Below are 450,527 nucleotides of genomic sequence, written 5' to 3'. Positions count from 1 at the left end.
TTCGTCGCACCCGCCATCGTCGCCCTCCCTGCAGTCGCACTTACGTGGCCCACCCCGATCGCCGCGATCGCCCTCCTCGGTGCCGTCGGGGGGATCGCCCTTCCCTGGTACTGGGCGAACCGATCTCTCGGCGGCATCAACGGTGACGTCTTCGGCGCGGCCAACGAAATCGGCCGCATCGTCGGCGTCCACACGGGGGTGATCGCGTGGACGCTGTTGTGATGTGCGGCGGGAAGGGGACTCGCCTCGAGAGCCCCCACGAAAAACCGCTCCATCCGATCGCCGGCGTGGCGATGGTCGATCGCGTTCTGGCGGCGCTCGAGGCCAGTGCCGTCGAAACGACGTACGCCGCCGTCTCGCCGAACGCACCGGAGACCCGGACCCACCTCGCTGACGGCGTGACTACCATCGAAACGGCCGGCGAGGGCTACGTGACCGATCTGCTGGCGCTCCTCGAGCGGCCCGGAATCGCGACGCCGATTCTCACCGTCGCGGCCGACGTGCCGCTGCTCGAGGGACCGGTGATCGATCGAGTGCTCGCGGTCCACGGCGAGCGCGACGCCTCGCGGACCGTCTGCGTTCCGGTCGCGCTCAAGCGCCGACTCGGCGCGAGCGTCGACGCGACGCTCGACCCGGACGCCCACCTCGCGCCGACCGGGGTCAACGTCGTCGGCGATTCGGCAGCCGCAGAATCCATGATACACGAAAGCTACGATCCACGACTCGCGATCAACGTGAACCGACGCGAAGACGCCCGTACCGCGGCCGACTGGCTCTCCGGAGGGGGTCACTAACGATGCGCGTAGTCCTTCCCGCGGGGACGACCGAGACGGCGCTGATCGACGGCATCAGCGCTGCCGGGGCCGCGCCGGAGCTGATGGAACACACGCCCTCTGCGGACGTCGAAATCCTCGAGTACGGGGAGCCGACCCTCGCCCCCGTGACGCCGGTGAGCCCGGGCGGCTGTCCGACGCCTGCTGCGGTGACGAGAGCCGTGCGCGAGGTCGTCGACTTCGACGTGTCGGTCGTCGACGCGGGGCTCGCCCAGCCGACCGCCGCGCCGGCCGTCGACCTCGGGATCGGTCCCGGAGCCGATATTCGCGACCCGGAGGCCGTCCCCGACGCGGATGCGATTTTCGATCGCGCGCACACGTACGGGGCGAGCCTCCCCGACGACGAACTCGTGATCGGCGAGACGGTTCCCGGCGGCACGACGACCGCACTCGGCGTGCTCACCGCACTCGGCGAGCCGGCCGGCGTCTCCTCGTCGCTGCCGACGAACCCCATCGAAACCAAACGGCGGGTCGTCGACGAGGCGCTCGAGGCCAGCGACCTCGCCCCCGGGAGCTGTGACGGGCGGCCGCTCGAGTCGATCCGCGCCGTCGGCGATCCGGTACAGGCGACCGCGGCGGGGATCGCTGCCGGCGCGCTCGAGGCGGATACCGACGTCACGCTCGCCGGCGGGACCCAGATGGTGGCCGTCGCGAGCGTCCTTCGCCACGCCGGCGTCGACGCTCCCCTCTCGATCGCGACCACCTCGTTCGTCGCGGACGAGCAGGGCGACGAACTCGGGGAGGCCTGTTACCGCCTGAACTGCGAACTGACCGTGACCGATCCCGGTTTCGACGAGCGCGAGCACGTCTCCATGGAGCGCTACTGCGCCGGCGTGGCGAAAGAAGGCGTCGCGATGGGCGGTGCGCTCTCGCTCGTTCCCGACGGACGGATGCCGGCGGTGTTAGACCGGTTCGAGGCCGTGTGCGCTCGCCTCGGTATCGAAGCCGCGGACGAAACCGAACCGGTCGGGGCGACCGGAACCGACGCCGCGCCGGAGGGTGATCGTGGACCCTGAATCGGTTCGCACCGGGGAACGGGTCCCTCACGGCGGCGACTCCGATCGCGAGATCCTCGACTTCTCGGCCAATACCAACCCGTCTACGCCCGACGGGGTGACGACGGTGTACGAACGCGCCCTCGAGGAGTCCCGCAGGTATCCCGACGACGACTACCCGGCGTTCCGGGCCGCCGCGGCCGAGTTCGTCGGCTGCGATCCGGCACGGGTGATCCCGACGCCCGGCGGGCTGGCCGCGATCCGATCGGCGATGGAGATCGCGCTCGAGCCCGGCGACGACGCCCTCGTACCCTATCCGAGTTTTGGCGAGTACGCCCGCGAAGTCCAGTTGCAGGGGGCGTCGCCGCGGTTCGTTCCGCACGACGAGATTCTGGCAGTCGAGGGCGACGTCCTCGAGGAGTGCGCGCTCGCGGTCGTCTGTACGCCGAACAATCCGACCGGCGAGGCGGCCGATCCCGACGAACTGGCGGCGTTTGCGGCCCGCTGTGAAGGGGCCGGAACGACGCTCCTGGTCGACGAGGCGTTTCTCGGGTTTACCGACCTGCCGTCGGCCGCCGGGTTCGGCCTCGAGCACGTGATCGTCGCTCGCTCGCTCACCAAACTGTTCGGTCTTCCGGGGCTGCGCGCCGGGTTCGCGGTTGCGACCGGCCGGCGGTGGGAGTCCCTCGAGACGGCCCGTCGCGCGTGGTCGCTCGGAACCCCCGCCGCCCGCGTCGGCGCTCACTGTCTGGATCAGGACGCGTTCGTGCGAGACACGCGCGAGCGCGTCGCGAGCGAACGCGATCGGATGCGCGACGCACTCGAGGAGCGGTTCGACGTCGATCCGTCGGACGCGCCGTACCTGCTGTGTGACGTCGGCGACCGCGACGTCGACGCGGTGATCGCCTCGGCCCGTGAGAGCGGCGTCGCGATCCGAGACGCGAGGACCTTTCGCGGCCTCGAGTCGCACGTCCGCGTCGCCGTCAAGGACTGCGACGCGAACGATCGGCTGCTCGCGGCGCTCGGCGTTCTCGAGTCTGACTGCTGTGAGCACACCAGCGGCGAGTCCCACGAATGACCGAGGTTGATCAACCGTACGATGCGATCCGTCGGACGGGCGTCCTCCGGGTCGCTCGGCCCGGTACCGAGTGGCTCTCGACCGGGTGGAACGGCGGCCGCCGGACGGCCGACCGTGCGTACAATATCACGGTTCCCGAGGGCTGGGACCGGACCGACCTCGGACCGTACGTGGACGAGCGCCTCGAGCGGGCGGGGTTCGCCGACGACGGCTCCGAACGCGACCGCGAGAAACGCAGCGAGAGCCGGCGGGAGCGGACCGGTCCCGGGCCGACTCTGCTCACCGGCGTCGAACAGACGGAGGCCCGCGGCGCGTGCTGTGGCTCGGTGACGGCCTACGCGACCGCCGGAATCTCGAACCCGGCCGCGCTGCCGATATCCCCGTCCGGCGAGTCGCCGTCTGCGACGTCCGGATCCGATGACGCGAACGCGACGCCGGGTCGAGGGACGGTCAACGTAATCCTCGGCACGACGCGGGCGCTCGCTCCCGGCGCGCTGGCGAACCTGATCGCCGTCGCCGCGGAGGCGAAGGCGGCGACGCTGCTCGCGGAAGCCGGCGTTCCGGGGACGACGACGGACGCGGTCGTCGTCGGACACGATCCGACGGGCGAGCCGGCCGAATTTTCGGGGAGCGGGACCGACGTCGGCGCGGCGACTCGAGCCTGCGTTCGGGAGGCCGTTCGCGCCTCGCTTCGCGCCCACTACGAACGCGACGACCGGGAACTCCCGAAGTCGGTCGCCGACGCGATCTACGGCGTCTCGACGGACGTTCGGGCGGACGTCTTTCGACCGCCGCTCGAGGCGGATTCTGACGCCGCCTCGCAACGTTAACCTGCTTCGAGTCCAACGATCGAGCAATGGTCGGAGACGATGACGACGATCCGACAGCCGTCCGTTCGCTCGCGCTCTCGCCGGAGGACGCCGCCAACGCCTACGCGTACACGCGGGAGAACCCCGGCGAGGCGGTGCTCCGAGTGACGCCGCCGTTTCACGGTCGGATGCGGGGCCGCCTTCACGTCTACCGGCGCGACGACACCGAACTAACCGGTGCCGTACACGTTTCGCCAGCCGCCGTCATCGAAGCCGACGTCGTCGAGGAGTACCCCGCCCTCGAGACGGAACTCGAGGGCGCGGACGTAGCGGAGACCGAACGACTCCGCAAGCGTCATGCAGAGGCGGTCGACGCGTGGCAGACTCGAGCGCGAAACGCGATCGTCGAGACGGTCGCACTCGAGACCGACGAGGGGCCACATCTGGTCGAAATCAAACAGTTAGGCTAGCCAGGTTGTGAACGGCCGCCGCGATCGGCGGCGACGGAGATTCTCCGGGACACCGCCGCTCTCCTGCACTTTCACTTTCACTCCGGGTGGATCGCATTGACGTACCTTCCGGGTTATCGTCCAGTATGGCACTGATCGTCGACAGCACTGACGACCGCAGCGAGCACACCGACGGCCGCGAAGGTCCGGCCACACTCGAACTGGAACCGGAGCGACGCCGAATCGATGTCACCGACCTGCACGCCGATGGTATCGAGGCGTTCGTCGAATCGAACGTCGACACGGACGAGGTCTCGCTCGAGCACCGCGGTTCGCGCACGTACCTCGTCCTCGAGGAGTGACCGCGACGGAGCGGTCGCTCGGGCGTTCAGGTCTTCGAGGGAGCGGAACCGGGCTGGCTCTCGGAGCCGAATGTCACGCCTGTCGGATAGAGTGGTGTGGCGTCCGATTCGATCTCCCGCCCCGGCCACAGTCGACGAAACCGCTCTCAGCCGGTTAGAACTGCTGTAGCCGGACTTCGTCTCCGGTGATCTCCTCGATGTGATCCTCGTCGAGGTGATAGCGCTCCATCCCGCCGGCGACGTCCCGGTCTCGACGAAGCCGCGATTTGATTGACTCCGCCATCTCCGGCCCGGGTTCGACGTACGCGACTCCCGTACCGACCTCGTCGATGGTGCCGATCTCCTCCCCGTTCGTATTGACGACCCGCTTCTCTTCGTCGTCCACCGTAAGGGTAGCGCACATGGACGTGCGTTGTCCGTACGGTGGGGAATACGTCGGGCCTCCATATGCCGGTCTCGTCGGGCGAGAACCACGACGTCAGATGAGGGGCGATCCCCACGGAACAGGGTCGAACTCGAGTACGACCACCGACGCGAACGGATGTCGCGGGCAAATCGATACCACTACTGTTCGCGAAGCGAGACCGCCGATCATGAAACTCGCGCGGATCGCGACCGACGATGGTCCGGTTACCGGACGGTACGATGACGGCGTCGTACGCGGCGACGACGGCGTTTACGAGGTGGGTGTCGACGGAAGGCTCCTTCCGCCTTGCGAACCCTCGACGCTGTACTGCGTCGGTCGCAACTACGCGGCGACGCTCGACCAGATGTCGTACGACCGTCCCGACGAACCCGACTTCTTCATCAAGCCGCCGGCGTCGCTGCTCGGCCACCGGGATCCGATTCCCTATCCCGAGTTCACCGACGAACTTACTTATGCGGGCGAACTCGCGGCCGTCATCGACGAGCCCTGTCGAAATCTCTCGGTAGACGACGTATCCGACGTCGTTCGGGGCTACACCGTCATGAACGACGTGGACGCGCTCGATCAGCAGGGACGTACGGCCCGGAAGGCGTTCGACGGCTCCGGTCCGCTGGGGCCGTGGATCGAGACCGACGTCGATCCAACTGCGATCGATATGTGGACCGACGTCGCCGGCGAGCGCCGTCAGGAGGCGACCACCGAACTGATGCTGTTCGATCCGTACGAGATCATCTCCGTTCTCTCCCGACGGTTCACCTTCCGGCCCGGCGACGTCGTCGCCTTCGGTAGCCCCGCCAACCCCGGACTGGTCGAACCCGGCGACACCGTCGAGATCACCTACGAGGGCGTCGGCACGCTCCGAAACACGGTCGTCGACTCGAGCGAACGGGAGCACCTCCCGCTCGAGTAAGACGCGTTTCGCGCGACGACGATCGGTAGAAAGGCACTTCAGGCCGCCCACCATCCCCCATCACGTGAGCGCTGACGCTACGCGACGCGTCGAAGTCTATCCCGACCGCGAGGTCGTCGTCGAGTTCGATCCCGACCTCACGTTCGAGTGCGTCGAGGACTGTACCTGGTGTTGCCAGCACGGCGTCTTGCTCTACGACAGGGATCTCCTCGAGTTGGCTCAACGGGCGAATCTCGCGGAGACGACGACCGAGTTTCGGGGCGAGAAGTTCGTCACGCGCGAGGAGAAAGACCGGGACGATCACGTCGACGAGGACGGCTGTGCCTGTGCGTTCTTGCGGGAGGACGGCCTCTGCTCGCTGCACCTCGAGGAGGACTGGAAGCCCACGCGGTGTTCGGTCTTCCCGCTCGGCGTCTGGCTCGAGGACGGCGACCTCCACGTCGACATCCGGGACTCGGCCCACGAACACTGCGAGGGGCTCGACGTCAGCGACCGATCGGTGATCGACAACCTTGAGGCGTTTCTGCCGGAGGTTCTCTGGGACCTCGAGAACCCGGATTCGGAACGCGAACTGTAGCGTCTCGAATCCGGCCGGTGGCGAACTGATCGATGATCCCTCGAACGACAACCCAACCGCCGTTAGTGGGACGCTACCACGTCTCTCCTATGTTTTAAATGTCTTCCCCACGTAGTCAGGTTGTGACAGAAGACTCCGGGCGACGGAACCTCCGTATGCCCAACAGCGATGAAGTATTCGCCGTCGTAACCGAACATCTTGGTGGCAACCACGTCCAACTCCGTTGTGAAGACGGTGAGGAACGTCTCGGCCGCATTCCCGGGCGGATGAAATACCGCACCTGGATCGAGCAAGACGACATCGTCGTCGCCGAGCCGTGGGACTGGCAGGATGAGAAGGCAACGATCGAATGGCGCTACACTGGCCAGGACGCAGATCAACTGCGTCGCGAAGGCCACATCGATTGAACCCTCGGTTTCGACCTTCGAACTAGATTTCTCCGCGGAGCTGATACCGACTCGACGAGCGACGGCAGCGTCGCGGATCGAGCTACTACCACGGCGTCTACCGGGTTCGAGTGCGCTCTCCCGCTATCGGTCACGGGATCTCCTCGAAATGACCGGATAAACCACTTGCCGCGATAGCAATTCACCGCGTCGCCTGCTTCCACTCCTTCAACCCGACCACGCTCCCGTCGATCTCGTCGGGTTCGGCCTCGAGCGCCGCCCAGACGAACAGCCCGGCGACGGATTCCGGATCGCGCCCCGTCCCACCCGACAGCTCGGTCGCGACCTGCCCCGGATCGAGACAGCCGACGGTGTATGCGGTATCGGCGGCGAACCCTCGAGCGACCGCCTCCGCGGTCGCCTTCGAGACCGCGTAGGAGCCGTAGCCCGGTTTCGCCTCGCGAGCGATCGATCCCGTCGGAACGAGCACGCGAGCGCCGTCGTTCAGGTGCGGAAGCGACTCGAGAATCGTCGCGAAGACGCCGCGAGCGTTGATCCGCCAGTGATCGTCGAACGCCGAGTACGAGTCGCGATCCGTCGGCGTTGCGCCCGACTCGCCGTGATAGACTCCCGCTGCGGGGACGACGAGATCGATACCGCCCGAATCGCCGGTTCGCGAGGCGGTCTCGAGCAGTCGCTCGAGGTCGAACTCGTCGCGCACGTCGGTACGAACGCCCGCGACAGTCGCCCTGGATGGTTCGAGTCGTTCCTCGAGTGCCCCGACGGTTTCTGCCACCGCATCGCCGTCTCGAGCGCCGATCACGACCGTCGTTCCATTGTCGACGAAGGCCTCGGCGACGGCTCGTCCGATCCCGCGAGTGCCGCCGGTTACGACGGCTGTCGTCCCAGTCATGGGTCACGTACGTGCGCCGATAACAGGAATCCATCGGACGCGGTTGAGGCCCGTCCGCTCGAGCGAGCCGTAGCCGTCGCGCCTACCGGCCGAACAATCGTTTGAAGAGCGACCGCTGATCCGGGCGTTCGGCGAGCAACACCGAACAGTCGACGTCGTTGACGACGTCGAGGTGCAGCGAACCGGTCACGAGCCGAGAGAGCAATCCGCGTTCCGTCGCGCCGATCAGCACCATCGTGTGGTCGTCGGCCGCGCGGCAGATCGCCCGCTCGACGTCGCCGGAGTCGTCGACGATGATTTCGGCGTCGTGCAAATCGTGGTCGACCGCCCACTCGGAGAGGAATTGTTCGCCGGCCTCGCGTTCGTCGGGATTGTCGACGATGTGGAGCAGGGACACGTCGGCGCCGACGGTCGTGTCGAGCGTCGTCGCGACCTCCGCGCTCAGGTCCGAATCCGGGCCGCCGGCCGTCGGCAGGAGGATTCGCGAGGTGTCCAGACCGCGGTCCTTGAACACGAGGAAATCGCACGGAAGCTGGCTGGTCAACTCGTTGAGCGGCCGTTCGGCGCGCGCGGCATCCCACAGGTTGTTGCCGGCCCACCCCATCATCACGAGGTCGGCGTGCTGGCGCTCTGCGGTGTCGAAGAGTTCCTCGAACGAGCGGTGGGTGACGATCGTTGACGTCTCGTACTCGACGGTGTCGAGGCCGACGGATTCGTTGAGATTCTCGAGCAGCGCCTCGGATTCATCGATGATCCGGGCGCGCTGTGTCTCGTTTCCAGCCGCCGCCGGTCGGTCGGGCGTCTGGACGATGTGGACGACGTGGACGATTGCGGATTCGCGAGCGCTCGCGAGGGTCGTGGCGAGTTCGACGAGTCGCGATTCGGTGCGCGGGTTCGCGATCGGGACCAGTATCCGGTACGTCTCGTCGTCGTCGGCTATCCCGGTCTCGGACGTGTCGATCAGCGGCACGTACGACCGACCGACGAGGCTCCCGAAGAGCCACTCGCGAACGGAGAGTCGCCGCTCGATGCCCTCGAACCGGGCGGACTCGAGGCGCTTCTCGCTCGTCTGGTAGTAGTTGACGACGGTGACGAGCAGGATGCCGCCGAGGGTGTTTCCGAGAAGTACGGGCAGGACGAATTCGGTCATCCCGACGATGATCCCGAGTTCACCGGCGAAGACCAGATAGAGCATCTCGGTGAAGGAGACGACGACGTGAAACAGGTTTCCCAGCGGGATCGCAAGAAAGGCGAGATAGACGACGACGAGTCGAGAGATCGTATCGCGTGAGGCGAACGTGACCCAGACGACGCCGGCGACGATCAGACCGGCGAAGGCCGCTTTGGAGAACAGGTCCCACCACGCCGTCTCGACGCCGTGGTGTGCGATATTCATCGCTTCGGTCGCCGCTTCAGGTGAGAACACACCACCCCATGTGAGTGCCGCTGCGCCGAACGCACCGCCAACGAAGTTCCCCGCGAGGACGATCGTCCAGTGTCGAAGCAGGGCCGGCAGGCTGGCCAGTCGCTCGAGGGTCAGCGCGACTGGCGGGAGCGTGTTTTCGGTATATAGCTGGTAGCCGCCGATGATGATGTAGATAAATCCGAGCGGGTACAGTAGCGCACTCAACACCGGATGGCCGTCCGTCGAGGCGTACATCGAGGCGTACAACAGAAACGTGATCGTGATCGCGAAACCGGCGGCGAGCCCACTGAAGAACAGTTCACGGTTTCCCGATGTGATCTCTTCGTCGGCGTCCGCGATGATCCGCTGGAAGACCTCGTCGGACGAGAACCGATCGCGAACGACCGAACCGACCGCGGGAGCGCCGTGTCTGGATCGTTCGACCGCATCGCGGACCGTCTCCGTCGTCGCCTCCGGCTCCGATTGGTCCGGCGGGACCGTCGTCCCTTGAGACGGGCCACCCCCGTCACCGCGTTCGGGACTGTCAGAATCGCTCATTGGGTGGTCAGAATCGGCAGACGAACTAAGCGTTTGGCTTTGAAGGCGACGAGACGATTGCGATCGCTTGTCATCCCTCGTCGGTCGGTGCGTCCGGATCCCGTCGTATCACCGCACCGCGCCCGGAGTGCCGGAACCCTACGTAGGCATGACGTACGTTTAACAGTACACCTGCACTGAGAGTAAGATATGCAATCGCTGGCCGGTGAGTCCGTCGTCGTGATCGGTGCCGGCGTCGGCGGCCTCTCGACGGCCTGTTACCTCGCCGACGCGGGCGCCGACGTTCGAGTTATCGAGCAGAACGAACAACTCGGCGGCCGAGCGAGTCGCCTCGAGAAAGACGGCTTCCGGTTCGACATGGGGCCGTCGTGGTACCTCATGCCCGATGTCTTCGAGCGATTTTTCGCCGATTTCGACCGGACGCCAACCGACTACTACGAACTGACGCATCTCGATCCGCACTACCGACTGTTCTTCAAGGACGGAGATCGGGTCGATGTGACGCCCGATCTCGAGCGAACGAAGGCCGTCTTCGAGGAGTACGAAACCGGTGCCGGCGACGCCCTCGAGCGCTACCTCGAGAAGTCACGCGAGAACTACGAGGTTGGGATGGAACACTTCGTCTACGAGGACCGCACCCGACTGCGGGACTACATCGATCTGGACGTGGCCCGCCAGGCTCGCGGCCTCTCCCTGCTGGGGTCGATGCAAGGGCACGTCGAGAACTACTTCGACCACCCGAAACTCCAGCAGATCATGCAGTACACGCTGGTCTTTCTGGGCGGTTCGCCGACGAACACGCCGGCGCTGTACAACCTGATGAGCCACGTCGATTTCAACCTCGGCGTCTGGTACCCCGAAGGCGGAATCGGTGCCGTCATCGACGCGTTCGAGGAACTCGGTCGCGAACTGGGCGTCGAGTACGACACCGATCGTCCAGCGACGGCGATCAAGGGCCGCGAGGGTGCGTTCCTCGTCGAAACGTCGACTGGTCCCCTTCGACCGGATCTCGTGGTCAGCAACGCCGATTACGCCCACACTGAACAGGACCTGCTCCCGCCCGAACGGCGCGGCTACGACGCCGCCTACTGGGACGAGCGGACGTACGCGCCCTCCGCGTTCTTGCTGTACCTCGGCGTCGAGGGCACGGTTGACGAACTGGCCCACCACTCGCTCGTCCTCCCGACCAACTGGGAGACCCACTTCGAGCAGATCTTCGAGGATCCACAGTGGCCCGACGAGCCCGCATACTACCTCTGTGTGCCCTCCAGGACGGACGAGGACGTCGCGCCAGCGGGACACAGTGCGCTGTTCGTCCTCGTCCCCGTCGCCCCCGGACTCAAGGATACCCCCGAAATCCGCGAAGAATACCGCGACCAGATCCTCGAAGACATCGCCGCCAACACCGGTACCGATCTCCGCGACCGGATCGTCCTCGAGGAGCGATTCTGTATCGAGGACTTCGCCGACCGGTACAACAGCTACGAGGGAACGGCGCTCGGACTGGCTCACACGCTCCGCCAGACGTCGCTCTTCCGGCCGCCCCACCGCTCGAGGGAAGACGACGGCCTCTACTTCGTCGGTGGCGACACCACGCCCGGTATCGGCGTCCCGATGTGTCTCATCAGCGGTGAACTGACCGCCGAAAAGGTCCTCGAGGATTACGGACGGTCCCCGGAGCCGTGACCGCCGACAGCTCACAACGATGAGTGCGAGTCCAACACCGACGGACGACGAGAGCCTCGGCGAACAGCTCTCGTACCTGCTGACGCTCTCGCGGCCGCGGTTCTGGTTCTATCTGGCGGGTCCGGTTCTCGTCGGCGTCGCCTACGCCGCCGACACCGTGAGCGAACTGTTCGCCCCCGCGGCGATACTCCTGTTCGGCTACTTCCTCGTGCCGGCGAACGTCTTCCTCTACGGCATCAACGACGTCTACGACCGCGAGATAGACGCCGCGAACCCGAAGAAGGACGCGAAGGAGGCCCGCTATGGCGGACAGTCCGTCGTTCCGGTCGCCGTGACGATCTGTGCGCTCCTCCCGCTCGTGTTGGTCCCGTTCGTTCCGACGGCGGCGTGGCCCTGGATCGCCGCGTTTCTCCTCCTCGGGGCAGCCTACAGCGCGCCGCCGATCAGATTCAAGACCACGCCGCTGTTGGACTCGATCTCGAACGGTCTCTACATCACGCCGGCCGGGGCAGCCTACGCCGCCGTTGCCGGAAGCCAGACGCCCCTGATCGCCGTCCTCGGCGGCTGGCTCTGGGCGATGGGCATGCACACCTTTTCGGCGATCCCCGACATCGAACCCGACCGAGAAACGGGGATCGAAACGACCGCGACGACGCTCGGCGAGCGTCGAACGTACGCCTACTGCGGCGGCTGCTGGCTCGCGAGCGTCGTCGCGTTCGGCGTGCTCGATCCTCGACTCGGCGCGCTTATGCTCGTCTATCCCGGACTCGTCGCGGCAATCGTCACCTCGAGCGTCGCCGTCGACCGCGCGTACTGGTGGTTCCCGGCGATCAACACGCTCGTCGGGGCGGTCCTGACGATGGGCGGGCTCTGGAGACTGATCCATGGATAACCGACATTCCCCACCGAGCGCCGTCACGACGCGAGCGGCCGTCCAGCGACGCCTCGAGGCGGTCATTCGCGAGAATCGGTTCACGATCGCGGTCGTCTTTCCGTTCGTCGGCGCGGTGACGCTGGTCGCGAGCGCGGAGGGGCTTTTGCCCGATCCGCTGGCGTACAACCCGCTGTTCGTTCTCTTCGGCACGGTGGTGATGCGCTCGCCGTTGCTCGTCGGGGTGCTCCCGCGAATCGGCTGGCGGGCGCTCGGCTGTCTGGGCGCGCTGACGGCGTACACCTACGCGATCGAAGTCGTCGGCGTTCGAACGGGCTGGCCGTACGGTACCTTCGAGTACGCCATCCAGCTCGGACCGATGCTGTTCGGTGCGGTTCCGCTGGCCCTTCCGCTGTTTTTCATCCCGCTGGTGATGAACGCCTACCTGTTCACGTTGCTCGTCCTCGAGAATCGGAGCGAAAGCACTCTCCGAAGGGTTCTCACCGCGATCGGGGCCGTCGTTGCGATCGACCTCGTGCTCGATCCCGCCGCGGTCGCCATCGGCTTCTGGGCGTTCGTCCCCGCGGGCGGCTACTACGGCGTCCCGCTCTCGAACTACGTCGGCTGGCTCATTTCGGGCACCGTTGCCGTCGTGTTCGTCGACCTCGCATTCGACCGCGAGTCGCTGCTCGAGCGCGTTCGAACCTGCGAGTTTATCCTCGACGATCTGGTGAGCTTCCTCCTACTCTGGGGGACCATCAACGTCCTCTACGGCAACTGGCTGGCTGCCGGCGTCGCCGTCCTGTTCTGTCTCGGCCTGTTCCGGACCGACCGCTACGACCGAGAGATGGTCCGCCGAGTCCTCCCCTCGAGCGGAATCGGCGGTCGTGACTCCTGAACGGTGAAAGGGCTCCAGGACCCGCGAACGACTCTCGATAGCGGGACGAACATGCTTGCTGCAATCTTTTGCTCGTGTGCATTCTGTTGGGAGCATGGCGACCAGAATCCCGGTCGAATGTCCGCTTTGTCACGTGGACATCAAAGGCGGCCAGACCCTCGAGAACCACCTCGTCGCGATGCACACCAAACAAACGTTAGCGAAGTTCGTCGTTACCGAAACCGACATGCTGAGCGAAGAAGACGTCTCGGAGTGACGTCGGTCCTCCGTCTCGGCTCGAGTCCTGGTCACTGCGTCGGCACGCGACCGCCGTGTCCGGGTCCGTGCCGGTCCCTCTCGAGCGCGGGCACCGCGGAGACGCGACGGAAGACGGCTTCGGGATCCCGGTTCCAGTGCCAGTGCCAGCGAGTTTTTGCGAGACACCACAGTTTTCGGGCCGTCGAGAGGGTCGGCTCACGGCTGAGGACGTCGTACTCCCGGCTCCGAATCACCGTGTGGTGTTCCGCATAGAGAACACTCGCAAGCAGTACGGGAAGCTGACAATCCTCGGGAAGATAGCGAATGCCGGCGACGCCCTCCCGATAGAGAGCTTCCGTTCGTTTGAGTTCCGCGCTCATCGCCGCTGCGAACGATTCCGAATACTCGAGGCGTTCGATCTGTGCGGTCGAGACGCCATGTGCGTTGAGCGTCTTCTGTGGCAGATAGATCCGGTCGCGCTCGATAACGTCTTCGCGGACGTCTCGAAGGAAGTTCGTCATCTGGAACGCTTCGCCGAGTTTGATGGCGTGAGGGAGCGCTGCCGCCCGGTCCTCGGGATCCATAATGGCGGTCATCATCACGCCGACGGCGGCCGCCGAGCCGCGCATGTACGACTCGAGGTCGTCGTAGGTCTCGTAGCGGTCGGTGTCGATATCCGACCGCATCGCGGCGACGAACGTGTTGATCTCTTCGTCAGTGATGTCGTACTCCCGTCGGAGTTCGTTGAACGCCTCGAGAACGGGACCATCGGGATCGGTTTCGCCGATAGCCTGGGTCCGAAGCGCCTCGAGTTCGGCCCGCTGTTCGTCCGGGGGAATACCGTCGGCGTCGTCGACGATCTCGTCGGCGATTCGGAAGAACGCATAGAGAACGTGCGTGGCGTGGCGAACGCGTTCCGGAAGGAACCTCGTCGCGAGATAAAACGTCTTTCCGGTTCGCTTCTGGATCGCTTTGCCCGCGTTTATCTGTTCCTGTTGCATTCTTTTCCTCGTGCCCTGCTGACACTCTGGGATGTATTTCGTACGACAGATGCACATAAAATAGCACCCCCTCACTAGTAGGGTGGTTCGTGAAGGATCTCCACTCGTGGAGGTATCTCCGCTAGTCTGGATAGTGCCATCCGACGGTAGATCGTTGCCCGTTGACGATCGGTACTTCCGGACGAACACGCCTCTCAGAACCACGCTGTAGTTTAAATACGATCCCGCAGCAGCGTTCGGTATGGATTGGGAGGCCCCCGCTGACGCCTGGTACGTGTGGTTCGCAGTCAGCATCATCAGTCTCGCAATGGTCGGTGTCGTTCTCGGGCTTCCGACGGGGCCGCCGCCCGATGCTGATCGAGCGGCGAACGCGGTCGAAGGGACATCCGGAAGCTCCTACGAAGCGGCCTCGACTTACGGACACGATGCCGAGGCGATCAAAATCGACGGGAAGACGATCGAAATGCGCAACGAACACGGAACCGATCGCTCGAGCATCAGATACGGCCAGGTAGTGGTCGTCAACGGCGACGATCGTCTCGAACGTCTCGTCTACGGCAGCGATTTCGAGACGGAGTTCGAATCAGAGATCGACGATCCACACGAGGATGCGGTGACGGTATTCATGGATCGTGTCGCAAACGCCGAGGAGACCAATGCCGACGAATGGCTACCGGTAACCGACGATCTGACAGTTCGACGAGTTACAGTCGAACCCGACGAAATGACGAGTATTCGTACGGAGGGCGGATCTCACGAAACCGTCGATCTCATTGTCGATACCCACTCCGTTCCGCAATCGATCCACATCCAGTATGAGGGTTTTGACGAACATACTGCCGTTGAGTATACGGTCGAGGGTGATTCCGTTATCGAGGACGAGTACGAGGACGCCGATTCGTTCTGGGAACAGGTCGAAGACACGTTTTCGGATTGGGTCGAAGCAGCCGATTGCTGGCTTTCGGACTGCGACGACGAGGGGGATCCAGAAGACGAAACCCAGCCAACGCACGCGGTGGACACCGACGGTTGGGATCCGATGTTGCACCACGGATCCGGTACCAGGGAGATCTCGATGCAATCACACATCTCCGGCGGTACGGATGACCCCGTCTGGGCCGGCGATTATCCGCTCGACGTAACCGCTGAGTTCGATGGTCACACGTGTGAGGGGACGCTTCACTACTCCGGCGACGAGGACGAACTCTGTCCACGCGGTACGGCTTCTGACGACCGCGTAGACGAACTGGGCTGGATCGAACTGAACGATGAAACGGGGAGATACCATGTCACGCTGGTCGTCGTCTAAGGCCCAGACGGAACCGATCGCGGCACTCGTCGCGGTCATCGTCATGGCGATCGCACTCGGTCTCTACAGCGGAGTCCTCACCGACGTCCTCACGGATCGTTCCGGACGCTCGCCGGAGGGCGTCGCGATCGATCGTATCTGGGAGGACGTTTCCCACGACGGTGTCTTTTCGACCCAACGAGACACCGGACTGGATGACATCGAACGCGACTCGTTGCCGGACGGACAGAACGTCTACGTCGAGGTCACTACGGTCGACGACGATGGTGAGGTCGAGGTCGTCGCCGCAGTACAGTTCGGGGCAGACGGCACTCGAGCGACCGGACAGGAAGGCCCTCCCGAAGGTGGGTCCGGTATCGAAACCGGTGTTGCAGAACGCCCCGTTCCCGTCGAGGACGACCTCCCTGGTGACGTTCACGGTGGAACTCTCCGCGTGGAGGTGTGGTCTCCGTGAGATCGGACCGGGGCGTCAGCACCGTCCTCGACATCACGCTGGCGCTGCTATTGGTCAGCGCGAGCATACTCGTGATCGGTTTCTACCTCAGCAGCTCCGAAGAAGGCCTCGAGGTCAATCAGGCGGATCGAACCGCCGAAACACTCAGCGCCACGACGGTCTCGGTTGGGTACGATCTCGAGGCACTCACGGAGAGCGATCACTACGAAGAGCCGGACGGCGTCGTGAGCTACGAACGGACGACGTACGGCCCCGCTGCCGGAACGATCGCGGAAGCGGCGGTCGTCAATGCCACGGTCGAAGATGAACGGCTGGTCCCGTACGCCGATTCGTTCGCCGACAGTGTCGCCGCCACCGTTGAGGGCCAATTCGTCGGTTCGAACCATCACGTCTACATCACCGCCAGTTGGCGGCCCTACGTGGATTCGTCGATCCGCGGAAACGCCACCGTTGGTCGACTGCCGCCGGTGACCGAGGACACGAACGCTGTCACGATGACCGCCTCGAGCGGAATGCCCGCCGTCGACGATTCGGATTTGGCCGAAGCCTACGCTGAAGATGAGGAACTCGACGATCTCGCCGAACCGATTGCTCGGTCGATCGTCCGTGGGTACTTCCCGGTCGAACGGTCGCAACTGGCGCTCGAGAGACAGCGACTCGATCGTGCCATCAAAACGACTCACTACCTGAAGATGGCCGAACTCGTCGGTCAAGATAGCGAACTCGAGCGAGACGAAGCCCCGCTGGCGCGGACCGATTCCCGGGCCGACGACGCAAACGACGTTCTGGTCGACGGCCTCAGTGAACTGATCAGCGATGATCTCGAATCGGGCCGGATTGGCGACGATCTCGACGAAATCGGCGACGACGAGGACGAACTGGAAGCATACTTCGAGAAGACCGTTTCGCCGGACGATGTCGACATCACGGTTTACACGTGGAACCCATGACAGGATCTCGTCCACAAACGATTTCGATCGACGACCGCGCTCGAGTTCCCTTCGCGATCATCGGCGTATTGCTACTGGTTAGCAGCGTTATGATCGTCGGTGTGCTCGAGTCACGCGATACGCCCGAGACTTCCGTCGATCAGACGCTCGCGATGGACCGGACGGAGTCGGCCGCCCAGAACGAACTCCGCGGTGCCGTCGTCGCCGCGACCCACCAGGCCGCAGCACAACCCCTGATGACCTCCGATCTGGATACCCTCGATGGCGATCCCGACGAGGTATTCAAGACGTATCTCAAACTCCTGATCTACCTGGAAGCGGAGGAAGCGCTGCCGAACGCCGGGCAGGAGATCGGCGATGCCGAAACGACGGTATCCGTCGACGGTCTCTCCAGCGATCCCGCCACCGCGGTCGGCGATGCAGACGACGAGATCGACATCGATCACCCCGACGACGGCATGATCCAGGTCTCTCTCGAGGACGTAACGATCACGCTTGAGAACGACGATCGGGTCATCAGCGAGCGGACGTTCGAGGATCTCACCGTCACCGTCGGCACGCCGATTCTCGAGTTGCAGGAGAAGACTCAGGAGTTCAACGAGAGTCTCAATGAAGGCTTCTTCGAAGGTGAGCCGTCCAATCTCGATAATTTGGCACACAAGACGGCCGCGCGCCTCTATCCGATGGCGTACTTCAAATCGTTCATTAATCGAATGGATTCAGGGAGAGGTACAGAACAGCAAGAATGGACGTTCGACGAAATTCTTAAACACAATCACACGGAGGTAATGGCGAATGACGCAATCTTCGGTGTCCAGAAGGAAGTATTCGGTGACGGTACTGTCGATCCGTACGCCGACCGCGTGATGCGTCCAGCGTGGGCGTGTCTCACCGCGGATATGATCGACGAAATGGCTGGCGGTGGTGACGATGACGGGGAGGATACGTTTGAGGCGACGGTCTCAGTCGGGGAGGGAGGCGGTGCAACCGTATCCGTCGGCGGAGAACGTCGGGGGGAGACGGACGCCTCTGGTGACGTCTCGTTCGAACTGGACAAGCCGGGAACGTACGACGTCGTGGTCGTGAAAGACGATCACGAGCGATTCGAGCAGCGTATCGAGTTCGACGAGACGAACGACCGTCTCACGGTCAGCCTCGTTTCATCGACGGATCGATCGATCGACATCTACGATTCGTCCGGAGAGCCGATCGAAGGCGCAGACGTCCACATCTGGACGAACGACGGACTCGTCTACGAAGAAAGCGTCGACGGATCGATCGATCTCGAGGACGATCAGACGGAGTTCACGCTCGAAATCTTCACCGAGGGCTACGAGGATTACTCGGAGACGGTTGCGGTCGACCAGTCACACGCCGCTGTTCTCACGCCGGAAGACGACGCGGCGCTTGAAGAGCTCGAAGCGGATGCAGGGGTGTTCGATTACTTCGATGACCCGGACCTCCAGGAGACGGTCTGTAACGACTTTCGCGAGTATATCTTCGGTGACAAAGACGGCGACTTCCCCGACGCACCGTCGTTAGCCGAGATCATCGACGGCATGTTCGGCGACATGGATCCACTGACGACGAAAGAGGAGGTTACGCCGAACGATATGGCGGATATCGCGTACTACGAACTGATCGGAGTCGGCTCGTTATCCGACGAACTGCAAGAGCTGCCCGGCGAGATGAATCCCGACGAGATCGATGGCAGTGCGTCACCGATCGGTTACGACGAGGGTTTCGCCGGTAGTTCCATGGAAGACGAGTACATCGATAGAGTATACGATATCGACGTCGATCGAACGACGAGTACGTCGTTCTGGTCGCTCCCGACAGATCGGAGCGATTCTCCGGAGAACTATTCGTACGAGTATTCGGAGTACAGGTACGAGACTCTCGAGGATGTCGATGTTTCGCTGTCGCAAGACTGGCAAACCACCCAGGGCGACTACTCCGACCGTGACGTCCACAGTCTCGGCATCGACGTCGAGTTCGAGTATCAGGAGACCTCGTTCTTCGAAAACACCACGGAAAACGGGAGCGACACGAAAACCGAGGTTCGATCTCCAGAAACACAAACCGTTTCCACCGAGGTTGATATCGACGCCGATCTCGTAGACGATCTCGAGGTCCCCGAGAGCAGAATTCACGACGATTTCGAGGGCGGGGAGGGGTACGACGAGCGTGGCGATATCGCGGGGCTCCCGGATCCCGATAACTTCGAACCCGTCGTCGTCGATTCACTCGAAACGTTGCTCGATATAGGCTCGCTCGATCCGGCTGACAGTCTCGAAGACCAGATCGAAGCCAGAATCACCGACTCGATACCGACCATCGATATTCCGGACGCTAACGAGAGCCCCGAGGACGAGGTCGAGAGCACGATCGAAAACTCGATCAACGGAGCCAGTTCGACGAGCTACGACTTCAGTGATCTCGAGAGCGGATCGGATCTCGACGAGGGCGAACTCGAGACGTGGCTACGAGACGACCTCTACGAGATAAACGCACTCGTCAAGAGAGAAACGGACCCAGTTACGGCCGAACGGCTCGAGTTCCTGAGTGGCGATTCTCCCTTCAACGAACTCGAAGACGAGGTCGTGAGCGTCGAGGACGATGTTATGGCGACGGGGTCGTACGAGAACGTTCCGGACTTGATTCGGATGGAGGTCCGACGGGCATACTTCGACGTTCTTACCGATCGAATCGAAGCACTGACCGAGTTCCACGAGGGGACGGTTGACGACGTCGGCGGCGCGATGTCCAGTGGCGATAGCACACTCGACGACTCCCTCGGGTTCATTCAGGATATCTTCACCGGTGATGTCGAGGAGCGGAGCGGTAATCTCGAGGGATCGGATCTCATGGAGGAGATGCAGTTCGAAGTCTCCGGCTCGCCGACGTACATGGATCTTGAGACGGTCAGCGGTGACGAAGTCGCGTCGGTTCGTCCGCCGAACTCTACGGTCATGGACAACGACATCGACGGAGAACACGCGACGCTCGGAGCCAGATACACCCAGCGCCTCCCGACACCTGGAATACCACTCATTCCGTGGCCACCGGCGCTGTACGTCTTACAGGCGAACAGCTACAACGTCGATATCAACGGTGAATACTCCCGCTTCGAGATCAGTGCGACGGCGGGCGATCCAACCGGCGGTGAGAGTACGACGTACGTCCGCGATCGGATGGATGTCGACGTTGACTTCGGCGACGGTGTTGAACGAAAGATCGGCGAGGTAGAACCGATCGAGTTCGATACCTCCCTCGAGATCGTGATCGTTATGCCCGGACTCATACCGATGCAGACAGGTGCACCGCCGAACACCGGTGACCCGGCGTTCGGTGAAGATATTGGATTCAGTACACTGTTAAATGCTCTCGATGGGGAGACAGTCGCAATGGAAGAACCCGTAGAGAGTGATGAGTATGCCGACATCGGACCCCAGAATCCTGACGATGAAGATTAGATACTGATTCGACCGGTTTCATCTCTCTGTAACCCAGCAGCAAATGAGTTAACAGTTTAAAATAACACTTCCGTTGCTGCTATTTGTTGTGTGATGAAAACAGACTGCAGTGTCGTCAGTGGCTATTCTGCCTCGAGTGCGCCAATCGCGCTTCCGGAACCAGCACTATACGTGAATAGTACGGACTCCTCGAGTATCGCGTATCCTTTGATGGTACCACCAATTAGGTTGAGGTGATCTGTCGTGTGGGTTGTCCACTGCTGCTCGCCGGTTTCTGGATTTAGCGCGTCCAAGTGTACGTACCCAAAGTCACGCCAGATATAGAGCGTGTCATCAGTGACAAATGGTTGGTGTCCAGTTGGTCCGGACTCGAGTGCATCTGAATGCCATGCAGTAGGCTCTTCACCGTTCTCTAACTCTGCTGCATGTACTGCAGAATATCCGGTTGGGGCTGCCGAATAGAGGGTTCCATTCACGATTGTTGGTGCACTACCAGTGGTCGGGACAGTCTCGCTAGTTTGTTCGTATTCGATGATATCTTTGGCTTCGCCTGTTTTCCCATCGATCGCTATAACTGTATCCATCTCGTTAATATAGATAGTTCCGTCTCGAATTAGTAATCCAAATCCAGAGCTAACGTTGCCTGAAGGCGAATATGTCCACTGGTTATCATCTTCTCCAATATTGAAGGCTATCGTTTCGTAGTCGTGACCATTTTTCGTGCGTCGAATCACGTAGAACGTTCCGTCGTCTCCAACTGCGATATCCTGCGTCTCGCCGGCCTCTCCTTCCCAAATGATCGCTTCGTTACTGACATCGATCGCGTACAACTCTCCGTCGTTGTGGACGTACACGATATCCTCAAAAACCCGAATGTCGCCAGAACCACTCGATCCCAATTCGATCGACCACAGTTCATCACCCTTCTCAGGATCGATCGCATAGAGTGTATCCGTTAGAAAATAGATGGCATCATTGGTAACTGCTGGTGTCGTCGGTGACGCCTCCGCGTCGTCGAATTCCCACTCGGTCTCACTGCTTGCCAGCTCGATCGCGTGGAGTGTCGACCGATCGTCGGCGACGTATACGAGACCATTACCGACAACGGGACCCGAGAAATTCACCTCGTCCATTTCGATCGTCCAGCGCTCCTCGAGCGGGCCGTCTGGTCCGCTCCGGTCTTCGGCTACCATCCGATTGTCCGCGGTAAACCGGGACATGGGCCACGTACCACTGGCCGCTTCATCGGAATCTCCGTCGACGGTTTGCTCTCCGTCGCCGTCTTCGTCGTCTCCGTTACCCGAATCGTCTTCGTCGTCACTATCTGTACACCCGGCGAGCGCCGTCAGGCCTGCGGTTGCACCACCACAAGCGACGAGCCACTGCCGGCGCGTTCGGTTCGAACGTCTCTCCATGATATAACCAAGGGCAACTATTAAATTACCGAAAGATACTGTTCGGATAGTACTACTATCTGGTTGCCGGAACGGTCGCTATTCGAGCAACTCGTCGCGAAGCATCGGAATGAACGTCCCGATATCGGTGACCATACCGATGGCCTGTGCGCTGCCGCGATCGAGCAACTGCGTAACCGTTGCGGGATTGATGTCGACACAGACGGTTTTGGTGGTCGAGGGAAGGCAGTTGCCGACGGCGACGGAGTGGAGCAACGTCGAGAGCATGAGCACGAGATCTGCCCGCTGAGCCTGCTCGCGGATCGCGTCCTGGGCCTCGATCGAGTCGGTGATCGTGTCTGGAAGCGGGCCGTCGTCGCGGATAGAGCCTGCGAGAACGTACGGGACGTCGTTTTCGATGCACTCGTACATCACTCCCTCGTCGACGATCCCCTCGTCAACTGCGGCCTCGATCCCGCCGAGGCGGGCGATCTCGCTGATCGTGTAGATGTGGTGTTTGTGCCCTTTTCGCGGGTGCTCGAGACTTTCCGTATCAACTCCTAACGAGGTTCCATAGAGGTCCCGCTCCAAGTCGTGGACGGCGAACCCGTTGCCGGCGCTCAGTCCGTCGATATGTCCTGCACGGACGAGATCCGCGAGCGCGTCTCGACCGCCGGAGTGGACGATCGCCGGGCCGCAGACGACGAGTACGTTTCCGCCGTTGGCGTTGACCTCACGGATCTCATTGGCGATATCCTCGATCAGCGACGCGGAGGGTCGCTCGCTCGAGACGCCACCTTGCATGAAACCAAAGGAGCCGCCGCCGTTTCGGGGGCGTTCGGGCGGTTCGACACGGATTCCAGTCTCGCCGGTGACGACGAGGTCGCCCTCGTCGACGGCGTTGAGGACTTTCGTGTAGACGCGCGGACTGTCGCTATCGCGGCCTCCGTCGGTATCATCGGCGGTCCGCGGATCCGCGGTGGCGGACCGCTCAACGATCAGGGCGCAATCCATCTCGATGTCCTCGACCTTCACCCACTTGCCGTCGACGCGAACGAACGTCGGGTGGTTCGTCGTCGAATAGAAATCGACCGGAACGACCCCGTCTTCCGGGGCCGCCTCGAGCGTCGCATCCCGTGGATCGGCGACCGTCGCGCCCTGCTGGTTGAGTTCGTGGAGAATGGCCCGCAGGTTCTCCTGAGAGTCGGCCAGCACGCGCATTCGGCAGTACGTCTCGGCGTGTTTGTGGCGACCGACTTCGAACTCTTCGACTTCGAACTCGCCGCCCATATCCATCACGACCCCGAAACACATGCCCATCGTCCCCGAGTCGATGATGTGGCCCTCGAGTTCGACGGTTCGCGAAACTGTCATTGAGAGGGGGTTGGCGACCGAGGACCGTGAATGTGTGCGTTGTGGACCGACCCGCCGACCGGCCACTCGCTACGAGTCGCTCGAGACGATAGGTCTGGAGAAATGATGGCTACGTCAACACTTTTGTAGACATCCGTGGACAGCCACGTCAGATAACGCGTGTCCGAACACAGTACTACGCCGAAGACGGTCGAGTTGTGGATCCGATCGTTTGCACCCGCGAGCGCGAGCCCACTTACGGAACGCGCCCTCGATGGACTCGACGAACTCGAGGCCTGCGAGTCGATCGAGTCGGTCGAGGTCCGTGTCTGGGGGAAGGAAGTCGGGCAAACCCGACACACCGAACGGATCCCGCACCTTCGGCGGATCGAAACGCGACTTCAGGCGTTCGAGTCGTGGGCCGCTCGTACCGGTCGACGACTCGAGCCGTTCTTTCGAGAGACGCATATCGAATCGACGATCACGAGCGAGTGTCACGACGTCTGGAAACTGCCGACGGTCGCACTCGCGGAGTTCGACGACGATGGCGATCTCCTCCACGTCGCCCCCTGTCGCGACGGCGAGCGGACGGTCGACGTCGTCGACCGGATCGACGCGCTCGTTGATGACGAGGAGCGGATGTCGTCCGTGGGCGGCGATGGATGTACTGACGAGGGTACCGATCAGTCATCCGGCGGAACGACGACTTACGGACAGAGCCGAATCGAACCGTTTTCGTCGCACTCCGACTGACGGGTATCGATCGATCCGAGAACCGGTCAGTTCTTCGGACGTTCTGGAATAGCGTGAACAATGCCTATGCGAGAGGGTACCATAGTATCGCGTATGGTGAGCGAATCAGCCAGTATCGGCCAGTCGCGGTGTCGAAACTGTGGATTCGAAGCCCCCGGCGGAGACGACGCGTGGCAGCGCATCGACGTCCCGAAACTGGGTCGGATGACACAGTGTCCCGACTGTCTGAGCACGGACGTAATCACGAGTCGGTAAATCTGTCGCCGAAACGCAGACAGACTCTTGGGGCTCACGCGTCTAGTTCAGTGCATGGAACACGAAACGAACGAACATTCCCAAGAGAGTGCCTCCAGCAGCGATCGCCCCACGTCGGATGCCGAGTGGCGATCCGAACTGAGCGAGGAGGAGTATCGAATCCTTCGGGAAGCCGGGACTGAAGCCCCATTCAGCGGAGAGTACGTCGATCACAAGGCCGACGGAAGTTACGTCTGTGCCGGCTGTGGAGCCGAACTGTTCGACTCCGAGACGAAGTTCGAATCCGGCTGCGGCTGGCCCAGCTTCTACGATGTCGACGACGGCCACGTCGAGACTCGTCGGGATACCAGCCACGGGATGCGACGCACGGAGGTCGTCTGTGCGAACTGCGGCGGTCACCTCGGCCACGTTTTCGACGACGGCCCCGAACCCACCGGAAAGCGCTACTGCATCAACTCGGTGGCTCTCGAGTTCGACGACGAGTAGTCACGAGCCGAGGACAGCGTCGCCGTCCGCCGCGAGTGGAGGTCATATCCGAGGCGAATGCAGGCATTATCCTTTTCGACGCAACCGACCCACATTTTGCCATGTCCAACGAACGACCAACCGCCGAGGACCTGCGACAGGGACTCACCGTCGAGATCGTTCAGGGGGACCAGGACGTTCGATCCGAGGATCAGGAGCCGATCATCGGCGAGGTCGCGACGATCTACGAAGACGACCCTGAAGGACCGACGGTCGAACTGAAAAACGGCGTAGTCGGCCACGTGCAGTCGGTCGTCCACGACGAATAGCGCTTCCCGCGCACCGGCCACCGTTTTTGCTGCGAGCCGTTCCGCCGTAGTACGCTCCGTGCCGGCCAAAGCAATTTCCGGGCCTCCGTCGATATGGAAACATGGCCGACTCGAGTCCCCGCTCACTCGTTCGTGACGTCGCCGCAGTCGCTCGCGAACGCCAGATCAGCGTCAAATCCGCTGGGCTGGCCTACCACGCGTTCAACACCCTCGTCCCGCTGGTCATCCTCGCGCTCGTCGGGATCACGCTCGTCGACTCGCTCGAGCCACTGATCGAGACCCTCGAGACGGCGACCGGTCTCGAGGGGACGGTAACCGACGGCGGACTCGAGGGGGCCGTCGGGACCGGTGCTAACCGGTTACGGGCGGCGCTGCTCGCACTGGTCATCTTACTCTGGAGCGCGGTCCGTCTGTTCCAGGCCGTAAACAGCGCGTTTACGGACGTCTACGGCTCGAGAAAGAGCGAGTCGTACATGAACACGGCCGCGACGGTGACGCTCGTAACGGCGCTCAATGTCGTGCTCGTAACGCTGACGCTCACAGCGGGCGTCGCACTGGTCAGCGTCGTCGGTATTAGCCTCTCGGTGCTCGTCGGCGGAATCTGGGCGACTACCGCCAGTACAGCGCTGCTCGCTGGCCTGCTGCTGGCCGTCTTTCTCCCGATGTACTACCTCTTTCCCCAACTCGACGTCTCGGTGGGCGAAGTACTGCCGGGAACGGCGTTCGCCGCCCTCTCCTGGACCGTTCTGGCGGTCGGCTTCCGAATCTACGTCGCGACTTCCGGGAGCGTCGCGCTGTTCGGTATCGCCGGTGCCATCTTGCTCGTCCTCACCTGGGTCTACCTCGGCGGCCTCTGTCTCCTCTTGGGTGCCGTCCTCAACGCCGTCCTCGCGGGCCGCGTCGATCCCGAGGAGGGGTGGGTGCCGATGAGCGAGGTGTGGAAGAAGTACGCCTAACGAACGGTACTGAAAAAGCCTGCCACACGGGCTGAAACCGCGCTCCAGCGGCTGTGCGTTAGTTCTGATCCGTCCTGCTCACTCTCCCGTCACCCTCGCGAAACGCGGCATAGATCGTCTGCGCTCGCGTCTCGCCGATCCCTTCGATTCGCACGAGATCCTCGAGGCTCGCCTCGAGCAACGCTTGGATACTGGGATATCGCTCGTACAGCGTCGTGGCGAGCCCGGGCCCGATTCCATCGATACAGCCGTACATCCGCTTCGCCGTGGGTTCGTGCCGACTCGCGACGGATCCGACCGCTAACTGGCGGTTCGAGGGCTCCTCGAGGTGCTTTCGGCCCAGTCGGATCGCGTAATCGACCAGGTGCGTCCGATTCGTACACGGGATGACCGGAACCTCGTGGCGAGCCGTGATCGAGGCCATCGAGCCGCGAACCGATTCGGGGGAGACGGCCGTTCGCAGCGACGCGAGGTCGTCGAAGTCTCCCTCGAGCAGGACGTAGGAGTGGTCGTAAGCGGCGGTCATCCGTTCGACCTGATCGGTCAGATCGGAACCCGACCGGCTCATCGTGCTGTTGACGTAGTCTCTGAGCGTTTTGCGTTCGAAGCCGACCGAATCGATCGCAAGGTCGCCGGCTGGTAGCCGGTCAACGATGATCTCCGTTACATCGGGATGGCCGCGAACGGCATCGACGACTCCCGTCGGTTCCCGATCGTCGACGGTGACGGCAACGCGCATATCGGTTTGTAGCGCCTCGAGACGGGAACACGCATCGATCCGATTCGGATCCGGAGCGACCCGCGGTACCGTCCCGATCGGTTTCCGTACGGTGAGGAAAAGCGATGGATTCTATCACCGTGGGCACCTACGGGCGACGAATGGTTTCCGAACGGACCGTCGACGACGCAAGTCTCCTCGTCGTCACTCCCGATGAGAGCGCGACACCCGCCGACGCGGAGTCGCTCTCGAACGTCCTCGAAAGCGGACTCGGCGACGGGGTCGGCGCGATCACGGCATCGACTGCAGACGCGGCCCTCGAGGCGCTCGAGGCGAACCCCGTCGGCTGCGTCCTGACGCCGCAACTGCTCTCGGACGCGAGCGGTCTGGAGCTCCTCGAGCGAATTCGCGATCGGGAACCGGACTGTCCGGTCGTGCTCGCGCCCGAAGACGGCGACGAACGGCTCGCGAGCGAGGCGATCGCGGCCGGCGTCACGGAGTACGTCCCTCGAGACCGACGCGACGAGGATCTCGCGGCAGCGCTCGAGCGGGCGATCGAAACGGGGCGGGAGCGGCGAGACCGACGGGAACGGGCCCATCAGTTTGACGCGATATTCGACGATCCGGAGGCGTACTCCTGGGTGACCGCGCCCGACGGACGCGTCCGTCGGGCGAGCGAAAGCGCTCTCGAAGCGATCGACGCGACCGTGGACGACGTCACAGATCGTCCGCTCTCGGCGTCACCGTGGTGGGAGCGCACCGGAGACGGTCGCGAAGTACTCCGGGACGCGGTCGAACAGGCGGCGACCGGCGAGGTCGTACGGCGAGAGGTGACGCAGCCCCGGTTCGACGGCGACGACAACGGCGACGAAGTGAGCGACCCGCACACGCTCGAGGTGACGATCCGTCCGGTCTCCGACGATTCGGGGACCGTCGTCTCCCTGCTCGTGCGGGCGATCGACGTTACCGAACGGGCACGACTCGAGCGGGAGTTGCGCGAGTCCGAAGCGCTCCATCGGGTGACGCTCAACAACATGACCGACACCGTCCTCATCACGAACGACGCGGGCGAGTTCACCTACGTCTGCCCGAACGTCCACTTCATCTTCGGCTACTCCGACGACGAGATCCACGAGATGGGGTCGATCGAGGAGCTACTCGGCCCGGAACTCTTCGATCGCGACGAACTCGAGGATGCGGGCGTGTTGACCAATATCGAATGTACGGCGACGGATAACGCGGGACGCGAACACACGCTGTTGGTCAACGTCCGCGAGGTCTCGATTCAGGACGGAACGCTCCTCTATAGCTGTCGCGACATCACGAAACGAAAGCGCCGCGAGGAAGCGCTGACGGCGCTCCACCGAACGACGCGGGAACTGCTCTACGCGGAAACGGAGCGCGAAATCGCCGATATCGTCGTGGGAGACGCAGCGGACGTTCTCGATCTCGAGGGAAGCGGCGCCTACCTGTTCGACACCGACGAGAACGTGCTCCGACCGGTCGCGTCGTCGCCGGGACTGAAACGCCTTCACGGTCCCCTCTCGGAGCACCTCGCGACCGACGACAGCATTTCGGGGCGCGTTTTCGTCGAGGGCGAGCCCCGATTCTTCGCGGATATCCGCGAGGCGGACGCGCTCTCGAGTCCGACGACGGCTATCAGGAGCGGGGGATTCGTTCCACTGGGCGATCACGGCGTCTTCCTCGTGGGATCGTCCGAAGTCGACGCGTTCGACGACGTCGCTCGAGAACTGGCCGCCCTGCTGGCCGCGACGGCCGAAGCGGCGCTCGACCGAGTCGAACGGGATCGAACGCTTCGTGAGCGCGATCGGGAACTCAAACAGCAGAACCGACAGCTCACGCGGCTCAACCAGGTCAACGAGATCATTCGTGAGATCGACGCGGCGCTGGTGCAGGCCGAAACCCGCGCGGAGATCGAGACGGCCGTCTGCGGACGGCTCACGTCGGCCGACCGGTTTTCGTTCGCCTGGATCGGGACGATGGACGCCGCGGATAACCGCCTCGAGCCGAACACGCACGGCGGAACGGGTCGCGGCCAAGACTACCTCGACAGCGTTTCGCTCTCGCTGGCGGATGGGAGCGAGCCCGCGGCCCGTACGGCGGCCGACCGCGAGGTGACCGTCGTCTCGAACGTCGTTGACCGACTCCGCGACGAACCGTGGCGCTCGGAGGCGCTCTCTCGAGAGTACCAGTCGGTTACCAGCGTTCCGCTGGGATACGACGAATTCACGTACGGCGTACTGACCGTCTACGCCGACCAGCCCGACGCGTTCGACGAGGTCACGCAGACCGTTCTCGCGGAACTCGGCGAGACGATCGCGTCCGCCATCGCCGCCGTCGAGCGCAAACAGGCGCTGTTGACGGACTCCCGTACCCGCCTCGAGTTCGACGTGTACGACGACGGCTTCGTGTTCTCTCGGCTGGCTCGGGCGGCCGACTGTGTGCTCTCCTTCGACGGCGGTATCCGTCTACACGAGGACGGGGCCGCGGTATTCGCAACTGTCGAGGACGCCCCGCCGAGTGCCGTTGTGGACGCAGCCACCGATCTCGTCGCCGTCGAGGATGCGCAGGTGATCAGCGACGGCGAGAGCGACACGAACGGTGACGAGGGCGGGACGGTCCTCCTCGAACTCTCCTCGCCGTTTCTGGCCCTCCAACTCGCGGATCACGGCGTGGTTCTACACAGCGTCGAGGCGACGCCGGAGCGGACGCGCGTCGTCGTCGACGTCCCGCCAACGGTCGATGCCAAAGGGAGCATCGACGTCGTCTCGAACGGTTTCTCGGACGTCGAACTGCACGCCAAGCGGACCATCGACCGGACGACCGCGCGTGATCTTCGGGCCGCGCTCCTCGAGCGACTCACCGATCGGCAACTCGAGGTCGTACAACTGGCGTACTACGGCGGCTACTTCGAGTCACCGCGGGAGCGGTCGGGCGAAGCGGTCGCGGACACGCTCGGCATCTCGTCGGCCGCGTTCTACCGCCATATCCGGATCGTGCAGCGAAAACTCTTCACCATCCTGTTCGACGAGATCGGTGTTCCGGCGAATACTGCGAGAGGGGTTGAATAGTGAACCATCGCACGTCCGCGTAGCTAGCTATCCAACAATCATCCCTATCCTAATATCCCTATTATTCCTTAGTGTGACGACTCCTGTGAAAGACGTCTATCTCAACCCCGGCGAAGAATCGAACTACGAGTGTTTCGACTGCGGAACCGTCGTTCGGGCGACGGCACCGGTGTCCTGTCCCGACTGCGGCGCTGACATGCGAAACCGGCAGACACCGATCGAATAATCGAAGCGCCATGGCATCTAACCAACAGTCGTCAATCCCCTCGGTAGACCGGGGACCGGCCGACGAAACGACGCCCGAAACGGCACTCGAGACCGCGCGTCGACAGCTCGGCCGCGCGGCGTCTCACATCGAGATCGACGCCGCCGCCCTCGAGCGGCTCAAACACCCGGCGAAGGTCCACGAAGTGACCGTTCCGCTCGAGCGCGAGGACGGTTCGGTCGAGGTCTTCACCGGCTACCGAGCCCAACACGACAGCGTCCGCGGTCCGTACAAGGGCGGTCTCCGCTACCACCCGGAGGTGACGCGCGACGAGTGCGTCGGCCTCTCGATGTGGATGACCTGGAAGTGTGCCGTCATGGACCTGCCCTTCGGCGGCGCGAAGGGCGGTATCATCGTCGATCCGAAATCGCTCACCGACGACGAGAAGGAGCGACTCACCCGTCGGTTCACCCACGAGATCCGCGACGTGATCGGTCCGACGAAGGACATTCCCGCGCCCGATATGGGAACCGACCCGGCGACGATGGCCTGGTTGATGGACGCTTACAGCATGCAGGAAGGCGAGACCATCCCCGGCGTCGTCACCGGCAAACCGCCCGTCGTCGGCGGCTCCTACGGCCGCGAGGAGGCACCCGGCCGGAGCGTCGCCATCGTTACGCGCGAAACCTGTGAGTACTACGACTATCCGCTCGAGGAGACGACCGTCGCCGTCCAGGGCTTTGGCAGCGTCGGAGCCAGCGCCGCCCGCCTGCTCGAGGAGTGGGGCGCAACCGTCGTCGCCGTCAGCGACGTCAACGGCGCGGTCTACGACCCTGCCGGGATCGACGTCGCTGCGATCCCGTCCCACGACGAAGAGCCGGAGGCGGTCACCAGCTACGCCGCCGCGACCGACGTCACGCGGCTCTCGAACGCTGAACTCCTCGAGTTGGACGTCGACGTCCTCGTCCCGGCCGCCATCGGCAACGTCATCACCGCGGACAACGCCGAGGCCGTGGCGGCCGACATCGTCGTCGAGGGTGCGAACGGGCCGACCACGTTCGCCGCGGACACGATTCTCGACGAGCGCGGCGTCCACGTCGTCCCCGACATCCTCGCGAACGCCGGCGGGGTGACGGTGAGCTACTTCGAGTGGCTCCAAGACATCAACCGCCGCCAGTGGACGCTCGAGCGCGTCCACGAGGAACTCGAAGCCGAGATGATCGACGCGTGGTCGCACCTGCGCGAGGAGGTGGAGCGACGGGGCGTGAGCTGGCGCGACGCCGCATACATCGTCGCGCTGTCGCGAGTCGGCGAGGCCCACGAGGTACGCGGGCTCTGGCCCTGACGGGACCGTCCGAGAAACGCCGGTTCGGAATCGGACGCGCTACTCCGTCCTTTCCCGTTCGAGGTACCCGACCGCCTCCTCGTCGCTCACCTGTCCGAACGTTCGGTAGAACTGGCCGACCGCGCGGAACGACTGGGGCGTCCGGAGGGCGATTATCTCGTCGGCCTCCGTCTCGAGGTCGCCGATCCCTCGCGGCGAGCCGACCGGAACCGCGAGCGCGACGAACGCGGCACCGCTATTCCGGATCTGTCGCAGGCAGGCCATCGCGGTCGCGCCGGTTGCAACGCCGTCGTCGACGACGATCACGCGTTTGCCCTGGAGATCCGGTAGGCCGACCGTCTCACGATACCGATCGGCCTTCTCGCGGGCGTTGTTCGCCTCTTCCCCCCGGATCTCCTCTAAGTACTCGTCCGAGACGCCGAGTCGATCGATGAGGTCCTCGTTGTACCAGACGCTGCCGTCGCTCGCGACCGCACCGAGCGCCAGTTCGGGGTTCTTCGGTGCCCCCATCTTTCGGGCGACGACCACGTCCAGGTCGGCGTCCAGCGCGTCGGCGACCGGCCGGGCGACGGGTAAGGCACCGCGGGGAATCCCGAGGACGATATCGGCCTCGAGACCGCGGGACTCGAGTTCCGCCGCGAGCCGTTCGCCGGCGTCGGTTCTGTCGTCGAACATGGCTCTTGCTACGATGGCCACGACCTATGCTTTGGTGCGGCACACGACGGGTCCCGACCCCCGCGTTCGAATGCGACCGGAACACGCCTGCCGAACGGCTACCCGTTACGATCCGGGAGATAACTCATGGGACGCCTCCAGCGAACGCTCTCGAACGTCTCCGAGGAGACCGGTCTGGACAACGGTCGCGTCGGCATCGTCGCCGGAGCCATCGAGTATCCGAATCAGCCCGCCCTCGTCGGTCGAGCGGCGCTCCGGACCGGCTCCGATCACGTCCGGGCGTTCGTCCCGGACCCGCTCTACGAAATCGTCGCGGGCCACGAGCCGAACCTGCTCGTGGACCGCTACGCGGGCGAACAGTTCGAGGAGAGCGCGGTCAAACGGACCCGCGAGATGAGCGAGTGGGCCGACGCGCTCGTGATCGGTCCGGGACTCGTCGACGCGGACCGCAACGCCGTCCACGAGGCGATCGATACGATCGACGTCCCGACCGTCGTCGACGCGCTCGCGATCGAACCCGCGCTCGAGGCCGATCTCTCGAACACGATCCTCACGCCGAGCGGGTCGGAGGACGATGCGATACGCGACCATTACGGCTCGCTCGAGGCGTTCTCCGAGGAGACGGGTGGGGTCGTTACGCTGACCGGGGACGTCGACGAAATCGTCGCCGCCGGCGAGCGCGTGCAAAACGAGACGGGAACGTCGGCGCTGTCGGTCGCCGGGACGGGGGATACGCTGGCCGGAATAATCGCCTCCCTGCTCGGCCAGGGAATGGATCGCACCGAGGCGGCGGAACTGGGGACGTGGATCATCGGCAAGAGCGGTGAACTAGCGACCGCCGAGTACGGCCCGGGGGTCCTCGCGACCGACGTGATCGAACGAATCCCGGATACGATCCGATAGCGCTCATCGAGCCGACGTCGCCGGGGAAACGATTACCAGTCGCTGTACCGTGTTTCAGTGAGATGTCCGAGCCAAACGCCCAGACCACGACCGAGGAGAACCACGGGATCTCCCATCCCGTCTTCGCCGCGCTCTACGATCTGGTTCCGCAGTCGTCCCTGCTCGCCCCCCATCGGGAGTCTCTCACGCGGGAGCTCTCGGGGCGCGTTCTCGAACTCGGCTGTGGCACCGGCGACATGTTCCCGTTCGTCGTCGACGGGGCCAGCGGGGACCTCGAGTATCACGCGATCGAACCCGATCCGCACATGCGCAAGCGGGCGGCGCGTACCGCCCGAGAGGCGGGGCTCGAGGTCGACCTCCGAGATGCTCGGGCGGAATCGTTGCCCTATCCCGACGACAGCTTCGACGTCGTCATTTCGGGACTCGTCTTCTGTACCGTTCAGGACCCCGACGCCGCCCTCGAGGAGGTCGTCCGGGTGCTGAAGCCGGGCGGGGAGGTCCGGTTTCTCGAGCACGTTCACGCCGACGGCTGGCGCGGGACCGGTCAGGACCTGCTCAACCCCGTCTGGAAGCGTGCGGCCGGTGGCTGTCAGCTCACCCGCGAGACGGTTCCGCAGTTCGTCGGCCACGAGGCGCTCGCGGTCGAGGAGATCGATCGCCTCGAGATCGGCGTTTTTCCGGCGTCGCCGGTCGTTCGCGGCAGGCTGCGACGCCGACGGGACATGATTCTCGACCCGTGATCTGGTTCGGGAAGCTACGAAGCGTACTCCGTTGCCGTCGCGGGACTGATCTCGATCGCGAGAACCTGGACGTTTTCTCGCGACGATCCGCCGAACCCGGATCCTGCAGGTGGAACCGTTTCCCGAGGGTCGATCGTACGATACCGTATGTCAGAACCGGACCGAGAGCCGACGGAAACGCCGACGACCTCCAAGGAGGAGGCGGAGGAGGACGTACAGTGGATGACCCGTAACTGGATCGGGATCGCCGTCGTCTCGATCCTGTCGTTGCTGTTGCTCGTGATCGCGGCGATGCAGTTTACCGGCGTCATCAACGTCCTCTCACCGATCGCGGATACCGAAGGCCAGCAGTGGGGCGTGTTCTTCGTGCTCGCGCTCCTCGTGATCATCCTCGGCGGCTGGAGCTGGAGAGCGATTCTCAGTTAAGCGAGCAGCGAGAGACGGATGATTGCACCGCCGTCGGTCCGCGCCGCGAGACGGCTCGAGGCGAGCGCTCTTTTGCAGATTCCGGATTACGGCTATGGCTCGTCCGCCGAGTCATTGCTCGCTCGCTTCGAGCACCTCTCGATTCCGAACCCACGCGTCGGCACCGAACTTTCGGTCGGCGAGGGCGTGAGCCGCCTCGAGTTCGCCTTCGCGCCAGGTCGACTCGTCGCCGTCGCACCACTCTCCCAGCGATGTCGCGAGCGTATCGACGGCTTCCCCGCGGTCGATTCCCGCCTCATCACGGATGCTCGTCACCCGGTCGGTGAACGTCGCGCGCTCGAGATCCGTGTCGAAGACGCCGAGATGGTGGTCCGGTCTGCGATCGTAACTGATCGAGCCGTGTTGGATAACGACGTCTCGCTGTCGATACTGCGCGTTTCCGCTGATTTTCTTCGCATTCTCGCCCGCGCTCGCGGGTGCGACGACGTCGTGGGCCGGGTTGATGTCCCGCAGGTAACACGAGGGGTAGTAGATCGACGACTGCTCGACGGCGGCGAAGTCGGCGTCGACGCCCATGCGTCGTAACCCCTCGAGGATCGGCTCACAGAACAGCGCATAGCAGTCCATCAGGTCGCCGGGGACTTCCTCGGCCGGCGCGACGATCGTGTAGGAGATGTCGGCGTCGCGATCGTGATAGATCCCGCCGCCGCCGGTCTGGCGACGGGTGACGTCGATACCCTCTCGCTCGCAGTACCCCCAGTCGACCGTGTCCGCATCCTGTCGGTAGCCAAGCGAGAGCGTGCTCGGTTCCCACGAGTAGACGCGGACCGTTCGCAGGTCGTCCTCGAGCGCCGTCCGCGCGGCCACCTCCTCGATAGCCATCTGCAACTTCCCTTCGCGGGGATCGTCCCGAATCAGCCGCCAGTCCCGATCGGCGAGATCGCTCATATTCGTTCGCTCGCCGGCCACCGAGTTAGGGATTGCGACGGTGAGTTGTGGCGTTCGTGCCTCGGCCGCCCGTGAAGGTGACTACTGCTACCGTGTGGTCGGGTCGTAACTGCCGTCCGCCAGGATCTCGATCAGTGCGACGGGTCCGGACGAGGCATCTCTTCGACCTCGGTAATCTCTCCCGTTTTCTGGACGCGGTCGTACTGACGCCGCCACGCGTCTTCGGGGAAGAGATCGTTCCGATCGAACAGCGCTCGAGCCTCGTCGCTCTCGAGTCGGTTCCGTGACGTCCCCGCGCCGATGGTGCGTTGCACCCGCCGATTTCGCCGGCACCGGAATTTGATATTGTGCCATGTCATTTATCCGGCGCACGATCGCTGCGTGGAGCCCCCGGACTGGCGATCCATCAGTTTGCGACGGTGTGAACCGTCGCGATTCGCGCGTCACGACGTTTTTACGTACACGCCGGCTATCGCCCGCTATGGTCCGGAATGTTGCCGGTCTTCTACCGGAACTCGACGAAGAGGACTTCTATCTCCTTTCGGGGGTCGAACAGGGGATGCGCTTTTCAGAGTGGGTTCAACGGGAGAAGCTCCCGAAATTCTCCAGTTTGACCGCGGAGGAGGTCGACTACCGTCTCGAGCGCTGTCTCAAGCGGGGTCTGGTCGAGAAGAAGACGATCCAGTACGAAGGCTACACCCTCCAGTTCGAAGGCTACGATATTCTCGCCCTGCGAGCGCTCGTCGAGCAGGATACGATCAGCGAGTTCGGCTCGCCGCTGGGCGTCGGTAAGGAAAGCGACGTCTACGAAGTTCGATCATACAAGCCGCTCGCGTTGAAGTACCACCGCGAGGGGTACACGAACTTTCGCGAGGTCCACAAAGAGCGCGATTACACGTCGGACAACGATCACGTCTCCTGGATGTACACCGCCCGGAAGGCCGCCGAGCGGGAGCACGAGATCCTCGAGGAGCTGTATCCGGACGTCTCGGTCCCGCGCCCGATCGGCCAGAACCGCCACGCCATCGTCATGGAGAAGATGGACGGCGTCGAGCTCTCGCAGACGAAACTCGAGGACGAGCAGGTGCTGGGGGTCCTCGACCTGCTCGTGTCCGAGGTCGCACGCGCGTACGAGAACGGGTACGTGCACGCGGACATGAGCGAGTACAACGTCTTCGTCAGCGAGGAGGGCGTGAAAATCTTCGACTGGCCACAGGCCGTGCCGACGGGACACGAGAACGCGGCCGAGTTCCTCCGGCGCGATCTGACGAATCTCGTGGGCTATTTCCGCCGAAAGTATCCCCAGCACGTTCCGGACGACCTCGAGAGCGACAAGATAGCCGAGTCGATCACCGACCACTCGTTCGAAACGGTGACCGAGATCGGCTCGTAGGCGAGGTTCGGTGCGGAAAATCGGCGGGGACAAAATCGAACGTCTGGGATCGGTTCAGGCTGGCATCCCGGCCGAACCCGGTTGTGGTTCCGGTTCGGGCGGGTGCTCGAGCGTGGTGAGCTGTTCGTACGCGCGGGCGGTCGTCGCGAGGGTGTAGACCGTGACGATCGCGCTGCCGATCTGCGTGAGCGCGAGGGCGACGACCCCGCCGACGAGGAACGCCGGGAGCCAGACGACGGCGTTGACGGCCAGAGCGAGGGCGATGACGGCCACGCCGAGTCCGAACAGGCGGAGCCGGCTGCCGTCGGTCAGCGCCCAGCTACTGCGGAAGGCCTGGACGAAGTTCTGATCCTCGACGGCGACGAACACGCTCCAGTAGTAGAGGGTGACGAGGACGAACAGGCCCGGAATGAGCAAGAGGACGCCCCCAACGGCGACGAGGGCGGCGAAGATGATGCCGCCGACGATGGCGTTGAGCGTGGCCATGCCGATGTTGCGTCGCAGGAACTCACGCGGGATGGTCTCCGTCTCGTCGGACGTGAACGTTCGTAGTGCGACGATCGCGGTAACCAGCGTCGCGATCGTGAGCACGAACGAGAGGAGACCGGCGGCGATGCCGAGCGCCCCGAACGACGGTGTCGTCCCCGCGGACGGGCCGAAATTCGCGGGTGTGATCAGCGCGTTCGCTATCGCCAGCACGGCGAACACGGCCACGAAGAGCAGCCCGTTTCGCGCTCGAGCGCGGTCGAAGCCATCAGTCATTGCGTCAATGATGTTGAAGACCATGGGTGTACTATGCGCTCTGAGTAGATATATGTAACACTAATTATGTGTGTCGATAAATCTGACGATCGCACCGGCGAGACGATCTGAAAGCCCCGGACCGAATCGTCAATATCGTCGGTCGAGATCGAATATAAACCGATTACGGAAATATAAAATGCCGTTCGAAGGGTCACGAACGGTGATCCGGGAACGTCTCGAGCGCCCCTCAGTCGCCGCTACGCGAGGCGATGTCGATCTCGTCGAACGTTGCGAGGTCGCCGGCTTCGGCGCGCTCGACTGCTGCGAGGGCGTCGACGTATCCCGCGCCGACGGACGCTGCAGTGTACGCGTCGTGACGAGACTCGCCCGCGGTCGCCTCGAGCGTCACGAGGACGTCCATCGGTTCGGGCACGCCGTCGTTGTCACGCTGTTCAATAGCGGCGTCGTAGACCAGCGCGGCGCAGCCGGCCGTAACGGGACAGGACATGCTGGTGCCGGACATGAGTCCGTAATACAGTTCGTCGTCGGGTTCGATGAGGTTCAACGGGTCGGCCGGATTGAGCGTGCTCATCACGGCTTCGCCTTTCGCGGCAACGCCGTTGCGGTAGAGACCGAGCGGTCCGTCGACCTCGTCCTCGGAGCCGTCCTCGTGGAACTCGGTGAGGTTCTCGTAGGCGACTCGCCGGTCGTAGTTGTCCGCATCGTACGAGCCGCCCTGAGAGCGCCCGCGCGAGGAAAATTCGGCCACGGCTCCCTCGCCGTCGGTCGCCGCGACGCCCAGGACGTGCGGCGCCTTCGCATACTGGTTCAGGGTGCCCATTTCGGGGCCGTCGTTGCCCGCCGAGAACGCCGGGAGGATGCCCTCCTCGTGAGCGTGCCAGGTGGCGACGTTCACCGGGTCATCGGGGACGAACGGCTGATCGTCTTCTGTCGGTCCGTAGGAGTTCGAGACGACGTGCACGTCGTGGTCACCCTCACGTTGACGGCGAAGGAGGTCGTCGTACGCCGAGACGATGTAGACGATTAACAACCCGCCGACGCCCGCGGAGTACACCGTCAGGTCGGCGTCGGGAGCCATCCCAGTGTACTCGCCGTCGCTCTCCTCGCCCGTCCCGCCGACGCTGCCGGAACAGTGGGTGCCGTGACCACTCCCGTCGGTATCGATCGAGCCGACGTCTTGCCACCAGAGCGGTTCGCTCTGTACCTCCGGAATACCCACGTACTGGTAGTTCGCCTCGAGATTCGCTTCAAGATCCGAATGGCCGCCGTCGATTCCCGAGTCGATGACGGCGACGTGGGCGTTTTCGCCGGTATACGGTGCCTCGAGTCCAGATCCGGCCTGCACGGTGCCCGCGTTTGTGTCCTCGCGGGCGTCGTCGTTGTGGTACTCGAGTTCGTAGTTCGACGAAACGTATCGAACCGCGTCCCAGCCGGCGACGGTCTCGATGAGCGGACCCGGGAGTTCGGCGTAGCCGATCGGAAGGACGTCGAAACCGATCGCGGTCTCGACGCCGAGTGTTTCGAGGCGGACGACATCTTGGTTCGTTTCGAAGACGACTAACACCTCCTGGAGCGCCTCGCTCGTGAGATCGAGCGCGTCGTCCACGAGGGTGTCACCGACTGTGGTGAGTCCGTCGAGGACGCTGCCGAGGTCGAGCGCTGCGCTCGTGCCGGAGAGCGCGACGCTCCCTGTAACGCCGGTGCCGACTCCTTTGAGTACTGTGCGTCGAGTCCGTCGGTCGGTAGTATCCTTGTCAGTCATCGTTCGTATCGGTGGGCCGTCGCGAGAACTATTGTTTCGCTGTCAGTCGTCGTCGAATCCTCGAAGTCGGCGGTGTCGGCGCCCGACAGCGGATCCGCGCTGTCGATCGCAACACGGCGACGGGCGAGGTCGTACCTATCGAACGGTGCATCGTCGAATCGACCGCTGGGTGGGTGCCGTTGAATCTGGCCGTTCATGATCTTCTCAGGTAGTGACGAGTCACTGCCTGACACTTTCAACCACGAACGACTGAAAAAATGTTGTGACAAACGTGTCAAATCGTTCGTCTCGATCGCTGGTGTAAATCGTTCTCCCGTAATCGGTGCTTGGACCGCGACTCAAGTCTCGACTTAGCCGCTCCGATCCGATCGCGGCGAACGGATCGAGAACTCGTCGGATCTTGGTCTCGAATCGAGTTCGGCGGTGGACCCGTCTGCGGCTCGTCGTGACCGGCGATCGAGTTCCCCCGGAGTTCGAAGCCCTTATACTCGAGAGTTGGATAGATTGTCGTAGACTCGCTGGGTCGCGGGCTCCAGCGGGCACCTGTTCGGCACTCGAGCCGCCACAGGTCGGGATGTGATCCGCGGGGCTTGGCCCCGGTCGGGATTGAACCAGGAAACGCCCGCGGAGATACACAATGGCACAAAGCTTCTACTCCCATATCAAGGAGGCATGGAAGGACCCCGACGACGGCAAGCTCGGGGAGCTGCAGTGGCAACGCAAACAGGAATGGCGGAAAGAGGGCGCGATCGAACGCATCGAGCGCCCCACCCGTCTCGACAAGGCGCGCGAACTCGGCTACAAGGCCAAACAGGGCATCATCGTGACCCGGGTTTCGGTCCGGAAGGGGACCGCCCGGAAGCAGCGACACAAAGCCGGTCGGCGCTCGAAGCGCCAGGGTGTCAACCGCATCGGGCGGCGCAAGAACATCCAGCGCATCGGCGAGGAGCGCGTCTCCCGGAAGTACCCGAACCTGCGGGTGCTCAACAGTTACTGGGTCGGTGAAGACGGCTCGCAGAAGTGGTTCGAAGTGATCCTCGTCGATCCGAACCACCCGGCCATCCAGAACGACGACGATCTCAACTGGATCTGCGACAGCGCCCACCAGAACCGCGCGTTCCGCGGCCTGACCAACGCGGGCAAGGCTAACCGCGGTCTCAACAACCGTGGCAAGGGTGCGGAGAAGGTCCGGCCGTCCAACAACGGCGGCAAGGGCCGCGCCAAGTAACGTTCCGCAGTCGATTACGCAACCGATTTTTCTGCACCTCGAGCCGAGAGCGACCGCGTTGCGAGCGTCGTAACCGGGCTATCACGCCCCGAAGACGCGCGGGTGCCGAGACGGACACTAAGTAGCCGTCCGTGGTAGCCCCGGTATGCCACGATCGCAGGTCGCCGCGTTCTCGGTCGATCGCGTCCAGATTCTCGATCAGGAGGGTCGCGTCGACGAGTCGCTCGAGCCCGATATCGACGACGACCGGCTGCTCGAGTGGTACCGGACGATGAAACGCTCCCGACGCCTAGATCGACGGGTGATCGCCCTCCAGCGGCGGGGCGAACTGGGGACGTACGCCCCCGCGACGGGCCAGGAAGCCGCGCAGGTGGGGAGCACCGCGGCTCTCTCGGCGGACGACTGGACGGTCCCCGCGTTCCGCGAACACCCATCCGCGCTCGCCCGCGGGCTCTCCGAACAGGGCATCTTCGAGTACGCGATGGGGCTCGAGGAGGGCGGCGAACCGCCGGACGACGTGCCGATCATGCCGCCGTCGATCGCCGTCGGCACGCAGCCGTTACACGCCGCGGGAATCGGCTGGGCCGAAGCGATGAACGAGAGCGAGTCGGTCGCGCTGACGTACTTCGGAGACGGAGCGACCAGCGAGGGCGAGGTGTACGAGGCGATGAACCTGGCGGGCGTCTACGAGTCCCAGACGGTCTTTTTCTGTCAGAACAACCAGTACGCGATCTCGACCCCGCTGTCGAAACAGACGCGGGCCGCGACGCTCGCTCAGAAGGCCATCGCCGCGGGTATCGAACCGATTCAGGTCGACGGCAACGATATTCTGGGCGTCTACGCGGTCACGCAGAAGGCGCTCGAGCGCGCTCGACGCGGCGTTCCGACGCTGATCGAGGCGACGACCTATCGCCGAGAGATGCACACCACCGCGGACGATCCGTCCGTCTACCGCACCGTCGAGGAGGAAGAAGAGTGGGAGCCGCTCGATCCGATCCTGCGATTCGAGCGCTACCTCCGCGACCGCGGCATCCTCGACGACGAAGCGGTCGCGGAGATCGAAGCCGAGATCGAGCGGGGCCTCGAGGAAGCGCTCGAGGCAGCCCGAGAAACCGCCGAAAACGCCGATCCCGCGGATATGTTCGACACCGCGTACGGCGACCCGCCGGCGTACCTCGAGCGCCAGCGCGAGGCGTTCGTCGAGGGGTCGGGTCTCGAGGTTGCACCCGCGACGGAAACGGACCGTCAGCGCGGCGATGGCGGGTCGTCGACGGCCGCGTCGGAACCCGCCGAGGGGGTCGACCGATTGAACATGGTCGAGGCGATCCGCGAGACGTTGCGGGCGGAACTCGAGCGCGACGAAGACGTCCTCGTCTACGGACAGGACGTCGGCGTCGACGGCGGCGTCTTCCGGGCGACGCAGGGGTTGCTCGATACGTTCCCCGGACGCGTCTACGACGCGCCGGTCGCGGAAGCGGGGATCGTCGGTCTGGGCGTCGGCCTCGCGGCGGCGGGCTACCGGCCGGTCGCCGAGATCCAGTTCGCCGGCTTTGCCTTTCAGGCGTTTTCCCAGATACACCAGCACGTCTCGCGGATCCGGAGTCGTTCGCGCGGAAAACTCACGTGCCCGATGGTCGTCCGTGCGCCCTACGGGCTGGGTGTGAAGGCGCTGGAGCACCACTCCGAGAGTTACGAGGCCGGATACGCCCACATTCCCGGACTCAAGGTTGCGATTCCGTCGACCGCCCGAGACGCGGCCGGACTGCTCCGGGCCGCGATACGGGATCCGGACCCCGTGTTGTTCTTCGAGCCGATGCCGCTGTACCGGGCCGCTCGTCGGCCGATTCCCGGGGACCACGTCACTCCTCTCGGCGAGGCACGCGTCGTCGAGGAGGGGACCGACATCACCGTCGTCACGTGGGGTGCGATGGTCCGCGACGTCGACGGCGCGGCCGCCAACGTCGACGCCTCCGTCGAGGTGATCGATCTCCGGACGATCAGCCCGCTGGACACCGAAACCGTTCTCGAGTCGGTTCGGAAGACCGGTCGCTGCGTGATCGTTCACGAGGCCCCGCGAACGGGCGGCTTCGGCGCCGAGATCGCGGCTCGGATCGCCGACGAGGCGATCTGGTCGCTCGAGGCACCGATCGAGCGCGTCGGCGGCTACGATGTCCCGGTTCCCCTCTTCGGTCGAGAGGACGCGTACCGACCCGACGAGGACCGAATTCGAGCGGCCATCGAGCGGGTCGAGTCAGCGTAAGTACCGGTTTCGACACGGTCGCGGGCGGAGGCTTATTTCCTCGGCCCGCCTACGTGGAGCACACATGGTAACGCACGTTCTCGTTCCAGTCGACGACTCGGACCGATCGATGCAGGCGATCGAGTTCGCCTGTACGGAGTATCCGGACGCCCGAATTACGGCGCTGCACGTCCTCGATCCGGGCGACTTCTACGCCGCGACGGGGATCGAAGGCGGCGTGATGGCCAACTACGACGAAATTCAAAAGCACCACGAGACCCGATCGGAGGAACTCCTCGAGCGGGCGCGCGAACAGGCCGCCGAGCACGGTGTCGAGATCGAAACGGACCACGTCGTCGGCGGTATCTCGCGGTCGATCGTCGACTACGCCGAGGATCACGATGTCGACCACATCGCGATCGGTAGCCACGGCCGGACGGGTGCGAGTCGAATTCTACTCGGTAGCGTGGCAGAGACGGTCGCTCGGCGCTCCCCGGTTCCGGTGACGATCGTTCGGTGAACTCGACGGGAGCGTCGACTGCGATTCGATTTCGGGACGGCTACCCGTGTCTCCGTTCCTCACAGAAAACCACATACGAACGGTTAGGGCGGATCGATTCCTGCGGTCGGATATGACCGACACCGAGACGCACGTCGCACTCGTCTGTGTCCAGAACGCCGGTCGAAGCCAGATGGCGACGGCCTACGCCGAACGCGAACGCGAAGCGCGCGGGCTGACCGACGACGTGGTGATTCACTCCGGCGGTACGCACCCCGCCGACGCCGTCCACGACGTCGTCCGCGAGGCGATGGCGGACGTCGATATCGATCTCTCCGATCGCCTTCCGCAGGAAATCTCCGAGGACACCCTCGAGTCCTGTGACTACGTCGCGACGATGGGCTGTTCGACGCTCGACCTCGAGGCGGACACCGACGTCCGCGACTGGGATTTGCCGGATCCACACGGCCAGGACCTCGAGACCGTCCACGAGATTCGCGAGGACGTGAAGGCGCGCGTCGGCGCGCTGTTCGACGAAATCGAAGCAGCGCGAGACGGTTGATACGGTCTACTGTAACGATTTACCGGTGCAACCGCAGGACGGGTCCCGGCTGCGCCGGAAATGACTTTCAGCAGACCGTATGAGCCGCGGCCGCCGTTCTCGAGTGTGCAACCGGGCCGTACAGCGCGGTTGCTATCCGGCTAGCGACGCGAAAAACCGCTGACGAACGCTCTCAACGGTTACGCCGAGACGGTCTGGCTCTCCCGGTCGGTTTCCGTGGAGTGAATGTCCAGATCGGCTCGAAGCGCTTCGATCGCGTCTTCGGGATCGGTTTTGGAGTCGAAGACCCGGTCGAAGCCCATCTCACGGAACAGTTTGCGGGTCTCGTCGAAGTCGTCCTGTCCGACGGCGAGGTTGCCGCCGATGTACGTCGTGACGTCCTCGAGGTCGGCGTCCGCCATCTCCTCGTGGAGTCCCTCACAGTCCTGCTCGGCGTGGCCGTAGAGCGAGGAAACGAGTACGGCTTCGGCGTCGTGAGCCGTTGCGGCGTCAACGAATTCCGGCTGAGAGCTTTGCACTCCCAGGTTGACGACGTCGAAGCCGGCGGCCTCCAGCGCCTGTTCCAGGATGGTAATTCCGACGACGTGCGCGTCGGAACCGATCACGCCGAGGATGACTGTGTTCGTCATGTTCGTACCACCACCAACCGGAGGGAGCACCATAAACCTAATGATTAATAATGTGGCACGCATTCACACGGTCTCCCTCGTGCGATCGGCGGTGGCGCTCGCGGGTCGCTATCGGCCACGGCCTTTTTCGTCTGACTCGAGGCGTGGCTCCGGCATTCGGCTCGAGACGAGTCTCCGGTCGCGTTCGTAGTGGGGCGACGATCAGACGGTCGTGAGCGCGCCGATCGGTGCGTCGGTTCGCTCTCGCGCGCGCCGAATACCGTCTTCGCCGGCCGCGATGAGTGCGAAGACGCCGGCGACGTCGGCGTCCGCGGTCCCGACGATATCGAGCAAGAGTTCCTGGGTCTCGCCCGAGCGAATGAGGTCGTCGACGACGAGCACCGATTCTCCCTCGTCGATGGCCGACTCGGGGAGGTAGTAGGTGAGTTCGATCCCCGACTGGAGGCGTTCGCGCGCTTCGATGAACTCCTCGACGGCGGTTTCCTTGCGCTTTTTCGCGTAGGCACACCGAGTCCCGTAGTAGCTCGCGAGCGAAGCGGCGAGCGTGATCCCGTCGGTTGCGGCGGTCAGCACCACGTCGGGGCGGTCGAAGTCGAACCCGTTAGCCACGACGGGCGCGACGAGGTCGAGAAACGGCTGGTCGAAGACGGCCGCGCTGTTGTCGACGTAGCCCTCGTCGTCGACTCGGATGCGGGCCTCGAGTTCCTCGCTCAGCGCCGCCCGACCCAGCTCCTCGACGACTTCGCGGGCGCGTTCGGTGCCCGGGAGGACGTGTCCGTTGACGTACCGGTTGAGATCGCCCGCCGGTAGGCCCGTCGTCTCGGCGAGTTCGTCGTAGGTTCGCGTCTCCTTTAACATCCGCAACACGTCGACGGCCCGCAACTGGAGGGCCGCCTTCTCGGCTCTGTTCATACGGATATGCACGATCCTGCAAGTATGGGTATTTCGATCGCGCTACGTGCGATAGATGCCCACGAACGTGGTCGGTTCGGATCGAGCGGTCTCTCCGGCCGTTAGTCGTCGTCCGCTCCCGTCTCCGTTCCGAACGCTCCGCGACCGCGCCGACGGACGAGACGCCCCATCACGCGGGATTGGGCCTTCTGGAGGAGCGTCGCGGCCGTACTCGAGGCGCAGTCCAGTCGCTCGGCGACCGCGTCGACGCCCGCCTCGCGGGGCACCTCGTAGTAGCCGACGTCGGCCGCGGTTTCGACGGCCTCGAGTTGTCGCTCCGTCAGATCGCCACCGAGCGCCGCGTGGCGGCGGTCGTACTCGCCGATCGCCCGGACGGTGACGTCGATCTCGTCGGGCAATCCCTCGAGCATCGCCCGCAGGTCCTCGCCGGCGCCGACGACGGTCATGTAGAACGCGGCCTCGGCGTCGTAGATCACCGGTGGAACCACGACGAGATCGAGTGCAGCGAACGCCTCGCGCCAGCGGACGTCCGCTTCGCGCGTCTCCTGGCAGATGTAGACGTAAAACGACTCGTCGTCGATCGGCGTCAGGTCGTACCAGCGGACCGAGTCGACGGCCTCGATCGCCGTCTCGTATGGTTCGCGGTCGGCTTCCGCGTAGAACAGTTCGTACTCGAGGCCGTCCTCGCGGCCGGCGATGTTCCAGGTTCGGAGTTCCTCGTAGCGGACCGCATCCTCCTCGCGGATGAACCGCTGCATCGGGTGAAGCATTCGATCGGGCTGGTAGAGGCGGACGTCGAGGTACTTCATCGGATCGTTCGACGACGAGACGCCCCGGCCTATAAAGCGTCTAGTGTGTCCGCGGGAATCGACAGGGTGGTCGGCCGTCGACGGAGACGTATGTCGATATCCGTTCGGATGCCGACTCCGTCGGCGGTGGTGGACGCGTGAGCGACGCATTGACGGCGGCGACGTTCGTCGCCGGCGTCGGTATCGCACTGACGAACCTCGCGGGCGTCGTCGCCAGCGCGCTCGGATTCGCGGACTACTGGCCGCCGGGCGAGCGGGACTGGCGGTACTACGCCCACTGGGGGCTGTCGCACGCGCTCAACGTCGTCGTGCTCGCCCTCGTCTATCTGGACTGGAACAGCCTCGGCCTGCCGAGAGGTCCCTTGCTCGCCGCCGGCGCGGTGCTGTTCGTCGCCGGCTACGCCGTCGCCATCGCGGCCGGACTGGACCTCGGCGTCGAGGAGACGAAGGGGCTGTCAGGCGAATTGCGAACCGGCGGCTGGTATCGGTACTCGAGAAATCCGCAGTACGTCGGTTACGTCGTCGCGACGACCGGCTTCGCCCTGCTGGCGAACTCGACGCTCGTGGCCGTCGTCTGTACGGTCTACCTGGGCTGGTGGCTCGCGCTACCGTTCGCCGAGGAACCCTGGCTGTGCGAGGAGTACGGCGAGGGCTACCAGCGCTACGCCGAGCGGGTACCCCGATTCGTCGGGAGGAAGACGGTCCACGCGCTTGCCGATCGCGACGCGACGAGTGCGTCGAGCTGACGATCGATCATCGACCACCGACTACTCGCCGAGTCGATCCTCGAGAACGGCGACGGCCTCGGGTAACGCCTCGAACTGGGCGCCGATCACGACGTAATCCACGTACTCGCTGGACAGCCCAGTGTGCCAGTCGTCGTCGATCACCTCCCGAATCCGGGCGTCGACGTGTCCGAGCCGTTCGTACTCGTGCGCGAGGAAGTCGCCGCCGAGCGAGGGTGTTTCCGGTTCGAACGGAACGTCGGCCCCGGACTCGAGCGCGGATTCGCGAACGTCGCGGACGTCCTCGACCGACTCGAGGGATCGGTGGGCGCCGTCCTCGATCCGATCGCGTATCGTCTCGAACGCGCGTCGGTCGCGTTCGAACGCGCAGGCGTTCCGGAGGGCCATTGCCGTCTCCCCGTTCGATGCGGCCTCGATCGTCCACTCGGCGGCGTTCACGAACGAGCCTGCTTCCTCGAGCGCTATCTTTTCGGCGATCGTGTCCGAGATGTCGGCTTCGACGAGATCCGCCGGCTCGGTCGATTCGTCCGGGAGATCCGCCGCGTCGATCGATTCGAGGCATCGCTCGAGTGCGATCTCGAACCGATCGGCGAACGACCGCTCGTCCTCGAGCCGTTCCTCGTGTCGGCGCTCGAGTTCCTCGCCGAACGAGACCGCCGTTCGCGCTCGCTCGACGGCGCCGCCGATCTCCCCGACGGCGAGGGCACCAGTCGTGCCGTTGGACGGACCGTCGTCGAGTCGATCCTTCGACAGGGATAGCTCGTGCTCGAGTCGGTACTCGAGCAGCAGCGTTCGCTGAATCCGGTCGCCGACGTGATCGGTGGCGCGTCGCCGTCGCTCGAGTTGCGTTCGGATCTCGTCCCGCTCGGATTCGACGTCCGCGCGGGACCGTTCGCCTGCGACCGCTTCGAGCGCGGTCGCCGCCTCGCCGGCGTACCAGCGGGCGGATATGCACTCGTGAAGCGTCCGAAACCGATCCGGCGACTCCTCGAGCGCCTCGCGTCTGTTCCGGGCGGCCCCGCAGGTTCGGATGATGTCGTTTCGCACGGCCCCGTTCGGGACGTCGTCGATCCCGAGCGGGTCGGGAACGGCGTCGATCAGCGTTTCGAGGCGGTCGACGGCGTCCTCGACGGCCGTCTGGCTCGGCTGGACCGGCGCCGGCCGGACGACGTCCGGCGCGTCCGTCGCGAGAATCGGCTCGAGTTCGTCGGCGTCGAACCGTCGACGGGGTTCGTCAGACTCGAGGAACGCGAAGTCCAGACAACCCGCAGTCGCGCCGATGGCACTTGTCCCGACTGCCCCGAGCAGCGTTCGTCGCTCGAGTCGCGTCATTCGTCGTCCTCCGCACTCGCGGCTCCGCCTTCGTCTTCGCTTTCGTCTCCGTCGTCACTCGTAACGTTCGTTCTGCACGACGAACTGCTACCGACGCTCCATTCGGACGGATCGTCCTCGTACGCGACCGGCACTCTGACGAACGTCGCTTGCAGTTGCTCGCGGTCGATCTCACAGGCGACCGACGCGTCTCGCTCGACCCGACAGAACTGGAGGTCGAACCGGTCCGTTCCGGCGTCGACGTATTCGAGGCGTCGTTCGTAGCACTCGCTGACGCGCGCTTGATAGACGAGCGCCGACTCCGCTTCGAAGGTCGTCGCCGCGAGCAACTCGCGGACGTCGTCGCTTCTTCCTTCGCGGTCGTACTCGAGGGCGTCGACCGCTGTCGATTCGGTCAGTACGAGCAGGGATTCGGGTTCCGCGTCCGGATCGTCACCGTCGCCGTCACTATCGTCGCTATCGGGCGGCAGTCGAACGAGCGGCGCGTCCGGGTCCCCACGAATCGACGCGGTTTCGAGGTCCGAAAACCGTTCCGTCGACGTTTCGGACTCGGAGTCGTCGCTCGAGTCGTCGGCACAGCCCGCGACGGCGATTCCGGCCGAGACGGCGCCCATCCTGAGCAGCCCGCGTCGCGAGATGTGGAGGGCGGACATACCCCAAGTTGCAACCAGTCTGATAAATACGTTGTCACCTGCGTTGACAGAAAAGAAAACCGTGTCGAAGCCGTGCTCAGTCCTTCAGGAAGTCCGGTTCCGTCCGCTGGTCGTCGCGTTCGGCCTCGAGATGGGCCTTGAAGTCCTCGATTTCGACGTCGTACTCCTGGTCCTCGAAGCGGTCGCGCACCGAGATGTTGCCGTCGTCTTCCTCGTTGTCGCCGACGATGATCTGGTAGGGCACCCGATCGTCGTGGGCCGCGCGGATCTTGCGCTCGAGCGTCGAGTCCCGGTCGTCGACCTCGACGCGGAAGTCGTCGAACTCGTTGGCGACCCGGTATGCGTAGCCGAGGTTGTTGTCCGAGATGGGGAGCACGCGGACCTGCTCGGGGGCGAGCCACAGCGGGAAGCGACCCTCGTAGTGCTCGATGAGCATCATGAAGAACCGCTCGTAGCTGCCGTAGAGCGCGCGGTGGATCATCACCGGCTCGTGTTCCTCGTTGTCCTCGCCGACGTAGGAGAGGTCGAACCGGTCGGGCATGTTGAAGTCCAACTGGACCGTCGGACCGTCCCACGAGCGGCCGATGGCGTCCTCGAACGCGAAGTCGATCTTCGGCCCGTAGAACGCGCCGTCGCCCTCCTCGAGTTCGTAGTCGAGGTTGCGCTTCTCGAGGACGTTCTCGAGTTGCTCCTCCGCCTTCTCCCAGATCTCGTCGCTGCCAACCGACTTCTCGGGGCGCGTCGCGAGGGCCATCTCGTACTCGAGGTCGAACGTCTCTAGGACCTCCGTGATCATGTCCATGATCTCCTCGACCTCGCGCTCGATCTGGTCGGGCCGAATGAACAGGTGGCCGTCGTCGATCGTGAAGGCCCAGACCCGCGAGAGACCGGAGAGTTCGCCGCGCTGTTCCTTCCGATACACCTTGCCGTTCTCGGCGTACCTGATGGGGAGGTCGCGGTAGCTCCAGGACTGGTCCTGGAAGATCGCGGCGTGACCGGGACAGTTCATCGGCTTCAGGCCGAACTCGTCGTCGCCGACGTCGAAGATGAACATGTCGTCGGCGTAGTTCTGGTAGTGACCCGAGCGGTGCCAGAGGTCCGTCTTGAACACGTGGGGCGTCTCGACGTAGTCGTAGCCCGCGTCCTGATTGAGGTCTTCGACGAAGTCCTCGAGTTCCTTGAGCACCGTCTTCCCCGGCGGGTGATACAGCGGCAGTCCGGGGCCGGTGACGTCCTGAATCGAGAACAGGTTCATCTCGTTGCCGATCTTCCGGTGGTCGCGCTTCTCGGCCTCTTGCTGGCGTTCGAGGAACGCCTCGAGATCGCTCTCGTCCTCGAAGGCGGTGCCGTATATCCGCGTCTGCATCGTGTTTTCCTCGTCGCCGCGCCAGTAGGCACCCGCGATCTCGAGCAGTTCGACGACCCCGATTTCGCCCGTCGAAGTGACGTGGGGGCCGGCACAGAGGTCCTCCCACTCGCCCTGACTGTAGAAGGTGACCTGCTGGCCTTCCTCGGCGAGTTCCTCGAGGAGTTCGAGCTTGTAGGGCTCGTCGGCGAGTCGCTCCTCGGCCTCCTCGATCGAGACCTCCTCGCGCTCGATCTCGTAGTCCTCGGCGATGATCTCCTCGATTTCGGCCTCGAGGTCGGCGAGGTCTTCCTCGTCGATGTCGAGGTTGTCGAAGTCGTAGTAGAAGCCGTCGTCCGTCGGCGGACCGATGGCGAGGTCGACGTCGTCGTAGTGGCGCTCGACGGCCTGGGCGAGGCAGTGCGAGGCCGAGTGACGCATGACCCGGAGGTACTCGTCGGACTGATCGGTAACGATCTCGAGGTCGACGCCGTCGTAGACTGGCGCTTCCTTCGCGACGAGTTCGCCGTCGAGTTTCCCGGCGACTGTGTCGCGGCCGAGGCCGGGGCCGATCTCGTAGGCGCAGTCTTCGACCGTCGCGTCGGACGGGACCTCGAGTTCGGACCCGTCCGGCAGTACGACTACTATCCGTTCTTCCGACTGGGGATCTGATTCTGACATGGGTAGTGCTGTGGCTGGTTGGTGAACTTCACACAGAAGTTCGGCCGGGCGTCCGCGTGTGCCGCTGCGCTGTGGATTTCGGCCGACACAGCGAGCGGTAGGTGTGGGTTAGAAGCGGGCGAAAGCCCCTGTAAAGCGGACACCTACCATCGTGAACTCGAATTGTCTCGTGCGGGATAAAAACCTTCTGATGGTGTGCGACACCGATCGCCCACGAACGGAAACCGCGTGCGAACTCGAGCGGTGTCGAGACCCTCGTCGGAAGCGGTGTGGCGCAATCTTCGATCCGAGGCCGCCGTTTCACGCCTCCGGACTCGCGCCGTCGCCGAGTTCCTCGAGCGGAGGGACGACGCCGAGTTGCTGAAACAGTCCGAGTGCGTCGTAACTCGTCCACATCTCGACGATCCGCCCGTCCTCGACGCGATACTGCTCCATCCCCGACACCGAGACGCGTTCGCCGGTCGGCGCTATTCCCATGAACTCGCCCTCGTGGGTGCCGCCGGCAGTGTATCGCAACGCGACGATACCGCCCTCGGCGACGATCGATTCGACCTCGTATTCGACGTCCGGAAACGCCGCTCGATACGTTTCGACGTACTCCCTGTAATCGTCGCGTCCTCGGGATTCGCCGTCAGTCGACGGATCGTGCAGGACGAAGCCGTCCGCAAAGAGTTCGTCGATGGCGTCGAGATTCCCCGCCGTCCAGATCTCCTCCGGATCGCGTCGCACCAGTGCTTTCGGTTCTGTCGTCATTCTGTGGAACACCTCGTACCGTCGGCCTCCTCGAGTCCGGAGCACGACCGCGTCCCGAACCGTCGGTCTCATCGAAACGGCTCGACGACGTACCACGAACCGGTTTGTAAAGGCCGCCCTATCACGTGCGTGGCGCTTTCCGGACGGCGCTGTCTTACTGCCGAGGGTTCTCCGGTTCGCCTTCGTCGCCCCGGTCCGACTGCGACGCGGTTTCGGACACGAGTAACGCGCCGAGCACCCCGACGACCGAGACGATCAGACAGAGAATCATCACCCCGTCGAAGCTGTAGACGAACGCCTCGCGAACCACGCGATGGATCTCCCCGGCGGCTTCGGGCGCGATCCGACTCAGCTTCGCCTCGGCGGCGCTCGAGCCCGAGAGCAACCCGCGGATCTCCGCCCGGTCGGCCGCGTCGAGCGTGGCACCGGCGTTGCCGAGCAGCGTCGCGAGCCGCCGCGTCTCGAGCGCCTTGAACAGCGCACCGCCGATCGCGATGCCGAAGACGACGCCCAGAATCCGGACCATACCCAGGATTCCCGAGGCCGCGCCGGCTTTCGAATCGTCGACCGCCGCCATGCCCGCCGTGCTCGAGACGGAGTAGGCCACGCCGAGCCCGACGCCCATGATCGCCAACGCGACGAGCATGAGCAGCGGTCCGCTCGTCGGCGTCGTCAGGGTCAACAGCAGAAACGCGCCCGTCATGACCGCCATTCCGCCCGCCATCGCCGACCGCGGGCCGACCCTGTCGGCTATCTCGTTCGATTTCGTTTCGAAGATGACCAGCGGTACGGTGAACACGACGAACACGAGTCCCGTGCGCATCGGCGAGTAGCCGAGCACGTTCTGGAGGTACAGCGTGAGGAAGAACAGCAGCGCCCCGATTCCGAAGTTGGACGTGAACCCGACCGCGTTCGCGCCGAGGTAGCTGCGGTTGATGAACAACCCGAGATCGATCAACGGATCGTCGACGCGCGATTCGACGAACGCGAACAGCGCGAACAGGACGACCGAACCGGCTACGGACCCGATCACGAACGGGGACGTCCATCCGAGCGTGTCGCTCTGTTGAATGCCCAACACCAGCGCCACGAGCGCGGCGGTGACGGTGACCAGACCGACGAGATCGACGTGATCCTCGACGGTCTCGTCGCGCGACTCGCGGACGACCGCGAGCGTGATGACGACCATAATCGCCGCGACCGGGACGTTGAAAAAGAAAAACCACCGCCACGAGAGGGTCTCGGTGAGGAAGCCGCCGACGAGCGGCCCGACGGCGAGCCCCAGTCCGCTGACGGCGGCCCACATCGCGATCCCCTTCCCGCGCTCTTCCTTCGGGAAGGCGTTGCTGACGATCGGCAGCGAGGCCGCGAAGAATCCAGCGGCACCGACTCCCTGAACGACGCGCGCACCGATGAGCCACCAGTCGGTCTGGGCGAGGCCGCACAGCGCGGACGCGCCGGTAAAGATGCCGATCCCGACGAGGAGTATTCGGCGTCGACCGAAGATGTCGGCCAGCCGACCGAAGGCGACCATCGACGCCGCAAAGGAGAGCAGATAGGCGTTGATCGTCCACTGCAACCCCGTCGTCGAGGTGCCGAGATCTCGGCCGATAGTCGGGAGCGCGACCGTGATCCCGTTGAAGTCGATCGTGACGAGCACCATTGCCAGACCCGTCGCGGCGACCACCCACCACTTTCGGTTCTCCTCGGTGATCGCCGATCGGTTGCGGAGTCGCCGCGGCAGCCAGCGCCGCGCCGGCGCGTTCGGCCCCTCGGTCCGTAACGATTCGTCCACTTGCCGTCGCTCGTCTGTTCCCATGGTACGCTCCGACTCGCGACAGAACCAGCGTGTCTCCGATCCCGAGGGAGTCACGCACTGTACGCTCACAGTCAGCATCTACCTTCCGTCTGTCACGATACTGGACGGTCACGAGCGCGGCCGTAGCCCGCTCGCACGTCGCGTATCCACCCGTCGATCGCGAACGCCTCGAGCGCCGAATCGCCGGTGTCGAGCGACCGATACTCGTTTTGCGGTTCGCCGAGCATCACACCGTATGACCATCACGACCGTGTTGTTCGATCTCGACGACACGCTCTATCCGTACCCGCCGTGCAAGGAGGCGGGGATGGACGCGGCTCGAGCGACCGCCCGCGACCGGGGCTACGATTTCGACCGGGAGGCGTTCGAAGAATTCTACCGGACCGGCCGTCGGGAGGTAAAGCGCGAACTCGTCGGAACGGCCGCGACTCACGAGCGGTTTCTGTACTTCAAGCGCGCGCTCGAGGAACGGACGGGCGAACCCAGAGCCGGCGACGCGCTGGCGCTGGGCGAGGCGTTCTGGGAGGGCTACGTCGACGAGATGGCCCTCTTTCCGAACGTCGAGGAGACGCTCGAAACGCTGCAGGACGCGGGAGTCGACGTCGCCATCGTCACGAATCTCACGACGCGCATCCAACTCGAGAAGATCGATCGGCTCGGACTCGAGCCGTACATCGACCTGCTGTTGACCTCCGAGGAGACGGGCCGAGAGAAACCGGGTTCGGTCATGTTCGCGCTGCCCCTGGCGCGCCTCGAGTCTCGACCGTCGGAGGCGGTCATGGTGGGCGACAACGTCGAGGCGGACGTCGTGGGCGGCAACGCCGCGGGGCTCGAAACGGTGTTGTTCAACGGCGGTGACGGCGATGGCGCCGACGTGGACCTCGAAGGCCGCCGAGCGCCCGACCACAGGATGGATGCATTCGGCGATCTAACGGAGGTGGTACTGTGAACCTCGAGACCCAGCGGCGAGCGGTGGTCGAGCACGCGCCGGAACTCGCCGCGTTGACGCCCGGGCGAACGGGCAACCTGAGCGTTCGCGACGGCGCCACCGGCGACGCCTTCGCGGTCACGCCGACCGGCGTCCCGTACGACAGTTTCGACGCCGCGGACGTCCCCGTCGTCGGCGTGGACGGCGAGCAACGCGACGGCGAGATGGCCCCGAGCAGCGAGGTGCCGATGCACGCCGCGATCTACCGGCGCGAGGACGTCGGCGCGATCGTCCACACCCACTCGCCGTGGTCAACGACGATGGCGGTCGCCCACCAACCGCTGCCGCCGATCCACTACATGATCGTCGCGGTCGGAAAGCGCGTGCCAGTCGCCGAGTACGCACCGTACGGGACCGACGCGCTCGCCGAGAACATCGTGGCCGCGATGGACGCCGACGCGACGGCGACGTTCATCGAAAACCACGGGCTCGTGGTTACTGCGTCGGATCTCGAGACCGCCCTCGAGAACACCCACCACGTCGAGAGCCTGGCGCGACTGTACTTGCAGACGACGGCTGCGGGGCTCGAACCGCGGACGCTCTCCGACGAGCAGTTGGAGACGGTGCTCGAGAAGTTCGAGTCGTACGGGCAGTAGTTTCGAGTTTCAGTTCAGCTGTCGTCTCGGAGATGGAGAGGGGTGGGATCGCGACCACCTCGAAAGCCCCCGACGGGATCGAGTCGGGGGTGTCGCTGCGCTCCTCACTCGCTTCGCTCGCTACGGTGCTTGCTCTGCGAGACGCTGCACGTCTCGCTGCCCCCTCGCTCGCTTCGCTTGCGAGGACGTCGTCCGCCTTCCTCGAACTCGTCGGCTCCTTTCAGTCCCACCCGCAACCGCGCCGCTCACGGGTCACTTCGTTCCCCGTTCGCCTCCTCGAGGCGCTCCCGACGCTCGCGCCTCGTCCTCCCCATCCGACTCGTTCGCGTCGCTTACTCGTCCCTCGCGGTTCGACGAGGCGTTCTCGCGGTCACCCGAACGCCTCGCCAGCGCGCCGCGCGACCCGGACAGAGTACCGTTCTCGACAAGACGTGAGAGGACGTTCACTGCCCAACAGGCGAACGCAGACTAGTCTCGGTCGGCCAGCAGGTCGCTCGCGGTCACGAGCGCCTCCATCTCGACGCCGGCGTCCTCGACGTTCTCGCGGCCGCCCTCCTCGCGGTCGACGACGACCAGCGCGCGGTCGACGGTCGCGCCAGCCTCCCGGAGCGCCTCGATGGCGTCTACGAGACTGGTGCCCGTCGTCACGATATCCTCGACGACGACGACCTCCTCGCCCTCCTCGAGTCGGCCCTCGATCAGGTTCCCGGTGCCGTACTCCTTTCGCTGCTTGCGCGCGATGACGTAGGGGACGCCGGCCGCGACGCTGGTCGCCGCGGCGAGGGGTACGCCGCCGAGGGCGACGCCGCCGAGTTTGTCGTCCGCGCTCAGGCGCTCGGCGAAGGCGTCGGCGACGGCCTCGAGACAGCGCGGATCGGTTTCGAAGAGGTATTTGTCGACGTAGTACTCGCTGGTGCCGCCGTGGGAGAGTTCGAACTCGCCGAACTCGACGGCTTCGGCGTCGCGAAGGGCATCGATGAGTGCCTGATTCGTCATTGCTCGAAGGGGCGCACCGAACCGAAATAAGCGGTGTGGAACTGTACGGGGCGGCGCGCGAACGCGAATCGTCCACCGTGTGCTTCGAACGGGCGCATCGGGAACGTAGATTTTTGTTGATTCCGGTGAGAGTAGCGTGTGATGACACCATCTCGCGCACCCGAACCACATCCCGACGTCAAGGTCTTTCTCGAGAGGTACAACTCGCTCGACGCGCCGTCGTTCGACGAGGTGTCGGCTCGGGAAGCCCGCCAACTGTTCGACGACCTGGGTCTCGGCGGTGAGCCGACGATCGACCTCGAGTCGGTCACGGACCGGCGAATCGACGGCCCCGACGGCGACCTGCCGGTCCGCATCTACGAGCCCGGAACGGCCGGCGAGGATCGCCCGCTGGTGCTCTACTTCCACGGCGGCGGCTGGGTCATCGGGGGCGTCGACACGCACGACGGTACCTGTCGAAAACTCGCCGCCGAGTCCGGTTATCCGGTCGTCAGCGTCGACTACCGACTCGCGCCCGAGCACCCGTTTCCCGCGGGGCTCGAGGACTGTTATGCGGCCCTCGAGTGGGCGGCCGACGCGGCCTCGGAACTGGCCGCGGATCCGGATCGAATCGTCCTCGCGGGCGACAGCGCTGGCGGTAATCTAGCGGCGGCGACGGCCCTGCTCGCTCGCGATCGCGGCGGGCCGGCGGTCGCCTACCAGTTGCTGATTTACCCCGTAACGGGAACCGCGAACGAAACCGAATCCTATCGCGAAAACGACGAGGGCTACTTCCTGACGGCTGACGAGATGGCGTGGTTCCGCGAGCACTACTTCGGGCGCGAGATCGACGAGGGGAACGTCTACGCGATGCCGCGGCTCGCGAACGACCTCGCTGCACTCCCGCCGGCGACGATCATGACCGCCGGCTTCGATCCGCTCCGGGACGACGGCGCCGCCTACGCCGACCGGCTCGAAGCCGCCGGCGTACCGGTCACCTATCGCAACTACGACGACATGATCCACGGCTTTTTCGGGATGATTTCGGAGCCGGTGGACCTCGACCGTGCCCACGCGGCCTACGACGAAGCCGTCGACGATCTGCGACGCGCGCTCGAGTAGTAGTTGCGGCGCGCTCGAGTAACGGTGCCGTCGCCGTTCCCCGCGCTCGAGCGAACCCAAAACTGACTAACCGCTGACCCCCCTCACGGACGGTATGCACGTTTCTATCGTCGGCAGCGGGTACGTCGGGACGACGGTCGCCGCCTGCCTCGCGGATCTCGGACACGACGTGGTCAACGTCGAAATCGACGCAGAGACCGTCGAGACGATCAACGCCGGCGAGGCACCGATCCACGAGTCGGGTCTCGAGGAACGGATCGCCGAGCACGCCGGCACGAACCTCCGGGCGACGACCGACTACGCCGCGGTTCGCGAGACCGACGTCACCTTCCTCTGTCTGCCGACGCCGCAGGCCGACGACGGCAGCCTCGATCTGGCGATCATGCAAGCCGGCTCCGAGTCCCTCGGTCGCGCGCTCGCCGAGAAGGACGACGACCACCTCGTGGTCGTCAAGAGCACGGTCCTTCCGGGCACCACCCAGGACGTCGTCGGCCCGATCCTCGAGACCGAATCCGGCACGCGGATCGGCGACAGCCTCGAACTCGCGATGAACCCCGAGTTCCTCCGGATGGGGACGGCCGTCGAGGACTTCCTCGAACCGGACAAGGTCGTCGTCGGGGCGACGAGCGAGGGCGCGGCCGCGACGCTGCGCGAACTCTACGCCCCGATCGTCGCGCGCGAGGGGACGAATCTCGTCGAAACCGACATCCGCGAGGCGGAACTCATCAAGTACGCCAACAACGCCTTCCTCGCCTCGAAAGTGTCGCTGGTGAACGAACTCGGCAATATCGCCACGGAGTACGGCGCGGACGCCTACGAAGTGCTCGCGGCCGTCGGTCTCGACGACCGCATCTCCGAGCGGTTCATGCGCTCGGGACTGGGGTGGGGCGGCTCCTGTTTCCCGAAAGACGTCGACGCCCTGCGAGCCGGCGCTCGAGCGCAGGGATACGACCCCGAACTGCTCGACGCCGTCGTCGCGGTCAACGACGCCCAGCCCCGCCGACTGGTCGATCTGCTCGCCGAGCACGTCCCGCTCGAGGGGGCTCGCATCGCCGTACTCGGGCTGTCGTTCAAGCCCGGCACCGACGATATCCGCAAGTCTCGCGCGCTCGACGTGATCGAGTCGCTCCAGGATCGCGGCGCGACGGTCGTCGCCTACGACCCGGTTGCGATCGAGAACGTTCGGCCCGCGTATCCCGACGTGGAGTACGCCGAATCGGCTGTCGACGCGCTCGAGGGTGCCGACGGCGCGGTCGTCGCGACCGACTGGCCCGAGTTCGACGACCTCTCCTTCGAGGGGATGGCACGGCGAATCCTCGTCGACGGTCGCCGGATCGACGTCGACACGGACGAACTCGACGTCTACGAGGGACTCACCTGGTAATCACGATCGATCCTCCGCAGGTCGATCACTGGTCAATCAGTACGTTTTTGCGTTCTGGCAGAAGAATACCTGTCGATGGACAATGACGTGGCTCACGCGAACTCGGACAGTTCGATCGGTGATGGTGGAGCAGTCACCATGACCAGTGAGACGCGTGAGATCGCCTCCAACGAGGTCTGTATCCTCATTCCGACGCTCGACGAGGCGGCCACGATCGGCGACGTCATCGACGACTTTCACGAGGCGGGGTACACGAACGTCTTCGTCGTCGACGGCGACTCGAGTGACGAGACGCGCGAAATCGCCCGCGACCGCGGGGCTCACGTGCTCGTCCAATCCGGCGACGGGAAGGGGCAGGCCGTCCGCGAGGCGCTCAGGTATATCGACGTCCCCTACGTGGTGATGGTCGACGGCGACGGGACCTACGAACCGGCCGACGCGGACACGATGATCGAGCCCCTCTCGCGGGGGTACGAACACGTCATCGGCAACCGATTTGCCGACATGGACGACGACGCCATGCGCGCGCTAAACGGCATCGGCAACCGAGTGATCAACCGCTCGTTCCGGTTCATTCACGGCGCGGACTACGACGACATCCTCTCGGGCTACCGTGCGTTTACCGTCGACTCGTTCGATCGGCTCTCGCTCGATTCGGACGGGTTTACGCTCGAGACGGAACTCGCGGTCGAGTGCGTCAAACACGGGATCGACACCACGGTCGTCCCGATCAGTTACAGCGCCCGCCCGGAGGAGTCGGAGACGAACCTCCATCCGCTCAGAGACGGCGGGACGATCATCCTCGCGCTGTATTCGCTCGCCAAGACGAACAATCCGCTGTTTTACTTCGGCAGCCTCGGTGCCGGCGGGATCGTTTCCGGCGGCGTCATCGCGTCGTACGTGCTCTGGCAGTGGGTCCAGTACGGGCAGGGCCACGAGATCATGGCCATGGCGTCCGCGGCCGCGATCTTACTCGGCGTCCAGTTGCTCATGTTCGGCGTGCTCTCCGATATGCTCGTCACGCTGCATCGCGAGCAGCGACGCCGTCTCGAGCAGATCACGCGAAAGACTCGAGAGCCGGATCACTTGGATCGGGACGACGACGACCCGTAACCACGGTCCTCAGAACGGAAGCATCGACCGAACCTGCTGGAAGACGCCGCCGGAGTTATTCCGCCGATACTCCTCGAAGGGTCCGTGAAGGTCGTTTAACAGTTCCTGTCGGGACCGGAACTCCGCGGTGTCGACGTCCGCGAGTATCTCACCCAGCGCGACGTCGCTTCCGTGGACGTCGTAGGGGATCTGTTTGTGACCGAGTTCGGCCGCGACGTCGTCTTTCGTCGCTGGGAACGAGAGATCAGCGTCTTTGAGACGCGCGTCGACGGCGGCGATACCGAACTCGACACTCTCGGGTTCATCGTCGTCTCCGCTCGAGGGTGGTCGGACTCCCATGGGAACGGATACTGCGTCCGATAGCAAAACCGCTACGAAGACGTCCTCGCTGCCGACACGCATTTCCCGCCGGCGACAGAGTATCGTGTATGACGGAATATACGACGGTTTCGATCCCGAAGGACCTCGCCGAACGCGTCGAGGAGACGATCGAAGGGACGAGTTTCCAGAGCACGAGCGATCTCGTTCGGTTCCTGCTTCGCAGTATCGTCATCCAACACCAGAAGGAGGGCGAACTCACCGAAGCGGAGTTCGAGGAGATCACCGAACAGCTTCGCGGACTCGGCTACCTCGAGTAGCGGATCCGAACCGAACGAGACCGACGACTCCGGACCTCGCCCCGGCATCGACAGGGTGGGTCGGTATCCGTCTCGAGCGCCCGAGGGTACGATGGAGGTCGAGACGCATGCCACACATTCCCGACTTTCCGTCTCCGACGGACGACGACGAGGACGGTCGAGAGTCGAATCGCGGGAGCATCGTCGATCGAATAATCGGTGGCAACGGACCAGCAACACCGGGCAACTGAACGAATCGCGAGCGGGTCTTCCCCGTTCCGGTGCGCTCACGCGCACGTTCTTTCTTTCGTGATTCGTGACCGCCCATCCCGTTTTACGTGACCGTCAATCGGCGAACGCGCGTCTAGCCCGACAGCGACTGGTCCGGCGGTTGGGCGTCGATAACTTCGAGCGGCTGGCGTTGACCGCGGCGGTCGAAGGCGGCGAACGACCGGTCGTCGAGTTCCCACGGCGGGACGGCGACGAAGATCACTTCAGCGAGGTCGTCTCGCCTGGTCACCTCGAGTTCCCTGATCGGATGGGAGACGAACTGGCCCTGGGTCTGGAGGGCGGGCGTCGAGAGATTGACGCCGAAGACGGCGTTGACCGGGTTTTCGGGATCGGGGAGGAAGAAATCCGTGAACACCGGCGTCTCGGGTCGTAGACCGATCTCGGAGCCCTCGAGTTCGCCCGCCGGGGTGACCGAGACGCCCGTCGTCACGCGATTCGGATCGCCGTCGCTGGCCAGGTCGAGTAAGACGTCGACGAGCGCCTGCGTGATGTAGACCACGATAGCCGTACTACGAGAGGATCGTAGTTAGATGTGTCCCACGCCGGCCTCCTCGTGATAGTCGCGGCGCTATCGAAAATCGGTATCGCGCTAGACGGGAAGCAATTGCCGGATCATCGTCGCGTACAACCGGGGCGTGTGGCGTCGCGAGTTCGCGAGCGCGTCCTCGAGCGCCGTCGCGGCGTCGGTCGTGATCCCGGGACCGTGACCGACGAGGATGCGCTCCGGGGCGAACCCGCCCAACTCCTCCCGTGGTGGAACGGGGCGGCGCATCGGGTGGACGCCGAGTCGTTCGTTCCCGGCCAGAAAGTACGACGTGGTCCCGACCGACTCGGGAACGAGGAGCGTTCCGTCGTCGGGATCGTAGAGGGCGACTTCCTTCCAGAAGCGGTTGTCGACTACAGTGTGGGCCTCGAGACCGGTATTCGACAACTCGCCCGAAAAGCGGGCGACCGGGGCATCGATCTCCTCGGTGACGCCTTCGAAGCACCTGGGAAGGTAGACCGGGACGTCGTGCCGGTTCGCGATCTCGGCGGCGTCGCGCTTGTGGCGATCGAGCAGGATGGCGACGCCGGCCACGTCGCCGAATTCGGCGAACAGGTCGTCGATCCCCTCGGCGTCGACGGGGTCGAAGACCCAGACCTCGCCGTCGATCTCGAGGGCGTGACTCGCCCGTTCCATCGCTTCGTCCGGATGGGCGATCCAGCCGACGCCGTCGTCAAAGCGGTCGATCTCGAGGAAGTCGGTCGCGGATTCGTCGGCGCGAAAGTTCATACCGGGACGCTACGGTCGCGGGACGCATAAACGTGGGATCGGAATTTCTCCGACTCGAGGCACACCGTTGATGTCCCGATCCTGCTGTCTGTACCGGCTGTGCTGTCGGCGACGCGTTGCTACGCTGGATGGCACCGATTGTGAGGTCACGGCGTTGCTGAACGTCGCTGTACACTATACGTGCCAACCTTTTGCTCTGCGCTCCCTCGCTGGCGCTCGGTCGCTCGGCAAAACGTTGATGAAAAGCACTCCTCCCTCCCCTACGGGTCGGTCGTCGGCCCGTTCGCTCCCTTTGCTCGCTCGCGGTGAGTGCACCGTTCTTCGCCTATACTGACCGCTGAGATGACAACCGATCACGCCGCGGCGGCGTCGACAGCGTCGAACTCGCCGGACGACGGTCGAGACGCCAACGGACAGCCTCCGGCCGACAGTATATGGCCCTCCCGCGAGTATGTGCGGGCATGCTCACTGGGCTGTCCTGGCTCGCACTCGAGGCCAAGTATCTCGAGCCCGCGCGGACGTTTTACGAGGAGCACCTGGAGATGACCGTTCGCGAGCGGCGACCCGACGAACTCGTGTTCGCGGCCGGCGAAACCGACCTCGTGGTGCGACGGCCCGACGGCTTCCCGCGGGGCGGCCTCCACACCCACTACGCGTTTTCGATCCCGGTCGCGGAGTACGACGATCGGTGGGACCGGCTGAGCGACGACTACGACCTCGAGGAAGCTCGGTTCGGCCCTTCGAAGTCGCTGTATCTGTACGATCCGGACGGCAACTGCGTCGAACTCGGCCAGCAGGACGTCGACGGGCCGGGAATCGCCGGCATTTTCGAAGTCGTGCTCGAGGTCGAATCGCTCGAGCGCGCGGCGTCGTTCTACGCCGACCTCGGATTCGAGACGGTCGATACCGGTGAGAGCCGGAAGCGCGTCCGCATGAACGGACCGATGGCGCTCGAGCTCTGGGAGCCACATCTGGGTATCGCGGATGCACGCGGCGGGGTCCACGTCGATCTCGGATTCGAAACCGAGGAGCCGAAACGGGCGCTCGAGGCGGTTCGCGATCGTGTCCAATCGGTCGAGCGAGAGACGACCGAGACGGTGGTGGTTCGGGACCCGGACGGGCATTTCCTGACGTTTACGGCCTGAGCGTCGCGTTCTTCGTACGCGAGCCGATTTCCGCTCACCTGCAAGCTCGCCGCTTATCGACGCCAGCGCTGTCCGTTCAAACGGATCGCCAATGACCATCGACTCAATAGAAGACCTCTTCGAATCCGGCCTCCAGCACGCCTATCACACCGAACAGCGCCTCGTCGACGCCCTCGAGGACCTCGAGCAGACCTCCTCGAACGAGGACCTCAAGAGCGGGTTCGCCGAGCACCGCGAGGAGACGCAGGTGCACATCGACCGCATCGAGGAGGTGTTCGCCCAGCTCGACGCCGAACCGCAAGCCGAGGAAGACCCCGTCGTCGAGGGGATGATCGAGGCCCACGAATCGTTCATGAGCCAGGACCCCAGCGACGAGGCTATCGATCGGTTCAACATCGCCGCCGGCCAGCACTCCGAACACTACGAGATTTCGGTCTACGGGAACCTCATCCCGATGGCCGACCAGCTCGGGATGGACGACGCGGCCGACACGCTCGAGGAGACGCTGCGCGAGGAGCAGGACGAACTCGAGACTCTCTCGGAGATGGGCGAGGAGTTCGATTACGGCGAACTGGAAGCCTCGAGCTAGCGGATCGAACGCGTCGCGTCCGGATCGGTCGAAGTCGCACTTTTTCGCGTCGGGCGAGGACTCGAACAGTCGCTCGTGGTACTCGCGACGGCCTCGCGCGCTATCGTCGGCCCCCGCTCCGATCTCAGAGTCGATCCGTACTCACGTCGACGCCCGGCGGCGTCACGATCAGGAAGCCGCGAAAGTGGACGAGACTGCCGCCGGACTCCTTGACGTCGCGGGCGAAACTCGAGGCCAGTTCGTTGACGTCGCCCTCGACGTTGAGCACGAGGACGTTCCCCTTCGAGATCGCCTCGAACCACTCCTCGGACGGGGTCGTTCCGTCGAGCATCCCGAGGACGATACTGCCCTCGATATCGAGTTCCTCGTCGATGTGTTCCTCGACGGTTCGAAGGTCGAGGTCGAAGTCGCTCATACCGGGTGGATCGAACCGGGACGAGAAAAACGTTCGCCTCCAACCTGTTACCGAGGGCCTCCGCGCTGTGTGGCGCAGCCACCAGCACGGCAGACCGCAGCGCAAACGGTTGATCAAAAGCCTCCTCCCCCTGCTTCGAGCGCGAGCGCTCTCCACATCGGTTGTCGGCCCGCTCGCGGAAGCACCCCCCTAAACTCCGTCTACGCAGAACGACACCTGAACGCCGTCTACGCGACGACTAGTCCTGCGGGAACTCCTTGTGGAACCCGCGGAACTCGGTGTGATGGGCCTCCTCGTCGGACAGGATCGTCACCGCGACGTCCTCCGTGACGGGATCGTTCGCCTCCGAGGCGGCCTCGTGGAGCGCGCGATAGGTTTCGATCGCGTCGTCCTCGGCCTCGATGACGCCCTCGATGACCGACTGCACGTCCGTCGTGTCCGCGGGCGGCTGGAGGCTGTGCTGGTTGGCCTCGAACGCCTCCGATCCCGGCGGCGACTGATCGAGTTGCTTCAACCGCTCGCCGAGCATCTGTGCGTGCCCGAGTTCCTCCTGGACGTCCTCCTCGAGGCTCACTTTGACCTCTTCGGCGTGGACGCCGTCGAGGACGATGGCGTTCGTCAGGTAGTTCATCACGGTCTCGAGTTCGTCGATGTAGGCCTCCGTCAGGAGGTCGGTAATTTCGTCGGTCGTCATGCTCGAGAGCCTACCACGGCGATCGCCAAAATCGTGACACCCGCGCGTGCCTGTGCGATCGACTGCGAGACGGTTGCTGGTGCGCAGACGAGACGATGACGGTGCACGGACGAGACGGTGATGGCGCGCAGAGACGCGATGAGCGAATCGCGTCTCGAACCGCGAGCGTTAGCGCGGAACCGGAGGTTCCGCGAACCATCCGAACGGGTGCTTCGCACCGTGAGGAGAAATCGGCTGGGGAGGACGTGGAAACCGTCGTTGCCAGCGCGTACGGGACGTTCGTCCGGAGACCGCTCCCGCCCCTCGCCCGGAGACCGCTCACCGCTTCTCGGATCCGTCGTCGCTCCTCCTCGAGTTCGTCGCGCTACGCCGCGTCTTTGGTTCTCGACTCCGTACACTCTTGTCCGTTCCTGCCCAACCGTCTCCCATGCGCGACCTCGACGACACGGACCTCGAGATCCTCGAACTCCTCCTCGAGAACGCCCGCCGACCGTACAACGAGATCGCCGAGCGGGTCGATCTCACGCCCCCGGCCGTCTCGGATCGCATCGCCCGCCTCGAGGAGCAGGGACTCATTCGGGGGTTCACGATCGACGTCGACCGGGAGAAACTTCGGGGTGACGTCCCCGTCCTGATCGAACTCGAGGCGCGACCCGACGCGGTGGACGAGGTTTACGCCGGCGCGACCGAACTGCCGGGCGTCGACACGGTCGCCGAGGGGATGGACGGCCGCGTGATCGTCCGCGCGACGCTTCCCGACGCGACCGCGCGCTCGTGGCTCGAGTCCGAGATCGACCTCGAGTCGCTGTCCGGCTACAACGTCACGCTACTCGCGCGCTCGGATCGGGTCGCCGGCCTCTCGGCGGGCGGCTTCTCCCTCGAGTGCGTCGTCTGTGGCAAGGAGATCACCGGTGACGGCGTCACGGCGACGGTCGGCGGCGAGGTGAAGACGTTCTGCTGTCCCTCCTGCGAGGATCGGTACGTCAGCGAGTACGAGGACCGTCGGGACGCGCTCGAGTAGTGGGTATCAACGTCCTGCGTTCGTCCCGACCGACAGCGGGGGTCCGCCCGTCGGGTATTCGAGCGACGACGGGGTGCTATTGCGCCGTCCGGAGCCCGCGTATCTCCATAATCGTTCACTAATATTCGGTCTTGAAATTCATTCTGGCATTCACTCCGCTTCGGGCATCACGTCCTGACCGAACGTCCACCGAGTGCGCGCGCCAGCGCTGCGAGGGGTATCGGACCGAGAATGGGCCGATAATCGAGCCGAATCGAACGACGAACGGCGGCCGCTTCGAGCGGACGCTGGTATGATAATAGGATCTGCGAACTCTATTAGGTCGTTGATGTCGGGTGGTTTTCCGACTTCGACGAACCCGTGTGTGTGGCTATCACGCCTGGGGCCGGTGGTCACAGCGCCAGGTTTATATATCACGTCGCACGTCGGAATCAGATACAATGTCTTCACAAGACAACCCGTCCTCTGACACCAGTCAGGGGGGTCGAGTTCTTCCAGGGCACGTTAGATTCCACTGACGAAATAGAGTCAGCACGTGTCTTTGATACCACTCTCCGGGATGGTGAACAATCACCCGGAACGTCGTTCTCCTACGACGACAAACGGCAGATCGCCTCCGTTCTGGACGACATGGGAACCCACGTCATCGAGGCTGGATTCCCGGTCAACTCGGACGCGGAGTTCGAAGCCGTTCGTGATATCGCGTCATCGACCTCGACGACGACGTGCGGATTGGCCCGCGTCGTCGATGGGGATATCGAGGCCGCACTGGATTCCGGTGTGGAAATGGTTCATCTGTTCGTCAGCACCAGCGACGTTCAGATCGAGGATTCGATGCACAGCACTCGAGACGAAGTCGTACAGCGCGCAGTCGACTCGGTCGAACGCGTCAGCGAGTCGGGAACGACCTGCATGTTCTCGCCGATGGACGCGACGCGAACCGACGAACAGTACCTGATCGACGTGATCGAGGCGGTCACGGAGGCGGGCGTCGACTGGATCAACGTTCCGGACACGTGCGGCGTCGCCACGCCGACCCGGTTCAAAGCACTAATCGAGAAGATCCGCGCCCACACCGACGCGCGGATCGACGTTCACACGCACGACGACTTCGGACTGGCCACCGCGAACGCGCTGGCCGGCATCGAAGCGGGAGCCGATCAGGCCCAAGTTTCGGTCAACTCCATCGGCGAGCGGGCCGGCAACGCCGCCTACGAGGAGTTCGTGATGGCCGTCGAATCGCTCTACCAGACCGATACGGGGATCGATACGACCCGCATCACTGAACTGTCGGAGATCGTCGAGGAGAAAAGCGGGATGGGGACGCCGGGCAACAAGCCTATCGTCGGCTCGAACGCCTTCTCTCACGAGAGCGGCATCCACGCTGCCGGCATCATCGAGAACTCCGACACGTTCGAGCCCGGTGTGATGACTCCCGAGATGGTCGGTGCCGAGCGCCAGTTCGTCATGGGGAAACACACCGGCACGCACTCGGTCCGCAAACGCCTGTTCGAGTGCGGGTTCGAACCCACGGACGATCAGGTGCGAGCGGTCACTCGCCGAGTCAAGGACTACGGCGCCGAGAAGCGCCGCGTCACCGTCGATGACCTGGAGCGCTTCGCCACCGAAGCCGGCGTCGAACGCCAGCGCGAAGAGGAGGAGGTGCGCGCCTAAGGGATGTCCGTCCCGTTTGCCACCGTCCGCGAGCCCCTGCTGTGGCGCTCGAGCGGTTCACCCCCCGAGACTCGCAAAGGTTATATCCCTCGAGAAACCTACGTCAGTAGTAATGACGGTCCGCGCTTCGCCGTCGACTCGTACGCACACGGTCGACAGCAGCGCGTTCGCCCAGATTCGTATTGTAGGGGCGACTACGCCCCACTTCTAGTTCCTCGTCACTCGCGATCGGAATTCGTCGCATCGTTTTCACAGCGACACGCAATCCAGCAGATGACATCACACCAGACACCCAGCGTCAACCCCACGAATCGCCGTACTGCGGCGGGAGGTAATCGATGAGCGAACGTGCAGCCAAAATTACCCCAGCGGACGGAGAGGAACAGGACGACGACCAAATTACCGATAGCGCAACGCCGGACGCGGTCACCGAGGTCGACACCGATGCTGATGCGGGTTCGGAGCCGACACCGAAGCCAGTTACGACGGGTGCCGAGTCCGTCATCCGCGCACTGGAGAACGCGGGCGTCGAGTACGCCTTCGGCGTGCAAGGCGGTGCGATCATGCCCGTCTACGACGCCCTCTTCGATTCGGACATCTACCACGTGACGATGGCTCATGAACAGGGCGCAGCCCACGCGGCCGACGCCTACGGCATCGTCTCGGGAGAGCCGGGTATCTGCCTGGCCACGTCCGGTCCGGGCGCGACCAACCTCGTCACGGGCATCGCGGACGCCGACATGGACTCGGATCCGCTGGTCGCCCTCACGGGCCAGGTTCCGACGGCGTTCGTCGGTAACGACGCCTTTCAGGAGACCGATACGACCGGCGTCACGACGCCGGTCACGAAGGACAACTCCTTCTCGTCCGATCCGGACCGCGTCGGCAGCGACGTCAGCGAAGCCTTCGCGCTCGCCCGCGAGGGACGGCCGGGACCGACCCTGGTCGATCTGCCCAAAGACGTCACGAAAGCCGAGACGGACCGCGAACCCGACGAGCCTCGAGTTCCTGAGACCTACGAGGTCCAGGAGCGGGCCGATCCGGAGATCGTCGCGGCCGCGGCCGAACGCCTCGAGAACGCCAACCGGCCCGTTATGCTGCTGGGCGGCGGCGTGATCAAGGGCGAGGCCAGCGAGGCCTGCCGCGAGTTCGCCATCGAACACGAGATTCCGGTCGTCACCACGATGCCCGGCATCGGATCGTTCCCGGAGGACCACGAGCTATCGATGGAGATGGCCGGCATGCACGGCACCGGGTACGCCAACATGGCGATCACCCACTGCGATACGATGCTGGCAATCGGGACGCGATTCGACGATCGCCTGACCGGCGGCATCGAAACCTTCGCGCCCGACGCGGAGCTCATCCACGTCGACATCGATCCCGCCGAAATCTCGAAGAACATTCACGCGGACTATCCGCTGATCGGCGACGCCGAAACGGTCGTCGAGCAACTGCGCGAGTCGGTTACCACGTCGCCCAAAGCGACGAAGTGGCGCGCCCAGTGCCAGCAGTGGAAGTCCGACTACTCGATGGCCTACGACGCGCCCGAGGACGAACCCGTGCAACCGGAGTTCGTCGTCGAGGCGCTCGACGAGGCCACCGCCGACGACACCATCGTCACGACCGGCGTCGGCCAGCACCAGATGTGGGCCTGCCAGTACTGGACGTACACCGAGCCCCGAACGTGGGTCTCGAGTCACGGACTCGGGACGATGGGGTACGGCCTGCCCGCGGCGATCGGCGCGCGATTCGCGGCCGACGACGACCAGGACGTCGTCTGTATCGACGGCGACGGCTCGTTCCTGATGACGCTGCAGGGACTGTCCGTCGCCGTTCGCGAGAACCTCGACATCACGGTCGCGGTGCTCAACAACGAGTACATCGGAATGGTCCGGCAGTGGCAAGACGCCTTCTTCGAGGGCCGTCACTCCGCTTCGGACTACCACTGGATGCCCGAATTCGACAAGCTCGCGGAAGCCTTCGGCGCGGCCGGCTTCCGCATCGACGAGTACGACGACGTCGCGGACACCATCGAGGAGGCGATCGCCTACGACGGCCCGTCCGTGATCGACGTCCACATCGACCCGCAGGCGAACGTCTACCCGATGGTGCCAAGCGGCGGCGACAACGGCCAGTTCGCGCTGGCGGAGGACCAGCTATGAATTCCGAACGAGCGAGCGCTTTCGACTTCGCGTCTTCGCGCCACTCCGGTCAGCGAACCACGGGGTGGTTCGCGTGAAACGCGGACTCGACGGACCGAAGCCCGAAGAGCGACCGACCCCGTCGGGACGGCGCAACGAACAGGGGATTCGCATCGATCCGGAGGTCGAGGCGACGCACACGCCCCGACGGACCGTCATCTCGGCGTTGGTCACGCACGAACCCGGCGTCCTGTCGGACGTCTCGGGGCTGTTCTCGAGGCGGCAGTTCAACATCGAAAGTCTGACCGTCGGACCGACGAAGAACGAGGCCCACGCGCGGATCACGGTCGTCGTCGAGGAACCCGATCCCGGCATCGACCAGATCAAAAAGCAACTTCGAAAGCTGGTGCCCGTCATCTCGGTTCGGGAACTCGAGCCCGACGCGATGCGTCGCGAACTGGCGCTCGTGAAGGTCGACGCCGACCGCCCCGATCGGGTCGCTGCGGTCGCGGAGATGTACGGCGGGAAGACCGTCGACTCGTGCCCGGAAACGGCGACGATCGAGGTAACGGGCGCCCGCCAGAAGATCGAGGCCGCGATCGAGACCTTCAGCCAGTTCGGGATTCGAGAGATCTCCCGGACCGGGACGACGGCGCTCGCTCGCGGGACCGATAGCACGGGCGCGTCCGACTCGGCGTCCACCGCCGACGAAGTATTATCCGCCGAGACGGCGAACCAACAGCGAACGCAATCACCAACCCACTCAACAACCGATGACTGACGAATTCAACACCGAAATGTACTACGACGATGACGCGGACGAATCGTACCTCGCAAACGCCACGGTCGCCGTGCTGGGCTACGGCAGTCAGGGTCACGCTCACGCGCTCAATCTCCACGACAGCGGGGTCGACGTCGTCGTCGGCCTGCGCGAGAGTTCCGCCTCCCGCGAGGCCGCGAAGGCGGACGGACTCGAGGTAGCGACCCCGGTCGAGGCGGCGGCTCGAGCCGACGTCGTCTCCATGCTGGTCCCCGATACGGTCCAGCCGGCGGTCTACGAACAGATCGAACCGGAACTCGAGGACGGCAACACGCTCCAGTTCGCCCACGGGTTCAACATCCACTACAACCAGATCCAGCCGCCCGAGCACGTCGACGTGACGATGATCGCGCCGAAGTCGCCGGGCCACCTCGTCCGCCGGAACTACGAGAACGAGCAAGGGACCCCGGGCCTGCTCGCGGTCTATCAGGACGCGACCGGCGACGCGAAGGGGCGAGCGCTGGCGTACGGTAAAGGAATCGGCTGTACGCGCGCCGGCGTCGTCGAGACGACGTTCCGGGAGGAGACCGAGACCGACCTCTTCGGCGAACAGGCCGTCCTCTGTGGCGGCATCGCCGAACTGATCAAAGTCGGCTACGAGACGCTGGTCGATGCGGGCTACAGCCCCGAAATGGCCTACTTCGAGTGCATGAACGAGATGAAGCTCATCGTCGACCTCATGTACGAAGGCGGACTCGGCGCGATGTGGGACTCCGTATCGGATACCGCGGAGTACGGCGGGCTCACCCGCGGCGACGACGTGATCGACGACCAGGTTCGGGCGAACATGGAAACGGTGCTCGAGCAGGTTCAAAACGGCGAGTTCGCGACCGAGTGGATCGCCGAGAACCAGGCGAAGCGCCCCGTCTACACGCAGCTCAACCAGGCCGAGAAGAACCACGAGATCGAGGAGGTCGGCGAACGGCTGCGCGACCTGTTCGCGTGGGCGGAAGCCGAGACGGAAGACGAGGAAGAAACGGACGACGAACAGCCTCGCGTCCAGGCTGACTGAGAGGTACACGACCCATGACACGACCGACGAACGACCGAACCGAACGCAACGCGGACCGGCGAACGATGGGCGAGATCGACCACACGAACCCCTACACGGGGGAAACGGCCGGTCAGCTGTTCAGCCGCGGCCCGACCGTCGTAACCGACGGCGGTGAGCCGAGCCGAACGCCGGACGATCACCGGCCCTCCGAAAGCGACCCGTCCGCAACCGATTCGAACGGCGAATCCGACGACCAGGAAACGATGAAAGACGTCAACCACACGCCGCCAAAGAACGCCGAGGACACGAACCGCGTCTTCGAGCGCGGGCGAAAACCGAACACGGTAGGAGACGAGGAATGAGTACGGGAACGCTGTACGACAAGGTCTGGGACCGACACAAAGTGACCACGCTGCCGACCGGGCAGGATCAGCTGTTCGTCGGGCTCCACCTCATCCACGAGGTCACGAGTCCGCAGGCGTTCGGGATGCTCCGCGAGCGCGACCTCGAGGTCGCCTTTCCGAAGCTGACCCACGCGACGGTCGATCACATCGTGCCGACCGCCGACCAGTCCCGTCCGTACGAGGAGGACGCGGCCGAAGAGATGATGTCGGAGCTCGAGGAAAACGTCCGCGAGGCGGGCATCGAGTTCTCGGACCCGACGACGGGTGATCAGGGGATCGTCCACGTCATCGGCCCGGAGCAGGGGATCACCCAGCCCGGCAAGACGATCGTCTGCGGCGATAGTCACACGTCGACTCACGGCGCGTTCGGCGCGCTCGCGTTCGGGATCGGCACCAGCCAGATCCGGGACGTGCTCGCGACGGGGACGCTCGCCTTCGAGAAACAGAAGGTCCGGAAGATTCAGGTCGACGGCGAACTCGGACGAGGCGTCGAAGCGAAAGACGTCATCCTCGAGATCATCCGCCGGCTCGGAACGGAAGGCGGCGTCGGCTACGTCTACGAGTACGCCGGCGAGGCCATCGAGAACCTCGGAATGGAGGGGCGGATGTCGATCTGCAACATGTCGATCGAGGGCGGCGCTCGAGCGGGCTACGTCAACCCCGACGAGACCACCTACGAGTGGCTCGAGCAGACGGACTATTTCCAGGAGCGCCCGGAGAAGTTCGACGAACTGAAACCCTACTGGGAGTCGATCCGCAGCGACGAGACGGCGGAGTACGACGACGTCGTCACGATCGACGCGAACGAACTCGAGCCGGTCGTCACGTGGGGAACCACGCCGGGCCAGGGAATCGGCATCACGGAAGCGATCCCGGCACCCGAGGACCTGCCCGAAGACAAACGGGACACGGCGCGACGCGCCCAGGAACACATGCGCGTCGAGCCCGGCGACACGATGGAAGGCTACGATATCGACGTCGCCTTTCTCGGCTCCTGTACGAACGCCAGACTCCCCGACCTGCGCCGCGCGGCGGAACTCGTCGAGGGTCGGCAGGTCCACGACGATGTCCGCGCGCTCGTCGTTCCCGGCAGCCAGCGCGTCCAGAAGACCGCCGAGAACGAGGGGCTCAAGGACACCTTCGAGGAAGCCGGCTTCGAGTGGCGAAACGCCGGCTGTTCGATGTGTCTGGGGATGAACGAGGACCAACTCGAGGGCGACGAGGCCTGCGCCTCCTCCTCGAACCGGAACTTTGTCGGCCGGCAGGGGAGCAAGGACGGACGGACCGTCCTGATGAGCCCGCGGATGGTCGCCGCGGCGGCGATCAACGGGGAGGTCTCTGACGTGCGCGATCTGAAGGAGGTGAATGTGGCATGAGAAGCGAGACGCCACGCATCTCGAACACGCGAGTGGACGGAGTCCGCGACCGATCGGAGCGAACGCCACCGCGGATGCGCGACGCGCCGGAGGTGGTAGCATGAGCGGAGACGGTGCGGTCGACATTCCGGAGGTGACCTTCGTCTCCGGCTCCGGCGTCCCGATCCGGGGCAACGACATCGACACCGACCAGATCATCCCGGCGCGGTTCATGAAGGTCGTCACCTTCGACGGACTGGGCGAGTTCGCCTTCTTCGACCTTCGGTTCGACGAGAACGACGACCTCAAGGACCATCCGTTCAACGAGGACCGGTTCCAGGATTCGTCGGTCATGGTCGTCAACGGTAACTTCGGCTGTGGCTCCTCGAGAGAGCACGCGCCCCAGGCGCTGATGCGGTGGGGGATCGATGCGGTAATCGGCGAGAGCTTCGCCGAGATCTTCGCGGGCAACTGCCTGGCGCTCGGCATCCCGACCGTCACCGCCGACAGCGAAACGATCCAGAACCTCCAGGACTGGGTCGACGAGAACCCCGACGGCGAACTCGAGATCGACGTCGAGGCCGAGACGGTCACGTACGGAGGCGAGACGATCGACGTCACCGTCGACGACGCCCAGCGCAAGGCGCTCGTCGAGGGCGTCTGGGACACGACGGCGTTGATGAAGTCCAACGCCGGTGAAGTCCGGAAGAAGGCCCGTGAGCTACCTTACGTCGAGGACGGCGCGATTCCCGAAGCCGAGTAACCGAATCGACGGATGTCCTTTTCGAGGTCGTTCGCGCTCGCTGGAGCGGACGACCGATTGCGAACGGATCACACGGAAAGCGGCAGAGTCGTCATCCCACCGTCAGCGATTTCGCCGCTCCTCCGAAACGGTGACTATGGCTCGAAATCTCGACGTTCTCCTGTTCCTGTCGCTCGCCGTCCTGTGGGGGCTCTCCTTTCCGGCGATTTCCGTGGGCCTCGAGTACTTGCCGCCGCTGTTCTTCGCGGCCGCCCGGTACGATATCGCGGCGATCTTGCTACTGGTCGCGGCTGCCGTCCGGGTCGAGACGTGGCGACCGACCGCGCGGAACGATCTGGCGGCCGTCGCCGGCGGCGGGATCTTCCTCATTGCCGGCAACGGCCTGTTGTTTCTCGGTCAACAGACCGTTCCGAGCGGCGTCGCCGCGATTTTACAGGGATTGATTCCCATCATCACCGCGCTGTGGGCGATCCCGCTACTCGGCGAACGGCTCTCGGCGATCGGAGCCGTCGGCGCGGCGATCGGGTTTTTCGGCGTCGGATTGATCGTCCAGCCCGACCCCGGGAACCTCCTCGCGGGCGATACCGCCGCGCGACTGCTCGTCGTCGGGCAGGTGTGTAGCGTCGCACTCGGCGGCGTGTTGATTCAACGGGCCGGACCGACCCTCGAGCAACTGCCGCTGGTCGGCTGGTCGATGTTCGTCGGCGCGTTCGTCTTGCACGCCGTCAGTTTCGCCACTGGCGAGTCACCCAGCGTCGACGTGATTGGTCCCGCCTCGCTCGGCGTATTGCTCTACCTCGGGGTCTTCGCGACGGCGATCGCCTTCCTGATCTACTTCACGATCCTCGAGGAACACGGTGCGTTCGAAGCGGCGCTGATCGGCTATCTGGTCCCGGTCGTCGCGACGGTCGCGGGCGTCCTCTTGCTCGACGAGTCGCTCGGCGTGGTGACCGTCGTCGGATTCGCGGTGGTCGCCGTCGGATTCGTGTTGCTCAAGCGCCGCGCGATCGCCGATGCGGCGGGAGTCGGACCCGGCGTGGCGGGTCCCTGACTCGAGACCACCGCTTTGCTTCCCGGCCGAATCGGTCCCGCCACCGAACGATCGGTGACCGCGTCGGTTCGAAGAGGACAACACACTTATATCACTGCTGACAATCCCGCAGTACCCTCTCGGATCGCCTTCATGAGCGCTTCACGACCCGGATCGTCGACCGACCGCGATAGACGCACAGTCGTTCTCGACTCGGCTCGAGCAGCCATCGGTCCGCGCCTCGGCATCGATCGGCGAGCCCTCGGCGCATTCCGGATCGCGCTCGGACTCGTACTGCTCGTCGACCTGCTCGTGCTTCGGGTGCCGGGGCTGGTCACCTTCTACACCGACGACGGAGTTTTCCCGCGATCGACGCTCGCGGAGGCCTATCCGACGATCGCGCCGGGATCGATCCACGCGGTGTCCGGTTCGGCGTGGTTTCAGGGCATTCTGTTCGCGATCGCCGGAGCGTTCGCCGTGCTCCTGCTCGTCGGTTACCGGACTCGAGTCGCGACGCTTTGCTCGTTCGTCTTGCTGGCGTCGCTGCACGCGCGGAACCCGCACGTGATCAACGGCGGAGACACGATCCTCCTCTCGTTCCTGCTCTTCGGGCTGTTCCTCCCGCTTTCGGCGCGCTGGTCGCTCGACGCTCGTCGCCGATCCGTCCGTCGTCGGCCCGCCCGTTACGACGCCGAGCGCGGCAATCGCGTGCTATCGGTTGCAACGGCGGTGATTTTGCTCAACGTCGTGCTCGTCTACGTGACGAACGGCCTGTTCAAGACGGAGAGCGAACTGTGGATGAACGGCGGGGCGGTCCGACACATCTTCCACCTCGAGCAGTACCTCGTCCTCCTCGGTCCGTCTCTCGCGGAGTACCCGACGCTGCTCACCGCGGCCAACTGGTTCTGGGTCGTCTTGCTCGGCGTCTCCCCGTTACTCGTGGTCCTCACCGGACGGCACTGTCTCGCGCTGGTCGCCGCGTTCGTCGCCGCACACCTCGGAATGGCGGCGACGATGCGGCTGGGAGCGTTTCCGTTCGTCATGGTCGCCGGGCTGATCCTGTTCCTTCCGCCGCACGTCTGGGATCGACTCGAGCGGACCGTCTCCGATCTCGACCTCGAACGTGTTTCGAAACCGATCGGCGACGACGGGGCCGGGAGTGAACGGACGACGAGCGCGGGCACGTCCGCCCTCGTCACGCCTCGCACTCGCCGGGGCGCACGGGTGATCGGTTCGGGGGTCGTCGCGTGCGCTTTCGTCTCGATACTCGTCTGGCAGGCGGTCGGCATCGGACTCGTCGACACCCCGTCGGGGTTGGACAGCGAGGTCGAAGACGCTAGCTGGGCGTTCTTCGCACCGAACCCGCCGACCGCACACAGCTGGTACGCCGTCGAAGCGGAACGCGAGTCGGGCGAGACGATCGACGGCCTCGGCGGCGGCGAGGCCAGACTCGATCGGCCGCCGGACGCCGCGGAGACGTATCCCTCGACGCTCTGGAAGCGATACGGGATGTCGGTTCGGTACGCCGACGAGACGCAGTACGAACCGGTGGCGGCGTACCTCTGTGAGCGCCTCGACGGCGATGTCGAGCGCCTGACCGTGTACCTCGTCGAACAGCCCGTCAGCCCCGACGGACCGGTCGGCGAGCCGACCGCACACGAGCGTATCGAGTACGACTGTTGATCGGCGGGCGTCCGGGTCGCGGGCTCGCTTCCACACTGCTCTTCGAGCGGCGAGGGTCGTCGGTCGCGTCGATACTATCGATACCCTCTTTTCACACCCCAAGAGAGATGCAGGCATGACTCACGAAATCGCCGTCATCCCTGGCGACGGAATCGGACAGGAAGTCACCCCCGCCGCGGTCGAGGTTCTCGAGACGTTCGACATCGACTTCGAGTTCGTCGAAGCCGACGCCGGCGACGCGGTCGAGGACGAAACGGGCGAGGCGCTGCCACAGGAGACCTACGACCTCGCCGCGTCGGCGGACGCGACGCTGTTCGGCGCGGCCGGAGAGACCGCCGCGGACGTCATCCTCCCGCTCCGAGAGGCGGTCGGTTCGTTCGTCAACATTCGACCGGCGAAGGCGTACCCGGGGGTCGACGCCGTCCGTCCCGAGACGGATCTGATCTTCCTCCGCGAAAACACCGAGGGCGTCTACGCCGGTCTCGAGGACCGACTGACGCAGGACGTCTCGACGCTCACCCGTGTGGTCACGGAATCTGCCTCGAGCGACCTCGGGGAGTTCGCCTGCGACTACGTTTCCGGCGACGAACACGACGGATTCACCATCGTCCACAAGGCGAACGTCATGCGCGAAACGGACGGCCTCTTTCGCGATACCATCAAAGGTGTCGCCGACGACAACGGCATCGAAACCGACGAGGTGCTGATGGACGCCTTCGCGACGCGGGTCTGTCTCGATCCGGAACAGTTCGACGTCGTCGTCTGTCCGAATCTCGCGGGCGACGTCCTTTCCGACCTCGCTGCCGGCCTCGTCGGCGGCCTCGGCTTGCTCCCCTCGGCGAACGTCGGCCCCGACCGCGCGCTGTTCGAGCCGGTTCACGGCACCGCGCCCGACATCGCGGGCGAGGGCGTCGCGAACCCGGCCGCGACGATCATCTCCGCCGCGATGTTGCTCGAGTACCTCGGCTACGACGACGAGAGCGCCGCGATCCACGCGGCCGTCGAGTCGACGCTCGAGGACGGGCCTCGAACGCCGGATCTGGACGGTGACGCCTCGACCGAGGACGTGACGGGCGCGATTATCGACCGGCTGTAGGCCGCTCTCGTCGCCGCTCCCGCGAGTTGTCACACCACACCGACGAGGGTATCGATACGGTCGGTATCGACCGACGACCGCGGTCGGTAGTGTCGGCTCGAAGTGTTGACCGTGACCGAACTGCTTCTTCGGGTAGCAGCTCTGCTATCGAGCTCTCGACCGGGTTTCCTCGGTCAACGTCCCTCCTGTTGCAGCAGAACGAATTTCGACTCAGGAAAATCGTGCAGAAACGAACGAGTGTTCCGGGGTAAACAAATAAAAACATGCAGAGCGCAGATACGTTCGAAGACAACCCTGGCTCATGTTACCCGAACAGCGCAAGCGGACGATCGTCGAACTCGTCTCGGATCGGGACGGGTGTTCGGTCGAACAGTTGGCGGATCAACTCGGCGTCTCGAAGGCGACGATCCGGCGGGATCTGGACGATCTGGAGGCGGAACGGCTCGTCGAACGATCGCACGGCGGTGCCGTTCCGGTGACGGCGGTCGGCCGCGAGCAGACCTACGTCCAGAAGGAGGTGCAGAACCTCGATGCGAAGGCGAGGATCGGCGCGCGCGCCGCGACGGAGATCCACGACGGACAGGTCGCCTTCTTCGATTCGGGGACGACGACGATGCAGGTCGCAAAGCAGGCTCCGACCGATACGGCGTTCATTCCGGTCACGAACTCGCCGGTGCTGGCGCTCGAGCTCGGGCAGACGGCGAACGAGGTCAAACTCACCGGCGGCACGCTCCGCCACCGGACGCGGGCGCTCGTCGGGCCGAGCGCGGAGGCGTTCATGGGTCGGACGAACTTCGATCTGCTCTTTCTGGGCACCAACGGCGTCGGCGGCGATGGGAGTCTGACGACGCCAAACGAGGACGAGGCACGGATGAAAGAGCTGATGGTCGAAAGCGCGGAACGGGTCGTCCTCGTGACGGACGAAACGAAGTTCGGCGAGCAGAGCTTCCTCCAGTTCGCCTCGCTCGAGGACGTGGACGTTCTGGTAACGGACGCCGAACCGAGCGACGAAATCGCGGAAGCGTGTACGGCGGCCGACGTGACCGTCGGCGTGGAGGGATCGGATGATCGCTAGCGTCACCCTCAATCCGGCGATCGACTACACGGTAGCGCTCTCCGACTCGCTCGAGACCGACGCCGTCTCTCGATCCGACGACTACCGGTACGACGCGGGCGGCAAGGGGATCAACGTCTCGAAGTACCTGGTCGAACTCGAGATCGAGACCGTTGCGACCGGCGTCGCCGGCGGCTTTCTCGGCCGCTACCTCTTAGAGCGACTGTCCGCCCAGCAGATCGCCGCCGACTTCGTCGACATCGACGGCGAGACGCGACTCAACACGACCGTCCTCGGGCCGGACGGCGAGTACAAGATCAATCAGAGCGGCCCCCGCGTCTCGCGGCTGGCGGTCGACGAGATCATCGACACGTTGTGCGAGCACGACCCCGAAACGGTCGTCCTCGCCGGCAGCCTTCCGGCGGGCGTCGGACCCGAGACGATCGATCGACTCGCGAAGGCCGGCCCGTGGGAGACGGTCGTCGATATGGGCGGCGAAACGCTCACTGCGCTCGAGGCCGAGTACGCGCTCTGCAAGCCGAACCTCGAGGAACTGGCGGCGGCGACCGGGCGGCGGATCGACGGCGTGCAGTCGGCGATTGCGGCCGCAGAGGCGCTCCGGGCGGAGGGGTTCGATCGCGTCGTCGCCTCTCTGGGTAGCGACGGCGCGGTGATGGCGACGCCTGATCGAACGCTGCACGCCCCGGCGGCGGACGTCGACGTGGTCGACACCGTCGGTGCGGGCGACGCGCTGTTGGCGGGCGTCCTCGCCTCGCGAAGCCGTCGCGAATCGGACGCGGCGGCGCTCCGGTCCGGCGTCGCCGTCGCGTCCCGCGTCGTCTCCGTCTCCGGGACGCGAGCGCCGTCGCTGGCGGACGTCCGCGACGAACGCGACGCGATCGCGGTCTCCGCGTACTGACATCGGTCTCCTGTTCGCGGTCGAATCGCTCGAGACCCGATTTCGGAACGCCATGAATATTCAAAACATATCAATACAAAACAAACGCATTCGAAAATACTTTTGCACCCTCTGTTGAAGGTCTATGAAGATAAACCAATGAAAGACGATGTAGAACAGCGATCGCGCGCCTACCTCCTCTCCGTCAAGGAGGACCTGATGACGGGCGTGTCGTTCATGATCCCGTTCGTGACGATCGGCGGGATCTTCCTCGCGCTCGCGTTCATGCTCGCGTCGCTCCCGGAGACGTTCTTCGGGGTTCCGACGCCCGGCGCGGGGACGAGTACCACGACCGTCTTCGACGATACGGGGACGCTCCCGTGGTATCTCGCCCAGATCGGCGATCTCGGGCTGACGATCATGATCCCCGTCCTGGGCGGATACATCGCGTACGCGGTCGCAGACAAACCCGGGCTCGCGCCGGGCTTCATCCTCTCGTGGGCGATCCAGCAAGAACCGCTCATCGAAGCCGCCGGACAGGTCATCGGATTCGACGCCAACGGCGCGGTCGCCGGCTTCCTCGGTGCGATCGTCGCCGGACTGCTCGCGGGGTACGTCGCCCGCTGGATGAAGGGCTGGGCGGTGCCGTCGATGATCGATCCGATGATGCCGATCCTCGTGATCCCGGTGTTCACGACGTTGCTCCTCTCGCCGCTCGTCGTCCTCGGACTCGGCGTTCCGATCGCCATCATCGACGACGCGCTGACGACCGCGCTCGAGGGGATGCAAGGGACGAACGCCATCCTGCTCGGGGCGATCCTCGGCGGGATGATGGCGGTGGACATGGGCGGCCCGATCAACAAGGTCGCGTACGTCTTCGGTACCGTCCTCGTCGCGGATCAGATCTTCGGGCCGATGGCCGCCGTGATGATCGCCGGTATGGTGCCGCCGCTCGGGCTCGCGCTCTCGAACTTCATCGCCCCGCAGAAGTACTCCGAGGAGATGTACGAGAACGCGAAGGCGGCCGTCCCGCTCGGCCTCTCGTTTATCACCGAGGGGGCGATTCCGTACGCCGCCGCCGACCCGCTTCGGGTCATTCCGTCGGCCGTCCTCGGCAGCGCGACGGCCGGCGCGGCCGCGCTCTGGTTGGGCGTGACGATGCCGGCTCCCCACGGCGGCATCTTCGTCATCGTCCTCTCGAACAGCATGCTGCAGTTCCTGGGTTGTCTGGCCCTCGGCACGCTGGTGACGGCGACGGCCACCACGCTGATCAAACCGGACTACCACGAGCGCGTCGCCGGCGCAGAGCCCGCACAGCCGGCGACTGAGGCGGGGCAGACGAACGACTGAGGCGAGATGACCGACGGAAGACGAACGACTGAAGCGACGTGGCCGACGGAAGACGAACGACCGAGTCGATATGGCCGAACGACCGAAACCGCACGGATACCGACCCACATTCCACACCGTCGCGTACGAACGATGACTATGACCGAACCCAAAATCGAGACCGTACTGACTTCCGACCTGATCACCCTCGAGGAACCACCCGCCGAAAAGGAGGCCACGATCGAATTTCTCCTCGATCGGGCCGTCGAGGCCGGCCGCGTTACCGACCGCGAGACCGCACTCGAGGCCTTGCTCGCCCGTGAGGCAGAGACGACGACCGGCGTCGGCATGGGGATCGGCATCCCCCACGCGAAGACCGACGCGGTTTCCGAGCCGACCGTCGTCTTCGCGCGCTCGTCGACCGGCGTCGACTTCGACGCGATGGACGGCGAGCCGGCGACGCTGCTGTTCATGCTGCTCGTCCCCGCCGAAGGTGGCGAGGAGCACCTCGAACTCCTGAGTTCGCTCTCGCGGGCGCTGATGCACGACGATGTCCGCGACCGTCTGCACGAGGCGGAGTCGAAAGCCGCCATCGAGGAGACGATCACGGAGGCGGTCGCGTGATGGAGCGAACCGTCACCGTGGTTCCCGAAGACGGACTCCACGCGCGCCCCGCCGCGAAGTTCGTCGAAGCCGCCGGCGAGTTCGATGCCACCATTGCGGTGGCCCCGGCGGACGGGAACGACGACCCGGTCAACGCGGCGAGCATGCTCGCCGTCACCAGCCTCGGCGTCGCGAGCGGCGACGACCTTCGGATCGTCGCCGAGGGTGCGGACGCCGAGGCGGCGCTCGAGGAACTCGAGGCGATTCTCTCGACGCCCGAAACCGAATCGGAACCGGAGACCTGAACCGATGGCCGCCAACGAACTCGATTCGCGATCGTACGAGGGGACCGGCGTCACGCCGTTATCCGGCGTCGGCACCGCCGTCTGGTACGATCCGACCGCCGATCTCGAACTCGGCGAGCCGCCGGCGGCCGATGCCGTCGATTCGGACGCCGAACGCGACCGATTCCGGACCGCCCGCGAACGGGCGCAGGTCGAACTCGAGCGCGAGCGCGAACGAACCGCCGAACGCGTCGGCGAGGAGGAGGCGGCGGTGTTCGACGCGCACCGGCAGTTCCTCGACGATCCGCAGATCACCGACGGCGTCGAATCGGCCGTCGAGGGCGGTTTGCCCGCAGAACACGCGGTCGAGAGCGCCTTCGAGGACCCCATCGCGCAGTTCGAGGGGATGGACGGCCGGATGGCCGAGCGCGCCGACGACCTCCGGGACGTCCGGGACCGACTGCTCCGGCTGCTCACCGACGCCGAACGCGTCGATCTCTCCTCGCTGTCCGCGGGATCGATCCTGCTCGCCGAACGGCTGACGCCGAGCGACACCGCGCAGCTGGATTCCGAGCGCGTCGCCGGCTTCGTGACGGTCGAGGGCGGACGGACGTCCCACGCGGCGATTTTCGCCCGCTCTCTGGGGATTCCCGCCGTCGTCGGCATCGGCGACGCCCTCGAGTCGATCGACGACGGCGAATCCGTGCTGGTCGACGGCGAAGCGGGATCGGTGATCGCCGATCCGACCGCCGAACGACGCGAGCGTGCGGCCGACGGACGCGACGTCGACGTGCGTGAGGAAAGAGTCTCGACGGCCGACGGCGTCCCGATCGAGGTCGCAGCCAACGTCGGCACCGTCGCGGAACTCGAGGGTGCGATCGACCAGGGTGCCGACGGGATCGGTCTCTTTCGGACCGAGTTCCTCTTTCTCGACCGGGAGGCGCCCCCGGACGAGGTCGAGCAGTTCGAGGTCTATCGCGAAGCGCTCGCGGCGTTCCCCGAGGGCCGAGTCGTCGTCCGAACGCTGGATGTCGGCGGGGACAAACCGATTCCGTACCTCGATGCGCCCGAGGCGGACAATCCGTTCCTCGGCCAGCGGGGGATCCGACGCTCGCTCGGTCCCGACGCCGACCTCTTCGAGACGCAACTCCGGGCGCTGCTGCGGGCGGCCGCCGCCGAACCGGGGACGCTCTCGGTGATGTTCCCGATGGTCGCGACCGTGCCGGAACTCGAAGCCGCCCTCGATACGGTCGAGGACGTCGCAGCGGCGCTCGAGTCGGCGGGCGCCGACTACGCGGTTCCCGAACTGGGCGTGATGATCGAGACGCCGAGCGCCGCGTTTATCGCGGAGGCGTTGGCCGAGCGCGTCGACTTCATGAGCATCGGGACGAACGACCTCACTCAGTACGTGATGGCCGCCGATCGCGAGAACGAACGAGTGGCCGACCTCCACGACCCCTGCGAGCCGGCCGTGCTCCGGGCGATCGAACGCGCCGTCGAGGCAGGGAACGCGACCGACGCCTGGGTCGGGATGTGCGGCGAGATGGCCGGGGACTCCGACCTGACGAAGCTACTCGTCGGGCTGGGGCTCGACGAACTCAGTATGAGCGCCGTGACGATCCCCGACGTGAAAGCCGAGATCACCGACCTCGACGGCGCAACGGCCGAATCGCTCGCGAACCGAGCGACCGACGCGACCACGAGAACTACCGTCTCCGACCGCGTACACACGACTACAGACCAATGAAATTCGCCGCAGTAACGTCCTGTCCGACGGGTATCGCACACAGCCAGATGGCGGCCGAGAACTTAGCACAGACCGCGACCGATCTCGGTCACGAGATCGACGTCGAGGTGCAGGGTGCCATGGGCCAGGAGAACGAACTCTCGAGCGAGGCGGTCGCCGACGCCGACGCGATCATCATCGCCGCAGATACCTCTGTGAGCCGCGACCGCTTCGTCGACAAACCGGTCGTCAAAGCCCCGGTGAAAGACGCCGTCAACGACGCCGAGGGGCTCATCGACAGAGCGATCGAGGCGACGGACGGCGAGATGTCAGCCGAGACAGCAGCGGCGACACGAGAGCCGTCCGAGACAGCGGGTGCGCCGGATTCCGATGCTACCGACGACGGCGATTCGACCGCCGCTTCGAAACGCGGCGGTGATCCTTCGAAAGGTCTGTTTGCGCGACTCAAGCGGCTTCTGTCCTGACTCGGCGCGGTCATCGCCGGTTCGATCCCTCATCTCGGCCTCGCGCGTCTCGGGGTTGACAGTTATCACGAGGGTCGTGGTACTACGTCCGATGACTCGAGACGACACCCTCGCCGGAATCCAGTCGCGCACCGTCGACACCGACCGCCTCGAGACGCACTTCCTCGAATCGGGCGGCGAAAACGAGACCACCGATACCGATGGCTCCGTCGTGTTCCTCCACGGCAACGTCTCCTCCTCCCGGTTTTTCGAGGACGTGATGGTCGACCTACCGGCCGGCTATCGCGCCGTCGCGCCCGATCTGCGCGGGTACGGCGATTCCGAGACGAAACCCGTCGATGCGACGAACGGACTGGGCGATTTCGAAGCCGATCTCCGCGCGCTGCGCTCCGAACTCGACCTCCCCGATCCCGTCACGCTCGTCGGCTGGTCGAACGGCGGCGGCGTCGCGATGCGCTATACGATCGACAACCCCGAAGCGGTCGACTCGCTCGTCCTCGTCAATCCGCTCTCGCCGTACGGGTTCGGCGGAACGAAAGACGAGGCGGGAACGCCCTGTTTCGACGATTACGCCGGCTCTGGCGGCGGGCTCGGTAACGACGAATTCGTCGCGGGGCTCGCGGAGCGCGACCGCAGCGAGGGCGGCGAGGCCTCGCCGCGGAAGATCCTGCGAACGTTCTACGTCGATCCCACTCACGAGTTCGACGAGGGGCGCGAAGAGTCGTACCTGACGGGGCTGCTCGACACCGCGACCGGCGACGAGAACTATCCCGGCGACGCGACGCCGAGCGAGAACTGGCCCGGCGCTGCACCAGGCGAGAGCGGCGTGAACAACGCCATCTCGCCGAAATACTGCTCGCTCGAGGCGATCACCGATATCGATCCCGAGGCGAAACCGCCGGTCACGTGGGTCCGCGGCGATTCGGATCAGATCGTCTCCAACGAATCGCTGTTCGACGTCGGCACGCTCGGCCGGATGGGCGAGGTTCCGGGCTGGCCCGGCGAGGACGTCTTCCCGCCCCAGCCGATGGTCGACCAGACCCGCGCGGTCCTCGAGACGTACGCGGATTCGGACGGCGAGTTCGAGGAGGTCGTCTTCCGGAATACGGGACACGCGCCACACGTCGAAGTCCCCGGGGACTTCCTGGATCGGCTCGAATCGGTCCTTCAGGGGTGAGGTGTCGACCACCGTGACCATCCGCGAGGTCGGGTTTCGGACGTCCGTTAGGATTCGGTAACCTCGAGCGTCCAGTCCCCGTCGGCTTCGATGTTGATCCAGATGGTTCCGCTCGAGTGGTACGATCTCGAGTTGTCGAACGTGCCGGTCTTGTTGATGATCGACTCCCTGCTCCCGTCCGCACTGTAGCCGTCGACGACGAACGCGCCGTCGCCGTCGTGTGTCACCTCGAGTCTGGCGTCGCTGTCGGTCCAGATCGGGCCGACGAACGCCGATCCCCTGCCCGTGGCTTCCACCGGGAGCTCGTCGAGGTCGTTGGCGTGGACCTCCGGCTGGAAGAGGTCGATCGACCACTCGCCGTCCGCGTCGACCTCGAGCCGGTGCGTTCCCTCCTCGACCGCCATGATCGATTCGCCGGCGGTCGTTCCGGCGGTGTTCACCAGCACGTCATCGCTGCCGTCACCGTCTGCGATCACGTCGACGACGAACTCGCCGTCGCCGTCGTGCGAGAAGCTTCCGGTGAGGACGCCGTCGTCGAGGTCGAAGGTCGGCGTTTCGTCCGCTCCCGATCCCTCGAACTCGTGAGACTGGCCCGCCTCGAGGATTGTGCCCTCCGGCCGCCCGTCGCTGGCGTTTTCGTTCTCGTCTTCGCCGTCGTCGCTCTCGAACGTTCCGTCGACGAGGTCGGACGGCGTGATCACGTCGAGACCGCGGTGTTCGATGTGGTTGAGCAGGTGTTCGAAGTCGTCGAGCGACATCCGGTTCTCGTCGGGGCCGACGTCGTCGTCGTCGACGATTCGCGGAATTCGAAGGACGGTGAGCACCTGATACTGGTCGGCGAGGTTGATGTGACGGCGAACGCCGTTGTGGAGCGCGGGACCCCAGATCAGCGGAATCGTGTCCATCCCGGTCGGCGGGACGCCGGACGTACAGGAGCCGAACAGGAACGCCGATTCGTGGACGTCCCTGACGATCTCGTTCGTCGTCGCGTCCATCCGATCGTCCGGGACGAACAGGTGCCGCGAGCCGTCTTCGAAGCCGAGGTTCACGAGCTGGTCGCGGTTGTGCTCGAGGACCTGACGCTGGCGGTCCTCGGGCATTTCGGGGAGCGGCGCGGATACCCGCGGGTACGAGCAGACGTCCCACCCGCGGTCCCGAAGCTCCTCGAGCTCCGTGGCACCCATCCGACCGCTATCGCCGATTCGGTCGGGGCTGACCGGAACCGCCGCGGCCCAGTCGCGCTCTGCGAGCATCTCCGCGGCGATATCGTAGTGGGAGTCGTGACCGCCGTAGAACGCCAGGATCGCCTTCCCGTTGTCGGCTGCTTCGGTTCGACGAAGGTCGTCGACGACCATCTTCGTCGCTCCGTCCGACGGACCCACTGCGATGATGTTGATGCGGGTGACGTTCGACAGGTCCGGTTCGCCTTCCGGCTTGTGTTCGTACCCGCAGTCGAGTCGGAACCAGCCGTCGTACTCGTCCGGCACCGTTCGGACGGTGTTGAGCCGCGCGTCCCGGTCCGGGGCGAGGAATTCGACGACGATTTTGTTCGCGGATTCCGGCTTGACCGCCAGCGACGTGTCCCACTCGCTGAGATCGATTCCATCGGAGAACCGAATGTCCATCCCGGCCTGTCGGCCGTCGCTCTCGATGACGGCCGCTTGCGAGCCGATTCGCGCTTCGTCGGGTGCGGCCGATAATTCGCCGTTCTGCGGGAACCACTCGTCGAGATTTTCGAAGTCCGAGAGCAGTTCGCCCTCGTCGATCGCGGGCCACCGCTTCGACGCGTCCGACGGCGTTTCATCGGGATCCTCATCGTCCTGTGAGTCCGTCTCCTCGTCGCCTGACAGCAGATCCGTACAGCCTGCGAGGGCGGTGGAGGTTGCGCCGACCGTGGCGAGCATCCATCGTCGAGACAGTCGGTCGCTCGTGTCGGTTTCGTTATCCATTGTCGTTATCAGTTCGTCGCAGGTCGCGTACTTGTCTATGGAGCAGTTAAATTCACTTCAGCGCCGGAAATCGACGAAGGCGAACCGGTTCGGGACGGCTTATCGAACGGCTAACTGCCGGCGGACAGGTGTAGTGTGACGACGAGAAACGATCCCGATTCCAGCACGATTCCGCGACTAGACGACGTCGAGCGTCGACCGGTCCGCTCCGGCGAGTTCGACCAGCGCGTCGGCCTCGAGCAGGTGACAGTCGCCGGGAATCACGAGCAGGTGGAGCGGGTCGCCGAAGTCCCGCTCCGCGAGGGCGGTCATCGTGGCGGCCTCGACGAGGGGTTCCGGGCTGCCCGCGCGGGCGACGACGACGCCGACGAGATCGGGGTACTCCTCGGCGAGCAACCCCGCAGCCACATCGGCGGTCATGTACGCTTCGACCGTTTCGTCGCGGTCGAGGCGGTTCGTCGCCGCTTCGTTGTCCACTTTGATATCGAGATAGACGACCGTGTGAACGCCGTCCTCCCGATTCTCGTCGATGGTCCTCGTCACGCTCTCCGGGAGCCCGTCGGCACCGTGAGCGTACGGAAACGGCAGCGTCGTCGCCGTCCCGAAGCGGTAGTTCTGGAGCCCGGTCAGCGCGCTGGTCGCCGTCTGGGCGGTGACGCCGTGGATCACTCGCGTCTCGATGCCGCGGTCGTGAGCCCGCAATCGAAGGTCGACGTGCGTCGTCGAGATCATCGTATCGCCCGCCGTCAGGAAGGCGACGGTCTCGCGCTCGGCGGCCTCGAGGATGTCGTCGGGGTGCTGTTCGACGCCCGCGCGATCCCTGACCTCGATCGAGAGGTCGTGGTGGGACTCGAGTTCCTCGAGCGTCGTTCCGAGTAGCGTGCTAGTGTAGAACTCGGCGTAGGCGCGGTCGGCGTTTCGCAGCGCCTCCTGACCCTCGACGGTGATCGACCGCTCGTCGTAGAGCCCGAGTCCGATGAAGGTGAGCATAGCCCTGCTAGTGAGCAACCCCGTTATAATCTTTCGAGTCCGAGGGCGGGTGGATCGCTCCCGGCGAACGCGCCCGACCCTTACCGCTCGGATACCGCTCCGAGCTGCTCTAGGAACCCCAGCGCGTGGTCGACCACCCAGCGCTCGGCGATTCGCCCGTCCTCGACGCGGGCGAAAATGGTTCCGACCAGTTCGACCTCGGTACCCGTCGGCTCGACGCCCATGAACTCGCCCCGATGGGTCGCGTGCATGGTGAACCGATTCGCGACGGTGTCGCCTTCGGCGATGACGTCGTCGATCGTTCCGTGCAGATCGGGAAACGCGGCGCGGAACGCCTCGATCTGCTCTTTGAATTCCGCTCGGCCGCGCAACTCCGACGGTTCCCACGGCGAGTGCTGGACGAAGCCCTCCGTGAGGAGGTCATCGACCGCGTCCACGTTTCCCTCGTTCCAGACGTCCTCCTGCATGCGGCGGGCGAGCGCTTTGTTGTCCTCGGTGTTCATGATCAGCCGCTAGTAGTGGGGCTGACTGCGGAGATAACGGTTGTCTACGCGCAGCTAACTGGTCCACAAATCGATCTCGGAGTTTGAAACCGGTTCATCGACGCGCAAGTTCGTCGATGCCGATCAGGTATCATCGGGAACGACCGCCATCGCTTCGATCTCGACGAGGTGATCGGGATCGATCAACCGCTGGACTTCGAGCATGCTGGCCGCGGGTCGAACCTCGTCGAAGACCGCTCCGTGGGCCTTCCCGATTGCCTCCCAGTCGTCGATATCGGTGACGTACATTCGGGTCCGGACGACGTCCTCGAGCGATGCCCCTGCCTCCTCGAGTGCGTCCGCGATGATCTCGAGGGCGCGCTTCGTCTGTGCGTACGGGTCGTCAGGGGCGACGACCTCGCCGTCTTCGTCGGTCGCAGTCGTTCCCGCGACGTGGACCTGCGAGCCGACGCGGACGGCCCGCGAGTAGCCCACCGTCGATTCCCACTCGGTGTCGCTCGAGACGCGCTGTCTGTCCATACGTGACGGAGACGGACGGAGAGAAAAGCGTTCGCGGTTTACAGCTGGAGGTGCGACGTCGAGTCGGGGCCGCCGTCCTCGTCGATTCCGCCCTCGTGGACGAACGTTGCGTCGTCGGTGAGATAGACCATGCCGTCGTTGCTGATCGTGATATCGACCGCCGGGAGCGTGGTGTCGGCAGCGTCGCCGTTGTCACAGTAGCCGGAACACGAGTCGAACAGCGACCCGTGGCGCGGACAGATGATCTGGCCGTCGCGCATCGGCACTCCGCGGCCCGTATCGAAGCGCTGGGCCTCGTGCGTGCAGCGGTTGATCCACGCCTCGACGCTATCGTCACAGGGGACGAGAATCACCTCGTCCTGCTCGCCGTACTTGTCTCGGACGGTGAACAACCACGAGCGCTCCTCGTGAACCGTCTCCACGGTCGTGAGTTGCTGCATAGGGGCCCCTATCGTCGGGAGCCTGATAACTGTTCACGACGACCGCGTGCGAACGGGGTCGGCGTCGGTCGCTGATCGCTGCCGCGCCCGCCTCGAGCGGGGTCGAAGCCGCGGCGAACCGGGCACGGAGAAACGTCACCGTTACGGCGATCCGTCGGCTTCCTCCGGGTATGGAAGTGCCGTGCGTCCGCGTCGCGCGCGAGGAGGGCGAGGCTGCGCGCCGCGAACTGGCGGACGCGGACCTGATCGACGACGACTACGAGATCGCCGTCGCCGACGGCAGTCTCTACGTGCCAGTTACCGACCCCGACAGGGTCCCCGACGGGTTCGAGGTCGTCAGCCGAGCCGTCGGCGAACGCGAGACCCAGACGACGCCGTCCGACCTGCTGGAATTCGATCCCTCTTACGAACGGCTCGGCGAAGCGGCCCTGATCGACGAGGACGACGACGAGCGCGCGCGACGGCTCGCCGACGCCGTTCTCGAGTCGGATCTCCCCGTCAACACGGTGTTGAACAAGGCCTCGAAGGTGAAAGGCGAGACTCGAGTGCGCGACTGGGACCTGCTTGCGGGCGACGACACGGAGGTCATCCACCGCGAGTACGGCTGCGAATTCGCGCTGGATCTCGCCGCCGTCTACTTTTCGCCGCGGCTCGCGACCGAGCGCCATCGCGTCGCCGAGCAGGTGACCGACGGCGAGCTCGCGTTCGACATGTTCGCCGGCGTCGGCCCGTTCGTCATCCCCTTCGCGAAGCGCGGCGCGGAGTGCGTCGGCGTCGACGTCAACGAGGACGCGATTTCCTCTCTGCGCGAGAACGCGCGCCGGAACGACGTCGAAGACCGGGTCACGGCTATTTGCCGGGACGTCCGCGAGGTTGCGGGTGAGTACGAGGGGTGGGCCGACCGACTCGTCATGAACCTGCCCCACAGCGCGAACGAGTTCCTCGCGGCCGCCGTCACCCTCGCGAGCGACGACTGCGTAATTCACTACTACGACATCCAACACGAGGACGACCCGTTCGGGCCCGGCGAGCAGGCGATCCGTGCGGCCGCCGAACCCGAGTACGACGTCAGCGTCGAGACCAGGCACACGGTTCGATCCTACGCGCCACACGAGGTGAACGTCTGTCTGGACGTTCGACTCGAGCGATAACTCGAGGTCACGCGGGTCAGTCCCACGACTGATGCGATTCGCAATCCTTATGGCTGGTATCGATCGTATGAATGAATGCGATCGCGCCGGTGTCTCGCCGACGGAAACGAGGCAAGGCTCGGGACACGACCGAAGTGAGTGTGCCGGTGTAGCTCAGACTGGCAGAGCGAATCCTTCGTAAGGATTAGGTCGAGGGTTCAAATCCCTCCACCGGCTTCTTCTACTGCGAGCAAACTCACGAGCAGCGAATACGCGCTGGAGGGATTTGAATCAGGAGCAGCTTCGCTGCGACCGTGGTTCACACCCCCTCCACCGGCTTCTTCTACTGCGAGCAAACTCACGAGCAGCGAAGACGTTCTTGAGGTTCCAGGCAATTCCTTCGATCTCCCCCGCCGAACAGGGAGACACCTGAATACGCTCGTAGAGATCGGTGTTCGCTCTCTCGGAACGCTTTTGCGCCCCAGCGGGGTGTTTGCCTACGGGAAATCCCATCACTCGTTCCGACCTCGCTGCCCGCGAATTCGAAACGGGTCGTATCGATTATTGTGCTCTAGAATAGTGTTCCGGACAGGTGATTACACTGACAGGTTCGCATTCGGAACGGACGCCCCGCCAACTCGGGGACATCATCGTCGACAGGGACCGGCCTGGAGCGCGGGCGGTCGTCGTCAAACTGCCGAACGCCGTCGCCGAAGAGTGGCGCGTCCCCGGCGGTACCGTCGCGGATACGAATCCGGAGTACCCGGCCGACGAGCGGGTCGTGGTGGTGGTCTTCCGTGACGACCTCGAGGAGCGGTATCCGCGCTACACCGGCGGGATCGCGCTCGCGCTCGAGCAGCTGAATCGGGACGGCGTCGACTACTACTCTTTCCCGGCCGCTCAGTTACGTCGTGTCGGACAACTCGAGCCGCACGAGCTCGCGCTGAACGATATCGATCCATGTCCGTACCACGCGCGAAACTTCGAGGCGGCTGCCAACCGCAACTACATCGAGGCGATTCGCGAGCGCGGTCGCCCCGAACCCGCCCCGCTAGTCCGGGACTGTGGCGATCGGTTCGAGATTCTCAACGGCCACAAGCGAGTCTGGGCCAGCTACGTCGCCGGCCTCGAGTCGATCCCGTGTGACGTCCACTACCAGCGGGATCTGTACGCCGCGAGGACGTGGGCGCGCCGGCATTTGTCGGGGTATTCCGACCGCGAGCGTCGGGTTGCGCTTCGCCGGATCGAGTCGAACCTCGACGTCCAACAGGCGAGTTACATCGACGAGCGATTATAGCCCGATCGTGGCGATTCGGATACCGATCACCGGGACGCGCCCCGCGAAGTCACTCGAGGAGACGACGTTCCCACCTCAGTAGTTACGGTGCTGTCGAACGAACAGACTGCCATGACGGATACCTTCGTTATCGTCGGCGGCGACGCAGCGGGAATGTCCGCCGCAAGCAAGGCAAAGCGCGACGATCCCGATCTCGAGGTAATCGTCTTCGAGAAGGGCGAGTGGGTCTCCTACGGTGCCTGCGGTCTCCCCTACTACGTGAAAGGCGAGATCCAGTCCCTCGAGGCGCTCGTCTCGGTGACTCCGGAGGAGTTCCGGGAGGAACGCGATATCGACCTGCGGACGGGCCACGAGGTCGTCGCGGTCGATCCGGACGACCGGACGGTCACCGCCGAGCACGAGTCCGGGGACGTCGTCCAGTCGTACGATCACCTGCTGCTCGCGACCGGCGCGGAGGCGGTGGTGCCCCCGATCGACGGAACCGATCGGGAGGGCGTTTACACGCTCGGGTCGATGAGCGACGGGAAGGAACTCCGGGAGTACATCGCTCGAGCGCGCGACGGCGAGTCGCTTCAGCAGGCAGACCGCGGACCGGCCTGTCGATACCTCGAGAACTGCACCGGTCCCGTCGGAGTCGTCGGCGGGGGATACATCGGGCTCGAGATGGCCGAGGCGCTGGCCGCGAACGGATTCGAAGTCAACCTGTTCCAGCGCGGCGACCAGGTGTTGACGGGGTTCAGCGAGGCGACGAGCGAGGAAGTCGTCGCCCACCTTCGGGAACAAGACGTCGTCGTGTACCTCGAGAGCGAGGTGCTGGCGCTCGAGGGTGGGGAGACCGGTGAGGACGGAAACGGAACCGTCGAGGCCGTCGTCACCGCCGACGAGCGAGTCGACGTCGAGATGGTGTTGCTCGGCACCGGCGTTCGACCCCGAACGGCGCTCGCCGAAGACGCCGGGATCGAACTCGGTCCGACGGGCGCGGTCGCGACCGACGCCTATCGCGAAACGAACGCTCCCGACATCTATGCGGCGGGCGATTGCGCCGAGGCCACCCACACCGTCACGGGCGATCCGGTCTACGTCCCTCTGGCGCTGACCGCCAACCGACACGGCCGCGCCGTCGGACAGACCGTCACCGGGACGCCGACCGAAGGCGGCACCGTCGCCGGCACGGCGGCCGTCAAGGCGTTCGACGTCGAGGCGGCGCGAACCGGAATCGTCGACCACGACGAGGCACGCGAGGCCGGGTTCGATCCGGTCAGCGAGACGATCACGGCGAAATCGCGCGCGGGCTACTACCCCGAGGGCGGCGAGGTCACGATCACGTTGACCGCCGACCGCGACTCCGCGCGCGTCCTCGGCGCGAGCCTCGTCAGCGAGTACGGCGAGGGGGCGGTCCATCGGAGCCACGCGATCGTCGGGGCGCTCGAGGAGGGAACCACCGTCTTCGAGCTGGAAAACTACGACCTCGCGTACGCGCCGCCGTTCAACAGCACGTGGGACCCGGTGCTCGTCGCCGCGAAGGTGCTCGCCGGGACGTTGCGGTAACCGTCGTTCGCGGTACGGTACGCATTCGGAACACGACGCGGATTGAACAGCGCGTTTCGTTCCGCCGAGGGCGGCCACCGGCCTGCCCTCCCCCGGGTCCCACGGCTCCGCGCGAGAGTGCGCGGAGCCGTCTTCCCGGCCGAATAGCGTGCCGGCTACGAGGCGCGACCGACGGGTGCCTCGAGAGTGGACGGGGGTTCGAATTCGTCGCCGCGCCCGCCGTCAGAGCGCCGCCGAGATCACGAACGCGACGGCCACCCCGAACACGGGGTAGTCGAGTCGCGAAAACGATAGCGGGGGGAGGGTGGGATTCCAGGCGAAACACCGCGCTTGCAGCGCGAGCGCGAGTCGATCGGCCCGATCGAACGCCCTCGAGAGTCCGAGCAGTCCCAGCGTGCTGGCGCGGTCGACGGCCCCGCGCTCGTCTCCGAGACGGGCCGCCATCGCGTCGCGGATGGTCCGGAGGTCGGCTTGGAGGACGGGGAGGAACCGAAAGACGAGCGCGACGCCGACGCCGAGTAGCTGGCCGGGTTTGCCGGGAATCGTCCGCTGGATCGCGGCTCGAGACGCGCGAACCGGCGTCGATCGGATGTAGGCGGCGCTGACCAGGAGGATGAGCAACACCCGGTAGCTCGCTCGCGCGGAGGTGCCGGCGTCCGCGAGATCGAACCACGGCGAGCCGAACGTGAGCCCCGCGAGCAGCGGCGCAAGCGCGAGAAAGACCAGCGCGAACCGATAAGCGGAGAGCGCCTCGAGCAGCGGCACTCGAGCGACGAGGAGGACGACCGCGGTCACCGCGGAGAGGACGAGCAGCGCCCGCAGGCTAGTGTGTGCCAGCGCGGTCGCGGCGAACCCGATCTGGAGCGCCAGCTTCGAGCGGGGGTCGAGCCGGTGGGCGAGCGTGTCGTCGGGATCGTAGGTTAACATTGTGAACGCACCCGGTCCGGCGCTGGTGGCCGTTCGGTCTCGGTCATTCGGGAACCCGTACCTCGAGTCCGGCGAGTTGCTCGAGCGCGCGCTCCGGGGGCTCGTCGACGACGACGCGGCCGTCTCCCATGGCGACGACGCGATCGGCGAGTCCGAGCACGTCTCGAAGGTCGTGCGTCGCGAGCAGGACGCCGGTCCCCCCGGCGGCGAGGGACTCGAGGCGCGAGAGCACGGATCGCCGGGCGGGCTCGTCGAGCCCGGTGAACGGTTCGTCGAGGACGAGGTGTGTCGGTTCCATCGCGAGCGCGCCCGCGATGGCCACGCGGGACTGTTCGCCGCCCGAAAGGGCGTCGATCCGTTCGGTCTCGCGACCCGCCAAGTTCACCGCCTCGAGGGCGGCCCCGACCCGTCGATCGATCTCCTCGCGCTCGAGGCCGAGGTTTTCGGGGCCGAAGGCCACGTCGGCACCGACCGTCGCGGCGACGAACTGGTCGCGCGGGTGTTGAAAGACCATGCCGACGCTCGAGCGGGCGGCGATGAGGTCGGCCTCGACGGGCGTCCCGTTGACCAGCACGTCGCCGGAGTCCGGCGACAGCAGGCCGTTGCAGTGGCGCAACAGCGTCGTCTTCCCGCTTCCGTTAGCCCCGGCGAGGACGACGAACTCGCCGTCGTCGATCGCGAGCGAGACGTCCTCGAGGACGGGCACGTCGTCGAACGCGTACGAGACGGCGCAAAATTCGATCATCGGTCAGGATCTGATCGGTTCGAGCCGACCGCTCTGGACGATGGCGATCGCGGCGGCCATCTTGAGCACTTCGCCGGGGACGAAGGGGAGCGCGTAGCCAGCGATCGCCTCCCACGGCTCGAGATCAAGGAGCCAGGCCGCGTACCCCGTTCCCATGCCGTAGATGAGTATCGTCGCCATCAGCAGGGCCCCGACGACGATCGGAAACGGGACATCGGCGGGGTCTCGGAGGTCGGTTCCGCGATGGACGACGAATCCGATCAGCGCGGCGGCGAACGGGTACGACCAGAGATAGCCCCCAGTGTTTCCGAACAGGGAACCGATTCCGGCTTCCCAGCCCGAAAAGACGGGGAGCCCGATAGCGCCGGCGGTGAGATAGAGGACCATCGAGACGGTCCCCCAGACCGGCCCCAGAACGAGGCCGGCGAGGAAGACGAACAGCACCTGCAGCGTGACCGGTGCCGGCGATAGCGGTATCGGTACCGACACCGGCCCGATCGCCCCGAGCAGCGCCGCGAGCACCGCTGCGCGAGCGAATTGCCGGACGACATCCCCCTCGACGAGTTCGACCGCGTCCCGTTCCGTTTCCATACGACCGACTCTCCCGTAAACCCTGTTCAACACTTCGGTTTCCGAGGTGAGAGACAATCGCTAGTCACGTTCGCATTTTCGGCCGCTCGAGACGAACGCCGGCGCCGCCAGAACGGGGCGAAACAGTTCGCTTCGTGTCGCCGATCGGGGTGCTCGAGTCGATCGTGCGTTCAGCGTTTCGATTCGTTACCAGTGCTCACGCCATGCGATGGGAGTCCGAAGCGCTCCGATTCGAGGAACGTAATCGGGTATTGTATCCGGTTACTAACCGAAACAACCATCGGTCCTTATGCGCTCGTTCGGCCCCCGCCTTGAGAACCGATGCCATCCGTGAGTACACCGTCCGGAACACGAAGGGGCCGCAGGACAAACCGGGGACGTCGATCGATTCGGGTAACTGGGGGCTTCGATCGGAGTTCGCGCGCGGCGATCACCACACACAGCGGAGTCGAGCACAGCGGACACGGCGGAGTCGAGCCATGAATCGCGGGCGAGGTGCAGTCGCTGGGACGCTCGTCGTCGCGTTTCTGATGGTCACGAGCGTACTGGCACTGCCGATGCTCGGCGGCGGTATCGCCCAGAACGACGATAGCGGAGCGGAAGCCGATACTTCGGCCGAGGGGGACCCAGCCGCTGGCGGTGAGTCGCCACCGGAGACCGATGCTGATGAGAGCGGTGCGGGCGGCGGCGAGATGGATGCCGGTGGGACGGGCGTCGCGGAGAGCGTCGAGTTAGCGTCTCTGGAGCCGACAGCCGAGGCGAATGCGCGGGCGTCGCTCTCGACCCAGCAGGAAGACGCCGTCGAGGCCGGCGTCGACGAGGGAATCGAACTGGTTCAGTCCCAGGGCGTCGAGGTCACGCAAGAGCAGCGAGCGGCGGCGATCGAGGGGGCGAGCGAGTCGGTCGCCCAACACCAGGAAGCCGAGGTCGAGCAGGTCCAGGAGGCGACGAAAGGGGCGGTCCACGGCTCGCTGATACAGGAACAGCGAGTCGAGGTCGAACAGATCCAGTACGCGGTCGACGGGGCGACCGACGGGGCGCTCTCTCAACACCAGACGGTCACCGCGAGCCAGATGCAAAGCGCGACCTGGGGCGCGACCCACGGCGCGGTCGCACAGGAACAACGCGCGACCGTCGAGCAGATTCAGGTCGCGACCCGCGGTGGCGCTGCCGGGGCCGCCAGCGAGGCCGGCGACGAGAACGTTACCGACGCGCCGACGATTCAGGAGGCCGCACAGGGCGCGTCCTACGGCGTCCTCGAGCAGTACCAGCAGATCACGGTCGAACAGCGCCAGCAGGTAACGCTCGAACACGTCCAGTACGCCGCGGCAGGGGCGTCGGCCGGCGCACTCGAGGGGACCACCGAAGCCGCGCTCGAGCAGGATCAGCGTGTCGAGGTCGAACAGCGCCAGCGGGTGGACATCAAGCAGGTACAGAAGGCCGCGACGGGTGCCGCGAAGGGGGCGCTCGTCCAGCGACAGGAGGTGAGCGTCGAGCAGACCCAATCCGCAGCGCACGGCGCGAGCAGGGGGTCGTTGAAACAGGTTCAGTCCGTGAGCGTCGAACAGGTCCAGCGCATCTCGATCACGCAGATTCAGGAGGCCTCTTTCGGTGCGGCCACGGGTTCGATCACGCAGAGTCAGGCGGCCACGGTCGAGCAGATTCAGGCCGCAGCCGACGGGGCTGCGGGTGGCGTCCTCGTCCAGCAACAGGGGATCTCGATCACGCAGATCCAACACGCCGCCATCGGCGCGTCGGAGGGTGCGATCCAGTCGGCGATCCAGTACCAGAACGTCGAGGTGACGCAGATTCAGGCCGCGGCGTACGGCGCCGGCGGAGGGGCGGTGATCCAGAAGCAGATCGTCGACGTCACGCAGGTCCAGACGCTCGCGACCGGCGGAGCGAGCGGCGCGCTGGTCCAGTACCAGGAGGCGACCGTCGAGCAGATTCAGATCGCGGCCCGCGGGGCCTGCGAGGAGACGGCGAGGGCCGTACAGTATCAGCGGATCAGCGTCTCGCAGTTGCAGATCCTGACCGAGGAGGCCGCGACCGACGCCACCGAGTACGCGATTCAGGAAGGGATCGACGATCCCGCCGAGATCAACCAGTACCTCGAGGTCGAGATCAGTCAGCGGATCGAGACCGTCGACGAACCCGAGGGCACTGCGGCGATCACGTTCGCCGATCAGGAGAGCGACGGCGAGAGCGTCGTCGTCGACAGCGTCGATCTCTCCGACGGCGGCTTCGTGGCGCTCTACGGCGGGGATTCCGTCGCCGATCCGACCACCGTGATCGGCTCGTCCGACTACCTCGAGAGCGGCGAACACGACGACGTCGAGATCGAACTCGAGAACCCGCTCGAGGAAGGGCAGCCGCTCCTCGCGGTGGTCCACCGGGATACGACCGGCGACGAGACGTTCCAGTACGCGGAGTCCGACGGTGCTGAGGACGATCCGTACGTTACCCCCGCCGGGTCCCCGGTCCTCGATACGGCGTTCGTGACCGTCGGCGACTCCGCCGAGCCGGACGATGCCAATGCGACCCTCTCGGTGACCGACCAGGCGGGTGACGGCGAGACGCTCGCGGTGGACGAGGCGGGCGCTCCCGTCGAGTACACCGTCACCGCTTCGTCCGACGGCACCGAGGCCGAAAGTGAGACGTTCGAGGCGAACCAGACGGTTACGGATCTCGAACTCGACCTCGAGCCGCCGCTCGAGGAGAACGCGACCGTCGACGTTGCCGTCGTCGACGAGGACGGTGCGGAGCTCGCGAACGAGTCAATCGAGTACGCACTCGAGGACGGAGACGGGCCGCCCGCGGACGATGCCAACGCGACGCTCAACGTGACCGATCAGACGGGCGACGGCGAGACGGTGACCGTCGAGGAAGCGAACGCCGACGTCGCGTACGTCCTCACCGCGACCGACGAGGACGGCGAGCGACTCGCTGAGAGCGGGCCGTTCGAGGCGAACGAGACCGTCGCTTTCGAGTCGCTCGACCTCGAGCCGCCGCTCGAGGAGAACGCAACGCTCGAGGTGGCCGTCGAGGCGGCCGACGACGGTGCCAACGAAACCGGGACCGGCGCTGGCGCCGTCCTCGAGAGCGAGACCATCGAGTACACGGTCGACGGCGATCCCGAAACGTTCGAGGCGACCTTCGTCGACTGCTCGCGGGCCGAGGTAACCGGCTCGTTCGAGGAGGGCGATACCATCATCGTAGCCACCGGGTTCTACCAATCGGGCGGCTTTGGCAACACGATGGGCGAGTACGCGATCACGGTTGGCGAGGACGTCGAGGCGCCGCTCGAGGGGACGGTTACGTACGAAATCGGCGACGAGTTCGCCGTCGACGAAACGGCCGAGGGCGCGACCGTGACGGTTCCCGGGGGCGACTTCGGAGCTGCGATCACCGGCTTCGCCTCGCCCGACGCGACGCCGGGCTCGATCGACCATCCGAACCCCGATGCGGGCGACTGTCTCGAGTCGGTTCGACCCGAACTGCCCGAACTCTCCGTCGAGGAGACGACCCCGACCGAGGACGCCATCGAGGTCACCTTCGGCTACATCAACCCGAACGATGCCGAACTGCTGGTCGACAGCGAGTTCGTCGAGGGGACGACCGCCGCCGAACCGGTCGACGAACTCGAGCCCGGAACGAACTCGTTCACCGTCGAGTGGACGCCCGAGGACGACGACGAACGGCTCGTCTGGGCGGTCGACATGAGCTTCTACGACTACGATGAGGATGCGGTAGCGCCCGCCCAAACCGACGCCGCCGGCGAGATCGCCCCGACCGATCCCGCCGAGTTCGCAGTCTCGATCGCGGACACCAACGATCCGGTCGAGCAGGGTGAGCCGCTCGAGGTGGACGCCGCAATCGAGAACGTCGGCGACGGGGAAGGCACGCAGAACGTTTCGCTGTCGGTTGCCGGTGACACCGTCGACGAACAGTCGGTCTCGCTCGAACCCGAGGCCACCGAGGACGTCACGCTGACCGCGGAAACCGAAGATCTCGAGCCCGGCGACTACCCGGTCGAGGTCTCGAGCGAGAACGAGACCGCCGAGACGACGGTGACGATCGAGGAGACCGGCGAGCCCGAGTTCGCCGTCACCGACTTCGACGCGCCCGAGACGGCCGAGCCCGGCGACGAAGTGACGGTCAGCGCGACGATCGAGAACGTGGGCGAGTCCGAGGGAACCCAGACGGTCAGTTACAGCGTCGACGGCCAGGACATCGACGAGGAGACCCTCGACCTCGAGAGCGACGAATCCGAGACGGTGACGTTCTCCTCGACGATGCCGGCGGACGACTCGACGCATACGATCGCGACCGACGACGATCAGGCGTCGGCGACGATCGAAGCGGCCGACGAGCCGGACCCCGCCGAAGAAGAACCGGCGGACGACGAGTTGCCGACGGAGGAGCCGACCGATGAACCGCCGGCGGAGGACCCCGGTGACGAGCCCGGTACTGAAGCGGAACCGGGCAACGAGTCACCGCCTGATGACCCCGTCACGGAGGATCCGACCGACGAGCCGTTCGGAGAACCCGAGGGCGACGGCGCTGGCGACCCTGCGGAGCCGACCGAGACGGAATCTCCCGTCGAGCCCGCCGGATCGGGTGGAGATTCGGATCCGGGAACGGAAGCGCCCGCCGGATAACCCGCTCGCGGTTTTTCTCGTGGACTCGCCGTTCGGTCGCGTCCGGCGCACGAGCGCCGTCGCTCGAGTTACAGCCGTCGAAAACCTCGCTCGAGTCGAGTTGCGCTCGGTTCTCCCGCGTAGACCGGGCTCAGTGCTGGTGTCCGGTCGCTTCGCCGTAGGTCACGCCGAAGCGCTCTTCGAACAGGTCCATGATGCGGGCTTCCTGGGCCTCGAGTTCCTCGTCCGCGCCCTCGCCGTGGTGGACGATGTGGTGGGCGCGGCTGGCGAACGAAAGCATGGTGACGTCGGCGATCGTTTCGGCGTCGGTCTGGTCGCCCTCCGCGACGAGATCGATGAGACCGCTCGGGACGGTCACGTCGTCGGTCGTCTCATCGTCGGTACTGATCGAGATTGTCGTCGTGTCGACTTCGTCGGTCATACTTCTACGGTGGTGAACCGCACCTATATGTGCTGTGGCTTGGGTCGCAACGTCTCGGAATCACCTCGTGCGCGGGGCTCCCGGTTATTCTTCGGCAGCCGCTGCCTGTCGGACCGACTCCCAGCGCCCGTTCGACTCGAGGTGGGCCTGCAGTTCGTCGGCGTACTCCTGCGTGAGCCGTTCGGCCGCCTGTCGTTTTTCGTCGTGGGAACTGCCGCTCCCACCGCCTCCCATCCCGAGCGCCCCTTTGATCGAGTCGATGAGGCCCCCGCTCGAGGAGCCTCCCTGTCTCCCGCCTTGCCCGCCCACGGCACCCATTCCGGTCTGAATGTTGTCGAGTTCGGGAATGATCTGTCCGATCTTTTCGGTGTTCGCGACGATTCGCGCGCGATCGGGATCGTCGGGATGGTCCAGTTCGAACTCCGTGGCGGTCATGATCAGACTCCACTGCTGGTTGGAAAACCGCGAGTCGGCGATCCGTGTGGTAAACTCCTGATCGACGGCCATTCGTGCACCGACGATCCGGTCCGTCCACGGGTTGTCGCTCATGGATTCCGATTGGGACGGCGGCTGTATCAGCGTTTCCATCGCTTGCACCGTCCGCTCCGACGCGATCGCTCCCGCAGGAAGCGCCGCTAGTCACTCGGAACTGACCGTGTCTCGAAAGCGTTACTCGAGGCGCTCTCCCGTCTCCTCGTGTCGCGTCGACAGCGCCACGTATCGGTCGGCCGTCGCCTCGAGTTGGGGATTCTCGATCTCGGCTTTCGGCTCGGCGGGCGCTCCGGCGACGAGCGTCGAGGGCGGGATCTCGGTGTCTTCGGTGACGACGCTGCCGGCGGCGACGACCGCCCCCTCGCCGACGCTGGAGCCATCGAGGACGACCGCGTTCATGCCGACCAGCGCGCGTTCGGCGACGGTCGCGTCGTGAACGATCGCGCTGTGGCCGACCGTCGAGTACGGGCCGAGTTCGGACGCCTCGTGAAGCACCGCGTTGTCCTGGACGTTCGCGCCTTCGCCGACGACGATCCGGCCGTGATCGCCTCGAAGCGTGGCGTTCGGCCAGACGCTCGCGTCGGCTTCGACGACGACGTTTCCGATCACGACCGCCGCCTCGTCGACGTACGCCGAGTCGGCGATCCGCGGTTCCGTCCCATCGAACGAACGTAGCATGCCTGCTCCTGTCTCGAGGATCGCCTTGAAGCTACCCATCGAAATCGACCGTGCGAACCAGGTATCCGGACGTTTCGTTCGAAAATCGGAACTAATGGCCCGTGGTGACAGTCACCATTACTTCCAACATGCTTTGGCACCACGGCTATTGCAGTGACCGTGAAAGCAACGGTTGCGACGAACACCCGTCTGATGGGCGTCCGTCGTGGTGTCATCCCACGCACCCCGAACCACCAGTTGGAGGGAGTTCCCTCCTTCGTTCCACATCTCTCGCGGGTTGCTAACTCGACTACTCCTCGGAGAGTCGTCTGGACAGTCGGTCGAACCGGTCCTGCGCTGATCGCTGCCGTTCCTCCGTGACCGATGGTCGGTAGGTCACGCCGCGTAGCGCGCCGTTTTCGAGTTCGACGTCGAAAACGGCACCGCCGTGGCGGCCCTCCTCGGGAAGTTCCTCGACGGCGAGTACGTGTTCGTCGATCACGGTTCCGTCCGCCTCGAGCAAGAGCACGGCCGTCTCTCCGTCGACGATTCGGTCGAGAACTGCGGTGTAGGTTTCGGTCATTGTCCTGTAGTGCGCGCGATCGGTGCTGCAGCTTGCGATCCCGGTTCTCGTACCGACGACTCCGATTGGCTCCGGGGTGGGACCAGCGATTCCGATTCCGCATGCGGTTCGTATTTTCGCTCGAGCAGGGCGTCGAGATCGGTCGAGACCTCGCGTTCGGTCGCTACCGAGACGTCCTCGCCGTCGGTCGTGAGAACGATATCCCCGTGGGCCCCGGTCCAGTACGTTTTTACTCCGCGGTCGGCGAACGCCTCGAGCACCTCGTCGTGCGGGTGACCGTACTGGGATTTGAGCCCGCTCGAGACGATCGCGATCTCGGGATCGACCGCGTCGAGGAACGGTGGTGTTGAGGAGGTCGATGAGCCGTGGTGGCCGGCTTGATAGGCATCGGCCGTGAGGTTCTCGCCGTGGTCTTCGACGAGTCGCTGCTCGGCGGCTCGATCGGCGTCGCCGGTCGTCAGATAGGAGAACTCGCCGAATTCGACGACGAGCGTGACGCTGTTGTAGTGGAGACCGTCACCCGAACCGTCCGCCGGCGGGTTCAACACCGTGGCCTCGAGCGACTCGTCCTCGAGCGGAAGCGTATCGCCTTCGGCGATCTGGAAGAGCGTCACCTCGTACTCCTTGACCGCGTCGAGATAGCCCTCGTACGTCTGGCTCGTCTGGGCGATCCCCGAGTCGTAAGCCGCGCCGACCCCGTCGCCGTGTTCTTCGAAGTGCTCGATGACGGCCGCGTGACCGCCGATGTGGTCGGCGTGGGCGTGGGTCGCAACGAGGTGATCGATTCGGCTGATGTTCCGTTCCTCGAGGTAGTCGATGACGTCCTGTCCGTCGGGTCGCCAGTCGCCGGTATCGATCACAATCGTCTCGTTAGCGGGCGTGACGAGCAGGGTCGCATCGGCCTGTCCGACGTCGATGTGGTGGATCTCGAGGTCGCCGTCGACGCCGGCGTCGGCCTCGATTCCGTCGTCCACGGTGAACCCGCTGAGACACCCCGACAGGACGAGTAGTCCCGCCACTGTCACGATCAGCAGGCCGCGTCGACGTCGCATACACGACCGGAGGGGGGCCCCGGATATGTGGCTTGGGACCACATCCAGTAACGCGGTCCGTCGAACTTACCCCCGCAACGGTGAAGAAAAACCGGCGACCGCGGTCGCAGCGGGTCGATCGCTATTCGCGAGTGGACGGCTGTCGATAACGACCGGAATCGCGATTTGCTAGAAGGCGTTCCCTTCCAGCGTCTGCTCCGCGTGCAGCTCCGGCTTCAGCGCGTCGTGGACCTTGCAGAGTTCGTTCGCCCGGTCGATGATCTCGGCGCCCGTCTCGTCGTCGACGTCCGCCTCGACGCGGATGTCGAAGGCGATCGACTCGAGTTTGTCGTCCTCGTTGAGTTCGCCCGTCGAGTCGATTTCGACCCGGCCGAGTTCGTCGACGCCGCGCTGCTGGCCGCCGACCCGCAGGGCAGGTACGTAACAGGTCGCGTACGCGGACAACAGCGCCTCGAGCGTGTCGGGTGCCGTTTCGCCGGTCGCGTCGATGGTCGTCTCGAAGTCGCGAACCTCGTTCGTCGCACTGAACCCCTCCTCGGAAACGGTGGTGACCTGCTTTGCCATGCACTCGAAACGTCGGCATCCGACGGTGTAAACGTTGCTGTCGCTCGAACTGTCTTCGGATCGGTGACACGACCGAAAACGGAGACGGAGAGGGTACCGCGGTTAGATTCGCATCCGCAGTTAGAGGTGGAACGGCTCGTCGGCTTCGGGAACGACGACGTCGGCACTGCTCCCCGTCGCTTTCACCTCGCTCGTGAACTCCTCGGGGTCCTGTTCGATCGGCGGGAAGGTGTCGTAGTGTTGGGGGATCGCGTAGTCGACGTCGAGCCAGTCGATGGAGACAGCGGCCTGCTTGGGTCCCATGGTGAAGTGATCGCCGATGGGAACGATGGCCGCGTCGGGCTCGAGATGGTCGCCGATGACGTCGCGCATCTCGCTCATGAGGCTGGTGTCGCCGGCGTTGTACAGCGTCGTCGAGTCGTCGCTGTCCTTGGTCGGCTCGGTGTCGGAGATGACGAATCCGGCGGGCATCCCGCCGCTCGAGTCGTTCTCGGTCATGATCCCGTTCGTGTGGTCGGCCCGAACCATGGTGACGAACGCGTCGCCGCACTCGACGGTGCCGCCGAGGTTCATTCCCATCCCGCCGACGGCGTCCTCGAAGCCGAACTCCGCTTCGCAGTAGGAGACGATCTCGGGCGTCGCGACCAGCGTCGCCTCCGAGAACTCCCCGGCGTGGGCGATGTGGTCGGCGTGGCCGTGCGTCAACAGCACGTAGTCCGGCGCGTCGACGTCGGCTGGCTCGAGGTCCGTCTTCGGATTGTCGAAGAACGGATCGATCAGTAGCGCTGTCTCCCCTACGGTGACGTGCCACGTCGAGTGGCCGTGCCAGGTGACCTGCATAGCGTGTGGTGCGTTAGGTCGAATTTACCTTAAAGGTGGCCGAGCGTTCGTCGACGAACGGCGACGGCGGCGGGCGACTCGAGAGGGTGTGACAGTTCGTCGAATCTCGACGGACGCGATGCCGTGTCGTTTTTTACACGGGGGCCGTACGACGCCCATGCTCACAGTAACGCTCGAGGATTTCATGGTGGAGTTGAACGACGGATCGATCAAGAACGTCGGGCCGACGAACAAGTCGGCGACGGTCAAGATGTTCGATGTCGAGTCCGCCGAAGCGCGTGCGTTCGGCGACAAGCGCGTCAAACTCGTCTTCGAGGACGAGGACGGCAGCGAGATACAGGTTTCGTTGTTTCCGGAGGACGTTCGGAAGATCGTAGACGACATCGACGCGCTCGAGGACGAATCGCCGGTTTTCGAGTGAACGATCGATCGCAAACGATGCGTGAGTGACGAACGCATTTCGACAACCGTTTTAGGGCGAAACTGCTTGGTCCGAGTAGATGGGTAACTGTATCATCTGTGGCACACCCGTTGACGGCGAGATCTGCGAGAGTCACGAAGAGGATGCCGTATTCGAGTTTCACGGCAATTCTCCCTCGCAGCTCACCCCCGGTCGCTACTACCGGGGCACCGTCGACGGCTATGCCGACTTCGGCGTCTTCGTCGACGTCGGCGACCACGTCACCGGCCTGTTGCATAGAAGCGAACTCGACCAACGACTCGAGAGTCTCGACTGGGAGCCCGGCGACAGCGTCTACGTCCAGGTTCTCGACGTTCGGGACAACGACAACGTCGACCTCGGCTGGTCGATCCGCCAGCGCGAACGCGAGTTCCGCGGCAAACTGATCGATACGGGGAACGGCGAGCGACTCCCCGACGACGTCGAAGACGAGTCCGAATCTACCGAAACGGCGGACGCGTCGACCGACGAAGCCGAAACCCGAAGCGAACCCGACGCCGCGGACGACGTCAAAGCCGGCGACCTGCAGACGGGAGCCGACGACGGAAGCGCCGCACCGAACGCGTCCGAGACCGTCACCACCGGCAGCGGCTCCGTTGCGGCCGAAACCGCCGCGCCTTCGACGCCGGCGACTGACGACGCGGCCGACGCCAAGCCCGAGGCCGAAGCGGAACCGGCGCTCAACCGAACGACGATCGACTCCATCGACAATCAGGTCGGCAGCGTCGTCCGTCTCGAGGGCGAGATCACCGGCGTTCGCCAGACCAGCGGTCCGACCGTCTTCGAACTGCGCGACGAAACGGCGACCGTCGAATGTGCGGCCTTCGAAGAGGCCGGCGTCCGCGCCTACCCAGACGTCGAGATCGACGACGTCGTCGCACTCGAGGGCGAGGTCGAACGTCACCACGGCGACCTGCAGGTCGAAACCGAGACGCTCGAGATCCTCGACGGCGAGGAGAGCGAGACCGTCCGGCAGCGACTCGAGGAGGCGATCGAGTCCCAGGCTCGACCGGCCGACGTCTCCCTGCTGGCCGAGCACGACGCCGTCGAATCCGTCGAGGACGGACTCGTCGAGGCCGCGACCACGATCCGCCGAGCAGTCATGGAGGCCCGCCCGGTCGTCGTTCGACACGGCGCAACCGCCGACGGCTACGTCGGCGGAGCCGCCATCGAACGCGCCGTCTTGCCGCTGATCCGCGAGAAACACACGCGCGAGGACGCGGAGTACCACTACTTCGAACGGCGTCCGCTCGACGGCCGCGTCTACGACATGGACGCCGCGACGAACGACGTCACCTCGATGCTCGAGGCCCGCGACCGCCACGGCGAGCAACTGCCGCTCGTCGTCCTCGTCAACGCCGGTTCGACCGAGGAGTCCGTCGACGGCTACGACCTGCTCTCGCTGTACGACGCCGAGACGGTCGTCATCGACGACAGTCGCGCCGACGACGAGATCACGGACGCCGTCTCGGTCGCCGTCGCTCCGTCGCTCGGCGGCGCTGACGTCTCCGACCTGACCTCGACGGCTCTCGCCGCGAACATCGCCGCCCACGTCAACGACGACGTTCGAGACGACCTCGAGCACCTCCCCGCGGTCAGCTACTGGGAGAACACCCCTGAGGCCTACGTCGACCTCGCGACCGAGGCCGGCTACGACGAGACGGGCATCTCCGAGCGCCGCGAAGCCGTCGCGCTCGAGGCCTACTACCAGTCGTACAAGGACAAGCGCGAACTCGTCATCGATCTGCTGTTCGACGACGGCGAGGGATCGGAGATCCCTCGAGATGGCGACCTCGCGGCCCACGTCTCCGAGCAGTTCCGCGACAAACTCGAGACCGAACTCGAGACGGCGCGGGAGAACCTCGAGACCGAGGAAGTCGACGGCGTTACCGTCGCCGTGCTGGACACCGACGCCTTCACGCACCGGTACAACTTCCCGACGACGACGCTCCTGCTGGACGCGCTTCACCGCCGCCAGCGCGACGAGGGGCCGTTCGTGACCCTCGGCGTCGGCGACGACGAACTGCACGTCCGCGCGACCGAGTCGCTGAACGTTCGGGACCTCCGTGACGCGATCGACGACGCAGCGCCGAACGCCGGCGTCAGCGTCGTCGGCGGACAGGACGGCCACGTCGAGTTCCTGCCCGGCGAACGCGACGCCGTTCGCGACGCCGCACTCGAGGCCCTCGGCGAGACGCTCGCGTAAACTCGAGCACGACGCGGTCAGTCCAGTTCCTCTACGCCGCCACAATCGCCCAGTGGCGACGCCGTTCGGTGGAAACAGCTTTCCGTCGTACGGGCGACGATACCGCTATGAGCGATGACGCCAGAACACGGTTCCGTGAGAACGTCACCGGAATCACGGCGATGATCGTCACCGGACTCTGGCTGGCGGCGATGTTCACCGGTCAGTCGTGGTGGCTCGCCGCGTTGCTCGTCGGCTACATCGTCGTCGTTCCGCTCGTCGCCCTCCTGTTCGGCGACGAATCGGACCGCGCGGAGTGGTGGGACTGGGGGTATGACGACTCCTGGGACGAGTGGTGGGGAACGGGCGAGAGCGCACGAACCGAATCTCACCCGAGGGAGCGCGATCGATCCGACGAACTCACGCCCGGCGACGCCCTCGAGACGCTGCGCGAGCGTTACGCCGCGGGCGAACTCACCGACGAGCAGTTCGAGCGAAAACTCGAGCGACTGCTGGAGACGGAGACGATAGAGGACGTCCAAGAGCAATTACAGCGCCACGAACGGGAGGATCGGCGCGAGGACGGAACTCGAAACCGGGATCGGGATCTCGAGTACGATTCCTGAACGAGGACGAGCGAGCCGTTCTATTCGTCGCTGTCGTCCGCGGATCGGCGTTCGTCTCGGTCTCGCTGGTCGTTCGCCAACACCGACGCGTCCGGCCAGGTCACGCTCCCGAGGAACGGAACGCCGATTCGTTCGGCCGATCGGGCGATCATGTGGGCACCCGTCGGAACCGTCAGAAACAGGAAGACGATTCCGATCAGCGAGGTGAGGCCCTCGTTGCCCGGCCCGAAGTAGACGAACCCCGCGAGGAATATCGCGGCGGTACCGAGCGTCGTGGGCTTGCTCGTCGCGTGCATCCGATTGTAGACGTTCGGCAGGCGCAGCAAGCCGACGGTGCCGACCGTCAGGAAGAAACAGCCGACGACGATCAGCGCGATAATGACGGCGGTTCGGATCACTAGATCACCTCCCCCTCGATGACGAACTTTGCGACCGCGACCGTCGCGATGAAGCCGATAATCGCGAGCACGAGGCTCACCGTGATAAACAGCCCGCGGTCGGTCTGGATGGCGAAGAGGACGGCGATGGCGACGACGTTCGTGGCGATGGCGTCCAGTGCGACCACGCGGTCCGGATTCGTCGGCCCGGCGATTACGCGGTAGCTACAGAGGACACACAGCAGGCTGACGAGGATCAGCGCCGCACGAACCGTCAGTTCGAGGGCCGCCGGACCGACCAGTTCACTCATCGCCATCACCCAGCGGGTCACCGCCGTAGCGTTGATTCCGTTCGCCGCCGGAGACGACGATCTCTCGCGGCGGATCGTCCGGCGACGCCCGCTCGTCGAACATCTCGAGCGCGGCGTCCTCCCAGCGTCGAATGGGGGCGGCGATCGCTTCCGGATCGCGGCCGTCGACCGCGTGGACGTAGAGCGCGTTCGTCCCCTCGTCGTAGTCCAGGGTGACCGTCCCGGGGGTGATCGTGACGCTGTTGGCGAGGAGGGTGATCGCGACGTCGGTCTCGACGCGCAGCGGTACCAGGATTACTTCGGGTTCGATCGGCATTCCCGGCGAGAGCACCCGGTAGGCCACGTCCAGGTTCGCGCGGACGAGTTCCCAGACGAACGCACCGAGGTACCGGCCCGCGTAGGGAAGCGCGAGCACGCCGCGGCCGAGATCGATCCGCTTGCCGTACAGCCGCCGGAAGAGGTACGCGGTCGGCAGGCCGACCGCGAGGCCGAGGAGGAACTGGCCGAGCACGGCCGACGGCGTCAGATGGACGCCGCGAACGAAGACCCACAGCACGGCGAAGACGACGCCGGCGACGGGCCAGGTCCGCACGTTCACGCGTGCTCACCTCCGCCGGCGTCCTCGCCGGCCGCCTCCAACTCGCTCGGCTCGAGCGGATCGACGGCGTCGACGTACCCGTCGGTATCCAGCGCGGCCGCCGCGGCGGCCTCCGCGAACTGGTAGACCAGTTCGAAGCCGACGCCGACCGCGACGATGACCGTCGCGAGCGCGAGCAACACGCCGACCTGTACGGGATCGACGGTTGCCTCTTCGACCGCGGAGGTGCGGGCCCCCCAGAAGCTCCGATTCCACGTCCGCGTCGCGTAGGCGATGGTCAACAGCGATCCGACGAGCAGGAGGCCGAGGACCGGTGCCAACTCGGCTCGAGCCGCGGTGTAGAAGACGAGGAATTTGCCGAAAAAGCCCGACAGCGGCGGAATGCCGACGAGCGCGAGCGAGCCGACGAAGAAGGCGACGGCGAGCGGCGGCGACCGCCTCGCCAGCCCGCCGAGGTCGGCCAGACGGCTCGTTCCGGTCGCCGATCTGATCGCGCCGACCGCGAGAAAGAGCAATCCCTTCGCCAACGTGTGATTGAGCGCGTAGACCAGCGCCGCGACGATGGCGAAGTGGCGTAACTCCGCGCTCGAGGCCGTCGCCGCGATGGCGACCGGAATCGCGATGAAGCCGACCTGACCGATGCTCGAGTAGGCGAGCACGCCCTCGATTGAGTCCCGGCCGACGGCACCGATCCCGCCGACGAGGATGCTGGCGGTGGCCATGGCGAACAGGACGGCCCCGACGAACGCGAGGGGAGAGGGGCCGGAAACGACGGCTCCGACGATCGGTGCCTCGAGGTCGACGCTGATCTGCGCCCCGGCGAAGACGGTAAAGGAGAGGCGGATGATCGCGTAGATGCCGACCTTTTTGGTCGCGCCGGCCAGCAGGGCCGTGATCTGCGGCGGTGCGGCCCGGTAGGCCGTCGGGATCCAGAACTGGAAGGGGACGAGTCCGGCTTTGATCGCGAACACCGACAGGAGCATGGCGAGGAGGCCGACGACCGGGCCGAGATCGATCCCGTACGCCGCCGGTTCGGCGAGTCGACGGGCGAGGTCGGCCATGTTGAGCGTCCCCGTCGTCGCGTAGATGCCGCCGACCCCGAGCAGGAAGACCGCGCTCGCGAGCAGGTTGAGCGCGACGTACCAGAAGGCGGCGCGGGTGTGCTGGGGGCCGCCGTAGTAGGCGACGAAGACGTAACTGGCCATCAACATCACCTCGAACCAGACGAACAGGTTGAACAGGTCGGCGGTGAGGAAGGCACCGGTGACGCCGAGCGCCAGAAAGTGAAACAGCGGAAAGTAATAGCTACGCGGATCGATCTCGGGCAGCACGCGCGTCGAAAAGACCAGCGACGCGATTCCGAGGATCGCGACCATGGTCAGCATGAACGCCGACAGGCCGTCGGCGACGAGCGTGATGCCGGCCGGGGCCGGCCAGTCGCCGACCTGATAGGTCGCGATTCCCGGCGCGCCCGGCGCGAGGACGACGTACCAGTCGATCGCCGCGACGGCGATCGCGTAGCCGGCGCCGCCCGCGAGGCTCACGGCCATGCGCGCACGGGGCCATCGGCTGAACAGTAAACTCCCGACGGCCGCGACGAGGACGACGAGCATCGGCGCGATCACGAGTTGGGATCCCGTGCCGATCGGCATCGCCGCCAACGGTGTCGTCATCGTCGCTCACCCGCTCCTGTCGATGTACTGGTTGCTCTCGTGTTCATCGTCTCCGTCGGCTCTGTCGTCGTCATTCGCGATCACCCAGTTCCGAGACGTCGAGCGTGTCGTGTTCCTCGTAGACCCGATACGACAGCACCAGTGCGAACGCGGTCATGCCGAAGCCGATGACGATCGCGGTCAGTACGAGCGCCTGCACCAGCGGATCGGCCGTCTCCGGTACGTGTTCGCCGTGACCTGCCAGTACGGGGACCGTGTCGGCGGTGCCCGCCGCAACTCCCCCCATCGCCAGCAGGTAGACGTTCGCCGCCTGACTGATGATGGCAAGCCCCCAGACGACGCGGATCAGGTCCCGTCTGAGGAGCAAGAACGTCCCGAGCGCGAACAGCGCGCCGACGACGAGCGCGAGGAGGAACGCCGTCATTCCGCACCCACCACCGAGAGGATCGTCAGAAGCCCGCCGACGACGACGCAGAAGACGCCGAAGTCGAACGCGAGCGCGCTCGCGATCTCGACGTGGTGATAGATCGGCACGCCCTCGAACACGAGGAACGTCTGCGTGAGGAAGGGGCGGCCGAACAGCAGCGGTACCAGCCCGCTGAGGACGGCGATCGCCAGGCCGTACTCGAACAGTCGCCGGTAGGCCACGACGAGGCGATCCCGCGAGGACTCCTTCCCGGGTTCGACGTCGCGCCCCAGCACCCCGCGCTCGAGAAAGTCCAGTCCGAAGGCGAGGTAGATGATCGCGAACGCGGTCGTCGTGAGGACGCCGGCGATGAAGCCGCCGCCGGGAAGATTGTGACCCTCGACGAACAGCGAGGCGGCGACCACGAAGATGATCGGAACGATCGCTCGAGCGGTCGTGCGCATGATGACGGTCGTCATCGCATCTCACCTCGAGTGGCGAGTCGCGTCATTCGTCGTCCCCTCCGTTGCGCATCACGATGAGCGTCAGGATCGAAATCGCGGCGAGTGCGACCACGGCGAGTTCGCCGAGGGTGTCGAAGCCGCGGAAGTCGACGAGAATCACGTTGACGATGTTCGTCCCGCCGCCTTCGGGAACCGCCTGTTCGGCGTAGTAGCGGGCGATGGACGTACTTCCCGCCGGACGCGCGTCGGTCGTGACGAGGACGGTGACGAAGGCGGTTGCGCCGACGGCGACTGAGAGGACGGCGTCGCGAGCGACCCGGCCGAGCCCGACCTCGTAGTACTCGGGAATCTCCTCGATCACGAGCAAGAAGATGACGAGGATGAGCGTTTCGACGACCAGCTGGGTCAACGCGAGGTCGGGCGCGCTCGCGAGGATGTAGAAGATGGCGATCATGAATCCCAGGATCGAGAGCGTGAGGATGCCGGCGATGTGCGAGGTCGAGCGGACGACGGCGACGGCGGCCATCACCGCGACGAGCATGACGAGTGCGATCGCAATCGGGGCGTCGAATTCGATGAGATGCGTCGGAACGATGGTGGCCGTCGCGGCGAAGCCCGCGAGCGTGAGGGCGCAGGTCGACGCGAGCGTCCACGTCGCGTACGTTCTGAGCAGCCCGTTGTGGATCCGGGCGGCGAGCCACGCGCCGCCGTCCGTGAGGCCATCGACGATGGTATCGTACCACCAGTTCGCACCGATCGGCGGGATCAGTTCCGGGATCGCCCGAACGCCGCCGTGAATGCGCCCGTAGAACGGGTACGCGAGGAAGCCGAGCCCGATCGTCACCGCGCTCATCCCGACCGGCGGGGAGTAGGCGGTCGGAATCCCGACGTGCATCTCGTGGGGATCGACGGCGGTCGCGTCGACGCCGCTCTGGACGATCGCGTGGACCGCGATCTCGGGATCGACGCTGACGAGGGCCGTGAGCGCGGCCAGCACGGCGGGCGATACGAGAAGCATGACGGACGGCCGGTCGACGTGACCGAGTTCCTCGGGTCGCTCGCCGAAGAACAGCGAGAGGAATCGAAGCGAGTAGAGGACGGTGAAGATGCTCCCGAAGACGGCGACGGCCGGGTAGAGCCAGCCCAGGACGCCGATATCGTGGACGTGTCTCGCCTCGACGGCCGCCTCGAAGAGCAGTTCCTTCGAGTAGAACCCGCTGAACGGCGGAATACCGGCCATACTGAGCGCGACGATAGCGGTGATCGCGGTCGTGATCGGGAGGTCGTGACGGAGTCCGCTGAGGTTCTCGAGCCGCCGCGTGCCGGCCTGATGGGCGACGATCCCGGCGACGAGGAAGAGCGCAGCCTTGAACAGCGCGTGATTGAACAGGTGGAAGACGCCGGCCTCCGCGCCGTAGATCGAGGTGAAGCCGAAGCCGGCGATCATCAGCCCCAGGTGGCTCGCCGTCGAGTAAGCCAGCAGCTCCTTGATGTCGGTCGAGCCGACCGCCAGGATCGCACAGATCGTCATCGTGGTCAGCCCCAGCGTCGCGAAGAGGAACAGCCACTCCGGCCCGACGAGCATAGGCCGAATCCGACCGACGAAGTAGACGCCGACTTTGACCATCGTCGCGGAGTGGAGAAACGCCGAAACGGGCGTCGGAGCCGCCATCGCGTTGGGCAACCAGAAGTGCAGCGGCACCTGTGCGGACTTGGCCCCCGCGCCGATCGCGATCAAGCCCAACACCGGTAGAAACAGCCCTTCCTCCCGGAGCGCGTCGGCTATCTCGTTCGGGTTCTCGAGCATCGCGGCGAGGTTGAACGCGAATTCGGAGCCGAGGACGTCGCCCGCGACCAGCGCCAGCAACAGGAAGCCGACGAGCAAGAAGAGACCGCCGCCGACGGTGACGAACATCGCCATTCGAGCGGCGTACTGCGAGGAGTCGTCGGCCGTGTAGTGGCCGATCAGGACGAACGAACAGAGGCTGGTGAGTTCCCAGAAGAGGAAGATCGCGATCAGGTCGGCAGCCAGCGCGACGCCGACGATCGACCCCATAAAGGCGAGCAGTGCGGCGTAGAACCTGGGGAGGCTCGACTCGCCGTGCATGTACGCCGGCGAGTAGAGGAAAATGAGCGTCCCGATCCCGCAGGCGAGCAGCGCAAACAGCAGCCCCCAGCCGTCGATAGCGAAGCGCAGGGAGATGTTTAGCGAGGGAATCCAGGCGAGTCCGACGGTCCCCTCGCTCCCGAGTTGGGTCGCGAGGAGGAGGAAGCTCGTCAGCGCGACCGCTACGCCGGCGTAGCCGGTCCGCTCACCGAGGACGCGAAAGAGGACTGGCGTGCTCACAGCAGCGACAAAGGGCAACGCGACGGCGGCGAGGACCACCGACAACTCGGGCGGCATCTAGTTTCTCCAAAATACCCAGAGAGCGTACTTAAATCGTGGCCTTTCGTCCCGTCGTCGGCGGTTCCGGGACAACGACCCGCTCGAGTTCGGTCGTCGCGTCGTACTGAGCGGACGACCGATCTCAATACGACGGTCAAACCGGGTTACACACACACACGGTATCTCGAGACGGACTTCGATGCCATCGGGGAACGCCGTCGACGCCGTTCGGACGCCGAACCGAACCCGTACCGCCCTGGGAGCGGGTGAGTCCGTCGACCGGCCCGCGGCGACGATGGGTCGCGAGTCCGACACGCTTATTCGCGAACGGCGTTCAATACCGTGTAGTGAGTACCGAGACGCCCGATCCAACCGAAACCGACGCCTTCGAGCGGGTCTGTGAGACGCTCGTCGAGCGAATTCTCGCGGGCGAAATCGAGCGCGACGAGGTCGAGACGGCCAAACTCGAGGCCTGTTCGGAGCACTCGGCACCGAAGGTGCCGAAGAACTCCGAACTGCTGGACCACGCGGCGCGAGAACACCGCGAGGAGCTACAGACGGTTCTCCAGCGCAAACCCGTCCGAACCGCCTCTGGGGTCTCGCCGGTCGCGATCATGACGTCTCCCGAGCGCTGTCCCCACGGGAAGTGTCTCTACTGTCCCGGCGGTCCCGATTCGGAGTTTTCGTCCTCGCAGAGCTACACGGGCGACGAACCCGCCGCTGCCCGCGGCGTCCAGAACGAGTACGATCCGTACGGCCAGGTCACGCTGCGACTCGAGCAACTGCGCGAGATCGGCCACCCCGTCGACAAGGTCGAACTCATCCTGATGGGCGGGACGATGACCGCCCGCAGCCACGACTACCAGGAGTGGTTCGTCAAGCGGGCCCTGGAGGCGATGAACGACTACGACGTCGACAAGGAGCCCGAACCGGCCGAAGGCGTCAGCTTCGCGGAGGACCCCGCGGAGTACGAGTGGAAGTATCTCGAGGACGTGATCGCCGAAAACGAGACGAACGACATCCGGAACATCGGGACGACGTTCGAGACCAAGCCCGACTGGTGCGATCCCGAACAGATCGACCGGATGCTCGACCTCGGCGGCACGAAAGTCGAGGTCGGCGTCCAGACGACCTACGAGCGGATCAACCGCGAGATGCACCGGGGCCACGGCGTTCAGGCGTCGATCCAGGCCAACCAGCGACTGCGGGATTCGGCGTTCAAGGTCGGCTTCCACATGATGCCGGGCCAACCCGGAATGAGCAAAGAGATGTGTCTCGAGGACTTCCGCCGCATCTTCGAACAGGAGCAGTGGAAGCCGGACTACCTGAAGATCTACCCGACGCTCATCGTTCGCGGGACGGCGACCTACGACTGGTGGCACAAGGGCGAGTACGATCCGCTCGGAAACGAGGAGGCCGCCGAGTTGGTCGCCGAGATTAAGGATATGATCCCCAGATACACGCGCCTCCAGCGCGTCCAGCGCGACATTCCCGCGGACTACATCGACGCCGGCGTCTGGAAATCCAACCTTCGACAACTGGCCCGAAAGCGGATGGACGAACACGGCTGGTCCTGCGAGTGCATCCGCTGTCGCGAGGCCGGGATGAACGACGAAGAGCCCGAAGCCGTCGAACTCGACGTGATGACCTACGACGCCTGCGGCGGGACGGAGCACTTCATCTCCGTCGAGGACTTCGAGCAGGACCTCCTGATCGGCTTCTGTCGACTCCGATTCCCGAACGATCCGGTGCGACCGGAACTCGAGAACGCCGCGCTCATCCGGGAACTGCACGTCTACGGGACGGAGGTCGCAGTCGGTGGCGAAGGCGAAACCGACCAGCACCAGCACCGCGGCTATGGACGGCAACTGATGGCCCAGGCGGAAACGCTCGCCGCCGAGGCCGGCTACGACAAGGTGAGCGTCATTTCCGGTATCGGCGCTCGAGAGTACTACCGCGAGAAACTCGGCTACCATCAGGACGGGCCGTACGTGAGCAAGCGACTCTGACGGCCGGGTCGCCGATTTGTTTTCGAAACAGCCGACCGTCAGTAATACGATTTCGTTCTTCGGAGTAATGATCGAGGTCGAACCGTTCGATTCGGAAACTATGTATGTGAACTGAACGTACTGTCGTCTGAAAGAGTAGATTTTTAGACAGTCTTGTTCATTTATCGAAGATGAGTAGTCACTATGAACAAGCGAACGCCTGGCTCGAAAGCCATCCAGTGGTATGGCTCGCCGTGACCGTAGCCTTTCCAGGACTCGCATACACCGCCAGTGGAATGTGGATAAACAATCAGTCGTTTGTGGACGCTGCCCCACTCGGGGTGGTATTTGGCGTTGTATTCGCCACCGTGTTGTTCCTCGGTCGATGGCTACTGTATGACTGACTCCCATCCTCTCCGAAGAGGAACGACGCGTGGGTACTGAACGCGAGTTATACAATCAATTTCGAATAACCCACCACGTCTGGTGAAAATAACTTCTCCGTGCCTTTCAGTGCGTGACTGGCGTATCCAACGAGGCTCTTAGTACCGTTCTCATCCGGTCACTTAGCAGAAGTCCTAATATGTCGGACAACATCGAATAGATCGGAATTTACAACGAGCATACGTGAAATACCTCGAGTGCTGGAACACCTGAGACATGGTTTCCAAACCTCTTGTAGGTTCAAAGCCGTGATCGGCTACATTCTACCGGGTGAGAGACATCGCGCACAACCGACGACGAGTACCGCTGCGAGGGGGTCGCGTTCTCGAGCGGGAATGGGCAACTCGAAGTAGTACCGGCCCCAACCACTGGCAATAATATACATCTCCGGCATGAAAAAATTTATGTCAATGTTCGGTGTACGGTCAATCGCCGACACTCGTCGGCACCGTTGTCACCACTCACCAGATCGGCAACAGCACCCAATGTTGCCCCAGCACGTCCGTGTACTCTCCCCACACTCGTTCGTCCCCCACCGAACGAACCATCACGGCGTGCTCTTTGCGTCCCACTTCTCCGAGAATCGTTTTGGTAGCCGCGAGTACGGTGCTCGAGCGCACCGACAGCGGTGGATCAGACACCGATCACGATTCGCGTGCGCTCCGGTTGGTGGCTGGATTCGCCGGTCGCGTCCCGGCTCCTCGAGCGACGCACGGTCGCCACTTGCGAAGGCATATCACTCGATTATAGTAGGTGCTTATAATAGCGTGTAGCCCCTCGGATACGAGCGAGATGGCCTTCAGCGAGCAACTCCTCGAGGACGGCGAACAGATCTGGGCGGCACAGAAATCGCACCCGTTCGTTCGCGAACTCGCGGCGGGAACCCTGGACGAGGCGGCGTTTCGACACTGGGTGAAACAGGATTATCGGTACCTGCTCGATTACGCCCGGTTGTTTTCGATCGCCGGCTCGAAAGCCCGCGACGAAGAGACGATGACGCACCTCCTGGGCGTCGCCCACGACGTGCTCGACCACGAGATGGACCTCCACCGCGAGTTCGCCGCCGACTACGGTATCGGACAGGAGGAACTCGAGACCGTCGAAAAAGCGCCGACCTGCGTCGCCTACACCGGCTTTCTCGTGCGAACGGCCTACGAGGGGTCGATCGGCGAAATCGCAGCCGCCATGTATCCGTGTATGCAGGGCTACCTCGACGTCGCCGAACACATGGCGGAACTGGCCAACGAGGAGCACCGGTACACGCCGTTCATCGAGCTGTATACGGGCGCGGAGTTCCGCGAGGCGACGGCGTGGTGTCGGGAGTTTGTCGACCGCTGTGGCGAACGCTATCCGGGCGAGCACGACGCCATGCGCGAGGCGTTTCTCACGAGCGCCAAACTCGAGTATCGATTCTGGGAGATGGCGTACACGCTCGAGGGGTGGGAGCTATGACCGCGAACGGGACCGCTGTTCCCGGAACGTACGCCGAGTACGCTGCAGTCGTCGACGAAGCCGACCCCCGGTTCACCGACTGGCTCCGCGAGCGAGCGGACCCGGCGTGGACCGACGCGGTCGCCCATCCGTTCACGCGGGAACTCGGCGCCGGAACGCTCCCGGAGGCCGCGTTCGCCGAGTACCTCGTCCAGGATTACGCGTTCGTCAACGACCTCGTCGGCGTCTTCGGCTACGCGGTCGGGCAGGCCCCCGAGATGGCGGCGAAACGCTCGCTCGTCGAATTTCTCGACACGATCACCGACGACGAAGACGACTACTTCGAGCGCTCGTTCAACGCGCTCGAGGTGCCCGAACCGCGCCACCGCGATCCCGAACTCGCCGAGCCGACGGCCGCGTTTATCGACCTGTTAGGGCGGGCAGCCCGCGAAGGCGGGTACGCCGAAACGCTGGCCGTACTGGTCCCCGCCGAGTGGATCTACGAGCGCTGGGCCGTCGCCGCAGTCGAGGCGCACGCTGACCCCGCGGCCGACGGCCCGCCCAGCGCGGGGACCGACCTTCCGTTCTACTACGCCGAGTGGATCGACCTCCACGCGACCGAGGGCTTTCGCGCGTTCGTCGATTGGCTTCGCGGTCAACTCGACATCGTCGGCCCCGAGCTCTCGCCGCGGCGGCAGGCTCGAGTCGAGTCGCTGTTCCGGCGAACGGTCGACCTCGAGGTCGCCTTTTTCGACTCGGCGTACGAACCGGCTGAGGACGGATAGCGGGGAGTTCAGTCGATCGTGACCTCGAGTTCGAGCACCCCGAGGTAGGCGGGTGCGCCGCCGCCGGTCTTCCGAAGTTCGGCGGCCGACGAGCCGATGTAGTCGTAGAACTCGGAGGGCGTCTGCGGGACCACGGGCGTCCCGTCGTCGCGTTTGAGATACGCCGGCGCGTCCGTCCGCTGAATTCGGTCGACCCGTTCGTCCCAGTCGCTGCCCGAGTAGAGGAAGACGCCGAAGGAGAACCGACCCGCGGCGAGGGCGTCGTGCTTCGAGTCGAACATCGTGGCTTCCTCCGTCTTGTACTCCTCGTCGCTCACCCACGCGAGCGCCGCCACGTCGCCGGCTTGCAGGAGATAGAGGTCCCAGCCGAGCGTCGCGTCGAACACCGCCCACGTGTTGCGGGGGCCGATCGTGTCGACTTCGACGCTGAACGCCTGTCGACCGGCGGAGCCGGACGGTTCGTGGACGAACGTGGCGTCGTAGCCGGGCGCGCGGATGCCGCGGTCGTGGTAGACGATCCCGTCGACGTCGATCTCGTCCTCGAGGTGGTCGACGATCCCCCGGACGGAGAACGCGCCCTCGTCCTCGAGGTGGTCGACGAACGTGGGAAACCGGGAGACGTCGGTCCACGGTCGATCGTCGGGCTGACTCATCGGTGACGGCCTCCGCTCGTCTGTTGACGTGGACGGATCGTTCCTCCACGCGTTTCACCGGCGTCGACAGTGTCGCTCATACGAACGAGAAGGTGACCTGTCCAGATTAGCCTTTCCGACCGCGGTCGCGTCCGCTCCGTCGCCACGACGGAGCGACACGTCTTTTTGACAGCGTCGGGCAGTAGGAGTATGGATCCAAAGCGGGAGCTTACGAGCGTCGACCTTGCCGCCCTCGTCGGGGAGCTCGGGGCCTACGAGGGGGCAAAGGTCGATAAGGCCTACCTCTACGGCGACGACCTCGTCCGACTCAAGATGCGGGACTTCGATCGCGGCCGCGTCGAACTCTTCCTCGAGGTCGGCGAGATCAAGCGCGCCCACACGGTCGCCCCCGAACGGGTTCCCGACGCCCCCGGCCGACCGCCGCAGTTCGCGATGATGCTCCGGAACCGACTCTCGGGTGCCGACTTCGCCGGCGTCGAGCAGTACGAGTTCGACCGCATCCTCGAGTTCGTCTTCGAGCGGGAGGACGGTACCACGCGGATTATCGTCGAACTGTTCGGTCAGGGCAACGTCGCCGTCACCGACGGCGAGTACGAGGTGATCGACTGCCTCGAGACCGTTCGCCTGAAGTCCCGGACCGTCGTCCCGGGCTCGCGATACGAGTTCCCCGACAGTCGAATCAACCCGTTGACGGTCTCTCGGGAGGCCTTCGACCGCGAGATGGAGGATTCGGACACCGACGTCGTCAGGACCCTCGCGACGCAGCTCAACTTCGGCGGGCTCTACGCCGAGGAGGTCTGTACCCGCGCCGGCGTCGAGAAGGGAATGGATATCTCCGACGCCGACGAGACCGTGTACGATCGGATCTACGAAGCCATCGAGCGCCTCGCGCTCGACCTGCGGAACGGAAACTTCGATCCCCGGCTCTACCTCGAAGATCCTGCCGAGGGCGGCGATGACGGTGGAAGCGACGACGGCGACGATACCGGCACCGACCGCGCCAGCGTCGTCGACGCCACGCCGTTCCCGCTCGAGGAGCACGTCGAACTCGCCGCGGAGCCCTACGACTCCTTCCTGGCCGCGCTCGACGACTACTTCTTCCGGCTCGAACTCGAGGACGAGGCGGAGCCGGATCCGACCGATCAACGACCCGATTTCGGGGAGGAGATCGCCAAACACGAGCGGATCATCGAGCAACAGCGGGGAGCGATCCAGGGCTTCGAACAGCAGGCCGACGAACTCCGCGAGCAAGCCGAGTTGCTGTACGCCGAGTACGGGCTGGTCGACGATATCCTCTCGACGATTCAGGACGCCCGCGAGCAAGAGCGCTCGTGGGACGAGATCGAGGAGCGCTTCGAGGAGGGTGCCGAACGAGGCATCGAAGCCGCCGAGGCGGTCGTCGACATCGACAGCAGCGAGGCGATGGTGACGATCGATATCGACGGCGAACGGATCGATCTCGCGGCCCACCAGGGCGTCGAACAGAACGCCGACCGCCTCTACACCGAGGCGAAGCGCGTCGGAGAGAAAAAAGAGGGCGCGCTGGCGGCCATCGAGAACACTCGAGCGGACTTAGAGGACGCCAAACGCCGACGCGACGAGTGGGAGGCGGCGGACCAGACGGACGAGGAAGACGACGAGGCTGACGACGGCTACGAGCGGGACTGGCTGTCGGAGTCCTCCGTTCCGATCCGCGATAACGAACCGTGGTACGATCGCTTCCGCTGGTTCCACACCAGCGACGGCTACCTCGTCATCGGCGGCCGCAACGCCGACCAGAACGAGGAACTCGTCAAGAAGTACCTGGAGCCAGGCGATACGGTCCTCCACACGCAGGCTCACGGCGGCCCCGTCACCGTCCTGAAGGCGACCGATCCCAGCGAAGCGTCCTCGTCCGATATCGAGCTTCCGGAGTCGAGCGTCGAGGAGGCCGCCCAGTTCGCCGTCTCCTACGCGTCGGTCTGGAAGGACGGGCGCTACGCGGGCGACGTCTACGCCGTCGATTCGGATCAGGTCACCAAGACGCCCGAGAGCGGCGAGTACCTGGAGAAAGGCGGGTTCGCGGTCCGCGGCGACCGAACCTACTACCGCGATACGCCGGTGGGAGTCGCGGTCGGCATCCAGTGTGAACCCTACACGCGGGTGATCGGCGGCCCGCCGTCGGCGATCGACGGGCAGGCGGAGACGACGATCGAACTCGAGCCGGGGCGTTACGCCCAGGCTGACGCGGCGAAACGGCTCTACCGGCGCTTCCGGGAGCGGTTCGAGGACGAGTCGTTCGTCCGCAAGATCGCCAGCCCGGATCGGATCCAACACTTCATGCCGCCGGGCGGCAGTCGGATCGCAGAGGAGTGAGGACGGGCCGCGAACGGCGTCCGATTACGGGTCGTTCGGTTTGCGCGCGATCACGGTTTCCGCCGCGTGCTCGTGGGGTTCGCCGCTCGAATCGTCCTCGAAAACGATCTCTTCGGTCGTTTCGATGTCCCAGTCGTCGTAGTACGCCGCCAACTCGCCCGGCACGTAAAAGTGCTCGTTGTCCGTCCAGTCCGGCGGCGTCGGAATCTCGGGGTGGTTGACGAACGCGAACAGCGCGTGGACGCCGCCGGGCGTCGTTTGCCCCTTGAAGTGCTCGAACTGTCCGTTCCGGCTCTCCGGCCGGATGTACTGAATCGTTCCGATCGAGTAGACGATATCGACCGGTTCGGGAAGATCGACGCTGTTCGCGTCGGCCTCGAGCGTCCGTATCGAGACGTTCCGCTCGTCGGCGAGGCGGCGGGCTTTCGCCAGTCCGTTGGCGGAGACGTCCATCGCGTAGACCGTCCAGCCCCGTTCGGCGAAAAACACCGCGTCACGGCCCTCGCCGGCCCCGATATCGACGACGGCCGGCGAATCTCGATCTGCAGCGACGACTTCGACCGTCTCCGTCGCCAGTTCGTTCGGTTCCGTCCCCCAGTAGTACGCGTCCCGTCCGTACACCCGCTCTCGTTCGTCGGCTCTCATACTCGGCGACACGTTTCGGACGGAGATACGTGAACTGGTTTCCGGACGTGCTCGTGACGAGACCCCCTCGACTGCGTCGGGTTGCACCTGCCGGGCTCAGGCCTACACCGCTGACTGCGCACTCACCGGTATGGTCGAAATCGATACCGACACCGAGTCGGATCTCGAGTTAGGGAAGGCCACGATCGTTTACGAGACGGCGACCGGCGACCTCGAGCGAGCCACCGTCGACAACGATCACATCGCCTACTTTCAGGACCACTGGCTGTTCGCGTACGGGACCGACGAGGACGGCAACGACGTCGTTCGCCGCGTTCCGAGGGAGCGCGTCCGCCACGTGGAGCGCTCCGTCGAGGAGATCGAGGAGACGTTCGAGACGGCCGTCGATAAAACGAAGAACACGCTCGAGGATCTGATGAACTGAGTTCGAGGCCCTTTCCGGCGGTATCGAGTCGTCTCCGGTACGCGATGGCACCTTCATTGTGGGCTCTCCGGACCTGTGAAAGCGTTATCTCGTCACAGCGCCTAGCATGACTATGTCACCCTCGCCCACCCCTTCGAGTGACGCGAGCGCCGACGACCGGATCCTCGAAACCGTCTCGGCGTGGCCCGGCGTCGCCGTCGGCCCGCACCGGCTCGGGACGAACGAGTTCACGCTCGACGGCCGGGAGATCGGGCACACTCACGGCGACCGCGTCGTCGACGTCAACTTCCCCAAGCGAGTCGCGGATCGTCTCGTCGCCACCGGCGAAACGAACAGGCACCGCTTCGCCGGCGGCGGCTGGACGAGTTTCACGATCGACTCGAGCGACGACGTCGACCGCGCGATCCGGCTGCTCCGACTCTCCTATCTCCACACCGCGCTCACGCTCCGCCGAAAACCCGCCGGACGGGCGGTTCTCGCCGACCTGGATCTCGAGACCGAACTCGAGGCGCTCGACGTGGACGACGAGATCGAATCGATTATCGCCCGGATGCGGCCGTAAGCACATCGGTTCCGGCCGAACGGTGTCGGCTTACCGCTGGTCTGGCTGGTTGTCGGCATCCGCGCGCTGGTGTTGATCGACTTCGCCGGTCCAGTACCGTTCCGAGTCGTCGTAGGACGCGCCGAGGGCGATCAGGAACCCGATGATCGCCGTCACGACGGCGATAGCGCCGACGGCGACGACGGCGAGCGGAAACACCGTTCCCGGCAGGATCTGTGCGGAGGTCAACAGGGACACCGCCGTCACGGCCGCGATGAGCGCGAGCAGCCGACCGAATCGACCGGTATCGAGCCCCTCCGTGGACTCGTCGGTGCCGATATCCAGCAACTCGTTGAGGACGCCGTTGTACTCGTCGTCGGTTGCGACGTTGCCGAGCGAGTGAATCGAGTGGGCGACCCAGAGTCCGGCGGTGAAGTTGAGCAGCGCGATGAACGAGAGCAAGCCCAGTTCTCCCCCGATGAACAGCCCCGCGAGTACCGCATTCGCAAACACGAGCACCATAACCGCATGTACCGCAAGCGAGCGCGTGCCGAAGTCTTCGAAGAGCTGAACGTGTGCGAGTTTCATGCTACCGTTTAGCTCGCAGTGAGGATACACCTGACCCCTTACTGTGCCAACTCCGCCACTCCAGAATCGGACTTCGTTCGGCGTTATTCTTAGGTTCCGGGCAGTAAATAGATCGACGAATATATGATATTTACGCTACAGTTCCGTACTATTATTACAGGTATTGTGGTATGTCACATCATGTGTCTTGATTGCATTGGGCGTGACACGACGGAGTCGGGTTCGAAATCGGACGACGGGTCCGAAACAACACGGGCGGACGGTAGCGGACAGTGGAAACGGCGAAAGTTCCTCCAAGCGACCGGTGCCGCCGCGGGGACCGGAACGATTCTCGGAACCCAGACCGGTCGGGTAGCAGCGTCGCACACCGAGTGTGCCGCCGCGGACCGATGGGTCGAGGCGGCGAATCACAGTTCGCGGGACTACGGCATCGACTGGATCGTCATCCACGTGACCGCGGGGGCCTATCAGGGCGCGCTGAGCACGCTGACCAGTTCGAGTTCGGGCGTGAGCTCTCACTACCTCGTGAAAAACTACGACTGGACCGACGGGCCGAGTCCGGGACACGTCGATCAACTCGTCCACCACGACCGCGCGGCCTGGCACGCCCGGTACATCGCCAACCACCGGTCGATCGGCATCGAACACGAATGGTTCGACAACAACGGCATCAGCGACGCGTGCTACGAGGCGTCGGCGGATCTCGTCCGCTGCATCGCCGACATGCACGACATCCCCCTCGAGTTCTACACGAGCAACACCTGCATTCAGAACGAACCCGGCGGGATCATCGGCCACACGCACGTGCCGGACGGTGACTGCAGCAGTTTCTCCCACGGCGGGCGAACCTGCCCCTACCCCGACTGGGATATGGGCCACTTTGCAAACCTCGTCAGGAACGGCGGGGGCGGCGGCGGCGGCGACAAGTTCGAGATGGACGACACCGTCGTCACGACGACCGCGCTCAACGGCCGCGAACAGCCCTGTCTCAACGACGATGTCGTGTTGACCCTCCCGGAGGGAACGCAGGGGGAAGTCATGAACGGCCCCGAAGAGTGCGACGGCATCACCTGGTGGGGGCTACACGTGCCGGCGTACAACGAGTGGGTCTGGTGTTCGGAGAACTACCTCGCGCACGCCTGACGGGGAAACCGTCGGATCCGTCACGCACTTACCGACCCCTCGAGAAGGGCCGGGTATGCAGATCAAAGACCGGGAGCGGATCGAGGGCGGACGCGAGCGGGTGACTGTCGTCCCCGAGAGCGTCGACGACCTCTGGCACTTGCAGTACGTCCTCGAGCCCGGCGACCGCGTCGCGGGCGATACGACCCGACGGATCCAGCGCAACGACGACCAGATGCGGGATACGGGCGGCGAGCGCGAACCCATGTGGGTCGCCATCGCCGTCGACGACATCGAGTTCCACAAGTTCGCCAATCGCCTGCGGGTCGGCGGCGAAATCGTCGCCTGCTCGCGCGAAGACCAGCTGGGATTTCACCACACGCTGAACGTCGAGGAACGCGAGGAGCTGTCGATCGAGAAACGGTTCAAGCCCGATCAAACGGCTCGCCTCGAGGAAGCCGAGGAAGCCACCGAGAACCCGGACGTCGCCATCGCGACCGTCGAGGAGGGACAGGCCCACGTCCACACGGTCGCCCAGTACGGCACCGAAGAGCGGGCGACGATCACCGGCACGACCGGTAAAGGCGAATACGCCCGCGGGCGCTCGGAGCTGTTCGCAGAGCTCTCGAAGGTCCTCAAACGCCAAGACGTCGATGCGATTATTCTCGCCGGACCGGGGTTTACGAAACAGGACGCCTACAAGTACCTCGAGAAGAACGAGCCCGAACTCACCGAGAAGATCACGATGGTCGATACCGCGGCCGTCGGCGACCGTGGGGTCCACGAGGTGCTCAAACGCGGGGCCGTCGCGGACGTCCAGCAGGAGACGCGGATCGAGAGCGAGGCCGAGTACATCGACGAACTCACCCGGCGGATGGCCGAGGGAGCGAAGGCCGCCTACGGCCCCGAACAGGTCAAACAGGCCGCCGAGTTCGGCGCGATCGAACGGCTGCTCGTGCTCGACGACCGGCTCCGAAAGGAGCGCGGCCCCGACGGTGACTGGGCGCTCGACGTCGACGAGATCGTCCGCACGACGGAACAGAAAGGCGGCGACGTGACGGTCTTCTCGAGCGAGTTTCCGCCGGGCCAACAGCTCTCGAATCTCGGCGGGATTGCGGCGCTGTTGCGGTACCGACTCGAATGAGCTGAGAACAGCCAGCGACTGCTGGCTCAGTGGGTCTCTTCTCGCACTTCGTCGTTCGCTTCGATCAACTGGATCAACACGGACGCAAACAGCGATCCCGAGCTCCAGATCGCCGTCTCGCTGCCATCGTCGTCGAGTACGCTGAGCAGGATGCTGTCGTCGTCGACGATAACGATTCGCCCCGACCGCTGATCCCCCTCACGGTGCACGGGCGGCGGTTCGGTCTCGACGCCCGCGATCGCGTCGAGTTGCTCTCGGACCTCGTCGGTCCGACTGACCACGAGCGTCGACACGCCGGCCGCGGCTCGTTCCTCGAGAGCCTCCTCGATCGACCTCGTGATGAGTTCCGGCAGCCGCGTTCCGAAGATGATCCGCTCCTCGGCGTTCGAGAGCAGGTCGACGATGCGGTCGTCGACCCGGTCACGACTCCGCACGGTCCAGATGTCCTCCTGGGTTTCCTCCGTCGTCGGCTCCTGTTTGACCGCGTCGACGTACTCGAAGGCCCGTTCTCGCTCGCGCTCGAACCGGTTTCGGAGCGTCTCCTCGGCCTCCTCGAGACTCACCGGCCGGTACCGAATCGGACTCGCTTGCTGGACCTCGAGCAGGCCGCGATCCTCGAGGCTCTCGGCGACGCTGTAGACCTGCGAGCGGGGCACGTCGGTAACGCTCGCGACGTCCCGCGCTGTGCCGGACCCCAGCCGATGTAAGGCGATGAAGACCTTGGCCTCGTAGCTGGTGAGTCCGAGTCGTTCGAACGCGTCGACGGCCTCGTTCTCGTCGTTCGTCATTCGTCGTCCCCTCGGGTGTCGGTCGTCGAGTCCGCGCCGCGTTCGGCGGGCGTGCCGCCGTCGCTCGCCGCCGCGGGGTTGGCCGCTCCCGGCGCGTCGAAGGAGACGTCCGGACCGAAGTACCGCGTCCAGAGCACCAGCAGCGTCGGCAGGACGACGACGCTCGCGAGGAACGCGTACGTAATCGTCAGCCCGGTGATAATCCCGAACTGGCGGAGTGCGGGGAGGATCGCGAAGGCGAGCGTCCCGAACCCGCCGACGGTCGTCGCAGCACTGCCGAGCAGGGCACCGCCGGTGCCGGTGACCGTCGTTTGCAGCGCCGACCAGACGTTGCCCTGGCGCTCGAGTTCGAGCGTGTACCGGTCGCTGACGTGGATGCTGTAGGCGACGCCGAGCCCGATGGTGAGGCTCGTGATCATCCCCGTGAGCACGTTGAAGGGCATTCCGATCAGGTACATCGTTCCGAGGATCCAGCTGACGGTTAACGCGACCGGGAGGAGCGTGACGGCACCCAGCGCCGCGCTATCGCCGGTCAGCCAGTAGGCGACCGACAGGAAGACGAACACGGCCACGAGCGTGATCAGCAGGCTCTCGAGGACCGTATTGAGCAGGTCCTGTTCGACGATGTGACTGACGATCGGGTCGCCGGTCGCGATGGCGATCCAGCGGCCGTCGCTGCCGTCCTCGACGGTATCGGCGAACGTGCGCACCTCGTCGGTCGTGTCGCCGGCGGCGGCGCCGCCCTGAACGCCGACGATCATCCGCGTCGCGTCGTAGTCCCCGTCGTCGGTCCGGTGGAGCACCTGACTCGCGGCTTCCTCGTCGGCCTCGTACAGCTGGTCGTACAGCGCCGTGACGTTCTCGTCGGGAACCCCGTCATCGTCGGTGTCGGCCGCGGTGAACGACTCGTTGAACGAGTCGTTCTGTGCGGCGACGCGCTCCATCGTCGACAGCGGATCCTGTACGTCCGCCTTGCCGTCCGCCCTCGTGTAGACGACGTCGCTCTCCGCGGCGTCGTCGCGCGTCTCGTTCATTCGCTCGAGTAGATCGGGGTCGTCGACGCCGCCACCGTCGCTCTCGACGAGGATCTGCGCCTGGGTGTCCTCGCGCTGGAAGTGCTGGTTGACGAAGTCCAGATCGGCCTTCGCGTGGTACTCGCCGGGGCTCATCGAGTCCGGTAGGTGGTCGGTCCAGGCCGGCGGACTCTCCGCGAGGAAGTCCTCCTCCTGGAAACTGGTATCGATTTGGGTCGCGCCGTAGACGCCGCCGGCGGAGAGCACGAGCACGAGCACGAGCACGACTAACGGCGCCTTTCGGGCGGCCACCGAGCCGACCGTCAGGATCTTGCTGAAACGGCCGCCGCCGGTTCCGAACGCGCGCTTGCGCCGGTCGAGGCCGCGCCCCTCGAGGAACTCGTCGATCTCGACCTTGAGCGCCGGGATCAGCGCGCCGAAGACGATCAACGCGGCGACGATCCCGACCGAGCTGACGACCCCGAACTCCCGGATGGGGCCGATCGGACTGACGAGGTTCGAGAGGAACCCGATGACGGTCGTCGCCGTCACCCAGACGAGCGCGGCGCCGACGCCGGCCAGCGCGATCCGCATCGAGCCGCGGACGGTACTTGCCTCGTCGTCCGCTTCGCGTTGCTCGCCGGTCGTCCCTCCCCGCTCGCTATCCGAGACGCTTCGCGTCTCGCGTTGCTCGCGGTGGCGCATGAAGACGTGTATCGCGTAGTCGATCGAGAGCCCGATCAACAGGACGGGCACCGCGACGAACATCTGGTTGAACGCGATGTCGGCCCAGCCCATGAAGCCGAACGTCCAGACGAGAACGGCGACGATTCCGACGACGCCCAGCACGATGTCCAGCAGGTCGCGGTAGGCGACCACCAGGGCCACGACGACGAACAGCAGGGCGAGCGGCCCGACGATGGCGAGACTGTCGCCCATCGATCGCTCGATCTCGTCGGTGATGATCCCGCCGCCGAAGACGACGTAGTCCTGATCTTGTTGGTTGGCGAGTTCGCGAATCTCGAGTTGGCTTTCGACGATTCGGTCGTCGAGTCCGCCCATCTCCTCCATCCCGTCGCCGGTCGTCGTCGACTGGGTGATCGAGGTCATCCGCGCCTCGGCTTCGGTGCTGCCCGGCTCGTACGAAGAGGACATCAGCGCGAGCGCGAAGTTATCTTCGCTGTCCGACGAGAGGGTCTCCGCCACGAGCTGTTCGTACTCCTCGTCGTCGAGGTCCTCGATCGCCTCGATCTGCTCGTCGAGCGACGGCTGCTCGTCGCCCTCCTGCAGGGCCCGCTGATCCTCCTCGAGCTGTGCGGAGTCTTCCTCGAGCGCCTGCTGGTCCTCCTCCAGCTGCGCGGAGTCCTCCTCCAGTTGCTCGTACTCGTCCGCGAAAATGCCGGCCGTCGCACCCTCCGAGACCTGCTCGAGATTCTCGGTCAGTTCCTGATACTCCTCGCTCTCCTCGGGATCGTCGGTCCCCTGTTCGATCTCCCAGCGCTGGGATTCGATCTCGCGGGCCTGGCCGATCCGTTCCTCGTACTCGGCGGCCTGTTCGTCGTCCAGATCGGCGGCGGCGATCGCCTCCTCGACGACGCCTTCGATCTCGGCTTCCGTCTCCGCGGCGGCTTCGTCCTCGCCGGCGGCCGTCTGGGCCGCGTACTCCCGCTGGAGGGCCAGCGACTCATTGAGCCCCGCCTCGAGCGCGCCCGTTCTGTTCTCGAGGGCGGCCTGTCGCTGTTCGAGTTCGGCGCCTCGCTGCTCGAGTTCGCCACCTCGTTCTTCGAGTTCCGCGACCTGCTCGTTGGTAATCGCGGTAATGGCGAGGATGTTCTCGACGCCGCTGATCGAGTCGTTTTCGGCCAGCGTCTCGTTGATCGACTCGTCGTCGCGAATCTGCTGTTGGAACTCGAGCGAGGCGATCACCGACTCCTGGCTGAGCACGTTGTCGCCGCGTGCGATCAGCTGTATGCTGGTGGTGTTTTCGTCGCTATCGGTCGCGAAGTAGCCATCCTCTTCGTCGGTACCCTGGATTCGCTCGAGGGCTTTCGCTTCCTCGGACTCGCTCTCGAACTGATCGAGCGACGAGTCGTCGTCGACCGGCATCCCCGCGCCGACGAGCGCCGTCAGCAACAGGAGGGCGACGATGACGACTCGAGAGTGTGACGTCACCGTGTCTGCGATACGATCTGGGATGTTCATCCGCTCACCCCTCCGAAATCAACCGTGCGACTGCTGGGGGACATTCTGTTGTTACGATCCTACAAACTTGGTGTATATACCTGTTCGGGTACGGGCGTCAGCGTGCGTAGTATTCGCATAACGGAACGCCTACGGCCCGTTATTCGGAACTGATTCGGACCGAGTTCCGCGAACCGAACTCGGATCGACGTCTTCGTCTCGAAAATGCGGATCCGGTTACTCGATGGAGATCGTTTTGAGATCCTCGGCGAACCGAACGTCACCGTCGTAGTGAGCGCCGATGGACTCGAGCATCTCGTCGTGGCGACCCTCGGTGTGGGGGTAGAGGTGCGTCAAGTACACGCGTCCGATTTCCCGGCCGGCCAGTTCCCGCCCGAGGGTTTCCGGCGTCGGGTGGTTCGAGACGTCGACGTCGTCGGGAAACGAACAGTCGTGAGCGAGGATCGCGGAGCCCTTGGCGAAGTTCGCGAGCCCGGCAAAGGCCTCGCTGTCGCCGCTGAACGTAAACAGATCGCCGAAGCGGTAGGCCAGACACGGCAGCGAGTGGCGGGTCTCGTAGGCCGAGACGTCGAAGCCTGCGACGGAAAACTCACCGGGGACGACCTCTCGAACCTGCAGTTCGAGCTTATTCTGCATGTACTCGTGAACCTCGAGCAGGTCGTCGAGCAGGGCCTTCGTCCCCTGCGGACCGACGATCTCGAGGTGTTCCTCGCCGGCGAGCCAGCGGGCTTTCATCAGCGGCAGTAGATCGGCGACGTGATCCAGGTGGTGGTGGGTCAACAGGACCGTCGAGACGCCCTCGTAGCCGACCCCTGACTGCTGGAGTCGGTGAAGGACGCCCGATCCGCAGTCGACGAGCAGGGTCCGGCCGTCGTTCTGGACGAGAATCCCCGTCTGGAACCGCTCGCCGGTCGGCATCGCGCTGCCGCTTCCGAGAAAGGTGACACGCATACTGAACTCTCGAACGGCCTGGCCGATAAGACTAACTGCTTCGGAGCGCCGGACGGGGCGACGCGGCCGCCTCCCGGGCGGACCGGTTAACTCCACGGCGCTCGAGACCGACGGTATGCGCGCTGCAGTACTCGAAGCCTACGGCGAACCGCTGTCGATCGAGTCGGTTGACGCTCCGGCGCTTGCTCCCCACGGCGTGGTCGTCGACGTCGAGGCCTGCGGGATCTGTCGGAGCGACTGGCACGCCTGGAAGGGCCATGGAGAGTGGGCCGACGATCGGGTGCCGCTCGGACAGATCCTCGGTCACGAACCCGCCGGACGCGTCGCTCGGGTCGGCGACCGCGTCGAAACGCTCGCGGTCGGCGACCGCGTGGCGATCCCGTTTAACCTCGGTGACGGATCGTGCTACCAGTGTCGAAACGGCCACGGAAACGTCTGCGAGGACGGCTACGCGCTGGGGTTCGAGCCGAGCGTCCCCGGCGCGTTCGCCGAACGGACCCACGTTCCGCACGCGGAGTTCAACGCCGTGGCGCTGCCGGAGGGCGTCTCAGCGGAAGCCGTGGCCGCGCTGGGCTGTCGGTACGTCACGGCGTTTCACGCGCTGGCTCACCGCGCCGATATCGACGCCGGCGACTGGGTAGCCGTCCACGGCTGTGGCGGACTCGGACTGGCGGCCGTCCAGATCGCCACCGCGCTGGGGGCGCGCGTGATCGCAATCGACGTTCGCGACGACCCGCTCGAGTTGGCGACCGATCTCGGTGCCGAAGAGACGATCGACGCGTCCGAACTCGAGGACGAGCGTACGGACGTTCCGGGGATGATTCGGACGATCACCGACGGCGGCGCGCACGTCTCCGTCGACGCGCTCGGACGCGCCGAAACGTGTCGCAACAGCCTCGAGTGTCTGCGGATCCGCGGCACCCACGTCCAGATCGGGCTGACGACCGCCGCCGAACGCGGCGAGGTATCGCTCCCGATCGACGAGATGACGCGCTGGGACGTTACCCTCGTCGGCTCCCGCGGCATGCCGCCGTCGCGCTACGACGAACTCCTGCGGATGATCGATTCGGGTGCGCTCGAGCCCGCAAAACTCGTCACGCGGCGCGTCGGACTCGAGGACGTCTCCGACCGCCTCGCCGCGATGACCGAGTACGAGACGCGGGGAGTCGAAGTGGTGACGGAGCTCTGATTCGCCGTTCGAGGGATCGATACCCGGAGCGACGGCGTCGGAGAGGCAGCCCGTCACGGACGGCTGCGAACTGATCGCCGTCGGTGCCTCACACGATCGGTTTCGGTTCGCCGAGTTTGGCGCTCACCCGCCGTCGACCAGACAGTAGGCGTGGCCGGGATCGTCCAGAACCGTCTCCGCGTCGTCATCGTAATAGTTCGAAAACGCGCCGCGCTCCGCGTAGTAGATCCGGCCGTCGACGGGGACCGGCGCGCTGGTGACGCGACCCCGGTTCTGAACCCGCCAACACCGTTCCCCAGTCGCCTTATCGAGCGCGTACAGATGGGAATCGTAGGAACCGACGAGCACCGTCCCCGCGGTGACGGTCAGCGCGCCGATGACGCGACCGTTGACGTCCGCCGACCACAGCAGCTCGCCGGAACCGGCGTCGAGAGCGTAGACGTGATTGTCGTCGCTCCCCGCGTAGACGATGTCCTCGTCGACGTCGACCGCCGGATTCGACATGATCGAGCCGTCGGTCTCGAACACCCACTCCTGAGAGCCGTCCGCTAGATCGATGCAGTAGAAGTTGTTGTCCCAGCTACCGACGTAGCCGTACCCGTCGTGGGCGGCGACCGTCCCCTTGATTTCGGCACCCGCCCGAAACGCGCCGCCCTCCCGCTGCTCGCCGTCGGCATCCGCCTGAAACTCCCAGGCGAACTCGAGCGAGGGAAACTCCCAGCAGTAGACGACGCCGTCGTTCGATCCGGCGAGGATCCGCCCCGCGTCGAGGTCGATCGTCGGCGACGGATGGGCCTGTCCCCAGATGCGGTCGTCTCTCCGGAGCGCCTCGCCCGTCTCGGCGTCGAACGCCCAGAGCGCCCCGGACGAGGGCGAGCCGTACTCGACGATGACGTACAGTACGCCGTCGTAGTAGGCGGGGCTCGAGCCGATCGCGAGCGTCCCCTCGAGATCCTCGGATCGCGTCCGCCAGACGATCTCGCCGGTTTCGATGGCCAGCGCGTAGAGGTCGCCGTCGTAGCCGCCGATGTAGGCGGTGTCGCCGACGACGGCCGCCGAGCCGTGGAAGCCGAGTTTCGTCGCGCCGGTCAGCGTCGACCACCGTTTCTCGCCGTTCGGCGCGTAGGCGTGAACCCAGCCGCTATCGCCGGCGAAGACGATGGTCTCGCCGTCGGGCGTCGGGACGGGACTGGACTTGGCTGCAGTGTGGCCGACGTAGTTGATCGGAAACGTCCAGTTGACGCGCACCGACGACGGAACGACCTCGTCCGGGAAGTAGCCGAGTCGACGCAGCCCCCGTCGGAACAGCGAGACGTCGTCGTCGGGGTGCGTCGCGTACTCGGAGACGGAGTCCACCGGGTCCGATCCGGAGCCACACCGTCCGTCGGTCCCGTCGGCGCTGTCGCCCAGCGTGTTCGGGAGTTCGACGCAGCCGGCGAGCCCCGTAACTCCGGCCGTACCGGTCAGACGGAGGAGCCGTCGCCGGGAGGTGCCGTCGGGGCTCTCTCGATCACGTCCGGCCGCCGTCGATTGGTTCGTCGGTCGCATTTCTGGTCCTGCTATCTGCCAAGAACGACGACGGCAAAAAGAATCGCGATCCGTCGGCCGGCCTCACACGAAGCCGCTCACTCTGCCTGGACCTCGCTCGCGGCTGCTATTCTTGCTGTGCGTCGACGACCGCCACACCCGCCAGGTTCACGATATCCTTGACCTCGTCGCCTCGCTGGAGGACGTGAACCGGCTCGTCCATGCCGACCAGCATCGGGCCGATGGCGTCCGCGCCGCCGAGGCGCTGGAGCAGTTTGTAGCCGATGTTGCCCGACTCGAGGTTCGGGAAGACGAGCACGTTCGCGGGTTCGTCGAGGTCGGAGAAGCCGTAGGTGCCCTCGAGGATGTCCTCGACGACGGCCGTGTCGGCTTGCATCTCCCCGTCGACCGGGAAGTCGATCTCGGGGTCGTCCTGCAACATCGCCGCGGCTTTTCGCGGTTTCCGCGTCCCCTCGTTGTCGACGCTGCCGAAGTTCGAGTACGACAGCAGCGCCGCGCGGGGTTCGACGTTGAACCGGCGGGCGAGTTTGCCGGTCTGTTTCGTGACTTCCGCGAGGACCTCCTCGTTGGGATCCTGATTGACCGTCGCGTCGGCCACGAAGAGCACGCGGTTTTTGAACGTCAGCATGTAGACGCCCGCGGCGTAGTCGACGTCGTCGTCGGTACCGATGACCTGCAGCGGCGGGCGGAGCGCCGATGGGTAGTGATGGGAGAGGCCGGTCAGGAGCGCGTCGGCGTCGCCCCGTTCGACCATCACGCTGCCGAAGTAGTTCGAGTCGCGCTCGATCAGTTCGCCAGCCTCGCTGCGGGTAATTCCCTTGCGCGATCGGAGTTCGTGGAGGCGCTCGGCGTAGTCTTCGTAGTCACCCACCGACGGATCCGCGACCCGCGGATCGAAGTCCAGGCCGAGGTTCGCGGCCGTCTGGCGGATCTCGCTCTCGTCGCCGATGAGGATCGGCAGGGCGATCCCCTGCTCCTGGATCTGGTAGGCCGCCCGGATCATCTTCTCGTTTTCGCCCTCCGCCAGCGCGACCGTCTTGGGGTCGCTCTTGGCCTTGTTCAGGACGACGCGCATCATTTCGCGGGACTTCCCGAGGCGGGCCTCGAGTTCCTCTTCGTACTCGTCCAGCTCGATCTCGGCGCGGGCGGCACCGGACTCCATCGCGGCCTCGGCGATCGAGGGCGCGACCCGGAAGAGCACGCGAGGGTCGACCGGCTTCGGAATGATGTAGTTCGGGCCGTACTGAATCGGCTCGTCGCCGTAGGCCTTGACGACCGCGTCGGGGACGTCCTGACGGGCCAGTTCGGCCAGCGCTTCGGCGCAGGCGACTTTCATCTCTTCGTTGATTTCGGTCGCACGCACGTCGAGCGCGCCGCGGAAGATGAAGGGAAAGCCCAGGACGTTGTTAACCTGGTTCGGATAGTCCGAGCGGCCGGTCGCCATGATGACGGTGTCGTCTCGAGCCGACTTCGCCTCCTCGTAGCCGATCTCGGGATCCGGGTTGGCCATCGCGAAGATGATCGGGTCGTCGGCCATGGACCGAACCATGTCCGGGGAGACGATACCCCCGATCGAGAGGCCGACGAAGACGTCCGCGCCGTTCATCGCGTCCGCGAGGTTGCCTTCGGGCATCTCTCGAGCGAACTGTCGTTTGTACTCGTTGACGCCGCCGCCTTCGGCGCGCGCTGCGGTGATGATCCCCGAGGAATCACACATCGTGATGTTTTCCTTTTTGACGCCCAGAGAGACGTAAAACCGAGCCGAGGCGATCGCGCTCGCGCCGGCACCCGAGAAGACGACCTCGAGATCCTCGAGGTTCTTCCCGGCGATGTCCGCCGCGTTGAGGAGGGCGGCCCCGGAGATGATGGCGGTACCGTGTTGGTCGTCGTGGAAGACCGGGATGTCGATTTCCTCGCGCAGACGCTCCTCGATGGTGAAACAGCCGGGCGCTTTGATGTCCTCGAGATTGACGCCGCCGAAGGTCGGCTCCATCATTTTGACGGCCTCGACGATCTTGTCGGGGTCGGCCTCGTCGAGTTCGATGTCGAAAACGTCGATGTCGGCGAAGCGTTTGAACAGCACCCCTTTCCCCTCCATGACGGGTTTCGACGCCTGCGCGCCGATGTCGCCGAGACCGAGCACGGCGGAGCCGTTCGAGACGACGCCGACGAGGTTCCCCTTCGCCGTGTAGGTGTAGGCATCCGTCTCGTCCTCGTCGATTTCTAGACACGGCGCGGCGACGCCGGGAGAGTAGGCGAGCGAGAGATCGCGCTGCGTATTCGTCGGTTTCGTGGTCGAAATCTCGATCTTTCCGGGTGGATCGATTCGGTGGTACTCTAGCGAGTCCTCATCTAGTCCCATACCGGGGACACTGCAGGGGGCTACTAAAAACAATGCGAAGGGGAGTTTCGACAACTGTCGATCATTTCGACGGCCCTCGAGTAAGCGACCGCCCGGACGGGTGAGTTCCCCGATTCGACCGTTTTATACGCACCGCGCCAGTCAAGTGGGGTATGGACGTCGCGCTTGGTGGGACGTTCGACCCCGTCCACGATGGCCATCGTCGGCTGTTCGAACGGGCGTTCGAACTCGGAGATGTGACCGTCGGACTGACGAGTGACGACCTCGCACCGAAGACCCGACACGTCGAGCGACGCGTCAGATCGTTCGCCGAGCGAAAGGACGCCCTCGAGACGGAACTCGAGTCGATCGCGGCCGAGTACGACCGCGAGTTCGAAATTCGCCCACTCGAGGAGCCCACCGGGATCGCGACCGAACCGCAGTTCGACTACCTGGTCGTCTCGCCCGAGACCAAAGACGGCGGCGACCGGATCAACGAGATCCGTCGAGAACGGGGGCACGATCCGCTCGAGGTCGTCGTCGTTCCGCACCTGCGCGCCGACGACGGCAACATCATCTCGAGTACGCGGATCGTCCACGGAGAGATCGACGAACACGGAACCGTTCTCGAGGCCGAAGACGTGGCCGGCGGCGATTCGGACGACGCTATCTGAGCGCCGGAGCCACGAGACGCGGAGCTACCGGCCGAAGCGTCGAATCGACTAGATCTGCTCGCTGTTGTCTTCGATTTCGTCCGCGTATCGTATACTTACGCCGACGCAGTACGGGACTATTTCGATAAACCGGCTGAAACAGTCGCCCTACCACCGCGGCGGCTCGAGTCCGGCCCGCTCGAGCAGGTCCTTCCAGCGCGACTGGATCGAGAGTCGAGAGACGTCCGCGGCGTCGGCGACGGTACCCTGCGTCCGGCCGTCGCCGGCGACGAGCGATCCGGCGTAGACGCTCGCGGCGAGCACGGCCCGCTTCGATCGGTCGTCTTCGGGGACGTCGGCGAGAAAGAGATCTACCGCACAGGAGCGCGCGTCGGTCGATAACTCGAGGCGCTCGGCGACCTCCTCGAGTTCCTCGAGCCACTGTTGGTATTCGATACGATCCCGGGCGCTGTGCATACCACGGGTATCGGTCGGTCGGAAATAAAGCTACGGAATTCACGTCAGAAATGTGTTGTTTTGAGAGAGATTCGACGTGAGACGGTCGAGATTTCCCATCCAATGCGGTGCTACGCGAGGCAACGTTCAGCTACGAACGACTAGATCAACTGGCCGTTCACTGTCATTTTCACTAGGATACAACTACTAAACCCCCATCCCGCCGACGGTGAAAATAGACGCTCGTCGTCCGATTTCGGGCCACGACTGTCCCGTCTCATGAAAGAGCCAACTTGCAAGCTCGTCTGCACCGGCTGCGGCCTCGAGATGCCGTATCGAGATCGATCGCTAGCCGAACAAGCGGCGGAGCTACACCAACTTCGCGACGCGGAGCACGTGACCTTTATCGTCCCACCGGACTGGTCGCCCGAGGAGCCGGTGAAACAGTGTTGACTCGGACCGACAGGTACTTACTCGATTCGTGAAAACTCGAGGGTGGGCGCGGGTAGCCAAGCTAGGCCAACGGCGCAGCGCTTAGGACGCTGTCCCGTAGGGGTCCGCCGGTTCGAATCCGGTCCCGCGCACTCTCCGCGAACAACGTCGTGAGCGGAGACTGCGCTCAGCGGATTCGTGGCCCAGAGGGCGAGCGAAGCGACCCTCGCGGTTCGAATCCGGTCCAGCACAATCGTCGCCCTGATCGCGCTTACACGAGCGTCGTCACTCCGCCCGATCTCAAGCGTGTCGAAGAAACGACGGACGAAAGGGTTGATAGGTTCGCGGCGGCGTTCTTCGAGTAGCGAATGCCGATCGATCAGCTAGACGTGCTTCTCGATACCCCGTCGATTCGAGAAGCGCTCACCGTGATCTACGAACGGTCAGACGACAGTACGGAGGAACTCGAGTGGAGCGACGTCAGAGACGCCCTGTCGAGCCAGCAGTGGGGTCGGCTCATCGAAGAGGGCGTCCTGGTCAGCGGGGGAACGGGCTTCGTGCTCTCGAACCCCGAGCGGATCGAGAACGCACTCGAGCAGTACGACGAACTCGAGGACGAGGCGGAATCCGGGATCGAACCGGCACGCTGGTCGACCGTGGACAAGGCGGCGGGTGCGTTCGCGCTCGCTCTGTTCGCCGGCTACTGGAGTTCGGGCGTCCAGAACGCCATCGCATCGGTCGAAAACGCCGTCCTCGGTCCGGTCACCGACGCCGTCCCCTTCTACGCCGTTATTCTACTGCTCGCGGCCGTCACGGGTCTCTACTCGACGATCTTACAAAAGCGACTGACCGACCGCGAGAAACTCGAGGAGTACCAGCAGCGGATGGCGGACTTGCGAGAACGCAAGCAGGCGGCCAAAGAACGCGACGACGAGGACGCCCTCGAGCGGATCCAGGACGAGCAACTGGAGGCCGCCGGTGATCAACTCGGCATGATGAAGGTGCAGTTCCGGCCGATGGTCTGGATCATGCTGCTGACGATTCCTGTGTTCCTCTGGCTCCGCTGGAAGGTCAACGGCGGCCACCTCGGCGCCGACGAGACGGGCCTGATCGTCCCGATCGCGGGGGCCGTCTCCTGGCAGCAACCCCTCGCGGGGCCGATGTCGACGTGGATCGTCTGGTACTTCCTCGGCTCGATGGCCTCGCGACAGCTCATCCAGAAGGCGCTCAACGTTTAGACGAGGACGTCCTCCTCGTCCTCGAGCGGGGAAACCGGATAGTTCAGCGCGTGCGTCCCGCGAAATCGGGGTCGATGCGGACGCCGTGTGACAGACACACGTCAGACGGTCCACAACGCTTATTCGCGCGCGAACGACTTATATGATCAATGGCCGGGCTAGACGATGTGTTCGGGGATCTTTATGCAAACGTCGATGCAGTCGTCCTCTTTTCACCGAGTGGCTCGTACTACGAGCGCTTCGCGGACGTTGAGGACCTCGACGTGATCGTCATCGGGACGGAAAATGCCGTGGGCGCGGAGATATTCGTCGAACTCCCGCTGGCGTTCGACGACATCAGAGAGCGCATTCGGTTCGGACTCGAGGGGGCCCTGGAGCAGGGGTTGATCGACGACGGCGACGAACTCGTCTGTGCGACGAGAGCGTTCAGCGACAGTACCAGTATCGACACGCTCTCGCGCGTTCGCGCGGACGCAGAATCTCACACGGGAATCTACGATCTCTTCGTCAAATCTCGAGCGGAACCGGAGGTCGTCAAGGCGGTGTTGGAGCTGGCGATCGAACTCGGAAAGAAGGGACAGAAGGGGAAGCCGGTCGGCGCGCTGTTCGTCGTCGGCGACGCGGGAAAGGTGATGAACAAGTCCCGACCGCTTTCGTACAACCCGTTCGAGAAATCCCACGTCCACGTCGGGGATCCGATCGTGAACGTGATGCTCAAGGAGTTCTCGCGGCTCGACGGTGCCTTTATCATCTCGGATGCGGGGAAGATCGTCTCGGCGTATCGCTACCTCGAGCCGTCCGCCGAGGGAGTAGACATCCCGAAGGGGCTGGGTGCGCGTCACATGGCCGGGGGTGCGATCACGCGGGATACCAACTCGATTACGATCGTGCTTTCCGAAAGCGACGGGCTCGTCCGAGCGTTCAAGGCCGGCGAGCTCATTTTGGAGGTCGACCCGGAGGCGTACTGATATGGACTGGCAGACGCTCATCGACGAACCGACCGTGATAGCCGCGGCGGTGCTGGCGCTCGGAATCGTCGTCGGCTACCTGGTCGGGCGGCTCAACGAAGAACTGTTGTCCGCCTCGGGCGTCCCCGATGCCGTCGAGGGGACGCCGTTCGAGCGCACTGCCCAGTCGATCGGAACCTCGACGGTCGGCATCGTCGCACGACTGAGTTCGTGGTTCATCTACGGGATCGCCGTGCTGACGGCGATTCATATCGCGCAGTTGCTCGACACGGACGCGTTCTGGCTGCGGGTGACCGGCTTCATCCCGCAGGTCTTTATCGCGGTGCTCGTCCTCATCCTCGGCTTCATCGTCGCGGACAAGGCGGAACTGGTCGTCGGCGAGTACCTCCGCGGCGTCAAGTTACCCGAAGTTTCGATCATCCCGAAACTGGTCAAATACTCCGTGCTGTACGTGACCTTTATCATCGCACTGGGCCAGATCGGGGTTCACGTGCTTGCCTTGCTGATTTTGCTCACGGTGTACGCCGTCGGAATCGTCATCGTCGGCACCGTCGCGTTCAAGGACTTTCTCGTCTCGAGCGCGGCGGGGATCTACCTGTTGCTCAACCAACCGTACGGGATCGGCGACGAGGTTCGAATCGGCGACCAGACTGGGATCGTTCAGGAGGTCGATCTGTTCGTGACGAAGATCGAAGACGACTCCGAGGAGTACATCGTCCCGAATCGGAAGGTGTTCGAGAACGGAATCGTCCGGATTCGAGGGTAACGACGGTCCGCCGGAATCGCTCCCAAACGACGTATCGCGCGTGAGTAACCAAGGCGTGAGCAGAGCGAACTCGATCGAAACGGTGTGGCGTTTCCGTGCCCGCGCGTAGCGTGGGACCGGGGTCCCACGTGTGGTTTTAGGCGTCCTCGAGCGAGAGTCCGGCGTGCCAGCGATCCGCACCCGCTTCGCGTTTCACGGTGTCCATTTTCGCGAGCAGGTGGGTCGCGAGCGTCGCGGTTTCGGCGGCGCGCGATTCGCCCTCCGTTCGGAACTCGCCGGTCTCGCGGTTGGCGTAGACCGAACAGACCGCGCCGGCGCGAAGCCCGTAGAGGTTCGCGAGCGTGATGATCGCGCTGGCCTCCATCTCGATGTTCTTCACGTTCGCGGCTTTGAGATCCTCGACGAGTTCGTCGGACCCGGCGGCCTCGAACCCCTCGAATCCGGGGCGTCCCTGGCCCGCGTAGAAGGAGTCCGCGCTCATCGTGATGCCCGTGTGGTAGTCGTACCCGAGTCGCTCCGCGGCGGCCACGAGCGCGCTGACGACCTCGCCGTCGGCCGTCGCGGGGTAATCCTCCCGGACGTACTCGTCGCTGGTCCCCTCCTGGCGGACCCCGCCAGTCGTGATGACGAGGTCTCCAACGCCCATCTCGGGCTGGATCGCGCCGCAGGAACCGACGCGGATGAACGTGTCACAGCCGACGCGGGCGAGTTCCTCGACGGCGATGGCGGCCGACGGGCTCCCGATGCCCGTCGAGGTGACCGAAATGGGCGTTCCCTCGGTCGTCCCCGTCGCGGTCCGGTACTCGCGGTGGTACGCGACGATCTCGTGATCGTCCCAGTGGGGGACGATCTTCTCGAGACGTTCCGGATTTCCAGGAAGGAGCACGGTCTCCGCGACGTCGTCGGGGCCGACCTCGAGGTGGTACTGTACGTCCGCGTTCGGATCTTCGCTATTGCCGGTCATTCAGGCCGGGTGATTTGCGCTGGCACCGTATATAACTGCAGGGCGCTCCTGTCTCCACGTATGGACCGCGAAACCGACGGAACGCTCACGGACACTTACGTCGCCGCCATTCAACACGACCGCGCGGACGTGCCCGACGACGCGACGCTCGTCGGCGTCGTCCGAAAGCCCACGCCGTGGTTTCACGCCGCCGTCGACGAGAATCGCGCCGCGCTTGCTCCGTCCGCGGAGCTGCTCGAGACGTTTCAGGCGACCGTCGACGACCTGAAAATGCGCGGCATCTGTGCGGAGGGAGCCCACAACGCCGCCTGGGACGAGGTGGGGTTCGAGGCGGCGTATCGGGACCACCTCGAGGAATCGGCTGACGCGCGGGCGGCGCTCGCGGACGTCGTCGACAGGCTCGAGGACGGCGAATCGCTGGCGCTCGTCTGCTATGAAAACACCGACAAAAAGCGGTGTCACCGGACAGTGCTTCGGGACGTGCTCGAGACGGAAGGGGCAGAAGTTCGGGACTGACGATCGGTCGAAAGGGCGTCTCGTACCGTCTCGAGAACGCGAATTCAGCAGATGTCAACAGCAACGAGATCGACCAACAGCGAAAACGGAGTCAACAGCTCACGTCCGCTGGCAGCGGTGATTTCCACACCCTCCCCAACCGATTTCTGCTCACGGGTGCGAAGCACCCGTTCGCATGGTTCGCGGAACCGTAGGTTCCGCGCTAACGCTCACTCCCGTCAGTCGTTCGCTCACCCCTCGCGATTCGACGGCCCGGTTCGCCGCGAGCGCTCCCTCCGGTCGCGCCTCGAACGGCTCACCGCGCCACAGCGCGCCGGGAGGATGTCGCGCCCGGCGGGCGACGCTACTCGAGCATCTCCTCCGTAATCGTGTTCGGCAGGAGTTCGCCGAGCGTGTACTCCGTCGGTTCCTCGTCGTCGCCTTCGTCGCAGATCACGACGAGGTCGTCGTCGCAGAACTCGGCGAGGGTCTGGCGGCACATTCCGCAGGGGGTGACGCCGTCCCGGCGGTCGGAACTGACGGCGAGTCTCGAGAAGTCGCGGTGGCCGTTCTTGACCGCCTCGGCGACCGCGACCTCCTCCGCGTGGAGGCTGTTACTGTAGTTCGCGTTCTCTATGTTGCAGCCGACGAAGACCGTGCCGTCTGCGGTCTCGAGGGCGGCACCGACGGGGTACTCGGAATAGGGGACGTGCGCCGCGGACTGGACCTCACGGGCTGCCTCGAGCAGATCGTTCATACCGGTGGTTGCTCGAGAGCGGGCAAGAAGGCACCGACACCCGCCAGAATCGCGTTCGGGGTGAGCGACGGCGGTTAGTCCTCGCCGGATTCGTAGTTCTCGCCGGCGGCTTCCGGCAGCCGCGTGCGGCCGATGAGGACGAGGACGACGATCACCGTCATGTGGGGAACGGTGCGAATGAGTTCCGTCGGGACGGCGTACCCGGCCGTCTGGAGTCGAATCTGGAGCGCGTCGAGCCCCGCAAAGAGGAACGCGCCGCCCAGGGCACCGATCGGGTGATAGTTCGCGAGGAGGTAGGTCGCGATCGCGATGAAGCCGCGTCCCTGCATGGCGGTGTCGCCACCGCCGGCGAACGTCTCGAGGTAGCCGAGGGCGAACCCGGCCCCGCCGAGGCCGGCGAACACGCCCGAGAGGATGACCGCCGCGTAGCGGACCTTTCGGACGTCGACGCCGGCCGTATCGAGCGCTTTGGGGTTCTCCCCGCTGGCGACGACCCACCGCCCGAAGCTCGTTCGGTTGAAGACGTACCAGCCGACGGCGATCGCGCCGAGCATGATGTAGACCTGTGGCGGGGTATCGAACAGCAGGTGGCCGATCAGCGGGAGATCGGAAAGCAGTGGGATCGTCACGTCCTCGAACCGACCGACTCCGGCGGTGTTCGGACTGTTGAAGACGATCCGCGAGATGAAGGGCGCGAGCCCGAGCGCGATGAGCCAGAGCGCCAGTCCCGCGATGATCTGATCGGCCTTGAACTCGATACAGACGATGGCGAACAGGAACGCGAACAGCGTACTCACGAGCACGCCCGCGAGCAGCCCCCACCAGTGATGAGAGATGGCGAGCGTCGACTCGCCGGCACCGAGCCAGTAGGTGACGATGATCGAGCTGAACGCGGAGACGATAAGCAGCCCTTCGATACCGATGTTGATGACACCGCTCTTCTCGGCGAAGATGCCGCCGATCGCCGCGAGGGCGATCGGGACCGCGAGGCGAAGCGTCGCCGCCTGCCACCCCGGAGAGGTCCCCCAGAGGAAGCACAAGACGACTATCACGGCGCCGAGTATCACCGGGATCGGTCGCCGGGCATACAGCGAACGCACTCCGGAGAACGGATTACGCATCGGCCTCACCTCCGTCGTCGCCGGCCGTTTCGCCGCCGTCCGCGCGGACGGGGTCCCGGTTTCCGACGTCGACGTACCGGCCGCCGATCATCCGGAAGAACTCCGGCATCGCGACGAACAGGATAATGAGTCCGCTCAGGATGCCCACCAGCTCCGGCGGGACGTCCGTCGCGGTACTGATATTCTGCGAGCCGCTCTCGAGGGTGCCGAACAGGAGCGCCGACACGCCGATTCCCAGCGGGTTGTTGCTCGCGAGAATCGAGACGGCGATGCCGTCGAATCCCAGCGCCGGGACGTTTTTGAGCCAGTTACCGTGAACCATGAGCACCCAGAAGGCACCGGCGATCCCGCCGATCGCACCCGAGAGGGTCATACTCGCGACGGTCATGCGTTTTTCGTCGACGCCGCCGTACGCGGCCGCCTCCGGCTGGGTACCGCTGGTTCGCAGCTCGTAGCCGAACGAGGTTCGGGTGAGCAACCAGGTGATCCCGATCATGAGCGCGACTGCGAAGGCGAGTGCGAGCAGCGAGAAGCTCACCGAGTCGTCGAAGCCGACGTACGGGATAGTCGGAATTTCGGCGTACTCGGGAACGGGCGCAGTCTTCGGATTGCTACTGTTGGGATCCTGGAACTTCCAGGACAGGAGCGTCGAGGTGATCCCGACGGCGATGAAGTTGAGCATGATGGTCGTGATTACCTCGTTCGCGCCGCCGTAGGCCTTGAGCGCGCCGGGTATCGCTCCGAAGAATCCGCCAGCGACCGCGCCAGCGAGAACGCCCAGCGGGATCAGGATGAGCATCCCGACGAGGCCGCCGGGGACGACCGCCGCCGCGTAGAGCACGGTGACCGCCGTCGTGAGACTCCCGACGACCAACTGTCCCTGCGTGCCGATGTTGAACAGGCCGGCCCGGTAGGCCACCGCGAAGGATAGCCCGGTGAAGATCAACAGCGTCGTCTGCTGGAGCGTCTTCGCCATCCAGAAGTTCAGGGGATGCCAGCCGGCCTCGAGCGGATGGCCGAGCGCCCCGAGGAACAACTCGTAGTAGACCTGCATCGGGTTGTAACAGAAGGTCCACCCCGCAACGTCCAGTCCGACGCGACAGGAGGCGAACCCGCCGGCGACGAACACGAGGACGACGCCGATCAGCATCGATGCGACGAGCGCCGCGATACTGATGGCGATCCGTTCGAGCACCGATGCGCGGAGCAGTCGCCGGAGCAGTCGTTCGAACCGCCGTCTCATCGCTCACCACCGAGTTCGGAGTCCGCTGTCGGCTCCGGCGCGTCGGTAACCGCGTCCGGACTCGAGTCCGAGCGATCCGCCGGCCGCTCGCCCGCCATGAGCAGTCCGAGTTCCTCTTCGGTGAGGTCGTCGGGATCGGTAACGTCGATGAACGATCCCTCGTAGATGACCGCGAGTCGATCCGAGAGGCTGCGGACTTCGTCGAGGTTCGAAGAGACGAGCAGGGTCGCGACACCCTCCTTCCGGAGTTCCAGCAGTCGCTCGTGGATGAACTCCGTCGAGCCGATGTCGACCCCGCGAGTGGGGTGTGTCGCCACGACCAGCCGCGGATCGCGCTCGAATTCGCGGCCGACGATGAACTTCTGCTGGTTGCCGCCCGATAGCGACTCGGCGTCCGCGTCGGCGTCCGGCGGCCGGACGTCGTAGGTGTCGATGATCTCTTCCGAGTGGCCGCGGACGCCGTCCCAGTCGATGCGGCCGGACCGGGCGAACGGCGGCGATCGCTGGCTGCCCAGAACCCCGTTTTCGACGAGGTCGAACGGCATCACGAGACCGCGCTCCTGGCGGTCCTCCGGGATGTACGCCATCCCGGCGTCGATCCGCTCGCGTCGCGTCCACTCCGTGATATCCTCGTCCACGAAGGCGATCTCGCCCCGATCCGGGGTCCGAATACCGGTGATCGCTTCGATCAGTTCGGCCTGTCCGTTCCCGTCGACGCCGGCGATTCCGAGGATTTCACCGGCCCGAACCTCGAGATCGATCCCCGAAACGACCTCGACGCCGCGGGCGTCCTCGACCGCGAGATCGCTCGCCGAAAGGATCGCGGTCCCCGTTTCGGCCGGATCGGTCTCGGTCTCGAGCAACACTTCCCGACCGACCATGTGCTCGGCCAGTTCCTCTCTGGTCGTGCGGTCGGGATCGACCGTGCTGACGGATTCGCCGTCGCGAAGGATGGTGATTCCGTCCGCGGCGTGGGTCGCCTCGCCGAGTTTGTGCGTGATGAAAATGATCGTTTTCCCCTGGTTCGTGAGTTCCTCGAGTACGTCGTAAAGCCCCTCGACCTCCTGCGGTGTGAGGACGGCGGTCGGCTCGTCGAGGATGAGGATGTCGGCACCGCGGTACAGCGCCTTGAGAATCTCGACGCGTTGCTGAACGCCGACGCTGATCTCCTCGACGGTCGCCTGCGGGTCGACGTCGAACCCGTATCGGTCACAGAGGTCGCGAATCTCGCGGTTGATACGCTCGCGGTCGACCGCCAGACCGCCCCACTTCGTGGGTTCGTTTCCCAGCGCGATGTTCTCGGCGACGGTCATCGTATCGACCAGCATGAAGTGCTGGTGGATCATTCCGACACCCGCGTCGATGGCGTCGCGGGGGGAGTCGAACGCCCGCTCGTCGCCGTTGACGACGACGCGGCCCTCGTTGGGCTCGTACAACCCGTAGAGGACGTTCATCAGCGTCGTCTTTCCCGCCCCGTTCTCCCCGAGCAGCGCGTGAACGGTCCCTCGCTCGACCCGGAGATCGACGTCGTCGTTCGCGACGACTCCTGGGAACCGCTTGGTAATTCCGTCCAGGTGAACGGCGAGATCGACGGCGTCTCCCGTGTCACCTGAACCGGCCGCTCCCGTTTCTGCAGCCGCCCCCGTTCGTGTTCCCGGTCCACTCATGCGATTACGGTTCGTTAGGGACGTCTATCTCGCCGTCAATAATTGCCTGTCTGGACTTCTCGACCTGGTCTTTGATCTCGCCGGGAATCTCGTCGCCGAGCGTATCGCCGTAGACGGTTTCGATACCGCCGTCCTCGAGTCCGAGCCGTTCCGTTTCGCCACCCTCGAACTCGTCGTTGACGACGGATTCGACCGCCGTGTACATCGCCTCGTCGACCCGCTTGACCATGCTCGCGAGGATGTTATCCGCGTAATCCGGCTCGGTGATCGATTGGTCGGCGTCGACACCGATCGCGAACCGACCTTCGGACTCGGCCGCCTGCAGGACGCCGAACCCGGTTCGTCCCGCCGCGTGGAAGACGATGTCGGCGTCGTCATCCTGGTACATCGTCAGGGCCGCTTCCTGACCGCCGGTGGTGTCGTTGAAATCGCCGACGTACGTCGTGACGACCTCGGCGTTATCGTTCGCGTGCTCGACGCCGGCGGTGAAGCCGGCCTCGAACGATTCGATCAACGGCGATTCGGCACCGCCGACGAAGCCGACGACGTCCGCGTCCGGGTTCGTCTCGCCGTTACCCGCCGAGAACTCCTCGGCGGTCAACAAACCAGCCAGATGGCCGACCTGGAACGAGCCGCCCGGCTCGTCGAAGAGGTAGTTTCGAACGTTGTCCCGCCCGTCCAACTCCTCGTCGATGAGGATGAAGTCCTGGTCAGAATACTGTTCGGCGTTCTCCTCGAGCGCGTCGAGTTGGGCGAATCCGATACAGCTAACGAGATCGTAGTCACCGGACTCGGCGAAACTCCGCTGTGCGTCGGGGAACTCGCCTTCCGTTTCCGGCTCGGCATCGTCGAACGAGATGTCGAAGTCGTCCTGTGCGTCAAGTAACCCCTGCTCGGCCATGTCGTTGAAGGAGTTGTCGCCGAGGCCACCAGTCGCGTACACCATTCCGATCTGGACGGTTGATTCCTCGCTCTCCGCGCCGAATCCACCGACACAGCCGGCGGCCATCGTTAGTCCCGCGGCGGTTGCACCAGTCAAGAATCGTCGTCTATTACGCACCATGGGGATACATAGCGTAGACTGCTGGTTTATACTCGTCGGAATCCACGAATGTAGAGATACACGAGCAAATCGCCGCGATTAGTTGTTAATTCTACTCGAGTTTCGCCGTAAAACACAGCAGTCGTCGCCTCGGCGAGTGACGGCTTGACAGCGAATCGACACTCGCTCCGATCGTACCTCGTTTGAGATCTCCCGCAGGCGAACTCGAGCGTCGCCGGTTACCTCAACTCGAGTCGGCGATGGTCGACTCGACGACGGTGCGTGCCGCTTCGACGAGTTCGTCGACGGCATCGCTTTCGGCGTAGATCCGCACGTACGGCTCGGTTCCGCTCGGCCGGACGAGGACCCACGAGGCGTCATCGAACTCGAGGCGAACGCCGTAGTCGGTGTCGACTGTAGCCTCGGGGAACGCGTCGGGGAGAGCGGTCTCGAGGGCGGCCATCGCGTCGACTTTGACGTCGTCGGGACAGTCGACGCTGATCTTTCGGTAGGGTCGCTCGGTGATGGGGTCACGAAGGGCGGCCGTATTGCCAGCGTTGGCGACCAGCGCGGCGACGACGGCGGCGCTCGCGACGCCGTCGATCCAGCCGCCGAAGGCGGTGTGGATGTGTTTCCACGGCTCCGCGGCGAAGACGACGGCCGTATCGTCGTCCGCGCCTTCCGCCCCCCGCGCCGCTTCGCGGCGCACTCGAGCGATTCCCTCGTGGAGCGCGCCGAGGCGAACTCGTTCGACGCGCCCGCCGGCGCTGCGGACCTGTTCGTCGATACGGGCCGAGGCGTTGGGCGTGGTGACGACGACGGGATCATCGACATCGCTCGTCTCGGTGTAATGGGCTGCAACGACCGCCAGGACCGTATCCTCGTGGATCACCTCGCCGTCGGGGCCGAGCACGACGAGTCGATCGGCGTCTCCGTCGTGGGCCAGTCCGATATCGAACGACCCCTCCTCGAGAAAGGCGACGAACTCCGAGAGCGTCTCGGGCGTCGGTTTGCTCTCCCGGGCGTCGAAGTGGCCGTCGACGTTCGCGTTGATCGCAATGACCTCGGCACCGAGGCGCTCGAGCACCCGCGGCGTCGCGTGTGATCCCATCCCGTTTCCGCAGTCGACGGCGACGGAGAGGCCGGCGAGCGGCGTGGGCGTTCCGTCCGCCGAACGACTGTCGCCGAACTGCTCGCGAACGTAGGCGACGACGGCGTCGCGGTACTGGTCGAGGACTTCGAGCGTTGACGGCCGGCCCCACTGATCCCACCGGGCGAGATTGGTCGTGTCGGGATCGTCGTCTCCCTCGATTCGATCCTCGATCGCTCGCTCGGCGTTGCGGTCGTACTCGACGCCGTTCGCGAAGAGTTTGATTCCGTTGTCCTCGGGCGGGTTGTGGCTCGCGGTGAGCATCACTCCTTTTCGCCCGCGCGAGGCGAACGCGAGCGCGGGCGTCGGTACTTCGCCGACGCGGCGCACGTCGGCCCCGGCACTCTCGAGGCCGGCTTCGACGGCCGCGGCGAGCGCGGGGCCGGTTTCTCGCCCGTCGCGACCGACGACGAACGTCTCCCCGGGTTCACCGGTGGCCTGCCCGACCGAGAGCGCCAACGATGGGGTGACCTCTTCGACCGGACCGCGGATCCCTGCAGTCCCAAATAGCGTCATGTGGTGGCGTTCCGTGAGGAACTACTTATACTGTCGGAGAACACGATGCCGTCGATACGCTTTCCGATCGCTGCGAGTCGCAACCGGTCGATCCGGGCGGGGGAACCGGATCGGTACCTGAAGACACCGAACCGACCGGAGGCCGTTGTGCGGATCTGTCAGTCGGCGACTACTCCTCGGGCATGTCGTCGATCAGGACGACTGCCTCGCCGTTGATCACCGTCGCGTCGTCGTCTTCGTTCCGGATGACCGTCTCGAGGCGGTACTGGTCGTTGCCGAGATCTTCGACGATCTCGACGCGAGCGGAGACGCAGTCACCGATGCCGACGGGGCCGCTGAACTCGAGATCTTGAGAGAGGTAGATCGTGAGTCCGGGGAGTCGGGCCAGTGCGGCGCTGATGAGGCCCGAGACGAGGGTGCCGTGGACGATCCGCTCGCCGAATCGGGTTTTGCTCGCGAACTCCTCGTCGAGGTGGAGCCGGTTCGTATCGCCGCTCACGTGGGCGAACGCGCGGACGTCGTCCTCGCTCAGCGCCTTTTCGAACGTGACGGTGTCGCCGACGCTGATGTGTGCGGCGTCGTCGACGGTTCGGTCGAACTGCCAGTCGAGGTTGGAGTGGTCGATGGAGGGGATCGACGCGGCGACGGTTTCGCCATCGGGCCCGCTCGCCGCGTTCGGGGCTAGCATTGCGGACATGGCTGCACGGTTTGCAGCGGTTGCGCTCTGGAAGAGCGTCTGCGTCATCGTCGCCCACGCGTCGGTCATCGCAGCGATGTTGTTTTTCGCAGCGTTCTGGTGGGACATCTATACGGGTAGTAGGTGTGTGGACGTTATGACTTCTTTGGCTTCGTCAAGAGATAGTTACTCCGCGGAAACGCTAGTAATCGATTACTAAACGTGCGCTCGAGGCTGATTTTCGCTCCGGCGGACGCGTTAAATCGGCGGACGACAGCCGCTCGTCGAGTGGAGCGAGAAAACCTTCACTGGTTATTGAACGCTTTTCAGACCATCTCGTGGTATCAGGTGGTATCTAGTGGAAATCTTTATACGGGTCGAGCGCATTGGTACTGTTGATGACGGACGACTCCGACCGAACGCCCTGGTTTCCCCCTGCGATGTTCACCGAACAGATGCAGGAAGCGGGCGAGCAGGTTGCCGAATCCCAGCAGGAGATGTTGAAGAAGATGATGCAGGCGAGCGGCTCGAACCCGTTCGACACTGACTCGAGCTTCGGCCCGATGAACATGGGTACGGCAACCTTCAAGGCCCGCGTCCAGAGCGGGGGTCGGATCAGCATTCCCGGTCCGGAACGGGAAGCCCTCGACATCGAAGAGGGAGATATCGTCCAGACGATCGTCGTTCCCGTCAAGCGCAACCGAGAGGATCAACCATGACTCAGAACCCATTCACCGCCGTCTTCGACGCACAGCGAACCGCACTCGAACAGTCCCAGAACCTCACCCACGACGCCCTCGAGGCCCAGAAGACCTCGATCAGTGCCTTCGGAGACGCCGTCGAAACGTCGGGCTCGCTCTTCGAGTCCAACGCGGAACTCACCAAGGGCGCGGTCCACGCGTACTTCGACGCCCTCGAGGCCTCGATGCCGGAACAGGCCGCCGAGTTCGACGAACTCCGCGAACTCGTCGACGACGGCTTCGACTCCGCGACCGAGGCACAGCGCCAGTCGCTCGAGGCCGTCCTCGAAGCGATCGACGAGTCCGAAGCCGCCTACGACGAGTTCGCCGCCAGCTACTCCGAGGTCGTCGACAACTCGTTCGACGCCTACCTCGACGCCCACGAGCAAGTCGAGGAGAACGTGTCGGCCGTCGCCGAAAACGTCGAAGAGGCTGCCGAAGAGATCGACGTCTCAGCGTAGACCGTCGGTGTCGGCCGTAGCCTTTTCACAGTCGATCCCGAATTTTATCACAATGACAGATTCACAGCCCCAGATGCAGGACTGGAACGCGTTCGCCGAACAGTGGAACGAACAGTTTCTCGACGCGCTCGAGGAGAACATGGAGGCGCAGGCGAAGTTCGTCGAAAGTTGGTCGGAGACCGTCGGCGAGGCGAGCGACGATACCGAGGTTTCCGACGGTCTCGAAGGCTACGCCCGCGCCTACGAGACGTGGATGAACGCCTCCCAGCAGATGGTCGACCGGATGAACGATCAACTCGAGGGAGAGGACGTCGACCTCGAGGAGTTCCGCGACATCTGGCTCAACACCTCGAACGAGGCGTTCAAAGACGTGATGTCGACGACCGCGTTCGCCAAGATGACCGGCGAGAGCGTCGGCGACGTGCTCGAACTCCAGCAACAGGCCGACGAGGCGTCCCAGGAGACGCTGCGAACGCTCGGCTTCGCAACCGGAGACGACGTCGTCGAGGTCGGTGACCGCCTCGTCGAACTCGAGCGCCGCCAGCACGCCGTCGAGCAGAAACTCGACCGCGTCCTCGAACACCTCGAAGACGAACAATGAAGAACCCGTACGCAACCGTCCTCGACATGCAACGGCAGGCGTGGGAGGCGACGGCGGATCTGGCCGAGAAAACGCGGGTCGCCCCCGAGCGGACCGAGACCGTCGAGAACGTCGAGGTCGGACAGACGCCGAGCGAGGTCGTCTACGAGGAGAACAAGCTCAAATTGCTCCACTACGAGCCGATGACGGAGGAGCAACACGACATCCCGATCCTCATCGTCTACGCGCTGATCAACAAGCCCTACATCCTCGATCTCCAGCCCAACCGTTCGGTAGTCCAGACGCTGCTCGAAGCCGGCTTCGACGTCTACCTGATCGACTGGGGCGAACCCTCGAGGCTGGACCGCTCGCTGTCGCTCGACGACTACGTCAACCGCTACATCGACAACTGCGTCGACGAGGTTCGCGAGCGCTCCGGGCAGGATTCCATCAACATCCTCGGCTACTGCATGGGCGGCACGAAGTCGGCCATGTACGCCTCGCTCTACCCCGAGAAGGTCGAGAACCTCGCGCTGATGGCCTCCGGGCTCTGTTTCACCGGGGAGGGCGGGGTGCTCGAACTCTGGGGCGCAGAGGAGTACTACGACCCCGAAACGGTCACCGACACGTTCGGCAACGTCCCCGCGGAGTTCCTCGACGTCGGCTTCGCGCTGATGGACCCCGTCGCGAACAACGTGACGAAGTACGTCCGGTTCTTCGACAACGTGGAAGACGAGGAGTTCGTCGAGAACTTCGCCCGGATGGAGCGCTGGCTCGACGAGGGGATCGACGTCGCCGGCGTCGCCTACGAGGAGTTCATCGGCGACATCTACCAGGACAACAAGCTTGTCGAGAACGAACTCTATCTCGGCGGCAAGCACGTCAACATCGAAAACATCGACATGCCGGTCCTCCAGATCGTCGCGGAGTACGACCACCTCATCCCGCCAGAGGCCTCGACGCCGTTCAACGACGCGATCCCCTCCGAGGATACCGAGACGCTCGAGTTCGCGACGGGCCACATCGGGATGTCGGTTTCCTCGCGCAGCCACGACGAACTCTGGCCGCAGGTCTGTGAGTGGTTCGAGGAGCGTTCGAACGACACCGATGTCGACTCCGAACCGGAGACGCCGGACCCCAAGGACGAAGACGCCGCGCTCGCCGAGGACGTCGCCGGGGACGAATCCGGTCCCGCGGATCTCGCCGACGGTGAAGCGGGCGTCGAGTCGGAGAGCGGCTTCGAGACCGACGAGTTAGACGACGAGACGAGCGATTTCCACGGCGAAGATCGATCGGACGAGGAAGTCGCCGCGCGCGGCGAAGCGGACGTTCAGGACGAGCCCGCGGAACCGGGCGAGATGAACGTCGACGAGGACGTCGTCGAAGAGGTCGCCAGCGAATCGGCGTCGACGGCGATCGAGTCAGAAACAGACGATCTGACCGACCTGAACGGTGTCGGCCAGGCCTACGCGAACGATCTGGCCGACGCCGGAATCGAAACGTTCGATCAACTCGCGTCCGCTGACGTTGCAGAACTCGCCGCCGAGACGGGGATCTCACCCAGCCGAATCGAAGACTGGATCGAACAGGCACAGACCCGATAGCGCTCTCCTCCGTTCCGTTTTGCGTTCCGGTGGTCGACTCGGACACGCAGCGGTGAGGTCGCCGGACGGCATCGGCGCATCCACGAAGGCGACGGCCGACGGACGAGTCGACCGACTAGGCGAGCGTTCTCCGCCTCCTGTTTCGAATCTAACAGGCCGTTATTTACCGCCAGCGGTGTAACGTTCACCTAATATGTCCATGGATGGGCGCACCTGTATTATCACGGGATCGGCACGCGGGATCGGGCGAGGTATCGCGGAGTACCTCGGGGAAGAGGGCGCAAACGTCGTGATTAACTACCGATCGTCGGAAGGATCGGCACATGAAGCCGTCGAAGCGATCGAAGCGGCGGGCGGCCAGGCCGTTACGGCGAAAGCCGATATTGCGAACCGCGAGGACGTCGAACACATGCGAGAGGTCTGTCACGATGCGTTCGGTCCGGCGGACGTGCTGGTGAACAACGCCGGGATCACCGCCGACGAGCAGTTCACCGAGATGACCCGCGAGGAGTGGGATCGGGTTATGGACGTCAACCTCGGCGGGATGTTCAACTGCACGCAGGAGTTCTTCGACGACATCTGGAACGCCGACGAGGGTCGCCTCATCAACATCTCGAGCGTCGTCGGTAAACAGGGGAACTTCGGACAGGCCAACTACGCCGCCGCCAAAAGCGGCATGTTCGGCTTCACCCGGACGATCGCGCTCGAACTCGCCAAGGGCGGGTCGACGGCCAACTGCGTCGCACCCGGTTTCACGGCGACCGACATGCTCGAGAGCGTTCCGGAGGCGGTCTTAGAGCGCATCATCTCCGGGATCCCGCTCGAGCGACTGGCGGAAGTGGAAGACGTCGCCGCCGTCGTCCGGTTCCTGGCCAGCAAGGAGTCGTCGTACGTGACGGGCGAAGTGATCGACGTCAACGGCGGAATGGACCTGTAGACAGGGCGCGTCGTTCCCGTTCCCGCGCCGAGCGTTCAGTTCGCAAGGATCGTGCTCCGGGCCCTCCGACCCCCTCGCTCTCCCGCTCACAGTCGCTTCCAGCGCTCGAGACGGGTTCGTACGCCCCCGCAGCTAAAATATATTTTAGCTAACAATTAATCCGCTGAACCCCGTCCTCTTCGATGATGTACTCCAGAGACAGTGCCGGCACGGACGGCCTCGAGTCGGCCGAAATTTCGTCGGTCAGTACTGCGGCGACTGTCGACCGACACGAGGAAGGGATCGCTCCGGCGGACGCACCGACCGCTATTACGACCGGAACGACCACGATCGGTGCTGTCGGCGACGGCGGTGCCGTCCTCGCCGCGGACACGCGTGCGAGTCTCGGCGGTCAGTTCGTGACGGACCGATCCGCCCGAAAGATCGAACCGGTCGCCGATCGAACGGCCGTCACCTTCGCGGGCAGCGTCAGCGACGCGCAGTCGCTCGTGCGACAGTTGCGAGCCGAACTCCGTCGGTACGAGCTTCGGCAGGGCGAGCCCGCGTCGGTGGAAACGGCGGCGACGGTCACCGGAGATCTCGTGCGTCGCGGTCCCTACCACATTCTCGAGCTCGTGCTCGCGGGCGTCGACGATGAGCCGGCCGTCTACCGGATCGGCGGCGGTGGCAGCGTCATGGAGACGGCGTACGCGGCCAACGGCAGCGGTATGCAACTCGCCTACGGCGCACTCGAGGACGCGTACGATCCTGGGACGTCCGTCCCGGAGCTGCGGTCGATCGTGACGAGCGCCGTCCGAAGCGCGACCGAACGGGATACCGCGAGCGGCGACGGAGTGACGGTCGCGACGATCACCGACGACGGGGTTGATCTCGAGCAGTTCGAGACGATCGACCGCGCCGTCGCGAGGACAGGTGACGGATCCGAGGGGGTCGGAACCCGAACGGACGAGGAGGCGGTCTAAGATGGATTCGACGACCGGTCAACAGGCCTACGACCGCGGGAACACCATCTTCTCACCGGACGGCCGGCTCTACCAGGTCGAGTACGCCCGCGAGGCCGTCAAACGCGGCTCGCCGAGCGTGGGCGTCGCGACCGACGACGGCGTCGTCCTCGCGGCGCGAAAGCGGGTTCGCTCGTCGCTGCTCGAGGCGGAAACGATCGAGAAGATCCACGAAGTCGACGACCACCTCGCCATCGCCTCCGCGGGTCACGCGGCCGACGCGCGACAGCTCGTCGACGTCGCCCGGCGCGTCGCACAGCACCATCGGGTGCGATACGGCGAACCCATCGGCGTGGAACCGCTCGCGACCCACCTCGCGGATCACGTTCAGGAGCACACCCAGACCGGCGGCTCGAGACCGTTCGGTGCCGCGTTGCTCGTCGCCGGCATCGATCCCGACCGGCCGGGCGGGAGCGACGTCGAGCCGCGACTGTTCGAAGTCGATCCCAGCGGCACGCCCTACGGCTGGCGCGCCGTCTCGATCGGCAACGGCACCGACGAGATCAGCGGGTTCTTCGAGGATCGACTGGACGGCGGTGGTCCGCTCGATCGACGTCGGGGAACGACGGCGGCGCTCGAGGCGCTCGAAGCGACGGCTGAAGGCGATGGTGACGCGGCCCTCGAGCCGGAGAGCCTCGACGTCTGGACGATCGACTCGGAAACCGGGACCGTCGACGAGTTCTCGACCGGCGAGATCGAAGCGGTGCTCGCGGCACTCGAGTGATCGACGTCTCGACCCGTTTATAGTAACAACTGAAACGATGTACACACCCATCGCACAGCCGCGGTTCGGAGCGAACGGAGTGAGCGAGAACCGCGCTGCCCTCGTGCGATGGGGTGTGCATTGATTTTCAGTGGCTACTATGGTCTCCGTACGAATGGAACGCTCGAGCCGATACCGTACGGACGACGACAACGTGTGTTCTGCAACCGCTGGCGGCGATAATTTCCACGTCCTCCCCAACCGATTCGTTCGCTCTCTTCGATCGCTCACTCATCCCTCGCGCAAATTCATGCTACGTCTCGCTGTTCGCTCGCCGCAGCACAGCGCGCGCCACCGCAACGTGGTATGGCCGGTCCGGAATAGGATGTGAATCGCCGCCACTGACTATGGACTACTCGTCTTCCGCGTCCGACGACCGCTGGACGTCGACTACTTCGAGTCGTTCGTTGACGTACAGCGCGAGCACGTCGTCCTCGAGTTCGACGACGACCCGAACCGCGAGCGGGTCCTCCGAGAGCACCGTTTCGGCCCACTCGTGGCCGACGTTCCAGATCGGGCGGTCGCCGACGTCCCGGTCGTGGTCGCGGTAGAACGAGACGACGGCCGCGTGCTCGAGCAGCGCCAGCGTGACGGGACAGCGCGCTTCGGTGCCGCAGGTGGAACACTCGAGGACGGCCTGGACGTGGCCCATGTGGTCGGCCGGTAATTCGTCGGCCACGGCGCTCGAGGGGGTATCGACTCGAGCGGTGACGGCACCGGCACACGCGGGACAGACGCCGTCGCGCATGAGCGCGAGCCGATGGCGGTGGTGGCGGTCGAAGGCCTCGGGAAAGCTTCGTCCGTGGGCCTCGAGTCCCGACGGCGGAAAGCCGAGCGCTAACAGCCGGCGCTCACAGCCGGCACAGGCTACGGTCACGATATTGTCCGTCGATTCGGCCTCGAGCGCCTCGCGTCCGCAAAACGGACAGGCCTCCTCGAGCGCGATCGGCGGGTGGTCGACCCGGTGGGTGTAGGTGCCGGTGGCGATCGCGCGAGCGATCTGCAGTCCGGCGTAGGTGAGTTCGTAGCCCGCCGTAGTCACGTCGGAATCGCCGTTTTCGTCCCCTTCCGCGTGTTTTCGGAGGTACGGCCCGACGAGCTGCTCGAGGTGGTAGGCGAAGCCCGCGGAGGTGTCGACCTCCGAAGCCTCGAAGAGCTCCGAAAAGGTGACTCGTGACGGTCCGTCGCCGTCGACGCGCTCGAGCATCGTCTCGAGGATGCCCATCCGGATCTCGTTGCCGAGCGCCTGAAAGGCGTCGCTGGGCGCGGATAGCTGCTCGGTCCAGTCGGTTTCGGGGACCGAATCGGCGTCGTCCACGTCCTCGGCGGACATGTCGTTGATCTAGGCGCTCGAGGAAAAAGTACGTTCCGCGCCCGGCAATCGGCGTCAGGTGCTGATTCCCCGTCGCTTCGGCGCGTAGACGCGCGTCGCCAGCGGAACGAAAATGGCGATCAGCGGAATCGTATAGATCACGAGACTTATTGGGTCCGGCGGGGCGACGATCGCTCCCACGGCGTAGGCGGCAATTGCGCCGATCCCGAACGCGCCGATCCAACGTTCGGTCCGTCCGGCTGAGTCGCCTCGAGCGGGAAGCCGGCGTCTGTACAGCAGGTACGCGGGGACGGCGATCGGCGCAAGCACGAACGCGAACGAGCACCAACCGAGGCCGCTCGCGCCGCGGGCACTCGCGTCGGCACCGATCGCGTAACAGAGACAAGCGCCGGCCAGTGGTACGAGGAGTAGCGTGAGCGCTGCGGGTATCAGCCAGATGTCGATTGCGGCGTTCATTCCCGACCGTCCAGTTACGATTCCATCATGTAGATGTTTCCGGTTCGTCTCAGACAACCGCGGTCCTGCTTCTCGAGTGAAGATGTTGAGCGCACCCGACTCCATCTCAACTGTCATCGCGGACGCTCGTCCCTACCCGAGTGATCGTCTCCCGAGCCTCCGAGACGAGGGTCTCGAGGACCGCATCCGCCGGCCGAACGTTATCCGTCAACCCGGCACTCTGGCCCGCGTACAGCGCCATATCCCCGATACCACCGTCGACATCCGGCGTCGCCAGGGCCTCGTCGTAGCGTTCGATCGGCCGGCCGTCACCGTCGCCGTCGTTACCGCTGGCCCGTGCAACGACGTCATCCTCGCCCGGCCGTTCGCCGGCGGTCGGCCGCCCCGCCGCCTCCCATCGCTCGAGCGTCTCGTTCTCCAACACGCGGTGGGACATTCCGGGCCAGCCCTTGTCGAACACCGTCGTGTAGCTGGTGTCGGTTTCGTCGCTCTCTCGAACGCGGCGCTGGTACTCGTCGTGGACGTTCGCCTCCGTCGTCGCGACGAAGCGGGTGCCGAGCCACGCGCCGTCGGCCCCCAGCACGAGCGCCGCCGCGACTCCCCGACCGTCGGCGATGCCGCCCGCAGCGACGATCGGTACCTCGTCACCGACCGCGTCCGCGACGCTGGGAACGAGCGCCGTCGTCGCCACCTCGCTCTGGACGTGGCCACCCGCCTCGAGGTCCTGCGTGACGACGACGTCGACCCCAGCAGCTACAGCCTCGGCGCTGCCGACCGTCTGGAGCGAGAGCGCGCCCGCCTCGTGGACCCGATCGACGTAGGGAGCCGCGTCGCCGAACGAAAAGGAGACGATCGGTGCGCCCGCCTCGAGGGCCGTCTCGAGGTGCACCTCTGTCCCGACGGTCGTCGTCGCCTCGTCGAGTACCAGGTTGACCGCGAACGGCTCCTCGGTTCGTTCGCGAGTCTCACGAATCACGTCTCCTCAAGGTCGCGCCACGTCACCGCGAGGTGGCCGAGGCCGCCGACGTTCGAGACGGCCGCGGCGAGTTCTGGGGTCGTCGCGCTGCCGATCGGCGCTTGCACGATCGGGTGGTCGATCTCGAGGGTGTCACAGAGAGGCGTCCGGAGTGTCATCGTGCGCGTTCCGGTTCTCCTCAGCGCTACATCACTTCTCGTGTTTCTCCTTCGCGAGCACCCGCACGTTCTCGATTCCCGTCGCCGGATACTGTCCCTCGTCGTCCTTCTCGACGGCCTTGACCATATCCCAGACGACGTTGAGCCCCGTCGTGACGCCCTCGAGGGCCTCCATCTCGCAGCCCGTCTTCCCCGTCGTTTCGACGCCGACCTCGAGTTCGATCCGATCGTCCGCGAGCGAAAAGTCGGTGTCGACGTTCGTGATCGGGATCTGGTGGCACATCGGGATCGTTTCCCAGGTGTGTTTGACGGCCTGGACCGCACCGATCCGAGCCGTCGCGAGGACGTCGCCCTTGCCGACCTGATCGTCCTGAATCGCCTCGATCGTCGACGGCTGGAGGTGGATCTCGCCGACGGCAACCGCACGACGCTCGCTGTCGGGTTTGTCGCCGACGTCGACCATCTGTACGTCTCCCTCGTCCGTCGTGTGGGTCAGTTCGTCGGCGTCCCCGGACCGATCCGCCCGGTTTTCGGGATTCTTACTCATTGCTCTCGTCCCACAGTGTCGCCGGCAGTTCCTCAAGCATTTCGGATGCGAGGAAGCCGAATTCCTGGGTTTCCGCCAGGCGTTCGCCCGCGAGGCCGTTAACCTGTGCACCCGCTGCGGCGGCGTCGAGCGGTTCGGCGTGTTCCATCAGCGCCGCGACGATACCGGCGAGCGTGTCGCCGGTGCCGCCGACTTTCATCCCGACGGTGCCGGACCGGCTGATCCGGGTTCGCTCGCCGTCTGTGATGACGTCGGTTGCACCCTTCGCGAGGACGATGTGTCCTAGATCGGCTGCGAAGGCTTCGATCTCGTCGGCTGCAGCGGCCAGATCGTCGACATCCGGCCCGCCCATCCTCGCCAACTCGCCGCGATTAGGGGTACAGACCAGCGTCGCCTCGGTCTCGAGGTCGGGCACGACCCGCAGCGCGTCCGCGTCGACGACCGCCCGGCCGGCGTAGGACTCGAGGAACTGGGCGGCGGCCGCGAGCGTTTCGTCGGCGGTGCCCAGTCCCGGCCCCAGCACGATCACGTTGTCGTAGCGCTGGGCGGTCTCGAGCAGTTCGTCGGCCCGTTCGGGCGTGAGCACGTCGCTCTCGTAGGGCTGGACGATGAGATCCTCGGCGTAACCCTGGATTTCGCCGGCGACGGACTCCGGCGCGGCGACGAACGAGAGTTCTGCACCGGCGCGGAGCGCGGCCTGGGCGGCGAGCGCCGGCGCGCCGGTGTAGGGGCCGCCGCCGATGATGTAGGGTCGGCCGTCGCGGCTATCGGGCCGCGCGAGCGCGATATCGCCGGGGCCGACGTCGCGTTCTGCCGCGGCCGGAATCCCGATGTCGGCGACGGTGATCGCTGCATCGAGTCCCTCCAGTCCCGGTTTCGTGTCGTGGAAGGTGACGACGTGGTCGGCCTCGACGCCGTTCGCCGCGTGATCGCCGTCGTCGGCATCGAAGCCGGAGGGGATGTCGACCGCGACGACGGTCGCGCCGGACGCGTTGATCGCGTCGGCTGCGGTCGCCGCGGGCTCGCGGAGGTCGCCGCTGATTCCGGTGCCGAGCATGGCGTCGACGACGACGTCCGCCTCGGGGAGGTCGAACTCGCTCGAGTCCGTCACCTCGCGAGCGTCGTACCCCGACTGCTCGAGAGCCTCCCAGTTCTCTCGAGCGATGCCGGTCCCGATGTTCTCGGACTTCCCGAGCAGGAGGATGCTAACCGAATACTCGTCCAGAAACCGCGCGGCGACGAACGCGTCCCCGCCGTTGTTTCCGCGCCCGGCCACGATCGCGATCCGGTCGTCGGGCTCCGCAACCGTTCGAACCGTGCGAGCGACCGCGTGTCCGCTCGATTCCATCAACTGCTTTCGGGCCACGCCGAGCGCTGCGGCGTTCTCGTCGACGGCGGCCATCCGCTCGCCTGTGATCATACCTGGGCGTTCGACGGGCCGGCCGTTGAAGATTGTGGACGATACGCTGAAACGCCTCCGTCCCCGAGAACGTTCGTGAACGTCTTCTGGCTCGACGAGGACCCGCGCCTCGCGGCGCGTTATCACTGCGACCAGCACGTCAATAAGCTGTTGCTCGAGGCCACACAGGTCCTGTGTACGGCGGCTCGACGGAACGGGTACGACGCCGATTTCCTCTACAAACCGACGCACGTCGACCATCCGGTCACGAAGTGGGCGACGGCGTCTCGAGCGAACTGGCTGCGCCTGCGCGAGCACGCCGAAGCGCTCAACAGGGAGTTCGTCGACCGGTACGAGAAGGACGACGACCACGCCAGTTGGCGAGTGATCGATCGCATCGATCCGGATGCGATCGACTTTCCGACCGCCGAACCGACGCCGCGGCCGCAAGCGATGCCCGACGAGTACAAGCGACCCGGCGACCCCGTGGGGGCCTACCGAGCCTATTACGCCGGTGAGAAGGCCTCGTGGGCCGAGTGGCGCTACACAGAGAAACCGTCGTGGCTCGCGGCGTATTCGTCGGCTCTCGAGTGACCGTCCGCGGGATGAGTCGCGGGTCTAACATTTCGATAGAAGACTTTACCTGTTGCTCTCTGTTAGCAATCGCAGAATGGATTCGACGTCCGAGGCGGACACCGAACTCCGCGCGCGGGTCCGCCAGCAGGAGGCCGTCGCCGAACTCGGGCAACGTGCCCTCGAGACCGACGATCTCGAGGAGGTGCTGCGCGACGCGTCGGTTGCCGTCGCGGAAACGCTCGACACCGAGTACGCGACCGTCCTCGAGTCGTATCCCGGGGACGACCTCCGTCTGAGACACGGCGTCGGCTGGCGCGATGGCCTCGTCGAATCGGCGACGATCCCCTCCGGTATTGACTCTCTGGCGGGCTATACGCTGCGTTCAGAGGGGGCGATCACCGTCGACGATCTCCGCGCCGACGAGCGGTTTTCCGGCACCGAGGTGCTCGCCAGTCACGACGTCGTCAGCGGGATCAGTGTCGTCATCGGTTCCGTCGGGGATCCGTGGGGCGTTTTGGAAACCCACACGACCGAACGGCGGGCGTTTACCGAGCACGACGTAAGCTTCGTCCAGCGCGTTGCAGACGTTCTCGAGTCGGCGATCGAGAACCGACGAACGCGGCGCGAACTCGAGGAAAGTTACGGCCGGATCACCCACGCATCCTACGCGCTCGACGATGACTGGACGTTCACGCGCGTCGACGACCGCACCGAGTCGCTGATCGACTTCGAGGGCGGCGGGTTGCTCGGCAAGAACGTCTGGGAGGAGTTCGAGTGGGCGGCCGACTCGAAGCTCAGAGACGAGTACGAACGGGCGATGGCAACCCAGGTGTCCACCACGTTCGAATTCTACTATCCCGATCCGCTCGATAGCTGGTACGAGGTTCACGCTGCTCCCACCGAGTCGGAGCTGTCGGTCTACTTCCGGGATATCACCGACCGGAAGAACCGCGAGCAGCAACTCGAGCAGTACCACGCCCTCACCGAAGCGGCGAGCGACGTGATCGTCACGATCGACGAGGCGAGCACGATCCAGTCGGTGAATCCGGTGGTCGAGGACGTTTTCGGCTACCAACCCGGCGAACTGGAGGGCGAGTCGCTGACGACGCTGATGCCCGACGGGTTCGGAGAGCGCCACCGGGCCGGGCTCACGGAGTACCTCGAGACGGACGATCGGACGCTGGACTGGGACTACGTCGAACTCACGGGACGACACGCCGACGGCTCGGACGTCCCGTTGGCGGTCTCGTTCAGCGAGATCGAATACGAGAACGAGCGGTACTTTACCGGTATCGTTCGGGACATCACCGAGCGCACGGAGCGCGAACGGGAACTCGAGCTGTTTCGGACCCTGCTCGATCGTTCGACCGATAGCGTGCTCGTGATCGACCCCGAGACGGGGCGGTATCTGGACGTCAACGAGACCGCCTGTCGGCGACGCGGTTACTCGCGGGCGGAGTTCCTGCAGCGTTCGGTCCCCGACCTCCAGACCGAAATCCCCGATCGGGAGGCGTGGCGGTCGTTCGTGGCTGATCTCAAAGACGACGGGCAAACGACGTTCGACGGGGAACACCGGCGGAAGGACGGGACCACGTACCCGATAGAGATCAACGCCACGTACGTCGAACTGGATCGAGCGTACGTCCTTTCCGTCGCCCGCGACGTCACCGAACGACGGGAACGCGAACGGGAACTCGAGGAGCGAGAGCGTCAGCTCTCGGCGCTGATGGCCAACGTTCCCGGCATGGTCTATCGCTGTCGGAACGACCGCGGCTGGCCCATGGAGTTCGTCAGCGACGCCTGCCGGGACGTGACCGGCTACGAGCCCGACGCGCTCGAGCGTGGCGACGTCGGATGGGGAGAAGACATCATGCTCGAGGAAGACCGCGAGAGGCTGTGGGAGGCAGTCCACCGGGCGGTAGCCGAGGGAGAGACGTTCTCCGAAACCTACCGCATCGAGACCGCCGACGGCGAGGTACGGTGGGTCAGCGATTACGGTCGGGGGATCTTCGACGAGGGCGGCGAACTCGTCGACGTAGAGGGGATCATCTCCGACATCACCGACCGAAAGGAGATCCAGCGCCAGCTCGAGGAGAGCGAGCGCCGGTACCGCACCCTCGCGGAGAACTTCCCGAACGGTGCCGTCGGGGTCTACGATCGCGACCTTCGGTACACGCTGACGAGGGGAAACGTTCTCGGCGAACGACTCCCCAGCGCGGACCGCCTCGAAGGCGAGCAGGTGTCGAACGTGTTTCCCCCGCAGACGGTCGACGATCTCGAGTCGCTGTTTCGAGCCACCGTCGAAGCGGGTGAGACGGGGAGCGTCACGGTCGAGTTCGACGGCCGCAGCTGGCGGGTGTGGACGGCACCGCTCCGGGACGCCGACGGCGACATCTTCGCCGGATTGAGTTTCACCCAGGACGTCACCGAACAGGTCGAACGCAAGGAAAAACTCGAGGCGGTGATCGAGGAGCTAGAGGAATCCAACGAGCGCCTCGAGCAGTTCGCCTACGCGGCCTCCCACGACCTGCAGGAACCGCTGCGGATGGTCTCGAGTTATCTCCAACTGATCGAGAGCCGGTACGCCGAGGAGTTAGACGAAGACGCAGCGGAGTTCCTCGCGTTCGCCGTCGACGGTGCCGAGCGGATGCGCGAGATGATCGACGGCCTTCTAGAATACTCCCGCGTCGATACGCAGGGCGATCCGCTCGAGCCGATCGAACTGGAGGGCGTACTCGAGAACGCTCTCGACAATCTACAGGTGAAAATCGAGGAGCGAAACGCCGATATCGCCACGGACTCGCTTCCTCGCGTCCGCGGCGACGAGAGCCAACTCGCGCAGGTCTTCCAGAACCTCCTGTCGAACGCGATCGAATATTCGGGCGACGGGCCGCCGCGGATTTACGTCGGGGCCGAACGAAACGGCTGGAAGTGGACGGTATCGGTCCGCGACGACGGTATCGGGATCGATCCCGACGACGAAGAGCGCGTGTTCGAGGTGTTCCAGCGCCTTCACAGTCGGGAGGAACATCCCGGGACGGGAATCGGGCTCGCGCTCTGTCAGCGCATCGTCGAGCGCCACGGCGGCGAGATCTGGGTCGACGCCGAACCCGGCGAGGGGTCGACGTTCTCGTTTACGCTGCAGGCGGCGCGGGCCGAGCGCTGACGCGGGCGTCTCCCGTCGCCTCGCCGGCCGCTCGATCGATTGGCCGGCGCAACGGTCGTTTTCCCGGCGGCGGCCGGTCGCCGGCTCAGTACCGAATCTCGAAGCCGTCCTCGCCCCGCGGCTCTTCGCGCTCGGCTGTGACAGCGTCGACTTCGGCTGCGGGGCTCCCGGTCCGACACCATTCGATCATCGAGTCGACGGCCTCGTTCGGCCCCTCGAAGACCGCTTCGACGCGGCCGTCCTCGAGGTTTTGCACCCAGCCCTCGACGCCCTTCTCGCGGGCCGTATCGCGAGTGTTCGCGCGGTAGTAGACGCCCTGTACCGTGCCCGAGACGAACACGTGTGCGCGGGTTCGGTCTGCCATACGCGAGCCATCGACCGCGATAAGCAAAAATCCGGGTCCAACGCGAGCGATCGGTCGCCTCGCGATCACGTACTGATATCAGGCTCGGCCCCGTACGAGACCCCAGACAACGATCGAGGTATTCCACCGATGGGCATCATCGAACGATTCGAAGACGAGTATCTCGAGGTCTCGAGGAGCCGCGCGACGGTTCGGGAGCTACTCGAGTTGTTCGCCGGTTCGATCCTGTTCGTCCTCGTCGCGAGCGGTCTCGCCTACGTTCTGCTCGACGGGACGGTCGCGTTCGCCGTCGCGGGACTCCTGACGGTGATCTTCGCCATCACGTTCGTCTCGCAGGCTTACTGGTCGCTCACCGGACGCGACGACTATACGCAATAGCCCCCGTCCGATCGTCGGGATCGTCTCACGGACGCTATGGGGCGGCTCAACGAGTCGTCGGCGGACGGAACCGAGACGAGCAACGGTTCGGACCGCTCGGGGCCCGCAGCCGGCGTCACTCCGACGCTTCGTAGCGACGGCTCCCGACGATCATCCGAGCGGTGAGTCCCAGAAGGACGACGACGAACGCGATCCAGACCGCCTCGGTGCCGTCACCGTCGAACGGCTCCGTGTACTCGACGACGCCGACGAGCACCAACAGCGTGGCGACATACAGGATGTTCGTGCCGATAAAATCCGCCAGCCCCTCGTCGTCGGTCACTCGGTCCGGATCGTAGCCCGCGACCAACTGAACCACCCCGAAGTACTTGATCAGGATTCCGAGCGTCGCGGCGAACCCCGCGGCGACGAGTAGGGCGAGGACGGCACCACTGCTCATACGCCGATATTGACAAGCGTTTCGCAAAGCCGTTTCCGTCTCGAGCCCAGCGGCTCACTCCCCGGTCCGCAGGTGGTGGAAGATGTAGGTCTGTGCGTAGCCGGCGTACTCGCCGCCCAGTTCCTCGCGAATCGCACGCGAGGTCGCCCCGTACGAGCCCCGGTCGCAGTCGGGGTAGTAGTCCTCGATGGCCGACTTGAGCCACGTATCCAGCGGAACGGCCTGGTCGAACTCCAGCGAGAAGAGGAGCACGCAGTCGGCTACCTTGTCGCCGACGCCGACGAACCGTTTCAGGTACTCGCGAGCCGATTCGTACTCGAGGTCCCGCGCCTCGGCCGGATCCGCTTCGCCGTCGGCGACCAGTTCCGCCGTTCGAACGACGTAGGGGGCGCGGTAGCCGAGTCCGAGCTCTCGAAGGTCGGCTTCGGTCGCCGCTGCGAGTTGCGCCGGCGTCGGGAACGCGTGGTACGTCTCGCCGTCGAACTCGACCGCATCGCCGTACTCGCGAGCCAGCGTCGAGACCATCGTGTGGATCCGTCCCACGCGCATCTGCGCCGAGCAGATAAACGAGATCAGACAGCCGAAGGGCGGATCCTCGACCAGCCGCATCCCGCGGTGGGCCTCGTAGGCCTCCGCCAAGAGCGGGTCGTCGGGCGCGGCCGCGACGATCGCTTCGAGGTCGTCGTCCAGCCGTAACAGCCGTCGAACGACGGGTTCGGCGTCGGCCGTCGACTCCCACTCGAGGGCGTCCGCGGACAGTCGGACGCGAACGACGGTGCCGTCGACGACGGTGTAGTACCACTCGTCGGGTGCCGGCGCGCCGCTGTACATCTCGCCGTCGCTGCGTCGCCACAGGTAGCTCTGGCCGCTCTCGAGCGTGCGATACAGATCGAGGCCGCCGGGGAGGGTATCGAGCGGGATCGTCCCTGTCTTCATCCGTCCGAGTCTTCGGGAGCGCGGGCTTTTGCCTTTCGAACCGGCGCGCTCACGGCGACCCTCCGGTAGTCCGACCGCCGTTACTGCCGAGAGCGGGTTTCCTCCGGTGTGGGGGCGAACTTTCATACTGCAGGCGACACAATATCTTGGTATGCACTGCAGGGTTGTCGTCGAAGCCGCCGTGCCGGTGTTCGACGTCGAGACGGAGGACGAGGCGATCCGTATCGCCATCTCGAAGACTGGCGAGATGTTGAACCCTGATCTAAACTACGTCGAGATCAACATGGGTACGCGGACCTCTCCGTCGGGTGAGGAGCTGCCGCCCGCGTTCATCGCGGCCGACGAAGCACTCGTCGCGCTCGAACTCGAGATGACCGTCTTCAACGTCGAGCGCGACGAACATGCTTCACGAATCGCCCGCAAGGAGATCGGTCAGCGCCTCGAGAATATCCCGCTCGAGGTCATCCAGATCGACGAACTCGAGGAAGAAGACGACGATGACGAAGCTCAGTCGGAGACGGATACCGACGATTCGACGACCGATGAAGACGAATCGGAGTCGGCGTCCGACGGGGACGACTCAACCGACACCGACGACGGTCAAGCTGACGACGAAATCCTTCCCGAGTTCGAAGACTTAGTTGAGAGAGACTGATAGTTTCGAGCGACCATCGGTCGTTACCCGGTGGAACGATGTCTCGATTCGTTTTCAGTGTACCTACTGTCAGCGTACGCGGCCGAAACGGAACGGAAACGGTTAGATAGAAGACGAGTCTCGCCAGTTGATCGTATTTGCTAATCGAAGGAGACGACGTCTCTCTCAGTCCGCGGTAGCGGCGACTGCTTCCTGCTCTTCTTCACGCATATTCTTCGTAATTCCCCCAGCAATTGCAAAAACAGCCGCTTTGTGATCTGTTTTTGACTTGTGAATTGATGTTGGCCGAATGCCAAGTGATTCGTACTCCTCGAGGTCGATCTTACAGTCTTCCCACGCCGCGCACTGGTTCGATACCTCCGCGAGAAGGCCGTGAAGGTGAATGAGCTCCTGCTTCTTCATAACCATGCAGTCCTACCCACTGCAGGGTTATATTATTATCTTGAGTCGCGTTAACACGCAACCCGTGTTCGATATGTTGTCTGTCACGATACCGGTGCGATCGAAGGAACCACCTACTGGCCGAAAACCACCCGGTGAGAGCGGTTATAAGAGGTTGTTACCGAAAGACTACGCCCGTTATTTCAATTTTCATGGGTACTCTTCCGGTGTGTTAATTCGTTCCTACTCCGGGTTCGGTGATGTGGTGAGGCCGCGATTGCGCTGCTTCTAGCCGAGTTGTTTCAACGTCCGGAGATCGCGATCCGTTTGCATGAACTCGGATAGGCGTCTGGATGCGTGGCAGTTCGGACAGTGGAACATATTCGCCGCCGCGGGGAGGTCGTTGGGAGAATGCTGCCAATTTTTCGTACATTCTGGACACAAGAGTTTCACAGTCGTTTCGTCCATGTCACGGTATTACACACCATTCGCCAAAAGTGTTGCCGCACGTTCGATCGTCGGTCGATCGATCGACCGCCCCGATGTCAGACGACGCTCGCCGATGACAGCACCCGAAATCTCGTGTTTACGCGGGGGCTGCCGTATCGGAGGCCTCGAGCAGTTCCTTGTAGCGGTTGCGGATGGTGACCTCGGAGATGCTGGCGACCTCGCTGACGTCGTTCTGGGTGACCTTCTCGTTGGTCAACAGGGCGGCGGCGTACACCGAGGCGGCGGCGAGGCCGACCGGTGACTTGCCGCTGTGGACGCCTTCCTGGCGCGCGGACTCGAGCAGTTCGCGGGCCATGCGTTCGGTCTCGTCCGAGAGGTCGAGGTCGCTGACGAACCGCGGCACGTAGTGTTCGGGGTCGGCCGGTTTGACCTCGAGGCCGAGTTCCCGGATGATGTAGCGGTACGTTCGGGTCAGTTCCATCTTCTCGACGCGGCTGACGGCCGAGATCTCGTCGAGGCTGCGCGGCGTGCCGGCCTGACGGGCGGCGGCGTACAGCGATGCCGTCGCGACGCCCTCGATCGATCGCCCGGGGAGGAGATCCTCCTCGAGCGCGCGGCGGTAGATCACGCTGGCGGTCTCGCGGACGTTCTCCGGGAGACCGAGCGCGCTGGCCATCCGGTCGATTTCGCCGAGGGCCTGCTTGAGGTTGCGCTCCTTGGAGTCGCGAGTGCGGAAGCGCTCGTTCCAGGTGCGCAGCCGTTGCATCTTCTGGCGCTGACGACTCGAGAGCGCGCGACCGTAGGCGTCTTTGTCCTGCCAGCCGATGTTCGTCGACAGGCCCTGGTCGTGCATCATGTTCGTCGTCGGCGCTCCGACGCGGGATTTCTCGTCCTTTTCGGCGGAGTCGAACGCTCGCCACTCTGGACCGCGGTCGATCTCGTCTTCCTCGACGACGAGCCCGCAGTCGGTACAGACGGTCTCGGCGTGTTCGTCGTCGGAAACGAGTCGGCCGCCACACTCGGGACAGCGCTCTTGCTCTCCCGACCGCTCCGTCGTTTCTTCCTCCTCCGTCTCGTTCGTATAGGTTCTGATTGTGGTGTCTGTCATGGTGTATCGGGTGAGTTACTCGGGGCTCCCGGGTGGGGTAACCAGAAGAAACCCGGTCGCCGCGGCTAACATATAGTTAGGCCGTAAGGCATATAAAGTTTTCGCCTACTTTATAAGCTAATCGGCATAATTGGTATATATGTTCCGGTTACATAGTCATTAATCGTTTGAAATAGGGACAGGACGTTCCCATCGGTTCGGCCGTTGGTACGCTCAGTGATCCGACCGTCGGAGCGCCCTCCACCGACGACGTATTCGGGACCCAGATACTATCGCTTTGTCGTCCCTGCCCGCGTGAGAACGGCTGGGGTACCGGAGCGGAAATCAAACGGTAAACAGGTGACCTTCCGTCGGGACGTCGAACAATCCGACGCGCGCACCCGCGTCGAGCCACGCGTGCCCGTAGGAAAACGACGCCAGTGCGTTGACGAGGTCGCCCTCGTCGCGGAAGTGAGAGCCGTCCTTGAGGTACGATGACGCCATCTCGTAACACTCGTCGGCGGCTTCGGCCATCGGGGTTCCCTCCGGCGGCGCGACCGACGCCGCCTCGAGCGCCTCCGCGAGCAACTCCCCGTAGCGATCCGTCTTCTCCTCGAGATCCGCAGCCATAGTCGATGCTCGGTCCTCGACACCGTAAGTGCGTCGTGTGGGAAGCAGGTTCGGTCGAGCGTCGACGAGTACGGGCCGTTCCCGGGTCCTCGGATATGTGTGTCGAGTAACCGTTGCGCGCTCAACAACGGTATTTAGGACACGGTTCGGCACGATAACGATGCCATAGGTTTCAATCGGCCGCCTCGTTCTCGAGTGTGCGACTGATCGAAGTGTTCGTGTCGGACACCAAACGCGACGACGCGCTGGCGATTCTCGAGGACGAAGACCTCGATTACGTTCGGACCGTCGAGAACAGCGACGGTTCCGACGGGGAACTCGTTAGCTTTCCGGTGCCACCGCAGGCGGTCGAACACGTGCTCACGTCGCTCCGCGAGGTCGGGATCGACGACGACTACGTCGTCGTCTCCTCGATCGAGACGGCGCGGACGCCGGGGATCGACGAACTCGAGGAGCGGTACGTCAATGGCCAGGAAGAGGACGACAGTATCGCCCGGGATGAAATCCGCTCTCGGGCGCTGAACATGACTCCCGGTCGACCCACCTACTACGCGATGACCGTGCTGAGTGCCATCGTCGCGACGGCGGGACTGCTGCTCGACTCGCCGGCGATCGTCGTCGGCTCGATGGTAATCGCCCCGCAGGTTAGCGCGGCGTTGACCGGAACGGTCGGCCTCGTGCTCAACGATCGCGAGATGCTCGCCGACGGACTGACGTCTCTCGCGATCGGCCTCGTCGTCGCCATCGCCAGCGCGTTCGTCTTCGCCTGGCTCGTTCGCTCCGGCGGGATCGTCCCCTCGACGATCGACATCACGGCCATCGTGCAGGTACAAAACCGCATCTCGCCGGGCTTACTCGCGCTGATCGTCGGTATCTGCGCCGGTGCCGCGGGCGCGTTCGGTCTCGCCACGGCGATTCCCGTCTCGCTCGTCGGCGTGATGATCGCCGTCGCGCTCATCCCGGCGGCCGCGGCGGTCGGCACCGGACTGGCCTGGGGAAACTTCTCCGTTGCTCTCGGTGCGTTCGTCCTGGTGACGGTCAACGCCACGTCGATCCTCTTCTCCGGGCTCGCCGTCTTCTGGTATCTCGACTATCGGCCCGACGGCTGGACTCGCGGCTCGATTCGGGAGAACATCTCCGACGACCGCCTCGACATGCTAGCCGTCGCGCTCGTGTTGGGTCTGATCGTCCTCTCCGTCGGCGGACTCGTTCTCGGCCAGTACGCCCTCTACGAGAACGATGTTAACAGCGAGGTCCGTACCGTACTCGATGACGAGGGGTACGACGACCTCGAGATAGTCGAGGTGCGAACCGAGTTCGTCAGTGCCGGGACCGACGGACCGTCGGAAGTCACCGTCGTCGTCCAGCGACCCGCGGACGTACCGTATCCGAATTTGGCGGCCGATCTCGAGCGCGGACTCGAGGAGCGAACCGATCGAGAGGTCTCCGTCATCGTCGAGTTCGTCGACTCAGAGCGATCTACCGACGACTAAGGACGTCACAGTACCCCTTCTCGACTTGCTGAGAACGCAAGCGGTTTAGGCGCTCTATCCCAATCGTGTACTATGAGCGAGCAGCCTCGAGTCGAGATCTATACCAAGGAGGACTGTCCGTACTGCGACAAAGCCAAGGACCTCTTCGATGCGAAAGGCATCGAGTACGAGACGTACAACGTCACCGGCGACGACGACCTGTTCGAGGAGATGGTAGAGCGCGCGGAGGGGCGCAAAACCGCCCCCGAAGTGTTCATCGACGACGAACTGATCGGCGGCTGGGACGACACCGCCGCGTTAGACGAGACGGGCAAACTGGACGCGAAACTCGGGATCGAAGACGACACCGAAGCGGGCGAGGTGCTCGAGCACCGAAAACTCATCATCGCCGGCACCGGAATCGCCGGGCTGACGGCGGCGATCTACGCCGGTCGATCGAACAACGAGCCGCTGGTCATCGAGGGCGACGAACCCGGCGGCCAGCTCACGCTGACCACGGACGTCGCGAACTATCCGGGCTTCCCCGAGGGAATCAGCGGCCCGGAGTTGGTCAACAACATGAAAGAGCAGGCGACGCAGTTCGGCGCGGAGCTGAAAAACGGCATCATCGAATCCCTCGAGCGCGTCGAACAGCGTTCGAGTGCGAACCAGAACGCGTCGCGTTCCGGCGACGCCGAGACGCAGCCGTTCCGCGTCGAACTGACGAACGGCGACGTCTACACCGCGGACGCCGTAATCGCGGCCTCCGGTGCGAGCGCCCGCACCCTGGGTATCCCCGGCGAGGACGAACTCATGGGCTACGGCCTCTCGACGTGTGCGACCTGTGACGGCGCGTTCTTCCGCGACGAGGACATGCTCGTCGTCGGCGGCGGCGACGCCGCCATGGAGGAAGCCACCTTCCTCACCAAGTTCGCCGACACCGTCTACATCGCCCACCGGCGCGAGGAGTTCCGCGCCGAGGACTACTGGATCGACCGCGTCCACGAAAAGGTCGAGGCGGGCGAGATCGAGATCATGAAAAACACCGAAGTGACCGAGATCCACGGCTCGCAGGAGGCGGGCGTCGATCACGTCACCCTCGTCGAAAACGAACTGGGCCACCCCACGGACCGCCTCGACGATCCCGAAACCGAGGAGTTCGAGTTCGACGTCGGCGCGGTCTTCTTCGCCATCGGCCACACCCCCAACACGGACTACCTCGAGGGCACCGGCGTCCAGATGGACGACGAGGGCTACCTGCGAACCAAGGGCGGCGACGGCGGCGGACAGACGGAGACCGACGTCCCCGGCATCTTCGGCGCCGGCGACGTCGTCGACTTCCACTACCAGCAGGCCGTGACGGCCGCCGGAATGGGCTCGAAGGCCGCGCTGGACGCCGACGAGTATCTCGAGGATCTCGAGCGCGCGGAGTCGACGAGCGAGGGCGAAGCGATCGCCGCGGACGACTGAGACCGGCGGATACTTCTTTCCGATCACACTCGAGGATCGCTTCGCGGCACCGATCCGATCGACGAACTCGTCGGCGGAATTCAGATTCTCGTTCGACGCGTTTTCCGATTACCGAGGACTGTTCTCCCGGATTTTACGGCTACGCCGCTCTCCCCTACTCGAGGAACCCGGCGTACACTCGGCAGCCACAGGGGTGGGCGTAGTGATCGGTCGGCCCCAGAGCCGTCACGGTCCTGACCGGCGCGTCACAGCGCGGGCAGCGGGGCGGCGACCACGTCGTTGCGGCGTCCGCCGCGCTCGAGGAGTCGGCGTCCGTCCTCGAGTCCGATTCGGCCGTCTCCAAGTCGGTCGACCCGCCGGAGTCGTTGCCGGAGCCCGCGACACGGGCCGTTCGATCCGCCGATATCGAACCGGCTCGAGGGGCGGACGGCGGCGGTGCTATTCGAGAGCGATACTGTTGGCTTGCGAGACGTTTATGTCTCGGTGGGAGTAAGTCGAACATGGCTTACAAAGCCGTTGTGGCTTGGAAGCCAGTCTCGGGTGTCCTAGCACCCGGGGCATTTCAGCGCATGCCCCCGCGAGGTGACTTCCGGGCGATACTTCTGACGGGATTTACTTATAGTTATTGAACAGTTCTGGCGGGATAATTCGTACGCGAGTGCGACCGTTTCGAACTGGGTCTGAAACCAATGGAGCCGTAGCTGTCTACGCTGTTTAACACGCGACCGTCTTTGCTTCGAGGGGAATAGCGACGACTCTTTACGGCCGATCTCGAGGGCTGTCGCTATCGGGTGTAGCGTGCGAAAGAAAGTGAAAGTGCGTCAAGGGCCGGACGAAGTCCGGTAGTTAGTTACGTTTAGTTCTGGCGTCGCAGTGCGAGCATCGCGGCTGCGAGCAGAGCGACGAGGGCGACAGCGACACCGAAGCCGGGCGTTCCGTCATCGTCGTCGGAGCCGTCGTCGTCGGAGCTCCCGTCATCGTCGGAGCTACCGTCGTCGTCGGAACCGTTGTCGTCGTCGGAGCCGTTGTCGTCGTCGGAGCCGTTGTCGTCGTCGTCTTCACCGCTGGAGTCGTCAGAGACGGTCAACGTACCCTCGTCGGATGCGTTACCAGCAGTGACGGTCCAGTCGTGGTCGCCCACGCCGAGGTCCTCACCGGAGACGGTGAAGGTGACCGAAGCGTCCTCGCCGGCCTCGATGGTAACTTCCTCGCTTTGCGTGTCGTTACCAATCTCGAGTTCGACGGTCTCGTTGACCTCTTCGTCGTTATCGTTCGTCACAGTGACGTCGAAGTCGCCTTCTTCGTCCTGAGCGATACTGTCTGGTGCGTCGACACTCACGGAGAGGCCTTCCTCAGGCTCTTCGTCGGTCTCGTCGAAGAGACCAGTTGCTTCAGCAGTGGCATCGCTCTCGGCATCTTCGGCCGTAAGTTCGAATTCGGTACCGAGTTCGCGCTCGGAGAAGTCGAACGTAGCGGTCCAGTCACCGTTCTCGTCGGTTTCGGCGGTGGCCTGGGTGAAGAACGCGTTGTCGCCGCCAGTCTCAGCGGTCACGTCAATCTCGGAACCGGATGCGAGGTTGGACGTGCCGGAGATCTCCACATCGTCAGTGTTTTCAACGACGTACTCTTCCTGTGCGAACTCGATCGAGCGCTCGTTCACGGTGAACGTGCTCGAGACTTCTGCGTCTTCGCTCAGGTAATCGTTCTCTTCTGCGTCAACATCGAGCGAGAAGTTGAACTCCTCACCGTCTTCGACGTTGTCGTTGTCGAGAAGACCCGCTGTTTCGATGACGTAGTAGACGACGTTGCTGTTACTGTCTTCTACCAGGTCGTAGTCATCGGAATCAAGCGAAACAGGTTCCTGGTTCATTCCGGGTTCCGACTGCTCGATGGACAGGTTGATACCCTGGTTATCCCAGTCGTAGCCGTAGATACCGCTTGCTTCGACGCCAACAACGGCGAGGTCGCCTTCAGCGACGTCGCTGTTGTCGTCGAGGTAGTCACGGAGTTCCTCAGCGTCCGAGAACTCAGCGTTACCGTTGGCTCTCCAGGTCGTTGCACTGTCGACTGAACCTTCCTGCAGGTTCAGCGTACCGCGTGCGGTCTGCATACCCTGGGTCTCGAGTTTCATGTCGTAGGAGCCCGTTGCAAGAACACCGGAGCTGACGTTCTCGCGCTCGTTGACCGAGACACTGGAGCCATCATCATCATCTGCAGCGTACAGCACTTCGTCGTCATTGGCGCTTTCGTCGCCTGCAAGAGCCGTGTTGAAGAGGATAGTTGCGTTGCCAGAGTCGTCCTCGTCAGTAACGGTTGCGTTGGCCATCCAGCCGTCGCTTTCGCCACCGATCGTGATCTCGGCACTATCGGTGTTGTCGAGGTCGATCGTGATCTCTGCGATGTCACCGAGGTGTTCGCTGACAGAGCTGTCTTCGAACTGCGCGTCGACGTCTCCACCGTCGACGATTTCGACGTCGTCAGACGCGGAGACACCGGTGTCTTCGCTCGTGAACGTGAACGTGAAGTTACCGGTGTCGACGCCGGTGAAGTTCGCGGTCAGAGTCTGATCGTTCTCGACGTCCTCGATGAGTGCTGTGTCCTCATCGTCCGTTGCGTTGTTAGAGGCATCATCGTCAGCGAAGATGTCTTCGAGGTTCTCTCCGTTGAGACCGTCGGCCTCAACGATGAGGTTCTGCGAACCACGGACATCGGTGACGTCAACACCGACTTCGGAGCTCTGATCAGAGACCGTGTCGGCTTCGAACTCGACTTCCAGATCCTGCTGGAGGACGGTGAAGCTCACGTCGCCGGCGCTAGCGTTTTCATCAGGTGCTGCGTCACCGTTCTCGAAGTTGACCCAGTCACCGTTATCGTCGCGGATAGCGAACTCGTCGAAGTCCTCGGTGTCCAGCTGGGACGTATCGAGGCTACCGTTGCCAGCGTCGATGTTAATCTGAGTCTGGAAGTCCGTGCTATCTCCATCGATACCGTAGACGTTCCAGGTGGAATCGTCTCCGGAGCCGTCAGTGAACACTACGTCTTGACCTGCCCAGTACGTGTCTCCTGAGTGAAGGTCGGATTCATCGTTAGTTGCCGCTGCCGCCCCGCCCACAAACGCTGCGGACATGGCAACGACAGACATTACCATAAGCGCGGCCAGGAACACGGCGCGTCCCTTTTCGCGATATGAAGTTTCGTTTGTTGTCATTAAGTTTCTGTTATTTCGTATTTCGGTTAGTTAGCGGGCGATTCGACCGGAGTGCGAGCGAGACCAGCGTGTCAACCACACCGACTCGCACCGGGTAGGGGGTATACAAACATATAAAGCATCACGTAATAAGCTTTCTGGAACAATGAATAACTCAGTAACGATAATTTTGCTGCGTGAAATCGCATGACGGGACCGGGAAGCAAGCTTTTACTCTCGATAGATGCCCGTTCATGAAACACCGGTGGAAGTGATTATTACTGCGACTCTAGATCGCGTTTGGACACTCCCCTTCAGTAAAACAGTCTTATCTCGTCTATACGCCGCCTCGAGACGGCCTATACGTCAGGTCGGCAAACAGACGAGATATCCAGCAGCTTTTAGCCAGTGACAGACAGTCACTGTGACCAATGACTATTCGATCCGCGATCGTGCTGGCGGCCGGGGAGGGGGTTCGACTGCGGCCGCTGACGCGACACCGGCCGAAACCGATGCTTCCGGCGGGGACGAAGCCGATCCTCGAGCACGTCTTCGACCACCTCATCGACGCCGGGATTTCGGAGCTAACCGTCGTCGTCGGCTACGGCCGAACGACCGTCCAGTCTCACTTCGGGCCGTCCTACCGGGGCGTGCCGATCGCGTACGTCACGCAGGAGAAACAACTCGGAAGCGCCCACGCGCTCGCCGCGGCGGCGTCGAGGATCGAGGAGCCGGTGCTGGTCGTCAACGGCGATCAGTTGGTCGATCGATCGATCATCGCCGATACGATCGACCGCCACGAGTCCAGCGGCGGCGCGACGCTCGGTGTCATCGCCGATGCCGCAGTCGCCGACTACGGCGGCGTCATTACCGACACCGACGGCTCCGTGACGGAAATCGTCGAAAACCCCACCGACGATCGGAGCTACTGGCTCAACGCCGGCGTCTACGCCCTCAATCCCCGCGCGATCGAGATCATGACCGGTATCGACTCCACGGCCGGCGAGTACTCCCTCGTCGACGGGCTTTCGGCGCTAATCGAAACGGAGACGACGGTCGCTGCGGTGACGACCGACGGTATGTGGATCGATGCGACGTTCCCCTGGGATCTTCTCACGGTCGCCGAGACGTTACTCGAGACCGGGGCGGTCGCGTGTGAGCGGGCACCGTCCGCCCGGATTCACGACGCTGCAACCGTCGTGGATCCGGTCGTCGTCGCTCCGGATTGCGTGATCGGACCGGGAGCGGTCGTCGGACCGAACGTCTGTCTGGGCGAAAACGTGACCGTCGGGGCGAACGCGACGGTCGAGCACAGCGTCATCGATTCGGATACCCGAATCGGGACGGCAGCGACCGTCATCGACTGCGTGGCCGGCCGTGGTGTCGCCGTCGGCCCCGGATCGACGGTCGTCGGCGGACCGGGGGATGTCCACGTCGGCGAGACGATCCATCGAAACGAGAAGCTGGGGGCGCTCATCGCGGACCGCGCTACGGACCGCGGCGGCGTGACTTACAGACCGGGCACGATCGTCGGCTCGGAAGTCTCGATTCGGGCCGGCGCGAGGGTGGGCGGCTCGATCGACGCCGAGGCGGAGGTGCAGTGATGTGCGGAATCATCGGCGCCGCGGGTTCCGACGGCGGACCCGACGCGATCGACGTCCTCTTCGAGGGGCTGTCCGCGCTCGAGTACCGCGGCTACGATTCGGCCGGCGTGGCGCTCGCGAACAGCCCGCTCGAGGTCTACAAGGCACGGGGGGAACTCGAGGCGTTGCGATCGACCGTGCCGGCGGCCGAGCTTCGCGGGCGAACGACAGGAATCGGACACACGCGCTGGAGCACCCACGGCCCGCCGTCGGACGCGAACGCCCATCCCCACACAGACACCGACCGGCGGGTCGCGGTCGTCCACAACGGCATTATCGAGAACTACCAGTCGCTCCGGGACGAACTCATCGGGGCCGGCGTCGAGTTCGCGAGCGACACCGACACCGAGGTCGTCCCGCACCTCATCGCGTCGCAGTTGGACGCCGGAGCCGAACCCGAACCGGCGTTCCGACGGGCCGTCGATCGAATCGAGGGAAGTTACGCGATCGCAGCCGTTTTCGAGGGGGAGACGGGGATCTACGGTGTCAGAAACGAGTCCCCGCTCGTCCTCGGCGTCGGTGAGGAAACCCGGTATCTGGCCAGCGACGTTCCCGCGTTCATCGCACAGACCGACCGCGTCGTCTACCTCGAGGACGGCGAGTTCGTCCACCTCACCGGCGACGGCGTTCGCGTGACCGACTCGAGCGGTCGTCCGGTCGAGACGTCGGTCGAGACGGTCGACTGGGACGCCGAAGACACCGGAAAGAGCGGCTACGACCACTACATGCTCAAGGAGATCCACGAACAGCCCACCGCACTCCGCCAGTGTCTCCGCGGACGGGTCGACGAACTCCGGGGCGAGGTGACGCTCGAGGAGTGCTCGCTCGAGGATGCGGGCCGGATCCAGTTCGTCGCCTGCGGCACGTCGTATCACGCGGCGCTCTACGGGGCCGCGCTCTGTCGGCGCAACGGCGTCGGAGCGACCGCGTACATCGCGAGCGAGTACACGACCGATCGGATCCCCGTCGACGAGGAGACGCTCGTCGTCGGCGTCACCCAGAGCGGGGAAACGGCGGATACGCTGCGGGCGCTGCGCGAGGCCGGGCAGGCGGGTGCCCGGACGCTGGTGGTGACCAACACCGTCGGGAGTTCTGCCACGCGCGCGTGCGACGAAACCATGTACATCCGCGCCGGGCCGGAGGTCGGCGTTGCGGCGACGAAGACGTTCGCCAGCCAGCAACTCGCGCTGACGCTCCTGGCGGGCGAACTCAGCGACTCGGTCTCCTATGCGGATATCAAATCTTTGCGGGCCGTCCCCGACCAGATCCAATCCGTACTCGACACCTCGCGTGCACGGGCCGTCGCCGAGGAACTGGTCGGCTCCGACGCCTTCTTTTTCATCGGCCGGGACCTGGCGTATCCGGTCGCGCTCGAGGGCGCACTCAAGTGTAAGGAGATCACCTACGAGCACGCGGAGGGGTTCGCCGCCGGCGAGTTGAAACACGGGCCGCTGGCGCTGGTAACCGCGGACACGCCGGTGGTTGCGGTCGTCACGGGCGACGGGTCGACGGCCCGGAAGACGCTGTCGAACATCAAGGAGGTCGAAGCTCGGGACGCCCCGGTCGTGGTCGTGACCGACGGCCAATCGGAGGCCGGCCGGTACGCCGATTACGTCCTGGAGGTGCCGGCCACCGACGAGCTAAACGTCGCCGTGGTCGCGAACGTGCAGTTGCAGTTGTTCGCCTACTGGCTCGCGAACCTCATGGGGCGATCGATCGACAAACCGCGGAACCTGGCCAAAAGCGTGACCGTGGAATGAGCGACGGGGGCGTTTTCGGATGACTGAGGTCCGGTCCGTTCTCCGAACCTCGTTTCGTGGACGGGCGCTGCAGGGCGCGTTTTCGGCACGCTCTATCGGCCACTTTCAGCCCCGGTTCCGGCGAGTGATCGGACACTTACCGTCCGAATCGATCGATCACGACCGGTGTACGTACCTGAATGTTCGGAACGAAAATATGATAGCACTCTACACTCACGTACTGTCCAATGACCGACGACGCCGACTCGAGTGCGGTTTCGGATGCGACGACCGCGTTTCTCGACGACCGCGACGACGGGGAGCGTGCGCTCGAGGTCGTGCTCGAGGCCGATTCGGCGTCATCGACCTGGACGTTCGACGACATCGAACTGGATTCGGGGACGTTCGGCGAACTCGTTTCCCGCGGAATCGTCACGAAGGCGGACGGCGAGTATCGTGTCGCGGACGTCGGGGCGGTCGAGGCCGTCCTCGCCGGTGAGGAGGTTCCCAAGGAGTCGAGCGATACCGGTCCCGTCGGCGGGCTCGATTCGTTCGAACTCGGTATCTGGGGTGATCGTCGAGCGCTCGCCGGATTGGCCGGCGCACTGTTCCTCGCGTTCGTCATGCGGATCACGCAGTTTCGGTCGGTGTTTCGGGACGGTCGCGTCGTCTCCCCGGGGAACGATCCGTACTTCTATCGCTACTGGATGGAGGAACTGCTGGCGGAGTCGGCGAGTCCGACCGATATCGGGATGCTCGCGGAGATGCCTCCCGGCGCGCTCTCCCGGCGGCCGTTGACCCACGCGCTGAACTGGTGGATCGCGACGCTGTTCGGCGGCGATCAGTGGGCAGCCGAACTGGTCGCGACCTGGCTCCCCGTCGCTGCGACGCTCGCACTCGGCGTGGTCGTCTACGCGCTCGCCGTCGTCGTCACGAGGGACGTACGCGTGGGGATCGCATCCGTCGTGTTGCTCGCAGTTGCGCCCGTGCACGCGGTGTACACGCAGGTCGGCTTTCTCGAGCACCGACTGCACCAGTACTTCTGGCTGGGTGTCACGCTGCTGACGCTCGCGTGGCTCGCGGTCGATCTGACTCGACGGCGCGAATCGATGGATGCCCGGACGGCCGTCCGCGAGCATCTCGGGTCGCCAATGACGTGGATTAGTGCGGTCGTACTGGGCGTGGCGCTCGGCGTCTCGGTGCATCTCTGGGGCGGGTCACCGCTCGTGTTCATCCCGCTGGCCGTATACATCGGACTGCGAGCGGCCGTCGACGCCCGCGAGCGGATCTCGCCGACGCTGGCGAATCTCCCCGTGCTGGTCGGGCTCGGAATCGGGTCCGGACTGTCGGTCTGGCTCCACGCGAACTGGGGCTGGCGGCTGGCGTTCGTCGCCTATACGCCCGTGCTCGTACTCGGCGGTGCCGTTGCCGTTCTCGCGCTGGGTGATCTGTGGCGACATCTCGAGGTCCGTACCGGAGGATTGGTCGCGCTCGAGGCCGGCGTGGCCGGTCTGGTGCTGTACGCACTTCGGCGGCTTCGGCCCGAGAACTGGGCGGACGCTCGAGGGCGGGCCGACGACCTGCTCTTCCGGGACGGAGCCACCGAAACGGCCTCGCTGTTCACCGTCGATTACGCGGTCATTTTCGGGCCGTTGATCCAGATCGGAGTGGGCTTCTATCTCGGGCTCGCCGTCCTCGTCTGGGCGGTCTGGATCGCCTCCCGCCGGTACGAACCGGCGTGGGTACTGCTGGCGGTGTACGCGTCGGTGTTCATGGTGTTCGCGGCGATACAGGTCCGCTTTGCGGCGCAGTTTGTGATCCCGCTGTCCGTGCTGGGTGGGTTCGGATTCGTCTACGCCCTCTCGGTGATCGATCTCGCGCGGCGGCCGCTTCCGCTGCGAGGGGGGACCGGACAGGCGCGTCCTGTCGCGACCGATGGCGGGAACGACACCCGTTCGATCGCGCTTCCCGACGGGCGAAAGGCGGCGTATATCCTCGGGATCGGTTTGCTGGTCTGCGGGATGAGTTTGCTCTACGTTCCAGGTCTCTCCGGGCAGATAACGCACGACGACGGGCAGTACGAAGCCGTGGTCGCGATCGAGGAACACGCGGCGGAGACGGACCGTGCGTACCCGCAGAGCTTCGTCCTGAGCGAGTGGGGCGACAACCGGATGTACAACTACTTCGTGAGCGGGGAATCACAGCGCTACGACTACGCGATGTCGAACTACGACGACTTTCGCTCCGGCGACGACCCGGACGGCCACTACGAGCAGTTCGAAGACAGGGTCGGATACGTCGTCGTGACCGAGGTCGACGGCGACGCGCCGGCCGAGAGCGCACAGGTGAGATTGCTCGAGGATCTCGGTGCCGGCGGCGACGGTGGCGATGCGCTCGCACACTACCAGTTGCTCTCCGTGGACGACGAGCGATCCGCGGCGGCGTTCGCCGTCGTTCCGGGGGCGACGATCGACGCTCCGGGTGAGCCGGGTGACACCGTCGACGTGCGGACGGACGTGTCCGTCGGCGACGAGTCGTTCGCGTACGAACGCGAAGTACCGGTCGGGGAAGACGGTCGCCTCGAGGTGACGGTGCCGTACGCAGGTGCGTATTCGGTCGGTGACGAGCGCGTCGACGTGAGCGAGACCGACGTGATGAACGGCTCTCGGATCGAGGTCGGCGGGATCGAGGACGACTCGAACTGAGTTGACCGCCGTCCGTTCACCGGGACCGAACGATTTCCCACACGTCCTCGAGAACTTTCCACAGCTGCCGAATCACGATCGTTACGTCGAACCAGAACGACTGTTTTCGGATGTACTCGAGGTCGTAGCGCAGCTTCGCGTTCGGATCGGTGCTCTTGATATCGTTGATCTGCGCTAACCCGGTCAGTCCGGGCTTGACGAACCAGCGCTTGCGCCAGGCCGGCGCGTCTTCCTCGAGCAACACCTCTTCCTCGATCCAGGCGGCCCGCGGCCCGACGACGCTCATGTCCCCGACGAATATCGACCACAGCTGTGGCAGTTCGTCGAGATGGGTTCGCCGAAGCACTCGCCCGACGCGCGTGATCCGGTCGTTGTCCCCGTCCGCCGTCGGCGTCGCGTCCTCCCCCTCGGGAATCATCGACCGAAACTTGTACACGGGGAAGGTCTCGCCGAACCCGGCCGTCCGGTCCTGGTTGTAGAACACCGGCCCTGGACTATCGAGTTTGATCGCGGCAGCGATCACGCCCAGCACCGGCGCGAAAACGAGGAGACCAGCCAGTGCGAACGCGACATCGAACAGGCGCTTGAACAGGTGATCGAGCGGGTCCCAGGGCTCGATATCCACGTCAACTAGCTCCCCAACGTCCCCTTTCGAGATCAACACGCTGTCGGCGTACTCCCGGTGGACCTGCACGTTCACACCGTGTCTGTGGCAGGCGTCCAGCGCGCCGAAGAACTCCGCGCGATCGGCGCGTTCGAACGCGAGCACGGCCGTATCGACATCGTACTCGAGCAAGACGTCCTCGAGCCTCGAGAGCCCGCCGAGACGATCAAGCACGCCGAGTCGTCCGCGCGTCTCGATTGCCTCGAGGACGCGCTCGAGATCCCGCGATCCAGCGTCCCGGTCAGAGTTCGGATCGCCGTTCTCGATCGCCACGCCACCGTCTGTGATCGCCGCTTCCGGGTCATTACTTCGGGCCGCCGGATCCGAAAGTGCGCTCGTCGGGCACAGATAGCCGACCACCGGCCCCTCGATGGCGGGCGCGACCTGCTCGAGCTGTTCGAGGTCGTCCCCCACGAGCAGCGCCCGTTCGGATCCGCCCGCGGGTCGCCGCCGGATCCAGACGAACCAGACGGGGACGACCACGGCGAGGATCCCGATCGTCATGGCGAGCGTCGCGCGGGGCAATCTGTGCGACCACTTGAAATAGCCGAGCGTCGCCAGCGCCAGGCCGCCCGCGAGGACGCGCTGTTGCGTCAGAAAGACCGTCTGCAGGATCCGCCGCGGCCGCGGCTTGTACAGCGGGAGCAGACTCCCGGCGACCGCTACCACGCTCAACACCACCGCCCACTGGAGCGACCGCCCGGTGAGGACGGTCACCTCGAGGCGATTGAACAGCGGAACGTGGGTAGTAAACACCGATTGGGCGACGGGATGGTTCGCGGCGAGCACTGCACAGACGGTGAGAACGACCGCTCCCAGGCTACTGATAATCCGATACCGCCATCCCGTCAACATTATACGAGGGGGAAACTCTACGAATATAAACACTGTGGTGAGCCGTAGATGACAGTTAACACGCAGTTAACCGTTGTGGCTGTTGGCACTCGAAGACGGGCACGATCACTCGAGCGCGACCCGAAAAACCGAATCGGCGGACCCGGTAATCAGTGATGTACCGCGGTGAGCGCTCGGGCGCGCATCGCCGTACGGTCATCGATACGATCGAGTCAGTCACGGTCCAGCAGGGAGACGAATGCGTCCGGCGATCCGGATCGTGACTGTCACCGTCCTCCTCGTAGCACTCCCGATCGCCGAGAGTCTCAGCATTGATATTGCCAGGATCCGACAGGAAACGATTATATTATGGGAGTTACCTCATGCCAACAATGACCTGCTCGAGTGATCTTCGTCTATGCCGCTAATCGACGACGACGGCAATCTCTTCGGTGTCGTCAACGTGATCGACGCGCTCGCTGTCGTCCTCCTGGTGGCTGTTCTCGTCGCGGGTGTTGCTTTCGTCGGCGTCCTCGGTACCGACGGCGAACCGGAGACCAGGTACGCGACCGTCGACCTCGGCCCCCAGCCGGATTACGTGGTCGACCGCATCGCTGCGGGCGATACGACCACGGTCGACGGCTCCGGCCACAACGCTACCGTCACCGACGTCTACGTCACGCCGCCGCCCGGAGACGGCGAGAACGGTACCCAGCCCCGCGTGACGGTCCGGGTGGCCGTCAACGGCGAACTCGTCGACGACGCTCGAGACGGATCGGTCTTCGAGTTCGCCGGAACTCGCCTTCGGAGCGGAAGCACCCTCGAGTTCGAGACCGAGGAGTACGTCACCGACGGCGAGGTGACGAGCCTCGATCACGACGGGGACTCGCTTCAGATCGCGGAAACGGCGGTGTTGCTCGACGCGACGGTCTCCGGGACGACCACAGGCGAAATCGAACCGGGAGATGCCGTCCAGATCGGTTCCCACACCGTCGCAACGGTAACCGACCTGCAGCTGTATCCGAACGGAACCGACGAGCGACGTGCGCTCGTCGGCGTCGAACTCGTCACCCTCGAGCGCGCGACGACGCCGACGTTCGGCGGGACGTCCGTCAGCATCGACAGCGAACTCGAGTTGCACCCGGCCGACTACGACCTGACGGGCGACGTCGTTCGCCGAGGCGCGACGGTCGAAGCCGGCGAAACGACGACCACGGTCGCCGAAATCGAACTCCGGAACGTGCGGCCGTCGGTCGCTAACGAACTCGAGTCCGGGATGACGGAGACCGTTCGCGGCGAGACGCTCGCGACGGTCACGTCGGTAGAACAGACACCGGCGGAAATCGTCACCGAGAGCGAGGACGGCGGGATCCACCTCCGGGAACACCCCACGAACAAGGACGTGACGTTGACGGTCGAGTTACGCACGCAGGATACTCAGAGCGGGCTGCGCTTCCACGGTGAATCGCTCCGCGTAGGCAACAGCATCGTCCTCGATCTCGACACGACATATCTCGAGGGCGACGTCACTCGAATCGAGTGAGAGCGATGTTCGAATGCGCACGCGAGCGATCGGCCGTTTGCCGGCTCATAGCCACAGGACGCAAGCGTGTCCGAGCGGCAACCGAACGCTCCGCTCTTGCCCGGGTGCTCGGGGTTGGCAGACAGTTACGCGACTCCACGGACCCACGACCGGCGTCGTTCCTGGTGCGCCCGCTCGAAAGGGGAGTCGCTCGCTCTCGGACCCGAACAGTGCTCGCACCGGTTACGAACGTCGGAACGCGAATCCAGCGATCGGTGTCGAGTTCGCGACTCGTCGGTTTCGTAACGCGGTGCAAGCAGTGTGCAAACTCCTCCGCTGGCTATCGATGGCTCACCGCGGAACCGGAGCCCGACGTGATCGTCGTCGATCTCCGCGAGACCCGAACCGTCGGTCCCGTCATCCGGACGATCGACCGAACGGTTCGCGAACTCGCGGCGGGCGCACCGTCGTCGGCCGTCGCCGGCGCTGGAACCGCACTCGCCGCGGCCGCCCGCGATCGTCCACTGCGGGCCGTGAGCGCGTTCGGACTGCTCGCGGTTCTCGGCTCCTTCCTCGCGACCGGGCTCGCGAGTGCACTCTCCGGACCGTTGCTCGCGGTCTACCTCCTCCTCGTTGCGCTGGCCGCGCTCGGACTCCGCTCGACTCGACATCTGGACGACCTGCTCGAGACGCGAATCGTGCACACCCTCACGGCGGCGTTCGAACCGCCGGAGCCGCCGGCCACCACCGAACCGGCGGAGACAAACGGCGATACCGACGTCGGATCCGCTCTCGAGTCGGCCGGCCGTTCCACCGACGGTACGTCCAGCGACGGCGGTTGGACCGACCGGACACAGTCCTGACAAACGATGGCTACGCTCGGACGACGACCGATCGTTGTACTCCTGTGAAACCGACGAGCGCTATCCCGACAGCCCCCGTTCGACCGTTCGGACGGGCCGGCGGCGAACGGATGCTCGCTCGAGGACCCACCAGCTGGTCCCGACACCGACGGATCCCGCGAGCGCGAGGAGTGCCCGGCTGTGTTCACCGCCGACGAGCACCGCGATTCCTGCGATTGCGATGGCGATGACGAACGCTCGACCGGGACGTCCGTTCGCGATCCCCGCGACCACTGCGAGGTACACCAGCCCGAACGCGATCGATGCGACGACGTCGACGAGATAATGGACGCCGAGGGCGAGTCGGGAGAGACCGACGAGCGAGACGACCGCCGCGGCGACGGCGAACCGAGCGCGTTGCCGCCCGATCGTCGACCACAGCGCGATCGCCCCCCAGAAGATCGTCGCGGCCATCGTGTGGCCGCTGGGGAAGCCGTACTCGCTGGGTGAGACGGCGTGTAGTTCCGCGGGCGGGCGCGGCAGCGAGAGCGCCGCCTTCAGGAGTACGATGAGCGCCAATCCGCCGAAGACGACCGCGATCACGAACGCCGACCGGTCCGAACACAGCGGGCCCTCCCCGGCGTCCGTCGACCGTCGCAACGAAACGAAGACGCTCGTCACGTACAGCAGCCCCAGAACGGGGACGATCAACAGCAGGTCGCCACCGAGTGCAGCCAGCTCGAAGAGCGGAGCGGTCCACTCCGGAAGCGTCTCCCGGAGCGTCTCGGTGACTCCAATACCGCGACTCATAGACGCACACGCCACGCGAAGCGACGTAAACATCCCCGTTTCCGTTCACCGGCCACGTCGTTCCGCCACATCACTCCGTAATCCGTAGCTGACTGTAATCAGAACTGATTTGTCGACCGTCTCATAATACCGGCGCATATGAATCCCGAGCGACGCACCGTGCTGAAATGCACCGGTCTGACAGCAGCCGCCTCGACGGCGGGGCTGGCCGGCTGTCTCGATACCGTCGGATTCGGTGGCGGCGGTGAGGGAAGCGAGTATCCGCCCTCCGAAAGTTGGCTAGCCGCGACCGACGGCAGCATCGAGTTCGGCACCCTCGAGTGGGCCGCCCTCGAAGAGTTCGAGGCCCTCGAAGACGAGGTCGACCGCGAGGCGTCCGACGAGGCGGACGACGGTGCGCTCGTCCACGAGACCGACCTGTTGCTCGAGATGCCGGCGATGGGCGCGTTGATCATCGCCCTCGGCGTTGGCTTCGGATTCTGGGGTACCGGACTGGACGGAATCATCACCACGGACGGCGACGATGACGGCGACACGGCAGCCGATTTCGAGACGACGGTCGAGGAGCTGCTCTGGATCAACGACGTCTACGTCCTCGCCGGCGAGATCGATACCGAGGAAATCGTCGACGCACTCACCGAGGAACCTGACGATGCGGTCTCGATGACGCGGATCTACGAGCGAAGCGACGAGTACGCCGACTACGAACTGTACGAACCGGCCGAGAACGACGACGAGTACGCGATCTCGTCACCGGACGACGCGATCGCCGTCAGCGAGGACGCGATCATCTATGCCGGCAACGCCGACGAAACCGACGCGACCGAGCGGATCCGACGGGTGCTCGACGTCCGAGAGGGCGACAGCGACGGTGCGACGGACGTCCTCGAGGAGTTCGGCTGGCTCCTCGAGACGGCCGGCCACGGCCAGATGGTCATCGGCATGGCTGGCGAATTAGATGAAGACGACGCCGACGGGCCAGCGGAAGACGACCTCGACGATCCAGCCGGAGACGACGAATTCGAGTCGGCGACCGGACTCGTCAGTTCCCTCTCCGTCGAGGACGGCGGCGGACTCAGCGCCGACTACGCGATGACCTTCGAGAGCATCGACGACGATACCAAAGCCGAACTCGAGGATACGCTCGGCGTCTCGGCCGACGACGTGACTATCGAGTTCGACGACGATCGACTGACCGCATCTGCGAGTTGGGACGACGCCGACATCCTCGAGTAATCGGCAGTCGCGTCGTGTCGGGAATCCGTGTCGACGGGTCCCTGAAGCCGGTCGTGGATCGTTCCACGGACGTCTCCCAGCAGTATCGGCGGTCCGCTACAGAAAAGCGACCACGAAACCGGCTCTCACGTCGTTTAGAACGGGAACAGCGAGTCCGCCTCGGCGTCTCGCTTTAGCAGTTCGATCTCGTGGCCGTCCTGATCCTTCGTGAACGCGTACATGTTGTCACAGCTTTCGGGGTCGCGATAATCCGGGGCCTCCCGAACCTGCAGTTGGTCCCAGTCTTCCTCGAGGTCGTCGAGGCGGACACAGAGGTGACCCCATGCGTCGCCCATCGTGTACGAGCGCCCGTCGTAGTTGTAGGTGAGTTCGACGGACATCGCCTCGGGCGCGGCGTCCGTCGGTTCGACGAAATAGTTCGCGAAGGTGTCGGACTCCCAGCGGCCCACCTCGTCGTAGCCGAACTTCCGGGTCCAGAAACCGAGCGCCTCGTCGGCGTCCTCGACGCGGATCATGGTGTGATCGAGCGACCACTTCGCACCCTGATCGCGCTGGACGATCTCGATCTCGTGACCGTCGGGGTCTTTCACGAACGCGTAGCGCCCGCCACAGCTTTCGGGGTCGCGATAGTCCGCGACGCCCTCGTCCATGAGCCCTTGGTAGTGGTCCTCGAGTTCGCCCTCGGGAACGCGAACGGCAATGTGCCCCCACGCGTCGCCGACTTCGAGATCGTCCTCGCCCTCGTTGTGGGTAAGTTCGAGCATCGCCCCGTCCTCGTGCATGTCCTCCGGGCCGAGGTAGACGATCGTGAAGTCGTCGCCCTCGTAGCGATCTTTTTCCTCGTACGCGAGGTGGGTCCCGTACCAGTCGAGCGATTCCTCGAGATCGGCGACGCGAATCATTGTGTGATCGAGCGTTCCATCCATACCCGGAACTCACACCAGCGGACGGCAAAAACGTGGCGAACGCGGCGGTCTACTCGGCTTGCTGCTCGCGATCGGCGGTCTCCTCGAGCGAGTTCGAGGCGATCGGATGAAGCCCCTTTCGAGCGCCGTCGAACTCCGACAGCCCGCGAACGAGGACGGCGAGTAGAACGACGCTGATCGGAAGGAAGAACGCGGGCGAGAGACCGAGATAGCCGTAGAGCAAGTAACAGATCACCACGACGAAGATGACCGTTCCGGCGTACGGTAACTGGGTTCGAACGTGATCGATCAGATCGGCCCCGGTGAACGTCGATGAGAGCACCGAGGTGTCGGAGATCGGCGACGTGTGGTCGCCGAAGATCGCACCCGAGAAGACGGCTCCGACGACGATCGGCATGAGTTCGAACGTCCCCGTCAGTTCGTACGCGATCTCGATCGCGATCGGTGTCACGATTCCCATCGTCGCCCACGACGATCCCATCGTGAACGCGATGAACGCCGCCACGAACAGGATCGCGATAGGGAGGATCGCAACCGGAATCGTATCGCCGACACTGCTGGCGACGTACTCTCCTGTCCCGAGCGCCGTCGCGACGTCGCTGATCGCCCACGCGAGGATGAGGATCGTCACGGCCGTTACCATGAGTTTGAACCCGTCGAGGACGCTCTCGATCCCGTCGCCGAGATCGAAGAGATCGTAACCGACGCCGATCGCGATCGCGGTCGCGACCATTGCGAACGACCCCCAGACTAAGGCCCCGGCGAAGTCACCAGCGCCGATGACGTCGACGAGCACCTGCAACGCGCCCACTTCGTCCGCGGCCGCTCCGATCGTAGCCGGGTCGCCAGCTTCCGCCTGATCGGCGGTCCACGACTCGTACCCCGTCCAGAACGCACCCGCCAGCGTGACCGCGATCAGGACGACGACGGGTGTGAAGAACGTCCGAAGCATCGGCCGATCTCCGATCGGTTCGCCGAGATCCTCCTCGACTTTCTGTAACGGCTGTGCACCCTCGCGGTTGACCTTTCCGGTCGTCCGCGCGCGGTGTTCGGCATCGAGCATCTCGCCGTAGTCCCGTCCGGTATAGACGATGATCCCAACCATGACGATCGCCAGCAGCGCGTAGGTATTGTAGGGGATCGACCAGACGAACGTCTCGAACGCGGAAGGTGCCCCTTCGAGACCCTCGTACGCGTCAGCGATCAACGAAAGCTGAAACGCGACCCAACTCGAGAGGCCGATCGTCGCCACGGGCGCGGCCGTCGAGTCGACGATGTACGATAACTTCTCGCGGGAAATGCGCATCTGATCCGAGATCTCGCGCATCGTACTGCCGACGATCGCCGTGTTGGCGTAATCGTCGAAGAACATGAGCAACCCGAGAATCCACGTCGCCAGACCGACGTTCCGCCTCGTCTCGAGGCGAGCCGTCGCCCACTCCCGAACGGCCATCGCGCCGCCGAGTCGCCAGATGAGCGCGACGCCGGATCCCAACAGGAGCGTAAAAAGGAGGATCTGGACGTGGAAGCCGTCGTCGGCGATGATCGCGCCGACGATCCAGTCGAACGTCTGTGCGATACCGAGGCTCTCGGTGTAGATGACGGCACCCGACCAGATCCCGAGGAACAACGACAGCATCGGGCGTCTGGTGACGATCGCGAGAACGATCGCGAGCAACGGCGGGAGCAGCGATAGCGCACCAAAGTCGGACATAGTCGATACTCATCGAGGATTCAAATAATATTACTCATCCGTTATCTGAGAGATTTCTCACAAGTAGTCGACGAACGCTACCGCATCGATTGCGACACCCGCCGACGGAACCGTCTTACCGACGCAGAATCAGCTTCAACACGTCCTCGTCCTCGAGAACGTGGTCCTTTCCGACCTGCTGTTGGTCGTGGGTCGCGCTGGGTCCCGTGACGCGAGCGAAGCGGAACCGCTCTTGCATCTCGCCGCCGAGCTTTTCGATGGCTTCGTCGACGGTCGTTCCCCGCTCGACGACGAGCGGTTCCTCCCAGTCGATCCCGCGACCGGGTTTTTCCATGTAGACGCGAATGAGTCCGAGGTTCTCCCAGATGCGATCTTTGAGCACGTCGAGTCCCTTCTCTTTCTCGGCGCTGATGAACGTCACGTCCTCGGGATCCAGGTCGCGCTCGCGGAGTTGCTCGTCGACCGTCTCCTTGTAGTCGGGATCGATCAGATCGACCTTGTTCACGCAGGTGATCGACGGGATGTACTCCCGGTTTTTCATCAGCCCGTCGATCAGTCGATCGATCGTGACTTTCTCCTGTAAGTTGAGGACCGCGTTCACGTAACCGTGTTCGCGAAGCACGTCGGAGATCGTCTCCTCGTCCAAGTCCTGGTCGGCGCTCGAGGTGATCTTGATGCCGTCTTTGATCTTCGGGCGCACCGTGACCCGCGGGGGTTCCTGATCGACGCGAATGTTGATGTCGTAGAGTTCCTCCTGCAGGCGCTCGTACTGGTCAATCTCGAACACCGAGAGCATGAAGATGATCAGATCGGCGTTGCGGACCACCGCGAGCACCTGCTGGCCGTCGCCTTTCCCCGTCGCCGCGCCCTCGATCAGTCCAGGGACGTCGAGCATCTGGATGTTCGCCCCGCGGTGGTTGAGCATTCCGGGGTTGACGTCCAGCGTCGTGAACTCGTAGGAGCCCGTCTCGCTCTCCGCGTTGGTCAGCGAATTCAACAGCGAGGACTTCCCGACGCTCGGAAAGCCGACCAGCGCAACGGTCGCGTCCCCGTGTTTCTCGACGGAGTAGCCGGTTCCGCCGCCCGAGGAGCTCTGATTCTCGAGTTTCTCCTTTTTCTCCGCGAGCTTGGACTTCAGCCGACCGATGTGGGCCTCCGTCGACTTGTTGTAGGGCGTGTTGGCGATTTCATCTTCGATTTCCTCGATTTCGTCCTCGAGCCCCATTTGTCTGTATCCAGCCGGTCGTGCGGAAAAACCCTTTCGACCCCTTCACGCTGTGCGGGGATCGCCGCTACGAGGTGCCAGACGGCCGCGATAGCGCGTTCGTTCCGGATGCTGCTCGTCAGTCTTCGGGGAGCGGAGCCGAAAACGTCGTCGCGCGGCTGATCGTCCGACGGCAGCGCGGTTCGGAGCGAGCGAGAACCGCGGAGATGCGATCAGCGTGTGGATCGTTTCAGTTGCTACTATAGTTGGGACGGTACTGGACGACGATGGCATCCTTGACGACCTGGATACAGTCGATAGGGACGAGGAGACGGTCATCCTCGTTGGTTTCGAAATTAACCGACCGGGCCTCCTCCCGCTGGGACGGTTCGACGACGAGATCGACGAGTTCGCCGGATACCGGGTTCAGCGTGATATTGTGAACCAGACCGAACTCAACGCCGTCGACGCCGACCACGGACTTCTCCGTAAGCGTTTTCGCGAACACTTCGCTCATAGTCCCCGGTCCATCAGCACCGCTCATAAACGTCTAGGTGCGTTCGACGACGAACCGGCCGCTCTCGATAGTTGCGCTCCTCAGAAGAAACGATATGGGTCCGTTAGATAGTCACGCCGGGCCCAATTTACCTCCTGACCGCACGACTGCAGGGTGATCACTGGGCGAATCAGTTCGGCTGGTACCATCGCGGCTTCTACGAGAGACGACCCGTTCACTTGGTTTCGAAACCGGCCGGCACCGGCCGTCGGCGGTTCCGACTCGAGACCGACACCCACTCAAGCGAATCACCCAACACATCGATAGTGAACGTTCTCGAGCGGTTCCAGACGCTGTTCGTGATGGCGGGGATCGGAATCGGTCTCGCGGCGTCGCAGATCGACGGCGTTCCCGCCATCGCAGAGCGACTCATCCTTCCGTTCTTGGTGGTCATGCTGTTCGCCGCGTTCGCGGGGATCCCCCTCGCGAATCTCCGGCGAGCCTTCGGGAATCGGCGCGTCGTCGGCTCGAGTCTCGCGGTGAACTTCCTCTGGAATCCGCTGCTCGCGGTCGGTCTCGGGGCGGTCTTTCTCGCCGATCAGCCGGCGCTCTGGGTCGGTCTGCTCATGTTGCTCGTCACCCCCTGTACCGACTGGTACCTGATCTTCACCGATCTGGCCAACGGCGACGTGTCACTCGCGACGTCGCTGCTTCCGTACAACCTCGTCTTCCAACTGCTCTTGCTCCCGGTCTATCTCTATGTCTTCGCGGATGCGCTCGTAGATCTTCGGCTTCGGTTCCTCCTCGAGAGCGTCCTGCTGGTGCTGGTCGTTCCCCTCGTCCTCGCCGGGATCGCGCGCCGCGCGCTCACGGGATTGAAGGGACGGGAGTGGCTCACCGATCGATTCCTCCCGAAACTCGGCCCCGTTCAGATCGCCTTTCTCGCGCTCGCGGTCGCCGCGATGTTCGCCTCGCAGGGCGACCTCGTCCTCGAGCGACCCGACGTGTTGGCCCTGCTCGCCGTCCCCGTCCTCGCGTTCTACGTCATCAACTTCTCGCTCGGCCTCGCGATCGGTCGACTGCTCGAGTTCTCCTACGGTGAGGTCGCCTGCTTCAACTGTACGATCCTCTCGAGAAACTCGCCGACTGCGCTCGCCATCGCCGTCGTCGCCTTCCCCGACGAGCCCCTGATCGCGCTGGCGCTGGTGATCGGCCCGCTGCTCGAGTTGCCGCTGTTGTCGGTGGTGGCGAACCTGTTGAACCGACTCGAGGCCCGCGGCTGGGACGCCGGTGAGGGGCTGTTCGCCTGAGTGTATTCGGACATCCGCGACTGGACTACCGCTCCGGATGCGTCGGCCCGTCGAACCCGCCGCGAACCAGCGGCTTCGAAATGTGTCTTCGCGCACACGGGGGCACTTCGTACCAGCCGACCTCGAGGTCGCGCTCGAGGTCGCGCTGAGCTTTCCCGTCGGCGTTCGTTTTGCAGTCTCGACACCGATACCCCTGATCGCGACCGGCGCTCTCCATCGTTCGCTCGCAGTCCGGACAGATGGGTGTCACGCGCTCGGTGGTCACGAGGTCCCGGATCGCGATCTTCTCGAGTTTGAGGGTCCCCCGTGACGCCTCGCCGCAGGCGGTGATCCGATCGCCGACGCGAAGCGACCGAATCCGGTCGCGAAAGCGTTTCGTCGGCTCGAACGCGGCGCACTCGAGCGACGGCGGCCGTCCGTCATCGCCGCTCCGGACGCCCTCGAGGTCGAAAAAGACGTGTCCTCCGCGTCGCGTCTCAGGCGAACTCGCGACGCGACCGTCGAGGCGATAGGCGCGGCCGTCCGCGACCGACTCGAGCGTCCCGTCCCGCAAGTGGGCGTCCGTCCCCTGGTTGGTCACGAACAGCTGACTCGAGGCGACGGGTTCGCCCTCGATGCCCTCGGCGACGGCGCGAACGGTTTCGGGGTCGTCACCGCGAACGCCGTGCAGGATCGGACCCGGAGTGTGGGGAACGCAGACGGTCTCGTCCTCGCCGCGGTCGACCGTGTCCCAGACGGCGGGATAGCCCCGGTCGGCCGCGGCGAACACGCTCTCGGGGTCGACCTCGCGCGGCGTCCCCCACCGGTCGGATTCGCGGTAGGAAATACGTTCGTAGGTCCATCCTTCGAGCCCCTTCCAGCTGCCGATCGCAGCCAGCGCGCCGATCCGACCGCGGCCGTCGCCGGCGTGCCACGATCGATAGCCGTGGCGCTCGAGCAACGCCGTCGCGTCGGTGATCTCGAGGTGGTCGCGAACCGCGCGCCCGGTGAACGTCGATACGGCGGCGGGAACGTCGTCGGGTTCGCCCGGGGCCACCACCAGTCCCGGATTCGTCCGCTCGTCGGCGGTTTCGGCGAGCGACTCGAGGCGGTCGCGAGCGATATCGAAGGCCCGGTCCGGCTCGCAGTCGGTGTGAATCGCGAGCGCTGCGTTCCCCCGCGTCTTGTACTCGACGGCGGGATTCAGTCGGACGAGGAGGAGTCGCGAAACCGGGTCGTCGCCGTCGCTCGCGCGGCGAAGTCGCTCCGCGATCTCCGCGGCGACGTAGGTCGTACACATCCCGCGCTCGCGGGAGTCGGTATCGTCGAGTCCGACGACGGTCATCGCCGGCGCTTGGGCTGCGAGCGAGTAACCCCTTTCGGGACGGACCGAATCGGGCAGTTTCAGGGACTGACTGCCGCCGGAGAACGTGTGCTGATATATAAGTATACTGCCGGCACGGAACCGAACCGCGACACGGCACCCGGGCATGCTGGGGAAAACGTCTTATACGAGGAATAGCTTACATCCCCCTATGTCCCGTTCCGCACTGGTCGGCAACGTAACCGCGATGTTAGAGGACGCGGGTTTCGTGGTTAGCGACCGGTGTGCGATCCGACCGAAGAGTTTCGATATCGCTGCGCGCCGGGATGAGGACCTGATTCTGGTCAAAATCCTCGGCAACATCGACGCGTTCAACCAGGCAACCGGTCACGAGATGCGTCGTCTGGGGACCTATCTCCGGGCGACGCCGATGGTTATCGGCCTGCGAAGTCGCGACGAGGATCTCAAACCGGACGTCGTATACTTCAGACACGGCGTCCCCGTCCTCAGTCCAGACACAGCGTACAACCTGTTTATCGAGGAGGTTCCGCCGCTGATCTACGCCGCCCCCGGCGGCCTCTACGTCAGCATCGACGGCGACCTGCTCGCCGACGAGCGCCAGGACAGAGACTGGAGTCTCGGCCAACTCGCGAGCGAACTCGGCGTCTCCCGGCGGACCGTTTCGAAGTACGAGGACGGGATGAACGCCTCCGTCGAGGTCGCGATGGCGCTACAGGAACTGTTCGACGCGCCGCTGACGAGCCCCGTCGACGTGCTGGACGGGGCAGATGAAGTCCACGAGACCGAGGCGACGCCGGACGATCCCGAGGCGGACCCGGACGACGAACAGGTCGTAACCGTCCTCACGAAGGCGGGCTACAACGTCCACCCGACGCTTCGCTCGCCGTTCAAGGCCGTCAGCCGCGACGAGGAAGACGACGACGAAAACGTCGTACTGACCGGTCACTCCAAGTTCACGAAAGCCGCCGAAAAGCGCGCTCGGATCATGAGTTCGATCGGCCACGTCACCCACACGCGATCCGTCTACGTCGTCGACCGCGCAACGCAGGACTCGGTCGACGGCACCGCACTGGTCGAGCGCGAGGAGCTCGCGGAACTCAACGACGCCGCAGAGCTTCGCAAGGTCATTCGGGAGCGCGCCGAGTACGAAGAGGCGGCCTGAATCGCGCGCCGAGATCCGATTTTCGCGACTCAGGAGCCGTAGGAACAGCTTTTAGTGGACGAACAGAACTATAACTGTAATTCAGATGCCAGACCAGTCCACCGTCGCCCTCGTCGATATCGGGCGCGTGCTCCTGACGGTTCTCATCGCGGGCCTCTTACTCGTGTTCAACTACGGCTCGCTTGTCGTGACCGCGTCCGATGTGGCCGCCGCCGCGGCCATCTTCCTCGTCGGCGGCTACCTCACGCTCACGGTGATGGATCTGCTGATCGATCGACTTCTGTGGAAGGACTGACGGGCTCGAGAGGATGCTCGAGGACCAGCGGCGAATCCGTGCAACTCGGGGGCGGTCGTCCGGAACGAGTATCCCGCCTACGCGCCACTCTCGCCGTAGGTCTCCTCGAGGTAGTCGACGATGTCGTCGCTCTCGTGCATGCCTTCGACGCCCTGGGCTTCGTCGACGATAACGGGGACGCCGGTCTGACCGCTGACGTTCTCGACTTCGGTTCGCTCGCCGTGTGAGCGGGGAACTTCGATAACGTCGTACTCGAGTTCGAGTTCGTCGAGTTTCGAACGGACTTTCGCGCAGTAGGGACAGCCCGGCAGTTCGTACATCGTGATGTCAGCCATGCTGGGCTAGAGATCAGACCTCGAGTCGTAAGAACGCAGTGGTTGCGGCGGTCCGGACGGAGTCGACGGCTTCGATCCGCGACCGAACTAGCCGAGCATCCCGCTGGTGTAGACGTAGAAGTAGCCCACGAGCGCCAGCGCCATGAGCCACTGGCCGGGGTGGACGTCGTCGAACTCACCCGTTGCGGCTTTGATCAGCGGGAAGGCGATGATCCCGGCCGCGAGACCGTTCGCGATCGAGTAGGTCAGCGGCATGATCGTAATCGTCAGCCCGGCGGAGACGGCCCACGCCGGATCGTGCCAGTCGACGTCGAGGACGCCCTCGAGCATGATGATCCCGACGACGACCAGCGCGATGAACGACGCGTAGGCGGGAATCATCGCGATCAGCGGGATGAATACCAGCGTCGCGAGAAAGAGGAGACCCACGACGAGCGCTGTCAGGCCCGTCCGACCGCCTTCTTCGACGCCGGTCGAGGACTCGATGTACGTTGTCACGGTCGACGTGCCGACCATCGCGCCGACGGTCGTCCCGACGGCGTCCGCCATTAGCGGGCGGTTGATCTCCGGAAGGTTCCCATCCTCGTCGAGGAAATTACCGAACTGTGAAACGCCGATGAGCGTCCCGGCAGTATCGAAGAAGTCGACGAAGAAGAACGTGAAGACGACCAGCGTGAACGTGAGCGGATCGATGCCCTGTACTCCGTCGACGAACGCGAACAGGAGCGGCGAGATGTCGTACTGCGGGGAGGACACGACCGCAAACGAGAGTCCACCCTCTTCGCCGACGAGTGCTGCCGGCAGGACCGCCGAGCCGGCGATCCCCGACAGGTACGCGAGCCACCCGGCGACCGTCGTGCCGACGATTCCGATGATGATCGCGCCGGTGACACCGCGCGCCCAGAGCATGAACGTCACCAGGAGGCCGAACAGGCCGAGCAGCGCCGCCGGGTTCGTTGCAAGGCTACCAAGCGTGACTGCCGTGTCCGGGTCGGGGACGACGATGGACATCTCTAGCAGTCCGATGAACAGGAGGAAGATACCGATCCCGGCTCCCACGGAGAACTTCACCGGCTCCGGAAACAGCCGGATGACGTACTCGCGAGCGCCGACCGCGGTGATCGCGATGAAGACGATCCCTTCGACGAACACCGCTGCGAGCGCCGTCTCCCACGGGACCCCCATCCCGAGGACGACCGTGTACGCGAAGAAGACGTTCAGCCCCATCCCCGGTGCGAGTCCGAACGGACGGTTCGCGTAAAACGCCATCACGAAGATCGCGACGACCGAGGCGATGATCGTCCCGATGGCGATCATCTGGACGACCTCGATGTACTCGTATCCCGAGATCTCGATCGCGTCCGCCAGAATAAACGGATTGACCAAGATAATGTACGACATCGCGAGGAACGTCGTGATCCCCGCGATCGCTTCAGTGCCAGCGTCGGAGCCGTGCTCGGCGACTCCGAAATACTCCTCGAGCGTATCGGAAAGTCCCATATTGGACGATCGAGCATAACCAGACCGCTCAGTTAAATGTTCCCGTCCGAGCTCGCCACATCTGTGTACACATTCGTGTATACTCTGTCACTGTCCCGTTTTTATTGAATTGTCTCCGGATGATCACAAGCGTCGTCGACGAAAAGCCGGTAGTTTTAGCGGCTACACGGAGAACGGTCGGGTATGGGAACCGAAGGGGGCGTTCCGTCCGTCGCCGAGTCGTCCGATGGGTCGTATCGAACTGCAAATCCATCCTCGGGTGATCGACGGTGATCGAAAACCGGGATCGGCTGGCGACGACCGACGCGCGCGACACCGCCCTCTCCTGCATCGAAGCGGGAATCGAGGCCGGCCACCCGCGGCGAGTGATTCGGGATGCACTCTCGCTCGAGGGGGATACCCTCCGTATCGCCGACGCGGCGTACGACCTCACGCGGTACGACGAGGTCGTCGTTATCGGCGGCGGAAACGCCGCAGCACACGTCGCCGCGGCGCTCGAGGAGGTCCTCGAGAACCGAATCGACCGAGGCGTCGTGGTTACGGACGATCCCGCCGAAACCGACCGCGTCACGGTGAACGAGGGCGACCATCCGGTCCCGAGCGAACGGGCCGTCGAGGGGACGCGGGAGGTACTCGCGGCCGCCGACGCGGCGGACGAGCGGACGCTCGTGCTCGCGGCGATCACCGGCGGGGGAAGCGCGCTCATGCCCGCGCCCGCGGGGGACGTTTCGCTCGAAGACCTCCAGGCGACCACCAACGCCTTACTCGAGAGCGGGGCCGATATCCACGAGATAAACGCCGTCCGGAAGCACTGCTCGGCGCTGAAGGGGGGCCAACTGGCCCGTCGCGCCGCCCCGGCGACCGTCGTCTCGCTGATTTTGAGCGACGTCGTCGGCAACGATCTGAGCGTCATCGCGAGCGGGCCGATGGCTCCCGACGAGTCGACGTTCGCGGACGCCCTCGCGGTCCTCGAGCGATACGAGATCGAGGTCCCGGCGGCCGTTTCCGACCGGCTCGAGGCGGGTACTGCCGGCGAGTACCCCGAGACGCCGGGACCGGACGATCCGGCGTTCGAAACCGTGTCGAATCACATCGTCGCCGACGGGATGACGGTGCTCGAGGCGGCCCGCGACGTCGCCGTCGAGCGGGGCTACGAGACGCTCGTGCTCTCCTCCCGGATCCGCGGCGAGGCCCGCGACGCGGCCACGATGCACGTCGCCGTTGCGGAGGAGATGGTGGCCACGGAGACGCCGGTCTCACCCCCGGCTGTAATTCTCTCCGGCGGCGAGACGACCGTGACGGTTATCGGCGACGGGGAGGGCGGGCCGAACCAGGAGTTCGCGACCAGCGCGGCGCTGGAACTCGAGGACCGGATCACCGTCGCCGCCGTCGACACGGACGGGATCGACGGAGCCACGGATGCGGCGGGTGCCCTCGTCGACGCGACGACCGTCGAAGACCGCGAGACGGCTCGCGCGGCGCTCGCGACTAACGACGTCTATCCGTATCTCGACGAACGCGACGGGCTGATCGTCACCGGCCCGTCCGGAACGAACCTGAACGATCTGCGGGTGCTGGTCGTCGACTAATCGAGCAGTTCCACGACCTGGTGGAAGACGATGAGATAGCTATCCCAATGTCGGCGCAGAACGTGCGCTGAACGTATCCGCCCCGATTCCTCCCCTCGACCGCGGTACTCGAGTACCGAGCCAACGTATTTGACCACGGAGCGTGTACCGTGGTACCATGAAGTTCGTTATCGTGGGCTACGGTCGAGTCGGTTCGCGAACGGTGCGTATTCTGACCGAAGAAGGTCACGAAGTTATCGTCGTCGACAACGACCCTGATCGGGTCGAGCGGGCGGGCAGCGACGGGTTCGAAACGATCCACGGCGACGGTGCCGACGAAGCGGTGCTCGTCGACGCTGGCATCGCCACCGCCGACGCGATCGGTGCCTTCACGCCGGATCTGAACGTCAACTTCGCGGCCTGTATGGTCGGCACCCATCACGACTGCCGAACGGTTCTCCGGATCGACGAGGACTACCGCGAGGATATCTACGCGAAGTACGCCCAGGACGTCGACGAGATCATCTACCCCGAACGACTCGGCGCCGCGGGTGCCAAAACGGCCATGCTCGGCGGCGACTTCAACGTCGTCGCCGACCTCGCCGCGAACCTCCAACTGACCGTCCTCGAGATCAAAGACGGCTCGCCCGCCGTCGGGAAGCGGATGAGCGAACTCGAACTCCCCGACGGGGCGCGGATCTACGCCCACGGTCGCGAACGCGAGTCGCTGACGATTCCGCTTCCCGGAACCGAACTCGAGGCCGGCGACGAGGTCGCCATCATCACCGAAACCGATCAGGCGGACGCGGTCCGGACGACGCTGCTATCCGTGAGCGCCTGAGAAGGACGGCGGTATCGAACGAGAGACTCCGTTCGAACTGTCGTCTCGGAACACGCAAAAGCGAAAACGGGAGCGAGGGGAGCGGTGGCGCGCGGGTGGTGTGAAGTGGGATGGGGAGCGTTTCCGTCAGTGCGCGCCGATTACAACAACGCCGTACTAGTCAATAAAACTGCGTCAGACACCCGAACGACGCGGGTCAGACCGAATTCGGCGGTCCGTTCCGAAACCCTCTCAGCCGTCGGTTTCGGGCCGGAAGACAAGCACGTTCTGATGGACCATCGACGGGACGAACGAGAACGGATAGCCGTAGACGTGAAGGTCTTTTGTGTGGTCGTACCAGATCAGATTCGCCGCGAGCGCTACCGGTGCGGTCGACTCGATGGCTCGAGCGAGATCCGCCGAGAGGAACTCGTACGACTGCTCGCGGTACATGTCGCCGATAAAGACGACCAGGTGGCCGTCCGGAGCGACCGCGTCGGCAAACCGGTCGAACTTCTCGGCCATGTCGGCCAGCCACTCCGCTTTCGTCTGCGTGGCCGGTTCGTCGCCGTCAGTATCGGCACTCGTCCCAGTTGCACCGGCCTCGTCGGTCGCGGCTCCGTCTCCCTCGCGGTCATCCGCAACCTCCGAACCGGACTCGTCCGCATCAAACGACCCGAGGTTGCTCTCGCGCGTCGCACGTTCGTTTCGCGTCTGCTCGAGTTCGTCCATGTGCCAGTAGGGAACATCGGTCAGGAGGAGGTCCACCGAATCGTCGGGGATCTCCTCGATCAGGTCCGCGCAGTCGCCGTGACGAACGTCCTGTTCGGCGAGCGGCGGCTCACCGCGGGCCCGTCGGTCGTCGTTTTCGCGCTCGAGGACCTCCTCGTAGATCTCGATCCAGCGTTCGGTGCGTTCGAAGCCGATCGCGTCGCGGCGGCCGGTCCCCTCGTGTTCGCAGAAACTCGCCCCGAGGAGGGTTCCGCCGACGCCGGCGAACGGGTCGAGCACGGTGTCGCCGGCCTGGCTGAACCGGCCGATCAGTTCGGCACAGAGCCGCGGCGGTTTCTGGCCGCCGTGTTCGCTTCGCAGGTCGTGCTGGACGGCCGGCGGGTACCCCTCCGGAATCACCGACTTCGTCGCGTACTTCCACTCCTTGCCCGTGAGGTCGTTGACCCGGTTTCGTTCGTCGTAGATCCCCCTCCCCTCGACGTACCGTTGGTGGTCGGCGAGTTCGTCGGTATCCACCACCTCGCCGTCCTCGACCGGGAGGGACTCGTCTCGAGCGCGTTCGGCGTCGAACTCTCCGTCGTCGTCCGTGAACAGGCGACTCTGTCGATGCCGGTCCCCGTCATCTGCCATACCTCGAGTGGATACCGCGATCGCTTAAAGGCGTGGCTCTCGTCGCCGTCGCTCGAGCGATGGAGGGTCGATGGAGCGGTCCCTCGGAAAAGTCGAGGGTCGCGGTTAGCTGGTGTAGGAACTCTCGCCGACGATCTCGAGGAACTCGCCGTTCCCCGTCGCGTCCGTCTCGTCGAACTCGATGACCCGGACCCGGACGCGCTTCTCGACGGTCTCGGGACCGGCACCCTCGACTCTCAGTTTCGTGTCACCGACGTAGGCCAGCCCCGCGTCGGTGCCGTTCGTCTCGGCGACGAACACGTCGATCTCGTCGCCCGGTTCGAACGACGGCTTGGTACTGCGGAACGTCCATCCGCCGAAGTACTTCTGGAAGAAACTCATATTCGCGCCACCTCCTCGGTTTCGCGGTCGGTAACGTACTCGCGGCCGAACCCGGTGATCGCCGCGATAACGAACACCGCCACCAGCAGCCAGCCCTGGAACACGAACGGAACGACGTCGATCGGTGTAACGAGCATTCCAGTGTCGAACCAGTCGTACGCTCCGGGTAAATCTTGCATCGCCGTGTAGCCGGCGAGGACGCCGCCGGACCACGGGAAGATGTACCCGAGCGCGGCGGTCTGACCGTCCAGAATGTTCGCCCGTCGGTAGCCGTTCAGGTTGAACCGTTCGCCGATTTTCGAGATGTACGGCCCGATCGCGACCTCCGCGGCCGTGTTGATCGTGATGACGGCGTTGATCAGCGCCGCGGAGCCGACCATCGTGAGTTCGGCGTTTCGAACGTTCGTCGCGAGGTTCTCGAGCGACCAGTCGAGGATCGCTTGGAACGCGCCGCCCCGGATCATGATCTGGGCTGCGGCGATGATGAACAGGATGAGTATTGCAAGTTCGAAAAAGCCCGCCGCACCGTTTATCAGGCTCCCGCTGACGCCGACCGCTTCGGGGTTTTCGACGACCGTCAGGAACGGAAGGAACTCGAGCGGTTCGGCCAGCGGTGCGTCCGTCGGCGCGTTGAACGAAACGATGTCTCCGACGGTCGTCAGCCCGAGGGCGAGACTGAACGTGATCGCGGAGACGATTCCCCACGAGATCGCCTCGACGATGTGTCGGCCGGCGACCGCCGTGCCGATCACGACGCCCATCGAGACGAGGTGGATCAGTCCGATAGGTTCGCTCTCGGCGACCAGGATCTCCCCGGCGTTGCCCGGGATTTCGGGGCTCGCCATGAACTGACCGGCGATGACGTAGCCGACGAACGCCACGATCGCGGCGATGATAACGTACTTGAACCGCGAGGCGACGACGCCGCCGATGTCCGAGTCCTGCGTGACGGCGCTGACGATCGTCGTGTCGCTGACCGGCGCGAGGTTGTCGCCGAAGATCGCGCCCGACAGGATCGCGCCGAACAGCAAGATCGGGTTCGCGCCGAGCAGTATTCCGGCCGGGAAGAACAGGGTCACGAACGCGATGGCCGCGCCGTACCCCGTTCCGATTCCCGTCGTGAACAGCGCCGCGAGGACGAATGTGGCCGCCGGGAACAGCGTCGCGCCGATTCCGGCAACGTCGGCGAACCAGACGAGACCGTCGACGAAGCCGCCGTCCTGTAACAGTTCGGCGAACATGCCGGCCCAGACCCACGCGACGATAGCCGTCACCGCGACGGGCTGGGTCATTCCCTCGAAAATGGTGTTCGCGTACGATTTCCAGCTCCCGCGGACGAAGAACATCCCGACGATGAGGCCGATCAGGATCCCCACGATGAGTCCGCCCGTATCCGAAATCCGCCAGAGTGCCGTCTGTGCGATGGCCCAGACGATGAAGAACACGATCGGTAGCGCGCTCATTCCTCGGCCGCCGTAAAATGTTATTCGTGGTTCATCATCGTCCGTTCCCTGGACGAACGAATCAGTTGGATCGCCATCAGCCGAATCATCACTGACTCCGCTCATTGTAAATCACGATTTGTATACTCAAATTGGTAGTGATAAATCTTGCCAAGGAGCGGGTGACTGATATCCGGACGAGACGTCACCGATTCGTCAGCACTTGTGGTGATCCCCCGCGGGACACGAATCACTCTCGTCGGAATCCTCGCTCTGCCCGTCGTCGGTGTGTTCCCCCTTTGGACGGTGCCCGGCGGCTCGAGAGCGTCGTCCCCGTCGCGTTCGGGCCGGTCTCCCTGATCGCGACCGCGGTCGGTGCGGCGGGGCGGTGGTAACACGGATGTCAGGGAGTCCCTTTGACCCTCGAGCCCGTACGTTCGCGTATGAACATGCTCGTCGACGGCGAGTGGCGAACCGACGCGGGGGCGTACACCGACGACGACGGCTCGTTCGAACGCCAGGAGACCACGTTCCGCGACCGGATCCGCGACGACCCCGACGCGACGTTCCAGCCCGAGGCCGGACGGTACCACCTCTACGTCTCCTACGCCTGCCCGTGGGCTCACCGAACGCTCGTCGTTCGGGCGCTGAAGGGACTCGAGGACGCCATCTCCGTTTCGGTCGTCGATCCCTACCGCGACGAGGACGGCTGGCAGTTCACGCCCGAAAAGGAGGGCTGTACGCGCGACCCTATCCACGACGCCGACTACCTGCGCGAACTCTACGTCGAGGCGGACCCGAACGTGACCTCTCGCGTGTCGGTACCAGTTCTCTGGGACAGAGCGGAGGAGACGATCGTCAACAACGAATCGAAGGAGATCATGCGGATGCTCGACACCGAATTCAGAGATGTCGCCTCGAGGGACGTCGATCTCTACCCCGAGGGCTACCGGGACGACGTCGACCGGATCATCGACGACATCTACGAACCGATCAACAACGGCGTCTACCGGGCCGGTTTCGCGACCAGACAGGAGCCCTACGACGATGCGGTCGACGATCTGTTTGCCGCGCTGGACCACTGGGACGACGTGCTGGCGGACCAGCGGTATCTCGCCGGAGATCGGCTGACAGAGGCCGATGTCGCCATGTTCACGACGCTCGTTCGGTTCGACAACGTTTACCACACTCACTTCATGTGTAACGTACAGTACGTCCGCGAGTACGAGAACCTCTGGCCGTACCTCCGTGATCTGTACCAGACGCCAGGCGTGGCCCAGACGGTGAATATGGATCACATCAAAGAACACTACTACACGACCCACCCCGACGTGAATCCGAACCGGATCATCGCCCGCGGCCCCGACCTCGAGTTCGGGGCTCCACACGACCGCGACGAGTTACCGGGCGGGCCGCCGTCGGCGCTGGCTGCGACGGGCGCGGACGACTGAGACCCGGTCGGAGCGTCCTGACGCGTCGGTCGTTCACTCGACCGCCTCCTATCCGCGGGCGACCCCGCCGGGACGCCCGACACATGATCGTTTTTATATAGTACCAGGATCGTTTGATGTTATGAACAGTTCGGGTCAGCGGCGGCGGGATGTCCTGCTCGCGGTGTCGGGCAGTTGCATGACACTCGCCGGTTGTACCGAGAGCGCGCCCGTCAGATCGGGGTACGGGACGGCGTACGGCCACGGATACGGTACCGACTAAGTATGGCTGATCAAACGCCGCGGCTCGGGCTGGGGACGTATGCGCAGGGCGAAAACTGGGATCACACGGACACGGTCGAGGCGCTCGACGAGCGCGCGATCGTACACGGACCGATCGCTGAGCGCCCGACGGAGGGCGAGTACGACGACGAACTCTTCTACGCGATCGATCAGGGGATCACCTGGCGCTGGGACGCCTCGAGCGAAGACTGGGACTATTTTAGCGGACAGGGGTGTCCTGGCCAACCGGTACCGGGAACGAGTCACTTCGAGTCGACACGCTCCGAAGTGACACGTGCCGTCCACGCGCGTACCGAGGAGACCCCCGTGTGGAACGTCGAGGCACACGGAATCGAGGGCGACGGGACTACCGAGGTCGGACAGGCCATCCACGACCTCCTCGAGACGGTCGACCGGGCTGGCGGTGGGATCGTGTACGTCCCGCCCGGACGGTATCTGCTCGAGCGGACGCCGCTGGTTGGTGACGATACGATCCTGATGGGTGCGGGTCGCTCGACCGTCCTCGACGGGGCACGCACGTCGAGTGACGAAGGACAGGCGCTACTCTCCAACAGGGGCTACGACGCGACCGAGTACGGTGGCGCATCGAACTGGGGCGTCTGTAATATCCGAATCGATGCGCCGGAGTCGAACGGGATCATGCCCGCGCACGCGGAAAACGTCCGGTTGGAGAATATCTACGGCGACGCCATCTACCACCACCATATCGACATCGTCTCGTCGAAAAACGTCGTCGTGGACGGATACTGGGCGACCCGCGGCGGAGAAGGGGGCTCGGACGCCCCGGTGCAGTTCGACAATCAAAACGCGGGCACGGGCTGGAATAGCGTGTGGGACGGCAAGCGCCAGACGACCGTGACGGACGACGATACCCCGACCCGAAACTGCACCCTCACGAACTTCGAGATCGATCCGGCGAACGGCCCCGAGTACGGCGTGCATATCCATCGCGACGGAAACGAGTCGATCACCATCAGGGACGGATACATCACCGGCTGCCAGCATTCGGCTATCAGGGCCGATACCGGTGATCTGATCGCGGACCTCACGATCGACTGCGTCTCGTGCATCGAAAACGCGAGAGGGATCTCGCTGGGCCACGTCGAGGACGGACGGCGAGAGTTGACGATCGATACCGTCACTATCAGGACCGACGATCACGGGTTGGCCGCCGGATCGGGGCTCTATGCGAGTGGATTCGACGGCGCTACCGTCTCGAACGTCGTCGTCGACGGCGCGTTCACGAACGCGATCATTTTCGACGATATGGACGACCTGAAGATGAGCGCGGTCACGGCGAAGGGGGCGAGACACCAGGCGTTCCGATTCCGAGAAAACGTCGACGTGACGCTCACGACCGCTCGAGCCACGGACTGTGGCACTGCGGGAATCTACTCGGGACCCGGTAGTAGCGTTGCCTACGGAGGCGTCGCGTTCGACGATGTCGGGAGTCGAGTCGTCGTTGACGGAGAGACTCGAGAGTGGATCACGTCGTCGTCATCGTGACGGGATACTTCTGAATCGGTGCAACGGCGGGGATACCGCACTCTGAGCCGTTGAACCCGACCGAGCCGATCGTATTCGCGGTGACCCGCAGGGCTCGAGTCGCGTCGCTGACCGAGTCCATCGGCGCGAAAGCGAACGACCGGAGTTACGAGTCGCCGGGTGGCTGCTCCGATTCTCGCCACGACTCGAAACTGTGTTCGAACTTCGTCTCTCCGAAGAACACCCGCCAGAGGACGTATGCGGGGACGAGTACCGGCAACAGTGGCAACATGAGGACCACGAGAATACCCGCCATGATGTATCCGAACGCCGACATTTGGAAGTTCGGCGCGTAGCCCGTCGAGTCGGCTACCTTTGTAGACATATCGCCGAGTAGGCCCCTGTCGGTATTCGACCTTACGGTTCCAGGATCCGTTCGACCGCGCGGCGGTGCGAAGTCCGTGATCCGTTCGGCCGGCCGGAGCCGCGATTTCGAGAGCGGGTTACTCCTCGAGCACGTCGGCCGAGTCGTCTCGCGGTCGATAGGCCAACTCGAGCATCGTCTCCGAGAGCGAGAGGAATCGCTCGGAGTTGTTCGAAATCCCGTGGGCCGTCGTGGGATTCTCGTCGAGACTCGTCGTCGCGGCCGCGCGAATCACCCGACGGCAGTCCGCGGGGCTGAGCCACATCCCGCGGGCGAAGCGCTCACCCGGTGCGTCGCGCTCTTCGACCTCCCGCGTTAGTTCGTCGGGGGAGAGCAACCAGCCGATTCGCAGGTTGACCACGTCCATGCCGTGGCGCTTCGCGTAGTAGTGGCCCATCGCCTCGCCGAAGACCTTGGTGACGCCGTAGTAGGTGTCCGGATCCATCCCATCGTCCGGACGGACGACGTCCGGTTTTCCGACCGTCGTTTCCGGCCGGATCGGCGAGACGGTGTTCGACATATTCACCGCGTGGTTCGAACTCGAGAAGACGACCCGCTCGAGGTCGTTCTCGGCCGCCGCCGCGTAGGCGTTGTAGAGCCCCTCGACGTTCGGGCCCGAGACCTCGTCCCACTCGGCTCGCGGACCGGAGTTCGCCGCGAGGTGGATCAACACGTCCTGGCCCTCGAGAACGTCGACGAACTCGTCGCGATCCGTGATATCGATGGGCTGCGTGTCGAGGTCCTCGGTCTCGCTGTGGGAAAAGAGCGTGAGATTCGCGTCCGGAAACGCCTCGATAGCCTCCCTGCCGACCCGTCCCGATGCGCCGGTGATGGCGATGTCGGTCATGGGCGGTAGACATCGAGAGAGTGGAAATAGGTCGGGCCAGCGCGTTCCGGCTATCGGAACAACTGAACCGATTTACACACCCGTCGTGCGATCAGGTGTGCAGTGACGTTCAGTGGCTACTATAGGCGTTCTCGTGTACGGAGACGTGGTCGAACTCGACTGAATTCTTCAACGGCGAAAAGCAGCGATCCCACCTCGAAAGTCCCACCCGGCGGCGAAGAGGGCGACCTGCTGAAACGCATCCGAGAACGGGTCTGCTGACTACGGTTCGACGACGAGTTTGCCGACGCTCTCGCGGTCCTGCATGGTCGCGAAGGCGTCGCCGGTCTCCTCGAGCGCGAACGTCCGATCGATTTCCGGCGACAGCGCTCCCGAAGCCGCCAACTTCACGAGCCGCCGCAGATCGTCCTGCGTCCCCATCGTCGAGCCGACGACGCACTTGTGTCCGAGAAAGAGGTTCGCAACGTCGATCGTCGACTCGTCGCCGGCCGTTCGGCCGCAGACGACCATCGTCCCGCCGCGGCGCAGCACGTGCTGGCCGAGTTTCGTGTACTCGCCGCCGAGGTGGTTGATGACCGCGTCTGGAGCGCCGACCTCGGCGACTGCATCGCGGATGTCGTCGGTATCTGTCGACTCGATCCCGTGGTCGAGGCCGAGTTCGCGGATGCGCTCGAGTTTGCTCGCCGAGGAAGACGTCCCGACCGTCCGAGCGCCGAGGATGGCCGCGAGCTGGACGGTGGCGACGCCGACGCCGCCCGTTGTGCCTGGGACGAAGACGAGGTCGCCCGGGCCGACGTCGGCGCGTCGGAGCATGTGAAACGCCGTCATGTACGCCGTCGGCAGCGCGGCTGCGGCGGTCGCGTCCACGCCGTCGGGCAGCGCGACGAGTCGATCGGCCTGTACGCGAGCCGACTCCGCGAGGCCGCCGTGATAGAGCGAGAAGCGCTCGCAGGTGTTCTCCGGCCCCTCGCGACAGAACCGACAGGTTCCGCAGGTCTGATTCGGGCAGAGAACGACCCTGTCGCCGGGTTCAACGCCCCTGACGTCCGCGCCGACATCACTGACGACGCCGGCGACGTCGAGCCCCGTGACGAACGGCAGGTCGTCCGCGTCGACCATCGCCGAATCGCCCTCGAGAATCCAGAGGTCGTGGCGGTTGATCGCACAGGCCTCGATATCGACGAGGGCCTCACCGGGGCCGGGGGCTGGATCAGACTGGTCGATGACGCTCACTCCGTCCGGGCCGATCAGATCGGTAAACGCTGCGGCTCGCATCGGTTCTGGAGTCGGTCTCGAGGGTAAAGACGGTGAGGGACGAGGAAACGCGAGTCGCCGAACTGGCGGTCCAACTCGCGAGCTCTGTTACTCGTCACGTAACGGGACAGTAGCGTTTCCTCGGGCGATTTCCGGTACCGATTGATCTCACGAACCGAGAGCCGACAGAAGACCTTTTTGTCGATCCGTAGTCGATTCGGATGCACTCGCGTCCGGGTTGGGGTAGTGGTCATCCTTCAGTCAGTTTCGACTGAGACGCGTAGTTCGATTCTCGCACTCGGACCTCCGTCGCTCTCGTTGCTGTTCATGCCGATCGAACGCGAAGGCGTCAACGCTACCGGTGGGGCCAGTACAGCGATCGGCCCGTTTTGAGCACCCTCCAGAGCGGACTACAGCCGCGTTCCCAGACGAGGATCGGGATGAGCCGTCCACCGAACCCCTCTTTAAACCTGAAGACGCCGTTCTCGAAGCTCGAGTTCGTACTGCCGAAGTCGTACGTCTCGTACCCGTTCTCGATCCCCCATCGGATCACCTGGTCATAGAGCAACTCCGACGCGTGATCGTCGAAGTACTCCCGCGGGACCGCGGCGAAAAAGCCGTGGATGGACGACCGCTGCTCGTCGAGGAGTTCGAGGAACCCGCCCGCGTATTCGCCGTCGATCCGGATCGTCATCAACAGCAGTCGCTCGCGCATCGCCGACAGCCGTTCGAAAAACGAGCGCGGATAGACGTCGCCGCCGACGCGGTCCATCACCTGCTCGTACGCCGCGTAAAATCGCTCGACGGTCGACGGTGTGAGTTCTTCCTCGACGACCTCGTAGTCGGCGTCGCGTCCGCGTTCGATTCCGTTCCGTCTGGTCTTGCTCATCCCGTCGCGGATCTCGTCGTACCCCTGCGTCAGATCGAGCACGAACCGACACTCCCGCCGGTACGGTTCGTACCCTTCCGATTGCAGGAGATCGTTGTACCGGAGGTACTTCGTATCGAGGGCGCGGATCTGGTGGACGACCGTCCGACCGGTACAGAGATCCGGAACGGTCTCGGCGAGCAGCGACAGCGAATCGCCCGCGTCGGTCGTAACCAGCGGCCCGCCGAACCCCGGGTACGCCGACGAGAGCCGGCGGAAGGGCGTCTTTTCGATATCGACGACGAAGTTCGGTAGCAGCCCGATGGTGTTCCCGTCTTTTTCGACGACGAGATGCCGCGGCGTGTATCCGAGCCCGTCCTCGATGGCCTCGAGCCACTCGTAGCGGTGAAAGATGCTCCCACAGGTCGCTCGTTCGACGACCGCGTTCCACCGTGACGCCGACGTCGCTCGAATCGTCTCGAGGAGGGTGACTTCGAGACCGGCCGCCGACGTACGCACCGTCCTGGCCGACTCGCTGATGTCGGTCCCGGCCTTCGAGATCCCGTTCGATGACTCCGATGAGATAGTTGCTGCGGTCGTCTGGGCCATTCGTAACTCATAGCAACATGAACGACCACGTTAAGTTGTTTTCCTGTACAGTGGTATTTCGTCGTCGACCGACTATCAGGGTGTCGCGAACGTCTCTGCTGAACCGATCGAAACTCCTCGTCGGAGTGAGACACAGTTACGGGGGAGAGTAACGGTCCCGTACAGGTTCCGAACGATCGTTTCCCGGTGGCGAAACCATCCTGTTACGAACGGCGGGTGTCCGCGAGGCCGACAGCAGCGATCTCGTTTCCCGACGCCTTCGATCGGTGGGACGACGGCGCTGACACCTCGAGAGGAAGCGTCGATTCGGATGGCTATCGTTACTGTCCGTCAATATCGTCTTTTACCGTCACTGATGTATCAGGTCGCCCGCTCCACAGTTGTCGTTGTGGCTTCGTCTGCGCACGGGTGTCGCCGAACGCCAGCAGGCACCCGACCGCACGGCGGTTGTGTAATCGGTGTGCAAACAGCGAGTCGGTCTCGGAGAGCGGGGATCCATTTCAAACGATCCCTCGGCGACGAGGGTACAGCACCGAGGGACGAGACGACCTCGAGACGGTCACTCGACGAACTGGTCCAGCGTCGCGTCGAGACCGTCTCGAACCTCGCTCACGAGTCCGCCGTCGATATCTAATCCGAGGACGGCGACGGCGGCCCGGCCGACCCTGTCGCGCAGCTCCGGCGGCGAGTAGACGCCGAGTCGCCACTGGGAGTACTGCGCCGCTCGGAGCGCCTCGACCAGCGGCGACTGCTCGCCGAGCCGACGAACGTCGCCGTTGACCATCACGCGCGTCGTCGACTCCGTCATCGAGGGGCGACCCGGAACGTCGAGGATCACACGTTCCGGATCGACGCCGGCAGCGTCGGCGATTTCGCGTTCGAACTCCCGAATGGTCTCGTGGTCGGCCTCGATGATTCCGCCGGGAACGTCGTCGATCTCGGCCCACACCGCCCGTTTGAACAGGTCCCGCTGGTCCAGTCGCCGCGAGAACTCGTCCGTCGCCTCACACGAGCGGAGGGCGACGATCAGGTCGTGATCGTCCATCCGCTGGAGGGTGGCGGCGTCGATATCGGCAGCGGGCGACTCGAGCAATCGTTCGGTCGCCCGGCGGAGCATCGCCTTGCTGATCCTGGCGACGCTGTGGCTGTAGACGGTGGGGTTCATCAGCGCTCGCGCGACCAACAGGCTCTCCGCGCTCTGGACGTTGCCCTCGTCGAGGACGAGTTCGCCGTCGGCGAACGTCAACTCGCGAACGAGGCGTCCGTGGTCGATCGTTCCGTAGGGGACGCCCGTGTGGTGGGCGTCGCGAACGAGGTAATCCATCCGGTCGACGTCGAGTTCGCCCGAAACGAGCTGTCCGAACCGGCCCTCGCCCGCCACGAGGTCCGCAACCGCGGTCGGCTCGAGGTCGTGCTCGCGCAGAACCGCTCCGACGTCGCCCTCGACCAGCAACTCGTGGACGTCGTCGTGGTACCGCCCCGTTCGTCGGTGGGTGATCGATTCGAGGTTGTGGCTGAACGGTCCGTGGCCGACGTCGTGGAGGAGCGCGGCCGCGTGGACGCGTTCGGCCTGTCGTCCCTCGACGCCGAGGTGCTCGAGGGCTTCGCAGGCGAGGTGGTAGACGCCCAGGCTGTGCTCGAAACGCGTGTGATTGGCCGACGGATAGACCAGCGAAACGGTTCCGAGCTGTCGGATGTTTCGGAGCCGTTGTAGTTCGGGCGTATCGAGAAGAGCGTGGGCGACCCCGTCGATCCGAATGTGATCGTGGACGCTATCCTTGATCGTCTTCATACCGACTGCTTCGGCGCTATCACACAAAAACTGTCGTTTGGACCGGTAGATCGCCCGCGCGTCCCGGAGGGGAGACGACGATCGACGGCTCGAGTGCGTCACGCGAGTTAAAAGCGGCCGTCAGTTGACGAGGGGTCACTTACCCGCGTGGCTGGCGTTTGCCCGTACCGCTTATGACCGAACTGACTGTCCCACCCGACGCGAGCGAAGATCGTGCTGCGGAACTCGTTCGCGACCACGTTACCGTCGGCGACGTCGTCCAGATCTGGGGGCGCGAGCGAACCGGCGGCGACGATCCTGAGCTCACCGGCGAAGTGACGGGATTCGAACCCGCGTATCTCGAACTCGACGGACGCTCGCTCACCGAAGGAAGCGTCCGATACGACGAAATCGAGACCGTTAGCAGGGTCGAGGAAGCATAGGATTCACGGCACGCTCGGCTATCGTAGCCACTGAACGTCGCTGCACACCTGATCCACGAGGGCAGCGCGGTTCGGAGCGAGCGCGGTTCGGAGCGAACGGAGTGAGCGAGAACCGCGGGAATGCGAATAGCGCGGGATCTTTGATCCCGCGGACCATGCGAACGGGCGCACAGCGCCCGTGAGCAGACGGCGAGTCCTGCAAGCCGTGAGCAAACGAAGCGATCGAGAACCGTGGGTGTGTAAATCGTGTCAGTTGTTCCTACAGTACTGACCCGTCGTATCCAGTGCTGATCGGAAGTCGGTCGGCGACTTCACAGAACAGTTCTTCGGACGACGCTCCATAGTTGATACTATACCCAAGAGAAATAACAATGTTTATCATCTGTATGTTTAGAGTTGTTAATTGATGGGGCGAACTGCCGAGACCGACCATCGACATGCGCGCGTCGGGTCCGATACTCCATCCGCAGAAATCCGAAGTTTTACAACTAAGCTTTCACTACCCCAATTCAGTTTTATGTCTGCGCTCGAGGCCACAGGTACCCGGGCCGAACGGCGGTATCGAGGAGCGAACGGAGACGATCGGAGAGGCGGATCGGTTGCCGATCCGATGGTCTCGAGCGGTAATCGGCCGATTCGCCGTCCCGTTCGGGCGGGTTCGGCCCGACGGTGGTGAGACCGTGATACGCGCACTCCTCGAGCGCCTCGCCTCGGTCACCGTCGTGATGGTTGGCGTGTCGCTCCTCACGTACGGGTTCGTTTTTCTGACGCCCGGCGACCCGGCGTACACGATCCTCAGAGAGCAGCGACAGAGCCCGCCGTCGGCGGCCGAAGCCGCGGCGTTTCGTGCCGAACACGGGCTCGACGACCCCTTTCTCGTTCAGTACCTCTCGTGGCTCACCGACGCGCTTCAGGGCGACCTCGGGACCTCCTACTACCGGTCGGAACCCGTCACGACGCTGTTGCTAGAGTACCTGCCGAACACGCTCGAACTCGCGCTGGCGGCGACGGCGGTCTCGCTGTTGCTGGCCGTTCCGCTGGGCGTGTTGAGCGCCGTCCATCGCGACACCTGGATCGATCGCACGAGTCAGATCGCCGCACTGGTGGGGATCTCGATGCCGAACTTCTGGCTGGGGTACCTGCTGATCCTCGTCTTCTCGCTCTGGCTCGGGTTGACGCCCGTCTCCGGCGTCGGAACGCTCGGTCACCTCGTCCTCCCGGCGATCACGCTCGGAACCGGCATGGCCGCGATCATCACGCGACTCGTCCGGACGTCGATGCTCGACGTCCTCGAGGCGGAGTACATCGACACCGCGCGTTCGAAGGGCGTCCGCGAGCGACTCGTCGTCTACAAACACGCGCTCCGGAACGCTCTGGTGCCGGTCGTGACGATCGTCGGCCTCCAGTTCGGGTTCGTTCTCAACGGTGCGGTCGTCGTCGAGGTCGTCTTCCAGCGGCCGGGGCTCGGGACGTTACTCGTCGACGCCGTCTTCGCCCGCGACTACCCGATCATACAGGGTATCGTTCTCGTCACCGCGCTCACGTTCGTCGTGACGAACCAACTCGTGGATCTCGCGTACGTCGCACTCGATCCCCGCATCGACCGGGGGCGAGGATCACAGGGTGATCGGCCGTGAAACCGCGTTCCGATACCCGTCTCGAGGCGATCCCGTGGTTGTCCACGCTCCGCGAGCGAGTCCGCGCTCGCCTGGGATCGGGGCTCGGCGTCGTCGTTCGCCGAAACTTCCGGATCCGTCTCGGCGGGTGGATCGTCTGCGCCCTCGCGCTCGTCGCGATCGTCGGACCGCTAGTGACTCCCTACGATCCGACGGCCCAGTCGCTGGGTGCCCGGCTTCAGGAGCCGTCGCTCGCCCATCCGCTCGGCACCGACGCGCTCGGCCGCGACGTGGCGACCCGGCTGGTCTACGGTGCCAGAATCTCGCTCGCCCTGGCACTCGTCGCGACGCTCGTTCGGCTCGTCATCGGGACGGCCATCGGGGTGGTCGCGGCTACCGGCGGGACGCTCACCGATACCGCATTGATGCGACTCGTGGACGTTCAACTCGCGTTTCCCGGACTCGTGCTCGCGCTCGTGGTCGCCGGCGTCCTCGGGCCGAGCCTGACGAACGTCGTGATCGCGCTCTCGGTCGTCGGCTGGGCGACGTACGCGCGTCTCGTGCGCGGAAGCGTTCTCGCGATCAAGGACCGGCCGTTCGTTCAGGTCGCCCGGCTCTACGGAACCCCGCGCCGGCGGATCGTCAGGCGACACCTGCTGCCGAACGTCGCGAGTCCGGTCATCGTTCTCGCGACGCTCAACCTTGGCACCGTCGTGCTCGCGGCGGCCGGGCTCTCCTTTCTCGGCCTGGGCGCACAGCCGCCGACGGCCGAGTGGGGAACGATGATCGCCAACGGGCGGATCTACCTGCGATCGGCACCGTGGCTCATCACCGCGCCCGGCGTCGCCATCGCGGGCACCGTCATCGGATTCAACCTGCTCGGCGACGGCCTTCGGGACGCGCTGGATCCGGACCACCTGGACGACCGACAGCGGAGACACCCCTGATCATGAGCGATGGACTCGCAATCGACGACCTCCACGTACAGTTCCGGACGCAGTCGGAGACCGTCCACGCCGTTTCCGGCGTCTCCTTCGGAATCGAACCCGGCGAGATCGTCGGTCTCGTCGGCGAGAGCGGCTGCGGTAAATCCGTCACCGCTCGCTCGATCGTCCGGCTCGAGGAGCCCGGCAAAATCGTCGGCGGCAGCGTTCGCTACGACGGTCGCGACCTCACGACGGCCGTCGACCGAACGCTGCGGCGACTGCGCGGGCGCGACCTCGCGATGGTGTTTCAGGACCCGTCGACGACGCTCAATCCGGTCTACCCCGTCGGCGAACAGATCGCCGAAGCCGTCCGGGTGCACCGAAGTCCGGAACGCCAATCTGTCTTCAGGGAACTCGCGGTCGGCGCGAGTTCGCGGCTCCGATCCCGACGGACACGTTCGCGGGTCCTCGAGTTGATGGAGACGGTCGGCATTCCGCGACCCGAAGAGCGGATCGACGCCTACCCCCACCAGTTCAGCGGCGGGATGCGCCAGCGCGCGCTCCTCGCGATCGCGCTCGCCCGCCGGCCGTCGGTGCTGATCGCCGACGAACCGACGACGGGGCTGGACGCGACGACCCAGGCGGCGATCCTCGAGCGCCTCGCCGAGTTGAACGAGACGCGGGGAATGAGCATCCTCCTGATCAGCCACGACTTCGGCGTCGTCTCCGACCTTTGTGACCGAGTCGTCGTCATGTACGATGGGACGGTCGTCGAGCAGGGGCCGGCGGAAGAACTGCGCGCCAATCCGAGTCACCCCTACACGAAAGCGTTGCTCGGCTGTCTGCCTCACCGATCGGAACCACAGACTCGACTGCCGACGGTCGCCGGAACGCCGCCCGACGGCTCGCCGCCGAATCCCGGCTGCGTCTTCGCGGATCGCTGCCCGTTCGCGACCGAGGAGTGTCGCGACGACCAGCCGCTCGTCTCGGTAGGCAACGGGGATACGCACACGGTCCGGTGTGGCGTTCCGGCGGCGCGTACCGCGACGACCGAGTCGATGCGCGCGGCGACGTCCGCGGGATCGGCACGCGGCCGCGAACGTCGAACGACGGGTAGTCACGCGACGGACGCGGCGGACGATCGCACGCAGCGATCGGCACACGACGGACCCGTCGTCGAACTCGAAGCCGTCACCAAGTTCTTCCGCGAATCCGACGCGCTCCTCGACCGACTCCTCGGAACCGACGCGGTGGTCCCGGCCGTCAGGGGGGTCTCCCTCGCCCTGCAAGCCGGGGAGACCGTCGGCCTCGTCGGCGAGAGCGGCTGCGGGAAATCGACGCTCGCGCGGCTGATCGCAGGGCTCGAGGAACCGACCGACGGAACCGTCCGGTTACGTGGTGAGTCGGTCGGTGCCGTCGGCTCGCGGACGAACGACCAACTCTCCGAGATCGGGTTCGTCTTCCAGAACCCCGGCACGAGCCTCGATCCGAAACGGACGGTCGGCCAGTCGATCGCCGAACCGCTGGTCGAGGCCGGTTGGGAGCCCGCGCGCCGGGACGACCGCGTCGAGGACGTGCTGTCGCTCGTCGGCCTCTCCCTCGAGTACGCCGACCGGTACCCCCGACAGCTGTCGGGCGGGCAGCGCCAGCGCGTCGCGATCGCTCGAGTGCTCGCCCTGGAGCCGTCGGTGCTCGTTCTGGACGAACCGACGGCCGCGCTCGACGTCTCGATTCAGGCCGCGATCCTCAATCTCCTCGCCGACTTGCAGGACGACCTCGGGCTCACGTACCTGTTCGTCTCGCACGATCTGGACGTCGTTCGCCACGTCGCTGACCGCGTCGCGGTGATGTATCTCGGCGAGCTCGTCGAGGTCGGCCCGGCGAGTCGGACGCTCTCGAAGCCGATCCATCCCTACACGGAAACGCTGCTGGCAGCGACCCCCGGCGACCGTTCCAACGCGACGAGCGACCACTATCACGACGCCTTGGCGGGCGAGCCGCCGAGCCCGACGGCACCGCCGGCCGGCTGTGCGTTTCACCCTCGCTGTCCGGTCGCCGACGACGAGTGCTCGCGGACCGACCCCGCCCTCGAACCCGTCGGCGACGCTCGATCGCGGTGTCTGTTCGCGACCGAACCGGACGACGAACCGGAAACGCGGCGCACACGACCGGCGACGACCACCACTCACGAACCAGATACACGATGACCGACGAGTCACCACGCACGATGAATCGACGCACCGCACTCAAAACGACGCTCGCGACCGCGACGCTCGCCGCCGCCGGCTGTCTCTCGAGCGAGACCGACGCGGCCGAGATGCGTATCGGCGGGCCGTGGGAACCGGGGAGTGACCCCCTCGACGGAGGCAGTCTGCTTCGGCGACTCGGCATCACCGAGGCCCTGGTCGGCGTCGATTACGACGCGAATCCGATGCCCGAGTTGGCCACCGATTGGGACCGACGCGACGCGAATCGGTGGCGGTTCGAGCTTCGAGCGGACGTGACCTTCCACGACGGCGAGCCGTTCGATGCGACGGCCGCCGTCGAGTCGCTTCGTCGAACCGCCGCGTCGTCGGCGTTCGCGGCCGTCCCGATCGATACTATCGAGGCGGTCGACGAGACGACCCTCGACGTCGAAACCGAAACGCCGTTCTCGCCGCTCCCCGCTCACCTCTCGCGCAACGAGGCGGTGCTCCTCAGTCCGGGGGCGCTCGAGGACGACGGCGGCGTTTCGGAGCCGGTGAGCACCGGACCGTTCGTCTTCGAGTCGGCCCGGGCCGGCACCGAGCTTCGCGCCGTTCGTAACGACGAGTACTACGGGGACGATCCGGCCCTCGAGTCCGTTCGTTACGAGGTCGTCGAAGACGATCAGACGCGGCGGATGAAACTCGAGAACGACGAACTCGAGATGGCGCGAATTCTCCCCACCGAGATGGTCGCGTCCCTCGAGTCCACGGATGGCATCGATGTCTACACCCCGGAAATCCCGCGCATCAGGTTCCTCACGTTCGACACGACGTCGGAACCGTTCGACGACGAGCGCGTCCGACGGGCGCTGAGCTACGCCGTCGACAGAACGGCGATCACCGAGTCGGTTCTCGACGGTGCCGAAGAGCCCGCGGTTGGCCCGTTTTCGCCGGCGATTACGGAGTGGGCGAATCCGGACATAGACGACCGGATCTACGACCCCGACCGCGCTCGAAGTCTACTCTCGGACGCCGGCTGGACGGGCGGATCGAGTGGCGCCGGGGACGTTCGAACCCGCGACGGATCGGCGCTCAGCGTCGAGTTCATGACGTTCGATGCGCGGAGCCTCCCGCTGATCGCCGAGGTGATCCAGGACCAACTCGCCGACGTCGGGTTCGACGTCGACGTGACGACGATGGAGTTCAGTTCGATGGACGACCGGGCCGGTCGGGGCTCGTTCGACGCCTACCTGACCTCGTGGGGGACGCTGTGGTATCCCGATCCGGATCGACTCACGGAGATGGTTCACTCGACGGCGGCGTCGTTGCACCACGGCTACGAAAACGATCGGGTCGATACGCTTCTCGAGGAAGCGCGCGAACTCGAGGAGCGCGAGGAACGAAAACAGCGCTACTACGAGGTCCAGTCGATTACCGTCGACGAAGCGCCGATCGCCGTCCTCACGAACTACACGAACGTCGTCGCGACGTCGACGGCCGTCGACGGCTACGAACCGCATCCGACCGAATTACGGTACGGTCTCGAGTCGGTCGAACTCGAGGAGTAAGGGGCGCGGACCGCTGGCTGTTCGGGTAGCTCAGTCCGTTTGACCGGCCGGGCTACTACCGTCGTCCGTTGGATCGACTCGAGTGACGAACGACGCGAGCGCGTCGACGGCGGTCTCGAACACGTCCTCGCCCTGCTCGGCGGAGGCGGCCGTCGCGTCGCCGACGGCACCGTTTTCGCTGAACCCGTCCGTGAAGTGGTGGACGACGCCGCCGTCGACGGTACTGTCCCACGCCGTCGCGTCGCCGGCGACCGGTTCGCCGACGTCGTCCGGGCAGACGTGGAGCAGAACGGACGTCTCGAGTTCTCCCGCGTGACCGACGTGGTCGTCGACGGCGCGCATCCACTCCCAGAGATAGACCGCGAGGTCGTTCGACGAGGAGTTGGTCAGGCTCCGCGCGAGGTGGCCGAGCGTCTCGCCGTTGCCGCCGTGGCCGTTGACGAACACGACCGTCTCGACGCTCGTTCCCTCGAGCGACGTGACCACGTCGCGGGCGTAGCTGCGAAGCGTTTCCGGCGAGACCGAAAGCGTTCCGGGGAAGGGTCCGTGATAGGGCGCGACGCCGACCGGTAGCGGCGGCAGCACGACCGTTTCGGTCGGGAGCGTCCGATCGGCTGCGGCGGCAATCGCCCGCGCGACGATCGTGTCGGTTCCGACGGGGGCGTGAGGGCCGTGCTGTTCCGTGCTACCGACCGGGAGCAGCGCCGTCGTCGGTGCCGAGTCCTCGACCGCCGTCCACGAATTTCGCTCGAGTTCCATGCCCGTTCGATACCCGCGGATCCGCCTAAGTGACTCCGATTTCCCCACCGACTCGAGACCGCCAGCGTTCCGGCACTCGACCGTTCGAATAGCGCGCAGTCGGTCTCATGGGCGGTCCCGGAATCGAACTGTGGCACCCTTACTTCGAACCGCTCGAGCCACGTGCGGTGGCACGCGCCGAGCCGTGGCGAGCGAAGCGAGCGACGGCTCGAATCCGTGTGAGGGATGAGCGAGGGAGTGAAACGACCGAGTGAATCGGCTGGGGAGGACGTGGAACTCCCCGTTGCCAGCGTGCACAGCACGCTCGAGTCGCTCGCCACCGCCACAGAAACAGCGTCGCAAACTTCGAACCCGGACCGAACAACCCAATTCGAGCGACCCAAATCGAGCACGACCGGCTCGAGCAACCCGACTAGATCGACACCCACTCGCCGTTCTCGTCGCTCTCCTCGATTGCCGCGAGGACGCGCTGGGCGGCGAGACCGTCCTCGAAACTCGGTTCGAACTCGCCGCCGCTCTCCACTGCCTGCAGGAACTCGTAGTTCTCGTGAACGAAGGTGTGCTCCCAGCCGATGACGTGGCCCGGCGGCCACCAGTGCTCGAGGTAGGGATCGTCCTCGTCGGTCACCAGAACCGTCTCGTAGCCGCGGTTTTCGTCCGTTCGCATCACCTCAAGTTCGTTCAGTCGCTCGAGGGAGAATCGGAGACTACCCTCGGAGCCGTGGATTTCGATCGTGTGGTCGTTCTTGTGCCCGGTCGCGAATCGGGAGGCTTCCAGCGTGCCCATCGCGCCGTTTTCGAACGCGACCTGTGCGGAGTAGGCGTCGTCGACGGTGACGGGGCGCGTCTCGCCGTCGCTTCCCTCGACCTGACGCTCGTCGACGAACGTTTGCAACTGACCACTGATGCGTTCCATCTCGCCCGCGAGGTCATCGTCGCCGACCAGGTATCGGAGCAGGTCGACCGTGTGCGCGCCGAGGTCGCCGAGCGCGCCCGATCCCGCCAGTTCCTCGTCGTTGCGCCACGACCACGGAGCGTCGGGATCGACGAGCCAGTCCTGGAGGTAGCGCCCGCGAGCGTGACGGATCTCGCCGAGTTCGCCCGCGTCGAGCAATCGCTTCGCGTACCGGATCGCGGGCACGAACCGGTAGTTGAAGGCGCAGCCGGCGGGAACGCCGTCCCCGGCCTCTCGCGCCGCCGTCGCCATCTCCTCGGCCCCTTCGAGCGTCGGGGCGAGGGGTTTCTCACAGAAAACCGGCGTACCGGCCTCGAGGGCGGCGATCGAGGGCTCGGCGTGAATGTGATTCGGGCCGAGATTGTAGAAGGCGTCCACGTCGTCGACGACGTCCGCCCAGTCGGTCGCGATGGAGTCGAAGCCGAGTCGGTCAGCAGCGTCCTCGAGCGCCGCCTCGTCGCGGCCGACGAGGACGCTCCGTTCGACATCCGGCGCGTCCGGGAAGAACATCGGCAGCCGCGCCAGCGCGTTTGCGTGTGCTTTTCCCATGAACCGATAGCCGAGAACGCCAATTTCGATCGTCATACGTATTCTTTCACAACAGGAGTAGTTAGAACTTGCCGTCACGGCACCGGTCTAGTCGGACCGGCGGCGGATTCGGGGGGTGATCGCTACTCCGCCCAGTAGGCCTCGCCGGGCTGTTCCCGGAAGATCGCCCGCTCGAGGAGGTCGACGGCTTTCTCCAGGCCCTCCCGGGAACTCGTCAGCGAGTCCTCGTGTTCGATGCTCAGGGCACCGTCGTAGCCGACCATGCGCAGCGTCGAGACGAGGTCCTTCCAGTGGGATTCGTCGTGGCCGTAGCCGACCGATCGGAAGAGCCACGAGCGGTTCGGCTCGTCGTCGTAGGCCGTCGTGTCGAGGACGCCCTTCTCCCGCGCCTGTTCCTCGTAGACCCTGGTGTCCTTGGCATGGAAGTGGTGGATGGCGTCTCGCTCGCCGAGGTACCGGATCGCGTCGGTGATCGAGATGCCCTGCCAGTAGAGGTGCGAGGGATCGAAGTTCGCGCCGACGCGCTCGTTCGTCTCCGCGCGTAGGCGGGCCATCCCGTGGGGTTCGTAGACCAGCATGTTCGGGTGCATCTCGATCGCGATATCGACGCCGTGCTCGTCGGCGTGGGCGGCCAGTTCGCCCCAGTACGACACCGCCTGCTCCCACTGGTACTCGTGGGCGTCGGCGTGTTCCGAGGGCCACGGGGCCGTGATCCAGTTCGGCACCTCGTCGTTTGGACCCCCCGCGGGAAGTCCGGAAAAGCAGGTGACCGTACGTACGTCGAGTTGGTCGGCGAGCCGGATCGCTTCGCGGAGTTCGGTGTCGGCCGCTTCGGCTCGTTCGTCGTCGGGGTGCAGCGGATTGTTGTGCGTCGCGAGCGCGCTGATTCGCATGTCGTAGGTCTCGAGGAGGTCGCGCAGTTCGGTCCGGGCGTCCTCGTCGTCTAAGTACTCCCGACGGACGAGGTGGTCGTCGCCGGGGTAGCCGCCGACGCCGGGTTCGATCGCGTCGACACCGATATCGGAGAGGTACGCGAGCGCGTCTTCGAGCGATTCGTCCGCCAGCGGTGGGGTGTGTACGCCGATGTCCATACGACCCGGTAGCATCGTCGTCGTGAAATAAATTCCGGTATCATAATATTAGAAATAAAAATGCAGGCGACGCTACTCGTCTCCCGATGGTCGGCCGAATTTTCGTCGTGAACGGCGATCCAGGGGATTACGCTCGAGGACGATACTCGAGCGTCAGCGGTCGCCGAGCGCGACCGTTCGCCCGCCGTCGCTCGAGCGGTAGATGCCGTCGACGACGCGCTGTACGGTCAGGGCCTCGTCGATGCTCGAGCCGCCATCTCTCCCGTCGGTGATCGAGTCGAAGAACGCCGCCTGCTCGTCGGCGTGCGTGTCGTTCTCGCGGGTTTCGATGGTCGTATCCGACAGGTGGTCGGTGCCCTCCGCGCCCGCCGAGTGAATCGTGAGGTCGTTCGTGAGGAGGTCGAACCGAGCGGCGGCCTCGGTTCCCCGGACGACGAACTCGTGGGTCGGCGGTCGGTTCGTCGCCCACGCGACCTCGAGGCTGATCGTCCTGTCGTCGGCACAGCGGACGAACGCGCTCGCGGAGTCGTCGACGTCGAACGTCGCCGAGTCCGCGTCGTCGCCCCACATCTCGAGGTAGGCGTAGTCCTCGCGAGAGCCGAACTCCGAGCGGGTGACGCCCGAGACCTCTTCGGCGTCGGGGTAGCCCAACAGGTACAACGAGAGATCGATCGCGTGGACGCCGAGGTCGATGAGCGCGCCGCCGCCGGAAATCTCGCGGCGAGTGAACCACGACCCGCGGCCGGGAACGCCCCGTCGACGGACGTAGTTGGCCTCGACGTGGGTCACCTCGCCGAGTTCGCCGCGCTCAATCCGATCCCTGAGGAGTTTCACGGCGTTCAGGAATCGGTTGTTGAACCCGACCGTGCACGTTCCGTCGGTGTTCGCCGCCGCGGCGGCGATCCGTTCGGCGCTCCCGATCGAGTGTGCCAGCGGCTTCTCGAGCAGGACGTGCAAGTCCCGCTCGAACGCGGCGACGGCGTACTCCTCGTGGAACTTGTTCGGCGTGGTGATCACGACGGCGTCGACGTCGTCGTAGAGGGCGTGGTGGTCCGTGTAGGTCTCGACGTCGTACCGGGAAGCGAATCGCTCGCAGGCCTTCTCGGAGACGTCCATGCCGCCGACCAGCGGCACGCCGAGTTCGACGAGACGGTCGGCGTGGTGGTGGCCGATGTTGCCGAGGCCGACGATTCCGGTTCGGATGTATGGTGACGTCGCCGTCACGGTCACCGGTCCTCCGTCGGCGTCGTCCGCGCGAACGCGGCTGTCAATCGGCCGTCTTCGGCTCTGCGCTCAGTACAACTGCTCTTCGTCTGCTGTGTGTTCATTGTCGTGTTGGCGGTGATCGGGGTGCGTTCGGCCGCGACGATACTGTCGGATTCCGGGAACGATCTTGTTCTTTACGTCCAGTGCGAACGAGACGATCCCGTAGATCCAGAAGAAAAACAGGACCGTCGCGCCGCCGTAGTAGACGACCGGTACGAGGCTACTCATGTCGCCCACCCGCGTCCGCTTCTGCTTCGGCTTCGACTTTCGCGCTCGCCCGATCCGCATCCGGTTTCGAGACCGTCTCGATTCCGTGAGCGACCGCGTCGCCCGACGCCGTCTCGAACAGGTGGATCTTCGACCGATCGAGCACGACGGTGATGTTTTCGCCCTCGCCGATCGCCGAGTCCGGATCGACGCTCATCTGTAGCTGGTTCGAGGCGGTCGACGCCTCCGTGCTCGTCATCGTCTCGGCGCTCGAGCCGTCGAGCGTGAGGTAGACGAAGATTTCGTCGCCCATCGGCTCGAGGACGTCGGTCGTCGCGTCGATGCCGGCCGAGGAACTCGATAGCGACGACGACTGCGCCGTCGGATAGATGTCCTCCGGCCGAATCCCCATCGTGACGGCGTCGCCGGGAGCGAGTTCGAGCCCGTCGACGTCGAACTCGAGGTCGAAGTGATCGGTTGCCAGTCCCTTCTCGGTCAGTTCGCCGTCGACGAAGTTCATCGACGGCGAGCCGATGAAGCCGGCGACGAACAGGTTCACCGGTTCGTTGTAACAGACCAGCGGCGGATCGATCTGCTGGAGTTCGCCGGCGTTGATGACGGCAATCCGATCGGACATGGTCATCGCCTCCGCCTGATCGTGCGTGACGTAGATGATCGTCGTGTCCAGTTGCTTGTGGAGCCGCTGGAGTTCGGTGCGCATGTGGACGCGCAGCTTCGCGTCCAGGTTGGCGAGTGGCTCGTCCATCAGGAAGACGTCGGGGTTACGAACGATCGCGCGAGCGATCGCCACCCGCTGTTGCTGGCCGCCCGAGAGCTCGTCGGGCATGCGATCGAGCATCCCCTCGAGCTGGACGATATCGGACGCCTGCTCGACCCGCTCGTCGATCTCCGCTTTGTCGTATTTCCGCAGTCGGAGGCCGAAGGAGATGTTGTCGTAGACGTCCATGTGCGGGAACAGCGCGATGTTCTGGAAGACCATCGAAACCCCGCGATCTTTCGGCGGGAGCTTCGTAACGTCGGTGTCGCCGATGTGGACCGTTCCCTCGCTCGGTTTCGTGAGCCCCGCGATGGTCTCCATCGTCGTCGACTTGCCACAGCCGGAGGGGCCGACGAGACAGATGAACTCGCCGTCCTCGATCTCGAGGTTCATCTCGTTGACTGCGGTGATGTCTTCGTAGCGTTTCGTAACGTCGTTGAGTCGTACTCGTGCCATTGTTACTCTTTGAGTGCTCCGTCAGTCAGGCCGCTGACAATCTTTTCCTGTGCGACGATCACGAGGATCAACATGGGCAACACGCCGATGATACTCGCCGCCGCCATCAAGTTGAAGTCCGTCGTGTACTGCGTCTGGTAGCTCAGGATGCCGCCGACGAGGGGTGACCAGTTCTCGGGCTGGCTCTCCAGTGCCATGATCGAACTGAAGAAATACTCGTTGTAGACGGCGATGAAGGTCAACACGGCGGCCGTCGCGACGCCGGGTGCCGACAGCGGCATGATGACCCGGAACAGCGCGCCGAGCCGGGTCGTTCCCTCCACCCTGGCGGCGTCTTCGAGCCCGTCCGGAATCTGGGCGTAGAACGTCGTCAGGATGAATATCGCGAGCGGCAGGAACAGCGCGCTAAAGGGCATGATCATCGAGCCAGGCGTGTTCACCAGCCGCGGGGCCTGGAACAACTCGATCCCCAAAAACGGGATGACGACCGCGTTTCCGAGGAACGCGTCGAACAGCGGGATGAGAAACGCCGCCGGCGGAAAGTACGAGATCATCAGCACCGCGAGCATCAACGCTCCGCGACCGGGGAATTCGAGGCGTCCGAACACGTACCCCGCGAGGGTCGCCACGGCGAGGACGATGATCGTCGTCGTCGTCGCGAGCACGAAGCTGTTGAAGACGTAGAGGTGGAACGGAACCTGCTGGAACACCTCGACGAACGCGTAGACGTTGAACCCCTGCGGATGGGGGAACTCGATCCCGATAATCGGCAGGCTCCAGTCGCCCGTGAGAATCTGGCTATTCGGCGTGAGTGCGAGGACGAGCAGCCAGTAGAACGGGAACAGCGTCGTCACGAGGAAGAAGGTACACGCGACCCAGAACAGCGCCCTGTAGAGGCGCTGGCGCTTGCCGTCCTCTTCGAGGACGCCGCGAACCCAACTGTTCAACAGCCCCTCGTCCGCGTCGGTCGCGTCGGTTCCGTGGTCGGATGCTGTTGCCATGTCAGAACCCCTCCTTGTACTGCTGGTAGATGACGCCGGTCACGATCACGCCGATGATACCGGCGGTCACGAACGCGATCGCGGAGGCCAGTCCGCGACTCGAGTAGAACGTCTCGATGACCATACACGATAGCGACGGGACAGTCGTACAACTCGAGACGGAGTCGATCAGCCCGTAGATCCGCATCGCGTCGACCGTTCGGAAGAGGACGGCGATACCGAGCGAAGGCAGGACCAGCGGGAACGTGACCAGTTTGAACTGCTGCCACTTCGAGGCCCCGGCGACCTTCGCGACGTCGTAGAGGCTTCGATCGATGCTCTGGAGTCCGGCGAGGATCAGCAACGCCATGAACGCCGTCGTCTTCCAGATGTCCGCGACGGTGACGATAAGGAACGCACTCATCGGATCGTTGAGGGTGTTCGTCTCCGCGACGATCCCCATCGTCGAAAGGTACTGGGTCAGGAACCCGGTACTCGGGTGGAACATCAGGTAGAAGATCATTCCCTGAATGACCAGCGGAATCGCCCACGGGATGATGATCGCCGCACGTACCCAGCGCCGTCCGCGGAACTCCTTGTCGAGCACGAGCGCCTGCCCGAACCCGATCAGGGTCTCGAAGAAGACGCTCACGACCGCAAAGAGGATCGTTACGACCAGCGTACTCCGGACCCAGCCCTCGACGTGAACGAACGGGAAGGTCCCGTCCGTGTAGACTTCGGGGAGGAATGTGACCGAACCGGGTAAACTCGAGTTCGCATTACCGGTGAACAGGTCGACGTAGTGCTCGAAGCCGACGAACTCCGGATCGGTGTTTCCCAGGATACCCGTGTACATCGACAGCTCGAACGTCCGCAGCAGCGGATAGAGCGCGATCGCGGTCAACAGGACGAACACCGGCGTCAACAGCAGGTAGGCGAACGCCGTTTCACCCAGGTTCTCGAGCCACCGCGTGACCGCGACGACCGGTCCCGATCGCCGGGATTCCCGGCCGCTGCCAACCGTCTGTCGTTCTGTACTCATTCTTGCGATTCGATGTCTTCGATCGCGCTCTGTAGGTCAGCCGCAGCGTCTGCGGGACTCTTCTCGCCGGCGACGGCCTGGTTGGCCTGCTCGGCGATCGTCGTCGCTTGGGAAGGCCACTCTGTGGTGACTGGCCGCGGCATTGCTCCCTCTCCTGCGACCCGGAGCGTGTTCATGTAGTTGGCAACGTCTCCGATAGTGTCCGGATCGGTCGCTTCGTCGGCGTCGAAAAGAGCCGGTTTCGGCGGCAGCCATGCGATAGCCTCGAGCATCCCGAGGTTGAAGTCGTCTTCCGTCATGGCGGTGATCACTTGCAGAGCCTCGTCCGTTTGCTCGGAGTTGGGGTTGAGGCCGATGTGCCAACCACCCTGGGCCGAGGTCGAACCGCCGGTTCCGGGATACTCACCCTCGCCTTCTTCGACTGCGTAGGGAATCGGCATCACACCGAGATCGTCCTCGTCCTCGAAATCGTACTCGCCGCTGAGGGCCTCGACGATCGCGTACGGCCAGTTCCGGTGGAACGCAGCTTTACCCTCGGTGAACGGTGCGAGTGCCGGGTTCTCCGTCCATTGGGTGATGTCCGGCGACGCGACGCCCGTGGGATAGTCATCGAGCGTGTACTCGTCTTCCTCGTCGGCGGCGAGCGTGTACATCATGCTGAGCGCCTCGATGAACTCCGGTTCGTCGATGGTTACCGGTCGTTCGCCGACGGGACCGCCCAGGTTCTCCTCGCCGCCGAAGTACGCGCCGCCGAAGGAGGTCATGACCTCGTTGAAGGTACAGCAGGCGGTTCCCTCGTAGACGTCCCACTGGGTCGAAAAGCCGAACTCGGCGTCGGACGCCGCGACGATTTCCTCGGCCATCTCGGCCCACTCCTGCCAGGTCATCGGCTCGGATTCCCACTGATCGAAGTCCTCGTCGGAGTAGCCGGCTTCGCGCGCGTACCCCTTGTTGTACAGCATGACCGCGTAGTCGGGGTACAGCGGGACGCCGTGGAGGTCGCCGCTCTCCGTATCGCGGACCGTGTTGGTGAACGCGTTGAAGTAGTCCTCGTCGATCCGACTAAGGGTCTCGTCGTCCAGTTCCTCGGACAGGTTCGCGATGTACCCCCGTTCGATGAGGACGTTCGCCCAGCCGGTGTCCATCATGAACAGGTCGGGAGTCGTCTCCTGGGCTTCGAGCAAGGAGATATACTTGTCGCGCTGGTCGCCGGTGTCGTCCGACTGCTCGCTGAACTCGATCTCGATCTCGTCGTCGACTCCGTTCTCGTGGAGCAGATCCGGGAGGTTGTCCCTGACGTCGCCGATAGTCGTCGATCCCATCGCGATCGTTATCGCGTTCTCGGAACTGGAACTATCGCCGTAAATACAGCCCGCGAGACCGGCCGCCGCACCAGTTGCCCCAGCCGCCTTGACGAACGTTCGACGCGAAACGCTCGAGTCAGTTCGACTCCGCCAGTGTGAGTGTCTCTCACTCATATTAAGAACTATGATACTCAGTACTATATATATTTGATGGAATGTTACAACAGGTGTAGTTAATTCAAACCGCGCGCTCGAGACGCCGGGAGATTGCGGAGCTACGACGGGCGTTCCGTCGTCACTCGAGCGACTCGATCGTGATCCGGACCGCCTCGAGGTCCTCGAGCATCGCCCCCCAGCCGCCGATCGTGTATCGTTCCCCGCCGACCTCGAGAGTGATCGAGGCTTCGCCCGCGAGCTGGGGGAGCGGTGTCGTCCGTTCGTCGCTGGCCGAAACGCCGGCGTACGTGAGATCGGTGATCGTTCCCCGCTTCGTCACCTCGCGTCCCGTGTCGGTTTCGAACCCGACGACCGTGGCTTCGATCGTCACGCCGTCCTCGAGCAAGGGCTCGACGTCCCGGAGACACTGTCGCAGATCGACGTACGTGATCGGCGGCTCGTCGCGGCGATCCGAGTAAATCGTCTCGTGGATCTCCCAGAGACAGGTGAGGTAGTACCAGTGGAAGACGTACGCGAGGGTCCGGTCGTTGACGATCACGCCGTACTCGTTCGTCGAGTCGCCGTGGGGGGAAAAACAGGTCCACGAGCGGTCGATCAGCGCCAGGAAGGGAGAGGAGAGATCGCGGTATCGCGCTTCCGTACAGGCGCGGGCCAGCGCGTCCGTCGACGGCAGCGCCGACTCCGTCCCGATCTCGGGGAACAGACAGACCTTGACGTCGACGCCGTTTTCGAGGGCAGTCGCGAGAGCGTCCGAGAGATCCTCAAACTGCGCGGGCGTCAGGCCGATTTGAACCTGATTCCCGGCCTCGCGAATCAGTTCGTCGGCTCGCGCCAGGACCGTATCGAGGCGTTTGACGATGCTCACCTTGTGCTCCTCGAGATCGGGACGGCTCCAGCGGTCCTCGATCTCGCCGGCCGCCGCCTCGAAGCGATCGGCGCGGGACCGCAAATTCCTGAGCACGTCCGTCGGGTCGTGAGCGCGAGCGTGCAAACTGTCCTGCTCGTAGGTTTCGATGTACCCCTGCTCCTCGAGTCCGCGCAGGACGTCGTAGATTCGCGGGTCGGGAACCGAACTCGCCTGCGCGATGTCGGTCGCCGAGGCGGATCCCAGCCCGAGCAGCGTCACGAACGCGTCCGCCTGGTACGGCGAAAGACCCGCATCCTCGAGCGTCTCGGTGAGTTCCTCACCGTCCACTGCGACTCACCGTCCGTGCCGCGGAACGCGGATCGCTCGAGAGGTGGCGAATAGGGGCCTGGTGCCGTCGGCGACGGATCGAGACGCCCCGTCGGTTACGCGTCGTAAATTCCTGCATTGATGATTATCTATAACACCTGTTGTAAAAACCTTGCTAACGCAGTAGACTGAAGGCGATCCGATCGAAACGCACGGCATATGACCGATCCACTCGACCGCATCCGACGACCCGAATACACCGGCGAGAATCGCTGTTGGCCGTGTACGATCACCAACAGCATCGCGCTCGCGGTTCTCGTCGGCGGGCTGGCGATACTCGGTCGGCGACTCACCGCCGGGGTGGTCGCGCTCGCCGGCACCGTCGCGATCGCACTCCGCGGATACGTCGTTCCGTACACGCCGCGGTTCGCGCCCACCCTCGTCGGGACGCTCCCGATCGACCCGTTCGACCACGGCAGGCCGGACGCCGGGACGGGGTCGCTCTCGAACGTCGGTAGTACAGCCGACGGCGCCGACCCGGCCGTCCCGACCGGTGAAACCGTCCTTTCCGAACTCCTCGAGGCCGGCGCTATTGCAGTCGACGGCGACGAAATCGTCCTCGAGCGCGACTTTCGCGAGGAGTGGCACCGGGAGATGCGGACCCTTCGCGAGGCCGATCTCGCGACGCTGGAGCGAATCGCCGACCGGCGGACCGACTCGTCGGTCGACGCGCGAACGCGCCGGAACTGGGGGCGCTCCGTCCTCGTTTTGGACGGTGGCGATGCGCTGGTAACGCTCCCGCGCGGAGTCGCCGTCGCCGAACTCGCCGCGACCCGCGCCCTCGAGGGCCGCGTCGATTCTCCCGCGATCCGCCGCGCCGCCGGACGGCCGCTGCGTTCGCTCCTCGAGCGGTGTCCGCTCTGTGACGGCCCGGTGACCGTCTCTCGCTCGAGTTGCTGTGGCGAGGTGACTCCGATCGGGAGGACGCCGCCGAAGAAACTGGTCTGTTCCGCCTGCAACGAGCGCTTTTTCACCTTCGACGCCGACGAGAGCGAGCGCTGACCGTCGTGTCGGTCAGCGCCGGCGTTTCAGCCGCCGGTGGAGCGCCATCACGTCCGCGAAGTCCTCGCGGCCGTCGTCGTTGATGTCGTAGCGGCCGGGTGCCGGTTCGGGATCGGTGATCGAGGCCGTCTTTGCGACGGTCAGCGTCGTCGACTCCACGCCGACGGAACACTCGTACTCGCCCGCCTCGACGACTTTCGGCCGCCAGCCGGGGACGTCGCCCGGGACGACCTCGAGCGTGGAGAGGTCGAGATCGATCGTGACGCGCTCGCTCCCGCCGGCTTCGACGTGGACCCGTTCGAATCCCATCAGTCGGCGGTGGGGCTGGAGTACCGAGCCGTAGAACTCCGTGTTGTACACCTCGACGATGTGGTCGCCGGCCATCCGGCCCGTGTTTTCGACGGTCACTCGAGCGGTAACCGTGGGGTTCGTCGCGGGATCTTTCACCGAGTCGGGCGACAGCGACAGCTCCGAGTACTCCCAGTCGGTGTAAGAGAGGCCGTGTCCGAATTCGAACTGGACGGTCCCCGCGCTCGCGTCCACGGACTGACGCGGCGGGTAGTCGTCGTAGAACTGGGGAACGTGACCGACGTTCCCCTCCCAGGTGAACGGCAGCTTTCCCGAGGGGTTGTAGTCGCCGAAGAGGGTATCCGCGATCGCGACGCCGGCGTCGCTACCCGGCTGTCCGGCGAAGAGGACGGCGTCGAGATGCTGGAACGTCTCCGCGGTCCCGCGCGGACTCCCGGCGAGAATCACGCCCACGAGGGGAACGTCGTCGCCGGTTTCCCCGTCGACGAGTTCGACGAGTTCCCGCTGGGACTCGGGGAATCGCATCCTGTCTCGGTCGCCGAAGCCCTCGTTGTGCGGCCCTTCGCCGAGCACGACGACAGCGGCGTCGGCGGTTCCGGCCGCCTCGAGCACCGCCGCCTCTTGCTCGTCGGTGACGTCGAAGAAGCCGTTGTCGAAGTTTTCGTAGATGCTCTCGTAAACGGCGGGCTCGAACTCGGTCGGGACGTGCGTGAGTCGGTCGCCGAGACGGTCGGCCAGCGCGCCCTCGATGGTCGTCTGGCGCGGACGCGGCCCGTCCGCCGTCAGGAACCCGTCCTCGACTCCCTGCCAGCCAAGCGTCCAGCCGCCGTGTTGCATCAAGAACCGGTTCGGCGTTCCGTCCTCGATACCGGGACCGGTCAGTAACACGTTTCCGTCGTCCTCGAGCGGGAGCGCGCCCTCGTTTTGCAACAGGACCAGCGACTCCTTGGCGAGTCGTTCGGAGACGTCCGCCGCGCCGCCGACGATGTCGCCGATCTCGTCTTCCGGCGCGTACGGTTGCTCGAACAGGCCGACCTCGTGTTTGAGTTCGAGAACCCGACGGACCGACTCGTCGATGCGCTTTTCGGACAGTTCGCCGCTCTCGACAAGATCGACGGTCGTGTCGATGAACTCGGTCGGCGCGGTCTCCCCGCCGCACATGTGCATATCGATGCCGGCCTGCAGCCCTTCTTTGACCGCCTGCCGCCAGCCCTCGTCGGTGTCCGGACGATACTCGTGGTTGGTGAGCATCCGCTTGAAGTCGTCCCAATCGGTGAGGACCACGCCGTCGAAGTCGTAGCGTTTCCGGAGCACTGTCGTCAACAGCCAGGGAGAGCCGTGTGCTGGTTTGCCGTTGACCGCCCCGCTGTTGACCATCACCGTCTTGGCCTCCTCGAGACCGCGCCGATACGGCGGCAGCTGTCTGGTCCGGAGGTCCCGCATCGAGGTTCGAACGTGTGCCCGGTCCTTTCCGGTGTTCGGGGTCCCGTAGCCGGCGAAGTGTTTGACCGTCGCGGCGACGCGACCGTTGCGTTCGAAGCCGCGTGCCCGTGCGCTCCCCATCTCGCCCAACAACATCGGGTCTTCGCTGTGGCCCTCGAAGTAGCGGCCCCAGCGCATGTCTCTCAGGATGTCGAGCGTCGGCCCGAAGTTCCAGTGACCGCCCATCGCTGCGACGGACTCGCCGGTGTGGGTCGCCGCCCGCTCGACGAGGTCGATGTCGCGGGTCGCGCCCATGTTGAGCCGCTGGGGAAAACTCGTACAGCCGTCGAGCAGACAGTTCCCGTGGAGGGCGTCGCCGCCCCAGATGAACGGAACGCCGGGTTCGTTGTTCTCGACGACAAACTGCTGGAGGCCGTTCAATCCCGCGACGAACTCCTCCCCGTCGAACGTCGGCCCCGAGGCGCCGCCGTTGAGTATCGAGCCGACGTGGAGATCCGTGAACAGTTCGCCGACCGTCTCGACGTCGTCGTGGGTCGCGAACTCGTCGTTCGGATCGAATCCTTCCCCCGATTCGCCGAGTGCGACCTGCGTCAGCTGACCGACCTTCTGCTCGAGGGTCATCTCGTCGATCAGTTCCCGGATTTTCCCGGTCGCCGCCGCTGTCGCGCTCGGTACCCCAACGCCGGCTGCCGTCGCTGCGGTCGCTGCACCGGTCGCCTTCATGAACGTCCGTCGTGACTCGTCGACTTCGTCAGCCGACCCAAGTGAATTATCTTCTGTCATTCAGGTACATATCACAACTCGGATTAGGATAACTATTTGGCAACTATTCGGCGGTAGTAGTCGGCTAGCTTCAACGTATCATCCGATAATAACAACGTAGCTTTCTGAACAATATCTCTCGCCGGTGTAACCCCGATCACAGTTCGTTTTCCCGGTCGATCGCATTCGTCCGTTCCGCGCGGCGGAGGTCGAACGGGCCAAGCGAACCGGTTCGCATCGAGCGAGAGCCAGTGAGCGATCCGACGCACATCGGTTCGCCCCCGGGGCGCGTCACTCGAGAGCGGGTCGACCATACCGGTGGGTCCCGGACGAAAAGCGGTCGAACTCGGAATGGTGCCGTTCGGGCTGACTACCGATCGGATACCGGCCCACGGAGCGGGCGCTGATCGTCCAGAACCGGCACGGAGCGGTCTACTTCTCGAAGCCGCCCCGGTGGATGATCTCCGAGAGCGGCTTCCGGTCGCTGGGCTGTTCGCGCTCCTGGAGTTCCTCGGGGAGCGTTTCGGGCGGTGCGCGTTCACCGATCGCGACCATGGCCTCGACCGCGTACTCGTCGGGAACGTCGAGTTCCTCGGCCGCGCGTTCGTAGTCGAAGCCGGCCATCCCGTGGACGGCCAGTCCGCGGCGCGCCCCCTCGAGGGCGAGGTTCTGCCAGCCCGCGCCGGTGTCGAACGAGTGGACGGGGGCCGGTTCGCCGTTGTGGTCGAACGTCGTCTTCGAGACGATAACGGCGAGGACGGCGGCGTCGGTCGCCCACTCCTCGTTGCCCCCGAGCAGCAGGTCGGCGAACGTGTCCCACTCGTCGTCCTCGCGGGTGGCGTACAGGAACCGCCAGTGCTGGTTGTTGTACGCCGAGGGTGCCCAGCGGGCGGCCTCGAACAGGGGAAGGTACTCGTCCTCGTCGAGCGACTCGCCGGTCATCGCGCGCGGCGACCAGCGGTTGACGAACAGCGGATCGATGTCGTGGTCCGGGCTACGGTGAGCGGCAACTTCCTCGCGGAGTTCCCTTCGCTTCGGCGCGTTCTCTGACATTGCTCCCCGGTTTCGCCTCGAGACAGATATACATTTTTAGACAGAAGGGTTACCTGGTAACGGTCGCGTCGCTGCCGCGTGTCCCCATTCACCACGGTTGTAGAACATAACTCGAGAATGCTACGTGAGAAGTCCGCGTTGCAGCGGAGCAACGGTACTGCGTCTCGTTCGTTTTCAGCCTCGAGCCGCGGGACGACGGACGGGAACGGCTTCGGGAATCCATCCACGACCGGGGCGACGGCTGGTAGCGGCTTCGGATCGAAAAACGACGCGGCGGACGCCGTGAGCGGTCTCAGTCGTCGGCCGGCGTCGGCGCACCGCGTTCGACGTCGATGTTGCCCGCGTCGAGATCCGCCTCGACGTTTCGGGCGGCTTCGACCATGTTCGCCATCTTGCCGTAGGCGACCTCGCGAGGCAGGAGTTTCACGCCGCAGTCGGGGGAGACGACCAACTGCTCCGGCGGGACGACCTCGAGCCCCTTCAGAATGTTCTGCTCGATCTGCTCGACCGATTCGACCTCGGCGACGTGGACGTCCGTGACGCCGAGTGCGAGATCGGCTGTGAACTCGGGGTCTTTGAAGACGTCGAGCTGGTCGTAGTCGCCGTTGGCGAGTTCCAGGTCGAACTCGTCGACGGGGTACTCGAGGATTTCGGGGTAGATACGGGAGTAGTCGCCGTAACAGACGTGCAGTCCGATGCGAACGTCGTCGTCGATGTCGGCGACGATGTGCTCTAAGGCCTCGCCGACGATCGCGTGGTCGTCCGGCGTGGTCGCGAGCGCGGGCTCGTCGATCTGGATGTAGCGCGCGCCGGCGTCGACGAGTTTCTCGATCTCTTCGTTGACGAGGTCGGCGAGCTCCAAGGTGAGCTCGTCGTCGTCGTCGTAGGCCTCGTTGAACGACCAGTTGGCCAGCGTGTAGGGACCCGTGATCGGGACCTTGACCGGTCGGTCGCTCGCTTCGGCGGTGAACTCGTACTCGTCGACGAGCCAGCTTTCGTCGTACTCGACCTCGCTGACGACGCTCGGCTTGTCGAAGTAGTTGTGTCCCCAGACCTTGACCGGGCCGTTGAACTCGTAGCCCTCGATGCGGTGGGCGAAGAACTCGACCATCTCGTTGCGTCGCATCTCGCCGTCGACGACGACGTCGAGACCCGCGCGTTCGTGTTCGTTCGTGATGAGCCTCGAGGCGTCGTCTTTGGCCTCTTGGTAGTCGTCTTCGTCGAACCCGTGATCGGGGTCCTGGTAGAGTTCCTTCGCGCGGTTGAGCCACTTGGGTTTGGGGTAGGAGCCGACCACGGTCGTCAGCAGGAAGTGGTCGTTCGCGTGATTCTCCGGTCGGAACTGGTCTTTGTTCTCGTTCGCGCTCATGCGGCGGTCACCTCCGCGAGGTCCGCGGCTTCCGCCAGGACCTCGAGTTTCTCCTGGTATTTTGCGTACGGCAGGTAGAACGTCTCCGTGTTCGTCGTCAGGTAGACCGTCTCGAACTCCGTCACCTGAAGCTGGTCTTCGACCCAGTCGACGCGGTCGCGGATCGCCTCGGGATCCTCGACGAGCGTGTTCTGGCCGTCGGCGAGGCCGAGCGAGACGTCACCGGTCGCGCCGTACTCCTGAATGTTGTAGACGTTGTCGTCCTGATTCGCCACGAAGTCGAAGCCGACCGCGTCGATGTCGGCGTCGAGCAGGTGGGCGTACACCTTCTCCTCGAGTGCGCCCCAGTAGGGCTGGACGACGACGTCGGCGTCGGTCGCGCTCGCGACCCGATCGATCGCCTCGCTCGCGCGCTCGTCGACACCGTCTTCGGGTGCGTTCTCGACGAGAGAGGGCTCGAGCAGGAACAGCGTTTCGACGCTCGGGAAGGCGTCGACCTCGCCCGCGAGGAACTCCGCGATCGCTCCGAGGAACTCGGTCTCGTCGCCGTACTGTTCGTCGGTCGCGAGGTCGGCCAGCGAGTACGGACCCGGCAACACGGCCTGCAAATCGTCGTCGCCGGTCAGTTCGGCTGCGGCCTCGAGTTCGTTCGCCACGTCACCGGAGAACTCGAGGTCGCCGCTGACGACGGGCTCTCGGTAGAAGTTGTTGTTGTCGTAGTAGCGGACGATGCCGCGGGTTTCGACGGCGTCGTGGACGGCGAGCGGGTGGGCGAGCATATCGTCCCAGCGCAGTTGTCCCTCGACGACGCGGTCGAGCCCTGCGTCCCGTTGGGACTCGATCACTTCTTCGCGGGCCTCCTCGTACACCGAGGAGATCTCCGCACCCTCGTCGCCGCTGACGAGATCGTGTTTCTGGTGCCCCTTCAGATCCGAGAGATCGTCTTTCGCCCAATCCGGGAGCGGAAACAGCCCCGGCGTGGTCGAAACGTACTCAGTCATCGTACGCCAGAGTAGGCTATACCGACGCTTAATATTTTCCATATCAACAAATACGTGGCAGTAATTGTCCGCGATCCGCTCGAGCGATCGACCGGGTCGTTCTCGCCACCGCGCTACTCGTTCGAAACGGAGTTCATCTCGGCACATCGTTCGACTATCCGCGTAACGTTATTCCATTTATGCGAGTTAGAAAATATTTACACGGTTCCGAATACCAATTGTTATTTGCCCGGTGTAATATGACCCCGTATGGCGTTTGAAAATCCCTTGATTGTCTTCGCAATCGGGTTGATTGCTGTAATTGCGTTACTCGTATGGTTACGATTGCCTGCCGTCTTGGGTCTTATTATCGCCGGACTCATCGTCGGTGTCGCGACCGCTGAGGTGCCACTCGGCGACGTCCCGTCGGAACTGGCCGTCGGTCTGGGTGACACGTTCGAAGGGGTCGGTATTCCCATCCTCATGGCCGCCATCATCGGGAAGGCGATGATGGAAAGCGGCGCTGCGGAACGGATCGTTAGAGCGTTCCAGTCGTTGACCGGCGAGGAGCGCTCCTATCTGGCGCTGTGGGGGAGCAGTACCGCGCTGTCGATCCCGGTCTTCTTCGACAACGTATTCTTCCTGTTGACCCCGCTCGCGCGCTCGATGCGGGCCCGTACCGGTCGCGACTACGCGCTGTACATCGCGGTCATCGGCGCCGGCGCAGCGACGACGCACGTTCTCGTCCCGCCGACGCCGGGTCCGCTCGCGGTTTCGCTCGAGCTCGGTGCCGATCTCCTGTGGACGATGATCATCGGTGCGGGCGTCGCGATCCCGACGGCGATCGTGTCGGGGATCATCTACGGCAAGTGGATCAACCGCCGACTCGACGACATCCCGCTCCGTGAAACCGTTGGCTCGACCGCCGAAGACGCACGCGAACTCGCGGAACGGGAGACGTCGGCGCTGCCGGGCGTCTTCGAAGCCTCGCTGCCGATCCTCCTCGCAGTCGTCCTCATCGCGTCGAACACGACGCTCGACTACCTCCTCGATCTGGCCGCCGAGGGCTTCTTCGGTCTCGGTACGTTCGAGGCCGCGCTCGAGGCGGCACAGCCGGCCGCGGCCTTTATCGGCGATCCGAACTTCGCGCTCACCGCGGCGGCGCTGGTGGCCGCGTTGACCTTCCTGCGCGTTCGAGACCTCGATCAGGACGCCTGGAACAACGAACTCGTCGAGGCGCTGAAAAGCGGCGGCCACATCGCGGCGATCACCTCCGCCGGCGGCGCGTTCGGCGCCTTGCTCGCGGCCTCCGGCATCGGTGTGTACATCGTCGACCTCATCAACGTCGGCGGCGCGGGTATCTCCGTGCTGGTCTCGGCGTGGGTCATCGCGGCGGCGATCCGCATCGCACAGGGCTCCGCGACGGTCGCGATGATCACGACGGCGGGGATCATGGCCCCGCAGGTACCGGAACTCGGCGTGAGCGCGGTCTACCTCGCGTTAGTCATCGGTGCCGGCGGGAACATCTGCTCGTGGTTCAACGACAGCGGCTTCTGGCTGATCAAGGAGATCGGCGGCCTCACGGAGACCGAGACGCTGAAGATCTGGACGGTACTGACCACGATCATCTCGGTGACGGCGTTCATCATCACTCTGGCGCTGGCGACGGTAATTCCGAACGTGCCAGCCTGATCGGCGTCGGACACCACTCGTTTTGCTCCGTTTTGGAGAATCGCTCGCTAGTCGGCGGAGTACTCCACGCGCAGCCAGCGAGACGCGAACCGTAAGCGGTCGACGACACCCTCAGGTTCCGTCGGTCACCGACACAACTCGAGCACCGTCAGCGTCTCGAAGGGAAACGACTCGTCAGCCACGGCGACGGCGCTGAACCCGTGTTCGCCGGCTTCTTCGACCACTTCCTCGACCCCGGTGAGACTGCTGACGAGCAAGTAGACGACGCCGCCGGGCGCGAGCACGCGACCGACGCGAGAGAGGAAGGGATCGATGACCGCCCGACCGTCCTCGCCGCCCGAGAGCGCGCGTTCCATCCAGTCGTCCCACTCGCTGTCGGGATCGGTCGGAAGGTAGGGCGGGTTGAACACGACGGCGTCGAACGCGCCGTCCGCGAACGGGGTGACCAGATCGGCTCGAACCGTTTCGATCCCCTCGCTTCGAGCCTGTCGAACCGCGTGCGGGTTCAGATCCGAGGCGATCACGCGGGCGTCCGTCTCGTCACCGATCCTGCCCGCGACGTACCCCGATCCCGTCCCGACCTCGAGAACGACCCGGTCGCTCTCGGCGTCCTCGAGGCGCTCGCAAGTCACTTTGGCGAGCAGTTGTGAGTCCTCGGCCGGCTGGTAGACGTCCGTTTCGACGTCGCGTCGATCTCTCAGCGTCATCTAGTCGTCCTCCGTCGGTAGGGGTTTCGTACTCGTTTCCTGTCCGTCCGACGACTCGTCGGTCGCCGCTCGAGTCCGGTCGTCGTCGATCCGGAAGCCGCCGGTTTCGGCCCGGCCGGACAGTTCGCGCTGCGGATACGGGATCTTGATCCCCTCCTCCTCGAAGGCGGTCTTGATCGCGTGAATCGCAGCCGTTCGGGCGTTCCAGCGCCGCCTCGCGCTCGGTTTATCGATCCAGAAGCGAACGCCGAGAACGACCGCCGAGTCGGCGAAGTTTTTGGTGACGACCTGTGGCGACGGACCGGTCAGCGATTCGTCGAGCTCGGTGACGACGTCTTTCGCGATATCGGCGGCCCGTTCGACGTCCGTCGTGTAGTCGACGCCCACGTCGATTTCGATCCGCAGTCGGCCCCGTTTCGACCGGTTGATCACCGTACTCGAGGAGATGACGTCGTTAGGGACCATGATGTACTCGCCGTCGAACGACTGAACTCGCGTGTTGACGATCGAGATGTCGGTGATGATCCCTTCCTCGTCTTCGATCTCGATCCAGTCGCCGATCTCGAACGGCCGGTCGAACATCAGGACGAAGCCGGCGATGATCGTTCCGAGCGTCTGCCGGGCGGCCATACCGACGACGATACCGAGGAATCCGGCCCCGACGAGCAGGCCGCCGAGGTCGTCGATCCAGACGCCGAGAATGATGACGAGCGACACCGACCAGATGCTCACCTGCGTGAGCCGGTGCGTGATCTCGCGCTGGTGGTCCGTCACGGTCGAGGCCGAACCGAGAACCTCCCGAATGATCCGGCGAGCGAACCGCGTGAGGATGAACGTCCCGACGACGAGAACGAACGTGAAGACCCCCCGCGCGATGGTGTCACTGCCGAGATCTTGGTCCGCGTAAATCGCCTGGATCCCGCTCGTCTGGTCCCAGACGCCGAGGACGATGGCGAGACTGAGCAGACAGGCCGAGATCAACACCGTCATCGAGACGACGTCGCTGTACAGCGGTCGCATTCGATCGGCGAGCCAGCCCTGAAGCTGGCGATAGGAGAGGAGCACGACGAGCAAGAGTCCGACCGTCGCGACCGTCACCGCGAGTTTGAGATTGGTCGTCTCGAAGACGTCCGATAGCCAGTCGAACCCCGTCAGTATCTCGGACATAGATCAGTTTGTGTCTCTCGAGTGAATGGTTCGTGCACCTATGAGTATCCGTCGGTTGCTGCTAGCGCTGTGAGCGAGTCCCACTGTTCGACGGCGTGAATTACTGCCCGTCGTGTAGGTCGCTGACGTCGGCTGCGAGCCGGGCCAGCGCCGCGAATTCTTCGGGAGCCATCGCGCCCGCGCGCTTCCGAAGGACCTCCTCGTCGGCCGCTTCGACGACTGCGTCGGGTTCCTCGAGGCCCGAGATGTGTGCCGTGTTCCGAATCGCGTTGCGGATCGTCTTCCGGCGTTGGGTGAACAGCGCCTTCACGAAGCGCAGGAAGAACGCCTCGTCGTCGATTTCGTACTCCGGGTCGCGCGGCACCAATCGGACGACCGCGCTCTGTACCGCCGGCGGCGGCGAGAACGCCTCCTTCGGGATCGATTCGACGAGTTCGGCGTCGGCGTAGTGCTGAGTCGAGACCGAGAGGCGACCGTACTCCGGGGTGTCCGGCTCGGCGACCATCCGCTCGGCGAACTCCTGTTGGAACATCAGGACCAGCGGGCGTTTTTCGGGCAGGAGTCGGAACGTGATCTCGCTCGAGACGCCGTAGGGGAGGTTGGAGACGGAGGCGGTGAAGTCGGGGAGGTCGACCTCGAGCGCGTCGCCCTCGATCACCGTCAGTCGGCCGGCATCGATCTCGTCCGCGAACTCCCGGCGCAGGAAGGCGGCGAGGTCGCGGTCGCGCTCGACGACAGTCACGCGGTCTCCCTCGTCGGTGTCGCCGAGCGCGAGCAACCGGTCGGTTAGCGCGCCCGTTCCGCCTCCGATCTCGAGGATGTGGGTGGTGTCGGCGTCGATCTCTGCTACGTAGGTCGGCAGTCGGTCCAGCACGCGGTCGTCGACGAGAAAGTGCTGGTCGCGATCCGGATCGCCGCGGACGCCCGCCCGGGCGATCAGTCCGTCTGGATCTCTCATTGGCTGCGTTTGCGCGCCGCCGGGTGTAAACGCACCGTCTCAGACCGTCTCGAGTGTTCCTCGAGAACACAGTCCGAGGCGTGGACCGGCGAAGTGAGCCTTCGGATAGTACTCAGGTTTCCTCTGTCTCCTCTTTCCTGGCTCGAATATGGTTTCGAAAGCCCTCAGCGGGCTCACGGTCGCTGTAACGGATATCCTCGCTTCGGTCGGATAGTGCCGTCACAGCGACTCTACTACGACGCGAGCCCGCTTCGCCCTTTCAGTCCGCCAGGATCGGCCGCAGGCCTGCCCTCCCCCGGCTCACGCGGCTCTCGCAGCGCTCGAGCCGCGCTCCCGGCCACGTGGCGCGCGCTGACGGCGCACCCGAGCATTGCGAGGGTGGGCCGTCGACGTTGCGCGAGTGAACGAGTCGGCTGGGGAGGGTGAGGCCCTGCGGATGGGACTTTCGAGATGGTATCATTACATTCTGTCTGGACCGGGACCGCGTCCTGCCGCTCGCCATCGGCGGTCAGTTCACGGATTGTCATCGGCTCCTCCCGGCCGCGGATGCGAGCCTGTCGCTCCATCATCACATCGAGGCTGCAAAAACCAGTCGCGATCGAACTCGAGCGACCGCGCTACTGGTTCTGTTCTTGCTCGCGGCGGCCGACGAACGTCTGGTATTTGAGGTCGTCGTCGCGCAGTTCCTCGAGGATCCGTTCGACCAGGATCTCGTCGGGGTCGTGGAGCCCGGAAACGCGCTCGGAGAGTTCGTCGAAGCTCTCGAAGGGTTTACGCTTTCGCTCGTCGAGGATCCCGTTGCGGAGCTTCTTCCCGATCCCCGGGAGGAGGTTTAGCTGGTGGAGGCGCAGCGTGATCGGCTGGGCGTCGTTGTAGAAGTCGACGAACCGCTGTTCGTTCTCCTCGACCAGGTCGGCAACGACGTACTCGAGTTCGGATTGGGCCCCCGAGGAGAGGTCCTCGTAGTCGACGCGGTGGCATTCGGTGACGACCGACCGCTCCTCGCGCGGTTCGATGACGACCTCGCTCCCGATGGTGAGCCGCTCCTCTTCGTCGAAGGCCACCTGATAGAGCTGGAAGTCGTCGATACTGAGTGCGTACCCCGCCGGTGACTTCTCGTACTGCGGGCGGCCGTCGTCCGAGAGTCCGTGGGCGAGATAGTCCAACACGACTGCGTGACGAACGTCCGTCCCGTCGTTGTCGCCTTCGCTCATTGACTCACGATACGGCGACGGCATACTTAAAGAGTCGGCCCCGTATCAGGCGTACTGCGCGACGACGTTCAGAATCTCGTCGAGTTCGTCCCCCGACAGCGAGTACCGTTGCTGTGCGTACACCGATCGGAGCTCGTCCCGGTTTCGCGGCAGGAGGTTGGCGATCTTGTACGCCGTGGCTTCGTCGACCTTCTCGAGCGCCTCGAGTTGGTCGACGAGGTCCTGGGCCTCCGCGGGATCCAAGACCGCGAATCGGTTGGCGTGTTCGATCGCTCGAGCGAGCTCGTAGCGGAGATCGCGGTCCTCGTCCAGCGCGCGTTCGGCTTCGATGTCGGCGAGTAGCTCCTTCGTTTCCGAGACCGTCAGGAACTCCTCGTCGACGATCTCTTTGAAGATCGTCATCCTGGCTCAGATCCGAGACTTCTCCTGATTCTGGGCGCGCAGGTGCGCTGCGGTGACGATCAGGGTCTTTTCCTTGCCGCCGTCGTTGATCTGCACCTTGAACGCGTCGCCTTGCTTGCCGGTGACTTCGGCGGTTCGTCCGTCGAAACGCGGGTGGAAACGTCCCTTCGGGACGCTCGGGTCGATCTTCAGGTGGACTTTCTCTCCTTCCTCGTACTCCTGAATCGCTCGCTGTGGCGGCGAGGAGCCGCGGTCTCGAGGACTGTTCGCGAGTTTTCTTCGGGTTCCCTGACGAGGGCCATTAGAGTTCGGCATAGTCGTACGACGCTGTTGTCCGCTGAACGTTATAAAACGCACGTCTTCCGTCCACCTCCGGTACGGAATTCGCTTCTCGAGACGCGAACCAGTCGCAGCCGACGGGCTCTCGTGTTCGACCGGCAGCCACCCCTCCACCGGTTGTCGATCACGGCCGTTCGCGATGGCCGGTGTCACAATATTTACCACGGTGCTCGAGAAACCGGTCTCCCGTGAACGTACTGTCGGATCCCACCAAGCGACGGTGGCTCGCGTGGGCCGCGTTGGCGACCGTTTTTCTGCTCGTCAACTTACACCGACTTTCGACGGCCGTCCTGTCGGAGCGATTGACCGCCGATTTCGAGACGACGGCGGCACAGCTCGGAACGCTTCACGCGTCGTTTTTCCTGATCTACGCCGCCATTCAGATCCCGACGGGTGTGCTCGCCGATCGGGTCGGTCCCCGGTACGTCGGATCGGTCGGCGGGATCGTTCTGAGCCTCGGTGCGGTCGGCTTCGCACTCAGCGATAGTTACCTCGCGGCGCTGGCGTCGCGCGCGCTCATCGGCCTCGGCAGCGGCGTGATCTTCGTCTCGATCCTCCGCTTTTGTGCCAACTGGTACCGCGCCGACGAGTTCGCGACGATGACCGGGCTCACCGGCAGCGTCGCCGGAATCGGGGCGATTCTCGCGACGACGCCGCTTGCAGTTACCGTTGCCCTGTTCGGCTGGCGGGAGACGATCTTCGGGCTGGCGACCGTCGGCTTCATCGCCGCCGGAGCGGTGTTCTTCCTCGCCCGCCAGTCGCCGGCGGCCGCCGGCCTCGAGCCGATAGACGGCGTTCCCGAGCAGCCGTCGGTTGCGCTCGCGGAGACCGGCGGCTACCTGCGGACGCTCCTCGGGGATCTCGATCAGTGGCTCCTGTCCGTCGTCTTCTTCGCGGGCAACGGTTCGATACTGACGCTGGTGGGGCTGTGGGGGGTCCCGTACCTCGTGGTCGTCTACGAATTCGACGTGACGACGGCGTCTTATTTCACGCTGCTCGGCTCGGTCGGAATCCTGATCGGGCCGCCGACGATCGGCTGGATCTCCGACGCCCGCTCGCAGCGATTGCTCCCGATGGCGGTCGGGACCGGGCTGTTGCTGCTCACGCTGAGCACCATCCCCGTTCTCGGCCGACCACCGCTCGTCGTCATCGCACTCTCCTATCTGGCCTGTGGCTTCCTCTTCGGTGCCGCCATGCTCTCGCTGTCCGTCGTCAAGGAACGGTATCCGGCCGGAGCCAGCGGCGTCGCGACGGCGACCGTGAATACGGCGGGGTTCGTCGGGGCAACGGTACTCCCGGCGATCATGGGAGTGGTACTCGATACGTACCGGACGGACGAAACCGTCGGCGGCACCGTCGCGTACACCCAGTTCGGCTACCGGATCGCGTTCGGCATTCTCGCGGCCACCGTCGGTCTCGCCTTCCTGTGTTCGCTGTGGCTGCTCGCTCGCGACGCGACTGCCGAATCGCCGACGCCGAGTTGAGAGCGCTCGAGTGGGCGGTACACGGCGCTTTCGAGGGAAACGGGAGACCGATCGGCGTCGGAGATGCAGACGGCTGTCCGTCGGCGGTTACTGCTCTCGATCCGCGCCGAGTCCGGCGTTGGAGATGATTTCGGCTCCCCGCTGTGAGAGGTCGACCGTGACGTCTTCGTGAACCGCTTTGCTGATCTCGTCGACGTTCCCCGCAAGGACCGTTAGAATGTCGTCCGGGTTCGCGTACAGCAACATGTTTCCGTCCTGTCCTTCCGCGACGAGTTGCGTATCGTTGAGGACGATCTGGTTGTTCTGGATCGTGGCCGCGACGACGGGTAACGCTTCGGGCTTTCCCTGTTCGTCGTCTCGAACCCGCCGGATGTGGACGGAGTCGAGTTCGAGGACGTCCTTGTGCGCTTTGATCGTCTCGGCACACGCGACCATATCCTGCAGGAGTGCTGCCTTCTCATGACCCCCGTGGCCGTCGTCGCCGTCGAGACAGTGCTGGCAGACGCGGAGTTCGATTCGCATGCGGAGAGGATTGGTCCCGAACACCGATGAGAATTCCGCTTCCGTCGCCGTCGGTGCGATCGTTCGGAACGCGCCGGGCGGCGACGCCGTCCCTCTGCCCGTGACCGGTGATATCCTCGAGACGAGCGGGTGGCGGTTACTCGAGGTCCCGCTCGGTTCGCGTCTCGGCGATCTCTCGAATACGCTCGGTGCCGCTGTCGACGTAGCCGCCGTGGTAGCAGACGACGTGCTCGATCTCGAGCGCGGCGAGTGCCTCGACCGATTCGAGCGCGCGGTCCATATCCGGCGTGAACACCGGTTTCGGACCGGACAGCGGCTCGTCGCCGTCGGCGACGAGCGCGTCGCCGGCGATCAGAAGGCCGTTTTCGGGGAAGTGGAGCGAAACGTGTCCCGGCGCGTGCCCCGGCGTGTCGACGACCGCCATCGGTCCCGCGAGCGTCGGAATTCGAACGCCGCCGGTGAGTTCCAGATCCACGGCGACCGGCGGATAGCGGTCGCCGCCGGTGCTCTTGATCGGATCGCGCTCGCCCGTGAGAAACGGCGCTTCGTCCCGGTGTGTTGCGACGACCGCGTCGACCCGCTCAAGCAATTCCGCGAGGCCGCCGGCGTGGTCGCCGTCGTGGTGCGTCAGGACGACGAGCCAGATATCCTCGAGCGCGTACCCGAGCGAGGTGAGATGCGTTCGGATGGCGTCGGTCGCCCCTCGCGGCCCGACGTCGATCAGGACGAGTCCGCGCCCGGTCTCGACGACCGTCGGCGTAATCGTGATCTCTCCGTCGCCGTACTCGACCGTGATCGGTAGCGTATGAACGCCGGCGTCGCGTTCCTCGTCGGAGTGCATACTCGAGGGATTCGCGGCCAGTCCCAAAGCAGTGTTCGTCCGCGGGCGTCGACGGTCAGCGAACTGTCGGTAACGTAATCCTCGCGAACACCATAACAGAACACATAGTTATAATTGCTTAAATTTGAGGAGCGTAACTAGCATCTTGATGCCGCGACCTGATCCCCGCGTTCCCGCTCTCGACGGGAAGACGAACCCGTTCGCTGACGTCGCTGCCCGACCGCTTCCCGAGAACGTCGTGCCGCTGGCCGATGCGTACGACGAACGCATTGCGGACAGAGACCGGACGCTCTGGCACTGGTTCCACCGGATAGAACCCGAGATCAGACTGTCCTGCGTTGAGCCGGAGCGAACACGACGCGCTTGCGAGGCGAAGATACTCGCGATGATGTTCATCACCGTCGCCGACGACGTCGCCGAGCGATACGGCGACCGCGCGACGTTTGCGGAACTTCGGAACGTCCCCTTCGAGCACCAGCACGCCGATCCGACTCGAGACGACGTCGACGGCGAGTACGTCCGATTCCAGCGCGATCTCTGGTCGCAGTTTCTGGAGCTCTATGACGCTGGAGCGCGCGCCGACGAGTTCGCGGACCTGCTCCGATTCGATCTGCGACAGGCCCTCCAGGCGGTCGACTACTCCGCACTGCTGGCCCACCACCCGGGTCTCGCCTCCGAACGCGAACTCTGGACGTACGACGCCCACAACATGCTGGTGTTCGTCTTCGCCACGATCGACCTTGCGAACGCGTCCGCGTTCGATTCGACCGACCTCTCGGCCGTCCGGCGGGTGGTTGCCCGCTGCCAGCGGATGGCGCGCATCGGCAACTGGATCGCAACCTGGGAGCGCGAGCTCGCGGAGGGCGACTACAGTTCGGGGGTCGTCGTTCGCGCGTTCGAGACCGACCTCCTCTCGGTCGATGAACTGCGGGCGATCCGAACGCGTTCGTCCGAGACCCCCATCGAACCGATCGTCACGAAGATCCGCGAGTCCGGTATCGAAGAGTACTTCGTCGATCGCTGGCGCAGCGAGTACACCGAGGCCGCGCAGTTCATCGACGAGATCGATTCGGTCGATATCGGCGCGTACCTCGAGGGATTCGAGACGGTCTTTCGCGCACAACTCGCAAAGGGAGCATCCGGATCGTAATCCTCGAAAATCCTTCGGACGCCTCCTCGAGCGGCGTTACGCGAGCGCCGCGTCGATCGCTTGCTCGAGGTCGTCGATCAGGTCGTCGACGTGCTCGATACCGACGCTGACCCGAATCAGGCCGTCCGTGAGGCCGGCCTCGATGCGCTCCGCGCGGGGAATTGCGGCGTGCGTCATCGGGGCGGGCTGTTCGATCAAGCTCTCAACCCCGCCGAGGCTCTCGGCGAGCGTGAAGACGTCAGTGCTCGAGACGACCTCGCTCGCTTCCTCGAGGCTCGCGTCGAGTTCGAAGCTCAACATCCCGCCGAAGTCGTCCATCTGCCGGGAAGCGATTTCGTGGCCCGGATGGGTCTCGAGGCCGGGATAATAGACGCGGTCGACGGTGCGGTGATCGTCGAGCCACTCGGCGATAGCGCGGGCGTTCTCGCAGTGACGTTCCATGCGGACGGGCAACGTCTTGGTGCCCCGAAGAACGAGAAACGACTCGAAGGGACCGGGCGTCGCGCCGACCGAGTTCTGGTAGAACCCCAACCGTTCGTCGATCGCCTCGTCGTTCGTCACGAGCGCGCCGCCGACCACGTCCGAGTGACCGCCGAGGTACTTCGTCAGGGAGTGGGAGACGACGTCCGCACCGAGCTCCAGCGGGCGCTGGAGGTACGGCGTCGCGAACGTGTTGTCGATCGCACACAGCGCGTCGTGGTCGTGGGCGATCTCGGCCGCGCCCTCGATGTCGACGATCGACATGAGCGGGTTCGTCGGCGTCTCGAGCCAGAGCAGTTCCGTTTCCTCCCGAAAGGCGGCCTCGATCGCGTCGAGGTCGGTCATATCGATGAACGAAAACTCGACGTCGTAGTCCTCGTACACCTGCGTGAAGATGCGGTGGGTGCCGCCGTAGACGTCGTTTCCCGTCACGACGTGGTCGCCGGCCTCGAGGAGGTTGAGGACGGTGTTGATCGAGGCCATCCCGCTGGCGAACGCGCGGCCGTACTCGCCGTTCTCGAGGCTCGCGAGGTTCGCCTCGAGGTCGGTTCGTGTGGGATTTCCGGTTCGAGAGTACTCGTAGCCCCGGTGATCGCCCGGCGCGTCCTGCTCGTACGTCGAATTCGCGTGGATCGGCGTCATCAGCGCCCCCGTCTCTTCGTTCGGCTCCTGTCCGGCGTGGATCGATCGAGTTTCGATCCGGTAGTCGTCGTCCATGATCGTGTGGGCGGCGTCCGGCCGGATTAGACTGTCGGAGGACGGTCGGCGACCACTCGACGGAGCGTCTCGCGTCGTTACCGGCGGTAACGGCCGCTCGAGTGCGGTCGATGCGTCTCTCGGTTCGTCGGTGCGATCGACGGACGACGCGCTCGCGGCGTCAGCGGCGAGAGGGAACGAAAACGGCTGAAGGGCAGTTCAGATACGGCCGACGTTCTCGACGCCGACGCTCTCGACGCCCTCGACGGCTAAGAAGTTCTCCTCGACGGTTTCCGTCCCGCCCGAACCGTCCGGAACGATCACGGTGGGGTAGAGGGCGATGAGACCGAACGCGACGTCTTCACGTTCGACGCCGTTGATCTTCGCACCCTCGGGGAGGGCGCTCTCGAGGCGCTCTTGGAGGGCGTCGAGATCGTTTTCGGGGCTGTCCGGCATGACCTTGATTTTCGCGGCTACTTTTCCCATCGTTCGAACACCTTATGGGCCCATGAATCCGCAGTCGGTGCACTCGTAGAGGTTGCTCTGTTTGCGGCACTTGGCACAGCGGTAAATCTGTGCGCCACAGTCCGGACACTTGAACGCGGCGGCGTTCGTGCCGGCGATGTTGATCCCGCAGGAAACGCAGGACCGTCTCTGTTGATCGTCCGTCGTACTCATACCCCTTCCTTTCCGCCCGCCGGTTTTAACGGTTTCTTTTGAGAACCGGCCGCGAGAACGACAGACAACCACTACCAGGCGGCGTCAGCGTCGCCGATTCCCCGTGGGCGACGTTCGAGACGGTCCGTTCGGTAACCCCGAATCGGTGCGAGCGTTTTCTCGCTCTGAGAACGCGCTTCTAGGTACATTACGGTCGGGCCGAAACGAACGTGTGAGGTCTGGTGGTGTGACCACGGCCGGACCTCTGCCTCTGACACTTCTGGCGTCACTCGACTCCGAGCGTAGCGACGAGCTCGATCGTGCGGATGAAACCGGCACACGGGTGCCTCGACCGCCTCTCCGTGACCGAGGACGGTATCCCTGCGCGGCGACACCGAGCGCGAGGCGACGCCGGACGGCAACTCAACATTCAAACCCGAGCCGTTCCTACGGATACTGAATGCGCCTCGACGACTACATCGAGGATCTCGAGCCGGACGAGGAAGCCGAGCGACGGCGACTCGCGAAGGAGAAGTCCTACGCGATCACGGACCACCTCGAGGAGTTCGAACAGCGCTTCGACGATGCCCTCAGCGGCGACTCCCTCGTGGGTTCGACGGCCCCGTCGATCTTCGTCGGGCGGTCGAACTATCCCGACATTCCCGTGGGACTGCTCTCGCCGGTTGGCGACGAGGACGCCGCCGAGGAGTACGTCACCGACGGGAACTGGTACGAACAGGGCCACGGGATCACGGACGTACTACAGCGACGGACGGGCCTGTTGAACTCCAGTAAGCGCACGAACGTCGATTCGCCGAGCATCGCGAGCCGGTTTACGCCCTCGGTCCACGACACCTGGGACGGCTTCGTCGGCGTCCAGCGCGAGGTCGCCATCGCCGGTCGGCCGGTCGATCTCGAGATCGGACTGGACGCCAAACCGGACCTCGGGCTCGATACGGGCACGGACGTCGCGACGCCGCGCGGGCCGCGCGCCAACGCCCGGAACGCGGAGCTGCGGGAGAACCCGTACGTCCCCAAACCGGTCAAGAAGACCCTCGAGGACGACGACTGGCAGGCCCAGGGCGCGATGACCTACCTCTATCGCCGCGGGTTCGACGTCTACGAGATCAACTCCATACTCTCGGCCGGCGCGCTGGGCGAGACCAAACAGCGGCGACTCGTGCCGACGCGCTGGTCGATCACCGCGGTGGACGACACCGTCGGCCAGTTCCTGCGCGGCGGCATTCGCAGCGCGCCCAGTATCAACGAGGTACAGGTCTGGGCCAACGAGTACATGGGCAACCGTTACTGGGTGGTCCTCGCACCCGGCAACTGGGAGTTCGAACTCGTCGAGATGAAAGCCCCCGGCAGCATCTGGAACCCCGACCCCCACGACGACGTCTGGCTCGCGAGTGCCAGCGAAGGGTTCGAGGGGCGCTCGAGCTACGTCGAGGAGACCGCGGGCGCCTACTACGCGGCCCGGTTGGGCGTCCTCGAGTACCTCGAGTCGATCGGTCGGCAGGCGAAGTGTCTCGTCTTGCGAGAGGTTTCCGACGACTACTGGGCACCCGTCGGCGTCTGGCAGGTCCGCGAAAGCGTGCGAAACGCGTTCGAGGGCCACTACGGCGAGGCGGAAACGTTCCACGAGGCGGTCGCGGAGATCGCGACGCAGTTGCCGGTGTCCCACGCCCGACTCCGTCGCAAGTCGGAACTCGCGGCGGGGCTGCAGTCGAATCTCAGCGCGTTTTCGAGCACGAAATAGCGATGTGACGAGCCTCCGATCACCGATCCGCGAACGGTGCTGACGGTACCCTCGAGCGACGAGTCGCAACCCTCGAACAGCGCATTGAGCGCCGCGACGGAGACGATGCCGATCGCCGAACGGGCGCGACGGGACGGTCTTTCCGAAACCGAGCGCCTAAACCGTCCGAACGCGTTCACGAGGGTATGTGGCTCGCGCTCGTCAGCACCGAATTCCTCATCGTGATCGCGATGATCGCGCTGCTCGTCGGCATGCCGCTGTTCGTCATCGCCGTAACCGCGATCGTCACGGGGTATATCCAGTACGACGCCGAGCAGCGACTCGAGGAGTTCGAGTCCGACGAGGGCGACGTTCCGGTACGAGAAGACGGGCCGCGGTAACTCTCGGTGGCCGGTTCGCGACAGTTTTCTCGGACAGAGTCGCGCGGATAGCGCCGACGTTCGCTCGAGATCGATCGTAACCTTCGCCGTGCGGTCCCCACTCCGCGCTCGATGAATAACCATCGAGAATAAAACGGACATTTTTTATTCTCCGGTTGCATACGTCCGTCGATGTCATTGAATTTCACTCCGACGACGGTCGACGACCTCGATCCGGAGCGACGGCCCTCGGTCGCGCTCGCGCTCGTTCCGGTGTTCGCAGTCGTGCTCTTCCTCGGCGTGGGATCTGCGCTACTCGGTTTCGATCCCCACGTGCCGCTTCTCTGGAGTATCGTTGTCACGGGCGCGTTCGGCCACTACCTGGGCTACTCGTGGGACGATCTCTACGACGGGATCGCTAACGGGCTTTTGATGGGGCTGCAGGCGATCCTGATCCTCTTTACCATTTACGCGCTCATCGCGACCTGGGTCGCCGCCGGCACGATCCCGGCGATGATGTACTACGGCCTCGAGTTGCTGACGCCGACGGTGTTCCTGCCGGCCACGGCCGTACTGGCCGCCGCCGTCGCGTTTTCGATCGGGTCCTCGTGGACGACGGTGGGGACGCTCGGCGTCGCGTTCGTCGGTATCGGTTCGGGACTCGGGATCTCCGGGCCGATGACCGTCGGCGCGGTCCTCTCCGGCGCGTACGCTGGCGACAAACAATCGCCACTGTCGGACACGACGAACCTCGCGGCCGGCGTGACGAACACGCCGCTGTACGACCACATTCGCCGGATGCGAACGGGAACGGTCATCGCCTTCGGACTCGCGGTCGCGATCTTCGCCGTCCTCGGTCTCCAGACCAGCGGTACCGTCCCGACCGGTCGCGTTTCCGAGATTCAGACCGCACTCGCCGGCACGTACAGCGTCTCGTTGTTGGTGTTTCTCCCCTTGATGTTCACCTTCGCGCTTGCGCTTCGGGGGTATCCCGCCCTCCCGACGCTCGTCGCCGGGGCTATCGCCGGCGTCTTCACGTCGATACTCCTCCAGGGATCCGGTTTCGTTCCCGCGTGGAACGTCTTCCTGAACGGAACCGAACCCGGGACCGGTTTGGAACTGGTCGACGAACTGCTCGCCACCGGCGGTCTGACGGGTTCGGCCTGGACGATCACCGTCGTCGTCGCCGCGTTGGCCCTCGGCGGACTCCTCGAGAAAACCGGCGTCCTCGCGGTCCTTGCACACCGGCTCTCGCAGGGCGTCCGAAGCTCCAGGACCCTGATCGCCGGCACCGGTATTTCCGCGATCTTCATCAACGCGCTTACCGCCCAGCAGTACATGAGTATCGTGCTTCCGGGAATGACGCTTCGAAACCTCTACGAGGAGTTCGGCCTCGACAGCGACGAACTCTCCCGCGCCGTCGAAGCGGCCGGGACGCCGACCGGGGCGCTCATCCCGTGGCACGCCGGCGGCGTCTTCATGGCCTCTGCGACCGGCGTTTCGACGCTGTCGTACGCGCCCTTCTACCTGTTCGGAATCCTGTCGCCGCTGGTGCTGTTCGCGATGGTGCTGACCGGATTCGGTGTACCGATGCGGCACCGTTCCGAAGCGGCCCAGACCGCGGACTGATTCCGTTCGCCAGGGGTCGTCATCCCCCGACTCGCTCCGATCCTTTCGACTCCGCGAGTTGGCGTCCGGGCTCTGCCCCGGGTTGGCGAGACCGTTCTTCCACGGTCAGGTTCATCGCGCTGAAGACGTTCAACCCCGCCTTGAACACCGCGAGCAGGACGGGTCCGAGGAACAGTCCCATGATGCCGAGCAGGTAGATTCCGCCGATGACGCCGACGAGAACGACCGCCGGGTGGAGCCCCGACGTCCGGTCGACGAAGATCGCCCGCAGGTAGTTGTCCACGAGCGAGAGAACCGAGATTCCGTACAGCAACAGGGCGACCGCGTGGAGCGGGTCGGCCGCGAGCCCGAGATAGACGACGGCGGGTCCCCACACCAGCCAGACGCCGACCGCCGGAAGGAACGAGACGACGATCATGACCACGGTCCAGAACGCGACGTTCGGAACGCCGAGCAGATACAAGCCGAGACCACCGAGCACGCCCTCGACCAGCGCGACGAGGACGTGGCTCTGAATCACCGCCCAGGTGACGGCCTCGACCTCCTCGAAGAGTTCCTCACGTACCTCGTCCTCGAGCGGTGCGACGTCGCGAAGCCAGGCGACGAACTCGGGACCGTCGACCAGCAGGTAGTAGAGCAAGAACACGACGACCAGCAGTCCAACACTCATTCGGATACTCGCGTTCAACAGCCCGACGAACTCCATCAGTACGATCTCGACGGTGGTGGAGAGCGAGCCCTCGATCTCCGCGACGATTCCGGTTTCGATCGACCGGAGCGTCTCCTCTTCGATGCCGAGGTCGAGTGCAACGTTCCTGATCCCATCGATCGTCGCTAGTTCGTCGAAACCGTTGAGAAACGAAAACACGGTCTGGAGGATGATTACCGAGAGAAACAGTATCGGAGCGACCGCAGCGACGATCGCGAACCCGGTGAGAGTAAGCGCCGAGACCCGCGGCCCGAGACGCGTCTCGAGTCGTGCCTGAAGGGGGTAGAGAACGAACGCGAGGAGGGCGGCTGCCATGATGTACTGTATCAGCGGTGCGACCAGCAAGGCGGCGATCGCGGCGAGGGCGACGAGCAGGAGGGCGAAAAATGTCGTTCGAACGTCCATACGTCACGGTAAACCGTTCATTACATAAATATTGACATTTTTGACTGTCATTTCCGACGGCGAGTCGCGACGAGGGTTCCATCACTGGGTCGGCAAGAAGGAGGGGGATGCAATCGCCGGATCGGCGGGAAAACGCTCGGACGCGTGTGATCGCTCGAGGCTCTATTCGGCGACTCGTCGTCCTCGAGCCCCTACTCCGTGACCTCGATTTCCACCGAATCGAATCGCTCGAAGGCGTCCTCGGTGAGATCGCCGGTCGTTTCGACGATCTCGCGCCACTCGTCGTTGTCGGGTGCCGTGCCGAGCAGTCGGGCGATCTTCATGATCGAAACGTGGTAGACGCGCTGACGACCCGGCTCCTCCTCCCAGACGATCACGTTGCAGGGGAAGAGGCCGCCGATCCGCATCGTCTCGTCGAGCGCCCGGTCCGCGATCTCGGGGTTGCAAGCTCCGAGCACGTAGTAGGGGTCGCGGTCGGCATCGACCTTCTCGTTCAACAGTTCCGACGGCGAGAACTCGACCGGGATTCCGAACCCGACGTCTTCACAGACCTCGCGGACGTGTTCGATGGCTTCCTCGTGGTCCATCTCGAGGACGGCCTGTTTCTCGCCGTACGCCTCCGGATCGATCGTGGCAGGGTCGATTGGCAGCGACATACTCGGACCATCGACGGGAGTTCACTAAAGCCCCATCGTCATCGGCGCGGTTCAGCCTGGCCGCGGTTTCCGACCGCGACGACCCGTCCGCGGCTCCCAGCGACCGTTACAACGGGATCGGGAGCCACTCGAGGGCGCGTAGCACCGCCGTCGGATCGAACAGCGGATCGTGCAAGACGAGCCAGTCGAGCAGGACGAGGCCGGCTCCGTGGGCGATAACGGAGGGGAGAATGGAGTCGGACTCGTAGTCCACCGCGCCGAAGAGGATGTCCGTCGGCCCCGAGAGCAGGAACTCGATCGGCGGCTTTCCGGAGTGGTGGATCATGTAGACGACGGGGCTGATGAACACCGCTTTGAAACCGATCTCCTTGACGCCGACGCAGAGCAACCCGCGGTAGTAGGTCTCGGCCGCCAGCGCGAGGATGAACAACTGGATCGCGTGCGGGATGAACTCGCCCAGCGCGGCCGAGGTTTGCCACATGGGGTAGTACGTCCGGATCGTCGGCAGCGTTGATCCCACGAGATAGAACGGGAGGACGAACAGCGAGAGCAAGACCGCGTTGCGAATCGCGACGCGATCGACGTTCCAGCCGACGTGATTGCCGTGAGTGAGTCCAAGGGCGAGCGGTCCGCCGATCAACAACACGGCGTCGACCACCGCTCGGCGTCCGAGTTCACTGGGAACGTACCGCATCCACAGCAGCGTGAGAATCGCCCCGGTTAGCAGGGACTTCTGAACCCAGGAGAGTCGGTCGAACTGGTCTCGAAGCCAGCGACCGCCGCTGCGCACACCCTCTGTTACCACGGTACCACAGGCGGTTACTCGTCCGCGGTCGGGACCGGTCCGGTACCGACGACCGCCCGGACGTGGGCCTCGAACTCCTGACGGCGCTGGAAGTACGTCTCGTCGACGTCCTCGAGGACGGCCGCCAGCGCTCGCGGTCCGTCCGGCGTCCGTACGATGCTGTCTCCCTCGAGACGCTCGATTTCGCTCTTTTCTTTCGGCCAGGTCAGCCGGGAGGTCACGCGGGCGAGGGGGGCACCCTCGACGGGAGTCTGCGCTCCGAGCGTAACGGCCGGCTCTTCGTCGTCCTCGTCGCTCATGGTCCTCCGTTTGCGAGCCCGTCGATTCAAGCTTTCGTTTCGCGGGGTCAGCCCAACCTCTCCGTCCGGCGAGGTGTGTCTGACGTAGCGTTTTGTGATGGGAGGCCCAAGTCACGCACATGACAAGCCTGACGGAGGCCTACGACGGGAGCGCGGGGGGCACGGCGAGCCCCGGGCGTCTCTACGCGGGGACGGCGCTCGTCCTGCTCGGCGCGGTTTTGGCCGTCGTAGCCGTGCTCACGGCGACGACCGACCTCTTCAGCGCCACTGCATCCGCGCTTTCCCCCGGCATAATCGATCACCTCGCCGCGGTTCGCATGGCGGGTATCCTCGCCGGTCTCGGCGTCCCGACCGCACTCGTCGGCGTCTTCCTCGTGTTGCCGGCCAGCCGTCGTGTCCACGCCGCCGCCGCGATCAGCGTGAGCCTGTGTCTGCTCGGGGTCGTCCTCTTCTGGGACGCCTATCCCCAGGACTGGCGAACCTACGGCGAGGATCACACGCTCCGCGTCTCCGCGATCTACCTTCTCGGGCTCTTCACCGCCGTCTGGAGCCTCTTTACCGCCATCGTCAACTTCAAGACCCGAAACGACCCCGGCGGTGCCCTCGAGATGAACGTCACCCGCCACAACCAGACCGTCGTCGAGGTCGCCGAATCGAACACCTCGAGCGGCTTCGGCGGCATCGGCTTCTTCGGCGGAAAACCGGACGGCGACGTCGAAACGCAAACGAACACGACCGAACCCGACGACGAACCGTCGGATTCGAGCCGATCCGTTCGGCGTTCGACAGTCAGCTCCGACTCCGAAACCGGTACCGGCCCCGCTCGAGCCCGAACGCCCGGTGTCGCGACCAGCGACGGCGGGACGGCCGCCTCGGATCTCACCTCCCCGAACGACGCCAGTGGCGGGCGCGACGCGGAAATCGTCGAATCGGAATCCGAACGGTCGCCGTCGGACGAACCCACGGATCGTTACTGTGGGAACTGCAGTCACTTCGAATACGTTCGTTCGTCCGGCGGCATGGTTCCCTACTGTGCCCTCCAAGAGACGGCGATGGACGATATGGACGCCTGCGAGGAGTGGACGCCGAACAACCGGTAACCGAGACGAGTTCTGCAACGAGAGGGGAGAAATCGAGCGACGATCGCTCAACTAGAAGCCGACGGTCTGTCGTCCGACCTCGAGACTCCGCTGGGGGACTTCGTAGATGACCAGCGCGACGGCTACCAGTTCGAGAACCGTGATGAACACCGTCATCACGTCCGCGCGCTTACTGCTGACGGCGACGCCGATCGGAAGGCCGAACTCCTTCTTCCAGAGCGGATAAAATAGCGCGATGCCGCGCTTGCTGCCCGCGACGTCGAGTACGTAGTGGGTCAGGACGCCGATCCAGACGTACTCGAGGTTGCCGAAGACGTACGGAAAGGCGATAAACCCGAGCAGAACCGGGAGGCTGTGGAGCGTCTTCCGGTGCTTGCCGAACTCCGTGTCGACGTCCGGGAACAGCGCCCCCAGCGTCACCGGAACGCCGATCATGATGATGGACCGAAACGTCTCGAGGTCGCCCGCCGGTTCGAGGATGTAACCGAGCCCGAGGCTCAAGAGAATGGCGTTGAGAACGTGTCCCTTCTTGTTCATCTACCTGCTACTGGAGAGTCAACCGACGAATAGCTTTCTTTCGAAGAGTGTCTTCGCTCCGGATCGATTTCAAGGCTCTGTTGAAATCCTATTCTTCAGCTGTATTTTTGTGTGAAACACGTTCACTACAGCTGCGAACTTACCATAGTTCACCGACCGCAAACGCTATACGATACAGGAGACAATCTACTGATATGTATGGGTCTGTCCGGGTCGCACTTGAGGACTGGTATAATCCAAGTGTTTCGTCTGCAGTGATTCTGTTGATGGGTTCGAGTTTTAGCCTCTTCTTGTTCCTCAACAGCCCTGATTTCACGAACCCGTACTACGTTTTCGGAGTCGGAGTAATGGTCTTTACAATTGTCTTTGCGGTGGTTATGCTTATTTCTGCACTATTGAAGAACCAGTAACTACTCCCTCTCTACTGAACGGCAGCTACGTGTGCGTACTTGTCGATTCTGTTTTTGCAGTGATGACTCGAAGACGAGCGTATTGCTGCCGCTGGCGGCGGTGATTTCCACGTCCTCCCCAGCCGATTTCTCCTCACGGTGCGAAGCACCCGTTCGGATGGTTCGCGGAACCTCCGGTTCCGCGCTAACGCTCGCTCACAAGCTCACTCGCTCATCCATAGGAAGGCGCTTTGTGTCTTCCACGCAGTCGCTCGTTTCACTCGCGACGACTACGAACCGCGTCTCACTGTTCGTTCGACGCGGCCCAGCGCGCGCCACCGCACGTGATTTGAGCGGTTTGGAGTGACGATGGAATCACCTGTACTTACCGTGGAGGGTGCCAAAAACATCATTAACTAGTGGTCTTAACGGAGCCAGTTTCGAGACTTCCAGATCCGGTCCCTTCGGCGATTCGCCCGGACGGCGAAGTGCTCACTGCTCGTCGATCGCCTCGAGCAAGTCCTCGAGCGCTCGATCGACGGTCTTCGCCCGAACGGCTGCCCGGTCGCCGTCGAAGACGTATCGGGAGACCGACGCGAACGAGGCGTCGCTCCCCCACGGACCGGCGTAGGCGACGCCGATGTAGACCGTGCCGACCGGGTCCGCCTCGGTTCCGCCGGTCGGGCCGGCGACACCCGTCGTTGCGACGCCCCACGTGACGTCCGCGACGTCCCGAACTCCGCGGGCCATCTCGCGGGCGACGGGTTCGGAGACGGCACCGTGCTCGTCGAGCGCCTCGCGGCTGACCCCGAGGTGGCGGCGCTTGGCGTCGTACGCGTAGGTCGTCAGCCCCGCATCGAAGTAGTCGCTCGCGCCCGGAATGGCCGTAATCGCCGCGCCGATCAATCCGCCGGTACAGGACTCGGCGACGGCGAGCGTCTCCTCGCGATCCCGGAGCGCGTCGCCGATGTCCATGGGACGGTCCCGATCGATATCGTCGTTCATGCGTGACTCGAGGGAAGGGGACGGACGACCGTCAAAGCGTGGGTTGGGAACCACTGACTGGGGAGGACCGAACGGAAAGAACGACGGTGGCGGCCGACGCTGTACCGGTATGGAGTACGAGACGCCGCTGTTCTTTCAGGTGATGCAGTACGCGGACCGAGCGGAGCGCGACGTTATCGACATGGTCAGTGGCAACCCCGACTGGGAGCCGCCCGAGGCGCTTCGCGACGGACTCCGCGAGTACGCCGATCTCGAGCCGGACGCGTTCCAGTATCCGCCGAGCGAGGGGCTGCTCGAGCTTCGCGAGGAGATCGCCGCCCGCCGAGGCGTCGACGCCGAACAGGTGATCGTCACGAACGGGGCAGGCGAGGCGAACTACCTCGCGATGGCGCGGGCGCTCGAGCGCGACCGCGGGACGGAGATCCTGCTAACGGATCCGGTCTACCCGTACTATCCCGGCAAGACGACGATGTTGGGCGGGACCCAGCGATTCGTGGCGACGGACAACGAGGGGCAGCTCGATCCCGCCGACGTTCGCGAGGCCGCGAACGAGGAGACGGCGGCGATCGTCGTCAACTCGCCGAACAACCCGACCGGAGCGGTCTACCCCGAGGAAACGGTTCGGGAACTCGTCGCCATTGCGGAGGAGTACGACGCGATCCTCGTCAGCGACGAGGTCTACGACCACTTCGACCTCTCGGGGGAGTTCTCGAGCGCGCTCCAGTTCGATTCGGCCCACCGGATCGTCACCAACGCCTTCTCGAAGTCGATGGCGATCACCGGCGTTCGCGTCGGCTACGCCGTCTTTCCGCGGAGCCTCGTCGCGAACGCCAAGAGCCGACACATGCTGGTCAACGTCGCCACCACCCGACCCGGCCAGTACGCGGTCTCGCGGGCACTACGGGAGACGAGTCCCGACTACTACGAGGCGAACCGCGAGTTGCTCCGCGAGCGCGTCGCGACGTTCACCGACGCCCTCGACGCTGCCGGCGCGGAGTACACCACGCCGCAGGGATCGTTCTATGTGATGGCGCGCTTCGAGGGCTATCCGGGAACGCTCGAGAACGTCGAACGGCTGATCGACGAGGCCGGCGTCGCCGGGATGCCCGGCGAGGCGTTCGGCGACTCGCGGGCGGACTGGCTCCGGTTCGCGCTCGTGACGCCGCGAGTCGAGGAGGCGGCTCGGCGGTTGGCGGCGTACTTCGACTGACGCAGCATCTGCTCGCGTGCGGGCGGCACGGAATTGGACGACGCACGATTCTGGACGGGTGAGCTCCGACGAGCGGTTTCTACGGTCGCCAGATGCCACACCGTGCGATCCGGACGGGACCGACGAATACTCGTGTCGGGGCGGGAAAGTAGCCGTTATGAGTGGAATCGACGTCGAGCCGGTCGATAAGACGTCCGAGGAGGAACCAGCGGACGACGACGGCGCACACTCCATCGAGGTGACGCCGACTGATTCCGTCGCGGACGACGAACGCGAGACGATCGACGTGGAGCCGTCCGACGAGCCCGTCGACGGCCCCGACTACGTCCTCTACGGCGGAAAAGGCGGCGTCGGAAAGACGACGATGGCCGCCGCAACTGCCCTCGACAGCGCCCGCCGTGGGACCAGCACGCTCGTCGTCTCGACGGACCCGGCACACTCCCTCTCGGACACCTTCGAAACGGACGTCCCGGCCGAACCCGGCCGTATTCGCGACGATATCCCCCTCTACGCGGCCGAGATCGATCCGGAGGCTGCCATGGAGGACGGGCAGGCCGCGTTCCCGGGCGCTGGCGGCGAGGGCAGCCTCGGCGGAGGTGGCGAAGCCGCCGACGCGGGCGGAATGGGTGATCTCGGCGGGCTCGGCGAACTGCTCGGCGGCGAGTCGCCGATGGACGCCCTCTTCGGCGGCGGGATGCCCGGTGCCGACGAGGCCGCCGCGATGCAACTGCTCCTCGAGTACATGGACGATCCCCGGTTCGAGCGCGTGATCGTCGACACCGCACCGACGGGCCACACCCTCCGGCTGCTCAAACTGCCCGAACTGATGGATTCGATGATGGGGAAAATCATCCAGTTCCGCCAGCGGATCGGCGGGATGATCGACGGGATGAAAGGCGTGTTCGGCGGGCAAGAGCCGCCCGAAGACGAATCGGATCTCGAGGACCTGAACGAGCTTCGCGAGCGGATCGAGCGGCTTCGAGCGGCGCTACAGGATCCGTCCCGAACGGATTTCCGGATCGTCATGGTTCCCGAGGAGATGAGCGTCTTCGAGTCCAAGCGCCTGCGCCAGCAGCTTCGGGAGTTCGAAATTCCGGTCGGCACCGTGGTCGTCAACCGCGTGATGGAACCCCTTTCTAACGTCACCGACGACGTTCACGGCGAGTTCCTCCAGCCGAATCTGGACGACTGCGCGTTCTGTCAGCGCCGCTGGGACGTCCAGCAGCAAGCGCTCGCGGAGGCTCAAGACCTCTTCCGCGGAACCGACGTGCGGCGAGTGCCGCTGTTCGCCGACGAAGTTCGCGGGGAGGGGATGCTCGAGGTCGTCGCGGCCTGTCTGCGGTGATCGCTCGGATCGAGCTGTCGGCACCACAATAAGACTGCCGTTTTATATATCCAATCTGCCATTTCACCGTATGAATGGGACACTTCGACGGAAGGGAACGATCGGAACGATCGGTGACGCGATCGGATGGCTCCGGCGAAATCCGATCCTCATCGGCGTCTTCTTCCTCTACGGTCTCCTCGACCTTTTCAGCGGACTGTTCGGTCCGATCGGCGGTGTGCTCACCCTACTCGGTTTTTTCGTCGGACCCTACATCGACGGCCTCGTCCACGTGATCGGGGCGCAAGAAGCGGCCGGTGAGACCAGCGACATCGGTCGGGCGTCGACCGCCGTCCTCAGACGATTTCTCTCGCTGATCGGCGTGATGGTGTTGTACATACTGATAGTCGCGGTCGGACTCATTTTGTTCGTTCTTCCCGGACTCTACTTCGGCCTTCGTCTCTCACTCGCGTTTCCCGCGTGCGTTATCGACGATCAGGGCGCGTTCGAGAGCCTCGATACGAGCTGGACCGTCGCGAAGGGAAACCTGCTCAAACTGTTCGGCATCTCCGTCGCGTTGTTTCTCCTCACCATCGCCACGATAGTCGTTACGCTGCTAGCTACCGGTCTCGAGGAAGAGTTCTACCTCGCGTATCTCGCCGTGTCAGCGGTCTTCACCGCGTTCATCAGCCCGGTCGTCCAGTTCGCGTACGCCCGCGTCTACCTCGAGAATCGCCCCGTCTCCGATTCGCACTCGGATACCACTAGCCGCCACGAGTCCTCGTGGGGTTCGACGGACGACAGGGCTCGAGACGATTCCTGGGGAGGCGACGACTGGTAGAGTCGACGCCCGGACCGATAGTTGCCATCGAACGTCGCTGCACACCCGATCGAACGACGTTTGCTCACTGCTCCGGAACGACCGTCACCGGCCGATCGCTATCGAGGATCACCGCCTGGACGACGCTGCCGAACAGGACTTTGCCGACCGGCGAGCGCTTGCTGACTCCGAGGACGATCACGTCGCTGTCGAGTTCGTCCGCGACCGCGAGGATCGTCTCCGCCGGCCCACCGGTACGCTCGTGGACCGCGTACTCGAGATCGCTCGACTCGAGACGATCGACGGCGGCTTCGACTGACGCCGGAAGTCGATCCGCCTTACGGACGCTCTTGGCCATCTCTTCGGCGTACGTTTCGGAAAACCCGCTGCCGGCGGCCCACTCGACGTCCGGTGTCGTGGCCTCGTCGTGAACGTGGACGACGTCGACCGCGAGGTCGCCGGGAGTCGCGGGGAGTTCGAGGACGGTCTCGACCTGTGCGCGCGCTCGCGACTCGTTCTCGTCGACCGGGAGTAAGACGCGATACATGCGTCGACCTTCGATTCCGAGCGGTAAAGGTGTTCACCGGCGTTCGCGGCGCGTGTGAGGGCGACCGCATCCGAGGCGTTTCGACGAGATCGTCGAAACGCCTCGAACGCGAGCCGATTGCCGGAACATAGATCCGTTTTATCATGTACTCCGCGCAAATAAGGCTCGTGACAGAAGACGATCCGTCCGTCGGCGACCACTACGACGCGATCGCGACGCAGTGGGAGGCGTTCACCGAACTCCCGTGGAAACAGCGACTCCTCTGGCCGACGGTCCGTTCGCTCCTGCCGGAGGTCGCGGGTAAACGCGTTCTCGACGCCGGGTGCGGAGACGGCACGTACTCGAGGTGGCTCGCGGACCGAGGCGCCGACATCGTCGGGATCGACGTAAGCCGTGCGATGATCGACGCGGCTCGAGAGGCGCACGGAGACCACGCCGAGTTCCGACGGGCCGAGCTGACGGACGCGCTCGACGACGTCGGCGATCGACGCTTCGATCTCGTGCTCTGTCAGCACGTGCTCTCTCACCTGCCGGATCTCGAGGTGCCGTACGCCGAATTCGCTCGCGTGCTCGAGCCCGGCGGAACGCTGGTTGTCTCTACGCACAATCCGGTTCACGATTTCCTCGTCGTGCGGGAGCGGGAGTACCCGGATACCAGCGCGATTGACGGGTGGGACCTGGACGCGGTAGTCAGGCCCGAACCGGACGAACCGACCTACCACGACACGGAGGCGTTCGAGATACGCTGGGGCGGTCCGGACAGTTCGAATCCGGGGACGTACTACCGGCGGTCGATGACCGAACTGCTGCGGCCGCTGCTGGACGCGGGCTTCGAAGTACGCGACCTCGTCGAACCCGACCTCCGAGACCTCGACGACGGGAGCGAGGTGGAGATCCCGGCGGAACTGCTGCGGCGGCCGCCGCGCTCGATCTGTTTCCGAGCGGAACGCTGACCATCGCGCACCAGTCGCCCGCGACGAAACGGGCGTCGCTACCGCCCTGCCGACGACCGCCGGCCGCCTCACTCCCGCATCGCCGGCTCGTCGATCGGCGGTTCGAGCCGGACGGCGTACACCAAGAGGACAACGGCGACACCCGTACCGGCGGCGAGCAGCCACCACGCCCCGCGGTAGCCGGCGGTGTCCGCGAGGTAGCCGAACGCGGGCGGGGCGACGACCGAGCCGACGACGAGCGAAAGCTGTCCGGCGGCGGTCGCCCCGCCCATCTCGTCGGCCGCGACCAGCGTCGCCATGTAGGAGTAGTAGATCCCGGTGTTGCCGAGCACGAAAAAGCCCAACAGCGAGAAGGCGACGGCGGCGCTCACCGCGGTGTCGGTCGCGGCGACAACGAAGAACATGGCGGCTCCCGCGAGCGCCTGAACAGTCAGTATTCCGCCGATTCGGACCTGCGGATCGCCGGGCAGGGTATCGCTCAGCCAGCCGGTGACGATGCGACCGACGCTGCCGAACAGTTGAACGAGCGCGAGCACCGCGCCGCCGAAGGCCACCGAGGTGCCGATTTCCTCCTCGACGTAGAGGACGGTGTACCCTGTCGTGGTGAACAGCGCCGCGCCGAGGAAGAACCCGGCCGCGACGAGCACCCGGTACGGACGATTGTGCGAGAGAGCGCGAAAATCGGGGTACTCGGCCTGCCCGCCGTCGCTCGAGCCGCTGTAGAGGATCGCGAAGACGAGGGCGACGACGAGGCCGACGCCCGCGGCGATCAGGAACCCAGCCTGCCAAAAGAGGGCTCCCGCGAGCCCGGTCACGAGCAGCGCGCTGATTCCGCTCCCGGCGGTGACTCCGACCTGCTTGATTCCCATCGCGAAGTTCTGACGGCCCGCCGCGATGCCGTCGTAGATCGCCTTGTTCGTTCCAGGGATCGCAGACGCGTACATCGAGCCGAGGAAGAAGGCGGCCGCGAGCAACAGGGCGTACGTCGGCGCGCCCGCGACCATCACCGCGCCGGCCGCCAGTCCGAGGAGCCCGAGCGTGAGCGAGCGCGTCTCGCCGTACCGGTCGATCAGCGCGCCCACGGGGAGCAGTAAGCTCGCGTATCCGAGCGTCAGCGCCGTCACTACGAACCCCACGGAGAGTCGGGACAGCCCGAACTCGTCTCGAAAGAACGGCGTCGCCGCGAAGACGGTGTAGTAGCAGATACTGGCCGACACCTGCCACAGCGTTACGAGCGCGACCGTCCGCCAGTGCGACCGATCCATCGAACGTCGCGTCCTTTCTCGAGCGTGCGCTTTACTGTCCCGGTGACGGAGAGACGTTCCGGGATGCGTAACCGGCTTCTGCACGCGGTTTTTGCGAGCGCTCGATTCCTCCTCGTCGGGCCGTCCCCTACTTGTCGGGCCGTTCACCACGCGGCGGGTCGCCCACCGATCGATCGTCGCCTTACTCGCCGTCCCACTCCCCGCCGACGCGGTCGACGCCCATCATCTGGTCGCCGGGATGTTCGGTGAAGACGGCTTTCATGTTCTCGTCGGGAACGTCGAACGTCTCGCCGAGGGCGGCGAACGTCTCGAGGGCGAACGCGCGCTTGCGTTCGAACGGCCGTCCCCGCCGTATCTCGGCGTCGAGAAAGACGATCGGACCGTCGACCGCACGCCCGAGGTGGAGGTCCGCCGGGTCCCGCTCGCGGATCGACACCGCGACGTGGCCCGCGGTCGTCGCCATCTCCGTCGTGTAGATGTCGGTCACTCGGTCTGCGAGCGCCGTCTTCTCGGCGGTCGACAGCGAGAGCGTCGCCTCGAACTGTAAGAGCGGCATACCTCGAGTTGGCCGGCCACCGGGTTGGCCGTTTCGATGAATGAGGACTTCCCGCTTCGTCCTCACTCTCGATCGCGACGATTCGACGCGACATCGATCGGTGTCAGAACAAACGGGTCGTCGTTTACAATCTCGGTTCTAACAGTAATTACGGTACCAGCAGCATCCGTCCGCGGCGAATCACAATCGAGGATGCAGAGACCGGTACAGTTTATACGCCCTGTCTGGAACGGACAGAAAAATGGACAGTACGACTCCGAAAACACATCAAAAGTTTATTCGGAACGTCTGGACGTACCTCTGGCGGCTTAACGACCAGACGAAGGCGTATCTCCGACTCGATGGGCCGGCCATCCTCGAGGACATGGACGAGATGACCGCGGAGGAGAAACGTCTCGCGCGGAAGGCGTTCGCCGACGGTGGCCGCGATCCGGGCGACGGAAACGGACCGAACGCGGGAGCGGACGCCGGCGGAAACGGTCCGGACGACGACCGGAGTCCGTTCGACGTCAGCGGTTCGTACGGCCTCCGACAAAAAGTCGGGTTCGGACTCGGACCGGTGCTGTTCGCGCTCATCTTTCTCTCGCCGACGCCGGAGGGGCTCACGCCGGACGGACAGGCCGTCGCTGCCGTCACCGCGTGGGTCGCCGTCTGGTGGATGTCCGAGGCGATTCCGATCCCCGCGACGTCGTTGCTCCCGATCGTGTTGTTCCCGCTGACCGGCGCGCTTCCGGCCGCGGAGACGACGCCCTCCTACGCCAACCCGCTGATCTTCCTCTTTATGGGCGGTTTTTTCCTCGCGATGGCGATGCAGCGGTGGGGACTCCACCGACGCATCGCGCTGCGAACCATCAAGGCCGTCGGCACCGAACCCTCGAGGCTCATTCTCGGGTTCATGCTCGCGACGGCGTTCCTCTCGATGTGGGTCTCGAACAGCGCGACCGTGATGATGATGGTTCCAATCGCGCTGGCGGTCATCTACCAGACCGCGGATCTGGTCGATGAGACCGGTCTCGACATCGATACCAGCGAAGGAAACTTCTCGTTCGGTATCGCGCTCATGCTCTGTATCGCCTACGGCGCGTCCGTCGGCGGGGTCTCGACGCTCATCGGCACGCCGCCGAACATCCTCTTTGCGGGCCAGGCGCAGGAACTCTTCGGCGAGAGCGTCAGCTTCGCCCAGTGGATGCTCTACGGCGTCCCCATCTCGATCGTCGGACTCGCGGCCGTCTACGTCTACGTCACGCGTCTCGCGATGTCGCCGGAGTTCGATCGGCTACCCGTTGGTGCCGATACAATCGACCGCCAACTCGCCGATCTCGGTTCGATGAGTACGCAAGAACGGATGGTCCTCGTCGTCTTTATCGGGATGGCACTTGCCTGGATCGGCGCAAGCCTGGTCGGCCAGGCCGAACTCGTTCCCGTTCCCGAGGATGCCGACACGATCGTCGCCATCGGCGGCGCGATGGTCCTCTTTACGCTGCCGACCAAGACCGAAGACGGCGACCACACCTTCCTGCTCGACTGGTCGAGCGCCGTCGACATCCCGTGGGGCGTCATCCTCCTCTTCGGCGGCGGACTCGCGATCGCCGCCGGCTTCGGCGAGACCGGTCTCGCGGTCTGGATCGGCGAACAGCTTCAGACGCTCGAGGGCGTCTCGATGGCGCTCATCCTGTTCTCCGTGGTCGTGATGACCATCTTCCTGACCGAGGTCACGTCGAACACGGCGACGACGGCGATGTTGATGCCGATCCTCGCGGGCGTCGCGATCGGCATCGGCGTCCACCCCTTCGGTCTGATGATCGCCGGCGCGACCGCGGCTTCCTTCGCGTTCATGCTCCCGGTCGCGACGCCGCCGAACGCGATCGTCTTCGGCAGCGGGTACATCACGCTGCCACAGATGGCCCGGGTCGGGATCGGACTCAACGTCATCGGAATCATCCTGATCACGACCGTCGCACTCTTCTGGCTGCCGATCGCCTGGGGGATCGACATCACGGCGCTTCCGCCGGAGTTCGTCGAAGCCTGGAACTCGTAGCGACTCGGACTCGAGTCGCCCCGTCGGCGACCGCGACACCGATCGCACAGTCGCCGCGGGGATTATCCGCCGTAATCGCTCGGACGATAGCCGATGGAAATCCCATTCTAACGAACTGGGAACCGTCGGCGAGGTTGATACGGCTGTTCGAGCATGGTTCGTGTGAGACGGAATGCCAACCCACGATTCCCCAGATCACCGACGGGCAGCAGCGATCCTCGAGGCGCTCGACCGTTCCCGTTCGGCGACGGCCGTCGAACTGGCGACCGCCCTCGAGACGCACCCGATGACCGTCGAGCGCCGCTGTCGATCCCTCCAGCGAGACGGCTATCTTCGCCAGTGTACGGGCGGAGCGTACACACTCGCCGAGTCCGACGGTGGACGGAACACGGCGACGAACCCCGCTGACTGACCGGTGTTGCTCGGGGTGCGTCGCCGTCGGTTGGACATCCCATAGCAACGATCCCAACCGTCGACGCGCCCGGTCACGCAACCGCGGGTCGCGGTTCGACGCGATCGGCTTCCGTCTCGTCACCGCTGACCGAACGCTTTTCGTTCGAATTTCGTCCGTCGAACACTCGAGCGTGACGTGGAACGATCAGACGACCTTCCGGAGCAGACCGTAGCCCATGTCACGCAGTTTGTCCGGCAGGAAGCGAGCGTACACGCCGTACGTCGCCAGCGGCCCGACCGGGTAGCGAGACGGCGGTTCGGAAACCGTACTCGCCTCGAGAATCGCCCGCGCGACGTCTTCGGGTTCGGAGGCGAAGGGGCCGCCGCTGCCGCCGCCGATCAGTTGCATCTCGTCGTACAGTTCGTACAGCGTCTCGTAGGCCGGCGTGCGCTCGGATTCGGGGAGTTCCTCGTCGACGCGGTCGGTGAAGTTCGTCTCGACCGGCCCCGGTTCGATCACGACCACGTCGATGTCGAACTCCTCGACTTCGGCCCGTAGCGAGTCGCTCATCGCCTCGAGCGCGTGCTTCGAGCCGGCGTACGCTCCCGACCCGGGGAACGAAATCCGACCGACGATGCTCGAGACGTTGATGATTCGACCGGCACCCTGGGCGCGCATGTGGGGCAGCGCGGCGCGAACGAGTCGATGGGGGCCGTAGACGTTGACGTCGAACTGCCGGTGGAGATCGACCGTCGAGACGTCCTCCATCGGCCCCATCTGGGCGTAGCCGGCGTTGTTGACGACGCAGTCGATCGCGCCGCCGATATCGACGACCCGTTCGACGACGCGCGCGACCTGCTCGGGGTCGGTCACGTCGAGTTCGAGGACCGTACAGCCCGCCTCCTCGAGGTCGGTGATGTCGGCCGTGTTTCGGGCCGTCGCGAACACCTGCCAGTTTTTCGCCAGGAAGGCGTTGGCGGTCGCGCGACCGATTCCCGACGAGCAGCCGGTGATCAGCACGCTCTGCTTGCGGGTGTAGCGGTCGTCCTCACTCGTGGGGGTTTCGGTGTCCCGATCGTCTTCACTTGCGGTGGTTTCGGAGTCACGTTCATCCTCGACGACGGTGCCGTCTAACCCGTCGTCGTCGGTTCCCTCGACGTCCTCAGCGGTGGCCATACGTGACTGGTTCGAGAGACGATACCTAAGTATCGACGGTTTGTCGCGCGAATCGTAATTTTCCGGCCCAACGGGTCTCGTAGTTTCGAGATCGGTGCGTTTCCGGTGGTGGACGGGTCCTCGAAGACGCTACACGCCCTCGGCACCGTCCGTTCCAACCGCCGGCAGACCGCGCTACTCGGCGACCGATCGCTTGGCCTCGGTGGCGTACTGGTCGGCCAGTCGGACGGGGTCGGGAAGTTTGTAGGACGAAGCGAGTGCGAGCGCGACGTCGGCCGCGGTTTCCGGGCCGACGCGATGGCCGGGGCTTACGTACAGCGGGTTGATGTAGCGATCCGGCGAGTCGTACTGCCGCGTCTGGACAGCGTATCCGATCAGGGTGCCGTCGGGCGCGTCGACCCTCGAGTTCGCCTCGATGGGAACTCGCGATCCGGCGGGCAGGTTCTCGGTCTCCCCGTCGGGAGCGCCACAGAGGAGGCTCTTCGCGACGCCGATACTCGGGACGTCCCGGACGACGCCCATGTGGGTCGCGATTCCGGCCTGCCGGAAGTGGATCCGCCCGCTGCCGTCGAAGAGGACGAGGTCGGGGTCGACCGTCAGCGCCTCGAGCGCGTCCAGTATCGGCCGTCCCTCGCGGAACGACAGGAGGCCGGGAATGTAGGGGATCTCGAGGGGCGTCACCGCGTGGACGCGCTCGATCACCTCGCCGCCCTGCATTGCGACGACGGCGGAAAGCGCCCGGTCGAAGTCTCCCTCCTCGTTTCGCAGGAACGACTGGTCGACGCCGACGACGATGGGCGGATCGGCGTCGCTCGTCGCCGTTGCGAGCGGATCGCCGAGCGTCGCGGGGTCGAACGCGAAGTCGTCCTCGAAGACGGCCGCGTCGGCGATTTCGCGCTGTAGGGCTTCCATGTCGTCGCGCGAGAGCGACGCGTCGGGGGCGAGGTCGGGGCGGGGTGCGGTCATCGAACGGACATTGGCAACGGGTGAAAATCAGTGTCGGGGTTGCGCTCGTCTCTCAGCGGGAAATCAGAACCGACGACGGCCGCCGGGACCGCCAGGGCCGCCCGGTCCGCCGGGACCGCCGCCGCCGAGTTGGAACTGACTCGTCGTGCGGACGTTCTGGGTGCGTTTGACGTACTCGCCGTAGCCGAGGCCGATCACGAGGCCGACGAGGTGGGCCATGTGGGCGATGTTCCCGCCGCCACCGGTGCCGATGAAGAAGACGCTGATGAGCGCCGTGAACCCGGTCAGCGCCCAGATCGGGGCGGGGATGATGAAGTAGATGTACACGGTGAGGTTCGGGTTCAGGATCGTCAGCACGCCCATAATCGCGAGTGCAGCGCCGCTGGCTCCGAGAACGCCGGGCGTGGTTGCCGTGACACCGCCCTGCAAGATCTGAATGCCGATCTGCCCGAGACCGGCGAGCGCACCGCTCACGACGAACAGAACCGCGAACTTGTTCGAACCGATGTAGCGCTCGACGAGCGGTCCGAAGAAGAATATCACGATGCTGTTGAACACGATGTGCATGAAGTCGCCGTGAGCGAAGATCGACGTAACCCACGTCCAGACGTACTCCGGATTCTGGGGCGTCAGGACGAACAGCGACCGCATCGTTTCGGGGCCGAGTACCGCGCTCACGACCAACTGGGCGAGGAAGGTGATCCACATCAGCGCGAGGAACGTGTACGTCATGTTCCCGCGGAAGTACGCGAGCGGCCCGCCCGCTCCCGTATTGAACGGTAACCTGTCGGTGAGACTCGAGGCTCTGGACGTACTTCCGCCGCCGTTGACGGAGTCGTCGAAGCCGCTGTCGAAGACCCCCTGGGGGTCGTTCCAGTTTCGCAGTCCCGTACAGTCGTGGTTCTCCGGGAGGCGGTGGTCGGAGCAGTATGTTCCCCCGCAGTGCCGACAGTTGTAGGGCATGCTTTCGTCTTTCCCACACACGTCGCACTTGGCCATTGTACGGGGGTAGGGGTGGCACCGCTAAGGGATTTGGGGTTCGTTCCTCCGACTGAATGGCGGGTCGAATGGGAGGATTACGGCCGTCTAGACGCGTCTTTCGTGTTGCTAACCGATCATACTGGGCGGTATTTCGATCTTACCGACGTTCTCGAGCACCGGTACGACCGGACCCGCTGTCTCGCTACTCCGTGATCGAACGGTCTCGAGACGTCCGTCCCGACTGAACCCCGAGTGCGGACTGTACATTTTTGCCCTCCCAACCCGGATATCGAGACGTGCAAGCATACGAGCGCAAGCAGCTGCTCGAGCGAGTCGAGCGCGATGGCGCGACCGTCGGCGCGGACATCCCCGAGACGATCACCGTCCAGGGCGAGGCGATCGACCTCCGGACGTTCGTCTTCGAGATCAAGCGCCGCGAGACGGTGCCGGCCGGCGAGCGCGACCGCGTCGAGCGAGCGAAGAAGAACCTGCGCCGCGAACGGAACGACCGCCTCGAACGAATCGAGGCGGACGACATCTCTCGCGAGACGGGCGAGGAACTCGCCCAGAGCATCATTGGGATCGATCGCGCGCTGAACGCCCTGGAGAGCCTCGGGCCGACGGATCTCGAGCGCGAGCAGCAGGCCAAACAGGCGGCCGATCGAAAGCGCTGGATGTCGTTCCTGAAGAAAGCCCTCGGCGACGACGGCGGAAGCGCTCGGAGGGGGCGATAATGGCGACCAACGCCGAAATCGCCGGCCGCTTCGAGGAGTTCGCCGACTTGCTCGAGGCCGACGACGTCGAGTACAAACCGCGAGCTTACCGGCGCGCGGCCGAGAACATCCGCGCCCACCCCGTCCCGATCGCCGATCGGGTCGAGGCGGGCGACGAGGAGGTCCTCGAGGAGATCGACGGCGTCGGCGACGCCATCTCATCGAAGATCGTCGAGTACGTCGACACCGGCGAAATCGAGGAACTCGAGGAACTGCGCGCGGAACTCCCCATCAATATCGCCGACATCACGCGCATCGAGGGCGTCGGCCCGAAGACCGCGGGGACGCTCTACCGGGAACTCGGCGTCCGGACGCTCGACGACCTCGAGGCGGTCGCCGAGGCCGGCGAGATTCAGGAGATCTCCGGTTTCGGCCCGAAAACCGAGGAGAACATTCGGGACAACATCGAGTTCGCCCGCGAGGTCGGCCAGCGCCAGCTTCTGGGGGAAGCGCGACCGCTCGCGGACGACGTCCTCGAGTTCCTCGAGGGAGTCGAGGCGGTCGAACGCTGCGAGGTCGCCGGCTCGATTCGACGCTGGCGCGAGACGATCGGCGACGTGGACGTCCTCGTCGCGACCGAGGCGGGCGAGGACGTTATCGAGGCCTTCGTCGGCTGGGACTCGGTCGACAGCGAGATCGAGTCCGGTCCGGAGAAGGCGAGCGTGCGCGTCGGCGAGATCCGGGTCGATCTGCGAGTCGTCGTTCCCGCGGAGTTCGGCTCCGCGTTGCAGTATTTCACGGGAAGCAAGGACCACAACGTTCGGCTTCGGAATTACGCGATCGCCCGCGACATGAAGCTGAACGAGTACGGCGCGTTCGACGTGTCGGCGGTCGACGATCCGGATTCGGGACAGCGCGTCGGCGAGCGCGTCGCGGGCGAAACCGAGGAGGGCATGTACAGTTCGCTCGGCCTCCCGTGGATCCCGCCGGAGCTCCGCACGGATCGCGGCGAGATCGCCGCCGCCGAGAACGGCGACCTCCCGGACCTGATCACGCGCGAGGACGTCCGCGGCGACCTCCACAGCCACACCGAGTGGTCCGACGGCAACACCTCCATCGAGGCGATGGTCGAGGCCGCGGCGGAGATGGGCTACGAATACTACGGCGTCGCCGACCACGCCGAAGGGCCGGGTATCGTCGGCGGAATGGGCCTTTCGGACACCGAAATCATAGAGCAGATCGAGGCCATCCGCGAGGTCGCCGCCGCGAGCGATATCGCGGTCTTTGCGGGCATCGAGGCGAACGTTACCGCCGACGGAGAAATCGGCCTCTCCGCGGAGGTGCTCGAGGCGCTGGACGTCGTCGTCGCGTCGCCCCACAGCGCGCTGGATCAGGACGCGGAGACGGCCACCGAGCGGCTCGTCCGCGCCGTTGAGAACCCGGCGATCGACGTGCTCGGCCATCCCAGTGGTCGACTGCTCAACGAACGCTCCGGGCTGGACTTCGACGCCACCGCGCTCGGAGCGGCCGCCGCCGAACACGAGACGGCCCTGGAGATCAACGCCAACCCGCGGCGACTCGACCTCTGGGGCAGCGCCGTCCAGGCCGCCCTCGAGAACGGCGCACCGATCTCGATCAACACCGACGCACACCAGCCGTCGACCCTCGAGTACATGCGCTGGGGCGTCCACACGGCCCGTCGCGGCTGGGCCGAACCCACGGACGTGATCAACACGTGGGAACTCGAGGAACTGCGCGAGTTCCTGCACTGACCGCCCGCACCGATCGCCGCTTCCCCGCTATGTCACTTTCCTCGATCTCATGTGCGGTGGGATCCGCTCGTACCTGCGGATGTGCGGCTCCGACACCGCCTACGCCGGCGACCGCGGCGTCGAATCCGACGACAACCTTCTCGCGCTCGCGTCTCGTGGGGAACACGCGATCTTGCTCGAGTCGCGCGACGTCGAGGCGCAACTGGCGGAACTCGCGGCTGCAGGGCTCGACCTCACGCTCGCGGACGAGCCGGCGTTCTGCGGGCGATGCAACGGGTCGCTCGAGCGCGTCGACCGGTCAGCATCGACGCCCGGGTACGCACCCGACCCCGCCGGCACCGACGTCTGGCGCTGTCGATCTTGTGATCAGCACTTCTGGCGCGGCAGTCACTGGGAACGAGTCGAAACGACCCTCTCGAAAATCGACGAGGTCGCTGAAGAGCCGATCGAGGACCGCTAATCGGACGGTTGCGTCCTCTGCAACCGTCGTCTGGGTTATCTGTTCAGTACGAACGCGACGTCGAGGGTCGTCCGATACTGTTCGATCGTTCCATCGTCGACTTCCGCCGTCTGCGATTCGATCTCGACTCCGGTGATGTTCTCGAGCGTCTGGTCCGCATCGTCGATCGCGTTCTGTGCGGCGTCTTCCCACGATTCTGTCGAGTTGCCGGTCAGTGTGATGACTTTGACTGTTTCACCCATCGTCCAGTGATAACGGATACCGCGGAACGTGGTAGTCGTTGGGCGTGAGAATGCCGCCTCTGGACGGTATCTGACTGACCATAGCCGAAATCCCGTGCCGGTTAGCGCTGTTCGTACGGGTCTCGAGCGGACGGTCCGACGAATTAGTACACTGACCGCAAGCCGACGGCGTCGACTTACCGACCCAAACCGTTTCGTATTTCGATAGCGAACCGTGCAGAGACCATGTCGAGCGATAACCAGTACCTCGATCGCGCAGGAAAACAGGCGGCCTACATCACCAACGAGTGGAGCAACGACCCCGCGATCATGCAGACGCAGGCGCTCTGTTACGTCGGCTTGCAACTCGAGCGGATCGCCGACGCGCTCGAGGAGACGCAGTAGCCGACGTCTCGCGGTCGGTCAGTAGACGGAGACGTCGTCGAACCGGCCGTCGTAGGCGATGTGGTGTGGGTGCGTCGGCTCGATCCCGGACAGGAAGAGTCGATCGACCTTCTCCCACGTGTTCTCGTACCCGAGATGGACGAGTTCGCGAGCCATCGTTCGCCACCGCCTACCGCCGTTGTGGTGGACGACGCGACGCGCGACGCCGTCCTCGAGCGCGCTCACGAGATCCGCTTCGGTTTCGATCGCCGTTTCGAACGCGGTGTAGGCCACACCGACCGAACTCGGAAGGTGCGCGTACGACGACGTAAAGGGCGGGTACCCCAGCGTCTCGGCGAGCTCTCTCGCCCGCCGGTTGTGCGATGGAAGGTGTTTCGAGTTGAAAATTTCGACGGCGTCGACGACGTCCCCGTACGCTCGGAGATCCGCTTCGGCGAGGCTCACCGTCGCGAACTCGGGGTGAGGGACGAGAACCGCTGCTCCCTGTCGTTCGAACTCCGCCATCGCGGTCTCGAGCGGGATGAAATCCGGCACCGGCTCCTCGAGACCGATCGCCAGTACGTGCTTTCGCTCGCGCCACGATCCGGTAAACACCTCTCGCGCGGGGAAGACCAGCAGATCCTCGCTCGAGTAGCGGGCCGCCCGTCGCTGAATTTCCGGGAGTCGAGTGAAGTGAGGTGCGTAGACGATCGCATCGAGCCCCGCGGCCTTGCCTCGCTCGACGACCGCGTCGTCGAGCACCTTCACGTGACAGTCCACTCGAGTTTCCCTTGCTCTACCGTCGCTCACGACCCCCTCTTTCGAGAGATCCGAGTTATGAATTCTGATTCGATCTCCACTCGACGGGTACCGATCACCGCCACCACCGGCTGCGAAAGTATCATTAGGCTAGCCACTCGACTCCCGTAGTGAGAGTGAATGGCTTGGGAATGCGGAATCGACGGCTGTGGGGCAGTGTTCGAGGACGTCGAGTCGACCGTCGTTCATCAGGCGACGGAGCACGAGCGACGAGAGTGTAGCGTCTGCGGGACCGTCGTTCCCGACGGGTACCTCGCGATTCGACACGCATTCACCGAGCACAGTCGCGCCGAGTACGTCCGCGCCTACGGCGCGAGTTCCGAGGACGTCCGCCAACGAGAGGAACTCCTCGAGGAGATCGAAGACGTCGCGGACATGCAGACGATCGCGACGGAACTCCGACGATAGCCGTCTCGAAGATCGCCGTCACGGACTGCCCGCGCGTCGCTCCGTTTTACGAACGACAGTATAACATCGGGGATCGTCTGCGGTCCGACAGCCGGCGGCTCGCGGGCACTGTCTGCTCACGGCGCACCGCGCCGTTCGCATGATCCGACGAACTATCGTTCGTCGCTATATTCAGCGCGGCGGAGCCGCGCTGACTGCTTGACGAGCGCGTTAGCGCTCGTCACTGTCCAGCACGCGAATCTGGTCTCCGCGCACCGTCACCGGAATCGGGACCGTCGCTTCGTACAGTTCGACGGTCACCTGATCCTTGCCCTCGTCGATGCGCTGGACCTGCGCCTTCTCGCCTTTGAACGGGCCGGCGATGAGTTCGACGATGTCCCCCTCGGCGATCCCCTCGACGTCCGGCTTGGGTGAGAGGAAGTGTTCGACCTCCGAGATGTCGGAGTTGCCGGGCACGATGCTCCGGGCGTGAGGGATATCCTCGAGCACGCGCTCTAAGACGGCGCTGCCGTCCGCCTCGACCATCACGTAGGAGGTCAGCGAGTCCGGGGCGAGCGCGGCGTGGATCTCCGGCTCCTCGCGGTTGATAATCATGTCCGCGACGGTGCGCTCCTGGCTCGCCGTCGTCTTCACTGCGTGAATACCCATTAGAAACCACCAGTCAGGAAGAGCATGACGACTCCAATAAGGAAGCCGATGAGCCCGATCAGCAGGATTCCTGCGCCGGCGATCTTTGACACCTGAAGGAACTCCTCAGTCGTGGGTGTCGTTGCCATCTTTAACACCCGAACGTACGAGGTCAGGTCGTACGGAACGTCCATGTATGTCTGTTTACAACGCGGCGTCTTTTATCTGTCTTTCGTGTCCGGAGACGTACCGGATCGCGATCACCGCCGAAAGTGAGCGAAAACGGGGCCGACGTTGCACTTGACGGCCCGGCGGTCAAACTCCTTCGCGACGAACCTCACATGTCATGGCCGAAGACGATGCCGACAGAGCGAACGAGTACGAGGCGGAACGGGAGGCTGAAATCGAGGACGAACTCGAGCGCGTCGACCAGGATCCCGACCAGGTCGACGACGGGAGCGGCGACCTCGGGACACAGAACGCACCCCGCGAGGACGCGGACGAACTCGAGGATATAGAAGAGGCGGAGGACGTAGAAGAGACAGGAGCGGAGTGATCGAGCCGATCTGGTGGACGGCGACGTGATCGAAATCGGCGGCCGCGCTTCGGGAAGGGTGTATCCGATCGAACTCGCGAACGAAAACCGATTCGTCAGGGCAGGTCGGTCTCCGGTCGCGACTCGAGCGTCACGTCGACGGTCTCCCGATCGCCGTCGCGGATGACTTCGATGGAAACCGTTTCACCGGGAGACGTATCGAGGGCGAGCGTCGACGCGAGGAGTTCCTGATTCGGAATTTCCCGATCACCGATAGCGACGATCACGTCGCCGCCGACGGGAACGGCGTCGCCGTCGACGGTGGTTTCATCGTCCGCGGGTTCGAGAACGCCGTCGGCGGGTGCGTCCGGAACGACTTCGGTGACCAAGACGCCCTGTGGATCCTCGAGATCGTTGGCCTCGGCGACCAGCGGACTGACGGGGAGAACGCCCACGCCCAGGTAGGGGTGTTCGTACTCGCCGTCCTCGACGAGCGCGGGAGCGACGCGCTCGGCGAGTTCCGCGGAGATCGCGAAGCCGATCGTCTGGCCGGCGCCGGCGAAGACGATGCCGATCACGTCCCCGTCGAGATTGACCAGCGGGCCGCCGCTGTTGCCGGGGTTGACCGGCGCGTCGGTCTGTATCGCGGCGGGAATCGAGAACCCGGACGGGCTCGGGAGCGATCGGTTGATGCCACTGACGATGCCCTGCGAGATCGACGCGTCGAGACCGAGCGGGTTACCCAGCGCGAGGACTTCGGTGCCGACCTCCGGCGTCCCGTCGGCGAACGAGAGCCCGTCGGATCCGTCGGGCATATCGTCGACGGACAGCACGGCGATGTCGCTCTGGACGTCGGTGCCCACGACCTCCCCCGTTCGCCACTGTTCGTCGCGAAACTGGAGTTCGGCCTCGGACGCTTGGCGGACGACGTGGTTGTTCGTCACGACGTAGTCGTCGACGACGAATCCGGATCCGAGGCCGCCCGGATCCTGCTCGTCGGTGCCGAAGACGTTGACGAGAACGACGTCGTCGATGGTTTCCTCGTAGATGTCCGTGTACCGGCCCGATCCCTCGGCCGTCTCGTCCTGGAGCGTTCCGCTCGAGGCGTCGATGACGCGCGGGTCGGCACTCGCCGCCGCGGAGCCGCCGATCCCGAGCATCGCGGCAGTTCCGGCGCTCACGCGCAGGAGTTGACGGCGCGTAACTCGTGTCTTCTCTGGCGACATGTTCCCTGTCACCCCGACGAGTGCAATAAAATGCCCACCAGCACGGCCATCTCCTCGGATTCGGTGACGGTCTCTCGAAAACGGACAGTAGCTGGGTAACTTCCCGCAGGCCGTCTTCCACCTCGGGTTGACCGATAGCGTTTCGATCCCTCGCCCGACGAACGCCGATCGAATTGTATCTCGCGCGGGCGCTCGAGGCCGACGGGGACGCGACTCCCGACCGTTTCGATCCGGAACGCATCGAGACGCCGTTCCGGCGCGGTGACTCGCCCGACCGGTAAGCGGTGGCGGTCGGGAATCAGTCGCGAGCGCTATTCCTCGTCGAAGAGGTCTTCGCCGTCGACCATGTGCTCCTCGACGGTGTCCATATCCAGCGTGACGCCGAGACCCGGCTTTTCCGGGATTTCGATGGAACCGTCCTCGATGACGTCCTCCTCGACTAGATCCTCCCACCAGCCGAGTTCGTAGGAGTGGTACTCGACGGCCAGCGAGTTCGGGATCGCCGCGCCGACGTGGGCGCTGCCCAACGTTGCGATCGGCGAGGCGACGTTGTGCATCGCGACCGGCACGTAGTAGAGGTCGGCCATATCCGCGATCTTCCGGGTCTCGCGCATCCCGCCGACTTTGGGCATGTCGGGCGCGATGATGTCAACCGCTTGCTCCTCGAGCAGCCGGCGCTGTCCGTGGGTTCGGTAGACGTTCTCGCCGACGGTGATCGGCGTCGTCGTACTCTGGGTGACCTCCCGCTGGACGTCGTGGTTCTCCGGCGGCACGGGGTCCTCGAGCCACCAGATGTCGTACTCCTCGAGTCGCTTCGCGAGTCGCTTCGCGCTGCCGCCCGAGAACGTCCAGTGGCAGTCGAAGGCGACGTCGGCTTTGTCCCCGACGCGTTCGGTGATCGCCTCGACGATCGACGCCTTGTGTTCGATCTCGGGGCCCCGCAGGTGGCGGTTCGCGCGATCCTTCTCGTGACCCGATGGCACGTCGAGGTCGAACTTCAGCGCATCGTAGCCAAGTTCTTCGACGACGCGTTCGGCCTCGTCGGCGCAGGCGGTCGGATCGGCCTCGTCTTCGGTGTGACAGTCACAGTAGACGCGGACCTCGTCGCGGTACTTCCCGCCGAGCAACTGGTAGGCGGGGACCTCGAGGATCTTGCCCGCCAGGTCGTGGAGGGCGACCTCGACGCCGGCGATCGCCGTGACGGTGACGCCGCCGATCGAGCCCTCGCCGGACATCTTCTGGACGAGATGTTCGGTCAGGCGATCGATGTCGAGCGGGTTCTCGCCCTCCAAAAAGGGCGTCATTCGTTCGATCAGTTCCGGCACGCCCGCGCCCCAGTAGGCCTCGCCGGTCCCGACGATCCCCGCGTCCGTGTAGATGCGCACGAGCGTCCACGGGAAGTTGCCGTCGACCATCGTCGTCTGGATGTCCGTGATCTCGACGTCGCGGCCACCCCCGCGTTCGCGCGTCACGTTCATCGTCTCCGCCGAGAGCTCCCGCATCGTGTACTCGGCGTTCGGGTCGTGTAGCTGTGAGTAGTCGACTCCCATGGGTAAAATTCTTACTTCGAAAATAGTAATAGTTTCTATTCGCGGACTGCCGACAACCGTTCGGGTCCGTCTCGAGGCGGTCGAATTGAAAGCGGACGGTCACGTCCGAACGGAATCAGGTGGTGCCGAATTCGACGGCCGTCTTGATAACGTTGTCGCCGGTTTCGAACGCGTCTTCGAACTCCTCGAGCCCGTAGACGCCGGTGACGAACTCGTCGGTGAACCACGTCGGCAGCTGCGAGAGGGTGTCCACCGCGGACTCGAAGTGGCCGCGGTGGGAGTTGACGGTTCCCAACAGCGCCTTGTTGTGGAGGACGAGTTCTCGGTGCAGGCTGCCGCCGTCGACCTCGAACTCCCAGGGTTCGGGGACGCCCAGCAGGACGCCGACGCCGTTAGGCGCGAGCGCGTCGATCGTCTCGAAGGCGTGTTTGGCGTGTCCGGTCGCCTCGTAGACGAGATCCACCGACTCGTGGACTTCGGGAATCTCAGGGACGGGGGTTTCGCGGGAGTCGACGTACGTCGCGCCCAGTTCGTCGATGAGATCGATCGTCGGATCGGGTCGGTCGCTCCGGCCGAGGCAGTACGTGCGATCGACGTCGAGTACCGCCTCGAACATCGCGAGGGTGACGAGTCCGAGCGCACCGTTCCCGAGGACGAGCGCCGATTCCGGCTCCCAATCGAACGCGGATCGGGAGGCGACTGCGTGCTCGATGGCCTTCTCGGTGATGCTGATCGGTTCGACGAGGAAACCGAGCGGCGCGAACCGTTCGGGAATCGAGACGAGGTACTCCTCGGGGCTGGTGAAGTACTCCGCCATGAAGCCGTGTGCGCCGACGATACCGCGTTCGACGTACTCGTCGTCGGGTGCCATATCGGGTTCGCCGCGGTCGAAGTACTCGTTGGAGACGGCTGGCGGCCGTCGAACCGTCGGGACGACGAACTCGCCCTCCTCGAGGTCCGTTCCGTTCGAATCTTCGACGACGCCGACGGCTTCGTGGCCGAGGACGAGTCGCGTCGCACCCTCGGGAAGCGCGCCGTGACGACCGGCGATGACTTCGTGATCGGTTCCGTCGACGCCGACGCGAAGCGTGCGAACGAGCGCTTCGCCGGGTGCCGGATCCGGTCGTGGCATCTCGACGAGGGCGGGTTCCCCGGTGCCGGGCTCGACAGCGATCGCGTTCATATCTCGAAGCAGGGACGCGTCTGATAAATATTTACCGTATCCGTAGTAAATTATTTTGAACGGCGGTCGGCTATCGGTAGTAACTATCGCGATCGACGGGCGGGCGTAGCGTCGGCCGTCGCTCGCCCGGGGAAACGGCTCGTAAGACGACGACGAAACGCGGTGGCGGACGGCGAAAGCGGCGGTCGACGAAACGATGTAAAAGAAGGGTACCGGCGAACGAACTCACTCGCTCCGGGCGGATTCGACGGCGTCGACGAACGCAGCGGCGGTCTCGCGGACGCGGTCCATGTCGTCGTCGGCGATCGCGTCGTAGTCGACGATCGCACCGCCAGCGCCGACGGCGACGGCACCCGCGTCGAAGAAGTCGCCGACGTTGTCGGGCGCAACGCCGCCGGTCGGGATCACGTCGACGTCGCCGAGCGGGCCTCGGATCGCGCCGATGTGTCCCGGTCCGACGGTCGAGGCGGGGAACAGTTTGAGGACGTCCGCCCCGGCCTCCATGGCGGTGACGGCCTCCGTCGGCGTCATGACGCCGGGTGCCGAGAGGATTCCCTGGCGATTGCAGAGTCTGACGGTCTCGACGTCGGTGTTCGGCGAGACGACGAACTCGGCTCCTGCGTCGATCAGCGACTGCGCCGTCGGCGCGTCGAGGACGGTCCCCGCACCGACGATCGCGTCGGTATCCGCGAGTTCGCGGTCGACGGCGGCGATCTGCTCGCTCGCGCGCGTTCCGTCCGCGGTGATCTCGAGCGCGTCGACGCCCCCTTCGTGGATCGCTCGAGCGACGGGGACGATCCGGTCCTCGTCGATCCCGCGGAGAACGGCGACCACGCCGCCGTCGACGATTCGGTCCCTGATCGTCCGCGCGTCAGTCATGCCTTCCTCCGGCCGCAGGCTGGTGACAGGTCATCACGACACGACGTTTGCGGCCCTCGCTCAAGAAATTTACTCATGGGCGAGAAATAAGCCGGTCGAAGCGGGCTCAGTCCTCGAGCGGTTTAACCGTCACCGACTCGGCCTCGAAATCCTCGAGGAACGCGCCGGTGCCGCCGATGGTGTAGCGCTCGCCGTCGACGTCGAGTTCGAACGCGTTCTCGATCGGAACCGTCGACGTGGCCGGGCGGACGAGACTTTGTCGGACGGCGACGACCTCGCCGGAGAGCGTCGACGGAAGGACCCGGTCGCCGACCGGCGAACCCGTGACGGTCACTTCGATCCGGCTATCGGTGGCGCGGTGCAGGGCGATCTGGAAGACCGCGTTGCGGAATCCCTCGAACGTACTGGGCAGTTCACCGGGTGCGGTGATGTACCGTTCCTCGGCGGTCGGCCAGTAGTTCGCCAGAAACGAACCCACGAAGACGGGTGCGAGCTGCAGCTGCGAGATGGCGATCGCGCGCGTCTCGCTCGTCGACGTCGTGAGCATCTGCGAGGGGGCGAGCAGTCCGTGGCGGCCGTCGACCGTGAGCATCGTCGGCACGAGCGCGTCCCACGTGCGGACCGTACTCGCCGTGCCCGCCAGCGACGCGATGTCCTGTTCTTCGTCGGTCCCGCCCAGCAGGAGCAACACGAGGACGCCCCGGTCGACGGTCTCCTCGAGCGTCGACCGGACCCGTGGCAGCATCTCGGCGGGCAGCGAGAGCGTGACTTCCGTCTCGGCGCGCACCAGCAGGCTCTCGATGCGCTTGAGTACCGTCTGGCGGGACTTGATCACCTCGAACTCCTCGCCCGTGCGTTCGGTCGAGGTGTAGCGCGAGCGCAGCTCCGGTTCGATCGCTTCGACGCTCTGTGACAGCCGTTCGATGACCGTCTCGGGCTGGACGGGGCGAATCACCGCCGGCACCGAGTGGTCGTCGACCTCGACGAACCCGCGTTCCTCGAGTTCTTCGCTGATGCTGTAGACGTAGCGTTTGGATACGTCGGCAGCATCGGCGATGGTGCTCGCCTTCGACTCTCCGTGTTCGAGAATCGCGAGATAGGTGTCGATCTCCTTTGCCGAGAGGCCGAACCGCTCGAGCAGTTCGGCGAGATCCGCGTGTTCCATGGGTGTTCAGTACCTCACGGATTGGTCGGTCACGGTAAAATATTCCCGGTCCGACGGCTCTCGAGTCCCATCGCGGACGAGATCCGCAATCGACGGCCGATATCGACTCGGGCCCTCACAGTTAAAAAGTTAGAACATATATTTCAACAATTTTCATTGGCGCGCGGCTGCTCTGTACGGTCGATGGAACTACACGGCGCTCTCAACGATTACAAGCGCTCTCGAGGCAGTCTCTGCCATCTCGTCAGCGCGCGTCCAGCCGGTCGAGTTCGTCGTGAATGCCGTCGATATCGACGTCGAGCGCCCGCGTCGCGGCGAACACTGCGCGCTTTTCGGCCGTCCGCCGTTCGATCGCCCGCGGGCCGACGGCGAGTTCGATCCGCGTCAGCCCCTCCTCGGTAGCCGACCGGCCGAGCACCGTCACCGGTCCCACCTCGCGCGTGTTCCGGACGTGCGTCCCGCTACAGGCCGTGACGTCCCACGTATCCCGTGCACTCGGCAGCGCACCGCCGTTCCCGTTGTCGTTGTTGTCCCCGATCGAGACGACTCGCACTCGCCCCTTCTCGATCGCGTCCGGCGTTCGCTCTTCGTCGAATCCGATTTCGTCGCGCTCGCGCGCACTCGAGATCGGCACGTCCTCCCACGACACCGGCCGAGACTCCCAGACCACTCGGTTGAGCAGTTCGTCCAGTTCGATCAGCGTCCCGTCGTCGATCGACTCCGTCTCGAGCGTGACGCCGACCGTCTCCTCGCTGATCTCGAGGCCGGCGTACGCCGGCTCCTCCTCGAGCGATCGTACGGCGGCACCGTAGAGGACGTGACTGGCCGTGTGGGCTCGCATGCAGTACATGCGAAACGACCAGTCGATAGAGCACAGCACGCGGTGGCCGGACTTGAACGACGGCTCCTCGGCGAGCACGTGGACCTGCTCGCCGCCGTCCAGTTGCACGTCGGTGACGGCGATGTCGCCGACCGTGCCGTGATCGGCCGGCTGACCGCCGCTCGCCCCGAAGAAGTAGCTCGTCTCGAGCCAGACCGATCGCCCGTCGACGGCCGTCACCTCGGTCTCGAATCGCGTGGTGTACGGCTCTCTTGCCGCCCGTTGCGTCATGAGGTGGAGTCTATCCTCCGCAATGAAAAGTCTGCTTGCCGAGCATCGCCCGCCGGCGTCGACATCGAACGCGTAGACTGCCGTCTAACGGAACCGTATCGAACCCGTCTCGTTACTCCGCCAGCGTGACGTCCAGGCGCTCCTCGAGCGCCTCGATCAACCCGCCACCGACGCCGGCCTGGGTCGCCCGGCCCTGCTCGACGGCGAGAATCGCCTTCTCGCGCGCGCCGAGTTCCTCCGCGAGTTCCTCGCGCTGGAGGCCGGCGTCCCGGCGGGCCTCGACCAGCACCTCTCCGTAGTCGGAGACGAGGTACGGGAGTTGATCGTCGTCGTAGTTCGTCCCCTCTTTCTCCCAGTGTTTGGAGTCGCCGTCCCAGACCGGGTTCGCCTTGGCGACGTTCCGGGCCGCCTTCTTCTTGCGATTCAACTCGTCGCTCGAGGCACTGTCCTGCCCCTGGGAACTCCGCTGGGACGATCGCGAGCGTTTCTGATTGTCGTCGTGGGGTGCACAGTCGGGACAGACCTCGAGTTCGGCACCGGCGACGCTCGCGAGGCGAAGCGAGTCGCTCTCGGCACCGCAGAGTTCGCAGTTCGTCGCGCCGCTGCCGGAGGACGAACCAGTCGAATACTTAGCCATGGTACCTTTTCGCAACTGGCGCATTTCAAATCACCGCTCCGAATGCTTCCGTGTGACCCCGCCGCAGACACCGAGTGAAAAGAAAGGGCTTTTGTAACCCCGATGGGTACGATTGAGTGCAGAAAGACAAAGACGACGCGGGCGTGGGTAGCCAAGCCAGGCCAACGGCGCAGCGTTGAGGGCGCTGTCCCGTAGGGGTCCGCCGGTTCAAATCCGGTCCCACGCATCGCATGGGTGGACGATGTCCACCAAATGCGCGGCGCTACGCGCCGCGACCAACGATGCAGGTGATCTCCTTCGAGGACATCACCCACGCATAATCCTTCAGAAAACTACGTTCGATAGCAAGCGCGCTGTTTGACGACGTTTCGTCCTCTCGAGCCCTCGAGCGGCCAGCGTCGTTCTGCAGGTATCTACCGGCGAGCGAGCGATCGGTGCAGCCGGACCCGTCGGCCGTAGCAAATTCCCGCGAGTACCAGCAGCAGGCCGACCGCACCCAGCCACCTAACGATGCCGGCGATGGCGACCAGTTGGACGGACACGAGTGCGACGAACGAGGTCGTCAATCGTTGCAGCGTGGAGCCGGTGGTGAGCGTGTACGTGCTGCCGGTGACGAGCAGCCCGATACCGACCGCGGCGACGATCGTGGATATCCCGGCGGAATCACGGATCGTCAGGCCGCCGATCGTCGCTACCAGTCCGACGAGGACGATGAACGACACCGGATTTTCGGTACTGAACGGCGTTCGTCGGATGTTCGTCATGACCGTTTCTCGTGGTTACTTCCGATAAAAGTTTACGTTCTGAAACATCTGAGAGTGCTGCTCGAGATGGCCCGTTCGGAGCGGCATCGGAAACGGGGACGACAGCTACGGGGGGCCGAGAGCGACACTATCTGCGACTCGGTAGATCGCTCCACGTTCTCCGATTCGGGGGCGTGGCCGAAGACGGTAACCACTTTCCCGTTCCGCGCGAACCTCGAGACATGGAGTACGTCCCTCGAGAGCGCGTCACCCCGATCGCGGCAGTCCTGAGCGTCGTCTCCCTCGCGGTGGTCTTCGCGGCGGCGGGCGGCCGGATTCCGCCCTCGACGGTGCCGGCCGCGCCCGAGTGGTTCCTCGACCTGATTCCGCACCTCAACGTGGTGATCAGCGCGGCGGCGATCGGAACGATCGCGCTGGGTTGGCGAGCCATCCGTCGCGGGCAGGTCGACAGACACCGCGTCGCGATGCTCACCTCGTTCTGCCTGTTCGCGGCCTTCCTGACGCTCTATCTCTACCGGCTGGTAGCGACCGGCGGCCCGCAGCCGTTTCCCGGGCCCGACGCTGTCTACCAGTTCGTCTACCTGCCGGTGCTCGCGATCCACATCTTTCTCGCGATCGTCTGCGTGCCGCTGGTCTACTACGCGCTCCTGCTGGCCTTCGCGTACCCGGTCGCGGAACTTCGCCGGACCAGTCACGCCCGCTTCGGCCGGATCGCGGCGTCCCTCTGGCTGATCTCGTTCTCGCTCGGGATCGTCGTCTACGCGCTGTTGCACGTCGCGTACTGACCGAAATCCCGTGCTCTCGAGACGATCCCGGAAACGGCGGACCACCGTGGAGCCGCGACAGAGGTACGTAGCCCGACGCACCTACAGAAAGAGCAGAGGTCGTTAGTCGTCGGCGTGCAGCGCCTGGCCACCGAGTTCGGGGCGGGTGACGTCGCGATCGGTCTCCTCGCCGTCGATATCGTAGGGGTACTCTCCGGTCACGCAGCCCAGACAGAGGTCGAGGCGCTCCTTTCCGAGGACCTCGGCGACGGAATCGGTCGAGAGGTACGCGAGACTGTCGGCGTCGATGGTATCGCGGATCTCTTCGGTTGTCTTATCCGAAGCGATGAGTTCCTCGCGGGTGGCCATGTTGATCCCCATGTAACACGGGGCGACGATCTTCGGCGCGCCGATTCGAACGTGGACCGCCTCGGCACCGCAGTCTTTGAGCAACTGGACAAGCTGCGTCGAGGTGGTTCCGCGGACGATGCTGTCGTCGATAACCGTGACGGTCTTGCCCTCGATGGTGGACTTGATCGGGTTGAGCTTCAGTCGAACGGCGCGCTCGCGCTCGTCCTGAGTCGGCATGATGAACGTGCGGCCGACGTAGCGGTTTTTCATCAGTCCCTCGGCGAACTCGACGCCGTCGTCGTCCTCGTCGCGGGGCTCGCCGTCGGCGGTCGTCTCGCTCGCCGCGTCGGCGTAACCCGAGGCGAACGCGCGCCCGGAGTCGGGAACCGGCATCACGACGTCGGTCTCGACGCCGCTTTCGTCCCAGAGTTCGCGTCCGAGATTCCGACGCGCCTCGTAGACTAGCGTTTCGTCGATAACGCTGTCCGGCCGCGCGAAGTAGACGTGTTCGAAGAAACAGTGGGCGGTGTTCTCCTGTTCGACGAGCTGGTAGGAGTCGAACCCTTCGCCGCCTTCGGTGAGGACGACGAGTTCGCCCGGCCGAACGTCGCGAACGAGTTCCCCGTCGAGCGTGTCGATCGCCGCCGACTCCGAGGCGAGAATGTAGCCGTCCTCGAGTTCCCCGATACAGAGCGGGCGGTTTCCCTGCGGATCGCGGACGCCGAGGATCGTATCGTCGTGGCTGATCGTCAGCGCGTAGGAGCCGTGGATCCGCCCCATCGTGCGCTTGACCGCCCGGACGAGGTCCTCCTCGAGCAGGTTGCGCGCGAGGTCGTGGGCGATGACCTCGGTGTCGCCGTCGCTGGTGAAGGCGTGACCCACCGCCGCGAGTTCGTCCCGAATCTCGTCGGCGTTGACGAGGTTGCCGTTGTGGGAGAGCCCGAGCGAACCGCTCTTGAACGAGACAGAGAAGGGCTGTGCACAGGAGGAGTCGACCGAGCCGGCCGTCGGATAGCGGACGTGGCCGATCCCCGCGGACCCGTTGAGCGCGTCGAGGTCGTCCTCGCCGAAGGCGTCGCCCACGAGCCCCATCTTGACGTGGCTGTGTTGCTGGAAGCCGTCGTGCGTGACGATTCCGGCGGACTCCTGGCCGCGGTGCTGGAGTGCATAGAGCGCGTAGTACAACGGTCGTGCCGCGTCTCGACCGTTCAGTGAGACGCCGACGACGCCGCACTTCTCGGTCATTCCTGTTCGCCGGGGAGTTTCGCCCCGCCCATCAGTCATGGGAGTCAGTAGGCGCTCGAGTCGATAAAAATCCTCGTGTTTGTGCAGCGCCGCCGGCTATCGGCTCACAGAATATCCACGTTCTTGCACACTTCCTCGCTGGACGCGTAGCGGCCTCATCTCCACCGTTCGGGCCATTCCGGGCGAGTGGCGCGAACGTGAACGGTGACGACGCGTCACCGTGGCGACTCGACTCCGGGACGACGAGCGCGCGAACCGACGATAGACGCCATCACTCCGGTCGATGGCACAGTGTTCAAGGCAGTTGCCTCGAACTCCACGAGTATGCGACTCGAGGAGTACTGGGGGGTCGGTCCGAAGACGCGGGAGACGCTGGTTGAGCAACTGGGCAGGGAGCGCGCGATTCAGGCGATCGAGAGCGGCGACGTGCGCGCGCTCTCGGACGCCGGCCTCGCCCGCGGACGGGCGACGCGTATCCTCCGCCGAGCGACCGGCGGCGACGGGATGGACACCCTCGCGACCAGCGACGCTCGGTCAGCGTACAAGGAACTGCTCGACCTGGCGGTCGAACACGCCGTCACCGAGCGCGCGGCCGACCGAATCCGGGTGCTCACGCCGTTGACGTCCCGCGAGGCCATGGAGAGTCGCGTGGACGACGTGCTCGCCGCCTGCGACGCGTGGGCGACGCTCGAGGACAACGACCGGGAAGCGGTCCTCGCCGCCTACGAGCGCTACGACGAGCGCGACGAAAGCACGCATGCAGCCGTCGAGGCCGCGCTCGCGCTGCTCGAGGCCGGCGTGGACTCGGGGCCGTTCGCGGCTATCGCCGACCTCGAGCGGGGTACGCTCGCGGAGGCCGCCGAGGCCCTCGCGGCGCTCGACGACGGTCGCGTCACGCGGGGCGCGGACGACGAACTCGACCGGCTTCGGGACGCGCTTGGTGCGATCGAGGATATGGACGCCAACGTGCTCGAGGTGATCGAGGAGCTTCGTTCGGACGGCGTCCGCGACGTCGGTCAGTTCCGCGAAGCGTTCGAGGATTGTCTCCTGACGGAGACGGACGTGACGATCGATCGGGTTCGAGACGCGATGGCGACCGATGCGGCCGACGCGACGGACTTCGTCGGGACTACGTTGCGAGCGCTCCGGAGCGATCTCACCGCGGCGATCGACGAGCGCGAGGACGCCGTCGCAGGAGCGTTCGAGGGCACCCTGGACGAGTCCCGCGAGGCCGTCGAGCAGGCGGTCTCGGCGGTCGACGACATCGCCTTGCACCTCTCGCTGGCGCGCTTTGCGCTCGCGTACGACTGCACGCGACCAGTGTTCGTGGATAGCGAGTCACCGGCAAACGCGAGCGCACGGAGTGCGCGAGCGGGCGGCCAGGCGGCCGCCGTCTCCGTCCTCGAGGCGCGGAACCTGACGCTTGCGGCTCACGACGACGAATCGGTCCAGCCAGTCACCTACGCCCTCGGCGATCACGGCGTGGTCGACGTTCCCGATGACGTGAACTCGGTCCCCGGGACGGAACGCGTGTCCGTCCTCACCGGCGCGAACAGCGGCGGGAAGACGACCTTACTCGAGACGCTCTGTCAGGTCGTCCTGCTGGCGACGATGGGGCTGCCCGTCCCCGCCGAGCGGGCCGAGGTGACGCCCGTCGACTCGCTGGTCTTCCACCGGCGGCACGCGAGTTTCAACGCCGGCGTGCTCGAGTCGACGCTGCGCTCGATCGTGCCGCCGCTGTCCGCGGACGGGCGCACCCTGATGCTGGTCGACGAGTTCGAGGCGATCACCGAACCGGGCAGCGCGGCGAACCTGCTCCACGGCCTCGTGACGCTCTCGGTTACCCGCGACGCGCTCGCGGTATTCGTCACGCACCTCGCGGACGATCTGGAGCCGCTGCCCTCGGAAGCGCGCGTGGACGGCATCTTCGCCGAAGGGTTGAATCCGGACCTCGAGCTGCTGGTCGATTACCAGCCGCGCTTCGACACCGTCGGCCGGTCGACGCCGGAGTTCATCGTCTCGCGGCTCGTCGCGAACGCCGACGACCGAAGCGAGCGAGCCGGATTCGAGACGCTCGCGGAGGCGGTCGGTAACGAGATCGTCCAGCGGACGCTGGCCGACGCCCGCTGGAGCGAACGCGACTGATCATCCCGCGTCGCTTCCGTCCTCCGGGTCCGCGTTCCGGTTTTCGTCCGCTTCGAGCCACCGATCCGGCGTCGGCGTGTACGTCGACTCGTTCGGCTCCAGTCCGTCGGCGGCGTCGTACGTGTAGACCGTTCCGTCCTCGTCCTCGCAGACCCGCGCCTCGAGGTACGCCTGTGCCGCGCGGCGCGAGAGCGCGCCCATCTCGATGATGTCGGCGAGGGCGGTCTTGGTCGCGCGAAACCACGTTCGTACCGTCCGATCGGCGGCGGTGCTGTCGACGGCGATGATCGCTCCGCGGCCGCCGTCGCGACCGTCGCCCCACTCGAGCCAGCAGACGCGGTAGGCGGACACGCGGTAGTCGGCCCCGGGCTCGACGAGGTACAACACCTCGTGGATACAGGGATCGAGGTGTTCCCCGAGAATTCGCTCTCGAGTGATCGGACCCGCCAGCAGGTCGGCGTCGATCGCCCCGTCGGCGAGGGGCGTTTCGGCGCTGATTCGATCGGCGAAAGAGACGTCTTCGCCGCCCCAGTGGCTGTATCGCAGGTCGTAACGCTGATTCGGTCGCCGGTAGGCGACGAGCGCTCTATGTCCCATCGGCCTCGGAGCAGGGTGGACGGTGATCGCGTCTCGAGACGAACTGAACTGGCTGCGGGGGCATCGGCGGTGCTGGCCGCTTTTCCCTACTTGAACCTCCGGACGGGTGCCGGCTCGGCTCGAGTCCACCGTCGCGGTCGATACATCCTGTCGTCGCGGTCTACACGTCCCGTCATCGTAACCGACACCTCGGCTGGGCGAACCGCCGTTCTGCGTTCCGAATCGCCGTCGAAGGGCGGTCACAGCGGACCGCCGGCACGGCCTCGAGAACGCGACGACGAGGCACAACGCCGATATCGCCTCGAGACCTACGACCGTACAACCGGAGATGAATACAGGATACGATGCGGTCGTTTTCGACAACGACGGCGTACTGACGACGCCGACGGATCGCGACGTGCTGCTCGAGGCGATGTCCGACGCCTTCGCGACCGTCGGCGTCGGTAACCCGACGGACGAACACAGACGGACCCTGATGGGGCCGAGCGTCGAGTCGCTCCGCACAGTTGCGGACACGCACGGGGTAGATCCCCACGAACTCTGGACGGCGCGCGAACACGCCGCGATCGAGGCCCAACTCGAGGAGATCGAGACCGGGCGCAAACGGCTCTACGACGACGTGGACGCGCTCGCGGATCTCGAGGCGGCGACGGCCATCGTGAGCAACAATCAACACGAGACGATCGGCAACATCGTGGACCACTGCGATCTCGACTGGTTCGACGCCTGGTACGGCCGCGAACCGACCGTTCAGGGAATCGATCGCAAGAAGCCGACGCCGTACTACCTGGTGCTCGCACTCGAGGAACTCGGCACGGAAAACGCGCTGTACGTGGGCGATAGCTGGGTCGATATCGAGGCGGCCGACGCTGCTGGAGTCGACGTGGCCTTTGTTCGCCGAAATCACCGCAAAGGATACGAACTCGAGCGAGCGCCGACGTACGAAATCGAGGATCTCGAGGCGATCTCCGGACTGTTATGAGTCGGGTTCCGCCGCGCCGACCCGACTCTCGGCGCGTGCTTTGACGGCGCTGTTCATCGCCGCGAACCCTGCCTCGAGCGATTCCAGATCGGCCAACAGGGGGACGAGCGCGCCGCGAAACGTCTCGCGGTGGAGCAGTCGGGTCCGCTCTCCTTCGTCGATCGGCTCGAGGTGGAACTCGTGGTAGCCGTCGAACGCGAAGGGGACGACCAGCCGTCCGAGCCACACGAGCCGTCGGTTTTCCTCGACGGCGACAACCTCCGGCCTGAAGGTCATCCCTCGAGCGCCCGGGGGTTCGATCCGCACCCGGAGCTGTTCGCCCTCGCTCGGCACGCCTTCGATCGCCCGCACGAAGGGGTTCCACTCGGGATAGCTCTCGAACTCGAGAAGGACGTCCCAGACGACCGGCGGCGGGGCGTCGATCTCCTCGAACACTTCGATCTGGTTCATGCTAACGTATAGCGTCCCGAGCACCATCCACGTTTGGTCTGTTCGGCCAACCCCGAACCGTTGAAGGCGCGGACGACGAACACGGGGGTATGGAACGAACGGGAACGATTCTGCGGGGTCGCGAGTTCGCCCCCGTCGAAGGACGAGTCGTAATCGACGACGACGGCCGGATCGAGGCGATCGAGGAGGAGTCGGTCGAGAGCACCGACATCATCCTCCCGGCGTTCGTCAACGCACACACCCATATCGGCGATTCGATCGCGAAGGAGGCGGGCCGCGGACTCTCGCTCGAGGAACTGGTCGCGCCCCCGGACGGGCTGAAACACCGGCTGCTCAGGGACGCCTCGCGCGACGACCTCGTCGACGCGATGACTCGGTCGCTACGATTCATGCAGGAGGCCGGTACCGCGGCCTGTCTCGACTTTCGCGAAGGTGGCGTCGAGGGCGTTCGAATGCTCGCAGCCGCCGCCGACGGCCTCGAAATCGACGCCCGCTCCTTCGCTCGCGGCTCGATCGACGCGATGCACGCGGGCCACGGGTTCGGCGCGAGCGGTGCCAACGACGCCGAGTTCGGCGACGAACGGGAAGCGACGCGCGCGGCCGGGAAACCCTTCGGCATCCACGCGGGCGAGGTCGACGCGAGCGATATTCACCCCGCACTGGACCTCGAGCCGGAGTTTCTGGTCCACGTCGTCCACCCCGAGTCGGACCACCTCGAGCGCATCGCCGAGCAAGCGGTGCCGGTCGTCGTCTGTCCGCGCTCGAACCTCGTGACGGACGTGGGGCTCTCACCGTATGCGGAGCTCGACGAGCGAACGACGCTCGCCCTCGGGACGGACAACGTGATGCTCAACTCGCCGTCGATGTTCCGAGAGATGGAGTTCCTCGCGAAGCTCTCGGACCTGCCGGCCGACGAAATCCTCCGGATGGCGACGATCAACGGGGCCGACATCGCCGGCCTCGAGTACGGACTCGTCGAGCCGGGGCGGGCGGCTCGATTGCTGGTTCTCGACGGCGATTCGAACAATCTCACGGGCGCACGAGACCCCGTGCGAGCCGTGGTTCGCCGGGCCGGCGTCGGAGACGTGCGCGAGGTCGTCGGGAGCTGAGGAGAACCGGTCGCCTCCACCGTCGCCCGCTCGAGTTTCTGTTCCCTCGAATGACGGTTCGATCTGTCCACGACAACGCTATTATACACAAAAGCCCTATGTTATCATATAACATATGTACGACTGCATCCTCGTTCCGACTGATGGGTCACCGGAGGTCGAGCACGCGCTCGAGTACGCGTTCGATCTGGCGCGAGCCCACGACGCGACGATCCGGGTGATCTACGTCGTCAACGTTGCGGGCTACGGCGGCCTCCCCATGGAAACCGCGCTGGAGGGGATCAGCGATGCGCTTCGCAAAGAGGGAGAGGCGGCCGTCGCTCGAGCCGAGGAGCTCGCGCCGGACGACATCGAGGTCGAAACGGCGGTTCTCGAGGGGTCACCCAGTCGCGTCATCGTTGAACACGCCCAGCCCGGTGAGTGTGAACTCGTCGTGATGGGGACTCACGGTCGCGGCGGAATCAATCGGCTCCTGCTCGGCAGCGTTACGGAGCGCGTCGTCCGGCACGCGCCGGTTCCGGTGTTGACGGTGCAGGTCGATTCGCCGGACATGGAGCGACAGCCGGATCGAAACCGCGTGGCCGTCGAGTGAGCAACGGGCACCGTTCGGACCGCGTTCGACCGGCTCTCAAACGGGTCGCAGATGCTCGCAGTCGCCCGCCGAGACGGTTTCCCGTCCGTCCGCGGTCTCGATTACGAGCGCACCCGACTCGGTGACGTCGACCGCCTCGCCGACGAGTTCTCCCGCTGGACGTTCGACTCTGACCCGCTGGCCGAGCGTCAGCGTGAGTTCGCGCCACGCCGGTACGACCGCCTCGAGATCGGTCCTGTAGCGCTCGAACTCCTCCAACAGCCGCTGGACGAACCGCCGCCGGTCGACGTCGCCCGCTTCGTCACGAATACTCGTCGCTCCCTCGGGCAGCGCGTCGGCGTCGATGTTCGCGTTGATCCCCGGGCCGACGATGATCCAGTCGACACGATCGGTCTCGCCTTCCATCTCCGTCAGGATGCCCGAGAGCTTCCGGTAGTCGCCGTCCTCACCGACGGGAACGACCACGTCGTTCGGCCACTTGATCCGGGCATCGACGCCCGCCTCGCGGGCCGCTCGCGCCGTCGCGACCGACACCGCGAGGGTGTACAGCGGCGCTTGCGCGGGCGCGATTTCGGGCCGCGTAACGACACTCAGCCACACCCCGCCCGACGGCGACGACCACTCGCGATCGAGCCGTCCCCGGCCGCCGACCTGTTCGTCCGCGAGGACGACCACGTCCGACGCTCCCTCGTTCGCTAACTCGCGCGCGCGATCGTTCGTGCTCCCCAACGAGTCGTGGTAGTCGATCGAAAACGGTGCCTCGAGTTCGTACTCGACGGCGGGGCCGTTGTACGCCGCGACGGCGACCAGTTCGTAGCCGTTGGCCCCGCTCTCGATCTCGAAGTCGGCGTCGCGAAGCGCGTCGATGTGTTTCCAGACGGCCGCCCGCGAGATGTCCAGCGACTCGGCCAGCTCCGGTCCCGATACCGGTCCGTCCGCGAGCGCCTCGAGGATCGTTCGTCGCGTCTCGTTCATGGATTCGAGAGGGGGGCGCTCGCACTTGAATCGGCGGGATTCCGGGACCATTCGGCGTCCCCGGTCGTCTCGTCGCTCCCGTCACAAAACGTCGACAAGGGAGTACGGCTTACGCGCCAGGATCCGCGTCTTCGACGATCTCGAGCACGTCCTCGGCTGACTCGATCCGGAAGGAGACGGCCGGGCCGTCCTCGGCACCGAAGGCGACGCCGCGCATGCCCATCTCGTCGGCCCCCTTCACGTCGTGGTCGTAGCGGTCGCCGATCATGAGCGATCGTTGGGGGTCGACGCCTGACTTCTCGAGTGCCGTCTCGAACATCGCGGGATCCGGTTTCGTCCGGCCGACCGCCTCGGAGGTGGTGATCGAGTCGAAGTGCTCGCGGACGCCGAACGCCTCGAGCATTTCCTTGCCGGCCGCATCGTCGACGTCGCTGATGACGCCGACGTGGAGGTCCCGCTCGGCGAGGTCCGCGATCGTTTCGACGGCACCCGGGACGGGTTCGATCGACGATCGGACGGCGTCCTCGAACGCCGGTTCCCACCGCTCTCGCGGCAGGGGTTCGCCGACGAGCGCCTCGACGCCCTTCGCGTAGGCCTCGCGGGCCGACTGGAACTCGGTCCCCTCGCGCTCGCGGAAGTGATCCCCGACGGCCGTCCGCCACGTATCGACCGCCGCTTCGACCGTCATCTCGAGGTCGCATTCCTCGACGATCCCCTCGACGAACGCGGCGTGAGCGCTCTGGACTGACTCGAGTTCGAGGATGACGCCGCCGATGTCCCAGAAGACGGCCTCCCACTCCGTCGTCTCGACGGTTTCGACGCTCGGCTCGTCGCCGATCACCGATCCGCCCTCCGGACTTTCGAACGGTCGACCTCGTCGATACTCGCACAGCCCGAGAGGCCGACCGTCAGGTCGACGTCGGCGAGCAGATTTCCGAGGACGGCCCGAACGCCGTCTTCACCGCCGATACCGAGTCCCAGCGCGTAGGGTCGTCCCAGCAAAACCGCGTCGGCGCCCAGCGCGACCGCGCGGAAGACGTCGCTTCCGCGGCGAACCCCGCTGTCGAAGAGCACCGGAACGTCCTCGGCGTCTTCGTCGTCCGCGTCGGTGGCGTCCTCGACGGCCTCGACGACGTCCGGCAGGGCCTCGAGCGCCGGAATCGCGCCGTCGACCTGTCGGCCGCCGTGGTTCGAGACGACCAGACCGTCGACGCCGTGATCGATCGCCGTGCGAGCGTCGTCCGGATGGAGGACTCCTTTGACGACGATCGGCAGGTCGGTCCGCTCGGTGAGCCACTCGAGGTCGTCCCAGGTGAGCGAGGCGTCGCCGAAGCAGTCGTTCCAGGATTCGATCGACGCTTCGGGGTCGGCCCACGGATCGTCGCCCTCGAGTCGGTCGCAGAAGGCGGGGTCCTCGAAGTAGTTCTTCAGGCCCTGTCCCTGCAGGAAGGGGAGGTAGCCGAGTTCGATGTCGCGCTCGCGCCAGCCCATCTTCGGCGTGTCGAGCGTGACGACGACGGCCTCATAGCCCGCGTCTTCGGCCCGCTCGAGGAAGCTGGCGGCGACGTTCCGGTCGGAACTCCAGTAGAGTTGGAACCAGCCGGGACTCTCGCCGAGTTCGTCGGCAATCTCTTCGAACGTGTACGAGGCGACGGAGCTACAGATCATCGGAACGTCGAACTCGCTGGCCGCGCGGGCGACGGCGAGTTCGGCGTCGCCGTGGAGGATTCCCTGCACGCCGACCGGCGCGAGCATGACGGGTGCCGGGTACTCCTCCCCGAAGAGTTCGATCGAGAGGTCGCGGGTCGAGACGTCCCGCATCATTCGGGGGACGATCCGCCAGTCGTCGAACGCCCGGCTGTTCGCCTCGACCGTCGACTCCGAGCCCGCGCCGCCCGCGACGTAGGCGAACGCCTCGTCGCTGAGTTCTCTGCGAGCGCGCTCGAGGAGGGCCTCGTAGGAGACGGGGTATTCGGGCGGCTCGCCCTCGAGCATGCCGCTGCGATAGACCTCCTCTTGTCGGTTCGGTCCGTACTGGGGGGCGTCCTGTGGAGTGTCGTCTGTCATGGCTGGTCCGATAACGGGACGGTGAATCCGTCGCTATCCGGGTATCTATGCCACTACCTGCCAATCACTTAACGATACGGTTGACGACTCACACACCCATATTTATTAACAACCATTCTCTATATCTGTTTGTAACTAACAATGGTAAAGACAGCGCGGCAGTGCGTCGGTGATCGCGGATGAGTACCGAACGATTTAGCATCGACGGCGAAACCGCCATCGTCACCGGCTCCTCGAGCGGGATCGGTCGCGGAATCGCAAAACGGTTCGCCGCCGACGGCGTCGACGTCGTCGTCTGTTCGCGCGAACAGGAGAACGTCGATCCCGTCGCGGCGGAGATCAACGCGAGCGACGGTCCCGGTCGAGCGCTGGCGGTCGAGTGCGACGTGACCGACCGCGAGGCCGTCGAGGCGCTCGTCGAGGCGACCGTCGAGGAGTTCGGCGGGCTGGACGTGCTGGTCAACAACGCCGGCGCGTCGTTCATGGCCGACTTCGAGGACGTCTCGGAGAACGGCTGGAAGACCATCGTGGACATCAATCTCCACGGCACGTACAACTGTACGCACGCCGCTGCGGAGTACCTCAAAGCGGACGGCGGCACCGTCGTCAACTTCGCGAGCGTCGCCGGCCAGCGCGGCTCGCCGCTGATGAGCCCCTACGGCGCCGCCAAGGCGGCCGTCATCAACCTCACCACGACGCTCTCCTACGAGTGGGCCGACGACGGCGTCCGCGTCAACTGCATTGCCCCCGGCTTCGTCGCGACGCCGGGCGTCGAGAGCCAGATGGGCGTGTCGGTCGAGAACATCGACCGCGAGGCGGTCGCTCGCCGCATCGGTACCGTCGAGGAAATCGCCGACGTCACGCAGTTCCTCGCGAGCCCCGCCGCGTCGTACGTCGTCGGCGAGACCATCACCGTCCAGGGCGTTCCACAGATCAGCGAAGAGCGCGACATCTGAGCGCCGGCCGCGGAGGCTCGGCGATCGCTCCCGCCCTTCTCGTGCGGGTGGAGACCGGGACGGCAGCGCCGACGTGCTCGCTCGAGCGAAGACGGCGACGTCTCTACGAACTGAACGAGCTACTCCGCCCGCTCACCGGCGTGCTCTCGAGCGAAGCAGTCGACGACGAGTTTCGCGCCCCCGAGGACGACGGGGCCGATGAACAGTCCGACGGCACCGAAGACGATGAGGCCGCCGAAGATGCCGACGATGACGGTCGCGGAGTTGTAGGCCTCGGTCTGGCCGATCAGCGCCGGCCGAAGGTACGAGTCGGAGAAGGTGACGAACAGCCCGTAAACGGTCATGGCCGCGCCGGCACCCGGCCGGCCGACCGCGACGAGGTAGGCCGCGGCGGGGATCCAGACGCCGAACGCGCCGACGAGCGGGAGCAGCGTCAGCACGAACGTGGCGACGGTGAGAAAGACGATCGCGGGGACGCCGGCGACCGCCAGTCCGACCCCGAGCAACACCGCCTGCACGGTGGCGACGGCGACGTTCCCGACGACCGAGGCCCACATGAGCCCATCTACTCCCGTGCGGAGTTCGTCAAGAATGCGGTCGTCGACGGGCAACGCCCACTGGACCCACGCGACGAGGCGTTCCCCGTCTCGCAACAGGGCGAAGAGGACGAACAGCGTGACGGTCTGCCCCATGAACGCTCTCGGTAAGCTACCGACGAGATCGAGCACCCCCATCGCGACTTCCTGAAGCGCCGTCGCGATTCGGTCCTGGTTAGCCTCGTACAGGGCGACGAGATCGACGGAGAGCCCGTTGGTCTCGAGGACGTTTTCGATCGTTCCGACGTCGATCCGGCCCTGCCTGATCGCGGGAACGACCTCGAGAGCCTGTCGAACCGCCACCGTAATCACGTAGACGAGCGGGATGAGGACGATCAGGAGCGTCGCCACCACGACGGCGAACGCCGCGGGCGTCGGGCTGAGATACCACTCGAGGCGTTGCTGGACCGGAAAGAGCACGTACGCGAGCACGATGCCGAACAGGACGTACTGGAGGTACGGCAGGAGAACGACCAGCGCGAGGAGGCCGCTCACCACTGCGATAGCGGTCAGTCCGGGCTGTTCGCCGATCCAATCGGCCGACGACTGGTGATCCGTCATGACCGGCATTTAAACAGTCTGGAAAATGAGTTCACGGATCCGACAACGGACGAAACCGTGCCCCCAGTTTCCATACACCCAAAAGGGTTCGTTTCCACTATAAACAACGATGACAGACCGAGACGTCCACCTGCCGGTCGCCGCACAGCCGACGATCGACGCGATCGCCGACTACACGCGACGCGCGGAAGCCGGCGGCTACGACTGCGCGTGGCTCCCCGAAACGTGGGGTCGAGACGGCGTGACCGTCCTGACGGCGATGGCCGAGCGCACCGACTCGATCGATATCGGCTCGAGCATCCTCAACACCTACTCACGCTCGCCGGCCCTGCTGGGCCAGACGGCGGCGACGCTGCAGGAGGTCTCCGACGGCCGATTCCGTCTCGGACTTGGGCCGAGTGGCCCCGTCGTCATCGAGAACTGGCACGGGATGGCGTATGGCAACCCGCTCCGGCGGACGCGCGAGACCGTCGAAATCGTCCGCAAGGTGCTGTCGGGCGACCCCGTCGACTACGACGGCGAGGACTTCCAGCTCTCGGGCTTCCGCCTGCGCTGTGCGGCCCCGGACCCGCAGCCGCCCGTCGAGGTTACCGGCATGGGACCGAAGGCCGTCGAACTCGCCGGTCGCTTCGCCGACGGCTGGCACGGCATCATGCTCACTCCCGAAGGGATGGAAGACCGTCTCGAGGATATCGAACGCGGTGCCGAGCTGGGTGACCGTGACCCCGACGACGTGGCAGTCACGGCCGGCGTCACCTGCTGTGCGCTGGACGATACCGAGCGCGCCCGCGAACTCACGCGCCAGCACGTCGGCTTCTACGTCGGCGGGATGGGAACGTTCTACCGCGACGCGCTCGAGCGACAGGGCTACGACGAGGCCGTCGAGATCCACGACGCCTGGCAAGCGGGGGACCGCGGACGCGCCCTCGAGCTGGTCGACGAGAACATCCTCGACGACCTCTGTGCCGTCGGCGATCCGGAAACCGCACGCGAGCAACTCGAGCGCTACGAAGCCGTCGACGGCCTCGACGCCATCGCCGTCAGTTTCCCTCGCGGGGCCGACGGGGGCGAAATTCGCCGGACGATGGACGCCGTGGCACCGCAGAACTCCAGTAGTCTGTAGCGACAGAGTCGCTCGTGGAACGGATCGGTCGAGAGGCCGTAGGGTTTCCGACACGTCCCTCGAGCCGTCCCCGACAGCTACAAACCCCAAACCGTCCCAGTTCGTGATATGCCCGGCAAGGTGAGTCCGGACGAGTTGCTCGCACACGTCTTCGGCCGGACGGGAACGGCTGCTGAAGACGAGACAGTGCTGCAGGGGCCGGCGAACGGCGAGGACGCTGCCGCGATCGCGTTCCCCGGGAGCGACGAAACGCTCGTCGTCAGCTCCGATCCGATCTCGCTCGCGGCCTCGCAGGTCGGCACCCTCGGCGTCCCCGTCGCCTGTAACGACATCGCCGCGTCCGGAGCCGACCCGCGCTGGCTGACGGTCGTCATCATGCTCCCCGGCGAGGACGCACCCCTCGAGGAGATCACGCGCGACCTCGACGTGGCCGCTCGAGACGTCGGCGCGTCGATCGTCGGCGGCCACTCGGAGTACGTCGATCAGCTCGAGCGGCCGCTGCTCTCGCTGACGGCGATGGGCACGGCCGAGTCGTTCGTCCCGACGGGCGGTGCGGAACCCGGCGACAGCGTGCTCGTGACGAAGGCCGCGGGTATCGAGGGGACGGCCATCCTCGCGACCGACTTCGGCGACGAACTCGCGGTCGACGACGCCGTCTGCGAGCGCGCCGAGGCGTTCGTCGAGGAGATCAGCGTCGTCCCCGACGCCCGCGCGATCAGGGAGCACGCGACCGCGATGCACGACCCGACGGAGGGCGGCGTTCTGGCCGGACTGCTCGAGATCGCCCGCGCGTCGGGCGTTCGGCTCGAGGTCGACCGCGACTCGGTTCCGGTGCGCGAGGAAACGCGAGCGCTGTGCGAGGCTGCCGGCGTCGATCCGCTCCGGATCTTCGGCTCCGGGGCGTTGCTCGCGACCGTCCCCGGCGACGCGGTCGCCGACTGCCTCGCGGCGCTCGAGTGTGCGGGGTTCGAGGGGGCCAAAATCGGCACGGTGTCTGCGGGCGAGCCAGAACTGGCCGTCGGCGGAGGGTCGATCACCGATCCCGTCGAGGACGATCTCTATCCGCTCTGGGAGCGAGCAGATACCGAGAACTGACGCGAACCGACCCACGAGGTCGTCGGAGCCGGTAACCGGAGACAGTGGACGTATTCGCTCGCACGAGTCGATAAGACTCGGGCGAGGTTCGGGGACTTCGGAGCAACCTCGAGGACGAGGGGGACATGCACCCGCCCGCCGCTCGAGTGTACTGGATCCGAACGAGCGACGACGAAGGGAAGGCGGACTATTCGTCGGCGTAGCTCGCCGCGTCGGTCGACGGTTTCGCGGATACGATCGCGGCCCGAGGTCGGCGAAGCGACGAGTTCGCGGTTTCGATCGTGTCTCGCTGTCATCGGTGGCGTTCGGACGGTTCAGCGCGATTACACGCAGTGCCACCCGATCACGGGACGTCTCCCTCGAGCGGTTGCGTAGCCGTCCGTAGCGAACCGCACGGGTGGCCACCTCGAATTCAATCGATCGGGGTCAAATCTATAACATATCGATGATGCCACACAGAAGGCTTTACACGTCGATCTCTATTAGCAGCCATAGAATGGATTCGACTTCCGACGCCAACGCGGAACTCCACCGGCGGGTTCGCCAGCAGGAAGTCGTTGCTGAACTCGGGCAGCGAGCGCTCGAAACCGATGCGCTCGATCGAGTACTATCCGACGCCTCGGTTGCCGTTACCGAAACGCTCGACAACGAGTACACGGAGGTTCTCGAGTTGCTTCCCGGCGGTGACGAACTCCTCCTCAGAGCGGGCGACGGATGGCGCGACGAGGAGATCGAGGCGGCGACGGTACCCGCAAATCGCGACTCTCAGGCAGGTTATACGCTGCTCACCGAACAGCCGATCATCGTCGACGATCTGGAGGCCGAAGAGCGACTTTCCGAACCGGCGTTGCTCGCGGATCACGGCGTCGTCAGCGGGATCAGCGTGATCATCGGCTCGGTTACGGATCCGTGGGGCGTCCTGGGAAGCTACGCCACGGAGCAACGGACGTTCACGGAACACGACGCGACGTTCGTCCAGAGCGTTGCGAACATCCTCGCGACGGCGATCGAGAACGAACGGACCAAACACGAACTCGAGGAGAGCTACGGCCGCATCTCGGACGCGTTCTTCGCACTCGACGAGACGTGGAACTTCACGTACCTCAACGAGCACGCCCACGAGTTGATCAATCCCGAGAACCGAACGCTGGTCAAAAAGAACGTGTGGGACGTGTTTCCCGAGGCGACCCACCAGCAGCTCAAACCGCAGTACGAACGGGCGATGTACAGACAGGAAACCGTCTCGTTCGAGGGGTACTATCCGGACCCGCTCGACAGCTGGTTCGAGGTGCGAGCCTATCCCTCGAAGACGGGACTGTCGGTCTACTTCCGGGACGTCACCGAGCGCAAGGAGCGCGAACGAGAGCGCGAACTGTTTCGAACCCTGGTCAATTACTCCCACGACAGCGTGTTGGTCATCGATCCGCAGTCGGGGGCGTTCATCGACGTCAACGAGACGGCTTGCCGTCGCCTCGGCTACGATCGAGCGGAACTGCTCGAGTTATCGGTTCCGGATATCGAGCGGCGGTTCGACGACCTCGAAGCGTGGGGACCCCACGTCGAGGACGTCAAGACCGAAGGCGCGGTCACCATCACCGGAGAACACGAACGGAAGGACGGGACGACCTTTCCGGTAGAGGTCAACGTCGCCCACGTCGAATTGGATCGAGAGTATATGATCGGCATCGCTCGCGATATTACGAACCGCCGAAAGCGCGAACGCAAACTGGAGGCGTCGAACGAACGGTTAGAGCAGTTCGCCTACGCCGCCAGCCACGACCTCCAGGAACCCCTCCGGATGGTCTCCAGTTACCTGCAACTCATCGAGAGACGGTACGCCGATGCACTCGATTCGGACGGCGAGGAGTTCCTCGAGTTCGCCATCGACGGCGCGGATCGAATGCGCGAGATGATCGAGGGCCTTCTCGAGTACTCGCGCGTGGAAACGCAGGGCGAACCGTTCGAGCCGGTCGATCTCGATCGCGTGCTCGAGGACGTCCTCGAGACCCTCCGTCTTCAGGTCGAGGAGACCGACGCGGAGGTTACGACCGACGAACTCCCCCGCGTCGAGGGCGATGCCGGTCAGTTGCGACAGGTCTTCCAGAACCTCCTGAGTAACGCGATCACGTACAGTGGAGACGATCCGCCCCGTATTCACGTTGGAGCCGAGCGTCGCGGGAACCGATGGAGCGTATCGGTCCGCGACGAGGGCATCGGCATCGATCCCGAGGATCAAGAGCGCGTGTTCGAGGTGTTTCAGCGTCTTCACAGCCGCACGGAGTACCGCGGAACCGGTATCGGACTCGCGCTCTGTCGGCGGGTCGTCGAGCGCCACGGCGGCGAGATCTGGGTCGACGCCGAACCCGGCGAGGGAGCGACGTTTTCGTTTACGCTTCCGGCGGCGGCACGGCACGAGCGCTAACTCCGTCACGCTGACCGGCCGTTTCGCCCGCAGTTTTGCGTCCCGAACGCGGCCGCTCGATACCGTTCAGCCGTCGACGAGCAGCGTGTGTAGCGCGTCCGGCACCACGAGCACCTCGCTCCCCGCCTCGAGCGCGTCCGCAACGTCGTCTGCGGCGTGCATGAGACACGTCTCGACGACGTCGGGAACCTCGCTGTTCGTCACGTACAGGTCGTGATCCCGGAGCACTCGAGCGACGACGAACGCGCGCTGGGCACCGGCCGCGTAGCCCGACCGCATCTCGCGGTACAACGATTCGGCGTCGCTCGCCTCACGTAACCGTCGGTAGAACCGCTCTTCGCCGGTTCCGTCGCCGGCACCCTCCGAAAGCTCGGCGGGAACGACGAGTCGACCGCCGTCCCGGAGCGGGTTTCGGTCGCCGAGCGCGACGTACGTCGCCGCGCGCGTCGCCTGGTAGAGAGTCGCGTCTTTCGGCGCGCCGACGCCGCAGACGACGGCGTCGAACTCGCGATCGATCGGCACCGAGAGGGCCCCTCGAGCGACTGCAGCGAGTTCCCGGACGACCCGTCTCCCCTCCCCGGCGCGGACGCCGAGGACGCCCGCGGGGCCGTGGGTCAGGTTCACCGAGAAGTCGACGCCGGCGAGGTCGCCGGCCTCGTCGACGGTTTCCCGGAAGGGGTTCCCCTCGACGCGGCCGAGTCGGACGCCCTCGCGGGCGAGCATCTCCGGCCCGTGCGTGTAGCGGATCAGGGACTCGCTGCCCGCGCCGATGACGACGGTCTTCGCGCCCCCGCTGAATCCAGCGTACTGGTGGGGCTCGACCACGCCGGTCGAGAGCACCGTCCCGGCGTTCGCGACGGGTTCGCCGATTTCGACGGGAATCTCGGCCCCGGTCGCGGCTTCGCCGCTCGAACCCGAGGCGACCGTCCCGACTTCGACGACCGACTCGGGATCGTGGTTGACCGCCAGATCGGCGTGGGGACCGAGCATGTCCTCGAGTTCCGCGTCGGTCATCGGTCGGTGGAGACCGAGGCCGACGACGACGGTCACCTGCTCGCGTGCGACGCCACACTCTGCCAAGCGCTCGAGTAACACGTCCAGAAGCACGTCGTCCGGCGCTTTGCGGGTGATATCCGTGACGACGATCGCAACGTCACCGTCGGGATCGACGCGGGACTCGAGGGACGGGCCGAGCGGCTCCTCGAGCGCGCGTTCGGCGGCCGCCCGGACGTCGACTGGTTCGCCGCCGGGCGCTGTAGCGACCGTTAGCTCACAGTCCGGGCGCGTGAGGTCGAGCGCTCCGGTGCCCAGTGGAATCTCCATGCGGTCGATTCGGCGGCGGGCGGGAAAAGTGATCGCGACCTCGGCCCTGGAAGATCGGGTGAGCGCTGGCCGCCGGGCGGCGATCCTACGCGCTCGCCCACTCGAGCATCCGCTCGTAGACGGGATCGGACGCTAACGCGGCCGAGTCGCCGACGAGGACGAGCGCGCGCTTCGGCCGCGTCAGCGCGACGTTGATCCGCCGGTAGTCCTCGAAGATCGGCCCCTCGAGCGTTCCCGTCGCCGTAAAGGAGACGATGATGACCTCCTGGCTCGAGCCCTGGAAGCGGTCGACGGTGTCCACGGAGACGTCGTCGGGAACGTGACTCGAGATTTCGGACACCTGGGCGCGGAAGGGAGCGATGACGCCGATATCGGTTCGGCCGAGGCCCGCGGCTTCGTAGGTCTCGATGAGGTCGGCGATCCGCGCGGCCTCCTCGCTGTCGGTGTACCGGCCGCCGTCGCCCTCGACATCGACGAACGTGACGGGGTCCTGCAGGGCGTCGGGAAGGTCGTTCCGGGAAACCCCCTCGAGGTCGTCCAGTGTCCGACCCGCAACCTCGGGCGTCGCGGGTCGAAGCTCGCCGTCGTAGAACTCGGTCGAGGCGAAGACCTGAATCCGCTGGTTCATCCGGTACTGGCGGTCGAGCATGACGCCGGCGTCGGGGTGGAGGTCGACGAGGCGTTCGAACAGCGACTCGGTGAGGTCGTTCTCGGCGCGGACGACCGGCGGCAGTTGCTCGTGGTCGCCGACGAGGACGAACCGCTCGGCCAGGTTGATCGCCGCGCAGGTTCCCGGTTCCGTCAACTGGGCGGCCTCGTCGACCAGCGCGACGTCGAACGCCTGCTCTTTCATCACCCGCGAGCCGCAGGTCGCCGTCGTCGCCGCGACCACCTGCGCGTTCTGCAACTCGGCGACGCGGTCCTCGGGGTCGCCAGCGCGCTCGAGACGGTACGGCTCCATATCGTCGCGGATGCCGCTCTCGGAGCCGACGCGGACGACCCGTTCGGCTTCGACGACGTCTTCCAACTGCTCGAGCAGCGCCTCGAGGGCGTTGTCCACCGCGCGATTCGTAAAGGCCGAGAGCAGAACGCGCTCGCCGCGTTCGACCATCGCGCGGATCGCGCGGGCGATGGTGTACGTCTTCCCGGTCCCCGGCGGGCCGTGGATCAGCGCGCAGTCGTTCGCCCCGACGGCGTTCGTCACGGCCTCGTTCTGGGCCGCGTTGTTGTCGATGAAGGTCTCCTCGAGCGTCTCGAACTCCGGCTCGGCCCGCCCGAACAGGATGTCCTTGCGACGCTCGTCGCCCTTCAGAAGTGCGTCGTGCATCGCGACGAGCAGCCGATCGGTCGTCAGCTCCGACGGATAGACGTCGAGGCGAGTGACCTCGACGGGTTCGTCGGTCGTCAGGACGACCTCGTCGTCTAATCGCTCGATCCTCGCGAGCTCGGAGTCGCCCCGGATCGGGTGTCCGTCGCTCGCGAGCACCAGATCGCCCTCGCGGAGCTTCGAGTTCGCCCCGCTCGTCCGCCGCGCCCGAAGCTCCCACCGTCCCCCCTCGAGCGGTCGTTTTTCGACGAACTCGAGGTCGATCAGCGCGCGGTCGTCGTCGGCTCGCTCCTGTGCGCTCTGTTCCCAGAGCTTGGCGTACTCGCGGTGGACCTCCCGGCGCTCTTCCTCGATCGCCCGGTAGAACCGATCGAAGTAGTCGCGTTCGTCCTCGGGAAGGGGGGTGCCGATCTGGCCGGCCTTGGACTCCTGGTCGAGTCGGCCCGAGACGACCATGCAGGTGTCCTGTTCGAAGCAGTACTCGCACTTCGCTGACCCCTCGTATCCGGTCGGAACGTCGCCCGCGATCTCCATCGCAGCGAGTTCGTTGCGCTCCCGGACGACGAACTTCAACAGCCCGTCGCCCATCGAGAAGTCCTTCGCGGGAGTGAGATCGCCGGTCTCCTCGTTGCGATCGAGCACCGAGTTCTTCGTGTAGAGCAGCGTTCCGGTATCGACCTCGCCGCCGTGTTCCTCGAGCAAGAGCGCGTAACAGGCGGCCTGGACCTTGTCCTTGAACCGGGGCTCTTTCTTGAGGTTCTTGCCCGTCTTGAGTTCGACCGGCGCGCCGCGTCGGATGGCGTCGGCGCGCCCGCGGATCCCGAACGTCTCGCTGATGAGTAGCTGTTCCGAGCGCCAGCTGTCCTCCTCGGTGAGTCGGCCCTGCTCGAGCCAGCCTTCGATGGCCGTCGCGTTCTCCCGAACGTCCTCGGCGACGGACTCGGCCGTTTCGCCGAGCAGGCCGAGCTCGAGCCCGCGTTCGTCCACGCGGGCGTCGATCGACTCCTCCAGGTCTCGATCGCGCAGCAGATCCCCGAAGACCTCGTGGACGAGCGTCCCCTTCACGACGGGGTAGTTCAGCGGCACGCCGGAGAGCTTGTTCAGATAATACAGTCGGGGACACTGCACCCAGTTGCGGATCGACGTCACGTTGACCAGAAAGCTCGGCTCGACGACGACGTAGGAGTCGCCCGTCGTCGCGTACCGGGTCTCCCCCTGATACTCGTCTTCTTTGGCGTCGGTGACGAGCAGTTCCATCCCCGGCTCGAGGTAGTCGGCCGACTCGGCCCACTTGTTCCAGAGCGTTACCGTCGTGGTCTCGCGGTCGTCCTCGAGTTCCGGCTCCGCGCCGGCTCCGGCGAGCGTCCGTTGTGTCGACCGATCGTCCCCGCTGTCGGCCGCGAGGCGCAACGGCACCTCGGCGAGGTCGCTCTCGCCGTAACTGGTCGACACCGAACGCAGTTCCACCTCGCCCGCGACGCTTCCGCGTACGTACACGAGTATTCGTCACGGGCGAGCGGTCAAAAACGCTATCGGTCGCGTTCGGGGTGGCGCGCTCGAGGGAAGCGGATCGGCGCTGAGCGCCATTTCCGTGTCACCGATCGAAACGGGTCAGCGTAATCGCTGATTACTCGCGGATTTCGTCACCGTGTCGTGGAACGGTCGGGGCCGTTTTTGGCCGACTGCGATGAACTCGTCTTCGCCATGAGTGATTCGAACGGAGACGACCGCAACCCGGAGACGGCGAGCGGAACCGAGGGTGGAGTCGGACGGGAAGAGCGAGCACGATCGCCGTCCGACGATGTCGACTCGGGAACCGGCGTCGGCGATCGGGACGATCCCGGGCGCGACAATCGCGACGACTCGACGCAGATCGCAAACGAGGAACGCCGGCGTAAGCTCTCGGTCATCAGCGCGATCGTCGCCATCATCGGCGCGTGGGTCGCCCTGTCGGTCGTGATCGTCTACGACGTCTCGCAGGCCGCGTTCTGGAACAACGTCCTCGTCGGTGCCGTCGTCTTCGTCGCCGGCAGCTACAACTCCTATCGACTCGCCAACGACATCCCCCTCAGCGTCGGGGTTTCGGGGCTGGTCGCACTGCTCGGGGTCTGGTTGATCATCGCGCCGGCGCTCTTCGAGATGCCGGCCGGGATCGGGCTGACGGAGAGCCCGTTCTGGAGCACGCTCGCCTCCGGCCTACTCATCGCGGGGCTGGCCGGTTACAACGCCTACGACGCTCGAGACGCACGGAGCGTCGCGACCGATTCCGCGCGGGCCTGATCACCGGGTCGCATCGAACGGCGACTCGCGATCGGCGTCGATCTCGCCCTCGAGTCGTCGCAGTCGATGCTCGGCCGCGTGGTGGCGCGTCGCGATGACGGCGAACGCGACCATCACGACCGCGAACCCGATCGAGACGGCGGGCGAGATGTTGTTGGCGTAACTGTTCCCTAACTGTCCGAGCGCCAGTACGAGCGGGCCGAACGCGAGAAGCGAGGTTTTGGCTGGTGTCGCGCGAAACAGTTCGACGAGCGAGAGTGAGTGACGGCCGGACATGGTCAAACGTCGATTACTCGCCCTGTCGGCGGGGCCGTCGTATCCCTTTCGGTTCGATCGCGCCGCGGCCGGGGATCCGGAACCGATCGCTTCCAGTCGGCGTCTCTCACTGTTCGCCACGACCGATACGTTCATTCTGCCCGCGTCGTAACGGACGAGTATGCGGATTCGCGACTGGCAGGACATACTCGAGGACGTCACCGAGCGGAACGTCGATCCCGAAAACTGGCGCGCGGTCGCCGGTGACCGCGCCGGCGGCGTCGGCGAAGACATGTACCTCGCGCACCCTCGCGCCGGGGTCTTCTTCCTGAAAACGTACGCGAAGAACCCCTTCGAGGTTCGCGGCGTCGGCACCCGGGTCGCCCGCAGTCTCGACGACGAAATCGGCTCGTTCATGCCGACGGGGGACTCGGGCGGTCGCTTCGCCGTCCAGTCCCCGCCCGAGGACGAAGCACAGGCCGAAACCGTCTCGAAGCGCCTCGAGACGGTCCTCGAGACGCACGCGGACGCGCCGACTCGACCGCAGGATCTCTTCGACGACATCATGGACGCCGTCGAGAGCCCCGCGTTCGGCCCGATGGAGTACGATCAGTACGACCGACCAGACGAACTCGAGGATCTCGCCGAGCGCTTCGAGGAGGCCGAGGAACTGTTGAGCGCGGAACTCGAGGACCTGATCGAGGACGACGAGGTCGACCGCGGCTTCATGTGACGATCCGAAAATCGCCGTTGCTCCCCGCTCGAGGCGACCCGGCTGTTGCCACGAAGAGCCTTTTTCTGACGCCGGCGGAAGAGCCACCCAGTGTCGCCCTCACTGTCGTCGTCCGACGGAGCTGACAGGGTAGCGCAACTCGGGGACGTCGTCGACGGCCTCGAGCTCTCGTGGGTGTTCGCCGTCCTCGCGGTGATCGTGGTCTGGTACGGGTCGAAGCTGCTGACCGAGCGGCTCCGCCCACGACTCGAGGAGCGCGTCCTCCGGCCGACGACCGCGAACGCGGTTTTACTGGCCGGTCGAGTCGCGATCGTCTGCTACGCGCTCGTCCCGTTCGCCGGTCTGCTCGGCTTCCGGCCGGAGAACGTCCTGCTCTCGTTTACCGTCCTCTCACTCGTGGTCGGTGCGGTGTTAGCTCCGATCGGGCGCAGCTACATCAGCGGCCTGTTCATCATCGTTCACCGCCCCTACGAGGTCGGCGACATGATCGAACTCGTCGATCGCGAGGAACGGGGCACGTCGACGACATCACGCTGGGGTACACGCGGATCTACACCCTCGAGAACTCGTTTCTCGTCGTTCCGAACGCGACGTGCGCAACCTCTCGTCCCAGGACGAACGCAGCAGGCTCTCGATCGAGGTCTGCGTCACCTACGAGGGCGACCTCGAACGGGCGTGTGAACTCCTCGAGCGCGCCGCCAGACCGGTCGACGGCGTCATTTCGGGCGGCCCCCCGATCCGCGTCGGCCGTTCGAAGTTCCCCGCGGGCCCGACGGCGTTCGTTCGAGAGTTCGCCGATCACGGGATCCTGATCGACCTCAAGTGCTGAATCGAAGCCCCGTACCTCCCGCTGAAGGTCCGCTCTGCCGTTCACCGCCGAGCGTTCGATGCCTTCGAGGACGAAGACGTCGAGATCGCGTATCCGCACACCCACCACGTCTTCGACGAAACCAGCGGCCGGGCGCGGGTGGGCGTCGAGTCGCTCTCGAGCGGCCCCGAGGCCGGGAGCGGTGTGAATAGGGCGTCCGGTACCAGGACGAACGTCGATCCCCCGCGGAAACGTACTCCGCAGTCGGGCTGGTCGCTCGAGCGGTCGGACGAGCAGCCGACCGATTGAGGCAGCCCTTCCCCTCGACTGAGGCGACGGTCGCGCGATCCTCACTGAAACGACGAGCGCTCTCGACGACCTGCGTCTGCGTCCGGTGAGCCTTTGCAACCGGGCTCCGAACGGGCTAGAAATGAGCACCACCGCCCAGGCTACCGTCCGCGACTACTACGACGCCCTCCGGAACGGCGACCTCCTCGAGCCGTACTTCCTCGAAGACGAATCGACGGTCAAGTTCGGCATCAGCGAGGAACTGTTCGGTTTCGAGAGGGTGCGCGAGGCCCTGCGAAAACAGACCGAAACGACCGCCGATTGGACCGTCGAGAGCGATCGCCTCGAAGTCGCCGAGCGGGACGCGTTCGCCACGTTCGCCGACGAAGTGACGATGGCGTGGACCGACACCGAGTCCGGCGAGGACCGACGCTTCGAGACGCGATGGAGCGGGACGCTGGTTCGATCTGCGGTGGAGCGCGCTGACGACGAGCAGGACTGGCTGTTCGCGACGATGCACGTCAGCACGGCCCGCGAGCTATGAGTCGCGGTCCCGACCGGGACTCCGAACGTGATGGTCGCTCGCGGAACAGTGCGTTGACGAGCGCGTCCGACCAGCTAAAGGGAGGATTCGTCGCTCTCGTCGCGTTCTCCGGCGGCATGATAGCGCTTCAGGGCGGGGCCTCGCCGATCGTCATCGGGCTGGCAGTAGTCGGCGGCCTCGTCGCCGGCGTCGCGTTGCTGTGGTACGTGCTCCGGATTGCCGAGTAGCGCTGACGAGGGGCGAATCGCCAGGGGATAGATCACCGATCGACGCGTCGAATCCACAGCCCCGGCTGGTCGAGTTCGTCGTGCGTCGGGAGGTTCTCGGGACCCTCCCAGACGAGACTCGCCGTCTCGAGGTCTCGAGCGGTGACGACCGTTTCGAAGAAGTTCTTTCCGCGCTCGTACTGTCGCTCTTTGAGACCGAGGCCGAGCAGCCGACGGAACAGCTTCTGAAGCGGGCCGCGACCCTGCCGTCGCGCGTCGAGTTTCCGGCGCAGGTCCGCGTACTCGTCGTCGAAGGCGTGGTCCATCAGGAGCTCCGCGTAGCCCTCGACGACGGTCATCGCCGCGTCGAGGTCGCGGAACGCGTCCCGATCGAACGAGCCGTCCGACAGCGCTGCGATACCCTGTTGCATCCGGGCCTCGAGGTGGTCCGACAGCCACGGCGCGGCTCCGAACTCGGCGGCGTGGGTCACCTCGTGGAAGGCGATCCAGCGGCGGAACCGATCGGCGTCGACGTCGAGTTTCTCGGCGGCGTTCAGGATGTTCGGCCGGACGAAGTACAGCGCGTGGTCGTCCTCGGGCGTCTCGGCGAGCAACAGCGGGTCGTACTGACCGAGGACGTTCCGGCCGAGAAACGAGAGGAGCACGGTCATCGTTCCCGTGTTGATCGTCCGGGAAACAGCGGGGAAGGCACCGGTGGGGACCTGGTCCTCGAGGGTGCCCATGACGCGTTCGAAGGTCGCGATGTTGGCGTCGATCCAGTGGTGACGGTTCTGGATCTCGACGGTGTCGGGAACGTCGAACTCCGCGCCGGACACCGTTCGGATGGCCTCTCGAGCGTCTCGAACGTCACGCGCGTAGGCCTCACGCTCGCCGGGCGCGAGGTCGAGCGAGCCCGGGTCAGTCGCTGCCTTCGCAGCGTCGGCAGCCGACTGCCAGTCGATCATATCGTCACCGGACGCCCCGGCAACGGCCTGAGCGCTACGATAGAGATTCACAGAGACGGGTACGGGAGGCACGCGCAAAAGCGTTCGGCCGCACGAATCGGGGTTGTTGTCAGTCGCTAAATGAGTTGGCGGGCGAGTCAGCGAACGCGTCCAACCCGCTTCCGAAAACAATCCACGGCCGGGTATCAGTTAACGATAACGTCCGGCTGTTCTTCTTCCTCGAGTTCCGGTTCGTCGTCGCCGCGGAACTTTTTCGCGGCGGCGGCGATACCGACGAGGACGACGAGCGCGATCAGGGCACCGATGGCCTTGCCGCCGGAGCCGTCTTCGTCGTCGGCCGCGGCGGCCTCGTCGTCGGTTTCGGTCTCGCGGTCGGCCGTGTCGTCCGTCTCGCCGAACGGCAGCCCTTCGCCGATGGTTCGCGGTCCGAACTGGGGGTCGCCGTCGAGATGCAACTCGATGAGGGTAAATTTCTTTTCTCCCATGATCGGACGCTCAACGAGCGAACACTTAGCCGTTGGGTTTACAGTAGCCACTGAGCGTCGTGCACACCCGGCCGCACGACAGCTGTGTGATCTGTGTGGGGTTTTTCAGTTGTCGCTTGCGTACCTACCGAACGCCACTGCGCTCCGTGATCGACACGGTTCGCGTTACTCCGTTTCGCGATAAATCAGCCGTTCACATCGAAAGGGAGCGGATACAAACGTCCGTTTTCCCCGCTACCGGACACAGGACCGGTACGATTAAGTGTCCGTCACCTGCGCTCTTTCGTATGAGTGGACGACCGCTTGACGTCCTCGAGGCGTCACTTGGCGAACGTGTTAGGGTACGACTCAAGAGTGGTGACGAGTACGTCGGCGACCTCGCTGGTTACGACCAGCACATGAACCTCGTCCTTGAGGACGCGACGATTCCGGTCGAAGGAAGCGTCGAGGAAGAGACGCCGGTCGAAGACACAACCATTATACGCGGCGATAACGTCGTTTCGATCACTCCATGACTGGCGCAGGAACCCCAAGCCAAGGAAAGAAGAACACGACGACACACACCAAGTGTCGCCGTTGCGGAGAGAAGTCTTACCACACCAAGAAGAAAGTCTGCTCGTCGTGTGGCTTTGGCAAATCCGCCAAGCGCCGCAGCTACGAGTGGCAGTCGAAGACCGGCGACAACTGATTGCCGACGATTCTGCCGTCTTCGCTCTCTGCTTTCAACGACCTCGAGTGACGACCACCGCCCGTTCAGTTCTCGCAAAACCGCGATAACGACCGCTCTGGCACCGATTTTCGCGTCGTCCGCGTTCGCCTCACGGCGAGACCGCCGAGCGCCCGCCCCCGTCCGTCGAAACGGGCGATAGACAGCCATTATCGTAACAACTGAAACGAGTTACACACCCATCGCACGACGGCAGCGCGGTTCGGAGCGAACGAAGTGAGTAAGAACCGCGGGAACGCGAATAGCGCGGGATCGGAGATCCCGCGGACCATGCGAACGGGCGCACAGCGCCCGTGAGCAGACGGCGAGCCCTGCGAGCCGTGAGCGAACGGAGTGAGCGAGAACCGCGGACCGTGCGATCAGGTGTGCAATGACTTTCAATGGCTACTATAGTTCGGGCCCGCGAACACTCAGCCATGAAAACGACGGACGCCTTTGCCGGCCTCGAGTGTGTCGACTGCGGCGGGATCTTCGACGTAGACGGATCCCAGCAGTGTCCCGACTGCGGCGGCGCGCTCGATCCGACGTACGACTACGACGCGATCGACCTCGACCGCGAAACGCTCGAGTCGCGACCGTTCGACTCGCAATGGCGCTACGAGGAACTGCTGCCGTTCCCCCGTGAGTCGGCGGTGACGACGAACGAGGGGGCGACGGCGCTGGTCGACTGTCCCGATCTGGCCGCCGAACTGGGCGTCGAGCGCATGCTTATCAAGGACGACGGACGAAACCCGACCGGATCGACCACGGACCGCGGGCAGTCCGTCGCCCTGACGGCGGCCAGCCAGCGCGGCGCAACCGACGTCGCACTCGCCACGACGGGCAACGGCGGGCAGGCGGCCGCCGCGTACGCGGGACGGGCCGGTCTCGAGTCGCACGCCTACGTCCCCTCGCGCTCGAGTTTCACCACGAAGGCGATGGTCAACGTCCACGGCGGCGACATGAACGTCGTCGGCGGCCGGTACGACGACGCCGTCGGCGCGTACGAAGAGGGACTCGCCGAACACGAGTCCTGGCACTCGGTGCACCCGTTCCACACGCCCTACCGTCACGAGGGCGCGAAGACGACGCTCTACGAAATCATCGAACAACTCGAGTGGTCGGTTCCGGACGCCATCGCGTATCCGACCGGCGTCGGCGTCGGTCTCGTCGGCGCGTACAAGGCCGCGACGGAGCTTCGAGAGCTCGGGTTGGTCGACGAGTTGCCTGGGCTGTACGCCGCACAGGCGGAGGGCTGTGCCCCCATCATCGAGGCGTTCGATGCCGGCGGCGACGCACACGAACCGGTCGAGACGCCCGACACCATCTGCGGCGAGATCGAGATCGCGGATCCGCTGGCGAGTTCGCGGGTTCTCGAGGCGCTTCGCGAGACCGACGGCGGCGCGGTCGCCACCGAGGACCGGGACATCCTCGCGGCTGCGGTACAGGTCGCCCAACACGAGGGACTCGAGATGGCGCCGAGTCCGGCGGCGGCCGCGAGCGGCGTGTGGGAACTCGCCGAGCGCGGCGAGTTCGACGGCGACGAAACGGTCGTCATCGTCAACACCGCCTCGGGGAACAAGGAAGGGGACGTGTTGCGAAGTCACCTGATGAGCCAGGGCGTGTAGCGACGGACATAGGGCGCTCGAGGGGGCGTCCGGCGACGGTTCGCTGTTCCCCGGAACTCGGTTCGATGGGAGTACGGCTTCGGTATTCCAAGCTATCCGTGAAACTCACGGTATGTACAGGTAAAGGATGTAACGCAATAGATTGCGATCTGACTGGTACCTGATAGGAATTGCATGCAGAGCATGAGTTCAGCGTTTGGCTTCGATTGTTTCAAGCCGTTTTGATCGATCTTTGAACGCTCTGGTGACCCATTGAGTCAGTTCCAATCATTATAATTAAAAATACCGAAATCGATAGTCTGGTCCGGGAGACTTTCGAAAAAACCACGCGTTGTTGCAAAGTCAGGAAATACGACCTCCCCCCATTCCCACCTATCTTGAATTGCAGCGACGTGCTGAATGGAGCCACTCCTCTTCACTTGGTGAATAACATCACCACGTTGGGCGAGTGAAATGTGTTTGAAACTGGAGCTACTCGATCACACCTCTCACTCGTGGACGTCGTACGATTCGACAAACGTCAGGATATCCCGTTCCAGTTTACCGCCAACAAACTGGACGTACCCCGTTTCAGCCTCGTAGTCGATGATCCGGGCCTCTTCCATCTTTGGGAGATGGGTATGGTGAAGTGCGATTCGGACGCGTTGTCGTTGTTCGTCAGATACCCGGTCCGCGTCTTCGTCTTGAACCCGGTCTGCAACGCGATCTACGAGCGAATCGTATGCCAGTGTCTTCTCGGATGCGTTGTCCAACGCGTTGAGAATGGCACGTCGGTGTTCGTTCGCTACTACCGACAGAATTGTATCGGGGGAGATCGGTCTTTCACGCCCCGAAGGATCGAAACTCTCATCAATTGACTGGAGACCACGTGTCCCCAGCTCTCGACTCTCATCCATACCCACACAGCGTAGGCCCAACTGCCTACTTCTGTTCCATGATGTATAATGGAAACGGTCAGTCCACGTGCGCCGTTGACTCGGGAGTGAGAAGTGCGTACCTCCCGAAGGTACCGATGGCACGACGCAGTCGCTCCGTCACTGCCTGATCGGAAATCCCGATCTCGTCAGCTAACTCTGCGGTCGTACAGCCGCGTGGAATGTCGTAGTATCCCATTCGAACGGCAAGCGTAAGTGCTTCTCGTTGGGGCTCACTCAGGCCGTACCACGGACCAGCCTCGGGGTCCGTTGGGTTGTATATACGGGTTAGATCCAGGGAGATGTGCGCGTCTTCACAACAGTCCTGGCAATGACTCAATGCCTCGCGGTCTGAGAATCGTATCTCGAAATTCCACCCGTCCGGTGATCCAGTAGCACTCAATATTTGCCCCTCGTGACTCAAGATACACTGAAAAAGGTGGTCCTGGCTCGCATCCCAGTCGAGCCTGAACAGCGTCCGGTCGTCGAACACGTCCACCTCCGTGGCGCTGTTGACAGTTGGATAGCGTTCGACGGTCTCGAGGAAGCCGTTTTTGACCGGTTCGTAGACCCAGAAGAGCGGTACGGTAACGTCCCCACTCGGGACGAGCGTTTCGAGTTCGATTGCCGACGCTTGCTCTAGACTGAGAATTTGTCCAAGTTCAAAATCATCGGACGGGATGCGAATCTCCGTTATCACACTCATGCTCGCTTGTGAGACTAGATTGTTCGGTCGTACAAAAGGAGGAGGCATGGTGCACCATGTCTGCCCGGATATCAAACAGGCTCCCCCGCTCGCAGCGCACACTATACAGGCCAACACCTGTGTGTTGTCTCTTCTCGAAGCCATGATACACCACCCATACTGGTTATTTGTCTGCTAGACGAAGGTTCCTCATGGCGACTGTGATGGAGTTTACGAGTCCGGTAGCGGAGTTTCCGTTGGGAAGTGTGTTCGAGAATTTACCGGGTGTGACCGTCGAACTGGAGCGACTGATTCCACACGAGACGCTGATTATTCCGTACTTCTGGGTGCGTGGTGCAGAAACGGAGGACATCGAAGCGTCGTTCGAACAACATGCTGGTGTGAGTAACATCCGAGTGGTCGATAGCGTCGAAGATGAGTATCTCATGCGTGCCGAGTGGGAGCAAGAGTACTTCGGCATCCTGAGTGCGCTTGCCGAGGCCAACGTCGTCGTACTCACTGGAATCGGCACGAAAGACGAGTGGCGGTTCGAGGTGCGTGCCGAGAGTCAGGAGGCGATCGCCGAGTTTCGAGAGTACTCCCAAGAAAACGATATCTCGATAGCGATCACTGCCGTCCACGCCATGCTTCCGATCCAGGGAGAGGGCTACGAGTTGACCGAGACCCAACGCGAGGCACTGATACTGGCCTACGAACGAGGCTATTTCGACACCCCGCGCGAAACATCGCTTGAAGAGATCGCAGACGAGATCGGCATCACCCAACAGTCGCTTTCATCACGCCTCCGTCGCGGGCATCGACGCCTCATTGGAGCGACGCTCAGCAGTTCGTCGTGACCGTTCGGATAGTCGCCCCCTATTAAACCCACTGTATAATCAGTAACCCTATTGAATCGACTCAAACGCCTAGAATCAGTAGCGATGGACACGAAGGTATCTGGGGTTGGAGTCGAAGCGGTCGAGTACGCTCAGGAATCTGGGACCGTTCGCACCAGATTTGATCAGGAGAAGACACCCGCGAGCATGGCTGTTATCGCAACGCTGGCGGACCTACTGGGGACTGATCCTGTTGAACTCGACCCGCTCTATTCTACTATTGACCCCGACGAATTAGATGCGCTTGTCCGCGTTCGAAACGGGACGAACGGAGATTCCCACGTTGCATTCACGCACGAGGGGCACGCGATAACCGCACACAGCTACGGTGTGATTACCATCACACCAGAACACGAACTCACAGCGGAGAAATACGAACGGGGCGCGGGAAGATGACTTCTGAGGCGACCTCGCTTACGTCGAAGGAGGGATTAAACGCGGAGCTGAAAGCCCTCCTTCGCAGGGCCTACGAGAATGAAATCGATGTGGAAGGTGGATTCGAATGTCGGAATGGGGTTGAACATCCTGACTGGGACGTGATCGTCACGGAAGTCGAAAAGAACGAGCATTCGGAGTGACCGACGACGAGGGTTACCGGTCGTCGCAGATAACAGGTCCGTGAGAGAGAAACGCTGTAACGATGATCGCATCGAACGTGTGCTCTCAGCACAACAGTGGCGAGTATTACGTGCGCTACTGGATGAGAGTGCGATGTCTGCAGATCCGATTCTTCGGAAGGAGGAAACTCTTGACGCCGAGGAGTACCTCACGATCTGTTACGAACTCCATCACGTTCTACTCCCCGAATTAGCGGATATGAGACTTGTCGAGTTCGACAGGTTCGAAGACGAGGTACGGCGAGGACTGAGATTCGACGAGGTGCGTCAATTTCTCGAGCAGATCACTGATGATCATGACAAGTAACCCGGAACTGTAATCGCTTCGCTGCTGAATATGCGCCTCGGGGCTTGCACGACGCTACGAACATCATCCATAGGTAGTAAGAATCCCAGCGGTCAGTCCGCAGATGCAGTTACCGAACCGGGTGTTTTATTTCTAAATCTAATCTCTAATATCGAAACCGCATTACCGACTACTGGTACTCACCGAACGTCAGCGAGGGCTGAATCGGCCGGTCCGATAGCCGTCGCCAGTGTCGTCGTCAGCATTCCGCTCGTCGGCGTTCCGGTCCCCGCTCTCGTCAATATCGTCGTAGATGTCGATGTGATGGACCGCACTCGGCGAGAGGAGTCGACCGCCCTCGTCGTAGATGACGACGTCTCGATAGGTGAGCGGGTTCATGTCACCGCTGAATATCGATTCGGTGGAGGTTACCGGAAACATCGCTAGTGAGGGATGACAGCCGTCCAACTGATAGGTGTACCGCGATCGACGGCCGCGACGTCAGTGTGGTCTCAATCGTCGTCGTTCTCCGCCGCCGCGCCGTCACCGTGTCCCTTCTTCGAGTTCTCGAGGGAGTCGGTTCTCGCCTCGTCGACGACGTCGATCGAGACGCCGGCTTCCATCCCGCGGTTTCGGTTCGCGTCGCCGAACCCGGCGCTCAGGACGCGGGTGAGAGCGTCCTCGACGTCCTCGTCGAGTTCGATGATCCGCTCGGGTTCGACCTCGACGACGAATCCCGTCGTGATGTTCGGCGACGTCGGCAAGAAGAGCACTTCGCGGCCGTCCTCGGTGGTCTTCCCGGTCTTGAACGCCGTCATCCATAACCCGTTCCAGGTCTCGAGTTTGACGGGTTTCTGGAGGGATTCTTGCTCGCCGAACGCGGTTTCGGCGGCCATCTTCGACGCGTTGTAGACGACCCGTATCACGGGGACGCGGTTCGCCACGTTGTCGACGACCCGTTCGACGAGTCCGCCGACGGTGGTCCGCATGAGGTATCCGACCGAGAAGGTGAGGATGACGAAGACGGTCAGGGCGACGATGACGCGGAGGAACTGTGCGAGTTGCTCGCGAGTCTGCACGGCCTGCGAGCCGTCCCCGGGAATGAGCGGTCTCAGGGCCCCCGAATCGAGGATGAGACCGGGAGTGATCCCGGCGACGATTCCGTAGAGCCAGTAGATAACGTAAAGGGTAACGAGAATGGGACCGAGAACGATCAGCCCGCTCGCGAAATCCCGTTTCCACGAAGCCATGTACGCCACCTCACACTAGGGGCTAATGAGCCCTTCCCTTTAGCGTCCGAGGATCGCCCTGAGGGCGAACCAGACGTTTTCCTTCCGTTCGGTGACGCGGCGATAGAAGTACGATTTCCACCGATCGCCGTAGGGAACGTACTGATAGACGGAATACTCCTCGGCGAGGTCGTACTGGGCCGTCTCGCGAACCCCCATGAGCATCTGGATCTCGAAGTCGGTACCGTGTTGCTCGTGAAGTTCGATCGCGCGGTCGATCATCGCCGGGTCGTGACTCCCGACCGCGATTCCGCCGTCGTAGTGTTCGAACGCGTACTCGAGAAGGGTTTCGTACTCTCGGTTGATCCGTTCCGAGTCCTGGTAGGCGACGTCGGCCGGTTCGTTGTATGCCCCTTTGACGAACCGAACCTTTCCGGGCACGTCCGCGAGTCGTTCGACGTCCGCGCGAGTGCGTTTGAGATTCGCCTGGACGCAGAGCCCGACACCGGCGTCGGATCCCTGATCCGACGAGGATCGCCCGGTTTCGCCGTACTCGCGGGCGAGCTCCTCGAAGGCGTCCAGCGTCGCGTCGGTCGTCGTGTAGTCCTCCATATCGATCCAGACGAAGACGCCGTGTTCGGCCGCCGCGTCGACCACGCCCCAGAGTTCCTCGCGAAAGACGTCTTCGCCCAGATCGAGCCCCAGCTGTGAGGGTTTGACCGAGATGCAGGCCTCGAGATCGGAGTTCGCGATGTCGCCGGCAAGCGCCCGGTACTCCCCCGCGTCGGATCGAACGGGCGGGCGCTCGTCGTAGTGTTCGCCCAGCAGGTTGACGATCGCCGCGACGTTTCGCTCGTTGAGTCGTTGTACGTGCTCGAGGGCCTGTGCCGGCCCCTCTCCCGCGACGAAGCGGTTCGCGATCGGAGGGATCATGCTCGGCAGTTTGGTCGCCAATTATAAGGGAGTTTGTACGTCTCTCGGACCGGATCGTTCGCCGCGTCGCGAACGGACGGGACCGGCCGAGGTCGAAGCTGATCGCTGATCTCCGTCCGAGAAGTACTGACCTCCATCCGAGGAGCACTGACCGCTGCCCGACGGCGTGCGATTCGAACTCACCGTGGCCGACGCTGCGCTTCGGTAACGCGGAACCATTCAATATTTGTATACACGTTCTATGGATACTGTGGACAAGTTATTAATATCTGTTTCACCTGAGGTGACCTATGACGGCAGGACCGCCGATCGACGACATTCACTTCGACGACGCACCGAACGTCGACTCCGTCCCCGGGCCGAACACCCGAGCGCTGCTCGAGAAACAGGACGAAATCGACAGCAACGCGGTCGCGTACCCGGACGATATTCCCATCGCCTTCGAGGAAGGGAAGGGCGCGACGGTTCGCGACGCCGACGGAAACACCTTCATCGATCTCTTTGCGGGGATCGGCGTGCTCAACGTCGGGCACTCGAACCCCTACGTGCTCGAGGCCGTCCACGAGCAGGCGGACAAGTTCGTCCACACGGTCGACTTTCCGACGGAAGCGCGCCTCGAGTTGATCGAGAAACTCAACGAGATCGCGCCCGCCGGGCTACGGGACCGGAACAAGGTCGTCTTCGGCGGCCCGACCGGCAGCGACGCCATCGAGGCGTCGATCAAGTTGGCGAAATACAACACGGGCGGCGACGGCCTCATCGCGTTCCGCGGTGCCTATCACGGCGCGACGACGGGCGCGATGAGCGTCACCTCGAACAAGAAGTTCAAGGGCCACTACACGCCGCTGCTTTCGGACGTCGTTCACGCGCCGTATCCGTACCCGTTCCGGCAGGACAAGACGCCCCAGGAGGCCGTCGATCACGCGCTCGAGGAGGTTCGGGCCATCGTGGAAGATCCCTACGGCGGGCTGGCTAACCCGGCGGGGATCATCGTCGAACCGATCCAGGGCGAGGGCGGGATCATCACCCCGCCGGACGGGTTCCTCCGCGGGCTTCGCGAGATCGCGACCGACAACGACGTCGTCCTCGTTTTCGACGAGATTCAAAGCGGGCTCGGCCGCACCGGCGAGTGGTGGGCCAGTGACTGGGCGGGCGTTACGCCGGACGTGATGACCTCCGCCAAGGCGCTCGGCGGCGTCGGCTTCCCGCTGTCGGCGACGATGTACCACGAGGACCTCGACACGTGGGGTCCGGGCGACCACGCCGGCACCTACCGCGGCCACGTCGTCGGCATGCGAGCCGGCACCCGCGCCATCGAGTACATTCAGGAACACGACCTGCTCGAACACGCGCGCGAACTCGGCGAATACATTCGGGGCCGGCTTCGCGATGCCGCCGACGAAACCGACCGCCTCGCCGAGATCCGCGGCGAGGGGCTGTTCATCGGGGCCGAGTTCGTCGACGAAACCGGTGCGCCCGACGGCGACGTCGTCGACGCGATCCAGCAGTACTGCTTCGAGCGCGGCGTCCTGATCTGGACGGCCGGCCGACACGGCAACGTCCTTCGATTCCTGCCGCCGCTCGTGCTCACGCACGATCTGGCGGAAACGGCGCTCGATATCGTGGTCGAGGCGATCGAACACGCGACTACCGACGCGACTCAGGCGGCCTGAACCGGTCGTCTCGGTCTCGGATCCGAATTTCGAGTTCACCATGTCCGACACAGACCCCATCGAAACCGACGGCGCACCGAGCAACGACAACCCCTATTCGCAGGGCGTCCGCGCCGGCGACACGTGCTACGTCTCCGGCTACGGCCCCGTCGATCCCGAAACCGGCGAGGTCGTCGACGGCAATGTTCAAGAGCAAACCGATCGGGTACTCGAGAACATCGCGACCGTCGTCGACGAAGCCGGCGGCGACGGCCTCGCCGACGTCGTCAAAGTCACCGTCTATCTGACCGATCTCGAGGACTACGACGCGGTCAACGAGGCCTACGGCGCGAAGTTCGACGAGGAACCGCCAGCGCGCGTCTGCGTGGAGGTCTCGCGGCTGCCCGAGGACGTTCGCGTCGAGTTGGACGCGATCGCGTACCTCGGCTAAGACTCACCTCGCACACTATAGTAGCCACTGAACGTCAATGCACAGCTGATCGCACGACAGCTGTACGATCAGTGTGTAAATCGTTTCAGTTGTTACTATATTTCTGCCCGAATCGCGTGCGTGTCGCGACGAGTCGGAGGAAATCGGGGACGAACAGGTAGTTCCACGCGCCACCGAAGATCGCCTTTCCCATCGCGACGAACGGGAAGATGAAGTTCAGCCACGTGAGCGCGAACATGAGGATCATGACAGCGAGCACTGGAAGGAAGACGAGGGTTTCGATCAATCCGGGCAGAGCGACTCGGTCGACCAGTGCCGACAGGCCGAACACCCCGAGCAACGTCGCCGCGATCGATCCCGTGACGAGCAGTTGCCAGTTGAAGGCGTTTCGCGCGTTGGCTCGAGTGAACTCGTGACTCGAGAACCGGTACACCAGTCCGGCGACGAGAACGCCCCACAACGGAACGATCGCGAAGAAGTGGACGAAGATGCCGAGCAGCGATCGCTCGGCCAAGAGTGCCGGGCCGGGCGGCGTCGACGACTGTTCGGACGGAGACGGTTCGTTCGACGGCGAGTCGGTCGGTGACGTATTCGTGGACATCGTATCGTTGTAATCTACTGTCGTGTTCTCGTGGGTGGCACTCTCGACTCGTCACTTCGGCGTGGACCGCTCGGTAGCCGAGACGGCACTATCGCGGCCGCCGTCGCGAACCGCTCGGGCAATGCGTTCGGCGACGAGCAACACCAGACAGACGACGAAGAGGTTTCCAGCGGCTTCCGCCATCGCCGAGGTTGCCGAGACCGGCGCGTCGAGTCCGAGCGCCCACAGGAGGACGCCGGTACTGAACAGCACGAGCGTGAGCTGAAACCCCGCGAGGACTAGCGTTCTGATACCGGCAGGGTTCCGGAGTCGGAGGAAGTCGCCCAGCGAGAGCGTCTCGAGCGGCGAGTCGTACGCGAGCGCCTGCCGGCCCTCAGGCGAGAGCGGCCAGTTGGATTCGGGATGGTTCACGTAGTAGAGCGTGATCGTCTCGGGATAGGTCTCGGCGGCCACGACGTCGATCTCGCGGAGTTCGTTGAGCCGGTTTCGAATAGTTTCCTTGCTCACCGTCGGCCCCACCAGCGCCTGCAGTTGCTGGATGGAGAAGAACGGTCGCTCGGCCTCGAGCATGACCTCGACGACGTGGCGCTGCGTGAGTTTTTTCTCGAGCGTGGGGTCGATTCGGTCCTCGATCCACACGGGGAGGGTCGTCATCGCTGTTTCGGGCATGGCGTGAGACCGAAGTAAACCCCCGTGAGAATTTGGCGGGCACCAAACGGGAATTTGCGCCCACGAATCGACTTCTGTGGGCTCTTGAAAGAGCGATCGACGGCTCCCTTCTAGGCTATCCTACCAGCTATAAGCACTCTCACGGCGATCGTCTCTATCCGATTATTGATCACGACTAAGTAGCTCCTCCGCCTAGATGCGGCAACAATGTCCTACGATCTGCCCACCAGATTGCGCGACTTACGGCGGGCGTTCCACCGTCACCCGGAACCCGGCTGGCGCGAGTTCCAGACGACGGCTCGGGTCGTCGACGAACTCGAGCGGCTCGGCGTCGACGAGATCGCCGTCGGTCGCGAGTCGCTGGCGACCGACGAGCGCATGGCCGTCCCGTCGGAGACGGAACTCGAGCCGTGGCTCGAGCGAGCGCGCGAGGCGGGGGTTCGGTCGGACATTCTCGAGCGCACCGACGGGGGTCACACGGGCGTCGTGGCGGTCCTCGAGCAGGGCTCGGGCCCCTGTATCGGGTTGCGCGTCGATCTCGATGCGATCTCGATGACGGAATCGGCTGCCGACGACCACCGACCGGCCGCCGAAGGCTTTCGATCCGAACACGACGGCTACATGCACGCCTGCGGCCACGACGCTCACGTCGCGATGGGGCTCGGAACCATAGAGACCGTCAAACACAGCGACTTTACGGGGACGTTGAAGGTGTTCTTCCAGCCCGCAGAGGAGATCTCCGGCGGCGGCAAGGCGATGGCCGCGGGCGGCTATCTCGACGACGTCGACTACCTCCTCGCGGTCCACCTCGGTCTGGACCATCCGACCGGCGAGATCGTCGCCGGGATCGAAAAGCCACTGGCGATGGCGCACCTCACCGCGACGTTCGAAGGGGCGAGCGCCCACGCCGGCAAAGCGCCGAACGCGGGCGCGAACGCGATGCAGGCGGCTGCGACGTCGATCCAGAACGCGTACGCGATTCCCCGTCACAGCGACGGGATGACCCGCGTGAACGTCGGGCAGATCGAAGGCGGCACCGCGAGCAACGTCATCGCCGAGGAGGTGTCGCTCGAGGCCGAAGTCCGCGGCGAGACGACGGCGCTGATGGAGTACACTCGGACGGAACTCGAGCGCGTTCTGTACGCCGCCGCCGAGATGCACGATTGCGACGTCACGCCGCGGGTCCTCGGGGAGTCGCCGCGCGTCGACAGCCATCCGGCGCTCCGGGCGCTCGTCGGCGACGTAGCCTGGGAGATTTCGGGGGTCGAGTCGGTGGTTCCGACGACCGACTTCGGCGCGAGCGAAGACGTCACCTACCTGATGGAGCGCGTCCAAAGTGACAACGGGTTGGCGTCGTACGTCCTCGTCGGGTCGGACCACCCGACGAGCCACCACACGCCGACGTTCGATATCGACGAAGAGAGCCTCGAGATCGGCGTGTCGGTGCTCGCCGATACCGCGGTCGAACTCTCCCGACGGCGGCCCTAGCAGGGCTCTTCGGAGCGCCGATCTGTTTGACAACCATCACGTTCGGCGGATCAGAAACGTTAATTCGCGTGCTCCCTGTGTACCAGATATGAGCCAGGATGACGTGCCGGAGTCGTTACGAACGGCGGCGGACTCGGATCGACCGCGCGGAATTCTCACGCCCTCCGACCGTGATTTCCTGCTCGGCCGGAAAACGGACTACACGGATCATTCGAAAAAACAGAAGCGAAACCGGATTCGACGCCGGGTTCGCAACGCGGTTCTCGATTTCAGCATCCTCTTCGAGTATCTGGAAGAACGTGACCTGAATACGGTCTTCGACCCCGACGACGAGGGGCGCGACGCCTACACGCAGGGAATCACCGACATGCTCGCCTTCCTCCATCTCGGAACGATGGGCTATCACACGCCGTTCAAGGACATGCTCTCGGAGGGCGTCGGGAAGGCCGAACAGCAACTCGCCGGTTCGAACTATCGGATGGTGAACGTCGAGTTCAACGTCAAACCGGTCGGCCAGATCGACGTCGACGAGGTCGTCGAGAAACTCGAGAACGAGGAGTTCGCCCAGCTTACGGACGAGGAACTCCGCGCGTTCGTTCGGCTGTTGACGATGTCGGAGACGTTCTCGCCCGAGGCGACGCGCGAGGAGATCAAAGACCGCGTCGACGAGTTCGGCGAACGGGTAACCGAGAGCGCCGCGGAGCGCGACCGGCAACTCGAGGACATCACGAACTGAGACGGCCGCCGTGTGGCGACCGATTTCCGCCGGCAATCGGATCGTCTGTTGGCTCAGGTTGTGAGCGCGGATCGACTACAGTATGTGAACGAGTACGCAGGCAGTAACTTTCGCTACTCCTGCAATCGCCGGAGACACCAGTTCCAGATAGCGGTTGCGAAGATCATCTTTGAATCCGTGTATCGATTGTTTCCGGGTTTTTTTGGATGAACGTTCAATAACGGTCATCGTGTAGGCCGCCAGCGGCCCGCTCGTCTAATAAACGCAATCTGTGTATGACGGGTACGAAAAGAAAATACTTATACGATATACTGATAATTGGTTCGGTATGCCATTGCGCAGCATGGTACGTCTCAACCGAGGACGGTGGGTACGAACGGCTGGCCGTCATCCGATTTTAGGGGTGAGGGTGGATGAGTAACAGCGAACAGGGGATGGTCCGTCGTTTCTTCGACGAACTCGATCCGGTCGTCTTCCTGTTCGGAGCGTTGTTGACGATCGGCGTGATCGTCGCGTTCTTCATCGATCGCGATTTCGTCGCCAGCGGAATCGATACCGTGCACGGGGAGATGCTCAGCTACATGAGCTGGGCGTTGCTGGTGATCGTGTTCCTGATCGTCGTCTTCCTGTTGTACTTGATCGTCGGTCCGTGGGGACGACTCAAGCTGGGCGACGAGGATCCGGAGTACAGCTTCATCTCGTTTTTCTCGATGTTGTACTCGGCCGGATTCGCCGCGGGCGTCGTGTTCTGGGGGCCGACCGAAGGACTGTTCTACTACGCCGATCCCAATCCACTGTTCGGCGTCGAAGGGAGCACGAGCGAAGCGGTACCGTACGCGATCCAGCAGACGCTGTTCCACTGGGCGCTGCCCCAGCTCGCGGTGTTTACGATCATGGGCATCGCGATCGGCTACTTCGCGTACAACTACGACGGCGTGCCACTGCGCGTCTCGTCGGCCCTGACGCCGATTCTCGGGAAGGAGAACCTCGATGGGCCGGTCGCGAAAGTCATCGACATCCTCGCCGTGTTCGCGACGATCGGCGGCGTCGCGACCTCGCTCGGCTTCATCGGGAGTCAGTTCATCAGCGGCCTCGAGTACCAGTGGGGACTCAACTTCGGTGATATCGGGGTGCTGGTCGTGGTGACGACGATGACGATCCTGTTTACGTTCTCGATGGTGTTGGGAGTCGACAGGGGGATCCGCCGCCTCTCGAACTTCAACATGGGCCTGTTCGTCGTGCTCATGCTCGCGACGTTCATCCTCGGTCCGTCGATGTTCCTCTTGCTGCTCGGTTCGCAGGCGATGGGCGGGATGATCGGCGACTTCGTGACGATGAGCCTCTACACCGGCGCCGGCGAGGGCGGCACCACCTGGGTCGAAGACTGGACCGTCTTCTACTGGGCGTGGGCGCTCTCGTGGTCCCCGTTCGCCGGGCTGTTCATCGCCCGCATCTCGAAGGGACGAACCATCCGCGAGGTCGCTTTCACCGGCATCGTGGCGACCTCCGCGGCGACGATCCCGTGGTTCACGTTCGTCGGCGGTACCGCCGTCTACCTGCAGGACACGGCTGCTGCGGACTTCGGCGCGGTCATCGCCGGAGACGCGGGTGCGGAAGTCTCCGGTTTCATCCTGTTCGACGCCCTGCCGTTCGGTGCGATACTCATGGTCGCGTTCCTCGTCCTCGTGACGACGTTCTTCATCACGTCGGCGGACTCCTCGACGCTCGCCGTCTCGATGATGACCACCGGCGGCAAGGAGTCGCCGTCGACGATCAACCGGGTCTTCTGGGGTATCGTCCTCGGCCTGACCGCCGCGATCCTGATGATCCTCGGCGGTCAGGACGGCACCGGCGCGCTCGAGCAAGCGGTCGTCATCACCGGCGCGCCGTTCGCGATCGTCTGCTTCCTCGCGATGCTCTCGCTGATCAAGAACTTGAGCGGCACCAACGGACGGGTGCTGTTCCAGGAGGAGACGGTCATCTACGGATCGGCGAAAAGCAAATCCGACGAGCCGACGACGACCGCGGAGCCGGGCGACGACGACTGAGCCTCGATACCCGACCTCGTTTTCTGCCGACTGTCGCGCCGATCCATAATAACATTTAATGTACGACGTACACATTATCTGTGTATGGATAGGGACACTGCCGAACCGAGCGTGGACGCCTTCCCCGGCCCCAACGCTCGCGAATGGGTCGCGTTTCACGGGAAGAACGCCGCGCCGAGCGAGTACTCCCACGAGTTCGTCTGGGACATCACCCGCGAGGCCGACGGCCCCTTCGTCACGGACGTCGATGGAAACGTCTTGCTCGATTTCACCTGTCACATCGGTGCCGCGCCGCTCGGCTACAACAACGAGAAGATCCTCGAGAAGTTCCGGGAGTTCGATCTCGTCGAACCGATGAAGATCGCCGGTCAGGACATGTACTTCGGCGCCGGTCCGAGCCCCGAGGACACGACCGTTCCCGGCTCGAGTCACCTCATGGAGAAACTGACCGACGTCTCGAGCCAGTACGGGATGGACACGGTCTTCCTCTCGAACTCCGGGGCGGAGGCCATGGAGAACGCGATGAAGATCACGAACGACTACCGCGCGCCCTCGAAGTACGGCATCGCCTTCGCGGGAAGCTTCCACGGCCGAACCTTCGGCACGCTCTCGATCACGAAGTCCAAGGAGGTCTACACGCGCCACTACCCCGAAATCGCCGGGATCGAGACGGTGCCGTTCTGTGCGGACCGCGGCTGTGACCCCGCGAGTTGTGACTGCGGTTTCTTCACCGACGGTGGCTCGCAGCTTCGCAACTCGCTGTCGCCCGAAGGCGGCCACATCAACCCCGAGGAAATCGCGTTCCTCACCCTCGAGCCGATTCAGGGCGTCGGCGGCTACCGCTTCCCCAGCGAGGCGTTCATGCAGGAGGTGGCGGACGTGACCGACGAGTACGACATTCCGCTCGTCGTCGACGAGATCCAGTCCGGCGTCGGTCGCACCGGCGAGATCTGGGCCTCGGATCATTACCCGATCGAACCCGACGTCATCGCCAGCGCGAAGGCCCTGCGCGTCGGCGCGACGATTTCGCGCTCCGAGATCTTCCCCAGCGAGAAGAACCGGCTCGGGTCGACCTTCGGCGGCGGCGACCTGCTCGGTTCGATGATGGGCACGTTCACTCTCGAGGCCATCGACGAGTACGACCTGCTCGACAACGCCACGACGCGCGGCGAACAGGCGAAGGAACTGCTGCGCGACGACTCGCCGGAGTACGTCGAGGACGTGCGCGGAAAAGGGCTCATGCTCGCCGTCGAGTTCGACACCCCCGAGCGACGGACCGCCGTCGTTCAGGCGTCGCTCGAGCGCGGCCTGCTGACGCTCGGCTGCGGGAAAAAGACGATCCGGCTGCTCCCGCCGCTGGACTCGAGCGAGCGCGAAATCGCGTTCGGGATCGATATTTTCCTCGAGGCGATCGACGCCGTCGGCCCGAGCGCGAAGGCCGCGTAATCGGGTTTTGTATTCTCGAGTTGGTTTTTGGTCCGCTGTTCGCCCAGTTCGGACTATCCACGTGCGGTGGCGCGCGCTGGGCCGCGACGAGCGGTGCGAGGCGCGGTCCGAAGGCGTGCGAGGGGTGAGTGAAGGAGGGAGCGACTGAACGAATCGGCTGGGGAGGACGTGGAAACCCTAGTTGCCAGTGTGAGCAGGACACTCTGTCTTGTTTCCGCCACCACTGCCAACAAATACTCTCGAATCGTGGCAACGGGGATTCCCACGTCCTCCCCAGCCGATTCGTTCGTTCACCCCGTTCACTCACTCATCCACCGGAAGACGCTTCGCGCCTTCCGAACCATCACTCACTCCGTTCGTGATGACCTCGCGGTATTCGAACCGCGCCTCGCTTTCGCTCGTCGCGGTTCAGCGCGCCAACAGTGTGCTCCGGGTGGTTATGCGAGCGAGCGTTCGACCACGGAAACCCCCTCGAGTTCGGAAAGTGTCTCGAGCACGCCGTCCAAATGCTCCGGGCCGCTGCCCTCGAGTCCCACGGTCACCGGAACTCGATTCGGCTCGTCGACCGCGCCGCGTCGGGCGCGCTCGAGGACGTCCAGTTCGGCACCCTCGGCTTCGACGGCCTCGACGATGGCACCGACGGTCGTCGGCCACCCCGCGACGGCCAGCCTCGCCTCGGCGTAGCGCTCGAGTTCGTACAGTCCGGTCCGGGTCAGTTCGGCGTGTTCGGTGAGGTTCACGTTCCCCCCCGAGATCACGACGCCGACGTGCTCGCCCCCGAGGTCCAGTCCGACCGAATCCGACAGCGCGGCCGCAAGCGGTGCCGCACCGGCGCTCTCGGCGACGGTCTTCGCGCGTTCCGCGAGCAGCGTCACGGCGGCGGCGATCTCGCGGTCGCTGACGCTCACCACGTCGTCGACGACCTCGCGAGCGTTCGCGAACGTGGTCTCGAGCATGCGCGTATCGGCGATCCCCTCCGCGACGGTGTCGACGTCCTCGAGTTCCCGAATCTCGCCGGCCTCGAGCGACGGCTTCGCGTGAGACGCACCCGCCGGCTGGACGCCGATCACGCGAGTATTCGGATCGCGAGCCTTCAACACCGTCCCGATACCCGAGATCAGCCCGCCGCCGCCGATGGCGACGAGGACGGTGTCGATGCTGGGATATTGCTCTAGCAACTCCAGGCCGATGGTCCCCTGCCCGGCGATGATCGCCTCGTCGTCGAAGGGGTGGACGAACGTCTCGCCCGTTTCCTCGGCGCGCTCGAGGGCGTACTCGTAGGAGCGCTCGTAGATGTCGCCCTCGACGACGACCTCGGCACCGTAGCCGCGGGTGGCCTCGATCTTCGCCGCGGGCGTCACCGCCGGAACGACGATCGTCGTGTCGATATCGAGCAGGTTACCGGCCAGTGCGACCCCCTGCGCGTGGTTGCCCGCGCTCGAGGAGATGACGCCCGCCTCGCGCTCCTCGGGAGCGAGCTGGGCCATCGTGTTGTACGCGCCGCGGATCTTGAACGAGCCCGTTCGCTGGACGTTCTCGAGTTTGAGCCCCAGGGAGTCGGCACCGCTCAGTTCGGCGAAGGTTCGCGAGGTGTCGAGGGGCGTGCGGTGGACGACGTCGTCGATCCGCTTTCGAGCCGTCTCGACGTCCTCGGGGGTGACGAGTCGGCGACTCATCTATCGCCCTCCGCGTGCTCCGAGTCCTCGACGCGTGGAACCGGGTGCCGCCGCTCGAGTTCGCGGATCGATTCGACGAGAACGTCGACGCCGTGCTCGAGGCTCGCCTCGTCCACGTCGAACGTCGGCGTGTGGTGACTCGTCGGGTGGTCGGTGCCGACGATCATGTACGTCGTCAGCCCGCCGTCTCGCTGTACGCGCTCCATCAGGAACGTCGCGTCCTCGCTCGCGCCGAAGTCGGCGGCCGGCACCACGCGATCGATTCCGTCGACGCCGCTCGCGACCTCGCTGACGAGGGTCTGGAGTTCGGGATCGCTGTCGGCTCGCGGCGACTCGCTGACGACCTCGACGTCGGCCCGACAGCCGTGCATCGTCGCGGCGGATGTGACCGTTCGCTCGAGTCGGTCCTTCATGTACTCCATCAGTTCGGTGGTCTCGCCGCGCGCTTCGGCCTCCATGTGGGCTTCCTCGGCGATGACGTTGCTCGCGGAGCCGGCCTCGGCGTAGCCGATGTTCACCCGGGTCATCCCGTCGCTGTGGCGGGGGATACCGTAGGCGTTCTCGATCGCCGTCCCCATGGCGTGCATCGCGTTATCGCCTTCGTTCGGTGCCTTCCCCGCGTGCGCGGAGGTCCCCGTGATCGTGGCGTCGACGTGGCACATGGCGAGTGGTTTCTCGATGCCCGCCACGACTTCGCCCGTCGGATGATCGAGGCCGACGTGGATCGCCAGCAGGTAGTCCAAGTCCTCGGCGAACTCGCTCCTCGCCATCGGACACCCCCCGCCGCTCGTCTCCTCGGCGGGCTGAAAGAAGACGACCAGTTGCCCGGAAAAGTCGCTCTCCGCGATCGCCTCGAGGGCGGCCAGCCCCCAGGTCATGTGGGCGTCGTGGCCGCAGGCGTGCATCGTCCCCTCGATCTCCGAGCGAAAGCCCTCGGTGGCCGGATCGTGTCCCGTTTCGTCAGACTCCTCGATGAACAGCGCGTCGATATCGACCCGGAGGCCGATGGCGGGTCCCTCGCCGCGCTCGAGGACGGCGACGGCACCGGTGTTGCCGCCGGCCATTCGTTCGAGCAGATCTGGATCGGCGCCGCGCTCGCGAGCGCGGCGGTCCCACGATGCGAGTCGGTGGTCCTCGGGAACGGCCATCCGATCGGCGGGGTCGTAGGCGTCCGGCCCGACGGCGAGTTCGTCGACGCCGATGGCTCGGATCTCCTCGACGAGTTGGGCCGTCGTGTAGAACTCGCGCCACGCCGGCTCGGGGTGGCGGTGCAAACTCCGACGGAGGGTCACGAGGCGGTCGCGTATCGGCTCGTTCATGCGGGTCACTGACGCGCCCCAGCGACTTAATTATACACAATCAGTGTTTACGACGGATACACAAAAGGGATAAGGCAAGCGATGACAATCATAGGGCAACGCGTCCTCGAGACGCCACACCATCCCATATGAGCACGAACCCAGACGTCGTCGTCCTCCGAGAGGGGACGGAAGGTCTGTCGATGGAGTCGTACGCCGAAACCTTGCGCGAGCGCCTGCCGAACCACACCGTCGCGCTCGCGCGAACGCCCGCCGAAGAGCGCGAACTCGTGCCCCGGGCGCGGGTCGTGACGGGCATCACGATCGAGGAAGATCTTCTCGAGCGCGCGAACCGGCTCGAACTGTTCGCGTGTACGTTCGCCGGCACCGACCACGTCCCGATGGACGCGCTGGCCGACCACGGTGTCGCCGTCACCAACGCGGGTGGCATCCACGCCCCCGGCATCGCCGAACAGTCGATCGCCAACATGCTCGTCTTCGCGCGGAACCTCCACGAGGGCTGGCGACGCAAGGCGAACAACGAGTGGCGCCACTTCCAGTCCCACGAGTTCACGGACAGCACCGTGACGGTCGTCGGTCTCGGCTCGATCGGTCAGGAGATCGTCCAGCGACTCGAGGGGTTCGAGGTCGAGACGATCGGGATCCGCTACACGCCGTCGAAGGGCGGACCGACCGACGAAGTGCTGAGCTTCGAGGCGGAGGATATCCACGAGGCCTTTTCGCGAAGCGAGTACGTCGTGCTCGCGTGCCCGCTCAACGATCTGACGCGCAACCTCGTCGACGAAGACGCGCTGGCGACGCTGCCGCCGAACGCGGTCGTCGTCAACGCGGCCCGCGGCGGCATCATCGACACCGACGCGCTCGTCTCGGCGCTGCAGTTCGACGGGATTCGCGGCGCAGCCCTCGACGTCACCGATCCCGAGCCCCTGCCCAACGACCACGAGCTCTGGGACCTCGAGAACTGCCTGATCTCCCCCCACACGGGCGGCCACACGCCCAAACACTGGGAGCGGTTGGCCGACATCGTCGCGAACAACGTGAGCGCGCTCGAGGCCGGCGAGGGCGACGACCTCGAGAACGCGGTCTACCAACCGGACTCGAGCTAAGCGAATGGCTACCGATAACTCGCCGTCGACGACCGACCACAGCGACCAGACGTCGACCCCGGACGAGAGCCATCTCGGGCCGCCGGACGATCCGCGCGAGGGCGATCCGGCGGCGGACGCTCGGGCGAACTACGACTACGTCGGCGGCGACATCGACCGACCCGAACTCGTGTCGGCGCTGCGCGAGCGCGTCGACGGCGAGGTCCGGTTCGACGAGTACAGCCGACGGCTGTACGCGACCGACGCCAGCGCCTACGAGATGACGCCCGTCGGCGTCGTGTTGCCGCGATCGACGGCCGACATCGCGAACGTCGTCGAGTACTGCGCCGAGCACGGGGTTCCGGTCCTCCCGCGCGGCGGCGGGACCAGTCTCGCCGGACAGGCGGTCAACGAGGCCGTCGTTCTCGATCTCACGACGCACATGGACGAGTTGTGCTCGCTCAACCCTGGCGAGCGACGAGCGACCGTCCAGGCGGGTACGATTCTCGCCGATCTCAACGACGCGCTCGCCCCCCACGATCTGAAGTTCGCGCCCGATCCCGCCGCCGGGAACCGTAGTACCGTTGGCGGGGCGATCGGCAACAACTCCACCGGCGCGCACTCGCTGCAGTATGGCAAGACGGATGCGTACGTCGAAGCGGTCGAAGTCGTCCTCGCCGACGGCTCCGTCGAGCGCTTCGGCGAGCTATCGGTCGCGGAGCTTCGCGAACGGGCCGATCCGGAGGGCGACTTGCTCGAGCGGATCCACGAGGCCCTGCGTCGCGTGATCGACGAGGAAGCCGACGCGATCCGGGAGGTGTTCCCGCAACTGAAGCGCAACGTGTCGGGGTACAACCTCGACCGACTGGTTGCGGAGGCCTACGGCAATCCGACCGGGTTCGACGAAAACACCGACGAATCGGTCGTGACCGACGACGAACCCGATCCCGACGCGACGGTCAACCTCGCGCGCGTCTTCGCCGGCAGCGAAGGGACCCTCGGCATCGTGACGGCGGCGACCCTCTCGCTCGAGACCGTCCCCGAGACCACCTCCGTCGCCCTCCTGACCTACCACGACCTGCTCGAGGCGATGGCGGACGTCGACACCATCGTCCGGACGCACGATCCGGCGGCGATCGAGGCGATCGACGACGTGTTGCTCGATCTCGCTCGAGAGACGGAGGAGTTCGCCGCCGTGGCCGACCGGCTTCCCGCCGATACCGAGACGGCACTGCTGGTCGAGTTCTACGGCGACGGCGACGAAAACGGCCGCGAGCAGGTCGCGGAACTGCTCCGGGATCGGCTCCCAGACGAGGACGTGCCCGATCCGACGGCCGATGCGAGCGACGCGGACGGCGACGGAAACGTGACCGCCGGGCGCGACCCCGTCCGCGCTTTCGACGCCCTCGAGGCCCACGACGCCGAGGGGAAGGCGGAACTCTGGAAACTTCGGAAGAGCGCCGCGCCAATCCTTCTGTCGCGGACGTCCGACGCGAAGCACATCTCCTTCATCGAGGACACGGCCGTCCCGACCGAGAACCTCGCGGACTACGTCGCCGACTTTCAAGCGGTCCTCGAGGAACAGGACACGTTCGCGAGCTTCTACGCCCACGCCGGACCGGGCTGTATGCACATGCGACCGCTGGTCGACACCAAGAGTCCGGCCGGGCTGAACCAGTTCGAGGCGATTTCGGACGCGGTGACCGACCTCGTCGTCGAGTACGGCGGGAGCGTGTCGGGCGAGCACGGCGACGGCCGCGCCCGAACGCAGTGGAATCGGAAACTGTACGGCGACGACGTCTGGTCGCTCTTTTGCGACCTCAAGACGGCGTTCGATCCGGACTGGCTGTTGAACCCGGGGAACGTCTGTGGCGACCACGACATGACGGAGCACCTCCGGTTCTCGCCCAACTACGAGTTCGACGCGGGGTTCGAACCCGCCCTCGAGTGGGACACCGACAACGGCATGCAGGGCATGGTCGAACTCTGTCACGGCTGTGGCGGTTGCCGCGGCGACCAGGCGACGACCGGCGGCGTGATGTGTCCGACGTATCGCGCGGCCGAAGAGGAGAGTCTGAGCACCCGCGGCCGGGCGAACATGCTCCGGGGGGCGATGGACGGCGAACTCGAGGTCGACCCCACCGACGAGGAGTTCGTCGCCGAGGTGATGGACCTCTGTATCGGCTGCAAGGGCTGTGCGCGGGACTGTCCGAGCGAGGTCGACATGGCGAAGCTCAAGGCCGAAGTCGAACACGCCCACCACCGCGAACACGGCTCGAGCCTCCGGGACAAGCTGTTCGCGAACGTCGACCGACTGAACGCCGTCGGCTCCGCGCTCGCACCGCTCTCGAACTGGGCGGCCTCGCTGCCGGGTGTCGGAACGATCGCCGAAAAAACGGTCGGGATCGCCCGCGAGCGCGACCTGCCGACGTTCGCGAGCGAGAGCTTCGAGGACTGGTTCGCAAAGCGCGGGCCGAAGGTTTCGGAAGCGGACGCCGACCGGAAGGTGTTGCTCTTCCCGGATACGTACACGAACTACAACCACCCGCGAGCCGGGAAGGCTGCCGTGCAGGTCCTCGAGACGGCGGGCGTCCACGTCCGGATTCCCGAGGGCGTGACGTCGACCGGCCGGCCGGCGCACTCGAAGGGCTTCCTCGACGTTTCCCGGGAGCGCGCTCGGACGAACGTCGACGCGCTGACGCCGGCCGTCGAGGACGGCTGGGAGGTCGTCCTGGTCGAGCCCTCGGACGCCGTAATGCTCCAGTCGGACTACCTGGACCTGCTTTCCGGGCGCGACGTGGAACGGATCTCGGCGAACACCTACGGCGTCATGGAGTACGTAGAGCGGTTCGATCTGGCTGATCGACTGCCGACCGGGGACGGCGGACTCGAGGAGCGCCTGACCTACCACGGCCACTGCCACCAGAAGGCGACGAAGAAGGACGGCCACGCGGCGACGGTCCTCGAGACCGTCGGCTACGAGGTCGACGCGCTCGATTCGGGCTGTTGCGGCATGGCCGGCTCCTTCGGCTACGAGGCCGAACACTACTCGCTGAGTCGAGCCATCGGAGAGGTGCTGTTCGATCAGATCGACTCGAGCGACGGCGAAACTGTCGTCGCGCCCGGAGCTTCCTGTCGGTCGCAGCTGTCGACGTACGACGGCTGCGGCGATCCACCGCATCCGATCGAGAAGGTTTCGGCGGCGCTGTCGGCGGAGTAACGGTTGTGAGACGATGGTGTGGCTCGAGTTTCGCGTTAATTTCTCGGGTAGACCTATCCGTCGACGGCCGACGTAAAATATAGAGGATACATCGGATACTATGATACACGCCATATTGATAATAGCTCGAATACGTTTTTATTGATGCAGCTCGTTATTCCAGATATGCCGATCGATATCGAAGATTTCGAAGAGCGGACGTCCGCGGAACTCGAAGAGCCGAGTAACGCCGAACGAGTGCTCCGGTTCCTCTACGAACACAGGGACAAGGCGTGGAAGGCGTCGACGATCGCCGAACGATCGGACGTCAACGAGAACTCGATCTCGGCGGTACTCAACCGGCTGAAGGAACAGGATCTCGTTCGACACAAGGGTTCGTACTGGGCCATTACGGACGACACGGAACGGCTTCGTCGTGCACACCAGTTCCATCGGACGATCCAGCGGTTCAACGAACTCTACGGCGACGAGGATCGCGACGAGTGGATCGAAGCGAGCGAATGACGCACGAGCGAGGGACGATCGTCTTCGCGGATGATCCGTTTAAGGGCGACGATGCGAGTCGACCGTGGCTGATTATCGGAACGGATGCGGCCGTTTCACGGCGACCAGTACATCGCACTCACGCTCTCGACGAAAATGTGGTACGACGAGCGCGTTCCGATCGACGACGACGATATCATCGGCGGTGGTCTCCCGAAGGACAGTTCCATTCTCCCGTGGGCGGTCGCATCGGTCGAGACGACTCGAATCGATCGTGAGCTCGGCACGCTCGACGAGTCGCTCGTCGACGATGTCGTTGGACAGCTCGGTGCGTATATCGGTATCGAGCGACGCTGACCACAAACTTCGATCGAGTGACCGTCTGTCGTCGGTACCGACGGTGTTCCTCGAGCAAGCGACTCTCGAAGACGAACGCGCAATTCCCCCGGTCGGTCGCGTAGACGGGTGTCGAGAGAACGGGGTGACGATAGCCGGCCGGCGGAAATTACGGCCAGAGCCCGCGCGTCGCCTTCGCCTCGGCGATCCGCGACAGCGCCACGACGTAGGCGGCGTCGCGCCACGCCAGGTCCTTCTCCTCGACTTCCTCGCGGACGTCCGCCCAGGCCTCGAGCATGTGTTCTTCGAGTTCCGTGTTGACGCGCTCGAGCGACCACTGGCGGCGGTTGATGTCCTGGAGCCACTCGAAGTAACTCACCGTCACCCCGCCGGCGTTGGCGAGAATGTCGGGAATCACGGCGACATCGCGTTCCTCGAGGATGGTGTCGGCGGCGAACGTGGTCGGGCCGTTCGCACCCTCGACGACGATGTCGGCCGCGATGGCGTCCGCGTTGTCCGCCGTGATGACGTTCCCGACGGCGGCCGGGATCAACACGTCGACGTCGAGTTCGAGGATCTCCGCGTTCGAGATCGTTTCCGGTGCGTCCTGTGCGAGGACGGCTTCGGGTTCCTCCTCGTGGGTCGGGATCTCGTGGATCGCGAGGCCGCCGGGGTCGTAGATCGCGCCGTTGACGTCGCTGACGGCGACGACTGTCGCACCCCAGTCCTCGAGCAGGCGAGCGGCGTTAGCGCCGACGCTCCCGAATCCCTGGACGGCGACCGTCGTGTTCGAGAGGTCGCGGTCGTAGTAGTCGACGGCCTCTCGAGCGGCGATCGCTGTCGAGCGTCCCGGTGCCTCCTCGCGGCCGTAGGAGCCGCCGACGACGGGCGGCTTACCGGTGACGACGCCGGGAATGGTCTCGCCCTGTTGCATCGAGTAGGCGTCCATGAACCAGGCCATCGTCTGGGCGTCGGTACCCATGTCCGGTGCCGGAACGTCCTTCGTCGGCCCGACGACGTCGCGCAGCTCTTCGGCGAACCGGCGCGTGAGCCGTTCGGTCTCGTCCTCGGTCAGCGCTTTGGGATCGACGGAAATACCGCCCTTTCCGCCGCCGAAGGGGAGATCCATCACGGCGCACTTCCAGGTCATCCACATCGAGAGGCCGGTACACTCCTCGGCGGATACCTCGGGATGGTATCGCAGTCCGCCCTTGTAGGGCCCGCGGACGTCGTCGTGCTGGGCGCGGTATCCGGTGAAGACGTCGACGGAGCCGTCATCGCGCTCGAGGGGAACCGAGACCTGCTGGACCTTGGTCGGGTGTTTCAGGCGCTCGATAACGCCGGGGTCGACATCGACGTGCGTCGCCGCGCGCTCGAGCTGTCGGCGGGCGGTGACGAGCGCCGAATCGAGATCGTCGTCCGGTTCTGCCTCCTGTTGCGTTGGTGTCGTAGTCATTGGTAGGGTGAGTGCGAAGTGGTCGTTATGTCGTGAACAGTCGTCGCGGGAAGTCGGCGAGCGTTTCCGCCCCGTCGGACGTGACGCGGAACGTTTCGCTGATCTCCATGCCGACCGCTTCCGTCCAGATGCCGGGGATCATGTGGAACGTCATGTTCTCCTCGAGTACCGTCTCGTCGCCGGGCCGGATGCTCGCGGTGTGTTCGCCCCAGTCCGGCGGGTAGCCAAGCCCCATCGAGTAGCCGATTCGATCCTCCTTCTCGAGACCGTACTGCGCGATGGTTTCGCGCCAGGCCGTTTCGACGGCTTCGCAGGTGACGCCCGGTTCGGCGACGTCGAGGGCGGTTTCGATCCCCTCGACGACGATATCGGCGGTTCGCTCGAGTTCCTCGGGCGGGTCGCCGACGAACATCGTCCGCGCGAGCGGGGAGTGGTATCGGTGGCGACAGCCCGAGAGTTCGATGATGACCGGGTCGCCGTCCTCGAACGGACGGTCGGTCCACGTGAGGTGCGGGGTGTCCGTGTGGTCGCCCGAGGGCATCAGCGGGACGATCGAGGGGTAGTCGCCGCCGTACTCGTCGGTGCCGGTGATCAGCGCCTCGTAGATCTCGGCCGCGGCTTCGTACTCCGGAACGCCCTCCTCGATCGTATCGAGGCCGGCCCGCATCGCGTTCTCCGAGATGCGGGCCGCCTCGCGCATGTACTCGAGTTCCCGCTCGGACTTCTTGATTCGGACCCAGCCGACCAGTAGCGTCGCGTCCTCGAACTCGGCGTCGGGGAGGTTTTGCTGGAGTCGGGTGTAGGACTTCGCGGTGAAGTAGGAGGCGTCCATCTCGAGCCCGATACGCCCGTCTTCGACGTCGAGGTCCTCGAGGACGCCCGCGACGTAGTCCATCGGATGGAGGTCGTGCGGCGAGTGGACGTGATCGTCGCTGTAGGTGAGAACGTTGGGTTCGGACAGGTGGGTCGTCGCGCGCGCGCCGCCCGCGTCCATCTCGCGGCCGACCCAGACCGGTTCCTCGTGGTCCGGCGTGACGATGACGGCCTGATGGACGTAGAACGACCAGCCGTCGTACCCCGTGAGGTAGTTCATGTTGGCCGGGTCGGAAACGACGATGGCGTCGAGTTCCTCCTCGCGTAACCGTTCTTTCGTCCGATTCACCCGCCGTTCGTACTCCGCCTCGTCGAAGATATCTCGTGACACGATAACAGGGCCTCTAGGAGGTGGATCGATCAGGAGTGCTAAAAGTTTTTCGTGTATAGGTGTTACAGATACTGTGTACATCTGTGGTTCGTGTGGCGGTCGGTCGGGGACGGAGCGGGATCTCACTCCGCTGGGTAAGGTGCGGGGTCTCATTCCGCTGGGGTCGGGCGACTCGAAGTCCCCGCGATAACTCGGGTGCGAACCACCGCCGATTAAGACACGGCGGTTCGTTCCCGCGGATATGGCAATCCTCGAGACGATCGTGATCGCGTTCTGGGCGATGTTGCCCGCCTACGTCCCCAACAATGCCGCGGTGTTGGCTGGCGGCGGACGACCGATCGACGGCGGTCGGACGTGGGGTGACAAGCGGATGTTGGGCGACGGGAAAACGTGGCGTGGAACCGCTGCCGGAATCATTGCTGGCCTCGCTCTCGCGGGTATTTTGAGCCTCTTCGCGCCCGACGTCAACAGCGCGACCGGTGTGGACGTACCGGAGTTCACGCCGTTCGCCGCGCTCGGCCTCGCTGCCGGGGCGATGCTCGGCGATATCCTGGCGTCGTTCCTGAAACGCCGTTCCGGCCGCCAGCGCGGCGCGATGTTTCCCGGACTCGACCAACTCGACTTCGTCGTCGTCTCGCTGCCCCTGACCGCGCTGTTGGCCAGCGAGTGGTTCTTCGACGTATTCACGTGGGAGGTCGTTGCCGTCGTCGTGATTCTAACGCCGATTCTACACGTCACGACCAACGTGATCGCCTACAAACTCGGGCTGAAGAACGAACCCTGGTAGTTGGGTTCGGCGAATCGGACTCGAGGCGTTTTTTCCACGAATCGGACGGTCGAAAGTCCGTCCTCGAGTCCGATCGCCGCCGTTCGCGACCGCTAGGAGTTCAACACGAGCGGCTCGTACCACTCGCGGTTCTCGCGGTACCAGCCGACGAACTGCGAGACGCCCTCGCGGATCGTCGTCGACGGCTCGTAGTCGATCAACTCGCTGGCTTTCGTCACGTCGGAGTGCGTGTGGCGAGCGTCGGCCTCCTTCGCATCGGTGTACTCGATGTCCACGTCGGCCCCGGTCTCGTCGATGATGTATTCCGCGAGTTCCTCGATCGTGATGTTCCCCGTCGACCCGATGTTCATCACCTCACCGTCCGCAGCGCCGGTCTCGAGGAGCGCGAGGTTCGCCCCGACGATGTCGTCGATGTAGGTGAAGTCCCGGGTCTGCTGGCCGTCCCCGTAGATCTCGGGTGCGGTTCCGTTCAGACAGCGGGAGGTGAAGTTCGTAATCGCCATGTTCGGCCGCATCCGGGGACCGTACACCGTAAAGTACCGGAGGCTGACCGTCGGCAGGTCGTAGACCTCGTCCCAGACTCGACAGTAGTGTTCGGCGGCGAGTTTGGTGACGCCGTAGGGGCTCTGTGGCACGTTCTGGTGATCCTCGTCGTACGGCAGATACTCGACCTCGCCGTAGACGGACGAGGAGATGCGTTGACGAATCGGGTCACGCCGTGATCGTCGGCTGCGAGCAAGAGATTGAGAAGCCCGGTCGTGTTGATCTCGTGGGGCTTTTTCGGGTTCTCGACGCTGGTCCTGACCCCCGCCTGGGCGGCCTGATGGTAGATGAACTGGATATCGCGACTCGAGACGAGCTCTCGAACCAGTTCCTCGTCGGTGATCGACCCCTCGACGAACTCGAAGCTGTCGGGGGCGATATCGCGACAGATGTCGATGTTTCGTTCCTTGATGCCGAGGTCGTAGTAGGGATCGAGGACGTCGAGGGCGGTGACGTCGTGGCCCGCCTCGAGGAGTCCCTCGGCGATGTGGGAGCCGATAAACCCTGCACCGCCGGTCACGAGGACGTTCATATCATCCCGAACGGTCCGGAATCGTTAGTCGTTTTCGAAGCCAGCGTTCGATCGACCGAAACGAGCCTACTGCTCCGAGAGCGCTTCTCGCTGGTCCCGGATCCGCTCTTCCGCCGTCTCGCGGTCCTCGGGATAGCCGACGTCGATCCGCCACCCGTCCATTCGGATCGCGTCGATGGTTCTCCCCGACTGGATGAGCAGATCGATCGCGTCCGGAAGCTCGTACTCGCCGCGGTCCGAGGGCTGTACGAGGTGACAGGCGTGGAAGATCGCCGGTGTGAAGGTGTAGAACCCGGTCATGACGAGGTTCGACGGCGGATCGTCCGGCTTTTCGACGACCTCGACGATCTCGCCGTACTCGTTGGTGTCGAGGACGCCGTACCGGGAGGCCTCCTCGTAGGGGACTTCCTCGACGAGAAAGGCTGCGTCAGCGCGATCCTCCTGCTGGCGATTGATCACGTCGCCGAGGTTCCCGCGGAAAACGTTGTCCCCGAGCATGAGCACGAAATCACCGTCGATGTGTGGTTCGGCCTGGAGAATGGCGTGTGCGAGTCCGAGTTGTTCGCGCTGGTGGGCGTAGGTGATCGGCACGCCTTCGTACTCGTCGCCGTAGCGCTCGATGATCTTTTCTTTCATGTAGCCGACGACAACTACCAGTTCGGTGACGCCGATCTCGAGGAGGCTATCGAAGACGTCCTCGATGAGGGGCGTGTCGTCGACCTCGACGAGAACCTTCGGTTTGTCTTCCGTGAGCGGCCGGAGGCGGGTGCCCTTTCCGGCGGCTAAGACGACTGCTTGCATGTTTCTACCGATTATTCTTGAACATTATATGTTTTCGGGGTTCTGACTCGTCGTTCTAGCCTCTGTCTAATAGTCCACGATCTCGGAAAACGCACTTGACTGCGGCTCGCGAATACTTGACGAATGCACGAGTGATTGACCGGTGTTCGAACGAAATCAGCGGGTTATTGGATGTAGCCGAGATCGTTCAGCCGTTGTTCAATCGAGTCCGAGACCTGCTGCTGCCCGGAAACGATTGTCGCCGGCTCGAGAGACGAAATAGTTTCCTCGATACGCGTTCGATCGGCGCGGCCGACGACGGATCGCTCGCAGGCGTTCGGAATCGCCATCTGTGCATCGTACTCGTTATGAAGTGCGTCCTTTCGAACGACGCCGTCTCGAGTTTCGTATATCGCGTGCCACGGCCCGAAGTACGGAGAACGATCGGTCGCCTCCAGCGGGAGTTCGTCACCGGGCTCCTGAATTCGATACGTTGTGGTGAGTACCGGATCAGCCCGTTTGAACGTCCGATGGCGCCCCTCGAGTTGTGCATGCACGACAGCAGGGAACTGGGCCAGCGAAACCGGTTTGTCGACTGTCTCTCCCTGATCGTGACCGGGATGGCTCACGATGAGTGGAACGTGTGTCAACTGTTCGTTGACTCCGAAGTTGTGATCGATTAGTCTAACTGGGGTTCCAAGCTCACACGGTTCGCCAAATCCTTCGCCGTGGTCGGACGTAATGACGAGTAAAGTGTTCGATAGTTCGTCCCGGGCGCGCAAAGCGTCGAGCAACTCATGGACAATCGCATCGGCCTGACGAATACACCCGTCGTACAGCGATTCGAACGCACCCAGTTGCCACCAGGGTCGGCCACCCAGAAATTCGCGTAACAGTGGCTCCCTAATCTCCTCGTGAAGTTCTCGGAGTCGAGATCCACCCCATCGATCGTATCTCGGCGCAGGGAGGTACGGATAGTGGGCGTCCATGAGGTTGAGACACGCGGCCCACGGCCGGGTCCGCTCGTCTGTCCACTCGAGAAACGAGTCGATATGTTGGCGACTCTCGTCGTGATCGACCAACGGTCCGCGAATTCGTCGGAGTTGGTCACTGACACCATTGGAAAGTGATCTGACCGGTTGATTGCTACCGAGTGCAGCCCTGAGAAACTCCCACTTTCCGGTTTCACCGCTCAACTCATCGGGTGATAGTGCGTCAGGAAAGGGGTATGCAGAGGCTGATGGCCCATCCACATCATCGAACGACTGAGCGAGCGATGATGCGTCGGCGATGACGCTGTTCGACGTGAAGAGCCCCGTCTGATACCCAATCTCGGAGAGTTCCTCCCAGATAGTTGTTCCCGGTTCGATTTCTGCTGTGTGATCTACTGCACGGTGTTCGGCGACTTCGTAACCGGTAAAAATACTCACGTGGCTTGCGATACTATGGATGCCGGGCGAGTGGGCCTGCGTATACACCGTCGCCTCCGAGGCGAACGCCTCGAGTTCCGGCGTCGTCTCGTTGTAATGTCCGTGAAGACTCGTGTTCGCCGCTCGGACGCTGTCGAGAATGACGAGGAGAACGTTGGGCGAGGTCATGCGGTCCTCTCTTTAGCCGGGTAGTATAACGCTAACGGAGCTACCGGTTCGTCATCGGTCGAAGGTCGTTCGTGGGCCATGTGTTCTCCATACTTATGCCGTAACGTCCTCCAGTACTGTTCGTAGTACATCCAGATCGACGTCGATATCGAGTCCGTCTGAGGGGCACTCGAGCGATCGATACTCGTGACCGCACAGGTCCGAGAGCCGGTAGAATGTCGTGTTCTTCTTCGGTCCGAACAATTCGACGACGGAGAGGTCCCTACCAAAGACGACGTTCGTGAGACCCGCACCGTGTGGTGCGAGAACGATTTCGGCCTCGGAAAACAGGCCAATCTGTTCGGCAACCGTGAGCTCTCCGAGGACGTAGGATTCGAACCCAAACTCCTCGAGAAGCGGGTCCAGTCGAGAGCGATTGCTCACTCGACGTCTGGTCGCGTCGGCCCGCGATATATAAACCCGGCGTGAGCTCGAACCGTCATCGTCCCAGTCGGCGGCCTCGAATCCGCGTTCACGAAGCCACATGCAGTCTGCCGGGATCGGTTCAGGGTGTGACGTTACGACTAACTGCTCCGCTTCGACGGTCTCGTTCGGGAGCGGTTCGATGTGCGTTTCCCAGCCGAGAATCGAGAGCCACTCGAGCATCCACCCAGACATATCTGACGGAACGAAGACGGTCGGTCTCGTTCCGGTCTCGGCTGCATACTGTTCGAGTGAGCGGAGCCGGGGGAGACACTCGACCGTCCAGTGGTAGTAGTTGTTCCAAAGGGGGAGAATTGCGCTCGCTCGCTCGACCTGCCGTGTCGGTTCGGGACCGGTTCCGAACAACGTCGACCGGGTCTGACGAACCCCGTTCTCGGCCGCGAGAGACCCGATTCCGATGGTGATTCGACGAACCGTATTCTCCGGTCGTGCGATCGTGTCCGTAATTAGGTTTCCGTCCTCAGTCATTCCCAGTCCTACTGGACCGAGTAGTCGACCGTTAGGGAACGATGCCACGGCCGGTTCGGTGAGTGCTTTCGTCTCCTTGTTCGCGAACGGCTCTCCGATATTCAAGCTCCCTTTCTGGACGATTTCCGAGTTCGGCGGTGCCGGGCCCACTGTCCACTCGGCTTGATCACGAAGTGCCGGCCTCGTGAGTAGTCGTCCCTCCGCCTTGAGCCGGTCGAACCAGCGTTCGACGAACAGGTCGGACAGAATCCGGTCGCGATAGATGAGTGTCTGTGCCTCCGAGATGACGGGTCTGATACCCGATATCCGGTACTTCCGAAACGCGCGTCGAAGCAGGTTCACGCTGGGGATATCCGGCGACGATGAGTAATATGTATCGGAATGTTTCTTATCACGGTTCGTCTACGGGTAGGTTCTGTTCGACGGTCGTCCGAAATTCTCTCGAGATTCCGATCAGTGTGAGGAAATAGATGGACGCACCGATCGCTACGAGAATGATCGTCCCGACGGTAGTACCGAATGGGATTGCTCCCTCGAGCGGGGAAACCATCGGCTCCACGACGTAGATGACGATGCCCATTGCGATCGCAGCGATCCACTGGCGTGCGATTTCTGTGACTGGAACGGAGAATGTAACGAGCCGAGAGAGGAGCATGAACGACGCACACGTTGCGACGGAAACGGTGAGCAATGTTGCGTACGCCGCTCCGATCCATCCGAACTGGGTGATGAACACGACATTGAGTACGACGTTGCTCGCGACGAAGACCGCGTTGACGCGAAATGCCAGATTGGGGCGATCAAGCGCGTTGAATGTCGTCAGAAGTTGTCGCTGGTAGCCGTTAACCAGACAGGCTGCGATCAGGATCCCGAGAACTGCCGTTCCAGTGACGTACTCTGCCCCGTACAATCGTATTACCCGGTCACCGATGAGTAGTCCGCCGATAAATCCGGGGATTAGCATCAGTCCCGCGTACGAGAGCGCGTCTTCGATCAAGTGGGTCGTCGAATCAATACTGTTGTCAGTCGATAATTTACTGATCTCCGGAAAAATAGATCTGCTGACCGACACGCCGAACGTATTGAGAAACGCGGCGACGTTCCATGCGACGGAGTACGAACCGACGAGTGCGCTGGAGACGAAGACGTTCAGGAGGAGTATGTCGATCCAGTTGAATGTCCGCGATTGAACCGAACCGAGCCACGAGTACTTGGCGAAGGAGCCAATATTTTTGAAGTGTCGTCTGGCTGGTCGCCGGAGTCGGAGCGTCAATACAGTCGCTCCCAGCACGGCGGCCGCGAGGACGCCGATGGCGAATCCGGCAAGCATTCCGACGAGTCCGAATCCGGCGATCACGAATGAAATCTGCAAAAGACTTCTACCGCCGACTTTGACCGGGAAGAGCAGTCCAGAGACGTGAACAAGTTGTCTGCCCTCAAGCACGGCCTGAACGATCGAATAACTGAGGCCCGCGAATAGTAACAAGACGAGATATTCCGTCACGTCGGCACCGATGTACGCCGTTACGTACTCACTAAACGCGAACAGCAATCCCGCCGTAACGACGAACAGCGTACCGATGACGATGATGCCTGCCGTGATGTGTTCGTTGGCGTCGGTCCCCTCGCTGACCCGCTTTTTGATAGCTGACGAGATTCCCATGTTTCCGGGGAGCTGTAACCAGGAGAGGAGTCCGATGACGACGTAGTAGATGCCGAGCGTACTCGGATCGACGAGCCGTGCGAAATAGACCACTGCCAGAAATGAGACGACGTACGCAGCGTTCTTCGCAAGGAAGTAGACGAATGACTGTTGACCGACTCTCATCCACGCACCACCTCGCCACCCGCTCGCTTGATGATAGTCCGGGTCGTGTTCGAAATCATGACTTATCGGTAACCGAGTTCTTCGAGACGGGTTTCGACGTCGTCCGAAATATCTTGCTCGCCAGCCACGATATCTATCTGTTCAAGAGAGGCAATCGTCGATTCGACGGTGTCGGTCGCCGGTTCGCGTGAACGCTTGTAGGACGACCGTGAATCGGGTGCGTGAACGGTCATCTCGGCTCCCCGGTGATGAACGTCTTTCTCGACTCCTTGGTCAGCCGTCCGATAGCGGGCGTGCCACGGACCGAGGTACGTCTCTTGGTCCTCTCGAGGGATCGATAGCGACTCGTCGGGTTCCTTGAGGCGATAGCAAGTCGTCAGGACCGGCCTGTCGGATACAAATGATGGTCTACTCTCACCCTCGACCATCCGCTCGGCGACCGACGGGAACGCGGCGAGCGAAACTGGGTCAGTGATTTCCTCGCCGTTCCGTTGATCAGGGTGCTTGACGACCAACGGGACGTGTGTTAACGCTTCATCAATCCCCCAGTTATGATCGACGAGTCGCACGCCGGGCGAGACGACGCTCAACTCGCCGAACCCTTCACCGTGATCACTTGTCACAACGATCAGGGTATCATCGAACGCGTTGCGATCGTGAAGTCCCGTCAACAACTTGCCGATATGTGCATCAGCCTGTCTGATACAGCCGTCGTACATCGTCTCGAGGACCGCGAGTTGCCACCACGGCCTGTCCTCGAAGAAGCCGGCGTTGACGAGCGGACCATCTGGAATGTCGTCTTGAATTGCCCGGAGTTTCTGTCCCCCCCATCGATTGTACTTGTCGTCCGGAACATAGGGATAGTGAGCATCCATCAGGTTAAGACAGGCCGCCCACGGTCCGGTCCGATTATCGATCCACTCGAGCAATTCGTCCGTATAGATACCGCCGTGTTCTTTGGACGGTGAGTGCGCGAGCGATCCGGATTCGGTCAAGCGAGCAAGCCCGTTCCAGATCGATCGGAGCGGTCGGTCATCACGGAGACACTCAGCGACGTATTCGACGTAGGACGGATTACCCGAAACGTCCTGGGGCGAGATCGCTTCGGGGAATGCCTCGATCCGGCGTTTCGGGCCAACTAAATGTTCGAAGAACTCCGCGAGATTCGACGATTCAGAGACGATCGAATTCGGCGTGAAGAGTCCGGTTTCGTAGTCGTACTGTTCGACCAGCGTCTCCCAGACAGTGTGGCCCGACTTGAGCGAGACGCCGTGGTCGGTCGCTCGATGCTGTGCAACGGCGTGGCCGGTGAACAGACTGATGTGACTGGTAATACTGTGAATTCCGGGTGCGCGAGCCTGCGTATACCGAGTCGCCCCCTCTGCGAAGCGGTCGAGAACAGGTGTCGTCTCGCAGTGATGCCCGTGAAGACTGGTGTTTCGGGCACGAACGCTATCAAGAACAATCAAGAGCACGTTCGGAGAGGACATATAACGGTAAGAATTCCGTTCGACAGGAAAGTATGTATCGATTTGACGTATCCCTAGGATCACGAAAACTTGCAGATTGGCCGCTGCTGATCTGTTGACGGTTATTTCCGGCCGGAACGATACTATTGAGGTATCCCGACTAGTCCGTGGAACGCAGTCGGTATGAACTCGCTTCCCGTATACCCGCAGTAACGGTGATTTTTTCAGACCATTCCGCCGAATGAAGCGTATGAATCCCTCATCGGCCGAAATCTCACTTATCGTTCCCGTCTACAACGATCCAGACGGAGTTGCGACAACGATCGCATCGTTGCGCTCGCAGTCGCTTCCCGGAGACGAGTACGAACTACTGGTCGTAGACAACGGCTCGTCAGACCGGACGCAAACGGTTGTTGAGGAACGTCTTGATGACGTCGACAATGCACGGGTACTGGTCGAGGCCAAGCGGCAGGGCTCGTACGCCGCTCGAAACACTGGCATTCAGACGTCAACCGGTGATATCCTCGCGTTCGTCGACGCGGATATGACCGTCCCCGAAGACTGGCTCGAGTCCGCCCTCGAAACCTTCCAAACCACAGACGCCGACTACATGGGCTGCAACGTCGACCTCATCCTCCCAGAAAGCCCGACACTCGCGGCCCGCTACGATCACCACACTGGCTTCCCCATCGAACAATACATCGAGCGCCAGCACTTCGCCCCGACCTGCTGTCTCTTCGTCCGCCGCGAAGTCTTCGAGGATGTCGGTCTGTTCGACTATCGACTCGTCTCCGGCGGTGACAAGGAGTTCGGCAATCGGGTCCACGAGGCGAGCTACGACATGCACTTCGCCGAGGACGTCACCATGTTTCACCCGACGCGAAACTCGCTGCAAGCGCTCGTCAAGAAAGATCTCCGTGTCGGTCGCGGCCTCTGCCAGCTCCAGCGCTATCATCCCGCCCGCTACGGTACACCCAGCATTCCGCCTCGACCGAGCGGTATCAAGTCCCCAGATCACAACCTCCCGCGCGGTGAGCGTCTCGCGTTCGGCGCGCTCTCGAGAACCCTCACCGGCGTCCGCGGCCTGGGCTACTACCGAGAGTACCTCATCGGCAATCGAGAGCCGGACCTCGAAGATGGGATCCCGCGACTCGAGCAGTAAGCGAAGCCCACTCACCGCGACGACAATCCGAGACCATTAGACCTCTGCCACAGCCTCACGATCGGCGGTCAACTCCGAGCGCTCCACCTCGAGAAGCCCGTATAGATACCCAAACCCGACCGCCGCGGTGAAGACCAGAATCGACACCAACTGTTTCGCCTTCGGTCCCGACGGCTTCCGCACGAGATCCGACAAGCGAGACGGAACGAACTCGAGCATGAGTCGTTTCAGATACTGGTTTTTATCACCCGACGCCTCGGGCAGCAGCAGGTCCATGATCCGCTTCGAGTAGCCCTGCCAGAACGACCGGAACACGAGCCACCGGAAGTCGCCGCGATAGTCGAACAGTTTGTGGTGTACCACGGCCTCCGTGTTGTACACCACGCCCTTCCCGTACTTGTTCGCCATCCGGATACAGACCGGCGCTTCGTGGGCCTGGATGTGTCGATCGCCGTGTCGACCCGTGTTCTCGTCGTAGCCGCCGACGTTCAAGAACACCTCCCGGCGAAACGAGATGTTCGAGCCGTACGTGTTCCGCAACTCCTCCATGTGCTCGCCCATCCCGCGTTCGTCGCAGCCGACGAGCCAGTAGAACTCTTCGGGGAAAAAGTCCGGTTTTTCGGTAACCCAATCCGGTTTGGCGTGGCCGCCGACGGCGACCGCATCGGTTTCGTCGTACATTCGAGCCAGTTGTGCCACCCAGTCGTCCTCGGCGACGGCGTCGTCGTCGATGAACGCCACGACGTCGCCGGTCGCGAGTTCGGCGCCTCGAGTCCGACTGTAGGAGATGCCCTGATTCACATCGTTACAGTGTACGTTCACCGTGTCGTGAGCGGCGTAATCGGTACGGACACGATCGAAGACGTCGTCGTTCCCGTCGACCACGATGACGACCTCGAGTGGATCGTACGTCTGGGCGAGGACGCTGTCGACGCATTTGGAGAACACGTCGTAGCGATCCATTGCGTAGGTACAGATGACGACGGAGACCTTCATCGCGATCTGATTTCTGTGATCGAAGAATAAACTTTTTCGTTCCGATGTGTTTGGGACGGCTCGTTAGCGACGGTTGTCGAACGCGAAACTCGCGAATAATCCCTTGTTATCGGGGTGGTCGAACCCGCGGATCGAACGCCGTCGCGCGCTCGAAAACGGCGCGTCGTTCGTCGTGGGCTACCGCTATCACGAACGGACGCTCACGGTGGGGCGGCTGTTGCTCGTGCGACAAGCGACCGACGCGGATCGGAACTCGGCGCGGAACGGAACTGAGAGCTTCGAAACGGAGTGTGCGACGTCCTGGTGAATAAGCCGCGTTCAACGGCGACATCGAGGCCGACCTCGGCGCGACGTTCGATGGTTCGAGACCAGTTCCAACTCCGGAGACTGACTACTCGGACGCCCGGATCTCGCTGAGGCGTTCCCAGATTTCGGTGCAGCCGCATCCGTCGTCGACATTCGAGAGGTGGTCGGAGTGTTGTCGGTCTCCGTCTTCACTCTGCTGTTTCTCTGTACCCATGGTACTCGAGTTCTGAGTAACTCGGTATCGAATATTAACCCCTCGGAGAAACGTTCGGTTGTCGCCAAGTGTTCCGTATATTGGCATGAAGTAAGCCCTCGTAGCACCGTCGTGAGTTGCGCTCGGCCGTGATCGGTCGCCTCGAGTCAACAGTTTTCATTCTGTAAACGGTGTCGGCGAGCGCAAATAGGGTCCGCCGTGTGGCGTCCGCCGGCGACCGAACGACTCCGTTCGTCGAAGGCGTTACGGGCCGGGTAATCGGATTGTACCTGACGGAAAACTTCGCCGCCGAAAGTACGGTTCCCGTACAATCGCTGAACGAACAGGGGACTTTTGTTACTTACTCACGACTCGAGTCACTATACCATGACCGTACTCGTTACGGGAGCCGATGGATACATCGGATGGCCGACGGCACTTCGAATCGCGACGCGGACGACCGATCGGGTGGTTCTCGTCGACACCCTCGCCAGACGAGAGTGGGTCGACTCCGTCGGTTCGACGAGCGCCGTGCCCGCGGCCGAGATGGCCGAGCGTCTCGCGGCGGCCGAGGAGGTACACGGATGCGCGAACCTCTCGTTCATCGAGGGAGACCTGACCGATACGGAGACCGTCGACCGCTTGCTGTCGATCCACGAACCGTCGGTGATCGTCCACACCGCCGCACAGCCGTCGGCACCGTACTCACAGATCAACGGCGAGCGAGCGAACTACACCCAGCACAACAACATGCAGGCGACGCGGAACCTGCTGTGGGGTCTCGAGGAACACGGACTCACGGACACGCACTTCATCGAGACGACGACGACCGGCGTCTACGGCGCGCCCGAGTTTCCGATCCCCGAAGGCGGGGCGACGATGGAGCACGAGGGCGAACGCGACGAGGTTCCGTTCCCCGCGATGGCCGGGAGCTGGTACCACCTCACCAAGAGCCACGACGCGGCCAACATGCGTCTCGCGCACACGCAGTTCGACATTCCGATCTCGGACGTTCGGACGGCGATCACGTACGGGAGCGAAACCGAGGAGACGGCCGCGGATCCGCGCCTGGCAACCCGGTTCGACTTCGACTACTACTTCGGCGTGGTCGCCCACCGGTTTTGCGCCCAGGCGGTCGCCGAGTACCCGATGACCGTCTACGGACGGGGCGAGCAGCGCAAACCCTTCATCGCGCTCGAGGACGCCGTCGAAGGGTTGGCGCGACTGGCCCTCTCCGATCCCGCGGAGAGACCCGACGATCACGTCGTCTACAATCAGGTGACGCGGGCGATCAGCATCGTCGAAGTCGCGGAGACGATCGCCGACGTCGCCGGTGAATTCGATCTCGACGTCGACGTCGAACACTTCGAAAACCCCCGCGAGGAGGACGAAACCCACAAGATGGAGATCGAGAACGATCGGTACGTCGACCTGATCGACGGTCAGTCGACCACGTTCGAGGAGGGGGTCAGGGAGGTCCTCGGAACGATAGGCGAGTACGACGACACGATCGAGGCGCACGAAGACCGGTTCCTGCCGGACGTGTTGACCGGAGACGAGGCGGCCAAAACGGCTTCCGACGCCGAGGAATCGTCGTCCGATGAAACACAGCCGGTCGATACAGAGGCCGAGTAGCATGCGCGTCCTCGTAACGGGGGGCTGTGGCTACATCGGGAGCGCGCTCGTCCCGCAGTTACTCGAGGACGAGCGGGTTGAGGAGGTCGTCGTCCTCGACTCGCTCGCGTCGGGTTCCCCGGAAACCCTCCGCGGGTGTATCGACGGTTCGCTACGGTTCCACCGGGGCGACGTTCGCGAATACGGCGACGTCGAACGCGCGATGCGCGGCGTCGACAGCGTCATCCACCTGGCGGCGATCACGGGCGCGGCCTCGACCCACGACCGCCGTGACGAGACCTTCGCGGTCAATCGCGACGGGACGGAGAACGTGCTCACCGCCGCCGGGAAGCTCGATGTCGAATCCGTCGTGTTCGCGTCGTCGTGTAACAACTACGGGCAGGCGGCCAGTAGGAACCTCGAGGAGACGTCCGAGCAGGATCCGATCAACCCCTACGCGGCGTCGAAAGTCGAGTCGGAGGAGCTGCTCGCCGAAGCGATCGATGACCACGGCATCGACGGCACGGCGTTGCGGATGAGTACGAACTACGGCTGGTCGCCGGGCGTCCGCTTCAACCTGGTCGTGAACCACTTCGTCTTCCGCGGGCTGACCGACCGCCCGCTGACGGTGTACGGCGACGGCCGCAACTGGCGGCCGTTCATCCACGTCGAGGACGCCGCGCGGGCGTACGCACACGCCGCCCTCGAGCCCGAGTCGTGGCCACAACTGGTCTACAACGTCGGCTCGAACGACGAGAACTACCGGATCGCCGACATCGCCAGAATCGTCCGCGACGAACTCGACCGCGACCTCGAGATCACCTACCTCGGGGACGAACATCCCGGACCGTCCTACCACGTGAACTTCGATCGGCTGGCCGAGACGGGATTCGAGACCGAGTGGACGGTTCGACGGGGCGTTCGCGAACTCGCGGACCGACTGCGACGAACACGAACGCGAGTGATCGAGGCGTGACCGGACCGACGACCGCTCGCGACGAACCGACGATCGCGATCACCGGCGCGTCCGGGTTCATCGGCAGCCGCGTCGTACAGCAACTCCGGGCGACGCATCCCGAGTGGAACGTGCTCACGCTCGACAACCAGTACCGCGGGCAGGTTGACTCCGTCGAGGACGTGGACATCGACCACGTGGACGTTCGAGATCGATACCGGCTCGAGGAACGCTTCGAGGGGGCGGACATCGTCTTCCACCTCGCGGCGGTCAGCGGGGTCGACGACTGCGACGAGAACGCCGATCTGGCGTACGAAGTCAACGTCACGGGGACGAACAACGTCGCCTGGTTCTGTCGGAAGACCGGCGCGGCGCTCGTGTTCCCGTACAGCATGGCCGTCCTCGGCGATCCCGAGACGTTCCCGATCACCGCGGATCTGGCGCGCGATCCGATGAACTGGTACGGGCGGACGAAGCTCCTCGGCGAACGGGCGATCGAGGCGTTCGCCGACGGCTCGTTCCCCGCACACCTGCTCTTGAAGTCGAACCTCTACGGGGATCACGTCATCGACGGGACCGTCGTCTCGAAACCGACCGTGATTAATTTCTTCGTCGAGCGGGCGGCGGCGGGCGAGACGCTGACGGTGTACGAACCGGGGACGCAGTCGCGCAACTTCGTCCACGTCAAAGACGTCGCGAGGGCCTACGTCCGGAGCGCGGAGCGGCTGCTCGAACAGCTCGCGGACGGGGAAACGGGCACCGAGACGTACGAGATCGCCGGCGACGAGGATCCGTCCGTGATGGCGGTCGCGAAAACGGTCCGCGACCTCGCTCGCGACGAACTCGGCGAGACGGTCGACGTCGAACTCGTCGAGAACCCGCGGAGCGCCGAGACGATGGTCGAGGAGTTCGCGGTCGACACCTCGAGAGCGACCGAGACGCTCGGGTGGGAGGTGCACCACTCGGTCGAGGAATCGGTCCGAGAGCTACTGCGACGGCGCGCGTAGGCGACTCGCGGACCGTTCCCGAGATCCACGAACCGTTTCGGAGAGCGCTCGAGGTATGCAACCACTCGGATTTACGGTCGTTCGCGGTCAATCGAACGACAATGGGTCCGCGAACCGGTTCGACGGAACTGCTTCAGCAACTGAACCTGAAGGAGTACGAGGCCACGGCGCTCGCCCACTTGCTGAGCGCCGGTCGGACGACGGCTCCGGATATCTCCGAGGCGACGGGCATCCCGCAGGCGCGGGTGTACGGCGTCCTCGATTCGCTGGCCGATTACGGCTTCATCAAGGTGATTCCGGGCCGACCGAAGCAGTACCAGCCGAAATCGCCCGCGGAGATCCTCGAGCGAGCGAAGGAGAACCGGCGACAGCGATACGAGGACTACTGCACCGAGGTCGAGGATCTCCGCGAGGCGTTCATCGAGGAGTTCGGCCCGTTGTACGAGCGGGCGGACGAGGACGTGACGCCGACGGCCGAACTGTTTCACGTGGTCGACGTCGGAACGCCGAGCGAGACGGAGACCCGACAGCTCTACCGGAACGCGACGGACGAGGTCTTCGTCATCACCAACAGCTTCGCCTACTTCGACGACGTCGAACCGGCCGTAAACGGCGCGCTCGAGAACGGCGTCGACGTTTCGATACTCTTCCTCGACCCGCGAACGCTCCCGCAGGAGAAAGCCGCCGTGCAGGCGGACGTCGTCGACCGACTCGAGGCCGAGTTTCCGGCGATCGACTACCGGTTCAGCGAGGAGCGACTCCCGTGGCGCGGGACGTTCGTCGATCCCAGCATGGCGTACGACTCGGGGAAGGCGATCTTCCTCGTCGAGGAGACCGACGTGCCCGACCACCGGCGGCAGGCTGCGATCACGGAAAACGGATCGTTCGTCGCCGGAATGCTACGGTATTTCGACCTGATCTGGGAGTACGAGAGCCTCGAGGCGCGGCCGTCGAGCTAATCGACCGTCGCGACCGGACGACTGGCGAACCCTACGAACCGCCGTACCCCGTCGGCAAGTTGCGAATCACCGTCGCTCGGAACCGGCCGGACAGGAGGAACAGGGCTGCGAAGTACGTCGCCGCACCGAGGGTGACCAGCGTCAGGGCCGCCAGCGCACTCGGCTCGAGAACTAGGCGTCCGGCACCGACGGCGGCGGCCATCGGTACCGTGGCGAGCATCTGCGTTCCGACCTCCCGGTACGGGAACGAGATCGTGATGAACCGATCGAGAACCCGGTAGCCGATCACCAGCGTTACTAGCGCGGATACCGCGGTCGCGACGGCGGCCCCCACCCAGCCGTACGCGGAGACGAGCACGACATTGAGGGTGATGTTGGTGACGAAGAAGATTCCGTTGATTCGAAACGAAAGGTCGGGTCTGTCGAGTCCGTTGAGCGCGTTGAGGAACTGCTCGCCGTACGCGTAGGCGAGCCTCGAGCCGACGAGTATCACGAGCACGACGTGGCCGACGCCGAACTCGGGGCCGTAGATCCGGAGGACGAAATCCCCGATGAGCGCGCTGCCGACCAGGCCGGGAATGAGAAACAGCCCGGCGTACGCGAACGCGTCGTCCAGAAGGTTGACGATCCGGTCGCGCTCGTCGTCCGCGGCGACGCTACTGATTTCGGGGAACAGCGTCTGCTGAATCGCGAGGCTGAAGACCGCGAGCAGCGACGCGAGGTTCCAGGAAATCTCGTAGACGCCGATGAGATCGGGCGCGACGAAGACGCCGAGGACGAGCGTGTCCATGGACGAGAACGTGCGCGAACTCAGTCTTCCGAGCCACGAGTATCGGGCGTAGTCGAACAGGCTCCACAGGTGGCGACGACCGGGCAGACCCACCTTCCAGGTGACGAATATCGCCCCGACGAGCCCCGCGACGGCGCTGGCGATCGCGTATCCAGCGAGCAGCCCGTACAGCCCGAACCCGATGACGACGGCGGCGATCTGGAGCGTGCTGCGGGAGAACGTGTCCACGGGCTCGAGCGCGCCGGAGATGTGGACGCGGTGTTGTCCCTGGAGTGCGCCCGAGACGAACATGAGCAGCAGCGTCGCGAAGAGGACGACGGCGATCGGGAGCGCTACGGGCCGTCCGATGTACGCGGCGAGGAGATCCCGCGCGAGGAACAAGCCGACGAGCAGTACCGCGTAAACCCCGAGAAACAACCCCATCCCGGCGGTGACGTACGCCCCGCTGTCCCCGCCTTCGCTCAGGCGTTTCGTCAGCGCCGACTGGACGCCGCCGAACGCGATCACTTTCAGCCAGATCACGAGCGCCACGACGAGGAAGTACGTCCCCAACACGCCCGCACCGAGCGTGCGAGCGAGGTAGATCGTCGCGAGAAACCCGAATACCGACGACGCGATCTGGGACGCGAAGTTGATGAACGAGATCTGGCCTAGCTTCATACTTTGACTCCGGCGTGAACGTCCCTCGACCAACGGGCTCTCGCGAAAAAACGTTGTTGAACCCTAACCACGATCCGCTCGCAGGAACACCATCGGTCCGCGCTCCGCGATGCGGCGGACGTCGTACCCGAATCCCCGAAGCCGGCGTTCGACCGCAGCCTCGCTGATCCCTTCCTGCTGATGGACCTCGCAGAACACGGTTCGCACCGCGTCCGTGGACAGCGTCCCGTCCAGTCCGTCGAGAACCGCGAGCTCACCGCCTTCGACGTCGATCTTGATGACCGACGGTGTCGGGACGCCGTCTCCGATCACGTCGTCCCCCGGCCGCACGGGGACGTCGGCGACCGCGTCCGCCGATTCGTTCACCAGCGAGAACGACCCGTAGCCGGGCTGGTTCTCCTCGCCGTGTAACGCGGCCGTCCCGTTCCGGTCGCTCAGCGCGACCGGGAGAATGGAAACGGTGTCCAGATCGTTCAGCGTCTTGTTCCGAATGAGCTTTGCGACGTTCCGGTGGTGGGGTTCGACGGCGATGACGCGAGCCTCCGGGTTCGCCGCCGCCGGGAGGAACGCGTGCGTCCCGATATTCGCGCCCACGTCCCAGTAGACGTCGCCGGCGCTCACCTCGTCGACGATTTCGTCGATGAGCGCTTCCTCCTCGAGGAAACTCGAGACGCGGTTGTACTCCGCGAGGGTCGACACATCGAACCGAACCGTGTGGCCGGCGACGTCGACCGGATACGGGTTCGGGGCGCGACGATGATCGATCCTCTTCGTGCCCGTCTGGATTCGACGGTGGATCTCGAAGACGAACGGGTGGAGACCGGTCCGTTCGGAGATGCGCCGGATCGGTCCCGTATAGAGCGAGGACAACAGCGTTTCCGCTCGTTCGTGAATGGCGCACATCTGTCCGGTCGTACGACGGAGGGGCACATTATACTGGCCACCGCTTTCGCTCAGCGCGAGCGTCGGGCGGGTCGGCGGATCGATCGCGCGGCACAGTCGCGCGGTCCGTCACCGGCGAGTTCTCAGCGGGTAAACAGTCCGTTTCGAGCCGGATACGAGTTACAGAGCGAGAGGACGCCGTAGAGATCGAAGGCGTTGTTCTCGCCCTCGAGGTGGCGTCGGTACAGCTCCTCGACCGTCTCCCAGTCGACGATATCGGGGCACTGATCGGGGTTTTCCGGGGTGAACAGGTGCGTTTCGGCGATGTCGGTCTCGCGCAACACGCGGTCGGGATCGCTCCACGAGCCGCTCCCGCTCTCTGAGTCAGAATCGGAGCCGAACTTGTTACTGAAGCTTCGCCAGAGTCGCGCCGCGCGGTACACCGTCCTCGGATAGGTCAGCGGGAGACCGACGCTCGACTTCGGGATCTCCGCCAGCGTCCGATTTCGAGCCGTGAGAGCGCGATTGACGACGCTCCGACGCACGTGGTGGCGGTGGGGAACCGACAGCGAGAAATCGATCACGCGGTTGTCCAAGAACGGATAGTGCGTCGGCAGCATCTGGTTCGTGGTGTAGTACATGAGGTACGCTTTGTTGTTCGTCAGCGGGTAGAAGCCGCCGGCGTGCGTGAGCGCCTCGAGGGACGGATACGTCACGCCGTGGTGGGTGATGGTGCCGTCCGATTCCGTCATACGGTCGCGCAACACTTCGATCGGGCGCTTCTCGAGTGTCACGTACTCGGGTTGTGCGTTCGTCGACGGCCCGCGGTGGTACTGGTAGTTGCGGACGATGTGCTCGGCGTAGGCGTCGACGTCGTCGACGGGATCGAGGATCGGCAACGGAATCGTCCACCCGAGGCGAGGGACGGGCACCTCGAGCGTCGGCATGTAAAACCCCTCGAGCACCGTGTCGGCCGTGTGGCCGGCGAACACGGCGTCGACGTCGGCCGTGAGTTCGTCCTCGAATCCCGTGAAGTGCGCCTGATCGAAGAACGACGAGAACACGTGCGAGTCGGCCACCCGCTCCAGAACGTCCGTTAGATAGTCCGGCTCGCGCCGAAGAAATTCGAACTCGACGCCGGCGGTATCACACACCCGCCGCGCGATCTTCGCCTCGTCGTTCATCGAGTCGTTCAGGTGGTAGCCGGTCACGTCGCGATCCTCGAACAGCGACAGGAGGAGCCTCGAGTCGCTCCCGCCGCTGATGAACAGTCCCTCCTCGGCCGACGGCTCCCTGCGCTCGTCGACGCTGTCTCGAATGATGGCGGCGAACTCCTCGACGAACGCGTCGTACGGCTTGTCGGCCGGTTGGTATCGCGGCATCCAGTACGTCTCGAGGGAGGTTTCGCCGCTCTCGAGGTCGACGGTGAGTTTCGAACCGGGATGGAGCTGCGACACGCCCTCGAACGGCGTACAGACGCCGAACGCGCGCTCGAGTTTGAGGTACTCCGACATGAGTTCGTCGTCGACGGCGGTGGGGAAGTCCGGATGCGCCAGCACGGTGTTCAGGTTCGTCGAGAACAGGACGCGACCGTCGAGTCTCTCCGTGAAGTAGATCGGCCGAGCGCCGAGGCGGTCCGTGAACAGCGTCGCCTCCGACCGATCGCGGTCGAGTATCAGGCCGGCGAATTCGCTGTTCAAGCCGTCGACGAACGACGAACCGTGGTCGGCCAGCAACGCCGCACAGTAGGATGCGTCGGCCGTCTCGCGGTCCCGCCTTGGCGCGTACCCCGTCGCGTCCTCGAATCCGATGACGTCGCCCCAGATCCAGAGCAACCGCTCCGATCCTTCCGCCCCTCGAGCCGTCGCGGGCTGCTGTGCGTCCGTTTCGAGATGTGCCGACAGGTGTATCCGGGCATCGTCGTCCCCGTAATCGGCGGTGTTCTCGTCGACACTCCACTCGACAGTGGACGCGATCGCGTCGATATCGTGCTGTGGATCGCCCAGAACCCCGCAGATGCCGACCATAGGTGCGTCGTTGTCCGGAGAGCGAGAAAAGGGTACTGGAGCGTTCGAATTCGAGAGAATCGTGCGGATAGCGCTCAGCGATCGTCCGTCGGGTAGCCCCGCTCTCGCATCCACGCGTCGTCGAAGACGGTGTCGAAGTACTGGTCGCCGCTGTCGCAGCCGATCACGACGATTTTCGCGTCCGGGCGATCGCGCGCGATGTCTCGAGCGACGGCGATCGCGGCTCCGGACGAGCCGCCGACGAGAACCCCGCACTCGGCGGCGGCGCGCCGGGCCTGGACGAACGCCCGTTCGTCGTCGACGCTTCGCACCTCGTCGACGTACTCGAACCACATCGTCGGGAGTTCGTGGCCCTTCCCGAGCCCCTCGACCTCGGTGTCGTACGCCCCGGACTCGGTTCCGTAAAACGCGGTCGAGATGTTCGATTCCTCGGCGTCGACGCCGACGACGCGCACGTCCGGCTTCCGCTCCGTGAGGAACTTGGCGATGCCGGAGGCCGTGCCGCCGGTCCCCATCGGACAGACGACGTGGGTCAGATCACCCGCAGCCTGATCCCACAGCTCGGGGCCGGTCCACTCGTAGTGAACGGTCGGGTTCAACTGGTTCGAGTACTGGTCGATCCAGATTCCGTCTCGCTCCGCCGCGATCCGCTCCGCAGTCTTCCGGTAGTGTCGCTCGTCGTCGGCGTCGACGTTCGGGCACTCGGCGATTTCGCTCCCGAACGATCGAACGTAGCCGATCTTCTGCGGACTCGTCCCGGCCGGGACGGTCAACACGCTGTCGTAGCCGAGCCGGTTCGTCACCAGCGAGATCGCGCCGGCGGTGTTCCCCGACGACGCTTCGACCACGACGTCGCCGTCCGTCAACCGGCCGTCCGCCTCGAGTTCGCGGACGATGCCGAGCGCGAGCCGGTCCTTCATCGACCCGGTGGGATTGTCAGACTCGAGTTTGAGAAAGAGGTCCCCGCCGTCCGTCGACTCGGGATATTCGATGAGCGGGGTGTCGCCGATGCGGGCTAGCACCGGATCGTCCGTCGGATACGGGGACTCGGGCGTCTCGGTCACCCGCGCTTCGCGTTTGACGCGTCCGCCGTCACCAGCGGCGTCGTCGACGTGCGTATCGCTTCCGCCGTCGGTCATCGTTGCCACTCCCTCGCGTTTTTCCGTCGATCGGTTCGCGTCGGAACCGGCGTGAGTTCGGGTACGGACGCGACGCGACCGGACGACGATCTCTGCTCGAGCGCGGGGAACGTTGACGATGAGAGGACTGCGCCTACCTGTCGCATAGTACCGGTCTACCACGGCGTGCGGTTTAACCGAATCCGATGCATTGTCAAGTTATTATCCGTTCGGTCGTCCGGCACTCGTCTCTTCGACGGGACCGAAACGAACGGCGGTGCGCGAGGAGTAGCGACTCGAAACCGGATCACGATCGATCGCGGAGGACCGTCCGTTTCGCCCGTTCGAACGCCGATTGCGCCGGTTCTCCACCAGCAGCGATCGCGGCGTAGAGGAGGAACTGCGGCTCCAGGGGATACAGCGCGATCGCCCGCCGGAGGAATCGACGCGCCGTTCCGTACCGCCCGGCCGGAAGCGCATACCACGCGCCGACCCGGAACGCGGCCCAGCCGCGCATTTTGCGCTCGAACACGCGCCCGTACGTCGCCGCTCGAGGGCGGTGTTTCCGGACGAACCGCGGATACGTCTCCCCGACCAGCGACTCGAGATCGTCGGTGATCCGGTCGTGTCCTCCCGCGTGGTTCGTGACGAGCGGGTCGGCGATCGGCCGGACGCGCCAGTTCTCGGAGATTCGGATGTACCAGTCCAGATCCTGCCAGCTCGGGAACGCCTCGTCGAGGGGGCCGGCGTCGGCGGCCGCTACGGCCCGAACCATCACGCAGGAGAACGAGCCGATAACGTTCCGACAGAGGAGCGTTCGCGTCACGTCCCCGGCGGCGGACGCGTCGGTCGTTCGGACGACCGCCCCGTCGTCGCCTACGATCCGAAGGGCGGTGTACACCAGTCCGACGTCGTCGGGCGCGCGTCGAAACGCCTCCACCTGTCGAGCCACCTTCGAGGGTGCCCACTCGTCGTCGTCGTCGAGAAACGCGAGGAACTCGCCCGACGCCGCGCTGAGGCCCGTATTGCGGGCCGCGTTCGCCCCGCGGTTTTCGTCGTGCCTGATGACGACGAGTTCGTGCGGAAAGTCCCCGCGAAGCGGCTCGAGGGCCGCTTCGGCGGGCGTCTCCGATCCGTCGTCGACGACGACGATCTCGAGGCGTTCGTAGGTCTGTTCGGCCACGCTCTCGAGGGATCGGACCAGTCGCTCGGGCCGGTTGTACGTCGGGACGACGACGCTCACGAGCGGCGATCGGTCGGTCATCTCACTCCTGGTAGCCGAGGTCGCGCAGTCGTTCTTTGACGTCTTCGTCCATCTCGACGTCGCCGAGGTCGGTTTCGGTCTCGTCGACCGCCCGTTCGTGCTCGTCGATCGCGGCCCGGGCGCGCTCGAGGGCTTCCGGTTCCGCGTCGACGACGTTCTCCCGCTCGTCGGGATCGGCCCGCAGGTCGTACAGTTCCTCGCCCTCGGCGGTGCGGATGTACTTCCACTCGCGGTCGCGGTAGGAGAAGCGTCGCTCTCCCGAATTCGTGTTCTCCCAGTCGCCGACGACGCGGTCTCTGGACCACCCGCCGCCGTCGAACAGCGACCGCAGGCTCTCCCCGCGGAAGGTCGGGGGCTGCTCGAGCCCCGCACCGTCGACCAGCGTCGGCGCGACGTCGAGGAGGCCGACGAGGTCGTCGTGTTCCCCGCCGTCGCCGGAGCCGTCGTCGTACAGCAGCGGGACGTGAAGCACCTCGTCGTAAAACGTCGCGTAGTGGCTGAACTGTCCGTGGTCGAGGAACTCCTCCCCGTGGTCGGCCGTGACCGTCACCGTCGCGCCGTCCCACGAGTCTCGAACGGTTTCGATCAGGCGGCCGATCTGCTCGTCGGTAAAGCGGATCTCCGCGTCGTAGAGGTCGACGATGTCCGCGAGTTCCCCGTCGGTAACCTCGCCGGGCGACTCGATCATCTTCCGGCGGAGTTTGATCGCCCGCCGGTCGCCGATCGGCTCGTCGCGGAAGGCGCGCTGATGGCGCTCGGGCGGGACGTACGGATGGTGGACGTCCATGTAGTGGACCCACATGAACCGGGGACCGTCGCCTTCGACGGCGTTCGCCCACTCGAGCGCGCGGTCGGTGATTTCGTCCGCGCTCACGTACGCCGAGCCGACGTTCGCGCCCGCGGTTCGCTCGGCGGTCTCGAAGGCTCGAGCGAGCGTCCGGTACAGCATCCCGTCCGAGTCCAACTGATCTTTGACGAGTTGTCGGAGTCGCGCGGTCGCCGAGGGGTCCGTCTTGGAATCGTAGAACTCGTCGAAGCCGCGGTCGTACCCGAAATCGGCGCTCAGGTAGAGGTTCGAGTGAAACCCGGCCGTCCGGTAGCCGGCGTCGTCGAACGCCTCCGAGACCAGCGTCCGATCCTCGGAGAGCCGCTCGTAGCCGCCGTACATGAGCGCGTACGACGACGTGAGGATCGACGGGAACGAGGGTCGAGTGCTGCAGGCGTGGGCGAACGCGTTGGTACAGGTGTGTCCGCGGTCCGCGAGGTCGTCCAGGTTCGGCGTCGTGTTCCGCGCGTAGCCGTGCCAGCCGACGTGATCCGCGCGGAGGGAGTCGACGGTCACGAGAAGGATATCGTCCATGTCGACAACTCCAATGTCGCATCATTTCACGGTTGTGATGACTTTCTTATATGTTTCGGCGATATTCGACCACTCGAAGCCTCGAGCGAACGACCGAAGCGGCTCCGGGTCGGTCCCCGCGGCGCGCTCGACGGCGCGGGCGATTCCCGTCGGCGTCGCGTCGCAGAACTCGACGAGTCCGTCGAACCGATCCTCGGCGCGACCGCGAACCTGCACGGTCGGCAGTCCGGCAGCGCCGTACTCGAGGACCTTCAGCGTGTGCGGGTCGTCGACGAGACAGACGCCGACGTCGGCGGCGCGGAGATACCCCGGCACGTCCTCGTGCGGAACCGTCCCCGGGAAGACGACGTTCTCGTGCGCCGCCGCCGTTCGCTCGACGAGGTCCGAGAGCGATCCCGCGCCGAGGACGACGAGCGTCCACTCGTCGTCCGCGAGCTCCCTCGCCGCGGCGAGCAGTTCCCGGATGCGGTAGATCGGCTCGAGTCCGCCGACGTAGATCGCGACGCGTTCCGCACCGTGCGCGTCGAGCGTCGATTCGGCCCTCGAGAGCGCCTCCGGTGACGGATTCGCGAACCGGTCGAACTCGACGCCGAGATCCGTCTTCGTCGCGGCTGCGAAGCGACCGACGCGCTCGCGCTCTTCGGCATAGACGTACAGCGTGTGGTCCGAGACGCGAAACGCCGCGTTCTCGAGGCGGCGGACGATTTCGGCGAGCCAGCGGGGATTGTTCTCCTCGAACTGTCTGATCGGATCGACGTGGTCGACGACCAGGGGCGTCCCGGTCGCGAGTTTCAGGACCGCGCCGGCGATAGCGCCCGCGCGCGTCGTCCCGACGACGATGTCGTAGCGTCCGCCCTCTCGAAGCGATCGCAACACCGTCTTCGGCGTCGTTCCGCGCACGGTCACCGCGAAGCCCTCGTTCGCAAGGTGGTCGGCGATACGCCGGCGCCCGACGCTGATATCCGCCGGTTTGTCGGGGGTGAGCCAGAGCACCGTCGGCGGGGCCCTCGCGGCGGTCATCGGTATCGGACGAGCCCGTACAGATAGCCGACTCCCACGGCGGCGGTGAAGGCGAACAGCGCGAACAGTTGCTTCGCCCGTTCGCCGCGCGGCTCGGTTACGAGGCCCCGCGTTCGGTCGGGGACGGAGTCGAAGAGGAGTTGACCGAGAAATTCGCTCTCCTCGTCGCTCGAGTCCGGCACGAGCGTCGCCATCGCCCGCTTCGAGTAGCCCTGCCAGAACGCGCGCTCGAGCAGCCAGCTCGGATCGGTTCGGTACTCGAAGACCTTGTGTTCGACCGTCGCGTCGGGAACGTACCAGACGCCGCGGCCGTACTCGCGTTGCATCCGCGCGCACAGCTCCGTCTCCCCGCCCTGCAGGTTTTTCTCGCCCTTTCGGCCGCCGATGTCCGTATCGAACCCGCCGAGGTTCCGGAACACGTCGCGACGGAAGGAGAGGTTCGAGCCGAACGTGTTTCGAACCTCGCCCTCGCCGTCGGCGAATCCGCGGTGGGTCACGCCGACGAGCCAGTAGAACTCTTCGGGGAGGAACTCCGGCGTTCCGGCGAGCCATCGGGGCGTCATCTTCCCGCCCGCCGCGATCGCGTGCTCCTCCTCGTAGGCGTCGACGAGCGACTCGAGCCACGTCTCGTCGGCGACGGCGTCGTCGTCGAGGAACGCCACCACGTCGCCGCTCGCGAGTTCGACGCCGCGATTTCGGCTCGCCAGCAGCCCGCGATTCTCGTCGTTGCAGTGGACGAGGACGTCCTCACGCCCGTCGAAGTCCTCGAGTGCGCGCTCGTAGACTGCCTCCACGCCGTCGACGACGACGACGAGTTCGACCTCGTCGTACGTCTGCTCGAGGATGCTCGTCGCGGCTTCACGGAAGTCGTCGTACGCATCGAGGGCGTAGGTACAGAGCACGACCGAGACGTACATGAAGCGTCCGTACCAGAGCGTTCGCCGTCAGTGTTATGGATACCACAGCGATCGTCCTGACTGTCATCGAATTCGACATGAAACACCGCGAATAGATGACAAGGCTTATTCTTGACTTGTGTCTGTTGAAACCTAATGAGTACGGACACCGAACGCGCTGAGGAAGGGGCCGAAACGTCCTCGTCCTTCCTCGAGACGTGGGCCAAGTGGTATCACATCCCCGTTCTCGGGGCCGTGATGCTGTTTATGTTCTGGGTACGAACCCAGTCGTACGACCGATTCGTCACCGACGACGGAACGCCTGCCCTCGCCGGCGTCGACTCGTGGTACCACTGGCGAACGCTCGAGTGGACCGCCGAGAACTACCCGAATACGATGCCCTACGAGATCTGGACCGGGTTCCCGACGGGCAACTACGTCGGCCAGTTCGGTACGCTGTTCGACCAGCTTATCGTCACCGTTGCGATGATCGTCGGCCTCGGCGATCCGTCGGCGGAAACCCTGTACACCGTCGCGTTGCTCGCGATTCCGGCGATGGCCGCGCTGGTCGCGGTCCCCGTGTTCTACATGGGGCGTCGACTCGGCGGCACGATCGGCGGAATCAGCGCGATCATCGTCCTCGCGCTCGCACCCGGGTCGTTCCTTTCGCGATCGACGGTCGGGCAGCTCGACCACCACGTCGGCGAGGTGCTCTTTATGGCGATCGCCGTCCTCGGGATGATGGTCGCCCTCCGCGTGGCCGAGCGGGAACAGCCGATCTACGAACTGGTCGTCGACCGGGACTGGGACGCGCTCCGCACGCCGACGATCTACAGCGTCCTCGCGGGGTTCGCCCTGTCGCTGTACGTCTGGGCGTGGCCGTCTGCAATCGTTCTCATCGGCATCTTCGGCGTCTTCTTTGCGATCCAGCTCTGTCTCGACTACCTCCGCGGTATCTCCCCGGACCACGTCGCCTTCGTCGGCGCGGTCAGCCTCGGCGTGACCACAATCATTACGCTGCTCCTGATCGAAGAAATCGGATTCAGCGTCTCGAGTTTCGGCGTTCTCCAGCCGCTGACCGCGGCCCTCGTCGCCGTCGGTTGTCTGTTCATGGCCTGGCTCGCCCGCACCTGGAACGAGCGCGACCTCGACCGCCGGTACTACCCCCTCGCGATCGGCGGCATCGCCGGCGTCGCGATGCTCGTCATGTGGCTCGCGCTGCCCGACCTGTACAGTACCCTGATCGGGAACCTCACGGGCCGACTGCTGCCGATCGATCCGAGCACGAGCACGCTCACGATCTCGGAAGCCCAGCCGCCGGACGACTTCACGAGTTACGTCTCCGACGAGTTCGGTGCGGCGTTCTTCACGATGCTCTTGGGACTCGCGCTCCTCGTCGCGCGACCGTTCTTCGGTCGCGACTACCGCGCCGAGTACACGCTGGTCATCGTCTGGTCGCTGTTCCTGATCAGCATGACGGCAACCCAGGTCCGGTTCAGCTACTACCTCGTCCTGGCGGTCGCCGTCGTCAACGCCGCCTTCATCGCCGACGTGGTCCGCCTTTTCGACCTCGACCTCGAGGGCGGCGTCGACTCGCTCCGGCAGGTCGAAACCTACCAGGTCATCGTCCTGTTGATGGTCGTCTTGCTCCTGTTCGCGCCGTTGCTGCCGCCGATGGCCGGCGAAAACGCGACGGCGTGGGACCGCGGCGAGAACGTCGGTCCGAGTCAAGACGCCATGCACTGGCAGGAATCGAACCACTGGCTCGCCGAAAACACGCCCGAACCGGGTAACTGGGGCGGCGCGGACAACGCCAGCGAGCTCGACTACTTCGGCACCTACGAGTATCCCGACGGTGGTGATTACGACTATCCCCAGGGGGCCTACGGCGTGATGTCGTGGTGGGACTACGGTCACCTGATAACGACCCAGGGCGAGCGGATCCCCCACTCGAACCCGTTCCAGCAAAACGCCCGTTCGTCCTCGGCGTTCCTGACCGCCGAGTCCGAAGAGCAAGGCGAGTTGGTCCTCGATACGATCGCCGCCGGCGAGTCGCCGCTCGACGACGAGAACGCCCTGCGCTCGAACGAGGAACTCGAGGCGATGGCCGAGGACGCGACTCACGAGGAGATTCGGTACGTGATGATCGACCACGCGATGGCCGGCGGCAAGTTCCACGCGATCACGGAGTGGACGGAGCCGGACTACAGCCACTTCGTGACGGCGGAGGATCTCGGGGACGAGCCGCTTCACGCGGATAATCTCTCGGAGGCGTTCGGCGAGGTGCCCTACGACAACACGATGTTGTCCAAGCTGTACTTCGACGACGCATCGGGGATGGAACACTACCGGACCGTCCACGAGAACGAAGATGCCGGAACGGCCTTCTTCGTCAGCTACGCGGAAGTGTACCACGAGCAGGCGTTCCAACCACAGACGGCCCAGCAGTTAGAATCGATGGGGTACGAGAACGGCGACGTCCTCTACGTTTCGGGTGGCCAGCTGGCTCCGCCCGGAGAGGGCAATCCCGCGGTCCGGATCAACCGACCGGAGAGCCAGCAGGGGGCGCTCCGGCTCCAACAGAATCCGTCCACCGTCCTTTTCGATGCTCAACGAAGTGCTGCGGTAAAGACCTTCGAGCGCGTCGAGGGGGCGACTATCGCCGGCACCGTCGACGACGAGGACGACTTGCTCGGCGACGACGCAACGGTTCACGTCGAACTCGAACTCGAGACGAACGCCGATCGGACGTTCAACTACACGCAGGAGGTCGAACTCGCCGCGGACGGCTCCTTCGAGGTGACCGTTCCGTACGCGACGAACGATGAACTGGGCGTCGAGGACGGCTACACGAACAGCAGCGTCGAGGCGCTCGGTGACTACACCGTTTCCGTCGGCGTGCCCGGCGAAGAGGGCTACGAGGGACAGCTATCCGTTCCCGAGACGGCGGTGGTCCAGGGCGAGACGATCGACGACATCGAGTTCGAACAGACCCAACTCGAGGAGCCGGCGGACAACGAATCCGAATCGGAGGTTCCGGACGACGGGACGGACGAGAACGGATCCGACGGGAACGAGTCTACCGGAAACGAGTCCGATGGGAACGAGTCCGCCGGCAACGAGACCGCCGGCAACGAAACCGCCGGCAACGAAACCGACGAAGCCGCCGCCGAAGAGAACTGAGATCGGTACCCGCGCTTCGCGCCGCGATCCGCGGTGATCGCACCGACGAATTCCACGTTCGGCTTCGATCTGTCACCCGACACGATGCAGTCCGCTACACAAGTGAGAAGCCTTTTGCTCCCGTCCGGAATACGCTCGTGCAATGCGTGAATTTCTCGCCGTCTATCTGAAAGGATTCTCGATGGGGGCGGCCGACGTCGTCCCCGGCGTATCGGGTGGGACGATCGCGCTGATCGTCGGCATCTACGATCGACTGATCCGTGCGATCACGGCGGTCGATCCCCGGGCCTTTCGACCGGCCCTGCGGGTTCACGATCCCGAGGCTCGAGCGGCCCTTCGGACCGAACTCGAACGAATGGATATTCCGTTCCTGATCGCGCTCGGATTAGGGGTTGCAACGGCGATCGTGATCCTCTCGCGGGTGATGCACGAGGCGGCGACGACGTATCCGGTGCCGACCTACGGCTTTTTCTTCGGCTTGATCGCGGCGTCGGCGATCGTGCTCTACGGCGAAGTCGAGACCTGGACGCCCCAGCGCGTCCTCATCTCGATCGCCGCAATCGCCATCGCCTTTCTCGTCACGGGCGTAACTACCAACGGGACCTCACACGGAATGCTCATCGTCTTTATCGCCGGCGCGGTCGCGATCTGTGCGATGATCTTGCCGGGCGTCTCAGGTGCCTTCTTCCTCCTCATTCTCGGTCAGTACGAGTACATGACCGGGATCCTGAGCGAGTTCGTCGACGGGCTGATCGGACTGGTCAACGGCGACGCGTTCGCACCCGTGATCGAGGCGGGGACGGTCGTCTCCGTCTTCGGCGTCGGCGCGCTGATCGGCCTGTTCACGATGGCCCACGCGGTGGGCTACGCCCTCGAGCACTACCGATCGGCGACGCTCGCCTTTCTGGTGAGTTTGATGGTCGGGTCGCTTCGGCTCCCGGTCGCAGAAGTCGGCCGGAATTTCGACGAGACCGCACTGGGGACGCCGATCGTCGCCGTCATCGCCGGTGTTATCGGTGCCGGAGCCGTCTTCGTCGTCGACTGGTACACCGACGATCTCGAGTACTGAATACCGGATTCTTCGACTCTCGAATCCGATTCGCCCGCCTGCTGAAAAACACGTTCTTCGAACCTCGAGTCCCGATCAGGGCGACGAATCTGGAAGGTCGCCGTGAGGCGTCTCCGCCGCTTCGCCCTCGCTCGCACCGTCGGCCTCGGTTTCGTCTCCGTTCGAATCCGGTCCCAGCGCGCGAAACGCGATCGTCGGAAATCGCGGGACGACAGCGCTGGGCCGCCGGCCGCTCCCGTTTGCGGGCAGCGGAACGCGCTCGATGACGCCGCGATCAGCGAGTTCGTAGAGAAACCGTTTGACCGTCCCCGTCGTCAGCGAGGAGCGATCGGCGATCTTCGTCGCGACGTCACGGATGGGCGTGTCGGTCGAGTCGACGGCGATGAGATCCAGCAGGACTCGCTGGCGCGTTTCCGAGAGGGCGAGCGCCCGATCGAGGTGTACGCCGTTGTCGGGGACGTCGGCTCGAGCCGTCTCGAGGTGGTGTGATTCGAGCCGATCGCTTCCCTCTGCGTTCGCGAGCACGCCGGCACCGAACAGGGCCGCGAGCGCGTCGTGAGCGTTACCCTCGGCCCAGGTCGCCAGCTCACGGGCCGATTCGTGGGCCAGCGCGCCCGCCGCGAGGCCGGTCGAGGCGCGATCGGTAACGATGTCGACGAGTTCGTGATGGCGGTAGTCCGGAACGGAAACGGTGGGCTGTTCGTCGTCCCACCGATCGGGGACGGTCTGCCCGACTGCGACGGTCGAGACGCTCCCGTCGACCGGCTCGAGCAGGTCACGGACCCGTCCGTAGGAGAGGGTTTCGGGCTCGTCGTGGTGATCGAGAGCGATCACGGCGCGGTGGTTCGGTCGATCGAGTCGATCGCGAAGCCGCTCTCGAAACTCGTCGGTACCGACGCCGCTCGCGGGAACGGATTCGGTGGACAGCACCGATAGCACGGTCCGATAGAAGGCGAAGGCGCTCTCGACGCGTCGGCCGTCGACGTAGACGAACCACGTGATCGGACCCATGCTCCCGGCGCGCGTCGTCGTGCCGATCGTCCGGGTCGATTCGCCGAGTCGCTCGTTCAGCGCGTCGAACAGCGCGGTGACGATCGCCGACGTTCCCGACCCCGCCGGACCGTCGACGGCGATCGGCGGCGGCAGTTCGCTGTCGAACACGGGTTCGAACTCGTCGAGCAGTCGCTCTAACACGGGGCCACGTCCGACGGGTTCCGCGCGGTGGACCACCGGACTGAGGTGATCGCGATCGACGACTATTTCTCGACCCTGATGTGCGGACCGTCGTCGAGCGATGCGCTCTTGCAGATCCATTACCCCGCCTCCTGGTGCCGGCGTCCGTCCGCGCCGCGATCCGTTCCCACGAGCGCCGCCTCGAGAACCTCGAGCGTGTGTTTGATCTCGTAGCCCGTGCCGTGTTCCATCTGCATCGAGCAGGTCGGACACTCCGTCAGGCCGGTCTCGGCGGGCGCGTCGTCCATGTGCTCGAACATTTCCTCGCCGATCTTCATCGATGTCTCGTAGTGTTCTTCCTTCCAGCCGTACGTTCCGGAGATCCCCGAACAGGAGTCGCCCACGTCGTGGGCCTCGATACCGTCGATTGCGTCCACCACTTCGATCGTCTGTCCATCGAGGCCCTGGTTACGTGAATGACACGGTGCGTGATAGGCGAACTCCTCGTCTTCGACCGACGTCCCCTCGAGTTCGGCCTCTAAGTCCTCGTGAACGCGGAGGTATTCGACGGCGTCCCAGGTGTTCGAAGCGACGTCCTCGGTTCCCTCGAAATCGAACAGTTCGGGGTACTCCTGGCGAAGCGACATCGAACAGGAGCTACACGAGGCGACGATGTCGGCCCCGTCCTCGAGCGCGTCCCGGAGTTCGCTGACGTTCGTCTCGGCGGCCCGGCGGGCGTCGTCTAACATGCCGTTGGCGAACATCGGCGTCCCCGAACAGGACTGGTCGGGAACCATGATCTCGTAGCCGAAGTGCTCGTAGACGCGGACGAGCGCCTTCGCGACTTCGGGCGTGTTGTAGTTCGAATAGCAGCCGTGGAAGTAGGCGATGCGTTTGTCGGGATTTTCGACCTGCGCATCCCTCGCTACTCGCGCCTCCCGCGCTCGCGTTTTCGAGGTGGCGTTGCCACCTCGCTTTGCCCACCACTCCCGGAACGTCTCCGTCGCGAACTCGGGAAACTCCCGCTCGCTCGTGATTCCGAGGGTCTTCTCGCCCATCCACTTGGTCACGGAGAGCCCCATGACGAAGTTCGCCGTCCGGGGGAACGCCGACGCCAGCGGAGCCAGCCGCCGGTAGTTCGAGAGGATTCGGTTTCGAACGTACTCTCGAGAGAATTTGCTCATGTTCTCCTCGACGTACTCCCCTCGAGCCGTGTTGTGCATCTGGGAGAGGGGGACCTCGGAGGGGCAGGCGCTATCACAGCGCATACAGTTCGAACACTTCATCACGGAGTCGTCGATGTCCTGGTCGTCCTGGCGCTTGAGCCGCCACTGTTCGGGTCCCTGGAACTTCGGCCCGGGGAACTCGTCGTCGACCTCGGCGACGGGACAGTTCGTGTCGCACGTCGAACACTTGTAGCAGTTGTCCGCGCCCGGTCGAAGGTCCATCTCCTCGGCTTCGGGGAAGACCTGAATCGGTTCGAACTCGTCGTCGCCCGGTACGTGGTCGTCGGTCGGTTGTTCTGCGTCGCTCATAAGCGTAACATCTCCACCATCAGTCGCTCGTCGCTCGAGTCGATCATCGCTCGCCCTCCTCGCCGGCCCGCGTACCGGCGACGTAACCCGTCGCGAGCGAGACGCCGGCCCCGGACTTCTCGGCCGCGAAGTCGTAGCCGCCCAGAACTGCGCCCGCCGCCCGCAGGTTCGAAAACTCCGGTTCGCCGTCGGCACCGAGCGGGCGGAGGTCGCGGTCGGGTGCGAGGCCGAATCGCGCGTAGGGCTGGTCGCCGAAAACGTCCTCGACGAACCAGTCGTAGCGATCCGTGGCGTGGGATACGTGGCAGTTGAAGATCGGTTCGAACACGCGCTCGCGCTCGGAGCGGACGCCCTTGCCGACCAGCCCGCCCGTCGCGAGGACGTACTGATCGGCCCGATACGGGATTTCCGTGCCGTTGCGGTCGACGACGACGTGATCGATTCGGTCACCGTCGTCCGCGTGCGTTTCGTACTCGATCACCGGTACGCCCGACGTCACTCGGACGCCCGCGTCCTCGAGCGCACGGTAGAGCAGGTCCTCGAGGCGCATCCCCGGTAAGCTCGGCGGCCCCATCGGGATCTCGAAGACGTCGGCGCCGAGCGCGGCCACGAGATCCGCCCGAACTTCGTCCGCGCGGTCGTCGCCCAGAATTGCGGGAAAACCGACTCTGGATTCGTTCTCGAGGTGGGGCTCGACGGCCGCGGCCAGGGCCTCGCGCGCCCCGATCTCACCCGCCTTCGTCGCGACGGACTCGTCGTGATCGAGCAGGTGCGCGTAGCGCGTGACCTTCGCATCGTCCCGGGCGATGCCGGGAAACGAGAGGGTGACGCCGCGGGCCGAAAACGGCGCGCCGGCGGCCTCGAGATGGGCGGCCGCCAGCGGGGCTTCGAAGTCCGGCAGGGTCTCAAAGCCCACGAGCAGGGTCTCCTGCGGATCGCTCGCCAGCCCGGCGGCCGTCGAGACGGGGTACCGTGCGGTCGGCTTTACGGTGCCGCCGTGAGTCGGAACGAGCGCGTTCGCGTCCGTGTGGGAGCCGCTGTAGGCGTTGCCTGCGATCTCGTCGAAAAAGGCGAGCGCCTCGCGAACCGCCTCGACCCCGACGCGCTCGTAGGGGTGGCCCTCGGGTAGCGCCTCGAGCGCGTCGAAGGGGTCGACGAGCGGTCCCGCTCCGTCCGGCGTATACCCCAGGACGTCGATCAATCCGCTCGCGTGGCGCAGCGTGCTCTGTTTGTACGTGACGAGTCGAACCCGTCCACTCTGTTCCGCGGCGGCCAGCGCCGCGGTCACGCCGGCCAGACCGCCGCCGATGACGAGGACGTCGTCTTCGATGGCCATCTCACCGCCCTCCGTCGGCGCGGGGCTCCGTCGTCGATCGGCCGCCGTCGAACGCCGCGTACTCAAGCGAGTTCGACTCGCCCGCGTTCGCCGGATCGCGGTCCCGGTTCATCGTCGTCGCGTGCAGGGCGTAGTTGAGCATCGCCTGCGAGAGCTGTTCGCCCCACAGCGCGTGGCGTTCACCCTTCCAGCGCTCCTGAAAGAGTTCGTCGAGGGCCGCACGAACCGTCTCCTCGTCGTACTCCGGGTGGAGTTCGTTGGCCATGGTCTGACAGCAAAAGCCGCCCTGGCAGTTCCCCATCGACGCGCGCGTCCGAATCCGTACCGCGTTCAAGTCCGATCCCGACTGGGAGATCGCGTCGCAGATTTCCGCCCGCGTGACGCCTTCGCACTGGCAGATGACGGGATTCGCCGCGTCCGTCTCGAGCACCTCGCTCGCTCGGCTCCCGAGGCGCTGTTTACTCCGGCGGGCGATGGGCGACCGAAGCCCGAAGTCGTCCATGCCTGCCTCGAGCGTCTCGATGTTCTCGCTTCCGGGTAACGGCTCGTCGGCCGTCGCACACGACGCGCTCACGCCCAGCTTTTCACAGACGTGATCCGAAATCTCCTCGGCCATCGCTCGATAGGTGGTGAACTTGCCGCCGACGATGCTGGACATCCCGGTGACACCGTCGCGGTCGTCGTGATCCAACAGGAAGAAATCCCGAGTGATATCCGTCGGGTCCTGCGTGCCGGTTCCCGGCGGTTCGTACAGCGGGCGAACGCCCCAGAACGAGCGGATCGTCCGGGCCTCCTCGAGGATCGGGACGAGTTCGGAGAGGGTGTCGATCATCTGGTCGACCTCCCAGCCGTCCTCGGGGTAGTCGTCCGGGTCCGACACCTCCTCGTCGGTCGTGCCGAGGATCGCCGTCGTCTCGTGGGGAACGACGATGTCGGCGTCACCTTTCGGCCGACAGCGGTTGATGACGGTGTCGACCTGCCGGACGTTCATGATCGTCATGACGCCCTTCGAGGGACGAACCTCGACCTCGAGGTCCGCCATCGCACCGATCTGTCCGGCCCACGCGCCCGTCGCGTTGACGACGTAGTCGGCCGTGATCTCCTCCGTTCCGGCGGCCGCCGCGTGCATGTGCTTGCCCGGTCCGGACTCGTGGCGCACCTTCACGCCGTAGATATCGTCGCCGTCGCGCAGGAGATCGACCACCTCGGCGTGCGTCTCGACGCGCGCACCGTGGTTCTCGGCGTCGATCGCGTTCGCGACGCAGAGCCGGAACGGATCGACCGCGCCGTCGGGTACCTCGATCGCTCGTTTCACGTCTTTCGCGAGGTAGGGCTCGACGTCGCGGGCCTCCCGCCCCGAGAGGACGCGCGCGGGAATTCCGCACTCGCGGCAGCCCTCGAGTTTCTCCCGGAAGTAGTCGTTCGAATCCTCGGGCCGCTGGACGAACAACCCGCCGGTCATCTCGACGCAGTGGCCCGCAATATCCCGCAGAATTTCGTTCTCCTCGATGCACTCGGTCGCACTGGCCTGGTCTGACACGGCGTAGCGGCCGCCGCTGTGTAAGAGCCCATGCATACGACCGGTCGTCCCATCCGTCAGATTGCCCCGTTCGACGAGAGTTACCTCGAGGCCGCGCATCGCCAGGTCTCTGGCGATACCACAGCCCGTCGAACCGCCCCCGAGGACGAGGACCTCTGTGTCGTCTGCCATCCCTTCGTTCGTACCTCGACCCCACCACTCTTTATTTTATCGGCGCTTGCCGAACGCCCATAACAACCAGTAATCGCCGAAACCGGTTGCGCTGTTTCCGATCGTCTTTCGACTGGCGATACTAACGAGAACCGTGATATCGGCTAATGACGTGAGATACTGGTAAACTAACCGATATAATGGCAGTATACTTATGAATATTGTGTTAGGTCTTCAGCAACATTTATAATGATTGTCGGAATTGTTTACCAGTAGCACGTGACCGTCGATAAATACATCGTGCGAGCGGTACAATAAGGGGTGACCACCAGTGACAGACAATACGTACGTCGGTGCGGTAGACCAAGGGACGACCGGTACGCGCTTCATCGTGTTCGATCACGGCGGGCAGGTTGTCGCGAACGCATACGAAAAACACGAACAGATTTATCCAGAACCCGGCTGGGTCGAACACGACCCGCGAGAGATCTGGGAAAATACAAAGCACGTCATCACGCAGGCGCTCGAGCAGGCGGGTATCAGCGCCGACCAACTCGAGGCCATCGGCGTGACCAACCAGCGCGAAACGACGCTGTTGTGGGACGCGGACTCCGGTCAGCCGGTCCACAACGCCATCGTCTGGCAGGATCGGCGCACGACCGACCGCGTCGAGCAACTCGAGGAGGACGGACTGGTCGGCCCCATCCGCGAGAAGACCGGCCTCGAGGCCGACGCCTACTTCTCGGCGACGAAAGCCGAGTGGCTGCTCGAGAACGCGGATCCGATCAAGATGGAACGCGCGCGCCCCGACGACATCAGCGACCGCGCGGAACGGGGCGAGATCCTCTTCGGAACGATCGACACGTGGCTGATCTACAACCTCACGGGCAACCACATCACCGAGGTCACGAACGCCTCGCGCACGATGTTGTACAACATCCACGACCTCGAGTGGGACGACGAACTCCTCTCCGAGTTCTCGGTTTCCGAGGCGATGTTGCCGGAGGTCCGTCCGTCGAGCGACGACGAAACGTACGGGACGACCGATGAGGAGGGCTTCCTCGAGGCCGAGATCCCCGTCGCGGGCGCGCTCGGCGACCAGCAGGCGGCCCTGTTCGGTCAGACCTGTTTCGACGCCGGCGACGCGAAGAACACCTACGGAACGGGCTCGTTCTTCCTGATGAACACCGGCAACGAGGCCGTCGAGAGCGATCACGGCCTCCTGACGACGATCGGGTTCCAGAAATCGGGCGAGGACGTCCAGTACGCCCTCGAGGGATCGATCTTCATCACCGGCGCGGCGATCGAGTGGCTCGAGGACCTGTCGCTGATCGACGATCCCGCGGAGACGGCGGAGCTCGCCCGCAGCGTCGACTCGACGGACGGCGTCTACGTCGTCCCCGCCTTCACGGGACTGGGTGCGCCCCACTGGGACCAGCGCGCACGCGGGACCATCGTCGGGATGACCCGCGGCACGCGCAAGGAACACATCGTTCGGGCGACCCTCGAGTCGATCGCCTACCAGACGCGGGACGTCGCGGAGGCGATGGAGGCCGATTCGGGGATCGAGATGACCTCCCTGAAGGTCGACGGCGGCGCGGTCAAGAACAACTACCTCTGTCAGCTCCAGTCGGATATCATCGGCTCGGAGATCGTCCGGCCGGTCGTCGACGAGACGACGGCGCTCGGATCGGCGTACGCCGCCGGTCTCGCCGTCGGCTACTGGGACGACGTCGACAGCCTGCGCGACAACTGGCAGATCGATCGCGAGTTCGCGCCCGAGATGGACGGCGACGACGCCGACGAGATGTACGACCGGTGGGGCGACGCGATCGATCGATCGCTCGACTGGGCGCGGGACGGTGGGGAGTAATCCATGACCGGAGCGCTCCTTCAACTTCCCGTCTTCGGCCTGGAGGCCGAACCGCTCGTCATCCTGATTATCGCCGCCCTCGCCGGGGGTGCCTTCGGCGCGGCGCTCGGCGCACTGCCCTCGTTCATCTTCACGGGCTTCGTCGTCTTCCTCGGCGAAGGAATCGCGATCCTCGAGGGAACGATCAGTGACGTCGAAGGCATCCCGTCGGGGGACCTCGCGACCGGCATTACCGACGTCATCGGCTTCGGCGCGGTTACCGGCCCGCACATCGCCTTCGCCGGCGGTGTCGCTGCCACGGCGTACGCCGGGAAGCGCTATCCCGAAATGGAGCCCGCCGGTTGGGACTACCACTTCGGAAAGGACATCCTGTACGCGTTCGGGACCAAACCCGACATCCTCGCGGTCGGGGCGATCTTCGGCGCAATCGGGATGCTCTTCACGCAGGCGATGGGCGAGCTCGGATTCCCGACCGACAACATCGCGCTCTCGGTCGTGGCGACGGCCTTCCTGGCCCGACTGGTGTTCGGCTACCCGCTCGTCGGCAAGGTCGGCGGCTCGAACATCCTCGACATGTCGCCGTTCGAACGGGAGGAGAAACGCGTGTCGGCCGACGGCGGCACCGAGACGAACCGGCTGGCGACCGAACCCTGGCTGCCACACCAGTACAAGTGGTCCGGGGTTATCGCCATCGGCCTCGTCGCCGGTGTCCTCGGCGGCTACATCTGGCTCGAGACCGGGAGCATCTTCCTGGGCTATGCGATCTCCGCGATGAGCCTGCTGTTTCTCAACCTCGGCGTCGAGAAGATCCCGGTCACTCATCACATCAGCCTGCTGGGTGCCGTGGGCGCGGTAATCGCCATGCCCGTCATCGGAAGCGAGCCGGTCGTGTTACTCGTCGCCGGTGTGTTCGGCGCGATCAGCGGCCTCCTCGGTGAGGTAACCCAGCGGATGTTCTACTCGCACTCCGGGACGCACGTCGACCCGCCGGCGATGGCGATCGCGATATTCATGTTCGTCATCGGGGTCCTCTATCTGGTCGGGGTCCTTCCGAACGCGGGCTATCTCGGGCTCTGAAGGAACTCGGACTCCGACTGCGGTCCGTTTTTCCGATCTCCTGTTGGCACCTTCAGTTTCCGGCGCTAGTAGAACTCGACGAAAGAGACGAGTGCCGCCCAAGCGGCACGTATGGGAAGTTCATACACCACTCATCGCGTCGAGCTACACGATACTTGTCAAGAACGGCGTGCGAGATATAGCGGCTGAGTTCAGCACAAGGCTCCGCTTATTCCACATCGAAGTCAGTGAACTAACTGTTCGGTAGAACTGCGAACGCGCGAACGCAGCACGTACTTCGGCGACAGAACGTATTCGTTACTATAGATAGATTATTCGCTCATGGTCGGTGATTCGGTCGCTACCGGCGGATATAGCGGCATACAGGCGGTGGTTATGGGTGTAGTCGTACTGGCTATCGGTGGAACGCTCGGTATCTCTCTTCTCGGAGCCTCAGGTGGAGTCATCGGGGTCGCGTTCATCGTCCTTTTTTCCAGTTTGATGGTACTCGCGTGGCCGTTGTTCAAGAAAGCCCACCCACGAGACGACCCTGCCGCTCAGGAGTAGCGTCTCTCAAATCCCTCTTCTCGTCCCCAAAACGAGTCTCCGTTTGCCATCTCGTTCTGATAGAGGTCAGGAGGCCTGACGCATCTCGAGATTTACTTCACCGAACGCTCACTCCCCCTCGTGATCGACAGCCACCGAGTGTCACGTTCGCGCCGTATCTCTTGTGCGAGGCTACGCACGGTATCCGTAACCGGTAGGAAGCCAGCGGTAACTACGCACGTGCAGCGAACGCGCGTTCCGCGAAGAAACGATTCGACGGTCCGAATCTCGGTAGGGCTTCTGAACGGATTTTCGACCGGGGGACCGGGACGTGTCGCCGGCAAACCGTCCGTCTCGAGCACACCCGAACCGACTCCTTTAGGTCACGCAGCCCTCGAGTGACGGCTATGACCGCCGATCCGCCGCTGGTTCTCGATATCGACGGCACACTCACCCGCCCCGAAGGGTGGGGCATCGACCCCCGCGTTTTCGATCCCATCCGCGACTGGGAGGCTCCCGTCGTTATCGCGACCGGGAAGGCTTTCCCCTACCCCGTCGCGCTCTGTCACTTCGTCGGCATCCCGGAACTCGTCGTCGCCGAAAACGGGGGCGTCGTCTACACCGGCGACGACGTCTTCTTCACCGCCGACCGGGCGGCCGCCCAGGCCGTCCTCGAGGACTACCGCGCCGCCGGCTACTCGACTGGTTGGGGACCCGAGAACACGGTGAATCGGTGGCGAGAGACCGAGATCGCCGTCAATTTAGAGCAGCCGATCGAGCCCTTACGCGAGATCGCCGCCGCACACGGCCTCGAGGTGGTCGACACCGGCTACGCCTACCACGTCAAGGATACCGATCCGAACAAGGGCGACGGTCTCGAGACGGTCGCCGAGCACGTCGGTTTCGACCCGGAGGCGGCCGTCGCCGTCGGCGACTCGATCAACGACGTCTCGACGTTCGAAGTCGCCGGCCGAAGCTTCGCCGTGGCGAACGCCGACGAGACGGCGAAAGCGGCGGCGGACGAGGTTCTGGAGGAGGCCCACGCGGATGGGACGCTGGCCGCGCTCGAGCAGGTTCGCGGCTCCGGGTGATCCCTGCGGAACCCACGCGTGGGGTAGCTCATGCCGCCGCAGTGTGAGTACTCGAGCGAGACGTCGCCGTCGTGACGGAATCTCGAGCGCGCTCGACCGTCTCACTCAGAACGCTTTTCTTCCGGCCGACGAACCGTTACGTATGGTCGTAGACACGCTCGTCGCCGCCTTCGGACTCGTGGGGACGGTCGCGCTCTTCGCCGTGGCCCGCTGGGACGCGAGCCGCGTCGAGTTCTCGCGCCCGCTGCTGTGGGCCGCCATCGTCGCGGCCCCCTTCGCGGTCGGGATCGGATTGTACCTGTTCGTCCCGGCGGCACCGATGACCGGCGTCATCATGACCGCCAACACCGGGATCGTCCTGTACGGCTTCGAACGCGAAGTGACGATCGAAGACGACGAACCCGCCGATCCGGGCGAACTGCCCCACGAATAGCGCAGCGACACGAACGCGTTCTTTCGAGCGGAACTCGAGCCGTGACGCCGGCCGCCGGATCGTCCGTGTTCGACCTGCACGACACCACACGCCTTTTGACCGCCCCGGTCCAAGCGAGGGCAACATGAGCAACTCCGCCGAGTCGGGCGTCGATGCTGGGACCGACGCCGACCAGGACCAGGACGAGGGCGACGGCGGTCCGATGCAGGTCTCGAGCCCGGACTACCACAGCGAGAATCACACGGCCGCCCAGACGTGCGGCTGGACGGCCAACGCCCTGCGCGGCGAGGGCAAGTGTTACAAGAACATCTACTACGGGATCGAGTCCCACCGCTGCATCCAGATGACGCCCGTCGTGCGGTGTAACGAGCGCTGCGTCTTCTGCTGGCGCGACCACCAGGGCCACTCCTACGAGATGGACGACGTCGAGTGGGACGACCCCGAGGCGGTCGTCGACGCCTCTCTCAAACTGCAAAAGCGGCTTCTCTCGGGCTTCGGCGGCAACGACGAGGTCCCGCGCGAGGCGTTCGACCAGGCGATGGAGCCCCGTCACGTCGCCATCTCCCTCGACGGCGAACCGTCGCTGTACCCGTACCTGCCCGAACTCATCGACGCCTTCCACGACCGCGACATTACGACCTTCCTCGTCTCGAACGGCACGCGACCCGAGGTGCTTCGAGAGTGCGACCCGACGCAACTGTACGTCAGCGTCGACGCTGCCGAACGCCACACGTTCGATCAGGTCGTCGGCGCGATGGAGGACGACGCCTGGGAGAAACTGCTCGAGACGATGGACGTCCTCGCCGACAAGGACGAGACCCGAACCGTGCTCCGAACGACGCTCGTCAAGGGCGAGAACATGCACCATCCCGACTGGTACGCCGGCTTCTACCAGCAGGCCGACCCCGACTTCATCGAGATGAAGGCGTACATGCACGTCGGCCACTCGCGGGGCCGACTCGACCGCTCGGCGATGCCCGACCACGAAGAGGTCGTCGAGTTCACCGAGGAGATCGGCGAGTACATGCCCGAGTTTACGGAACTCAAGGAGGTGCCGGCCTCCCGCGTGTCGTTGCTCTCGAAGACGAAGGATACGTGGGTGCCGAAACTGAAGAAAGGGAGCGAGTTCTGGGAGCGCGACCCGGTCACTGGTGATTGAGTTACGCGTGATCGAACCCGCCGGTGATCGTCTCGCGATCCCTGGAAACCGTCTGTATCGGCGATAGCGATGGGACTCTCGAGACGGCCGCGCCGACGTCAGGCAGAATACGTAAGGCTGACTCGATACTACGCGTCTAAATGACCCTCCGATCGTTCATCGAGGAGGTCGACCCTGCGGCGGTGACGATCGCCGTTATTAGCGTCGACGGCTCCGGACCGCTCGAGGCGATGCTCGCCGAGACGCTCGAGACCCAGTCGATCGACGTCGAGACCGGAACCGTGGACGACTTCGACGGTCTCGAGGGCTGGGACGGCCTCGAGGGGTACGACGCCGGCGACGGCGATATGGTCGTCCTGTTCGAGGACGGCGTTCCCGTCGCCGTCTCGCCGATGGCGGAGTTGTACGACTCGATTCTCGCGATCAACTCGGACCTGTTCGTGACGGGCGCACGCGGACTCGGCGAGATCGAGTTGCCGGACGTGCTCGCGACGCTCGAGGACACGCGCCTGCGACTTCGGGGCTATCCGCTCGCACACAAGGAGAAGTTGCTGTTGATCCTCGTCTCTCGGTACATCGAGCAACTGGCCTGGAACGCGGACAACGGGACGGTACGAAGTTCGTTTCAGCGATTCTCGCGGATCAACGACGAAGACGGGACGCGAGCGGTCTACGAAACGCTCGCGGCGATCGATGTCGACGTTCACGTCTACGGCCTCGACGACGGAGCGTCAGTCGACCTCGACGTCGCAGTACACGCCGGCACGAGTGCGGCCTATCGGAATACCTGGTTCGTCGTGAATCGGCCGGCGGAGTCGGCTGCTGGCGACGCAGCGGCGCTGCTCTGTCTCGAGACCGAGTCGCGAGTCTGGGACGGGTTCTGGACCACCGGCCCGGACCGCGTCGCGGCGATCGACGACGCGATCGCTCGCGAACTCTGAGCGGCGGGCACGACCTGCCGATGGTGTGACCGATGCCTTTTTGCACCGACTCCCCAACGTCGTGGTACAGACGATAAACGCTCGGAAACCCCATTCCAGTTCCGTTACGCGTTCCACATTCGGCATGCTTTTAGGTTACCTCCTCCTACCGAGTGGTATGTCAGTACTAGCTGAGTCCGCCGTCGGGCACGACGAACTCGCCGTGCTCAAACTGCTCGCACTCGAGGGGGGACTCGAGGGCGACGTCAAGATCTCCTGTTCTCACCTTGCGGAGCGACTCAACGCATCGAACCAGACCGCCTCGCGGCGACTCCAGCGGCTCGAGAGCGCGGGGTTACTCGAGCGAGATACGGTCAGCGACGGCCAGTGGGTGGCGATCACCGACGACGGCGAGCACACGCTCCACGCCGAGTACGAGGACTACCGTCGCATCTTCGAGACGAAGTCGGAGATCGAACTCGACGGCACCGTCACCAGCGGCATGGGTGAAGGGCGTCACTACATCTCGCTGCCGGGCTACAAACGCCAGTTCGAGGACCGACTCGGCTACGAGCCGTTCCCCGGCACCCTGAACGTGGACCTGCGGGACGACAGCGTCCGTCGCCGGAGCGCGATCGCCTCCCTCGAGCCGGTTCCGATCGACGGCTGGGAGGACGAGGAACGCACCTACGGCCCCGCAGTCTGTCATCGCGCCACGATCGAGACGGTCGAGGGCGACCGCTACGAGAGCGCCCACATCATCGCCCCCGAACGGACACACCACGACGAGGATCAACTCGAGGTCATCGCGCCGGACAAACTCCGGGCGGAACTCGGCCTCGAGGACGACGATCACGTCACCGTCTACGTCGGTGATCGCCAATGACGGGCCACCACGCCGGGGCGCGATCGAACGCGAGCGCGCCCAGCGAGCGGAGCGCGACGGACGCGGCGGGCACCGTCGACAGCGCCCTCGAGTCGCTGCGAGCCGGCGATCCCGTTCTCGTACACGACGCGGCCGACCGCGAGGGCGAGACGGATCTGATCTATCACGCCGACGCCGTCGATTCCGACGCCGTCGCCCGACTTCGAAACGACGCCGGTGGACTCGTCTGCGTCGCACTCGATCACGACACCGCCGACGCGTTCGACCTGCCCTTTTACACCGAGGAGGTCGACCACCCCGCGACCGGCGACCACGAACTCGGCTACGACGAACGCTCGTCGTTCTCGTTGACGGTCAACCACCGGGACACCTACACCGGCATCACGGACAACGATCGCTCGACGACGATCCGGGCGCTCGGCGAGGCCGCCGCCGCGGTCGACGAGACGACGTTCGCCGACGAGTTTCGCGTTCCCGGCCACGTCCACCTGCTGAAAGCCGCACCCGGCCTTCTCGAGCAGCGGGAGGGCCACACCGAACTCGGCGTCGCCCTCGCCGAGGCCGCCGATCTCTCGCCCGCCGTCGTCGTCTGTGAGATGCTGGACGACGAAACCGGCGAGGCGTTGACTCCCGCCGACGCCCGCGCGTACGCGGATCGCCACGGATTCGTGTACCTCGAGGGGAGCGACGTCCTCGAACGGCTGGGATAGCCGTTTGAACCGCTCCGAGTAACCCGTTTCCATCAGCCGACGGAACCGGCTTCCCCATCGGAACCGGCACTACTCCCCGTCGGAACTCGACGAGACGGTTTCGGTCTCAGACGTCGTCTCGCCGGTAATCGGTCCGTTTCGATAGACCGCATACAGAACCAGCACGGCGATCGCGAAGTCGGAACTGTGTTCGACGAGGTGGTGTACGGTCATCGGCACGGCTCCGAAAACGGTGCCGAGACCGACGATCGAACGCGAGACGAGCAGTCCGAGCACGATCGTGATCAGCAGGTAGCGAGTCGACCGACGTCGGGCGTATGCGACGGCTCCACAGCAAAAGAGGATCGCCGTCCCGATGACTGCGAGGATGATCACGGCGAGGAGAACCGGAGCCAGTTGCGGGTCCAGCCACGGGATATCGAAGGGGTTCGTGTGATCCATCGGCGCTTACTCTCCATCGGGTGGAGAGTTACGTATGTGCTTCGGTCGCGTACGTTAACGCCGCCGTGGGAACGACCTCGAGTCCGCGGGACGGGCCTCGAGCGTGCCGTGGCGAGCGAGACGCCGTACTGACGACGGGTCGGACGACCCGTTCCCACCTGTCGGGAACGATCGGAAGTCGTTATCAGGATCGCAGTGCTAGCTCGTGGTAACAGCCAGTTCCCGATTGCCCGGGAGCACGACTCGCAGATGGCAATCGATACCAATGAGCGACACTCGACAACAGATCAAGGCACACGTCCAGACGAACGCCGGTATCCACTTCAACGAACTCGTCCGACTGTCGGAGTTCGCACCCGGACAGATCCAGTATCACGTCCGCCGGCTGATCGACGCCGAGGAAGTCGTCCGCGAGGAACGCTACGGACAGACCCACTACTATCCGCCGCGGTACGACGAGTGGGAACGGTCCGCGTTAGCACTGTTCCGTCGCGAAACGGCTCGAGCGGTCGTCGTTTACCTGATCGAACACGAACCGAGCCGACCCACCGCGGTCGCGGACGATATCGGGATCGCCCGGAGCACGCTCGAGTACCACCTCGATCATCTGGTCGAGCGTGACATCGTCGACAAACGTTACGACGAGCGAAATCGAGTGACGCTCTCGCTTTCGAACCCCGATCGAACCGCTCCGCTGCTCTCGGAGGTAACCCCGACGGTTCCCGACCGACTGGTCGATCGCTTCACCCGTCTCGTCGACGGACTGCTCGAGAACGGCCACGACTCGCGGTAACTCGTACATCCGGTGGATCCTGTCGTCCATCGATCATCTTTCGCACCGACGGTTCGCCCGACAAATCACGAATACTTAGTAGAGTGGGTTTCCTCACTCTCGGTTATGGGATTCGACGAGATGGATGTTGACACGATCTGGATGGACGGCGAGTTCGTCGACTGGGACGACGCGCAGGTCCACGTCCTCACGCACGGGCTTCATTACGGCAGCGGCGTCTTCGAGGGCGCGCGTTGTTACGATACCGAGGAAGGCCCCGCGATCTTCCGCTGGGAGGAACACCTGGAGCGGCTCTTCCAGTCCGGAAAGCCGTACGAGATGGAGATCGACCACACGAAGGAGGAACTGACCGAAGCGACGAAGGAGCTGATCCAACGCCAGGACCTCGAGTCCTGTTACATTCGACCGATCGCGTTCTACGGCTACAACTCGCTGGGCGTGAGCCCGAAGGACTGTCCGACCAAGACGGCGATCGCCGTCTGGCCGTGGGGCGCGTACCTCGGCGAGGAGGCGCTCGAGGAGGGGATCGACGTGATGATCTCCTCGTGGCGCAAGCACGCCTCGAGTCAGATCCCGACCAACGCGAAGACGACGGGGCTGTACGTCAACAGCATGCTCGCGGGCGAGGAAGCCCGCCGCAACGGCTACGCGGAAGCCATCGTCCTGAACAAGGAGGGGAACATCGCGGAGGGTCCCGGCGAGAACGTCTTCCTCGTGCGCGACGACGAGATCTACACGCCCGGGCTCTCGGAGTCGATCCTCGACGGCATCACGCGCGATACCGTGATCCAGCTCGCGGAGGATCTGGGGTATACGGTCAACGACAGCGTGTCGATCTCTCGCGGCGAACTCAACACCGCCGACGAGTTGTTCTTCACCGGCTCCGCGGCTGAGGTCACGCCGATCCGGAAGGTCGACAACGTGGTCATCGGCGACGGCTCCCGAGGTCCCGTCACCGAGGACGTTCAGCAGAAATTCTTCGACGTCGTCGAGCGCAGAACCGACGAGTACGACGAGTGGTTCGACTACGTCTGAGCTGACGAATTGGTTTCTTTCTGTCGGGAGGTCGTTTTGCTTCTCGGATCGCTTCTTAGCGCGTCTCGAGTCCCTCTTGGTTTGTGACCGGTACTCTTTCAACCCCTCAACTGCGAAACAAAGAGCGGTGGGTTGGCTGACTACATCCTCTGGATGTAGCACGCAGCTTCTGATATCCCCGGATAGATTAGTCGTCGCTTCGTTACCTACTCGTCCGATACTGCTCACAGAATTACGACAGAAAACGCTCTTGTGATCGGCCCGCCAGCACCGAACTATGTCCTCGGTCTCCGTCCGATTCGACTCGGTCCGCCCTCGAGATATCGAACTGCTCGTCCTCGAGGAGCTGACGGTCTCGTCGACGTTTCGCTCGTGGCTGTGCGAGGCGTTGGCACTCGAAACCGAATCCGCGCCGCTGATTCGCACTCGAGACTCGCTCGGTAGCGAGACGGGTGACTCCGATCAACCCGGCGTCGAGTGCGGGCTCGAGATCGACGGTGAACGGCTTCTCGTCGCCGTCACGGCGGTTCTCGAGGCCGACGATCCGCGATCTCGCCCGGGCGACCGCCGCGAGGGCTCTCGAACCCGCCGGGAACGCGCCCTTGGCGAGGACTGGGACGACGTCCGGACGGTTCTACTCGCGCCCGCGGCGTTGATCGAACGCCGAGATGCCGACGGCACATCGCCGGTTGACGCGACGGTCGCCCTCGAGTCGATCCGAGACCGATTTGCTGCTCGAGAAACCGACCGCGGAGACTTCCACACGGCGCTGATCGAAGCCGTTCTCGACGGCGGCCGCCGCCAGGACGACGCGCTCGTCCGAGAGTATCGGTCGGCGGTCGCGGAGCGAAACCCGGATATCGAACTCAGTCTCGAACGCCCGCCGACCGCATCGGGCGGCGACACCGGAACCACGGTCGAACTCGAGGCGGCCTCGCTCGCACCGAATCACCGACTCGTCCACGAGTTGGACGCGGGTACCGTCGATCTGTCGATTCCGGGCGCCGCACCGCACCTCCAAGCGTTCGCCGCTCGGTACGTGTCCGTGATCCCGCCGTCGACGTCGTTCCTCGAGTCCGGCGAGACGCTCGTCCTTCGCCAGTCGCTGCCAGCGGTGGACTCCGGCGGCGCGGACGTGGACGCGGCGGTCGACGCTGCACTCGAGTCGATCCAGGACCTCCTCGCGGTCTCCGAGCGCGTTCAGGAGCGAACCGCCTGAACTGAAGCCGGACGCTGTGGGTCGTGTCCGGCCAATCAAGCGCGTTTCCGGATAGCCGTCGCTTTCGTAGCGTTTTTGCCGGTTGTCGGGAAACGACGGGGTATGACTACTTGCCCCTGGGACGATTGGAACCACGTTCTCAAAATCGATCCCGACAAGGAGCTTCCCGAGGGCGTCACGTACGGCGATCTCTGTGCGACCGGCACCGATGCGATCGAGGTCGGCGGCACGATGGGCATCACCGAGGAGAAGATGGCCGCCGTCGTCGACGCCTGCGCCGAACACGACGTGCCGCTCTATCAGGAGCCCTCGAGTCCCGACGTCGTCATCGATAACCGAGCGCTCGAGGGGTATCTCATTCCCACCGTCTTCAACGCCGGCTCGCCGTTCTGGATCACGGGCGCGCACAAGGAGTGGGTTCGACTCGACGGCGATATGGACTGGGACCGCACCTGGACGGAAGCCTACATCGTGATGAACCCCGACGCGGACGTCGCGACGTACACCGAGGCCGACTGCGACCTCGACGCGGACGACGTCGCCGCCTACGCCGAGGTCGCCGAACGAATGTTCGGCCAGGAGATCGTCTACCTCGAGTACTCCGGAACGTTCGGCGACGAGGACGTCGTCGCGGCGGCGAGCGACGCCACCGACGAGTCGACGCTATTCTACGGCGGCGGCATCCACGACTACGACTCGGCCGCGACGATGGCCCGACACGCCGACGTCGTCGTCGTCGGCGACCTCGCCCACGACGAGGGGGTCGACGCCGTCCGCGAGACGGTCGAGGCGGCGAACGAAGCCTGAAAAGCGATACTACGTTTCGACGAGGTCGCGAATCCGCGGCAGCACTTCGGTGACGTCCTCACGCAGGACCACGTCGGCGTCACTGTCGACCGGCGTTGACTCGAGGTTGACGATTCCGACGGTCGACCCCGACGAGGCGGCGAGTCGGGGCAGCGACGCGGCGGGTTCGACCACCAGCGAGGAGCCGATCGCGAGGAAGACGTCGCTCTCGCGGGCGAGCGAACGGGCGCGCTGGACGACCGCCTCGGGCAACTGCTCGCCGAAGAGGACGACGTCGGGTTTGTAGACGCCGCCGCAGTCGCAGGTCGGCGGCCGTTCGCCGTCGGCGGCGCGCTCGAAGATCGGATCGGCGGCGGTTCGCTTCCCGCAGTCGGTACACCGTACTCGCCGGGAGGTGCCGTGGAGTTCGAGGATCGTCGGTTCGTTCGTCTCTTCGGTAGCGGACCCGGCGAGTACTGACTCGAGGGCGTCCCCGTGCAACCCGTCCGTGTTTTGCGTGAGAATCGCCTCGAGATCGCCACCCCGACCCATCGCGGCCAGGGCTTCGTGGGCCGCGTTGGGTTCGTACGCCTCGTCGAACATCTCCCGCTGGAGGTCGACCCGGTCCTCCCAGAACCCCTCGGGGTCGCTCCGGAACCGGCCGTACGTGAACTGTCCTTCGTCGAACTTGTCCCAGACGCCGTCGTCGCCGCGGAACGTCGGGACGCCGGAGGGGGCCGAGATCCCCGCGCCAGTGAAGGCGACGGCGGTCGCTGCACTGCAGATATCGTCGGCGAGTCGCTCGAGACCGTCCATATCGGATCGTTGGGCCGAAGGCCTAAAACTCGTCGCGGTGGCAACGTGCGAAAAACACATATACACAGGATGAATAATGTAGATACACAGATGGGGAGCAAGACGGTGAGCATCAAGGACGAAACGTATCGGCGGCTCAGCAGGAAAAAACGGGACGACGAAAGCTTTAGTGATGCAATCGACCGCCTGCTCGCCGAAGACGACACGAACCCGCTTCGAGAGTTGATTGGGCTCGTCGACGAAGACGAACTCGAAACTGTTCGGAACCGGTCGGATAAGTTTCGTGCAGATGTGGACGACCGGTTCAATGAAACCGAACGATCCAGCGAGGACCGGTAAATGGTTTTACTGGACAGCTGTTTCCTTATTGACCTCTTCGCAGAAGACGCTGCTGCAATCGCGAAACTAGACGAGTTCGGCTGGCGCGAAGCATCGATTTCTACGCTCTCCGTTTCAGAAGTGGGGTTCGGACTGTCGGACGGCGATCGAGAACGGTTCGAGACGATCGTTCAGCGAGTAGACGTCCTTCCGTATGGACTCGCGGAGTCGCAACGAGCGATGGCAGAGCAGCATCTCCTCCGAAAACAAGGTGCACAGATCGGCGCTATCGATGTGATGATCGCGGCGACAGCAGTCGAGGCGAACAAATCCGTTGTCACCAGAAACATCGATGAATTTCAACGGACACGCGCCTCGGTAACACCCTACTGACCACCGTGATTGCTCCCGGCCGCGAAAGATTGCGCTTAAGTTCCGCGTGCGTGAACCGGGTGGTATGCAGAACAGAATTCATACTGCCGACGCCGAGCCGGGCGACGACGCGACGGTCGCCGGCTGGGTTCACGAAACTCGCGACCTCGGCGGCATCGCTTTCCTGATCCTCCGAGACAGCTCGGGCAAGATCCAGATCAAATTCGAGAAAGACGAGATGGACGACGACCTCGTCGAAACCGGCCTCGACGTCTCTCGAGAGAGCGTTATCAAGGTCTCCGGCACAGTCGAAGAGGAACCGCGCGCGCCGACGGGCGTCGAGATCACGCCCGACTCGCTCGAGGTCGTCGCGCCAGCCGATCCCGAACTCCCCCTCGATCCCTCGGGCAAGGTCGACGCCGAGCTTTCGACGCGACTCGACAACCGCACGCTCGACCTCCGCAAGGAGGAGGTTCAGGCGGTCTTCGAGATTCGCGCCGAGATCCTCCGCGCCGTCCGCGAGCAGTTCCGCGCGTTCGACTGCACGGAGATCAACACGCCGAAGATCGTCGCCACGGGGACCGAGGGCGGCACCGAACTCTTCCCGATCACGTACTTCGGCGAGGAGGCCTTCATGAACCAGTCGCCACAGCTGTTCAAGCAGCTGATCGCCGGCTCGAACGTCGAGCGCGTCTTCGAGATCGGACCGATCTTCCGCGCCGAAGAGCACAACACGCCGCGACACCTCAACGAAGCGACCTCGATCGACTTCGAGGGCGCGTTCTGCGACGAAAGCGACGCGATGGACGTCGTCGAGGGCGTCGTCACGGCCGCATACGAGGCAGTCGCCGAGAACTGCAGCGACGAACTCGAGACCCTCGGCCTCGAGGAGGAGTTCGGACTCCCGGATGAGGCGTTCCCGCGTATTAGCTACGAGGACGCCCTCGAGCGAATCAACGCGACAGGCGAACTCGACGAGCAACTCGTCTGGGGCGACGACCTGTCGACGGAAGCCGAGAAGGCGCTCGGACAGGACGTCGGCGGACACTACTTCATCACCGATTGGCCGAGCGAGATCAAGCCGTTCTACATCAAAGACCACGACGACGACGAGCAGCTTTCGACGGGCTTCGACCTGATGCACCCACGGATGGAACTGGTCTCCGGCGGTCAGCGCGAACACCGCCACGAGAAGCTCATCGAAGGCTTCGAACAGCAGGGACTCGATCCCGACCAGTTCGAGTACTACACGAAGATGTTCAAGTACGGCATGCCGCCCCACGCCGGCTTCGGACTCGGCGGCGAGCGTCTGGTCATGACGATTCTCGGCCTGGACAACATTCGGGAAGCAGTTCTGTTCCCGAGAGACCGACAGCGACTCTCGCCGTAGGCGAGGTCGCTGTTCGTCGATCGGGAGCAGGGAGGAGCTTTGCTCCGACCGTGTTCCCTCGGGATCGCCAGCGTTTGTCGCCGTAAGCGACGAACCTGGGAGCCAGCAAGACGCTCACGCTGTTCGCGTCTTGCCGGATCGTCAGCGTCTATCACCGTAGGCGATAGGCCTGAACGGATCCGTGTCGCTGCGTCGTTCGTTTCCGGTGCTCGTACTTACCACCAGCCGCCGTCGTCGACGTCGACGCCGGCCGCTTCGGCGAGGTCGGCACCGACCGCGGCGTCGCCCAGATACCCCAGGTGGCTGCCGACGCTATCGGTTACGTCGACGTCCGTGTAATTGTCCGCCGTCTCACCCGGACAGCCCGCCCCGTCGGTACCGAGCGCAGCGCCGAAGAATCCGCCGTACGCCGATCCGACGGTCGAGTCGTTCTCGGAGTGGTAGTTTCGGACTTCGTCTGCGTTGTTCGCGATACCGTCGTACCACTCGCCGGGAGAGAGACCGCCACCACAGACCATATCGCCGTCGGCAGCCGCACCGATCGGTGCGACGGTCTCGACTTCGTACGAGTCGTCGATGTGGGTGACGGTCTCGAGGACGACGCGGCCGCCCAGCGAGTGGCCGACGAGGCGGACGTTCCCGCCGCCATCGTCGTAGAACTCCTCGAGCATCTCGGCGAGCTCTTCGCCGACGTCCTCGGTCTCGCTCTCCGCGGCCGGGAAGTTGATCGTCGTGGCGTCCCACTGGATGGCGACGTACTCGTCCGCCTCGTAGCCGACGTCTTCCATCGAGGTCGCGACGTCCGCCGCTTGGCTCGCGACCGTCGTGTCGCCGAACCAGCCGTGGGCGAAGATGAACACTTCGTCGCCGACGGGAATCGACGGCGTCGGACCGATACCGAAGACGCTGTCGCCGACCTCGAGCACTTCGATCTCGTAGCTCGAGACGGCGGTGGCCGACCCGGACGACGCAGCCAGTCCCGCAGTGCCGACGATTGCGGCTCCGGTTCCTTTCAGCATCGTCCGCCGGTTTGCAGTGATCGATTCCTCGGTTTCGTGCGGCGTGTCGTTGTCTGTCATCGACACTATTCTAATATCTCGTATAAGCCATCATTTTACTTGCTCAGTAACGAATTTATTTATATAGTGTTGGCCATGGTTGTTAACTCATGCCGGCATAATAAATTACACAGATAATTAGAACAGGGAATTTTGAACAAGATGTTTGGATAAAACAGGGAAGTTAATTCCATCAGTAATAGTGGCGTGGATGCCGGTATCTCGAGATCGAATCTTCACTGTTATATCATCCGAGTCGTAAGACCTGCCAATGCGCGAGGAGGCGACGGCGTTCGTTCCGGGACACATCACGGGCTTTTTCAGTGCACATCCAGCTGACGATCCGACGAAAGCGGGCTCTCGCGGTGCCGGATTGACGCTCACCGACGGCGTCGACGTAACGGTCGAACCCACCGACGACGCGGAGTCGACGATCGTCTTGGACGGCGAGGAACTCCAGATCGATCCCGTCGATACCGTCCTCGAGACACTCGAGGTATCGGCTCGCGTCGAAGCCGAGTCGGCCCTCCCGCTCGGCTCCGGCTTCGGCGTCTCGGGAGCGATGGCGCTCGGAACGGCGCTCGCGGCCAATCACGTGTTCGAGCGAAAGCTCTCGAAAAACGAGGTCGTGACGATCGCCCACGGTGCCGAAGTACGGGCGGGAACCGGACTGGGAGACGTGGTCGCACAGGCCTGTGGCGGTATCCCGATTCGACTCGAACCCGGCGGGCCGCAGGAGAACAAACTCGATGCGATACCCGAGCGGGCGCGCGTAGAGTACGTTTCGTTCGGCGAGCTCTCCACGGCTGACGTGCTCTCGGGCGAGACGGACCAGCTATCGGCTGCCGGAGCGCAGGCGCTTTCCCGCGTCGTCAAGGAACCGACGCTGCTCTCCTTTATGTACGCCTCCCGGTTATTCGCTCGCGAAGCGGAGCTGTTGACCGAGCAGGTGGCGCGGACGATCGGCGACGTGACGGAGGCCGACGGTCAGGCCTCGATGGCCATGCTCGGCGAGACCGTCTTCGCGCTCGGCACGGGATTATCCGACGCCGGCTACGAGCCGGCGGTTTGTGCGACGCATCCGGCGGGCGCGATGTTGCGGTGAGTTCTCCCCTCACCGTTCCCGTCTTCTTCTGAAAACGATCGGTTTCGGATCACCGGGCTGCGTGACACGGAACGATCAACGCCGATCGCCTCACACGGCCGGACGTTCACACACTATTAGAGTATCACTCCATCTCGATTCAGACGGTGTGCAACATCTTCACAGGGACGATGCCGGTACCGTCCGAAATCGGGCGTCTCGAGACAAATTGAACCCGCCGACTACGCCGTATCGGTCGGTCGTGTGACTCTGAGAATATGTCTACCTCCGTATCAATGGCCGGAGCTTTATTATGATGGGTTTCAGTTATCCGGTTAAGTTTACGAATGTCTTCGGCAACTGAAATTCACCAAAAACTGTTTCGCCTGTACGAACACTACGTCGGTGAACCCGACTCGAGCAAGGACGTCTACGGCTACTGGCTGTTCATCTTCGGCTACGTCCTCGGTGCCGCCGGGGTGTTTACCTTCGTTGCCGGCTACGCGGGGAGCGGGGGGAGTGCGGACTTCTATACCCTGACCAGGGTATCGGGGGTTGCAGCAGCAACGGGTCTCGCGTTCTGTCTGTTCGGAATCGTCCTCATGCTTCCGGTCCGTCGGATCGGAATTTACGCGAGTATTTTCGGATTACTCGTTGCACTCGGCGGCGTCGTCTTTTTCGGCTGGGCGTATCCCTACAACTGGCGAGAGCTCGGAACCGACTACAGCGTGCAGGTGATCACCGTCTACACGCTCGGCGTCGGAATTATCGCGGGCGTTACCGCCCTGGTCCCCGTTCTCACCGGCCAGAAGGGCATGTTCGTCGAGGAGGAAGGCGCGACCGACGATCCGGCTATCCTGACCGGCGACGCGATGGAGAGCGCCCAGTTCGCCGTCTTCCGGGACGAGAACGGCGACTGGAAGTGGCACGTTCTACATCTCGAGGCGCTCGCCGCGAGCAACGAGAGTGCGGTTACGCGGCCCGACGCGACCGAGGGCATCGAACGCGTTCAATCCCAGATCAGCTCCGCCGGATTGATGGAGCTGACCACCTCCGCGTTCAGACTCTACGAGGCTCGCGACGGCACGTGGCAGTGGACGCTCGCACGCGACGACGGCAGCGTCGTCGGCTCGAGCACCGGCGAATTTGGCCAGCGCGACGAGGCCGAAAACTCAGTGAGCTTCCTGAAGGATCGCGGCCCCGACGCGGACGTCATCGAGATCGAGGGGGCCGCGTTCACCTACGCCGAGAAACGTGACCAGTGGTACTGGCAACTGGTCGACGACGATCGGACCCCGCTGGCTTCGAGCGAGACGGGTCACCGGACCCAGGAGGAGGCCGAGAACGCCGCCCAGACGTTCGCCCAGCGCTTCGATCGCGCACGCGTACTCGACATCGGGCACGTCGGCGTCGAACTCGTCGAGCAACTCGACGGCTGGACGTGGCGGTTCGTCGACGACGGAGACGACGTCGTCGCCAGCTGTTCGGACACGTTCGAGACCCGGCGCGATGCCGAGGAAGCCGCCGAAGCACTGTTGCCCGCACTCGAGTCGGCGTCGGTGACCGTGGCCGGCGAGCCGACGTACGAACTGTACCAGTCGGGCGAACAGTGGCGCTGGCGGCTCGTCGACGAGAGCGAGCACGTCGTCGCTCGGAATCCGAGCGATGTGACGACCCGGAACGCCGTCGAAGCCGGTACCAAGCAGTTCCGCGAGAACGCACTCGAGGCCGACATCATCGAGATCGAGGACGCGGAGTACGAAGTCTATCCGGCGGATGATGCGACGGCGACCGGGGAGGACGACGACCTCCCGGCGACGGTCGACGATCCCGCGGCGAAACCCGACGGCGGGACCGAACTGGCGTACGAAGCCGACGCCGGCCCCGACTGGCACTGGCGACTCGTCACGGACGACCGCGAGATCGTCGCCGGGAGCACCGAACCGCATCCCGACGCCGAGACGGCGTCGGACGCGATCCGGCGAGTTCGCGAACAGGCCAGCGAGGCCGAACTCATCGAGTTCGAGCACGCGGCGTTCCAGGTTTACGAGGCCGATTCCGGCGAGTGGCGCTGGCGGCTCATCGACGAGGACGGCAACGTGCTCGCCGACAGCGGTCAGGAGCACACCTCCCGCGGGGAGGCCGCCGAAGCGATGATGACGCTGAAAGAGCAAGCGCCCGACGCCGAACTCCTGGAGATCGAAACCGCGGCGTTCGAACTGTTCGTCAACGAGGACGACGAGTGGGGCTGGCGACTCATCGACGAGGCCGGCAAACTCGTCGCCGAAGACCCAGCTACACATCCGACCCGCGGTGCCGCACGGCAGGCGATGGACCGACTTCTCGAGCACCTGGATTCCAATATCCGGACCATGGACCGAGCGGTGTTCCAGACGTACGCGGCGGCGGACTGGCACTGGCGATTCGTGCTCCCGTCGGGCGAGATCGTCGCGGAAGACGACGAGGCCTACCCGACCCGGGACGAACTCGTCGACAGCCTGGACGACGTCCGAGAGTCCGCTGCGTCGGCACGCGGTCACACGATCGGTGACGTTGCCGTACAGCTGTACGACAGCGGCGGTTGGCACTGGCGACTGCTCGATCGCGACCGCGAGGAGCTCGCCGATTCGACCGTCTCCTACGGGAATCGCGACGAGGCGATGGACGGTGCCAAAACCCTGCAAACGCACGTCGCCGACGCACCGATCTTCGCGATCGAGGACGCGGTGATTCGCCTGTCCGACAGCGACGGCTGGACGTGGGAGCTCATCGACCGCGACCGCGACGTGAGCGCAAGCGCGGTCGGGTCCGTCTCGTCCAAGGCAGCCGTAATGGACGAGATCGAGGACATCCGTCAACTCGCGCCGATGGCGGGTCGCGTCGACTTCGACGTCGCCTCGTTCGAACTGGTCGCAAACGACGAGGATCGCTGGCGCTGGCGGCTCATCGACGAGGACGGTCGCACGATCGCCAGCGGCACCGAAACCCATCCCTCGAGCGAGGCCGCACGCGAGGCGCTCGAGAACGTTCGGTCGCTGATCGAGGAGGCGAGCATCCTCGAGATCGACAGCATCTCCTTCGAACTGCACACCGCCGACGACGGCTGGGTGTGGCGGCTGGTCGACGAGTACGGCTCGACGATGGCAGAGAGTACCCAGACCTACGAGAACCGAACGGAGGCCCGCGAGGCGATGAACGACGTGAAGGCTCACGCGCCCGACGGCTGGATCACCTTCACCGAGTAGCGACCGGATCGAACGCGGCCGCAAACGATTTTTCGACGTCCCGTCGCTCCGCTGTGCGGGTCGCCGGCCGACACCTGTCGGTATTTTACCGTTCCGTCCGTATCGTCGACCGATGAAGTCGGTGCGCATCGAACTCGAGTACGGCCCGGAGGCGATTCCGCCGATACACGCCGGGATCTGCGACTCGCCGGATATCGACCGGGAGATCATCGTCGGCGGGCAGACGGTGGACGGCGTCGAAACGATCACGTCGTTCGTCTACGGCGACCCCGAGGCCTACGAGTCGCTGTTGTGCGACCTCGAGAGGGTCCTCGAGTACGAGATCACGCCGTCTGACGACGGATTCTTTCTGTACCTTCGCCGGGATCTCGGACCGGAAGGGATGTCGCTGTTGGACGCGCTCGCACAGGAGACCGTGGTGGTCGTGCCGCCGATCGAGATCCGTTCCGACCGAACGATCCGGCTGACCGTCGTCGGCCACCCGCCAGCGCTCACCGCCGTCGTGGACGAGGTTCCCGACGGGGTGGGACTGGACGTCCGCTGGGTCAGTCAGGACGTCGCGATCACCGACACGGCAGTGTCAGATCGACAGGCGACCGCACTGCAGGCCGCCTGGGACGTCGGGTTCTACGAGGTTCCGCGCGAGGGCGGTATCGAAGCGGTCGCCGACGAACTCGAGTGTGCCGTCTCGACGGCGTCGGAACTGGTCCGTCGCGGCGAGGCGAACGCCGTAGCGCGAGTTCTGGATAACGGCCCGTAGGGTTCGGTAATCGACTGGCTGCTGTCTTCTCTGTCCTCTCGTCTCGGATACGGTTTCGAAAGCCCTCAGCGGGCTCGCGGCCGCTGCGGCGGATAGCGCCACCGCAGCGACGCTCTTTCAGCGCGAGCCCGCGTCGCCCTTTCAGTCCGCCAGGGCCGGCCGCACTCCCGGCCACGTGGCGCGCGCTGACGGTGTGCCGAGCAGTTGCGAGGCGTGCCGGCGAGGTCGTCGCGAGCGGTAGCGAGCGCAGCGAGCGAGTCGGCTGGGGAGGACGAGCCAACGGGTGGACTGAAAGGGGCGGGGACTTTCGAGGTGGTGTTGCCACGTTCTCTCTGTATTCCACCATCTATCAGAAGATGATACTAAGACAAACCGACTGGTGACGCCGCAGCCTGTACGTACCGGAGAGGTGGGTGCCATATCGACCGCTACAGAGTTCGACAGAGCCGGTTCGGTCAGTCCGCGTCGCGTTTCTCACAGACGACGGCGTACGTGGTGCCGTGCGTGTAGGTGTCGACGACTTCACTCTCGTCGAAGACGGCTTCGAGCGACGCCACGACGTCCCCGTCCGGATTCCAGTTCGCGTACCAGCGCAGGAAGCGCCGGACGAACGGATTCAGGACTCGAGCGGGACCATCCGGAAACGGTCTGACGTCGAACACGACGAACGTCGAGTCGGGGACCAACGACCGGTAGACGGTTTCGACCGCCCGAGGGATATCGGGCATGACGGAGAGCGAGAGCGTCGCGAGCGCCGCATCGAACGGCTCGTCGAACGTGGCCGTCGTCGCGTCGGCGCGCCGAACCTCAACGTTCTCCCAGCCGTGGGCGTCGATCCGCTCCCGCGCGTTCGCGATCATCGCCGGGCTGTAGTCGACGGCGACGAGTTCGCCGGACTCGTCGACGTCGTCGCGGATCCGCTCGAGATTGACGCCCGGACCGCAGCCGATCTCCAGCACGCGGTCGCCCGGTTGGAGGGCCAATCGGTCGATGGCCGCCTCCCGCATCGGTTCGAAGTCCCGCTCGCTCATGCCGTACCAGTCGCTCCACCGATCCCAGACGGTTCGACTGCGCTCGAGGTGTTCGTCGTACGCTCCGTCGTGCGAACCGGACGTTTCGCATGCGGGATCGCGATCCCGGCGTTCAGTCGCCATACTCACGCTTGGACGGACGCGAGCGAATATACTCGCGCGAAGCATATCGCGTCTTTATACCGAGATCGATAGCGGATCGATTCGTCCGACCGTGACCGGAGCGACCCGCGGTATCCGGCCACCGTTCGCCGACCGATCGGGTCGCTTTTTATCGGTCGAATCCAGTGATCGACCGTGACCGATTACGACACCGTCTCCGCCGACGTCGAGCACGAAGAGGAGATTCCGGAGGACCACCCCAGATACCAGGACCTGCTCACGCGCCACCGGATCGAGACGGGCGTCGAGAAGGGGATTACGCACTTACAGGGGATGCACGCCGAAGGGCGGGGTAGCGCGTTCGACTACCTGCTGGGCGAGGAGACGATTCCCAGCGCCGACGCGGCCGAACGGGCCGCAGCGGCTCACCTCCTGTTGGCCGACCGTCCCGTCCTCTCGATCAACGGCAACGTCGCGGCGCTGGTCCCCGGCGAGATGGCCGAACTGGCCGCGGCGACCGGTGCGGATCTCGAGGTCAACCTCTTCAATCGCACCCCGGAACGGATCGAGGCCATCGCCGAACACCTCCGCGAGCACGGCGCGGCGACTGTCAAGGGACTCGAGGCCGACGCCCGAATCCCGAACCTGGATCACCAGCGGGGAAAGGTCGACGAAGACGGGATCTACGCCGCTGACGTCGTCCTCGTCCCGCTCGAGGACGGCGACCGTGCGGAAGCCCTCGACGAGATGGGCAAGACCGAGATCGTGATCGATCTGAACCCGCTCTCGCGCTCGCCACGGGTCGCGGACGTGCCGATCGTCGACAACATCATTCGTGCGGTGCCCAACATCACCGAACACGCCCGCGATCTCGCCGACGCGGACGAAGACGAACTTCGAGAAATCATCGACGATTTCGACCGGGAACGAGCGCTCGAGGAAGCTGAAGAGCGGATTCGAAACGGGTTCTGAACTGGACCGTGCGAGCCGTAGTGAGCGGAGATGCGTCTCGATGGGCGTTCAGTGACAGGACGTAGTGCCGTCAAAACAGTTATCCGACTGTCCAGTAAGGAGAGAGTAATGTCGTCTCCGCCCCGGTCCCTGCTGATCGCTACTGCCGTCTATCTCGGCGCGGTCATCCTCGTCGGCTTCCCCGCTATCGCGCTCCTCTCGAGTGCGTTCGGGTCGGCGCTCGGGGCCCTCGGCTGGGGGCAAGGTCTCGGATCAGGGGATCCCTGCTCGTCCTCGTCGCGTCGTTCTTCCTCGGCCTTCAACTCGCCGCCGAAGTTGCCGCATTGCAACTCGGCGGCGCGGAGGCGCTCCAGCGGGGGTCCCCGCGGCTCGCACTCGTCCGCCACCTCGGATTCGCAGCAGTCGCCTGCATCGGTCTCGCGTTCATCACCCGGCTCGCACTCTCGGCTGCGCTGGGCGGGTACGGATCCCCGATCGTCGTTCTCGGTCTCCTCGTCGCCATCACCGCCGTCGCCGTCCTCTACCGGAGTTCCGGTGCGTTTCTCGCCGGGTTCCGTTCGGACGAGCAGACGTAACGACTGGACGGGGTTTCGACGAACGGGAACAACGTTTTCTCCGTCGGCCAACTGAGATCGTTCATGGATTCCCGGGAGCCAGCGACTCTCGTTCCCGCAGCCGTCGACACACTCCCGATCAACTTTGCGATCCTCGACGGCGAGGGAACGATCCTGCATACGAACCGCGCGTGGCAGGAGTTCGGAGAAGCGAACGATATCGAACTTCGACCGGATACGATCGGCACCAACTATCTCGATATCACCGCCCAGGCGGAGACGGAGACCGCACGGACTGCCGCCGTCGGATTAGCTGAGATTCTCGCGGGCGAACGGGAGCTATTCGAATTCGAATATCCGTGCCACTCCCCCGACGAGCAACGGTGGTTCCTCATGCGGGCGGCCCCGTTCACCGACGGCGATCGAAGATACGTCGCCGTCGCACACTTCGACATCACCGAGCGTCACGAGTACCAGCGTCGGCTGGAGGCGTCCAACGAGCGCCTCGAACAGTTCGCCTACGCCGTCTCCCACGACTTACAGGAGCCACTCCGAATGATCACGAGCTACCTGCAACTGCTCGAGTACCGGTATACCGACGAACTCGACGAGGACGCCGACGATTTCATCGAGTTCGCGGTCGACGGTGCCGAGCGGATGGAGGCGATGATCGAGGGACTCCTCAGCTACTCTCGGATCGATACACAGGGAAATTCTATCGGTTCAGTCGATCTCGAGGCAGTGCTTGACGACGTACTGATCGATCTCGAGATGCGGATCGAGGAGGCCGACGCCGAAATTACCAGCGAGTCGTTGCCAACCGTCGCGGGAGACGCCAGCCAACTTCGCCAACTGTTCCAGAATCTGGTGGATAACGCCATCGAGTACAGCGGCGAGGGGCCGCCTCGAGTGGCGATTTCCGCAACGCGCGAGGGCGACGAGTGGCTGATCTCGGTCAGCGACGAGGGAATCGGCATCGACTCGGCGGACGAAGACCGGGTTTTCGAGGTGTTCGAGCGACTTCACAGCCACGAGGAACACGCCGGAACCGGGATCGGCCTCGCGCTGTGCCGGCGGATCGTCGAACGCCACGACGGCGAGATCTGGGTCGATTCCGATTCGGGTGACGGGACGACCTTCTCGTTTACGCTCCCTGCTGTACGCAGTCGTACTGACTGAAACGCTACTGGCCGTTCGGGTCCGTCCCCGGACGCGCTGAGCAGCAAAACGGCACGATCGTCTGTCTCCCGTTACGACCGGTCGACGATCCGCGGGGAGACGGCGTTCCGTTCGCCTTCTCGATCGATCTCGAGGGAGCCGCCACCATCGACGAACGGGAGTCGCGACCTGAGTCCCGCGATCGCCTCCTCGACCCGGTAGTACGAGACCGAGAGGTACTCGCTCGCCGTTCGCGACAGCGAGTCGTCGATCTCGTAGTCGATCCCGTCGGAGCCGTTGAGACACTCCTCGTCGTAGTTGACGAGCCAGCGACGGGCCAACTCGACCCCCTTCTCGGCGTCGTAGCCGCGGGCGACGTAGTGTTTGTATGGATGGCGGATCCACGAACACTCCCAGTGGGCGTAGACGTCGACTTTGTCGGCGTTTTCGACCTCGTGGAGCACGATGTGCAGTTGCATGTCGGCCAGTGGCGACGCTCGCCAGACCCACGATCCCTCGGAGGTGTTGCCGTCCGTCCGGACCTTCAGCGACGCGATCGGGTTTCGCGAGAAGCCGAGTTCCTCGAGAATCTCCTCGATGGTCGCCTCGGTGCAGTTGGTCGTCAGCGCGTACTCGTCGGCCGTGGTGTGGCTGACGGCGTAGCCGTCGAAGCGCCCCTGCAGCAGATAGTGAATTTGGGGAAGGAAGCTGCGGCGGACGGCGTTGACGAAGTCCTCTGAGTAACCCATGGAATCGGGGGAGCTAGGCGAGCCAGCGAGAAGAGCGTTGGGCAAGCATTTCCACCGGATCCGTCTACCCGGCGAGATCCTTTCATCGGGTATAAATTCTTCCTCCGATTTCCTCACGTATGGACGCTTACGACCTGATCACGCGAAACGCCGAGGAGGTCGTCACCGACGAGGAAGTACGCGCACTCGCCGACGATCCGGCGGACAAGCGCGTCTACGTCGGATACGAGCCCTCCGGCGTGCTCCATCTCGGCCATCTGCTGACGGCGAACAAACTCATCGATCTCCAGGAGGCGGGCATGGAGGTCGTCGTCTTGCTGGCGGACGTTCACGCCTACCTCAACGGGAAGGGGACGTTCGAGGAGATCCGCGAGACGGCCGAACAGATGAAAGCCCAGTTCGTCGCCTACGGGCTCGACGAGGAGAACACCGAGTTCGTCTACGGCTCGGAGTTCCAACTCGACGAGGACTACACGCTCGACTTACACGAACTCGAGCTCTCGACGACGCTCAACCGCGCCCAGCGCGCGATGGCCGAGATCCAGGGCGGCGAGACCGCGAAGGTGAGCCACGTCGTCTACCCGCTCATGCAGTGTCTGGATATCGAGTACCTCGACCTCGACCTCGCCGTCGGTGGCCTCGATCAGCGCAAGGTCCACATGCTCGCCCGCGAGGAGCTACCGGAACTCGGCTACGACGTCCGACCGGCCCTCCACACCCCCATCGTCGCTGACCTCACGAGCGGCGAGGGCAAGATGTCCTCGAGCGAGGGCGTCACCATCTCGATGGAGGACTCGACCGAGGAACTCGAGGAGAAGGTCAACTCCGCGTTCTGCCCGCCGACGCGGGATCCCGAGGGCGACCTCGAGAACCCCGTCCTCGAACTCTTCGAGTACCACGTCTTCCCGCGTTTCGAGGAGATCGTCGTCGAACGGCCCGACAAGTACGGCGGCGACCTCACCTACGAGGACTACGAGGATCTGGCCGACGACCTCGAGTCCGGCGAACTCCACCCCGCCGACGCGAAGGGGACGCTCGCGAGCTACCTCGACGAACTGATCGCGCCGGGTCGGGAGAAACTGCGCGAGCTGCGGAACTGAGGGCCTGCGGAATCGATCACCGGGAACCTTCGCCGAGACGGCGAAGCTCGAGTAACCGGGTGTCGCGGGCGATTACTCTTCGAACTCCGGGTTCCAAACGACCTCCCACAGGTGCTCGTCGGGGTCTTTGAAGTGGCCCGAGTATCCGCCCCATTCACGGTCGCGCGGGGGGTCGGTGATCTCCGCCCCTGCGTTTTCCGCCGTCTCGATCACGTCGTCAACTGCCTCCTTCGACGCGACGTTGTGGCCGAAGGTGAACTCGGCGGAACTCGTTGCAGTTTCGTCGACGTTCGCGTCTTCTGCAATCTGTGCTTTCGGGTAGAGGGCCAGTCGTAAGCCGTCGTGTAACGGGAAAAACGCTACAGCTCCGCCTTCGAACTCGGTGCCGACGATGCCTTCCGTCGGCCAGCCCAGTCCGTCACGGTAAAAGCCGAGTGATGTTTCGAGGTCGTCGACGCCGGCCGTGATGACGGTGATTCGCGGTTCCATGGGTGTGGTCCGATTGACGGTGCTTCCGTGCCCGTAGCGTAACTATACGGGGGAGCGAAATATAACGCACCTCATCGATGTGCGAACGACCCAGCGGATGAGCGATCCACTCCGTTCGATGATTCTCGCCGCTGCGTTCACAACAAGTTCTGGAGTGGTAGCAGATCGATACTCGCGGAAAAGACGGTTGGTTTACAAGAAACTGTTTGCGGAGGTTTCGTCCCAGAGAGCACAACGATGGAAAATCAGAACGGTACAAAACTATTTTCGTTAAGCATAGATGTAATGGTACTGTACACCATCGTATCGAACACGGACCAGCGTTCGAGAGGCGACGCTACGGTCGTCCGATCGGACGGCGGTTTCACTACCCACCTATGAGCGAGAACTACTACGAACGCCTCGTCGACGAGGATGCCCTTGTCGCGCATCTCGAGGATCACCTCGGAGCAGTCGACGACTACGAGATCGAGCGTCATCAGGAAGGTCACTCGAACGAAACGCTGTTCGTTAGCTGGGGCGGACGGGAACTGGTCATCCGCCGGCCGCCACCGGGAGAGACCGCCGATACCGCCCACGACGTGCTACGGGAGCATCGAGTGACCGCGGCGCTGGCTGACACCGACGTTCCCGTCCCAGAGACGGTGCTCGCCTGTGACGACCACGACGTCATCGGCAGCGACTTCTACGTCATGGAGCGACTCGAGGGCGACGTCCTCCGGGAGGGCGAACCCGAGCGATTCGCCGCCCCCGAACACCGCGAGAAAATCGGCGAGGAACTCGTCGACACGCTCGCGAAGATCCACGACGTCGACTACGAGGCGGTCGGGCTGGGAGAGTTCGGCCGCCCCGCCGGCTACACGCAGCGCCAGGTCGACCGCTGGGGCAAACAGCTCTCGTGGGCGTTCGAGGTCACCGAGGACGAGCGCGAGGTGCCCGTCCTCCGCGAGGTCGGCGACTGGCTTCAGGAGACCGTCCCCGAGGATCACCCCCACGCGCTCGTCCACGGCGATTACAAACTCGACAACGTGATGTTCGGCCCGAGCGGGGGACGCGAGTCCCCGAACGGGCGAGCGGGCGACGGCCGCGAGCAGCCGCCGGAGCTCATCGCCGTCTTCGACTGGGAGATGGCCACGCTCGGCGATCCGCGTGCGGACCTGGGCTGGATGCTCTCTTACTGGCGCGACGCGAAAGACCCCGAGCCGTCGATTCCCGAACTCACCACCCGGTTCATGGAACGGGAGGGCTATTCCTCACGGACCGAACTCGTCGCCCGCTGGGAGGACCGCACCGGTCTCGAGTTCGAACACGAGCGCTTCTACCGCGCTCTCGCCGTCTACAAACTGGCCGGCCTCGGCGAGATGTTCTACCGACGCTATCTCGAGGGCAACAGCGACAACCCGATGTATCCGAAGATGGAGGACCGAGTGCCGGCGCTGGCCGACCGCGCAAAGCGGATCATCGACGGCGACGAACCGCTGTAGGAGGACGCCGATTCAGAGTCCCGTTTTCGGCCGCGACGAACGGGGACGTGTTAGGCGTTCGTGGTGACGTTCGTGACCTCGAGACGGACGCCGTCGGTTTCCGAGTCCGTAATGCGAACGTTCCAGCCGTGGGCGTCGACGATCTCCTTGATGATCAAGAGGCCGTAGCCGGTTCCTTTCTCGGAGGTCGAGTAGCCGGCCTCGAACACCTGTTCGTGTTCGGATTCGGGGATGCCGACCCCGTCATCGGCGACGTAAAACCCGTTCGCCTCCTCGAGCGGTCCGACCCGGACCGTAACGTCCTGGGAACCGTGTTCGACACTGTCGTCGGCTACGGGCCGACTGCCGGTCGAACCGTGTTCGATCGCGTTCCGAAACGCGTTCTCGAACAGTTGCCCGACGAGACTCCGATCGGCCTCGATCGCGCCGAGATCGTCCATCGTCTCGAGGTGGCCCCGATCTTCGTCCACGATCAGCCACGCCTCTTTAGCCGCCGCCTCGAGATCGACGGTTTCGGTCGTTTCAGCCGCTTTTCCGATCCGAGAGAGCGTCAGGACGTCCGTGATGATCTCCTCGATTCGGGTGAGCGCCTGGTCGACTACGTCGAGGTACTTGTGACTGTATTTGTCCGTGGCGAGGTCGAGGTAGCCCTTCGCGGTGGTCAGGGGGTTGCGAAGGTCGTGAGAGAGAATGTTGGCGAACCGTTCGAGTCGTTCGTTCTGTCGCTCGAGTTCGAGTTCGGTGCGTTTTCGCTCCGTGATGTCGATCGTCACGCCGACCACCTGCGGCGTATCACCGGGGGCACTGGGGAGCGGGAACACGCGGGTCTCAACCCATCGAACGTCGCCGTCGGGCTTGATGACGCGATGCTCCATCTGCTTGGCGTCTCCGGTTTCGATGCGGCCGTCTCGATCCGCCATCATGTCCATGACCGGGGCGCGATCGTCGGGGTGGGTGGCCTCGATAACAACGAACATATCCTCGAGTACGTCTTCGACGGGACGGCCGTAGATATCCTCGAAGGCGGTGCTCATGGAATCGAATCCGGATGCGTCTCCCGACCAGACGGCGACGCTATCGAACTGATCGATGAACTCGTGAAAATCAGCGCGCTCCGTCAATTGCTGCTCGAATGCCCGGGTCATGTTTCCCATATTGTCTCCGTATTGAGATAACGGTGTTGGGCGATAATATCTCGTAGAGTCGTTACAAACCTCGAATTTAGCGAAATGGATACTGTCCTGTCACTTGATACTACACCGTACTCGTTCGTTGGACCGTATTTGTCGTAGTGGGCGATGCCGATCGGGCTAATCCGACGGACGAAGCCGAGTACACTGAAACATCGAGTCATCTTGGTTGTCGTTCCCAACAATACACTCGAGCGACCGTTACCGAAGTTCACACCAACCCCGAATAGGCGTACGAGCGGTACAACCGAGAACGAAGTGCTTAACATTGCTAAACTGGCGTCGGTGGTATTAAGACGGTCCCGGTAGACCACACGACCATGTCACTAGAAACCATCGACCGCGTCGCCGTGCTGGGCGCGGGGAACATGGGTCACGGGATCACCGAGGTAACCGCGATGGGCGGCTACGATGTTACGATGCGCGACATCAAAGACGAGTTCGTCGGAGACGGCTACGAGTCGATCGAGTGGAGCCTCGAGAAACTCGCGGAGAAGGACCTGATCGACGAATCCGCCGAGGACGTCCTCGACCGGATCGACGTCACCACCGACCTCGAGGAAGCCGTCGCCGACGCCGATCTCGTCATCGAGGCCGCACCCGAGAACCTCGACCTGAAACACGACATCTTCGGCGACCTCGAGGAGTACTGCGACGAGGAGACGCTGCTCGCGACGAACACCTCGAGCCTTCCCATTTCGGACATCGCGGAGGCCGTCGACACGCCCGAACGCGTACTCGGCCTGCACTTTTTCAACCCGCCGGTCAAGATGGACTTGGTCGAGGTCATCTACGGCGAGGAGACGAGCGACGAGGCGGCCGAAGCCGGCTACGAGTGGGTCGAATCGATCGGCAAGACGCCGATCTACGTCCGCAAGGACGTCCGCGGCTTCGTCGTCAACACCATCGTCGGCCCCTTCGGCGGCGAACCCGCCTGGATGGTCTCGGAGGGCGAGGCGACGATCGAACAGGCCGACGCGACCATGGCCCACGAACGGGGCTACCCGATGGGGCCGTTCGAACTCGCCGATCTGACCGGCATCGACGTCGGCTACCACGTCCGGAAAGAGGGCGGGACCAAAGTTCCGCCCATCATCGAGGAGAAGGTCGAGGCCGAAGAACTCGGCCAGAAGACCGGGAAGGGGTACTACGATTACGAAGACGGCAACGGCGCGGATTACACGCCCGACGATGCGGGGGAGTTCGACTGGCTGCGCGTCGAAGCCCGCATGATCAACCGCGCGGCGTTCCTCGTCGGCGACGACGTCGCCACGCCCGAGGAGGTCGACACCGGCGTCCAACTGGGGCTGGGCTTCCCCGAAGGCATCTGCCGACGCGCGGACAAGATCGGTCTCGACGCGGTCCTCGAGAAACTCGAGACGCTCTCCGAGGAGACCGGCTCCGACCGCTTCGAGCCACACCCGTACCTCGAGGAACTCGTCGAAGCGGGCAAGACCGGCGAGGAAGCCGGCGTCGGCTTCTACGAGTACGACGGCGACGAGGGCGGACTCGACTCCTATCACGACCTCAACGTCTCCCTCGAAGACGGCGTGCTGCGAGTCGAACTCGACCGACCGTCCCGTATGAACGCCCTCTCGGGCGACCTGCTCGCCGAAATCGACGACCTGTTCTCGTCGGTCGACACCGACGAGGTTCGGTGTGCGACGATCGAGGGTGCGGGCGACCGCGCGTTCAGCGCCGGCGCGGACATCTCCGGCTTCAGCGGCGTCGAACCCACCGACCTGATGGACGTCACGCCCGCCTTCGAGACGGTCAACGACTTCCCGCGGCCGGTCCTCGCGAAAGTCGACGGCTACTGTCTCGGTGCCGGGCTCGAACTCGCACTCGCCTGCGATCTGCGGATCGCGACGGAGCGCTCGGCGTTCGGCGCTCCCGAGATCAACCTCGGCCTGATCCCCGGCGGCGGCGGCACCCAGCGACTCCTCCGCGTCCTCGGCGAGACCCGCGCGAAGGAACTGGTCTTCCGCGGCGAACACATCGACGCCGACCGCGCCGAAGACTGGGGCCTGATCAACCGTGCTGTCGAGCGTGACGACTTCGACGAGACCGTCGACGAATTCGTCGACGACCTTCGTAACGGCCCGCCGATCGCCCTCGAGATCGCCAAGAAAGTCATGAACGAAGGCGAGGACGCGAGCCTCGAGGCCGCGCTGACCATAGAGAGCCAGGGATTCGGCCTTCTGACGAGCACGGACGACGTGCTCGAGGGAACCGCGGCCTTCGCCGAGGACCGAGAGCCGGAGTTCGAAGGCGAGTAAGATGGTATCGGAACCGGATGCGTCGACCGACTGGCCCGAGTGGACGACGTTCGTGGACCGTCACGGCTACCTCTCGTGGCTCGATCTCGAGGTCGCCCACCTCGAGGATGGCCGTGCGGTCATCGCGATCGAGCGCAGCGAGGAGTTCGAGAATCCGGTCGGCAACGACGGCTACGATCCGGTTCACGGCGGCATCGTCGCGACCTTGATCGATACCTCGAGCGCCTTTGCGCTTCGGACCACGTTCGACGACCCGGCCGCCGCTCGGCTGACGACGACGGATCTCAACGTCTCGTACCTCCGGCCGGCGACGGGTGATCTCCGCGCCGAAGCGGAGGTCGTTCGGGCCGGCGGAACGACCGGCGTTACTGAGGTCAGCGTCGTCGGGGCCGACGGCGAGGCAGCCGTCGGCCGCACCACCTACCGGCTGTTTCGGACGGGCGGTGCGGACGACGATACCGGGACGTAGCCGGCTCATTGCCGGCGTCTCTCCGGCACAGTTCCGATCGCTCGAGCGTCGGTACCGAACGCGGGGCTACTCGGTTTGTTCGTCCCGCAGATCCTCGTAGATTCGCGGATCGGTCTGGAACTTCAGGACGTTGTGGACCGCCGAGTTGCGGATGTTCGCGATGACGCTGCCGTGTTCCTTGTAACAGTCGTGGATCCACCTCGAGATCCGCTGGCGGTCTCGAAACATCATGACGGTCTTCCACTGGTACTCCCCGTCCGAGAGGAAGAAAAACAGGGTGTGTTTGTCTCCCTTGATGTACTCCATCGTCTCTCGCCAGTTGTCGGCGAAGTGTTCGGTGTTGAACTTGAACTCGAACAGCGCGAACGTGTAGTACTCCTCGTTGGGGATGATCGCCTCCCGAAAGACGCCCTCGTCGCGCATTCGCCTGATCGATTCGCTGACGGTCACGTGCGAGACGTCGATGTCGTACTCGGATTTGAGAACGCCCGTCAACTCCCGCGAGGAAAGCTGTGGATCGTTCGACAGCTCGCACAGAATCGCGATATCGCGATCCTTGAAGTCCCAGTTCGGTGATTTATCGGTAGTCATGGTCTCGTCTCTCTCTGTGGTTCAGTGGTTTGCATCTGTTTATTCTAGAAATTCGAGCAGCCGATCGCTGTAGACGCCCGGTCGGTCCTCGGGGACCCAGTGGTAGGCGTCCGATAGCGGGGCGAGTTCGGCTTCGGAAACGTCGTCCGCCAACCGCTCGGCGTACCGATACGGCTGCATGACGTCGTCTTCGCCCCACAGCAACAACGTCTCCGCGGCGATCGATTCGTAGTCGAGTTCGGTCGTGTGGTTCGTGTTCGTCGCAACCGCGTTCCGGACGAGCGAGACGTGGCCCTCGTCGGTCAGCCACGGCGCTTTCATTCCCTCGACGAACTCGGGATCGGCCTCGCCGAACGCACCGTCGACGAACGCCGACTCGAGGCGCGCCTCGAGTTCCGATCGCTCGAGAGCGGCGGTCTTCGGAAGCCCGAGGGTCGAAATGAACTCCACCGGCCACGAGTCGTAACAGACGGCGTTCGAAAGGACGAGTTGTTCGACGGACTCGGGGTTGTGCGCGGCGTATCGCAGGGCGATGCCGCCGCCGATATCGTGGGCGACGAGCGCGATCGTCTCGCACCCGAGGTCTTCGAGGAGCGCCTCGAGAAGCCGCTCTTGGGCGCGGATCGACCGATCGAACCCGTCGTGCATCGCGGAGTTGCCGTAGCCCAGCAGGTCGGGCGCGATGGTCCGATGCTCTTCGGCGACCGGGGGAACGATGTCCCGCCAGAGGAACGACCAGGTCGGAATGCCGTGCAGGAAGACGACCGGCGGGTCGCCGCCGGCGTCGTCATCGTCGGGACCCGCTTCGTGATAGGCGACCTCGAGGTCGTGACCGTCGACGATGACCGCCGTGCTCGACTGTTGGTTGCTCCAGGTGTCGTGGCTGACCATCTAGGCACCTCCGTCCGCGTTCCGGACGGCCGATGACCGATCGGCGTTCCTCTCACCGGATTGCAGAGCGGTCGTTCGTCGAGAGAGGCGTCCGATCGCACGGTCGCGACGCGGTTCCGGATCGCGGTAATCAGTGAGCACCCACTGCGGTTCCACCCGAGCCATGCCTCGGATTTAGTTTCCAATGTAAAGTCTGTTTGGGAAGGTGTTCCGAGCGGCGAGGGAGTACCGAGACGATTCCTCGCACAGGAGGCGACCAGTATAACCATCTGATCGCTGAACTGTGCACCCTAATCTATTATATCTGATATTTATGGCCGTTCCGGACTTATCCCGATTTACGCTCGGAACGACGAGAACAGTTTGTGATCAAGTCACGCGCCAAGAGGGACGCGTATCGGAGATACCGATACTTTGTGTGGAAATACGCGATATATCGTTACAGATAGAGTTCCTGGAGACACACAATGTCGATACTCATTTTGACGATTTCTACTCACCGGCCGTCGTGGTCGGGATAACGGTACACGCTGGGTCATCATCGGTACAAACCACGGAGAAATCCGAAATCCTGTCACCAACATTGGTATCTATGGCTACTGCTAATTTCTGGAGAGGAGACAACCGGTCTCGAGCGACGATCCGAGCGGCCCCGTGTTGCACCGAAGACGCGGCCGATCATCACAGCGAATCGACGGAGTCGGATCCGACACCGACGGCTCTCCGGGAACGCGACGAACCGTCCGACGCTCGTCGGAACCGTTTCGATCCCCGCGCTACTCGCGCCGTTTGATCAGGAACTTCATATCGCCCTGGAAAACGACCGTGTCGTCCTGATTCGTCATCTCCGTGTCGAGGACGACGATCGCCGAGTCCTCGCGGTCGATGTCCTTGGTTTCGCTCACCGTTATCTCGAGCGAGAGGGTGTCGCCGATGTAGACGGGGTTGGGAAGATCCATGTAGTTCATTCCGAGGAAGGCGTACGCCGTCCGCTCGACGATCCCGGTCCGGTAGACGAAGCCGGTCGCCTGGACGAACGTCATCGGGCCGTGGGCGATTCGCCCGTCGAAGGGACCGTCCTCGGCGTACTCCTTGTTCGTGTGCAGTTCCGTCCAGTCGCCGCTCAGCGCGGAGTGCATGACGAAATCGGATTCGGTGACGGTTCGGCCGACGCTCTCGAACTCCTGTCCCGCTTCGAAGTCCTCGAAGTAATGTGGCTCGTAGCTGTATGCCATACGTGAACATCCCAATGGTGATACAAATAGTTTACCTCGCCTCCGAGAATCGGAGACGGAGAGGTGACTGAGTTGCAACGAGGATATCCCTCTCTGATCGCCGCGGGTGACCCCTCGCGGGTGCGAAGCGATTACCGGTGGTCGTAGACCCGCTTTACCTTCCCGACTTCCGTCCGCTCGATGCTGTCCGGGCCGACGATCTCCAGTTCGTCCGGCGTAAACGAGAGGACGTTCGATAGCCGGGTCCGGATGCGGTCTCGGAGGTCCGCGGTGTCACCGTCGAAGCCGGGTTCGCGCTCGATCGTGAGCTCGAGGCGATCCAGGTTATCTTCGCGATAGAGGTCGATGCGGTAGTAGGGGGCGACCGCGTCGAACTCGAGGACGACGGCCTCGATCTCGCTGGGGTAGCAGTTGACGCCGCGGACGATGAGCAGGTCGTCGGCCCGACCGGTGACGTTGTCCATTCGCGCCATCGTTCGCCCGCACTCGCACTCCTCGTACGTGAGCGTCGTGAGGTCGCCGGTGCGGTACCGGAACACCGGCAGGGCTTCTTTCGTGAGCGACGTCAGGACGAGTTCGCCCTCTTCGCCCTCGGGAACCGGCTCGTCGGTCCGCGGATCGATCACTTCGGGGTAGAAGTGATCCTCCCAGATGTGTAATCCCTCCTGGGCCTCGTGGCACTCGTTGGAGACGCCGGGACCGATGATCTCCGAGAGCCCGTAAATGTCGATACCGGTGACGTCGAGGCGTTCTTCGATCTCCTCGCGCATCGGATCCGTACAGGGTTCCGCGCCGAAGATCACCGTCGACACCGGAAGGTCCGTGATGTCGATACCCATCTCCTCGGCCGTCTCCGCGAGATACAGCGAGTACGACGGGGTACACGTGAGGACGTCGCTCTCTAGGTCCTGTAGCAGTTCCACCTGTCGTTGCGTTTGCCCGCCGCCGATCGGAATCACCGTCGCGCCGAGTTCTTCGATCCCGTAGTGGAGGCCGAGGCCGCCCGTGAACAACCCGTAGCCGTAGCCGTTCTGCACCGTATCGCCCGGTTCCACCCCGGAGGCGGCGAGACAGCGCGCGACGACCTCGCTCCAGACGTCGAGGTCGTTCTCGGTGTAGGCGACGATCTTGGGCTTGCCGGTCGTGCCGGAGGAGGCGTGGATTCGGCGGATATCGGCGTCATCAACGGCGAAGAGGCCGTCGGGATACTCGGACCGAAAGTCCTCTTTCGTCGTGAACGGCAGCTTCTGTACGTCGTCGACAGTCTGGATGTCCTCGGGTTCGATTCCCGCAGCATCGAGTTCCGCCCGATAGTAGTCGACGTTCTCGTAGGCGTTGCGGACCGTTTCACGGAGCCGTTCGTTTTGCAGCTCTCGAATCTCCGTCCGAGGGGCTGTCTCTATTGGCGTATCGCTCATCCTCGTCCACCAATCCGGAGTGCCTCGATAAAAATCATGGGGTGTGTACACGTATCACTGACCGCCATCCGGATCGAAAGAACGCGATCGAGATCGAATTCGAGGAACCGCTCCGAACGACCGACTCGAGATCCGACCCGTCGGTCGAGAACCGAACCGCTCTCCGCCGGATGCGGACGGAGTCGTCAACTCGATCCGAGTAATTCATAACTGTTGTCACAAACCCACAGGCAGAGGCGACGGTACGTCGGTCTGTTGCCAGTATTATATTATAAAACCGCCATAAAACGGGGTCGATTTTTATGGTCGGGTACACTCTACTGGGGGTATGAGTCGAGGTGGCAAATCACAGGGTCGGAGACGCGAGCTTCTCAAAGCGATTACCGTCGGTGGTGTTGCTGGAATTACCGGATTAGCCGGCTGTATCGGCGATCCCGACGAGGTGGGTGGCGGAGACGACGAGGATTTCGATACGGTGCAGTTCGGAGTCCTCGAGCCAACTACGGGAGAGTTCACCGAACTGGCCACGGAACGAAACCAGGGGACCAAACTCGCGATTCAGGAGATCAACGAGAGTGACGAGTACGACTTTACGATCGAGTACAACGAGTACGATACCCAACTCGATCCGGCGACGGCGACCCAGCGAGCCCGACAGGCGGTGGAGTCGGACGGAGCGCAGTTCATCACCGGCTGCATCTCGAGTTCGGTCGCGCTCGCGATCAACGACTTCGCCCTCGAGAACGAAGTCGTCTACACGCCGGGAGCGGCGGACACGTCGATCACGGGAGAGAGCTGCAACGAGTACGTGTTCCGATTCGAGACGAGCACCGCACAGATCGCGGAAGTGATGGCTCAGTGGACCGCCGACGAGTTGGGCGACCGGATCGTCTACCACGTCGCCGACTACGCGTACGGCGACTCGGTCCTCGACGAGGTCGAGACGCGAATGGAGTCGATCAGCGACTCCTACGAGCAGGTCGGCGTGACGCGGTCGGATCCGGGGTCGACGAACTTCGAGGCGTTCATCAGCCAGATCGCGGACGTCAGCGACGAGGCCGACGCGCTCGTCGTGGGGATGACCGGCGCTGACCTCGCCATCTTCCTCTCGCAGGCCGGCTCGCGCGGATTACAGGACGAGATTCCGATCGTGACGACGACCGGATCGTTCCGCGCCGTCCTGGGGGGTGCCGGCACTGGGGCCTACAACACCTACAGCGGCGTCCGGTACGTTCCGGATCTCGATACCGGCAGCAATCAGGAGTTCGTCGAGGCCTACGAGAGCGAGTACGGCGATCCGCCCGACAACTTCTCGCGCGTCGGCTACGAGTCGATCAGAATGGTCGCAAACGGCATCCGCGAAGCCGGCTCTCGGAACCCGACGACGGTCGCCGAGACGCTCTCGGGGATGGACCACGACACGATCTTCGGCCCGAACGAGTTCCGCGAGTGCGATCACCAGGCGATGAACCCGGTCTGGATGGGCGAGTGCGTCGAACCCGACTCTGGCGAACTCGCCGACGTCCAACTCCTCACGGAGCTGTCCGGCGAAGAAGCCGCACCCGACTGTGAGGAAACGGGCTGTGAACTGTAGTACCGATATCGATCTCCAGGTCCGAAATCAATGACTACCGCGTTCTTACAACCACTCGTCGACGGACTGACGATCGGCGTCGTGTACGTCCTGTTAGCCGCCGGGCTCTCCGTCATTTTCGGCGTCATGCACGTCATCAACTTCGCACACGGCGAACTGTTCGCGCTGGGGGCGTACTTCGCGCTGGCGATGATCGCCCCGTTCGGCGGGATGGCGTTCTTCGCCGCCCTGTTCGTCGCGCCGCTGCTCGTCGGTATCGTCGGCGTCGCGATCGAACGCTACACGGTGCGGCCGCTGTACGGGCGAAACCCGCTGTATCACATCCTGCTCACGTTCGGACTGGTGTTGGTGATAAACGACCTGATCTACCTCGTCTGGGGACCGGGGAGCGTCAGTCTCCCCATTCCGGCGGTTCTTACGGGGTCGATCACCGTGCTCGGAGTCAACGCCAGCGTGTACAACGCGTTCATCATCGTCTTCGGCGGTGTGATGGCGTTCGCCGTCTGGGCGTCCCTCGAGTACACGAAGTACGGACTGATTATTCGCGCCGGTTCGCAGGATCGCCAGATGGTCCGGAACCTCGGGATCGACATCGACCGGTACTACTCGCTGGTCTTCGGCGTGGGCGCGGCGCTCGCCGCCGTCGCCGGGATCATCCTCGGCGGCTACCAGATGGTCAGCCCCTCGATGGGCATGTCAGTCATCATTCCGGCGTTCGTCATCGTCGTCCTCGGCGGTCTGGGCAGCTTCAAGGGCGCCGTCGTCGGCGGTCTCGCCGTCGGCATCATCCAGACGCTCTTGCGGACGTACGCGCCGATATTCGAGGGGACGGTGATCTTCCTGCTGATGATCGGCGTCCTCCTCCTCCGGCCCCGCGGACTGTTCGGCGTCGAAACGGAAGAGGAGGGTGGCGACTTGCTGACCGGTACCGACGGCGGACTCCTCGACAATCGGACCCGTAAACGGCTGGGGATCGCCATGATCGGCCTGTTGGCGCTGGTGCCGCTCGGCGTGGGGACGCTGTACTCGCCGTACGCCGTCACGCTGGTTGTCGAGATCATCATCTGGGGGCTGTTCGCGCTCAGTCTGGACTTCGTGATGGGCTACACGGGACTGGTCTCGCTCGGTCACGCGCTGTTCTACGGCCTCGGCGCGTACGCCGTCGCGATCGCGCTGTTGCACGTGAGCCAGTCCGCCTTCGTCGCAATTGCGCTCGCGATCGTCATCTCGGCGGCCATCGCGTGGTTCGTCGGCTTCCTCTCGATCCGGGTCGGCGGGGTCTACTTCGCGATGATCACGCTCGCGTTCGCCGAGTTGTTCTACAACATGTTGTCCCGCCTCGAGATCACCGGCGGCTCCGAGGGGCTGTTCGGCGTCTCGACGTACTACGGGGTCGCCGGAGTGGGGATCGATCTCAACGACATCGGCGTCTTCGTCGGTCCGGTTGCGCTGACCGGCCAGTCGCTATTCTACTACATCGCGCTGGGGGCGCTCGTCGCCTCGTTCCTGTTGACTCGCCGGATGCTCGATTCGCCGTTCGGGTCCGTGCTCAAATCGATCCGGGAGAACGAACAGCGAGCCACGTTCGTCGGCTACGAGACGAACGTCTACAAGCGTCGCGCGTTCGTGATCAGCGGCGCGCTGGCCGGCCTGGCCGGCGGACTCTTCACCCTCAACTCGGGTTACGCGACGCCGTCGTTCGCCTACTGGCTCCACTCCGGCGAGGTGATCGTGATGGTCATCCTCGGCGGCATGGGAACGCTGTACGGACCGATCATCGGCGCGGGCGTCTTCTTCGGCCTCGAGGAGATTCTCACCGACTTTACGGCTCGGTGGCGGCTGGTTCTCGGAACGATCTTCGTTCTGTTCGTGATCTTCCTCCCGCGGGGTCTGGTCTCGCTGCCGGCCGAACTCGCCCCGTACGTAACGGGCGGCTCCGGACCAGGGCCGGACCGAACGCCGGAAGAATCGGGCGTCAGAGGTGACGATTAATGGCTATGGAAACGACCGAAACGCGACAGCGAACCGCAGGAGAACCGATTCTTCGGACGGAAAACCTGGTCAAGCGGTTCGGCCAGTTCACCGCGACGGATCGGATCGATCTGACGGTCGAACGCGGCGAGTTCCGGAGCATCATCGGCCCGAACGGCGCCGGCAAGACCACGCTGTTCAACCTCATCACCGGCGCGCTCCCCGTCACCGAGGGCGCGATCCACTTCGACGGCGAGGATATCACGTCGCTCTCGTCGTCCGAACGGGTCCGCCGCGGCATCGGCCGCTCGTTCCAGATCTCGAACATCTTCGGCGGACTCACCGTCCGCGAGAACGTTCGGCTGGCGGCCCAGTCGTTCGACCGCGACCAGTACAACTTCCTCGAGTCGCTGTTCAAACCGGTCGGGCGGTACGACGGGATGAACGATCGAACCGACCGCGTTCTCGAGCGCATCGGGCTGGCGGACGTCGCCGACGAGACGGCGGACGTGCTCCCCTACGGCGACAAGCGTCGCCTCGAGATCGGCGTCGTCCTCGCGACCGAACCCGACCTCGTCCTGTTCGACGAACCGACGGCGGGCATGAGCGTCGAGGAAACCCGGGCGACGATCGACCTGATCGAGGAGGTGCTGGTCGATCAGACGCTGTTGCTCATCGAACACGACATCGAACTCGTCATGGAACTCTCCGACCGCATCACCGTGTTGAATCGGGGCGAAGTCCTCGCGGAGGGCGCGCCGGCGGAGATCGCCGGGAACGAGGACGTTCAGGACGCCTACCTCGGGGGGATGATCGAATGAGTGCGTACCCGCTGCTCGACGTCGACGGGATCGACTCGGGATACGGCGAGACGCAGGTGTTGCGAGAGCTGTCCCTGTCGATCGACGAGGGCGAAATCGTCTCGCTCGTCGGCCGCAACGGTGCGGGCAAGACGACGACGCTCCGGACGATCATGGGTATTCTCACCCCGACGAACGGCCACATCGGCTACCGCGGGGAGGATATCTCGGCCCTCGACGCCACGGAAACGGCCAAACGGGGACTCGCGTTCGTCCCGGAGGGACGCCAGATCTTCCCTGAGCTAACCGTCCGAGAAAACCTCGAGCTCGCCGATTACGGCGGCTCACCGGACAGCGACTCGATCTCGGTCGGCGAGGCGCTCGAGATGTTCGAGAACCTCCAGGCGCGGGCGGGAAACGCTGGCTCGTCGCTGTCGGGCGGCGAACAGCAGATGCTCGCGATCGCTCGCGCCCTCGTCGGCGGCGCCGATCTCATCTTGCTCGACGAACCGACCGAGGGGCTCGCCCCCTACATCGTCCGGGACGTGATGGACATCGTCCGGGAACTCAACGAACGGGGGATCACCGTCTTGCTGGTCGAACAGAACGTCCACGTCTGTCTCGAACTCGCCGATCGAAACTACGTCATCAATCAGGGCGAGGTCGTCTACGAGGGAACCTCCGAAGCGCTCCGAAACGACGAGGAGATCCTCGACAAGTACCTCGGCGTCACCGCGTAGGGAGTGGGTCGACGGGTCCGCCCTGTTTTTCACGCTCGTTCGCCGCGAACGCTACGGCTTGTACACCCGTCCGCGGAAGGTCGCGATCCGGTCGTCGCCCTCGTTGGCGACGACGACTTCGTACTCGGCGGTTCGCTCGCCGCCGTGGGTCTCCTCGGCCGTCGCGGTCAGCACGGTCCCGACGTCGACGGCCTCGAGATACGAGATGTTCGTCTCGAGTGCGACCGCCGTCTCACCCTCGGCGTTCGAGGCGGCGGCGAAGGCCGCGTCGGCGAGCGAGTAGATCGCTCCGCCGTGGGGCGTCCCGTGAAAGTTCGTCAGGTCGTCGGTGACCTCGAGGCTGGTCTCCGCGAAACCCTGCTCGAGGGAGACGAGGTCGATCCCGAGCGTCTCGCAGTAGGCGTCGCTCTCGATGCGCCGTCGAACGGTCTCGGTGTCTGCCATGCGATACCACACCTCCCTGCGAGTAAAAGTATCTGTCGGAGCCGACACGCTAGCTGAATAGCTGTCGGAACAGGGCCGCCTCGCCGCGACGGAGTCGCTCGAGAAACGCCGATTTGCTGATGCCGAGTTCGTCGGCGACCGCCTCCGACGTGGTCTCTCGCGGAATCGAGAAGTAGCCCAGTTCGAGGGCCGCGCGGATGCACTCCTCCTGGGCCGGCGTGAGATCCCACCGATGGCTGGGCGATTCCTTCGCTTCGGACTGGAGGGGGTACACGCGCTCGAGTTTGACCCCGACGGTTTCGCCGGCCGCCTCCATGACGCCTTTGAGGACGTCGCGGCCGACCACCGCGCCGAAGATCATCGCCGCGCCGTCGCGGTACCGCAGCGTCTCGACGATGAGGCCGCCGTCGATCAGTCGGTGGACGACGCACGGCTCCTTGGACAGACAGCGATACCGGTAGCGACCGTCGGTTTTCGAGACGTGCAGGTACGAGATCCGATCGTCGTCGTCGAGGATGCGCGTGAGCCGGTCGCTCTTCGGCGACCCGAACTGGAGGAGATCGTAGCCGTCGCTGCGGTGTTGTGGCGGCTGGGCACCGATCTCGACGTCGACCGCTCGTGTCGCCTCCGAAAGCGGGCAATCGTCGTTCTGAACCCGGAATTCGACCGCGAGACATTCGTCGATCATACGGCGTATATGGTCCTCGTTACCAGCCACCACTATTTAAAACCTCGTTATATGGCGGTTAACCCCTAAGGGCGTATCCACCGTTCATTCGGATGAAACAATGGATCTGGACACAGTCAAAGACCGAGCGGGGCCCCGGGAGTTCAGCCCCGCCGACGACCTTCCCGAGGAGTACCGGAAGGCGGCGACTCGGATGATCGAGTTCCACGCGAACAGCGAGATCATGGGCGCGTACCTGGAGCGTCCGTTCATCCGGCAAGCCCCGAGTATCGACCGAAAACTGGCGTGCTCCGCGAAGGTTCAGGACGAGATCGGCCACGGGCAGTTGCTCTACCGCGCCGCGGAGTCGCTGGGCATCAAGACCCGCGAGGAGATGCTGGACGACCTCGCCAATGGCGACGGGAAGTTCCTCAACTGCTTTCACTACCCCATGGAGGAGTGGGTCGAGACGCCGATGATCGCCTTCTTCGTCGACGGGGCCGCGATGCGCCGGCAGGCGACGCTCCGACGGACGAGTTGGGAACCCTACGCCCACGCGATGGACAAGGTGTGCTTCGAGGAAGGGTTCCACGTCAAACACGGCGAGGACATCCTCCGGGAACTCATGTCGGGATCGAAAAAAGAACAGGAGATGACCCAGGACGCTTTCGAGGAGTGGTGGCCCCGAATCATCCAGTTCTTCGGCCCGACCGACGACAAGAGCACGCACCACGACTTCGCGTCGGCCGTCGGCCTGAAACAGCAGTCCAACGACGAACTTCGCAACGCCTTCCTTGATCAGTACATCCCCAAAGCGCGAAAGTACGGCCTCGAGATCCCCGACGAGCCACGCATCCGCGAGCGCGACGACGGCACCTACGAGGTCGAAGAGGGCGACCTCGACTGGGACGAGTTCTTCACGATCGCGAAGAACGATTACGAACCCGGGCTCGGCCAGATCAACGGCCGCAAGGCCGCACAGGAGGCCGTCCAGTGGGTCCGCGACACGATCGAGAGCGACGCCACCGCCGCCGGCGGCCACGCGCCGCAGGCGGCCGACTGATCATGATCTGGGAAGTCTTCCGTCAGGAGAAAACCGGCGGCTACCACACCCACTGCGGCAACGTCCACGCGCCGGACCGCGAGATGGCAAAGCAGTTCGCCGCCATCCAGCACGGCCGACGCAAGCCGACCAACAGCCTCTGGGTCGTCCCGCGGGACGAGGTCGGCGAGATCGACAGCGAGGACGTCGCGTTCGGCGGCACGACCGACAAGGCCTACCGCTGGGCGACGGCGTACAACACGACCGGCCAGGACGCCCGCGAGGTCGTCGAATCCGAAGGCGAGCAGGCGACCGCCGAGAGACAGCGGGGTGACGACTGATGGCGACGAACCTCGAGAACCCCGAGGAACTGAACGAGCGCGAGCGGGTCGCCCTCGAGACGCTGCTGAAACGGCTGGCCGACGACGAGTTCGTGCTGGCCGAGCGCTACACCGAATGGCAAGTGCGCGCGCCGAGCCTCGAGTCCGACCTCGCGCTGGCGAACATCGCCCAGGACGAACTCGGCCACGCCCGCCTGTGGTACGACGTCCTCGGCGACGTCGGCCTCGAGGAGCGGGAGTTGGTGTACGAGCGCGATCCCGCGGACTTCCGGCACAGCACGCTCGTCGAACTGCCCTTCGAGGAGGGTAACTGGGCCGACGCGATCCTCCGGTCGTACCTGTACGACGTCGCCGAAGAGATCCGACTCGAGGCGCTCGTCGACTCCACCCACCCGAAGATCGCCGATCGCGTCGGCAAGATCCAGAGTGAGGAGGAGTACCACCTCGAGCACGCCCAGAATTGGCTCGAACGGCTCGCCGACGAGGGCGAGAGTCACGAGCGCCTCCAGAAGGCACTCGATCGGCTGTTCCCGCACGCACTCACCTTGTTCGAGCCCGTCGATCACGATGTCGAGGAAGACATCGTCGACCTCGGCCTCCGCGACGCGACCCTCGAGGAGATGGGCGAGGAGTGGCTCTCGATCGTCGTTCCGTACCTCGAGTCGCTCGGCCTCGAGGTGCCGGTGGACGGCCGGGTGGACGACGAAGACGACGAGTTCGAGTTCGAAGTGACCGAGGAAATGCTCCCCGAGGAGCGCGGTCGCGACGGCACCCACACGGACGCGTGGGTCGACCTCTACGACGAGTTCACGCACACCTACAGCGACCTCGGGCGCACTGAGACGACCAGAATCATGGACAAACCGGAGTAACCGTAATGAGTAGCAACATATCCGACGACACCGACGCCACGCCCTGTGCGTACACCGACTACCGCGCGGGCGAGGCGAGCGACGACCTCCCCGCGACCGGCGACGACGCGACCGGCCTCGCGGCCGACGTGTGGGACGCCCTCTACGGGATCGAAGACCCGGAGATGCCGATCAGCATCGTCGATCTCGGCCTGATCTATGGCGTCGGCGTCGACGACGGCGTCGTGACCGTCGACATGACGCTCACCTACTCGGGGTGTCCCGCTCGAGACATGCTCACGACGGACGTCGAAGACGCGGTCGCCGCCGTCGACGGCGTGAAGGACGCCGCGTTGCGACTCGTCTGGAGTCCGGAGTGGACCGTCGACATGGTGACCGAACAAGGCAAAGACGACCTGCGGGAGTTCGGGCTCAGCATATGAGACGGACTCTCGATCCGAGCGTCACGACGAGCGGGGACGCGACGGGTGCCGAGTGTCCCTACTGCGAGTCGACCGATACCGTCCGCGAACACCCGAAGGGACCGTCGCTCTGTCGGTCGATGCACTACTGCAACAGTTGCGACCAGCCGTTCGAAAAGTTCGAGTGAGGCGACCGCCTGCCGTCGCGCTCCGTTGTGACGACGTTCGGCGAGCGGTCGAACGGATTACCGCTCTCGGAGCCGACACTTGACGGCCAACCCGGCGAAAAACCAATACCTTTGGTACTCGATACCGTGGCTCGAGTACGGGCACATGGCAGACACTACCCAGCACAGATCTCGCGACGAACTGCGGGAGTTGCAGTCGGACCGACTTCGTGACATCGTCGAGTACGCCCGCGAGAACGTGCCGTTCTACCGCGAGACGCTCGACGACGCCGGGATATCTCCCGCGGACGTCGACTCGATCGAGGACATCCGGTCCCTGCCGTTTACGACGAAAGCCGACTTCCGCGAGACGTACCCCGACGGTCTGTTCGCCGTCGACGACGCCGAACTCCGGCGGATCCACGCCTCCTCGGGGACGACCGGGAAACCCAAGATCGTTTCCTACACCGACGCCGACCTCGAGCTGTGGAACGAGGTGATGGCCCGCTCGTTGGCCGCGGCGGGACTCGACTCGAGCGATACGGTACAGAACGCCTACGGCTACGGCCTGTTCACGGGCGGGCTGGGGTTTCACGCCGGAGCCGAGGCGCTCGGCGCGACGGTGATTCCGACCGGGAGCGGTAACACCCAGCGGCAGGTCGAACTCGCGCGCGATCTCGAGAGCGACGCGCTCTGCTGTACGCCGTCGTACGCCCTCTACTTTGCCGAGACGGCCGAAGAGATGGGCGTCGATCCGCGCGAACTCCCGCTCTCGACGGTGCTCTACGGAGCCGAACCCTGTACGGAACCGATGCGCGAGGCGATCGAGGAGCGACTCGGCGTCAGAGGGTACGAGAACTACGGGCTCTCCGAACTGATCGGTCCCGGCGTCGCCGTCGAATGCGCGGCCCAGGAGGGATTGCACATCTGGGAGGACCACTTCTACCCCGAAGTGATCGATCCCCACACCGGCGAGCCGGTTCCCGAAGGCGAAGAGGGCGAACTCGTCCTGACGTCGCTGACGAAGGAGGCGCTGCCCGTGCTTCGGTACCGCACTGGCGATCTCACGACGCTCACGTCCGAACAGTGCGCGTGCGGACGAACGGTGGCGCGCATGGACGGCGTCACCGGCCGGGCCGACGACCTGCTCATCGTCCGCGGCGTCAACTGCTATCCGAGTCAAATCGAATCCGTCGTCCTCGAGTTCGACGCGGTTGCCCCCTACTACCGCATCGACCTCTATCGCGACGACAACCTGGATCGCCTCGAGCTCACGATCGAACTGGAAGACGAGTTCGACGGCGACCGGGACCGACTTCGAAGTGAGATCCTCGACCGGTTGGGGAACGCGCTCTCGTTTACGCCCGACGATCTCGAGTTAGCCGAGTACGGCACGATCGAACGCACCGAAGTCGGGAAGGTCAAACGAGTCTACGATCACCGCTGAGCGGTCCGCGCGTCGCGTCCGTCGGTGCCATCTCCCACATTTATTACCCTTCGTGAGCCACTGTTGGTATGGATATCGAAGCCTTCTTCGAAGGGATGCCTTTCGCATCCCTGCTCGGAATCGACGTGACCGACTGCGCCGACGGCCACGCCGAGGGCCGCCTTGAGATGAGTGACGAACTCTCGTGGAACGAAGACCAGTTGATGGCCCACGGCGGCGTCACGTTCACGCTCGCGGATACCGTCGGCGGCGCGGCGCTGGTCTCGATGGTCGACCAGCCCGTGCCGACGATCGACATGCGAATCGACTACCTGTCGGCCGGAACGGGCGACCTCTACGCGGAAGCGGACGTCGTTCGCTGTGGCAGCGACGTCGGCGTCGTCGACGTCGACGTTTACGCGGAAGACGACGATACCCACATCGCGGACGCCCGTGGCGTCTACAAGACCGGGTAACATCCGTCGTGTCCCCTTCGACGCCGTTTTTATCGTCGCGTACTGCTCCCGCTCCGCGTTATCGTCGTCTAGATCGGACCGCCACCTCGCTCACTCGAGCTCCGGAGCGACGTCGTTTCCGAGCCGATGGACGCAGTCGATCAGTTCGTCGGTCCCGACGCCCGGATAGTAGGTCCGGAAGATGAAGTGGCTCTCGTCGCCGAGGGCGTCGCGATAGCGCTCGAGTTCGTCGACCACCTGTTCCGGGGTGCCGAAGATCGCCTGTTCTTTCAGTTCCGCCTTGCGTTCGGCCTCGAGTTCGTCGACGGACTCGCCGGAGAAGATCTCCTGATAGCGCCGCTGGATGTAGAAGTAGCCGTCGCGCATCGTCTCCCAGGCGTCCTCGCGGGAGTCGCCGACCCAGCCGTGTTGGAGGGCGTAGATCGTACAGTCGCTCGGAATGCGCTCTTGCTCGCGCACCCGACGGATATCCTCGACGCGCTTGCGGACGCCCTCGACGGAGAGCGATGACGGGGCACACCAGCCGTCAGCCGTTCGCGCGGCGCGCCGGACCGCCGGTTTCGCGCCGCCGCCGAGCACGATCGGCACCGACTCGCCGGGCGGCTTGGGCGTGATCGAGACGTCCGTCGGCACGTCGTGAAACGACGAGTCGTACTCGAGGTCGCCCGCGCTCCAGCCGGCCCGGAGGAAGGGGACGAGATCCTCGAGGCGATCGGCTCGCTCGTCCCGCGGAACGCCGAAGACATCGAACTCCCGCGGATTCGATCCGATCGCCAGCCCGAGCGTTAGTCGTCCGTCCGCGAGCAGGTCGACGGTCGCGGCGTCCTCCGCGAGACGAATCGGATCGTACAGCGGGCCGAGCGCGACGCAGCTGCCGATCTCGAGGGCGGTCGTCTCGGCGGCCATCGCCCCCAGGGTCGGCATCGTCCCGGAGAGATACCCGTCGGCGGCGAAGTGGTGCTCCGACACCCACGCGCTGTCGAGCCCCGCGTTTTCGATTTCGCGGGTCAGCGTCAGAATCTCGTCGTACAGCTCGCTCGAGTCGCGATCGTCGTCGGGCCGCCGTTGGGCGGTGAACAGGCCCGTCCCGAGTTTCATACTCGTATTATTCAGTGTGACCGGCTTAATTGTTGGTACGTCGATTATCAGTCACAGGACTCGGTTTGGTGGTACGCATCGCCGTTGAGAACACCACGAAAGCCCCTGGAACCGTCCGGTCGATGGACTCGCTGCGCGCGCTCCCTTCGGTCGCGTGCTTACGTCGTCCGTCTTCCCGGACGGTTCCAGCCCCTTTCATTCCCACCCATACCGGCTGGTCGGGCAAGCCACCGCGGGTGGGAATGAAAGGGGCTGGCACTCTCGCTGTGTGAGACGACATAAGGACCGCAGCCCGAAGGGCGAGGACCGCAGCGAGTCGCAACCAGCGAGAGTGCCAGGGGCTTTCGTGGTGTCGTTGACTCGTGTGATATCGAGGGGGGTCAAATCAAGTCGAGTCGTACGAGCGACGCTAATGGTCAATAACGGTGATTTCCTCGACGGGCCACTGGCTCAGGATTTCGACGCCGTGCTCTCGCACGACGACCATCTCCTCGACGCGGACGCCCTGCCGACCGGCCGGCTCCTGGGTCTCGACGGCCATCGTCATCCCCTCCTCGATCTCGATCGGGTGATCGGGCGAGAGGCCGCGCCAGATCAGCGGCACCTCGTACAGCTGGAGCCCGAGCCCGTGCGCCCAGTGGTTCGTGGTCATCTGCCAGTGTTCGTCGGCGTCGTAGTAGTCGGCGTGTTCGCCTTCCATGTCGGGGAACCCTCGAGCGATTTCGTCCGTCGTCGCCCCGGGTTCGATGCGCTCGAGCACGTCGTAGAGGTTGTCTCGAGCCGTCTCGTAGGCCTCTCGCTGCTCCTGAGTCGGCTCGCCCATCGAGAAGGTGCGGTAGTAACACGACCGGTAGCCGAGGTAGCCGACGTTGTAGAAGTCGGCGTAGACCAGGTCGCCCGGCCGGATTGCCCGATCGGTGGTGTTGGCCTGGTGTTTCGGCCACGTGTTCGGTCCGGACGTGAGGTAGCCGCCCCCGACGAACGCGCCGTGACGCCACAGTTCGCGGACGGCCTCGCCCCAGACCTCAGTCTCGCGTTTCCCCGGCTCCGCGGCGTTCTTGATGGTCTGAAAGCCGGCTTCGCAGATCGAGGCGACCATCCGCAAGCACTCGATCTCGTCTTCGGTCTTGACCTTTCGGGCGTCCTCCATGATCGCGTTGCAGGCCTCGACGTCGGTCTCGAGGCCCTGATCCTCGAGCGCGGCGAGCAGCCCTCGGTTGCCGACGTCGACGCCGAGCGTCTCGTCGGCGACGCCGTACTCCTCGGCCGCCTCGGCGACGCCCTCGGCCATCGTCGAGAGCAGGAAGTCGCGAGCCGAGTCGCGGCCGGACGCCCGCGGGACGTTTCCGAGTCCGGGACAGGCGTAACGGACGTCGTGCAGCCAGGGACAGTTGAACCGCTGGTTGCTCGCGTGGTCCGCGGTGTCCCAGTGGACGATATCGCCGGTTTCGGTCAGGAGAGTGTAGTGGTCCGCGCCGCTGCCGCCCGTCATCGCCAGCCCCGTCACGTAGCGGATGTTGGGGTCCGAGACGAGGAGTATCGCACCGAGGTCGGTCTCCCGCAGGCGCTCGAGGGCCTTCTCTTTTCGTTCCTCGCGAAGCCGTCGGGTGTCGATCCGCTGCTCCCAGTCGACGGCCTGCGTGCCGCGCGTGCCTTCCATAAATTCCCGCTCGTAGAACGTCATGCGCTGACGTATCACTGCAACCCACTAAATCGTACCGCTGGCGGCGACCGGCGACGGACACCGGACTATAAGGCCGCCCGAATGCTACGAATACGCATGCCCATTCCCGGCTACGATCCCGAAGACATCGACGAACAGCTCGAGTCGCGCCTGGACGACGGAGAGATCGAACGGAAGCTGACCGACTCGGAGCTCAAAGCGTACCGTGACGGCGACGCGAATCTGATCGACTTCCTTGACGGGGACGAGATCGAGCGGATCCTCGGTCGATAGTAGCGTATCTGTCCGCTGCGGTACGAACGCGAGCGGACGGCTCGCTCGAGTTCCGGGTGGGAACTGCTCGAGTTGGAAGTGAGAGAACAGGACGTACTGCAGTTGCTGGCAACGATGAGCACCACGTCCTCCCCAACCGATTCGTTCGCTCGCTGCGCTCGCTCACTCATCCCTCGCGCGCTGTCGAGCCGTGGTTCGCTACTCACTCACCACGGCTCAGCGCGCGCCACCACGGGAATGGAAATCGCGGGGAGAGCGTCGATCCGCCGACGATCAGTCGTCGTCGGCGTCCGCCTCGCAGCCGCCGTGACCCGGCACGTTCTGGCCCTCGATCGCGTTCTGGGGCGGGACGTCGATCGCCGGGCTCTCGTCGAAGAAGTTCGCCGGCTGGAGCTTGAAGCTGTAGACCTGCACCGGGAGAATCGGCCAGTCTTCGGGTCGCGTCACGTGATTCACGCCGAGCGTGTACCAGCACACGAGGTCCTCGCGCTCGAGGTCGCGATCCTGCTCGGTCCAGGCCGGCAGTCCCGCGCCGCCGGGGTGCTGGTTCGGGTACCGCCCCGACGGATACCGCTCGTCCTCGCGGAACGGCGTCGCCCACAGGTGGTACTCGATGAATCCGGAGCGGTTCATCACGCTCGAGTCAGACTGCACCGCCGCCTCGACGTTGTCACCGGGCACGAGCCGGTAGCCGGTCGGTTTGCCGAGGCCGTTCTCCGCGGTCGGATTCTCGACTTTCCAGTATCGGCCCTTGAGCGAGTCGATCAGATCCTTCGCTTGCGTCTCGCTGGTCAGTTTCTCGCGCTTCGCGTAGAAGGCGTTGCCGCCGGGATTGTGCGTTCGGTCGTCGGCCTCGCCCATCGGATCGAGTCCGTCTGGACCCGACGGAACCTGCTGATTTTCGACGCGGTACAGCGTGTTCGGGCCGTCGTCGACGTTCATATCGAGCCGGAAGTTGAAGAAGTGCTGGTGGATCGGTGCGGCGAGTTGCGGCGCGACGAGTTCTCCGTACCCCGACGGATCCTCGTCCGATCCGACCGCGGAGACGCTGTCGATCCCGGTCAGGCGAACCTCGACTTCGATCGAGGCGTCCTGGTAGAAGTACCAGTTGAAGATGTAGTCGTAGTTGCCCACGGCGGCGACGAAGGAGACGACGAGCCGACGCCGCCGCCGGACCTCGTCGCTCTCCGTCCGCCAGTCGCTGCGCTCCCAGAGCGTGCCGTTGTCCTCCTCGTGGAGACAGATGGCGTTTTCGAGCACGTTCGGATCGCCCTCCGCGGTGTTCATCACGGCGTCCCAGTAGTGCATGTGCCCGAGGCAGTCACAGCCGTTCGTCAGCGACTTGGCGAGGCGGCCGATGTTGTACTCGCCGACGTCCATCGCGTTCTTGAACCGATCGTTGATATCGGTCGTGCCGTACGGAACCGCCATCTCGGCGCAGGAGGCGCGGTCGATGATCGAGCGGACCTCCTCGTCGTCCTCGTAGCCGATATCGTAGAGCACGAGTCCCTCGCGCTGGGTCCAGCCCACGCGCATGTGCCACCCCTGCCACTCGAGTTTCCGGCCGTCGACGCTCCAGCTCGGACCGTCGGGCTGATTCACGTTGTACGGCGTCAGGTCGTCACGGAGGTCGACGTCGTCCTCGCGATAGGCCATCCCCTTCGGTGGAAGCGGCTCGTCCTCGTCAGGTGGACCGTAGTCGACGACCTTCACGACCTCCATCCGGTCGAGGTCGACGAACGTGTGGATACCCGTCAGCGGCTTCGCGTACCCCTCGTCGCCGGCCTCCTCGCTCGGACGAAGAAACGTTAGTCCGTGAGCCAGCCGTTTCGACCGGTCCACGTCCTCCGGCACGAAGTCGTGGCCGACCGACCACGGATCGACCATCGCCCGGTCGGTGTTTTCGACGCCGCGTCGCTCGACCGCTTCCTGCCACTCCGCGTTGGCCTTCACCGTCTCCTCGCAGGCGACGAACTCCTCGATGGCGATCGACGGCTGTGCGCCCTCGACGTGCTCCCAGGAGACCACGGTTTCGTCCCGAAGCGAGACGACCGCCTCGATCGTCTTCCGATCCGTACCGTTCCGGATGACGATCCGCGCCTGCCGGTCGGGCGCGTCGCCGCCACTATCGTACGCCGCCAGCGCGTCCTTCGTCGGCTCGGCCAGTTCGATCTTGATGCAGAGACTCTCTGTGCCGACGTCGCGCTCGTCGGTCAGGATTTCGTACGTCGATTCGATCTCCGCGGGTGCGAGCGGATCGAGCGGGTGGTCGGCCTCGGGAATGGTTTCCGTTACCATGGTACATTACTGCACGACTCGCTATAAGAAACTTCTCAACACTGACAGTTGCTCGAGCGCCCAGTCGGTCCGATCTACCGCGATGTCAAACGGCATTCGACGACAGATGCGACGCTACACCGGCTCGAGGCCCGCCTCCGCCCGCAACACGTTGATGTACTTCCGGAAGCCGGTCTCGAGGTCGTACTCGGGCTCGTAGCCGAGGTCCGCCTGGGCCTTCGTCATATCGAGGTTCTGGGTCCAGGGGAGTTCCCCCTCGTCGGAGACGTCGATGTCGGCGTCGGGTAGCACGCTCTCGACGGCCTCCGCGGCCTCGCGGACGGTCGCGAGCACGCCACGGACATTGTAGACGCGCTGGCTGAGATCGTCCGCAGGAGCGAACGCCGCCTTGCGGAACGCCTGGGCGATATCCTCGACGTGTTGCCAGTCGATCGCCTGATCGCCGTACTCGACGCTGTAGGGCTCGCCGAGCGCGGGCTTCTCGATGATGTTCGCGAGGAACGCCGAGCCGCCGGTTTCGCGGTACGGGCCGTAGGCGACCGTCGGCCGGAGCGCGACGTGATCGAGGCCGTAGTCCTCGTGGTAGACCCGCGCCTGGTGTTCGTTGTACTCCTTCGTCGCACCGTAGAGCGTGTCGGGATAGACGAGTTCCGTCTCGTCGACCCACTCCGCGTCGTAGTTGTGGGGCGGCGCGTACACCGCCGCCGAGGAGGCCCATGCGACGCGTTCGATCTGGTCGTCAAGCGTGCGGGCCGCCTCGAAGACGTTGTTCGTCCCCATGACGTTCACGTCGGCCGCCGCACGCGGGTTCTCGCGCGCCGTCGTCGTCAACAGCGCGGCGAGGTGAACGATGCGGGTCGTTCCGGTTTCCTTGATCGCCCGAATCACGTCGGTCGGCTCGGAGACGTCGCCGCGTCGCACCTCGACGTCGTCGGCCACGCCGAGTTTCTCGAGGATCTCCGTGTCCGTCGAGAGATCGTATGCGACTACGTCATGGCCGTGCTCGAGCAAGTCCTGTACCACGTAGGAACCGATAAAGCCTGTTCCGCCGGTTACCAGTACCGTCGTTTCGTCGGTCATGTGTTCCTCGTATTCGACTCGGTCATGTATAGATTGGTGATCGTTCGATCCGCGCTGATCCGATTCGTTTCCGTCCAGTCTCTCCACCGGGACTCGCTACTCATGCAGTCCTCCGACCGACTCGTAGAACGAGGAAGCCAGCGTGGCGGCCATGTCCTCCTCGCGGTCGATTCGCACGTCGATCACGTGGGGAACGTCGGCCGCTTTGCCCGCCTCGAGTGCGCCGGCTAAATCGCCGGGATCGGCTACGCGTCGGCCGACCGCGCCGAACGCGTCGGCGATCTTGACGAAGTCCGTGTCGTGGAACTCGACGCCGGCGATGTCGCCGTCCTCGGCTTGCATCTGGCGGACCATCCCGAGGCTGGTGTCGTTCAGGACGACGAACGTCGGTGCGACGCCTTCCTCGACGGCGGTCTCGACGCTGTTCATCGTCATCGAGAACCCGCCGTCGCCGGCAACCGCGATCACGTCCCTGTCGGTCGTCAGCGCCGCCGACACCGCGGCCGGGTTCGCCCACCCCATCCCGCCGACGCCGCCGCTCCCGAAGTACGTCCGCACCGCCGGCGTCTGGAGGTAGTACAGCAGCCAGAACCGGTTGTTCCCGGAGTCGGCCGTAACGATCGTCTCTTCGTCGACGACGGCCTGTATCTCCTTTGCGGCGCGCTGGGGTTTGATCGGCGCGGAGTCGTCCTCGCACTCGGGGACGTCGAACCACTCTCGAGCCTCGGCCGCTCGCTCTTTCGCCCAGCCGTTGGACGCGTCGCTCGAGGCCGCGTCGACGAGCGCGGCCAGACTCTCCGCCGCGTCGCCGATCAGCCCCACGTCGGCGGGGTAGACCCACCCCGCGTTGCGGGTGTCGACGTCGGCATGGATGATCGTCTGCTCGTCGGGTCGGATGAACTCCGGCGCTTGCCAGTTGGTGTCCATCGGGTTCATCCGGCAACCGACGACGAGCAGCGCGTCGGCCTCGCTGACGACCCGGTTCGCCCCTTCGTGGCCGAACGAGCCCATGACCCCGGCGGCGCGCTCGCCGGTCTCGGGGTAGGTCGACTTCCCGAGGTAGGAGGTGACGACGGCGCAGTCGTAGGCGTCGGCGACCGCCTCGAGTTCGTCGTACGCCTCCGCGGCATGAACTCCGTTACCCGCGACGATAACCGGGCGTTCGGCTGCCTGGAGCGCCTCCGCGGCCGCCGCGACGTCGCTCGCGGTCGGCGCGGCGTTCCACGTTCGCGTTTGCTCCCGCGCGTCCCACGCGGACGGCGTGGGATCGTCCGGCACGTCCTCGGTGATCGCGTTCCCGTCCAGGATCACCGCGGTGGGGCCGGGCCGGCCGGCGACGGCGTGCTTGAACGCCAGCTGCGTCGAGCGCAGCGTCTCGACCGGCGTGCGCGGGAACCACCACTCCTTCGTGACGCCGTCGAGGATCTTCGGCAGGCTGAACCCGCCGTAATCGCCTCGGGCCTGCTGGTACGGCGCGAGCGTCGAGTACTCGCCGCGCTCGGAGGCCTCGGTGAGCACGACCATCGGCGACGAGGACAGCCGCGCCTCCATCTGGCCGATCAGTCCGAGGCTGCCGATCCAGGGTCCCTGTCCGGCGAGTACCCCCGGTTTTCCGGTGAGTCGACCGTGCATTTCGGCCATGACGCTCGCCTCGCGTTCGTCCCGCGGCCGGACGAGGTCGACGTCGGAGTCGGGGAGGGCCTCGAGCAGTTCGATGACCCGGCCGCCCGGGTAACCGAAGACGTACTCGACGCCGAGGTCATCGAGGATCTCGACGAGTGCGGACGCTGTCGAGGTCATTCGTCGGCGTCCAGGTGAACCGTCTCTTCGACGACCATTCGCGGCCCCGCGCCGGGGTCGGTGAACTCGGCCGCGTCGGCCACGACCTCCTCGCCTACGCCGGAGTCGAACGCGTCGTTCAGCGCGCGGCCGTCCTCGAACCTCAGTTGGAGCACGCCGTCGTACTCGGCGTCGTCGGGGTTTACCGGAACCGACGTGCTGTAGCGTTTCAGGCCGGGCAGGTCGCGGGCGATCTCGGCGTGGTCGCCCTGCCACCGTTCGGCGAACTCGTCGTGGCTGTACTCGTCGTCCCGGACGAGGAACTCGACCAGTGTTATCATACATCGCCACTGTTGGCACCCGCCGACTTTGTTCTATCGGTGCGGTGTGTCCACAGTGGTCGCGGTAATCGTGTGCGCGTACCAAACAGCTATGTGCGCGGATCGAAGTGTCTGCGGTATGTCCAAGCTGCCAGCGATGCGCGTCGACCACGTCGGCATCGCCGTCGAATCGATCGACGACGCCGAAGCGCTGCTGTTCGCCCTCGGCTGCGAGAAGATCCACCAGGAGGCGAGCGAGTACGGCGAGTTTACCTGGGCGACGTACGTCCTCGGCGACGCCTCCCGACTCGAGCTCATCGCCCCTGCTCCCGGCTCGGAGTCGTTCCTGACGGATTACCTCGAGCGCCAGGGTCCCGGCCTCCACCACGTCACGCTCGAGGTCGACGACCTCGAGCGAGCGGTCGGCGTTCTGGAGGAACACGACGTCCCGGTCGCCGACTACGCCGAGTTCGACCACTGGAGCGAGGCGTTCGTCCCGCCGTCGAACCCGACCGGTGCGTTGTTTCAACTCATGGAGTACCGCGATGGCTACGCGGAGCACCGGGAGGCGGGCCACCGGCTGTTCGTCGGCGGCGAGTCGCTCTGAGGCGGTGATTCCGCACTCGAGTGCCCCATCCGACTCCCGATATCGTGCACACTGCACACGGGCCTCACCATTTATGCCGCTGTACGGAAAACACGCCGGTGATGTACAAACACGTCGCGTTACTGGTTCGTCAGGACGGGCTGTCCCACGACGAGTTCGTGGACTACTGGCACGAGAATCACACCCCGATCGCCCGCGAGATCGAGGGGGTGGTTCGCTACCAGCAGGTGTTGCCGACGGAACCTGACCACGCCGAGTTCGACGGCCTGGCCGAACTCTACTTCGAGGACCTCGAGGCGCTCCACGACGCGCTCGGTAGTGAAGGCTCCCGCGACTACGACCCCGAGAAGGGGAAAGCGAAGGAGGCCCGCGAGGACGTGGATAACTTCCTCGCGATCGAGGAGCGACCCCGATTCATCGGCGAGGAGATCGTTCAAAAGGACGACGTCGACGGCGACACCGACGGCCTGTACAAACACTCGGTGTTTCTCGTCCGAAAGGAGGGGATGAGTCACGAGGAGTTCGTCGACCACTGGCAGACCAATCACACGCCGATCGCCCGCGAGATCGAGGGCGTCGTAAAGTACAACACGATCCTGCCGACCGACCCCGAACACGCGGAGTTCGACGGTGTCGCCGAACTGTACTTCGAGGACCTCGAGAAGCTGTACGACGCGCTCGGTAGCGAAGGCTCCCGCGACTACGATCCCGAGAAGGGCAAGGCGAAGGAGGCCCGCGAGGACGTGGATAACTTCCTCGCGATCGACGAACGGCCGCGACTCATCGGCCGGGAACGCCTCGTCACGGACGAGCGCTGATCGCCATGTCGGAGCCAGATATCGATTTCAACGGCCAGGTCCGCGACGCCTTTCCGGAACTCGAGCGCATCGAGGACGACGACCTGCGCGACCGCGTCGTCGAGGCGTGGACCCTCGGACTAACACGCGGCGGCTGGCGGGACGTCGAGGACGTTCCCTACGCCTGGAACATCCACGAGGTCACGAACGTCGAGCACGTCCGCGGCGTCACCCGCATCGCGCTCGAGTCGGCCCGCGAACAACGGGAATTTCACGGTGCCGACCCGGACACCGATACGATCGCGGCCGCGTGCCTCCTCCACGACGTGGGCAAGTGCTACGAGTACCCCGACTTCGTGGACGACGACGCGCTCGCCGACCCCGACCCGCGCTACGTCAGCGAGGAGATCCCCCACTCCATCTCCGGCTACGCGCTCGCCCACGAGGTCGGCTGTCCGCTGGCCGTCCAGCGGGCGATCCCGCATTTCCTCGGGGAAGTTCCCAAACGGACGCTCGAGGCCGAACTCGTCAAGAGCGCGAACTCCGCCTCGTCGAACGCCATCACGCAGGCGACGATGGGGATCACGCTACAGGAGTGGGTCGAAACCTACTCCCAGACCTCGTAGCCGGATCGACCGTGACAGCGCACCGACGCTGACGGGGTTCGAACGATGCGAACGAAACCGTCGGTCGTTCGAGTAACGGGAACAGCTTTTTGAGGGCGCTTCTCGAGTGTGAACACATGACAGCCGACTCGCGACACAGGCCGGTCGAAACCGTCGAAACGGCGTTCGACATCGTCGACGTCGTCAAACGCGCCGACGGTGCGGGAATTACCGAGATCGCCGCGGAACTCGGACTCGCGAAGAGTACGGTTCACCGCCACGTGAAGACCCTCGAGTCGCGGGGACTGCTCGTTCGAGAGGGGGACACCTACCGCATCAGCATGTGGTTCCTGGATTACGGGATTCACGTACGCAATCGCCATCGGCTGCTGGACGTCGCCAGACCGAAAGTGGACGAACTCGCCGCCGAAACCGACGAGAAGGTCTGGTGCGTGATCGAAGAGCAGGGAATCGGCGTCCACGTCTACGGTGCCGAAGGACGACACTCCGTGAAAACCCACGCCCGGATCGGTCAGCGGACGCACCTCCACCAGTTCGCCGCGGGCAAGGCGATTCTCGCGCACCTCCCCGACGAACGGATCGAGACGATTCTGGACGACTCCGGGCTGACCGCACAGACCGAACGGACGATCACCGATCGCGACGAACTCCGCGACCACCTCGAGACGATCCGCGATCGGGGATACGCGTTCAACCACGAGGAATCGGTTACCGGCGTCCACGCCGTCGGCGCGCCGATCAGAGACGAGTCGGGCACCGCGATCGGGGCGATCAGTGTCGCCGGCCCGGCGAATCGGCTGCGCGGCGAGTTGCTGACCGACGAACTCCCCGATCTCCTGCTCGGTGCGACGAACGAAGTGGAGATCAACCTCGCTCACTCCTAACCCGGGCGCGACCTCGAGGCGCTCGGTCCGCGTTCGTCATACCCGTGTACTCTCCGGAGAACGGGCGTTGTCAACTGTGATGATCTCGTGACTGCTGATCACGCCGTCAGGCTGTTCGAGCTACTCGAACGGTGCCGTAATTCCCCGTCGTCACAGCCGAACTCCCCGCTCGAGCGCCGGACATTCGGCGCGAGCGGGACGGTTCCTCCCTCGAGTCACCTGTACATGGTGTGCGATCGGCGTGGAACAGGTGGTGTTCGGTCGAGAAGATAATTACAGCCGTATGGTTGTAATCCCGTTCGCGCTACCGGAGAATCCTCGGAACAATCGGTACAGACTCCGACGAGGCCGTGTCGCGTACACGATCAATTGCTGTTCCCATAGTTTGAACACAGGCGTACAGGCGTCCGTTCGATCGGATCCGGGCGGTCGACGAGGGTTACAATCCGAGGAACTCCTCGGCGTTCTCCCAGAGGATCTTGCGCTGGACCGATTCGTCGAAGTCGAGTTCGGCGAACTGCTCGAGCCACGGCTCCGGCTCGAGCATCGGGTAGTCGGTCCCGAACATGACCTTGTCCGAGAGCAGAGATTTCGCGTAGTGGAGCACCTGATCGTCGATGTACCTCGGCATCCACCCGGAGAGGTCCATGTAGACGTTGCCCTTCTGCTGGCAGATCGCGAGCTGTTCTTTCTCCCAGGGGTAGGCGGGATGGGCGATGAGAATCTGTAGGTCGGGGTGGTCGGCCGCAACGTCGTCGATCAGCATCGGATTCCCGTACTTGATTTTCAATCCGCGTCCACCCGGCGAACACGCACCCAGGGTGGAGTTTCCGCCGTGGAAGACGACGGGGACCCCGAGGTCTTCGATCGTCGCCCAGAGGTCCTCGTGTTCGGGATCGGACGGATCGAACCCCTGGGCGATCTGCTGGAACTTGAATCCGGAGAGGTCCAGACCCTCGACGCAGCGGACCGCCTCCTCGACGCAGTCGTCTTTGAGCGGATCGACGGAGCCGAAGCCGACGAAGAAGTCGGCGTACTCGTCGCGAACCTCGGCGACGTAGTCGTTCGGAACGGGCGGATTTCCCGTGTTCGTTTCCGCATCCCACCCGAGCAAGACGGCGCGACCGACGCCGGCGTCCCGATACTCCTCGATCATGTTCTCGTACGTATCCGTCTCGAGGTCGGCACCGAACCGATCGGCCGCGTCTTTCATCATCTGTCCGCCCGCATCGTGGAGAAACTCGCTCGTCGGCTGGTGAGCGTGCGTGTCGATTGCGCGCGACTCGTCGAGCACTGTGGGCAAACCCATACGATGTGCGATGGGGTGACAGTATATGTATGTTCTTCCGACCGGCAACGTCGCTACACGGCTCGAGTGGGTACCGTTCGGCGCGAGGATGAAACTGGTCGGGCCATGCTCGATAGAATCATCGGAAAAGATACATGGTTGCTAAAATAGCAGGACCCGGACTAAACCATCCGGGAACGTCCTACGAAAATCTGTGAAGGTGAATCTGGCGATTAGAGTCGTATGAATGTCAGTATGTGGGTTCAACAGTCGAAATCGATCCGAGAATCTCGGATCGACCGGTGTGAGAGTAATTATCTGGTGTAATTGGGTATGAGTGGCCAAACATCTGCACAGCACTCCGTTACCAGCGAAAAATTATCGTTGGCAAACATATTATAACGGTCTATATATGAATCTATACATTATCGCCAGAGTGTAGTGGTTGTGTTCGTGTGTGAGGCACAACTGGGCGACCGTTCGCGGAGATGGCCCCACGACCGCGTCGAGACTGCTCGAGCGTACACGCGACTCCGACTCCATCGTCGACCGTCGATCGCCAACTCACTCCGAGGAGAGCCCTTGCAGCGACTCCTCGCCGATCTCGTTGAGGACGTGCTCGTGAAACGCCTGCAGCGCCGCGCTCTCGTCTTCCGCGAGGACGACGTCGCTGGCGGAGAGGGTCGCCAGACCGAAGGCTCGCGGCGTCGGCGAATCGTGTAGTTGCCGTTCGACGGCGAGTTCTCCGTCCGCGATCGTGCCGACGATCGCCTCGATTTTCTCGACGTTGAGTTTGTCCTCTAAGATCTCGCGGTAGGTCTCCTCGATGACCGCGAACTCCTCGAGGTCTTCGGCGAAGCCGAGCAGCATCTCGCTCGAGACCTGCTGTTCGCTGGCGGATTTCTCGTAGCCCTTGTAGCGTTTGAGGATCATCAGCGAGCGGGTCGCGTTGATCCGGAAGTAGCGCTGCAGGAGGTCGGTTCCCGATAGCGCCGCCCGAAGGTCCTCGCGCACCTGCTCGGGCTCGAGGTCGTCGATGACGCCCTCGATGTCGACCTTTCGATTGAGCGGCATCGAGAGCACGAAGCCGTTGTCGGCGACGGCGACGCGGACATTGGCGGTCGCCTCCTGTGCACAGCGGTAGGCGAACAGCCGCGAGAGTCCGTCGTTGACCTTTCGGCCGTACATCGAGTGGACGTAGTAGTGGCGTTCGTACTCGTCGCGGTCGCGCACGACCTCGATGGCGAGCTGGCCGTCGGTGCTCACGCTTTCACGGCCGGCGTAGCGGAACTGGTGTTCGAAGAGTCGGGCGATCGCTCGCACGCTGTCGTCGTCGAGGGAGAACTCGCGCAGCCACGCGCGGACTCGCGGGGAGCCGCCCGCCTCGAAATGGGCGAGGAGTTCGCCCTGAAAGTCGAGGATCTCGCGGCCCAGATCGTACGACAGCGGCAGCCGTTCGGAGTACCACGAGGGGACGGTCGGGCGCGCGCTCGTGCGATCGACGTAGACCTTCGAGCCGCGTCGGTAGCGGTACTCGAAGTGGTCGCCGCCGAGGACGAAGACGTCGCCTTTCTCCAGGGTGTCGAGGTAGCTCTCGTCCAGTTGACCGACCCACTCGTCGCCCCCGCGCGTCGACACGTCGCAGGTAAACGAGTCCGGAATCGTCCCGATGTTGGTCATGTAGATAACGCGGGCGAGGCGGCCCCGTTTGCCGATCAGCGTCTCGCCGACGGGGTACTCCTCGTAGTGGTGCTCGCCGTCGGGCGGGTCGTTCTCGTCGCGCCAGACCTTCGCGTAGACGTTCCGATCCTCGAGTCCGGCGTACTCGGCGGTGAGATACCGCATGAGCGACTCGTACTCGTCTTCGGTGTAGTTCCGGTAGGGGTACGCCCGACGGAGAATATCCTTCAACTCGGACTCCGGACGAATCTCGGCGATGGCCATTCCGTAGACGTGCTGGGCGGCGACGTCCTGGGCGTTTTCGGGGATCGATACCGAGTCGACGAAGCCCTCCTCGGCCTTTTTGAGCATGACCGCACACTCGAGCAGTTCGTCCCGGTCCAGGGCGATCACCCGCCCGGTCACGGTCTGGCCGACGCGGTGGCCCGCGCGGCCGACGCGCTGGAGCAAGGCGGCGACGGACTTGGGCGAGCCGACTTGCACCACGAGATCGACGTGGGGCATGTCGATTCCGAGTTCGAGGCTCGTCGAGGAGGTGACGACGTCGAGGTCGCCGTCCTTCAGCCGCTGTTCGGTCCGCTGGCGAACTTCCTTCGAGAGGCTCCCGTGGTGACAGCCCGAGTTGTCCTCGTCGTAGGCGTCGAAATTCTCGCGGAGGTTGTGCAGCACCCGCTCGGCACCCGATCGAGTGTTCGTAAAGACGAGCGTGTTCGTGTGGTCCTGAATGTGCTCGTGGAGCATCCGGTAGAACCGATCCTGGACGACCTCTCGAGACGTGTTGATCAGGTCGTCGGTCGGACATTCGAGTTGCATGTCGAACTCGCGGGCGAAGCGAGCGTCGACGATGTCGTACGGGCGGGGCTCGCGGGTCGCTTCGGTCCCCGCTCGCTCTTCCGAGGCGCGTGGCGCCTCGCTGCGTTCGCCGCCGGGTTCTTCCTGCCCGACCAGGAACCCCGCTACGTCCGAGAGAGGTTCGATCGTCGCCGAACAGCCGATTCGGGTGATGTCGTGATCGACCATCGCCTCCAGTCGCTCGAGGCTCACCGAGAGGTGCGTTCCTCGCTTACCTTCCGCCAGGGAGTGGATCTCGTCGACGATGACGTACTCCACGGTGCGAAGCTTCTCGCGGAACTTGGGTGAGTTGAGCAGGATCGCGAGCGTTTCGGGTGTCGTATTGAGAATGTGCGGCGTCGTCTCGAGCATCTTCTGGCGGTCGTGCGAGGAGGTGTCGCCGTGGCGGATCGCGTGACGGATCTCGCCCATCGACTCGTCGCCGGTTCGTCGCTCGACGATCGACTCGATCCCCTCGAGCGGCACCTCGAGGTTGCGGTGGATGTCGTTCGCGAGCGACTTGAGCGGCGAGACGTAGAGGCAGTAGACGGAGTTCTCGAGCGCCGCGCCGGATTGTGCGGACGGCTGGGGTTCGGTGTCGCCGGTACCGTCGGCACTGTGGTCCCGCCTGTAGAGTTCGTTGATGATCGCACAGAAGGAGGCGAGCGTCTTTCCGCTGCCCGTCGGCGCACAGATCAGCGTATTTCTCCCCTCGTGAATATTCGGAATCGCGTCGACCTGCGGCGGCGTAAAAAAGCCGTCGTTCTCCGGGACGAACTCACCGAATTCCTCGAGCCACCACTCCTGCACCGCTGGCTCGAGGAGGTCGAAGACGTCTCGGTCCTCGATGGTGACGGACTCCGGGTCGAAGGGCAGGGAGTCGTCAGTAAGCGGCAACTCGAGACCGTCGTTCCCGTCCATTAGTGTGCTCTGCGCGGCCAGCGTGTAAGAGGGTTGGGCCATCGGAGTGAAAGTGAACCACCTCGCCCGAGTCTCGAACGGCCGTGGCCGTCACCGCTCGCTCGAGTGTTCCGTCGGAGAGACGTATCTGGTGGCGAGAACCGGCCGAAGCGGTACCAACGGCCCGCTACTCGATCCAAAGGTCGTAGCAGTGCATTCAAGTATACGCCAGCAATTGAGTCGAGTATGCAAGACCAGGGAGGCTCTACACGCAAGCGAACCGGTGGTCGACTGAAGAACGTCCGAAAGCGCCGAAAGGACGAACTCGGCCGACTGCCCACGGAAACGCAGGTCGGCGAGCCCCGATTCCGGACCGTCGACGCCCGCGGGAACGAAACGAAGACGCGCGCGCTGTCGACGAACGTCGTGAGCGTCAACAAGGGCGACGAGACGATCTCCGCCGACATCGAGGATGTCATCGAGAACGACGCGAACCCGAACTACGTCCGCCGAAACATCATCACGAAGGGCGCTATCATCGAGACCTCGGAGGGACAGGCACGCGTCATGTCCCGACCCGGCCAGACCGGCCAGGTCAACGCCGTCCTCCTCGAGTAGAAACCGTAACTGATCGAAATCGCCGTTTTCAACCCGCTATCGCCTCCAGCTATGGCGTTCTCTCTGTGTGGACTCGAGACCCGATTCAGGGCCGCGGCGCGGCCTTCTGGAGCGCCGTCTCGGCGATGTTTCCGCCGTAGTCGGCGCTGCGTGACAGCGAGTCGACGATCAGTCCGAGTAACTGGGCCTGTGCGGGTTCGAGGTCGCGAAGCATGTCGTCGATCTGTCGCGTGTGTTCGTCGATCTCGAGGACGGCCTCGCGGGCGGCGTGACCCAGTCGGTTCGCCTCTTCGGAATCGTCGGCCACCAGCGCGTCCATCGACTTCTCGAGGACGTCCGAGGCGTCAGTGCGGAGCCCGATCAGGGCGTCGGCGACCGCCTCGGGAACCGCCCCGAGTTTGAGCGCGAGATTGCTGATCTTGGCGGCGTGATCGGCGACCCGTTCGAGCTGGCGAGCGCTCGAGTGGTAGTCGAAACAGTCCTCCCTGGGAACGCCGAGTTCCTCCGCAGCGCGGGGCGAGCGCAGTGTCGCCCGGAAGATGCGCGAGACGACGAGCCAGAGCCGGTCGACGTCGTCGTCGCGCTCGATCACGTCCTGGGCGATGTCGTCGTCGTTCTCGATCAGCGCGGTCACGGCGTCCTCGAGCATCGAGCGCGCGATCAGTCGCATCCGCGAGACGGCGTTGACGATCGATAGCTCCGAGGAGTCGAGCAAATCCTGAATAACGACGCTATCGCTCGTCTCCTCCAGTACCTCCACGCCGACGAGACTTCGCGTTGCGCTTCGGATCGCGCCACGCTGATCGGTGGTGATGCGACTCGCCTCGAGTCGGATGATGTCGAAGCCGCTGACGTACATCGTCAAGACGGCCCGGGTGAGCCGTTCGCCCTCGAGGTCGGTGATCTCGAGGGTCCCTTCCTGTCGATCGGTTTCGCTCTGCGGCGTCAACAGGAGGGAATCCTCCTCGGGGTAGAACTCGACCGTTGTCCCGGCGCTGACGTCGTTGTCGGTCGCCCAGGTTTTTGGCAGCGAGACCGTGTACGTCGACCCGCCAGTCACCTGTACTTTTCGCGTTTCCATACGGAGCGGTTGCGATCGGATACTGATAAATCCATCCACCTCAATAGTTCTCAGCGATTCCCTTCGAAGAGGAGTACTGCCGCGCATATGACATTATATCGGTGACAGATTTCGGTCGCCGTTCTCCGCCGATGGGCGGTCCCGAACGGAGACCTATATAGGCAACGTCGCGGGAGTTCTCCGCTACCGGATCTCGGGTGGGGACGAACCGATGACCGGTCGGATGGGTGACTCGAGCAACGGCGGCGCTTCCGCGAGAGACGCCGTCGACGTGGCTGCAAACGGATCCGAAAGCGACGGCGAGACTCCTTCAACGGCGCGACGGTCGTGCTCGAGTTCCCACGAGGCCACGCTCGGGAGCCGGATATCGCTGATACTACTGGCGAACGCGGTCGCTCACGACCGTGTCGTGTTTATATAGTCCTCGATAGCAGTACGGAGACGTACGAAGTGCAATAGCGGAGACATAGTACGCTATTTATCCAGTCAGGTGTTCGACGCTACTAATGACAGCAGGGTACCGATTCGGGATCGAACGACGAGCGGGACACAACGCGGTTGCAACCGGATCGTTGGACGGTCCACAACAAGTAACTGTGCGAAGCACGAGGACTAACTACCCCATATGACCGCGAACGGTGGCGGATCACGAACCGCATCGACGTCCGAAGCGGACGGCTCCCGTTCGGACGTGGCGTCGGCCGACCCACCCCTTGGATCGCCGCACGTCGATGACGCCGTCATCGAATCCCGCGATCTCGACGTCTACTACGGCGACGACCAGGCGCTCCGGGGGATCGACATGGACATCCCCGAGCACAAGGTGACGGCGTTGATCGGCCCCTCGGGCTGTGGGAAGTCGACGTTCCTGCGCTCGATCAACCGCATGAACGACCTCATCGACGCCGCTCGCGTCGAGGGTGACCTCTACTTCCACGGGAAGAACGTCTACGACGACGACGTCGATCCCGTCGCCCTGCGCCGGAAGATCGGCATGGTCTTCCAGAAACCAAACCCGTTCCCCAAGAGCATCTTCGACAACGTCGCCTACGGACTGCGGGTCCAGGGTGCAGACGGCGACGTCGAAGAACAGGTTACCACCGCGCTCGAGCGGGCGGCCCTGCTCGAGGAGGTCGAGGACCAACTCGAGTCGTCGGGCCTCGACCTCTCGGGCGGTCAACAACAACGGCTCTGCATCGCTCGCGCCATCGCTCCCGATCCGGAGGTCGTCCTCATGGACGAGCCGGCGTCGGCGCTAGACCCCGTCGCGACCTCGAAGATCGAAGATCTGATCGAGGATCTGGCCGAAGAGTACACGGTCGTCATCGTCACGCACAACATGCAGCAGGCGGCCCGTATCTCGGACAAGACCGCCGTCTTCCTCACCGGCGGCGAACTCGTCGAGTTCGACGATACGAACAAAATCTTCGAGAACCCCGAAAGCGACCGCGTCGAGGATTACATTACCGGTAAGTTCGGGTGACCGTCCCCGAGAACCCACGATCGTAGACGCCACCGCGGGTTGATCGGCGGATCGACGCAGTTTCGTCTATATATGTTCGTTCGACTACTGACAATACGCTCGAGGCCGCGTCACGTTCGTTCGAATCGACGGACCTCTGTGGCAGCCGTTGGCACACATATGGCGTAACGGGCCAGCCGCGCTATTGACTACCGAGCTGACAGTTACTGCGAGAAGTACATATCACTATATAGCAATCATAGTAGTCTACTTATCTACAGTGTGGCTTCGATTCGATGATGTCGAGAGATACCACGGCGTCACTGCCGACCGGCTCCGGTCGGCGCGATTTTCTCGCCGCGGCGAGCGTTGTCCTTTCCGGCGGTTTAGCCGGTTGTAGCGGCGTCTTCGCTGCGGAGGGCAATCAAGTAAACATCGCGGGAAGTAGTACGGTCTTTCCCGTGACCGAGGCGATCGCCTCTGCGTTTTCCGAAGAAAACCCCACCGTCAACATCTCGATGAGTAAGACCGGGACCGGCGGCGGGTTCGGAAATTTCTTCTGTGCGGGACGGACCGATATTAACAACGCGAGTCGGGAGATCGCCGACGCCGAAGTCGAACAGTGCGGGGACAGTAACGTGACACCGATCGAGTTCACGGTCGCAACCGACGCGCTGACGGTCGTTATGAACCCGGACGCCGACTGGGCCGACTGTCTCACCGTCGAACAACTCCGCGAGATCTGGCGCGCCGACGGTGCAGAGCGCTGGAGCGATATCGACGAGGAGTGGCCCGACGAGGAGTTCGAACTGTACGGTGCCGCGACCACTTCGGGCACGTTCGACTACTTCAACGAGGCGGTGCTCGGCGAGGAGTTGAACCACCGAAGCGACTACTACGGGACCGAGCGCGACCGAACGATCGTTCAGGGGGTCCGCGGCTCGGAGGTTGCGATGGGCTACTTCGGCTTCGCTTACTACAGCGAGAACCCGGACTCGATCAAGGCGGTCTCGATCGACAACGGTGACGGCTGCGTCGAGCCGTCGATCGAGACGGCCATGTCCGGCGAATACACGCCCCTTTCGCGCCCCCTGTTCATCTACGTCGCCAAGGAATCGCTCACCGAACCCGCGGTGCGGGACTTCGTGCGTTTCTACATAGAACAGGCCGCAACGGATGTCGTCTCCGAGGTCGGCTACGTACCGATCACCGAGGATCAACGCGACGAGAACCTCGAGAAACTCGAGACCGCGATCGAGGAGGTGACCGAATGAGCCAACCGGACTTCTCCCACGACGGGATCCGCACGGCGCGTGGTACGGCGTTCCGGTACCTCTTCATGCTCTGTGCGCTCCTGTCGATCCTGACGACCGTCGCGATCGTGCTGACGCTGCTCGTCGACTCGGCTGATTTCTTCGCGCAGGTATCGCCCGTCGAGTTCCTCACGGGGACGCGGTGGAGCCCGACGAACGATCCGATCGCGTTCGGCGTCCTGCCGCTGATTTCCGGGACGCTGATCATCACCGTCGGCGCGGCGATGGTCGCGCTCCCGATCGGTCTGCTGACCGCGATCTACCTGAGCGAGTACGCGTCCGAGCGCCGACGAGCGTACCTCAAGCCGGCGCTCGAGGTGCTGGCGGGCGTGCCGACGGTCGTCTACGGCTACTTCGCGCTCGTCTACGTCACGCCGGCGCTGGACACGTTCTTGCCGCTGTCGACGTTCAACGCGCTGTCGGCGTCGATCATGGTCGGTATCATGATCATCCCGATGGTCTCCTCGATCAGTGAGGACGCGATGAGCGCGGTGCCTGACTCGCTTCGACAGGCCAGTTACGGCCTCGGCGCGACGAAGTTCACCGTTTCGACGTCCGTCGTCGTTCCGGCGGCGCTGTCGGGCATCTTCTCGTCGTTCATCCTCGCGCTGTCGCGAGCGATCGGCGAGACCATGATCGTCGCCATCGCGGCGGGACAGACCCCGCGGTTGGCCGACGTGACGGATCCCGCCGGGTTGTTCCTGAACTCGGTCCAGACGATGACCGCCGCGATGGTCCAGATCGGGACCGGCGACATCGTCGGGCAGGGCGTCGCCTACAAGAGCCTCTTCGCGGTCGGATTAACCCTGTTCGTCATCACCTTCGTCATGAACCTGATCAGTGAATTCGTCGCATCGCGCTATCGAGAGGTGTATCGCTAATGGCGGCCGACACCACCGACGCGCCCGCCGACTCCGGGTTCGGGAAGATCAGCCGAACGAAAGACGTCGCGTTCCGCCTGCTCGCGCTGGCGGCGACCCTCATCGGGATCGTCTCGCTCGCGGTGTTGCTGGCGAACGTCACCGTCGACGCCGTCGGCTGGCTCGACTGGCAGTTCCTCACGAACCCGCCCCACCCCGATCCCTACGAGGCCGGGTTCTTCCCCGCGCTGATCGGCTCCATCGCGATCATGCTCCTGATCGCACTGATCACGTTCCCGCTCGGCGTCGGGGCCGCGGTCTACCTCGAGGAGTACGCCAACGACGGCTACCTCACCCGGTTCATCCAACTCAATATCGCCAACCTCGCGGGCGTCCCCTCGGTCGTCTACGGGCTGTTGGGACTGGGGCTGTTTATCGGCCTCCTGAACATTGGCTACGGGACGGTGATCGTCGCCGGGTTCACGGTTTCGCTGCTCGTCTTGCCGATCGTGATCATCTCGGCGCAAGAGGCGATCCGGGCGGTGCCGGACTCCCAGCGCCAGGCGTCCTACGGGATGGGTGCGACGAAGTGGCAGACGATCCGGAACGTCGTCCTCCCGCGGGCGATGCCCGGTATCATGACCGGGACGATACTGGCGCTCGGCCGCGCGATCGGCGAGACGGCACCGCTGATCATGATCGCCGCGCCGACGACCGTCTTCGGGGTTCCAAACAGCCTCTTCAGCAAAGTCAGCGCCATGCCCCTGCAAATCTACAACTGGGCGTCCTACCCCAACACCGAGTTCCAGTACGGCGTCGTGGCCGCCGGCGTCGTTACGCTACTCGTCGTCCTCCTGTCGATCAACTCGATCGCGATCATCATTCGGAACCGATATCAACAGCGCACCTGACAATGACTAACAAACAGATGACTTCCTCGGAAGCCGAACCGACCGACGACCAGCTATCCCCGACGCCGGGAACCGACGGCTTGACTGACAGCGCCGATGGGGGCGAGGGGACGACCGATCGAACGCTCCTCGAGGCGCGGGATCTCGACGTCTACTACGGCGACGACCAGGCGCTTCGGGGGATCGACATGGCGATTCCCGAACAGCAGGTGACGGCGCTGATCGGTCCCTCGGGTTGTGGGAAATCGACGTTCCTACGCTCGATCAACCGCATGAACGACCTCATCGACGTCGCTCGCGTCGACGGCGACCTCTACTACCGCGAGAAGAACGTTTACGACGACGACGTCGATCCCGTCGCCCTGCGCCGGAAGATCGGCATGGTCTTCCAGAAACCCAACCCGTTCCCCAAGAGCATCTTCGACAACGTCGCCTACGGACTGCGGGTCCAGGGCACGGACGACGACATCGACGAGAAGGTCCACACTGCCCTCGAGCGGGCGGCCCTGCTCGAGGAGGTCGAGGACCAACTCGAGTCGTCGGGCCTCGACCTCTCGGGCGGTCAACAGCAGCGCCTCTGCATCGCTCGCGCCATCGCTCCCGATCCGGAAGTGATCCTCATGGACGAGCCGGCGTCGGCGCTGGACCCCGTCGCGACCTCGAAGATCGAAGATCTGATCGAGGATCTGGCCGAAGAGTACACGGTCGTCATCGTCACGCACAACATGCAGCAGGCGGCCCGCATCTCGGACAAGACCGCCGTCTTCCTCACCGGCGGCGAACTCGTCGAGTTCGACGATACCAGCACCATCTTCGAGAACCCCGAGCACGACCGCGTCGAGGACTACATCACCGGCAAATTCGGGTAGTTCGCCGGCGGTTCCGGTCGGCGAAACGCATCGACGACGGGTGCGGATCACACCGTGTCGGCGCAATTGTACCGAGTACCGGCGACAGCGCCGGTGGGGCTTACGTGAGTCCTCGGGGATGGTCGTCGCGGATCAGGCCCGTACGGCGTCGAGACGACGTGGTCGGCGGTTAGGCCGCGTCGACGCTCCCGTCCGGACGAACCGTCACGACCGGGACGGGTGCCGTTCGGACGACCGTGTCCGTAACGCTCCCGAGGATCCGCTTTTCTAGTCCGGTTCGACCGGCCGTGCCGATGACGATCATGTCGGCGTCAAGTTCGGCCGCGTAGTCGGCGATTTCTTCGGCAGGAACGCCGGTTCGAACGACCGCTTTCGCCTCGAGACCGCGTGCGGCTGCCTTCTGTACGAGTTCGTCGGCCCAGCGGGCGGCGATCTCGGTCACGTCGTCTGTGGTTCGTGGCGGTGCACCCCCGGTCGACGAGATTTCCGCGAGGTTCACGTTACCGACAGCGAGCGCGTGGACGGTCGCGTCGAGCTTTTCGGCGAGTCCGAATCCGGTTTCGGCAGCTTTTTCGGCATATTCGCTCCCGTCCGTCGGGATTATTATCGTATTCTCCATCGAATGTCTCCTGATAGAACGTGTAGGAGGACGTATACATAATATCATACACTCGGGCAACGTTTCGTAACGGCCCGGCCGGAATCGGTTTGTGCTCGTTCGCCAGCCGTACGCGCCCCCTCGAGCGGTGGCAAATCGATGGCAGCGACCGTACGGGACCGGCAGGTCGTGTGTCACTTCGTCCCCCGAAATCCCCGCAGTGAGCGCAAGCTATATCTTCGCCCGGACGGGTGCGTGAATCATGGCTAGAAAATCGTATCAGGAGAAACTCGCGGAACTCCGCGAGGACATCCTCTACATGAGCGAGGTCGTCATGGAACGTCTTCGCATGGGTCTCGACGCACTCGAACAGAAAGACGACGAACTCGCTCGCGAAGTGATCGAGGGCGACGGGGAGATCAACCGGATGTACCTCGACCTGGAGCAAGACTGTATCGACCTGCTGGCCCTTCAGCAACCGGTCGCGAGCGATCTTCGGTTTATCGCCGCCTCCTTCAAGATCATCACCGACCTGGAACGGATCGCCGACCTCGCGGTCA

The 450,527-nt window shown here is 64.4% G+C and carries 436 protein-coding genes, 3 tRNA genes and 3 pseudogenes (2 of these 442 cut by a window edge); 230 read left to right on the top strand and 212 right to left on the bottom strand.

From position 1 onward, the window contains the following. The 7 genes from cobS to DWB23_RS02955 form a co-directional block, all read left to right on the top strand. Positions 1–222, top strand: the final stretch of a protein-coding gene (cobS, locus tag DWB23_RS02985; protein ID WP_121741312.1) for an adenosylcobinamide-GDP ribazoletransferase. Its footprint begins 537 nt before the window's first position; the window shows 222 of its 759 coding nt (coding positions 538–759); the start codon falls outside the window, past its left edge; the stop codon is at positions 220–222. Further along, complete coding sequence (locus DWB23_RS02980) at positions 222–794, top strand: NTP transferase domain-containing protein (protein WP_121741311.1); 573 nt, start codon at positions 222–224, stop codon at positions 792–794. Before cobS ends, DWB23_RS02980 begins: the two co-directional genes overlap by 1 nt. Before the next feature lie 2 nt (positions 795–796). After that, positions 797–1,849 (top strand): nicotinate mononucleotide-dependent phosphoribosyltransferase CobT, encoded by a 1,053-nt coding sequence (gene cobT, locus DWB23_RS02975; protein ID WP_121741310.1) that lies wholly within the window; start codon positions 797–799, stop codon positions 1,847–1,849. Further along, the gene (locus DWB23_RS02970) at positions 1,839–2,906 is read left to right on the top strand and encodes a threonine-phosphate decarboxylase (RefSeq protein ID WP_238717331.1); all 1,068 of its coding nucleotides are present in this window, start codon (positions 1,839–1,841) and stop codon (positions 2,904–2,906) included. Before cobT ends, DWB23_RS02970 begins: the two co-directional genes overlap by 11 nt. After that, positions 2,903–3,736: an adenosylcobinamide amidohydrolase gene (locus DWB23_RS02965; RefSeq protein ID WP_121741308.1), complete on the top strand. Its 834-nt coding sequence runs from the start codon at positions 2,903–2,905 to the stop codon at positions 3,734–3,736. The genes DWB23_RS02970 and DWB23_RS02965 overlap by 4 nt, the downstream gene beginning before the upstream one ends. Before the next feature lie 26 nt (positions 3,737–3,762). Next, a complete protein-coding gene (locus DWB23_RS02960; protein WP_121741307.1) occupies positions 3,763–4,185 on the top strand; it encodes a hypothetical protein in 423 nt (140 codons plus the stop codon). A gap of 125 nt (positions 4,186–4,310) precedes the next feature. Then, positions 4,311–4,526, top strand: coding sequence for a hypothetical protein (locus DWB23_RS02955; protein ID WP_121741306.1), 216 nt, complete (start codon positions 4,311–4,313; stop codon positions 4,524–4,526). A gap of 154 nt (positions 4,527–4,680) precedes the next feature. Here the strand turns inward: DWB23_RS02955 and DWB23_RS02950 are convergent, their stop codons facing one another. Continuing rightward, positions 4,681–4,929: a hypothetical protein gene (locus tag DWB23_RS02950; RefSeq protein WP_121741305.1), complete on the bottom strand. Its 249-nt coding sequence runs from the start codon at positions 4,927–4,929 to the stop codon at positions 4,681–4,683. 190 nt (positions 4,930–5,119) lie between these two features. Between DWB23_RS02950 and DWB23_RS02945 the strand changes: the two genes are divergently transcribed. The 3 genes from DWB23_RS02945 (at position 5,120) to DWB23_RS02935 (ending at position 6,847) form a co-directional block, all read left to right on the top strand. Then, complete coding sequence (locus DWB23_RS02945) at positions 5,120–5,863, top strand: fumarylacetoacetate hydrolase family protein (protein ID WP_121741304.1); 744 nt, start codon at positions 5,120–5,122, stop codon at positions 5,861–5,863. Between the two features lie 64 nt (positions 5,864–5,927). Further along, positions 5,928–6,440, top strand: coding sequence for a hypothetical protein (locus tag DWB23_RS02940; RefSeq protein WP_121741303.1), 513 nt, complete (start codon positions 5,928–5,930; stop codon positions 6,438–6,440). A gap of 98 nt (positions 6,441–6,538) precedes the next feature. Continuing rightward, positions 6,539–6,847, top strand: coding sequence for a translation initiation factor eIF-1A (locus DWB23_RS02935; RefSeq protein WP_121741302.1), 309 nt, complete (start codon positions 6,539–6,541; stop codon positions 6,845–6,847). A gap of 181 nt (positions 6,848–7,028) precedes the next feature. On the opposite strand, the gene DWB23_RS02930 is transcribed toward DWB23_RS02935, so the two are convergent. Further along, entirely contained in the window at positions 7,029–7,739 is a 711-nt protein-coding gene (locus DWB23_RS02930) for an SDR family NAD(P)-dependent oxidoreductase (RefSeq protein WP_121741301.1), read from the bottom strand. Between the two features lie 82 nt (positions 7,740–7,821). After that, on the bottom strand, positions 7,822–9,702 hold the full coding sequence (locus DWB23_RS02925) for a formate/nitrite transporter family protein (RefSeq protein WP_121741300.1): 1,881 nt from the start codon (positions 9,700–9,702) through the stop codon (positions 7,822–7,824). Positions 9,703–9,891: 189 nt separating this feature from the next. Between DWB23_RS02925 and DWB23_RS02920 the strand changes: the two genes are divergently transcribed. The 4 genes from DWB23_RS02920 to DWB23_RS22815 all read left to right on the top strand — a co-directional run bounded on the left by DWB23_RS02920 (position 9,892) and on the right by DWB23_RS22815 (position 13,413). Further along, a complete protein-coding gene (locus DWB23_RS02920; protein ID WP_121741299.1) occupies positions 9,892–11,388 on the top strand; it encodes a phytoene desaturase family protein in 1,497 nt (498 codons plus the stop codon). A 19-nt stretch (positions 11,389–11,407) separates the two neighbouring features. After that, positions 11,408–12,280, top strand: a complete 873-nt coding sequence (locus DWB23_RS02915) for a prenyltransferase (protein ID WP_121741298.1) — start codon at positions 11,408–11,410, stop codon at positions 12,278–12,280. Then, entirely contained in the window at positions 12,273–13,157 is an 885-nt protein-coding gene (gene cruF / locus DWB23_RS02910) for a bisanhydrobacterioruberin hydratase (RefSeq protein WP_121741297.1), read from the top strand. Before DWB23_RS02915 ends, cruF begins: the two co-directional genes overlap by 8 nt. A 94-nt stretch (positions 13,158–13,251) precedes the next feature. Then, positions 13,252–13,413, top strand: a complete 162-nt coding sequence (locus DWB23_RS22815; RefSeq protein WP_162989730.1) for a hypothetical protein — start codon at positions 13,252–13,254, stop codon at positions 13,411–13,413. 31 nt (positions 13,414–13,444) lie between these two features. Here the strand turns inward: DWB23_RS22815 and DWB23_RS02905 are convergent, their stop codons facing one another. After that, on the bottom strand, positions 13,445–14,395 hold the full coding sequence (locus DWB23_RS02905; protein ID WP_121741296.1) for a phytoene/squalene synthase family protein: 951 nt from the start codon (positions 14,393–14,395) through the stop codon (positions 13,445–13,447). 241 nt (positions 14,396–14,636) lie between these two features. Between DWB23_RS02905 and DWB23_RS02900 the strand changes: the two genes are divergently transcribed. The 4 genes from DWB23_RS02900 to DWB23_RS02885 are packed head-to-tail and all read left to right on the top strand — an operon-like array spanning position 14,637 to position 20,584. Next, complete coding sequence (locus tag DWB23_RS02900) at positions 14,637–15,704, top strand: DUF7283 family protein (RefSeq protein WP_121741295.1); 1,068 nt, start codon at positions 14,637–14,639, stop codon at positions 15,702–15,704. Continuing rightward, positions 15,682–16,158, top strand: coding sequence for a DUF7285 family protein (locus DWB23_RS02895; RefSeq protein WP_121741294.1), 477 nt, complete (start codon positions 15,682–15,684; stop codon positions 16,156–16,158). Before DWB23_RS02900 ends, DWB23_RS02895 begins: the two co-directional genes overlap by 23 nt. Continuing rightward, positions 16,155–17,108 (top strand): DUF7284 family protein, encoded by a 954-nt coding sequence (locus DWB23_RS02890; protein WP_238717330.1) that lies wholly within the window; start codon positions 16,155–16,157, stop codon positions 17,106–17,108. Before DWB23_RS02895 ends, DWB23_RS02890 begins: the two co-directional genes overlap by 4 nt. Further along, positions 17,105–20,584, top strand: a complete 3,480-nt coding sequence (locus tag DWB23_RS02885; RefSeq protein ID WP_238717329.1) for a carboxypeptidase-like regulatory domain-containing protein — start codon at positions 17,105–17,107, stop codon at positions 20,582–20,584. Before DWB23_RS02890 ends, DWB23_RS02885 begins: the two co-directional genes overlap by 4 nt. Positions 20,585–20,706: 122 nt before the next feature. Here DWB23_RS02885 and DWB23_RS02880 read toward each other — a convergent pair whose 3' ends face one another. Both DWB23_RS02880 and DWB23_RS02875 read right to left on the bottom strand, forming a co-directional pair. After that, complete coding sequence (locus DWB23_RS02880) at positions 20,707–21,999, bottom strand: PQQ-binding-like beta-propeller repeat protein (RefSeq protein ID WP_121741292.1); 1,293 nt, start codon at positions 21,997–21,999, stop codon at positions 20,707–20,709. Positions 22,000–22,077: 78 nt separating this feature from the next. Next, complete coding sequence (locus tag DWB23_RS02875) at positions 22,078–23,352, bottom strand: ornithine cyclodeaminase, nickel-pincer nucleotide-dependent (protein WP_121741291.1); 1,275 nt, start codon at positions 23,350–23,352, stop codon at positions 22,078–22,080. A gap of 159 nt (positions 23,353–23,511) precedes the next feature. Here DWB23_RS02875 and DWB23_RS02870 point away from each other — a divergent pair, with 159 nt between their 5' ends. The 5 genes from DWB23_RS02870 (at position 23,512) to DWB23_RS02855 (ending at position 26,089) form a co-directional block, all read left to right on the top strand. Next, positions 23,512–24,084 carry an HTH domain-containing protein gene (locus DWB23_RS02870; RefSeq protein ID WP_121741290.1) on the top strand — a complete coding sequence of 191 codons (573 nt, stop codon included), beginning with the start codon at positions 23,512–23,514 and terminating at the stop codon, positions 24,082–24,084. A 93-nt stretch (positions 24,085–24,177) separates the two neighbouring features. Next, on the top strand, positions 24,178–24,339 hold the full coding sequence (locus DWB23_RS22810) for a hypothetical protein (protein WP_162989729.1): 162 nt from the start codon (positions 24,178–24,180) through the stop codon (positions 24,337–24,339). 54 nt (positions 24,340–24,393) lie between these two features. Beyond that, positions 24,394–24,825, top strand: coding sequence for a peptide-methionine (R)-S-oxide reductase MsrB (gene msrB / locus DWB23_RS02865; protein WP_121741289.1), 432 nt, complete (start codon positions 24,394–24,396; stop codon positions 24,823–24,825). 101 nt (positions 24,826–24,926) lie between these two features. Next, positions 24,927–25,133, top strand: coding sequence for a DUF2196 domain-containing protein (locus DWB23_RS02860; RefSeq protein WP_121741288.1), 207 nt, complete (start codon positions 24,927–24,929; stop codon positions 25,131–25,133). Positions 25,134–25,234: 101 nt separating this feature from the next. Continuing rightward, the gene (locus DWB23_RS02855) at positions 25,235–26,089 is read left to right on the top strand and encodes a YihY/virulence factor BrkB family protein (RefSeq protein WP_121741287.1); all 855 of its coding nucleotides are present in this window, start codon (positions 25,235–25,237) and stop codon (positions 26,087–26,089) included. 58 nt (positions 26,090–26,147) lie between these two features. On the opposite strand, the gene DWB23_RS02850 is transcribed toward DWB23_RS02855, so the two are convergent. Beyond that, on the bottom strand, positions 26,148–26,828 hold the full coding sequence (locus tag DWB23_RS02850) for an ERCC4 domain-containing protein (RefSeq protein ID WP_121741286.1): 681 nt from the start codon (positions 26,826–26,828) through the stop codon (positions 26,148–26,150). A gap of 140 nt (positions 26,829–26,968) precedes the next feature. Between DWB23_RS02850 and DWB23_RS02845 the strand changes: the two genes are divergently transcribed. From DWB23_RS02845 to gdhB (DWB23_RS02835), 3 genes are all read left to right on the top strand, one after another. After that, positions 26,969–29,899, top strand: coding sequence for a bacterio-opsin activator domain-containing protein (locus DWB23_RS02845; RefSeq protein ID WP_121741906.1), 2,931 nt, complete (start codon positions 26,969–26,971; stop codon positions 29,897–29,899). Positions 29,900–29,984: 85 nt separating this feature from the next. Beyond that, positions 29,985–30,125: a rubrerythrin-like domain-containing protein gene (locus DWB23_RS02840; RefSeq protein ID WP_121741285.1), complete on the top strand. Its 141-nt coding sequence runs from the start codon at positions 29,985–29,987 to the stop codon at positions 30,123–30,125. Between the two features lie 10 nt (positions 30,126–30,135). Continuing rightward, complete coding sequence (gdhB, locus tag DWB23_RS02835; RefSeq protein ID WP_121741284.1) at positions 30,136–31,449, top strand: glutamate dehydrogenase GdhB; 1,314 nt, start codon at positions 30,136–30,138, stop codon at positions 31,447–31,449. A gap of 39 nt (positions 31,450–31,488) precedes the next feature. On the opposite strand, the gene DWB23_RS02830 is transcribed toward gdhB (DWB23_RS02835), so the two are convergent. Continuing rightward, a complete protein-coding gene (locus tag DWB23_RS02830) occupies positions 31,489–32,124 on the bottom strand; it encodes a phosphoribosyltransferase (protein ID WP_121741283.1) in 636 nt (211 codons plus the stop codon). Positions 32,125–32,250: 126 nt separating this feature from the next. On the opposite strand from DWB23_RS02830, the gene DWB23_RS02825 reads away from it, so the two are divergent. The 3 genes from DWB23_RS02825 (at position 32,251) to DWB23_RS02815 (ending at position 34,193) form a co-directional block, all read left to right on the top strand. Next, on the top strand, positions 32,251–33,027 hold the full coding sequence (locus tag DWB23_RS02825; protein ID WP_121741282.1) for an NAD(P)H-hydrate dehydratase: 777 nt from the start codon (positions 32,251–32,253) through the stop codon (positions 33,025–33,027). A gap of 62 nt (positions 33,028–33,089) precedes the next feature. Next, positions 33,090–33,767, top strand: coding sequence for a class I SAM-dependent methyltransferase (locus DWB23_RS02820; RefSeq protein ID WP_121741281.1), 678 nt, complete (start codon positions 33,090–33,092; stop codon positions 33,765–33,767). Between the two features lie 147 nt (positions 33,768–33,914). Beyond that, a complete protein-coding gene (locus DWB23_RS02815) occupies positions 33,915–34,193 on the top strand; it encodes a hypothetical protein (protein ID WP_121741280.1) in 279 nt (92 codons plus the stop codon). Positions 34,194–34,304: 111 nt separating this feature from the next. Here the strand turns inward: DWB23_RS02815 and DWB23_RS02810 are convergent, their stop codons facing one another. Next, positions 34,305–35,141, bottom strand: coding sequence for a lipoate--protein ligase family protein (locus tag DWB23_RS02810; protein ID WP_121741905.1), 837 nt, complete (start codon positions 35,139–35,141; stop codon positions 34,305–34,307). 131 nt (positions 35,142–35,272) lie between these two features. After that, a pseudogene (locus DWB23_RS02805) lies at positions 35,273–35,410 on the bottom strand (ArsR family transcriptional regulator); the annotation flags it as partial. A 212-nt stretch (positions 35,411–35,622) separates the two neighbouring features. Between DWB23_RS02805 and DWB23_RS02800 the strand changes: the two are divergent. Beyond that, positions 35,623–36,534 carry a serine/threonine-protein kinase RIO2 gene (locus DWB23_RS02800; protein WP_121741279.1) on the top strand — a complete coding sequence of 304 codons (912 nt, stop codon included), beginning with the start codon at positions 35,623–35,625 and terminating at the stop codon, positions 36,532–36,534. Between the two features lie 54 nt (positions 36,535–36,588). Here the strand turns inward: DWB23_RS02800 and DWB23_RS02795 are convergent, their stop codons facing one another. Both DWB23_RS02795 and DWB23_RS02790 read right to left on the bottom strand, forming a co-directional pair. Further along, complete coding sequence (locus DWB23_RS02795) at positions 36,589–37,320, bottom strand: hypothetical protein (protein WP_121741278.1); 732 nt, start codon at positions 37,318–37,320, stop codon at positions 36,589–36,591. Between the two features lie 205 nt (positions 37,321–37,525). Further along, positions 37,526–39,061: a S8 family peptidase gene (locus DWB23_RS02790; RefSeq protein WP_121741277.1), complete on the bottom strand. Its 1,536-nt coding sequence runs from the start codon at positions 39,059–39,061 to the stop codon at positions 37,526–37,528. Positions 39,062–39,698: 637 nt separating this feature from the next. Here DWB23_RS02790 and DWB23_RS02780 point away from each other — a divergent pair. The 4 genes from DWB23_RS02780 (at position 39,699) to DWB23_RS02765 (ending at position 43,589) form a co-directional block, all read left to right on the top strand. Next, on the top strand, positions 39,699–40,289 hold the full coding sequence (locus tag DWB23_RS02780; RefSeq protein WP_121741275.1) for a 50S ribosomal protein L15e: 591 nt from the start codon (positions 39,699–39,701) through the stop codon (positions 40,287–40,289). A 145-nt stretch (positions 40,290–40,434) separates the two neighbouring features. Beyond that, positions 40,435–42,549 carry a pyruvate dehydrogenase (acetyl-transferring) E1 component subunit alpha gene (gene pdhA / locus DWB23_RS23830; protein WP_121741274.1) on the top strand — a complete coding sequence of 705 codons (2,115 nt, stop codon included), beginning with the start codon at positions 40,435–40,437 and terminating at the stop codon, positions 42,547–42,549. Positions 42,550–42,613: 64 nt separating this feature from the next. After that, positions 42,614–43,048 carry a universal stress protein gene (locus DWB23_RS02770; RefSeq protein WP_121741273.1) on the top strand — a complete coding sequence of 145 codons (435 nt, stop codon included), beginning with the start codon at positions 42,614–42,616 and terminating at the stop codon, positions 43,046–43,048. Between the two features lie 112 nt (positions 43,049–43,160). Beyond that, positions 43,161–43,589 (top strand): arsenate-mycothiol transferase ArsC, encoded by a 429-nt coding sequence (locus tag DWB23_RS02765; protein WP_121741272.1) that lies wholly within the window; start codon positions 43,161–43,163, stop codon positions 43,587–43,589. Between the two features lie 179 nt (positions 43,590–43,768). Here DWB23_RS02765 and glmS (DWB23_RS02760) read toward each other — a convergent pair whose 3' ends face one another. From glmS (DWB23_RS02760) to DWB23_RS02750, 3 genes are all read right to left on the bottom strand, one after another. After that, positions 43,769–44,218, bottom strand: coding sequence for a methylaspartate mutase subunit S (gene glmS, locus DWB23_RS02760; protein WP_121741271.1), 450 nt, complete (start codon positions 44,216–44,218; stop codon positions 43,769–43,771). A gap of 201 nt (positions 44,219–44,419) precedes the next feature. Continuing rightward, positions 44,420–45,130: a phosphoribosyltransferase family protein gene (locus DWB23_RS02755; RefSeq protein ID WP_121741270.1), complete on the bottom strand. Its 711-nt coding sequence runs from the start codon at positions 45,128–45,130 to the stop codon at positions 44,420–44,422. A 101-nt stretch (positions 45,131–45,231) separates the two neighbouring features. Continuing rightward, positions 45,232–45,939: a helix-turn-helix domain-containing protein gene (locus tag DWB23_RS02750; RefSeq protein ID WP_121741269.1), complete on the bottom strand. Its 708-nt coding sequence runs from the start codon at positions 45,937–45,939 to the stop codon at positions 45,232–45,234. Between the two features lie 137 nt (positions 45,940–46,076). On the opposite strand from DWB23_RS02750, the gene DWB23_RS02745 reads away from it, so the two are divergent. Next, the gene (locus DWB23_RS02745; protein ID WP_121741268.1) at positions 46,077–46,685 is read left to right on the top strand and encodes a methyltransferase family protein; all 609 of its coding nucleotides are present in this window, start codon (positions 46,077–46,079) and stop codon (positions 46,683–46,685) included. Positions 46,686–46,706: 21 nt separating this feature from the next. Here DWB23_RS02745 and DWB23_RS02740 read toward each other — a convergent pair whose 3' ends face one another. The 6 genes from DWB23_RS02740 to DWB23_RS23675 form a co-directional block, all read right to left on the bottom strand. Then, a complete protein-coding gene (locus DWB23_RS02740) occupies positions 46,707–48,017 on the bottom strand; it encodes a hypothetical protein (protein WP_121741267.1) in 1,311 nt (436 codons plus the stop codon). After that, positions 48,014–48,670, bottom strand: coding sequence for a hypothetical protein (locus DWB23_RS02735; RefSeq protein WP_121741266.1), 657 nt, complete (start codon positions 48,668–48,670; stop codon positions 48,014–48,016). Before DWB23_RS02735 ends, DWB23_RS02740 begins: the two co-directional genes overlap by 4 nt. A 76-nt stretch (positions 48,671–48,746) precedes the next feature. Further along, complete coding sequence (thrS, locus tag DWB23_RS02730; protein ID WP_121741265.1) at positions 48,747–50,696, bottom strand: threonine--tRNA ligase; 1,950 nt, start codon at positions 50,694–50,696, stop codon at positions 48,747–48,749. 300 nt (positions 50,697–50,996) lie between these two features. After that, a complete protein-coding gene (locus DWB23_RS02725) occupies positions 50,997–51,449 on the bottom strand; it encodes an ester cyclase (RefSeq protein WP_121741904.1) in 453 nt (150 codons plus the stop codon). A 154-nt stretch (positions 51,450–51,603) separates the two neighbouring features. After that, positions 51,604–53,268 carry an MFS transporter gene (locus tag DWB23_RS02720; RefSeq protein ID WP_162989728.1) on the bottom strand — a complete coding sequence of 555 codons (1,665 nt, stop codon included), beginning with the start codon at positions 53,266–53,268 and terminating at the stop codon, positions 51,604–51,606. Between the two features lie 92 nt (positions 53,269–53,360). Continuing rightward, positions 53,361–53,495 (bottom strand): hypothetical protein, encoded by a 135-nt coding sequence (locus tag DWB23_RS23675; RefSeq protein ID WP_275086281.1) that lies wholly within the window; start codon positions 53,493–53,495, stop codon positions 53,361–53,363. A gap of 8 nt (positions 53,496–53,503) precedes the next feature. On the opposite strand from DWB23_RS23675, the gene DWB23_RS02715 reads away from it, so the two are divergent. Together DWB23_RS02715 and DWB23_RS02710 are read left to right on the top strand one after the other, a co-directional pair. Beyond that, entirely contained in the window at positions 53,504–54,217 is a 714-nt protein-coding gene (locus tag DWB23_RS02715) for an HAD family hydrolase (RefSeq protein ID WP_121741263.1), read from the top strand. Next, complete coding sequence (locus DWB23_RS02710; RefSeq protein WP_121741262.1) at positions 54,214–54,852, top strand: class II aldolase/adducin family protein; 639 nt, start codon at positions 54,214–54,216, stop codon at positions 54,850–54,852. The genes DWB23_RS02715 and DWB23_RS02710 overlap by 4 nt, the downstream gene beginning before the upstream one ends. A gap of 468 nt (positions 54,853–55,320) precedes the next feature. Here the strand turns inward: DWB23_RS02710 and pyrE are convergent, their stop codons facing one another. Next, complete coding sequence (gene pyrE, locus DWB23_RS02705) at positions 55,321–55,848, bottom strand: orotate phosphoribosyltransferase (RefSeq protein WP_121741261.1); 528 nt, start codon at positions 55,846–55,848, stop codon at positions 55,321–55,323. Positions 55,849–55,989: 141 nt separating this feature from the next. Between pyrE and DWB23_RS02700 the strand changes: the two genes are divergently transcribed. From DWB23_RS02700 to aglJ, 3 genes are all read left to right on the top strand, one after another. Then, the gene (locus DWB23_RS02700) at positions 55,990–56,949 is read left to right on the top strand and encodes an alpha/beta hydrolase (RefSeq protein ID WP_121741260.1); all 960 of its coding nucleotides are present in this window, start codon (positions 55,990–55,992) and stop codon (positions 56,947–56,949) included. Positions 56,950–57,043: 94 nt separating this feature from the next. Further along, on the top strand, positions 57,044–58,333 hold the full coding sequence (gene aglM, locus DWB23_RS02695; RefSeq protein ID WP_121741259.1) for a UDP-glucose 6-dehydrogenase AglM: 1,290 nt from the start codon (positions 57,044–57,046) through the stop codon (positions 58,331–58,333). A gap of 75 nt (positions 58,334–58,408) precedes the next feature. Next, the gene (aglJ, locus tag DWB23_RS02690; protein WP_121741258.1) at positions 58,409–59,446 is read left to right on the top strand and encodes an S-layer glycoprotein N-glycosyltransferase AglJ; all 1,038 of its coding nucleotides are present in this window, start codon (positions 58,409–58,411) and stop codon (positions 59,444–59,446) included. 9 nt (positions 59,447–59,455) lie between these two features. Here aglJ and DWB23_RS02685 read toward each other — a convergent pair whose 3' ends face one another. Further along, positions 59,456–59,785: a DUF5789 family protein gene (locus tag DWB23_RS02685; RefSeq protein WP_121741257.1), complete on the bottom strand. Its 330-nt coding sequence runs from the start codon at positions 59,783–59,785 to the stop codon at positions 59,456–59,458. A gap of 89 nt (positions 59,786–59,874) precedes the next feature. On the opposite strand from DWB23_RS02685, the gene DWB23_RS02680 reads away from it, so the two are divergent. Then, entirely contained in the window at positions 59,875–60,084 is a 210-nt protein-coding gene (locus DWB23_RS02680; protein WP_121741256.1) for a ribbon-helix-helix domain-containing protein, read from the top strand. Positions 60,085–60,191: 107 nt separating this feature from the next. Beyond that, positions 60,192–60,314 carry a hypothetical protein gene (locus DWB23_RS23670; RefSeq protein ID WP_275086280.1) on the top strand — a complete coding sequence of 41 codons (123 nt, stop codon included), beginning with the start codon at positions 60,192–60,194 and terminating at the stop codon, positions 60,312–60,314. 113 nt (positions 60,315–60,427) lie between these two features. Here the strand turns inward: DWB23_RS23670 and DWB23_RS02675 are convergent, their stop codons facing one another. Beyond that, entirely contained in the window at positions 60,428–60,853 is a 426-nt protein-coding gene (locus tag DWB23_RS02675) for a hypothetical protein (protein ID WP_121741255.1), read from the bottom strand. A 90-nt stretch (positions 60,854–60,943) separates the two neighbouring features. Next, positions 60,944–61,627 (bottom strand): hypothetical protein, encoded by a 684-nt coding sequence (locus tag DWB23_RS02670; RefSeq protein ID WP_121741254.1) that lies wholly within the window; start codon positions 61,625–61,627, stop codon positions 60,944–60,946. Between the two features lie 461 nt (positions 61,628–62,088). Here DWB23_RS02670 and DWB23_RS02665 point away from each other — a divergent pair, with 461 nt between their 5' ends. Together DWB23_RS02665 and DWB23_RS02660 are read left to right on the top strand one after the other, a co-directional pair. Next, positions 62,089–62,772, top strand: a complete 684-nt coding sequence (locus DWB23_RS02665; RefSeq protein ID WP_121741253.1) for a VOC family protein — start codon at positions 62,089–62,091, stop codon at positions 62,770–62,772. A 91-nt stretch (positions 62,773–62,863) separates the two neighbouring features. After that, on the top strand, positions 62,864–63,361 hold the full coding sequence (locus tag DWB23_RS02660; protein ID WP_121741252.1) for a YciE/YciF ferroxidase family protein: 498 nt from the start codon (positions 62,864–62,866) through the stop codon (positions 63,359–63,361). Positions 63,362–63,485: 124 nt separating this feature from the next. Here DWB23_RS02660 and DWB23_RS02655 read toward each other — a convergent pair whose 3' ends face one another. Both DWB23_RS02655 and DWB23_RS02650 read right to left on the bottom strand, forming a co-directional pair. Then, complete coding sequence (locus tag DWB23_RS02655; RefSeq protein WP_121741251.1) at positions 63,486–63,776, bottom strand: DUF5779 family protein; 291 nt, start codon at positions 63,774–63,776, stop codon at positions 63,486–63,488. 238 nt (positions 63,777–64,014) lie between these two features. Further along, a complete protein-coding gene (locus DWB23_RS02650; RefSeq protein ID WP_121741250.1) occupies positions 64,015–64,470 on the bottom strand; it encodes a ferritin-like domain-containing protein in 456 nt (151 codons plus the stop codon). A 427-nt stretch (positions 64,471–64,897) separates the two neighbouring features. On the opposite strand from DWB23_RS02650, the gene DWB23_RS02645 reads away from it, so the two are divergent. From DWB23_RS02645 to DWB23_RS02555, 19 genes are all read left to right on the top strand, one after another. Next, positions 64,898–65,491, top strand: a complete 594-nt coding sequence (locus tag DWB23_RS02645; protein WP_121741249.1) for a winged helix-turn-helix transcriptional regulator — start codon at positions 64,898–64,900, stop codon at positions 65,489–65,491. 435 nt (positions 65,492–65,926) lie between these two features. Next, positions 65,927–67,165, top strand: a complete 1,239-nt coding sequence (locus DWB23_RS02640) for a LeuA family protein (RefSeq protein WP_449289616.1) — start codon at positions 65,927–65,929, stop codon at positions 67,163–67,165. 338 nt (positions 67,166–67,503) lie between these two features. Then, positions 67,504–69,330, top strand: coding sequence for a biosynthetic-type acetolactate synthase large subunit (gene ilvB / locus DWB23_RS02635; protein WP_121741248.1), 1,827 nt, complete (start codon positions 67,504–67,506; stop codon positions 69,328–69,330). A gap of 73 nt (positions 69,331–69,403) precedes the next feature. Further along, positions 69,404–70,090, top strand: a complete 687-nt coding sequence (ilvN, locus tag DWB23_RS02630) for an acetolactate synthase small subunit (protein ID WP_121741902.1) — start codon at positions 69,404–69,406, stop codon at positions 70,088–70,090. Continuing rightward, positions 70,083–71,141 carry a ketol-acid reductoisomerase gene (gene ilvC / locus DWB23_RS02625; protein ID WP_121741247.1) on the top strand — a complete coding sequence of 353 codons (1,059 nt, stop codon included), beginning with the start codon at positions 70,083–70,085 and terminating at the stop codon, positions 71,139–71,141. The genes ilvN and ilvC overlap by 8 nt, the downstream gene beginning before the upstream one ends. A gap of 14 nt (positions 71,142–71,155) precedes the next feature. Beyond that, positions 71,156–71,485 carry a hypothetical protein gene (locus DWB23_RS02620; RefSeq protein ID WP_121741246.1) on the top strand — a complete coding sequence of 110 codons (330 nt, stop codon included), beginning with the start codon at positions 71,156–71,158 and terminating at the stop codon, positions 71,483–71,485. Next, on the top strand, positions 71,482–72,903 hold the full coding sequence (leuC, locus tag DWB23_RS02615; RefSeq protein ID WP_121741245.1) for a 3-isopropylmalate dehydratase large subunit: 1,422 nt from the start codon (positions 71,482–71,484) through the stop codon (positions 72,901–72,903). The genes DWB23_RS02620 and leuC overlap by 4 nt, the downstream gene beginning before the upstream one ends. Before the next feature lie 100 nt (positions 72,904–73,003). Continuing rightward, on the top strand, positions 73,004–73,645 hold the full coding sequence (gene leuD, locus DWB23_RS02610) for a 3-isopropylmalate dehydratase small subunit (protein ID WP_121741901.1): 642 nt from the start codon (positions 73,004–73,006) through the stop codon (positions 73,643–73,645). A gap of 136 nt (positions 73,646–73,781) precedes the next feature. Then, a complete protein-coding gene (locus DWB23_RS02605) occupies positions 73,782–74,696 on the top strand; it encodes a DMT family transporter (protein WP_121741244.1) in 915 nt (304 codons plus the stop codon). Positions 74,697–74,828: 132 nt separating this feature from the next. After that, positions 74,829–76,358, top strand: coding sequence for an HTTM domain-containing protein (locus DWB23_RS02600; RefSeq protein WP_121741243.1), 1,530 nt, complete (start codon positions 74,829–74,831; stop codon positions 76,356–76,358). A gap of 115 nt (positions 76,359–76,473) precedes the next feature. After that, entirely contained in the window at positions 76,474–77,454 is a 981-nt protein-coding gene (locus DWB23_RS02595) for an isocitrate/isopropylmalate dehydrogenase family protein (protein ID WP_121741242.1), read from the top strand. Positions 77,455–77,755: 301 nt separating this feature from the next. Further along, a complete protein-coding gene (glpR, locus tag DWB23_RS02590) occupies positions 77,756–78,529 on the top strand; it encodes an HTH-type transcriptional regulator GlpR (RefSeq protein WP_121741241.1) in 774 nt (257 codons plus the stop codon). Then, positions 78,519–79,427 carry a 1-phosphofructokinase gene (gene pfkB / locus DWB23_RS02585; protein ID WP_121741240.1) on the top strand — a complete coding sequence of 303 codons (909 nt, stop codon included), beginning with the start codon at positions 78,519–78,521 and terminating at the stop codon, positions 79,425–79,427. Before glpR ends, pfkB begins: the two co-directional genes overlap by 11 nt. Before the next feature lie 138 nt (positions 79,428–79,565). Further along, complete coding sequence (locus DWB23_RS02580; protein WP_121741239.1) at positions 79,566–80,756, top strand: PTS fructose transporter subunit IIC; 1,191 nt, start codon at positions 79,566–79,568, stop codon at positions 80,754–80,756. A 138-nt stretch (positions 80,757–80,894) separates the two neighbouring features. Beyond that, positions 80,895–81,359: a PTS sugar transporter subunit IIA gene (locus tag DWB23_RS02575; RefSeq protein WP_121741900.1), complete on the top strand. Its 465-nt coding sequence runs from the start codon at positions 80,895–80,897 to the stop codon at positions 81,357–81,359. Further along, a complete protein-coding gene (locus tag DWB23_RS02570) occupies positions 81,359–81,643 on the top strand; it encodes an HPr family phosphocarrier protein (RefSeq protein WP_121741238.1) in 285 nt (94 codons plus the stop codon). The genes DWB23_RS02575 and DWB23_RS02570 overlap by 1 nt, the downstream gene beginning before the upstream one ends. Before the next feature lie 4 nt (positions 81,644–81,647). Then, positions 81,648–83,369: a phosphoenolpyruvate--protein phosphotransferase gene (ptsP, locus tag DWB23_RS02565; RefSeq protein ID WP_121741237.1), complete on the top strand. Its 1,722-nt coding sequence runs from the start codon at positions 81,648–81,650 to the stop codon at positions 83,367–83,369. Next, positions 83,366–83,833: a PTS fructose transporter subunit IIB gene (locus DWB23_RS02560; RefSeq protein WP_121741236.1), complete on the top strand. Its 468-nt coding sequence runs from the start codon at positions 83,366–83,368 to the stop codon at positions 83,831–83,833. Before ptsP ends, DWB23_RS02560 begins: the two co-directional genes overlap by 4 nt. Positions 83,834–83,924: 91 nt before the next feature. After that, positions 83,925–85,010, top strand: coding sequence for an alpha/beta fold hydrolase (locus DWB23_RS02555; RefSeq protein ID WP_121741235.1), 1,086 nt, complete (start codon positions 83,925–83,927; stop codon positions 85,008–85,010). Positions 85,011–85,057: 47 nt separating this feature from the next. On the opposite strand, the gene DWB23_RS02550 is transcribed toward DWB23_RS02555, so the two are convergent. The 5 genes from DWB23_RS02550 to DWB23_RS02530 form a co-directional block, all read right to left on the bottom strand. Beyond that, positions 85,058–86,959, bottom strand: a complete 1,902-nt coding sequence (locus tag DWB23_RS02550) for a polysaccharide deacetylase family protein (protein WP_121741234.1) — start codon at positions 86,957–86,959, stop codon at positions 85,058–85,060. Between the two features lie 177 nt (positions 86,960–87,136). Further along, positions 87,137–87,949, bottom strand: a complete 813-nt coding sequence (gene dph5, locus DWB23_RS02545; protein WP_121741233.1) for a diphthine synthase — start codon at positions 87,947–87,949, stop codon at positions 87,137–87,139. An 80-nt stretch (positions 87,950–88,029) separates the two neighbouring features. Then, positions 88,030–88,452 (bottom strand): ester cyclase, encoded by a 423-nt coding sequence (locus DWB23_RS02540; RefSeq protein ID WP_121741232.1) that lies wholly within the window; start codon positions 88,450–88,452, stop codon positions 88,030–88,032. 123 nt (positions 88,453–88,575) lie between these two features. Beyond that, positions 88,576–88,971, bottom strand: a complete 396-nt coding sequence (locus DWB23_RS02535; RefSeq protein WP_121741231.1) for a RidA family protein — start codon at positions 88,969–88,971, stop codon at positions 88,576–88,578. Between the two features lie 38 nt (positions 88,972–89,009). Continuing rightward, positions 89,010–89,411 (bottom strand): Rieske (2Fe-2S) protein, encoded by a 402-nt coding sequence (locus DWB23_RS02530; protein WP_121741230.1) that lies wholly within the window; start codon positions 89,409–89,411, stop codon positions 89,010–89,012. A 170-nt stretch (positions 89,412–89,581) separates the two neighbouring features. Between DWB23_RS02530 and DWB23_RS02525 the strand changes: the two genes are divergently transcribed. The 4 genes from DWB23_RS02525 (at position 89,582) to DWB23_RS02510 (ending at position 93,386) form a co-directional block, all read left to right on the top strand. Beyond that, a complete protein-coding gene (locus DWB23_RS02525; RefSeq protein WP_121741229.1) occupies positions 89,582–90,562 on the top strand; it encodes a class I SAM-dependent methyltransferase in 981 nt (326 codons plus the stop codon). A 142-nt stretch (positions 90,563–90,704) separates the two neighbouring features. Further along, positions 90,705–90,778, top strand: a tRNA-Thr gene (locus DWB23_RS02520). 355 nt (positions 90,779–91,133) lie between these two features. Beyond that, on the top strand, positions 91,134–91,838 hold the full coding sequence (locus tag DWB23_RS02515; RefSeq protein WP_238717328.1) for a ParB N-terminal domain-containing protein: 705 nt from the start codon (positions 91,134–91,136) through the stop codon (positions 91,836–91,838). Positions 91,839–91,949: 111 nt separating this feature from the next. Then, a complete protein-coding gene (locus DWB23_RS02510) occupies positions 91,950–93,386 on the top strand; it encodes an FAD-dependent oxidoreductase (RefSeq protein ID WP_121741228.1) in 1,437 nt (478 codons plus the stop codon). 222 nt (positions 93,387–93,608) lie between these two features. Here DWB23_RS02510 and DWB23_RS02505 read toward each other — a convergent pair whose 3' ends face one another. Genes DWB23_RS02505 through DWB23_RS02495 form a run of 3 tightly spaced genes read right to left on the bottom strand, consistent with a single transcriptional unit; the run spans position 93,609 to position 95,649 of the window. Next, positions 93,609–94,313, bottom strand: a complete 705-nt coding sequence (locus tag DWB23_RS02505; protein ID WP_121741227.1) for an energy-coupling factor transporter transmembrane component T family protein — start codon at positions 94,311–94,313, stop codon at positions 93,609–93,611. Positions 94,314–94,356: 43 nt separating this feature from the next. Next, the gene (locus DWB23_RS02500; RefSeq protein WP_121741226.1) at positions 94,357–95,058 is read right to left on the bottom strand and encodes an energy-coupling factor ABC transporter ATP-binding protein; all 702 of its coding nucleotides are present in this window, start codon (positions 95,056–95,058) and stop codon (positions 94,357–94,359) included. A gap of 3 nt (positions 95,059–95,061) precedes the next feature. Further along, positions 95,062–95,649: a biotin transporter BioY gene (locus DWB23_RS02495; protein WP_121741225.1), complete on the bottom strand. Its 588-nt coding sequence runs from the start codon at positions 95,647–95,649 to the stop codon at positions 95,062–95,064. A gap of 479 nt (positions 95,650–96,128) precedes the next feature. On the opposite strand from DWB23_RS02495, the gene DWB23_RS02490 reads away from it, so the two are divergent. Then, positions 96,129–100,310: a DUF7282 domain-containing protein gene (locus DWB23_RS02490; protein WP_121741898.1), complete on the top strand. Its 4,182-nt coding sequence runs from the start codon at positions 96,129–96,131 to the stop codon at positions 100,308–100,310. A gap of 130 nt (positions 100,311–100,440) precedes the next feature. Here the strand turns inward: DWB23_RS02490 and DWB23_RS02485 are convergent, their stop codons facing one another. The 7 genes from DWB23_RS02485 to DWB23_RS02455 form a co-directional block, all read right to left on the bottom strand. Next, positions 100,441–100,731 carry a DUF7545 family protein gene (locus DWB23_RS02485; RefSeq protein ID WP_121741224.1) on the bottom strand — a complete coding sequence of 97 codons (291 nt, stop codon included), beginning with the start codon at positions 100,729–100,731 and terminating at the stop codon, positions 100,441–100,443. An 84-nt stretch (positions 100,732–100,815) separates the two neighbouring features. Next, positions 100,816–101,280 carry a DUF5799 family protein gene (locus DWB23_RS02480; RefSeq protein ID WP_121741223.1) on the bottom strand — a complete coding sequence of 155 codons (465 nt, stop codon included), beginning with the start codon at positions 101,278–101,280 and terminating at the stop codon, positions 100,816–100,818. A gap of 120 nt (positions 101,281–101,400) precedes the next feature. Next, complete coding sequence (locus tag DWB23_RS02475; protein WP_238717327.1) at positions 101,401–101,940, bottom strand: gamma carbonic anhydrase family protein; 540 nt, start codon at positions 101,938–101,940, stop codon at positions 101,401–101,403. Positions 101,941–102,190: 250 nt separating this feature from the next. Continuing rightward, positions 102,191–102,463, bottom strand: a complete 273-nt coding sequence (locus DWB23_RS02470) for a DUF3006 domain-containing protein (RefSeq protein ID WP_121741222.1) — start codon at positions 102,461–102,463, stop codon at positions 102,191–102,193. After that, positions 102,460–103,515, bottom strand: coding sequence for a ComEC/Rec2 family competence protein (locus DWB23_RS02465; RefSeq protein ID WP_121741221.1), 1,056 nt, complete (start codon positions 103,513–103,515; stop codon positions 102,460–102,462). Before DWB23_RS02465 ends, DWB23_RS02470 begins: the two co-directional genes overlap by 4 nt. Positions 103,516–103,683: 168 nt before the next feature. Beyond that, positions 103,684–104,079, bottom strand: a complete 396-nt coding sequence (locus DWB23_RS02460; protein ID WP_121741220.1) for an OsmC family protein — start codon at positions 104,077–104,079, stop codon at positions 103,684–103,686. A gap of 120 nt (positions 104,080–104,199) precedes the next feature. Further along, positions 104,200–104,919 carry a metal-dependent hydrolase gene (locus DWB23_RS02455; RefSeq protein ID WP_121741219.1) on the bottom strand — a complete coding sequence of 240 codons (720 nt, stop codon included), beginning with the start codon at positions 104,917–104,919 and terminating at the stop codon, positions 104,200–104,202. Positions 104,920–105,076: 157 nt separating this feature from the next. Here DWB23_RS02455 and DWB23_RS02450 point away from each other — a divergent pair, with 157 nt between their 5' ends. From DWB23_RS02450 to DWB23_RS02440, 3 genes are all read left to right on the top strand, one after another. Then, entirely contained in the window at positions 105,077–105,340 is a 264-nt protein-coding gene (locus tag DWB23_RS02450; protein WP_121741218.1) for a hypothetical protein, read from the top strand. 79 nt (positions 105,341–105,419) lie between these two features. Beyond that, positions 105,420–107,585, top strand: a complete 2,166-nt coding sequence (locus DWB23_RS02445; protein ID WP_121741217.1) for a DHH family phosphoesterase — start codon at positions 105,420–105,422, stop codon at positions 107,583–107,585. A 107-nt stretch (positions 107,586–107,692) separates the two neighbouring features. Further along, positions 107,693–108,190: an SHOCT domain-containing protein gene (locus tag DWB23_RS02440; RefSeq protein WP_121741216.1), complete on the top strand. Its 498-nt coding sequence runs from the start codon at positions 107,693–107,695 to the stop codon at positions 108,188–108,190. Between the two features lie 20 nt (positions 108,191–108,210). Here the strand turns inward: DWB23_RS02440 and mnhG are convergent, their stop codons facing one another. The 7 genes from mnhG to mbhE form a co-directional block, all read right to left on the bottom strand. After that, entirely contained in the window at positions 108,211–108,588 is a 378-nt protein-coding gene (mnhG, locus tag DWB23_RS02435) for a monovalent cation/H(+) antiporter subunit G (RefSeq protein ID WP_121741215.1), read from the bottom strand. Continuing rightward, positions 108,588–108,878, bottom strand: coding sequence for a monovalent cation/H+ antiporter complex subunit F (locus DWB23_RS02430; RefSeq protein ID WP_121741896.1), 291 nt, complete (start codon positions 108,876–108,878; stop codon positions 108,588–108,590). Before DWB23_RS02430 ends, mnhG begins: the two co-directional genes overlap by 1 nt. Then, on the bottom strand, positions 108,871–109,476 hold the full coding sequence (locus tag DWB23_RS02425) for a Na+/H+ antiporter subunit E (protein ID WP_121741214.1): 606 nt from the start codon (positions 109,474–109,476) through the stop codon (positions 108,871–108,873). Before DWB23_RS02425 ends, DWB23_RS02430 begins: the two co-directional genes overlap by 8 nt. Further along, complete coding sequence (locus DWB23_RS02420; RefSeq protein WP_121741213.1) at positions 109,473–111,149, bottom strand: complex I subunit 5 family protein; 1,677 nt, start codon at positions 111,147–111,149, stop codon at positions 109,473–109,475. The genes DWB23_RS02425 and DWB23_RS02420 overlap by 4 nt, the downstream gene beginning before the upstream one ends. A 70-nt stretch (positions 111,150–111,219) precedes the next feature. Further along, positions 111,220–111,573, bottom strand: coding sequence for a sodium:proton antiporter (locus tag DWB23_RS02415; protein ID WP_121741212.1), 354 nt, complete (start codon positions 111,571–111,573; stop codon positions 111,220–111,222). Continuing rightward, on the bottom strand, positions 111,570–112,034 hold the full coding sequence (locus DWB23_RS02410) for an MnhB domain-containing protein (RefSeq protein WP_121741211.1): 465 nt from the start codon (positions 112,032–112,034) through the stop codon (positions 111,570–111,572). Before DWB23_RS02410 ends, DWB23_RS02415 begins: the two co-directional genes overlap by 4 nt. 28 nt (positions 112,035–112,062) lie before the next feature. Further along, on the bottom strand, positions 112,063–114,423 hold the full coding sequence (gene mbhE / locus DWB23_RS02405; RefSeq protein ID WP_121741210.1) for a hydrogen gas-evolving membrane-bound hydrogenase subunit E: 2,361 nt from the start codon (positions 114,421–114,423) through the stop codon (positions 112,063–112,065). Between the two features lie 329 nt (positions 114,424–114,752). Here mbhE and DWB23_RS02400 point away from each other — a divergent pair, with 329 nt between their 5' ends. Next, positions 114,753–116,414: a tRNA uridine(34) 5-carboxymethylaminomethyl modification radical SAM/GNAT enzyme Elp3 gene (locus tag DWB23_RS02400; protein WP_121741209.1), complete on the top strand. Its 1,662-nt coding sequence runs from the start codon at positions 114,753–114,755 to the stop codon at positions 116,412–116,414. 170 nt (positions 116,415–116,584) lie between these two features. After that, on the top strand, positions 116,585–116,797 hold the full coding sequence (locus DWB23_RS02395; protein WP_121741208.1) for a hypothetical protein: 213 nt from the start codon (positions 116,585–116,587) through the stop codon (positions 116,795–116,797). A 501-nt stretch (positions 116,798–117,298) separates the two neighbouring features. On the opposite strand, the gene DWB23_RS22805 is transcribed toward DWB23_RS02395, so the two are convergent. Beyond that, positions 117,299–117,478 carry a hypothetical protein gene (locus tag DWB23_RS22805; protein WP_162989727.1) on the bottom strand — a complete coding sequence of 60 codons (180 nt, stop codon included), beginning with the start codon at positions 117,476–117,478 and terminating at the stop codon, positions 117,299–117,301. Positions 117,479–117,629: 151 nt separating this feature from the next. Here DWB23_RS22805 and tenA point away from each other — a divergent pair, with 151 nt between their 5' ends. Further along, positions 117,630–118,289, top strand: a complete 660-nt coding sequence (tenA, locus tag DWB23_RS02390) for a thiaminase II (RefSeq protein ID WP_121741207.1) — start codon at positions 117,630–117,632, stop codon at positions 118,287–118,289. Beyond that, a complete protein-coding gene (locus tag DWB23_RS02385; RefSeq protein ID WP_121741206.1) occupies positions 118,286–119,053 on the top strand; it encodes a TenA family protein in 768 nt (255 codons plus the stop codon). Before tenA ends, DWB23_RS02385 begins: the two co-directional genes overlap by 4 nt. An 8-nt stretch (positions 119,054–119,061) precedes the next feature. On the opposite strand, the gene DWB23_RS02380 is transcribed toward DWB23_RS02385, so the two are convergent. Further along, the gene (locus DWB23_RS02380) at positions 119,062–119,706 is read right to left on the bottom strand and encodes a hypothetical protein (RefSeq protein WP_121741205.1); all 645 of its coding nucleotides are present in this window, start codon (positions 119,704–119,706) and stop codon (positions 119,062–119,064) included. A gap of 189 nt (positions 119,707–119,895) precedes the next feature. Here DWB23_RS02380 and rqcH point away from each other — a divergent pair, with 189 nt between their 5' ends. Continuing rightward, positions 119,896–122,061 (top strand): ribosome rescue protein RqcH, encoded by a 2,166-nt coding sequence (gene rqcH, locus DWB23_RS02375; protein WP_121741204.1) that lies wholly within the window; start codon positions 119,896–119,898, stop codon positions 122,059–122,061. 24 nt (positions 122,062–122,085) lie between these two features. Here the strand turns inward: rqcH and DWB23_RS02370 are convergent, their stop codons facing one another. Next, complete coding sequence (locus tag DWB23_RS02370; RefSeq protein WP_121741203.1) at positions 122,086–122,706, bottom strand: SAM-dependent methyltransferase; 621 nt, start codon at positions 122,704–122,706, stop codon at positions 122,086–122,088. A gap of 130 nt (positions 122,707–122,836) precedes the next feature. Between DWB23_RS02370 and DWB23_RS02365 the strand changes: the two genes are divergently transcribed. Next, positions 122,837–123,130, top strand: coding sequence for a hypothetical protein (locus DWB23_RS02365; protein WP_121741202.1), 294 nt, complete (start codon positions 122,837–122,839; stop codon positions 123,128–123,130). 112 nt (positions 123,131–123,242) lie between these two features. After that, positions 123,243–123,692, top strand: a complete 450-nt coding sequence (locus tag DWB23_RS02360) for a luciferase domain-containing protein (RefSeq protein ID WP_121741201.1) — start codon at positions 123,243–123,245, stop codon at positions 123,690–123,692. Positions 123,693–123,722: 30 nt separating this feature from the next. On the opposite strand, the gene DWB23_RS02355 is transcribed toward DWB23_RS02360, so the two are convergent. Further along, complete coding sequence (locus tag DWB23_RS02355; RefSeq protein WP_121741200.1) at positions 123,723–124,259, bottom strand: hypothetical protein; 537 nt, start codon at positions 124,257–124,259, stop codon at positions 123,723–123,725. Between the two features lie 180 nt (positions 124,260–124,439). Between DWB23_RS02355 and DWB23_RS02350 the strand changes: the two genes are divergently transcribed. Beyond that, positions 124,440–125,402, top strand: coding sequence for an N-acetylmuramoyl-L-alanine amidase (locus DWB23_RS02350; RefSeq protein WP_121741199.1), 963 nt, complete (start codon positions 124,440–124,442; stop codon positions 125,400–125,402). A 55-nt stretch (positions 125,403–125,457) separates the two neighbouring features. Continuing rightward, on the top strand, positions 125,458–126,525 hold the full coding sequence (locus DWB23_RS02345) for an mRNA surveillance protein pelota (protein WP_121741198.1): 1,068 nt from the start codon (positions 125,458–125,460) through the stop codon (positions 126,523–126,525). A 26-nt stretch (positions 126,526–126,551) separates the two neighbouring features. On the opposite strand, the gene DWB23_RS02340 is transcribed toward DWB23_RS02345, so the two are convergent. From DWB23_RS02340 to DWB23_RS02330, 3 genes are all read right to left on the bottom strand, one after another. Beyond that, entirely contained in the window at positions 126,552–127,313 is a 762-nt protein-coding gene (locus tag DWB23_RS02340; RefSeq protein WP_121741197.1) for a TrmB family transcriptional regulator, read from the bottom strand. Beyond that, positions 127,310–130,528: an MMPL family transporter gene (locus DWB23_RS02335; protein ID WP_121741196.1), complete on the bottom strand. Its 3,219-nt coding sequence runs from the start codon at positions 130,526–130,528 to the stop codon at positions 127,310–127,312. The genes DWB23_RS02340 and DWB23_RS02335 overlap by 4 nt, the downstream gene beginning before the upstream one ends. Before the next feature lie 216 nt (positions 130,529–130,744). Further along, positions 130,745–131,479, bottom strand: a complete 735-nt coding sequence (locus DWB23_RS02330) for an MBL fold metallo-hydrolase (protein ID WP_121741195.1) — start codon at positions 131,477–131,479, stop codon at positions 130,745–130,747. A gap of 115 nt (positions 131,480–131,594) precedes the next feature. On the opposite strand from DWB23_RS02330, the gene DWB23_RS02325 reads away from it, so the two are divergent. Beyond that, entirely contained in the window at positions 131,595–132,668 is a 1,074-nt protein-coding gene (locus DWB23_RS02325; RefSeq protein ID WP_121741194.1) for a zinc-dependent alcohol dehydrogenase family protein, read from the top strand. Positions 132,669–132,791: 123 nt separating this feature from the next. On the opposite strand, the gene DWB23_RS02320 is transcribed toward DWB23_RS02325, so the two are convergent. Beyond that, positions 132,792–134,216: an outer membrane protein assembly factor BamB family protein gene (locus tag DWB23_RS02320; protein ID WP_121741193.1), complete on the bottom strand. Its 1,425-nt coding sequence runs from the start codon at positions 134,214–134,216 to the stop codon at positions 132,792–132,794. A 106-nt stretch (positions 134,217–134,322) separates the two neighbouring features. Next, complete coding sequence (locus tag DWB23_RS02315) at positions 134,323–136,578, bottom strand: NADP-dependent malic enzyme (RefSeq protein WP_121741192.1); 2,256 nt, start codon at positions 136,576–136,578, stop codon at positions 134,323–134,325. A gap of 152 nt (positions 136,579–136,730) precedes the next feature. Here DWB23_RS02315 and DWB23_RS02310 point away from each other — a divergent pair, with 152 nt between their 5' ends. Then, positions 136,731–137,231 (top strand): phosphopantetheine adenylyltransferase, encoded by a 501-nt coding sequence (locus DWB23_RS02310; protein ID WP_121741191.1) that lies wholly within the window; start codon positions 136,731–136,733, stop codon positions 137,229–137,231. Between the two features lie 147 nt (positions 137,232–137,378). Here DWB23_RS02310 and DWB23_RS02305 read toward each other — a convergent pair whose 3' ends face one another. Continuing rightward, entirely contained in the window at positions 137,379–137,687 is a 309-nt protein-coding gene (locus DWB23_RS02305; RefSeq protein ID WP_121741190.1) for a transcription initiation factor IIB family protein, read from the bottom strand. A gap of 258 nt (positions 137,688–137,945) precedes the next feature. Between DWB23_RS02305 and DWB23_RS22800 the strand changes: the two genes are divergently transcribed. The 5 genes from DWB23_RS22800 to DWB23_RS02285 all read left to right on the top strand — a co-directional run bounded on the left by DWB23_RS22800 (position 137,946) and on the right by DWB23_RS02285 (position 141,070). Continuing rightward, entirely contained in the window at positions 137,946–138,119 is a 174-nt protein-coding gene (locus DWB23_RS22800; RefSeq protein WP_162989726.1) for a hypothetical protein, read from the top strand. Positions 138,120–138,165: 46 nt separating this feature from the next. Beyond that, positions 138,166–138,250, top strand: a tRNA-Leu gene (locus DWB23_RS02300). A 216-nt stretch (positions 138,251–138,466) separates the two neighbouring features. Continuing rightward, a complete protein-coding gene (locus DWB23_RS02295; protein WP_121741189.1) occupies positions 138,467–139,336 on the top strand; it encodes a DUF106 domain-containing protein in 870 nt (289 codons plus the stop codon). 149 nt (positions 139,337–139,485) lie between these two features. After that, complete coding sequence (gene dacZ / locus DWB23_RS02290; protein WP_121741188.1) at positions 139,486–140,304, top strand: diadenylate cyclase DacZ; 819 nt, start codon at positions 139,486–139,488, stop codon at positions 140,302–140,304. 1 nt (position 140,305) lies between these two features. After that, positions 140,306–141,070 carry a mechanosensitive ion channel domain-containing protein gene (locus DWB23_RS02285; RefSeq protein ID WP_121741187.1) on the top strand — a complete coding sequence of 255 codons (765 nt, stop codon included), beginning with the start codon at positions 140,306–140,308 and terminating at the stop codon, positions 141,068–141,070. Positions 141,071–141,206: 136 nt separating this feature from the next. Here DWB23_RS02285 and DWB23_RS02280 read toward each other — a convergent pair whose 3' ends face one another. Beyond that, on the bottom strand, positions 141,207–142,034 hold the full coding sequence (locus DWB23_RS02280; protein ID WP_121741186.1) for a nucleoside phosphorylase: 828 nt from the start codon (positions 142,032–142,034) through the stop codon (positions 141,207–141,209). Between the two features lie 60 nt (positions 142,035–142,094). On the opposite strand from DWB23_RS02280, the gene DWB23_RS02275 reads away from it, so the two are divergent. After that, positions 142,095–142,550: a DUF488 domain-containing protein gene (locus DWB23_RS02275; RefSeq protein WP_121741185.1), complete on the top strand. Its 456-nt coding sequence runs from the start codon at positions 142,095–142,097 to the stop codon at positions 142,548–142,550. 343 nt (positions 142,551–142,893) lie between these two features. Here DWB23_RS02275 and cdd read toward each other — a convergent pair whose 3' ends face one another. The 7 genes from cdd to DWB23_RS02240 form a co-directional block, all read right to left on the bottom strand. After that, positions 142,894–143,286: a cytidine deaminase gene (gene cdd / locus DWB23_RS02270; RefSeq protein ID WP_121741184.1), complete on the bottom strand. Its 393-nt coding sequence runs from the start codon at positions 143,284–143,286 to the stop codon at positions 142,894–142,896. Between the two features lie 74 nt (positions 143,287–143,360). Further along, entirely contained in the window at positions 143,361–144,407 is a 1,047-nt protein-coding gene (locus DWB23_RS02265; protein ID WP_121741183.1) for an ABC transporter permease, read from the bottom strand. Beyond that, positions 144,400–145,650 carry an ABC transporter permease gene (locus tag DWB23_RS02260; protein WP_121741182.1) on the bottom strand — a complete coding sequence of 417 codons (1,251 nt, stop codon included), beginning with the start codon at positions 145,648–145,650 and terminating at the stop codon, positions 144,400–144,402. The genes DWB23_RS02265 and DWB23_RS02260 overlap by 8 nt, the downstream gene beginning before the upstream one ends. Next, the gene (locus DWB23_RS02255) at positions 145,647–147,317 is read right to left on the bottom strand and encodes an ABC transporter ATP-binding protein (RefSeq protein ID WP_121741181.1); all 1,671 of its coding nucleotides are present in this window, start codon (positions 147,315–147,317) and stop codon (positions 145,647–145,649) included. Before DWB23_RS02255 ends, DWB23_RS02260 begins: the two co-directional genes overlap by 4 nt. Before the next feature lie 4 nt (positions 147,318–147,321). Beyond that, the gene (locus tag DWB23_RS02250) at positions 147,322–148,380 is read right to left on the bottom strand and encodes a BMP family lipoprotein (protein WP_121741180.1); all 1,059 of its coding nucleotides are present in this window, start codon (positions 148,378–148,380) and stop codon (positions 147,322–147,324) included. A gap of 223 nt (positions 148,381–148,603) precedes the next feature. Beyond that, positions 148,604–150,025 carry a phosphohexomutase domain-containing protein gene (locus DWB23_RS02245; RefSeq protein WP_121741179.1) on the bottom strand — a complete coding sequence of 474 codons (1,422 nt, stop codon included), beginning with the start codon at positions 150,023–150,025 and terminating at the stop codon, positions 148,604–148,606. A 169-nt stretch (positions 150,026–150,194) separates the two neighbouring features. Further along, a complete protein-coding gene (locus DWB23_RS02240; protein WP_121741178.1) occupies positions 150,195–150,830 on the bottom strand; it encodes a MaoC family dehydratase in 636 nt (211 codons plus the stop codon). 269 nt (positions 150,831–151,099) lie between these two features. Between DWB23_RS02240 and DWB23_RS02235 the strand changes: the two genes are divergently transcribed. From DWB23_RS02235 to DWB23_RS02205, 7 genes are all read left to right on the top strand, one after another. Beyond that, the gene (locus DWB23_RS02235; protein ID WP_121741177.1) at positions 151,100–151,420 is read left to right on the top strand and encodes an AbrB/MazE/SpoVT family DNA-binding domain-containing protein; all 321 of its coding nucleotides are present in this window, start codon (positions 151,100–151,102) and stop codon (positions 151,418–151,420) included. Then, a complete protein-coding gene (locus tag DWB23_RS02230; protein WP_121741176.1) occupies positions 151,417–151,902 on the top strand; it encodes a hypothetical protein in 486 nt (161 codons plus the stop codon). The genes DWB23_RS02235 and DWB23_RS02230 overlap by 4 nt, the downstream gene beginning before the upstream one ends. Before the next feature lie 52 nt (positions 151,903–151,954). Continuing rightward, a complete protein-coding gene (locus tag DWB23_RS02225) occupies positions 151,955–152,503 on the top strand; it encodes a poly(R)-hydroxyalkanoic acid synthase subunit (protein ID WP_121741175.1) in 549 nt (182 codons plus the stop codon). Then, entirely contained in the window at positions 152,500–154,086 is a 1,587-nt protein-coding gene (phaC, locus tag DWB23_RS02220; RefSeq protein ID WP_121741174.1) for a class III poly(R)-hydroxyalkanoic acid synthase subunit PhaC, read from the top strand. The genes DWB23_RS02225 and phaC overlap by 4 nt, the downstream gene beginning before the upstream one ends. A 193-nt stretch (positions 154,087–154,279) precedes the next feature. Then, positions 154,280–155,023 carry a beta-ketoacyl-ACP reductase gene (locus tag DWB23_RS02215; protein ID WP_121741173.1) on the top strand — a complete coding sequence of 248 codons (744 nt, stop codon included), beginning with the start codon at positions 154,280–154,282 and terminating at the stop codon, positions 155,021–155,023. 185 nt (positions 155,024–155,208) lie between these two features. Next, complete coding sequence (locus DWB23_RS02210) at positions 155,209–155,985, top strand: Ntn hydrolase family protein (RefSeq protein ID WP_121741172.1); 777 nt, start codon at positions 155,209–155,211, stop codon at positions 155,983–155,985. 1 nt (position 155,986) lies between these two features. After that, on the top strand, positions 155,987–156,748 hold the full coding sequence (locus tag DWB23_RS02205; protein WP_121741171.1) for an archaeal proteasome endopeptidase complex subunit alpha: 762 nt from the start codon (positions 155,987–155,989) through the stop codon (positions 156,746–156,748). A gap of 391 nt (positions 156,749–157,139) precedes the next feature. Here the strand turns inward: DWB23_RS02205 and DWB23_RS02200 are convergent, their stop codons facing one another. From DWB23_RS02200 to DWB23_RS02180, 5 genes and pseudogenes are all read right to left on the bottom strand, one after another. Then, on the bottom strand, positions 157,140–158,120 hold the full coding sequence (locus DWB23_RS02200) for a DUF7351 domain-containing protein (protein WP_121741170.1): 981 nt from the start codon (positions 158,118–158,120) through the stop codon (positions 157,140–157,142). Between the two features lie 54 nt (positions 158,121–158,174). Then, the gene (locus DWB23_RS02195; protein WP_121741169.1) at positions 158,175–158,576 is read right to left on the bottom strand and encodes a hypothetical protein; all 402 of its coding nucleotides are present in this window, start codon (positions 158,574–158,576) and stop codon (positions 158,175–158,177) included. A 106-nt stretch (positions 158,577–158,682) separates the two neighbouring features. Then, a pseudogene (locus DWB23_RS02190) lies at positions 158,683–159,710 on the bottom strand (NAD(P)H-dependent flavin oxidoreductase). 31 nt (positions 159,711–159,741) lie between these two features. Next, a complete protein-coding gene (moaC, locus tag DWB23_RS02185; protein ID WP_121741168.1) occupies positions 159,742–160,257 on the bottom strand; it encodes a cyclic pyranopterin monophosphate synthase MoaC in 516 nt (171 codons plus the stop codon). Next, positions 160,250–161,677: an NAD(P)H-hydrate dehydratase gene (locus tag DWB23_RS02180; protein WP_121741167.1), complete on the bottom strand. Its 1,428-nt coding sequence runs from the start codon at positions 161,675–161,677 to the stop codon at positions 160,250–160,252. The genes moaC and DWB23_RS02180 overlap by 8 nt, the downstream gene beginning before the upstream one ends. Positions 161,678–161,752: 75 nt before the next feature. On the opposite strand from DWB23_RS02180, the gene DWB23_RS02175 reads away from it, so the two are divergent. Both DWB23_RS02175 and DWB23_RS02170 read left to right on the top strand, forming a co-directional pair. Then, the gene (locus DWB23_RS02175; protein ID WP_121741166.1) at positions 161,753–162,250 is read left to right on the top strand and encodes a hypothetical protein; all 498 of its coding nucleotides are present in this window, start codon (positions 161,753–161,755) and stop codon (positions 162,248–162,250) included. Between the two features lie 76 nt (positions 162,251–162,326). Next, positions 162,327–165,398, top strand: a complete 3,072-nt coding sequence (locus DWB23_RS02170; RefSeq protein ID WP_121741165.1) for a PAS domain S-box protein — start codon at positions 162,327–162,329, stop codon at positions 165,396–165,398. 85 nt (positions 165,399–165,483) lie between these two features. Here the strand turns inward: DWB23_RS02170 and DWB23_RS02165 are convergent, their stop codons facing one another. Beyond that, a complete protein-coding gene (locus DWB23_RS02165; protein WP_121741164.1) occupies positions 165,484–165,762 on the bottom strand; it encodes an acylphosphatase in 279 nt (92 codons plus the stop codon). A gap of 129 nt (positions 165,763–165,891) precedes the next feature. On the opposite strand from DWB23_RS02165, the gene DWB23_RS02160 reads away from it, so the two are divergent. Further along, positions 165,892–166,140, top strand: coding sequence for a hypothetical protein (locus DWB23_RS02160; RefSeq protein WP_121741163.1), 249 nt, complete (start codon positions 165,892–165,894; stop codon positions 166,138–166,140). A gap of 115 nt (positions 166,141–166,255) precedes the next feature. Here the strand turns inward: DWB23_RS02160 and DWB23_RS02155 are convergent, their stop codons facing one another. Next, positions 166,256–166,579 carry a DUF3784 domain-containing protein gene (locus DWB23_RS02155; protein WP_121741162.1) on the bottom strand — a complete coding sequence of 108 codons (324 nt, stop codon included), beginning with the start codon at positions 166,577–166,579 and terminating at the stop codon, positions 166,256–166,258. A 54-nt stretch (positions 166,580–166,633) separates the two neighbouring features. Then, a complete protein-coding gene (locus DWB23_RS02150; protein WP_121741161.1) occupies positions 166,634–167,515 on the bottom strand; it encodes a DNA-3-methyladenine glycosylase family protein in 882 nt (293 codons plus the stop codon). A 151-nt stretch (positions 167,516–167,666) separates the two neighbouring features. On the opposite strand from DWB23_RS02150, the gene DWB23_RS02145 reads away from it, so the two are divergent. Next, the gene (locus tag DWB23_RS02145) at positions 167,667–168,170 is read left to right on the top strand and encodes a DUF555 domain-containing protein (RefSeq protein WP_121741160.1); all 504 of its coding nucleotides are present in this window, start codon (positions 167,667–167,669) and stop codon (positions 168,168–168,170) included. A gap of 165 nt (positions 168,171–168,335) precedes the next feature. On the opposite strand, the gene DWB23_RS02140 is transcribed toward DWB23_RS02145, so the two are convergent. The 4 genes from DWB23_RS02140 to DWB23_RS02125 form a co-directional block, all read right to left on the bottom strand. After that, positions 168,336–168,572 (bottom strand): UPF0058 family protein, encoded by a 237-nt coding sequence (locus DWB23_RS02140; RefSeq protein ID WP_121741895.1) that lies wholly within the window; start codon positions 168,570–168,572, stop codon positions 168,336–168,338. A gap of 267 nt (positions 168,573–168,839) precedes the next feature. Further along, positions 168,840–169,019 carry a DUF7836 family putative zinc-binding protein gene (locus DWB23_RS02135; RefSeq protein WP_121741159.1) on the bottom strand — a complete coding sequence of 60 codons (180 nt, stop codon included), beginning with the start codon at positions 169,017–169,019 and terminating at the stop codon, positions 168,840–168,842. Between the two features lie 118 nt (positions 169,020–169,137). Further along, complete coding sequence (locus DWB23_RS02130; protein ID WP_121741158.1) at positions 169,138–170,109, bottom strand: transcription initiation factor IIB; 972 nt, start codon at positions 170,107–170,109, stop codon at positions 169,138–169,140. A 324-nt stretch (positions 170,110–170,433) separates the two neighbouring features. Beyond that, positions 170,434–170,718 (bottom strand): DUF357 domain-containing protein, encoded by a 285-nt coding sequence (locus tag DWB23_RS02125; RefSeq protein WP_121741157.1) that lies wholly within the window; start codon positions 170,716–170,718, stop codon positions 170,434–170,436. A gap of 197 nt (positions 170,719–170,915) precedes the next feature. Between DWB23_RS02125 and DWB23_RS02120 the strand changes: the two genes are divergently transcribed. Then, complete coding sequence (locus DWB23_RS02120; protein WP_121741156.1) at positions 170,916–172,211, top strand: DUF389 domain-containing protein; 1,296 nt, start codon at positions 170,916–170,918, stop codon at positions 172,209–172,211. A gap of 72 nt (positions 172,212–172,283) precedes the next feature. After that, positions 172,284–173,660: a glutaredoxin 3 gene (gene grxC / locus DWB23_RS02115; RefSeq protein ID WP_121741155.1), complete on the top strand. Its 1,377-nt coding sequence runs from the start codon at positions 172,284–172,286 to the stop codon at positions 173,658–173,660. Between the two features lie 154 nt (positions 173,661–173,814). Here the strand turns inward: grxC and DWB23_RS02110 are convergent, their stop codons facing one another. Both DWB23_RS02110 and DWB23_RS02105 read right to left on the bottom strand, forming a co-directional pair. Further along, positions 173,815–174,003: a hypothetical protein gene (locus DWB23_RS02110; RefSeq protein ID WP_238717326.1), complete on the bottom strand. Its 189-nt coding sequence runs from the start codon at positions 174,001–174,003 to the stop codon at positions 173,815–173,817. A 513-nt stretch (positions 174,004–174,516) separates the two neighbouring features. Beyond that, complete coding sequence (locus tag DWB23_RS02105; protein ID WP_121741893.1) at positions 174,517–176,868, bottom strand: DUF7827 domain-containing protein; 2,352 nt, start codon at positions 176,866–176,868, stop codon at positions 174,517–174,519. Between the two features lie 410 nt (positions 176,869–177,278). Between DWB23_RS02105 and DWB23_RS02100 the strand changes: the two genes are divergently transcribed. From DWB23_RS02100 to DWB23_RS02090, 3 genes are all read left to right on the top strand, one after another. Beyond that, complete coding sequence (locus DWB23_RS02100; RefSeq protein WP_121741154.1) at positions 177,279–178,451, top strand: sugar phosphate nucleotidyltransferase; 1,173 nt, start codon at positions 177,279–177,281, stop codon at positions 178,449–178,451. Further along, a complete protein-coding gene (gene glmS, locus DWB23_RS02095; RefSeq protein WP_121741153.1) occupies positions 178,451–180,250 on the top strand; it encodes a glutamine--fructose-6-phosphate transaminase (isomerizing) in 1,800 nt (599 codons plus the stop codon). Before DWB23_RS02100 ends, glmS (DWB23_RS02095) begins: the two co-directional genes overlap by 1 nt. Positions 180,251–180,477: 227 nt before the next feature. Next, positions 180,478–182,934: an MFS transporter gene (locus DWB23_RS02090; protein WP_121741152.1), complete on the top strand. Its 2,457-nt coding sequence runs from the start codon at positions 180,478–180,480 to the stop codon at positions 182,932–182,934. A gap of 16 nt (positions 182,935–182,950) precedes the next feature. Here DWB23_RS02090 and DWB23_RS02085 read toward each other — a convergent pair whose 3' ends face one another. Then, positions 182,951–184,453 carry a sugar transferase gene (locus DWB23_RS02085; RefSeq protein WP_121741151.1) on the bottom strand — a complete coding sequence of 501 codons (1,503 nt, stop codon included), beginning with the start codon at positions 184,451–184,453 and terminating at the stop codon, positions 182,951–182,953. Positions 184,454–184,850: 397 nt separating this feature from the next. On the opposite strand from DWB23_RS02085, the gene DWB23_RS02080 reads away from it, so the two are divergent. Both DWB23_RS02080 and DWB23_RS02075 read left to right on the top strand, forming a co-directional pair. Further along, positions 184,851–185,975, top strand: coding sequence for a DUF4330 family protein (locus tag DWB23_RS02080; protein ID WP_121741150.1), 1,125 nt, complete (start codon positions 184,851–184,853; stop codon positions 185,973–185,975). A 254-nt stretch (positions 185,976–186,229) separates the two neighbouring features. Continuing rightward, positions 186,230–186,817, top strand: a complete 588-nt coding sequence (locus DWB23_RS02075; protein WP_162989724.1) for a hypothetical protein — start codon at positions 186,230–186,232, stop codon at positions 186,815–186,817. 60 nt (positions 186,818–186,877) lie between these two features. Here DWB23_RS02075 and DWB23_RS02070 read toward each other — a convergent pair whose 3' ends face one another. Continuing rightward, positions 186,878–187,606, bottom strand: a complete 729-nt coding sequence (locus DWB23_RS02070) for a phosphatase PAP2 family protein (RefSeq protein WP_121741148.1) — start codon at positions 187,604–187,606, stop codon at positions 186,878–186,880. A gap of 138 nt (positions 187,607–187,744) precedes the next feature. Between DWB23_RS02070 and DWB23_RS02065 the strand changes: the two genes are divergently transcribed. After that, positions 187,745–188,842 carry a hypothetical protein gene (locus tag DWB23_RS02065; protein ID WP_121741147.1) on the top strand — a complete coding sequence of 366 codons (1,098 nt, stop codon included), beginning with the start codon at positions 187,745–187,747 and terminating at the stop codon, positions 188,840–188,842. A gap of 134 nt (positions 188,843–188,976) precedes the next feature. Here DWB23_RS02065 and DWB23_RS02060 read toward each other — a convergent pair whose 3' ends face one another. The 4 genes from DWB23_RS02060 to DWB23_RS02045 all read right to left on the bottom strand — a co-directional run bounded on the left by DWB23_RS02060 (position 188,977) and on the right by DWB23_RS02045 (position 193,203). Next, positions 188,977–189,768 carry a VOC family protein gene (locus tag DWB23_RS02060; protein ID WP_121741146.1) on the bottom strand — a complete coding sequence of 264 codons (792 nt, stop codon included), beginning with the start codon at positions 189,766–189,768 and terminating at the stop codon, positions 188,977–188,979. A 49-nt stretch (positions 189,769–189,817) separates the two neighbouring features. After that, positions 189,818–191,482 carry a Na+/H+ antiporter NhaC family protein gene (locus DWB23_RS02055; RefSeq protein ID WP_121741145.1) on the bottom strand — a complete coding sequence of 555 codons (1,665 nt, stop codon included), beginning with the start codon at positions 191,480–191,482 and terminating at the stop codon, positions 189,818–189,820. Between the two features lie 115 nt (positions 191,483–191,597). Further along, positions 191,598–192,707, bottom strand: coding sequence for an OBG GTPase family GTP-binding protein (locus DWB23_RS02050; RefSeq protein WP_121741144.1), 1,110 nt, complete (start codon positions 192,705–192,707; stop codon positions 191,598–191,600). Between the two features lie 229 nt (positions 192,708–192,936). Continuing rightward, complete coding sequence (locus tag DWB23_RS02045; protein WP_121741143.1) at positions 192,937–193,203, bottom strand: PRC-barrel domain-containing protein; 267 nt, start codon at positions 193,201–193,203, stop codon at positions 192,937–192,939. 305 nt (positions 193,204–193,508) lie between these two features. Here DWB23_RS02045 and DWB23_RS02040 point away from each other — a divergent pair, with 305 nt between their 5' ends. Beyond that, positions 193,509–194,492 carry an arsenic resistance protein gene (locus tag DWB23_RS02040; protein ID WP_121741142.1) on the top strand — a complete coding sequence of 328 codons (984 nt, stop codon included), beginning with the start codon at positions 193,509–193,511 and terminating at the stop codon, positions 194,490–194,492. A 25-nt stretch (positions 194,493–194,517) separates the two neighbouring features. Here DWB23_RS02040 and DWB23_RS02035 read toward each other — a convergent pair whose 3' ends face one another. Continuing rightward, a complete protein-coding gene (locus tag DWB23_RS02035; RefSeq protein ID WP_121741141.1) occupies positions 194,518–195,816 on the bottom strand; it encodes a tRNA(Ile)(2)-agmatinylcytidine synthase in 1,299 nt (432 codons plus the stop codon). 190 nt (positions 195,817–196,006) lie between these two features. Here DWB23_RS02035 and DWB23_RS02030 point away from each other — a divergent pair, with 190 nt between their 5' ends. Next, positions 196,007–196,978: a transcriptional regulator gene (locus tag DWB23_RS02030; protein ID WP_121741140.1), complete on the top strand. Its 972-nt coding sequence runs from the start codon at positions 196,007–196,009 to the stop codon at positions 196,976–196,978. Positions 196,979–197,063: 85 nt separating this feature from the next. Beyond that, positions 197,064–197,273 carry a hypothetical protein gene (locus tag DWB23_RS02025; protein ID WP_121741139.1) on the top strand — a complete coding sequence of 70 codons (210 nt, stop codon included), beginning with the start codon at positions 197,064–197,066 and terminating at the stop codon, positions 197,271–197,273. A gap of 77 nt (positions 197,274–197,350) precedes the next feature. Here the strand turns inward: DWB23_RS02025 and DWB23_RS02020 are convergent, their stop codons facing one another. Together DWB23_RS02020 and DWB23_RS02015 are read right to left on the bottom strand one after the other, a co-directional pair. After that, positions 197,351–197,608: a glutathione S-transferase N-terminal domain-containing protein gene (locus DWB23_RS02020; protein ID WP_121741138.1), complete on the bottom strand. Its 258-nt coding sequence runs from the start codon at positions 197,606–197,608 to the stop codon at positions 197,351–197,353. A gap of 87 nt (positions 197,609–197,695) precedes the next feature. Next, positions 197,696–199,108, bottom strand: coding sequence for an NCS2 family permease (locus tag DWB23_RS02015; protein WP_121741137.1), 1,413 nt, complete (start codon positions 199,106–199,108; stop codon positions 197,696–197,698). A 269-nt stretch (positions 199,109–199,377) separates the two neighbouring features. Between DWB23_RS02015 and DWB23_RS02010 the strand changes: the two genes are divergently transcribed. Both DWB23_RS02010 and DWB23_RS02005 read left to right on the top strand, forming a co-directional pair. Beyond that, the gene (locus DWB23_RS02010; protein ID WP_121741136.1) at positions 199,378–200,697 is read left to right on the top strand and encodes a glycerate kinase type-2 family protein; all 1,320 of its coding nucleotides are present in this window, start codon (positions 199,378–199,380) and stop codon (positions 200,695–200,697) included. Positions 200,698–200,854: 157 nt separating this feature from the next. Then, the gene (locus tag DWB23_RS02005) at positions 200,855–201,517 is read left to right on the top strand and encodes a potassium channel family protein (protein WP_121741135.1); all 663 of its coding nucleotides are present in this window, start codon (positions 200,855–200,857) and stop codon (positions 201,515–201,517) included. A gap of 231 nt (positions 201,518–201,748) precedes the next feature. Here the strand turns inward: DWB23_RS02005 and DWB23_RS02000 are convergent, their stop codons facing one another. The 3 genes from DWB23_RS02000 to DWB23_RS01990 form a co-directional block, all read right to left on the bottom strand. Continuing rightward, positions 201,749–202,858 (bottom strand): DNA methyltransferase, encoded by a 1,110-nt coding sequence (locus DWB23_RS02000; RefSeq protein ID WP_121741134.1) that lies wholly within the window; start codon positions 202,856–202,858, stop codon positions 201,749–201,751. Positions 202,859–202,963: 105 nt separating this feature from the next. Next, complete coding sequence (locus tag DWB23_RS01995) at positions 202,964–203,239, bottom strand: DUF7513 family protein (RefSeq protein ID WP_121741133.1); 276 nt, start codon at positions 203,237–203,239, stop codon at positions 202,964–202,966. Further along, positions 203,236–204,807, bottom strand: a complete 1,572-nt coding sequence (locus DWB23_RS01990; protein ID WP_162989723.1) for a Na+/H+ antiporter NhaC family protein — start codon at positions 204,805–204,807, stop codon at positions 203,236–203,238. The genes DWB23_RS01995 and DWB23_RS01990 overlap by 4 nt, the downstream gene beginning before the upstream one ends. A gap of 317 nt (positions 204,808–205,124) precedes the next feature. Between DWB23_RS01990 and DWB23_RS01985 the strand changes: the two genes are divergently transcribed. The 3 genes from DWB23_RS01985 (at position 205,125) to DWB23_RS01980 (ending at position 207,920) form a co-directional block, all read left to right on the top strand. Next, positions 205,125–206,132, top strand: coding sequence for a glutathione S-transferase family protein (locus DWB23_RS01985; RefSeq protein WP_121741131.1), 1,008 nt, complete (start codon positions 205,125–205,127; stop codon positions 206,130–206,132). Positions 206,133–206,253: 121 nt separating this feature from the next. After that, entirely contained in the window at positions 206,254–206,394 is a 141-nt protein-coding gene (locus tag DWB23_RS22795; RefSeq protein ID WP_162989722.1) for a hypothetical protein, read from the top strand. A 2-nt stretch (positions 206,395–206,396) separates the two neighbouring features. Further along, entirely contained in the window at positions 206,397–207,920 is a 1,524-nt protein-coding gene (locus tag DWB23_RS01980) for a glycosyl hydrolase family 28-related protein (RefSeq protein ID WP_121741130.1), read from the top strand. A gap of 145 nt (positions 207,921–208,065) precedes the next feature. Here DWB23_RS01980 and DWB23_RS01975 read toward each other — a convergent pair whose 3' ends face one another. From DWB23_RS01975 to DWB23_RS01955, 5 genes are all read right to left on the bottom strand, one after another. After that, positions 208,066–208,284 carry a DUF7535 family protein gene (locus tag DWB23_RS01975; protein ID WP_121741129.1) on the bottom strand — a complete coding sequence of 73 codons (219 nt, stop codon included), beginning with the start codon at positions 208,282–208,284 and terminating at the stop codon, positions 208,066–208,068. 118 nt (positions 208,285–208,402) lie between these two features. Further along, positions 208,403–209,170 carry an NAD-dependent epimerase/dehydratase family protein gene (locus DWB23_RS01970; protein ID WP_121741128.1) on the bottom strand — a complete coding sequence of 256 codons (768 nt, stop codon included), beginning with the start codon at positions 209,168–209,170 and terminating at the stop codon, positions 208,403–208,405. A gap of 261 nt (positions 209,171–209,431) precedes the next feature. Then, positions 209,432–210,445, bottom strand: a complete 1,014-nt coding sequence (locus DWB23_RS01965) for an alcohol dehydrogenase catalytic domain-containing protein (protein ID WP_121741127.1) — start codon at positions 210,443–210,445, stop codon at positions 209,432–209,434. A gap of 334 nt (positions 210,446–210,779) precedes the next feature. After that, on the bottom strand, positions 210,780–211,901 hold the full coding sequence (locus tag DWB23_RS01960; protein WP_121741126.1) for a lipid II:glycine glycyltransferase FemX: 1,122 nt from the start codon (positions 211,899–211,901) through the stop codon (positions 210,780–210,782). A gap of 559 nt (positions 211,902–212,460) precedes the next feature. Further along, positions 212,461–213,693: an HD domain-containing protein gene (locus DWB23_RS01955; protein ID WP_121741125.1), complete on the bottom strand. Its 1,233-nt coding sequence runs from the start codon at positions 213,691–213,693 to the stop codon at positions 212,461–212,463. 173 nt (positions 213,694–213,866) lie between these two features. On the opposite strand from DWB23_RS01955, the gene DWB23_RS01950 reads away from it, so the two are divergent. From DWB23_RS01950 to DWB23_RS01930, 5 genes are all read left to right on the top strand, one after another. Then, positions 213,867–214,115, top strand: coding sequence for a hypothetical protein (locus DWB23_RS01950; protein WP_121741124.1), 249 nt, complete (start codon positions 213,867–213,869; stop codon positions 214,113–214,115). 680 nt (positions 214,116–214,795) lie between these two features. Continuing rightward, positions 214,796–215,752 (top strand): nickel ABC transporter permease, encoded by a 957-nt coding sequence (nikB, locus tag DWB23_RS01945; protein WP_121741892.1) that lies wholly within the window; start codon positions 214,796–214,798, stop codon positions 215,750–215,752. A gap of 71 nt (positions 215,753–215,823) precedes the next feature. Continuing rightward, entirely contained in the window at positions 215,824–216,678 is an 855-nt protein-coding gene (gene nikC / locus DWB23_RS01940; protein ID WP_238717358.1) for a nickel transporter permease, read from the top strand. Positions 216,679–216,680: 2 nt separating this feature from the next. Continuing rightward, positions 216,681–218,864 (top strand): dipeptide ABC transporter ATP-binding protein, encoded by a 2,184-nt coding sequence (locus DWB23_RS01935; RefSeq protein WP_121741122.1) that lies wholly within the window; start codon positions 216,681–216,683, stop codon positions 218,862–218,864. Beyond that, complete coding sequence (locus DWB23_RS01930; protein WP_121741121.1) at positions 218,861–220,411, top strand: ABC transporter substrate-binding protein; 1,551 nt, start codon at positions 218,861–218,863, stop codon at positions 220,409–220,411. The genes DWB23_RS01935 and DWB23_RS01930 overlap by 4 nt, the downstream gene beginning before the upstream one ends. A 30-nt stretch (positions 220,412–220,441) precedes the next feature. On the opposite strand, the gene DWB23_RS01925 is transcribed toward DWB23_RS01930, so the two are convergent. The 10 genes from DWB23_RS01925 to DWB23_RS01880 all read right to left on the bottom strand — a co-directional run bounded on the left by DWB23_RS01925 (position 220,442) and on the right by DWB23_RS01880 (position 231,170). Then, entirely contained in the window at positions 220,442–221,170 is a 729-nt protein-coding gene (locus DWB23_RS01925; protein WP_121741120.1) for a creatininase family protein, read from the bottom strand. 412 nt (positions 221,171–221,582) lie between these two features. After that, positions 221,583–222,710 carry a Gfo/Idh/MocA family protein gene (locus DWB23_RS01920; RefSeq protein ID WP_121741119.1) on the bottom strand — a complete coding sequence of 376 codons (1,128 nt, stop codon included), beginning with the start codon at positions 222,708–222,710 and terminating at the stop codon, positions 221,583–221,585. 86 nt (positions 222,711–222,796) lie between these two features. Continuing rightward, positions 222,797–223,765: a sugar phosphate isomerase/epimerase family protein gene (locus DWB23_RS01915; RefSeq protein WP_121741118.1), complete on the bottom strand. Its 969-nt coding sequence runs from the start codon at positions 223,763–223,765 to the stop codon at positions 222,797–222,799. 153 nt (positions 223,766–223,918) lie between these two features. Then, the gene (locus DWB23_RS01910; protein ID WP_394341741.1) at positions 223,919–224,989 is read right to left on the bottom strand and encodes a Gfo/Idh/MocA family protein; all 1,071 of its coding nucleotides are present in this window, start codon (positions 224,987–224,989) and stop codon (positions 223,919–223,921) included. A gap of 69 nt (positions 224,990–225,058) precedes the next feature. Next, positions 225,059–225,259 carry a hypothetical protein gene (locus tag DWB23_RS01905; RefSeq protein ID WP_121741116.1) on the bottom strand — a complete coding sequence of 67 codons (201 nt, stop codon included), beginning with the start codon at positions 225,257–225,259 and terminating at the stop codon, positions 225,059–225,061. Next, a complete protein-coding gene (locus DWB23_RS01900; RefSeq protein WP_121741115.1) occupies positions 225,252–226,472 on the bottom strand; it encodes an ABC transporter ATP-binding protein in 1,221 nt (406 codons plus the stop codon). Before DWB23_RS01900 ends, DWB23_RS01905 begins: the two co-directional genes overlap by 8 nt. A 2-nt stretch (positions 226,473–226,474) precedes the next feature. After that, entirely contained in the window at positions 226,475–227,473 is a 999-nt protein-coding gene (locus tag DWB23_RS01895; protein ID WP_121741114.1) for a carbohydrate ABC transporter permease, read from the bottom strand. 1 nt (position 227,474) lies between these two features. Continuing rightward, complete coding sequence (locus DWB23_RS01890; RefSeq protein WP_121741113.1) at positions 227,475–228,494, bottom strand: carbohydrate ABC transporter permease; 1,020 nt, start codon at positions 228,492–228,494, stop codon at positions 227,475–227,477. Further along, entirely contained in the window at positions 228,491–229,972 is a 1,482-nt protein-coding gene (locus DWB23_RS01885; RefSeq protein WP_121741112.1) for an extracellular solute-binding protein, read from the bottom strand. Before DWB23_RS01885 ends, DWB23_RS01890 begins: the two co-directional genes overlap by 4 nt. Before the next feature lie 121 nt (positions 229,973–230,093). Beyond that, entirely contained in the window at positions 230,094–231,170 is a 1,077-nt protein-coding gene (locus DWB23_RS01880; protein WP_121741111.1) for a TrmB family transcriptional regulator, read from the bottom strand. Between the two features lie 198 nt (positions 231,171–231,368). Between DWB23_RS01880 and DWB23_RS01875 the strand changes: the two genes are divergently transcribed. Continuing rightward, positions 231,369–232,211: a hypothetical protein gene (locus tag DWB23_RS01875; protein WP_121741110.1), complete on the top strand. Its 843-nt coding sequence runs from the start codon at positions 231,369–231,371 to the stop codon at positions 232,209–232,211. A gap of 12 nt (positions 232,212–232,223) precedes the next feature. On the opposite strand, the gene DWB23_RS01870 is transcribed toward DWB23_RS01875, so the two are convergent. From DWB23_RS01870 to DWB23_RS01855, 4 genes are all read right to left on the bottom strand, one after another. Next, positions 232,224–234,746 carry a beta-glucosidase family protein gene (locus DWB23_RS01870; protein ID WP_238717324.1) on the bottom strand — a complete coding sequence of 841 codons (2,523 nt, stop codon included), beginning with the start codon at positions 234,744–234,746 and terminating at the stop codon, positions 232,224–232,226. Positions 234,747–235,157: 411 nt separating this feature from the next. Next, complete coding sequence (locus DWB23_RS01865; protein ID WP_121741108.1) at positions 235,158–235,778, bottom strand: nitroreductase family protein; 621 nt, start codon at positions 235,776–235,778, stop codon at positions 235,158–235,160. Between the two features lie 292 nt (positions 235,779–236,070). Further along, complete coding sequence (locus DWB23_RS01860) at positions 236,071–237,147, bottom strand: methionine synthase (RefSeq protein ID WP_121741107.1); 1,077 nt, start codon at positions 237,145–237,147, stop codon at positions 236,071–236,073. Then, positions 237,144–238,148, bottom strand: coding sequence for a 5-methyltetrahydropteroyltriglutamate--homocysteine methyltransferase (locus DWB23_RS01855; protein WP_121741106.1), 1,005 nt, complete (start codon positions 238,146–238,148; stop codon positions 237,144–237,146). Before DWB23_RS01855 ends, DWB23_RS01860 begins: the two co-directional genes overlap by 4 nt. 249 nt (positions 238,149–238,397) lie before the next feature. Between DWB23_RS01855 and DWB23_RS01850 the strand changes: the two genes are divergently transcribed. After that, positions 238,398–239,819, top strand: a complete 1,422-nt coding sequence (locus DWB23_RS01850; protein ID WP_121741105.1) for a GntP family permease — start codon at positions 238,398–238,400, stop codon at positions 239,817–239,819. Positions 239,820–239,944: 125 nt separating this feature from the next. Here DWB23_RS01850 and DWB23_RS01845 read toward each other — a convergent pair whose 3' ends face one another. From DWB23_RS01845 to DWB23_RS01820, 6 genes are all read right to left on the bottom strand, one after another. Beyond that, a complete protein-coding gene (locus DWB23_RS01845) occupies positions 239,945–240,526 on the bottom strand; it encodes a HemK2/MTQ2 family protein methyltransferase (RefSeq protein WP_121741104.1) in 582 nt (193 codons plus the stop codon). After that, positions 240,527–241,693 carry a mechanosensitive ion channel family protein gene (locus DWB23_RS01840; protein ID WP_121741103.1) on the bottom strand — a complete coding sequence of 389 codons (1,167 nt, stop codon included), beginning with the start codon at positions 241,691–241,693 and terminating at the stop codon, positions 240,527–240,529. 100 nt (positions 241,694–241,793) lie between these two features. Beyond that, positions 241,794–242,651: a 16S ribosomal RNA methyltransferase A gene (locus DWB23_RS01835; protein ID WP_121741102.1), complete on the bottom strand. Its 858-nt coding sequence runs from the start codon at positions 242,649–242,651 to the stop codon at positions 241,794–241,796. Positions 242,652–243,268: 617 nt separating this feature from the next. Beyond that, the gene (locus DWB23_RS01830) at positions 243,269–243,865 is read right to left on the bottom strand and encodes a DUF655 domain-containing protein (RefSeq protein ID WP_121741101.1); all 597 of its coding nucleotides are present in this window, start codon (positions 243,863–243,865) and stop codon (positions 243,269–243,271) included. A gap of 45 nt (positions 243,866–243,910) precedes the next feature. Next, complete coding sequence (locus DWB23_RS01825; RefSeq protein WP_121741100.1) at positions 243,911–244,267, bottom strand: RNA polymerase Rpb4 family protein; 357 nt, start codon at positions 244,265–244,267, stop codon at positions 243,911–243,913. A gap of 6 nt (positions 244,268–244,273) precedes the next feature. After that, positions 244,274–244,582 carry a 50S ribosomal protein L21e gene (locus DWB23_RS01820; protein ID WP_121741891.1) on the bottom strand — a complete coding sequence of 103 codons (309 nt, stop codon included), beginning with the start codon at positions 244,580–244,582 and terminating at the stop codon, positions 244,274–244,276. Positions 244,583–244,794: 212 nt separating this feature from the next. Here DWB23_RS01820 and DWB23_RS01815 point away from each other — a divergent pair, with 212 nt between their 5' ends. Then, complete coding sequence (locus tag DWB23_RS01815) at positions 244,795–246,090, top strand: MFS transporter (protein ID WP_121741099.1); 1,296 nt, start codon at positions 244,795–244,797, stop codon at positions 246,088–246,090. Between the two features lie 87 nt (positions 246,091–246,177). Here DWB23_RS01815 and DWB23_RS01810 read toward each other — a convergent pair whose 3' ends face one another. Continuing rightward, positions 246,178–246,612, bottom strand: a complete 435-nt coding sequence (locus tag DWB23_RS01810; RefSeq protein ID WP_121741098.1) for a hypothetical protein — start codon at positions 246,610–246,612, stop codon at positions 246,178–246,180. Positions 246,613–246,748: 136 nt separating this feature from the next. Continuing rightward, positions 246,749–247,453: an MBL fold metallo-hydrolase gene (locus DWB23_RS01805; protein ID WP_121741097.1), complete on the bottom strand. Its 705-nt coding sequence runs from the start codon at positions 247,451–247,453 to the stop codon at positions 246,749–246,751. Between the two features lie 148 nt (positions 247,454–247,601). On the opposite strand from DWB23_RS01805, the gene DWB23_RS01800 reads away from it, so the two are divergent. Next, the gene (locus tag DWB23_RS01800; RefSeq protein ID WP_121741096.1) at positions 247,602–248,603 is read left to right on the top strand and encodes a hypothetical protein; all 1,002 of its coding nucleotides are present in this window, start codon (positions 247,602–247,604) and stop codon (positions 248,601–248,603) included. Between the two features lie 36 nt (positions 248,604–248,639). On the opposite strand, the gene DWB23_RS01795 is transcribed toward DWB23_RS01800, so the two are convergent. The 3 genes from DWB23_RS01795 to DWB23_RS01780 form a co-directional block, all read right to left on the bottom strand. Beyond that, positions 248,640–249,800 (bottom strand): cystathionine gamma-synthase, encoded by a 1,161-nt coding sequence (locus tag DWB23_RS01795; protein ID WP_121741095.1) that lies wholly within the window; start codon positions 249,798–249,800, stop codon positions 248,640–248,642. 198 nt (positions 249,801–249,998) lie between these two features. Beyond that, positions 249,999–250,265, bottom strand: a complete 267-nt coding sequence (locus DWB23_RS01785) for an elongation factor 1-beta (RefSeq protein WP_121741093.1) — start codon at positions 250,263–250,265, stop codon at positions 249,999–250,001. A gap of 12 nt (positions 250,266–250,277) precedes the next feature. Then, on the bottom strand, positions 250,278–250,457 hold the full coding sequence (locus tag DWB23_RS01780; protein ID WP_121741092.1) for an HVO_2753 family zinc finger protein: 180 nt from the start codon (positions 250,455–250,457) through the stop codon (positions 250,278–250,280). 439 nt (positions 250,458–250,896) lie between these two features. Between DWB23_RS01780 and nreA the strand changes: the two genes are divergently transcribed. The 3 genes from nreA to arcD all read left to right on the top strand — a co-directional run bounded on the left by nreA (position 250,897) and on the right by arcD (position 254,186). After that, a complete protein-coding gene (gene nreA / locus DWB23_RS01775; protein WP_121741091.1) occupies positions 250,897–252,198 on the top strand; it encodes a DNA repair protein NreA in 1,302 nt (433 codons plus the stop codon). Positions 252,199–252,383: 185 nt separating this feature from the next. Next, a complete protein-coding gene (locus DWB23_RS01770) occupies positions 252,384–252,578 on the top strand; it encodes a hypothetical protein (RefSeq protein WP_121741090.1) in 195 nt (64 codons plus the stop codon). A 171-nt stretch (positions 252,579–252,749) separates the two neighbouring features. Continuing rightward, the gene (gene arcD / locus DWB23_RS01765; RefSeq protein ID WP_121741089.1) at positions 252,750–254,186 is read left to right on the top strand and encodes an arginine/ornithine antiporter ArcD; all 1,437 of its coding nucleotides are present in this window, start codon (positions 252,750–252,752) and stop codon (positions 254,184–254,186) included. A 19-nt stretch (positions 254,187–254,205) separates the two neighbouring features. Here arcD and DWB23_RS01760 read toward each other — a convergent pair whose 3' ends face one another. The 4 genes from DWB23_RS01760 to DWB23_RS01745 form a co-directional block, all read right to left on the bottom strand. Continuing rightward, on the bottom strand, positions 254,206–255,300 hold the full coding sequence (locus DWB23_RS01760; RefSeq protein WP_121741088.1) for an AI-2E family transporter: 1,095 nt from the start codon (positions 255,298–255,300) through the stop codon (positions 254,206–254,208). A gap of 191 nt (positions 255,301–255,491) precedes the next feature. Continuing rightward, on the bottom strand, positions 255,492–255,956 hold the full coding sequence (locus DWB23_RS01755) for a DUF302 domain-containing protein (protein ID WP_121741087.1): 465 nt from the start codon (positions 255,954–255,956) through the stop codon (positions 255,492–255,494). Positions 255,957–256,062: 106 nt separating this feature from the next. After that, the gene (locus tag DWB23_RS01750) at positions 256,063–256,761 is read right to left on the bottom strand and encodes a CPBP family glutamic-type intramembrane protease (RefSeq protein WP_121741086.1); all 699 of its coding nucleotides are present in this window, start codon (positions 256,759–256,761) and stop codon (positions 256,063–256,065) included. A gap of 14 nt (positions 256,762–256,775) precedes the next feature. Continuing rightward, complete coding sequence (locus tag DWB23_RS01745; protein ID WP_121741085.1) at positions 256,776–257,060, bottom strand: DUF5789 family protein; 285 nt, start codon at positions 257,058–257,060, stop codon at positions 256,776–256,778. A 119-nt stretch (positions 257,061–257,179) separates the two neighbouring features. Here DWB23_RS01745 and DWB23_RS01740 point away from each other — a divergent pair, with 119 nt between their 5' ends. Next, positions 257,180–258,160 carry a tripartite tricarboxylate transporter TctB family protein gene (locus DWB23_RS01740; RefSeq protein ID WP_121741084.1) on the top strand — a complete coding sequence of 327 codons (981 nt, stop codon included), beginning with the start codon at positions 257,180–257,182 and terminating at the stop codon, positions 258,158–258,160. A gap of 51 nt (positions 258,161–258,211) precedes the next feature. Here the strand turns inward: DWB23_RS01740 and DWB23_RS01735 are convergent, their stop codons facing one another. Both DWB23_RS01735 and DWB23_RS01725 read right to left on the bottom strand, forming a co-directional pair. After that, positions 258,212–258,697, bottom strand: coding sequence for a metal-dependent hydrolase (locus DWB23_RS01735; protein ID WP_121741083.1), 486 nt, complete (start codon positions 258,695–258,697; stop codon positions 258,212–258,214). An 881-nt stretch (positions 258,698–259,578) separates the two neighbouring features. Continuing rightward, positions 259,579–260,091: a CinA family protein gene (locus tag DWB23_RS01725; protein ID WP_121741081.1), complete on the bottom strand. Its 513-nt coding sequence runs from the start codon at positions 260,089–260,091 to the stop codon at positions 259,579–259,581. A 109-nt stretch (positions 260,092–260,200) separates the two neighbouring features. Here DWB23_RS01725 and DWB23_RS01720 point away from each other — a divergent pair, with 109 nt between their 5' ends. The 3 genes from DWB23_RS01720 (at position 260,201) to DWB23_RS01710 (ending at position 263,466) form a co-directional block, all read left to right on the top strand. Next, positions 260,201–261,301, top strand: coding sequence for a pyridoxal phosphate-dependent aminotransferase (locus DWB23_RS01720; protein WP_121741080.1), 1,101 nt, complete (start codon positions 260,201–260,203; stop codon positions 261,299–261,301). Between the two features lie 157 nt (positions 261,302–261,458). Next, positions 261,459–262,646, top strand: a complete 1,188-nt coding sequence (locus DWB23_RS01715) for an ArsA family ATPase (protein WP_121741079.1) — start codon at positions 261,459–261,461, stop codon at positions 262,644–262,646. Between the two features lie 70 nt (positions 262,647–262,716). Further along, a complete protein-coding gene (locus DWB23_RS01710; RefSeq protein ID WP_121741078.1) occupies positions 262,717–263,466 on the top strand; it encodes a DUF7847 domain-containing protein in 750 nt (249 codons plus the stop codon). Positions 263,467–263,530: 64 nt separating this feature from the next. Here the strand turns inward: DWB23_RS01710 and DWB23_RS01705 are convergent, their stop codons facing one another. Continuing rightward, entirely contained in the window at positions 263,531–263,992 is a 462-nt protein-coding gene (locus tag DWB23_RS01705; protein ID WP_121741077.1) for a universal stress protein, read from the bottom strand. Between the two features lie 167 nt (positions 263,993–264,159). On the opposite strand from DWB23_RS01705, the gene DWB23_RS01700 reads away from it, so the two are divergent. After that, positions 264,160–264,945 (top strand): class I SAM-dependent methyltransferase, encoded by a 786-nt coding sequence (locus DWB23_RS01700; RefSeq protein WP_121741076.1) that lies wholly within the window; start codon positions 264,160–264,162, stop codon positions 264,943–264,945. Between the two features lie 68 nt (positions 264,946–265,013). On the opposite strand, the gene DWB23_RS01695 is transcribed toward DWB23_RS01700, so the two are convergent. Both DWB23_RS01695 and DWB23_RS01690 read right to left on the bottom strand, forming a co-directional pair. Next, the gene (locus DWB23_RS01695) at positions 265,014–266,210 is read right to left on the bottom strand and encodes an MFS transporter (protein WP_121741075.1); all 1,197 of its coding nucleotides are present in this window, start codon (positions 266,208–266,210) and stop codon (positions 265,014–265,016) included. 181 nt (positions 266,211–266,391) lie between these two features. Further along, positions 266,392–266,766: a tautomerase family protein gene (locus DWB23_RS01690; RefSeq protein WP_121741074.1), complete on the bottom strand. Its 375-nt coding sequence runs from the start codon at positions 266,764–266,766 to the stop codon at positions 266,392–266,394. 241 nt (positions 266,767–267,007) lie between these two features. Between DWB23_RS01690 and DWB23_RS01685 the strand changes: the two genes are divergently transcribed. Together DWB23_RS01685 and DWB23_RS01680 are read left to right on the top strand one after the other, a co-directional pair. Further along, positions 267,008–268,804, top strand: a complete 1,797-nt coding sequence (locus tag DWB23_RS01685) for an SLC13 family permease (RefSeq protein ID WP_121741073.1) — start codon at positions 267,008–267,010, stop codon at positions 268,802–268,804. A gap of 172 nt (positions 268,805–268,976) precedes the next feature. After that, positions 268,977–269,216, top strand: a complete 240-nt coding sequence (locus DWB23_RS01680) for a helix-turn-helix domain-containing protein (RefSeq protein ID WP_121741072.1) — start codon at positions 268,977–268,979, stop codon at positions 269,214–269,216. 186 nt (positions 269,217–269,402) lie between these two features. Here the strand turns inward: DWB23_RS01680 and DWB23_RS01675 are convergent, their stop codons facing one another. The 3 genes from DWB23_RS01675 to DWB23_RS01665 all read right to left on the bottom strand — a co-directional run bounded on the left by DWB23_RS01675 (position 269,403) and on the right by DWB23_RS01665 (position 272,339). Next, positions 269,403–270,374, bottom strand: a complete 972-nt coding sequence (locus DWB23_RS01675; protein WP_121741071.1) for an SDR family oxidoreductase — start codon at positions 270,372–270,374, stop codon at positions 269,403–269,405. Between the two features lie 174 nt (positions 270,375–270,548). Next, the gene (locus tag DWB23_RS01670; protein ID WP_121741070.1) at positions 270,549–271,340 is read right to left on the bottom strand and encodes an endonuclease V; all 792 of its coding nucleotides are present in this window, start codon (positions 271,338–271,340) and stop codon (positions 270,549–270,551) included. 63 nt (positions 271,341–271,403) lie between these two features. Then, positions 271,404–272,339 (bottom strand): rhomboid family intramembrane serine protease, encoded by a 936-nt coding sequence (locus tag DWB23_RS01665; RefSeq protein WP_121741069.1) that lies wholly within the window; start codon positions 272,337–272,339, stop codon positions 271,404–271,406. 278 nt (positions 272,340–272,617) lie between these two features. Between DWB23_RS01665 and DWB23_RS01660 the strand changes: the two genes are divergently transcribed. Genes DWB23_RS01660 through DWB23_RS01650 form a run of 3 tightly spaced genes read left to right on the top strand, consistent with a single transcriptional unit; the run spans position 272,618 to position 275,266 of the window. Beyond that, positions 272,618–273,055 carry a DUF5788 family protein gene (locus tag DWB23_RS01660; protein WP_121741068.1) on the top strand — a complete coding sequence of 146 codons (438 nt, stop codon included), beginning with the start codon at positions 272,618–272,620 and terminating at the stop codon, positions 273,053–273,055. Then, complete coding sequence (polX, locus tag DWB23_RS01655; RefSeq protein WP_121741067.1) at positions 273,055–274,806, top strand: DNA polymerase/3'-5' exonuclease PolX; 1,752 nt, start codon at positions 273,055–273,057, stop codon at positions 274,804–274,806. The genes DWB23_RS01660 and polX overlap by 1 nt, the downstream gene beginning before the upstream one ends. Before the next feature lie 49 nt (positions 274,807–274,855). Continuing rightward, the gene (locus tag DWB23_RS01650; protein ID WP_121741066.1) at positions 274,856–275,266 is read left to right on the top strand and encodes a Mut7-C RNAse domain-containing protein; all 411 of its coding nucleotides are present in this window, start codon (positions 274,856–274,858) and stop codon (positions 275,264–275,266) included. 35 nt (positions 275,267–275,301) lie between these two features. Here DWB23_RS01650 and DWB23_RS01645 read toward each other — a convergent pair whose 3' ends face one another. Beyond that, positions 275,302–275,508, bottom strand: coding sequence for a dodecin family protein (locus DWB23_RS01645; RefSeq protein ID WP_121741065.1), 207 nt, complete (start codon positions 275,506–275,508; stop codon positions 275,302–275,304). 225 nt (positions 275,509–275,733) lie between these two features. Here DWB23_RS01645 and DWB23_RS22790 point away from each other — a divergent pair, with 225 nt between their 5' ends. Beyond that, on the top strand, positions 275,734–275,892 hold the full coding sequence (locus tag DWB23_RS22790) for a hypothetical protein (protein WP_162989721.1): 159 nt from the start codon (positions 275,734–275,736) through the stop codon (positions 275,890–275,892). Between the two features lie 18 nt (positions 275,893–275,910). Here the strand turns inward: DWB23_RS22790 and DWB23_RS01640 are convergent, their stop codons facing one another. Then, complete coding sequence (locus DWB23_RS01640; protein WP_121741064.1) at positions 275,911–276,681, bottom strand: PHP-associated domain-containing protein; 771 nt, start codon at positions 276,679–276,681, stop codon at positions 275,911–275,913. A gap of 129 nt (positions 276,682–276,810) precedes the next feature. On the opposite strand from DWB23_RS01640, the gene DWB23_RS01635 reads away from it, so the two are divergent. Continuing rightward, a complete protein-coding gene (locus DWB23_RS01635; RefSeq protein ID WP_121741063.1) occupies positions 276,811–277,098 on the top strand; it encodes a DUF7565 family protein in 288 nt (95 codons plus the stop codon). Positions 277,099–277,308: 210 nt separating this feature from the next. Here DWB23_RS01635 and DWB23_RS01630 read toward each other — a convergent pair whose 3' ends face one another. After that, positions 277,309–277,746: a transcription elongation factor Spt5 gene (locus DWB23_RS01630; RefSeq protein WP_121741062.1), complete on the bottom strand. Its 438-nt coding sequence runs from the start codon at positions 277,744–277,746 to the stop codon at positions 277,309–277,311. Continuing rightward, positions 277,746–277,919, bottom strand: a complete 174-nt coding sequence (locus tag DWB23_RS01625; protein WP_121741061.1) for a protein translocase SEC61 complex subunit gamma — start codon at positions 277,917–277,919, stop codon at positions 277,746–277,748. The genes DWB23_RS01630 and DWB23_RS01625 overlap by 1 nt, the downstream gene beginning before the upstream one ends. 152 nt (positions 277,920–278,071) lie before the next feature. On the opposite strand from DWB23_RS01625, the gene DWB23_RS01620 reads away from it, so the two are divergent. Continuing rightward, positions 278,072–278,281 (top strand): hypothetical protein, encoded by a 210-nt coding sequence (locus DWB23_RS01620; RefSeq protein ID WP_121741060.1) that lies wholly within the window; start codon positions 278,072–278,074, stop codon positions 278,279–278,281. Positions 278,282–278,376: 95 nt separating this feature from the next. Here the strand turns inward: DWB23_RS01620 and DWB23_RS01615 are convergent, their stop codons facing one another. From DWB23_RS01615 to DWB23_RS01585, 7 genes are all read right to left on the bottom strand, one after another. Continuing rightward, complete coding sequence (locus tag DWB23_RS01615) at positions 278,377–279,486, bottom strand: S1C family serine protease (RefSeq protein ID WP_121741059.1); 1,110 nt, start codon at positions 279,484–279,486, stop codon at positions 278,377–278,379. Positions 279,487–279,797: 311 nt separating this feature from the next. After that, positions 279,798–281,036, bottom strand: a complete 1,239-nt coding sequence (locus DWB23_RS01610) for a mandelate racemase/muconate lactonizing enzyme family protein (protein ID WP_121741058.1) — start codon at positions 281,034–281,036, stop codon at positions 279,798–279,800. Positions 281,037–281,151: 115 nt separating this feature from the next. Continuing rightward, a complete protein-coding gene (locus tag DWB23_RS01605) occupies positions 281,152–282,219 on the bottom strand; it encodes a glucose 1-dehydrogenase (RefSeq protein WP_121741057.1) in 1,068 nt (355 codons plus the stop codon). 225 nt (positions 282,220–282,444) lie between these two features. Beyond that, positions 282,445–283,098 (bottom strand): bifunctional 4-hydroxy-2-oxoglutarate aldolase/2-dehydro-3-deoxy-phosphogluconate aldolase, encoded by a 654-nt coding sequence (locus DWB23_RS01600; protein ID WP_121741056.1) that lies wholly within the window; start codon positions 283,096–283,098, stop codon positions 282,445–282,447. A gap of 106 nt (positions 283,099–283,204) precedes the next feature. Beyond that, positions 283,205–284,263, bottom strand: coding sequence for a TrmB family transcriptional regulator (locus DWB23_RS01595; RefSeq protein WP_121741055.1), 1,059 nt, complete (start codon positions 284,261–284,263; stop codon positions 283,205–283,207). A gap of 244 nt (positions 284,264–284,507) precedes the next feature. Beyond that, the gene (locus DWB23_RS01590; RefSeq protein ID WP_121741054.1) at positions 284,508–285,374 is read right to left on the bottom strand and encodes an alanyl-tRNA editing protein; all 867 of its coding nucleotides are present in this window, start codon (positions 285,372–285,374) and stop codon (positions 284,508–284,510) included. A 112-nt stretch (positions 285,375–285,486) separates the two neighbouring features. Further along, entirely contained in the window at positions 285,487–286,011 is a 525-nt protein-coding gene (locus DWB23_RS01585; RefSeq protein WP_394341740.1) for a multiprotein-bridging factor 1 family protein, read from the bottom strand. A 141-nt stretch (positions 286,012–286,152) separates the two neighbouring features. On the opposite strand from DWB23_RS01585, the gene DWB23_RS01580 reads away from it, so the two are divergent. Next, positions 286,153–286,237 (top strand) — tRNA-Leu (locus DWB23_RS01580). Positions 286,238–286,424: 187 nt separating this feature from the next. On the opposite strand, the gene DWB23_RS01575 is transcribed toward DWB23_RS01580, so the two are convergent. Beyond that, a complete protein-coding gene (locus DWB23_RS01575) occupies positions 286,425–286,775 on the bottom strand; it encodes a hypothetical protein (protein ID WP_121741052.1) in 351 nt (116 codons plus the stop codon). 221 nt (positions 286,776–286,996) lie between these two features. On the opposite strand from DWB23_RS01575, the gene DWB23_RS01570 reads away from it, so the two are divergent. Further along, entirely contained in the window at positions 286,997–287,560 is a 564-nt protein-coding gene (locus DWB23_RS01570; protein WP_121741890.1) for a DUF420 domain-containing protein, read from the top strand. 102 nt (positions 287,561–287,662) lie between these two features. Here DWB23_RS01570 and purF read toward each other — a convergent pair whose 3' ends face one another. Then, complete coding sequence (purF, locus tag DWB23_RS01565; protein ID WP_121741051.1) at positions 287,663–289,135, bottom strand: amidophosphoribosyltransferase; 1,473 nt, start codon at positions 289,133–289,135, stop codon at positions 287,663–287,665. A gap of 324 nt (positions 289,136–289,459) precedes the next feature. On the opposite strand from purF, the gene DWB23_RS01560 reads away from it, so the two are divergent. Next, complete coding sequence (locus DWB23_RS01560) at positions 289,460–291,280, top strand: MutS-related protein (protein WP_121741050.1); 1,821 nt, start codon at positions 289,460–289,462, stop codon at positions 291,278–291,280. Here the strand turns inward: DWB23_RS01560 and DWB23_RS01555 are convergent, their stop codons facing one another. Continuing rightward, the gene (locus tag DWB23_RS01555) at positions 291,281–291,877 is read right to left on the bottom strand and encodes a DUF6735 family protein (RefSeq protein WP_121741049.1); all 597 of its coding nucleotides are present in this window, start codon (positions 291,875–291,877) and stop codon (positions 291,281–291,283) included. It abuts the gene before it with no gap. A 328-nt stretch (positions 291,878–292,205) separates the two neighbouring features. Here DWB23_RS01555 and DWB23_RS01550 point away from each other — a divergent pair, with 328 nt between their 5' ends. Beyond that, entirely contained in the window at positions 292,206–292,859 is a 654-nt protein-coding gene (locus DWB23_RS01550) for an HAD family hydrolase (RefSeq protein WP_121741048.1), read from the top strand. On the opposite strand, the gene DWB23_RS01545 is transcribed toward DWB23_RS01550, so the two are convergent. After that, entirely contained in the window at positions 292,854–293,309 is a 456-nt protein-coding gene (locus tag DWB23_RS01545; protein ID WP_121741889.1) for an SRPBCC domain-containing protein, read from the bottom strand. The genes DWB23_RS01550 and DWB23_RS01545 overlap by 6 nt on opposite strands. Positions 293,310–293,398: 89 nt before the next feature. Here DWB23_RS01545 and DWB23_RS01540 point away from each other — a divergent pair, with 89 nt between their 5' ends. Further along, complete coding sequence (locus DWB23_RS01540) at positions 293,399–294,418, top strand: amidohydrolase family protein (protein ID WP_121741047.1); 1,020 nt, start codon at positions 293,399–293,401, stop codon at positions 294,416–294,418. Between the two features lie 115 nt (positions 294,419–294,533). Next, on the top strand, positions 294,534–295,010 hold the full coding sequence (locus DWB23_RS01535) for a universal stress protein (protein WP_121741046.1): 477 nt from the start codon (positions 294,534–294,536) through the stop codon (positions 295,008–295,010). A 36-nt stretch (positions 295,011–295,046) separates the two neighbouring features. On the opposite strand, the gene DWB23_RS01530 is transcribed toward DWB23_RS01535, so the two are convergent. The 3 genes from DWB23_RS01530 to DWB23_RS01520 all read right to left on the bottom strand — a co-directional run bounded on the left by DWB23_RS01530 (position 295,047) and on the right by DWB23_RS01520 (position 298,052). Further along, a complete protein-coding gene (locus DWB23_RS01530; protein ID WP_121741045.1) occupies positions 295,047–295,985 on the bottom strand; it encodes a biotin--[acetyl-CoA-carboxylase] ligase in 939 nt (312 codons plus the stop codon). A gap of 109 nt (positions 295,986–296,094) precedes the next feature. Next, the gene (locus tag DWB23_RS01525; protein ID WP_121741044.1) at positions 296,095–296,826 is read right to left on the bottom strand and encodes an HAD family hydrolase; all 732 of its coding nucleotides are present in this window, start codon (positions 296,824–296,826) and stop codon (positions 296,095–296,097) included. Beyond that, entirely contained in the window at positions 296,823–298,052 is a 1,230-nt protein-coding gene (locus tag DWB23_RS01520) for a lactate 2-monooxygenase (RefSeq protein ID WP_121741043.1), read from the bottom strand. Before DWB23_RS01520 ends, DWB23_RS01525 begins: the two co-directional genes overlap by 4 nt. A 179-nt stretch (positions 298,053–298,231) precedes the next feature. Here DWB23_RS01520 and DWB23_RS01515 point away from each other — a divergent pair, with 179 nt between their 5' ends. Further along, positions 298,232–299,008, top strand: a complete 777-nt coding sequence (locus tag DWB23_RS01515; RefSeq protein ID WP_121741042.1) for an SDR family NAD(P)-dependent oxidoreductase — start codon at positions 298,232–298,234, stop codon at positions 299,006–299,008. 119 nt (positions 299,009–299,127) lie between these two features. On the opposite strand, the gene DWB23_RS01510 is transcribed toward DWB23_RS01515, so the two are convergent. Further along, positions 299,128–300,165, bottom strand: coding sequence for an AI-2E family transporter (locus DWB23_RS01510; protein ID WP_121741888.1), 1,038 nt, complete (start codon positions 300,163–300,165; stop codon positions 299,128–299,130). A 109-nt stretch (positions 300,166–300,274) separates the two neighbouring features. Here DWB23_RS01510 and DWB23_RS01505 point away from each other — a divergent pair, with 109 nt between their 5' ends. The 3 genes from DWB23_RS01505 to DWB23_RS01490 all read left to right on the top strand — a co-directional run bounded on the left by DWB23_RS01505 (position 300,275) and on the right by DWB23_RS01490 (position 304,805). After that, the gene (locus DWB23_RS01505) at positions 300,275–301,288 is read left to right on the top strand and encodes a TIGR04024 family LLM class F420-dependent oxidoreductase (protein ID WP_121741041.1); all 1,014 of its coding nucleotides are present in this window, start codon (positions 300,275–300,277) and stop codon (positions 301,286–301,288) included. Between the two features lie 108 nt (positions 301,289–301,396). After that, positions 301,397–302,383: an AIR synthase family protein gene (locus tag DWB23_RS01500; RefSeq protein WP_121741040.1), complete on the top strand. Its 987-nt coding sequence runs from the start codon at positions 301,397–301,399 to the stop codon at positions 302,381–302,383. A 496-nt stretch (positions 302,384–302,879) separates the two neighbouring features. Then, positions 302,880–304,805 (top strand): ATP-binding protein, encoded by a 1,926-nt coding sequence (locus DWB23_RS01490; RefSeq protein ID WP_121741038.1) that lies wholly within the window; start codon positions 302,880–302,882, stop codon positions 304,803–304,805. Positions 304,806–304,871: 66 nt separating this feature from the next. Here the strand turns inward: DWB23_RS01490 and DWB23_RS01485 are convergent, their stop codons facing one another. Both DWB23_RS01485 and DWB23_RS01480 read right to left on the bottom strand, forming a co-directional pair. After that, a complete protein-coding gene (locus tag DWB23_RS01485) occupies positions 304,872–306,128 on the bottom strand; it encodes a lactate racemase domain-containing protein (protein ID WP_121741037.1) in 1,257 nt (418 codons plus the stop codon). Positions 306,129–306,213: 85 nt separating this feature from the next. Next, positions 306,214–308,952, bottom strand: coding sequence for an AAA domain-containing protein (locus DWB23_RS01480; RefSeq protein WP_121741036.1), 2,739 nt, complete (start codon positions 308,950–308,952; stop codon positions 306,214–306,216). Positions 308,953–309,159: 207 nt separating this feature from the next. Here DWB23_RS01480 and DWB23_RS01475 point away from each other — a divergent pair, with 207 nt between their 5' ends. Further along, entirely contained in the window at positions 309,160–309,735 is a 576-nt protein-coding gene (locus DWB23_RS01475) for an SPW repeat domain-containing protein (protein ID WP_121741887.1), read from the top strand. Here DWB23_RS01475 and DWB23_RS01470 read toward each other — a convergent pair whose 3' ends face one another. Then, a complete protein-coding gene (locus DWB23_RS01470) occupies positions 309,736–310,011 on the bottom strand; it encodes a hypothetical protein (RefSeq protein ID WP_121741035.1) in 276 nt (91 codons plus the stop codon). Positions 310,012–310,171: 160 nt separating this feature from the next. On the opposite strand from DWB23_RS01470, the gene DWB23_RS01465 reads away from it, so the two are divergent. The 4 genes from DWB23_RS01465 to DWB23_RS01450 all read left to right on the top strand — a co-directional run bounded on the left by DWB23_RS01465 (position 310,172) and on the right by DWB23_RS01450 (position 312,590). After that, positions 310,172–310,723, top strand: coding sequence for a hypothetical protein (locus tag DWB23_RS01465; protein WP_121741034.1), 552 nt, complete (start codon positions 310,172–310,174; stop codon positions 310,721–310,723). A gap of 90 nt (positions 310,724–310,813) precedes the next feature. Further along, positions 310,814–311,404: a mechanosensitive ion channel family protein gene (locus tag DWB23_RS23385; protein ID WP_238717323.1), complete on the top strand. Its 591-nt coding sequence runs from the start codon at positions 310,814–310,816 to the stop codon at positions 311,402–311,404. 557 nt (positions 311,405–311,961) lie between these two features. Then, positions 311,962–312,363, top strand: a complete 402-nt coding sequence (locus DWB23_RS01455) for a nuclear transport factor 2 family protein (RefSeq protein WP_121741033.1) — start codon at positions 311,962–311,964, stop codon at positions 312,361–312,363. Then, the gene (locus DWB23_RS01450) at positions 312,360–312,590 is read left to right on the top strand and encodes a hypothetical protein (RefSeq protein WP_121741032.1); all 231 of its coding nucleotides are present in this window, start codon (positions 312,360–312,362) and stop codon (positions 312,588–312,590) included. The genes DWB23_RS01455 and DWB23_RS01450 overlap by 4 nt, the downstream gene beginning before the upstream one ends. Before the next feature lie 32 nt (positions 312,591–312,622). Here DWB23_RS01450 and DWB23_RS01445 read toward each other — a convergent pair whose 3' ends face one another. Both DWB23_RS01445 and DWB23_RS01440 read right to left on the bottom strand, forming a co-directional pair. Further along, positions 312,623–313,585: a zinc-dependent metalloprotease gene (locus tag DWB23_RS01445; protein WP_121741031.1), complete on the bottom strand. Its 963-nt coding sequence runs from the start codon at positions 313,583–313,585 to the stop codon at positions 312,623–312,625. Between the two features lie 134 nt (positions 313,586–313,719). Continuing rightward, a complete protein-coding gene (locus DWB23_RS01440; protein ID WP_121741030.1) occupies positions 313,720–314,019 on the bottom strand; it encodes a hypothetical protein in 300 nt (99 codons plus the stop codon). 287 nt (positions 314,020–314,306) lie between these two features. On the opposite strand from DWB23_RS01440, the gene DWB23_RS01435 reads away from it, so the two are divergent. The 3 genes from DWB23_RS01435 to DWB23_RS01425 all read left to right on the top strand — a co-directional run bounded on the left by DWB23_RS01435 (position 314,307) and on the right by DWB23_RS01425 (position 316,353). Further along, entirely contained in the window at positions 314,307–314,534 is a 228-nt protein-coding gene (locus tag DWB23_RS01435; RefSeq protein WP_121741029.1) for an LSM domain-containing protein, read from the top strand. After that, positions 314,531–314,707 carry a 50S ribosomal protein L37e gene (locus DWB23_RS01430; protein ID WP_121741028.1) on the top strand — a complete coding sequence of 59 codons (177 nt, stop codon included), beginning with the start codon at positions 314,531–314,533 and terminating at the stop codon, positions 314,705–314,707. Before DWB23_RS01435 ends, DWB23_RS01430 begins: the two co-directional genes overlap by 4 nt. A gap of 455 nt (positions 314,708–315,162) precedes the next feature. Further along, positions 315,163–316,353, top strand: a complete 1,191-nt coding sequence (locus DWB23_RS01425) for a threonine synthase (RefSeq protein WP_121741027.1) — start codon at positions 315,163–315,165, stop codon at positions 316,351–316,353. Positions 316,354–316,841: 488 nt separating this feature from the next. Here DWB23_RS01425 and DWB23_RS23380 read toward each other — a convergent pair whose 3' ends face one another. Further along, on the bottom strand, positions 316,842–317,249 hold the full coding sequence (locus tag DWB23_RS23380) for a DUF7344 domain-containing protein (RefSeq protein ID WP_238717322.1): 408 nt from the start codon (positions 317,247–317,249) through the stop codon (positions 316,842–316,844). Positions 317,250–317,307: 58 nt separating this feature from the next. Continuing rightward, the gene (locus DWB23_RS01415; RefSeq protein WP_121741025.1) at positions 317,308–317,973 is read right to left on the bottom strand and encodes a helix-turn-helix domain-containing protein; all 666 of its coding nucleotides are present in this window, start codon (positions 317,971–317,973) and stop codon (positions 317,308–317,310) included. 191 nt (positions 317,974–318,164) lie between these two features. Here DWB23_RS01415 and DWB23_RS01410 point away from each other — a divergent pair, with 191 nt between their 5' ends. The 4 genes from DWB23_RS01410 (at position 318,165) to DWB23_RS01395 (ending at position 319,772) form a co-directional block, all read left to right on the top strand. Beyond that, the gene (locus tag DWB23_RS01410) at positions 318,165–318,809 is read left to right on the top strand and encodes a helix-turn-helix domain-containing protein (protein WP_121741024.1); all 645 of its coding nucleotides are present in this window, start codon (positions 318,165–318,167) and stop codon (positions 318,807–318,809) included. 84 nt (positions 318,810–318,893) lie between these two features. Continuing rightward, on the top strand, positions 318,894–319,244 hold the full coding sequence (locus DWB23_RS01405; protein ID WP_121741023.1) for a HalOD1 output domain-containing protein: 351 nt from the start codon (positions 318,894–318,896) through the stop codon (positions 319,242–319,244). After that, on the top strand, positions 319,241–319,426 hold the full coding sequence (locus DWB23_RS01400) for a hypothetical protein (protein WP_121741022.1): 186 nt from the start codon (positions 319,241–319,243) through the stop codon (positions 319,424–319,426). Before DWB23_RS01405 ends, DWB23_RS01400 begins: the two co-directional genes overlap by 4 nt. A gap of 133 nt (positions 319,427–319,559) precedes the next feature. Then, positions 319,560–319,772 (top strand): hypothetical protein, encoded by a 213-nt coding sequence (locus DWB23_RS01395; protein ID WP_121741886.1) that lies wholly within the window; start codon positions 319,560–319,562, stop codon positions 319,770–319,772. A 189-nt stretch (positions 319,773–319,961) separates the two neighbouring features. Here the strand turns inward: DWB23_RS01395 and DWB23_RS01390 are convergent, their stop codons facing one another. The 3 genes from DWB23_RS01390 to DWB23_RS01380 all read right to left on the bottom strand — a co-directional run bounded on the left by DWB23_RS01390 (position 319,962) and on the right by DWB23_RS01380 (position 321,913). Next, positions 319,962–320,192, bottom strand: a complete 231-nt coding sequence (locus tag DWB23_RS01390; protein ID WP_238717321.1) for a hypothetical protein — start codon at positions 320,190–320,192, stop codon at positions 319,962–319,964. Between the two features lie 71 nt (positions 320,193–320,263). Further along, a complete protein-coding gene (locus DWB23_RS01385) occupies positions 320,264–321,001 on the bottom strand; it encodes a DUF502 domain-containing protein (protein WP_121741020.1) in 738 nt (245 codons plus the stop codon). Between the two features lie 39 nt (positions 321,002–321,040). Continuing rightward, entirely contained in the window at positions 321,041–321,913 is an 873-nt protein-coding gene (locus DWB23_RS01380) for a proline dehydrogenase family protein (RefSeq protein ID WP_121741885.1), read from the bottom strand. 290 nt (positions 321,914–322,203) lie between these two features. Here DWB23_RS01380 and DWB23_RS01375 point away from each other — a divergent pair, with 290 nt between their 5' ends. Together DWB23_RS01375 and DWB23_RS01370 are read left to right on the top strand one after the other, a co-directional pair. Then, positions 322,204–323,586 (top strand): aspartate aminotransferase family protein, encoded by a 1,383-nt coding sequence (locus tag DWB23_RS01375; protein ID WP_121741019.1) that lies wholly within the window; start codon positions 322,204–322,206, stop codon positions 323,584–323,586. Between the two features lie 40 nt (positions 323,587–323,626). After that, positions 323,627–324,016: a Rid family detoxifying hydrolase gene (locus DWB23_RS01370; protein WP_121741018.1), complete on the top strand. Its 390-nt coding sequence runs from the start codon at positions 323,627–323,629 to the stop codon at positions 324,014–324,016. Positions 324,017–324,101: 85 nt separating this feature from the next. On the opposite strand, the gene DWB23_RS01365 is transcribed toward DWB23_RS01370, so the two are convergent. Both DWB23_RS01365 and DWB23_RS01360 read right to left on the bottom strand, forming a co-directional pair. Then, the gene (locus DWB23_RS01365) at positions 324,102–324,617 is read right to left on the bottom strand and encodes a DUF4870 domain-containing protein (RefSeq protein ID WP_121741017.1); all 516 of its coding nucleotides are present in this window, start codon (positions 324,615–324,617) and stop codon (positions 324,102–324,104) included. Between the two features lie 51 nt (positions 324,618–324,668). Further along, the gene (locus tag DWB23_RS01360; RefSeq protein ID WP_121741884.1) at positions 324,669–325,271 is read right to left on the bottom strand and encodes a helix-turn-helix domain-containing protein; all 603 of its coding nucleotides are present in this window, start codon (positions 325,269–325,271) and stop codon (positions 324,669–324,671) included. Between the two features lie 222 nt (positions 325,272–325,493). On the opposite strand from DWB23_RS01360, the gene DWB23_RS01355 reads away from it, so the two are divergent. From DWB23_RS01355 to DWB23_RS01340, 4 genes are all read left to right on the top strand, one after another. Continuing rightward, the gene (locus tag DWB23_RS01355) at positions 325,494–326,774 is read left to right on the top strand and encodes an amidohydrolase (RefSeq protein ID WP_121741016.1); all 1,281 of its coding nucleotides are present in this window, start codon (positions 325,494–325,496) and stop codon (positions 326,772–326,774) included. A gap of 88 nt (positions 326,775–326,862) precedes the next feature. Further along, the gene (locus tag DWB23_RS01350) at positions 326,863–327,510 is read left to right on the top strand and encodes a hypothetical protein (protein ID WP_121741015.1); all 648 of its coding nucleotides are present in this window, start codon (positions 326,863–326,865) and stop codon (positions 327,508–327,510) included. Positions 327,511–327,923: 413 nt separating this feature from the next. Next, a complete protein-coding gene (locus DWB23_RS01345) occupies positions 327,924–329,558 on the top strand; it encodes a BCCT family transporter (protein ID WP_121741014.1) in 1,635 nt (544 codons plus the stop codon). Positions 329,559–329,642: 84 nt separating this feature from the next. After that, positions 329,643–331,004, top strand: a complete 1,362-nt coding sequence (locus DWB23_RS01340; protein ID WP_121741013.1) for an aminotransferase class III-fold pyridoxal phosphate-dependent enzyme — start codon at positions 329,643–329,645, stop codon at positions 331,002–331,004. 437 nt (positions 331,005–331,441) lie between these two features. On the opposite strand, the gene DWB23_RS01335 is transcribed toward DWB23_RS01340, so the two are convergent. Next, a complete protein-coding gene (locus DWB23_RS01335; RefSeq protein ID WP_121741012.1) occupies positions 331,442–332,680 on the bottom strand; it encodes a threonine ammonia-lyase in 1,239 nt (412 codons plus the stop codon). Continuing rightward, positions 332,677–333,999 (bottom strand): amidohydrolase, encoded by a 1,323-nt coding sequence (locus tag DWB23_RS01330; protein ID WP_121741011.1) that lies wholly within the window; start codon positions 333,997–333,999, stop codon positions 332,677–332,679. Before DWB23_RS01330 ends, DWB23_RS01335 begins: the two co-directional genes overlap by 4 nt. A 128-nt stretch (positions 334,000–334,127) precedes the next feature. On the opposite strand from DWB23_RS01330, the gene DWB23_RS01325 reads away from it, so the two are divergent. The 4 genes from DWB23_RS01325 (at position 334,128) to DWB23_RS01310 (ending at position 339,144) form a co-directional block, all read left to right on the top strand. Further along, a complete protein-coding gene (locus DWB23_RS01325) occupies positions 334,128–335,105 on the top strand; it encodes an NAD(P)-dependent oxidoreductase (protein WP_121741010.1) in 978 nt (325 codons plus the stop codon). A 4-nt stretch (positions 335,106–335,109) separates the two neighbouring features. Further along, positions 335,110–338,304 carry an FAD-binding and (Fe-S)-binding domain-containing protein gene (locus DWB23_RS01320; protein WP_121741009.1) on the top strand — a complete coding sequence of 1,065 codons (3,195 nt, stop codon included), beginning with the start codon at positions 335,110–335,112 and terminating at the stop codon, positions 338,302–338,304. A 165-nt stretch (positions 338,305–338,469) separates the two neighbouring features. Beyond that, positions 338,470–338,808 carry a helix-turn-helix domain-containing protein gene (locus DWB23_RS01315; RefSeq protein ID WP_121741883.1) on the top strand — a complete coding sequence of 113 codons (339 nt, stop codon included), beginning with the start codon at positions 338,470–338,472 and terminating at the stop codon, positions 338,806–338,808. 84 nt (positions 338,809–338,892) lie between these two features. Beyond that, positions 338,893–339,144: a hypothetical protein gene (locus DWB23_RS01310; protein ID WP_238717320.1), complete on the top strand. Its 252-nt coding sequence runs from the start codon at positions 338,893–338,895 to the stop codon at positions 339,142–339,144. Positions 339,145–339,292: 148 nt separating this feature from the next. Here DWB23_RS01310 and gdhB (DWB23_RS01305) read toward each other — a convergent pair whose 3' ends face one another. Both gdhB (DWB23_RS01305) and DWB23_RS01300 read right to left on the bottom strand, forming a co-directional pair. Then, complete coding sequence (gdhB, locus tag DWB23_RS01305) at positions 339,293–340,579, bottom strand: glutamate dehydrogenase GdhB (protein WP_121741008.1); 1,287 nt, start codon at positions 340,577–340,579, stop codon at positions 339,293–339,295. Positions 340,580–340,604: 25 nt separating this feature from the next. Then, the gene (locus DWB23_RS01300; RefSeq protein ID WP_121741007.1) at positions 340,605–341,783 is read right to left on the bottom strand and encodes a M24 family metallopeptidase; all 1,179 of its coding nucleotides are present in this window, start codon (positions 341,781–341,783) and stop codon (positions 340,605–340,607) included. 241 nt (positions 341,784–342,024) lie between these two features. Between DWB23_RS01300 and DWB23_RS01295 the strand changes: the two genes are divergently transcribed. Further along, entirely contained in the window at positions 342,025–342,570 is a 546-nt protein-coding gene (locus DWB23_RS01295) for a CDP-2,3-bis-(O-geranylgeranyl)-sn-glycerol synthase (RefSeq protein WP_121741006.1), read from the top strand. Between the two features lie 92 nt (positions 342,571–342,662). Here the strand turns inward: DWB23_RS01295 and DWB23_RS01290 are convergent. The 6 genes and pseudogenes from DWB23_RS01290 to DWB23_RS01265 form a co-directional block, all read right to left on the bottom strand. Next, a pseudogene (locus DWB23_RS01290) lies at positions 342,663–343,645 on the bottom strand (GDP-mannose 4,6-dehydratase). A 66-nt stretch (positions 343,646–343,711) separates the two neighbouring features. Further along, on the bottom strand, positions 343,712–344,446 hold the full coding sequence (aglF, locus tag DWB23_RS01285; RefSeq protein WP_121741005.1) for a UTP--glucose-1-phosphate uridylyltransferase AglF: 735 nt from the start codon (positions 344,444–344,446) through the stop codon (positions 343,712–343,714). 164 nt (positions 344,447–344,610) lie between these two features. Beyond that, entirely contained in the window at positions 344,611–346,023 is a 1,413-nt protein-coding gene (locus tag DWB23_RS01280) for a sulfatase (protein ID WP_121741004.1), read from the bottom strand. A 93-nt stretch (positions 346,024–346,116) separates the two neighbouring features. Continuing rightward, the gene (locus DWB23_RS01275; RefSeq protein ID WP_162989720.1) at positions 346,117–346,974 is read right to left on the bottom strand and encodes a glycosyltransferase family 61 protein; all 858 of its coding nucleotides are present in this window, start codon (positions 346,972–346,974) and stop codon (positions 346,117–346,119) included. 391 nt (positions 346,975–347,365) lie between these two features. Beyond that, positions 347,366–348,802, bottom strand: coding sequence for an oligosaccharide flippase family protein (locus tag DWB23_RS01270; RefSeq protein WP_121741002.1), 1,437 nt, complete (start codon positions 348,800–348,802; stop codon positions 347,366–347,368). A 62-nt stretch (positions 348,803–348,864) separates the two neighbouring features. Then, positions 348,865–350,292, bottom strand: coding sequence for a sulfatase (locus DWB23_RS01265; RefSeq protein WP_121741001.1), 1,428 nt, complete (start codon positions 350,290–350,292; stop codon positions 348,865–348,867). Positions 350,293–350,521: 229 nt separating this feature from the next. On the opposite strand from DWB23_RS01265, the gene DWB23_RS01260 reads away from it, so the two are divergent. After that, positions 350,522–351,433, top strand: a complete 912-nt coding sequence (locus DWB23_RS01260) for a glycosyltransferase (RefSeq protein WP_121741000.1) — start codon at positions 350,522–350,524, stop codon at positions 351,431–351,433. A gap of 36 nt (positions 351,434–351,469) precedes the next feature. Here the strand turns inward: DWB23_RS01260 and aglG (DWB23_RS01255) are convergent, their stop codons facing one another. Next, positions 351,470–352,429 (bottom strand): glucosyl-dolichyl phosphate glucuronosyltransferase, encoded by a 960-nt coding sequence (aglG, locus tag DWB23_RS01255; protein ID WP_121740999.1) that lies wholly within the window; start codon positions 352,427–352,429, stop codon positions 351,470–351,472. Positions 352,430–352,532: 103 nt separating this feature from the next. On the opposite strand from aglG (DWB23_RS01255), the gene DWB23_RS01250 reads away from it, so the two are divergent. From DWB23_RS01250 to DWB23_RS01230, 5 genes are all read left to right on the top strand, one after another. Beyond that, complete coding sequence (locus tag DWB23_RS01250) at positions 352,533–352,736, top strand: hypothetical protein (protein WP_162989719.1); 204 nt, start codon at positions 352,533–352,535, stop codon at positions 352,734–352,736. 579 nt (positions 352,737–353,315) lie between these two features. Further along, on the top strand, positions 353,316–354,563 hold the full coding sequence (locus DWB23_RS01245; RefSeq protein ID WP_121740997.1) for an NAD-dependent epimerase/dehydratase family protein: 1,248 nt from the start codon (positions 353,316–353,318) through the stop codon (positions 354,561–354,563). A 1-nt stretch (position 354,564) separates the two neighbouring features. Next, a complete protein-coding gene (locus DWB23_RS01240; protein WP_121740996.1) occupies positions 354,565–355,518 on the top strand; it encodes an NAD-dependent epimerase/dehydratase family protein in 954 nt (317 codons plus the stop codon). After that, positions 355,515–356,504, top strand: a complete 990-nt coding sequence (locus DWB23_RS01235) for an NAD-dependent epimerase/dehydratase family protein (RefSeq protein WP_121740995.1) — start codon at positions 355,515–355,517, stop codon at positions 356,502–356,504. Before DWB23_RS01240 ends, DWB23_RS01235 begins: the two co-directional genes overlap by 4 nt. A 101-nt stretch (positions 356,505–356,605) precedes the next feature. After that, complete coding sequence (locus tag DWB23_RS01230; RefSeq protein ID WP_121740994.1) at positions 356,606–357,463, top strand: TrmB family transcriptional regulator; 858 nt, start codon at positions 356,606–356,608, stop codon at positions 357,461–357,463. Between the two features lie 31 nt (positions 357,464–357,494). Here DWB23_RS01230 and DWB23_RS01225 read toward each other — a convergent pair whose 3' ends face one another. The 8 genes from DWB23_RS01225 to aglG (DWB23_RS01190) form a co-directional block, all read right to left on the bottom strand. Next, the gene (locus tag DWB23_RS01225; protein ID WP_121740993.1) at positions 357,495–358,913 is read right to left on the bottom strand and encodes an oligosaccharide flippase family protein; all 1,419 of its coding nucleotides are present in this window, start codon (positions 358,911–358,913) and stop codon (positions 357,495–357,497) included. Positions 358,914–358,976: 63 nt separating this feature from the next. Then, positions 358,977–359,816, bottom strand: a complete 840-nt coding sequence (locus DWB23_RS01220; protein ID WP_121740992.1) for an FkbM family methyltransferase — start codon at positions 359,814–359,816, stop codon at positions 358,977–358,979. Positions 359,817–359,938: 122 nt separating this feature from the next. After that, positions 359,939–361,822 (bottom strand): asparagine synthase-related protein, encoded by a 1,884-nt coding sequence (locus DWB23_RS01215; protein ID WP_121740991.1) that lies wholly within the window; start codon positions 361,820–361,822, stop codon positions 359,939–359,941. Between the two features lie 74 nt (positions 361,823–361,896). After that, positions 361,897–362,961, bottom strand: a complete 1,065-nt coding sequence (locus tag DWB23_RS01210) for a PLP-dependent cysteine synthase family protein (protein ID WP_121741882.1) — start codon at positions 362,959–362,961, stop codon at positions 361,897–361,899. Between the two features lie 286 nt (positions 362,962–363,247). Then, the gene (locus DWB23_RS01205; protein WP_121740990.1) at positions 363,248–364,204 is read right to left on the bottom strand and encodes a glycosyltransferase family 2 protein; all 957 of its coding nucleotides are present in this window, start codon (positions 364,202–364,204) and stop codon (positions 363,248–363,250) included. 1 nt (position 364,205) lies between these two features. Beyond that, on the bottom strand, positions 364,206–365,564 hold the full coding sequence (locus tag DWB23_RS01200; RefSeq protein WP_121740989.1) for a sulfatase-like hydrolase/transferase: 1,359 nt from the start codon (positions 365,562–365,564) through the stop codon (positions 364,206–364,208). 21 nt (positions 365,565–365,585) lie between these two features. After that, the gene (locus DWB23_RS01195) at positions 365,586–366,584 is read right to left on the bottom strand and encodes a glycosyltransferase (protein WP_121740988.1); all 999 of its coding nucleotides are present in this window, start codon (positions 366,582–366,584) and stop codon (positions 365,586–365,588) included. After that, positions 366,581–367,501, bottom strand: coding sequence for a glucosyl-dolichyl phosphate glucuronosyltransferase (aglG, locus tag DWB23_RS01190; protein ID WP_121740987.1), 921 nt, complete (start codon positions 367,499–367,501; stop codon positions 366,581–366,583). The genes DWB23_RS01195 and aglG (DWB23_RS01190) overlap by 4 nt, the downstream gene beginning before the upstream one ends. A 135-nt stretch (positions 367,502–367,636) precedes the next feature. On the opposite strand from aglG (DWB23_RS01190), the gene DWB23_RS01185 reads away from it, so the two are divergent. Together DWB23_RS01185 and DWB23_RS01180 are read left to right on the top strand one after the other, a co-directional pair. Next, positions 367,637–370,663 (top strand): oligosaccharyl transferase, archaeosortase A system-associated, encoded by a 3,027-nt coding sequence (locus tag DWB23_RS01185; RefSeq protein ID WP_121740986.1) that lies wholly within the window; start codon positions 367,637–367,639, stop codon positions 370,661–370,663. A gap of 142 nt (positions 370,664–370,805) precedes the next feature. Beyond that, positions 370,806–371,732 (top strand): DUF368 domain-containing protein, encoded by a 927-nt coding sequence (locus tag DWB23_RS01180; protein ID WP_121740985.1) that lies wholly within the window; start codon positions 370,806–370,808, stop codon positions 371,730–371,732. A gap of 75 nt (positions 371,733–371,807) precedes the next feature. Here DWB23_RS01180 and DWB23_RS01175 read toward each other — a convergent pair whose 3' ends face one another. The 4 genes from DWB23_RS01175 to glpA are packed head-to-tail and all read right to left on the bottom strand — an operon-like array spanning position 371,808 to position 377,487. Then, a complete protein-coding gene (locus DWB23_RS01175; protein ID WP_121740984.1) occupies positions 371,808–373,046 on the bottom strand; it encodes a Cdc6/Cdc18 family protein in 1,239 nt (412 codons plus the stop codon). After that, positions 373,046–374,440 (bottom strand): anaerobic glycerol-3-phosphate dehydrogenase subunit C, encoded by a 1,395-nt coding sequence (locus tag DWB23_RS01170; protein WP_121740983.1) that lies wholly within the window; start codon positions 374,438–374,440, stop codon positions 373,046–373,048. Before DWB23_RS01170 ends, DWB23_RS01175 begins: the two co-directional genes overlap by 1 nt. Before the next feature lie 43 nt (positions 374,441–374,483). Continuing rightward, positions 374,484–375,776, bottom strand: coding sequence for a glycerol-3-phosphate dehydrogenase subunit GlpB (glpB, locus tag DWB23_RS01165; protein WP_121740982.1), 1,293 nt, complete (start codon positions 375,774–375,776; stop codon positions 374,484–374,486). 1 nt (position 375,777) lies between these two features. Next, the gene (gene glpA, locus DWB23_RS01160) at positions 375,778–377,487 is read right to left on the bottom strand and encodes an anaerobic glycerol-3-phosphate dehydrogenase subunit GlpA (RefSeq protein WP_121740981.1); all 1,710 of its coding nucleotides are present in this window, start codon (positions 377,485–377,487) and stop codon (positions 375,778–375,780) included. Between the two features lie 310 nt (positions 377,488–377,797). Between glpA and glpK the strand changes: the two genes are divergently transcribed. The 9 genes from glpK to ribB all read left to right on the top strand — a co-directional run bounded on the left by glpK (position 377,798) and on the right by ribB (position 386,140). Then, on the top strand, positions 377,798–379,339 hold the full coding sequence (gene glpK / locus DWB23_RS01155; RefSeq protein ID WP_121740980.1) for a glycerol kinase GlpK: 1,542 nt from the start codon (positions 377,798–377,800) through the stop codon (positions 379,337–379,339). A gap of 3 nt (positions 379,340–379,342) precedes the next feature. Next, the gene (locus tag DWB23_RS01150) at positions 379,343–380,416 is read left to right on the top strand and encodes a hypothetical protein (RefSeq protein ID WP_121740979.1); all 1,074 of its coding nucleotides are present in this window, start codon (positions 379,343–379,345) and stop codon (positions 380,414–380,416) included. 321 nt (positions 380,417–380,737) lie between these two features. After that, a complete protein-coding gene (locus tag DWB23_RS01145) occupies positions 380,738–380,962 on the top strand; it encodes a hypothetical protein (RefSeq protein WP_121740978.1) in 225 nt (74 codons plus the stop codon). 386 nt (positions 380,963–381,348) lie between these two features. Beyond that, positions 381,349–382,032 carry a phosphoglycolate phosphatase gene (locus tag DWB23_RS01140; RefSeq protein WP_121740977.1) on the top strand — a complete coding sequence of 228 codons (684 nt, stop codon included), beginning with the start codon at positions 381,349–381,351 and terminating at the stop codon, positions 382,030–382,032. A gap of 142 nt (positions 382,033–382,174) precedes the next feature. Further along, entirely contained in the window at positions 382,175–382,465 is a 291-nt protein-coding gene (locus DWB23_RS01135; RefSeq protein WP_121740976.1) for a hypothetical protein, read from the top strand. Between the two features lie 124 nt (positions 382,466–382,589). Then, positions 382,590–383,624, top strand: a complete 1,035-nt coding sequence (gene twy1 / locus DWB23_RS01130; RefSeq protein WP_121740975.1) for a 4-demethylwyosine synthase TYW1 — start codon at positions 382,590–382,592, stop codon at positions 383,622–383,624. Between the two features lie 140 nt (positions 383,625–383,764). Next, positions 383,765–384,565 carry a histidine kinase gene (locus tag DWB23_RS01125; RefSeq protein ID WP_121740974.1) on the top strand — a complete coding sequence of 267 codons (801 nt, stop codon included), beginning with the start codon at positions 383,765–383,767 and terminating at the stop codon, positions 384,563–384,565. Between the two features lie 157 nt (positions 384,566–384,722). Next, a complete protein-coding gene (locus DWB23_RS01120) occupies positions 384,723–385,430 on the top strand; it encodes a DUF120 domain-containing protein (RefSeq protein WP_121740973.1) in 708 nt (235 codons plus the stop codon). Continuing rightward, on the top strand, positions 385,427–386,140 hold the full coding sequence (gene ribB, locus DWB23_RS01115; RefSeq protein WP_121740972.1) for a 3,4-dihydroxy-2-butanone-4-phosphate synthase: 714 nt from the start codon (positions 385,427–385,429) through the stop codon (positions 386,138–386,140). The genes DWB23_RS01120 and ribB overlap by 4 nt, the downstream gene beginning before the upstream one ends. A 69-nt stretch (positions 386,141–386,209) precedes the next feature. On the opposite strand, the gene DWB23_RS01110 is transcribed toward ribB, so the two are convergent. Beyond that, the gene (locus DWB23_RS01110; protein WP_121740971.1) at positions 386,210–386,581 is read right to left on the bottom strand and encodes a DUF7471 family protein; all 372 of its coding nucleotides are present in this window, start codon (positions 386,579–386,581) and stop codon (positions 386,210–386,212) included. Between the two features lie 265 nt (positions 386,582–386,846). Here DWB23_RS01110 and DWB23_RS01105 point away from each other — a divergent pair, with 265 nt between their 5' ends. The 4 genes from DWB23_RS01105 (at position 386,847) to DWB23_RS01090 (ending at position 390,435) form a co-directional block, all read left to right on the top strand. Continuing rightward, positions 386,847–387,374: a winged helix-turn-helix transcriptional regulator gene (locus DWB23_RS01105; RefSeq protein ID WP_121740970.1), complete on the top strand. Its 528-nt coding sequence runs from the start codon at positions 386,847–386,849 to the stop codon at positions 387,372–387,374. Positions 387,375–387,479: 105 nt separating this feature from the next. After that, on the top strand, positions 387,480–388,409 hold the full coding sequence (locus DWB23_RS01100; protein ID WP_121740969.1) for a branched-chain amino acid transaminase: 930 nt from the start codon (positions 387,480–387,482) through the stop codon (positions 388,407–388,409). A 277-nt stretch (positions 388,410–388,686) separates the two neighbouring features. After that, entirely contained in the window at positions 388,687–389,628 is a 942-nt protein-coding gene (locus tag DWB23_RS01095) for a hypothetical protein (RefSeq protein ID WP_121740968.1), read from the top strand. A 102-nt stretch (positions 389,629–389,730) separates the two neighbouring features. Then, positions 389,731–390,435, top strand: coding sequence for a phosphoglycerol geranylgeranyltransferase (locus DWB23_RS01090; protein WP_121740967.1), 705 nt, complete (start codon positions 389,731–389,733; stop codon positions 390,433–390,435). A 9-nt stretch (positions 390,436–390,444) separates the two neighbouring features. Here DWB23_RS01090 and DWB23_RS01085 read toward each other — a convergent pair whose 3' ends face one another. Further along, on the bottom strand, positions 390,445–391,230 hold the full coding sequence (locus DWB23_RS01085) for an SIR2 family NAD-dependent protein deacylase (RefSeq protein ID WP_121740966.1): 786 nt from the start codon (positions 391,228–391,230) through the stop codon (positions 390,445–390,447). A gap of 45 nt (positions 391,231–391,275) precedes the next feature. Between DWB23_RS01085 and DWB23_RS01080 the strand changes: the two genes are divergently transcribed. The 3 genes from DWB23_RS01080 to aspS all read left to right on the top strand — a co-directional run bounded on the left by DWB23_RS01080 (position 391,276) and on the right by aspS (position 393,310). Next, positions 391,276–391,569: an antitoxin VapB family protein gene (locus tag DWB23_RS01080; RefSeq protein WP_238717319.1), complete on the top strand. Its 294-nt coding sequence runs from the start codon at positions 391,276–391,278 to the stop codon at positions 391,567–391,569. After that, positions 391,570–391,941 carry a type II toxin-antitoxin system VapC family toxin gene (locus tag DWB23_RS01075; protein WP_121740964.1) on the top strand — a complete coding sequence of 124 codons (372 nt, stop codon included), beginning with the start codon at positions 391,570–391,572 and terminating at the stop codon, positions 391,939–391,941. A gap of 64 nt (positions 391,942–392,005) precedes the next feature. After that, positions 392,006–393,310: an aspartate--tRNA(Asn) ligase gene (gene aspS, locus DWB23_RS01070; RefSeq protein ID WP_121740963.1), complete on the top strand. Its 1,305-nt coding sequence runs from the start codon at positions 392,006–392,008 to the stop codon at positions 393,308–393,310. A gap of 215 nt (positions 393,311–393,525) precedes the next feature. Here the strand turns inward: aspS and DWB23_RS01065 are convergent, their stop codons facing one another. Next, the gene (locus tag DWB23_RS01065) at positions 393,526–394,389 is read right to left on the bottom strand and encodes a lipase/acyltransferase domain-containing protein (RefSeq protein WP_121740962.1); all 864 of its coding nucleotides are present in this window, start codon (positions 394,387–394,389) and stop codon (positions 393,526–393,528) included. A gap of 250 nt (positions 394,390–394,639) precedes the next feature. Between DWB23_RS01065 and DWB23_RS01060 the strand changes: the two genes are divergently transcribed. The 3 genes from DWB23_RS01060 (at position 394,640) to DWB23_RS01050 (ending at position 399,457) form a co-directional block, all read left to right on the top strand. Then, on the top strand, positions 394,640–395,473 hold the full coding sequence (locus DWB23_RS01060; protein WP_121740961.1) for a pantoate kinase: 834 nt from the start codon (positions 394,640–394,642) through the stop codon (positions 395,471–395,473). 326 nt (positions 395,474–395,799) lie between these two features. Beyond that, positions 395,800–398,697 (top strand): DUF1508 domain-containing protein, encoded by a 2,898-nt coding sequence (locus DWB23_RS01055; RefSeq protein ID WP_121740960.1) that lies wholly within the window; start codon positions 395,800–395,802, stop codon positions 398,695–398,697. Between the two features lie 112 nt (positions 398,698–398,809). Then, on the top strand, positions 398,810–399,457 hold the full coding sequence (locus DWB23_RS01050; RefSeq protein WP_121740959.1) for a helix-turn-helix domain-containing protein: 648 nt from the start codon (positions 398,810–398,812) through the stop codon (positions 399,455–399,457). Between the two features lie 455 nt (positions 399,458–399,912). Here DWB23_RS01050 and DWB23_RS01045 read toward each other — a convergent pair whose 3' ends face one another. After that, positions 399,913–400,611, bottom strand: coding sequence for a class I SAM-dependent methyltransferase (locus DWB23_RS01045; protein ID WP_121740958.1), 699 nt, complete (start codon positions 400,609–400,611; stop codon positions 399,913–399,915). 174 nt (positions 400,612–400,785) lie between these two features. Between DWB23_RS01045 and DWB23_RS01040 the strand changes: the two genes are divergently transcribed. The 3 genes from DWB23_RS01040 to DWB23_RS01030 all read left to right on the top strand — a co-directional run bounded on the left by DWB23_RS01040 (position 400,786) and on the right by DWB23_RS01030 (position 403,295). Continuing rightward, a complete protein-coding gene (locus DWB23_RS01040; RefSeq protein WP_121740957.1) occupies positions 400,786–401,562 on the top strand; it encodes a 4-phosphopantoate--beta-alanine ligase in 777 nt (258 codons plus the stop codon). 323 nt (positions 401,563–401,885) lie between these two features. Then, complete coding sequence (locus DWB23_RS01035; RefSeq protein ID WP_121740956.1) at positions 401,886–402,137, top strand: hypothetical protein; 252 nt, start codon at positions 401,886–401,888, stop codon at positions 402,135–402,137. 63 nt (positions 402,138–402,200) lie between these two features. Further along, positions 402,201–403,295, top strand: a complete 1,095-nt coding sequence (locus tag DWB23_RS01030) for a PAS domain-containing sensor histidine kinase (protein WP_121740955.1) — start codon at positions 402,201–402,203, stop codon at positions 403,293–403,295. Between the two features lie 71 nt (positions 403,296–403,366). Here the strand turns inward: DWB23_RS01030 and DWB23_RS01025 are convergent, their stop codons facing one another. Further along, positions 403,367–404,023, bottom strand: coding sequence for a hypothetical protein (locus DWB23_RS01025; RefSeq protein ID WP_121740954.1), 657 nt, complete (start codon positions 404,021–404,023; stop codon positions 403,367–403,369). Positions 404,024–404,142: 119 nt separating this feature from the next. Between DWB23_RS01025 and DWB23_RS01020 the strand changes: the two genes are divergently transcribed. Continuing rightward, positions 404,143–405,123 carry a tyrosine--tRNA ligase gene (locus tag DWB23_RS01020; protein WP_121740953.1) on the top strand — a complete coding sequence of 327 codons (981 nt, stop codon included), beginning with the start codon at positions 404,143–404,145 and terminating at the stop codon, positions 405,121–405,123. A gap of 72 nt (positions 405,124–405,195) precedes the next feature. Here DWB23_RS01020 and DWB23_RS01015 read toward each other — a convergent pair whose 3' ends face one another. After that, the gene (locus DWB23_RS01015) at positions 405,196–405,612 is read right to left on the bottom strand and encodes a VOC family protein (protein WP_121740952.1); all 417 of its coding nucleotides are present in this window, start codon (positions 405,610–405,612) and stop codon (positions 405,196–405,198) included. 377 nt (positions 405,613–405,989) lie between these two features. Between DWB23_RS01015 and DWB23_RS01010 the strand changes: the two genes are divergently transcribed. Beyond that, entirely contained in the window at positions 405,990–407,096 is a 1,107-nt protein-coding gene (locus DWB23_RS01010; RefSeq protein ID WP_121740951.1) for a phosphotransferase family protein, read from the top strand. A gap of 50 nt (positions 407,097–407,146) precedes the next feature. Here the strand turns inward: DWB23_RS01010 and DWB23_RS01005 are convergent, their stop codons facing one another. After that, positions 407,147–408,241: a PAS domain-containing sensor histidine kinase gene (locus DWB23_RS01005; protein ID WP_162989718.1), complete on the bottom strand. Its 1,095-nt coding sequence runs from the start codon at positions 408,239–408,241 to the stop codon at positions 407,147–407,149. 365 nt (positions 408,242–408,606) lie between these two features. Here DWB23_RS01005 and DWB23_RS01000 point away from each other — a divergent pair, with 365 nt between their 5' ends. After that, positions 408,607–410,565, top strand: coding sequence for a 3-hydroxyacyl-CoA dehydrogenase/enoyl-CoA hydratase family protein (locus tag DWB23_RS01000; protein WP_121740949.1), 1,959 nt, complete (start codon positions 408,607–408,609; stop codon positions 410,563–410,565). 1 nt (position 410,566) lies between these two features. Beyond that, positions 410,567–411,034: a PaaI family thioesterase gene (locus DWB23_RS00995; RefSeq protein WP_121740948.1), complete on the top strand. Its 468-nt coding sequence runs from the start codon at positions 410,567–410,569 to the stop codon at positions 411,032–411,034. A gap of 66 nt (positions 411,035–411,100) precedes the next feature. On the opposite strand, the gene DWB23_RS22785 is transcribed toward DWB23_RS00995, so the two are convergent. The 4 genes from DWB23_RS22785 to paaK (DWB23_RS00975) form a co-directional block, all read right to left on the bottom strand. Beyond that, complete coding sequence (locus tag DWB23_RS22785) at positions 411,101–411,625, bottom strand: winged helix-turn-helix domain-containing protein (RefSeq protein ID WP_137288507.1); 525 nt, start codon at positions 411,623–411,625, stop codon at positions 411,101–411,103. 39 nt (positions 411,626–411,664) lie between these two features. Beyond that, positions 411,665–412,516, bottom strand: a complete 852-nt coding sequence (locus DWB23_RS00985; protein ID WP_121740947.1) for an alpha/beta fold hydrolase — start codon at positions 412,514–412,516, stop codon at positions 411,665–411,667. A gap of 776 nt (positions 412,517–413,292) precedes the next feature. Next, entirely contained in the window at positions 413,293–413,751 is a 459-nt protein-coding gene (locus DWB23_RS00980) for a MaoC family dehydratase (RefSeq protein WP_121740946.1), read from the bottom strand. Between the two features lie 131 nt (positions 413,752–413,882). Then, positions 413,883–415,169: a phenylacetate--CoA ligase PaaK gene (gene paaK, locus DWB23_RS00975; protein ID WP_121740945.1), complete on the bottom strand. Its 1,287-nt coding sequence runs from the start codon at positions 415,167–415,169 to the stop codon at positions 413,883–413,885. A 328-nt stretch (positions 415,170–415,497) separates the two neighbouring features. Between paaK (DWB23_RS00975) and DWB23_RS00970 the strand changes: the two genes are divergently transcribed. The 4 genes from DWB23_RS00970 to DWB23_RS00955 are packed head-to-tail and all read left to right on the top strand — an operon-like array spanning position 415,498 to position 420,274. Further along, complete coding sequence (locus tag DWB23_RS00970; protein WP_121740944.1) at positions 415,498–416,763, top strand: ABC transporter substrate-binding protein; 1,266 nt, start codon at positions 415,498–415,500, stop codon at positions 416,761–416,763. A 30-nt stretch (positions 416,764–416,793) separates the two neighbouring features. Then, positions 416,794–418,755, top strand: coding sequence for an ABC transporter permease (locus DWB23_RS00965; RefSeq protein ID WP_121740943.1), 1,962 nt, complete (start codon positions 416,794–416,796; stop codon positions 418,753–418,755). Beyond that, a complete protein-coding gene (locus DWB23_RS00960) occupies positions 418,755–419,555 on the top strand; it encodes an ABC transporter ATP-binding protein (protein WP_121740942.1) in 801 nt (266 codons plus the stop codon). The genes DWB23_RS00965 and DWB23_RS00960 overlap by 1 nt, the downstream gene beginning before the upstream one ends. Then, positions 419,552–420,274 carry an ABC transporter ATP-binding protein gene (locus DWB23_RS00955; RefSeq protein ID WP_121740941.1) on the top strand — a complete coding sequence of 241 codons (723 nt, stop codon included), beginning with the start codon at positions 419,552–419,554 and terminating at the stop codon, positions 420,272–420,274. The genes DWB23_RS00960 and DWB23_RS00955 overlap by 4 nt, the downstream gene beginning before the upstream one ends. Before the next feature lie 51 nt (positions 420,275–420,325). Here the strand turns inward: DWB23_RS00955 and DWB23_RS00950 are convergent, their stop codons facing one another. Further along, positions 420,326–420,718: a PaaI family thioesterase gene (locus tag DWB23_RS00950; protein ID WP_121740940.1), complete on the bottom strand. Its 393-nt coding sequence runs from the start codon at positions 420,716–420,718 to the stop codon at positions 420,326–420,328. Between the two features lie 49 nt (positions 420,719–420,767). Then, positions 420,768–421,406 carry a helix-turn-helix domain-containing protein gene (locus DWB23_RS00945; RefSeq protein WP_121740939.1) on the bottom strand — a complete coding sequence of 213 codons (639 nt, stop codon included), beginning with the start codon at positions 421,404–421,406 and terminating at the stop codon, positions 420,768–420,770. Between the two features lie 100 nt (positions 421,407–421,506). On the opposite strand from DWB23_RS00945, the gene paaA reads away from it, so the two are divergent. From paaA to DWB23_RS00915, 7 genes are all read left to right on the top strand, one after another. Next, on the top strand, positions 421,507–422,448 hold the full coding sequence (gene paaA / locus DWB23_RS00940) for a 1,2-phenylacetyl-CoA epoxidase subunit PaaA (RefSeq protein ID WP_121740938.1): 942 nt from the start codon (positions 421,507–421,509) through the stop codon (positions 422,446–422,448). Positions 422,449–422,450: 2 nt separating this feature from the next. Then, positions 422,451–422,768: a 1,2-phenylacetyl-CoA epoxidase subunit PaaB gene (paaB, locus tag DWB23_RS00935; RefSeq protein WP_121740937.1), complete on the top strand. Its 318-nt coding sequence runs from the start codon at positions 422,451–422,453 to the stop codon at positions 422,766–422,768. Next, positions 422,768–423,640: a 1,2-phenylacetyl-CoA epoxidase subunit PaaC gene (gene paaC, locus DWB23_RS00930; protein WP_121740936.1), complete on the top strand. Its 873-nt coding sequence runs from the start codon at positions 422,768–422,770 to the stop codon at positions 423,638–423,640. Before paaB ends, paaC begins: the two co-directional genes overlap by 1 nt. A 5-nt stretch (positions 423,641–423,645) precedes the next feature. After that, positions 423,646–424,062: a 1,2-phenylacetyl-CoA epoxidase subunit PaaD gene (gene paaD / locus DWB23_RS00925; protein ID WP_121740935.1), complete on the top strand. Its 417-nt coding sequence runs from the start codon at positions 423,646–423,648 to the stop codon at positions 424,060–424,062. Further along, positions 424,059–424,229 (top strand): 1,2-phenylacetyl-CoA epoxidase subunit PaaE, encoded by a 171-nt coding sequence (gene paaE / locus DWB23_RS22780; protein ID WP_162989717.1) that lies wholly within the window; start codon positions 424,059–424,061, stop codon positions 424,227–424,229. Before paaD ends, paaE begins: the two co-directional genes overlap by 4 nt. 145 nt (positions 424,230–424,374) lie before the next feature. Continuing rightward, positions 424,375–425,655, top strand: a complete 1,281-nt coding sequence (gene paaK / locus DWB23_RS00920; RefSeq protein WP_121740934.1) for a phenylacetate--CoA ligase PaaK — start codon at positions 424,375–424,377, stop codon at positions 425,653–425,655. 68 nt (positions 425,656–425,723) lie between these two features. After that, positions 425,724–426,110 (top strand): PaaI family thioesterase, encoded by a 387-nt coding sequence (locus DWB23_RS00915; protein ID WP_121740933.1) that lies wholly within the window; start codon positions 425,724–425,726, stop codon positions 426,108–426,110. Between the two features lie 90 nt (positions 426,111–426,200). Here DWB23_RS00915 and DWB23_RS00910 read toward each other — a convergent pair whose 3' ends face one another. Both DWB23_RS00910 and DWB23_RS00905 read right to left on the bottom strand, forming a co-directional pair. After that, a complete protein-coding gene (locus tag DWB23_RS00910; RefSeq protein WP_121740932.1) occupies positions 426,201–427,208 on the bottom strand; it encodes an LLM class flavin-dependent oxidoreductase in 1,008 nt (335 codons plus the stop codon). A gap of 409 nt (positions 427,209–427,617) precedes the next feature. Next, positions 427,618–428,892 carry a M24 family metallopeptidase gene (locus DWB23_RS00905; protein WP_121740931.1) on the bottom strand — a complete coding sequence of 425 codons (1,275 nt, stop codon included), beginning with the start codon at positions 428,890–428,892 and terminating at the stop codon, positions 427,618–427,620. A gap of 96 nt (positions 428,893–428,988) precedes the next feature. Here DWB23_RS00905 and DWB23_RS22775 point away from each other — a divergent pair, with 96 nt between their 5' ends. Beyond that, complete coding sequence (locus tag DWB23_RS22775) at positions 428,989–429,165, top strand: hypothetical protein (RefSeq protein ID WP_162989716.1); 177 nt, start codon at positions 428,989–428,991, stop codon at positions 429,163–429,165. A 273-nt stretch (positions 429,166–429,438) separates the two neighbouring features. Here the strand turns inward: DWB23_RS22775 and DWB23_RS00900 are convergent, their stop codons facing one another. The 4 genes from DWB23_RS00900 to DWB23_RS00885 all read right to left on the bottom strand — a co-directional run bounded on the left by DWB23_RS00900 (position 429,439) and on the right by DWB23_RS00885 (position 434,663). Next, positions 429,439–431,463, bottom strand: coding sequence for a primary-amine oxidase (locus tag DWB23_RS00900; protein WP_121740930.1), 2,025 nt, complete (start codon positions 431,461–431,463; stop codon positions 429,439–429,441). Positions 431,464–431,577: 114 nt separating this feature from the next. After that, a complete protein-coding gene (locus DWB23_RS00895) occupies positions 431,578–432,543 on the bottom strand; it encodes an NAD-dependent epimerase/dehydratase family protein (protein WP_121741880.1) in 966 nt (321 codons plus the stop codon). A 96-nt stretch (positions 432,544–432,639) separates the two neighbouring features. Further along, entirely contained in the window at positions 432,640–434,343 is a 1,704-nt protein-coding gene (locus tag DWB23_RS00890; protein WP_121740929.1) for a thiamine pyrophosphate-binding protein, read from the bottom strand. After that, positions 434,340–434,663 carry an EthD family reductase gene (locus DWB23_RS00885; protein WP_121740928.1) on the bottom strand — a complete coding sequence of 108 codons (324 nt, stop codon included), beginning with the start codon at positions 434,661–434,663 and terminating at the stop codon, positions 434,340–434,342. Before DWB23_RS00885 ends, DWB23_RS00890 begins: the two co-directional genes overlap by 4 nt. Positions 434,664–434,781: 118 nt before the next feature. On the opposite strand from DWB23_RS00885, the gene DWB23_RS00880 reads away from it, so the two are divergent. From DWB23_RS00880 to DWB23_RS00865, 4 genes are all read left to right on the top strand, one after another. Further along, positions 434,782–435,249 carry a VOC family protein gene (locus tag DWB23_RS00880; RefSeq protein ID WP_121740927.1) on the top strand — a complete coding sequence of 156 codons (468 nt, stop codon included), beginning with the start codon at positions 434,782–434,784 and terminating at the stop codon, positions 435,247–435,249. Between the two features lie 101 nt (positions 435,250–435,350). Continuing rightward, a complete protein-coding gene (locus DWB23_RS00875) occupies positions 435,351–436,067 on the top strand; it encodes an EthD domain-containing protein (RefSeq protein WP_121740926.1) in 717 nt (238 codons plus the stop codon). A gap of 5 nt (positions 436,068–436,072) precedes the next feature. Next, entirely contained in the window at positions 436,073–436,672 is a 600-nt protein-coding gene (locus DWB23_RS00870; RefSeq protein WP_121740925.1) for an HD domain-containing protein, read from the top strand. A 116-nt stretch (positions 436,673–436,788) separates the two neighbouring features. Beyond that, complete coding sequence (locus tag DWB23_RS00865; RefSeq protein WP_121740924.1) at positions 436,789–437,556, top strand: IclR family transcriptional regulator; 768 nt, start codon at positions 436,789–436,791, stop codon at positions 437,554–437,556. A 439-nt stretch (positions 437,557–437,995) separates the two neighbouring features. On the opposite strand, the gene DWB23_RS00860 is transcribed toward DWB23_RS00865, so the two are convergent. Together DWB23_RS00860 and DWB23_RS00855 are read right to left on the bottom strand one after the other, a co-directional pair. Then, the gene (locus DWB23_RS00860; protein WP_121740923.1) at positions 437,996–438,865 is read right to left on the bottom strand and encodes an amidohydrolase family protein; all 870 of its coding nucleotides are present in this window, start codon (positions 438,863–438,865) and stop codon (positions 437,996–437,998) included. Between the two features lie 543 nt (positions 438,866–439,408). Then, positions 439,409–442,276, bottom strand: a complete 2,868-nt coding sequence (locus DWB23_RS00855) for an ATP-dependent helicase (RefSeq protein WP_121740922.1) — start codon at positions 442,274–442,276, stop codon at positions 439,409–439,411. Between the two features lie 225 nt (positions 442,277–442,501). Here DWB23_RS00855 and DWB23_RS00850 point away from each other — a divergent pair, with 225 nt between their 5' ends. Beyond that, complete coding sequence (locus tag DWB23_RS00850; protein ID WP_121740921.1) at positions 442,502–442,873, top strand: 30S ribosomal protein S8e; 372 nt, start codon at positions 442,502–442,504, stop codon at positions 442,871–442,873. Between the two features lie 85 nt (positions 442,874–442,958). Here DWB23_RS00850 and DWB23_RS00845 read toward each other — a convergent pair whose 3' ends face one another. After that, on the bottom strand, positions 442,959–443,954 hold the full coding sequence (locus tag DWB23_RS00845; RefSeq protein WP_121740920.1) for a PhoU domain-containing protein: 996 nt from the start codon (positions 443,952–443,954) through the stop codon (positions 442,959–442,961). A 625-nt stretch (positions 443,955–444,579) separates the two neighbouring features. Here DWB23_RS00845 and pstB (DWB23_RS00835) point away from each other — a divergent pair. The 5 genes from pstB (DWB23_RS00835) (at position 444,580) to pstB (DWB23_RS00815) (ending at position 449,369) form a co-directional block, all read left to right on the top strand. After that, positions 444,580–445,437, top strand: coding sequence for a phosphate ABC transporter ATP-binding protein PstB (pstB, locus tag DWB23_RS00835; RefSeq protein ID WP_121740918.1), 858 nt, complete (start codon positions 444,580–444,582; stop codon positions 445,435–445,437). Positions 445,438–445,715: 278 nt separating this feature from the next. After that, the gene (locus DWB23_RS00830) at positions 445,716–446,690 is read left to right on the top strand and encodes a PstS family phosphate ABC transporter substrate-binding protein (RefSeq protein WP_121741879.1); all 975 of its coding nucleotides are present in this window, start codon (positions 445,716–445,718) and stop codon (positions 446,688–446,690) included. Then, positions 446,687–447,610, top strand: coding sequence for a phosphate ABC transporter permease subunit PstC (gene pstC, locus DWB23_RS00825; protein WP_121740917.1), 924 nt, complete (start codon positions 446,687–446,689; stop codon positions 447,608–447,610). The genes DWB23_RS00830 and pstC overlap by 4 nt, the downstream gene beginning before the upstream one ends. Beyond that, positions 447,610–448,500, top strand: coding sequence for a phosphate ABC transporter permease PstA (gene pstA, locus DWB23_RS00820; protein WP_121740916.1), 891 nt, complete (start codon positions 447,610–447,612; stop codon positions 448,498–448,500). Before pstC ends, pstA begins: the two co-directional genes overlap by 1 nt. A 2-nt stretch (positions 448,501–448,502) precedes the next feature. Next, on the top strand, positions 448,503–449,369 hold the full coding sequence (gene pstB, locus DWB23_RS00815) for a phosphate ABC transporter ATP-binding protein PstB (protein WP_121740915.1): 867 nt from the start codon (positions 448,503–448,505) through the stop codon (positions 449,367–449,369). A gap of 169 nt (positions 449,370–449,538) precedes the next feature. On the opposite strand, the gene DWB23_RS00810 is transcribed toward pstB (DWB23_RS00815), so the two are convergent. After that, positions 449,539–449,988, bottom strand: a complete 450-nt coding sequence (locus DWB23_RS00810; protein WP_121740914.1) for a universal stress protein — start codon at positions 449,986–449,988, stop codon at positions 449,539–449,541. Between the two features lie 241 nt (positions 449,989–450,229). Here DWB23_RS00810 and phoU point away from each other — a divergent pair, with 241 nt between their 5' ends. Further along, positions 450,230–450,527 carry the 5' end (the start) of a phosphate signaling complex protein PhoU gene (gene phoU, locus DWB23_RS00805; protein ID WP_121740913.1) on the top strand. Its footprint extends 374 nt past the window's final position, so only the first 298 of its 672 coding nucleotides appear in the window; its start codon is at positions 450,230–450,232; its stop codon lies beyond the right edge, outside the window.

Origin of the sequence: Natronorubrum halophilum, from assembly GCF_003670115.1 — an archaeon.
Taxonomy (GTDB): domain Archaea; phylum Halobacteriota; class Halobacteria; order Halobacteriales; family Natrialbaceae; genus Natronorubrum; species Natronorubrum halophilum.
Note: the sequence above shows the minus strand (reverse complement) of the source record. Positions and strands in the feature narration are given on the sequence as shown.

Excerpts from the sequence above, each read along its gene's own strand:
- DWB23_RS02575 (WP_121741900.1), top strand. The coding sequence starts at position 80,895 with ATGACCGAACCCAAAATCGAGACCGTACTGACTTCCGACCTGATCACC.
- DWB23_RS02860 (WP_121741288.1), top strand. The coding sequence starts at position 24,927 with ATGTCCAACGAACGACCAACCGCCGAGGACCTGCGACAGGGACTCACC.
- DWB23_RS01710 (WP_121741078.1), top strand. The coding sequence starts at position 262,717 with ATGAATGGGACACTTCGACGGAAGGGAACGATCGGAACGATCGGTGAC.
- DWB23_RS00895 (WP_121741880.1), bottom strand. The coding sequence starts at position 432,543 with ATGACCGACGAAACGACGGTACTGGTAACCGGCGGAACAGGCTTTATC.
- DWB23_RS02150 (WP_121741161.1), bottom strand. The coding sequence starts at position 167,515 with ATGAAGACAGGGACGATCCCGCTCGATACCCTCCCCGGCGGCCTCGAT.
- DWB23_RS02850 (WP_121741286.1), bottom strand. The coding sequence starts at position 26,828 with ATGCGCGTTGCCGTCACCGTCGACGATCGGGAACCGACGGGAGTCGTC.
- DWB23_RS02135 (WP_121741159.1), bottom strand. The coding sequence starts at position 169,019 with ATGGACGAAACGACTGTGAAACTCTTGTGTCCAGAATGTACGAAAAAT.
- DWB23_RS01545 (WP_121741889.1), bottom strand. The coding sequence starts at position 293,309 with ATGAACCAGATCGAAGTGTTCGAGGAGATCGACGCCCCGCCGCCGGTC.
- DWB23_RS02580 (WP_121741239.1), top strand. The coding sequence starts at position 79,566 with ATGAAAGACGATGTAGAACAGCGATCGCGCGCCTACCTCCTCTCCGTC.
- phaC (WP_121741174.1), top strand. The coding sequence starts at position 152,500 with ATGAAGAACCCGTACGCAACCGTCCTCGACATGCAACGGCAGGCGTGG.
- DWB23_RS02260 (WP_121741182.1), bottom strand. The coding sequence starts at position 145,650 with ATGAGACGGCGGTTCGAACGACTGCTCCGGCGACTGCTCCGCGCATCG.
- DWB23_RS01535 (WP_121741046.1), top strand. The coding sequence starts at position 294,534 with ATGTACGACTGCATCCTCGTTCCGACTGATGGGTCACCGGAGGTCGAG.
- DWB23_RS01755 (WP_121741087.1), bottom strand. The coding sequence starts at position 255,956 with ATGTCGCTGCCAATCGACCCTGCCACGATCGATCCGGAGGCGTACGGC.
- DWB23_RS02680 (WP_121741256.1), top strand. The coding sequence starts at position 59,875 with ATGACGGAATATACGACGGTTTCGATCCCGAAGGACCTCGCCGAACGC.
- DWB23_RS01345 (WP_121741014.1), top strand. The coding sequence starts at position 327,924 with ATGAGTAACAGCGAACAGGGGATGGTCCGTCGTTTCTTCGACGAACTC.
- DWB23_RS02130 (WP_121741158.1), bottom strand. The coding sequence starts at position 170,109 with ATGACAGACACCACAATCAGAACCTATACGAACGAGACGGAGGAGGAA.
- DWB23_RS01850 (WP_121741105.1), top strand. The coding sequence starts at position 238,398 with ATGGCGTTTGAAAATCCCTTGATTGTCTTCGCAATCGGGTTGATTGCT.
- DWB23_RS01100 (WP_121740969.1), top strand. The coding sequence starts at position 387,480 with ATGGGATTCGACGAGATGGATGTTGACACGATCTGGATGGACGGCGAG.
- DWB23_RS01645 (WP_121741065.1), bottom strand. The coding sequence starts at position 275,508 with ATGGGTGAAACAGTCAAAGTCATCACACTGACCGGCAACTCGACAGAA.
- DWB23_RS01195 (WP_121740988.1), bottom strand. The coding sequence starts at position 366,584 with ATGACCGCCGCGAGGGCCCCGCCGACGGTGCTCTGGCTCACCCCCGAC.
- msrB (WP_121741289.1), top strand. The coding sequence starts at position 24,394 with ATGGAACACGAAACGAACGAACATTCCCAAGAGAGTGCCTCCAGCAGC.
- DWB23_RS01980 (WP_121741130.1), top strand. The coding sequence starts at position 206,397 with ATGGCTGATCAAACGCCGCGGCTCGGGCTGGGGACGTATGCGCAGGGC.
- DWB23_RS01820 (WP_121741891.1), bottom strand. The coding sequence starts at position 244,582 with ATGCCGAACTCTAATGGCCCTCGTCAGGGAACCCGAAGAAAACTCGCG.
- DWB23_RS02250 (WP_121741180.1), bottom strand. The coding sequence starts at position 148,380 with ATGGTGCGTAATAGACGACGATTCTTGACTGGTGCAACCGCCGCGGGA.
- DWB23_RS02000 (WP_121741134.1), bottom strand. The coding sequence starts at position 202,858 with ATGGCAGATGACGGGGACCGGCATCGACAGAGTCGCCTGTTCACGGAC.
- DWB23_RS01900 (WP_121741115.1), bottom strand. The coding sequence starts at position 226,472 with ATGGCACGAGTACGACTCAACGACGTTACGAAACGCTACGAAGACATC.
- DWB23_RS02670 (WP_121741254.1), bottom strand. The coding sequence starts at position 61,627 with ATGAACTTTCGCGCCGACGAATCCGCGACCGACTTCCTCGAGATCGAC.
- DWB23_RS01330 (WP_121741011.1), bottom strand. The coding sequence starts at position 333,999 with ATGAACGAGCCGATACGCGACCGCCTCGTGACCCTCCGTCGGAGTTTG.
- DWB23_RS02930 (WP_121741301.1), bottom strand. The coding sequence starts at position 7,739 with ATGACTGGGACGACAGCCGTCGTAACCGGCGGCACTCGCGGGATCGGA.
- DWB23_RS02310 (WP_121741191.1), top strand. The coding sequence starts at position 136,731 with ATGGACGTCGCGCTTGGTGGGACGTTCGACCCCGTCCACGATGGCCAT.
- DWB23_RS01490 (WP_121741038.1), top strand. The coding sequence starts at position 302,880 with ATGGATTCGACTTCCGACGCCAACGCGGAACTCCACCGGCGGGTTCGC.
- DWB23_RS02210 (WP_121741172.1), top strand. The coding sequence starts at position 155,209 with ATGTACTCCAGAGACAGTGCCGGCACGGACGGCCTCGAGTCGGCCGAA.
- DWB23_RS02255 (WP_121741181.1), bottom strand. The coding sequence starts at position 147,317 with ATGAGTGGACCGGGAACACGAACGGGGGCGGCTGCAGAAACGGGAGCG.
- DWB23_RS00855 (WP_121740922.1), bottom strand. The coding sequence starts at position 442,276 with ATGGACGGGAACGACGGTCTCGAGTTGCCGCTTACTGACGACTCCCTG.
- DWB23_RS02235 (WP_121741177.1), top strand. The coding sequence starts at position 151,100 with ATGACGGACGACTCCGACCGAACGCCCTGGTTTCCCCCTGCGATGTTC.
- cruF (WP_121741297.1), top strand. The coding sequence starts at position 12,273 with ATGGATAACCGACATTCCCCACCGAGCGCCGTCACGACGCGAGCGGCC.
- DWB23_RS01555 (WP_121741049.1), bottom strand. The coding sequence starts at position 291,877 with ATGGGACATAGAGCGCTCGTCGCCTACCGGCGACCGAATCAGCGTTAC.
- DWB23_RS02820 (WP_121741281.1), top strand. The coding sequence starts at position 33,090 with ATGTCCGAGCCAAACGCCCAGACCACGACCGAGGAGAACCACGGGATC.
- DWB23_RS01805 (WP_121741097.1), bottom strand. The coding sequence starts at position 247,453 with ATGCACTCCGACGAGGAACGCGACGCCGGCGTTCATACGCTACCGATC.
- DWB23_RS01275 (WP_162989720.1), bottom strand. The coding sequence starts at position 346,974 with ATGACTGAGGACGGAAACCTAATTACGGACACGATCGCACGACCGGAG.
- DWB23_RS01270 (WP_121741002.1), bottom strand. The coding sequence starts at position 348,802 with ATGAGAGTCGGTCAACAGTCATTCGTCTACTTCCTTGCGAAGAACGCT.
- DWB23_RS01810 (WP_121741098.1), bottom strand. The coding sequence starts at position 246,612 with ATGCGAATCGAACTCCGCGTCTGCCAGCACTGTCTCGACGGCGACGAC.
- DWB23_RS00910 (WP_121740932.1), bottom strand. The coding sequence starts at position 427,208 with ATGAAACTCGGGACGGGCCTGTTCACCGCCCAACGGCGGCCCGACGAC.
- DWB23_RS01570 (WP_121741890.1), top strand. The coding sequence starts at position 286,997 with ATGGAGTACGTCCCTCGAGAGCGCGTCACCCCGATCGCGGCAGTCCTG.
- DWB23_RS02275 (WP_121741185.1), top strand. The coding sequence starts at position 142,095 with ATGGACCGCGAAACCGACGGAACGCTCACGGACACTTACGTCGCCGCC.
- DWB23_RS01835 (WP_121741102.1), bottom strand. The coding sequence starts at position 242,651 with ATGAGAGATCCAGACGGACTGATCGCCCGGGCGGGCGTCCGCGGCGAT.
- DWB23_RS01315 (WP_121741883.1), top strand. The coding sequence starts at position 338,470 with ATGCCGATCGATATCGAAGATTTCGAAGAGCGGACGTCCGCGGAACTC.
- DWB23_RS01795 (WP_121741095.1), bottom strand. The coding sequence starts at position 249,800 with ATGGACGACGACTACCGGATCGAAACTCGATCGATCCACGCCGGACAG.
- leuD (WP_121741901.1), top strand. The coding sequence starts at position 73,004 with ATGAGCGGAGACGGTGCGGTCGACATTCCGGAGGTGACCTTCGTCTCC.
- DWB23_RS01985 (WP_121741131.1), top strand. The coding sequence starts at position 205,125 with ATGAACATGCTCGTCGACGGCGAGTGGCGAACCGACGCGGGGGCGTAC.
- aglM (WP_121741259.1), top strand. The coding sequence starts at position 57,044 with ATGCACGTTTCTATCGTCGGCAGCGGGTACGTCGGGACGACGGTCGCC.
- DWB23_RS02905 (WP_121741296.1), bottom strand. The coding sequence starts at position 14,395 with ATGCAACAGGAACAGATAAACGCGGGCAAAGCGATCCAGAAGCGAACC.
- DWB23_RS01845 (WP_121741104.1), bottom strand. The coding sequence starts at position 240,526 with ATGACGCTGAGAGATCGACGCGACGTCGAAACGGACGTCTACCAGCCG.
- DWB23_RS01320 (WP_121741009.1), top strand. The coding sequence starts at position 335,110 with ATGGCTACCGATAACTCGCCGTCGACGACCGACCACAGCGACCAGACG.
- aglG (WP_121740987.1), bottom strand. The coding sequence starts at position 367,501 with ATGTACGTCTCGGTCGTGCTCTGTACCTACGCCCTCGATGCGTACGAC.
- DWB23_RS01530 (WP_121741045.1), bottom strand. The coding sequence starts at position 295,985 with ATGAACGAGACGCGACGAACGATCCTCGAGGCGCTCGCGGACGGACCG.
- DWB23_RS00865 (WP_121740924.1), top strand. The coding sequence starts at position 436,789 with ATGACAGCCGACTCGCGACACAGGCCGGTCGAAACCGTCGAAACGGCG.
- DWB23_RS01965 (WP_121741127.1), bottom strand. The coding sequence starts at position 210,445 with ATGCGAGCCGCAGCGTTTACCGATCTGATCGGCCCGGACGGAGTGAGC.
- DWB23_RS01390 (WP_238717321.1), bottom strand. The coding sequence starts at position 320,192 with ATGTTTCCGGTAACCTCCACCGAATCGATATTCAGCGGTGACATGAAC.
- aglJ (WP_121741258.1), top strand. The coding sequence starts at position 58,409 with ATGGACAATGACGTGGCTCACGCGAACTCGGACAGTTCGATCGGTGAT.
- DWB23_RS22810 (WP_162989729.1), top strand. The coding sequence starts at position 24,178 with ATGGTGAGCGAATCAGCCAGTATCGGCCAGTCGCGGTGTCGAAACTGT.
- DWB23_RS01220 (WP_121740992.1), bottom strand. The coding sequence starts at position 359,816 with ATGTGCGCCATTCACGAACGAGCGGAAACGCTGTTGTCCTCGCTCTAT.
- tenA (WP_121741207.1), top strand. The coding sequence starts at position 117,630 with ATGGCCTTCAGCGAGCAACTCCTCGAGGACGGCGAACAGATCTGGGCG.
- aglF (WP_121741005.1), bottom strand. The coding sequence starts at position 344,446 with ATGCAAGCAGTCGTCTTAGCCGCCGGAAAGGGCACCCGCCTCCGGCCG.
- DWB23_RS02140 (WP_121741895.1), bottom strand. The coding sequence starts at position 168,572 with ATGAAGAAGCAGGAGCTCATTCACCTTCACGGCCTTCTCGCGGAGGTA.
- DWB23_RS01915 (WP_121741118.1), bottom strand. The coding sequence starts at position 223,765 with ATGGACATCGGCGTACACACCCCACCGCTGGCGGACGAATCGCTCGAA.
- DWB23_RS02085 (WP_121741151.1), bottom strand. The coding sequence starts at position 184,453 with ATGTTGACGGGATGGCGGTATCGGATTATCAGTAGCCTGGGAGCGGTC.
- DWB23_RS02030 (WP_121741140.1), top strand. The coding sequence starts at position 196,007 with ATGTCCCGTTCCGCACTGGTCGGCAACGTAACCGCGATGTTAGAGGAC.
- DWB23_RS00845 (WP_121740920.1), bottom strand. The coding sequence starts at position 443,954 with ATGGAAACGCGAAAAGTACAGGTGACTGGCGGGTCGACGTACACGGTC.
- DWB23_RS02915 (WP_121741298.1), top strand. The coding sequence starts at position 11,408 with ATGAGTGCGAGTCCAACACCGACGGACGACGAGAGCCTCGGCGAACAG.
- DWB23_RS02160 (WP_121741163.1), top strand. The coding sequence starts at position 165,892 with ATGGGCATCATCGAACGATTCGAAGACGAGTATCTCGAGGTCTCGAGG.
- DWB23_RS01455 (WP_121741033.1), top strand. The coding sequence starts at position 311,962 with ATGAGCACCACCGCCCAGGCTACCGTCCGCGACTACTACGACGCCCTC.
- DWB23_RS02765 (WP_121741272.1), top strand. The coding sequence starts at position 43,161 with ATGACCGACACCGAGACGCACGTCGCACTCGTCTGTGTCCAGAACGCC.
- DWB23_RS02070 (WP_121741148.1), bottom strand. The coding sequence starts at position 187,606 with ATGAGTCGCGGTATTGGAGTCACCGAGACGCTCCGGGAGACGCTTCCG.
- DWB23_RS00860 (WP_121740923.1), bottom strand. The coding sequence starts at position 438,865 with ATGGGTTTGCCCACAGTGCTCGACGAGTCGCGCGCAATCGACACGCAC.
- DWB23_RS02485 (WP_121741224.1), bottom strand. The coding sequence starts at position 100,731 with ATGACCGACGAAGTCGACACGACGACAATCTCGATCAGTACCGACGAT.
- DWB23_RS00850 (WP_121740921.1), top strand. The coding sequence starts at position 442,502 with ATGCAAGACCAGGGAGGCTCTACACGCAAGCGAACCGGTGGTCGACTG.
- DWB23_RS01505 (WP_121741041.1), top strand. The coding sequence starts at position 300,275 with ATGACAGACCGAGACGTCCACCTGCCGGTCGCCGCACAGCCGACGATC.
- thrS (WP_121741265.1), bottom strand. The coding sequence starts at position 50,696 with ATGTCAGAATCAGATCCCCAGTCGGAAGAACGGATAGTAGTCGTACTG.
- DWB23_RS01395 (WP_121741886.1), top strand. The coding sequence starts at position 319,560 with ATGTCTGCAGATCCGATTCTTCGGAAGGAGGAAACTCTTGACGCCGAG.
- dacZ (WP_121741188.1), top strand. The coding sequence starts at position 139,486 with ATGGCCGGGCTAGACGATGTGTTCGGGGATCTTTATGCAAACGTCGAT.
- DWB23_RS01230 (WP_121740994.1), top strand. The coding sequence starts at position 356,606 with ATGGGTCCGCGAACCGGTTCGACGGAACTGCTTCAGCAACTGAACCTG.
- DWB23_RS02370 (WP_121741203.1), bottom strand. The coding sequence starts at position 122,706 with ATGAGAGCCGACGAACGAGAGCGGGTGTACGGACGGGACGCGTACTAC.
- DWB23_RS02845 (WP_121741906.1), top strand. The coding sequence starts at position 26,969 with ATGGTTTCCGAACGGACCGTCGACGACGCAAGTCTCCTCGTCGTCACT.
- DWB23_RS02340 (WP_121741197.1), bottom strand. The coding sequence starts at position 127,313 with ATGACGAACGACGAGAACGAGGCCGTCGACGCGTTCGAACGACTCGGA.
- DWB23_RS02050 (WP_121741144.1), bottom strand. The coding sequence starts at position 192,707 with ATGGGGCTCGAGGACGAAATCGAGGAAATCGAAGATGAAATCGCCAAC.
- DWB23_RS01540 (WP_121741047.1), top strand. The coding sequence starts at position 293,399 with ATGGAACGAACGGGAACGATTCTGCGGGGTCGCGAGTTCGCCCCCGTC.
- DWB23_RS02660 (WP_121741252.1), top strand. The coding sequence starts at position 62,864 with ATGACCATCGACTCAATAGAAGACCTCTTCGAATCCGGCCTCCAGCAC.
- DWB23_RS02965 (WP_121741308.1), top strand. The coding sequence starts at position 2,903 with ATGACCGAGGTTGATCAACCGTACGATGCGATCCGTCGGACGGGCGTC.
- paaK (WP_121740934.1), top strand. The coding sequence starts at position 424,375 with ATGGCAGACACTACCCAGCACAGATCTCGCGACGAACTGCGGGAGTTG.
- DWB23_RS01725 (WP_121741081.1), bottom strand. The coding sequence starts at position 260,091 with ATGAACGACGATATCGATCGGGACCGTCCCATGGACATCGGCGACGCG.
- DWB23_RS02920 (WP_121741299.1), top strand. The coding sequence starts at position 9,892 with ATGCAATCGCTGGCCGGTGAGTCCGTCGTCGTGATCGGTGCCGGCGTC.
- DWB23_RS01435 (WP_121741029.1), top strand. The coding sequence starts at position 314,307 with ATGAGTGGACGACCGCTTGACGTCCTCGAGGCGTCACTTGGCGAACGT.
- DWB23_RS02200 (WP_121741170.1), bottom strand. The coding sequence starts at position 158,120 with ATGTCCGCCGAGGACGTGGACGACGCCGATTCGGTCCCCGAAACCGAC.
- DWB23_RS01410 (WP_121741024.1), top strand. The coding sequence starts at position 318,165 with ATGGCGACTGTGATGGAGTTTACGAGTCCGGTAGCGGAGTTTCCGTTG.
- pfkB (WP_121741240.1), top strand. The coding sequence starts at position 78,519 with ATGATCGCTAGCGTCACCCTCAATCCGGCGATCGACTACACGGTAGCG.
- DWB23_RS01265 (WP_121741001.1), bottom strand. The coding sequence starts at position 350,292 with ATGTCCTCTCCGAACGTGCTCTTGATTGTTCTTGATAGCGTTCGTGCC.
- nreA (WP_121741091.1), top strand. The coding sequence starts at position 250,897 with ATGCGCCTCGACGACTACATCGAGGATCTCGAGCCGGACGAGGAAGCC.
- DWB23_RS02315 (WP_121741192.1), bottom strand. The coding sequence starts at position 136,578 with ATGGGACTAGATGAGGACTCGCTAGAGTACCACCGAATCGATCCACCC.
- DWB23_RS01175 (WP_121740984.1), bottom strand. The coding sequence starts at position 373,046 with ATGGATCTGCAAGAGCGCATCGCTCGACGACGGTCCGCACATCAGGGT.
- DWB23_RS02265 (WP_121741183.1), bottom strand. The coding sequence starts at position 144,407 with ATGCGTAATCCGTTCTCCGGAGTGCGTTCGCTGTATGCCCGGCGACCG.
- DWB23_RS02605 (WP_121741244.1), top strand. The coding sequence starts at position 73,782 with ATGGCTCGAAATCTCGACGTTCTCCTGTTCCTGTCGCTCGCCGTCCTG.
- DWB23_RS01280 (WP_121741004.1), bottom strand. The coding sequence starts at position 346,023 with ATGACCTCGCCCAACGTTCTCCTCGTCATTCTCGACAGCGTCCGAGCG.
- DWB23_RS02550 (WP_121741234.1), bottom strand. The coding sequence starts at position 86,959 with ATGGATAACGAAACCGACACGAGCGACCGACTGTCTCGACGATGGATG.
- DWB23_RS02170 (WP_121741165.1), top strand. The coding sequence starts at position 162,327 with ATGGATTCGACGTCCGAGGCGGACACCGAACTCCGCGCGCGGGTCCGC.
- DWB23_RS22815 (WP_162989730.1), top strand. The coding sequence starts at position 13,252 with ATGGCGACCAGAATCCCGGTCGAATGTCCGCTTTGTCACGTGGACATC.
- DWB23_RS01510 (WP_121741888.1), bottom strand. The coding sequence starts at position 300,165 with ATGACGGATCACCAGTCGTCGGCCGATTGGATCGGCGAACAGCCCGGA.
- rqcH (WP_121741204.1), top strand. The coding sequence starts at position 119,896 with ATGGATCCAAAGCGGGAGCTTACGAGCGTCGACCTTGCCGCCCTCGTC.
- DWB23_RS02475 (WP_238717327.1), bottom strand. The coding sequence starts at position 101,940 with ATGGGTAGCTTCAAGGCGATCCTCGAGACAGGAGCAGGCATGCTACGT.
- DWB23_RS01260 (WP_121741000.1), top strand. The coding sequence starts at position 350,522 with ATGAATCCCTCATCGGCCGAAATCTCACTTATCGTTCCCGTCTACAAC.
- pstB (WP_121740915.1), top strand. The coding sequence starts at position 448,503 with ATGACTAACAAACAGATGACTTCCTCGGAAGCCGAACCGACCGACGAC.
- DWB23_RS00900 (WP_121740930.1), bottom strand. The coding sequence starts at position 431,463 with ATGGTAACGGAAACCATTCCCGAGGCCGACCACCCGCTCGATCCGCTC.
- DWB23_RS01120 (WP_121740973.1), top strand. The coding sequence starts at position 384,723 with ATGTCAGTACTAGCTGAGTCCGCCGTCGGGCACGACGAACTCGCCGTG.
- DWB23_RS00955 (WP_121740941.1), top strand. The coding sequence starts at position 419,552 with ATGAGTGCGTACCCGCTGCTCGACGTCGACGGGATCGACTCGGGATAC.
- DWB23_RS01625 (WP_121741061.1), bottom strand. The coding sequence starts at position 277,919 with ATGGACGTTCCGTACGACCTGACCTCGTACGTTCGGGTGTTAAAGATG.
- DWB23_RS02900 (WP_121741295.1), top strand. The coding sequence starts at position 14,637 with ATGGATTGGGAGGCCCCCGCTGACGCCTGGTACGTGTGGTTCGCAGTC.
- pstA (WP_121740916.1), top strand. The coding sequence starts at position 447,610 with ATGGCGGCCGACACCACCGACGCGCCCGCCGACTCCGGGTTCGGGAAG.
- DWB23_RS01090 (WP_121740967.1), top strand. The coding sequence starts at position 389,731 with ATGACTACTTGCCCCTGGGACGATTGGAACCACGTTCTCAAAATCGAT.
- DWB23_RS01085 (WP_121740966.1), bottom strand. The coding sequence starts at position 391,230 with ATGGACGGTCTCGAGCGACTCGCCGACGATATCTGCAGTGCAGCGACC.
- DWB23_RS01680 (WP_121741072.1), top strand. The coding sequence starts at position 268,977 with ATGCCAACCCACGATTCCCCAGATCACCGACGGGCAGCAGCGATCCTC.
- DWB23_RS00995 (WP_121740948.1), top strand. The coding sequence starts at position 410,567 with ATGGTATCGGAACCGGATGCGTCGACCGACTGGCCCGAGTGGACGACG.
- DWB23_RS01430 (WP_121741028.1), top strand. The coding sequence starts at position 314,531 with ATGACTGGCGCAGGAACCCCAAGCCAAGGAAAGAAGAACACGACGACA.
- DWB23_RS00830 (WP_121741879.1), top strand. The coding sequence starts at position 445,716 with ATGTCGAGAGATACCACGGCGTCACTGCCGACCGGCTCCGGTCGGCGC.
- DWB23_RS02350 (WP_121741199.1), top strand. The coding sequence starts at position 124,440 with ATGTGTCTTGATTGCATTGGGCGTGACACGACGGAGTCGGGTTCGAAA.
- DWB23_RS02875 (WP_121741291.1), bottom strand. The coding sequence starts at position 23,352 with ATGACAGTTTCGCGAACCGTCGAACTCGAGGGCCACATCATCGACTCG.
- DWB23_RS02025 (WP_121741139.1), top strand. The coding sequence starts at position 197,064 with ATGCCAGACCAGTCCACCGTCGCCCTCGTCGATATCGGGCGCGTGCTC.
- glmS (WP_121741153.1), top strand. The coding sequence starts at position 178,451 with ATGTGCGGAATCATCGGCGCCGCGGGTTCCGACGGCGGACCCGACGCG.
- DWB23_RS02740 (WP_121741267.1), bottom strand. The coding sequence starts at position 48,017 with ATGACGCGACTCGAGCGACGAACGCTGCTCGGGGCAGTCGGGACAAGT.
- DWB23_RS02570 (WP_121741238.1), top strand. The coding sequence starts at position 81,359 with ATGGAGCGAACCGTCACCGTGGTTCCCGAAGACGGACTCCACGCGCGC.
- DWB23_RS01335 (WP_121741012.1), bottom strand. The coding sequence starts at position 332,680 with ATGAGTCGCCGACTCGTCACCCCCGAGGACGTCGAGACGGCTCGAAAG.
- pdhA (WP_121741274.1), top strand. The coding sequence starts at position 40,435 with ATGCCACGATCGCAGGTCGCCGCGTTCTCGGTCGATCGCGTCCAGATT.
- DWB23_RS02055 (WP_121741145.1), bottom strand. The coding sequence starts at position 191,482 with ATGTCCGACTTTGGTGCGCTATCGCTGCTCCCGCCGTTGCTCGCGATC.
- DWB23_RS02155 (WP_121741162.1), bottom strand. The coding sequence starts at position 166,579 with ATGAGCAGTGGTGCCGTCCTCGCCCTACTCGTCGCCGCGGGGTTCGCC.
- DWB23_RS02755 (WP_121741270.1), bottom strand. The coding sequence starts at position 45,130 with ATGAACAGAGCCGAGAAGGCGGCCCTCCAGTTGCGGGCCGTCGACGTG.
- DWB23_RS02285 (WP_121741187.1), top strand. The coding sequence starts at position 140,306 with ATGGACTGGCAGACGCTCATCGACGAACCGACCGTGATAGCCGCGGCG.
- DWB23_RS01605 (WP_121741057.1), bottom strand. The coding sequence starts at position 282,219 with ATGAACGCGATCGCTGTCGAGCCCGGCACCGGGGAACCCGCCCTCGTC.
- DWB23_RS02655 (WP_121741251.1), bottom strand. The coding sequence starts at position 63,776 with ATGAGCGACTTCGACCTCGACCTTCGAACCGTCGAGGAACACATCGAC.
- DWB23_RS02560 (WP_121741236.1), top strand. The coding sequence starts at position 83,366 with ATGAAATTCGCCGCAGTAACGTCCTGTCCGACGGGTATCGCACACAGC.
- DWB23_RS02420 (WP_121741213.1), bottom strand. The coding sequence starts at position 111,149 with ATGACGACACCGTTGGCGGCGATGCCGATCGGCACGGGATCCCAACTC.
- paaE (WP_162989717.1), top strand. The coding sequence starts at position 424,059 with ATGAGACGGACTCTCGATCCGAGCGTCACGACGAGCGGGGACGCGACG.
- DWB23_RS02365 (WP_121741202.1), top strand. The coding sequence starts at position 122,837 with ATGGTCGAAATCGATACCGACACCGAGTCGGATCTCGAGTTAGGGAAG.
- DWB23_RS01025 (WP_121740954.1), bottom strand. The coding sequence starts at position 404,023 with ATGGGTTACTCAGAGGACTTCGTCAACGCCGTCCGCCGCAGCTTCCTT.
- DWB23_RS02410 (WP_121741211.1), bottom strand. The coding sequence starts at position 112,034 with ATGACGACCGTCATCATGCGCACGACCGCTCGAGCGATCGTTCCGATC.
- DWB23_RS23380 (WP_238717322.1), bottom strand. The coding sequence starts at position 317,249 with ATGGATGAGAGTCGAGAGCTGGGGACACGTGGTCTCCAGTCAATTGAT.
- DWB23_RS01240 (WP_121740996.1), top strand. The coding sequence starts at position 354,565 with ATGCGCGTCCTCGTAACGGGGGGCTGTGGCTACATCGGGAGCGCGCTC.
- purF (WP_121741051.1), bottom strand. The coding sequence starts at position 289,135 with ATGACCGAGAAGTGCGGCGTCGTCGGCGTCTCACTGAACGGTCGAGAC.
- DWB23_RS01135 (WP_121740976.1), top strand. The coding sequence starts at position 382,175 with ATGGTCGTAGACACGCTCGTCGCCGCCTTCGGACTCGTGGGGACGGTC.
- DWB23_RS01110 (WP_121740971.1), bottom strand. The coding sequence starts at position 386,581 with ATGGATCACACGAACCCCTTCGATATCCCGTGGCTGGACCCGCAACTG.
- DWB23_RS01970 (WP_121741128.1), bottom strand. The coding sequence starts at position 209,170 with ATGACCGACATCGCCATCACCGGCGCATCGGGACGGGTCGGCAGGGAG.
- DWB23_RS01340 (WP_121741013.1), top strand. The coding sequence starts at position 329,643 with ATGGATAGGGACACTGCCGAACCGAGCGTGGACGCCTTCCCCGGCCCC.
- DWB23_RS01650 (WP_121741066.1), top strand. The coding sequence starts at position 274,856 with ATGTGCGGTGGGATCCGCTCGTACCTGCGGATGTGCGGCTCCGACACC.
- DWB23_RS01210 (WP_121741882.1), bottom strand. The coding sequence starts at position 362,961 with ATGACCGACGGCGGAAGCGATACGCACGTCGACGACGCCGCTGGTGAC.
- DWB23_RS01005 (WP_162989718.1), bottom strand. The coding sequence starts at position 408,241 with ATGACCCGGGCATTCGAGCAGCAATTGACGGAGCGCGCTGATTTTCAC.
- DWB23_RS01425 (WP_121741027.1), top strand. The coding sequence starts at position 315,163 with ATGAAAACGACGGACGCCTTTGCCGGCCTCGAGTGTGTCGACTGCGGC.
- DWB23_RS01695 (WP_121741075.1), bottom strand. The coding sequence starts at position 266,210 with ATGGATCGGTCGCACTGGCGGACGGTCGCGCTCGTAACGCTGTGGCAG.
- DWB23_RS02830 (WP_121741283.1), bottom strand. The coding sequence starts at position 32,124 with ATGTTCGACGACAGAACCGACGCCGGCGAACGGCTCGCGGCGGAACTC.
- DWB23_RS23675 (WP_275086281.1), bottom strand. The coding sequence starts at position 53,495 with ATGCTCGGCGAACCGCAAAACGAGTATCGGTCGCTCGACACCGGCGAT.
- DWB23_RS01925 (WP_121741120.1), bottom strand. The coding sequence starts at position 221,170 with ATGGAACTCGAGCGAAATTCGTGGACGGCGGTCGAGGACTCGGCACCG.
- gdhB (WP_121741008.1), bottom strand. The coding sequence starts at position 340,579 with ATGACTACGACACCAACGCAACAGGAGGCAGAACCGGACGACGATCTC.
- DWB23_RS02495 (WP_121741225.1), bottom strand. The coding sequence starts at position 95,649 with ATGGAAACGGAACGGGACGCGGTCGAACTCGTCGAGGGGGATGTCGTC.
- DWB23_RS22775 (WP_162989716.1), top strand. The coding sequence starts at position 428,989 with ATGCCCATTCCCGGCTACGATCCCGAAGACATCGACGAACAGCTCGAG.
- DWB23_RS01065 (WP_121740962.1), bottom strand. The coding sequence starts at position 394,389 with ATGACAGACAACGACACGCCGCACGAAACCGAGGAATCGATCACTGCA.
- DWB23_RS01225 (WP_121740993.1), bottom strand. The coding sequence starts at position 358,913 with ATGAAGCTAGGCCAGATCTCGTTCATCAACTTCGCGTCCCAGATCGCG.
- DWB23_RS01830 (WP_121741101.1), bottom strand. The coding sequence starts at position 243,865 with ATGAGCGAAGGCGACAACGACGGGACGGACGTTCGTCACGCAGTCGTG.
- DWB23_RS01575 (WP_121741052.1), bottom strand. The coding sequence starts at position 286,775 with ATGACGAACATCCGACGAACGCCGTTCAGTACCGAAAATCCGGTGTCG.
- DWB23_RS01935 (WP_121741122.1), top strand. The coding sequence starts at position 216,681 with ATGAGCGATGGACTCGCAATCGACGACCTCCACGTACAGTTCCGGACG.
- arcD (WP_121741089.1), top strand. The coding sequence starts at position 252,750 with ATGTCATTGAATTTCACTCCGACGACGGTCGACGACCTCGATCCGGAG.
- DWB23_RS02955 (WP_121741306.1), top strand. The coding sequence starts at position 4,311 with ATGGCACTGATCGTCGACAGCACTGACGACCGCAGCGAGCACACCGAC.
- DWB23_RS01800 (WP_121741096.1), top strand. The coding sequence starts at position 247,602 with ATGCCGCGACCTGATCCCCGCGTTCCCGCTCTCGACGGGAAGACGAAC.
- DWB23_RS02790 (WP_121741277.1), bottom strand. The coding sequence starts at position 39,061 with ATGACTGACAAGGATACTACCGACCGACGGACTCGACGCACAGTACTC.
- DWB23_RS00945 (WP_121740939.1), bottom strand. The coding sequence starts at position 421,406 with ATGATCGACGAATGTCTCGCGGTCGAATTCCGGGTTCAGAACGACGAT.
- DWB23_RS01620 (WP_121741060.1), top strand. The coding sequence starts at position 278,072 with ATGGCCGAAGACGATGCCGACAGAGCGAACGAGTACGAGGCGGAACGG.
- ribB (WP_121740972.1), top strand. The coding sequence starts at position 385,427 with ATGACGGGCCACCACGCCGGGGCGCGATCGAACGCGAGCGCGCCCAGC.
- DWB23_RS01485 (WP_121741037.1), bottom strand. The coding sequence starts at position 306,128 with ATGGAGATTCCACTGGGCACCGGAGCGCTCGACCTCACGCGCCCGGAC.
- DWB23_RS02725 (WP_121741904.1), bottom strand. The coding sequence starts at position 51,449 with ATGACGACAGAACCGAAAGCACTGGTGCGACGCGATCCGGAGGAGATC.
- DWB23_RS02620 (WP_121741246.1), top strand. The coding sequence starts at position 71,156 with ATGACACGACCGACGAACGACCGAACCGAACGCAACGCGGACCGGCGA.
- DWB23_RS01000 (WP_121740949.1), top strand. The coding sequence starts at position 408,607 with ATGTCACTAGAAACCATCGACCGCGTCGCCGTGCTGGGCGCGGGGAAC.
- DWB23_RS01740 (WP_121741084.1), top strand. The coding sequence starts at position 257,180 with ATGACAAGCCTGACGGAGGCCTACGACGGGAGCGCGGGGGGCACGGCG.
- DWB23_RS01355 (WP_121741016.1), top strand. The coding sequence starts at position 325,494 with ATGTCCTACGATCTGCCCACCAGATTGCGCGACTTACGGCGGGCGTTC.
- DWB23_RS02355 (WP_121741200.1), bottom strand. The coding sequence starts at position 124,259 with ATGAAACTCGCACACGTTCAGCTCTTCGAAGACTTCGGCACGCGCTCG.
- DWB23_RS01885 (WP_121741112.1), bottom strand. The coding sequence starts at position 229,972 with ATGAGTGAGAGACACTCACACTGGCGGAGTCGAACTGACTCGAGCGTT.
- DWB23_RS01595 (WP_121741055.1), bottom strand. The coding sequence starts at position 284,263 with ATGGAACACGCGGATCTCGCCGAACTGCTCGAGCGGTTCGGCCTCTCG.
- DWB23_RS02925 (WP_121741300.1), bottom strand. The coding sequence starts at position 9,702 with ATGAGCGATTCTGACAGTCCCGAACGCGGTGACGGGGGTGGCCCGTCT.
- DWB23_RS01520 (WP_121741043.1), bottom strand. The coding sequence starts at position 298,052 with ATGACAGACGACACTCCACAGGACGCCCCCCAGTACGGACCGAACCGA.
- DWB23_RS02305 (WP_121741190.1), bottom strand. The coding sequence starts at position 137,687 with ATGCACAGCGCCCGGGATCGTATCGAATACCAACAGTGGCTCGAGGAA.
- paaD (WP_121740935.1), top strand. The coding sequence starts at position 423,646 with ATGAGTAGCAACATATCCGACGACACCGACGCCACGCCCTGTGCGTAC.
- DWB23_RS01170 (WP_121740983.1), bottom strand. The coding sequence starts at position 374,440 with ATGAGCGACGCAGAACAACCGACCGACGACCACGTACCGGGCGACGAC.
- DWB23_RS01045 (WP_121740958.1), bottom strand. The coding sequence starts at position 400,611 with ATGGCGACTGAACGCCGGGATCGCGATCCCGCATGCGAAACGTCCGGT.
- DWB23_RS02105 (WP_121741893.1), bottom strand. The coding sequence starts at position 176,868 with ATGACAACAAACGAAACTTCATATCGCGAAAAGGGACGCGCCGTGTTC.
- DWB23_RS01590 (WP_121741054.1), bottom strand. The coding sequence starts at position 285,374 with ATGACGCAACGGGCGGCAAGAGAGCCGTACACCACGCGATTCGAGACC.
- DWB23_RS01310 (WP_238717320.1), top strand. The coding sequence starts at position 338,893 with ATGCGGCCGTTTCACGGCGACCAGTACATCGCACTCACGCTCTCGACG.
- DWB23_RS00875 (WP_121740926.1), top strand. The coding sequence starts at position 435,351 with ATGTACAAACACGTCGCGTTACTGGTTCGTCAGGACGGGCTGTCCCAC.
- ilvB (WP_121741248.1), top strand. The coding sequence starts at position 67,504 with ATGAGCGAACGTGCAGCCAAAATTACCCCAGCGGACGGAGAGGAACAG.
- DWB23_RS02525 (WP_121741229.1), top strand. The coding sequence starts at position 89,582 with ATGGAAGTGCCGTGCGTCCGCGTCGCGCGCGAGGAGGGCGAGGCTGCG.
- DWB23_RS01205 (WP_121740990.1), bottom strand. The coding sequence starts at position 364,204 with ATGACCGACCGATCGCCGCTCGTGAGCGTCGTCGTCCCGACGTACAAC.
- DWB23_RS01635 (WP_121741063.1), top strand. The coding sequence starts at position 276,811 with ATGGCTTGGGAATGCGGAATCGACGGCTGTGGGGCAGTGTTCGAGGAC.
- DWB23_RS02325 (WP_121741194.1), top strand. The coding sequence starts at position 131,595 with ATGCGCGCTGCAGTACTCGAAGCCTACGGCGAACCGCTGTCGATCGAG.
- DWB23_RS01865 (WP_121741108.1), bottom strand. The coding sequence starts at position 235,778 with ATGTCAGAGAACGCGCCGAAGCGAAGGGAACTCCGCGAGGAAGTTGCC.
- DWB23_RS02215 (WP_121741173.1), top strand. The coding sequence starts at position 154,280 with ATGTCCATGGATGGGCGCACCTGTATTATCACGGGATCGGCACGCGGG.
- DWB23_RS01630 (WP_121741062.1), bottom strand. The coding sequence starts at position 277,746 with ATGGGTATTCACGCAGTGAAGACGACGGCGAGCCAGGAGCGCACCGTC.
- DWB23_RS01500 (WP_121741040.1), top strand. The coding sequence starts at position 301,397 with ATGCCCGGCAAGGTGAGTCCGGACGAGTTGCTCGCACACGTCTTCGGC.
- DWB23_RS02060 (WP_121741146.1), bottom strand. The coding sequence starts at position 189,768 with ATGGATGGAACGCTCGATCACACAATGATTCGCGTCGCCGATCTCGAG.
- DWB23_RS01415 (WP_121741025.1), bottom strand. The coding sequence starts at position 317,973 with ATGAGTGTGATAACGGAGATTCGCATCCCGTCCGATGATTTTGAACTT.
- polX (WP_121741067.1), top strand. The coding sequence starts at position 273,055 with ATGGCGACCAACGCCGAAATCGCCGGCCGCTTCGAGGAGTTCGCCGAC.
- DWB23_RS02490 (WP_121741898.1), top strand. The coding sequence starts at position 96,129 with ATGAATCGCGGGCGAGGTGCAGTCGCTGGGACGCTCGTCGTCGCGTTT.
- gdhB (WP_121741284.1), top strand. The coding sequence starts at position 30,136 with ATGGCATCTAACCAACAGTCGTCAATCCCCTCGGTAGACCGGGGACCG.
- DWB23_RS22785 (WP_137288507.1), bottom strand. The coding sequence starts at position 411,625 with ATGACTACCGATAAATCACCGAACTGGGACTTCAAGGATCGCGATATC.
- DWB23_RS01675 (WP_121741071.1), bottom strand. The coding sequence starts at position 270,374 with ATGGCCACCGCTGAGGACGTCGAGGGAACCGACGACGACGGGTTAGAC.
- leuC (WP_121741245.1), top strand. The coding sequence starts at position 71,482 with ATGAGTACGGGAACGCTGTACGACAAGGTCTGGGACCGACACAAAGTG.
- DWB23_RS01780 (WP_121741092.1), bottom strand. The coding sequence starts at position 250,457 with ATGAGTACGACGGACGATCAACAGAGACGGTCCTGCGTTTCCTGCGGG.
- DWB23_RS00970 (WP_121740944.1), top strand. The coding sequence starts at position 415,498 with ATGAGTCGAGGTGGCAAATCACAGGGTCGGAGACGCGAGCTTCTCAAA.
- DWB23_RS02815 (WP_121741280.1), top strand. The coding sequence starts at position 33,915 with ATGTCAGAACCGGACCGAGAGCCGACGGAAACGCCGACGACCTCCAAG.
- grxC (WP_121741155.1), top strand. The coding sequence starts at position 172,284 with ATGAGCGAGCAGCCTCGAGTCGAGATCTATACCAAGGAGGACTGTCCG.
- DWB23_RS02080 (WP_121741150.1), top strand. The coding sequence starts at position 184,851 with ATGCCGCTAATCGACGACGACGGCAATCTCTTCGGTGTCGTCAACGTG.
- DWB23_RS02980 (WP_121741311.1), top strand. The coding sequence starts at position 222 with ATGTGCGGCGGGAAGGGGACTCGCCTCGAGAGCCCCCACGAAAAACCG.
- paaA (WP_121740938.1), top strand. The coding sequence starts at position 421,507 with ATGGATCTGGACACAGTCAAAGACCGAGCGGGGCCCCGGGAGTTCAGC.
- DWB23_RS01860 (WP_121741107.1), bottom strand. The coding sequence starts at position 237,147 with ATGAGCGCGAACGAGAACAAAGACCAGTTCCGACCGGAGAATCACGCG.
- DWB23_RS02335 (WP_121741196.1), bottom strand. The coding sequence starts at position 130,528 with ATGAACATCCCAGATCGTATCGCAGACACGGTGACGTCACACTCTCGA.
- aspS (WP_121740963.1), top strand. The coding sequence starts at position 392,006 with ATGCAGAACAGAATTCATACTGCCGACGCCGAGCCGGGCGACGACGCG.
- DWB23_RS02020 (WP_121741138.1), bottom strand. The coding sequence starts at position 197,608 with ATGGCTGACATCACGATGTACGAACTGCCGGGCTGTCCCTACTGCGCG.
- DWB23_RS01995 (WP_121741133.1), bottom strand. The coding sequence starts at position 203,239 with ATGAGTTTCTTCCAGAAGTACTTCGGCGGATGGACGTTCCGCAGTACC.
- paaK (WP_121740945.1), bottom strand. The coding sequence starts at position 415,169 with ATGAGCGATACGCCAATAGAGACAGCCCCTCGGACGGAGATTCGAGAG.
- DWB23_RS02825 (WP_121741282.1), top strand. The coding sequence starts at position 32,251 with ATGGGACGCCTCCAGCGAACGCTCTCGAACGTCTCCGAGGAGACCGGT.
- DWB23_RS01010 (WP_121740951.1), top strand. The coding sequence starts at position 405,990 with ATGAGCGAGAACTACTACGAACGCCTCGTCGACGAGGATGCCCTTGTC.
- DWB23_RS01950 (WP_121741124.1), top strand. The coding sequence starts at position 213,867 with ATGACCGAACTGACTGTCCCACCCGACGCGAGCGAAGATCGTGCTGCG.
- DWB23_RS02780 (WP_121741275.1), top strand. The coding sequence starts at position 39,699 with ATGGCACAAAGCTTCTACTCCCATATCAAGGAGGCATGGAAGGACCCC.
- DWB23_RS01185 (WP_121740986.1), top strand. The coding sequence starts at position 367,637 with ATGAGTACGGACACCGAACGCGCTGAGGAAGGGGCCGAAACGTCCTCG.
- DWB23_RS01955 (WP_121741125.1), bottom strand. The coding sequence starts at position 213,693 with ATGAAGACGATCAAGGATAGCGTCCACGATCACATTCGGATCGACGGG.
- DWB23_RS01715 (WP_121741079.1), top strand. The coding sequence starts at position 261,459 with ATGAGTGGAATCGACGTCGAGCCGGTCGATAAGACGTCCGAGGAGGAA.
- DWB23_RS02685 (WP_121741257.1), bottom strand. The coding sequence starts at position 59,785 with ATGGGAGTCCGACCACCCTCGAGCGGAGACGACGATGAACCCGAGAGT.
- DWB23_RS01600 (WP_121741056.1), bottom strand. The coding sequence starts at position 283,098 with ATGACTGACGCGCGGACGATCAGGGACCGAATCGTCGACGGCGGCGTG.
- cobT (WP_121741310.1), top strand. The coding sequence starts at position 797 with ATGCGCGTAGTCCTTCCCGCGGGGACGACCGAGACGGCGCTGATCGAC.
- DWB23_RS01670 (WP_121741070.1), bottom strand. The coding sequence starts at position 271,340 with ATGACCGCACCCCGCCCCGACCTCGCCCCCGACGCGTCGCTCTCGCGC.
- DWB23_RS01585 (WP_394341740.1), bottom strand. The coding sequence starts at position 286,011 with ATGGCTAAGTATTCGACTGGTTCGTCCTCCGGCAGCGGCGCGACGAAC.
- DWB23_RS01150 (WP_121740979.1), top strand. The coding sequence starts at position 379,343 with ATGACCGGAGCGCTCCTTCAACTTCCCGTCTTCGGCCTGGAGGCCGAA.
- DWB23_RS00980 (WP_121740946.1), bottom strand. The coding sequence starts at position 413,751 with ATGGCATACAGCTACGAGCCACATTACTTCGAGGACTTCGAAGCGGGA.
- pstC (WP_121740917.1), top strand. The coding sequence starts at position 446,687 with ATGAGCCAACCGGACTTCTCCCACGACGGGATCCGCACGGCGCGTGGT.
- DWB23_RS01770 (WP_121741090.1), top strand. The coding sequence starts at position 252,384 with ATGTGGCTCGCGCTCGTCAGCACCGAATTCCTCATCGTGATCGCGATG.
- DWB23_RS02415 (WP_121741212.1), bottom strand. The coding sequence starts at position 111,573 with ATGACGGCGTTCCTCCTCGCGCTCGTCGTCGGCGCGCTGTTCGCGCTC.
- DWB23_RS01720 (WP_121741080.1), top strand. The coding sequence starts at position 260,201 with ATGGAGTACGAGACGCCGCTGTTCTTTCAGGTGATGCAGTACGCGGAC.
- DWB23_RS02535 (WP_121741231.1), bottom strand. The coding sequence starts at position 88,971 with ATGGACAGACAGCGCGTCTCGAGCGACACCGAGTGGGAATCGACGGTG.
- DWB23_RS01440 (WP_121741030.1), bottom strand. The coding sequence starts at position 314,019 with ATGGGAGAAAAGAAATTTACCCTCATCGAGTTGCATCTCGACGGCGAC.
- DWB23_RS01180 (WP_121740985.1), top strand. The coding sequence starts at position 370,806 with ATGCGTGAATTTCTCGCCGTCTATCTGAAAGGATTCTCGATGGGGGCG.
- glmS (WP_121741271.1), bottom strand. The coding sequence starts at position 44,218 with ATGACGAACACAGTCATCCTCGGCGTGATCGGTTCCGACGCGCACGTC.
- DWB23_RS02810 (WP_121741905.1), bottom strand. The coding sequence starts at position 35,141 with ATGAGCGATCTCGCCGATCGGGACTGGCGGCTGATTCGGGACGATCCC.
- DWB23_RS01245 (WP_121740997.1), top strand. The coding sequence starts at position 353,316 with ATGACCGTACTCGTTACGGGAGCCGATGGATACATCGGATGGCCGACG.
- DWB23_RS00870 (WP_121740925.1), top strand. The coding sequence starts at position 436,073 with ATGTCGGAGCCAGATATCGATTTCAACGGCCAGGTCCGCGACGCCTTT.
- DWB23_RS00885 (WP_121740928.1), bottom strand. The coding sequence starts at position 434,663 with ATGATAACACTGGTCGAGTTCCTCGTCCGGGACGACGAGTACAGCCAC.
- DWB23_RS02460 (WP_121741220.1), bottom strand. The coding sequence starts at position 104,079 with ATGGCAAAGCAGGTCACCACCGTTTCCGAGGAGGGGTTCAGTGCGACG.
- pstB (WP_121740918.1), top strand. The coding sequence starts at position 444,580 with ATGACCGCGAACGGTGGCGGATCACGAACCGCATCGACGTCCGAAGCG.
- glpB (WP_121740982.1), bottom strand. The coding sequence starts at position 375,776 with ATGGCCATCGAAGACGACGTCCTCGTCATCGGCGGCGGTCTGGCCGGC.
- DWB23_RS02645 (WP_121741249.1), top strand. The coding sequence starts at position 64,898 with ATGCGCGACCTCGACGACACGGACCTCGAGATCCTCGAACTCCTCCTC.
- DWB23_RS01870 (WP_238717324.1), bottom strand. The coding sequence starts at position 234,746 with ATGACAGAAGATAATTCACTTGGGTCGGCTGACGAAGTCGACGAGTCA.
- paaC (WP_121740936.1), top strand. The coding sequence starts at position 422,768 with ATGGCGACGAACCTCGAGAACCCCGAGGAACTGAACGAGCGCGAGCGG.
- DWB23_RS01785 (WP_121741093.1), bottom strand. The coding sequence starts at position 250,265 with ATGGGAAAAGTAGCCGCGAAAATCAAGGTCATGCCGGACAGCCCCGAA.
- DWB23_RS00915 (WP_121740933.1), top strand. The coding sequence starts at position 425,724 with ATGGATATCGAAGCCTTCTTCGAAGGGATGCCTTTCGCATCCCTGCTC.
- glpA (WP_121740981.1), bottom strand. The coding sequence starts at position 377,487 with ATGGCAGACGACACAGAGGTCCTCGTCCTCGGGGGCGGTTCGACGGGC.
- DWB23_RS02935 (WP_121741302.1), top strand. The coding sequence starts at position 6,539 with ATGTCTTCCCCACGTAGTCAGGTTGTGACAGAAGACTCCGGGCGACGG.
- DWB23_RS02395 (WP_121741208.1), top strand. The coding sequence starts at position 116,585 with ATGAGTAGTCACTATGAACAAGCGAACGCCTGGCTCGAAAGCCATCCA.
- DWB23_RS01380 (WP_121741885.1), bottom strand. The coding sequence starts at position 321,913 with ATGATCCCTCCGATCGCGAACCGCTTCGTCGCGGGAGAGGGGCCGGCA.
- DWB23_RS02015 (WP_121741137.1), bottom strand. The coding sequence starts at position 199,108 with ATGGGACTTTCCGATACGCTCGAGGAGTATTTCGGAGTCGCCGAGCAC.
- DWB23_RS02465 (WP_121741221.1), bottom strand. The coding sequence starts at position 103,515 with ATGCGACGTCGACGCGGCCTGCTGATCGTGACAGTGGCGGGACTACTC.
- DWB23_RS02665 (WP_121741253.1), top strand. The coding sequence starts at position 62,089 with ATGCTCACTGGGCTGTCCTGGCTCGCACTCGAGGCCAAGTATCTCGAG.
- DWB23_RS02600 (WP_121741243.1), top strand. The coding sequence starts at position 74,829 with ATGAGCGCTTCACGACCCGGATCGTCGACCGACCGCGATAGACGCACA.
- DWB23_RS01990 (WP_162989723.1), bottom strand. The coding sequence starts at position 204,807 with ATGAGCGGAGTCAGTGATGATTCGGCTGATGGCGATCCAACTGATTCG.
- DWB23_RS02505 (WP_121741227.1), bottom strand. The coding sequence starts at position 94,313 with ATGTTAACCTACGATCCCGACGACACGCTCGCCCACCGGCTCGACCCC.
- DWB23_RS00810 (WP_121740914.1), bottom strand. The coding sequence starts at position 449,988 with ATGGAGAATACGATAATAATCCCGACGGACGGGAGCGAATATGCCGAA.
- DWB23_RS00890 (WP_121740929.1), bottom strand. The coding sequence starts at position 434,343 with ATGACCTCGACAGCGTCCGCACTCGTCGAGATCCTCGATGACCTCGGC.
- DWB23_RS00905 (WP_121740931.1), bottom strand. The coding sequence starts at position 428,892 with ATGACGTTCTACGAGCGGGAATTTATGGAAGGCACGCGCGGCACGCAG.
- DWB23_RS01125 (WP_121740974.1), top strand. The coding sequence starts at position 383,765 with ATGACCCTCCGATCGTTCATCGAGGAGGTCGACCCTGCGGCGGTGACG.
- DWB23_RS02480 (WP_121741223.1), bottom strand. The coding sequence starts at position 101,280 with ATGAGCGACAACCCGTGGACGGACCGGATCGTCGGTGCACGAATGGCC.
- DWB23_RS02880 (WP_121741292.1), bottom strand. The coding sequence starts at position 21,999 with ATGGAGAGACGTTCGAACCGAACGCGCCGGCAGTGGCTCGTCGCTTGT.
- DWB23_RS01475 (WP_121741887.1), top strand. The coding sequence starts at position 309,160 with ATGAGTGATTCGAACGGAGACGACCGCAACCCGGAGACGGCGAGCGGA.
- DWB23_RS01665 (WP_121741069.1), bottom strand. The coding sequence starts at position 272,339 with ATGGCCAAGTGCGACGTGTGTGGGAAAGACGAAAGCATGCCCTACAAC.
- DWB23_RS02165 (WP_121741164.1), bottom strand. The coding sequence starts at position 165,762 with ATGGCAGACCGAACCCGCGCACACGTGTTCGTCTCGGGCACGGTACAG.
- DWB23_RS02245 (WP_121741179.1), bottom strand. The coding sequence starts at position 150,025 with ATGACGCTATTTGGGACTGCAGGGATCCGCGGTCCGGTCGAAGAGGTC.
- DWB23_RS02455 (WP_121741219.1), bottom strand. The coding sequence starts at position 104,919 with ATGCAGGTCACCTGGCACGGCCACTCGACGTGGCACGTCACCGTAGGG.
- DWB23_RS01855 (WP_121741106.1), bottom strand. The coding sequence starts at position 238,148 with ATGACTGAGTACGTTTCGACCACGCCGGGGCTGTTTCCGCTCCCGGAT.
- DWB23_RS01760 (WP_121741088.1), bottom strand. The coding sequence starts at position 255,300 with ATGGACGTTCGAACGACATTTTTCGCCCTCCTGCTCGTCGCCCTCGCC.
- DWB23_RS02715 (WP_121741263.1), top strand. The coding sequence starts at position 53,504 with ATGACCATCACGACCGTGTTGTTCGATCTCGACGACACGCTCTATCCG.
- DWB23_RS01405 (WP_121741023.1), top strand. The coding sequence starts at position 318,894 with ATGGACACGAAGGTATCTGGGGTTGGAGTCGAAGCGGTCGAGTACGCT.
- DWB23_RS01960 (WP_121741126.1), bottom strand. The coding sequence starts at position 211,901 with ATGGCCCAGACGACCGCAGCAACTATCTCATCGGAGTCATCGAACGGG.
- DWB23_RS02320 (WP_121741193.1), bottom strand. The coding sequence starts at position 134,216 with ATGCGACCGACGAACCAATCGACGGCGGCCGGACGTGATCGAGAGAGC.
- cdd (WP_121741184.1), bottom strand. The coding sequence starts at position 143,286 with ATGAACGATCTGCTCGAGGCAGCCCGTGAGGTCCAGTCCGCGGCGCAC.
- DWB23_RS01145 (WP_121740978.1), top strand. The coding sequence starts at position 380,738 with ATGGTCGGTGATTCGGTCGCTACCGGCGGATATAGCGGCATACAGGCG.
- ilvC (WP_121741247.1), top strand. The coding sequence starts at position 70,083 with ATGACTGACGAATTCAACACCGAAATGTACTACGACGATGACGCGGAC.
- DWB23_RS02440 (WP_121741216.1), top strand. The coding sequence starts at position 107,693 with ATGAGCGATGACGCCAGAACACGGTTCCGTGAGAACGTCACCGGAATC.
- DWB23_RS01515 (WP_121741042.1), top strand. The coding sequence starts at position 298,232 with ATGAGTACCGAACGATTTAGCATCGACGGCGAAACCGCCATCGTCACC.
- DWB23_RS01735 (WP_121741083.1), bottom strand. The coding sequence starts at position 258,697 with ATGAACAAGAAGGGACACGTTCTCAACGCCATTCTCTTGAGCCTCGGG.
- DWB23_RS01825 (WP_121741100.1), bottom strand. The coding sequence starts at position 244,267 with ATGACGATCTTCAAAGAGATCGTCGACGAGGAGTTCCTGACGGTCTCG.
- DWB23_RS02950 (WP_121741305.1), bottom strand. The coding sequence starts at position 4,929 with ATGTGCGCTACCCTTACGGTGGACGACGAAGAGAAGCGGGTCGTCAAT.
- paaB (WP_121740937.1), top strand. The coding sequence starts at position 422,451 with ATGATCTGGGAAGTCTTCCGTCAGGAGAAAACCGGCGGCTACCACACC.
- DWB23_RS02180 (WP_121741167.1), bottom strand. The coding sequence starts at position 161,677 with ATGATCACAGGCGAGCGGATGGCCGCCGTCGACGAGAACGCCGCAGCG.
- DWB23_RS00960 (WP_121740942.1), top strand. The coding sequence starts at position 418,755 with ATGGCTATGGAAACGACCGAAACGCGACAGCGAACCGCAGGAGAACCG.
- ptsP (WP_121741237.1), top strand. The coding sequence starts at position 81,648 with ATGGCCGCCAACGAACTCGATTCGCGATCGTACGAGGGGACCGGCGTC.
- DWB23_RS02885 (WP_238717329.1), top strand. The coding sequence starts at position 17,105 with ATGACAGGATCTCGTCCACAAACGATTTCGATCGACGACCGCGCTCGA.
- DWB23_RS02500 (WP_121741226.1), bottom strand. The coding sequence starts at position 95,058 with ATGATCGAATTTTGCGCCGTCTCGTACGCGTTCGACGACGTGCCCGTC.
- DWB23_RS02035 (WP_121741141.1), bottom strand. The coding sequence starts at position 195,816 with ATGACCGTCGTCGGACTCGACGATACCGACTCCCGCGAGCGCGGGATG.
- DWB23_RS00965 (WP_121740943.1), top strand. The coding sequence starts at position 416,794 with ATGACTACCGCGTTCTTACAACCACTCGTCGACGGACTGACGATCGGC.
- DWB23_RS01105 (WP_121740970.1), top strand. The coding sequence starts at position 386,847 with ATGAGCGACACTCGACAACAGATCAAGGCACACGTCCAGACGAACGCC.
- DWB23_RS01055 (WP_121740960.1), top strand. The coding sequence starts at position 395,800 with ATGTCTTCGGCAACTGAAATTCACCAAAAACTGTTTCGCCTGTACGAA.
- DWB23_RS01465 (WP_121741034.1), top strand. The coding sequence starts at position 310,172 with ATGCGGATTCGCGACTGGCAGGACATACTCGAGGACGTCACCGAGCGG.
- DWB23_RS02100 (WP_121741154.1), top strand. The coding sequence starts at position 177,279 with ATGACTATTCGATCCGCGATCGTGCTGGCGGCCGGGGAGGGGGTTCGA.
- DWB23_RS02795 (WP_121741278.1), bottom strand. The coding sequence starts at position 37,320 with ATGGTCTTCAACATCATTGACGCAATGACTGATGGCTTCGACCGCGCT.
- DWB23_RS01060 (WP_121740961.1), top strand. The coding sequence starts at position 394,640 with ATGCGCGAGGAGGCGACGGCGTTCGTTCCGGGACACATCACGGGCTTT.
- DWB23_RS02540 (WP_121741232.1), bottom strand. The coding sequence starts at position 88,452 with ATGAACACCGAGGACAACAAAGCGCTCGCCCGCCGCATGCAGGAGGAC.
- DWB23_RS02195 (WP_121741169.1), bottom strand. The coding sequence starts at position 158,576 with ATGAACGCCGCAATCGACATCTGGCTGATACCCGCAGCGCTCACGCTA.
- DWB23_RS01840 (WP_121741103.1), bottom strand. The coding sequence starts at position 241,693 with ATGTCCGAGATACTGACGGGGTTCGACTGGCTATCGGACGTCTTCGAG.
- DWB23_RS02430 (WP_121741896.1), bottom strand. The coding sequence starts at position 108,878 with ATGAGTGAACTGGTCGGTCCGGCGGCCCTCGAACTGACGGTTCGTGCG.
- DWB23_RS02800 (WP_121741279.1), top strand. The coding sequence starts at position 35,623 with ATGGTCCGGAATGTTGCCGGTCTTCTACCGGAACTCGACGAAGAGGAC.
- DWB23_RS01450 (WP_121741032.1), top strand. The coding sequence starts at position 312,360 with ATGAGTCGCGGTCCCGACCGGGACTCCGAACGTGATGGTCGCTCGCGG.
- DWB23_RS01890 (WP_121741113.1), bottom strand. The coding sequence starts at position 228,494 with ATGAGTACAGAACGACAGACGGTTGGCAGCGGCCGGGAATCCCGGCGA.
- DWB23_RS01685 (WP_121741073.1), top strand. The coding sequence starts at position 267,008 with ATGGACAGTACGACTCCGAAAACACATCAAAAGTTTATTCGGAACGTC.
- DWB23_RS00950 (WP_121740940.1), bottom strand. The coding sequence starts at position 420,718 with ATGGCAGACACCGAGACCGTTCGACGGCGCATCGAGAGCGACGCCTAC.
- DWB23_RS02090 (WP_121741152.1), top strand. The coding sequence starts at position 180,478 with ATGACCGACGACGCCGACTCGAGTGCGGTTTCGGATGCGACGACCGCG.
- DWB23_RS02720 (WP_162989728.1), bottom strand. The coding sequence starts at position 53,268 with ATGGGAACAGACGAGCGACGGCAAGTGGACGAATCGTTACGGACCGAG.
- DWB23_RS00880 (WP_121740927.1), top strand. The coding sequence starts at position 434,782 with ATGTCCAAGCTGCCAGCGATGCGCGTCGACCACGTCGGCATCGCCGTC.
- DWB23_RS02380 (WP_121741205.1), bottom strand. The coding sequence starts at position 119,706 with ATGAGTCAGCCCGACGATCGACCGTGGACCGACGTCTCCCGGTTTCCC.
- DWB23_RS01015 (WP_121740952.1), bottom strand. The coding sequence starts at position 405,612 with ATGGAACCGCGAATCACCGTCATCACGGCCGGCGTCGACGACCTCGAA.
- DWB23_RS01350 (WP_121741015.1), top strand. The coding sequence starts at position 326,863 with ATGAGCCAGGATGACGTGCCGGAGTCGTTACGAACGGCGGCGGACTCG.
- DWB23_RS01905 (WP_121741116.1), bottom strand. The coding sequence starts at position 225,259 with ATGAGTAGCCTCGTACCGGTCGTCTACTACGGCGGCGCGACGGTCCTG.
- DWB23_RS02205 (WP_121741171.1), top strand. The coding sequence starts at position 155,987 with ATGGATTCGACGACCGGTCAACAGGCCTACGACCGCGGGAACACCATC.
- DWB23_RS02330 (WP_121741195.1), bottom strand. The coding sequence starts at position 131,479 with ATGCGTGTCACCTTTCTCGGAAGCGGCAGCGCGATGCCGACCGGCGAG.
- DWB23_RS01295 (WP_121741006.1), top strand. The coding sequence starts at position 342,025 with ATGGCAATCCTCGAGACGATCGTGATCGCGTTCTGGGCGATGTTGCCC.
- DWB23_RS22800 (WP_162989726.1), top strand. The coding sequence starts at position 137,946 with ATGAAAGAGCCAACTTGCAAGCTCGTCTGCACCGGCTGCGGCCTCGAG.
- DWB23_RS02280 (WP_121741186.1), bottom strand. The coding sequence starts at position 142,034 with ATGACCGGCAATAGCGAAGATCCGAACGCGGACGTACAGTACCACCTC.
- DWB23_RS02750 (WP_121741269.1), bottom strand. The coding sequence starts at position 45,939 with ATGAAGTACCTCGACGTCCGCCTCTACCAGCCCGATCGAATGCTTCAC.
- DWB23_RS01370 (WP_121741018.1), top strand. The coding sequence starts at position 323,627 with ATGTCCGACACAGACCCCATCGAAACCGACGGCGCACCGAGCAACGAC.
- DWB23_RS01470 (WP_121741035.1), bottom strand. The coding sequence starts at position 310,011 with ATGTCCGGCCGTCACTCACTCTCGCTCGTCGAACTGTTTCGCGCGACA.
- DWB23_RS01875 (WP_121741110.1), top strand. The coding sequence starts at position 231,369 with ATGACCGATCCACTCGACCGCATCCGACGACCCGAATACACCGGCGAG.
- DWB23_RS02510 (WP_121741228.1), top strand. The coding sequence starts at position 91,950 with ATGACGGATACCTTCGTTATCGTCGGCGGCGACGCAGCGGGAATGTCC.
- DWB23_RS02345 (WP_121741198.1), top strand. The coding sequence starts at position 125,458 with ATGCAGATCAAAGACCGGGAGCGGATCGAGGGCGGACGCGAGCGGGTG.
- DWB23_RS01050 (WP_121740959.1), top strand. The coding sequence starts at position 398,810 with ATGAAGTCGGTGCGCATCGAACTCGAGTACGGCCCGGAGGCGATTCCG.
- DWB23_RS00985 (WP_121740947.1), bottom strand. The coding sequence starts at position 412,516 with ATGGTCAGCCACGACACCTGGAGCAACCAACAGTCGAGCACGGCGGTC.
- DWB23_RS01895 (WP_121741114.1), bottom strand. The coding sequence starts at position 227,473 with ATGGCAACAGCATCCGACCACGGAACCGACGCGACCGACGCGGACGAG.
- DWB23_RS01365 (WP_121741017.1), bottom strand. The coding sequence starts at position 324,617 with ATGTCCACGAATACGTCACCGACCGACTCGCCGTCGAACGAACCGTCT.
- aglG (WP_121740999.1), bottom strand. The coding sequence starts at position 352,429 with ATGAAGGTCTCCGTCGTCATCTGTACCTACGCAATGGATCGCTACGAC.
- DWB23_RS02960 (WP_121741307.1), top strand. The coding sequence starts at position 3,763 with ATGGTCGGAGACGATGACGACGATCCGACAGCCGTCCGTTCGCTCGCG.
- DWB23_RS02240 (WP_121741178.1), bottom strand. The coding sequence starts at position 150,830 with ATGTCCCACCAGAACGCTGCGAAAAACAACATCGCTGCGATGACCGAC.
- DWB23_RS02555 (WP_121741235.1), top strand. The coding sequence starts at position 83,925 with ATGACTCGAGACGACACCCTCGCCGGAATCCAGTCGCGCACCGTCGAC.
- DWB23_RS02700 (WP_121741260.1), top strand. The coding sequence starts at position 55,990 with ATGACACCATCTCGCGCACCCGAACCACATCCCGACGTCAAGGTCTTT.
- DWB23_RS01360 (WP_121741884.1), bottom strand. The coding sequence starts at position 325,271 with ATGACGACCCTCCCCGTGTGGATCGAGGACCGAATCGACCCCACGCTC.
- mbhE (WP_121741210.1), bottom strand. The coding sequence starts at position 114,423 with ATGCCGCCCGAGTTGTCGGTGGTCCTCGCCGCCGTCGCGTTGCCCTTT.
- DWB23_RS01745 (WP_121741085.1), bottom strand. The coding sequence starts at position 257,060 with ATGAGCGACGAGGACGACGAAGAGCCGGCCGTTACGCTCGGAGCGCAG.
- DWB23_RS01325 (WP_121741010.1), top strand. The coding sequence starts at position 334,128 with ATGAGCACGAACCCAGACGTCGTCGTCCTCCGAGAGGGGACGGAAGGT.
- DWB23_RS01610 (WP_121741058.1), bottom strand. The coding sequence starts at position 281,036 with ATGGGAGTCGACTACTCACAGCTACACGACCCGAACGCCGAGTACACG.
- DWB23_RS01095 (WP_121740968.1), top strand. The coding sequence starts at position 388,687 with ATGTCCTCGGTCTCCGTCCGATTCGACTCGGTCCGCCCTCGAGATATC.
- DWB23_RS02065 (WP_121741147.1), top strand. The coding sequence starts at position 187,745 with ATGAATCCCGAGCGACGCACCGTGCTGAAATGCACCGGTCTGACAGCA.
- moaC (WP_121741168.1), bottom strand. The coding sequence starts at position 160,257 with ATGAGTAAGAATCCCGAAAACCGGGCGGATCGGTCCGGGGACGCCGAC.
- DWB23_RS02650 (WP_121741250.1), bottom strand. The coding sequence starts at position 64,470 with ATGACGACCGACGAAATTACCGACCTCCTGACGGAGGCCTACATCGAC.
- DWB23_RS01140 (WP_121740977.1), top strand. The coding sequence starts at position 381,349 with ATGACCGCCGATCCGCCGCTGGTTCTCGATATCGACGGCACACTCACC.
- DWB23_RS02445 (WP_121741217.1), top strand. The coding sequence starts at position 105,420 with ATGGGTAACTGTATCATCTGTGGCACACCCGTTGACGGCGAGATCTGC.
- DWB23_RS01075 (WP_121740964.1), top strand. The coding sequence starts at position 391,570 with ATGGTTTTACTGGACAGCTGTTTCCTTATTGACCTCTTCGCAGAAGAC.
- DWB23_RS01550 (WP_121741048.1), top strand. The coding sequence starts at position 292,206 with ATGAATACAGGATACGATGCGGTCGTTTTCGACAACGACGGCGTACTG.
- twy1 (WP_121740975.1), top strand. The coding sequence starts at position 382,590 with ATGAGCAACTCCGCCGAGTCGGGCGTCGATGCTGGGACCGACGCCGAC.
- DWB23_RS02360 (WP_121741201.1), top strand. The coding sequence starts at position 123,243 with ATGTCACCCTCGCCCACCCCTTCGAGTGACGCGAGCGCCGACGACCGG.
- DWB23_RS02005 (WP_121741135.1), top strand. The coding sequence starts at position 200,855 with ATGAAGTTCGTTATCGTGGGCTACGGTCGAGTCGGTTCGCGAACGGTG.
- DWB23_RS01400 (WP_121741022.1), top strand. The coding sequence starts at position 319,241 with ATGACTTCTGAGGCGACCTCGCTTACGTCGAAGGAGGGATTAAACGCG.
- DWB23_RS02530 (WP_121741230.1), bottom strand. The coding sequence starts at position 89,411 with ATGCAGCAACTCACGACCGTGGAGACGGTTCACGAGGAGCGCTCGTGG.
- DWB23_RS22790 (WP_162989721.1), top strand. The coding sequence starts at position 275,734 with ATGTCGAGCGATAACCAGTACCTCGATCGCGCAGGAAAACAGGCGGCC.
- DWB23_RS01030 (WP_121740955.1), top strand. The coding sequence starts at position 402,201 with ATGGATTCCCGGGAGCCAGCGACTCTCGTTCCCGCAGCCGTCGACACA.
- DWB23_RS01560 (WP_121741050.1), top strand. The coding sequence starts at position 289,460 with ATGCGACTCGAGGAGTACTGGGGGGTCGGTCCGAAGACGCGGGAGACG.
- DWB23_RS01705 (WP_121741077.1), bottom strand. The coding sequence starts at position 263,992 with ATGTATCGCGTCTTACTCCCGGTCGACGAGAACGAGTCGCGAGCGCGC.
- DWB23_RS02855 (WP_121741287.1), top strand. The coding sequence starts at position 25,235 with ATGGCCGACTCGAGTCCCCGCTCACTCGTTCGTGACGTCGCCGCAGTC.
- glpR (WP_121741241.1), top strand. The coding sequence starts at position 77,756 with ATGTTACCCGAACAGCGCAAGCGGACGATCGTCGAACTCGTCTCGGAT.
- DWB23_RS01920 (WP_121741119.1), bottom strand. The coding sequence starts at position 222,710 with ATGACGATCGAAATTGGCGTTCTCGGCTATCGGTTCATGGGAAAAGCA.
- DWB23_RS01215 (WP_121740991.1), bottom strand. The coding sequence starts at position 361,822 with ATGGTCGGCATCTGCGGGGTTCTGGGCGATCCACAGCACGATATCGAC.
- DWB23_RS02470 (WP_121741222.1), bottom strand. The coding sequence starts at position 102,463 with ATGACCGAAACCTACACCGCAGTTCTCGACCGAATCGTCGACGGAGAG.
- DWB23_RS02225 (WP_121741175.1), top strand. The coding sequence starts at position 151,955 with ATGACAGATTCACAGCCCCAGATGCAGGACTGGAACGCGTTCGCCGAA.
- DWB23_RS02770 (WP_121741273.1), top strand. The coding sequence starts at position 42,614 with ATGGTAACGCACGTTCTCGTTCCAGTCGACGACTCGGACCGATCGATG.
- DWB23_RS01975 (WP_121741129.1), bottom strand. The coding sequence starts at position 208,284 with ATGTCTACAAAGGTAGCCGACTCGACGGGCTACGCGCCGAACTTCCAA.
- DWB23_RS02735 (WP_121741266.1), bottom strand. The coding sequence starts at position 48,670 with ATGTCCGCCCTCCACATCTCGCGACGCGGGCTGCTCAGGATGGGCGCC.
- DWB23_RS01020 (WP_121740953.1), top strand. The coding sequence starts at position 404,143 with ATGGACGCTTACGACCTGATCACGCGAAACGCCGAGGAGGTCGTCACC.
- DWB23_RS02385 (WP_121741206.1), top strand. The coding sequence starts at position 118,286 with ATGACCGCGAACGGGACCGCTGTTCCCGGAACGTACGCCGAGTACGCT.
- DWB23_RS02125 (WP_121741157.1), bottom strand. The coding sequence starts at position 170,718 with ATGGCTGCGGATCTCGAGGAGAAGACGGATCGCTACGGGGAGTTGCTC.
- DWB23_RS01200 (WP_121740989.1), bottom strand. The coding sequence starts at position 365,564 with ATGGACGATATCCTTCTCGTGACCGTCGACTCCCTCCGCGCGGATCAC.
- DWB23_RS02450 (WP_121741218.1), top strand. The coding sequence starts at position 105,077 with ATGCTCACAGTAACGCTCGAGGATTTCATGGTGGAGTTGAACGACGGA.
- DWB23_RS01615 (WP_121741059.1), bottom strand. The coding sequence starts at position 279,486 with ATGTCGCCAGAGAAGACACGAGTTACGCGCCGTCAACTCCTGCGCGTG.
- pyrE (WP_121741261.1), bottom strand. The coding sequence starts at position 55,848 with ATGACGAATCAGGCACTCATCGATGCCCTTCGCGACGCCGAAGCCGTC.
- DWB23_RS02595 (WP_121741242.1), top strand. The coding sequence starts at position 76,474 with ATGACTCACGAAATCGCCGTCATCCCTGGCGACGGAATCGGACAGGAA.
- DWB23_RS02230 (WP_121741176.1), top strand. The coding sequence starts at position 151,417 with ATGACTCAGAACCCATTCACCGCCGTCTTCGACGCACAGCGAACCGCA.
- DWB23_RS23670 (WP_275086280.1), top strand. The coding sequence starts at position 60,192 with ATGCCACACATTCCCGACTTTCCGTCTCCGACGGACGACGACGAGGAC.
- DWB23_RS02145 (WP_121741160.1), top strand. The coding sequence starts at position 167,667 with ATGCACTGCAGGGTTGTCGTCGAAGCCGCCGTGCCGGTGTTCGACGTC.
- DWB23_RS02045 (WP_121741143.1), bottom strand. The coding sequence starts at position 193,203 with ATGAGCGAAGTGTTCGCGAAAACGCTTACGGAGAAGTCCGTGGTCGGC.
- DWB23_RS22795 (WP_162989722.1), top strand. The coding sequence starts at position 206,254 with ATGAACAGTTCGGGTCAGCGGCGGCGGGATGTCCTGCTCGCGGTGTCG.
- DWB23_RS01690 (WP_121741074.1), bottom strand. The coding sequence starts at position 266,766 with ATGCCGCTCTTACAGTTCGAGGCGACGCTCTCGCTGTCGACCGCCGAG.
- DWB23_RS01930 (WP_121741121.1), top strand. The coding sequence starts at position 218,861 with ATGACCGACGAGTCACCACGCACGATGAATCGACGCACCGCACTCAAA.
- DWB23_RS02295 (WP_121741189.1), top strand. The coding sequence starts at position 138,467 with ATGCCGATCGATCAGCTAGACGTGCTTCTCGATACCCCGTCGATTCGA.
- dph5 (WP_121741233.1), bottom strand. The coding sequence starts at position 87,949 with ATGCTCACCTTCATCGGACTCGGGCTCTACGACGAGCGGTCGATCACC.
- DWB23_RS01385 (WP_121741020.1), bottom strand. The coding sequence starts at position 321,001 with ATGGCTTCGTGGAAACGGGATTTCGCGAGCGGGCTGATCGTTCTCGGT.
- DWB23_RS02895 (WP_121741294.1), top strand. The coding sequence starts at position 15,682 with ATGTCACGCTGGTCGTCGTCTAAGGCCCAGACGGAACCGATCGCGGCA.
- DWB23_RS02945 (WP_121741304.1), top strand. The coding sequence starts at position 5,120 with ATGAAACTCGCGCGGATCGCGACCGACGATGGTCCGGTTACCGGACGG.
- DWB23_RS01375 (WP_121741019.1), top strand. The coding sequence starts at position 322,204 with ATGACGGCAGGACCGCCGATCGACGACATTCACTTCGACGACGCACCG.